This window comes from Bradyrhizobium pachyrhizi (assembly GCF_029714545.1).
Lineage (GTDB): Bacteria > Pseudomonadota > Alphaproteobacteria > Rhizobiales > Xanthobacteraceae > Bradyrhizobium > Bradyrhizobium pachyrhizi.
The window spans coordinates 2,731,558-3,192,930 of sequence record NZ_CP121667.1; the positions used below are offsets into that span (position 1 = coordinate 2,731,558).

General features: G+C 62.5%; 413 protein-coding genes and 18 pseudogenes (2 of these 431 cut by a window edge). 240 read left to right on the forward strand and 191 right to left on the reverse strand.

The window, feature by feature from the left end; all coding sequences use genetic code 11:
- The 3 genes in view from QA639_RS12550 to QA639_RS12560 are tightly spaced (at most 3 nt apart) and all read left to right on the forward strand, a layout consistent with a single transcriptional unit that may run on beyond the window.
- Positions 1-603 carry the 3' portion of an ATP-dependent nuclease gene (locus QA639_RS12550; protein ID WP_283089867.1) on the forward strand. Its footprint begins 1,182 nt before the window's first position, so the window shows 603 of its 1,785 coding nt (coding positions 1,183-1,785); its start codon lies beyond the left edge, outside the window; the stop codon is at positions 601-603.
- On the forward strand, positions 590-2,407 hold the full coding sequence (locus QA639_RS12555; RefSeq protein WP_283089868.1) for an ATP-dependent helicase: 1,818 nt from the start codon (positions 590-592) through the stop codon (positions 2,405-2,407). The genes QA639_RS12550 and QA639_RS12555 overlap by 14 nt, the downstream gene beginning before the upstream one ends.
- A 3-nt stretch (positions 2,408-2,410) precedes the next feature.
- Complete coding sequence (locus tag QA639_RS12560) at positions 2,411-3,316, forward strand: restriction endonuclease (RefSeq protein WP_283089869.1); 906 nt, start codon at positions 2,411-2,413, stop codon at positions 3,314-3,316.
- Positions 3,317-3,469: 153 nt separating this feature from the next.
- Here the strand turns inward: QA639_RS12560 and QA639_RS12565 are convergent, their stop codons facing one another.
- Genes QA639_RS12565 through QA639_RS12575 form a run of 3 tightly spaced genes read right to left on the reverse strand, consistent with a single transcriptional unit; the run spans position 3,470 to position 5,089 of the window.
- Positions 3,470-4,195, reverse strand: a complete 726-nt coding sequence (locus QA639_RS12565; RefSeq protein ID WP_283089870.1) for an SOS response-associated peptidase — start codon at positions 4,193-4,195, stop codon at positions 3,470-3,472.
- Between the two features lie 3 nt (positions 4,196-4,198).
- Entirely contained in the window at positions 4,199-4,648 is a 450-nt protein-coding gene (locus QA639_RS12570; RefSeq protein ID WP_283089871.1) for a hypothetical protein, read from the reverse strand.
- A gap of 45 nt (positions 4,649-4,693) precedes the next feature.
- A complete protein-coding gene (locus tag QA639_RS12575; protein WP_283089872.1) occupies positions 4,694-5,089 on the reverse strand; it encodes a hypothetical protein in 396 nt (131 codons plus the stop codon).
- Between the two features lie 145 nt (positions 5,090-5,234).
- On the opposite strand from QA639_RS12575, the gene ku (QA639_RS12580) reads away from it, so the two are divergent.
- The 3 genes from ku (QA639_RS12580) (at position 5,235) to QA639_RS12590 (ending at position 7,199) form a co-directional block, all read left to right on the forward strand.
- Complete coding sequence (ku, locus tag QA639_RS12580) at positions 5,235-6,167, forward strand: non-homologous end joining protein Ku (protein ID WP_283090573.1); 933 nt, start codon at positions 5,235-5,237, stop codon at positions 6,165-6,167.
- A gap of 64 nt (positions 6,168-6,231) precedes the next feature.
- Positions 6,232-6,735 carry an NUDIX hydrolase gene (locus QA639_RS12585; RefSeq protein WP_283089873.1) on the forward strand — a complete coding sequence of 168 codons (504 nt, stop codon included), beginning with the start codon at positions 6,232-6,234 and terminating at the stop codon, positions 6,733-6,735.
- Positions 6,732-7,199, forward strand: a complete 468-nt coding sequence (locus QA639_RS12590; RefSeq protein ID WP_283089874.1) for a metallophosphoesterase family protein — start codon at positions 6,732-6,734, stop codon at positions 7,197-7,199. Before QA639_RS12585 ends, QA639_RS12590 begins: the two co-directional genes overlap by 4 nt.
- 83 nt (positions 7,200-7,282) lie before the next feature.
- On the opposite strand, the gene ligD (QA639_RS12595) is transcribed toward QA639_RS12590, so the two are convergent.
- A complete protein-coding gene (gene ligD, locus QA639_RS12595) occupies positions 7,283-8,227 on the reverse strand; it encodes a non-homologous end-joining DNA ligase (RefSeq protein WP_283089875.1) in 945 nt (314 codons plus the stop codon).
- Positions 8,228-8,363: 136 nt separating this feature from the next.
- Between ligD (QA639_RS12595) and QA639_RS12600 the strand changes: the two genes are divergently transcribed.
- Positions 8,364-8,978 (forward strand): cell envelope biogenesis protein TolA, encoded by a 615-nt coding sequence (locus tag QA639_RS12600; RefSeq protein ID WP_283089876.1) that lies wholly within the window; start codon positions 8,364-8,366, stop codon positions 8,976-8,978.
- Positions 8,979-9,194: 216 nt separating this feature from the next.
- Here the strand turns inward: QA639_RS12600 and ligD (QA639_RS12605) are convergent.
- Positions 9,195-10,115: pseudogene (gene ligD / locus QA639_RS12605) on the reverse strand (non-homologous end-joining DNA ligase).
- 109 nt (positions 10,116-10,224) lie between these two features.
- On the opposite strand from ligD (QA639_RS12605), the gene QA639_RS12610 reads away from it, so the two are divergent.
- Complete coding sequence (locus tag QA639_RS12610) at positions 10,225-10,410, forward strand: DUF3606 domain-containing protein (RefSeq protein ID WP_283089877.1); 186 nt, start codon at positions 10,225-10,227, stop codon at positions 10,408-10,410.
- A gap of 32 nt (positions 10,411-10,442) precedes the next feature.
- On the opposite strand, the gene QA639_RS12615 is transcribed toward QA639_RS12610, so the two are convergent.
- Positions 10,443-10,709, reverse strand: a complete 267-nt coding sequence (locus QA639_RS12615; RefSeq protein WP_283089878.1) for a hypothetical protein — start codon at positions 10,707-10,709, stop codon at positions 10,443-10,445.
- Positions 10,710-11,073: 364 nt separating this feature from the next.
- On the opposite strand from QA639_RS12615, the gene QA639_RS12620 reads away from it, so the two are divergent.
- From QA639_RS12620 to QA639_RS12665, 10 genes and pseudogenes are all read left to right on the forward strand, one after another.
- Positions 11,074-11,595, forward strand: coding sequence for a thermonuclease family protein (locus QA639_RS12620; protein WP_283089879.1), 522 nt, complete (start codon positions 11,074-11,076; stop codon positions 11,593-11,595).
- A 134-nt stretch (positions 11,596-11,729) separates the two neighbouring features.
- A complete protein-coding gene (locus QA639_RS12625; RefSeq protein ID WP_283089880.1) occupies positions 11,730-11,912 on the forward strand; it encodes a hypothetical protein in 183 nt (60 codons plus the stop codon).
- A gap of 428 nt (positions 11,913-12,340) precedes the next feature.
- Positions 12,341-13,534 carry a DUF932 domain-containing protein gene (locus tag QA639_RS12630; RefSeq protein ID WP_283089881.1) on the forward strand — a complete coding sequence of 398 codons (1,194 nt, stop codon included), beginning with the start codon at positions 12,341-12,343 and terminating at the stop codon, positions 13,532-13,534.
- 223 nt (positions 13,535-13,757) lie between these two features.
- On the forward strand, positions 13,758-13,901 hold the full coding sequence (locus QA639_RS12635) for a hypothetical protein (RefSeq protein ID WP_283089882.1): 144 nt from the start codon (positions 13,758-13,760) through the stop codon (positions 13,899-13,901).
- A gap of 328 nt (positions 13,902-14,229) precedes the next feature.
- A pseudogene (locus tag QA639_RS12640) lies at positions 14,230-16,358 on the forward strand (ParB/RepB/Spo0J family partition protein).
- Positions 16,359-16,536: 178 nt separating this feature from the next.
- Complete coding sequence (locus QA639_RS12645) at positions 16,537-20,859, forward strand: strawberry notch-like NTP hydrolase domain-containing protein (RefSeq protein WP_283089883.1); 4,323 nt, start codon at positions 16,537-16,539, stop codon at positions 20,857-20,859.
- Positions 20,859-21,920 carry a DUF7146 domain-containing protein gene (locus QA639_RS12650; protein ID WP_283089884.1) on the forward strand — a complete coding sequence of 354 codons (1,062 nt, stop codon included), beginning with the start codon at positions 20,859-20,861 and terminating at the stop codon, positions 21,918-21,920. Before QA639_RS12645 ends, QA639_RS12650 begins: the two co-directional genes overlap by 1 nt.
- Positions 21,921-22,252: 332 nt before the next feature.
- Entirely contained in the window at positions 22,253-23,176 is a 924-nt protein-coding gene (locus QA639_RS12655; protein WP_283089885.1) for a DUF2493 domain-containing protein, read from the forward strand.
- A 135-nt stretch (positions 23,177-23,311) separates the two neighbouring features.
- Positions 23,312-23,794, forward strand: a complete 483-nt coding sequence (locus QA639_RS12660) for a hypothetical protein (protein WP_283089886.1) — start codon at positions 23,312-23,314, stop codon at positions 23,792-23,794.
- Between the two features lie 555 nt (positions 23,795-24,349).
- A complete protein-coding gene (locus QA639_RS12665) occupies positions 24,350-24,670 on the forward strand; it encodes a DUF736 domain-containing protein (RefSeq protein ID WP_018454792.1) in 321 nt (106 codons plus the stop codon).
- A gap of 211 nt (positions 24,671-24,881) precedes the next feature.
- Here QA639_RS12665 and QA639_RS12670 read toward each other — a convergent pair whose 3' ends face one another.
- On the reverse strand, positions 24,882-25,109 hold the full coding sequence (locus tag QA639_RS12670; protein WP_007594546.1) for a helix-turn-helix domain-containing protein: 228 nt from the start codon (positions 25,107-25,109) through the stop codon (positions 24,882-24,884).
- 229 nt (positions 25,110-25,338) lie between these two features.
- On the opposite strand from QA639_RS12670, the gene QA639_RS12675 reads away from it, so the two are divergent.
- The 5 genes from QA639_RS12675 to QA639_RS12695 all read left to right on the forward strand — a co-directional run bounded on the left by QA639_RS12675 (position 25,339) and on the right by QA639_RS12695 (position 27,867).
- Positions 25,339-25,611: a DUF2285 domain-containing protein gene (locus QA639_RS12675; protein ID WP_283089887.1), complete on the forward strand. Its 273-nt coding sequence runs from the start codon at positions 25,339-25,341 to the stop codon at positions 25,609-25,611.
- A 165-nt stretch (positions 25,612-25,776) separates the two neighbouring features.
- Positions 25,777-25,971 carry a transcriptional regulator domain-containing protein gene (locus QA639_RS12680; protein ID WP_283089888.1) on the forward strand — a complete coding sequence of 65 codons (195 nt, stop codon included), beginning with the start codon at positions 25,777-25,779 and terminating at the stop codon, positions 25,969-25,971.
- 67 nt (positions 25,972-26,038) lie between these two features.
- On the forward strand, positions 26,039-26,548 hold the full coding sequence (locus QA639_RS12685; protein WP_283089889.1) for a DUF2285 domain-containing protein: 510 nt from the start codon (positions 26,039-26,041) through the stop codon (positions 26,546-26,548).
- A gap of 133 nt (positions 26,549-26,681) precedes the next feature.
- Positions 26,682-26,963: a helix-turn-helix transcriptional regulator gene (locus QA639_RS12690; RefSeq protein WP_283089890.1), complete on the forward strand. Its 282-nt coding sequence runs from the start codon at positions 26,682-26,684 to the stop codon at positions 26,961-26,963.
- A 22-nt stretch (positions 26,964-26,985) separates the two neighbouring features.
- Positions 26,986-27,867 (forward strand): replication initiator protein A, encoded by an 882-nt coding sequence (locus tag QA639_RS12695; RefSeq protein WP_283089891.1) that lies wholly within the window; start codon positions 26,986-26,988, stop codon positions 27,865-27,867.
- Positions 27,868-28,454: 587 nt separating this feature from the next.
- On the opposite strand, the gene QA639_RS12700 is transcribed toward QA639_RS12695, so the two are convergent.
- Positions 28,455-29,504, reverse strand: coding sequence for an IS110 family RNA-guided transposase (locus QA639_RS12700; protein WP_283089892.1), 1,050 nt, complete (start codon positions 29,502-29,504; stop codon positions 28,455-28,457).
- 281 nt (positions 29,505-29,785) lie between these two features.
- Between QA639_RS12700 and QA639_RS12705 the strand changes: the two genes are divergently transcribed.
- The 6 genes from QA639_RS12705 to QA639_RS12730 all read left to right on the forward strand — a co-directional run bounded on the left by QA639_RS12705 (position 29,786) and on the right by QA639_RS12730 (position 36,192).
- On the forward strand, positions 29,786-30,250 hold the full coding sequence (locus QA639_RS12705; protein WP_283089893.1) for a DUF2840 domain-containing protein: 465 nt from the start codon (positions 29,786-29,788) through the stop codon (positions 30,248-30,250).
- Positions 30,247-30,759 carry a S26 family signal peptidase gene (locus tag QA639_RS12710; RefSeq protein ID WP_283089894.1) on the forward strand — a complete coding sequence of 171 codons (513 nt, stop codon included), beginning with the start codon at positions 30,247-30,249 and terminating at the stop codon, positions 30,757-30,759. Before QA639_RS12705 ends, QA639_RS12710 begins: the two co-directional genes overlap by 4 nt.
- A gap of 152 nt (positions 30,760-30,911) precedes the next feature.
- A complete protein-coding gene (locus QA639_RS12715) occupies positions 30,912-31,589 on the forward strand; it encodes a lytic transglycosylase domain-containing protein (RefSeq protein WP_428841154.1) in 678 nt (225 codons plus the stop codon).
- Between the two features lie 385 nt (positions 31,590-31,974).
- The gene (locus QA639_RS12720; protein ID WP_283089896.1) at positions 31,975-33,738 is read left to right on the forward strand and encodes a relaxase/mobilization nuclease domain-containing protein; all 1,764 of its coding nucleotides are present in this window, start codon (positions 31,975-31,977) and stop codon (positions 33,736-33,738) included.
- Between the two features lie 36 nt (positions 33,739-33,774).
- Positions 33,775-35,760 carry a conjugal transfer protein TraG gene (locus QA639_RS12725; protein ID WP_283089897.1) on the forward strand — a complete coding sequence of 662 codons (1,986 nt, stop codon included), beginning with the start codon at positions 33,775-33,777 and terminating at the stop codon, positions 35,758-35,760.
- 6 nt (positions 35,761-35,766) lie between these two features.
- On the forward strand, positions 35,767-36,192 hold the full coding sequence (locus tag QA639_RS12730; RefSeq protein ID WP_283089898.1) for a CopG family transcriptional regulator: 426 nt from the start codon (positions 35,767-35,769) through the stop codon (positions 36,190-36,192).
- Positions 36,193-36,360: 168 nt separating this feature from the next.
- Here QA639_RS12730 and QA639_RS12735 read toward each other — a convergent pair whose 3' ends face one another.
- The gene (locus QA639_RS12735) at positions 36,361-36,657 is read right to left on the reverse strand and encodes an HU family DNA-binding protein (protein ID WP_283089899.1); all 297 of its coding nucleotides are present in this window, start codon (positions 36,655-36,657) and stop codon (positions 36,361-36,363) included.
- 592 nt (positions 36,658-37,249) lie between these two features.
- Between QA639_RS12735 and trbB the strand changes: the two genes are divergently transcribed.
- The 11 genes from trbB (at position 37,250) to QA639_RS12790 (ending at position 46,801) form a co-directional block, all read left to right on the forward strand.
- Positions 37,250-38,164 (forward strand): P-type conjugative transfer ATPase TrbB, encoded by a 915-nt coding sequence (trbB, locus tag QA639_RS12740; protein ID WP_283090574.1) that lies wholly within the window; start codon positions 37,250-37,252, stop codon positions 38,162-38,164.
- A gap of 1 nt (position 38,165) precedes the next feature.
- A complete protein-coding gene (locus tag QA639_RS12745; protein ID WP_428841155.1) occupies positions 38,166-38,492 on the forward strand; it encodes a TrbC/VirB2 family type IV secretion system protein in 327 nt (108 codons plus the stop codon).
- Positions 38,492-38,755 carry a VirB3 family type IV secretion system protein gene (locus QA639_RS12750; RefSeq protein WP_283089900.1) on the forward strand — a complete coding sequence of 88 codons (264 nt, stop codon included), beginning with the start codon at positions 38,492-38,494 and terminating at the stop codon, positions 38,753-38,755. Before QA639_RS12745 ends, QA639_RS12750 begins: the two co-directional genes overlap by 1 nt.
- 9 nt (positions 38,756-38,764) lie before the next feature.
- Positions 38,765-41,206, forward strand: coding sequence for a conjugal transfer protein TrbE (trbE, locus tag QA639_RS12755; protein ID WP_283089901.1), 2,442 nt, complete (start codon positions 38,765-38,767; stop codon positions 41,204-41,206).
- Positions 41,203-41,931 carry a P-type conjugative transfer protein TrbJ gene (gene trbJ / locus QA639_RS12760; protein ID WP_283089902.1) on the forward strand — a complete coding sequence of 243 codons (729 nt, stop codon included), beginning with the start codon at positions 41,203-41,205 and terminating at the stop codon, positions 41,929-41,931. The genes trbE and trbJ overlap by 4 nt, the downstream gene beginning before the upstream one ends.
- A complete protein-coding gene (gene trbK-alt / locus QA639_RS12765) occupies positions 41,931-42,302 on the forward strand; it encodes a putative entry exclusion protein TrbK-alt (RefSeq protein WP_283089903.1) in 372 nt (123 codons plus the stop codon). Before trbJ ends, trbK-alt begins: the two co-directional genes overlap by 1 nt.
- Positions 42,299-43,525: a P-type conjugative transfer protein TrbL gene (trbL, locus tag QA639_RS12770; RefSeq protein WP_283089904.1), complete on the forward strand. Its 1,227-nt coding sequence runs from the start codon at positions 42,299-42,301 to the stop codon at positions 43,523-43,525. The genes trbK-alt and trbL overlap by 4 nt, the downstream gene beginning before the upstream one ends.
- A gap of 100 nt (positions 43,526-43,625) precedes the next feature.
- A complete protein-coding gene (trbF, locus tag QA639_RS12775; protein WP_283089905.1) occupies positions 43,626-44,309 on the forward strand; it encodes a conjugal transfer protein TrbF in 684 nt (227 codons plus the stop codon).
- The gene (trbG, locus tag QA639_RS12780; protein WP_283089906.1) at positions 44,306-45,340 is read left to right on the forward strand and encodes a P-type conjugative transfer protein TrbG; all 1,035 of its coding nucleotides are present in this window, start codon (positions 44,306-44,308) and stop codon (positions 45,338-45,340) included. The genes trbF and trbG overlap by 4 nt, the downstream gene beginning before the upstream one ends.
- Positions 45,337-46,548, forward strand: coding sequence for a TraB/TrbI/VirB10 family type IV secretion system protein (locus tag QA639_RS12785; protein WP_283089907.1), 1,212 nt, complete (start codon positions 45,337-45,339; stop codon positions 46,546-46,548). Before trbG ends, QA639_RS12785 begins: the two co-directional genes overlap by 4 nt.
- Positions 46,549-46,555: 7 nt before the next feature.
- Positions 46,556-46,801 carry a DUF2274 domain-containing protein gene (locus QA639_RS12790; protein ID WP_283089908.1) on the forward strand — a complete coding sequence of 82 codons (246 nt, stop codon included), beginning with the start codon at positions 46,556-46,558 and terminating at the stop codon, positions 46,799-46,801.
- Here QA639_RS12790 and QA639_RS12795 read toward each other — a convergent pair.
- A complete protein-coding gene (locus QA639_RS12795) occupies positions 46,768-47,730 on the reverse strand; it encodes a LysR family transcriptional regulator (RefSeq protein ID WP_428841156.1) in 963 nt (320 codons plus the stop codon). The two genes, QA639_RS12790 and QA639_RS12795, sit on opposite strands and share 34 nt — an antisense overlap.
- 341 nt (positions 47,731-48,071) lie before the next feature.
- Complete coding sequence (locus tag QA639_RS12800; protein WP_283089910.1) at positions 48,072-49,250, reverse strand: 4-hydroxybenzoate 3-monooxygenase; 1,179 nt, start codon at positions 49,248-49,250, stop codon at positions 48,072-48,074.
- A 97-nt stretch (positions 49,251-49,347) separates the two neighbouring features.
- Here QA639_RS12800 and QA639_RS12805 point away from each other — a divergent pair, with 97 nt between their 5' ends.
- The 4 genes from QA639_RS12805 to QA639_RS12820 all read left to right on the forward strand — a co-directional run bounded on the left by QA639_RS12805 (position 49,348) and on the right by QA639_RS12820 (position 53,787).
- On the forward strand, positions 49,348-49,965 hold the full coding sequence (locus QA639_RS12805) for a TetR/AcrR family transcriptional regulator (RefSeq protein WP_283089911.1): 618 nt from the start codon (positions 49,348-49,350) through the stop codon (positions 49,963-49,965).
- Positions 49,966-50,466: 501 nt separating this feature from the next.
- Positions 50,467-51,960: an MFS transporter gene (locus QA639_RS12810; RefSeq protein WP_283089912.1), complete on the forward strand. Its 1,494-nt coding sequence runs from the start codon at positions 50,467-50,469 to the stop codon at positions 51,958-51,960.
- Between the two features lie 12 nt (positions 51,961-51,972).
- The gene (locus QA639_RS12815; RefSeq protein ID WP_283089913.1) at positions 51,973-53,004 is read left to right on the forward strand and encodes a dipeptidase; all 1,032 of its coding nucleotides are present in this window, start codon (positions 51,973-51,975) and stop codon (positions 53,002-53,004) included.
- Between the two features lie 45 nt (positions 53,005-53,049).
- On the forward strand, positions 53,050-53,787 hold the full coding sequence (locus QA639_RS12820) for an alpha/beta fold hydrolase (protein ID WP_283089914.1): 738 nt from the start codon (positions 53,050-53,052) through the stop codon (positions 53,785-53,787).
- Positions 53,788-54,123: 336 nt separating this feature from the next.
- On the opposite strand, the gene QA639_RS12825 is transcribed toward QA639_RS12820, so the two are convergent.
- The 6 genes and pseudogenes from QA639_RS12825 to QA639_RS12845 all read right to left on the reverse strand — a co-directional run bounded on the left by QA639_RS12825 (position 54,124) and on the right by QA639_RS12845 (position 58,902).
- The gene (locus QA639_RS12825; RefSeq protein ID WP_283089915.1) at positions 54,124-54,876 is read right to left on the reverse strand and encodes a LysR substrate-binding domain-containing protein; all 753 of its coding nucleotides are present in this window, start codon (positions 54,874-54,876) and stop codon (positions 54,124-54,126) included.
- A gap of 39 nt (positions 54,877-54,915) precedes the next feature.
- Positions 54,916-55,158, reverse strand: a pseudogene (locus QA639_RS41885) (LysR family transcriptional regulator); the annotation flags it as partial.
- A 504-nt stretch (positions 55,159-55,662) separates the two neighbouring features.
- Complete coding sequence (locus tag QA639_RS12830; RefSeq protein ID WP_283089916.1) at positions 55,663-56,418, reverse strand: SDR family oxidoreductase; 756 nt, start codon at positions 56,416-56,418, stop codon at positions 55,663-55,665.
- 577 nt (positions 56,419-56,995) lie between these two features.
- Positions 56,996-57,160 (reverse strand): annotated as a pseudogene (locus tag QA639_RS12835) (IS91 family transposase); the annotation flags it as partial.
- A 58-nt stretch (positions 57,161-57,218) separates the two neighbouring features.
- On the reverse strand, positions 57,219-57,617 hold the full coding sequence (locus QA639_RS12840) for an RWP-RK domain-containing protein (protein WP_283089917.1): 399 nt from the start codon (positions 57,615-57,617) through the stop codon (positions 57,219-57,221).
- Between the two features lie 13 nt (positions 57,618-57,630).
- Positions 57,631-58,902: an FAD-dependent oxidoreductase gene (locus QA639_RS12845; protein ID WP_283089918.1), complete on the reverse strand. Its 1,272-nt coding sequence runs from the start codon at positions 58,900-58,902 to the stop codon at positions 57,631-57,633.
- 68 nt (positions 58,903-58,970) lie between these two features.
- Here QA639_RS12845 and QA639_RS12850 point away from each other — a divergent pair, with 68 nt between their 5' ends.
- Positions 58,971-59,561 carry a TetR/AcrR family transcriptional regulator C-terminal domain-containing protein gene (locus QA639_RS12850; protein ID WP_283089919.1) on the forward strand — a complete coding sequence of 197 codons (591 nt, stop codon included), beginning with the start codon at positions 58,971-58,973 and terminating at the stop codon, positions 59,559-59,561.
- 148 nt (positions 59,562-59,709) lie between these two features.
- On the opposite strand, the pseudogene QA639_RS12855 reads toward QA639_RS12850, so the two are convergent.
- Positions 59,710-60,008, reverse strand: a pseudogene (locus QA639_RS12855) (NAD(P)-binding domain-containing protein); the annotation flags it as partial.
- 168 nt (positions 60,009-60,176) lie between these two features.
- Here QA639_RS12855 and QA639_RS12860 point away from each other — a divergent pair.
- Positions 60,177-60,662: pseudogene (locus QA639_RS12860) on the forward strand (SDR family oxidoreductase); the annotation flags it as partial.
- A 56-nt stretch (positions 60,663-60,718) separates the two neighbouring features.
- On the opposite strand, the pseudogene QA639_RS12865 reads toward QA639_RS12860, so the two are convergent.
- Both QA639_RS12865 and QA639_RS12870 read right to left on the reverse strand, forming a co-directional pair.
- Positions 60,719-61,765: pseudogene (locus QA639_RS12865) on the reverse strand (tyrosine-type recombinase/integrase); the annotation flags it as partial.
- A gap of 18 nt (positions 61,766-61,783) precedes the next feature.
- Complete coding sequence (locus tag QA639_RS12870) at positions 61,784-62,218, reverse strand: hypothetical protein (protein ID WP_283089920.1); 435 nt, start codon at positions 62,216-62,218, stop codon at positions 61,784-61,786.
- A gap of 107 nt (positions 62,219-62,325) precedes the next feature.
- Here QA639_RS12870 and QA639_RS12875 point away from each other — a divergent pair, with 107 nt between their 5' ends.
- The 11 genes from QA639_RS12875 (at position 62,326) to QA639_RS12925 (ending at position 67,936) form a co-directional block, all read left to right on the forward strand.
- Positions 62,326-62,829, forward strand: a complete 504-nt coding sequence (locus tag QA639_RS12875; RefSeq protein ID WP_283089921.1) for a DUF6362 family protein — start codon at positions 62,326-62,328, stop codon at positions 62,827-62,829.
- On the forward strand, positions 62,826-63,122 hold the full coding sequence (locus QA639_RS12880; RefSeq protein ID WP_283089922.1) for a hypothetical protein: 297 nt from the start codon (positions 62,826-62,828) through the stop codon (positions 63,120-63,122). Before QA639_RS12875 ends, QA639_RS12880 begins: the two co-directional genes overlap by 4 nt.
- Positions 63,119-63,526, forward strand: coding sequence for a hypothetical protein (locus QA639_RS12885; protein WP_283089923.1), 408 nt, complete (start codon positions 63,119-63,121; stop codon positions 63,524-63,526). Before QA639_RS12880 ends, QA639_RS12885 begins: the two co-directional genes overlap by 4 nt.
- A 218-nt stretch (positions 63,527-63,744) precedes the next feature.
- Positions 63,745-64,020 carry a hypothetical protein gene (locus tag QA639_RS12890; protein WP_346283725.1) on the forward strand — a complete coding sequence of 92 codons (276 nt, stop codon included), beginning with the start codon at positions 63,745-63,747 and terminating at the stop codon, positions 64,018-64,020.
- Entirely contained in the window at positions 64,007-64,165 is a 159-nt protein-coding gene (locus tag QA639_RS12895; RefSeq protein WP_283089924.1) for a hypothetical protein, read from the forward strand. The genes QA639_RS12890 and QA639_RS12895 overlap by 14 nt, the downstream gene beginning before the upstream one ends.
- Positions 64,166-64,408: 243 nt before the next feature.
- A complete protein-coding gene (locus QA639_RS12900) occupies positions 64,409-64,810 on the forward strand; it encodes a terminase small subunit-like protein (protein WP_346283726.1) in 402 nt (133 codons plus the stop codon).
- Positions 64,785-66,095 (forward strand): Rossmann-fold NAD(P)-binding domain-containing protein, encoded by a 1,311-nt coding sequence (locus QA639_RS12905; RefSeq protein WP_283089926.1) that lies wholly within the window; start codon positions 64,785-64,787, stop codon positions 66,093-66,095. Before QA639_RS12900 ends, QA639_RS12905 begins: the two co-directional genes overlap by 26 nt.
- A gap of 49 nt (positions 66,096-66,144) precedes the next feature.
- On the forward strand, positions 66,145-66,987 hold the full coding sequence (locus QA639_RS12910) for a hypothetical protein (protein ID WP_283089927.1): 843 nt from the start codon (positions 66,145-66,147) through the stop codon (positions 66,985-66,987).
- Between the two features lie 162 nt (positions 66,988-67,149).
- Positions 67,150-67,506 carry a hypothetical protein gene (locus QA639_RS12915; RefSeq protein ID WP_283089928.1) on the forward strand — a complete coding sequence of 119 codons (357 nt, stop codon included), beginning with the start codon at positions 67,150-67,152 and terminating at the stop codon, positions 67,504-67,506.
- A 3-nt stretch (positions 67,507-67,509) separates the two neighbouring features.
- Positions 67,510-67,653 (forward strand): hypothetical protein, encoded by a 144-nt coding sequence (locus QA639_RS12920; RefSeq protein ID WP_283089929.1) that lies wholly within the window; start codon positions 67,510-67,512, stop codon positions 67,651-67,653.
- Positions 67,654-67,759: 106 nt separating this feature from the next.
- Positions 67,760-67,936 carry a hypothetical protein gene (locus QA639_RS12925; RefSeq protein WP_172646947.1) on the forward strand — a complete coding sequence of 59 codons (177 nt, stop codon included), beginning with the start codon at positions 67,760-67,762 and terminating at the stop codon, positions 67,934-67,936.
- A gap of 176 nt (positions 67,937-68,112) precedes the next feature.
- On the opposite strand, the gene QA639_RS12930 is transcribed toward QA639_RS12925, so the two are convergent.
- Positions 68,113-68,289 (reverse strand): hypothetical protein, encoded by a 177-nt coding sequence (locus QA639_RS12930; RefSeq protein ID WP_283089930.1) that lies wholly within the window; start codon positions 68,287-68,289, stop codon positions 68,113-68,115.
- Between the two features lie 157 nt (positions 68,290-68,446).
- Between QA639_RS12930 and QA639_RS12935 the strand changes: the two genes are divergently transcribed.
- Positions 68,447-68,572, forward strand: coding sequence for a hypothetical protein (locus tag QA639_RS12935; RefSeq protein WP_283089931.1), 126 nt, complete (start codon positions 68,447-68,449; stop codon positions 68,570-68,572).
- A gap of 2,054 nt (positions 68,573-70,626) precedes the next feature.
- On the opposite strand, the gene QA639_RS12940 is transcribed toward QA639_RS12935, so the two are convergent.
- From QA639_RS12940 to QA639_RS12950, 3 genes are all read right to left on the reverse strand, one after another.
- A complete protein-coding gene (locus QA639_RS12940; RefSeq protein ID WP_346283727.1) occupies positions 70,627-70,806 on the reverse strand; it encodes a hypothetical protein in 180 nt (59 codons plus the stop codon).
- Positions 70,807-71,153: 347 nt separating this feature from the next.
- Positions 71,154-71,531, reverse strand: a complete 378-nt coding sequence (locus tag QA639_RS12945) for a hypothetical protein (RefSeq protein ID WP_283089932.1) — start codon at positions 71,529-71,531, stop codon at positions 71,154-71,156.
- A gap of 606 nt (positions 71,532-72,137) precedes the next feature.
- Positions 72,138-72,551, reverse strand: coding sequence for a hypothetical protein (locus QA639_RS12950; RefSeq protein ID WP_283089933.1), 414 nt, complete (start codon positions 72,549-72,551; stop codon positions 72,138-72,140).
- Between QA639_RS12950 and QA639_RS12955 the strand changes: the two genes are divergently transcribed.
- Positions 72,541-72,957, forward strand: a complete 417-nt coding sequence (locus tag QA639_RS12955; protein WP_283089934.1) for an NUDIX domain-containing protein — start codon at positions 72,541-72,543, stop codon at positions 72,955-72,957. The two genes, QA639_RS12950 and QA639_RS12955, sit on opposite strands and share 11 nt — an antisense overlap.
- 15 nt (positions 72,958-72,972) lie before the next feature.
- On the opposite strand, the gene QA639_RS12960 is transcribed toward QA639_RS12955, so the two are convergent.
- The gene (locus QA639_RS12960; protein ID WP_283089935.1) at positions 72,973-73,236 is read right to left on the reverse strand and encodes a cation efflux transmembrane domain-containing protein; all 264 of its coding nucleotides are present in this window, start codon (positions 73,234-73,236) and stop codon (positions 72,973-72,975) included.
- Positions 73,237-73,416: 180 nt separating this feature from the next.
- On the opposite strand from QA639_RS12960, the gene QA639_RS12965 reads away from it, so the two are divergent.
- Positions 73,417-73,725: a UBP-type zinc finger domain-containing protein gene (locus tag QA639_RS12965; RefSeq protein ID WP_283089936.1), complete on the forward strand. Its 309-nt coding sequence runs from the start codon at positions 73,417-73,419 to the stop codon at positions 73,723-73,725.
- 154 nt (positions 73,726-73,879) lie between these two features.
- The gene (locus tag QA639_RS12970) at positions 73,880-75,454 is read left to right on the forward strand and encodes an aldehyde dehydrogenase family protein (protein ID WP_283089937.1); all 1,575 of its coding nucleotides are present in this window, start codon (positions 73,880-73,882) and stop codon (positions 75,452-75,454) included.
- 1,007 nt (positions 75,455-76,461) lie between these two features.
- Here QA639_RS12970 and QA639_RS12975 read toward each other — a convergent pair.
- The 3 genes from QA639_RS12975 to QA639_RS12985 form a co-directional block, all read right to left on the reverse strand.
- Positions 76,462-76,752, reverse strand: a complete 291-nt coding sequence (locus tag QA639_RS12975) for a hypothetical protein (protein ID WP_283089938.1) — start codon at positions 76,750-76,752, stop codon at positions 76,462-76,464.
- Positions 76,753-77,013: 261 nt separating this feature from the next.
- A complete protein-coding gene (gene rpmI, locus QA639_RS12980) occupies positions 77,014-77,214 on the reverse strand; it encodes a 50S ribosomal protein L35 (RefSeq protein WP_141340122.1) in 201 nt (66 codons plus the stop codon).
- A gap of 355 nt (positions 77,215-77,569) precedes the next feature.
- Positions 77,570-77,776, reverse strand: coding sequence for a hypothetical protein (locus QA639_RS12985; protein ID WP_283089939.1), 207 nt, complete (start codon positions 77,774-77,776; stop codon positions 77,570-77,572).
- On the opposite strand from QA639_RS12985, the gene QA639_RS12990 reads away from it, so the two are divergent.
- Positions 77,775-78,722, forward strand: a complete 948-nt coding sequence (locus QA639_RS12990) for a polyphosphate kinase 2 family protein (protein ID WP_283089940.1) — start codon at positions 77,775-77,777, stop codon at positions 78,720-78,722. The two genes, QA639_RS12985 and QA639_RS12990, sit on opposite strands and share 2 nt — an antisense overlap.
- Positions 78,723-79,086: 364 nt before the next feature.
- On the opposite strand, the gene QA639_RS12995 is transcribed toward QA639_RS12990, so the two are convergent.
- Complete coding sequence (locus tag QA639_RS12995) at positions 79,087-79,815, reverse strand: type 1 glutamine amidotransferase domain-containing protein (RefSeq protein ID WP_283089941.1); 729 nt, start codon at positions 79,813-79,815, stop codon at positions 79,087-79,089.
- A gap of 1,506 nt (positions 79,816-81,321) precedes the next feature.
- Between QA639_RS12995 and QA639_RS13000 the strand changes: the two genes are divergently transcribed.
- A complete protein-coding gene (locus tag QA639_RS13000; protein WP_283089942.1) occupies positions 81,322-84,270 on the forward strand; it encodes a formate dehydrogenase subunit alpha in 2,949 nt (982 codons plus the stop codon).
- Positions 84,271-85,060: 790 nt separating this feature from the next.
- On the opposite strand, the gene QA639_RS13005 is transcribed toward QA639_RS13000, so the two are convergent.
- The 6 genes and pseudogenes from QA639_RS13005 to QA639_RS13030 all read right to left on the reverse strand — a co-directional run bounded on the left by QA639_RS13005 (position 85,061) and on the right by QA639_RS13030 (position 88,557).
- Positions 85,061-85,441, reverse strand: a complete 381-nt coding sequence (locus QA639_RS13005) for a PRC-barrel domain-containing protein (RefSeq protein ID WP_346283742.1) — start codon at positions 85,439-85,441, stop codon at positions 85,061-85,063.
- Positions 85,442-85,456: 15 nt separating this feature from the next.
- Positions 85,457-85,825: pseudogene (locus tag QA639_RS13010) on the reverse strand (PRC-barrel domain-containing protein); the annotation flags it as partial.
- Between the two features lie 586 nt (positions 85,826-86,411).
- Positions 86,412-86,708, reverse strand: a pseudogene (locus QA639_RS13015) (glycosyltransferase); the annotation flags it as partial.
- Positions 86,709-86,988: 280 nt separating this feature from the next.
- Positions 86,989-87,225 (reverse strand): hypothetical protein, encoded by a 237-nt coding sequence (locus QA639_RS13020; RefSeq protein ID WP_283089943.1) that lies wholly within the window; start codon positions 87,223-87,225, stop codon positions 86,989-86,991.
- A gap of 602 nt (positions 87,226-87,827) precedes the next feature.
- Positions 87,828-88,184 carry a hypothetical protein gene (locus QA639_RS13025; protein ID WP_283089944.1) on the reverse strand — a complete coding sequence of 119 codons (357 nt, stop codon included), beginning with the start codon at positions 88,182-88,184 and terminating at the stop codon, positions 87,828-87,830.
- 67 nt (positions 88,185-88,251) lie between these two features.
- Entirely contained in the window at positions 88,252-88,557 is a 306-nt protein-coding gene (locus tag QA639_RS13030; protein WP_283089945.1) for a hypothetical protein, read from the reverse strand.
- A gap of 540 nt (positions 88,558-89,097) precedes the next feature.
- Here QA639_RS13030 and QA639_RS13035 point away from each other — a divergent pair.
- From QA639_RS13035 to trxC, 3 genes are read left to right on the forward strand one after another with little or no spacing between them, the layout of a single operon-like run.
- Complete coding sequence (locus QA639_RS13035; protein ID WP_283089946.1) at positions 89,098-89,511, forward strand: hypothetical protein; 414 nt, start codon at positions 89,098-89,100, stop codon at positions 89,509-89,511.
- 19 nt (positions 89,512-89,530) lie between these two features.
- The gene (locus QA639_RS13040) at positions 89,531-90,382 is read left to right on the forward strand and encodes an aldo/keto reductase (protein WP_283089947.1); all 852 of its coding nucleotides are present in this window, start codon (positions 89,531-89,533) and stop codon (positions 90,380-90,382) included.
- Between the two features lie 24 nt (positions 90,383-90,406).
- Positions 90,407-90,868, forward strand: coding sequence for a thioredoxin TrxC (trxC, locus tag QA639_RS13045; protein ID WP_283089948.1), 462 nt, complete (start codon positions 90,407-90,409; stop codon positions 90,866-90,868).
- On the opposite strand, the gene QA639_RS13050 is transcribed toward trxC, so the two are convergent.
- Together QA639_RS13050 and QA639_RS13055 are read right to left on the reverse strand one after the other, a co-directional pair.
- Positions 90,863-92,290 (reverse strand): NAD-dependent succinate-semialdehyde dehydrogenase, encoded by a 1,428-nt coding sequence (locus QA639_RS13050; RefSeq protein WP_283089949.1) that lies wholly within the window; start codon positions 92,288-92,290, stop codon positions 90,863-90,865. The two genes, trxC and QA639_RS13050, sit on opposite strands and share 6 nt — an antisense overlap.
- 64 nt (positions 92,291-92,354) lie before the next feature.
- Complete coding sequence (locus QA639_RS13055; RefSeq protein ID WP_283089950.1) at positions 92,355-93,566, reverse strand: alkene reductase; 1,212 nt, start codon at positions 93,564-93,566, stop codon at positions 92,355-92,357.
- A 1,150-nt stretch (positions 93,567-94,716) separates the two neighbouring features.
- On the opposite strand from QA639_RS13055, the gene QA639_RS13060 reads away from it, so the two are divergent.
- Positions 94,717-95,442: a helix-turn-helix domain-containing protein gene (locus QA639_RS13060; RefSeq protein ID WP_283089951.1), complete on the forward strand. Its 726-nt coding sequence runs from the start codon at positions 94,717-94,719 to the stop codon at positions 95,440-95,442.
- A 916-nt stretch (positions 95,443-96,358) separates the two neighbouring features.
- The gene (locus tag QA639_RS13065) at positions 96,359-96,538 is read left to right on the forward strand and encodes an NYN domain-containing protein (protein WP_283089952.1); all 180 of its coding nucleotides are present in this window, start codon (positions 96,359-96,361) and stop codon (positions 96,536-96,538) included.
- A 570-nt stretch (positions 96,539-97,108) separates the two neighbouring features.
- Here the strand turns inward: QA639_RS13065 and QA639_RS13070 are convergent.
- From QA639_RS13070 to QA639_RS13120, 11 genes are all read right to left on the reverse strand, one after another.
- Positions 97,109-97,399, reverse strand: a complete 291-nt coding sequence (locus tag QA639_RS13070; RefSeq protein WP_283089953.1) for a hypothetical protein — start codon at positions 97,397-97,399, stop codon at positions 97,109-97,111.
- 54 nt (positions 97,400-97,453) lie between these two features.
- Positions 97,454-97,741 carry a chaperone modulator CbpM gene (locus QA639_RS13075; RefSeq protein ID WP_283089954.1) on the reverse strand — a complete coding sequence of 96 codons (288 nt, stop codon included), beginning with the start codon at positions 97,739-97,741 and terminating at the stop codon, positions 97,454-97,456.
- A 1-nt stretch (position 97,742) separates the two neighbouring features.
- Positions 97,743-98,654 (reverse strand): DnaJ C-terminal domain-containing protein, encoded by a 912-nt coding sequence (locus QA639_RS13080; protein ID WP_283089955.1) that lies wholly within the window; start codon positions 98,652-98,654, stop codon positions 97,743-97,745.
- Between the two features lie 48 nt (positions 98,655-98,702).
- Complete coding sequence (locus QA639_RS13085) at positions 98,703-99,269, reverse strand: nucleotide exchange factor GrpE (protein ID WP_283089956.1); 567 nt, start codon at positions 99,267-99,269, stop codon at positions 98,703-98,705.
- 43 nt (positions 99,270-99,312) lie between these two features.
- Positions 99,313-101,217 carry a molecular chaperone DnaK gene (gene dnaK / locus QA639_RS13090; protein WP_283089957.1) on the reverse strand — a complete coding sequence of 635 codons (1,905 nt, stop codon included), beginning with the start codon at positions 101,215-101,217 and terminating at the stop codon, positions 99,313-99,315.
- A 149-nt stretch (positions 101,218-101,366) separates the two neighbouring features.
- On the reverse strand, positions 101,367-101,837 hold the full coding sequence (locus tag QA639_RS13095; protein ID WP_225645944.1) for an Hsp20/alpha crystallin family protein: 471 nt from the start codon (positions 101,835-101,837) through the stop codon (positions 101,367-101,369).
- 45 nt (positions 101,838-101,882) lie between these two features.
- Positions 101,883-102,539 (reverse strand): BON domain-containing protein, encoded by a 657-nt coding sequence (locus QA639_RS13100; RefSeq protein WP_253587591.1) that lies wholly within the window; start codon positions 102,537-102,539, stop codon positions 101,883-101,885.
- A 185-nt stretch (positions 102,540-102,724) separates the two neighbouring features.
- Positions 102,725-103,375, reverse strand: a complete 651-nt coding sequence (locus QA639_RS13105) for a hypothetical protein (RefSeq protein WP_283089958.1) — start codon at positions 103,373-103,375, stop codon at positions 102,725-102,727.
- Positions 103,376-103,396: 21 nt separating this feature from the next.
- The gene (locus QA639_RS13110; protein WP_283089959.1) at positions 103,397-103,876 is read right to left on the reverse strand and encodes a PRC-barrel domain-containing protein; all 480 of its coding nucleotides are present in this window, start codon (positions 103,874-103,876) and stop codon (positions 103,397-103,399) included.
- A 187-nt stretch (positions 103,877-104,063) separates the two neighbouring features.
- Positions 104,064-104,372: a DsbA family protein gene (locus QA639_RS13115; protein ID WP_283089960.1), complete on the reverse strand. Its 309-nt coding sequence runs from the start codon at positions 104,370-104,372 to the stop codon at positions 104,064-104,066.
- A 344-nt stretch (positions 104,373-104,716) separates the two neighbouring features.
- Positions 104,717-104,884, reverse strand: a complete 168-nt coding sequence (locus tag QA639_RS13120; RefSeq protein ID WP_346283728.1) for a redoxin domain-containing protein — start codon at positions 104,882-104,884, stop codon at positions 104,717-104,719.
- Between the two features lie 299 nt (positions 104,885-105,183).
- Between QA639_RS13120 and QA639_RS13125 the strand changes: the two genes are divergently transcribed.
- Positions 105,184-105,969: a helix-turn-helix domain-containing protein gene (locus QA639_RS13125; RefSeq protein ID WP_283089961.1), complete on the forward strand. Its 786-nt coding sequence runs from the start codon at positions 105,184-105,186 to the stop codon at positions 105,967-105,969.
- A gap of 704 nt (positions 105,970-106,673) precedes the next feature.
- Here QA639_RS13125 and QA639_RS13130 read toward each other — a convergent pair.
- The 8 genes from QA639_RS13130 to QA639_RS13165 form a co-directional block, all read right to left on the reverse strand.
- On the reverse strand, positions 106,674-107,294 hold the full coding sequence (locus QA639_RS13130) for an HdeD family acid-resistance protein (RefSeq protein ID WP_283089962.1): 621 nt from the start codon (positions 107,292-107,294) through the stop codon (positions 106,674-106,676).
- A gap of 233 nt (positions 107,295-107,527) precedes the next feature.
- Positions 107,528-109,963, reverse strand: a complete 2,436-nt coding sequence (gene lon / locus QA639_RS13135; RefSeq protein WP_283089963.1) for an endopeptidase La — start codon at positions 109,961-109,963, stop codon at positions 107,528-107,530.
- Entirely contained in the window at positions 109,956-110,384 is a 429-nt protein-coding gene (locus tag QA639_RS13140; protein WP_283089964.1) for an Hsp20/alpha crystallin family protein, read from the reverse strand. Before QA639_RS13140 ends, lon begins: the two co-directional genes overlap by 8 nt.
- 89 nt (positions 110,385-110,473) lie before the next feature.
- A complete protein-coding gene (locus QA639_RS13145; RefSeq protein WP_283089965.1) occupies positions 110,474-110,965 on the reverse strand; it encodes a universal stress protein in 492 nt (163 codons plus the stop codon).
- Entirely contained in the window at positions 110,950-111,261 is a 312-nt protein-coding gene (locus QA639_RS13150) for a hypothetical protein (RefSeq protein ID WP_283089966.1), read from the reverse strand. Before QA639_RS13150 ends, QA639_RS13145 begins: the two co-directional genes overlap by 16 nt.
- A 282-nt stretch (positions 111,262-111,543) precedes the next feature.
- Complete coding sequence (locus tag QA639_RS13155) at positions 111,544-112,005, reverse strand: PRC-barrel domain-containing protein (protein WP_283089967.1); 462 nt, start codon at positions 112,003-112,005, stop codon at positions 111,544-111,546.
- Complete coding sequence (locus QA639_RS13160; protein WP_283089968.1) at positions 111,996-112,415, reverse strand: hypothetical protein; 420 nt, start codon at positions 112,413-112,415, stop codon at positions 111,996-111,998. The genes QA639_RS13155 and QA639_RS13160 overlap by 10 nt, the downstream gene beginning before the upstream one ends.
- A 129-nt stretch (positions 112,416-112,544) precedes the next feature.
- A complete protein-coding gene (locus QA639_RS13165; protein WP_057836313.1) occupies positions 112,545-112,724 on the reverse strand; it encodes a hypothetical protein in 180 nt (59 codons plus the stop codon).
- A gap of 334 nt (positions 112,725-113,058) precedes the next feature.
- Here QA639_RS13165 and QA639_RS13170 point away from each other — a divergent pair, with 334 nt between their 5' ends.
- Positions 113,059-113,301: a hypothetical protein gene (locus QA639_RS13170; protein ID WP_283089969.1), complete on the forward strand. Its 243-nt coding sequence runs from the start codon at positions 113,059-113,061 to the stop codon at positions 113,299-113,301.
- Positions 113,302-113,614: 313 nt separating this feature from the next.
- Here the strand turns inward: QA639_RS13170 and ku (QA639_RS13175) are convergent, their stop codons facing one another.
- Positions 113,615-114,484, reverse strand: a complete 870-nt coding sequence (gene ku / locus QA639_RS13175; RefSeq protein ID WP_283089970.1) for a non-homologous end joining protein Ku — start codon at positions 114,482-114,484, stop codon at positions 113,615-113,617.
- Between the two features lie 64 nt (positions 114,485-114,548).
- The gene (locus QA639_RS13180) at positions 114,549-115,004 is read right to left on the reverse strand and encodes a DUF2267 domain-containing protein (RefSeq protein WP_283089971.1); all 456 of its coding nucleotides are present in this window, start codon (positions 115,002-115,004) and stop codon (positions 114,549-114,551) included.
- Between the two features lie 598 nt (positions 115,005-115,602).
- On the opposite strand from QA639_RS13180, the gene QA639_RS13185 reads away from it, so the two are divergent.
- The 4 genes and pseudogenes from QA639_RS13185 to QA639_RS13200 form a co-directional block, all read left to right on the forward strand.
- Positions 115,603-116,163: a type 1 glutamine amidotransferase domain-containing protein gene (locus tag QA639_RS13185; protein WP_283089972.1), complete on the forward strand. Its 561-nt coding sequence runs from the start codon at positions 115,603-115,605 to the stop codon at positions 116,161-116,163.
- Positions 116,164-116,812: 649 nt separating this feature from the next.
- The gene (locus QA639_RS13190; protein WP_283089973.1) at positions 116,813-117,163 is read left to right on the forward strand and encodes a DUF5335 domain-containing protein; all 351 of its coding nucleotides are present in this window, start codon (positions 116,813-116,815) and stop codon (positions 117,161-117,163) included.
- A 407-nt stretch (positions 117,164-117,570) separates the two neighbouring features.
- Positions 117,571-117,996, forward strand: coding sequence for a DUF3775 domain-containing protein (locus tag QA639_RS13195; RefSeq protein WP_225645966.1), 426 nt, complete (start codon positions 117,571-117,573; stop codon positions 117,994-117,996).
- 318 nt (positions 117,997-118,314) lie between these two features.
- A pseudogene (locus QA639_RS13200) lies at positions 118,315-118,598 on the forward strand (SDR family NAD(P)-dependent oxidoreductase); the annotation flags it as partial.
- Here the strand turns inward: QA639_RS13200 and QA639_RS41890 are convergent.
- On the reverse strand, positions 118,546-119,145 hold the full coding sequence (locus QA639_RS41890) for a TetR-like C-terminal domain-containing protein (RefSeq protein WP_428841157.1): 600 nt from the start codon (positions 119,143-119,145) through the stop codon (positions 118,546-118,548). The pseudogene QA639_RS13200 and the gene QA639_RS41890 sit on opposite strands and share 53 nt — an antisense overlap.
- Before the next feature lie 604 nt (positions 119,146-119,749).
- On the opposite strand from QA639_RS41890, the gene QA639_RS13205 reads away from it, so the two are divergent.
- On the forward strand, positions 119,750-120,724 hold the full coding sequence (locus tag QA639_RS13205) for an AraC-like ligand-binding domain-containing protein (protein WP_283089974.1): 975 nt from the start codon (positions 119,750-119,752) through the stop codon (positions 120,722-120,724).
- Positions 120,725-120,832: 108 nt separating this feature from the next.
- On the opposite strand, the gene QA639_RS13210 is transcribed toward QA639_RS13205, so the two are convergent.
- From QA639_RS13210 to QA639_RS13220, 3 genes and pseudogenes are all read right to left on the reverse strand, one after another.
- Positions 120,833-121,096, reverse strand: coding sequence for a hypothetical protein (locus QA639_RS13210; RefSeq protein ID WP_283089975.1), 264 nt, complete (start codon positions 121,094-121,096; stop codon positions 120,833-120,835).
- Positions 121,097-121,746: 650 nt separating this feature from the next.
- Positions 121,747-122,005: pseudogene (locus tag QA639_RS13215) on the reverse strand (non-homologous end-joining DNA ligase); the annotation flags it as partial.
- 1,122 nt (positions 122,006-123,127) lie between these two features.
- Positions 123,128-124,174: a zinc-dependent alcohol dehydrogenase family protein gene (locus tag QA639_RS13220; RefSeq protein ID WP_283089976.1), complete on the reverse strand. Its 1,047-nt coding sequence runs from the start codon at positions 124,172-124,174 to the stop codon at positions 123,128-123,130.
- Between the two features lie 879 nt (positions 124,175-125,053).
- Between QA639_RS13220 and QA639_RS13225 the strand changes: the two genes are divergently transcribed.
- The 10 genes from QA639_RS13225 to QA639_RS13270 all read left to right on the forward strand — a co-directional run bounded on the left by QA639_RS13225 (position 125,054) and on the right by QA639_RS13270 (position 136,381).
- Entirely contained in the window at positions 125,054-125,341 is a 288-nt protein-coding gene (locus QA639_RS13225; protein ID WP_283089977.1) for a lactate/malate family dehydrogenase, read from the forward strand.
- Positions 125,328-125,978 carry a Rossmann-fold NAD(P)-binding domain-containing protein gene (locus tag QA639_RS13230; RefSeq protein ID WP_283089978.1) on the forward strand — a complete coding sequence of 217 codons (651 nt, stop codon included), beginning with the start codon at positions 125,328-125,330 and terminating at the stop codon, positions 125,976-125,978. Before QA639_RS13225 ends, QA639_RS13230 begins: the two co-directional genes overlap by 14 nt.
- A gap of 449 nt (positions 125,979-126,427) precedes the next feature.
- Positions 126,428-127,042: a DUF1931 family protein gene (locus QA639_RS13235; RefSeq protein ID WP_283089979.1), complete on the forward strand. Its 615-nt coding sequence runs from the start codon at positions 126,428-126,430 to the stop codon at positions 127,040-127,042.
- A 39-nt stretch (positions 127,043-127,081) separates the two neighbouring features.
- Positions 127,082-127,897 carry a universal stress protein gene (locus QA639_RS13240; RefSeq protein WP_283089980.1) on the forward strand — a complete coding sequence of 272 codons (816 nt, stop codon included), beginning with the start codon at positions 127,082-127,084 and terminating at the stop codon, positions 127,895-127,897.
- 36 nt (positions 127,898-127,933) lie between these two features.
- Positions 127,934-129,676, forward strand: coding sequence for an FAD-dependent oxidoreductase (locus QA639_RS13245; RefSeq protein ID WP_283089981.1), 1,743 nt, complete (start codon positions 127,934-127,936; stop codon positions 129,674-129,676).
- 267 nt (positions 129,677-129,943) lie between these two features.
- A complete protein-coding gene (locus QA639_RS13250; protein ID WP_283089982.1) occupies positions 129,944-130,399 on the forward strand; it encodes a hypothetical protein in 456 nt (151 codons plus the stop codon).
- 73 nt (positions 130,400-130,472) lie between these two features.
- Entirely contained in the window at positions 130,473-131,981 is a 1,509-nt protein-coding gene (zwf, locus tag QA639_RS13255; protein WP_283089983.1) for a glucose-6-phosphate dehydrogenase, read from the forward strand.
- A gap of 207 nt (positions 131,982-132,188) precedes the next feature.
- Positions 132,189-134,030 carry a glycoside hydrolase family 15 protein gene (locus QA639_RS13260; protein ID WP_283089984.1) on the forward strand — a complete coding sequence of 614 codons (1,842 nt, stop codon included), beginning with the start codon at positions 132,189-132,191 and terminating at the stop codon, positions 134,028-134,030.
- 174 nt (positions 134,031-134,204) lie between these two features.
- Positions 134,205-134,762: an NADPH-dependent FMN reductase gene (locus QA639_RS13265; protein ID WP_283089985.1), complete on the forward strand. Its 558-nt coding sequence runs from the start codon at positions 134,205-134,207 to the stop codon at positions 134,760-134,762.
- Between the two features lie 995 nt (positions 134,763-135,757).
- Positions 135,758-136,381, forward strand: a complete 624-nt coding sequence (locus QA639_RS13270; protein WP_283089986.1) for a MarC family protein — start codon at positions 135,758-135,760, stop codon at positions 136,379-136,381.
- A 94-nt stretch (positions 136,382-136,475) separates the two neighbouring features.
- On the opposite strand, the gene QA639_RS13275 is transcribed toward QA639_RS13270, so the two are convergent.
- The 5 genes from QA639_RS13275 to QA639_RS13295 form a co-directional block, all read right to left on the reverse strand.
- Positions 136,476-137,324 carry an SDH family Clp fold serine proteinase gene (locus QA639_RS13275; protein ID WP_283089987.1) on the reverse strand — a complete coding sequence of 283 codons (849 nt, stop codon included), beginning with the start codon at positions 137,322-137,324 and terminating at the stop codon, positions 136,476-136,478.
- A 22-nt stretch (positions 137,325-137,346) separates the two neighbouring features.
- Entirely contained in the window at positions 137,347-138,087 is a 741-nt protein-coding gene (locus QA639_RS13280; protein ID WP_283089988.1) for a rhomboid family intramembrane serine protease, read from the reverse strand.
- Positions 138,088-138,237: 150 nt separating this feature from the next.
- Positions 138,238-139,932: a thiamine pyrophosphate-dependent enzyme gene (locus QA639_RS13285; protein WP_283089989.1), complete on the reverse strand. Its 1,695-nt coding sequence runs from the start codon at positions 139,930-139,932 to the stop codon at positions 138,238-138,240.
- 81 nt (positions 139,933-140,013) lie between these two features.
- Complete coding sequence (locus tag QA639_RS13290; protein ID WP_283089990.1) at positions 140,014-140,427, reverse strand: hypothetical protein; 414 nt, start codon at positions 140,425-140,427, stop codon at positions 140,014-140,016.
- A complete protein-coding gene (locus QA639_RS13295) occupies positions 140,424-141,770 on the reverse strand; it encodes an ISNCY family transposase (protein WP_283089991.1) in 1,347 nt (448 codons plus the stop codon). The genes QA639_RS13290 and QA639_RS13295 overlap by 4 nt, the downstream gene beginning before the upstream one ends.
- 206 nt (positions 141,771-141,976) lie before the next feature.
- Between QA639_RS13295 and QA639_RS41895 the strand changes: the two genes are divergently transcribed.
- The 4 genes from QA639_RS41895 to QA639_RS13305 all read left to right on the forward strand — a co-directional run bounded on the left by QA639_RS41895 (position 141,977) and on the right by QA639_RS13305 (position 144,300).
- Positions 141,977-142,174 carry a transposase gene (locus tag QA639_RS41895; protein WP_428841158.1) on the forward strand — a complete coding sequence of 66 codons (198 nt, stop codon included), beginning with the start codon at positions 141,977-141,979 and terminating at the stop codon, positions 142,172-142,174.
- A 112-nt stretch (positions 142,175-142,286) separates the two neighbouring features.
- Entirely contained in the window at positions 142,287-142,562 is a 276-nt protein-coding gene (locus tag QA639_RS41900; protein ID WP_428841159.1) for a transposase, read from the forward strand.
- A 255-nt stretch (positions 142,563-142,817) separates the two neighbouring features.
- Positions 142,818-143,111 carry a hypothetical protein gene (locus tag QA639_RS41905; protein ID WP_428841160.1) on the forward strand — a complete coding sequence of 98 codons (294 nt, stop codon included), beginning with the start codon at positions 142,818-142,820 and terminating at the stop codon, positions 143,109-143,111.
- Between the two features lie 79 nt (positions 143,112-143,190).
- Positions 143,191-144,300: an IS630 family transposase gene (locus QA639_RS13305; protein WP_283089992.1), complete on the forward strand. Its 1,110-nt coding sequence runs from the start codon at positions 143,191-143,193 to the stop codon at positions 144,298-144,300.
- 65 nt (positions 144,301-144,365) lie between these two features.
- On the opposite strand, the pseudogene ligD (QA639_RS13310) reads toward QA639_RS13305, so the two are convergent.
- A pseudogene (gene ligD, locus QA639_RS13310) lies at positions 144,366-145,265 on the reverse strand (non-homologous end-joining DNA ligase); the annotation flags it as partial.
- 999 nt (positions 145,266-146,264) lie between these two features.
- The gene (locus QA639_RS13315; protein WP_225645982.1) at positions 146,265-146,405 is read right to left on the reverse strand and encodes a hypothetical protein; all 141 of its coding nucleotides are present in this window, start codon (positions 146,403-146,405) and stop codon (positions 146,265-146,267) included.
- 125 nt (positions 146,406-146,530) lie between these two features.
- On the opposite strand from QA639_RS13315, the gene QA639_RS13320 reads away from it, so the two are divergent.
- The 6 genes and pseudogenes from QA639_RS13320 (at position 146,531) to QA639_RS13345 (ending at position 153,083) form a co-directional block, all read left to right on the forward strand.
- The gene (locus tag QA639_RS13320; RefSeq protein WP_283089993.1) at positions 146,531-146,680 is read left to right on the forward strand and encodes a hypothetical protein; all 150 of its coding nucleotides are present in this window, start codon (positions 146,531-146,533) and stop codon (positions 146,678-146,680) included.
- A 119-nt stretch (positions 146,681-146,799) separates the two neighbouring features.
- On the forward strand, positions 146,800-147,120 hold the full coding sequence (groES, locus tag QA639_RS13325; protein ID WP_283089994.1) for a co-chaperone GroES: 321 nt from the start codon (positions 146,800-146,802) through the stop codon (positions 147,118-147,120).
- A 46-nt stretch (positions 147,121-147,166) separates the two neighbouring features.
- Positions 147,167-147,559, forward strand: a pseudogene (locus QA639_RS13330) (TCP-1/cpn60 chaperonin family protein); the annotation flags it as partial.
- A gap of 168 nt (positions 147,560-147,727) precedes the next feature.
- Positions 147,728-149,734, forward strand: a complete 2,007-nt coding sequence (locus tag QA639_RS13335; RefSeq protein WP_283089995.1) for an erythromycin esterase family protein — start codon at positions 147,728-147,730, stop codon at positions 149,732-149,734.
- Between the two features lie 35 nt (positions 149,735-149,769).
- On the forward strand, positions 149,770-150,447 hold the full coding sequence (locus QA639_RS13340; protein ID WP_283089996.1) for a dienelactone hydrolase family protein: 678 nt from the start codon (positions 149,770-149,772) through the stop codon (positions 150,445-150,447).
- Between the two features lie 275 nt (positions 150,448-150,722).
- Positions 150,723-153,083: an efflux RND transporter permease subunit gene (locus tag QA639_RS13345; protein ID WP_283089997.1), complete on the forward strand. Its 2,361-nt coding sequence runs from the start codon at positions 150,723-150,725 to the stop codon at positions 153,081-153,083.
- A gap of 19 nt (positions 153,084-153,102) precedes the next feature.
- Here the strand turns inward: QA639_RS13345 and QA639_RS13350 are convergent, their stop codons facing one another.
- Both QA639_RS13350 and hpnN read right to left on the reverse strand, forming a co-directional pair.
- A complete protein-coding gene (locus QA639_RS13350; protein ID WP_283089998.1) occupies positions 153,103-153,699 on the reverse strand; it encodes a hypothetical protein in 597 nt (198 codons plus the stop codon).
- A 133-nt stretch (positions 153,700-153,832) separates the two neighbouring features.
- The gene (gene hpnN / locus QA639_RS13355) at positions 153,833-156,457 is read right to left on the reverse strand and encodes a hopanoid transporter HpnN (RefSeq protein WP_283089999.1); all 2,625 of its coding nucleotides are present in this window, start codon (positions 156,455-156,457) and stop codon (positions 153,833-153,835) included.
- Positions 156,458-157,053: 596 nt separating this feature from the next.
- On the opposite strand from hpnN, the gene fdh3B reads away from it, so the two are divergent.
- From fdh3B to QA639_RS13395, 8 genes are all read left to right on the forward strand, one after another.
- On the forward strand, positions 157,054-157,656 hold the full coding sequence (fdh3B, locus tag QA639_RS13360; protein ID WP_283090000.1) for a formate dehydrogenase FDH3 subunit beta: 603 nt from the start codon (positions 157,054-157,056) through the stop codon (positions 157,654-157,656).
- Positions 157,634-158,722, forward strand: a complete 1,089-nt coding sequence (locus QA639_RS13365) for a formate dehydrogenase subunit gamma (RefSeq protein WP_283090001.1) — start codon at positions 157,634-157,636, stop codon at positions 158,720-158,722. The genes fdh3B and QA639_RS13365 overlap by 23 nt, the downstream gene beginning before the upstream one ends.
- A 101-nt stretch (positions 158,723-158,823) precedes the next feature.
- Positions 158,824-159,330, forward strand: a complete 507-nt coding sequence (locus tag QA639_RS13370) for a DUF3305 domain-containing protein (protein WP_225645991.1) — start codon at positions 158,824-158,826, stop codon at positions 159,328-159,330.
- 55 nt (positions 159,331-159,385) lie between these two features.
- A complete protein-coding gene (locus tag QA639_RS13375; RefSeq protein WP_283090002.1) occupies positions 159,386-159,511 on the forward strand; it encodes a hypothetical protein in 126 nt (41 codons plus the stop codon).
- Positions 159,512-159,649: 138 nt separating this feature from the next.
- Complete coding sequence (locus QA639_RS13380) at positions 159,650-161,125, forward strand: CYTH and CHAD domain-containing protein (protein ID WP_283090003.1); 1,476 nt, start codon at positions 159,650-159,652, stop codon at positions 161,123-161,125.
- A gap of 180 nt (positions 161,126-161,305) precedes the next feature.
- On the forward strand, positions 161,306-162,223 hold the full coding sequence (ligD, locus tag QA639_RS13385) for a non-homologous end-joining DNA ligase (RefSeq protein ID WP_283090004.1): 918 nt from the start codon (positions 161,306-161,308) through the stop codon (positions 162,221-162,223).
- On the forward strand, positions 162,223-162,903 hold the full coding sequence (locus QA639_RS13390) for a DNA polymerase ligase N-terminal domain-containing protein (protein ID WP_283090005.1): 681 nt from the start codon (positions 162,223-162,225) through the stop codon (positions 162,901-162,903). The genes ligD (QA639_RS13385) and QA639_RS13390 overlap by 1 nt, the downstream gene beginning before the upstream one ends.
- Before the next feature lie 218 nt (positions 162,904-163,121).
- A complete protein-coding gene (locus QA639_RS13395; RefSeq protein WP_283090006.1) occupies positions 163,122-164,087 on the forward strand; it encodes a TerC/Alx family metal homeostasis membrane protein in 966 nt (321 codons plus the stop codon).
- A gap of 118 nt (positions 164,088-164,205) precedes the next feature.
- Here the strand turns inward: QA639_RS13395 and QA639_RS13400 are convergent, their stop codons facing one another.
- On the reverse strand, positions 164,206-165,918 hold the full coding sequence (locus QA639_RS13400; RefSeq protein WP_283090007.1) for a cation:proton antiporter domain-containing protein: 1,713 nt from the start codon (positions 165,916-165,918) through the stop codon (positions 164,206-164,208).
- 225 nt (positions 165,919-166,143) lie between these two features.
- On the opposite strand from QA639_RS13400, the gene QA639_RS13405 reads away from it, so the two are divergent.
- From QA639_RS13405 to QA639_RS13435, 7 genes are all read left to right on the forward strand, one after another.
- Positions 166,144-166,383: a hypothetical protein gene (locus tag QA639_RS13405; RefSeq protein ID WP_225645996.1), complete on the forward strand. Its 240-nt coding sequence runs from the start codon at positions 166,144-166,146 to the stop codon at positions 166,381-166,383.
- A 303-nt stretch (positions 166,384-166,686) separates the two neighbouring features.
- Positions 166,687-167,316 (forward strand): hypothetical protein, encoded by a 630-nt coding sequence (locus QA639_RS13410; protein ID WP_283090008.1) that lies wholly within the window; start codon positions 166,687-166,689, stop codon positions 167,314-167,316.
- A gap of 61 nt (positions 167,317-167,377) precedes the next feature.
- Positions 167,378-168,106, forward strand: a complete 729-nt coding sequence (locus tag QA639_RS13415; RefSeq protein ID WP_283090009.1) for a Bax inhibitor-1/YccA family protein — start codon at positions 167,378-167,380, stop codon at positions 168,104-168,106.
- Between the two features lie 21 nt (positions 168,107-168,127).
- Entirely contained in the window at positions 168,128-168,328 is a 201-nt protein-coding gene (locus QA639_RS13420; RefSeq protein WP_148772456.1) for a DUF2905 domain-containing protein, read from the forward strand.
- A gap of 801 nt (positions 168,329-169,129) precedes the next feature.
- Entirely contained in the window at positions 169,130-169,963 is an 834-nt protein-coding gene (locus QA639_RS13425) for a universal stress protein (protein ID WP_283090010.1), read from the forward strand.
- 36 nt (positions 169,964-169,999) lie between these two features.
- Positions 170,000-170,437, forward strand: a complete 438-nt coding sequence (locus tag QA639_RS13430; RefSeq protein ID WP_225646001.1) for an anthrone oxygenase family protein — start codon at positions 170,000-170,002, stop codon at positions 170,435-170,437.
- Positions 170,438-170,529: 92 nt separating this feature from the next.
- A complete protein-coding gene (locus tag QA639_RS13435; RefSeq protein WP_283090011.1) occupies positions 170,530-171,717 on the forward strand; it encodes a baeRF11 domain-containing protein in 1,188 nt (395 codons plus the stop codon).
- A 383-nt stretch (positions 171,718-172,100) separates the two neighbouring features.
- Here the strand turns inward: QA639_RS13435 and QA639_RS13440 are convergent, their stop codons facing one another.
- The 5 genes from QA639_RS13440 to QA639_RS13460 form a co-directional block, all read right to left on the reverse strand.
- On the reverse strand, positions 172,101-172,325 hold the full coding sequence (locus QA639_RS13440; protein ID WP_283090012.1) for an Hsp20/alpha crystallin family protein: 225 nt from the start codon (positions 172,323-172,325) through the stop codon (positions 172,101-172,103).
- Between the two features lie 314 nt (positions 172,326-172,639).
- Positions 172,640-173,293 (reverse strand): BON domain-containing protein, encoded by a 654-nt coding sequence (locus tag QA639_RS13445; RefSeq protein WP_283090013.1) that lies wholly within the window; start codon positions 173,291-173,293, stop codon positions 172,640-172,642.
- A 668-nt stretch (positions 173,294-173,961) separates the two neighbouring features.
- Positions 173,962-174,579, reverse strand: a complete 618-nt coding sequence (locus tag QA639_RS13450) for an HdeD family acid-resistance protein (protein WP_225646004.1) — start codon at positions 174,577-174,579, stop codon at positions 173,962-173,964.
- Between the two features lie 377 nt (positions 174,580-174,956).
- Positions 174,957-175,970: an NADP-dependent oxidoreductase gene (locus tag QA639_RS13455; protein ID WP_283090014.1), complete on the reverse strand. Its 1,014-nt coding sequence runs from the start codon at positions 175,968-175,970 to the stop codon at positions 174,957-174,959.
- Positions 175,971-176,161: 191 nt separating this feature from the next.
- A complete protein-coding gene (locus QA639_RS13460) occupies positions 176,162-176,530 on the reverse strand; it encodes a hypothetical protein (protein WP_283090015.1) in 369 nt (122 codons plus the stop codon).
- A 72-nt stretch (positions 176,531-176,602) separates the two neighbouring features.
- Here QA639_RS13460 and QA639_RS13465 point away from each other — a divergent pair, with 72 nt between their 5' ends.
- The 4 genes from QA639_RS13465 (at position 176,603) to QA639_RS13480 (ending at position 181,174) form a co-directional block, all read left to right on the forward strand.
- Positions 176,603-177,637 (forward strand): AI-2E family transporter, encoded by a 1,035-nt coding sequence (locus QA639_RS13465; RefSeq protein ID WP_283090016.1) that lies wholly within the window; start codon positions 176,603-176,605, stop codon positions 177,635-177,637.
- 285 nt (positions 177,638-177,922) lie between these two features.
- Positions 177,923-179,116 (forward strand): HlyD family secretion protein, encoded by a 1,194-nt coding sequence (locus QA639_RS13470; protein WP_283090017.1) that lies wholly within the window; start codon positions 177,923-177,925, stop codon positions 179,114-179,116.
- 1 nt (position 179,117) lies between these two features.
- A complete protein-coding gene (locus QA639_RS13475; protein ID WP_283090018.1) occupies positions 179,118-180,677 on the forward strand; it encodes a DHA2 family efflux MFS transporter permease subunit in 1,560 nt (519 codons plus the stop codon).
- Positions 180,678-180,700: 23 nt separating this feature from the next.
- On the forward strand, positions 180,701-181,174 hold the full coding sequence (locus QA639_RS13480; protein WP_225646010.1) for a phosphate-starvation-inducible PsiE family protein: 474 nt from the start codon (positions 180,701-180,703) through the stop codon (positions 181,172-181,174).
- 471 nt (positions 181,175-181,645) lie between these two features.
- Here QA639_RS13480 and QA639_RS13485 read toward each other — a convergent pair whose 3' ends face one another.
- Positions 181,646-182,068, reverse strand: a complete 423-nt coding sequence (locus QA639_RS13485) for a hypothetical protein (protein WP_283090019.1) — start codon at positions 182,066-182,068, stop codon at positions 181,646-181,648.
- A 184-nt stretch (positions 182,069-182,252) separates the two neighbouring features.
- Positions 182,253-183,116 carry an SDH family Clp fold serine proteinase gene (locus QA639_RS13490; RefSeq protein ID WP_283090020.1) on the reverse strand — a complete coding sequence of 288 codons (864 nt, stop codon included), beginning with the start codon at positions 183,114-183,116 and terminating at the stop codon, positions 182,253-182,255.
- Between the two features lie 316 nt (positions 183,117-183,432).
- Between QA639_RS13490 and QA639_RS13495 the strand changes: the two genes are divergently transcribed.
- From QA639_RS13495 to QA639_RS13505, 3 genes are all read left to right on the forward strand, one after another.
- The gene (locus tag QA639_RS13495) at positions 183,433-183,717 is read left to right on the forward strand and encodes a hypothetical protein (protein ID WP_283090021.1); all 285 of its coding nucleotides are present in this window, start codon (positions 183,433-183,435) and stop codon (positions 183,715-183,717) included.
- A gap of 438 nt (positions 183,718-184,155) precedes the next feature.
- On the forward strand, positions 184,156-184,836 hold the full coding sequence (locus QA639_RS13500; protein WP_283090022.1) for a dienelactone hydrolase family protein: 681 nt from the start codon (positions 184,156-184,158) through the stop codon (positions 184,834-184,836).
- A gap of 262 nt (positions 184,837-185,098) precedes the next feature.
- Positions 185,099-185,623, forward strand: coding sequence for a DedA family protein (locus QA639_RS13505; protein WP_283090023.1), 525 nt, complete (start codon positions 185,099-185,101; stop codon positions 185,621-185,623).
- 243 nt (positions 185,624-185,866) lie between these two features.
- Here QA639_RS13505 and QA639_RS13510 read toward each other — a convergent pair whose 3' ends face one another.
- Entirely contained in the window at positions 185,867-186,985 is a 1,119-nt protein-coding gene (locus tag QA639_RS13510) for a site-2 protease family protein (RefSeq protein WP_283090579.1), read from the reverse strand.
- Positions 186,986-187,484: 499 nt separating this feature from the next.
- On the reverse strand, positions 187,485-188,159 hold the full coding sequence (locus tag QA639_RS13515; RefSeq protein ID WP_225646015.1) for an HAD family hydrolase: 675 nt from the start codon (positions 188,157-188,159) through the stop codon (positions 187,485-187,487).
- A 937-nt stretch (positions 188,160-189,096) separates the two neighbouring features.
- On the opposite strand from QA639_RS13515, the gene clpB reads away from it, so the two are divergent.
- Positions 189,097-191,736: an ATP-dependent chaperone ClpB gene (gene clpB / locus QA639_RS13520; protein WP_283090024.1), complete on the forward strand. Its 2,640-nt coding sequence runs from the start codon at positions 189,097-189,099 to the stop codon at positions 191,734-191,736.
- Between the two features lie 777 nt (positions 191,737-192,513).
- On the forward strand, positions 192,514-195,381 hold the full coding sequence (locus QA639_RS13530) for a hybrid sensor histidine kinase/response regulator (protein WP_283090025.1): 2,868 nt from the start codon (positions 192,514-192,516) through the stop codon (positions 195,379-195,381).
- Positions 195,382-196,148: 767 nt separating this feature from the next.
- Here QA639_RS13530 and QA639_RS13535 read toward each other — a convergent pair.
- Complete coding sequence (locus QA639_RS13535) at positions 196,149-197,414, reverse strand: DUF1236 domain-containing protein (protein ID WP_283090026.1); 1,266 nt, start codon at positions 197,412-197,414, stop codon at positions 196,149-196,151.
- A 318-nt stretch (positions 197,415-197,732) separates the two neighbouring features.
- Here QA639_RS13535 and QA639_RS41910 point away from each other — a divergent pair, with 318 nt between their 5' ends.
- The gene (locus QA639_RS41910; protein ID WP_411781362.1) at positions 197,733-197,966 is read left to right on the forward strand and encodes a DUF6894 family protein; all 234 of its coding nucleotides are present in this window, start codon (positions 197,733-197,735) and stop codon (positions 197,964-197,966) included.
- A gap of 394 nt (positions 197,967-198,360) precedes the next feature.
- Here QA639_RS41910 and QA639_RS13540 read toward each other — a convergent pair whose 3' ends face one another.
- A complete protein-coding gene (locus tag QA639_RS13540; RefSeq protein ID WP_283090027.1) occupies positions 198,361-198,975 on the reverse strand; it encodes a response regulator transcription factor in 615 nt (204 codons plus the stop codon).
- Positions 198,965-200,857, reverse strand: coding sequence for a PAS domain-containing sensor histidine kinase (locus QA639_RS13545; protein ID WP_283090028.1), 1,893 nt, complete (start codon positions 200,855-200,857; stop codon positions 198,965-198,967). Before QA639_RS13545 ends, QA639_RS13540 begins: the two co-directional genes overlap by 11 nt.
- Before the next feature lie 802 nt (positions 200,858-201,659).
- Between QA639_RS13545 and QA639_RS41755 the strand changes: the two genes are divergently transcribed.
- Entirely contained in the window at positions 201,660-201,842 is a 183-nt protein-coding gene (locus QA639_RS41755) for a hypothetical protein (RefSeq protein WP_346283729.1), read from the forward strand.
- 118 nt (positions 201,843-201,960) lie between these two features.
- On the opposite strand, the gene QA639_RS13555 is transcribed toward QA639_RS41755, so the two are convergent.
- Positions 201,961-202,563: a CarD family transcriptional regulator gene (locus tag QA639_RS13555; protein WP_283090029.1), complete on the reverse strand. Its 603-nt coding sequence runs from the start codon at positions 202,561-202,563 to the stop codon at positions 201,961-201,963.
- A gap of 439 nt (positions 202,564-203,002) precedes the next feature.
- Here QA639_RS13555 and QA639_RS13560 point away from each other — a divergent pair, with 439 nt between their 5' ends.
- Positions 203,003-203,248 carry an isochorismatase family protein gene (locus QA639_RS13560; protein WP_283090030.1) on the forward strand — a complete coding sequence of 82 codons (246 nt, stop codon included), beginning with the start codon at positions 203,003-203,005 and terminating at the stop codon, positions 203,246-203,248.
- A gap of 207 nt (positions 203,249-203,455) precedes the next feature.
- Positions 203,456-204,856, forward strand: coding sequence for a carbohydrate porin (locus tag QA639_RS13565; protein WP_283090031.1), 1,401 nt, complete (start codon positions 203,456-203,458; stop codon positions 204,854-204,856).
- Between the two features lie 27 nt (positions 204,857-204,883).
- Here the strand turns inward: QA639_RS13565 and QA639_RS13570 are convergent, their stop codons facing one another.
- Positions 204,884-205,399 (reverse strand): inorganic diphosphatase, encoded by a 516-nt coding sequence (locus tag QA639_RS13570; protein WP_283090032.1) that lies wholly within the window; start codon positions 205,397-205,399, stop codon positions 204,884-204,886.
- A 73-nt stretch (positions 205,400-205,472) separates the two neighbouring features.
- On the reverse strand, positions 205,473-205,988 hold the full coding sequence (locus QA639_RS13575; RefSeq protein ID WP_283090033.1) for a YciE/YciF ferroxidase family protein: 516 nt from the start codon (positions 205,986-205,988) through the stop codon (positions 205,473-205,475).
- A 182-nt stretch (positions 205,989-206,170) separates the two neighbouring features.
- On the opposite strand from QA639_RS13575, the pseudogene QA639_RS13585 reads away from it, so the two are divergent.
- Positions 206,171-207,227 (forward strand): annotated as a pseudogene (locus QA639_RS13585) (NAD(P)/FAD-dependent oxidoreductase).
- A 70-nt stretch (positions 207,228-207,297) separates the two neighbouring features.
- On the opposite strand, the gene QA639_RS13590 reads toward QA639_RS13585, so the two are convergent.
- Complete coding sequence (locus QA639_RS13590; protein ID WP_283090727.1) at positions 207,298-207,495, reverse strand: hypothetical protein; 198 nt, start codon at positions 207,493-207,495, stop codon at positions 207,298-207,300.
- Between QA639_RS13590 and QA639_RS13595 the strand changes: the two are divergent.
- The 5 genes and pseudogenes from QA639_RS13595 to QA639_RS13615 form a co-directional block, all read left to right on the forward strand.
- Positions 207,460-207,576 (forward strand): annotated as a pseudogene (locus QA639_RS13595) (Rieske (2Fe-2S) protein); the annotation flags it as partial. The gene QA639_RS13590 and the pseudogene QA639_RS13595 sit on opposite strands and share 36 nt — an antisense overlap.
- Positions 207,577-207,806: 230 nt before the next feature.
- A complete protein-coding gene (locus QA639_RS13600) occupies positions 207,807-209,078 on the forward strand; it encodes a DUF892 family protein (RefSeq protein WP_283090036.1) in 1,272 nt (423 codons plus the stop codon).
- A gap of 529 nt (positions 209,079-209,607) precedes the next feature.
- Positions 209,608-212,133: pseudogene (locus QA639_RS13605) on the forward strand (excinuclease ABC subunit UvrA).
- 98 nt (positions 212,134-212,231) lie between these two features.
- Positions 212,232-212,390 (forward strand): hypothetical protein, encoded by a 159-nt coding sequence (locus QA639_RS13610; RefSeq protein WP_283090037.1) that lies wholly within the window; start codon positions 212,232-212,234, stop codon positions 212,388-212,390.
- 148 nt (positions 212,391-212,538) lie between these two features.
- Positions 212,539-213,396: an SDR family oxidoreductase gene (locus QA639_RS13615; protein WP_283090038.1), complete on the forward strand. Its 858-nt coding sequence runs from the start codon at positions 212,539-212,541 to the stop codon at positions 213,394-213,396.
- 13 nt (positions 213,397-213,409) lie between these two features.
- Here the strand turns inward: QA639_RS13615 and QA639_RS13620 are convergent, their stop codons facing one another.
- From QA639_RS13620 to QA639_RS13630, 4 genes and pseudogenes are all read right to left on the reverse strand, one after another.
- Positions 213,410-213,724: a site-specific integrase gene (locus tag QA639_RS13620; RefSeq protein WP_283090039.1), complete on the reverse strand. Its 315-nt coding sequence runs from the start codon at positions 213,722-213,724 to the stop codon at positions 213,410-213,412.
- A gap of 121 nt (positions 213,725-213,845) precedes the next feature.
- Positions 213,846-213,908, reverse strand: a pseudogene (locus tag QA639_RS41760) (hypothetical protein); the annotation flags it as partial.
- A 262-nt stretch (positions 213,909-214,170) separates the two neighbouring features.
- Positions 214,171-215,118 carry a non-homologous end-joining DNA ligase gene (gene ligD / locus QA639_RS13625; protein WP_283090040.1) on the reverse strand — a complete coding sequence of 316 codons (948 nt, stop codon included), beginning with the start codon at positions 215,116-215,118 and terminating at the stop codon, positions 214,171-214,173.
- A complete protein-coding gene (locus QA639_RS13630) occupies positions 215,115-215,570 on the reverse strand; it encodes a hypothetical protein (protein ID WP_283090041.1) in 456 nt (151 codons plus the stop codon). Before QA639_RS13630 ends, ligD (QA639_RS13625) begins: the two co-directional genes overlap by 4 nt.
- Before the next feature lie 50 nt (positions 215,571-215,620).
- Between QA639_RS13630 and QA639_RS13635 the strand changes: the two genes are divergently transcribed.
- The 4 genes from QA639_RS13635 to QA639_RS13650 all read left to right on the forward strand — a co-directional run bounded on the left by QA639_RS13635 (position 215,621) and on the right by QA639_RS13650 (position 219,127).
- On the forward strand, positions 215,621-215,833 hold the full coding sequence (locus tag QA639_RS13635; protein ID WP_283090042.1) for a hypothetical protein: 213 nt from the start codon (positions 215,621-215,623) through the stop codon (positions 215,831-215,833).
- Between the two features lie 331 nt (positions 215,834-216,164).
- On the forward strand, positions 216,165-216,479 hold the full coding sequence (locus tag QA639_RS41765) for a hypothetical protein (protein WP_346283730.1): 315 nt from the start codon (positions 216,165-216,167) through the stop codon (positions 216,477-216,479).
- 135 nt (positions 216,480-216,614) lie between these two features.
- Positions 216,615-216,797, forward strand: coding sequence for a hypothetical protein (locus QA639_RS41770; protein ID WP_346283731.1), 183 nt, complete (start codon positions 216,615-216,617; stop codon positions 216,795-216,797).
- Between the two features lie 107 nt (positions 216,798-216,904).
- The gene (locus QA639_RS13650; RefSeq protein WP_283090043.1) at positions 216,905-219,127 is read left to right on the forward strand and encodes an exonuclease domain-containing protein; all 2,223 of its coding nucleotides are present in this window, start codon (positions 216,905-216,907) and stop codon (positions 219,125-219,127) included.
- On the opposite strand, the gene QA639_RS13655 is transcribed toward QA639_RS13650, so the two are convergent.
- From QA639_RS13655 to QA639_RS13665, 3 genes are all read right to left on the reverse strand, one after another.
- Positions 219,103-220,128, reverse strand: coding sequence for a glycosyltransferase family 4 protein (locus QA639_RS13655; RefSeq protein ID WP_283090044.1), 1,026 nt, complete (start codon positions 220,126-220,128; stop codon positions 219,103-219,105). The two genes, QA639_RS13650 and QA639_RS13655, sit on opposite strands and share 25 nt — an antisense overlap.
- 139 nt (positions 220,129-220,267) lie before the next feature.
- Positions 220,268-220,477: a hypothetical protein gene (locus QA639_RS13660; RefSeq protein ID WP_225646023.1), complete on the reverse strand. Its 210-nt coding sequence runs from the start codon at positions 220,475-220,477 to the stop codon at positions 220,268-220,270.
- A gap of 271 nt (positions 220,478-220,748) precedes the next feature.
- Positions 220,749-220,982, reverse strand: coding sequence for a hypothetical protein (locus QA639_RS13665; protein WP_411781380.1), 234 nt, complete (start codon positions 220,980-220,982; stop codon positions 220,749-220,751).
- 315 nt (positions 220,983-221,297) lie between these two features.
- On the opposite strand from QA639_RS13665, the gene QA639_RS13670 reads away from it, so the two are divergent.
- Positions 221,298-221,498, forward strand: coding sequence for a hypothetical protein (locus tag QA639_RS13670; protein ID WP_283090728.1), 201 nt, complete (start codon positions 221,298-221,300; stop codon positions 221,496-221,498).
- On the opposite strand, the gene QA639_RS13675 is transcribed toward QA639_RS13670, so the two are convergent.
- From QA639_RS13675 to QA639_RS13690, 3 genes are all read right to left on the reverse strand, one after another.
- Positions 221,458-221,667 carry a hypothetical protein gene (locus tag QA639_RS13675; protein WP_283090045.1) on the reverse strand — a complete coding sequence of 70 codons (210 nt, stop codon included), beginning with the start codon at positions 221,665-221,667 and terminating at the stop codon, positions 221,458-221,460. The genes QA639_RS13670 and QA639_RS13675 overlap by 41 nt on opposite strands.
- Positions 221,668-222,604: 937 nt before the next feature.
- On the reverse strand, positions 222,605-223,054 hold the full coding sequence (locus tag QA639_RS13685; RefSeq protein WP_283090046.1) for an Hsp20 family protein: 450 nt from the start codon (positions 223,052-223,054) through the stop codon (positions 222,605-222,607).
- Between the two features lie 1,033 nt (positions 223,055-224,087).
- Positions 224,088-224,321 carry a hypothetical protein gene (locus QA639_RS13690; protein WP_283090047.1) on the reverse strand — a complete coding sequence of 78 codons (234 nt, stop codon included), beginning with the start codon at positions 224,319-224,321 and terminating at the stop codon, positions 224,088-224,090.
- Between the two features lie 67 nt (positions 224,322-224,388).
- Between QA639_RS13690 and QA639_RS41775 the strand changes: the two genes are divergently transcribed.
- On the forward strand, positions 224,389-224,538 hold the full coding sequence (locus QA639_RS41775) for a hypothetical protein (protein WP_346283743.1): 150 nt from the start codon (positions 224,389-224,391) through the stop codon (positions 224,536-224,538).
- Between the two features lie 208 nt (positions 224,539-224,746).
- Here QA639_RS41775 and QA639_RS13695 read toward each other — a convergent pair whose 3' ends face one another.
- Positions 224,747-225,148 (reverse strand): hypothetical protein, encoded by a 402-nt coding sequence (locus tag QA639_RS13695; protein WP_283090048.1) that lies wholly within the window; start codon positions 225,146-225,148, stop codon positions 224,747-224,749.
- Between the two features lie 97 nt (positions 225,149-225,245).
- Here QA639_RS13695 and QA639_RS13700 point away from each other — a divergent pair, with 97 nt between their 5' ends.
- Positions 225,246-228,251: a DEAD/DEAH box helicase gene (locus tag QA639_RS13700; RefSeq protein WP_283090049.1), complete on the forward strand. Its 3,006-nt coding sequence runs from the start codon at positions 225,246-225,248 to the stop codon at positions 228,249-228,251.
- A 741-nt stretch (positions 228,252-228,992) separates the two neighbouring features.
- Entirely contained in the window at positions 228,993-230,564 is a 1,572-nt protein-coding gene (locus QA639_RS13705; RefSeq protein ID WP_157345626.1) for a porin, read from the forward strand.
- A gap of 84 nt (positions 230,565-230,648) precedes the next feature.
- Here the strand turns inward: QA639_RS13705 and QA639_RS13710 are convergent, their stop codons facing one another.
- The 4 genes from QA639_RS13710 to QA639_RS13725 all read right to left on the reverse strand — a co-directional run bounded on the left by QA639_RS13710 (position 230,649) and on the right by QA639_RS13725 (position 234,294).
- A complete protein-coding gene (locus QA639_RS13710) occupies positions 230,649-231,683 on the reverse strand; it encodes an LLM class flavin-dependent oxidoreductase (RefSeq protein WP_283090050.1) in 1,035 nt (344 codons plus the stop codon).
- A 212-nt stretch (positions 231,684-231,895) separates the two neighbouring features.
- Entirely contained in the window at positions 231,896-232,819 is a 924-nt protein-coding gene (locus tag QA639_RS13715; RefSeq protein WP_157345630.1) for a glutathione S-transferase family protein, read from the reverse strand.
- Between the two features lie 109 nt (positions 232,820-232,928).
- Entirely contained in the window at positions 232,929-233,687 is a 759-nt protein-coding gene (locus QA639_RS13720) for an SDR family NAD(P)-dependent oxidoreductase (RefSeq protein ID WP_283090051.1), read from the reverse strand.
- A 37-nt stretch (positions 233,688-233,724) separates the two neighbouring features.
- Complete coding sequence (locus QA639_RS13725; RefSeq protein ID WP_028334468.1) at positions 233,725-234,294, reverse strand: TetR/AcrR family transcriptional regulator; 570 nt, start codon at positions 234,292-234,294, stop codon at positions 233,725-233,727.
- Positions 234,295-234,398: 104 nt separating this feature from the next.
- Here QA639_RS13725 and QA639_RS13730 point away from each other — a divergent pair, with 104 nt between their 5' ends.
- Together QA639_RS13730 and QA639_RS13735 are read left to right on the forward strand one after the other, a co-directional pair.
- Complete coding sequence (locus QA639_RS13730) at positions 234,399-235,187, forward strand: crotonase/enoyl-CoA hydratase family protein (protein WP_028334467.1); 789 nt, start codon at positions 234,399-234,401, stop codon at positions 235,185-235,187.
- 175 nt (positions 235,188-235,362) lie between these two features.
- The gene (locus QA639_RS13735) at positions 235,363-236,214 is read left to right on the forward strand and encodes a division plane positioning ATPase MipZ (RefSeq protein ID WP_080667095.1); all 852 of its coding nucleotides are present in this window, start codon (positions 235,363-235,365) and stop codon (positions 236,212-236,214) included.
- A 15-nt stretch (positions 236,215-236,229) separates the two neighbouring features.
- Here QA639_RS13735 and QA639_RS13740 read toward each other — a convergent pair whose 3' ends face one another.
- The 4 genes from QA639_RS13740 to QA639_RS13755 all read right to left on the reverse strand — a co-directional run bounded on the left by QA639_RS13740 (position 236,230) and on the right by QA639_RS13755 (position 241,002).
- The gene (locus QA639_RS13740; protein WP_283090052.1) at positions 236,230-237,735 is read right to left on the reverse strand and encodes a hypothetical protein; all 1,506 of its coding nucleotides are present in this window, start codon (positions 237,733-237,735) and stop codon (positions 236,230-236,232) included.
- Positions 237,736-237,792: 57 nt separating this feature from the next.
- Positions 237,793-238,653, reverse strand: a complete 861-nt coding sequence (locus tag QA639_RS13745) for a sugar phosphate isomerase/epimerase family protein (RefSeq protein ID WP_028334465.1) — start codon at positions 238,651-238,653, stop codon at positions 237,793-237,795.
- 3 nt (positions 238,654-238,656) lie between these two features.
- Positions 238,657-240,003, reverse strand: coding sequence for an MFS transporter (locus QA639_RS13750; RefSeq protein WP_028334464.1), 1,347 nt, complete (start codon positions 240,001-240,003; stop codon positions 238,657-238,659).
- Positions 240,004-240,129: 126 nt separating this feature from the next.
- A complete protein-coding gene (locus tag QA639_RS13755; protein WP_028334463.1) occupies positions 240,130-241,002 on the reverse strand; it encodes a phytanoyl-CoA dioxygenase family protein in 873 nt (290 codons plus the stop codon).
- A 98-nt stretch (positions 241,003-241,100) separates the two neighbouring features.
- Here QA639_RS13755 and QA639_RS13760 point away from each other — a divergent pair, with 98 nt between their 5' ends.
- Entirely contained in the window at positions 241,101-242,111 is a 1,011-nt protein-coding gene (locus QA639_RS13760) for a LacI family DNA-binding transcriptional regulator (RefSeq protein ID WP_028334462.1), read from the forward strand.
- A 49-nt stretch (positions 242,112-242,160) separates the two neighbouring features.
- Here the strand turns inward: QA639_RS13760 and QA639_RS13765 are convergent, their stop codons facing one another.
- From QA639_RS13765 to QA639_RS13800, 8 genes are all read right to left on the reverse strand, one after another.
- A complete protein-coding gene (locus QA639_RS13765) occupies positions 242,161-242,694 on the reverse strand; it encodes an NADH-quinone oxidoreductase subunit B family protein (RefSeq protein WP_050387810.1) in 534 nt (177 codons plus the stop codon).
- A gap of 12 nt (positions 242,695-242,706) precedes the next feature.
- Entirely contained in the window at positions 242,707-244,218 is a 1,512-nt protein-coding gene (locus QA639_RS13770; RefSeq protein ID WP_283090053.1) for a hydrogenase large subunit, read from the reverse strand.
- Positions 244,219-244,236: 18 nt separating this feature from the next.
- A complete protein-coding gene (locus QA639_RS13775) occupies positions 244,237-245,685 on the reverse strand; it encodes a hydrogenase 4 subunit F (protein WP_283090054.1) in 1,449 nt (482 codons plus the stop codon).
- Positions 245,682-246,344 (reverse strand): hydrogenase-4 component E, encoded by a 663-nt coding sequence (locus QA639_RS13780; RefSeq protein ID WP_016843065.1) that lies wholly within the window; start codon positions 246,342-246,344, stop codon positions 245,682-245,684. The genes QA639_RS13775 and QA639_RS13780 overlap by 4 nt, the downstream gene beginning before the upstream one ends.
- Complete coding sequence (locus tag QA639_RS13785) at positions 246,344-247,300, reverse strand: respiratory chain complex I subunit 1 family protein (RefSeq protein WP_028334457.1); 957 nt, start codon at positions 247,298-247,300, stop codon at positions 246,344-246,346. The genes QA639_RS13780 and QA639_RS13785 overlap by 1 nt, the downstream gene beginning before the upstream one ends.
- On the reverse strand, positions 247,291-249,306 hold the full coding sequence (gene hyfB / locus QA639_RS13790) for a hydrogenase 4 subunit B (RefSeq protein ID WP_283090055.1): 2,016 nt from the start codon (positions 249,304-249,306) through the stop codon (positions 247,291-247,293). The genes QA639_RS13785 and hyfB overlap by 10 nt, the downstream gene beginning before the upstream one ends.
- A complete protein-coding gene (locus QA639_RS13795; RefSeq protein ID WP_038377518.1) occupies positions 249,303-249,575 on the reverse strand; it encodes a helix-turn-helix domain-containing protein in 273 nt (90 codons plus the stop codon). Before QA639_RS13795 ends, hyfB begins: the two co-directional genes overlap by 4 nt.
- Positions 249,576-249,740: 165 nt before the next feature.
- Complete coding sequence (locus QA639_RS13800; protein WP_244482658.1) at positions 249,741-250,640, reverse strand: CHAD domain-containing protein; 900 nt, start codon at positions 250,638-250,640, stop codon at positions 249,741-249,743.
- 299 nt (positions 250,641-250,939) lie between these two features.
- Here QA639_RS13800 and QA639_RS13805 point away from each other — a divergent pair, with 299 nt between their 5' ends.
- From QA639_RS13805 to QA639_RS13815, 3 genes are all read left to right on the forward strand, one after another.
- Positions 250,940-251,374 carry a MarR family winged helix-turn-helix transcriptional regulator gene (locus tag QA639_RS13805; protein WP_028334454.1) on the forward strand — a complete coding sequence of 145 codons (435 nt, stop codon included), beginning with the start codon at positions 250,940-250,942 and terminating at the stop codon, positions 251,372-251,374.
- Positions 251,375-251,451: 77 nt separating this feature from the next.
- Entirely contained in the window at positions 251,452-252,219 is a 768-nt protein-coding gene (locus QA639_RS13810; protein ID WP_283090056.1) for an enoyl-CoA hydratase-related protein, read from the forward strand.
- Between the two features lie 111 nt (positions 252,220-252,330).
- Positions 252,331-253,323, forward strand: a complete 993-nt coding sequence (locus QA639_RS13815; protein WP_283090057.1) for an aldose 1-epimerase family protein — start codon at positions 252,331-252,333, stop codon at positions 253,321-253,323.
- A gap of 173 nt (positions 253,324-253,496) precedes the next feature.
- Here QA639_RS13815 and trpS read toward each other — a convergent pair whose 3' ends face one another.
- From trpS to opgC, 3 genes are all read right to left on the reverse strand, one after another.
- Positions 253,497-254,498 carry a tryptophan--tRNA ligase gene (gene trpS, locus QA639_RS13820; RefSeq protein ID WP_283090058.1) on the reverse strand — a complete coding sequence of 334 codons (1,002 nt, stop codon included), beginning with the start codon at positions 254,496-254,498 and terminating at the stop codon, positions 253,497-253,499.
- Positions 254,499-254,795: 297 nt separating this feature from the next.
- Positions 254,796-255,644 (reverse strand): Npun_R2479 family HD domain-containing metalloprotein, encoded by an 849-nt coding sequence (locus tag QA639_RS13825; protein WP_057015250.1) that lies wholly within the window; start codon positions 255,642-255,644, stop codon positions 254,796-254,798.
- Positions 255,645-255,925: 281 nt separating this feature from the next.
- Positions 255,926-256,204 (reverse strand): OpgC domain-containing protein, encoded by a 279-nt coding sequence (gene opgC, locus QA639_RS13830; RefSeq protein ID WP_283090059.1) that lies wholly within the window; start codon positions 256,202-256,204, stop codon positions 255,926-255,928.
- 112 nt (positions 256,205-256,316) lie between these two features.
- On the opposite strand from opgC, the gene QA639_RS13835 reads away from it, so the two are divergent.
- Positions 256,317-257,003, forward strand: coding sequence for a hypothetical protein (locus QA639_RS13835; protein ID WP_050387800.1), 687 nt, complete (start codon positions 256,317-256,319; stop codon positions 257,001-257,003).
- 78 nt (positions 257,004-257,081) lie between these two features.
- On the opposite strand, the gene QA639_RS13840 is transcribed toward QA639_RS13835, so the two are convergent.
- From QA639_RS13840 to QA639_RS13850, 3 genes are all read right to left on the reverse strand, one after another.
- Positions 257,082-257,687: a CarD family transcriptional regulator gene (locus tag QA639_RS13840; protein ID WP_082190838.1), complete on the reverse strand. Its 606-nt coding sequence runs from the start codon at positions 257,685-257,687 to the stop codon at positions 257,082-257,084.
- Positions 257,688-257,735: 48 nt separating this feature from the next.
- Complete coding sequence (locus QA639_RS13845) at positions 257,736-257,966, reverse strand: hypothetical protein (protein ID WP_157345648.1); 231 nt, start codon at positions 257,964-257,966, stop codon at positions 257,736-257,738.
- Positions 257,967-258,159: 193 nt separating this feature from the next.
- Positions 258,160-258,627, reverse strand: a complete 468-nt coding sequence (locus QA639_RS13850) for a MarR family winged helix-turn-helix transcriptional regulator (protein ID WP_050387798.1) — start codon at positions 258,625-258,627, stop codon at positions 258,160-258,162.
- A 155-nt stretch (positions 258,628-258,782) separates the two neighbouring features.
- Here QA639_RS13850 and QA639_RS13855 point away from each other — a divergent pair, with 155 nt between their 5' ends.
- The 3 genes and pseudogenes from QA639_RS13855 to QA639_RS13865 form a co-directional block, all read left to right on the forward strand.
- Positions 258,783-259,646, forward strand: coding sequence for an isocitrate lyase/PEP mutase family protein (locus QA639_RS13855; RefSeq protein WP_283090060.1), 864 nt, complete (start codon positions 258,783-258,785; stop codon positions 259,644-259,646).
- Between the two features lie 8 nt (positions 259,647-259,654).
- Positions 259,655-260,200: a cytochrome b gene (locus QA639_RS13860; RefSeq protein WP_028334443.1), complete on the forward strand. Its 546-nt coding sequence runs from the start codon at positions 259,655-259,657 to the stop codon at positions 260,198-260,200.
- A gap of 257 nt (positions 260,201-260,457) precedes the next feature.
- Positions 260,458-260,616: pseudogene (locus tag QA639_RS13865) on the forward strand (IS5/IS1182 family transposase); the annotation flags it as partial.
- On the opposite strand, the gene QA639_RS13870 reads toward QA639_RS13865, so the two are convergent.
- A complete protein-coding gene (locus QA639_RS13870) occupies positions 260,613-261,347 on the reverse strand; it encodes an SDR family NAD(P)-dependent oxidoreductase (protein WP_028334442.1) in 735 nt (244 codons plus the stop codon). The pseudogene QA639_RS13865 and the gene QA639_RS13870 overlap by 4 nt on opposite strands.
- A 196-nt stretch (positions 261,348-261,543) precedes the next feature.
- Here QA639_RS13870 and QA639_RS13875 point away from each other — a divergent pair, with 196 nt between their 5' ends.
- Positions 261,544-261,957 carry a DUF3830 family protein gene (locus QA639_RS13875; RefSeq protein ID WP_157345655.1) on the forward strand — a complete coding sequence of 138 codons (414 nt, stop codon included), beginning with the start codon at positions 261,544-261,546 and terminating at the stop codon, positions 261,955-261,957.
- Between the two features lies 1 nt (position 261,958).
- Positions 261,959-262,897: an allantoinase PuuE gene (gene puuE, locus QA639_RS13880; RefSeq protein WP_283090061.1), complete on the forward strand. Its 939-nt coding sequence runs from the start codon at positions 261,959-261,961 to the stop codon at positions 262,895-262,897.
- Between the two features lie 300 nt (positions 262,898-263,197).
- Here the strand turns inward: puuE and QA639_RS13885 are convergent, their stop codons facing one another.
- The 5 genes from QA639_RS13885 to QA639_RS13905 are packed head-to-tail and all read right to left on the reverse strand — an operon-like array spanning position 263,198 to position 268,573.
- Positions 263,198-264,730 (reverse strand): ABC transporter ATP-binding protein, encoded by a 1,533-nt coding sequence (locus tag QA639_RS13885; RefSeq protein ID WP_283090062.1) that lies wholly within the window; start codon positions 264,728-264,730, stop codon positions 263,198-263,200.
- The gene (biuH, locus tag QA639_RS13890) at positions 264,727-265,410 is read right to left on the reverse strand and encodes a biuret amidohydrolase (protein ID WP_157345657.1); all 684 of its coding nucleotides are present in this window, start codon (positions 265,408-265,410) and stop codon (positions 264,727-264,729) included. Before biuH ends, QA639_RS13885 begins: the two co-directional genes overlap by 4 nt.
- Before the next feature lie 19 nt (positions 265,411-265,429).
- Complete coding sequence (locus tag QA639_RS13895) at positions 265,430-266,356, reverse strand: ABC transporter permease (protein WP_050631205.1); 927 nt, start codon at positions 266,354-266,356, stop codon at positions 265,430-265,432.
- Position 266,357: 1 nt separating this feature from the next.
- Positions 266,358-267,467 carry an ABC transporter permease gene (locus tag QA639_RS13900; RefSeq protein ID WP_283090063.1) on the reverse strand — a complete coding sequence of 370 codons (1,110 nt, stop codon included), beginning with the start codon at positions 267,465-267,467 and terminating at the stop codon, positions 266,358-266,360.
- Positions 267,464-268,573 (reverse strand): BMP family ABC transporter substrate-binding protein, encoded by a 1,110-nt coding sequence (locus tag QA639_RS13905; RefSeq protein WP_157345659.1) that lies wholly within the window; start codon positions 268,571-268,573, stop codon positions 267,464-267,466. Before QA639_RS13905 ends, QA639_RS13900 begins: the two co-directional genes overlap by 4 nt.
- A gap of 373 nt (positions 268,574-268,946) precedes the next feature.
- Between QA639_RS13905 and QA639_RS13910 the strand changes: the two genes are divergently transcribed.
- The 3 genes from QA639_RS13910 to QA639_RS13920 all read left to right on the forward strand — a co-directional run bounded on the left by QA639_RS13910 (position 268,947) and on the right by QA639_RS13920 (position 272,027).
- On the forward strand, positions 268,947-270,218 hold the full coding sequence (locus QA639_RS13910; protein ID WP_283090064.1) for an allantoate amidohydrolase: 1,272 nt from the start codon (positions 268,947-268,949) through the stop codon (positions 270,216-270,218).
- 199 nt (positions 270,219-270,417) lie between these two features.
- A complete protein-coding gene (locus tag QA639_RS13915; protein ID WP_283090065.1) occupies positions 270,418-271,656 on the forward strand; it encodes an ATP-binding protein in 1,239 nt (412 codons plus the stop codon).
- A 149-nt stretch (positions 271,657-271,805) separates the two neighbouring features.
- Entirely contained in the window at positions 271,806-272,027 is a 222-nt protein-coding gene (locus QA639_RS13920) for a hypothetical protein (RefSeq protein ID WP_038377517.1), read from the forward strand.
- On the opposite strand, the gene QA639_RS13925 is transcribed toward QA639_RS13920, so the two are convergent.
- The gene (locus QA639_RS13925; RefSeq protein WP_028334433.1) at positions 271,975-272,946 is read right to left on the reverse strand and encodes a LysR family transcriptional regulator; all 972 of its coding nucleotides are present in this window, start codon (positions 272,944-272,946) and stop codon (positions 271,975-271,977) included. The genes QA639_RS13920 and QA639_RS13925 overlap by 53 nt on opposite strands.
- A gap of 86 nt (positions 272,947-273,032) precedes the next feature.
- On the opposite strand from QA639_RS13925, the gene QA639_RS13930 reads away from it, so the two are divergent.
- A complete protein-coding gene (locus QA639_RS13930) occupies positions 273,033-274,103 on the forward strand; it encodes a YeiH family protein (protein ID WP_028334432.1) in 1,071 nt (356 codons plus the stop codon).
- Between the two features lie 63 nt (positions 274,104-274,166).
- Here QA639_RS13930 and QA639_RS13935 read toward each other — a convergent pair whose 3' ends face one another.
- Complete coding sequence (locus tag QA639_RS13935; protein ID WP_028334431.1) at positions 274,167-275,180, reverse strand: formamidase; 1,014 nt, start codon at positions 275,178-275,180, stop codon at positions 274,167-274,169.
- Between the two features lie 145 nt (positions 275,181-275,325).
- Here QA639_RS13935 and QA639_RS13940 point away from each other — a divergent pair, with 145 nt between their 5' ends.
- A complete protein-coding gene (locus QA639_RS13940) occupies positions 275,326-276,003 on the forward strand; it encodes a cysteine hydrolase family protein (protein WP_028334430.1) in 678 nt (225 codons plus the stop codon).
- Here the strand turns inward: QA639_RS13940 and QA639_RS13945 are convergent.
- The 4 genes from QA639_RS13945 to QA639_RS13960 form a co-directional block, all read right to left on the reverse strand.
- Positions 276,000-276,824, reverse strand: coding sequence for a carbohydrate ABC transporter permease (locus tag QA639_RS13945; protein WP_028334429.1), 825 nt, complete (start codon positions 276,822-276,824; stop codon positions 276,000-276,002). The two genes, QA639_RS13940 and QA639_RS13945, sit on opposite strands and share 4 nt — an antisense overlap.
- The gene (locus QA639_RS13950) at positions 276,821-277,759 is read right to left on the reverse strand and encodes a carbohydrate ABC transporter permease (RefSeq protein ID WP_028334428.1); all 939 of its coding nucleotides are present in this window, start codon (positions 277,757-277,759) and stop codon (positions 276,821-276,823) included. Before QA639_RS13950 ends, QA639_RS13945 begins: the two co-directional genes overlap by 4 nt.
- Positions 277,756-279,078 (reverse strand): ABC transporter substrate-binding protein, encoded by a 1,323-nt coding sequence (locus tag QA639_RS13955; RefSeq protein ID WP_028334427.1) that lies wholly within the window; start codon positions 279,076-279,078, stop codon positions 277,756-277,758. Before QA639_RS13955 ends, QA639_RS13950 begins: the two co-directional genes overlap by 4 nt.
- A gap of 117 nt (positions 279,079-279,195) precedes the next feature.
- Entirely contained in the window at positions 279,196-280,050 is an 855-nt protein-coding gene (locus QA639_RS13960) for a VOC family protein (RefSeq protein WP_028334426.1), read from the reverse strand.
- Between the two features lie 77 nt (positions 280,051-280,127).
- Between QA639_RS13960 and QA639_RS13965 the strand changes: the two genes are divergently transcribed.
- The 3 genes from QA639_RS13965 (at position 280,128) to QA639_RS13975 (ending at position 284,262) form a co-directional block, all read left to right on the forward strand.
- A complete protein-coding gene (locus QA639_RS13965) occupies positions 280,128-281,495 on the forward strand; it encodes an NAD(P)/FAD-dependent oxidoreductase (RefSeq protein ID WP_028334425.1) in 1,368 nt (455 codons plus the stop codon).
- Positions 281,496-281,713: 218 nt separating this feature from the next.
- Positions 281,714-282,901, forward strand: coding sequence for a 6-phosphofructokinase (locus QA639_RS13970; RefSeq protein ID WP_283090066.1), 1,188 nt, complete (start codon positions 281,714-281,716; stop codon positions 282,899-282,901).
- 143 nt (positions 282,902-283,044) lie between these two features.
- Positions 283,045-284,262 carry a fructose-1,6-bisphosphatase gene (locus QA639_RS13975; protein WP_283090067.1) on the forward strand — a complete coding sequence of 406 codons (1,218 nt, stop codon included), beginning with the start codon at positions 283,045-283,047 and terminating at the stop codon, positions 284,260-284,262.
- Positions 284,263-284,278: 16 nt separating this feature from the next.
- Here QA639_RS13975 and QA639_RS13980 read toward each other — a convergent pair whose 3' ends face one another.
- From QA639_RS13980 to QA639_RS13995, 4 genes are all read right to left on the reverse strand, one after another.
- On the reverse strand, positions 284,279-285,904 hold the full coding sequence (locus QA639_RS13980; protein WP_283090068.1) for an ABC transporter ATP-binding protein: 1,626 nt from the start codon (positions 285,902-285,904) through the stop codon (positions 284,279-284,281).
- Positions 285,901-286,731, reverse strand: coding sequence for an ABC transporter permease (locus QA639_RS13985; RefSeq protein WP_028334422.1), 831 nt, complete (start codon positions 286,729-286,731; stop codon positions 285,901-285,903). Before QA639_RS13985 ends, QA639_RS13980 begins: the two co-directional genes overlap by 4 nt.
- Before the next feature lie 2 nt (positions 286,732-286,733).
- The gene (locus tag QA639_RS13990) at positions 286,734-287,711 is read right to left on the reverse strand and encodes an ABC transporter permease (protein ID WP_283090069.1); all 978 of its coding nucleotides are present in this window, start codon (positions 287,709-287,711) and stop codon (positions 286,734-286,736) included.
- A gap of 273 nt (positions 287,712-287,984) precedes the next feature.
- Entirely contained in the window at positions 287,985-289,598 is a 1,614-nt protein-coding gene (locus QA639_RS13995) for an ABC transporter substrate-binding protein (RefSeq protein WP_283090070.1), read from the reverse strand.
- Between the two features lie 434 nt (positions 289,599-290,032).
- On the opposite strand from QA639_RS13995, the gene QA639_RS14000 reads away from it, so the two are divergent.
- Positions 290,033-290,332: an HU family DNA-binding protein gene (locus QA639_RS14000; protein ID WP_021077434.1), complete on the forward strand. Its 300-nt coding sequence runs from the start codon at positions 290,033-290,035 to the stop codon at positions 290,330-290,332.
- Between the two features lie 168 nt (positions 290,333-290,500).
- Here the strand turns inward: QA639_RS14000 and QA639_RS14005 are convergent, their stop codons facing one another.
- The gene (locus QA639_RS14005; RefSeq protein WP_283090071.1) at positions 290,501-291,280 is read right to left on the reverse strand and encodes an SDR family oxidoreductase; all 780 of its coding nucleotides are present in this window, start codon (positions 291,278-291,280) and stop codon (positions 290,501-290,503) included.
- 337 nt (positions 291,281-291,617) lie between these two features.
- Entirely contained in the window at positions 291,618-292,604 is a 987-nt protein-coding gene (locus tag QA639_RS14010) for an ABC transporter substrate-binding protein (RefSeq protein ID WP_283090072.1), read from the reverse strand.
- Positions 292,605-293,081: 477 nt separating this feature from the next.
- Between QA639_RS14010 and QA639_RS14015 the strand changes: the two genes are divergently transcribed.
- The 8 genes from QA639_RS14015 to QA639_RS14050 all read left to right on the forward strand — a co-directional run bounded on the left by QA639_RS14015 (position 293,082) and on the right by QA639_RS14050 (position 302,013).
- Positions 293,082-294,176 carry an ABC transporter substrate-binding protein gene (locus QA639_RS14015; RefSeq protein WP_283090073.1) on the forward strand — a complete coding sequence of 365 codons (1,095 nt, stop codon included), beginning with the start codon at positions 293,082-293,084 and terminating at the stop codon, positions 294,174-294,176.
- Positions 294,154-295,170: an ABC transporter permease gene (locus QA639_RS14020; protein WP_283090074.1), complete on the forward strand. Its 1,017-nt coding sequence runs from the start codon at positions 294,154-294,156 to the stop codon at positions 295,168-295,170. Before QA639_RS14015 ends, QA639_RS14020 begins: the two co-directional genes overlap by 23 nt.
- Positions 295,164-295,961 (forward strand): ABC transporter ATP-binding protein, encoded by a 798-nt coding sequence (locus QA639_RS14025; RefSeq protein WP_028334415.1) that lies wholly within the window; start codon positions 295,164-295,166, stop codon positions 295,959-295,961. Before QA639_RS14020 ends, QA639_RS14025 begins: the two co-directional genes overlap by 7 nt.
- The gene (locus QA639_RS14030; RefSeq protein WP_050387776.1) at positions 295,955-297,127 is read left to right on the forward strand and encodes an acyl-CoA dehydrogenase family protein; all 1,173 of its coding nucleotides are present in this window, start codon (positions 295,955-295,957) and stop codon (positions 297,125-297,127) included. Before QA639_RS14025 ends, QA639_RS14030 begins: the two co-directional genes overlap by 7 nt.
- A 32-nt stretch (positions 297,128-297,159) precedes the next feature.
- Entirely contained in the window at positions 297,160-298,254 is a 1,095-nt protein-coding gene (locus tag QA639_RS14035) for an LLM class flavin-dependent oxidoreductase (protein ID WP_028334413.1), read from the forward strand.
- Complete coding sequence (locus QA639_RS14040; protein WP_283090075.1) at positions 298,251-299,192, forward strand: ABC transporter substrate-binding protein; 942 nt, start codon at positions 298,251-298,253, stop codon at positions 299,190-299,192. Before QA639_RS14035 ends, QA639_RS14040 begins: the two co-directional genes overlap by 4 nt.
- A 522-nt stretch (positions 299,193-299,714) precedes the next feature.
- Positions 299,715-300,560 carry a CmcJ/NvfI family oxidoreductase gene (locus QA639_RS14045; RefSeq protein WP_157345697.1) on the forward strand — a complete coding sequence of 282 codons (846 nt, stop codon included), beginning with the start codon at positions 299,715-299,717 and terminating at the stop codon, positions 300,558-300,560.
- Positions 300,561-300,777: 217 nt separating this feature from the next.
- Positions 300,778-302,013, forward strand: coding sequence for an MFS transporter (locus QA639_RS14050; protein ID WP_283090581.1), 1,236 nt, complete (start codon positions 300,778-300,780; stop codon positions 302,011-302,013).
- A gap of 13 nt (positions 302,014-302,026) precedes the next feature.
- Here the strand turns inward: QA639_RS14050 and QA639_RS14055 are convergent, their stop codons facing one another.
- Genes QA639_RS14055 through QA639_RS14070 form a run of 4 tightly spaced genes read right to left on the reverse strand, consistent with a single transcriptional unit; the run spans position 302,027 to position 305,252 of the window.
- The gene (locus QA639_RS14055) at positions 302,027-302,794 is read right to left on the reverse strand and encodes an anti-sigma factor family protein (RefSeq protein WP_283090076.1); all 768 of its coding nucleotides are present in this window, start codon (positions 302,792-302,794) and stop codon (positions 302,027-302,029) included.
- Complete coding sequence (locus tag QA639_RS14060) at positions 302,791-303,318, reverse strand: RNA polymerase sigma factor (protein ID WP_157345701.1); 528 nt, start codon at positions 303,316-303,318, stop codon at positions 302,791-302,793. The genes QA639_RS14055 and QA639_RS14060 overlap by 4 nt, the downstream gene beginning before the upstream one ends.
- On the reverse strand, positions 303,315-304,772 hold the full coding sequence (locus QA639_RS14065; RefSeq protein ID WP_157345703.1) for a YncE family protein: 1,458 nt from the start codon (positions 304,770-304,772) through the stop codon (positions 303,315-303,317). Before QA639_RS14065 ends, QA639_RS14060 begins: the two co-directional genes overlap by 4 nt.
- Positions 304,773-304,784: 12 nt before the next feature.
- Positions 304,785-305,252, reverse strand: coding sequence for a DUF305 domain-containing protein (locus QA639_RS14070; protein ID WP_283090077.1), 468 nt, complete (start codon positions 305,250-305,252; stop codon positions 304,785-304,787).
- A 270-nt stretch (positions 305,253-305,522) separates the two neighbouring features.
- Between QA639_RS14070 and QA639_RS14075 the strand changes: the two genes are divergently transcribed.
- The 3 genes from QA639_RS14075 to QA639_RS14085 all read left to right on the forward strand — a co-directional run bounded on the left by QA639_RS14075 (position 305,523) and on the right by QA639_RS14085 (position 310,562).
- A complete protein-coding gene (locus tag QA639_RS14075; RefSeq protein ID WP_283090078.1) occupies positions 305,523-307,175 on the forward strand; it encodes a hydantoinase B/oxoprolinase family protein in 1,653 nt (550 codons plus the stop codon).
- A 6-nt stretch (positions 307,176-307,181) separates the two neighbouring features.
- Complete coding sequence (locus tag QA639_RS14080; protein WP_283090079.1) at positions 307,182-309,221, forward strand: hydantoinase/oxoprolinase family protein; 2,040 nt, start codon at positions 307,182-307,184, stop codon at positions 309,219-309,221.
- Between the two features lie 108 nt (positions 309,222-309,329).
- Positions 309,330-310,562 (forward strand): ABC transporter substrate-binding protein, encoded by a 1,233-nt coding sequence (locus tag QA639_RS14085; protein ID WP_050387286.1) that lies wholly within the window; start codon positions 309,330-309,332, stop codon positions 310,560-310,562.
- A gap of 34 nt (positions 310,563-310,596) precedes the next feature.
- On the opposite strand, the gene QA639_RS14090 is transcribed toward QA639_RS14085, so the two are convergent.
- Positions 310,597-311,811, reverse strand: a complete 1,215-nt coding sequence (locus QA639_RS14090) for a mandelate racemase/muconate lactonizing enzyme family protein (protein ID WP_028334402.1) — start codon at positions 311,809-311,811, stop codon at positions 310,597-310,599.
- Between the two features lie 257 nt (positions 311,812-312,068).
- On the reverse strand, positions 312,069-313,328 hold the full coding sequence (locus QA639_RS14095) for an amidohydrolase family protein (RefSeq protein ID WP_028334401.1): 1,260 nt from the start codon (positions 313,326-313,328) through the stop codon (positions 312,069-312,071).
- 154 nt (positions 313,329-313,482) lie between these two features.
- On the opposite strand from QA639_RS14095, the gene QA639_RS14100 reads away from it, so the two are divergent.
- Positions 313,483-313,902 (forward strand): nuclear transport factor 2-like protein, encoded by a 420-nt coding sequence (locus QA639_RS14100; protein ID WP_283090080.1) that lies wholly within the window; start codon positions 313,483-313,485, stop codon positions 313,900-313,902.
- A gap of 181 nt (positions 313,903-314,083) precedes the next feature.
- On the opposite strand, the gene QA639_RS14105 is transcribed toward QA639_RS14100, so the two are convergent.
- Positions 314,084-314,842, reverse strand: coding sequence for a GntR family transcriptional regulator (locus QA639_RS14105; protein ID WP_283090081.1), 759 nt, complete (start codon positions 314,840-314,842; stop codon positions 314,084-314,086).
- Positions 314,843-314,883: 41 nt separating this feature from the next.
- Complete coding sequence (locus QA639_RS14110; RefSeq protein ID WP_283090082.1) at positions 314,884-315,045, reverse strand: hypothetical protein; 162 nt, start codon at positions 315,043-315,045, stop codon at positions 314,884-314,886.
- Here QA639_RS14110 and QA639_RS14115 point away from each other — a divergent pair.
- The 11 genes from QA639_RS14115 to QA639_RS14165 all read left to right on the forward strand — a co-directional run bounded on the left by QA639_RS14115 (position 315,044) and on the right by QA639_RS14165 (position 330,889).
- On the forward strand, positions 315,044-315,898 hold the full coding sequence (locus tag QA639_RS14115) for an ABC transporter ATP-binding protein (RefSeq protein WP_283090083.1): 855 nt from the start codon (positions 315,044-315,046) through the stop codon (positions 315,896-315,898). The genes QA639_RS14110 and QA639_RS14115 overlap by 2 nt on opposite strands.
- 2 nt (positions 315,899-315,900) lie before the next feature.
- Positions 315,901-316,677 carry an ABC transporter permease gene (locus QA639_RS14120; protein WP_028334397.1) on the forward strand — a complete coding sequence of 259 codons (777 nt, stop codon included), beginning with the start codon at positions 315,901-315,903 and terminating at the stop codon, positions 316,675-316,677.
- 44 nt (positions 316,678-316,721) lie between these two features.
- A complete protein-coding gene (locus QA639_RS14125; protein ID WP_283090084.1) occupies positions 316,722-317,747 on the forward strand; it encodes an ABC transporter substrate-binding protein in 1,026 nt (341 codons plus the stop codon).
- 109 nt (positions 317,748-317,856) lie between these two features.
- Positions 317,857-319,293, forward strand: a complete 1,437-nt coding sequence (locus QA639_RS14130; protein WP_283090085.1) for an amidohydrolase family protein — start codon at positions 317,857-317,859, stop codon at positions 319,291-319,293.
- 173 nt (positions 319,294-319,466) lie between these two features.
- On the forward strand, positions 319,467-321,899 hold the full coding sequence (locus tag QA639_RS14135; RefSeq protein ID WP_283090086.1) for a CaiB/BaiF CoA transferase family protein: 2,433 nt from the start codon (positions 319,467-319,469) through the stop codon (positions 321,897-321,899).
- Entirely contained in the window at positions 321,899-322,975 is a 1,077-nt protein-coding gene (locus QA639_RS14140) for an ABC transporter ATP-binding protein (RefSeq protein WP_283090087.1), read from the forward strand. The genes QA639_RS14135 and QA639_RS14140 overlap by 1 nt, the downstream gene beginning before the upstream one ends.
- Positions 322,972-323,982, forward strand: a complete 1,011-nt coding sequence (locus QA639_RS14145; protein ID WP_283090088.1) for an ABC transporter ATP-binding protein — start codon at positions 322,972-322,974, stop codon at positions 323,980-323,982. Before QA639_RS14140 ends, QA639_RS14145 begins: the two co-directional genes overlap by 4 nt.
- Positions 323,983-323,986: 4 nt before the next feature.
- On the forward strand, positions 323,987-325,534 hold the full coding sequence (locus QA639_RS14150; protein ID WP_283090089.1) for an ABC transporter substrate-binding protein: 1,548 nt from the start codon (positions 323,987-323,989) through the stop codon (positions 325,532-325,534).
- Positions 325,535-325,537: 3 nt separating this feature from the next.
- Positions 325,538-326,494 carry an ABC transporter permease gene (locus tag QA639_RS14155; RefSeq protein ID WP_157345736.1) on the forward strand — a complete coding sequence of 319 codons (957 nt, stop codon included), beginning with the start codon at positions 325,538-325,540 and terminating at the stop codon, positions 326,492-326,494.
- The gene (locus QA639_RS14160; RefSeq protein WP_050385158.1) at positions 326,491-327,375 is read left to right on the forward strand and encodes an ABC transporter permease; all 885 of its coding nucleotides are present in this window, start codon (positions 326,491-326,493) and stop codon (positions 327,373-327,375) included. Before QA639_RS14155 ends, QA639_RS14160 begins: the two co-directional genes overlap by 4 nt.
- A gap of 211 nt (positions 327,376-327,586) precedes the next feature.
- Entirely contained in the window at positions 327,587-330,889 is a 3,303-nt protein-coding gene (locus QA639_RS14165) for a carboxyl transferase domain-containing protein (protein WP_157345738.1), read from the forward strand.
- Between the two features lie 204 nt (positions 330,890-331,093).
- Here QA639_RS14165 and QA639_RS14170 read toward each other — a convergent pair whose 3' ends face one another.
- Positions 331,094-332,728: a flavin-containing monooxygenase gene (locus QA639_RS14170; RefSeq protein ID WP_283090090.1), complete on the reverse strand. Its 1,635-nt coding sequence runs from the start codon at positions 332,726-332,728 to the stop codon at positions 331,094-331,096.
- 234 nt (positions 332,729-332,962) lie between these two features.
- Between QA639_RS14170 and QA639_RS14175 the strand changes: the two genes are divergently transcribed.
- The 4 genes from QA639_RS14175 to QA639_RS14190 all read left to right on the forward strand — a co-directional run bounded on the left by QA639_RS14175 (position 332,963) and on the right by QA639_RS14190 (position 337,628).
- Entirely contained in the window at positions 332,963-334,186 is a 1,224-nt protein-coding gene (locus QA639_RS14175) for a cytochrome P450 (protein ID WP_157347538.1), read from the forward strand.
- Positions 334,187-334,303: 117 nt separating this feature from the next.
- Complete coding sequence (locus tag QA639_RS14180) at positions 334,304-335,902, forward strand: GMC family oxidoreductase (protein WP_157347539.1); 1,599 nt, start codon at positions 334,304-334,306, stop codon at positions 335,900-335,902.
- Positions 335,903-335,919: 17 nt separating this feature from the next.
- Positions 335,920-336,369 (forward strand): hypothetical protein, encoded by a 450-nt coding sequence (locus QA639_RS14185; RefSeq protein ID WP_283090091.1) that lies wholly within the window; start codon positions 335,920-335,922, stop codon positions 336,367-336,369.
- Between the two features lie 224 nt (positions 336,370-336,593).
- Complete coding sequence (locus tag QA639_RS14190) at positions 336,594-337,628, forward strand: S1C family serine protease (protein WP_050385152.1); 1,035 nt, start codon at positions 336,594-336,596, stop codon at positions 337,626-337,628.
- Between the two features lie 404 nt (positions 337,629-338,032).
- Here the strand turns inward: QA639_RS14190 and QA639_RS14195 are convergent, their stop codons facing one another.
- Positions 338,033-339,409: a SagB/ThcOx family dehydrogenase gene (locus QA639_RS14195; protein WP_198400271.1), complete on the reverse strand. Its 1,377-nt coding sequence runs from the start codon at positions 339,407-339,409 to the stop codon at positions 338,033-338,035.
- Positions 339,410-339,502: 93 nt separating this feature from the next.
- Positions 339,503-341,749, reverse strand: coding sequence for a TOMM precursor leader peptide-binding protein (locus QA639_RS14200; protein WP_157347547.1), 2,247 nt, complete (start codon positions 341,747-341,749; stop codon positions 339,503-339,505).
- Positions 341,750-342,733: 984 nt separating this feature from the next.
- Between QA639_RS14200 and QA639_RS14205 the strand changes: the two genes are divergently transcribed.
- Positions 342,734-343,621: a VOC family protein gene (locus QA639_RS14205; RefSeq protein ID WP_028334379.1), complete on the forward strand. Its 888-nt coding sequence runs from the start codon at positions 342,734-342,736 to the stop codon at positions 343,619-343,621.
- A gap of 899 nt (positions 343,622-344,520) precedes the next feature.
- Here QA639_RS14205 and QA639_RS14210 read toward each other — a convergent pair.
- Positions 344,521-345,564 carry a helix-turn-helix domain-containing protein gene (locus QA639_RS14210; protein ID WP_160321761.1) on the reverse strand — a complete coding sequence of 348 codons (1,044 nt, stop codon included), beginning with the start codon at positions 345,562-345,564 and terminating at the stop codon, positions 344,521-344,523.
- Between the two features lie 457 nt (positions 345,565-346,021).
- On the opposite strand from QA639_RS14210, the gene QA639_RS14215 reads away from it, so the two are divergent.
- The gene (locus QA639_RS14215; protein ID WP_283090092.1) at positions 346,022-349,996 is read left to right on the forward strand and encodes an autotransporter outer membrane beta-barrel domain-containing protein; all 3,975 of its coding nucleotides are present in this window, start codon (positions 346,022-346,024) and stop codon (positions 349,994-349,996) included.
- A 674-nt stretch (positions 349,997-350,670) separates the two neighbouring features.
- Here QA639_RS14215 and QA639_RS14220 read toward each other — a convergent pair.
- The 5 genes from QA639_RS14220 to QA639_RS14240 all read right to left on the reverse strand — a co-directional run bounded on the left by QA639_RS14220 (position 350,671) and on the right by QA639_RS14240 (position 358,171).
- Complete coding sequence (locus QA639_RS14220) at positions 350,671-351,450, reverse strand: alpha/beta fold hydrolase (RefSeq protein ID WP_283090093.1); 780 nt, start codon at positions 351,448-351,450, stop codon at positions 350,671-350,673.
- A 4-nt stretch (positions 351,451-351,454) separates the two neighbouring features.
- Positions 351,455-352,750, reverse strand: coding sequence for an O-acetylhomoserine aminocarboxypropyltransferase (locus QA639_RS14225; RefSeq protein ID WP_283090094.1), 1,296 nt, complete (start codon positions 352,748-352,750; stop codon positions 351,455-351,457).
- Positions 352,751-352,795: 45 nt separating this feature from the next.
- Positions 352,796-354,100 (reverse strand): nicotinate phosphoribosyltransferase, encoded by a 1,305-nt coding sequence (gene pncB / locus QA639_RS14230; RefSeq protein WP_028334374.1) that lies wholly within the window; start codon positions 354,098-354,100, stop codon positions 352,796-352,798.
- A gap of 61 nt (positions 354,101-354,161) precedes the next feature.
- Positions 354,162-357,704: a molybdopterin cofactor-binding domain-containing protein gene (locus tag QA639_RS14235; protein ID WP_283090095.1), complete on the reverse strand. Its 3,543-nt coding sequence runs from the start codon at positions 357,702-357,704 to the stop codon at positions 354,162-354,164.
- Entirely contained in the window at positions 357,704-358,171 is a 468-nt protein-coding gene (locus tag QA639_RS14240) for a (2Fe-2S)-binding protein (RefSeq protein WP_050385146.1), read from the reverse strand. The genes QA639_RS14235 and QA639_RS14240 overlap by 1 nt, the downstream gene beginning before the upstream one ends.
- A 276-nt stretch (positions 358,172-358,447) precedes the next feature.
- On the opposite strand from QA639_RS14240, the gene QA639_RS14245 reads away from it, so the two are divergent.
- The 8 genes from QA639_RS14245 to QA639_RS14280 all read left to right on the forward strand — a co-directional run bounded on the left by QA639_RS14245 (position 358,448) and on the right by QA639_RS14280 (position 366,749).
- Complete coding sequence (locus tag QA639_RS14245; protein ID WP_283090096.1) at positions 358,448-359,896, forward strand: 6-hydroxynicotinate reductase; 1,449 nt, start codon at positions 358,448-358,450, stop codon at positions 359,894-359,896.
- A complete protein-coding gene (locus QA639_RS14250) occupies positions 359,893-360,903 on the forward strand; it encodes a UPF0280 family protein (protein ID WP_283090097.1) in 1,011 nt (336 codons plus the stop codon). The genes QA639_RS14245 and QA639_RS14250 overlap by 4 nt, the downstream gene beginning before the upstream one ends.
- 16 nt (positions 360,904-360,919) lie before the next feature.
- Positions 360,920-361,504 carry an amino acid synthesis family protein gene (locus QA639_RS14255; protein WP_283090098.1) on the forward strand — a complete coding sequence of 195 codons (585 nt, stop codon included), beginning with the start codon at positions 360,920-360,922 and terminating at the stop codon, positions 361,502-361,504.
- Positions 361,505-361,532: 28 nt separating this feature from the next.
- The gene (locus QA639_RS14260) at positions 361,533-362,747 is read left to right on the forward strand and encodes an ABC transporter substrate-binding protein (protein WP_028334370.1); all 1,215 of its coding nucleotides are present in this window, start codon (positions 361,533-361,535) and stop codon (positions 362,745-362,747) included.
- A 153-nt stretch (positions 362,748-362,900) separates the two neighbouring features.
- Positions 362,901-364,790, forward strand: coding sequence for an ABC transporter permease (locus QA639_RS14265; RefSeq protein ID WP_157347561.1), 1,890 nt, complete (start codon positions 362,901-362,903; stop codon positions 364,788-364,790).
- Complete coding sequence (locus QA639_RS14270; RefSeq protein ID WP_016842451.1) at positions 364,787-365,578, forward strand: ABC transporter ATP-binding protein; 792 nt, start codon at positions 364,787-364,789, stop codon at positions 365,576-365,578. Before QA639_RS14265 ends, QA639_RS14270 begins: the two co-directional genes overlap by 4 nt.
- Positions 365,575-366,279 (forward strand): ABC transporter ATP-binding protein, encoded by a 705-nt coding sequence (locus QA639_RS14275; RefSeq protein WP_283090099.1) that lies wholly within the window; start codon positions 365,575-365,577, stop codon positions 366,277-366,279. Before QA639_RS14270 ends, QA639_RS14275 begins: the two co-directional genes overlap by 4 nt.
- Before the next feature lie 14 nt (positions 366,280-366,293).
- Positions 366,294-366,749 carry a MarR family winged helix-turn-helix transcriptional regulator gene (locus QA639_RS14280; protein ID WP_028334366.1) on the forward strand — a complete coding sequence of 152 codons (456 nt, stop codon included), beginning with the start codon at positions 366,294-366,296 and terminating at the stop codon, positions 366,747-366,749.
- A gap of 113 nt (positions 366,750-366,862) precedes the next feature.
- On the opposite strand, the gene QA639_RS14285 is transcribed toward QA639_RS14280, so the two are convergent.
- The 3 genes from QA639_RS14285 to QA639_RS14295 form a co-directional block, all read right to left on the reverse strand.
- Positions 366,863-367,531, reverse strand: a complete 669-nt coding sequence (locus tag QA639_RS14285; protein ID WP_050385139.1) for a hypothetical protein — start codon at positions 367,529-367,531, stop codon at positions 366,863-366,865.
- A gap of 102 nt (positions 367,532-367,633) precedes the next feature.
- Positions 367,634-369,034, reverse strand: coding sequence for a selenium-binding protein SBP56-related protein (locus QA639_RS14290; protein ID WP_157347565.1), 1,401 nt, complete (start codon positions 369,032-369,034; stop codon positions 367,634-367,636).
- Positions 369,035-369,422: 388 nt separating this feature from the next.
- Positions 369,423-370,619 (reverse strand): amidohydrolase family protein, encoded by a 1,197-nt coding sequence (locus QA639_RS14295; RefSeq protein WP_283090100.1) that lies wholly within the window; start codon positions 370,617-370,619, stop codon positions 369,423-369,425.
- A 146-nt stretch (positions 370,620-370,765) separates the two neighbouring features.
- Between QA639_RS14295 and QA639_RS14300 the strand changes: the two genes are divergently transcribed.
- The gene (locus QA639_RS14300) at positions 370,766-371,539 is read left to right on the forward strand and encodes a ferredoxin--NADP reductase (RefSeq protein ID WP_157347569.1); all 774 of its coding nucleotides are present in this window, start codon (positions 370,766-370,768) and stop codon (positions 371,537-371,539) included.
- A 127-nt stretch (positions 371,540-371,666) separates the two neighbouring features.
- Here the strand turns inward: QA639_RS14300 and soxA are convergent, their stop codons facing one another.
- The 9 genes from soxA to QA639_RS14345 all read right to left on the reverse strand — a co-directional run bounded on the left by soxA (position 371,667) and on the right by QA639_RS14345 (position 379,921).
- Positions 371,667-372,440, reverse strand: coding sequence for a sulfur oxidation c-type cytochrome SoxA (soxA, locus tag QA639_RS14305; RefSeq protein ID WP_157347571.1), 774 nt, complete (start codon positions 372,438-372,440; stop codon positions 371,667-371,669).
- A complete protein-coding gene (soxZ, locus tag QA639_RS14310) occupies positions 372,437-372,757 on the reverse strand; it encodes a thiosulfate oxidation carrier complex protein SoxZ (RefSeq protein ID WP_157347573.1) in 321 nt (106 codons plus the stop codon). The genes soxA and soxZ overlap by 4 nt, the downstream gene beginning before the upstream one ends.
- Positions 372,757-373,221: a SoxY-related AACIE arm protein gene (locus QA639_RS14315; protein WP_157347575.1), complete on the reverse strand. Its 465-nt coding sequence runs from the start codon at positions 373,219-373,221 to the stop codon at positions 372,757-372,759. Before QA639_RS14315 ends, soxZ begins: the two co-directional genes overlap by 1 nt.
- Positions 373,222-373,230: 9 nt before the next feature.
- Positions 373,231-373,659 carry a sulfur oxidation c-type cytochrome SoxX gene (gene soxX, locus QA639_RS14320; protein WP_157347650.1) on the reverse strand — a complete coding sequence of 143 codons (429 nt, stop codon included), beginning with the start codon at positions 373,657-373,659 and terminating at the stop codon, positions 373,231-373,233.
- 13 nt (positions 373,660-373,672) lie between these two features.
- Positions 373,673-374,944 carry an NAD(P)/FAD-dependent oxidoreductase gene (locus QA639_RS14325; RefSeq protein WP_157347577.1) on the reverse strand — a complete coding sequence of 424 codons (1,272 nt, stop codon included), beginning with the start codon at positions 374,942-374,944 and terminating at the stop codon, positions 373,673-373,675.
- A 55-nt stretch (positions 374,945-374,999) separates the two neighbouring features.
- The gene (locus tag QA639_RS14330; RefSeq protein WP_283090101.1) at positions 375,000-377,186 is read right to left on the reverse strand and encodes a xanthine dehydrogenase family protein molybdopterin-binding subunit; all 2,187 of its coding nucleotides are present in this window, start codon (positions 377,184-377,186) and stop codon (positions 375,000-375,002) included.
- 10 nt (positions 377,187-377,196) lie between these two features.
- Positions 377,197-377,646, reverse strand: coding sequence for a (2Fe-2S)-binding protein (locus QA639_RS14335; RefSeq protein WP_157347581.1), 450 nt, complete (start codon positions 377,644-377,646; stop codon positions 377,197-377,199).
- A gap of 153 nt (positions 377,647-377,799) precedes the next feature.
- On the reverse strand, positions 377,800-379,197 hold the full coding sequence (locus tag QA639_RS14340) for an MFS transporter (RefSeq protein ID WP_283090102.1): 1,398 nt from the start codon (positions 379,195-379,197) through the stop codon (positions 377,800-377,802).
- Between the two features lie 100 nt (positions 379,198-379,297).
- Positions 379,298-379,921: a TetR/AcrR family transcriptional regulator gene (locus QA639_RS14345; RefSeq protein ID WP_283090103.1), complete on the reverse strand. Its 624-nt coding sequence runs from the start codon at positions 379,919-379,921 to the stop codon at positions 379,298-379,300.
- A gap of 77 nt (positions 379,922-379,998) precedes the next feature.
- On the opposite strand from QA639_RS14345, the gene QA639_RS14350 reads away from it, so the two are divergent.
- The 4 genes from QA639_RS14350 (at position 379,999) to QA639_RS14365 (ending at position 384,827) form a co-directional block, all read left to right on the forward strand.
- Positions 379,999-380,361: a darcynin family protein gene (locus QA639_RS14350; protein WP_157347587.1), complete on the forward strand. Its 363-nt coding sequence runs from the start codon at positions 379,999-380,001 to the stop codon at positions 380,359-380,361.
- A gap of 555 nt (positions 380,362-380,916) precedes the next feature.
- A complete protein-coding gene (locus tag QA639_RS14355; protein WP_050385128.1) occupies positions 380,917-382,659 on the forward strand; it encodes an ABC transporter permease in 1,743 nt (580 codons plus the stop codon).
- 23 nt (positions 382,660-382,682) lie between these two features.
- On the forward strand, positions 382,683-383,708 hold the full coding sequence (locus tag QA639_RS14360; RefSeq protein ID WP_244978728.1) for an ABC transporter substrate-binding protein: 1,026 nt from the start codon (positions 382,683-382,685) through the stop codon (positions 383,706-383,708).
- A gap of 15 nt (positions 383,709-383,723) precedes the next feature.
- Positions 383,724-384,827 (forward strand): ABC transporter ATP-binding protein, encoded by a 1,104-nt coding sequence (locus QA639_RS14365; protein WP_157347589.1) that lies wholly within the window; start codon positions 383,724-383,726, stop codon positions 384,825-384,827.
- Between the two features lie 62 nt (positions 384,828-384,889).
- On the opposite strand, the gene QA639_RS14370 is transcribed toward QA639_RS14365, so the two are convergent.
- Positions 384,890-385,678, reverse strand: a complete 789-nt coding sequence (locus QA639_RS14370; RefSeq protein WP_050385125.1) for an IclR family transcriptional regulator — start codon at positions 385,676-385,678, stop codon at positions 384,890-384,892.
- A 123-nt stretch (positions 385,679-385,801) separates the two neighbouring features.
- Between QA639_RS14370 and QA639_RS14375 the strand changes: the two genes are divergently transcribed.
- Complete coding sequence (locus tag QA639_RS14375; RefSeq protein WP_157347591.1) at positions 385,802-387,622, forward strand: flavin-containing monooxygenase; 1,821 nt, start codon at positions 385,802-385,804, stop codon at positions 387,620-387,622.
- A 49-nt stretch (positions 387,623-387,671) separates the two neighbouring features.
- On the forward strand, positions 387,672-389,615 hold the full coding sequence (locus tag QA639_RS14380) for an alkyl/aryl-sulfatase (RefSeq protein WP_157347593.1): 1,944 nt from the start codon (positions 387,672-387,674) through the stop codon (positions 389,613-389,615).
- A gap of 226 nt (positions 389,616-389,841) precedes the next feature.
- Here the strand turns inward: QA639_RS14380 and QA639_RS14385 are convergent, their stop codons facing one another.
- From QA639_RS14385 to QA639_RS14410, 6 genes are all read right to left on the reverse strand, one after another.
- Positions 389,842-390,546 (reverse strand): ABC transporter ATP-binding protein, encoded by a 705-nt coding sequence (locus tag QA639_RS14385; RefSeq protein ID WP_028334346.1) that lies wholly within the window; start codon positions 390,544-390,546, stop codon positions 389,842-389,844.
- Positions 390,539-391,288, reverse strand: coding sequence for an ABC transporter ATP-binding protein (locus tag QA639_RS14390; protein WP_283090104.1), 750 nt, complete (start codon positions 391,286-391,288; stop codon positions 390,539-390,541). The genes QA639_RS14385 and QA639_RS14390 overlap by 8 nt, the downstream gene beginning before the upstream one ends.
- A gap of 10 nt (positions 391,289-391,298) precedes the next feature.
- On the reverse strand, positions 391,299-392,285 hold the full coding sequence (locus tag QA639_RS14395; protein ID WP_050385121.1) for a branched-chain amino acid ABC transporter permease: 987 nt from the start codon (positions 392,283-392,285) through the stop codon (positions 391,299-391,301).
- A complete protein-coding gene (locus tag QA639_RS14400; protein ID WP_028334343.1) occupies positions 392,285-393,154 on the reverse strand; it encodes a branched-chain amino acid ABC transporter permease in 870 nt (289 codons plus the stop codon). The genes QA639_RS14395 and QA639_RS14400 overlap by 1 nt, the downstream gene beginning before the upstream one ends.
- 16 nt (positions 393,155-393,170) lie before the next feature.
- Positions 393,171-394,424 carry an ABC transporter substrate-binding protein gene (locus QA639_RS14405; RefSeq protein ID WP_050385120.1) on the reverse strand — a complete coding sequence of 418 codons (1,254 nt, stop codon included), beginning with the start codon at positions 394,422-394,424 and terminating at the stop codon, positions 393,171-393,173.
- Between the two features lie 303 nt (positions 394,425-394,727).
- Positions 394,728-395,795, reverse strand: coding sequence for a glycosyltransferase family 4 protein (locus QA639_RS14410; RefSeq protein ID WP_028334341.1), 1,068 nt, complete (start codon positions 395,793-395,795; stop codon positions 394,728-394,730).
- 313 nt (positions 395,796-396,108) lie between these two features.
- Between QA639_RS14410 and QA639_RS14415 the strand changes: the two genes are divergently transcribed.
- The 5 genes from QA639_RS14415 (at position 396,109) to QA639_RS14435 (ending at position 403,999) form a co-directional block, all read left to right on the forward strand.
- Entirely contained in the window at positions 396,109-397,872 is a 1,764-nt protein-coding gene (locus QA639_RS14415) for an ABC transporter ATP-binding protein (protein ID WP_157347600.1), read from the forward strand.
- Between the two features lie 83 nt (positions 397,873-397,955).
- The gene (locus QA639_RS14420) at positions 397,956-400,157 is read left to right on the forward strand and encodes an amylo-alpha-1,6-glucosidase (protein ID WP_157347602.1); all 2,202 of its coding nucleotides are present in this window, start codon (positions 397,956-397,958) and stop codon (positions 400,155-400,157) included.
- A 49-nt stretch (positions 400,158-400,206) separates the two neighbouring features.
- Entirely contained in the window at positions 400,207-400,785 is a 579-nt protein-coding gene (locus tag QA639_RS14425; RefSeq protein ID WP_428841161.1) for a PRC-barrel domain-containing protein, read from the forward strand.
- Between the two features lie 88 nt (positions 400,786-400,873).
- Positions 400,874-402,112, forward strand: a complete 1,239-nt coding sequence (locus QA639_RS14430) for an MFS transporter (RefSeq protein ID WP_028334337.1) — start codon at positions 400,874-400,876, stop codon at positions 402,110-402,112.
- 264 nt (positions 402,113-402,376) lie between these two features.
- Complete coding sequence (locus QA639_RS14435; protein ID WP_283090105.1) at positions 402,377-403,999, forward strand: L,D-transpeptidase; 1,623 nt, start codon at positions 402,377-402,379, stop codon at positions 403,997-403,999.
- 88 nt (positions 404,000-404,087) lie between these two features.
- Here QA639_RS14435 and QA639_RS14440 read toward each other — a convergent pair whose 3' ends face one another.
- The gene (locus QA639_RS14440; protein ID WP_038377509.1) at positions 404,088-405,146 is read right to left on the reverse strand and encodes a class I SAM-dependent methyltransferase; all 1,059 of its coding nucleotides are present in this window, start codon (positions 405,144-405,146) and stop codon (positions 404,088-404,090) included.
- A 180-nt stretch (positions 405,147-405,326) separates the two neighbouring features.
- Entirely contained in the window at positions 405,327-406,754 is a 1,428-nt protein-coding gene (gene glgA / locus QA639_RS14445) for a glycogen synthase GlgA (protein WP_283090106.1), read from the reverse strand.
- 153 nt (positions 406,755-406,907) lie between these two features.
- On the opposite strand from glgA, the gene QA639_RS14450 reads away from it, so the two are divergent.
- From QA639_RS14450 to QA639_RS14485, 8 genes are all read left to right on the forward strand, one after another.
- On the forward strand, positions 406,908-408,140 hold the full coding sequence (locus QA639_RS14450; protein ID WP_283090107.1) for a CaiB/BaiF CoA transferase family protein: 1,233 nt from the start codon (positions 406,908-406,910) through the stop codon (positions 408,138-408,140).
- A gap of 125 nt (positions 408,141-408,265) precedes the next feature.
- Positions 408,266-409,807: an ABC transporter substrate-binding protein gene (locus QA639_RS14455; RefSeq protein ID WP_157347611.1), complete on the forward strand. Its 1,542-nt coding sequence runs from the start codon at positions 408,266-408,268 to the stop codon at positions 409,805-409,807.
- 6 nt (positions 409,808-409,813) lie between these two features.
- Positions 409,814-410,764 (forward strand): ABC transporter permease, encoded by a 951-nt coding sequence (locus QA639_RS14460; protein WP_028334331.1) that lies wholly within the window; start codon positions 409,814-409,816, stop codon positions 410,762-410,764.
- A complete protein-coding gene (locus QA639_RS14465; protein WP_028334330.1) occupies positions 410,751-411,623 on the forward strand; it encodes an ABC transporter permease in 873 nt (290 codons plus the stop codon). The genes QA639_RS14460 and QA639_RS14465 overlap by 14 nt, the downstream gene beginning before the upstream one ends.
- Positions 411,620-412,606 carry an ABC transporter ATP-binding protein gene (locus tag QA639_RS14470; protein WP_283090108.1) on the forward strand — a complete coding sequence of 329 codons (987 nt, stop codon included), beginning with the start codon at positions 411,620-411,622 and terminating at the stop codon, positions 412,604-412,606. Before QA639_RS14465 ends, QA639_RS14470 begins: the two co-directional genes overlap by 4 nt.
- Entirely contained in the window at positions 412,603-413,571 is a 969-nt protein-coding gene (locus tag QA639_RS14475; protein ID WP_028334328.1) for an ABC transporter ATP-binding protein, read from the forward strand. The genes QA639_RS14470 and QA639_RS14475 overlap by 4 nt, the downstream gene beginning before the upstream one ends.
- A gap of 122 nt (positions 413,572-413,693) precedes the next feature.
- Complete coding sequence (locus QA639_RS14480) at positions 413,694-414,764, forward strand: alcohol dehydrogenase (protein ID WP_028334327.1); 1,071 nt, start codon at positions 413,694-413,696, stop codon at positions 414,762-414,764.
- A 110-nt stretch (positions 414,765-414,874) separates the two neighbouring features.
- Positions 414,875-415,957, forward strand: coding sequence for an isocitrate/isopropylmalate dehydrogenase family protein (locus QA639_RS14485; RefSeq protein WP_157347617.1), 1,083 nt, complete (start codon positions 414,875-414,877; stop codon positions 415,955-415,957).
- Positions 415,958-416,097: 140 nt separating this feature from the next.
- On the opposite strand, the gene QA639_RS14490 is transcribed toward QA639_RS14485, so the two are convergent.
- Complete coding sequence (locus QA639_RS14490; RefSeq protein ID WP_157347619.1) at positions 416,098-416,430, reverse strand: hypothetical protein; 333 nt, start codon at positions 416,428-416,430, stop codon at positions 416,098-416,100.
- A 135-nt stretch (positions 416,431-416,565) separates the two neighbouring features.
- On the opposite strand from QA639_RS14490, the gene QA639_RS14495 reads away from it, so the two are divergent.
- Positions 416,566-416,715: a hypothetical protein gene (locus QA639_RS14495; protein WP_157347621.1), complete on the forward strand. Its 150-nt coding sequence runs from the start codon at positions 416,566-416,568 to the stop codon at positions 416,713-416,715.
- Positions 416,716-416,953: 238 nt separating this feature from the next.
- Here the strand turns inward: QA639_RS14495 and QA639_RS14500 are convergent, their stop codons facing one another.
- Entirely contained in the window at positions 416,954-417,349 is a 396-nt protein-coding gene (locus tag QA639_RS14500) for a helix-turn-helix domain-containing protein (protein WP_016844123.1), read from the reverse strand.
- Between the two features lie 621 nt (positions 417,350-417,970).
- On the opposite strand from QA639_RS14500, the gene QA639_RS14505 reads away from it, so the two are divergent.
- Positions 417,971-418,228: a hypothetical protein gene (locus tag QA639_RS14505; protein WP_157347623.1), complete on the forward strand. Its 258-nt coding sequence runs from the start codon at positions 417,971-417,973 to the stop codon at positions 418,226-418,228.
- A 51-nt stretch (positions 418,229-418,279) separates the two neighbouring features.
- Here QA639_RS14505 and QA639_RS14510 read toward each other — a convergent pair whose 3' ends face one another.
- The 3 genes from QA639_RS14510 to QA639_RS14520 all read right to left on the reverse strand — a co-directional run bounded on the left by QA639_RS14510 (position 418,280) and on the right by QA639_RS14520 (position 422,656).
- A complete protein-coding gene (locus tag QA639_RS14510; protein ID WP_028338130.1) occupies positions 418,280-419,599 on the reverse strand; it encodes a dicarboxylate/amino acid:cation symporter in 1,320 nt (439 codons plus the stop codon).
- Positions 419,600-419,686: 87 nt separating this feature from the next.
- The gene (locus tag QA639_RS14515; protein WP_283090109.1) at positions 419,687-421,195 is read right to left on the reverse strand and encodes a sensor histidine kinase; all 1,509 of its coding nucleotides are present in this window, start codon (positions 421,193-421,195) and stop codon (positions 419,687-419,689) included.
- A gap of 186 nt (positions 421,196-421,381) precedes the next feature.
- The gene (locus QA639_RS14520) at positions 421,382-422,656 is read right to left on the reverse strand and encodes a serine hydrolase domain-containing protein (RefSeq protein ID WP_157347625.1); all 1,275 of its coding nucleotides are present in this window, start codon (positions 422,654-422,656) and stop codon (positions 421,382-421,384) included.
- Positions 422,657-422,825: 169 nt separating this feature from the next.
- Here QA639_RS14520 and QA639_RS14525 point away from each other — a divergent pair, with 169 nt between their 5' ends.
- The 6 genes from QA639_RS14525 to QA639_RS14550 all read left to right on the forward strand — a co-directional run bounded on the left by QA639_RS14525 (position 422,826) and on the right by QA639_RS14550 (position 428,751).
- Positions 422,826-423,740 carry an intradiol ring-cleavage dioxygenase gene (locus QA639_RS14525; protein WP_157347626.1) on the forward strand — a complete coding sequence of 305 codons (915 nt, stop codon included), beginning with the start codon at positions 422,826-422,828 and terminating at the stop codon, positions 423,738-423,740.
- A 343-nt stretch (positions 423,741-424,083) separates the two neighbouring features.
- The gene (locus QA639_RS14530; RefSeq protein WP_028338126.1) at positions 424,084-425,394 is read left to right on the forward strand and encodes a CmpA/NrtA family ABC transporter substrate-binding protein; all 1,311 of its coding nucleotides are present in this window, start codon (positions 424,084-424,086) and stop codon (positions 425,392-425,394) included.
- Between the two features lie 60 nt (positions 425,395-425,454).
- Positions 425,455-426,357, forward strand: a complete 903-nt coding sequence (gene ntrB, locus QA639_RS14535) for a nitrate ABC transporter permease (RefSeq protein ID WP_026192466.1) — start codon at positions 425,455-425,457, stop codon at positions 426,355-426,357.
- A gap of 10 nt (positions 426,358-426,367) precedes the next feature.
- Positions 426,368-427,162 carry an ABC transporter ATP-binding protein gene (locus QA639_RS14540; protein WP_028338125.1) on the forward strand — a complete coding sequence of 265 codons (795 nt, stop codon included), beginning with the start codon at positions 426,368-426,370 and terminating at the stop codon, positions 427,160-427,162.
- Positions 427,163-427,277: 115 nt separating this feature from the next.
- Entirely contained in the window at positions 427,278-427,703 is a 426-nt protein-coding gene (locus tag QA639_RS14545) for a globin family protein (protein ID WP_028338124.1), read from the forward strand.
- A 148-nt stretch (positions 427,704-427,851) separates the two neighbouring features.
- Complete coding sequence (locus QA639_RS14550; RefSeq protein WP_283090110.1) at positions 427,852-428,751, forward strand: SMP-30/gluconolactonase/LRE family protein; 900 nt, start codon at positions 427,852-427,854, stop codon at positions 428,749-428,751.
- 35 nt (positions 428,752-428,786) lie between these two features.
- Here the strand turns inward: QA639_RS14550 and QA639_RS14555 are convergent, their stop codons facing one another.
- Positions 428,787-429,872: a substrate-binding domain-containing protein gene (locus tag QA639_RS14555; protein ID WP_283090111.1), complete on the reverse strand. Its 1,086-nt coding sequence runs from the start codon at positions 429,870-429,872 to the stop codon at positions 428,787-428,789.
- Positions 429,873-429,989: 117 nt separating this feature from the next.
- On the opposite strand from QA639_RS14555, the gene QA639_RS14560 reads away from it, so the two are divergent.
- From QA639_RS14560 to QA639_RS14595, 8 genes are all read left to right on the forward strand, one after another.
- Positions 429,990-431,474 (forward strand): aldehyde dehydrogenase family protein, encoded by a 1,485-nt coding sequence (locus tag QA639_RS14560; protein WP_283090583.1) that lies wholly within the window; start codon positions 429,990-429,992, stop codon positions 431,472-431,474.
- A 236-nt stretch (positions 431,475-431,710) separates the two neighbouring features.
- Complete coding sequence (locus QA639_RS14565) at positions 431,711-432,550, forward strand: aldo/keto reductase (protein WP_283090112.1); 840 nt, start codon at positions 431,711-431,713, stop codon at positions 432,548-432,550.
- A gap of 234 nt (positions 432,551-432,784) precedes the next feature.
- Positions 432,785-433,729, forward strand: a complete 945-nt coding sequence (locus QA639_RS14570; protein WP_198400274.1) for a DMT family transporter — start codon at positions 432,785-432,787, stop codon at positions 433,727-433,729.
- Positions 433,730-433,975: 246 nt separating this feature from the next.
- Positions 433,976-437,773, forward strand: a complete 3,798-nt coding sequence (locus QA639_RS14575; protein WP_283090113.1) for an autotransporter domain-containing protein — start codon at positions 433,976-433,978, stop codon at positions 437,771-437,773.
- 117 nt (positions 437,774-437,890) lie between these two features.
- The gene (locus tag QA639_RS14580) at positions 437,891-438,973 is read left to right on the forward strand and encodes a zinc-binding dehydrogenase (protein ID WP_157347638.1); all 1,083 of its coding nucleotides are present in this window, start codon (positions 437,891-437,893) and stop codon (positions 438,971-438,973) included.
- A 107-nt stretch (positions 438,974-439,080) separates the two neighbouring features.
- Positions 439,081-439,839: an SDR family NAD(P)-dependent oxidoreductase gene (locus QA639_RS14585; RefSeq protein ID WP_157347640.1), complete on the forward strand. Its 759-nt coding sequence runs from the start codon at positions 439,081-439,083 to the stop codon at positions 439,837-439,839.
- Between the two features lie 4 nt (positions 439,840-439,843).
- The gene (locus tag QA639_RS14590; RefSeq protein WP_157347642.1) at positions 439,844-441,103 is read left to right on the forward strand and encodes an NAD(P)/FAD-dependent oxidoreductase; all 1,260 of its coding nucleotides are present in this window, start codon (positions 439,844-439,846) and stop codon (positions 441,101-441,103) included.
- 58 nt (positions 441,104-441,161) lie between these two features.
- Positions 441,162-441,830: an amino acid ABC transporter permease gene (locus QA639_RS14595; RefSeq protein WP_016839817.1), complete on the forward strand. Its 669-nt coding sequence runs from the start codon at positions 441,162-441,164 to the stop codon at positions 441,828-441,830.
- Between the two features lie 172 nt (positions 441,831-442,002).
- On the opposite strand, the gene QA639_RS14600 is transcribed toward QA639_RS14595, so the two are convergent.
- The 3 genes from QA639_RS14600 to ppk2 all read right to left on the reverse strand — a co-directional run bounded on the left by QA639_RS14600 (position 442,003) and on the right by ppk2 (position 444,763).
- Entirely contained in the window at positions 442,003-442,881 is an 879-nt protein-coding gene (locus QA639_RS14600) for a transporter substrate-binding domain-containing protein (protein ID WP_028331874.1), read from the reverse strand.
- Positions 442,882-443,053: 172 nt separating this feature from the next.
- Positions 443,054-443,476, reverse strand: coding sequence for a DUF6294 family protein (locus QA639_RS14605; protein ID WP_028331873.1), 423 nt, complete (start codon positions 443,474-443,476; stop codon positions 443,054-443,056).
- 339 nt (positions 443,477-443,815) lie between these two features.
- A complete protein-coding gene (ppk2, locus tag QA639_RS14610) occupies positions 443,816-444,763 on the reverse strand; it encodes a polyphosphate kinase 2 (protein ID WP_157348276.1) in 948 nt (315 codons plus the stop codon).
- A gap of 148 nt (positions 444,764-444,911) precedes the next feature.
- Between ppk2 and QA639_RS14615 the strand changes: the two genes are divergently transcribed.
- Entirely contained in the window at positions 444,912-446,084 is a 1,173-nt protein-coding gene (locus QA639_RS14615) for a fumarylacetoacetate hydrolase family protein (protein ID WP_157348275.1), read from the forward strand.
- Positions 446,085-446,864: 780 nt separating this feature from the next.
- Here the strand turns inward: QA639_RS14615 and QA639_RS14620 are convergent.
- Positions 446,865-447,326 (reverse strand): Lrp/AsnC family transcriptional regulator, encoded by a 462-nt coding sequence (locus QA639_RS14620; protein ID WP_016841346.1) that lies wholly within the window; start codon positions 447,324-447,326, stop codon positions 446,865-446,867.
- A 131-nt stretch (positions 447,327-447,457) separates the two neighbouring features.
- Between QA639_RS14620 and QA639_RS14625 the strand changes: the two genes are divergently transcribed.
- Positions 447,458-449,824, forward strand: a complete 2,367-nt coding sequence (locus tag QA639_RS14625) for a transketolase (protein ID WP_157348274.1) — start codon at positions 447,458-447,460, stop codon at positions 449,822-449,824.
- Positions 449,825-450,136: 312 nt separating this feature from the next.
- The gene (locus tag QA639_RS14630; protein ID WP_157348273.1) at positions 450,137-451,570 is read left to right on the forward strand and encodes an aldehyde dehydrogenase family protein; all 1,434 of its coding nucleotides are present in this window, start codon (positions 450,137-450,139) and stop codon (positions 451,568-451,570) included.
- A 212-nt stretch (positions 451,571-451,782) separates the two neighbouring features.
- Here the strand turns inward: QA639_RS14630 and QA639_RS14635 are convergent, their stop codons facing one another.
- Complete coding sequence (locus tag QA639_RS14635; protein WP_157348272.1) at positions 451,783-452,745, reverse strand: SMP-30/gluconolactonase/LRE family protein; 963 nt, start codon at positions 452,743-452,745, stop codon at positions 451,783-451,785.
- A 113-nt stretch (positions 452,746-452,858) separates the two neighbouring features.
- Here QA639_RS14635 and QA639_RS14640 point away from each other — a divergent pair, with 113 nt between their 5' ends.
- The gene (locus tag QA639_RS14640) at positions 452,859-453,680 is read left to right on the forward strand and encodes an NAD-dependent epimerase/dehydratase family protein (protein WP_028331867.1); all 822 of its coding nucleotides are present in this window, start codon (positions 452,859-452,861) and stop codon (positions 453,678-453,680) included.
- Here QA639_RS14640 and QA639_RS14645 read toward each other — a convergent pair whose 3' ends face one another.
- On the reverse strand, positions 453,681-454,247 hold the full coding sequence (locus QA639_RS14645; RefSeq protein ID WP_157348271.1) for an invasion associated locus B family protein: 567 nt from the start codon (positions 454,245-454,247) through the stop codon (positions 453,681-453,683).
- A 34-nt stretch (positions 454,248-454,281) separates the two neighbouring features.
- Positions 454,282-454,974 carry a GntR family transcriptional regulator gene (locus QA639_RS14650; protein ID WP_028331865.1) on the reverse strand — a complete coding sequence of 231 codons (693 nt, stop codon included), beginning with the start codon at positions 454,972-454,974 and terminating at the stop codon, positions 454,282-454,284.
- Between the two features lie 172 nt (positions 454,975-455,146).
- On the opposite strand from QA639_RS14650, the gene QA639_RS14655 reads away from it, so the two are divergent.
- From QA639_RS14655 to QA639_RS14670, 4 genes are all read left to right on the forward strand, one after another.
- On the forward strand, positions 455,147-456,850 hold the full coding sequence (locus QA639_RS14655; protein ID WP_050384738.1) for an IlvD/Edd family dehydratase: 1,704 nt from the start codon (positions 455,147-455,149) through the stop codon (positions 456,848-456,850).
- Between the two features lie 154 nt (positions 456,851-457,004).
- Complete coding sequence (locus QA639_RS14660) at positions 457,005-458,006, forward strand: TRAP transporter substrate-binding protein (protein WP_283090114.1); 1,002 nt, start codon at positions 457,005-457,007, stop codon at positions 458,004-458,006.
- A 28-nt stretch (positions 458,007-458,034) separates the two neighbouring features.
- The gene (locus QA639_RS14665) at positions 458,035-458,619 is read left to right on the forward strand and encodes a TRAP transporter small permease (protein WP_283090115.1); all 585 of its coding nucleotides are present in this window, start codon (positions 458,035-458,037) and stop codon (positions 458,617-458,619) included.
- Positions 458,616-459,956, forward strand: coding sequence for a TRAP transporter large permease (locus QA639_RS14670; protein WP_028331861.1), 1,341 nt, complete (start codon positions 458,616-458,618; stop codon positions 459,954-459,956). Before QA639_RS14665 ends, QA639_RS14670 begins: the two co-directional genes overlap by 4 nt.
- A gap of 8 nt (positions 459,957-459,964) precedes the next feature.
- Here the strand turns inward: QA639_RS14670 and QA639_RS14675 are convergent, their stop codons facing one another.
- The gene (locus QA639_RS14675; protein WP_050384741.1) at positions 459,965-460,759 is read right to left on the reverse strand and encodes an enoyl-CoA hydratase/isomerase family protein; all 795 of its coding nucleotides are present in this window, start codon (positions 460,757-460,759) and stop codon (positions 459,965-459,967) included.
- A gap of 248 nt (positions 460,760-461,007) precedes the next feature.
- Between QA639_RS14675 and QA639_RS14680 the strand changes: the two genes are divergently transcribed.
- Positions 461,008-461,373: the beginning of an NAD(P)/FAD-dependent oxidoreductase gene (locus QA639_RS14680; RefSeq protein WP_283090116.1), read on the forward strand. It continues 852 nt past the right edge of the window; 366 of the gene's 1,218 nt are visible here — the first part of the coding sequence; the start codon lies at positions 461,008-461,010; its stop codon lies beyond the right edge, outside the window.

Genomic DNA, 461,373 nt, shown 5'->3' on the forward strand with positions numbered 1-461,373 from the left:
GGCGTGATCCTTGTCGAAGGCGACGCCGAGCGGTTTCTGGTGCCGGCCTTCGCCGAGGCGCTCGATATTCCTCTCGACATGCTGGGTATCACAGTCTGTTCGGTCGGTGGCACGAATTTCACGCCCTACGTCAAGCTGCTGGGTCCTCAAGGCCTGAACATCCCGCACGTCATCTTGACGGACCGGGATCCGAACGGGACGAGCCATCCACGTGTTCGTCGGCGGCTGATCAACGTGTTGCAGTTGCGGGAAGAGGGCGTCAACTACCGGCGCCTGGACGCAGATGACGTGATCGCCCGCGCCGAGCCGTTCGGCTACTTCGTCAACAGCAACACGCTGGAGCCGGAGCTGTTCACCGGGGGACTCGCCGAGGCGATGCTGGAGGTGATCGATGAGGAGCTTTCTATCGGCGACGGCACGCGGGAGGAACTGCAAGGATGGGTGGACGATCCTGACACGCTCGATGAGGATGCGCTGATTGCGCTCATCGAACGGGTCGGCAAGGGACGCTTCGCGCAGGCGCTCGCTCCGAGCGTTAGCGAGGACAACTGCCCGGGTTACATCCGGCAGGCGCTGGAGCACATCCGCGATGCCATTACGTAGTGTCAGCACCGCGTATCTTGCTCAAGCAGCCGATCTCGTCGGCAATCCGGGGCAACAGGCAGCTTACGACTCCACAGGCAACTGCGTGGTGCTCGCCGGGCCCGGCAGTGGCAAGACCAAGACGCTGGTGCTCAAGCTCGCCCGGATCATGGCAGAAGACGTGCGCGCGCCCCGAGGGGCGGCCTGCATCACCTATAGCCAAGAATGCGCGCGCGAACTAACGCGTCGACTGGAGCGGCTGGGCCTGCGCGAAGCGCCCAATCTCTTCATCGGCACGGTGCACGGTTTCTGCTTGCGGCATCTCCTCATGCCCTATGGGCGGCTCGCGGATCTCCCGGTGCCGTTCCCGCTTGCCGTCGCCACTCAGCGGCAGAGCAACCAGGCGATGAAGCGCATCGGCGATCGGCTGTTCGGCGTTGGCCATCCCAACAAGCCCATGGACCTTGGGCGGCATCGACGCTCCGTCCTCGACAGGATGTCCGTCGCTTGGACCAGTGAGGAGGAACTCGCGGCGTGGGCAGAGGGATATGAGGCCGAACTGCGTCGGCTGGGTCTGATCGACTTCGATGATCTTGTGATCTTCGGGCAACGCCTTGTTTCGGAGCACGATTGGGTGCTTCCGCTGCTTCAGGCGAAATTTCCGGTGCTCGCGGTCGACGAGTATCAGGATCTCGGCGTCGCCTTGCATCGGATCGTCAAGCGCGTCGCCTTCGATGGTGGCGTCCGGCTCTTTGCGGTGGGAGACCCCGATCAGTCGATCTACGGCTTCACCGGCGCCGACGGAGCGCTGCTTCAGGAACTGGCCGAGCGGGATGATGTCGAACGGGTTCAGCTCCAGCTCAACTATCGTTCGGCGTCGCGCATTGTTAGCGTATCCGAAATGGCGCTCGGCGAGGTTCGCGGCTACCGGTCCAACGATCCGGACCGCCAGGCGGTAATCGAATTCGTTCAGTGCGCCGATGGCCTTGAAGGACAGGCCGCACACGCGGTGGCGGAGATCATTCCGGCAGCTCTAGCGGCCAAGCCCGGACGCGCGCTCGGTGACATCGCTATCCTCTACCGGGACTATCGGGCCGGCGACGTCGTAGCGGATGCAGTCGCTGCCGCGGGCATCGATTTCGTTCGTGTCGACACTGCAGCACCTTACCGCAAAGTCGCGCTTACGAGCTGGATCGAGGATTGCGCGGCGTGGTGCGCCGGCGGCTGGCGCGAGGCCCGGCCACAGATGCGTGGCCTGCTCGACCGTTGGCTCGGCTTCCATCGCTCCCGGATCTCCGAAGTCCAGTCGCGAGATGAATCCCAGCGTCTGACGCAGCTTCTGTGGTCCCTTCGCGTCGAGGAGGGACTCGCTCGGGATTTCGTGGCGGGCGTGCGCGCACAAATGCTCGATGCGCTAATGGCGGCTGAGCCCAGTCTCGCTGATCAGCGCGAACAAGTGGATCGCATGTCGGCGGCTCTCACCGTCGGCGGAGCGCTGGCCGATCTCGACCTGGCGAGCCTTGGCGGTCGCGACGGCTCACCGTTACATCTGAACCTGCTAACGCTGCACTCCGCGAAGGGATGCGAATACGACGTCGTGATCATGGTTGGTCTCGATCTCGGGAGCTTGCCTTGGCGCAATGAGTTGCCGGCGGCCCGCCGCGAGAGCCGGCGGCTCTTTTACGTCGGCCTCACCCGCGCCCGGGACGAGATCCATATGCTCTATTCCGGCTACGTCGATACGGGCCGTGGCAGGATGCACTGGGGACGCTCTCCTTTCCTGGATGAACTTGAAGCGCGGATGGCGGATGCCGAAGGCGAGTAGTCAATGATGTCATTTCGAGAAGCTCAGGCGGTCGAAGATTTGGCGGACCTCCTCTACGATTTCCTTCCCGGGAGCGGCAACAACCGGACCGCCTTTCCGCTTGCCGCCGCACAGGCTGGCGTCGGCGATCTGTGGACTCCTGGCAGCAAGCGACCCGCGATCGTGCAGCTCCTGACCGCGACGCTAGAACAGCGCCGGTCATGTTTTACGAAACTGATCGTGGCGATCGTCCGCCAAGCGATGACGTACCGGCGCGGGAAGGGCAATCCACTGAGCCGAGAGGAGATCGACCGCCTCAACAGCCTTCTTCCCGGCGTGCAATTCAAGATTCCGGAGCTGCTCGATCCGAGCTTCCTCAGCAGCTTCGATTCCCCGAAGGCGGCAGAAACTGCGCCGCAGGTGCCGTCGACGCTGAGCGTTGAGAAGGCGCGGGAGCTCGCCACGTTGCTTATCGAGATCACGAAGCTCGATCCGCAAGCACGGGGCTTGCGCTTCGAGGGCTTTCTCAATGAGCTATTCGCCGGTTTCGGGCTCGCGCCACGTGGCTCTTTCCGACTCGTCGGCGAACAGATCGACGGCAGTTTCAAACTGCACGGTCAGACCTATCTGGTTGAGGCGAAATGGCACGGGCCTCAGATCGGCTTTGGAGACCTGATGACCTTTTCGGGCAAGGTTGGTGGAAAGGCGTCGTGGTCGCGCGGCCTGTTCGTTAGCAATTCCGGATTCACGGGGGAGGGGCTGGAGGCGTTCTCGCGTGGACGGCAGACGAACCTCATATGCGCTGACGGGCTGGACCTTTATGAGGTGCTCTCGCGCAAGGTCTCGCTGATCGCGGTTTTGGAGGCCAAGGAACGCCGTGCCGCCGAGACGAACAGGGCGTTCGTCGCCGTGCGGGACCTGAATCTATAAGGGAGTTGATCGGGCTTGGATTGTGATGACGGTATAAGCAACGATTGCAGGCTCCTGCGTGTCGTAATGCGGCATACGTAAAGGCATCCATATCGATATGGATGATCTTGCGCTAATGCGGCGGTGGCGCCGTTTGGTAGTCTGTCTCGTCGGTCACACTGTGGACCCTGCCGGGTCTTCCTTGACGCCGCGGGCGACGACCCGGAGCATTCCGTCCGGCAGGGGCCGCTGCAGCTTGAGGGCTTCGTCTGGAGAGGCTGTCATCCAGGTATCGACCTCGTCAGGCATCGCCAGGATAACCGGCATCGCTTTGGGGTGGATGGCGCCGACCTCTGCGTTCGGCTCCGTCGTGAGAAACGCGTAGAGGTCGTTGGTCGTCTCACCTTCCTTGACCTTCCGGACGCTGGTCCAATTGGTCCAGATGCCGGCGAAGCAGGCGAGGGGGCGCGACTCGTCGAGGGCGAACCAGATGTCGCCGCCTTCTGCTTTGTTGAACTCGCTAAACGAGTTGAATGGCACCAAACAACGGTTCTCGGCTCCTAGCCATCGGGTCCAGTGTTTGCTCTTCACGTTGCGGATGTTGGTCGTGCCACCGTCCGGCTCCATTCTGAGCAATTCCTTGAAATCCACTGCCTTGCCCTTGGCCTGCAGCTTTTCAGCTCGCTTCTTGGTGGCGTCCATCAGCGCCTTCGACGACGATGGCATCCCCCAGCGCGCCGTGGCGAGCTCGCGGCCTTCGGACCCGTTGCGCACGATCGGTGCTTTGTAGTCCGGAAACACGCCGGGCATCGGCGCCAGATTGCCGACGTATCGGTTTACGACGCGGAACAGCGCGCTGATGGCGGCTTGGTTGGTCATGATCGAATAGAGATTGCACATCAGTCAGGCTTCGGTCCGAGGGTGGCGAGGCTGCCATGTCAACTGTAGCAGAGTCGCGGACGGACGCCGGCCCGCCTTGGCGCATTTGCGGCAGCGCAGCCGGCTGGCGAGATCGTGCACGAAGGTGGTCGGCGGATGTTTCATCGCCGCGAGGTCGACGTCGCTCGGCGTCTTGCAGCGTGCGCACCTGATCTCGAGCCAGGGAAAGCCTCCGTTCACGGCTTGGTCGATCGTGGGTGACGGGTCGATCGGTTCGCCGTCGCTCCACATGCGCTCGTTCCAGCTTTCGCAAAGCAGCCTGTCAGCTTGCTGGATCATGACCTCGCCCTTGGCCCGCATCTCCGACGATTGAACAGCAAGCATGTTGGCCATCGCCCGTGCCTTGCCGAGCTCTTTCGCCAGAGCCTTGCGATCGCCGCCCGACAGGGGCGTGGGGTGATACTTCGGGGCCATCCGGATATCCAGGCGCTAATCGATCGGATCGGCAATCGGGAAAAGTTACGGCGTCTCGAACGCCGGCCAGCACCCGTCTTCTTCATGCCTGCCGGTGCGCTGCTGGCAGGTGTTGTCAAGCAATCGCTGCGCCACGTCCTTCCAAAGCGCGTTGCCGCCATACAATCGCACTGCATCGGCCTTCTGGATTTCCACGCTCCGCTCGCACCGACGGCATGAGATGCGCAGGACGTGGCGTTGAATCTCGGAAAGACGCCGCTGCCGCCTCTCGGCTCCACTCTCGTCGGCCCGAGGGTCTTTCAGGACCGATTCCCAATATTCCGCCGGGAGCGGCGCGTCCGGAGCCGCGGGGGAGGGGCCCTGCCTACGGGCGGCTTCTATGGCCAGCTTTTCCATCTGTTTTGGGGTCGGCATACGCCAGCTCGCGGGTCGATCGGTCATTCCGAATTAGAACATAACAAGAACAAATGTCGAGTCCGCTCGGACCCTCATCGTGGAAAAAATCATCCTTTTGGGAGGGGCGCGGTGTCGGAACCAAGCCGGGCCGTTCGTCTTGAATCCGGCGTCAGTAATGGAGTTCCCCGCGATGGCCCCTCGCGCTAACTGGAAAGGCTTCCTGCGTCTTTCCCTCGTCACCTGTCCGGTAGCGCTCTATCCGGCCACGTCGGAATCCGAAAAGGTCTCGTTCAACCAGCTCAACCGGAAGACCGGCCACCGCATCAAGTACGCCAAGGTGGACGCTGATACCGGTGAGGAGGTCGATAACGAAGACATCGTCAAGGGCTACAAGGTCGACACCGACACATTTATTGAGGTGACGAAGGAAGAGCTCGAGAATGTCGCGCTGGAATCGACGCGAACGATCGAGATCGACGAGTTCGTCGACCGCAGCGAGATCGACCCACGCTACCTGATCCGCCCTTACTACCTGACTCCAGATGGCAAAGTCGGGCACGACGCCTTCGCGGTTATCCGCGAAACCATCCGCGAAATGAACAAGGTCGCGATCGGTCGCGTGGTGCTGACCAATCGCGAGCACATCATCGCGCTGGAGCCGCTGGACAAGGGGCTGATGGGGACCTTGCTGCGCTATCCCTACGAAGTCCGCTCCGCCGACGAGTATTTCGACAATATCCAGGACGTCAAAGTCACGAAGGATATGCTTGATCTCGCCAAGCACATCGTCAATCAGAAGGCAGGTCATTTCGAGCCGGACAAGTTCGAAGATCAGTACGAAACCGCCCTCATCGATCTCATCAACCAGAAGCGCGCCGGCAAACCCATCACCGCGAAGGCGCGTCCCCGCGGCGAGAACGTCGTCGACCTGATGGACGCGCTGCGCAAGAGCATTGGAAGAGAAGGGGCGGCCGCGACAGAGGCCCCCAAGAAGCCAGGTAAAAAGCCGCGCAAGGCGGCAGCCGGGCAGAAGGAAATGCTGATGCCGATCGCAGGCAAGAAGCCGGCGAAAGAGGCCGCGGCGAAGAAGCCGGCGGCAAAACCGCAGCGCAAGTCAGCCTAGCGCGTCTTGAAGCAACCAGTGATGCCTGACGGCCATTACTTCATCGTCCGCGGCAGGGAGCGATATGGCTGCGCTGAAAAAGACTTCCAGGAGATCGACCTTGAGCGCGGGTATTCTCGCATACCGCAAGGGCGCTCGCGGGCTCGAGGTTCTGCTCGTTCATCCCGGCGGTCCGTTCTGGCGCAAGAAGGATAATGGCGCCTGGTCCATTCCGAAGGGCGAAACCGATGCCGCGGATGCTCCGGAGCAGGTCGCGCGGCGCGAGTTTGCCGAAGAACTCGGCCCGAGTGCTTCGATTGGTCCAATCCAGCTGCTGGGGGAGGTCCAACAGCGAGGAGGAAAGCGCGTCATCGCATTCGCCGGCGAGGGCCATTTTGACCCGGCTGCGCTGACTAGCAATACCTTCGAAATTGAATGGCCGCCCCGAAGCGGTCGAAGACAGAGCTTTCCCGAAGTCGATCGCGCGGAATGGTTCGATATCGAGTTCGCGCGGACGAAGATGCTGTCCGCTCAGGTAGAGTTTCTCGATCGTCTTTTGGCGATCGCCGTTGAGAGCGCCGCGAAATGATGTTCAGGATTGGAATCATTTCGGACACGCACGGCTTGTTTAGACCCGAGGCGGAACGAGGCCTGGCGGGCGTCGATCACATCATTCACGCCGGCGACATCGGGCGCCCCGAGATCGTAGACGCGCTTCGCCGGATCGCGCCTGTCACGGCCATCCGTGGAAACGTGGACAGTGGCGAGTGGGCCCACCAATATCCCGACACGAAACGCGTGCGCCTGGCGGGAAAGTCGATCTACGTTCTGCACGACCTGAAGACGCTGCAGGCCGGTCTTGGCCCCGGCATCGATGTCATCGTCTCCGGGCATTCCCACGTGCCAAAGATCGATACGGTCGGTGGCGTTCTCTACCTGAATCCCGGCAGCGCGGGACCGCGGCGATTCAAGCTGCCGATCACGCTTGCGACGCTCGATGTCACGCCTGAGGGCATGCGACCGGAAATCCACGAACTTGGAGACGACTACTGAGTACCATCGCGGAGGAAATTCACAGCGGAAGAAGCGAATGCGTTAGTCGTTCCGTTTGCCCGGTTACGCCGAAGGGAGCGCCACTAGCGCGGACGTTCTCGCTCACGCACGACGTCCTTCGCTCGCTTGTCGGACCTGAGCCCGAGGTAGACGGGCTGGCGCAGTTCGCCCTTACTCGTCCACTCCGCGAACTTGACCTCGGCAACCAACGAAGGCCTGACCCAGGTCGTGGCGGCCTCGTCCTTCACTTTGGCAGGGAAAGGTGATTTCGGGGTCGTGAGCTTCATGAGCTTGGCATGGAGGTCTTCCAGGACCTTGTGGCTGAAGCCAGTGCCAACATGTCCGATGTAGCGCCATGCGTCGTCTTCCCGCAAGGCGAGGACCAGGGCGCCGAAGAATGGCCTGGTGCGCCTCGGCGCCGTGAAGCCCGCGATCACCACTTCCTGCCGCTTGGCTGTCTTGATCTTCAGCCAATCCGGCGTCCGGCTTCCGGACGTATACGCGCTGCCGGCGCGCTTCGCCATGATGCCTTCCAGGCCCTTCCGCTCGGCGTCGACGAAGAATTTCGTGCCGTCTCCTTTGCGGTGAGGGCTGAAGGCGATCAGCCGGTGCCGCGGCAGAATCGCCTTCAGCCGCTTCTTGCGCTCGAGGAGAGGCTGCCTGCGCAAGTCCACTGCATTCTCGAACATGAGATCGAAAGCGTAATAAAGGAGCTTCGCTTCATGGCGCAGCGCGTTTTGAAGCAGCTGGAAATGCGAGACGCCGTCCTTTCCGATCGCGACGAGTTCGCCGTCGATCACGGCGTCGCCCTTCACGCCCTCCAGCGCTTTGGCGACCACGATATAGCTGCGGCTGATGATCTTGCCGTTGCGGCTGTAGAGCGCAACCTTGCCCTGCCGGATTTCTGCAATCATCCGGAAGCCGTCGTACTTGTCTTCGAAAACCCAGCCGGGGTCGTTGAACGGCGCGTCGGTGAGCGTAGCGAGCATCGGCTGCAAGCGCTTGGGCAGGGTCGACGTCCGGCTCATTCGAGGGCCAATCCTTCAGAGCGCGTTGCGAAATGGATGGACGTCCTTCAAGCTTTAGGGAACGCTTCGAGCCCGCGTCGTGTTCCGTAGGTGCCGTGGCGCGAGCACGATCGATCGCGGAGGGCGCATCAGACCGATGGCCAGAAAACTGAAGACCTATCAGACCTCGCTGGGCTTCTTCCATCAGGCGATTGCCGCACCATCCATGAAGGCGGCTCTGGAGGCTTGGGGCGCCGACAGCAATCTCTTTCATCAGGGCGCGGCGAAGGAGAGCCACGATCCGGACGTCATCGCCGCGACCATGGCAAAGCCCGGCGTCGTTCCCAGGCGCCCGGTTGGGACCGAGAGGCCTTTCAGCGAACATGCCGAGCTGCCCACCGATCTTGGTGGCGGCAGACCAAGGAAAACTGCCCGCAAGTCGAAAGGCCAAGAGGCGAAGAAGCCTTCCTCGCGCCCCGTCGACAAAGCTGCGGAGCGGAAGGCCGCTCTCGCCTACGAACGGGAACAGAGACGCCGCGATGCTGAACGGGCGAAGGAAGAGGCCGCCAGGCAGAAGGAGCGTGAACGCCGACAGCAAGCGGTCGACAAGGCGCAGGCTACCTTCGACAAGGCCGAGCAGGAACACGCAAAGCGGGCCGCGACCATCCAGGCCGAGGTTGAGGCTCTCGAGAAGAGATCACAAAACGAAGAAGCCCGCTGGGATAAGGAAAGGGAGCGACTGCAAGCCGCCTTGCGGCGCGCGCGGGGTTAGTTTCTGTGGCGGCGCCCACGCGTGAAGGCCCAGCGATCCCCTGCACGCGTTTATCGATCGGGTCTAGAACGTGTGCTGCGGCTTGTTTCACCGCGACGTGATCCCGTCGATCCTCAGGAGCGAGCTCCATAACGGCCCGATGTAGCTCGGCCGGAATCGTCAATTGGCTTTCCAAGGGTTTGTTGGCCCACCGCCAGAAGCGATCGAATGCATCCATCACAGGTCCTCCCGCAGGCCCCGGAAGAACGGGTGCCGGACCTTTCCCTCGGCCGACTTCGCGCGATATTCGATCTCGGCGAGCAGCTTTGGCTCTACCCAGATGCCCCTATGGGCGATCCACTTTGTGTACGGCTGCGTCTTCCGGATCAGCGGCTTCAGTCTCTTCTGGAGGTCAGCGGCGGAAGACTTGTCAAAGCCGTGGTCGACCTTGCCCGCATAGACCAGATCGTCGCCCTTGCGGCGGCCGACGTAGATGCCGTCCCATTTTCCCTCGTCGAGTGCGAAGCCGGCGATGGTCAACGTCTCGCGCTGGACGCATGTTTTCTTCACCCAATCGCTTGTACGCCCCTTCGGATAGGGAGCATCTCGCACCTTCGAGACGACGCCTTCCAGACCGAGTTTGCAGGCGTGCGCGAACATCTCGCGGCCCTCGATCTCGAAGCTTTCGCTGAACTGGACCTCGGTGCCACCGACGATCTTCCTGAGCTCGGCTTTCCTTTGGATCAGCGGCAACTTCCGAAGATCGCGGCCATTCAGATAGAGGAGATCGAACGCCACCAGCACAATGCTCGTCGACTTGCCCTTGAGCTCGTTCTGAAGCACCGAGAAGTCGGTCGTGCCGTCGGCGGCGGGGACGACGATCTCGCCGTCGATGACGGCCGAGCTCGCCTTGATGCGCTAGGCGTCGTGGGCAGCCTTCTTGAAGCGGTGCGTCCAGTCGTGGCCACGCCGGGTAAAGATCTTGGCCGCCTCGTTGGCCAAGTGGACCTGGACCCGGTAGCCGTCGAACTTGATTTCGTGAATCCAGCGCTCTCCGGACGGCACCCTCTCGATTGAGGTGGCCAAGGCCGGTTCGATGAAGCCCGGCATTGGCGCCTTCGCGCCCATGGTCGCCGGTTTTCGACGCTGAAACGCCACTTTAGCACTCCACGCAACAGCTGATTCAAACTGACACAGTTCGAATCGTTCCGGAACCCGGGAATCCTTTGCTGCGTTGGTCTCCTATCAAGTCCGACAGGAGGAGCCGATGGCGGCAGCGAAGAAGAAGACTGCGCGTGGGCGCAAGCAGGACCGGGCCCGTGTGGCTGGCGGGGAAAAGTATGAAGTGGGGTACGAGTCCAAGAAGACAGGGCGGTCGGCGTCAGCGGTCAAGAAAGCTGTCAAAAAGGTCGGCAACAGCCGGAAGCGTGTCGAAAAGCGTCTCGATCGTTAGGTTTTGCTCGCGTCGATTGTCCCGCGCGTTACCTAGAGATCGGGCGGGCATTCGGGGCAGGTATCGCCGACCGAGTCCAGGACTTCGGTCACCGCGCCGGCAGCCGCCTCGGGCGAAAGGCCCGGCGGCGGATCCTGTCGGGCGATTTCGAACGCCCGGTCCCGCGCGTGCGGATCTGCCCGGTCCTGCATCCAGCCGTGGTATTCACATTCGCGGATCGCGCCTGCCTCCTGCAGCACGGCTATCGCCCACCCGCGTACCGTGCGTATCGCCGTTCGCCTCTCCTTGGTCATCAGCATCAAAATCGCTCCTGCGCGAGGGGCGAATCCTTGCGGCCCTCGATTCGTTCCGGCTGCTAACACAGAGCAGGGATTCCGAATCGCCGGGACAGGTGCTTTTCCACGTGTTCCGCCGTACTGTGCAAACTGGTACGCAGCAATCTTGTGTTCTTTGTCCGCGTCGCGCATGACGACTTTCAAGGTCTCGTCTGGCAAAGGGTGCTGCAGCGCCTTTGCCTCATCCCGAGCGGTGCATTGGGACACAACCCATCCTCTTCGCCGGCTGACCAGCCTACCATCTAACGCGAGAACCTGCCGGCGCTGAGACACTCGAGAACTGGCCAATCCAATCCGCGAGATTTCATATATTCGCAAGGTCATTGGAATGCGTCGAACTTCTGTCGCTTTGATTCTCGCCATTCTGTCGAGCGTGGCGCTGGCGGACGATTTTGTCGGACAGGCCAGCGTTATCGACGGCGACACGTTGGAAATACATGGAGTGCGCATCCGGCTTTGGGGTGTCGATGCACCTGAGAGCACTCAGCTGTGTCGCGGCGAAGACAGCTTACAATATCGTTGCGGTGCGCAGGCCGCGAACGATCTTGACGCCTTCATTGCCCGCCGTCCCGTCAATTGTGCTCCAGCCAGCCTCGACCCGTATGGTCGCACCGTCGCAACTTGCTCGGTCGCAGGCAGGGATCTCGCTGAATGGCTTGTGCGGAGCGGCCTTGCGTTGGATTGGCCTCAATACTCGAAGGGCCGATATCGCGAAGCTCAGCGCGAGGCTGAGCGTACCGGCCAGGGACTCTGGAAGGGAAGCTACGTCGAGCCGTGGTTCTATCGTGCATGCATTCGGGCAAGTGGAAAGCCGGCCACCTGCTCGGATGACGCAAATGCCCATCCTTGATACGATTTCCAGAGAGATGCCGATCCACAATGTGTGTTGGCCTATCACCCCATTTGGGCAGGTGGCTCTGGCGCGGTTTGGGCGACTCACGCTACCCATCATTCCCAATCACCTCACTGCACGATGGGAATGAAATGGTTGCAGCCACCCGTGAATTGCCGGCCGCTGGTTACGCACTTGAAGTCGACGGTCGGTTCAAAGCCGAATTTACAACCAGGGACGGCGCCAGGGCGGGTGGCGAAGAACTAAAGAAGCGTTTTCCGATGCTTCAGATCAGGATCTACGACGCGCAGACGCATGCGCGCGAGGAAATCTAGATCAACCGGGTCGAGCCTAAGCGGAGTTCTTCCGCTTGCGCGCGCGTGCGGCTTCGCCGCATCGGGCTCTCGTGAACCGAGCCGCTTTGCGTCTCGGCCGTCCGGCTTCGATCCCTCGCGCAAGAGCTTCGGAGCTCCTCGCCGGGGGCACTCGGGAAAGGGGCTCGCCTTCGGCGATCGCTATCACTGCCCCGTTCCCGGGTGCCGCTGTTAACCGGTCTCGTCGCTGCACTCGGACCCGCGTGCCCCTTCGGGTCGCTATGCTCACGCTCTCCGGGTGCCATTTTCCGTTGCGGCGATGCGCGTGCGCGCACGCCTGATGGGCGTCACGATCAATGATGCATAAGAGGAAGAGTGGAGCGGCGTTGACCGTGACGGGTTGAGGGCCGGAGGAGACTCTTCCGGCGCCCGTCATGGAGATTGCTCCCATGAATACGCAGGTTCTTGATGCCCGCCGCAACGTCGGTGGCGGTTACAGAGTGGATGTGAATCGCGGCGAGCGCGTTGGTCGGGTGTCCTCGGAATGGTTTTCCCGTCCTGCGGATGAGCGTTATCTGTCGCTCAACGAGCTGGCCCGCACGGTGCGTGATCGCACGGATCGCAGCCGGACGCGCGTGGTCGAAAGCGCGCTCATCCATGTCGAAGCAAGCCGTGCCGACCCCGAGCGCTTGGCTCTGATGCTGCCCGGCGCGGACAAGCCAGTCGCGCCGACCCACTGGAGCTTCGGCCAGCTTGCAAGCCAGGTTGGCGCTCCGGCCACTTACCTGCGACAACTCCCTGCGGCACTCGCTGGCATCAACCTGCAATATGGCCTGACCTCCAATCGCGTCGAGCAGATCAAAACGCTCGAGACCGAAGATGGCCGCGTTGAGCTTCGCGCCGTCACTGGCCCCGATTATGGCCGAATATTCGACCACGAGTTGGTCGAGGCCGTGCAGCGCATTGCCGGCAATGGTACGGGGGATACGCGGTGGAAAGTGCCCGGTGTGCTCGACTGGTCAACCGGCATCTATAATCCCCGTGTCGACATCTCCAAGGACACGACCACTCTCTATGCATCGGACCGGGACGTTTTCCTTTTCCTGGTCGATGACCTGAATCCGATCGAAGCTGGTCGCCTCCGCGATGGCTCGCCCGACCTCTATTTCCGCGGCTTCTATTGCTGGAACTCGGAAGTTGGGGCGAAGACGCTCGGCATGGCAAGCTTCTATCTTCGGGCGGTCTGCCAAAATCGCAACCTGTGGGGCGTGGAGGATTTCGAGGAGATCACCATCCGCCATTCCAAATACGCAGCCTCCCGCTTCGCCCACGAGGCGGCCCCGGCGCTGCTGAACTTCGCGAACTCCTCACCCATGCCCTTCGTCAATGGCATCAAAGCCGCCCGCGAGCGGATCGTGGCACGCAGCGACGAGGACCGCACCGAGTTTCTGCGCCGGCGCGGCTTCTCCAAGACCGAGATAGCCAAGGTGATCGACGCGGTGTTGGCGGAGGAAGGCCGCCCGCCCGAAAGCATCTTTGATTTCGTGCAGGGCATCACCGCCGTCGCGCGCGACAAGCCTCATCAGGATGCTCGGCTGGACATGGAGGCCAAGGCCAAGAAGTTGCTCGACCGGGTGGCGTGACTTCCGCGGGCCGGGACTTTTGGGCCCCCAGCTCGGTGCGTCTTCGTTCTTCCGATTCACACATTCCAGGGGCGCTGCCTCCCGGAAGAACTGGAATTCGACTCCGTCGCGGGCCGACAATCCCGCGACGGCCCTTTGGCCGGTGGCCCGTCGACAAACCCGCAGTTCCGTGCAGCTTAGAAGATCACGCTTAGATGCCGCGATACTCGCTTACGAGTTTTGCGTGGCCTCGTTCAGCTTCGACCCACGTTGGGTAACGCACCCGCCGGGCATCGACGGAGGCTACGCCGGCTTCCATGACCTCTGTTTCGAAAACAAGGGGGCGATCTGGCTCGCATCCGAGATCGAGACCCACGAACACGGTTGAGGTGACGATATCCGGACCTATCTCGGTCCTCGCGACAATACGGTCGGCTGACTCATACCATTGCCGCCACGAAGCCGGGTCCGTGCGCTTGGGCTCGTGTCCATCCAAAATGTAGTGGCTCATGGCAGCCAAACATAGCGGCCTGTGCCGCCCAGTGCCAGTCGTTTCAGGCTTCGTCCGGGATGCGAGGGCACGATTGAGTTGGCCCGCCAGCTGCCAAGCATCGCCATTGCCCGCTGAAAAAGAGAGCGAGAGGAGGGCAGGCCTCTTCGCGAACGGGTTGGAGGTCGAGAGGGAGGCTCCCGGCCGCCCGTTCCGGAGAAGTGACATGGCAAACGCCGTTCAGAAGATCAAGCTGTCGCCGTCGCGCGACATTCCCTTCAATAAACTCGTATTGAGCCAGAAGAATGTGCGGCGGATCAAGGCCGGCATCTCGATCGAGGATCTCGCCGAGGACATCGCCCATCGCGGAAAGCTCTTGCAGAGTCTCTACGTGCTGCCTGTCCTTGATGCCGACGGACAGGAAACTGGCACGTTCGAGGTGCCCGCCGGAGGCCGCCGTTTTCGCGCGCTCGAACTCCTAGTGAAGCAGAAGCGCCTTGCAAAGACCGCGCCGGTTCCTGCATCGTCGGTGACATGGGTACGGAGATCAGCGCCGAGGAGGACTCGCTCGCCGAAAACGTGCATCGCGTCGCGCTTCATCCCCTCGATCAGTTTCGTGCATTCCAGACGTTGCGCGAACAAGGCCGTTCCGAGGAAGACATCGCGGCAGTCTTCTTCGTTTCCGCCAATGTGGTCAAACAGCGGCTTCGGCTCGCGACCGTCTCCCCAAAGTTGCTCGACGTCTACGCCGCCGAGGGCATGTCGCTCGAACAGTTGATGGCATTCTCGATTACCGATGATCACGCCCGGCAGGAGCAGGTCTGGGAGAATGCCAACAAATCGGGTTACGACGAACCATATCAGATAAGGCGCGTGCTGACCGAGAGCACGGTGAAGGCGTCCGACAAACGCGTGCGGTTTGTCGGCCTCGCCGCCTACGAGGCGGCCGGTGGCAACGTGCTGCACGATCTCTTCGAAGAGGATGGCGGCGGTTGGCTCCAGGACATCGCTTTGCTCGAGCGTCTTGTCGCCGAGAAGCTGCGCACTGAGGCCGAAGCGATCGCGGCCGAAGGCTGGAAGTGGATCGAAGTCGGTGCGAGCTTTCCCTACGGTCATGATCACGGGCTCCGCAGGCTCGAGGGAGTGCCGGTTGATCTCACCTCCGAGGAACAGGCGAGCCTCGATGCTCTCCAGGCAGAATTCGATGCACTTCAGGCAAAATTTGAAGACGCCGACGAGCTGCCCGATGACGTCGATGTGCGGTTTGGCGAACTCGAGGAGGCGCTTGCGGTTTTCGAGAACCGACCGGACATCTTCAAACCGGCCGAGATCTCCAGGGCCGGCGTCTTCGTCAGCATCGATTCCGAAGGGCGGCTTTCCGTCGATCGAGGCTATGCCCGACCGGAGGATGAGGCGCCCGCGGCCGATTTCGATGTCGAGCGGGGCACCGATACCTCGTCGACCGAAGGGCAGGAAGCTAGTGCTTCCGTACAGCGCGCAGCGATCTCGGTCGCCGGCGCATCGACCCAACCGGAGGAAGATGATGAAGATCCGGCAAGGCCGTTGCCTGATAGGCTCATCATCGAGCTGACGGCGCATCGTACGCTGGCATTGCGGGATGCGCTGGCAGAAAATCCTGCGATCGCGTTCCAGGCGGTGCTGCACAACTTCGTGCTGACGGTCTTTTACCGGTTTGCTTCGTCCGGGAGCTGCCTTGAGATTGGGCTGCGCACGCCAACATTTCCCGCTCAAGCTCCTGGCTTAAGGGAAAGCGTCTCGGCTAAGGCTGTCGAGGTGCGGCATGAGGGCTGGAAGGCACGGTTGCCGAAGGGCGAGAACGATCTCTGGGATGCCCTGACGGCTCTCGATGGTGATGCACAGGCATCGCTGTTCGCCCACTGCGCGTCCTTTGCGGTCAACGCCGTCTATGAGCCGGCCAATCGTTACAATCAGGATCGCGTCTCAGCCCACGGCGTCCGCACGCGTCTCGACCAGGCCAACGTGCTGGCGCGCGCTGCCGGACTTGACATGGTGCAGGCTGGCTGGAGACCGACCGTCGACAACTATCTCGGCCGAGTCACTAAGCCTCGCATTCTGGACGCGGTGCGGGAAGCCAAGGGCGAGTCGTCGGCGCAACTGATCGACCATCTGAAGAAGGCCGACATGGCCAAGGAGGCCGAGCGTCTCCTGGATGGCTCGGGCTGGTTGCCGGAGCCGCTGCGTCTCGCCGATTCCAGCCCGTCTTCGGTGGAGCCGGAAGGTGAAGCGGGCCCCCTGCCAGAATTCCTCGCTGGCGACGAGGATCCGGAGAACGGCAGCGACGAGCATCCGCAACAGCTCGACGCGGCTGAGTGACAGCATAAGGGCTGGCTCCGGCTGTCCTTCAGTTGCTTGGGGGACCGGTGCCCTGCACCGGTCCCATTTTTATTGGGAACGGCTGAGAGGAAGAGTGGGGCCGGGAAGGGTTTGAATCGCCGTGGTCGTGAGAGCGCCGGGCGATTCGACCGGTTCCTGCTCTCCGAAAGAAATCCCCATGACCGAATCTCTCGCCGGCGGCGCTGCCGCTGCGCCGCTCTCGATGCGTGCCGCTGCCACTATCACCACCGCTACGGTCAGGGCTGCGCGACAGCTCTTGACCGATCTCGAACGCGGCCGGCGCATCGATGCCGCGGTCCTGCGTGGCGCCATGGAGGCTGCCTTCGGCGCCTCGGACGCGGCCGGCGCCTGGAATTGGAAGACCGCCTATGACGCCTGCGAGGCGGCAATCGTTCTGTTCCTTCGCAAGTTCGGTCCGGCCATGCGGACCAAGGCCGGTTCGATGGCCGCGATGCTGCCGATGCTCGCGAAAATCGCGAGCTGTCTGCCGACCCATACGCGGCATTCCGAGGACAGCCAGGCGCTTCAACAATTCTCGACGCCGATCCCGCTGGGGCTGGCCGCCTGTACCGCAGCCGCGATTACACCGGCCGACCGCGTTCTGGAGCCGTCCGCGGGGACAGGCTTGCTCGCCATCTTCGCCGAGCTCGCCGGTGGCGGCCTGATATTGAACGAGTTGGCCGAACCCCGTGCTGCATTGCTCGATCATCTGTTCGCCGGAGTTGAGATCACCCGGTTCGACGCCGCCCAGATCGATGATCACCTCGACGCCGATTTCGTACCTAGCGTCGTCTTGATGAACCCGCCGTTCTCGGCGCTGACGAATGTCGATCGACGAATGGCGGACGCGGCGTTCCGGCACATCGCTTCGGCCTTGGCGCGTCTCTGCGACGGTGGGCGCCTGGTCGCCATCACCGGCGCAAGCTGCGGGCCGGACAATCCGGCATGGCGCGATCCCTTCGTTCGCCTCCAGGAACGCGCGCGGGTGGTGTTTTCTGCCGCCATTGACGGTGCCGTCTACGCGAAGCACGGCACGCAGATCGACACAAGGCTCCTTGTGATCGATAAAAACCCTACCGCGGATCCGAAGGTTTTTCCCACTTCGCCAGGCATGGCGAGCGATGTCGCCACCTTGCTCGACTGGGTGAGCCAGCATGTGCCCCCGAGGCCGCCCGTTGCCACGCCCGTCGCGGTCGACCTCGTCAGGCGCCACGCGACGTTGCGACCGGCCAGCGCCTTTGCACCACGTCCGTCGTCAACTTCGGCAGATCGCGCCCCAGAGGGCGTCGAACTCACCTACGGGACGGTCGAGTGGAAGCCTCCGGAAGCCGCTGGGCTCACTGATGCGCTTTATGAGGAATACGGATTGCAGTTGATCCGTATTCCGGACGCGCACGCGCATCCGACCAAGCTCGTGCAGTCGGCCGCCATGGCATCTGTCGCGCCGCCAAGGCCATCCTATCGGCCGCATCTGCCAGCCAGTCTCGTGGCGGATGGCATCCTGTCGGACGCCCAGCTTGAGAGCGTCATTTACGCCGGCGAGGCGAATTCCGAATTCCTGGCGGGCTCCTGGACGGTCGATGCAACGTTCGACGTTGCGGCGGCCGCTCGCGACGATGCAGAAGATGCTGTCCGCTTCCGTCGAGGCTGGTTCTTGGGCGATGGGACCGGAGCGGGCAAGGGGCGGCAAGTTGCTGGCATCCTGCTCGACAATTGGCTCAAGGGCCGCCGCCGCGCGGTCTGGATCAGTAAATCCGACAAGCTGATCGAGGATGCACAGCGCGACTGGGCTGCGCTCGGCATGGAGCGGTTGCTCGTCACGCCGCTCTCACGTTTCCGCCAGGGCACGCCGATCCGGCTTTCGGAAGGCGTCCTATTTACCACCTACGCTACGCTGCGAACCGACGAGCGCGGTGAAAAGCTTTCGCGCGTTCGTCAGATCGTCGAATGGTTGGGCTCCGACTTCGACGGAGTGATCGTCTTCGACGAGAGCCACGCGATGCAGAACGCGGCAGGCCAGAAGGGCGAGCGCGGCGACCAGGCGGCCTCCCAGCAGGGGCGTGCGGGCCTCAGGCTACAGCACGCCTTGCCGAATGCCCGCGTCGTCTATGTCTCGGCGACCGGCGCCACCACGGTGCACAATCTGGCCTACGCCCAGCGTCTGGGTTTGTGGGGAGGTATCGATTTCCCGTTTGCCACGCGCGCCGAGTTCGTCGAGGCGATTGAGGAGGGCGGCGTTGCGGCCATGGAAGTGCTGGCCCGCGACCTCAAGGCGCTCGGTCTCTACGCGGCTCGCTCACTCTCCTACGAGGGCGTCGAGTACGAACTCGTTGAGCACCAGCTCACTTCCGAGCAGGTTCGGATCTACGACGCCTACGCCGGCGCGTTCAGCGTGATCCATAACAATCTCGATGCGGCAATGCGTGCCGCGAATATCACCGGCGAGGCCTGCACGCTGAACGGCCAGGCCAAATCCGCCGCGCGATCCGCTTTCGAAAGCGCCAAGCAGCGCTTCTTCGGTCATCTCCTGACCTCGATGAAGACGCCGTCCTTGATCGGCTCGATCGAACGCGATCTTGACGCCGGCCACGCCGCGGTTGTCCAGATCGTCTCGACCGGTGAAGCGCTGATGGAGCGCCGGCTCGCCGGGATTCCGACCGAGGAGTGGGGCGACGTCCAGGTCGACATCACACCGCGCGAGTACGTCCTCGATTATCTCGCGCATTCCTTCCCGGTCCAGCTCTATGAACCCTTCACAGATTCGGAGGGCAACCTCTGCTCGCGGCCTGTTTATCGTGAAGGCCAACCGGTCGAGAGCCGGGAGGCGGTCGCCCGCCGCGACCGACTGATCGAGAAGCTTGCCTCGCTCCCTGCGGTCCCTGGAGCGCTCGACCAGGTCGTCCAGCGCTTCGGTACCGACTTGGTCGCCGAAGTAACCGGCCGCTCGCGCCGCATCGTTCGCAAGGGTGAGCGGCTGGTCGTCGAAAACCGGGGCGGTTCGGCCAACCTCGCCGAGACATCGGCCTTCATGGACGACGTCAAGCGGATCCTCGTTTTCTCCGACGCGGGCGGTACGGGCAGGAGTTACCACGCCGAATTGTCGGCCCGGAATCGCCGCCTGCGGGTCCACTATTTGCTCGAGCCCGGCTGGAAGGCGGACGCCGCGATCCAGGGGCTCGGCCGGACCAACCGGACCAACCAGGCGCAGCCGCCGCTGTTTCGGCCCATTGCGACCGACGTGAAGGCCGAAAAGCGCTTCTTGAGCACCATCGCCCGCCGGCTCGACACGTTCGGAGCCATCACGCGCGGCCAACGCCAGACCGGAGGGCAGGGCGTGTTCCGGCCCGAGGACAATCTCGAAAGCCAGTATGGCCGCGACGCGTTGCGTCAACTCTACACGCTGCTTGCGCGCGGCAAGGTCGACGGCTGCTCGCTCGCGAAGTTCGAGGATTCGACCGGCCTGAAGCTGACCGATACCAACGGATTCAGGGATGACCTGCCGCCGATCACGACATTCCTGAACCGGTTGCTGGCGATCACGATCGAGCTTCAGAATATCCTGTTCACAGCCTTCGAACAGTTGCTGACTGCTCGGATCGAGGGTGCAGTTGCATCCGGCACCTACGACATCGGGCTGGAAACGCTCCGCGCCGAGAGCTTTATCGTCACTGACCGGCAGACGATCTATGTGCATCCGGGCAGTGGCGCGGAGACCCGGCTGCTCACGATTACCCAGCGCCAGCGCAATCATCCTATGAGCCTAGATGATGCTCTTGCTCGTCGTTCCGACGATCGTGCCGTCCTCTTGATCAATGATCGATCGGGCCGTGCCGCAGTCCAGCTTCCGGCTCCGAGCTTCATGCTTGATGACGGAGAGATCGAGCGGCGCGTCCGCCTGATCCGGCCGATGGAGCAGCATAGCGTTCCCTTGAAAATGATGGCGGAAAGCCATTGGGCCGAGGCGGATCGTAAGCGTTTTGCTGCAGCTTGGCTGGCGGAGCTTGCCGAGGTCCCCGAGTTCACGGAAAGCACGATCCACGTCGTGGCGGGCTTGCTGCTGCCCATCTGGAAGCGGCTGCCGAACGAGTCGACGCGGGTCTATCGGCTCCAGACTGATACGGGCGAGCGCGTCATCGGCCGCAAGGTCTCGGCGACCTGGGTTGCGAACGTCCTTGCGGCTGACGCGCCTTCGCTGACGCCCGACGCTGCCTTGGCCGTGTTGATGGAAGGACGGACCGTCCTCGAGCTCGCGGAGGGGCTCCAACTTCGCCGTGCGCGGGTGATGGGCGCATACCGCATCGAACTGTCTGGCTTCAACGACACGATGCGCGATCGGCTGCGCGCTTACGGCCTCTTCGGAGAGATCATCTCCTGGAAGCTGCGCATGTTCGTGCCGACGGACGCGAGCGGCGTCGAGATCCTGGCGAAAGTGCTCGCGCAGTATCCGGTCGCGCGCATCAGCGAGCGTGAGGCCGCCTGATGCCGCGCGATGCCTCCGACCTGGCACGCCGTCTCGCGCGCGAGGCCGAAGCGGTGTGCCGACACTATCTCTCCAATGGCAAGCGGGAGGGGCGGTACTGGCTGGTTGGCGACGTCCACAACACGCCCGGCCGCTCAATGTTCGTGCGGCTCCAGGAATCGCCGAAGGGGCCTGCCGGCAAATGGACGGACGCTGCGACTGGCGAGCATGGCGATCTTCTCGACATCATCCGCGAAAGCCTGGACTTGCGCGACTTCCGCGAGGTGGCCGCGGAGGCAAGACGCTTCTTGAAACTACCTCGCCCTGAACGGGAGCTCGTCTCAAAGCCCGTCGGTCCGGCAGCACCGGCCGGATCGCAAGAGGCCGCTCGTCGGCTCTTTGCAATATCCAGCTCGATCGAGGGGACCGTGGTCGAGACTTATTTGCAGGGACGCGGAATAGCCCATGTGCACCATGGTGGCAGCTTGCGGTTCCATCCACGTTGCTACTATCGGCCGGACGAGCACCTGCCGACCGAGACCTGGCCGGCGATGATCGCGTCTGTCACTGACCTCGATGGCAGGATCACCGGCGTACACCGTACCTGGCTCGACCCGGACGGCTTTGATCGCGTTCGGCTGGGCAAGGCTCCGATCGATACGCCACGACGCGCGATGGGCGACCTTCTCGGCAATGCCGTTCGCTTCGGCGTGGTGGACGACGTGCTCGCCGCCGGCGAGGGCATCGAGACCATGCTGTCGCTGCGCTACGTGCTGCCGACGATGCCGATGGCCGCTGCGCTTTCGGCCAATCACCTCTCGGCCATGTTGCTCCCGTCTGGCTTGCGTCGGCTCTATATCGCTCGCGATGCCGACGCCGCCGGTGATACGGGGCTCGCTGTTCTGACCCAGCGCGCAGCAGACGCCGGCATTGAAGCGATCGCGTTGTCGCCACGACTGGGCGATTTCAACGAAGATCTGCACGTCTTCGGTCTTGACGGTCTCCGAGCGGCCTTGCGGATTCAGCTCGTACCTGAGGATGTCGTCCGCTTCCTGCGTTCGTCGACGGTGCCCGCGGAATAGGTCACGACGGTTCGATCGACCGTGACAGTCGGTCATGGGCGAGGCCAATACCGGAAGAGGACGCGACCTCGGCCTTCTAGAGGGCGATCGGACGGCAAGCGGCCCGGGCCGGCAATGGCTGCGTCCGGCTATTTTCCGCCGCGCGCCGGAAATTGAAGCACACATCATATGTCTAGCCAGCGCGCTTTGCATCGCGAAGCAAAATAGCCGGCCTCCGCCATCCTCCGCTGCCGCTTCGGCCCTTTCGGGTTCTGGCCCGTTCCGCCCGCCGTCTGAGTGATCGCCACGAAGGCCGCGAAGGGCGCGGCCAATCCGGCAAAGGACCTCTTCCCATGACCTACCATGACGACGCCGAACCGCCGCACGCCTCTTCCCCGACCGACCAAGTTCTCACCGAACTACAGCTCTTCGGCTACCGTCCCTTCGACGACCAGCCCGATCCAAGACCCCTTCCCGAAGGCAAGATGATCGCCGGTGCCGTCGTGGATATTTTCGACGCCCTGGTTGCGACGCTGAACGACACGCGGCTTGAGCCGGACCTTGACGATCTGCTCTGGTCGACAGTCAACCTGTTCCATCGTGCCGTCGACCGCATCGAACGCCAACTCGACGACAACGAACAGGCGCAGCACAAGAGCCAGCGCGAGCAGAACGGCTCCGAAGTGCGATCGGTCGAACTCGAGCGCCTCACGGCCGAAGGCATCACGTTGATCGAGCGCCGCAACTGCCTGGAACTCTTCCGCGACCAGGCCATCGAGCGATTTGAGGTCCACACCGGTTCGCCCTGGCGCCCGCGGTCGGGATCACTGGTCAACCACCACACGATGACCGCGGCGATGATCGACTCCCGCGACTTCATCGCCGCCAAGCGCCGTTCCGAGACCGAAATCATGTTGCCGCCGGGACCGAAGATCGCGCTCACTGGTGGGCTCGACTACAATGACCACAATCTCATCTGGGATCGCCTCGACAAGGTTCATGCCAAGCATCCCGACATGGTCCTGCTGCATGGCGGCTCGCCCAAGGGCGCCGAACTCGTCGCCTCCAAATGGGCGATCAATCGCAAGGTACCGCAGATCGCCTTCAAGCCCGACTGGACCAAGCACGCCAAGGCGGCACCCTTCAAGCGCAACGATGCCATGCTCGAGCTCCTGCCGATCGGCGTCATGCACTTCCCCGGCACTGGAATCCAGGACAACCTCGCCGACAAGGCGAAGCGGCTCAGCATTCCAGTCTGGAAGTTCGGCGGCGCATGAGCGCCGCCTTTCTCGTCTCGGTCAAGCCGGAGTTGCACGCCGCAACTCCGCCTCGTTTCGACAGTAGGTCCAAAGCTGCGCCGCGGTGGTGGTGGAAGGCGCGATTGGTACATCTATGCACATGGAGCCACCACCATGCTTGTCCTTGGGCTTGTCCTCAACGTGCTCGGAATTGGTTTGTTCTGCTGGCTGATCTTCATGCTGGCCGTGTATGCCTTACCGTTTTTTGTCGCACTCAGTATCGGGATGTTGGCATTTCATGGCGGAGCGGGCGTCGTCGGCGCGCTGCTTATCGGATTGGCCTCCGGCGCACTGACGCTGGCTGTCGGTCAGGTCGGCGTCGCGGTCAGTCGGGTCCGGACCCTGCGCATCGCGATCGCAGCCGCATTCGCCGTCCCTGCGGCTATCGCTGGCTATCACGTGATGTTCGCCCTGTCGCAGATCGGGGTGCCTTCGCTGGCTTGGCGCGAGGCCTTCGGTTGCCTGGGTGCGGTTTGCATCGGCGGCACGGCATGGACGCGCTTGACCGTTTTTGCGGAGACCCGCCCGTTGGAGTCGGCCGGGGTGGCGGAGAATATGCCTCGACCGGGACTCACAGCAGCCACGCATGAGCGATGACGCTTCGTCGCCATCATGCTCGAGCAAGGTCGCACAGGGCGCCACGTTGAACGAGGGATCATCGAGATTGGGGGAGAGGTAACCCCGCTGTTTCTCGTAGCGCTTTGACCAAGCCCCCCAATCTCCGCCTGATCCACATTGCTGCGGTGGAGCGGCGCGCCGCGCTCGATCATTGCTTCCGGGACGATACCGCCCTTTGCGGCAGATTGTTTCTCTTTCTGCGCCGAACTGTACCAACCTCTTGTGCAGCTCAACCGAGATTCGCCAAGTCTTCTCCTTAGGATTGCGGTTCAGCACGCGGAGCCACGTGGCCTCTTTGATGGCTTGATCTGGCCGAAGACCGGCTTCGCCTCGATCGCCTGAGCCGCAACGCCGTTGATGCGACTTTCTTCCCCTGGGCTTACGCCCATTCCTCGCGAGGCAAGAAAGTCGCAACAACGGCGTCCTCCGCTGCGCTCCGGCCCGCAAGCGGGTGCGTCGCCGATCGTCCTCGGCCTCTAGATCGCCATCGAGGCCGCGGTGGTCGCGGGCTCGAAACACAACAGGAGAAGTGACATGGCTAACATCGGTTCATTCAAGAAGGTTGGCAACGATTTCCAGGGCGAGATCGTCACCCTGAGCCTGCAAGCCAAGGGCGTCCGTATCGTCGCCGAGACCAACCGATCCAACGACAACGCGCCCAGCCACCGCATCTACGTGGGCCGGGCCGAGATTGGAGCAGCCTGGTCGAAGCGCTCCGAAGAGGGCCGCGATTACCTCTCGCTCAAGCTCGATGATCCCTCGTTCAACGCACCGATCTACGCGAACCTGTTCGACGACGAAGGCGGCGAGGGCTACACGCTGCTCTGGTCGCGGCCCCGCAAGAACGGCGAGTAGACGCTCCGCCAAGCCCCGTCCGGTCCGCCGGGCGGGGCTTCTCAAATCCTACCTCGGTCGATGATACCGACCGATTGTTTTTAGGTCGTTGCGCCCATTTGAGAGAAATTTCGTTTGATGGGTCGCGCTCGGCGCGTTCCTCTAGACGCCTGTTCCCGTGACGCGTGTCCACGTCGGGCGCTCCCGCGCCGCCGGCCCGGCTCGCGGAAGTTCATGATCGAACTTTGGACACCTTCTCCTCAAGCAGATCTGCAGGCCGGACCCCTAAAGCTTGAGCAATCTGCCAGATTGTTAGCAATGTCGCGTTTTGCAGCCCTCGCTCCATGCTGCTTACGAAGGCCCGGTCGACGCCCATGCGTTCCGCCACGGCCTCTTGGCTCAAGCCAAGGGCCAGTCGAAATCGACGCGCGTTCGCTCCAAAGACCTTGCGAATATCCATCCGCAGGATAGGAAGCAATCGCGTATTTTGGCGCTACGTGTTATAATACGCGGAGCTGGATGTTGCATGTTACGGACGGAGCTTCGATTGCTGAAAATGTGGGGAACGCGGCTTCTTGAACGCTCGCCCGAGCACGTGGCATGCCATATGCTACAGGAGGGAACTGTTCGAGCCGGCAGGCTTGCGTTTCGCGATTTACTTTTTAATCCCGCGCATATTGTAGCCTCTGATGTCGAAGCCACCGCTAGATCCTGACGTCGCGGATGTCGCGCCTAATGAGCCGGCGCTGACAGCCTATGACGAACAGCATGTCGTCACGTACGTTCGCCTTCTGCAGGCTGAGAGCGAAGGGGCTGACTGGATGGAAGTCGCTCGTATCGTGCTGCGTCTTGATCCGGAGCGAGAGCCAGACCGTGCGCGGAGCGCATACCAGAGCCATCTTGCGCGCGCCAAATGGGTGACTGAACAAGGTCGTCTTTTGCGCGGTACCGGCTCAAAATAGAAGAAAATCGCCGACTGACGACTTGCAGGCAGAACGATTTTCTTCCGTTATTCGGTGGTCATTCCAGTGCACCACGTGGTGCCAAACTAGGGGCTTCCTACAACCGTTTCGTTCATACCTATTGCGCCGCAATCGTTGTTAGCTGAGTGCAATGGGACGGAAGCAATGCCTGAATTCGACTGGCGGTCGCCGGATTCCTACAAGACCCTACAAGACGCCGAAATCACCGACATCGCCTGGGAATGTCTTCGCCGCAACGCGGACTATCGACGCGACTTTGAGGTGACGATCGCCAACAGTCATGATGGCCAAGTGACACCAGAATTCAGGAGGAGGTGGGGCATCTGCTTTCGCCCATGACCCGCAGAGGTCCTTCGACGAGCAGACGATCTTTTGGGCGCCTGAGGTTCTAGCGACGGTCGTTCCAGTGACGGTTGCCTCGGCTGCCGATCGCAGTTCGGCGTCTTTGCCATTGCTCGACCTTACAGCCGGTCAGGTGCGCCGTGCCGCCGATGGCTGGCACGCTGTGCTGCGCATCGGTGCGGTGGATCACCGTGTCTGGTCCAAAGAACCGCCGGTGCTCGGCGCGTCATACGCAGCCGAACTGCCGTTTGATGGCGATTTCGGCGCACGAGCGTATGCAGCCCGACGGCTGTGGCGCGCGATGAATGGACGCGTGCCAGGCCCGGCATTTCACACACTGTCCAGACAGCGCCGCGAACGCTTGAGCGCCGCGATCCGTGCGCTTGATGCTCGCAGCGCCGGCGGCAGTTATCGCGTTATCGCCGAAGCTCTGTTCGGCAAAAAGCGCATGCCCGATCACGCTTGGAAGACGCATGATCTGCGCAATCGAACAATCCGCTTGGTGCAAGGCGGCCTTGCGTTGATGCGCGGTGGTTACCGCAAACTCCTGCGTCCCGGGCGCAAGGACGAGTAGCGCAGTCCCCAAGGGGTGCCGAAAATCGCACCCCCAACATTCAGCATCCCCCTCCGAGATCCTGCTCCTCCATGATGACCGCACACACGCCGGCCTAGCCAAGCGTAGTGCGCTGTCCTCCTGGAGTTCTCAAATGCCCGATCCGATGGCCGGTCTTCCCCCGCGATTCCTGCGCACACCTGAGGCCGCGCGCTATCTTGGCCTGTCCGGTCGCACGCTCGAGAAGCACCGCACGTACGGTACTGGACCGACGTATCGGAAGATCGGCGGACGTGTTGTCTACGCCATCGATGACCTGAAAGCGTGGGCGGACCGGGGCGCCAAGACGTCGACCGCCGATCCCGGGAAGGGGACCGTGCTGCCGGCCAAGAAGCATCCTGCGCTGCGCCCGTATGCGGGTCAGGAACGCCGCTGATTGCCTTGTGAGAGCAGTGACCATGCGGCGCAAGCACTATTCCGAGCGCGACCAGCTTGAGCTCTTTCGGGCGCTGCCCGGTGATCTTGCGCCCCGCGATGCGCAGGATCTGATGGCCTATCCGTTCTTTTCCCTCGCAAAGACGAAACGTGTCGTGCCGATCGATTTCCGTGCCGGCGCGATCGCAATTCGTGTCGAAGCCGTGCCTGAGCACGGCATGGCGACCATCTGGGATGCAGATGTTCTGATCTGGGCCGCGTCCCAGATCGTCGAAGCCCGTGACGCAGGCTTGAAGACCTCGCGCCTTATGGCTGCAACGCCTTACGAAATTCTGACGTTCGTCGGCCGCGGCACCAGCGCGCGTGACTACGACCGGCTGAAGGCGGGTCTCGACAGACTTCAGTCAACAACTGTGCTGACATCGATCCGCCAGCCGGCAGAACGGCGACGGCATCGCTTCTCCTGGATCAACGAGTGGAAGGAGACATCCGATGCAAACGGACGTCCATTTGGTCTCGAATTAATCCTGCCGGATTGGTTCTATGCTGGCGTCATCGACGACGCGCTCGTGCTGACGATCGATCGTGCCTATTTCGAGCTCACAGGCGGGCTTGAGCGGTGGCTGTACCGGCTCGTGCGAAAGCACGGTGGACGCCAGGATGGCGGCTGGAGTTTTGATCTTGTGCACCTCCATGCCAAGTCCGGCATCCTCTCGCCGCTCAAGCACTTTGCTTACGACGTGCGCCAGATCGTCCAGCGCCAGACATTGCCCGGCTATCAGCTCGTGCTCACGCGCGACCCGAACGGCATCGACCGGCTGAACTTCACGCCAACGCCTGTTGCTCCCTTAACGGCACGCCTGCGTCGGCGCGGTCTCATTCCAAATTCGGAGGACAACCTGTGAATCAGCTCGTGCTATCGGGGACCGCAGCCCTCGTGCTATCGAGGACCCGATCCTCGTGCTATCGGGGACCGGAATCGGACCTAAAAGCTTGTTTCTCCGCGCTTTCCAGCCGCTCTAACTTTACTAACGTACTGACACTAACTTCTTGTTGTCAATCAGCGCGTTGTGAACAAGTCGGCCGCGCGTGCAGCGAAGATGCCTCATACATCCACTCTCTCACGCGCCATGATCTTCTGCAATGCGATTCTGTCCTCCAATGCACGCGCGCAAACGCGATCGCGCGCAACACCACGCGACCACCAGCATCATCGTCACCGCATTACGCTCGATGCTTTCCTTTGCGGCAGCTCGCTCGTCGAGGAGAACTCGCTAACGTCCGTGGTTGGCACGACGGCCACCACATGCCGGAATCTGGAGAATGGGCGGTCAGGCTAACCAGCGCCGTGCATGATGGCTTCAATGGTGTGTATGAAGCCGCCGGCAAGGAAAGTTGCGATCTCACCCAAAACCCCGTCTCCTCGGGAGACGCCGCTCCGCCGTGGCGGAAGGAAAAGGCGCGCGTGGAAGCGGTCGGGTCGCGGAGGCCCTTAAACCGCCGCAGCGACCCGGCCGCGCTTGCCGCCGGCGCCAAACCGGAACGTCGTGCCATCGATCCAGATCTTGTGCAGCAGCACGGCGAGAGCGCGCGCCACGGCCGTTGCCGCGCGCTTCAGACCCTTCTTCCTGGCGAGCCGCAGGCCCCAGAGCCGCAGCTTAAAGTTCTTCGGAATCCGCGTCAGGACCGCGATCGCGGCCTCGTACAGCATTGCCCGCGTCAACTCGTCGCCGCATTTGGAGATGCTGCCGATCCGGTCGGTCTGCCCGGATTGGTAGCGCCGCGGCGTCAGGCCAAAATGAGCCCCGACATTGGTCGACTTCTTGAATCGCGTCGGGTCATCGACGGTGGCGCGGAACGTCAGCGCCACCAGCGCGCCGACACCGGGCACCGTCATCATCCGCCGCACCGCGTTGTCGCTGCGGGCCGCCACGAGAACCAGGCGGTGCAGCTTTGCCAGCTGCAGCCGCATCGCGCTTCTAGCGTCAAGCAATGGTGTAACGATGGCCTCCAGTTCCTTCTTCCCGGCGATGATTTCGCGCACCCGCGCGTCAAACCGGCCGACCGAGATCTCGCCGACTTTCAGGCCAAACGGGCGCAACAGGCCACGGATCATGTTCTCCATGTCCAGCACCTTGCCGAGCATCGCCTTGCGCCCGACCAGCAGTGCGCGGAGCGTTTGCGCGTTCTCCGACTTGACGTGGACGGCACGGAACCAGCCGGTCCGCATCATCTGCGCGATGCCCTTCGCGTCATTCCGGTCGGTCTTGTTCAGCATCGCGTTGAACGCCGCCTTGGCATGGCGGGTTTCGATGCAGATCACGGGCAGGCCCTTTTCGGCGAGCGCGGTGAACAGCCAGGCGCTGTACGAGAAGGCTTCCAGCCCGACGCGTTTGAGCTGGATGCCCCATTCCGCCAAAAACAGCTCGATCGCCTCCGGATCGGTCTCGAGTTTGACCTCCCGGAGGACCTTACCGTCGCCGTCCACCACGCAAACGTTCGTCGCTTCCAGCGACACGTCGAGCCCTGCATAGAAGTCCATCGTTCGCCTCCGCAGCCGATCGCCGGAGCGCACCACGCCCTCCGCTCGCGAATCGTTTCAACGAGACATCATCGCCAAGCGGCTGCCGGTGAGGGGTCACAAGTCAGTACCCCGGCTAACCAGAAATCCTTCGGATTTCTTCTAACGGACCAGACCGAAAACCTGGTTGGAGGCGATCGGCGGTCGCAGGCCGCCAGTCCTGTTCGGCACAGCAAGCCGCACACGCTCTTCGTCGAACTCCTTGCTCACGGCTGCCAACTCCAGCTTCAGGGAGCCGCGGTATGAGCGATCTCACCGAAGTGGAAGTGCTGTGGCTCGAGAAGCGCATCGAAAACCGCATTCGGTTCGGGCGTATTGTCAAGGAACGGAAGCTTGATCGTCACCGGCGTGTCCTGTCATTTGCACCCGGCAGCATCTTTGCCTTCGTCCGTTGGACCTCCAACGACTTTGGCACGATCATTTCGCGTATCGACATCTTGCGCGCTGTCGCTCCGGGACAGCGCTGCTCGACCGTCCCTTATGTGACACCCGGCGGAGAGATTCTGCTGCGCCTGTCCGGCTGGCCGAAGGTCGAGCGCGTGCTGCAGATGACCGATGCCGTCGAGGCGCTTGGCATCGATCCGGCCGACGTCGCGCCTGATCATTGGCATCACGTTCATAACCGCCTGTCTGTCAACGAAAACCCGCGTCCCTACACCAAGGCACGTCATCAGGCTTGGCTTCACCGTCAGAGGGTGATGCGATGACAGGCCGCCTGAAGACGCTGACCGTGACGTTTGGGGCCGCCGCTGCGCTCGTCGCGACGATCGTCCTGGAGCCGCTTCCGCTTTGCATCTGGAACGCATCCGCGAGCGTGCCGATCGGTCTCTACCGCCTCCGACCGGCGGACCAATTCCAAGTCACTGAATTGGTCGCCGTGCAGCCGCCGGAGCCGCTCGCGACCTTCCTCGACCTTAACGGCTATTTGCCCGTAGGTGTCCCCATGCTGAAGCGCGTGCTTGCCCTTCCTGGGCAGACCGTTTGCAGAACCGGCCTCACGATTTCGGTCGACGACATCGCCGTGGGCGAGGCGAGGGATCGCGACGGACGCGGGCGGCCATTGCCGAACTGGCAGGGCTGCCGCGCGGTCGGCGAGGGCGAGCTCTTTCTCATGAACTGGCAGTCCGACGACTCGCTGGATGGCCGGTATTTTGGATTCTTGCCGGCCTCGGCCGTGATCGGCCGTGCGATTCCGGTGTGGACGTGGGAGAAGTGATCGTGCGTATTCCACGCTCTTATCCCGCCATTCCTCTGTTCGATCGATCGCGGGACCATTCCTCCGTCTCGAGCGATGTCTGCCAAGCTGGCGCGAGCCGGGCCGCGTGCTTGGGCCGGTTGGGCACGCGCGTGTGTGCCGTCGTGCCCCTGATGCTTCTTCTGACCGCGTTCAGTGCCGCCTTGGCCCAGAGCGGATCAGCCGCCCAGCCGGCAATCTGTCAGACCGCTCACTCATTTGCCGGCTTCATCAATGAAGCCTCACAACGCTTTGCGATTGCGCCGAACTGGATCCGGTCAGTTCTAAGCATCGAGAGTGCTGGTGACGTGCACGCCAGATCGCCAAAAGGCGCAATGGGCCTGATGCAAATCATGCCGGCGACCTGGGCGGAACTTCGAGAGCGTTACCATCTCGGGAACGACCCCTACGACCCGCACGACAACATTCTGGCCGGCACGGCCTATCTACGTGAACTGCTCGACCGGTATGGCTCGCCTGGCGTGTTTGCCGCGTACAACGCGGGACCATCTCGCTATGAAGAGCATCTCGCAGGTGGCTCTCTGCCAGACGAGACGCGAGCGTACGTCACAAAGCTTGCAGATCTACTTGCCATCGAACTGCCGCCAACGTGGACGTCAAGCGGACAGTCATCAGCAGTTGCGACGCCATTCTTCACGCGATCCGATCCAATGAAAACGCGCGATCGGTTGCTGGCGCTCATGCCGTCGAGCGGTGCCACGACCGCAATGTCGGCGCCCGATGCTTCGCGCATGGTCCCCCGGCCTATCGGCGTGTTCGTCCCTCGATCGGATTCGGGAGCATCGCAATGACCAAGTGTGCGGGTCCGCAAGCTGATGGCGTATGGGCGATGCCTTCGGCCCGCGCTCTATTCGTCGCTTCGCTCCTCACCGAGCCACCCTCCGGGTGTCTCGGCCCTTCGGGTAACGATCGCTATCGCAAGCGCTCGGAAGCAGTCGGGGCTTCGCGAGTTGGCTGCCAAGTCGCGGCGGCTCTTTCGGGAACCGGCGACCGGGAGACCACGACGGTAGGACGGCGAGATAAAAGGGGCTCGCCGGTCGAACCGCAAGCCATTGACATGGCTTGGGTTCCGGCGTGCCGGTCGGTCGGGGCGCGTGCCGCGCTCAAGATTTTCGCCAGAGTATTCAAGGATGTTTTCGGCACCGTAGGCGCCGTTGTGGTTTTCGAGGCTCGGTCATGACCGTGCGCGACAGCGATCTGCGCATTCGGCCCGGGCGCATCCGCGGCACCCGTGCGCCGAAGCCGAAGAGCTTCATCAATCAGGTGCTACGTGCCGCGAAGATGTCCGGACACATCTCGGGTCAAGCTGCGGCTGGCAGGCGTTCTGCAGCTTATGGACGCTCGACATTTGGCCGCGGCCGGCTCGCCTTTAGTCGCGGCAGGTTGTTTAACCCCACACGCCGCGTCGTGGTGAAGGCGCGTGTGGTTCGCCACAATGGGCGAGCATTCCGCTCCGCATCACTCACGGCCCATCTTTCGTATCTGAAGCGCGACGGGGTGACGATAAGCGGCGAGCGAGCCGAGATGTTCGATGGCAGCAGTGACTGTGCTGACGGTGCTGCCTTCGCAGAGCGCTGTAAGGACGACCGCCACCATTTCCGGTTCATCGTCTCGCCCGAGGATGCCGGCGACATGACCAACCTTAGGGCTTTCACCCGCGACCTCGCCAAGCAGATCGAGATCGATCTCGGCACGCGGCTCGATTGGGTGGCCATCGATCACTGGAACACGGACAACCCCCACGTCCATCTTCTTGTTCGGGGCGTCGATGCGAACGGGGCCGATCTCGTGATCTCGCGCGACTACATCAGCCGAGGCCTGCGCGCACGCGCCGAGGATCTGGTCGCCATCGAACTAGGTCCAAGGCCCGAACATGAGATCCGCAATTCCCTTGAGAGGGAAGTCACGGCAGAGCGATGGACACGGCTCGATCAGCAGATACGGCTAGCAGCTGATGAAACCGGCTATATCGATCTTCGTCCCGAGGGCCCCGGCCGGTCCGATCCCGAGATCCGGCGCCTGATGATCGGCCGCCTTCAGAACCTGGGGAACATGGGCCTTGCTGCATCTGCCGCGCCAGGGGAATGGATGGTTGGACTCGAGGCCGAACGTAGCTTGCGTGACCTCGGCATGCGCGGCGACATCATCAAGACCATGCACCGCGCCTTCACTGAGCGTGGGGAAGCGCGCGGCGTCGCCGACTACGTCATCGAAGGTGGGCCGCCGGCGTCCCAGATCATCGGACGGTTGGTCGATCGTGGATTGCATGACGAACTGACCGGCGAGGCCTATGCCCTGATCGACGGAACGGACGGGCGCGCGCACCACGTTCGCCTCCGCGGAATCGAGGTCTTCGAACATGCTCCACGGACTGGTGGAATTGTCGAAGTGCGACGCTTTGGTCAAACCGGCGACCCGCGGCCGACCGTGGTGCTCGCGATCCGTTCCGATCTCGATCTTGGTGAGCAAGTCACCGCAAGAGGGGCAACCTGGCTCGACCATAGGCTGGTCGCACGAGACCCCATGCCACTCGCGATGGGCGGCTTCGGCCGCGAGACCCGCGACGCGATGGAAGCCCGTGCCGAGCATCTGGTTCAGGAAGGTCTGGCGCGGCGGCAGGGACAGCGCATCATCCTGCAGCGTGACCTCCTGAACACGTTGCGCCGGCGCGAACTGGATGAGGTGGCAGCAAGGCTCTCGGCCGGCACCGGCCTGTCTCATGTGAAGGCCGCCTCCGGTGAGCATGTGGCGGGCACGTATCGCCAGCGCCTGACGCTCGCCTCGGGACGTTTCGCCATGATCGACGACGGGCTCGGCTTCCAACTCGTGCCCTGGTCGCGCGAACTCGAAAAGAGGCTCGGCCAACACGTTGCCGGCGTCGTGAAGGACGGCGGCGGTATCGAATGGGGATTTGGCCGCAAGCGTGACCTCGGCCTCTAGCCATCTCACCAATTCAGCTGCGGAAGGGCGTTCGAAATGTCCGGAACCAAAATCCTCTGGGGACAGCTGATCATCGTCGGTCTGATCGTTTTGCTCGCCATTTGGGGAGCAACCGAGTGGACGGCCTGGCGGCTGGCCTACCAGCCGGAACTCGGACGGCCCTGGTTCGAACTGTCGGGCTTCAAGGTCTATTACCCGCCCGTCTTCTTCTGGTGGTGGTTCGTCTACGATGCCTATGCGCCGCGGGTCTTTGTCGAGGGTGCTTTCATCGCGGCGTCGGGGACCTTCGTTTCGATCGCGGCGGCGATCGGCATGTCGGTCTGGCGGGCGCGCGAAGCCAAGAACGTCGCCACCTATGGTTCGGCGCGCTGGGCCGGTGCGGACGAGGTTCGAGCGGCCGGGCTTCTCGGCCCGGATGGTGTGGTGCTGGGCAAGTTCGATCGCGGCTACCTCCGACATGACGGACCGGAGCACATCTTGTGTTTTGCGCCCACCCGGTCCGGCAAGGGTGTGGGCCTCGTCGTTCCCTCGTTGCTGGCCTGGCCGGGCTCGGCCATCGTGCACGACATCAAGGGTGAGAACTGGCAACTGACCGCAGGCTTCCGCACGCGGCATGGCCGCGTTCTGCTGTTCGACCCGACCAACCCAAAGTCGTCGGCCTATAATCCGCTCCTTGAGGTGCGCCGCGGTGAATGGGAGGTTCGCGACGTCCAGAACGTCGCCGATGTCCTGGTCGACCCGGAAGGCTCGCTCGACAAGCGAAACCATTGGGAGAAGACCAGTCATTCGCTCCTGGTCGGCGCCATTCTCCATGTCCTTTATGCCGAGATCGACAAGACCTTGGCTGGCGTCGCCGCCTTCCTGTCCGACCCGAAGCGGCCGATCGAAGCCACGTTGAAGGCGATGATGACCACGCCTCACCTCGGCGAGCAGGGTGCTCATCCCGTGGTCGCCTCGACCGCGCGCGAGCTTCTCAACAAGTCGGAGAATGAACGTTCCGGTGTCCTGTCCACCGCGATGTCGTTCCTCGGGCTCTACCGCGATCCCGTGGTGGCCCGGGTGACCCGCTGCTGCGACTGGCGGATCGCGGACCTGATCGCCGATGAAAGCCCGACGACGCTCTACCTCGTGGTGCCGCCCTCCGATATCTCACGGACCAAGCCCTTGATCCGCCTGGTGCTGAACCAGATCGGCCGGCGCTTGACCGAGGATTTGCATGCGCTAGATCGCCGGCATCGTGTTCTGATGATGCTCGACGAGTTCCCGGCGCTCGGTCGGCTTGATTTCTTCGAGTCCGCGCTCGCCTTCATGGCGGGGTACGGCCTCAAGAGTTTCTTGATCGCGCAATCGCTCAATCAGATCGAGAAGGCCTATGGGCCCAACAACGCCATTCTCGACAACTGCCACGTCCGCGTCAGCTTCGCGACCAACGACGAGCGGACCGCCAAAAGGGTATCCGACGCCTTAGGTACGGCGACCGAGATGAGGGCCATGAAGAACTTCGCTGGTCACAGGTTGAACCCCTGGCTGGGTCACCTCATGGTCTCGCGCCAGGAGACGGCAAGGCCGCTTTTGACCCCTGGCGAGGTCATGCAGCTTCCGCCGACGGACGAGATCGTCATGGTGGCGGGCACGCCGCCGATCCGGGCAAAGAAGGCCCGCTACTACGAGGATCGGCGATTTATCGAGCGGGTCTTGCCGCCGCCCGATCCGGCGGCATCCGGTCGATCGTCGCGAACGGACGGATGGTCAGAGCTCGAAACGCTGAAGCCGGCGCCGCTTCCGACCGGAGGGAGGCAGGGAGAGCAAGACTCGGCGAACAGCGGCCTCCGCCGCGAGCCCGAACTTCCAGATCATGTCGCGATCGTCAAGGAGATAGCCGAGCCGACGCCAGCCGAGGAGTTTGCCGCTGTCCTTGATGACGATGAGGACGCGATCCGCAAGTCCCGGCTTATTCGTCAGCAGATGCGTGGCGTCGCGCGACAGGTCGCCATGGACCCGAATGACGGGATGGAGCTCTGAGGCAATATGCGCGACCGGATGAATGTGTATTTTCCGCCGGAGCTTCTGAAGCAGATTGCTGACCTCGCCGATCGCAAGAAGCTTTCGCGGTCTGCGATAGTGGAAGCGGCCGTTACTTCGTTTTTGTCTCCGGACGGGGCGGACCGGCGAGAGGCAGCGTTCGCCCGGCGTCTCGATCGGCTATCGCGTCAGATGCAGCGCTTGGAGCGTGACGTCGGTCTGACGGCTGAGAGCTTGGCTCTCTTCATCCGTTTCTGGCTGACGATCACGCCGCCGTTGCCCAACGACGCGCAGGCGGCGGCGCAGATAAAGGGCAGGGAGCGCTTTGAAGGATTTGTCGAAGCCCTTGGGCGTCGTTTGCAGAAGGGGCAAAGTTTCTTGAGAGAGATCCCAGAGGATATCCTCCGTCAGGAGCCGGGCAGCGAAACCTAAATGATTTAGGTAGGGAAGCTATCGCGCGGTCTCTTCTTTCCCTACGACGGCCTACAATCTCTCTCCAAGAGCGAAGGAATTGCCGCGAAGCAGCGGAATGTCGGAGTGCCAATAACGGACTTCGTACGGCTATTCGATAATTCGTCGGCGCGGCCGAGCGCCGTTTGATCACACCGCGTCTTTTGCAACCTTCAGCGGAGACGCTTTGACCGATTTGCTGGCAGGTTTGGCCGCGAACTCCATAGGTTCCTTCGTAAAAGGGTTTACGCCGCTGCGAGCCTCCGTAGCTGGCTTGTGCACGACTGACATTTTGACGAAACCCGGGATGACGAACTCGCCGGATTCATTCAACTCCTTATATCCCACAGTCGTCATCTGCTCGATAACGGCCCTCACATCTCCCTTTGAGAGCTGCGTCGTCGCCGCAATTGCATCGATCAACTGGTTCTTGGTCATCTTTGCCATGATAGGTCCCTTTGGAGAGAAAGCACACGAGTCACGCTGGATACGTTATTCTGTTCGAATGGCGGTCGTGCGCTCTTCGATCACACCGGTGATCATGAAGTCACCGGGCTTAAAACCTATCGAGGTCCAAAATGCAAGGAGGGGCTCTACGTGTGATCCGATTCTGAAAGGGGGATCCGCGCGAGCTCCGTGGCCGTCAGCTTTTGATTGCCCTCGCCCGGGACGACCAGCAGCGTGAGTGGATGTGTCGTCGCACCTGTCGCGTGATTCGCGATCTCAAACGAGCCTCGAAGGCTGAGCTTCCCGGTGCGATTGCATCGCGGATAGACTTTAGCCCAAACGCGCCGCTCGGCGGCATTGGCCTTGATCCGGTCGATTCGATCAGGCTGTGGCTGCGCGTTAGTAAATCCGGGCTTCGACCTTTCCTTTTCTACGCCGATCTACGCTCAACGAAGGCGGTTGTTGCGTTAAGTCGATCGGTGGCTTTTCTAATCATCCCCATCAGAGGGCGCCTTTTGGGCGTTCTCATTCGGTGGGGACGGCAGTGGCAATCGATTCCTTTCAATCGGAGGCGAGCTCGCGCGGTGCGCGAATGCTCCGCAGCGCGCTTGGCTCGGCGATCGCCAGCTACCTCGCAGATGAGGCGATCGTCGAGGTAATGCTCAACCCGGATGGGCGGCTGTGGATCGACCGCTTGTCGAATGGCCTGATCGACACAGGCGAAACACTGTCCGCGGCGGATGGTGAGCGCATTGTTCGCCTCGTAGCACATCACGTAGGCGCCGAAGTGCACGCGGGCGCTCCGCGGGTTTCGGCGGAACTGCCCGGGACCGGCGAGCGCTTTGAAGGTCTGCTGCCTCCAGTCGTTGCTGCTCCTGCTTTCGCCATCCGCAAACCCGCGGTCGCAGTGTTTACGCTCGACGACTACGCCGCCAGGGGGATCATGACTTCGGAGCAGGCCAGAGCCCTGAAGGATGCGGTCGGTGCTCGCAAGAACATCCTCGTTGCCGGTGGGACGTCGAGTGGCAAGACGACCTTGACGAACGCGCTCCTGGCTGAGGTTGCCAAGACCTCCGATCGGGTCGTGCTGATCGAGGATACACGCGAGCTCCAGTGCACAGCGCCCAATCTTGTCGCTTTGCGGACCAAAGATGGTGTTGCGACGCTGTCGGATCTCGTTCGTTCCTCGCTACGGCTTCGTCCTGACCGCATTCCGGTTGGCGAGGTTCGCGGTGCCGAGGCGCTCGACCTGCTCAAGGCCTGGGGCACCGGTCATCCCGGTGGCATCGGAACCATTCATGCGGGCACTGCGCTCGGCGCGCTGCGTCGGCTCGAGCAACTCATCCAGGAAGCCGTTATCACAGTTCCACGCGCACTGATCGCCGAGACGATCAACCTCGTCGCCGTTCTGACGGGCCGCGGCGCAGATCGCCGCCTTGCCGAGCTCGCTACCGTGTCAGGGCTTGGCGCCGCGGGCGACTACAATCTTTCATCAGCAGGAGACTGACATGCGTTTGGAGTTTCGCGTTCTTCGGCAGGCCGCATCGCGAGCCGCGTCCGGCATGGTGCTTTTGGCGCCGGCGCCGGCATGGGCCGCTGGCTCGAACATGCCGTGGGAGCAGCCACTCAATCAGATCCTGCAGTCGGTCGAGGGGCCGGTCGCCAAGATCATAGCCGTCATCATCATCGTCGTGACCGGGCTGACGCTCGCGTTCGGCGATTCGTCCGGTGGTTTCCGCAGGCTGATCCAGATCGTGTTCGGTCTGTCGATCGCGTTTGCAGCCTCGAGCTTCTTCCTGTCGTTCTTCTCCTTCGGCGGCGGCGTGGTGATCTGATGGATGAACCGGTCGCAGGTTTTGTCGTGCCCGTTCACCGCGCACTCACCGAACCAATTCTGTTGGGCGGCGCGCCGCGGTCGGTCGCGATCGTCAACGGCACGCTTGCGGCGGCCCTTGGACTTGGACTGCGGCTCTGGATCGCCGGTCTCGTGCTCTGGTTCATCGGCCATATGGCCGCCGTCTGGGCCGCAAAGCGTGATCCCGCTTTCGTCGACGTCGTGCGCCGACATCTGCGCATTCCTGGCCATCTCAACACCTGAGCTCCCATCATGATGAACCTTGCCGAATACCGCCATTCCAACGCGCGTCTCGCCGACTTCCTGCCATGGGCAGCCCTCGTCGACGAGGGCATCATCCTAAACAAGGATGGCTCATTCCAACGGACGGCGAAATTCCGCGGCCCCGACCTTGATAGCGCGGTGCCGGCTGAGCTTGTCGCCGTCGCCGGGCGTCTAAACAACGCCTTGCGCCGACTGGGATCAGGTTGGGCCGTCTTCGTTGAGGCTCAGCGCCATTTTGCGGGTGCTTACCCGCCGAACACCTTTCCGGATGTCGCATCCGCACTGGTCGACGCCGAGCGCAGAGCCCAGTTCGAAGAGGCGGGCGCCCACTACGAGTCCAGTTATTATCTGACGTTCCTCTATCTGCCGCCGGAGGAGGGGGCCGCTAGGGCGGAGCGACTGCTCTATGAAGGCCGCGATCGCACTGTTGGAGCCGACGCGCGCGAGGTGCTCCGCGGGTTTGTCGATCAAACCAACCGCGTACTGCAACTAGTTGAAGGGTTCATGCCCGAATGCGGCTGGCTCGATGATCAGGACACGCTGACCTATCTGCACTCGACCATCTCGACCAAGCGTCATCGCGTTCGGGTGCCCGAAATACCGATGTACATCGATGCGCTGTTGGCCGACCAGCCACTGACAGGTGGGCTCGAGCCGATGCTGGGGTCAGCCAACGTGCGCGTTCTGACGATTGTCGGCTTTCCGGGCGCGACGACGCCGGGAATTCTAGATGACCTGAATCGCCTGGCATTCTCGTATCGTTGGTCGACTCGCGCGATCATGCTCGACAAGACCGATGCCACCAAGCTGCTGACCAAGATCCGCCGCCAATGGTTCGCCAAGAGGAAATCCATCGGCGCCATTCTCAAGGAGGTCATGACCAACGAGGCGTCAACGCTCCTTGATACCGACGCCCACAACAAGGCAATCGACGCCGACGCAGCGCTGCAGGAAATCGGTTCTGACCAAATCGGACAAGCCTTTGTCACGGTGACCATCACGGTGTGGGACGGCGATCCCAATGCGGCCGACGAAAAGCTGCGCCTGGTCGAGAAGGTCATTCAGGGCCGTGATTTCACCTGCATGATCGAGACGGTGAACGCCGTTGAAGCCTGGCTCGGCAGCCTGCCCGGGCACGTCTACGCCAACGTGCGGCAGCCACCGGTTTCGACGCTCAACCTCGCCCACATGATCCCGATGTCGGCCGTATGGGCGGGCGAGGCGAGTGATTTGCATTTCAAGGGGCCGCCTCTGCTGTTTGGCAAGACCGAGGGTTCGACCCCATTCCGTTTCTCCCTCCATGTCGGCGACGTCGGCCATACCCTCGTTGTGGGACCGACAGGTGCTGGCAAGTCGGTGTTGCTGGCTCTCATGGCGCTGCAATTCCGCCGCTACCCGAATGCTCAAGTCTTTGCGTTCGATTTCGGTGGTTCGATCCGGGCGGCTGCGCTCGCCATGGGCGGTGATTGGCATGACCTCGGCGGCGCATTGTCTGACGGAGGCGGCCAACCCGTTGCGTTGCAGCCACTGGCCTGGATCAACGATCCGTCCGAGCGAGGATGGGCTACGGAATGGATCGGTGCGATCCTGGCACGGGAGAGGATCGAAATCACTCCGGAGGTCAAGGTTCATCTGTGGTCGGCGCTAACGTCGCTCGCCTCGGCGCCGATGCAGGAGCGCACCCTGACGGGCCTGTCTGTCCTGCTGCAATCGAATTCCCTGAAACGCGCCCTGCAACCCTACTGCCTGGGTGGCCCCTCGGGGCGACTGCTCGATGCCGAATTCGAGCGCCTTGGCGAGGCCTCGGTCCAGGCGTTTGAGACCGAAGGGCTGATCGGGACGAGCGCCGCCCCGGCCGTGCTGGCCTACCTGTTCCATCGTATAGCGGACCGCCTCGACGGCCGGCCGACCCTTCTCATCGTCGATGAGGGCTGGCTCGCCCTCGATGATGAGGATTTCGCCGGCCAGCTCCGCGAATGGCTGAAGACGCTTCGGAAGAAGAACGCTTCCGTCATCTTCGCCACCCAGTCGCTTTCGGACATTGATGGCTCCGCAATCGCGCCGGCGATCATCGAAAGCTGCCCAACGCGCTTGTTGCTGCCAAATGAGCGGGCAATCGAGCCGCAGATCACGGCCATTTACCGACGCTTTGGCCTCAACGACCGCCAGATCGAGCTCCTGAGCCGGGCCACGCCGAAGCGCGACTACTACTGCCAGTCCCGTCGCGGCAACCGGATGTTCGAACTTGGCCTCGGTGAGGTCGCGCTCGCATTCACCGCAGCCTCTTCCAAGACGGACCAGGCCGCCATCGCGCAGATCCTCGCCGAACATGGAGCTGATGGTTTCGTGCCGGCTTGGTTGCAGCACCGTGGCGTCGCCTGGGCCACGGACCTGATCCCCAATCTCGTCAATCTGGAGAAATCGCTATGAGGCGTCTTGGCGTCTTGGTGACTGCTTGTACCATCGCTCTCGTACTTGGCGTCGCGATGCCCGCACGGGCGCTGATCGTCTTCGATCCCAGCAACTACGTTCAGAATGTTCTGACCGCCGCGCGGACGCTGCAGCAGATCAACAACCAGATCACCTCGTTGCAGAACGAGGCGCAGATGCTGATCAATCAGGCAAAGAACCTGGCAAACTTGCCGTATTCGTCGCTGCAGCAACTGCAATCATCGATCCAGCGCACCCAGCAATTGCTGGCGCAGGCCCAGCGGATCGCCTACGACGTCCAGCAGATCGATCGCGCGTTCTCGACCAGCTATGCGCCGGTTACGGGCAGCCAAACCGGCCAGGCGCTGATCACCAACGCTCAGTCGCGGTGGCAGAATTCTGTCGCCGCATTACAGGATGCGCTCCGTGTCCAGGCCGGCGTCGTCGGTAATCTCGACACCAACCGAATCCAGACGACTGCGCTCGTGACCTCGAGCCAGGGTGCCAGTGGCGCCCTGCAGGCAACCCAGGCCGGCAATCAGATCCTTGCGCTTCAGGCACAACAACTCGCCGATCTGACAGCTGCCGTGGCGGCGCAGGGCAGGGCACAGAGCCTTGAAGCGGCGCAGCGCGCCTCGGCCCAGGACCAGGGAAGAGAACAGCTTAGGCGGTTTCTGACACCGGGACAGGGCTATCAGTCCCAAGACGTGCGGATGTTCCACTGATGACCGATGTAAGGGCGTTCAAGGCGTTGTCGCTGCTTACGACGATCGGCGTATTGGTCATCACGGCCTGCACGATTCAGCTCCGCGGTGGAGATGATTCTCCGCAGTCGCCGAAGGCGGAGCAGACGACTGGTGCAACGAGCTCTGACCTCGCACGCTGCGGCAGCGTAACTGCTGTGGAAGCGGCACGTTATCAGCGTTGCAGGGAGGTTTGGGCCGAAAACCGCCGCCGTTTCTTTGTCAAGATTGACGGTGCCGCAGGTACTGGCCGCGGTGATTCTGTCGCACGCTTGGCGCCAGCCCCAAAGGATCAGAGCCGGATCCCGCAAGGATATCATCATCTGGCGGCGCCTGAGGCGAGCAAGCCATGACCGGCACCGGAATCATCGACCAGTTCCTGGAAACGTTCACCCGTTATATCGACAACGGCTTCGGGCTACTGGGTAGCGATGTCGGATATCTCGCAACGACCCTTGCGGCGATCGACATCACGCTCGCCGCGTTGTTCTGGAGTTGGGGGCCGGACGAGGACATCATCGCGCGCCTCGTCAAGAAGACGCTTTTCGTGGGCTGCTTTGCCTACCTCATCGGCAACTGGAACAGCCTGGCGCGCATCGTCTTCGAGAGCTTTGCCGGTCTTGGGCTGAAAGCATCCGGCGCCAGCCTATCCGCATCTGATTTTCTGCGGCCGGGAAAGATCGCCCAAGTCGGGCTCGACGCCGGTCGACCGCTGCTCGACTCAATCTCGAACCTGATGGGCTACATCAGCTTCTTCGAGAATTTCGTTCAGATCGTCGTTCTCCTGTTCGCGTGGGTCGTGGTGCTGCTCACCTTCTTCATTCTGGCGATCCAGCTCTTCGTCACCCTGATCGAGTTCAAGCTCACGACGCTGGCCGGCTTCGTCCTCATTCCCTTCGGCTTGTTTGGCAAGACCGCCTTCGCGGCAGAGCGGGTCCTGGGCAACGTCATATCCTCCGGGATCAAGGTCTTGGTCCTGGCCGTCATTGTCGGCATCGGATCTACCCTGTTCTCGCAATTCACCACTGGCTTTGGCAGCGCACAGCCGACCATTGAGGACGCTATGACCTTGGTGCTCGCGGCGCTCTCCTTGCTCGGGCTGGGTATCTTCGGTCCAGGAATCGCAAACGGCCTGGTGTCCGGCGGGCCGCAGCTCGGCGCCGGCGCCGCGATTGGAACGGGCCTTGCCGCTGGCGGCATTGTTGCGGCTGGTGCAGGCCTCGCCGCCGGCGGTGCTGGTGTCGCTGGCGGAGCGATGGCAGGCGTCGCTCGTGGTGGCGGTGCCGTCTTGAGCGGCGCATCCGCCGCCTATCGAAGAGGCGGCCTTGCCGGCGTCGCAGAGGCTGGTGGTTCGGCTGCCATGAGCCCGTTGCGCCGCGCCGGGGTTGCCCTCAGCGGGGGGCAAGCGGGCGAGCAGGCCGCGAGCACTTCGGCCGAAGGGCAGCCCGATTGGGCGCGGCGCATGAAGCGTGCCGAGACCATTCGGCACGGTGCGTCGGCAGCCGGACAGGCGGTTCGCTCAGGCGATCACGGCGGCAGCGGCTCTTCTGTCGATTTGTCTGAAGGAGAGCGCTGACACGCGGCCAATGCACGTTCGTCACGCGTCACGGACCGCATCAGAAATCCGGATACCGCACGACTTGAAACTGATCACTTGAGCTCAGGGGCAATCATCGATGTTCAAACGACCATCCGTTCACTACGGGCGCATGCCCGAGCCGGTTACGCCTTATCAAAAGGCAGCGCAGGTTTGGGACGAACGCATTGGTTCGGCGCGCTTGCAAGCCAAGAACTGGCGCCTGATGGCGTTCGGCTGCTTGACGCTGTCCGCTGGCCTCGCCGTGGGCCTTGTTTGGCATTCGAGCCAAGGATCGATCACGCCTTGGGTGGTCGAAGTCGATCGTCTGGGACAGGCGCAAAGGGTTGCGCCAGCCAACTTCGACTATCAGCCTACTGACGCGCAGATCGCCTACCATCTGGCGCGCTTTATCGAAGATGTGAGAGGCCTGCCGGCGGACGGGATCGTACTGCGCCAGAACTGGCTCAGGGCCTATGATTTTACGACTGATCGCGGCGCGGCCGCGCTCAATGACTACGCGCGCAACAATGACCCCTTTGCCAAGCTGGGGAAGGCGCAAATCTCCGTCGACGTCTCGAGCGTCATTCGTGCGTCGTCGGAAAGCTTTCGAGTCGCGTGGACCCAGCGCACCTACGACAACGGTTCGCTGAGCTCGACCGAGCGTTGGACCGCCATTCTCACGATCGTGATCGAGCCGCCGCGCGATGCCGAACGCCTGCGCAAGAATCCCCTTGGCGTCTACGTCCACGCCATCAACTGGTCGAAGGAGTTGAGTCAGTGACCGAGATGCCGTCTGACGTTTACTTGAAGCGTCCCGTTCAGAACAGGAGGCTCAATTCGCCCTGGTCTGGGTTCGTGACCTCGAGGCGAGCATTTCTGTTCGCTCTCCTGTCTTGTTCGTCAGCGCTTGGTGGATGCGCGACTTACATACCCCCGGAGATCAGCTACGACGCTGAAGTTCCTCCGTTGCCGGCACCTCCAGTGTCTCTCGACGACCGACCGCGACCGCTTCATGTCCCACCGCTCTGGAAGCCGGCTCTGGGCGGCAAGTCAGGGGGGAAGGAAGAGCCTGAACCCGTGAGCCGCGTTGAGACAGCAAACAGCGCGGCCCGGGTCGAACCGCGCAAGCGGGGATATTTCAACGCGGCTCAAATCTACGCCTTTAGTCCGGGAGCGCTCTACCAGGTGTACGCCGCTCCCGGACAAATTACGGATATTGCGCTCGAGGAAGGAGAGCAGTTGACGGGATCAGGACCCATCGCGGCCGGCGACACGGTGCGCTGGGTCGTAGGCGATACCGAGAGTGGGAACGGCGACACGCGACGCGTCCATATCTTGGTAAAGCCAACCCGCGCGTCGATCGAGACCAACCTCGTCGTCAACACCGACCGGCGTACCTACCTGATCGAGCTCCGCTCCCGCGCGCGGCCGTACATGCCATCCGTAGCTTGGTACTATCCGGAGACCGTGCGCGAACAGTCGCGTTCAGTCGCTTTGCGACCCGTTCTTCCGGAGCAGGCGCAGCGCATCTCCCGCTACGCGATTGAAGGGGACAGCCCGGCCTGGCGACCGCTCGCCGCATATGACGATGGCCGCAAGGTCTATGTCGAATTCCCTAAAGGCATTGTGCAGGGCGAGATGCCACCGCTCTTTGTCATCGGCCCGGATGGCAAGACCGAGGTCGTCAACTATCGCACCTACGGCAACGTATTGATCGTCGATCGGCTGTTTGCAGCCGCCGAACTCCGGCTCGGCGGTGAGCACCAGCAGAATGTCAGGATTGTCAGGACGGACGGGAGGCCGTCGTCATGAACAGCGGGAGTGGGAACGATCACGAGCAATCGGTGCCGCCACAGACACAAGAGGACCGGCCCGGGAGCTTCCGCCTGAGAGCGGAGCATCCGCGCGTGACACGGTTGTCGCGCAAGGTCCTTGCCGGAGCCAGCGCGGTTGCCTTGCTTGTCATCAGTGGCGCTGTTTTGTGGTCATTACAGAGCAACCGTCCTCGAAACCAGGCGGCCGATGAGCTTTACAGCACCGATCACCACAATGTTGCCGACGGCATTACGATGCTGCCGAAGGACTACGCTGCTGTTCCGCGCCAGCCAATCCCGCAGCTCGGTCCGCCGCTCCCCGGGGACCTCGGTCGACCGATCCTTGCCGCTCAAGGCCAGTTGCCGACGATCGGCGCTGATCCGGACCAGCAGCGCCGGGATCAAGAGACCGAAGCAGCCCGCACCAGTCATCTGTTCGCTTCGACCAATGGACGAGATACGCGTCCGCCCGCGGCTGCGGCGGTTGGAAGCGAACGCGTCGTGCCGCCGAACGCAACGAGCACCGGCGACGATGGATCTGCGCAAAACGCGCAGGACCGAAAACTTGCTTTTGTGAACGCTTCTGTGGAACGTCGCACGGTAAGCCCGGACCGCGTCACCAAGCCTGCTTCACCATACATTGTGCAGGCTGGGACGGTCATTCCAGGAGCGCTGATCACCGGAATCCGATCCGACCTGCCTGGCCAAATTACCGCGCAGGTCACCGAGAATGTCTTTGACACGCCGACTGGCCGCTTTCTTCTTGTGCCTCAGGGAGCGCGTCTGATCGGCATTTACGATAGCGAGGTCACTTTCGGCCAGTCCCGCGTCCTCCTCGTTTGGACCCGGCTGATCATGCCGAATGGACGGTCCATCGTTCTCGAGCGGCAGCCTGGCGCTGACACCGCCGGCTATGCAGGCCTCGAAGACCAGGTCGACAATCACTGGGGTGAGCTATTCAAGGCGGCTGCGCTGTCGACGTTCTTGGCTGTCGGGACAGAACTCGGTGCAGGATCCGACACCAATAGCAACGACAGCGCCATCATCCAGGCGTTGCGGCATGGCGCCTCCGACTCGCTGAACCAAACTGGACAGCAGGTGGTTCGGCGCAGCCTCAATATTCAGCCGACGCTGACGATACGCCCAGGCTTCCCGGTCCGTGTCATTGTCGATCGCGATCTCGTTCTTGAGCCATACAGAGGATGACAACCCAATGGCAAAGCTAAAAATCGTGGCCCTTCAAGACGAAAAGCCAGTGAAGGTAACTGTCGAGCTACCAGCGCCCGTACATCGAGATCTAGTCGCCTACGCTGAAGCTTTGGCACAACAGACAGGTCAATCTGTAGATCCGGCAAAGTTGATTGCTCCAATGCTCACTCGATTTATGGCCACTGACAGGGCCTTTTCGAAATTGCGGCACGCCAGTCATTCACCGAGGGGCGGCGAGGGAGAGGGGTAGCGCTCGGTTAGGAGATCCAGCAGCTTGTTCAATGCCGGATTGTCATTGTCAGGTCGCCAATGAGCCGACAACTCTATCCTACTCGATCCCACTCCGTCTCGCAGTTCACGATAGACGAGGCCGGCGAAACTTGCGCCACTGTCAGACTCCATGACGAGGCTAACTCCGAGGCTCATGCTCACGAGGCTCTTAATAATCCCGTAGCTTACATCGTGCCACTCGACCTTGGGCCGATCCTCAGGTGATAAGAGCTTGGAGACAAGGAGGTCCTCGAGTTCACGGCCTGGATCATACCGACTCAAAAGTACCGTCTCACTCCGAAGATCCGTCCAATATATCGCGTCGCGGGTTGCGAAGACGTGATTTTGCGGCAATGCGATTAGTATTCGCTCGCTCCAGAGCGAAAGTGTCCTGCTGCCTGCCGAGGCCAAACGTCCAGGACTGATAACGACGTCGACTGTCCCATCACGAAGGGCATTCATTAGGCGGAGACGCGAGCGTTCCAGCGCGGCCAGCTCGATTTGCGGGAAGCGCTTCCGAAACTCGAGAAGCGTGGCGCGCAGGTTTCCTGCGGAGATAGAGGTGCAAAGACCTAGCGAAATACGACCAACCTTTCCTCCACCAATCGAGCGTCCGGTCTCGACGAGCGAATCAACCTGTTCCAGGATCAGACTTGCAATGCGCAAAGCGCCTCGGCCTGCTAGCGTGGGTTTCACGCCGCCACTCGACCGTTCAAACAGTGGCGTCCCAACCAGATGTTCTAGCTGCGCAATTGAACGACTTAGCACGGAATGAGGAACCACCAGCCGCTCGGCAGCTTGCCGAAGACTTCCACACTCAGATGCGGCAACGGCAAATCGAAGGTGCTGTAGATCGATCGCAAATGTACGCCGCTTGCTGGTTGTGTTATCAAGCTCCCTCATATTCATACTCCGCCAAGTTGAAAGATGGGAAACGGCGCGCCCTTGAACAGGGTCTTGCTGTTACGATAGCTATTTCGGTTTAGGCGGCTGCCAGCATCACCGGTGCCCAAAGAACGGGTCCGGTGTGGGTACCCGCGGCGCTGAGCCTGGTGATAACCTCAATCCACATCTCGGTTAGCCGACGACAACGAAAGCGTTTCCGATCCTGGACGCGTCTCCAATGCGGTTTGGGGGGCCAGTTGCGCGCCTGAGAATCCGCTCCACTAGAAGGTTATCACTGTGGCGATATCGGGCCTGATGTTCGCGATAGGAACCGCCGGCGGGCCATCTGGCCCGCCGGCGTAGCTTCAGTTCGTTCCTCGATGGTATTCACTGTGCAGGCGAGCGGCCGTCGACGAGTTGATCAAGTTGTCGAGACGAGCGCGTGCCGTCATTTGACGAAACGTACCTTGCTGCGTGGGATCCCCGGCATCATGCATCATGTCGGTCATCCAAACACTGAAATCCTGATAATTCCAGATACGCGGCAGGCACGTGGCGGAATAGTTCTTCAACGCCGATAAGTCGTCATCGCGTACGGCGAGCAGTAATGCCTCGGCCAGAACGTCCACGTCCCCTAAAGCGAGATTCATCCCTTTGGCACTGGCTGGAGGAACAAGGTGCGCGGCATCCCCGGCAAGGAACAGATTACCGTACTGCATTGGCGAATAGACAACGCAACGCAGCGGAACGAAGAATTTGTCGTGAACCGTGGCGTTTTCGATCGTCTTATCGCAGAGCCGTAGCCGGATCTCGTCCCAGAGCCGTTGATCTGGCCAGTCTTCGGGACCATCACTTAGTGCACACTGCAGGTAATAGCGGCTCCTGTGCGGGCCACGAGGAAGCTGTGCAACACAGCCGTAATCACTCACGCCCATGATCGGATGTCCGGTGACAGGCGCGTCCACGAGGGCGGCCAGCCACGCATAGCCGAATTCATGGCTGTACTTGGTCAAGGTGCCAGGCGGGATCGACGATCGGCTGATACCGCGATCACCATCGCACCCGACGATATAGTCGCAGACCAACTCGTGAGATCCGCTCGCATCGGAATAGGTGACCTGCGGACGATGATTCTCTTCGTTTCGGATCACCGCGTCGGTGACGTTGAACCGAATGTTACCGCTCATGGCATCGATGAACTCCCGCAAGAGATTGCTGATGAGCATTTGCTGGGTGCAGAACCGACCGGCGCTTCCGTCGTCCGCGATGATCTTGAAAACGCGACCGCGGCCGTTTACCCGATAATCGATCGTCTGGGCGATCGGGCCGGCGAGCAGCCGATCAGCTAGCCCCCAGCGTTCGAACATCTGCACCCCGCGGGCATCGACGACACCGGCGCGCTGACGCAGTTCGATGTACGCGCGGTGGCGCCGCTCCAGCACGACGCAAGGCACACCGGATTTCTGCAGGAAGGTCGCAAGCGTCAGTCCGGCCACCCCGGCTCCGATAATGACCACCGCGGTCTCTTCGCGACTAGATGTCATGAGTATTCCTTCCACCGTTCCTGTTGGATATTGGTGGCTTAAAGTATATAAGTGAAAAGTTACATTGCTAATCATATTCCCGATGAGGTTCGTTCGGATGACACGGAAGATCGATATCTTACTGAAAAAACGTGCAAAGCAGCAGAGATCGATCGCGACCGTCGGCGCTATCGTCGAGGCAGCTACTTACATTCTGACGCATCACGGGCGGGCGGGTTTCACGGCCAACAAGGTCGTCGAGAAGGCGGGCGTCAACATTGCCTCGTTCTATCAGTACTTCCCGAATAAGGAGGCGCTCCTCTTCCACATCATCAAGTTGAACTGGGAGAAGCAGCTTGCCAAGCTGTTGCCCATTCTACGTCAACGGGGTCGCGATCACGCGAGGAGGCTAAGGGACTTCATCCGCGAATTCTTCATAGTCGAGGCGGCCGAAGCGGACCTGCGGCGGGCCTTGCGTGCCGCCTCGATCGACCTGAAGGATACGGAGGAGTTCCAGGCTCTGATCTCGAAGGGTGTGGAACTCATCGGAGGGTTCATTAAGGAAGCGGTGAAAGACCAGACGCCCGACGAGCTCGATTTCAATGTCAATTTCGTCGTGCTGCTGATCACGAGTTTCGCGGAGAGAACAACGGACGAGCAGACTTCCGGGGCGTATCTCATCCGCCAGGCCGATCTCCTCAGTGACATGCTGATAGGTCAATTCAAGCTCTCGTAAGTGGCGACAATTGTAGACCAGACGCGTTGGTCGACCGTGGAATTCGGATGCGTGGCGCTCACCGGGCAAACAACGACAAAATGATCCAGGAATGTGCCAGATTCAAAATGCGTCGGTAGTACAGCGGAATATTGCGCCACCTTTCCGAGGGGAGGCTACACGTTCGAAGTCGGAAAGGTTGCTCTATAGGCCGAGCGAGTGCCTTCTACTGCGACGCACTTCCTCCGAAGCTTGGAGCTGCCTTTCGTCACGGCAACATCTGGGCGCAGCTACCGCCGACGCACGAACGCAAGCCGTCCACGGAATGCCAACGTCAGCTCAAGTGGGCTCGGCCTGATCATCTCGACGTCGTGTAGTAATGGTGTAAGCGGCCTGGTTACCGCCATCTAACGAAAGAAGCATGGCATAGCCCGACCGGTCCCGCCCGCGCGGCTTCATTATCATTCCCGTGAATACTAAATTACGAAATAAATATTGGGCCTTCTTCCTTCAGACCGATAGATGAATCCGAACTCCGGCGCGGCATTTCGCGAACACGGAGGCGCCGAAAGCAAAGATCAAAAAAGAAAAATCAAAAAGCCCGGATTGGAGGACGTCGTGGAGGAAGCGCATTGTCGCGGGATAAGCGTTGCCCACATCATAGATAACCAAGGCCTGAACAGCTTCAGCCTGCGTGTGATAGGTATCTGCTTTGTGGTCGTGCTCTTAGAAGGGTACGACGTTTCAGTGCTGGCATTTGCCCTGCCGAGTTTGTCCAAGGCCTGGAGTATCGACAATGCTGCCGCGCTCGGACCCGTCCTGAGCGCGTCGATCATAGGAATGATGATCGGCTCTGCGCTTTTCGGCCAGTTGGGGGACCGGTTCGGGCGACGTAAGTTGATTATCGGCGCATGCAGTATGTTCGCGCTGTTCACCGGCCTGGTTCTATTCGCAACCAGCCTGGATCAGTTATTCGTGCTGCGACTGTTGGCCGGTGTAGGCCTCGGCGGTGCAGCTCCGAATGCGATAGCCCTCACGTCAGAGTTTGCTCCTGCCAGACAGCGAGCGATGCTGGTCACCGTCATGTACTCGGGGATTGGGCTCGGCGGAGCTCTCCCGGGCGTGGTCTCATCGCTGTTCATGGCCACGTATGGATGGCACTCGCTCTTTTGGATCGGGGGAGTCCTCCCGCTGATCGTGGCAGTTGCCTGCTCAATTTGGCTTCCCGAGTCGCCAGCCTACCTCGTCGCTCGGTCGCGAAACGACGAAGCATTGAGGACGCTCCGTATGCTGGCGCACGAGTCACTGCGTAGCGTATCGGCTGCACAGCTCATCGGGCAAGAAGCCGGACCAGCGGGTGTGAGCCTCAGTCAACTCTTCCGCGGTGGGCTTACATCGTCGACGCTCCTGCTCTGGACCGCGATCATCGGCAACTTCATGACATACTTTTTTCTCCTGAATTGGACGCCGGCTCTCCTCAGCACGACAAATCTGCCACCCGTAGTCGCTTCGCTTGGCCAGACGGTTTTCCAGATCGGCGGAGTCGTTGGTGGAATAGTGCTGGGGCGTTCGCTCGACATTCGTGGTTCGGCGGTGATGGCGTTCTTCATGCTGCTCTCCATCCCGCCGACTGTCGCTATCGGTTTCGCCGACAGGGCGAGTGCCGCGGTCTTGCTTGCCGCCGAATTCGCCGCGGGGTTCTGCATTCTCGGCACGGCGTACGGTTTCGCCGCCATAGCAGCGATGATCTATCCCACTTTTATCCGCTCCAGCGGAGCTGGATGGGCCTTTGGCGCTGGACGATTAGGAGCCATTTTAAGCACGGTCGCGGCAGGTGAACTCGCCGCCCACGGCGTTGGGCTCAGCGAACTGTTCTTTCTGGCGGCCGCTCCTCTTCTGGTGTCCGGGATCGCCTGCTTTGCGCTCGCCCGCCGCCAGTCAGGTTCTCCCAGCTTGATCAGCAAGCCGATGATCGGCGCTGATGTGCCGCTGTCCACTCGAAACCCCTCAGCATGAAAGGAAATCTCCATGGACGCGAAAGTTGAAGCAGACGCAATCGTAAACGGCATCGGAGCTTCGTGGTTCGAGGATCTTTCGCCCGGCTTCCTGGACGAGTGCCTCGAACTAGGCGTTGGTGCAGTCGGCTGCACGGCGAATGATACGTGGGACGATACGCTCGAGAGCATCGAGAACCTGCAGACCGTGAAACGCATCGTCGAAGGCCATGATCGCGCTTACCTCCTCGAGACGAAAGGTGATCTGGAGAACGGCCTCGCCAACAAGCGCGTCGGTGTGCTTCTAGGTTTGCAGAATCCCAAGCCACTCAGCGATACCATGAATTTCCTCGAGGCGTTCGCCGACATGGGACTACGATGCTGCGGTCTCGCATTTCGGGAGAACAGTTATTACGGTTGTGGTTTCTCCTCCGCCAATGACTCGGGGCTCAGCGAGGTCGGCCAGCGCGCAGTTCGCGCCATGAACCGCCGTGGCATCGTCATCGACCTGTCTCATGTCGGTGACAAGACGGCGATGGATGCCGTCGAATTGTCGGAGCATCCGACGATCTTCTCGCATTCGATGGCCCGACGCCTGATGCAAGTGGGCCCCAAGGTCGAATGGGCTGGTGTGAAGAACAACGCGGTCCTTCGGGCGGCGCCCGATGAGTTGATCGAAGCTGCCGCAAAAAAGGGAGGAGTGATCTGTCCTGACGCGAGAATGGCCGGTAGCATGGAGAATTTTCTCAAGCACATCGATCATCTCGTATCGCTCGTGGGAGCGAATCACGTCGGTCTCACCGCCCAGGATGACTGGCACCGATCCGAAAAGGATGCGCGGCGCATCCAGCCCTACTTGCCGGGCTACGACTCCGTCGCCGGTAAATCCAAGCGCACATTCGGTGAGGAATACCGCATCTATCGCATGGAGGATCAGCTCGGCCCGAAGGTTCTCGGACGGGCAAGGCTAATCGCTGCGCTCCAGGAGCGATACTCTGAAGAGGATGTTCAAAAGATCAGCGGGGGAAATCTGCTGCGGGTCCTGCGCACCGTACTTCCCAACTGAAGACGGCGATCGGCACGCCGCATCCGGAGCGTGGAGAAAACCATCATGAAGTTCCAAAGGAAGCGCGTTGACCTGGGTCACGGAGCCGCCGAGTACCTTGAAGGCGGAGCCGGACCCCGGCTGTTGTTTCTGCATGGCGCAAGCGGCGTGCGCATCACATCTGCCGTCGAAGCTCTGGCGCGGGCACGGAGGATCTATCTTCCGATCGCGCCGGGCTTCGACGGGACGGAGGACCTCGATAGGGTTGTCGGGATGGCGGACCTGGCCAATCACATCGCAACGTTCATCGCGTCGACTATCCGCGGGCCAGCCGACGTCGCAGGACACTCGTTCGGGGGATGGATTGCCTGCTGGTTGGCCGCTCAGCGTCCAGATCTTGTATGCCGACTGATCTTACAGTGCCCGGCAGGGTTGAATCCGAGAACGGACGAGGCACTGGAAGGAGATCCTGCGACCTTTCTAAGCCGAGCTTTTGCGCACCCGGAGAAGCGTCGTCCTGAAACGAAAACACCAGAGATGATCGCTGCCAATCGCGCACGAGCGGCCCGTTACAGCGGCGCCGTCAGATATGACGCGTCACTCGTTTCGCGTTTGGACGCGATCACCTGTCCCACGCTGATCCTGTACGGCAGAAAGGACGGTGTGGTGCCACCGGAGACGCCGCTGATCCTTGAGAAGCACATTCCCCGCGCGAAAATCGTCTACATTGACGACGCGGCACACAACATCGAGGTGGATCAACCGGAGATCTATGTCGATTTGCTATACCAATTCCTCGATTAAAAAAAGTCAAGGTGGCTATGCCGGCAGATGAAACTTAATTGCCGGTCATGGACGTTGCATGACCACGACAACGCGAAGAGTCGCAGAATTTCTGGACCAGTGTCGGACCAGGCTTCGATTGAACACGCAATGAAAACATCTCGCTTGATAGGGGATGTCATTTGGCTCCGGAGAACGGAAGCTTCTTCTGCAACGATCAAGCCGCAATACGGGCCGGCGTCCTGTCAATCTACCTGGCGGGATTCCTCAGGAACCAGAGTGCCAAAGATCGAGAGAATGGCGGCTGGCGGGCAGAGGGGATGTTGAGCCCCAGAAGGAGCTCACCGAGCTTGAGCGTCAGATCGCGGCCGTCTTGTCGTCTGCAGGCTGCATGGTCCTATCGAGATCGAGTGTCAGGTTCCGAAGACAATCAGCAAACCATTGGAATCCCGCTTCCGTGTCGTGCTTCGGATGTGCGACCAGCTCAATCTCGCATCGGGGCATTTCGATGGGAAGCGATGCCTCCTGCAATGGGCAGACCGTCGCAAAGGCCATTGCCAATCGGCTGGGCAGTATGGCGAGCATGTCTGATTGAGAAACTAAAAAGGGCACAGCCAGCGGATTCGGTGAAGTCGCCGCGAAGTGACGTTTGAGTCCATTTGCGTCAAGCATTCTTTCCACATTGTCTAGCACGGGAAGGCGGATGTGCGGATAGCCTGCCACTTTCTCGGGCGTGATTGCTCCAGCGGCGATAGGGTGGCCCGGTCTCATGATCACCTTAAAGGAAGTGTCGAGCAGAACTGACCTGGTGAGGGACGGGGCCTTTCTCCAGAAGATGCCCATCGCAAAGTCTAGCTCCAACGCTTCAAGAGCTTCGTACGCGGATGCCTCCGTCATATGTTCCGGGAGGACTTGGACATGCGGAGCTTCGAACCTCAGCTTCTCGATCAGAGCGGGCAAAAAATAAAATCCGCTGTAGCTGACGAGCCCGAGTTTGAAGGTTCGGACAAGAGTATACGGGTCAAACTTGCGTTCCAACGTGGACTCGATACGAGCTAATGCATCCGCGATGATCGAACCGATTTCTAGTGCGCGGGCCGTCGGTTCCATTTGTCCACGCGTTCGGTGAAAAAGGGGGTCGCCGAAGTGCCCCCTCAACCGGGTGAGAGCATTGCTGACGGCCGGTTGGGACAAACCTAGCGTGCGGGCTGCCGCCGAAACGCTCCGGGTTTCGAGCAACGCTCGCAAGACCGGAAGCAGGTTTAGATCGATGCTCCTGATGCTCATCCCTGCAGTAAAACGCCTCAGGAGATGCAGGTCAACGCGGCGCCGAAAAGCCTGTGGCCCTTGCGTTTCTTTGGCACTGCAGTATTGGCTGCAATGGCACTTCATTGTAGGTCGCGGCCCCCGCTTGCCGGGCTCGGACGGGTTGCCAATCAGGCGTGGCTCTATCGACCCTGCATATCTGAAGGCGGTCCAACGCGGCCAACGTTGCCGATTCCGGAGCCTTGTTGTGGTAAATGAGGGGAACGCGGATCAGCGAAATGTATGCCGAGCGGCATGGGAACGTGACGATTGACGGATGGTGCTTGACCGAGAAGTGGCTGGAGGCCACGGGAAGCGGTGCCCGCGGATGAGACGTTCCAGCCACTCTCGGACACGCTCTGCCCGCTGGTCAAAAAGTAGGGCGCGATGACAAATACCATCAAGGGCGCAACCGATATCCGCTAGGTTGCATCGGTTCAATTGGTGATGGGATGGTTGGTCCGGTTAGGCCCCTGAGTGGTTTTGACCAAAGGCTTCTGCACCTCTCACACGCGCAAATGCAGTCAGAAGGTGCAGAAGTCTAACGATTGCCAGCCGTACACTTAGCTGGTGATCGTCATGGCGCGGATCTTAAGTCGGATTCATCGCAGCAAACATCACATCATAGTTTCCGTCACGCTCAGCCCAGCGTCTAGGATAGTCGCGATCCAGTAGCAGTTCACCTCGAGTGTGGTTTCCCCGTTCGAGCATCTGCATCACTTCCGTAACGTACGCCTCGAGAGCCATAGCACGCGGGTCGGTGGCCTGCTGAGCGCCGGTCAGTTCCGTCTGCACGTAAGGAGGAGACAATTCGAGCACCTCGATAGGAAACTTGCGGAGTTGGTGTCGCAGCGAAGTCAGCCAGGAGTGCAGGAACGCCTTGCTCGCGCAGTAGGCTGGAAAATCCGTACGGGGCAGAAAAGCCAGGGCGGAACTGGTTGCCATGATGACCGCCTCACGCTGCTGTTTAAGCATCGGCAGAATTGCCGCCGTCACCCTTAGCACGCCCAGAATGTTGGTCTGGACGATCGCCTCGGCGTCCGCAGCATTCCAGTCATCAGCAGCCATGTCCTCCGCTCGCGAGATGCCTGCGTTGGCAATCAGTACATTTAAATCGGGAAAGCGAGCACCAACGTCATCTGCCAGGCGAGCCAAAGACTGTGGAGCATCGAGATCAAGAAACATGCCAACCATACCGGGACGCGCCACTGTGATTTCATCAAGCAGACCTTGGCGTCGCCCAGCCACGATCACCCGGTTGCCCCGATCGTGGAATGCTTCCGCGAGTTTGCGTCCGATGCCGCTGGTGCTGCCAGTTATAAGGATGGTGTTGCCGCTCATTTTCATGGTTATACCTTTCCATCTATTGTTCAAGGAAAGGCTACGGCGTAGCTCCGTGCTTTGGGCGATCGCGAGAGACCCAAATGGCACGTGGAATCCCGCGTGTCGTTCGTAGATAGTCGACCAACGCGATGGTATCAGAAGGATAGCGTACCGTAAGCCTTTTGCTTCGAGATCTCCCTGCTGGGACCTTCTCGAAAAGGCGCGTTGGATCACGGTAACGCCTACGGCAGCTTGGATAGAAGCTGTAAGGGCCGGCTTAATGTCATGTCGCTCCTTTGTCAACGCGACGGTCCAATACCGCTTCTGTGAAGGTTTCGGATCCCGGCCGCTTGAGCGAGGTCGCCGCCTGCTCGGCGGCCGGCGTCCGAAAGCCTGTAGGGGAGGAATCCGCGCTTGAGAGAACGGAAGGCGGTGCGGCAGGCGCTATCGGAATTTGAGCGCCGCGGGCGAGCTGACCGATTGGGATCGAGCTGGTCCAACGAGTTGCGCGACAGTGAAGCGGCCGATGAGAGAGCGGGGCGCGGTGTCGAAGCCCACAAGTTGCACGACGATTTGCGACGATTGACGGAGCTGAGCGCGCTCTGGCGCCGAGGTTCTTCGGATCGGCGGCCATGGTCAGCATGGTCTCGGCCGAGACCTTGTAGAGGAAGGTCTCTTCCTGGTGGGCGATGCCGGCGATCGCTGCCGGCGGCGTGAACACCACGTGATCGTACGGCACCGGCAACAGCTCGGCCTCGCGATCGGATCGACGCTCGCCGCACGCGCGAAATCGATGCCAAGGTGGAGTCTCGCATTGCTGTTCGCTACAATTCGCGTGTTGCGGTTACGATCTTGTCGCGCAGCCCTCGCAGTCGTCCGATCGGGCGTCCCTGTGGGCGGGGAGTTTTGCTGCGGCCTGATCGCTTCTTCATCGCTTCGAGGCGTGTGTCGTTCAGTTTGGGAAGAGTTGTCTTGGGAGCCGGTTTACGATGCTCAAGCGTTGCCCAGTATCCTCGTTTGGGTGTAGGGATTTTGTGGCGCTTGCAGGTTTTCTTGAGGGCCGTGCTGGTTACGCCATAGTCGGCGGCGACCCTGGTCACCGGCCTTGACCAGACCTGTTCGTACAGTTCATCGCGAGAAACGGTACTTGCCGAACTTCTTCTGTCGTCAATTGATCGCAGGCTTGCGCAGGAAAGAGAGTGCAGTGAATTAATGGCCTGCATCCCGAGTTCTCACCTAATCCGGTTGCACAGTCCGAAGGATCGGATGCAGCTCCGTATATTCGGGTAAAAGCCAGCCGCCGTCCCTGTCTTCCGACGAAAACTTGGCGACTAGGTCCGGGATGCGGAGCAGTGCGGCCAAGCCTGTTACGGAAAGAAAGACGTTTATCGCAAGACTCGTCTTGGGCATTCCCAGGCGCAGGAGCGATGGGTTTACGTTCTGTATTTCGTTGACGAAGGGCCGCAGCGTTTTGTCGTAGTGCGCAAAGGCTCGCGCGAGATTCCCCGAATTGCGATTGATCTCACCCGCTAAGACATAAGCTCCGACCAGACTGCCGGATACGCCCATGCCGCTAAATGGGGATGCACAATGTGCGGCATCACCGACGAGAACGACACTACCTTTGTACCAGGTGTCTGTGCGGACCTGCACCACTTCCTGAGAGTAGAAGTTGGGCGTCGTCATCATGCCTTGGATGAACCGATCGGTCTGCCAGCCGGCGTCCCGGAACCGCTCTATCCAGAATTGCTTTTGCTGGTCCAGCGGCGCTCTGTGAATCGCTGAAGCCTCTTCAGAGCTCTCCCTGAGTACGAAGTAGACTTGCGTTTCCGTCGCGTTATGGCTTCGTCGCATGATCATCCGACCGCCAGGAGCGAGGTATGTGTTGCGGATGTTGCCATCGTCTGCCGGTGTGCGAGGGATGAACCAATAGGCCATGTGGATGCCCATTCGCAGGAAAGGATCCCCTGCATCGGGCGGCAGGATGCCCTTGCGAATACGCGATCCCTGACCATCTGCTCCGACGAGCAGATCAAACCTGTCGGCAGTGCCATCCGAGAAGAAAACTAGGACCTTCTCATCGTCCTGGGCGAACTCAACTACGGTCTCGCCAAAGACGTATTCTACGCCGTCCTTGGTCGCGTCATGGAGAATGCGCACCATATCGCCGCGCATGATCTCATAATCGGACGTCAGGGATTGGGCGCCTCGACCAGATCGGTTAGCCATCATCGTCGCCTTGGCACGGCCTTGGGAATCGACGAACGAGACGCCGGCCTCATCGACAAGGTTGTTCCGGACGGCACCGATCAGGCCCATGCGCTTCGCGGCCTCGATGCCTTTCCCGCGCAGGTCCACCTGCGCACCTGTGGCCCTGAGAGCTGGGAAACGCTCCACTACCACAACTCGATGGCCGCTTCGGGCGAGCCAATAGGCCAACGCCGGCCCTGCGATCCCACCGCCGCAGATGAGAATTTTGAGAGAACGACTTCCAGTTTCAACCATCATGCCCGCAACTCGAATCTATCAGTGATAGGCTAGTTTACGAGTTTCCCTATCGCTGATAGATTGTCAAGATGACTAAGCTGAATCGTGAAGCCGTAATTGCCGAAGCACTAGATCTGCTTGATGAGGTTGGCCTCGAGGGCATCAGCACGAGACAACTCGCAAAGCGGCTCGGCGTCGAACAACCGTCGCTGTATTGGCATTTTCGCAAGAAGGAGGAACTGCTCGCCGCCATGGCCGAGACTGCAATGCAGCCCCACGCGACCACTCCGCTTCCAGTGCCATCCGACGACTGGTGTGATTGGTTTCTCGACAACACGCGCAGCTTCCGGCGAACGCTGCTGAGACGGCGCGACGGCGCAAAGCTCCACGCGGGTAGCCGTCCCAGCGCCACGGACATCGATCGGATCGCGCACAAGATGGCCTTTCTGATCGCGTCCGGTTTGCCTGAGCGAGACGCTCAGATGGCGATGCTTGCGTCCAGCCACTTCACCGTCGGAAGCGTGCTGGAGGAACAGGCCGAAGCCAGTCTCGGCGCAACCGCGGACGATTTGATCGGCGTTCCGCGGATCGATCACGAAGCCGCTTTCGAAGAAGGGCTGAAGCTGATCCTTGATGGCCTCGCAACACGAGTGAAGCGCCGATCAAGAAGAGATAAATGATCGAACCAAATTTTGGTTCTGGTTGCCGGTCCCTGGTTGCTACGCGTTCACGACCCTCAAGGACTAGGACGTCGCGTTAGCCGGTAGAAGAATGTCTGTCTACATACGCCGGGCTTTGCTATAGCCGCGATCGGTGGCGATGAGGCGATTACTGCTCCTTCTTGAACAGATCCTGGAAGATGAGCTGGCCCCAAGTGCGGTCGCGTGCGTGCACCAGCGCGCCACCCTCGTTGAGCTTTCCCAGCTTGACGGGTGCGAACCCGAGTTGTTTGGCCAAGGCCGCCACGGGAGCGGCGCGTCCTCGTCGTCGCTCGACAGAAAGACGACCCGGTGGCCGCCCTGGACGATCGGATCGGCAGCCAGGGTGGCCGCAATCAGGTGATTGAAACCTTTCACGAACTTGGCGCCGGCGAACGCCTTCGCGACGAAGGCGGAGGAGGAGAGACCGCGCGAAGCCAACTCACCTCGGCTGCGTGACGTGGGCGTGAACGCATCGATGTCAGGAGCAGGCATGTACGGACGTCTTCGAGGAGAGCGCCTTCTGGTCGTGGGCGGCAGTTCGGGTATCGGACTGGCGTCGCGAAGCAGGCGTGCGAGGCCGGCGCGTCGGTCACCATGGCGTCCCGCTCCGCGGCCAAGCTCGACGCCGCGCTCGCCGGGCCTCCCCGGACCGCCAAGGCGGCCCGGATAGATACCGCCGATTATCCTTCTATTGAGTCCTTCTTCGCCGGCGAAGGGGAATGGGATCACGTCGTTGTATCGGCAGCGCAGACGACCAGCGGTCCGCTCCGAAAATCCGACCTGACGGACGCACGCGCCACCATGGAGAGCAAGTTCTGGGGCGCCTATCATGTCGCCCGAGCGGCGAAGATCCGGGACGGAGGCTCGCTCTGCTTCGTTTCCGGCTTTCGGAGCGCACGCCCCTCCGCCAACACCGTGCTGCAGGGGGCCGTGAACGCTGCGCTCGAGGCGTTGACACGCGGGCTTGCGCTCGAGATGGCGCCGGTCCGGGTCAACGCGGTTTCGCCCGGCCTGGTCGCGACGCCGATGTGGTCCGGCATGGCCGTGGCAGAGCGCGAGAAGATGTTCGCCGGCGCTGCGGAGCGGCTGCCATTGCGTCGCATCGGAGAGGCATCGGACATCGCGAACGCGTGGATCCATCGCTCGAAAAGAGGTGCATCGCTTGGCCGCCTGGCGATTGCGGGCAAAAGCACCTCAACCACATCGTCACCTACTGGAACCGGCTCTGAGCCGCTGTTGCCGCCACGTCCCTTGTAAGAGCCCGGCAGCATCAGACGCCGTGCAGAAACCTGGGCGTCGCCTACGCGCATTCGCCTGACCTGCGCATACCGCGCGCCCGTCGCGGCCAGACATACGATGATCCGATATAGATCGCCATCGAATCCTTGCTCCTGATCGACTTCACACGCAGCTTGAAGGATCGCGCCAACTTTCTCATCCGTGAGAATCTGGTTATCCCGAGCGACCGACACGTCATCATCATCATCGATCCGCTCGGCTTTGAAGCCGGCCTTCACAATGGCGAGGAACGCCGGGTTTAGTTTCTTCCGATCTGCGGAAAGCCGCGGCCACGCGGCATTTAGTGCGGCCTTGAGGTCATTGACGAACCGCTGCTTGGTAGTGACCTTTAAGTCCACCGGTAAACCGTCACGCCAAGCTATCAAGTCGTCTTCATTCAAGGCATGCAGATGCACCGATGCGAGAGGAGCAGCGTCCATAGCTTCCTGATTGCCGCGCTTTTCCTGACCAAGAAGGTAGCGCCGCAGCTTCGTGCCGGCGTCGGATTGGACGTCGCGACCTGTTCGGCGTCTTTCTCGAGCATCTCGTTCCTTGACGTAGGCTTCAACGGCCGATCGCACGGTAGGAGCCGGGCCCGCCGCCTGTGCCGCGGCTTCTGTTCTGGCTCGAGCTACCGCCTCCCGGGCCGTTCTGACGGCCTGTTCGAAGGTTAGAATTCCGTCGGCGGGCCTGTCATTGATGTCATTGGTGATGCCAATTGGCGCCTGTTTGTAATTGCCGCCTTCGTGGTGATTGCGCCAGCGGACAAGCCAAACGCCACCCCGTTTTCCTTTGCGATAGCCCAGATGCGCTTCGGCATCGAGGCGACGCCAATGCACACCAAGCTCGAGCCGGGAGCGCGCCTTAGCCGTCGTGATCTGAGCCTCGGTGAGTGTCTTCGACATAGCTTTCGCCGCGGGGTTTTACGTCGAATATCCGTCGAATATCCGACGATCGAGCGGCAGGTTCGCTTCGTCCATCTCGTCGCGCATCCAACCGCTGAAGCCGTCGACCGTGAAGGGTTTCTCGATCATCGCCGTCCGCTGAAAGCGGATGACATCCTTCGCGAGCGAGAGAATGAGCGTGCTCTGCAGTTCGTCGAGCTGGACGCCGCCGGGAAAATCCGCCCAATCGTCCATGACGACTTCGACAAGCCCGGCCTTTGCGCGAAGACCATCTAACGTGGCCGGGCTCAGATCGAGGACTGGTGAGGTACCAGTTCGCGTCATTGCGCTGTGCCGATCTCGGCAATGGAGCTCGCCAGCCGGCGTAAGGAAGCAACCGCCCTTCCCGGGCGTCAGAGAACCAAAAACCAGGCCACGCCGCATCAGGCCTGAGTAAACGACAGCGGCAGCCAATTGCTCATCCGACTCGATGACACCAACCTCATCGCCCGGATTGCGCTTCAGGAAAGGTCGCGATCAAGCATGCGATTGTCGTCCTCGACGCCCTTGGCGATAGCGAGATGCGTTTCCTCAACGTCTCGCAGGTCTGGAGCCGAGCGACCGAAGATGCGACGCTGGCACACGGCTACAACGAAACCCGTGTTCGGATCGTGCCGACGGCGCGAGAAATTGCGCAGGCCGAAACCGTTGCGGATTGGCTGGCATGGCTTGGGCATCACCATGGCGGCGTACCGCGGTTGGTGGCATGGGCGAACGATGAGCCGATCTGGCGCATGGCGGAGCGAGAGCGATGCAGCGAGCGGACAATTCACAACCGGATCGATAAATCCGTCGCACTGATCCTGGAGCATTTCGGCGGCGTCGAGCACGGCGTCGAGACCATCGAAGAGCCGGCGGGGCGGGCCCATCTGCCGAATTTCCTGACTGAGCGGGCCATAGCCGGGGTTAACCCGGTCGTTAACCCGCATGGCAAGGTCTGGATCGGCGGCGTCGGGTGGATGAAGGACGGCAAGCGCTGGCATGACGGGCAACACAAGGCTGCTCGTTTCGAGGGGCGGCGATGAGCGAGATGCAAGGACTGGTCGCAGCGGCGATGGAGAAACGGCGCGCGGAGCTGATCAATCAGCCTTTGGCCCGCATCTGGTCTGAACTTGCGGCGGCGGCCATTGAGACAATGCATACGGCCCTTCAACAGGCTCGCAATGAAGCCCTCGAAGAGACCGCGCAGATCTGCGAAAGGCCGGTCCATTGGCAACATCCACTCAAACCAACAGGCGTAGTGATGTCATCGTGCCAGAGCTCCCCAGATCATGCCGAGATAATCCGCCGTCTCATTAAAATGGGAAACGGCCAATGATCGACCTTGCCGACTATGCCAAGCCGATCCGCGATCAGTTGCGGCAAGGCGAGTTCGCCGCGGTGTATGTGGTGACGTCCGAGGTGGGGATTCACAGGACGGAAATGAGCCGTGTTGGCTATGCGCTCGACCTGGTCGCCACGATCGGCCGGCTGCAGGCGTCTAGCCCGGCACCGCTGGCCGTTCATGCCGCTCTTTGGGGGCCGAACCGCGCGATCGCGACCAACATCTCCCGGGCTGTCCAGTGCGACATGATGCCGATCAAGCGGGCAGGCGGCTGGTATGAGGCGCCGGGCGCGACGATGGAGCGGGCGGTTGACCTCGCAGCGTTCAGGATCCACCCGGGCGCGACAATGCTCTGGCACGGCGAGTTGTTGAAGCGATGGCGGGAGATCGCGGCGTGACAATTCACGGCGAAACTGTCATTAGGCGCGGAATTAGTGTTCTGCACTATTTGAGTATTTCTCAAGAAAAACAATTATTTACGGAGTAACATGGGACATTGAATCCCGTGCTCGCCCGTCGTATTCGTTCCTCATCACCGCGCAGCCCCACGGTATTTATCGGTGATGAGAACGCTGTCACCGCGCTCCCGCCGTCCTCCAACGGAAAGGAGCGCGCTATGGTCATCAAGCGTCGCAAGCGGATCAAGCATACCAAGACATTCGAAGAGAGATTGGCCGAGGAGGCGATTCGCTTCAGGGAAGCTGCCGCGCAGCTCCCGCCGTGCTCTCAACGCGAGCTATACCTGCGCCGAGCCCGTCAGGCCGAAACAGCAGCCCATATTCACGAGTGGCTGACGTCGCCTGGGCTACAGCCGCCTAAGGCGGTCGAGAAAGTACACATCGCCGGAACGGTGAAGCTGGGCCGAGAAGGCGACCTGAATGACCAAGGTTGAAAATCCCGATGAGGACGCGATCGCGACCGGAGAAGGAAGCTGCATGACCCCCAGAGAACGCCGTGACATGCCGTGGATCATTGGGGCTGCTGTTTTGGTTTTTGTCTTGTCCATCGTCGTCGGCGGCATGACGTATTTCCGGTAATCAGCAGCCCTTGTAGAGCGTGAGGCGCCAGCCGATTGACTTTTGCAGCCGCATAGCCAATATTCGCGTGCAAATCAGCTTGAGTGAATAGATGCGCCCGCCCGGCACCGCCGCGGCGGGTTTTGCATTTGTAGCCAGGGAACGGCGATCAAAAGCCGAGCCGAGATGTCAGAACAGGAAGCAAGGTCCGGACGCCCGAGCGTCTACACGGCTGAGATCGCCGCGGTCATTCTCGCCCGTCTCATGGAAGGGAAGACGCTGCGCGCGGTGTGCCGGGACACTAGCATGCCGCCGGAGTCGACGGTCCGGACGTGGGTCGCAGAGAACCGTGAAGGCTTCCAGGACCGGTATCGCCTCGCTCGGGAGATCGGCTATCACACGATGGCCGACGAGGTGCTCGAGCTCGCTGACGATGGTCGGAACGACTGGATTGAGCAGCAGGGCGAGGGTGATCAGAAGGTCTACAAGCTGAACGGGGAGCATGTTCAGCGCTCGCGGCTTCGGTTCGATGCGCGCCGGTGGCTGCTGTCGAAGGCGTTGCCGAAGATCTACGGCGACAAGCTGGAATTGGCCGGTGACAAGGACCAGCCATTGACGGTGGTGATCCGCAGGTTCTCGGATGACGGAACTTCTGCTCCCGCATAAGTGGGAGCCGAGGCCGTATCAGCTGCCAGCGTGGTACGCCTTGGAGCGAGGCGTGAAGCGCTCTCTGCTCGTGTGGCACCGTCGTGCCGGCAAGGACGATCTGATCCTGCATCGGACAGCCATTGCCGCTCACGAGCGCGTGGCCAACTATTGGCATTGCCTGCCACGATACGAGCAGGCCCGGAAAGCGATCTGGGAGGCGATCAACCCGCACACGGGGAAGCGACGCATAGACGAAGCGTTTCCGGCGCCTTTGCGACGCCGGATCGACAACTCGTCGATGGTGATTGAGTTCCAGTCCGGTTCGATCTGGCGCGTCGTTGGATCGGATAATCCGGACAGCCTGGTCGGCGCTCCGCCGGCCGGCATAGCGTTCTCGGAGTGGGCGATCTGCAACCCGTCGGCGTGGGCCTATTTGGCGCCGATCCTGGCTGAAAACAACGGTTGGGCAACCTTCATCACGACGCCTCGCGGTCGGAACCATGTCAAGACGATGTACGGCATGGCGAAGGGCAATCCGGAGTGGTTCGCTCAGATCCTGCGCGCCGCCGACACTGGCGCGGTGAGCCAGCAGACGATCGAGGAGCAGCGGCTCGAGTATCACTCGATCTACGGCGTCGACGAAGGCGATGCCCTGATCGAGCAGGGGTACAATTGCTCCTTCGAAGGCGCGATCCTGGGCGCCTACTACGGCCGCGAGATGCTGCGCGCCGACCAGGAGAAGCGGATCGGCATCGTTCCGATCGAGCCGAGCGTCCCGGTGAATACCGCTTGGGACCTTGGCAAGGGCGATCACATGGCGATCTGGTGCTGGCAGATCGTGGCTGGGCAGATCAGGCTGGTCGACTACTTGCAGGGGCAGACGTCGTTCATTCCTGACTATTGCGATCTGCTGAACGATCGCGGCTATCACGGTGAGGACATTGTCCCGCACGATGCAAAGGCGCCGGAGCTCGGCTCTGGTCGTACCCGCATCGAGACGATGTTCAGCAAGAAGCGCCGGCCGGTGCTGTGCCCCGACCATCGCGTGGATGATGGTGTCAACGCGGTCCGGCTAACGTTGCCGCGGTGCTGGTTCAACGAGACCAAGACGACGGCGGGCTGTGAGGCTCTGCGTCAGTACTCGAAAGAGTGGGACGACGACCGCAAGGTTTTCAAGAGCACGCCGCTGCACAATTGGGCCAGCCATGGCGCGGATGCCTTCCGATATCTGGCGATGGGCTGGCAGCAGGTTGAACAGCCCGCGCCGCCGGTTGCGAAACCGCTGTTAAATGACGTTCGATGAATGGGCAGGCGACGGGCAGAACGACAGTTTTGCGAGGGAAACACTGTGAGTGAACACCTTGGCTGATGATACTCCGGACGATAGCGGCAAAGACAGTGACGTCGCTCACTGGCTGACCGAGATCGAACGCGCCCAGAACACGACGGCGATGAAGCGCTGGGAGGATCGTTGCCGCAAGATCCGCGACAAGTACCGCTATGAGGCGTCGGCGACGGCTCGGAAGCGCGGCAATCAGATGCTCTGGTCAAATATGGAGACCATGAAGCCGGCCGTCATGTCGAAGCTGCCGAAAGGAGCCGTGCAGCAGCGATGGAAGGATCGCGATCCGGTTGCGAGCAAGGCAACTGAGATGTTGCAGCGCGCGATCAACTTCACCTTCGAGGCCAACGACTACATGTCAAAGTTCCTTCAGGTGCGAGACGATTACCTGCTCTATGCGCGCGGTATCGCGCGGGTGAAATACTCTCCGGTGTTCGACACCGTAACCCGGGAGGCCGGTCAGCTGGATGACGCGGCGATCGATCCGGCGCGGGACCTGGAGGAGCAGGCCAAGGAAGCTTACGCGAGCCCGCAGACGATCCTGAAGTCGGAAAATGTCCTGCTGGAATACTACCAGCGCGGCGATTTCGTGCATTCGATCTCGCGGACCTGGGATGAAGTCGAGTGGGAGGCCTTCCGCGGATATCTCGGGCGCGATCAGCTCATCAATCGGTTCGGCAAGGAGATCGGCGGGGCTATGCCAACAAAGGGCGACCGTCGCCATACATTTGGGCCGGCACTGACATCTATGATCCGCCCACGGGACCTGGCGGCAAGATCCTCGTTGATCACGGCCCGATCGAGCACGTTACGGATAGGCAGCTCGGCTGTGCTGGCCTCATCCTTGCGATGATGCAGATCGATCCGACGATATCGTTTGCGGGGCCGCGACTACGCCGACACTAAAGCCGCCTCCGGCGCCGCCGGCAACCCCCTCAGTCTCGTCTCCCGCCAAAGGCTCCATCGGGGCCTTTTTTGTTGACCTCTTCAAATCTCTCTTCGGAAGGAAATGACGATGCTTTGGCTGATTTTGATCGTGCCGGGTGTGCTGTGTGCGTATTTTATGTTCTTGCGGCCGGTTCTCCATGCGATCCCCGCGCTGAAGTCCTTCTACGCCGAGGCCGACACGTTCTGGGGCAAGGTCTGGGCTCTCATGGGCCGGTCGGTCACGGTGCTCTGGGGCCTGTTCCTGACCGGCATCGGAACCGTGTTTCAGTGGCTCGATCCGATTGCCTCCGCCTTGGGTGACCCCGACTTGAAGGCCCAGGTCATGGAGGCGCTGAAGGACAATCCGCTGTATCTCGCCTACGTGATGATGGGGATCTCGGCCATCACCATCGCGGCGCGGCTGCGGTCGGTCGGGAAGACCTAACCGATGTGGGAAACCATCATTGGCTTCATCGGGGGGCCCGTCATCAAGGGCCTGATCGATGCATATCGGGAAAAGCTGAAGGCCGGGAACGTCGATAACAAGATTGCTGCTGACCTATCCGAATCCAATTGCTCGAAAACCAGCTGACGGAAAGCTATGACGAGCGCGTGTTGGCAGCCGACCGCCTCGCCGAAGCCATTCACAGCACGCGTACCGCGTTGGAAGCCCTGACCTCTGAGATACGGGCAAAGCGATGAACCAGATCATAAACCAGTTTCGACGCATCTTCGCCGACGACGGCCGCGGGGACAAAGACTTCACCCAACAGGAAGAGCGGCTGAAGAAAGCTCAGGATGAGCTGAAGGAAGCATCCGCATCACTGGCGCGCGCCGCGAACCACCTTGCGGACTTCATCAAAGCCAGGATGTGATGGAGTTCTGGATCCGCTGGCTTGCGGCCTTCATGATCGTTCTCTCTGCCCTGACCATCGGTATCGCAATTCAAGGATGGTGGCTGTCTCGCCGCCCAATCCGTCTGATCGTCTGGACAGACGGTAGCTCGGCCTGAGCCTTCAGGCTGTTTCCTCCCAGAGACTTGCCCGGCGCCTTAACCGGCGTCGGGCTCCTTGTGCGCTGCCACAGCCTCATTGACCTTCTGACGGTCAAGCCTCTCATCCGGTGAGAGCCGCGAGACCGGACGCCAGATCTCGACCGGTATCGCCAGCTCGCTCTCCAGCGGCTTCCGGGCCCATTCCCACCATTGGTCGAAAGCGTCCTTCGTCATTCAAAACTCCCGCGACGACTTCGACGGCGAGTATAGTCGAACCACTCGGGCCCGGCCGGAACCACGTTCCCAACGGTTGGCAGGCAGAGATCGGATTTGCGCATGTTGGAAAGATAAGTATCGTGGGCGGGATTACGAATCCGCGCTGGAGGCCCCGATGTGGACGATCCGGCGCCTCGCCTTGCAAGGCCCTATGACGGAAGAACGCCGAGGTGATTGGATTCTGATCATCGTAGTCCTGAGCGTCGTCGGCGCAGTGCTGGTGGTTGATTTTATCTTCTAAGCCTTCAGGATTTTGATGAGGCCCGTATGGAGCTAGCGGAAGGCGTCGTCGCAATCGTAGGAGTGCTCAGCGCTGCTGCTGCGGTCGGGACGGGATATTGGTACATCGTGTCAGAACGGCAGAGGCGATAGGCACAATTGAGAAGGCCTGGGGACCTTGCTCAGGCGAGCAGATCTTTGCCCGGCTGCAGCATCCTCATGAACGTCGCGCTCTCGCGATACTCAAGCCAGCCTTGTCCGATCGCATACTTTCCTCGACCAGTTTTCTTTCGAGCCGGTTAAGCTCTCGCTCTGCCTCGACCGCGCTCTTGTTCTCGCAAATCAGTTGCGCGACCAGTTCGATCTGCTTTGCGATCTGATCCTCGAGCGCTCGGATACGAACGTCCGTTTCGGACATAAGCTACCTAATGCAGCAAAAGCCACATTTTAACTTATGTTAGTATGTCGGTTAAGCAGAAATTCGCGGTGCCGCGCAGGTCAAAGAAGGAGAGGTCGGTTGGCAAATCCCAAGAAGAGGCCTTAGCAGGGGTACAAGCTGAGGCTGAGTTTTGGTCGTCCATAACGTAGGCCGTTCAACCCATCAGAAGCCAACTCATGCTAACGAGCAGCCCGACAAAGGACGCGCAGGCAAAGCCCAGGAAGCCGTATTCTACTGCGTCTAAGTGATGGTCTGATCCATACATACATGCAGTTTGTGCCTGTTCCAGGAACCTGCAATATCGAAATAATGGCAGCAGAACTGACGATTGACGCCGCCGCCCACCTAAGAAAAGCCCCAGCACCTCTGGGGGCCTAGAGGCCGGTGCCGGGGCCTAGTCATTCTATGATGAATCGGGACGTGACCCGAGAAGCCCGAGACTAACACCAGTGTTAGGAATTGCCACGTTTTCCCAGATGCCCTGAGTGTCTTAACTTCGCTGAAAAGCGGCCCCAACCGGGGGCCGCCAACCCGAGCGATACGGGTTTTCTTCTGGCAGTCGGGGGGGCACCTTGGCTGACCAGAAGCGTCAATTAGACGCTATGCCGTCTCGATGGTTCCTTGCCCGCCGGGGAAAAAAATCCAGCGAGATTCACAGACGTAATTTCCGGAGCCGGGCCTCATTTGGGAGGCTCCTAGCAACGGGGCACGTAATTTTCATTTCGTATTCTTTCGGCCCTGATAACGACGACCGCTGCTTCTCGGCGGGCAGCGGCTCGGCGAATCCGACTTGGCCCCAGCATGATCCGGATGCTGGGGCCTTTTCGATTAGGAACGAAGCGGATGCAGTGGCATTGGTCGCCGTGTTCGGCGCCGCATCGCTACCGGCGCTGAGAACGCCCAGTCAGACACTGGCCCTGGCCTCCGCGAGTCGCTGGGGCCTTTCCTTGTCGGGCGCATGGGCAAACTTATCGGGTTAAGTAACGGCCCTGATTTCCGGACCGGATAGACGGGAATCGAGGAACATGCAATCCATACTGGCATTTCCTGACCAAGCAATTTTGGGGGATTCCAGTGCCAGCGTGGTCCCAAGAGGACGAGCAGCGCCTATTGCAGTTACTCCGCACCACAAATCTGACGCAGCGCGAGATTGCCTACAAGCTCGGGCGAACGGAGGCTGCAGTCAGCGCGCGCCTGAGGCGAAGCGCGGAAGAGAACTAGCCCCAGTGTTCCCATGGCTAGCTAGGAACGAACGTGGCGGAAGCTTGTTCATCTGACGAATGCGGCATTCATCAGCTCGACCAAGCCGCATTCGGTCAGTGTGATGCCCATGGCCCCAGCGTGCTCCCAAGCGCTGGGGCCGGTTCTTCAGGACACCCAATGCCTGCGCACTTCTCCGGGCTCCATGTTGAGCGCCGGGATGTGCTCGGCGGCAAGCTGTCGCTGAATGAGACTAACAGCCCACCTTCCGGGATTTCGTCCAGCACCCGATCAACCGCTTCTTCGCGCGAGGTCGCAGCGAGCCAGATTTGGACCTCGCCGTTATCGGTCGTCACGCGGACTAAATGAACTTCGCTAGCCGGCCGCATAGCCATAAAACCGTGCCTGAGCGGATTGTTTCTAATCAGAAATCCGGCCTATTTTTGGCTAGTCAGGAACAGGTCCTCGCTCGGGCGGTTATCGGCAGGCGTCCCACTCTCGTGGTACTCGAGCCAGCCTTGGTCCTTGGCATACTCCAACCCAGCCCAGTACTCGGCCGGCGTCGCCTTGTCCTGGTAGAGCATTGGATAGTTGATCTTCTCGATAGATCCGGCCATCCTGGATCGGCTCGAATGCTCGCGCGTGCTCCATGAGCCTGCGGGCGGCCTTCTCGGGGTCGGAGTAGGGGCGGTCGCCGATGTATTTCATCGCTTGTCTGTTTAGTCTGCTGATCGAGGCAGCTTCACATAAACACTACAATTGCAGTGATTGCGATAGGGCTTAAGCCCAAGATGATGATGCTCGAACGATATAAGATTTCAGCCATGGCGTGCCCCTGAGCGGTCGGCAACTCAGCTTTGGCTAAGACGGACATTTATAGCATAAGATGCACCAAGAGCGCCTGGCCCGAATGGACTATCGCTCGCGCCCCTTCGCCGCGTCCCGGGGCAGAGAAACAAATCCATCAGAAATACGGCCGACGAAATGGCACTACCTCGCCATCCGCGGCGCGGGTCACCACCCGGGCCAGCTCCATGACGGCAAAATCTTGGTCTTCGAGCGTGTCCGCCACGGCCTGACAGTTCATTTCGTGGACGATCGCCTCTGCGACCTTCATTAGTCGTGCGGTCTCAGCTGGGGTGTCTGTCAGGTGCATCAGGTCCGCGGCTTTCGAAACGGGCACCAGGTCTACGTCTGCTGCGCGGATGACGACGCGGGCCACCTCAAGGGGATCGAAGCCCAGGTCGGCGACCGCTTCGGCGACACCTTGTCGATCCAGCTCAGCGACGATCGCCTCAGTGACCTTCATCAGTCGCGCCGTTTCTGCAGTGAGGTCTACCATTGGTCCGTTCTCGAGCTTCGGGTAACCACGATCTTGCCCCCTGGTGTGATTATAAGTCTGTGTCCATTGGAGCAAGCCAGGTCAGATATCGCCCGAGACGAAAACGCGGCGCTCTGAGCAGAAACGGTCACCGCAGCCTCACCGCACAGCGGGCACAGGTACTTTTTGTCCAAAGAGACTACTGGGAAGACGTCATTGGATTGGATCACCACGAAGTCGCTCTCCAGCTTGTCGCCGCTGATCACGGTTCGGCGCACGATAAGCAGTTCGGATAGAGCGGCGGGGGACCGATCCGAGGATCCTCTAGAGAGCGCTACGAGGCGCGTCTGTTTCCGGGGTGCTCGTCAATGGTCCTCTTTGCTGCGGCAATCGCTTCTCGCGAACTTTGATAGGTCATGGTTCTAATGGTTTGGCCGCTGCGGTCGAGAGGCGCGATCTCAACCAAGAATCCGCCGCCGGGTTGCTCGACGACCACTAGCCGGTGACCCGAATATCCAAGTTCGTCCGCCACTTCCGCGGCCTCCGCCGGTGTTCCCAGACAACAATTGTCCTGTTGATAGCGTTCCAATGAGGCACGGGACTTTCTTCTGGCGCTGCCGCAATGTGTCAACGCTCTCCCGGCCACCACGTCGAGGACGGGTTCATGGCCGAGATCTTGTTCGTTCGCAACGCCACCAGATGCCTACGCTTGAACGGATAGCCGTTCGAGCGAGAGCACTGCTTGCAGCGCATGTAGCGTTCGAGCTCGTGGATGGGCGTCCATTTCGGCCGCCTGACGATGTCCAGCGCGACGGTCTGATGGGTTTCACAGCCGAGGCACTTCACCTCGAGATAGCGGTAGCCGGCATTGAGCGCGTCGCCGAGAGCTGGGGAGGGCTGAGCAGGGCCTTGGAAAGCGAGCATGCGGGCGTTCCAGGCTTGGCAGGCCGCGGTGTCGGCCGTCAGTCTGGCTTCCTTCGCCCGCTCGGCCAGATGCCGGACGGTGGCGCCGAACATATACTCCCGAGACTTGGATCCCATTCCCCATGATCGCGCCCATTCCCGCGAGAGAGAAGCCGCTTGGTCCGTTCCAAAGGGCGAAATCGATGCCAATGATGCTCCGGAGAACGTCGCTCGACGCGAGTTTGCCGAAGAACTCGGCCCGAGCGCTTCGATTGGTCCACTCCAGGCGCTGGGGGAAGTCCGACAGCGAGGAGGGAAGCGCGTCATCGCATTCGCCGGCGAGGGCCACTTTGACCCGGTAACGCTGACCAGCAATACCTTCGATATCGAATGGCCGCCCCGAAGCGGTCGACGGCAGAGCTTTCCCGAAGTCGACCGCGCCGAATGGTTCGATATAGAGCTCGCGCGGACCAAGATGCTGTCCGCTCAAGCTGACTTTCTCGATCGTCTTTTGGCGATTGCGGTTGAGGGCGCGGGGACATGATGTTCCGGATTGGAATCATTTCGGATACGCACGATCTGTTGTCCGGCGCGACCGGTAGTAACCATGGAGCAGCAGTGCCTCGTTGCCGGTATCGACAAAGTAGTGCGTACTTTCGCTGAACATGGAAGAGCTGCCGGTCAGCCGGGCTGCCGTTAGCTTGGTAAGAGCCACCAGGAGATTGCCCACACGGCAGCGTAGATGACCTTCTCTGATTTTGGCGGGGTGCTGGCGGCCATGACTGATCGTGAGTGAAACGGGGTCGCGCGTCGACAGTTCCAACGATTGGGCTCTCTCATTGAAACCCACAAGCACGATCTGTCGAGCCGATGATGGTGAGTGCTACGCATGGCGGATGCAGCCCCGATAGGCAGAAGCACTGGAAAGTTGACGACCATCAAGGCAGGCCAGGCGGCCCGCACGCTATGCTATTATTGAAGTAGAACAGACATTGAGTACGGAATGGCACAAGGCTGCAGGCATTTGGCGGGAATTCACGACGTCGTTCCCAGTGCCCTTGGGTGCGAAGAATGCTTGCAACTGGGCGATCCATGGCTGCATCTGCGCGTCTGCCGAACCTGCGGTCATGTCGGCTGCTGTGATCAATCGCCCAATCGCCACGCGACGAAGCATTTTCATGCAACCAATCACCCGATCATTGAAGCCTATGATCCGCCCGAAGGCTGGGGCTGGTGTTACGTTGATGAAATCATGCTTGACTTGTCGGATCGGCCGACGCCGCACGGAGGCCCGATCCCGAGATTTTATTGATGCCATGCCGCGCTGCAGGTGGGCTGTAAAGGCGTGGGCAATGCCGCCCTAAGCGAGACTGACTGACGGCGCATGATGCTCCCGACGTTGACGGCCCTCAAGGTGGAGCATCGTCATAGTCGGTCACGAAAGCCAATCTGGTAAGGTGAAGGACATGGCCGCGCGTACTGCCAAACGGAATTCCGATCGAGCCGAAGCCACAAAACAGCCTGGCGCGCGAGTTCAAACGATAGACCTGCAACCTTATGACCACTTCGAGCTGCTTCCGATCGCTGGCGACTGTCGCCACGGCCGGTCAGAAAGCAGGTTGGTTGACACAAATCCTTATACCGACGATGTCCTCCTCGAAATCAAGCAGGCCGATCGCAGCGATCTTGATGCGGCATTTGCAGGGGGTGCCAAGGCTCAGGTGGAGTGGGCTGCCTCAGCACCGCCCGCCCGAGCGCATGTATTTCGTCGGGCAGCAGAGATCATGGAAGCGCGCCGCGGCGAAATCGTTGATTGGCTGATCAGTGAATCCGGCAGCACGCGGCTCAAGGCGAACCTCGAGTGGGAAGTGACTCATACCGTCATGCTTTGGGCCACCTCGGTGCCGCATGCCGTCGAAAGCCGCATGATTCCGTCCGACATTCCGGGCAAGGAAAATCAGGTGCGGCGCAAACCGGTCGGCGTTGTCGGCGCGATCAGTCCGTGGAACTGGCCGCTGCACCTGAGCAACCGCACCATCGCGCCGGCACTGGCGGTGGGAAATGCCGTCGTGGTGAAGCCGGCGAGCGATACACCGGTGACAGGGGGATTACTGTTAGCGAAAATTTTCGAGGAAGCCGGCCTGCCGGCGGGTCTCCTCAACGTCGTGGTCGGCGCGGGCAGCGAAATCGGCGACGCTTTCGTCAGTCATCCCGTTCCGCGGGTGGTTTCGTTTACCGGCTCGACGCCAGTCGGCCGCAACATCGCGGAACTTGCGGCGAAGGCGCCGATCATCAAGCGTGTCGATCTGGAGCTCGGTGGTAATGCTCCCTTCGTTGTGCTCGCGGACGCCGACCTGGATCAGGCCGTCGAGGCCGCAGTGTTCGGCAAGTTTCTGCACCAGGGCCAGATCTGCATCGCAGTTAACCGCATCATCGTCGAGGAGGCCGTTTATCATACGTTCGTCGAGCGCTTCGCCGCGCGGGTCGCGAGGCTGAAAATCGGCGATCCCAGCGACAGTGACACCATGGTCGGCCCGATCATCAACAACTCGCAGCTTCGCAAGTTGATGGAACGCATTGGCCGCGCGCGCGAAGACGGCGCGAAGCAGGTGCTCGGCGGCGAACCGAACGGATTGGTGTTGCCACCGCATATCTTCATAAACGTTACTAACGAAATGGAACTTGCAGCAGAGGAAATATTCGGGCCGGTGGCGCCGATTCTCCGAGTCGGCAATGCCGAAGAAGCGTTGGTTGTAGCCAATGAAACGAGCTTTGGATTAAGCGGCGCCGTGTTCACGCGCGACGTGCACCGGGGCATGCACTTTGCCCAGCGAATGCAGGTCGGTATGGCCCATGTCAATGATCAGCCTGTCATCGATTTGCCGACCTGTCCGTTTGGCGGCGAGAAGAACTCCGGCCTCGGCCGGTTCAACGGCTCTTGGGCCATCGAGGCTTTCACTACCGATCAGTGGCTGACAGCACAGCACGCGCCGCGAGGCTTTCCCTGGAATGCTTCCGCCGTACAGGGGCCATGGTCCTGAAGGTGCATAGCACGGACGATGTTGCTCAGTAGGCCAATTCCCCCCTGATAAACTACGCTACCGGCTTTTGTTTTGGGGACTGCTGCTGCCCCTGGCGCTGTCGGCATGGGTATCGTTATTGGGCGCCGGAACCGCTGGAACGGGGCTCGCATTGGGTTGCGTATATGTGCTTCGCGGCGTGTCAGAGGCTTGGAACTCCCGTCGTCCGGTGCTTGTTTCTTTCATGGCCCAGATCATCAGAACTATGGCAACGCAGACCATCGCGATCAGGAAGATAATTTAAGGGTACATTTCTGTTCATGCGATGCTCCTTCGCGCTCGGGCACAGCGAATGTGGCAACCAGTGTGCCAGCCATCTCATCAATCATGGAGGTCGGACGGCGCGGCGCGTTGAACCTCCGCGACTCTCGAACAGAGCTACCTGCATCATGTGCGCACGCAAGGAGCGGACCGGCCGATGTCGTCGTATGATGCGCCTTGAGCTCGCAGGGTTCGGCGCAACGCCGTTGATCGAACTCTATCTGACGGCCAGGGCGCCGGGAGAATTGGACGCTGCCGAGCTCAAAGCGACGCGTTTTCTGACCGGGTCCTGCCGTAACATCACTCGACATGGCCGGCGCATCGATGAGTGCATGTCATGGCAGATGGTTAACAAATATAACGATGCGTCGCTACTTGGCCGTGGACAATCCTCACTAGCGCACTGAGTTCAGGAGATGGTTAGATAGAGGTCTCGCGCCCGAAACGCCATCGAGGCGCGGCATCAGCAAACAGTCGATCCAAGCAGCGGGCGAAAATGCGCTGGTCGAGGCATACGGTGCAGCTGATTTTCTGAAGAACGTCCGGCGGCGTCATGAATGGTCTCATGACAGATGTCGTCGGCCGCCTGATCGAAAGAATGCGCGCCGGTTGGTCCGTCGGAAGGCTGGTTGACGGCCGTAAAGCAAGTCAGGGCTAAAGGCGCAACCGGACCTAGCGCTTAACTGACTTGGAGATAGACTTGGGTTTCAGCGGTTATCCCGGCGCCACTCTTCCGTTGCCAGGCGCATGGCTTCCGTGCGGTCGCAACCGGTCCGATCCATCCAGCGCTTGATCAGGCCCTCCTTCCCCTGCGCGCTCGTCATTGAAAAGACGCGCTGAAAATCCCGCTGGGTTTCCGATTGCCGTCGCAAGTCGGCTTGTCGCCGCGTTGCCGGATCCGGCCGCAGGGACTGCGATCCATGCTGCAACAGGTAATAAGCGACGCCACCGACTAACAGCAGCAGCAACAGGCCTAGAATGATTTGTTCCGTATCCATGTTCGCCACTCCGCTTGAGCTGGCTCAATATCCCTCCCGGCCCGGCCATTCGCATTGACGGATCGCAAGCCGGTGGGTGGCGGATCCAAGGGGTGGTTAGCTAAGGAGAACCACTGAACAGTTTGGCCCGTTTCGCGTGAGCGTAAAATTCGCAACTGCTCACATTTCCCTTATTCAATGTCCGTTTTGTCCCCACCAGCAGAGGAAAAGCGACATGCCGGGTCGAGCGGGGGCGCGAGGGAGCGTGATCACGGGTCGCGCTCAGACGTTCGGCAAGAAGTATCTCTTGATGTTGTCGCCGTCGGTCTTGAACAGCACGCGGGTGCCGCGAAGCTGCCGAATCTGCTTCTTGGTTCTTTTGATCATGCCGTGGCGCTTGCCAGCGTGGGCTGCCATTACTTTGCCGGTGGCAGTCACCTTGAAGCGCTTCTTTGCGCCTGATTTGGTCTTCAACTTGGGCATTCTGGCCTTCCTTTGGCTGCGAGATGACAAAGCGACTCGGCGATGGCCTCAATCGTCGCTTCGTTCTGAATATCCGAGACAGCGAAATCCTGCGGAAGCATTAGATCAACGATCTGCCGCTAACCGTCCGGACGCACGGCCCATTATTTGGGAATTTCCTGAACATGATGGCGGGCCTAATCTTGGCGAACGATCCAGCCGCTTCACTGCGCGCCGTTGTACCGAGAGTATCCGCCGATAGCAGGCCACGGGATAAGTTTTTATATTCATACTCGCACCCTTGCTTTGGCTGGGGGTAACGCTTTTCGAGGGAACCGACCGGAAAGATGAACGATCGCCTCGCAAGAACGTTCAACTAAATGCTGCGAATTCCCGCACCGTAAAAGTACGTAATGCGGTCGCCGATGTCACAAACGAAGCGGCGCAGAGTTGCACGCTGAAATTGATTCCAGCCAACGAGACGATGCTGATCGTTGAACAGGAAGAAGCGAATCGCGCTTTCGATACCTTTGCACCGGATTTCATACTGCGGGCCACCCCCGACCAACACCTCAACCACCATGAACAAAAAGCCTTCGCATTCTTTCGCAGCCGAGTTGAGGCCTTTTGTAGCTCCGTTCCGCTTCGACGGATCGAGCGAGTTTCACCTCAAATCGCAGAAGACCAGGGAGAGGGGAGGTCTCGACAAGGGCCAGGGCGAGGAGATTATCGAGGCCAACCACAAACGGTTGAGTGATTTCCAGGAAAAGCTCTACGCGCAGAACAGTTGGTCGTTGCTGCTGATCTTCCAAGGCATGGACGCCGCCGGCAAAGACAGTGCCATCAAGAGCATCTTCAAGGGCATCAACCCGCAGGGCTGCGAGGTCCATTCCTTCAAGCAGCCGTCAACGCTTGAGCTCGATCATGATTTCATGTGGCGCAGCGTGATCGCGCTGCCGCGGCGTGGCCGCATCGGCATCTTTAACCGTTCTTATTATGAAGAGTGCCTGGTGGTGCGGGTGCATCCGGAGATTCGCGCTAAGGAGAAGATTCCCGACCGGCTGATTACCAGGAATATCTGGCGCGAGCGGTTTGAGGACATCTCTTCCTTTGAGCGCTACCTCGCGCGCAATGGCACAATCATCCTGAAATTCTTCCTCAACATATCGAAGGAAGAACAGCGCCAGCGCTTTCTCGCGCGACTGGATGAGCCTTCGAAGAACTGGAAGTTTTCGATGGCCGATATCGCCGAGCGCGCACTGTGGGAGAAATACCAAGCGGCGTATCAGGAGGTTATCAGGCATACCTCAAGCGAGGCGGCGCCGTGGCATGTGGTACCGGCCGATCACAAATGGTTCGCGCGAGTGGTGATCGGCTCCACTGTCGTCAGCGCGCTCAACAGGCTCGATTTGCAGTTCCCCAAGATCGACCCTGCTTCGCTGCAGGAGTTCAAGCTGGTCCGCAAGGCATTGCTGGCGGAGGGGCAGGAGCGAAAAGTCGGTAAAGTCGCCGGTCAACAGGTTAAGTGAACATAGAAAGGGTTTCAAGCGCTTAGCAGAGCCAGCACAGCCGCGGCGTCCGGGATGTTCGGGGCGACTTTCTTTATGCGTCCATGCTGGCAGGTCCATTGGTACCGATGCGTGCCCACCGCATCAGCACGATTGCAAAACAGACGATGACCAGGACGGCATAAGGCTTTCGGGGCTCACGGGAGTTCTCCTTTGCCTGGAATATCAAACCCAAGAATGAACTTGAGCGCAGCGCAAAGATCACAGCCATAACCGTATCATTTTGGCGATGGCGCTGTCCCGTCGCTGACCGCTGCTGCTCACTCGACGAGCGCCTGCTTGATTTTCCCAATTGACCGGCGCCGCATTCGGGCAGGACGCAGTACTATTCAAACGCTCCGAGCCGCGACGTCACCAACTTTTGCGTCTGGCCCTTGATCCCCAGTCGATCGAGTAGAGCGTTGGCAACAGCTTCCGAGGATGCTGGATTTTGTCCCGTGATCAGGTCGCCATCGGAGATGGCATAGGGCTGCCATTTCTCTTTCCGGGAATAGTTGCCGCCGTTGTTCCTCAACATATCTTCGACCAGGAACGGTAAGACGTCAGTCAGTTCAATTGCAGCCTCCTCGAGGTTGGAAAATCCGGTGACGGATTTGCCGGCGACAAGGGGCAGCCCATTGGATGCCCTGGTAGAACGCAACGCGCCGGGCCCATGGCAGACGAGCCCTAATGGACGACGCGTGCGGGCCATGGTTTCGATCAGTGCGATTGAGTGGGGATCATTGGCGAGATCCCATAACGGCCCGTGGCCGCCTGGATAGAAGGCGGCATCATGGTCGCGGGCCGAAACGCTCGACAGCGTCCGGGTGTTCGTCAACTCGGCTTGTGCATGACTGTCGCGCTGAAAGCGAATAGTCGCTTCGGTCTCCGCTTCGGCCCACTCGCTTCTTGGATCGACCGGGGGCAGGCCTCCGTCGGGAGATGCAAGTGTGAGAACGATGCCGGCGTCCTTGAAGATGTAATAGGGCGTAGCGAGTTCGTCGAACCAGAGGCCAGTCTTCTTCCCAGTGTCCCCAAGTCGGTCGTGCGAGGTTAGTACGATCAATATCCTCATCTCAGGTTTACTCCTCTGCTCGGCACTTGGTGGCGGAGCATCGGGCATCATGGTTCGATGTTCATTGAGGGTCATCAATTTTGCCGTCAAAGGTCAAACCAGCGCTGATTGGCACAGGCTTTTGGTTGTTGTCGCGTCACATTGATTGTCGGTGAACTTTCGAAGGTCGTCCTGGTCGAGCGCCTGTTCGGTTTTACCAGAGACCAGGTCCCTCTGATTTCGAGCCGGATTACTCTCGTGATCGGCCCCAAGATAAAGGCGACGAGTTGGTGCGCGGCCTCTTTCGTGGAATGTCTGTTGTTGAAGCATCATCATTTGATGGGGATCTCAGCTGAGCATCTCCCATTCATGAAAACTGATCCCCGTCAAGGCCCTAAGACAACTGCAGCGGCATACTGTGCCACGCTTCCGTACTCCCGGAACGAAAGACGGCCGAGTGTTGAGAAGATTCGACGCTGCTGAATAGGCTGATCTGAACAAAGTTGGACTTCTGCCGCATGTCCCATGTCGATCATGTAGGCCAAGCAGAGGTGTCGTTGAGTCGTCCGCCGACCCTTTCCTCGAGCTGTGTCGCTGTTACGGCCGCTTCGGGTGGAATTGCGGTTGCCAATCTCGATTACGACCAGCCGATGCTGACCGAAATCATGCGTCTAGGCTTAGGTTCATCGCTCCGCTGGTCCGACAAGAGGGAGAGACTGCATGCGAAGTTCGTGTACCTGCGTCGCGCTTGCCGCGTTCATCCTGGGCATTTGCAGCTCCATGGGTGCAGCCCAGCCGCAGAGTGAAGATAAAAAGTCGGGAGATGCTCCTTGGAGTACCGGGCGCACAGTTTTGCCGGACAATCAGGGTCAACCCCAGCCACAGGGCTGGACCGGCCCACTATCGACCGGCACTGGCGGCGCTCCACCGACAAGTCCACAGGGGGGCACACCGCCAGACATGCAACCCGCGCCGGGCGGTGCGACCAAGAGCATCGTTGATCCTTCTCCTAAGTACTAACGCGTGACGTGGCTGCACGAAGGGAGAGCCCCGATGAATGGCCCCATCGCCGGTCCGGCCTTGCGGTTTGCTGTTGCATCTACGGGGTCAGGGCAGGAGGCCTCGGTACTCTCACTGTTCGCAATCACAGCGGAGAGAGCTGTGCTATCGACGCGCAGTAGACGGGGCAGGAGGAAAAAATCTGTCTAGAAAATGATGTTTGTCATGATGCCCACGTCTCGTGCTGTGCGCATAGTGGCAATTGAGTTTGATCTCCAACGCCCGTTGGAACCGCTTGGAAAGGCTTGTGTATGAAGGGACGTGTCCAGGCAGCCGTGTACCGGCGTGATCTGCTTCGCCTGGCGATTGTAAGCACTACCGCCGCGACCGCTGGAACGTTGACCATCGAGCCCATCGTGGCTGAGCCCTCGGGTAGCGGTAAGCGGAAGCCCCGTTACCGGGCGAACTCAGCCGAGGTTCAAAACTTCTATCGCGTCAACAGCTATCCCGCCCGATAAGGAGGCGCGCATGCTGTTCAGGAAGTCGGAACGTCGCAGTCGTGGGCAAGCAGCTGTCGCGCCGTGTCAACCACGCACGGGCATCGATCGCCGTACCTTCTTGAACCGCTCGGGCGTCACCATCGGTGCGCTGGCGGTGCTTGGCGACTTACCGCTCGGTTGCGTTCGCCAGGCGGAAGCCGGCCCGCCGCCTCCCGCGGGTGCCACAGTTAACACCCGTAAGAACATCTGCACACATTGTTCCGTCGGTTGTTCGGTTATCGCAACAGTCACGAACGGCGTGTGGACCGGGCAGGAGCCAGACTATGGCAGCCCGATCAATCGTGGATCGCATTGCTGCAAAGGCGCTGCGGTTCGAGATGACGTCTTGAGTGAGCGCCGCTTGCGCTACCCCGTGAAGCTTGTCGATGGCCAATGGACGCGTCTGTCATGGGAGCAGGCCATCGACGAGATCGGGGACAAGCTCATTGAAATTCGCGAGAAGTCCGGACCGGATTCGGTGTACTGGCTTGGATCCGCCAAGTTCACAAATGAAGCCGCCTACCTCAACCGCAAGCTTGCGGCCTTCTGGGGCACGAACAATGCCGACCACCAGGCGCGTATCTGCCATTCCACGACGGTCACCGGGGTAGCCAATACCTGGGGCTATGGCGCGATGACCAATAGCTACAATGATATTCGAAATGCCAAGACCATCATGGTTATGGGCGGCAACCCAGCCGAGGCGCACCCGGTTTCGCTTCAACACATTCTTGAAGGCAAGGAGCTGAACCGGGCCAACATGATCGTCATCGATCCACGAATGACGCGGACGGCCGCGCACGCGACGGAGTATCTTCGTGTTCGCCCCGGAACCCACATCGCGACGATCTACGGCATGCTTTGGCACATCTTTCAGAACGGCTGGGAGGACAAGGAATTTATCCACCAGCGGTCGTACGGCATTGACGAGATCCGCAAGCAAGTCGCGAAGTGGACGCCCCGGGAAGTCGAGCGTATTACAGGTCTGCCTGAAGCACAGGTCAGCCATGTCGCGGAAATGTTCGCCAAAGAGAAGCCCGCAACATTGATCTGGGCTATGGGGCAGACGCAATTCTCGACCGGTACAGCGAACGTCCGTGCCAGCTGCATACTGCTGCTGGCGACAGGCAACGTCGGATGTCCCGGAGGCGGCGCCAATATTTTTCGCGGCCACACCAATGTGCAAGGCGCTACCGATCTCGGCCTCGATGTGACGACGTTGCCACTCTACTACGGCCTGACCCAGGATGCCTGGCAGCATTGGTGCAGGGTATGGGAGATCGATTACGACTGGATCGCTTCGCGCTTCGCGAGCAAAACGCTGATGGAAAGTCCGGGAATTCCGAGCACGCGCTGGTTCGACGCGAGTTTATTGCCGAAGGATCAGGTCACACAGCCCGACAATGTGCAGGCGCTGTTCGTCATGGGGCATGGCGTCAACACGATCACCCGGATGCCGGAAGCCAAGCGAGGGATAGAAAAGCTCGAACTGCTGGTTGTGTGTGATCCGTATCCGACCGCGTGGTCGGTGCTCTCGGAACGCAAGAACGGCATCTATCTTTTACCGGCCTGCACCAGCTTCGAGATGGATGGTTCGCGAACCGCCTCGAACCGCTCGCTGCAGTGGGGTGAGAAGATCGTGGACCCAGCGTTCGAATCGAAAAACGACTACGAGACGTTCTATCTGCTCGCGCGCAAGCTGGGTTTCGCCGACCGTATGTTCAAGAACATCAAGGTAGAAAACGGCGCGGTGCCGGCGGAGGATATTCTGCGCGAGATCAATCGCGGCGGCTGGTCGACGGGCTATTGCGGACAATCGCCGGAGAGGCTCAAGGCGCACATGAGGAACCAAGCCAAATTCGATCTGGTCACCCTGCGGGCGCCGAAGGATGATCCGGAAGTGGGTGGAGACTATTACGGCCTGCCGTGGCCGTGTTGGGGGACGCCCGAGTACAGACATCCCGGCACGCCGATTCTCTACAATACCAATCTTCCGGTAAGCGAAGGCGGCGGCACGTTCCGCGCGCGGTTCGGCGTCGAACGCATCGTCAAGCGCAAGGTGATGGAGAACGGGCAGGAAGTCGAAAAGGAGCAACACGACAATTTGCTTGCCGATGGGTCGTATTCGGTCGGTTCCGAAATCAAGGACGGCTACCCCGAGTTTACGCTGGCCGTGCTGAAGAAACTGGGCTGGGACAAGGACCTGACTCCGCAGGAAATGGAGGTCATCCAACGCGTCAATCGTGCCAATCCCGATGCGGTGTCATGGGCGCTGGATCTTTCCGGCGGCATTCAACGTGTCGCGATCGAGCACGGTTGCTCGCCGCACGGCAACGGCAAGGCCCGCATGATCGCCTGGAATTTGCCTGATCCAATTCCGGTCCATCGCGAACCGATCTACACCCCCCGTCCGGATCTCGTGGCTGATTATCCGACGCTGCCGGATGCCAGGCAATTCCGCGTGCCCAATATCGGCTTCAGCATTCAGAAGGCTGCCGTTGACAAAGGCATTGCCAAGCAGTTTCCCCTGATCCTGAGTTCGGGACGGCTTGTAGAATACGAAGGAGGCGGCGAAGAGACGCGATCCAGTAAATGGCTAGCAGAACTGCAGCAGCACATGTTCGTCGAAATCAATCCGGTGGATGCAGGCGCCCGCGGAATCAAGGATGGCGGATGGGTTTGGGTAACCGGGCCGGAGAGTAATTCGAGGGCTCGCATGAAGGCCGTTGTGACGGAAAGAGTAGGCGAGGGAGTTGCCTGGATGCCTTTCCACTTTGCCGGTTGGTACGAAGGCATCGATCTGCGTCCCAAGTATCCGAAAGGTGCCGATCCGATCGTACTCGGCGAGAGCGTGAACACGCTCACGACCTACGGATACGATCCATCGACCGGCATGCATGAGCCGAAGGCCACCCTTTGTCAGATCAGGGCGGCGTAAGAGGATAGAGCCATGGCGTGCATGAAATTCCTTTGTAGATGCTGCAATGCCTGCGTCACCATCCGCAAAAACTAGAATGACGTCTCCTGGAGAATGACGGCAAGCCAAGTAAGTTCGGTTTCGATGCATGCATTGCACGGTCCGGCCCTGTGGGGGGGGGCCGTGTAACATGCATCAATCCGACAGACGATTGCCCTCAGGCTGCTTCGAAAGATTTGTGCATCAGCTGCGGCTACTGCTTCTATGCCCGCCCACTCGCGGCGCCGCAATATCCGATGGTCAATTTCGAGTTTCGCGGCAAGACGTCGCGGGGGTCGCGTCGGCAATGCGGACTGCGGGCGTACGCGCGCAAGCGCAGTGGTCTGTGCTGGATCGCGAGGGCACCAATCCTGACCGGAGTGCGGGCAGGACATTTGACGTTGCGCCGGAAACTCGCCGCGATCCTGGAAGGTTGGCTGTTAGTCTAGTGCAGCGATACAGATACATCAGCGATCGCCCGGCTGATACATGGTGGTGCGCCAAACGGGCGTTCGCATGGCAGGCCCTGCGGCGGATCAAGGTTTAGTGGCGGACCTCAGCTACCAAGTGCACGACTTTGCTCGCTATGATGTACAATTTCCAGTGCGAGATCGTAGCGACCGAGCCGCTCAGCTATCCCCTCTGCCGTCAGTTCGAGCGCGCGCCCGGGGCGGGCTTGCCAACCGAAGCTACTGCGTCCGGCGCGCAGGAATCGACGATTTCGGCGGCGCGCCGAGGTGTGATGCTTCGATGAGAGGCCTCGCGATAGTGTTCACGGGACATCGGAAGCAGCAACAATCCAATAATATCTGACCTGCCAATAGTCGTAGACGTCCTGGTTGCGGGCCCGAGTTGTTTGCTCCCAATGTTCCCCTTGCTCGATCTTCGGCGCGTTCTTAAGCTCCCCTTCGGTGATGTCCACCTGGAAGCCATCGGGCTTTTCATTCCAGGTCAACATCGACCAGGGAATAGGGTAGTGGTCCTCTCCGATGCCGAGGAAGCCGCCGAAACTCAGGATTGCGTAGGCGATCTGGCCTGTGAGCTTGTCGATCATCAGGCGCTCTACCTTCCCGATGCGCTTGCCGTGTACGTCATAGACCGGCATTCCTTCCACGCTGTCGCTAATGATGAAAGAAGTATGGCCCTCTTGCATCGGGGCGGGTTGCTCCCAATAACCATAGACCCGCTCGTGGCGGTTCGGGTTCGCTTGCTCCCAGCTTTCCACTGGCTCGGCCTTCGGCGCTTTCTTGAGTTGCTCCTCGGTGATGTCGACGCGATATCCACCGAGCTTTTCATCGTAGTTCAGCATCGGCCAGGGAATCGGATAGTGGGTCCCACCGATACCGAGGAATCCCCCAAAACTCAGGACCGCGTAGGCGATGCGGCCGCCGGCCTTGTCGATCACTAGCCGCTCGACCTTCCCGATGCGCTTGCCCTGTGGATCATAGACCGCAGTGCCTTCGACGCGATCGCTTGCGATCAGGGAAGACGCAGTTCCGCTCTCCGTCGCGGGTGCGCGCTGTATTGTAGTCACCATTGATTGTCTCCTTGATTGGCATTCGAAATCAGAGCATCGGCCCCCAGATTACCAATCGATGGTTTCGGAGGCTTGCACCCTATTGCATGCAGCTAAGCGCTACGCTGCCATCGCGTCGGCTGCATTGATGGCCGTCAACGCACGTGCACGGTCTGCGGATGCTCGCGTTTGGTGAACTCGACGTCCAGCTCGCATAGCGACCTTTGCGTCAAGTGAAGAGCGTTGCGGCGTGTAAAGAACGCCAATTGAACGTCAGGGATCAGCGTCCATTGGCACGCTAGGCGTCGCTCACCGCTACTGAAGCCGCTAAACCACCGGCCGGGCTGGCCGATTCGAAGGTCGCGCAGCGCGTCCCCGCACGCGAGGACTGGCGATCTGACGCGACTTTTCCGGCCGTCAATGCTCGAGGAGCTAACGCGACCTGCAGCAGGCAAGCGACATTTCTACGAAACCTTAGCAAACAGATAGCATTGTGACCGGCCTCTCATGACCTGCTTCGACGGCGCGTCCTAGCTGACTGATGCGAATTTATACGCTCGTGTTTCCTTCGGCGACAATTACTTTGGAAGCGTAACGCGCGGTGGGCTCAGATTGCCCTCGAGAGCCTTCGGACGCGCATCAAGGACTCGTACTTGTCGAGGTATTCCTTTGCCATACGATTTGTGTGAAGCGTTCCTCGAAAGGTACACGTACCCTGCGGCGGTCAATCTGGCAGAGGCGGCTACTGCATGAAATGCTTCCTCCTCACCCTCGACCACGAAGCCCGTAACGTTTTCCTCCACTATCTCTGGCACCGAGCCGGATCGATAGGCAATTACTGGCGTCGCGCATGCCATTGCTTCGATCATAAAAGGCCGAACGGCTCTGGCCATTCGATTGGAAAACAGCCAATGGGGGCAATCTGTGCAATTCGCATGAATCCGAATCCAACGTCGACTGTTCGGGAGTGCCAAAGGGCGCAACTCACTGCCTCGACAGGAGATGGTCAATATCATGGTGCAGCCCAAGCTCCCCAACCTGCGACATCCGTGACGCCGCGGCCCCCCAACGCCGCTACGGTCGTATTGAGATGGACGGTTTCTTCGCGGGCCGCCCGCCGTAGCGGGCATGGCGTGATCCTCGCCGCGCCGACGCCTGCCAGCGCAGGAACACGTCCGCGAGTTCTAACAGCGCCGGACTTTGCGAACGATCAATGTGCCGTCGGGCCGGTGGTGGCGCTCGACTACTATCCGGCAGTCGTCCCAGGCGTAGCTACGCCACGCCGGCTCGCGCACGATCACGTCGCGTTCGACCACGCGAGGTGGAGGACGAACGACTTCTTCTTCCCAGACCTGAGCTGAGCTGGGCCATGCGGCCAAAGTCGTCATAATGACCGCAAGGCCTATCGCGAAAATTCTCATGCTGTCTCTCCTTGCAATTTGACCGGTTGGCAGTGGGGCCCAACGCTTGGCGATGTTGGATGTTGCCGTCGGTTGCGAAAATAAAGCACATGAGGCGCAGGCCGGAAATTGACGGCTGTCAAGGGCGCACTCGAGCGGCAGAGCTAGAAAAGCAGCCCGCGCCAGTTGGGCCACCAGACGCTCTCGAATGGTCCATATTGCTGATGCTGCTTTCTCGACCGGTGTGCTCAGATACGATCTTTGCTCTGCTTTGTCTTTACTTTGCGGCCGCCGGCACATGGCTCGCCGTTCTCGGAGGCACCTGGTATTATACGATGGCCGGAGTCGGCGTGCCCGCAGACTGCCTCGCGAGTAAGTCTACGTCACCTTCGGCTTACATCCCCATCTCGGAAAAGAATACCATCGATCTTGCCAAAACGGTGAGCCGACTGCACCCTCTTTACCATTCATATTGATGAGCGAGAATGGTGAGATGGATCATGAAAGAAATTGCAGGATGCGGGCTCTTCAGAAGCCGATTTTACAGAAGCCATGGACTCAACGAACTGGCGGAGGAAGTCACCCTGGCGCTGGGCTAAGATCAGGTGCCTCGGCATTTCAAATCAAGTCATGCTGCCCGGCATGAAGCAGCGGACCGTGGTTCCCATGTAGTCGCGGATCGGCCAAACCATGGTTCTTCCCACCCTGTTCGGCTCGGTGATGACGGCCTCATCCGGAACGTCAATCCATTGGTTGTCGAGCCGTACGCGGTAGTGGCCGTCGCGGGTTTCCCAATCGACATCGCTGACCGCCGTGCCGTCGGCGTCGGAGCAGCAGGGTCCCTTGCCCGATCTGAGCTGGTCGAACCAGGCTTTTAGCGGCGAATTGACGTGGCGGCCGTCGTCGCGGGCGTGCGCCGATAGTATCGGCGATGCCAGCGCCAGGATACAAGCAGCCGAAATGGCAATAGGTCGTTTCAAGCGCGTTGCGAACACATCAGTCTCGCGTCGGGATGTTGGAGCTTCGGGCGCGATCTGAATGGTAACGTCATGAGTCAACGCTGTCGTTGACAACGAGCAATTTTAGAATGATTGGGATTTGACCTGCATTGCGTGCGCGTGCATTGCGCAAGCTCTTCATCTGCGGGGTCTTGTCCTTCCAAAAGACCGCTTCGAACTTCAGGATGGCGCGATGGATCGCGAGGACGGTGTCGAGCTCTTCAATAACTACCGTGTCGATTTGACCGCTTTTCAGGCACTCTCGAGATGCGCCGCGGATCAACCAGTTGGATATCTCACTGACGCGCGAGATGTTTGGCAGCTCCCGGAAATGGGGTTCGTCGACGTCGGGCAACATTTCCGCCGCGGTACTGGCCAGAGCAATCGCACACTCGAAGTCACCATGCGGCCAATGCTCGATGGCGGCGTGGATCTGCCGCGATGCGGAGTTGGAACAGGTCTCGACGTGATGAGGGTTGCTGATCGCCTATTCTTCACGCTAGATGCGAGCCCTCACTGAGACGAATGCAGTTCGCTATTCGCAAGTGTGGAGAGGCGGGGCCATAGAGCGGATCGCCGCCCGGACAATTGATGTATACTAGTTCGAGTGTACCCGTCGCTGCAAAGCGCTCCACGTACCGGACAGGCAACTTGGGCAACGTTCCTTTGCAGGTAACGCCTCATCTCACAGCTCCATGAGAGGCGTATCTTGTCGAGCGGACACTGTGCGATCATGCGCGCCACGAACGCCGACGGCGCGGCGAGGGGTAGTCACCGACTGATCAGTTCTTGCCAGCTATCGGCCAGCAATGCCGGGTTCCATTCCTGAATTGACAGCGGTCAACGCTTCCTCTCCAGGAGCGGGCTAGCGTGGGTTATTCATTCGGGATTGGCCATGCGAAAGATGATGCAAGGCATCGCCACGGTTTTCGCGATCGCTGTCGTATCGCCAGCGTTCGCCCAAGGCAACGTACGCTACGAGTTGCTCCCTGAGCCGGATGTCAAATCCAACACCTCTTATCGGACGGCTACGGCCTATGTAGTCGACAAGAAGGAAAATCAAATGTTTGTATGTTCGGCGCGCTACAACTATCGTGACCTGACAGCGAACAATGGTTCGTGCGTCAAGCTCGACCCGACGATCGGCCGGCCATCGCTAAACGAGACATATGTGGCCCATCCAGTGACGGGGTCCACGATATTGAACCCGTTCCTGCCGGTGATCTGGTTTATCCATCCAGGCAGCGGCGATGTTCAGTTTTGCGCCATTCGTCACGCCGGCCTATGCGTGAAAATTAGTCTGCCGTGAAGGACAGAGGAGTCACATCATGACCGTGACGGAGGCCACCCGTACTATCGAACTACCTTCAGGTGAACACATTCCAATGCTCGGCCAAGGGACCTGGCACCTGGCCGAGAATCCGCTGAACCGGACCAACGAGATCAAAGCGCTACGTCTGGGCATCGATCTCGGCATGAATCTGATCGACACGGCCGAAATGTACGCCGACGGTGGCGCCGAAAGGCTTGTCGGCGAGGCCATCAAGGGACGGCGCGACGAGAGTTTTCTGGTGAGCAAGGTGCTGCCTCAGAACGCCACACGACAGGGCACGATAGCGGCTTGCAACCGAAGTCTTGCCCGGCTTGGGGTGCATGAGATCGATCTCTATCTGCTGCATTGGCGAGGACTCACTCCGCTGGAAGAAACCGTCGATGCTTTCGAGGCTTTGGTGGGCGCAGGCAAGATTCGGAACTGGGGCGTCAGCAATTTCGATATCGGCGACATGCAGGAACTCGTCGACTTGCCCAATGGTGCCAACGTCGCGGCCGATCAGGTGCTCTACAATCTCGAGCGTCGGGGCATCGAGTTCGACCTCATGCCATGGTGCCAGAGCAGCGGCGTCCCCGTTATGGCCTATTCGCCGATCGAGCAGGGCCGAGTGTTGCGTCATGTCACACTCAAGACCATTGCCGCTCGTCTCGGCGCGACCCCGGCACAAGTGGCGCTGGCATGGGTGCTACGCCAGGACGGCGTATGTGCGATACCGCAGTCGGGCAAGCCGGAACATGTTCGCGAGAATCGTGGCGCCCTAGACGTTCGCTTGACGCCACAGGATCTCGCCGATCTCGATGAAACCTTTCCGCCGCCGCACCGCAAACAACCTCTGGCGACGCATTGAGCCCAGTTCGGGAGCCATCCTAACATGAGTACACAAATCCGCCACATCGTCTGTCCGCATTGCACAAGCATCAACCGAATTCCGGCCGGGAAGGATGCGCGCCGGGCGAAATGCGGCCATTGCCACCAACTCCTGTTTACGGGGCATCCGACGCCGGTTTCCGCTCGCGCCTTTGCCACCCACATCCAGCGCAACGATATTCCCGTCGTGGTCGATTTCTGGGCGGAGTGGTGTGGGCCCTGCAAGGGGATGGCACCGGCTTTTGAGCGCGCCGCCGGCGAGTTCGAACCCGAACTTCGTTTTCTGAAGGTTGACACAGAGGCCGAGGCCGATCTGTCAGGCCGTTACAACATTCGAAGCATTCCAACGCTGATGCTATTCCATAAAGGCAATATCGTCGCCCAACGCACTGGAGCTGTGGGTGCCGAGGCGTTGCGCCAATGGTTACGCCAGCATGCGCCATCGGCCGCGCCTGCAGCCTCATGAGTACACCATCACAGTCTTGATGTTGACGAACTCCCTGATGCCGTAGCAGGACAATTCACGCCCATAGCCGCTTTCCTTGATGCCTCCAAAAGGCACTCTCGGATCGGAACGAACGTTGTCGTTGACGAAGACCATTCCCGATTCAATCTCGAACTCTGCAATCCTTTCTCCGCGCACAAGATCGCGGGTGATCACGCCGCCGCCAAGTCCGAATGGGCTGTCGTTCGCGACCGCAATCGCCTCGGCCTCGTTCCGGGTCGGGATGATTGCCGCAACCGGACCGAACAATTCCTCTTCATAGGCCGGCATGCCTTTCCCTACGTCGGTGAGGACTGTCGGCGGATAGTAGGCTCCCGGATGATTGGGCACCTTGCCGCCGAGGAGGAGGCGCGCTCCCTTTCCGACGCTTGCGACGACCTGCCGGTGCAAGGAGTCGCGCAAATCGTGCCGCGCCAGCGGACCTATCTCTGTCCCATGTTCGAATGGGTCTCCCATCTTGGTCTGGCTCATCAGCTCGACAAAGCGTTTCTCGAAAGCCGGCCTGGCCTTTTCGACCACGATGAATCGCTTGGCAGCGATGCAGCTCTGGCCCGAATTCAGCAGCCGGCCCCTGGCGCATATGGCGGCGGCGGAATCGGTATCGGCATCTTCCAGGATCAGATAGGGGTCGCTGCCGCCCAGCTCGAGCACCGTCTTCTTGAGCATGGCGCCAGCCTTGCTCGCGACTGCGCGCCCGGCGGCGCCGCTGCCCGTCAGGGTCACCCCGCGCACGAGCGGATGCTCGATCACGGCCTCGACTTGCTTGCTTGTGATCATCAATGTGCGGAGCAGATTTTCGGGAAAGCCGGCGTCGCGAAAGATCTGTTCGATCGCAAGCGCACAACCCGGAACGTTCGAGGCATGCTTGAGCAACGCGGCATTGCCCGCCATCAGGCTCGGTGCTGCGAAACGAAAGACCTGCCAGAATGGAAAATTCCAGGGCATGACCGCCAACACTACCCCGAGCGGGTTGAACGCGACGAAAGTCCTGCATGCTTCCGTCCATACCGGCTGACGTGTCAGGAAATTCTCCGCATTGTCGGCAAAGTACTCGCAAGTCTTGGCGCATTTCTCGGCCTCTGCAACACCCTCGTGGAAGGGCTTTCCCATCTCCTCCGCCATCAACTTTGCATATTCGCGCGCCTCCTTGTTCAGGATCTCGGCTGCGTTGCGCATCAGCGAAGCGCGGTGTTCGAAACCGGTGCGGCGCCAGGCGAGGTAATCCTGGTGAACCGTGCCGACGACGTCTTGCGCCTTCTCGGTCGACCATTCCTCATATGTCGCAAATGGCTCACCGGTGGTGGGGTTGACGGATTGAAATGTCATCGCGGATGGTCCTCGCATCGCGCTCGGCCGGGCGGCACTCGCTGCGTCGATCACCATGAGTATGCGGGGTTCGATAGACCATGACGGCCGTCAATTTGCGCTCTTGCAATGCAAGCTTTGATTATCGCCAGCTCTGGTCCACGCACGCCTTGGGCTGTTCGCCGCGGTCCTGGGCCAGCGACGGGTAGTCGGTGTATCCCTTCTCACCTCCGCCGTAGTAACTGCTGGGATCATCGGCGTTGAGTGCCGCGCCCAGACGCAGACGGTCTGGCAAGTCGGGGTTGGCGAGGAATTTCCGGCCGTACGCGATCAGATCGGCCCATCCCTCCCGAAGCCACTGCGCTCCGCTCTCGGCATCGAAGCCGCCTGCCACGATCAGGGTTCCCCTGAACCTGTTCCGGACCAGCTTCGCCATATCCAGAGCGGCTGGATCCGGTTCTTTCCCGCTTTGCATCTGCTCGAGCGCGGGGTTGACCATATGCAGATAGGCCAACCCGTATTCGCTCAGGCGTTCGGCCACATAGCCAAAGGTTGCTTGTGGGTTGTCGTCATGTATGTCGTTCAATTTTCCCAACGGGGATATGCGCACGCCGATGCGATCCGGTCCCCAGACCGGCGTCAGGGCCTCGACGATTTCAAATAGCAGGCGGGTGCGGCTCTCCACCGCGCCGCCATAGGCGTCGGCGCGCCGATTGGTGCCGCTTTCGATAAACTGGTCGAGCAAATAGCCGTTGGCTGCATGGATCTCCACGCCGTCGAAATCGGCCGCCACTGCATTCCTTGCCGCACGCACATATTGCGCCACCACGTAGGGCATCTCCTCGATGTCAAGCGCGCGGGGTCGTACAAAGGGAACGAGCGTGCCTTCCCCCCGCTCGTTTTCGATGAAGGCCTTTCCAGCAGGGATGATGGCCGAGGGAGCGACGGGCAGCATGTTGTCGGGCTGTAGCGCAGGATGTGAAATGCGGCCGACGTGCCAGAGCTGGCAAAACATCAGGCCCGCCGCCTGATGCACCGCGTCGGTAATACGTTGCCACGCCTCGACCTGCTCGCGGCTATGAATGCCGGGTGTCCAGGCATAGCCCTGACCCTGCATCGACACCTGCGTCGCTTCGCTGACGATCAGCGCCGCCGAGGCGCGCTGCGCATAGTAGCAGGCCGCCAACGCGCCCGGCACATTGCCGGGCTGTCGAGCGCGCGAGCGCGTCAGCGGGGCCATAACCACGCGATGGGACAGATTGAATGGACCAAGGCGGTACGGCAGGAACAGTGGTGCGGTATCCGTCTTCCGGCTCGCTTCTTGCGTTGGTGTCGCTGTCACCACGTCATCCATCGCCTGCTCCTGCATAGAGAAGAACCTCATTGCAATCCTAGCCACCTCGAGAACCGCCCTCACTGACGATTGTCAACCAAACGGGTCAGAGCAACGATATGACTAAGACAAAATGGTTGGAACGCGTCATCCGCCAGACTATCGCTGCAGTCATTCAATCGAGATGGCCTCCGATCGATGGCCGGACGAAGCCCGGCGATCGGAGACCGAGCTGCGGTTCGTCTGCACGGCCTGCGGTAACCGGGGCGCTGATGTACGGCCGCACGTTGCGCCTGCCCTCATGGGCACGATGCAATGAAAGAGGCCGCCAACTGATGCGGCCCTGCTTCAGCGTTATGACTTCACCGGTGCCTTGCAGGTCTTGCAGCCGTCCTCGGTATTAACGTCTTAAGGCGATTCGGGATGAGATCGACGGTTGACGCGTCTTCGTTGTCCTGAAAGAGGCTGGCCGTGCCGGTCCATGGTCTTTCATGACGAACCGCCAAATTCATGCACTCGGCATTCGTTCAGATCAAATTAGGCCACCGTAATTGTAAGATAGGCCACTCGATGTCGGTGGCACACAGCAAGGCCTTTGATGATGCAGTGATTGCCATCCTGGAGGCACGCGCCAAACACTGAGGATAAACGTGGTAGCGCGATATCAAAACCTCCAGCTTGCGACCGGCCTTCACCACTTCAGCATTTTCATCGCTCCTTGTGGCGACCTGATAAAGTTCCTCCACCGCCTCTTTGGACCGCGGCTTGGTCGCGTCCTGCGCTTGCGAAACGGAAAGGCGTTTCAGCGCGTCAGATCTTCAATCAAATGCTTCTCCAGCAATGCGTCAGCTTGCCCCAGTAGCCCGGCTGCTGGTCTGGCGGACGTCATCTGTCCGCGGACGTTACACTTTGGTTGATCTGCGCCTTCAAGGGGGCCATGACTGTTCTTCCGCCTACGCTTGATTTCCAACTTTCGTTCTTACACCGCACGCAGCGTCAGCGTGTCGTGACTGCGATCAATTATTGCGGTCCGTAAGGAGCTCCTTGGCGGCCGATTACGTATTCTTACGGTACGGAGATCTATAAAAAGGTCGGATCATCAGGGCGATAACAGGGTTAGTGTGGTGGGAATTGGCAGCATGAAGAAGAACGAGAACAGGAAGGTGCAGCGATGAAGGCGAAACCGCGCGCACTAGACTACTATCGGCGAATGTTAGCCGCGCAGAACCATGCGATGAAACAGCTCGATGAGCATGCCAAGATAATGCTGATTGCCAGGAGCCAGGAGGTTCCAGTCAATTCGGAGCCGGCGGCCCATTGGTACTTCGTAATTTCGGGAGCGGTTCGGCGATCCGCCATCCGTTCAGACGGGCGGCGGCAGATTCTCGACTTGATGTTGCCGGGAGATTTCTTCGTCGTCGTCGATGGAAACGAAGATCTAACGGTTGAGGCGATCGCCGAGGAAACAGCGTTGGCTAGTTACTCTAGTCAAAGGGTCGAGCAATTGGCGCAGCGCGATGTGGAGTTCGCCCGCGAGCTCCGCAGTGTCGCATTTCAGACCCTGTCGCGGATTCAGGACCAATTGCTGATCATCGGCGGCGTAAGGGCGGTCGAAAAGGTCGGTTCATTCCTGCTTGCGTTGGCGAGCCGTTCGTCGAATGATAAGGGGCAGGTCGTATTGCCCCTGACCCGTTACGACATCGCCGAGTATCTGTCAGTTTCGGTCGAAACCGTTTGTCGTTGCTTCACTAGCCTGCAGCAGCGCGGCGCGATCACGCTGTCGGGAAAACGCACCGTCAGGATTATCGATCGAAATGTCTTAAGGAGAAGAACGAACATGATTCCGTGCGGCTCGGCGGCTAGCAATTCCGACCCAACTTATCGACCTGAGCTATAGCGCTGACCACGAACTGCGTTAGGCCAGCCGCGCCCTGATGCCGAGACAAAGCGCTTCCGCAGTTTGATCGCATGCCGAGCCGCACCATTATACGCGCGCGCTGAGCCTCGATCGTGCGCACGCTAAGGCCCGCTGATGAGCGGTCATCTTATTGGAGCTGTCGTCGATCAGCGACTGAAGTGCTTTGCTTTCGCGTAAGGATATTGACGCGGCGCGTGGCATCGGCGGTCCTTCGGCATGAACAGTCGTCCCTCCGTTCACGAAGGCGGCCTCAATGGCTTCCAGCTATGCTTGCTCGCTATGTGGTGTCTCAGAAATTCGAGTACGCCCGCATGGCGCGAGCAGCAACCTGAATACTGCCTGGGCCGCCATGGCGATGGCCGCAAATGGTCTCGGATGCGATGCCGCGCCTCCAACACTTCAATGCCGCTTGTGGCCGGAAGGCCAAACATCCAGCGGGGCGTAGCACTCCATTGTGCTTATCGCCAGCCCGGCGCCGATATCGCCGGAAATGCAGGACTTCAGGACGAGGCTGATAGTCTGTGAAGCGAGATGTTCGAGGCGGCGCTCCTGTCGACCTTGCTTCAGGATTCTGAGGCGATAAGAAGAATCAGCCGGTAAGAAGCTACAGGTTGGGAAAGTTTGCAAGCCGGGCTGCCATTGTCCCTGCCGGAACAATGCGATCTTGCCCTAGCAATAACAGACGAACACGCAAAGTTGCGGTCACAAACTTGGTTGCGGACCGTGCCGCCAAGGCGCCTGGGTAATTGCATATGGCTTCGAGAAGCCACGTGGGAGTAGGTGATGCAGCGCCTTCGCTGACGAGCGGTTGCCCAGTTAGGCGCAAAAGCTGATCAATTGCTCACGGCGTGTTTCGGCTTCTAGCACCGCAAGGCGAACACAGCGGTTGGGTCCTATGACATGCGGCGGCGGAGGAACACGTACCCGAGTAGAGAAGATCGCGCTCTTTATCGACGCGGAAAACCTTCATCTCAGTGCGAAAGCTCTCGGCTTTGACCTCGACTATCGAAAAGTGCTCGAGAAATTCCGCAGTCGGAGGGACTGTCTTGCGCGCCATCTACTACATAGCAAATAGCTCAGAATCAGGAGCAGCATTCCAGTATTCGGCCGCTTGTCGATTGGCTGGCTTATAACGGCTTCAGTATCGTATCGAAGTCAACCAAGGAGTATGTGGACGCTGGCAGACGACGGAAAGTCAGAGGCAATGTGCACATGTCGATGCGATGGTGTTGGTGGAGCAACTAGACGAGATGGTGCTATTCTCAGGAAGCGGAAATTGTCAGCCTGTCGTTAAGGCAAGTGCGGCGACAAGGGGTGCGCGTCAATGTCGTTTTCGATGATTACGACGAGCCCGGCAATGGCCGCTGACGAATTGCGTAGACGAGCAGACTGCTTTTGTCGATCTCGCTAATCTGCGTAGCGATTGTGCCCGGCATCTAACGGTAAGGGCTTCGATTGGAGGTCTGAACTCGAAAGAATTTGCTCTTCTGCTTTCCTAAAAAGGGCCTATCGGCGCTATGCGCTGGGTCGGTCAATGGCGATAGCGTAGGCGTTGCGTTCCTTCGCCATAAGCGCAGAGGCCGATCGGCCGGCTTGATTGACGTCCCGCGCTGGCACAAGATTGCTGCTCTGAATCCGAAGCTTGCTACTTCGAATCCGAGGCGGGTGACGCTGAATCGGCTCCTGGCTTGGGGTCCTTAATCAGCACGGCAGGTTCGTCGTACCCCTTGCGGCTGCTGTAAAAGAGCAGGGCCATGAGTCCGAAGCCGAGGACAAGCGAGAAGGTCACGCCGAGTGCCATGGCAATGTAACCCGATGCGGGTACCTCGGCATCTCCGAGGCGCAAGCCCTCATTTGCAACGAAACCGGCGGCTGCCAGCAGCAACAACAATAGAATGATGACCAGCCACGAACCGAGGCCCTTGGGAATTGACATCAGTCGTTCCTTTTTTTTGAACGCAGGATTGGCTCTGTTCAGTTTTCTGCGGCTTCAGCCGCCATGCTTCCTGCGATCCAGCGTCTCCATGGTGTGGATATCCTGAACTAGGCAACGCAGCCCGTGCAGCTGATCCAGCAGGTGCAAGATTATCGAAATGCCTTCGTCGTTTACGCCGAAATCGGCCTTGAGGTCCTGGATCAAGCGCACCCGCGCAAGTTCGGCATCAGAAAAGTCCAATCTTCTTTTGGCAGCGATGGGGATAAGCCATTCCGCTTCGATCCACACATTTAGTGTCGGGAGGTCGAGATGTGATCGGTCGATGAATTCCTGCATTTGCATGTCAAACCCCCATAGACTGCCGCGGGCTTTCCGTGGCCGGCTGCCATCGGGCGACGAATTTCTCGAGTTCCGGATCCCGCTTTTGCGGCAGCACCAGCTTCAGTGTAATGTATTGGTCGCCCTTGCCACCGTCAGGACGCGGAACGCCGCGCCCCTTGAGCCGGAGCAAGCGACCGGTGCTCGACCATTTCGGCACCGTCACCGTAACCGTCCCACTCGGCGTAGGGACGCTGATCTTTGCGCCCAGCACCGCTTCCTTCAGCGAGATCGGTAGATCCAGATAGATGTCGTCGCCTTTGCGGGTGAAGTAGGGGTGCGGCTGAACGCTGATCTCGATCAGGGCATCGCCGGGTTGACCTTCGCCGGCCGCCAGACGGCCTTTGCCTTTCAGACGCAGTGTCTGGCCGTCCCGCACACCCGGAGGAATGTTGACCTCGAGCCTGGATCCATCGGGAAGCACAAGCGATTGCTTGCCGCCGTTGACGGCATCGAGGAAGGCGAGGTCGATATGATAGCGGACATCTTGGCCCCGTCTGCGGCTGCCGCGGCCCGCGCGACCGAAAATCTCCGAGAGGATATCCTCGCTACCGGAAAAGTCGCCAAAATCGGCAAAACCGGAATTGCTGGTGTAGGTCGACCAGCCGTCCTGATCGGCGAAATCCCGATAGTACCGCCGCCTCGGTCGCTCAGCGCCCGAACTGTCGATCTCGCCGTGATCAAAGCGTGCACGTTTCTCCGGATCGTTCAACAGATCATAGGCGGCGGAGAGTTCCTTAAATTGTTCCTCGGCGGCCTTGTCGCCGGGATTGAGGTCAGGATGCGATTTCTTCGCGAGACGGCGATAGGCCTTCTGGATATCTGCTTGCGTGGCATCCTTTTTTACTCCCAGCGTCGTATAGGGGTCTGCAGCCAATATCCGCTCCCGTTCTTTTATACGCGGTTGGGCCGCGCGCAGCCCGCCTCACTGTCGTGTTGCCTGCGGAGATGGCTGTCGGGCTTTGGCTACCGCGACGCGCGCCGGCCGCAGTAAACGGTCGTGCAGCGTGTAGCCATTCTCGAGAACCTGAACCACATTGCGGGACGGCTGTCCGGCTGCATCGATCTCCAGCACCGCTTCGTGTTTCTCGGGGTCGAACGGTGCGTCCAGCGCCTTCATCTCCTCCACGCCGAACCGCTTCAGGACCTCCGTCAGGATGCGGTCAGTTGCTGTCACGCCTTCGATCAATGGATCCTGCTGGCCAGTGTCAGCCCGGTTACTGCCGGCACCGATCGCCCGCCGCAGATTGTCGACCACCTGCAGCAGTTCGCGGGCGAAGCTCGCGATAGCGTACCTCCGTGCCTCCTCTGTGCGCCGCTCGCCTTGCCGGCGGGTATTCTCGGTCTCGGCGAGCGCGCGCATCAAACGTTCCCTCAAAAGTTCATTCTCGACCTCGAGATCGCCGCTCCCGGTCTCGACGCTGTTCACCTGCGTTTCGCGGCTATTCGCCTGCGCCTTATTAGGATCCTCGTCCACGGGGTTTGTTGCCATGTCATTCGCCTGTTTTCATGTGCGAGTTCGCGCTTCACGATCCTCATCGATCGCGCGGGTCGACTTCCTCGAATTCGGCATCGACGACGTCTTCACCGGAAGAACCGCTTCCGCTCGACGACGCCTGTGCGTCGGCGCCTTGCGAGGCGGCGCGGTTCAGTGCCTCGCCGATCCTGACGGCGGTCTGTTGCAAACGATCCGTCGCTTGGCGAATCGATTGCGGGTTTTCGGCAGTGAGGGCCTGCTTTGCATCGGAGACTGCCTGCTCGACCTCCTTCTTGAGATTGGCAGGGATCTTGGATTCCGATTCCTTCAGGGCCTTTTCAGTGCTGTAGATCGCCGCATCGGCTTGGTTGCGTGCTTCGACGAGTTCCTTGCGGCGCTTGTCCTCCTCGGCGTGGGCTTCGGCTTCCCTGACCATCTTCTGGATATCCGCCTCGCTAAGACCACCGGAGGCCTGGATCCGGATGCTTTGCTCCTTGCCGCTGGCCTTGTCCTTGGCGGAGACATTGACAATGCCATTGGCATCGATATCAAAGGTGACTTCGATCTGTGGCACGCCGCGGGGTGCCGGCGGAATCCCGACGAGGTCGAATTGCCCCAGCAGCTTATTGTCGGCTGCCATTTCCCGTTCGCCTTGAAAGACGCGAATGGTGACCGCCGTCTGGTTGTCTTCCGCAGTTGAGAATACCTGGCTCTTCCTGGTCGGAATGGTTGTATTGCGGTCGATCAGCTTGGTCATAACACCGCCCAGCGTCTCGATGCCCAGCGACAGGGGCGTCACGTCGAGCAGCAGCACGTCCTTGACGTCGCCCTGAAGCACGCCGGCCTGAATTGCGGCGCCGATCGCCACCACTTCGTCCGGGTTGACGCCCTTGTGCGGTTCACGCTGAAACAAGTTCTGCACGGTTTCCTGCACTTTCGGCATGCGGGTCTGGCCGCCAACCAGCACCACTTCGTTGATGTCGGACGCCTGCAGCCCGGCATCCTTCAACGCTGCCTTGCAGGGTCCGACGGTGCGCTCGATCAGATCGTCGACCAGCGCCTCCAGCTTCGCCCGGGAGAGCTTGATATTGAGATGTTTCGGCCCGTTCTGGTCGGCCGTGATGAAGGGCAAGTTGACGTCGGTCTGGGTGGCGCTCGAGAGCTCGATCTTGGCCTTCTCGGCGGCATCTTTGAGCCGCTGTAGTGCAAGGCGATCCCTGCGCAAATCGATGCCGTTCTCCTTGCGAAATTCGTCTGCCAGATAGTCGATGATGCGCTTATCGAAATCTTCGCCACCGAGGAAGGTATCGCCGTTGGTAGCCTTCACCTCAAACACGCCATCTCCAACCTCAAGGATTGAAACGTCGAATGTGCCGCCGCCGAGATCGTAGACGGCGATCTTTCCGCTGCCCTTCTTGTCCAGGCCATAGGCCAGCGCGGCCGCGGTCGGCTCGTTGATGATACGGAGTACCTCGAGGCCGGCAATCCGTCCGGCGTCCTTGGTTGCTTGACGCTGGGCATCGTTGAAATAGGCCGGCACGGTTATTACAGCCTGCGTTACCTTATCTCCTAGATGGGCTTCGGCAGTTTCCTTCATCTTGGTCAGAATGAAAGCGCTGATCTGGCTTGGGCTGTACCTCTTGCCCCTCACTTCGACCCATGCGTCACCGTTGTCGCCGGGCACGATGTGATAAGAAACCATACCCTTGTCTTTCGCGGTGATCGGGTCGTCATAGCGCCGCCCGATTAGCCGCTTGATGGCGTAGACGGTGTTCTCCGGATTGGTGATGCTCTGCCGCTTGGCGGGTTGCCCGACAAGGACCTCACCTTCATCGGTGAAAGCGACCATCGACGGCGTCGTGCGGCCGCCCTCGGCGTTTTCAATGACCCTGGCCTTGCTTCCTTCCATCACGGCGACGCAGGAATTGGTGGTCCCGAGATCGATGCCGATTGCTTTCGCCATGACTGGCTCCTTTCGATGTAGTCGCGCTGGCTCGGTTGCGGAGCGGTCGTCGACCGCCAGATGTGTTGGTGTGATTTCGCATCAGCAGGTTGAGCGGGACGCGCAATGCGCCGGGAGGAGAACGATTTGCGCGCCCCGCAGCCGCGGGGCTAGGCGGCTTCCTTGACCTCGATCTTCTTCGGCTCCGGTTTGGCAGGCTTCGGAATCGTAATCTTCAGCACACCGTTCGACATGGTTGCCTGAACGCTCGAAGGGTCGATACCGGAAGGCAATTGCAGCACGCGATAGAACACGCCGTAGCTACGCTCGCTGTGCTGGACGTTCTTGTCCTTCTGCTGTTCTTCGACCTTCTTCTCGCCACGAATGGTGAGAGCGTCGTCCTCGATCGATATCTCGACGTCCTTGCGCTCGAGTCCGGGCATCTCGGCTGTAACTTCGATCGCCTTGTCACTTTCGGAAATTTCGATGTTCGGCACGATGTTCGCTTTGCCGCTCGGGCCGATGCCTTGCGCGAACTCGCTAAAAAGCCGATCGATCTCCCGATGCAGACCGAATAGCCCGAAATCGGGTCGCATCAATGCGCCCGCATCTCCAAACGGGACCAGTGATTTTAACCTCATTGCAATTCTCCTTCTTTGAGTGAAGTTCTGCTGGCTTGGGGAGGACTAGTAAGGCCGGACGACAATCCGGTCTTCGACCTTTGTGACGCCGGGCGCCGACCATGCAACACGTTCGGCTTCCTCGCGCTCGATCCAGGAGCGAACGGTGCCTTCCAGCACCACTTCGCTGCCCCTCACGTCCACGCTGATGCGCTCCGCATCAACCTCGGCGCTTCGTTTGAAGGCATCCTGGATCTTGCGCTGGATGTCGGTGGGCTGGACCTTGGGCTTCAGTGTAATGACGTTGGTGACGCCTTTCACTCCCTTGACCTTGCGGACCGCCGCGTCTGCGGTGGTCTTCTGGTATCGCCACTCCACCGTGCCTTCGAGCGTGATCCAGCCATCCTTGACGATGACCTTTATCTGGTCGTGGGAAATTGGCAGTTGTGACTTCAGCGCGGCAACTGCGTCTCGGGCGATGTCGGGATCCGGACGTTGGTCGATCGCTGGTAGCCGCACTTCGATGTCGTTTGCGACGGCAAGAACACCGGCGACCCGCTTCGCGGCTGTCTCGGCCTCAAGCCTGTCGGTGTAGCTGTGGGTGAACCCCGCTAGCGTGACGACACCATCCTTGACTGACACGGCAATATCGTCGGCATCCAGATCGGGATCCCATTTCAGTTCGTCCCGAACATCGCGCTCAATTTCGCTGTCGGATTTCATGTTGTTCTCCTGGTCTGCACGAGACTCGGTAAACTGTCTCACATCATTTTTGACGATAGAGTTCGAATCTATGCTGGCCAATGGAGGCGGCCATGACGACCATCAACTTCCTCACAAGGTTTTGTGCGGTCGATGAAGCCGTTTCCCGAGAGTGCTTCGCAATGCTGGCTCCAACGAACGATGAACTATGGCCGCCCCAAGGGTTCGTTCCCTAACCACGGATCGGGCCGCAGCGAGTGAAACGGGAGATCGTCGGTCGTTTTGGCGATATCGATTTCGTGGATGTGAACGGCCTCTCCGCCGTGGCGAAGCAGAATTTCCTGTGCCAATGCTTCCTTCTCCGGGGACTGAACCCGTACCCAGATCAGCAACCCGTCCCATTCGGCGGCAGGTTCCAATCCGCGAACCCGGTCACGCTGCATCACCCGTCGCAGCGGACGTATCGCAACGGCGGCCGCGACGACCCCGCCGAGGACAGAAACGAGGATAACGCTCGGTGGCGTTATTTCGCGTGATATGAGATAGAGCGCGATGACAAGGGCGACAACGCAGCCGACCACGCTGGCCGTGACGACTTCGAGGCCAAGCCGATCGTCTCCGCCTACGTAGGGCCTCCGCGCCGCTGCCGGTATGTCGGCAAGGTCGGCGGCCGGAATAGCCTGATAGTTTAGCCGCCGTTGCTGTTCATCGGGCGAGGCGCTGATGTCGATGTCGGCTCGGTCAAATCCCGAGGACAACAAATCCTGGGCGGCGGTGTCGAGCGCTCTCCGGGAATGGAAGACGCCCGTCACTTCTCGTGTGCGGAGCTGGTCAAGGACATCGGAAGGTCCGGACATCGGACGCGCGCTCCTGTCCGACTAGGACGATTTATAATGGTATTCCGTCAGCTTCTTTAGTTCCTCCTTTGATGCGCCGGGCAAGGTGATCTTTTGTCCGTTGTCGTCGATGGCGAGGCTCTCATAGGGCACGACTATCAGGCGGCCGCCGACGCCGAGGAACCCGCCGACCTGCAGCACAGCAAAGTTCACTTGCTTCTTGTCCGCGATGACATCATCGAGGGTCCCGATCTTTTCGTTCTTGTCGTTGATAACGTTGCTGCCGAGCAGCTTGCTCATGCGGTAGCCATTGGCTACAACCGAGAAGTCGACCTTGACGAGACTTACGCCGGCTTGCGGAAGTGCCGGAGTGGTAGTCAATGCCGTGATCGACGCGAGCGCAAACCAAATCATCCAGTCGGGAGCGGTCCTGTGCGCTGCCAAGGCGTGACTAGGTGAGTGCGGCGATGCAGTGCGGTTGTCAGAGTCAAGAGAGGCTCCAAGTCTGTTGAATGCAATCATGGGTATCTCCTGGGCTTGATCATCACTGCAGAATTAAACCCTCAATCCCGGCAGCGGCGATGACGGTTATCAATGTGGCGGACCGCTAATCGCTCGGGCACGTCCAACGCCGACCTGTTGGCTTGTCAGGCATGGCTGTCGGGGGCTTTGAATTGCCGAGGTCAGGGACGCGAAGTCAAACGGACCTTCATGACGGACACCATTGATGAAAAAGGGTCGATGTGCCGTTTACGCCACTGCGTACACCGCCCATGAAGTCGCGCCGTACTTTGTATCTGAACTGTCCCGTTTCAAGAACATGGCGCATCATTGTCTCGGAAAGCCTGAGCTTCTCGGCAATTAGCATGATCGTCGAAACACTCAGAATAACTTGGTTTCGAAACACATGCATTTTACAGAAGACGCCCGCCGCATCGGAAAATTCGGCGCTTTTGGCCGCGAGCTCGGTATAGGGATGCACTTCGGTTAGCGGAAAAGGGCGGAAGACAAATCGCATCTATCCTTCGAAATTCGCTTCCAGTTGGTCGACGACGGCACAAGCCGAAGCGCAAAATGGTCACTGATGGTCGCCATACTCAAGGAGACTTATCCCAGCATGGGGCGGTCCGCGGGAATGCCATCTTCGCCGGGATTGACCGCAACCGGTCAGCAATAGCTCCACGTGATCGTTCGCTGGCGGCCCAGGACGAATAGTGAACGCTCGCAAACGCCGTCGCTATCACGATAGGGGCTGTATCTCTTTGTTACTGCGCCCTTGGGCTCGAAGTCAGCGAGCAGGGGAAAATGCAAATGCCGGTACAGCGAAGGCCGCCGCGTGGTACCGAACTCCGTCGACGGAAATTACGAGTATTTCCGCGCTGTGTTGTGAAAGTCCGAAAGCAACTCCTTATATCGCGTCACCTGATCGGCGCAGATTGAACTCCAGTCAGCTGGGTAGAACGCCAGAATGACAGGCTTGCCCCTGAGATCGGACAACGTGAGCATTTGGTCGGGGCTGACATGCAGCATGAAGCTCGGCGCGGCGATACCCGCGGCTCAGGGTGAATGACATCGTCTTCCTGGTACGTGACTTGCGGCTCGAATTGAATCGATGCCGTTTTAGAGGAATGAGCCACTTGCTTCGTTGATTGCCGTCAATTGTGTGGTGTCCAAATCTTCAACATGGCTGCGGAGCTGTGCGTCGCCCTGATCCGGCCGGCGTTACGTAATTTTACGGTACGCAAATCCCTCGAATCTTTGGAACGGGGGCATCCTGGATTGTTTATGGAGCCAGATAGTGCCGACGACCTTCGAAAAGGGTTGAAATCATGAAAAAAAGCGCGCACGCGGCAGACTACTATCGGCGGATTCTTTCGAGGCAGGCCCATTCGTTGACGCAACTAGATGCATTCGCCAAGATTGTGCTTTGCAATCGTGGTCAGAAAATTCCACGAAGTGTGAGTTCCGCCGGTCAATGGTATTGCGTCATTGCCGGGGCGGTTCGCAGGTGCGCGCTCCGAGCTGACGGCCGGCGGCAAATCCTTGATCTGATGCTGCCCCGAGACTTCTTCTTTGTGAGAGGCGACGGGGACGAGGTCGCCATCGAAGCGATTGTGGACGAGACGGCGCTTGCCAGCTATCCCGGCGAGGGGATCGAACAGCTGGCCGAGCGTGATCCGAAGTTTGCGCGCGAGCTCCGCGACGTAGCCTTCCGGGCGTTAGGCAGGTCCCAAGCCCAGTTGATGATTGTTGGCGGCGTCACCGCACTCGAGAAGGTCGGTTCCTTTCTCCTTTCCCTCGACCGTCGTTCCTCGGACGAAGATGGACAGGTTGTGTTGCCCGTCTCGCGCTACGATATCGCTGACTACCTCGCGGTTTCGGTCGAGACGGTATGTCGCTCCTTCACCAATCTGCAGCAGCGGGGTGCTATTAGGCTGGCGGGCAAGCGTACGGTCAAAATCCTGAACCGCGCTGCGCTGGAAGACCATATTGGCGAACCAGGGAGCCGGGGCCTAACTCTATCTCTTAAGCACGTTGAGCGTCGAAGTGATTTCTCAAAAGAAGGGCTTGCGCGAGCTCGCGCATGCCAAGCCGGTCCATCATACGCGCGGTGAACTTCGACCATCGCCGAGACCGAGATTGTACACGAGCGCCTTGTTGGAGTGACCGTCCATCAAGCCGTCAGCCACCTGCCGCCCGCGCGCCGTGCTGCGTCCGCAACCTCGTCGTTGTAATCGGACTGCCTGCCTGTCGCAATGGTCATCTCGATCGTACTCAGCAGCGCACGCTCGCTGTATGGCTTCTCAAGGAAATCAATCGCCTGAAGCGGTCATTACGATTACCGGAGATCGCGTCTGAGGCGTTGCTGGGCCCCAGTTCGTCATGCCTTGCAACTGGATATCGAGCAAGAGGCAACTCGCCTCGATCGGTTTCGCAACTGTGAGGAACGCGGCCGGATGCTCGAAGGTGACGGAGTCGAACTTCGCCGAGCGCAAAAGTCGCTCCATGCAGGGGCGGACTAGCTCACGGTCGTCGAGATAGACAGCTCGTCCCGTGGGCATCGACACGTCGTAAGGAAACGATCGTCTCGCCTGTATCTGGTGCGACCGTCAATCGACGGTCGTAGGCCTCGTGATCGATCACAGTCACATTGTAGCTATGCCTCGTAGGCATGGTACCATCTTGAGGGACAAGCAATCAAAAAATGAAGTTGACGTGTCTAGAATCAAAAGGGTCTGTTCGGCCGAACTTGGCTTGGGTCGCGCGACCGCGCTGAGGCGATCCACTATTCTTACATTAGTGCCGTTGCCTGTTTCTATTAAGCGGCCGTTCGGGCAACCGTTCGGTTGATCTGTTGGTTCTGTCTGAGCCGCAGCTTGAAGGATAGGATGACAAGCGCGAAGCCAAATGCGATGGCATAGGCCCCCATCCACCATGTCAGAACGATCGCCCCGATGAGCGGCGTGGCGACCAGAAGCGCTCCATAGCCGACGGACAACAAACCGCCCAGAACGAGCCACCACCTGCCGTGGCTGACGCTCAGCCGGAAAGCGGCGGCCGTCATCAACGCGCCCGAGACGATTGACCAGGCGGCAACAAGCAACACGAAGGCCAGAACAGTCATGCCGGGCCACAGAAAGGCAAGGATGGCTACAGCTATATTGACAGCGCCTTCGAAGATCAGCCATCCCCACCGCTCCTCCTTGCGCTGGATCGCCCTTACGGCCGAGATAATGCCGGCAACGCCATCGACAAGTGTGTAAGCCGAGAACAGGAGTACCAGTGAGAGCATCGTTGGGCCCGGAAAGATCAGCGCAACAACGCCGAAAAGGATTCCTAAAATGCCTCGCAGCAGGAACAGCCACCAATTCTGAGCCAAATTCTCGCTCGCCGAGATGGACTCGGTGCCGAAGCCGGAATTAACTGTGCTACTCGCCATGACATTCTCCCAAGTGCAACCTGGTTTCCGACCAAATTGAAGTGTCGCTGCCTCCGCACCATAATTCTCCTATTCCATGCGCCCAAGGGATGCATTGACGCCCGTCAGTGGCTTGGCTCGGGTAGTCTTTTCGAAAAGTCCGCGGCACTGGGTACCCGCTGTCGCACGATGATCCATCACCGGCAAAGCCATAGATAGGTGACGTGGCTAGTGTGTCTTCCAGAAGATGCTGGTTATCGGGAACGCGCCGCCTGCCGTTCCGCGGGCGCTACTTGTGGTGTTTCCTCGAAACGGCGATCGAGCGTCTGCGGGCGATTTAGCGCAGCATCAATCGCGTCGTCGACCCGCTCAAGCCATATGAAGCGCAATCGGTTGCGCGCATTTTCAGGGACCTCCTCGATATCCCTTCGATTGCGGGCAGGGAGCATGATCGTGGTAATCCCGGCCTGCAGCGCGCCGAGCACTTTCTCCTTCACGCCACCGATCGGGAGGACCAGGCCGCGCAGTGAAATCTCGCCGGTCATCGCTGTATCGCTCCGGACCGTGCGGCGGGTCAGAAGTGAAGTCAGTGCCAGAAACATAGCCACGCCCGCGCTTGGGCCATCTTTGGGAATGGCGCCCGCCGGGACGTGAACGTGGACATCGGACTTCTGCAGCGCGATCGTATCGATGCCAAATTCAATGGCGCGCGACTTGACGAGGGAGAGTGCCGCCTGCGCGCTTTCCTTCATCACCGCACCCAGCTGACCGGTGAGGATCAGTTTGCCCCGGCCGGGAATGCTGGCCGCCTCGACAAAGAGAATATCGCCGCCGGCGGGAGTCCAGGCGAGGCCAGTAGCGACGCCGGGCACGCTAGTTCGCATCGCGACCTCCTGCTCGAAACGCCGCGGCCCAAGAATGGCAGGAAGGTCCGTCGGGGCGGCGATAAAGCGTGTGACGCTCGCCTCGGCTATCCGCATAGCCGCGTGCCGGCAAATGGCGCCGATATGGCGTTCCAAGTTGCGCACGCCGGCTTCGCGCGTGTAGTTGCGGATGACGGCTGTAATGACGTCGTCCGAGATCTCACATTGCTCGCTGGTTAGACCAGCGGATTTCAGTTGACGCGCGAGGAGATAGCGTTTGGCGATCGCCAGCTTTTCCTCCTCAGTGTAACCCGGCATCTCGATGATTTCCATGCGGTCGCGCACCGGGGCCGGGATATTGTCGATAACGTTGGCGGTGCCAATCAGCATGACCTTGGAGAGATCAAAGGGAATCGCAAGGTAGTTGTCGCGAAACGCCGCGTTCTGCTCGGGATCGAGCACTTCGAGCAGCGCCGCCGCCGGGTCGCCGTGAAATCCCGCACCCAGCTTGTCCATCTCGTCCAGCATCAGTACCGGGTTGCGCGTTCCTGCCTTCCGGATCGATTGGATGACGTTACCCGGCAACGCACCGAGATAAGTTCGGCGGTGTCCGCGTATTTCGCTTTCGTCATGGACGCCGCCGAGGCTCAATCTCACGAACTTGCGTCCCGTGGCGCGGGCGATGCTTTGGCCGAGCGAGGTCTTGCCGACGCCGGGAGGGCCGACAAAGCAGAGGATTGGGCTTTTGCCTTCCGGATTGAGCTTGCGCACAGCAAGGTGTTCAAGAATTCGCCGCTTCACCTTCTCAAGGCCATAGTGATCGTCATCGAGAATTCGCCGCGCTTCGACAATGTCGATCTGTTCCGGATCCAGCTTCGACCAAGGCAGCTCGGTCAGCCATTCGAGGTAGCTTCGCGTCAACCCATAGTCTGCCGCGGCCTCCGGCATGCGCTCGAGCCTTTTCAATTCCCGTCTGGCCTGCTCTTCGGCCTCCTTCGGCATCCCGGCCTTGTCGATCTTGTCACTGAGTTCCTTCAGTTCAATGGACTTGGCGTCGTCGTCGCCTAGTTCCTTCTGAATCTGGCGAAGCTGTTCGCGAAGAATGTGTTCGCGCTGCTGCGACGAAAGGGTCTGTTGCGTCTGTTCGCCAATCGCCTTTGAAAGCTGCAGGACCTGAATTCGCTTCGCCAGCAGGCCGAGCAGCTTGTCGAGAAGCTGGGTTACGTCGAAGGTTTCTAGCAGATCCTGCTTCTCGCCTACAGGAATATCGATGATGCCGCCGAGAAAGTCGGCGAGCACGGACGGCGAATCCAGACCTTCAATCGCCGCTGAAATTTCCGGCGGCAGATTCGGTAGCAACTGGATCGCTTCCCGGGCGCGCATCTTGAGCAGATTCATGCGCGCCTCGACCTCGGGGGTCATCACCTCTGATATGCCGACTTCCTCGATGCGCGCTACGATGTAGGGAAAACCGGAAAGAAATTCCTTGACGCGGAATCTGTTTATGCCGCGGCAGATCGCATAGTGGGTCGCCTCGGAAGTGACATAGCGCAGAATTTCGGCCACCGTACCGACGTGCCGCAGATCCTCTGGCCCCGGCTCCTCAACGGTGGGGTCCTTCTGTAACAGCAGACCGATTTTGCGGCCGCTGCGGACGGCTTCCTGTGCGGCAGCGATGGACGACGGCCGGGCAATCGTCAAAGGCAGCACGACACCGGGGAACAGCAGTGTACTGCGAATCGGTAAGATGATGATTGCATCCTCGGGCACACCAGCCTGGTTTTGATCGGTCGTGGTGCCGGATTCGCGTTTGGATGCGTCAACCATCGATCGATCCTTCTATAGATTGCTTGAAGAAGGCCAGCACGAGACATCCGTTGCGGTATTCCGATTGACCGAACCGTAGGCCCTTAGTCGGAAACGCAATCCGGCGCTCGAATGTCCCGTAGGGGATTTCGAGACGGACCGCGGTGCCATCGCGCGGAATCGTGCCCTGACGGCGAAGGCCAACGACCGAAACGCCATCATCGTCGATCGCCACATTCAAGTCGTCCCGGTCGACGCCGGGAAGAGCGACCGTTATTCGAGCCCCGGAATCGGTCGCAACGATATCAATTGGAGGCTCCCAACGGGCTGCGGAAGCGATGGCGGTGATCGGCTGGAAGAATTGACGATGCAAGCGCTCGGCGCGCTCAATCATTTCGCAGGCAGTGGCCCACATAAGAGTTCCTGGATCGACTGCGGCCATGTCATCCTCGCGCGCGTGCCCGTCGAGCCTATGACGCAACTCCAGAGGTGACCTTGACGATCGTCAACCGGCAGCTATCCGGCATCGTCCTAGTGGGCGATGACCAGTGGTACCGGTGAATGATGCAGGAGTCGTGAAGTCGTGCAGCCTGGCAAGAATACGCAAGCGCGAGTGGCCATAGCTGCCATCACGAGAAGGTCGGCGTCCAGTCGCCGGCATTCTTCGATCACGATGTCGGCAATTTCGTCGTCCTCTCCGACCGCGCGATACTTTACCGCGTCGATGCCGTGATGCCGCAGATGCTGCGCGGCATCGTTGCTCCTCGGCGTATCGGTCTGGGCCGGACGCTCGTATTCCACCACGAGAAGCCAAACGTTCCTCGCTCGCTGCAGACAGGAGAGGGATTCGGACAGAGAGCGCGCAGATTCCCGGCTTCCGTTCCAGGCAACCACGACGTGATCGAGAGGCGCCATGGTTTTCTCGTCCTCCGGAATAAGAAGCAGATGGCGTCCCGCACCGTAGAGGAGTTCTTCGATCAGACCCCGCGGTTCGTTTGGTTGGCCGTTCAGGCGAAGCGCCACGAAGGCATCGGCGGCACGAGCGAAGCGGTATCGGCGACGTCGCGTTCGCCTTCCACATCGAACCGCCGGAAGAAGGTCGGTTGCTGCAACCGCTCCAGCCGCTGTAGCGCCGTGGCTTCGACGGCGTCGCCGGCCTTCCCTGCATCGTGCGGCAGTTTTGCCGGTCCGCTGGACCCTGCATCTGATATAGCCGCCGGCAAGACGTTGAATAGCAGCCCGGCGATATGACTTTCGAAAGTTGCGGCGATCCGGCTGACAGCGGCCAGCCGCGCGAAGTCTCCTGCTGTCCCATCCAACGAAGCAAGATGTCCTTGATCATGATGACCTCGCAAGACGTCGCTAGCACGCCGAAGAAGAAGGACCGCTCGGATTTCGCCGGCGGTCCAAGTCGGGGGAGGAGCCCCCGGGGAGGGGGCAGCGGCAGGAGGATACTGCCGATCATGCAAGACTACGAATAGAACGGGGCTCCGCATTGACAACGCTCAATTTTCGTTCAACCTTCGTGACCCGTGGGCGGGTACTTCGCTGCGTGCTCGTGGAGCGCCGGGCATCGTCTACTGATTGGTGCGCGACCGCGATCAGCGCGTGGACGAGGACGCCTGAGGTTGCGCGTTGTACAGGTAAACAGGCAGTTTCTCCAATGCCGCGCGATTTGCTCCCGGAAGCACGATGAAGCCGCGTGAATCGTCCAGCTTCAAACTGTTGAAGGGAACGGCGACCAAGCGGGGTCCGGCGCCGATGAAGTCGCCCACGGAAAGCACGGCGAAGATACGTTCATCCTTGCTGAAGATGAAATCGTTGATCTTCCCGATCGTCTCGTTCTTGTCATTGACGATTATCTTCAACTTCAGCGTCTCGGCGGGATAACCGTTCGCGACCTCGTTGACGTCAAGCGTAACAAGCCCGACTGGTTGCGCCGCCGAGTATTGCCCCGGCAAACAGCAGAGGACAACGGCAACCGCAGCAAGCCACGGCGAAGGAAGCACTTCTTGGCGAGGCTTCCGTCGAGTGCCGTAGAGGCGTTTGCGCGTTACGAGCATGGGGGTACGGTGCCGGCGCCACAGCTCGAACGACGGACGATGTTCTCGGAGCTCGAGCCGCTGGTATTTGGCTCCCCTACAATCTCGGTCGCGAGTTTCGTATCGGGATTGATCAACACGATCCGGTCGGGCAGCTTCACAAAGAGAAGGCTTGTGACCTCCGGCACCTGATCGGTGACGTTGTTAGGAAGCGCTTGCGCGTTTATCGAGTTCGGACGCTTGGTGCCGTCCTGCGGTCGCGTGCCGCCGGGCGCGGACTGTGATGACGAGCACCCAAGTCCCTGGCTAATTATCTGTTGCGGACTCGACGTCAGATCAGCCTGGGCGGTATCGGCCTTCTGGGCAGCGGCAAAACCTGCGCTGCCAAGAAGTGTAAGGGTGACGGTGACTGCAAAAAGATGTCTCTTCATGGTAATATCTCTTGGATCGGGACCCGGCGTCGTGCGTCGGCCATTGTACTCGCAAGGAACGGCAGGCCTGGCGTTGACCATCGTCAAGGTTTGTGCGGGAATTGAATGGTGGAGCGCAAATCACCAACGCTAGGCCGTGTGCGGTGGATCCAGATATGTCGGCGTCTTCTTCGCGCGTTGCGGCGTCATTTTTGCCGGCGATGGCTTGCCGGGAACACCACGAGGTCCAAGCAACTCCTGCTGGATATCATCCTCGGTCTTGCGTGGCAGTCCATCATCAAGTTGGCGAGGTTCACCGAATATCAGCATCTTGCCACTCCGGATTTCCTGCTTAGTCCATGAGAGTTCAATTTAGTCCAGGAGACTTCAATGGGCATTGACGGTTGTCAAAACCGACCAATCGTTTTCTAACCACCATCGGCTGGCTTTGGCAAAAGGCAAGGTAAACCGGAGGATCGTTCCGCCTCCAGCGTTTGGTTCGTAGCGCGGCGCGCCGCGACCAGAGGAAAGATTATCATCGAGAAGTTCTAATTCCTCCCGATGATCGACCGGACAGGCAGCTACGTAAAAGTACTGAATTGCCGACTGCGTTGGACTCTTAGTAGTTGCCAGTCACTGAAGCCAAAGCGAGTTGAGGCGTTGCATGCAGGACATTCAGAAGCGGATCGATGAGCAGAAGCAGATCGATGAGATAGATGTCCAGGCGGCCGAATCGGCCTTGATTGCTGATCTGGCTACGGATTATGAGGCGCGAATCTACAACGGCAGGCGCGCGCGACAGCTTCGTGAGTTTGCGGCGGACCTGCGTAAGCAGACACAAATCACAGGGAACGCACCGTCTTTCGCGGGCACCGTCGGGCCCTCGTCCGACGGTCGTGCTCGGTAAAGGTCCCGTCCGCCATGCGATATCGATCAAAGCCACACCGTTTTGAAGACCAGCTAGCGGTAGCAAAGGAGCGGCTGCAACAAGAGGTCGCGAAGCTGCCTGCTGGTTCCGGAAGGGATGTATTGGTCAGGAAACTCAGCCAGGTTGATACAGCTGAACGCATGAATGCGTGGCTATCATCGCGCGGCTTGTCGACGCCGACGCTAGTTCCGTGGGCGAGCGTAACGCGGAAAAATGCGCCGAAGCGATAGACTGCAGGATTGGTCTTCGGAGGCGATGCTAAGTGCCCTCGCAGGTATAGTTGCGACGCCAATTAGCTTGCCTTCCTGGCCCGCATCGACGACCGTTTCGCCGCGACTTGCCTGGATCTCCTAGTGGCACGCTGATGATGCGCTAAAGGCGTGCTGCGGCCACCTGCTGCGCTCTGGCGCAATGCATCCATCAGGTCAATAACCTCAGCCGAGGGCCGCTCCTTTAGTTTATCGATCTTTTCGCCGCGTTGTTTCCTCTTAATTATCGCTCGCAGGGCCCGCTCGTAGTGATCTTCAAATTGTTCGGGATGAAAGTGACCAGCCTTCATCGCGAGTATTTTCCTCCCTAGCTCAAGCATTTCTTTCGGTACTCTCTCCTCTGGCAGATCAGCGAAATAATCCCTTTCGTCCCGGATTTCATAGGGATATCGCAGCGTCACGCCCAACAGGCCCTTGCCACGCGGCTCAACCGCCATCACATGTTCGCGCGTCGTGAGCACCACCCTGCCGAGCGCTACCATACCCTCTTTCCTGATTGCTTCTCTGATGACCACGTACGCCTGCCGGCCGATTTCTCCCGCCGGGGTCATGTAGTAGGGACGACTCAAATAGAGATCGTCAATCTCGCTTCGTGGCACGAACTGGTCGATCTCGATTGTATGCGTCCCTTCGATCTCGATCGCCTTGAGCTCATCCTCGGTGAGGGCGACATATTGGCCCCTGCCGGCTTCGTAGCCCATGACGATGTCTTGCGGGTCTACCTGCTTACCCGTCTCGGCATCGAGCTTGCAGTATTTGATCCGGTGCCCGGTCTTCTTGTTGATCAGATGAAATCGGACTTTCTCGCGGTCAGAGATCGCCGGAAACAGCTGGATCGGACACGATACTAGCGACACACGCAGATAGCCCTTCCAGTAAGCACGTGGACCCATCAACCTCTCCATTCGCAAATCTATCGTGTGTCAGCTAGTTGCAACGAGTTTCTGACTGGGCTGTCTACTTTGCGACAGGGCCAGACGACGCCCAGGTGACTGGCCAAAGCGCGCGGATCTCCTTCGGCAGAGACTGAACTACGTGGCCGATTTCTCCTGCGGAGACATGGTTCTCAAGGGTCTTGAAGACGGCACGTACAGCATCTTCGCGGTTGACGAGCGCTGTGTTGGGGAGGCGCGTGTCAATCCAGGCTAGGAATTCGTCCCGCGACCGAATCTTTTCCGGCTTCCGGGCCGGACGCCATGCCTCGTAGTAGATGCCACGTATTAGCATCGGGAGTTGTTCGCTGAGATGAGCCGCCTCATCGGTTGTCAAGCGGTCGCGGAGGCAATGCAGCACCACTCGCAACGCCTGATAGGCCCCGTGACGATCAGAGCCTAGCATCTCGCCGATTTCTTTGAGCCACGTGTTCGTTTTGTGAAGCGTTTCGTCAAACACTTCTAGGCCGGTCAAGCTCATGATCACACCTTCCGGATTGAATGCTAACATTCCAAATGCGGGTCGCGCCCGAGTGATCGGTCACGCCCCCCAAAGCTTTAAGATTTTGCGCGCGACCGCCTGAGGCGCCTTGATAGGCGTCAATTCGGAGCATTTGCCCTGACCGTAAGCACTGCGCAGTGACGGCCTTGCAAAGAGTTCTAGGTCTCCCCCGGCTTGCCCGTCTATAAGCGACGCAGTCAACGTTCAATGCGGAACGAGGCTGCACCGATACACAGGTGAATTATTTCTATCCTCAATTGACAAGTATCAGCATTGTCGTTCGGAAGTTTGAACCGGGTTGGCTAGGAGTACTTGAGGGGAGTGGACCACAAGCCGCCACTGGGGACCCACTGGAAAGATGCCCATGCGCAACCAAGCTTCGGCGACCGTTGGTTTTGTGCTCGACTCAACGATGGGACAGCATCTACGCGGCCATCGAAAGAGTGATGATCTAGCCACTGCCAGGACAGTCGATCGCTTCGTACCGCAATCAGGTAAAAAATTCCGCGTTTGAAGCCGCAGGAACGATAGGGCGAAAAGCGGATTGATAGAGGAGCTCGTCTGAAGGAGTTTCCTGATGGATCTGAAAGGCAAGAAGATCGCCATCCTGGCGACCCATGGCTTCGAACAATCCGAACTTGAAGTGCCTCGCGACCGTTTGAAGAAAGCGGGTGCAACCGTCGAGGTGATTTCGTTGGCTACTGGCGAAATCAAGGGGTGGGACATGAAGGACTGGGGTCGGCCGGTGAAGGTCGACAAGTCGCTCGATCAAGTGTCGTCGTCGGACTACGACGCCATCGTGCTACCGGGCGGCCAGATCAATCCCGACCTGCTCCGGGTCGAACCGAAAGCCCTCAAGTTCATTAAGGAGATTTTCGACGCCCAGAAGATCGTCGCCGCGGTCTGCCACGCACCGTGGCTGTTGATCGAGACCGGGATCGCGAAGGGACGGATGATGACGTCCTACAAGTCGATCAAGACCGACGTCATCAATGCCGGTGCGAAATGGGAGGACTCCCAGGTCGTAGTCGACCAGGGTGTGATCACCTCGCGGAACCCCGGTGACCTCGAAGCGTTCAGCGCGAAGATCATCGAGGAGGTCAAGGAAGGCCGCCATGTCAGGCGAAACGTAGCCTAGCCACCGTGTGTCGGCCGTTGTGGTGCAATAGCGGCCGAAGCGGGGGCGTCCTCGTCTCGCCGGGGCCGCTTGCGCCTCGCCGTGGAATCGCAGGAGGCACCAATGACAATGGTGCGAAAGATACGAATTCACCGCCATAGCGGGAGCGACTTCGTTCGCGCCAATCAACTGAGCAGTCGCAGCCAGACGTTAGACCCAAACGCGCTGGTTCCGACTCGCGGCCAAAGGCTACAAGCGCACTGCTGTCAACGAGCTGCGAAGTCCTTAGCCTGATCGGCGGTGTGGCGGAGAGCGATAGCGGCAAGGCCAGCCTTCACCTTCACGCCGTGTTGGTCTGCGGGTGGCTCGGTGCGCGGTGGTCACTTTCTGTCAGGTTCAGTGCGGCCGACGCTGGTAGTCACGATCAACGAAACAGTCAAGTATATGCGGCGGAAAAAGCGCTCTTTCGCCGAAGACGGCGCCGAACTTTGCTATCGCGCGATGAATAATTAGGATCACTTCTGAAAATGATTGAGCTCGGGCTTTGACGGGATGCGTTGTGTGAGCATGGCAAAATTTGTGAAAAGTTGATCGTTGTCAGCGCGTAGAAACGGGCTGCCAGTTACTGGCGTGGGGAATCCGGCGGAATCTAACTCGGAGACTCCGAACAATGGCAAAGAAGCTCGAAAAATCGCAGTGGAGCGTCTATTTCGATCTCATTTCAAAAGCACTGGGCGGCAAACATGCCGAGATCGAGGTGACGTCGCTTAAGCTCGGTGATCAGGTCGAGGCGCACTGGCTGCCGTTCTTTGGGGTTTCCTATGATCCAAAGGACGACCTAATCTCGCTCGTGCTCGAAGGACACGACCATCTGATCCGCAAACCGAGAGAAATATACATCGAAGGCGAAGGCCTGGAGTTGTCCAGCCTTGAGGTTATCGACGCGGACGGCGTGCGTCAGATCGTCGTCCTCAGAGATCCTCTGATGCTGCCGGCGCCGTCTGCGGTAAGGGCGGGCTGATCTTACACCAATTCAAAGAAATAAACGAATGCTCATGCTTTATGCCGCGATTATCCAGTCGGGCGTCTGCTCGCGATGAGAGCCCGGACGCGCTCCAACAGAAGTAGCATATGCTCAGGCGCCATAGTTTCAGGCGGCTCTTCGCACAAGCGAAATTTTGGAAGGGATGCCGCAGCAACAGCCCGGTTCAGCCGTCGAAAGCGATCGAGGGGCCCTGACAGTGCTGCAAGACGAAGACAGCTCCGACTCAGGCATTCAACTCCACGAATCTGTCAATCGGTCGCAATAGATGATTGGCGGAACGTGTCGCTCGGGAGGGCCGGCAGGCGCATTTCCGCGGTATGGCGCCATGGATCATCTCGTGGCCCAGCGCGTTGATCGAAACGCCCGCAACTAAGGAGCAAGCGATGTCCGAGCTAACCGTTTCACGCGAAAAGGTCAGCTTTCTGATCGAAAAAGCGCATGAGTTTGATGTCAAGGACCTGCCGGCCGATGAAGAGTCCGGATCGAATCCTACTGATGATGCTGAAGTCGACGTTTTGCAGGACGATGGTTGCGACGCTGTCGCTGCCGAGCTGGCGAGCTTCATCAGGGCATTGAACGAGGACGAACAGATCGACCTTGTCGCGTTGATGTGGCTCGGACGGGGCGATGGCACGATCGACGAGTGGGAAGATCTGCGTAGCCAGGCGGCCGAACGCCGAAGCGAATACCGCAACCCGCGTTGGGAGACCGTGCGCTACCTGCTCGGCGAACCGCTGTTGGGCGATTTCCTGGCTGAGGGCCTGGACAAGTTCGGAATATCCTGGGGCGATGAGGCGCCCACGCCCTGACGAGCACGATCATGGAGGCCGAGAGGAGCGTCGTGAGATTAGCTCAAGCTGATCGAACAAGCCCTTGGATTGGAAACGCGGAATCCGCGCTGTTGGCCCAGCGGAGCGCGGGAGACCGGAGACCAAATCAGACCCATTAGCGCGTACGTACTATGACAAATCGCACCCGGACATTTTATCGACGAGGCAGGACACTTCGAGAGGTGAGAGTGGAAAGCGCCAATGAACAGCTAATGCGCTCTCGATGTCTTGAAAATCAGAGGCGCGCCCACGCGATCAAAAGGAGACTTGCGCACGCGAAAGTGGAGATAATTTATGTTGTCTGACTATCCGAAGCCGCCTTACCCCAATCAGCACCCGGTTGGACCGCCAAGCTGGACCCGCGTCCGGATCATGGCGAGCACAGCTACAGTGGCACAGGTAAGTTGAAAGGCATGCGGGCCGCCATCACGGGCGGCGACAGCGGCATTGGACGAGCGATGGCAATCGCCTATGCGCGCGAAGGTGGTTCTTATCGCCTATCTAATCGAGCACGAGATGCGCAGGAGGTCAAGGCGTTGGTCGAGAACGAGGGGCGCAAGGCCGTCTTAATCGCCGGCGAGCCCTAGCAGCAGCAGCCCCGATTGACCCCACCCCAGCTACGTATATCTCGACTACCCTTTCGAAGCTCTCGTCATATGAATAGACGTCCAAGAATGAGCCTAGGATCTGATGCACGGCAAAGCCGCGCACTAAGCTCCGAAGCATATCCAAGGCGTCTTCTGCGTGTTGCCCATGCACCCCACATTCGGCGAGAACAGATTTGATGAGGTCGCAAAGTTCTCCGTGGCTTGCCCTCCACTCAGCGCAATCGCTTGTGGACGTTCTCGATCCGGCAGCCCACAAGGCGGGACGCTCCAACGCATATTGTCGCATTTCTCGGGCAACTGACCTAAGAGCATCAAAGGACGTTTTGCCCTCGCGTGCTGTCGTCAGCCTAGCGAGCAGGTCGCGATAGCACTTGATGGCGAAAAATGTCCGCAATTCCGGAATTGTGCAGCGCCTGTCGGAGGAGAAATGTTCTACCTCTGAGGCGAGATCTACTGCAAGCCGCTGATCCCAGGATGCCGACAACATTTCATCGACGTGGAAGCTACGTTCGCGGTTCATAAATCCAGCCCCACGTTCAGGAGGAAGGCCGGTTGCTTCCGCAGACACGCGACTTCGATCACGTTGCCGCGTGTGCTGACTCTTCTACATTGCCTTGACACCGGCTTTGGACGGGACGTGAATAAAAGATAGAACTCAGTGAGATCAGCCGGGAGACTTGCCTCAAGTTGTGCGCCGGTGTGCCAAGCGCTCAACACCAAGCAGTTTGTCGAACACAAACCATCGATCGACCTGCATCTGGCGTAAAGTGGGGTGGAGAAAACTACGCGCTTCGGCTCCGCTAGATTTAAGGGCGGGAACCCCAGCGTTTGCTTGTTCCTATCCTTTTTGTGGAGGACATTGGCTCGCGGGAACGAAACGTTTCCGGACTCCACTGGCGGTGTTTCTGTCTGCCGAGACGTCTGACGGTGATGCATCGTGGGTCGTCAAATCTGCAGCCTCCGCGTTATTGCGCATTCCGGCGAAAAGCTACTAAGTTTCCTTAGAGTGGACGTGCAACAACGCGGTCTCGAGTTGCGTTTGTTTCTAGCAGATGCTCTGTGATTTTAATCGGCGGCCATGGATCAATTCGTCGGCTGATCTACGGTTAACGAACGGCAAACACGTGGACACTATCTTCTCGACCTCCTCGGTTCATCCCCGCGACCGATTTGATTATTGGCACAGCCTGGCCTGCAAGAAGATCGTGGGTCATGACTCTGTGCCGGAAAATCGCCTGACATTCCAAGCCGAGATCAAAGCCGCGAAGTTCGGCAACCTGGACCTGGTTGAATTCAGCAACTCACCGATGCAGGTTTCTCACACCTTGGCCCACGTCGAGCGCACCGGCCCCGACACGTTGTTCCTGTGTTACCAATTGTCGGGCAGGGTCCTTATCGTCCAGAACGCGCGCGAGGTTAACCTGGACGCCGGTTCTTTGATGCTGCTTGAGCCGCTGTTGCCTTATGATGCGAAGTTTTCGCCAGACTCGAAAACTCTCCTCATCAAGGTTCCGCGCCGTGAGCTACGCGCACGGATCGGTACAAACCGCGAGTTGATCGGGCGTCGCGTGACTGCCGAGCGGACGGACGATGATCTGGCGCTTTCGGTCGCTGCAAAATTGCCGTCGCTCGCTGGGAGGACAGCTTCCATAACAGAAGAAATGGTCGGCAATCACGTGCTTGACTTACTCGGACTATCCATTGCGAGAACAATTGGGAGCGCTACCGTTCGCGTCTCGAATCCAAAAGCGCTATTGCTGGGGCAGATTCGTTCAGTGGTGGAAGCGAGGCTCACCGATCCCGACCTCGACGGACAGAAGGTCGCCGATATCGTTGGAATAAGCGTCCGATACGCCAATGCGCTTCTTGCCGAACAGGACTCCTCACTTCACCGTCTCATTCTGTCCCGACGGCTCTCGCGTTGCCGGTTTGCTCTTGAAGACCCCAACCAAGTCCATCGAACCATAGCCGAAATTGCACAGGGATGGGGGTTTTCGGACATGACGCATTTTGGCCGCTGCTTTAAAGGGGCTTATGGGGTTTCACCGCGCGAGTGTCAGAAAGCAGCGGCGCAATCCCGGCAAGATGGTCGGCCCTGACCCTGGGCGCGCTTTTCGGGAGGAAATCGTGGCCGACCTCCATCGGCGGTCCGCTTAGAACTGTCGACGTATTTTTGCTTCTGGATTTCAACAGCATTGCAAGCGATGTCAGCGTCCCCTTGCCGGCTGGATCTTGGTCGGCTGCCTCGAGCTTCGTCGCGCCGATCGCGCGCGCCCGATCGAAGCGCCGAACGCTGGCGACATTGACCGGGTTATAGCTCTTGCGCACTGCTTGTTGCGGTCGGCCGTCTTGGCCATCTTGTTGGACTGATCCTCGGCCGTGCGGCCGCCGGCGTCGCCGTCGACGGCGCCCGAGCGGCGCTGGGGGATCTCGGTCTTGCCGAACGCGAGCTCGCACACGGATGCAGACATTGGGCTCACAGCTCGCGGTCGCCACCAAGGACATCGCCGAGATGAAGGCGTCGATTTTGTTACAAGCGATCTCTTCGATTCGATCGCCCGAACATGTGATCTGCTGGTATCTAAGGTTCCCTACGCACCGGACACTGCCGCCAAGGCGAGCGATAATTTTTGGAGCGGTGGAATAGACGGTACTGAGCTTCTGCGAAGAGTCGTCGTGGCTCTTCCCACGAGTTGGACGCGGACGGAACAGCCTGCATCAATTCCCTGTTTCCGAATCCTCCGGAACGAAGGTCAGGGATCATTTTAATGCTTGGCTTGGAGGCAATCTCACCGAGTGGGGATGTGCTGGATAACACCTGGCATGTGCCGGGATATCAAAATCTGCTCTCCGAGCAGCCATTCTAAGGTGATATGAGCGCGTGGCGCTTTGGCGTGGTCAGTATGCGTCGATTTCGGATTGGCCGCGGTTGGTGGAAGGAAGTCGCAGGCAATGGCGTGTTCTTTGCAGAAGATAGAAGCTGCAGCGTCATCGCTGATCACGATGCCTACGGGTCATCTGCTGGATTATCGCCGAACAGCCCGTAGCGTGCGCTGTCGAGCACAGCATCGATTTCATCGATCGTCAGAAGAGTTCCTATAGCTGGGCATCAGGCTGCTATTCCGTGGCGGGTCAGTTCGTCACCCTTGCGCCGGCCACGTAAATCCCGTCCCACTGTCGTCCAGTGCAAAGCCCGCGATTGTCAGCGTCTAGCGCTGGGCGCAGGTCTTCTTGACCCAGTCCCGGCTGCGGGCGCCGGTCGGATAGACACTGTTTGCTACCTTCGACACCACGCCCTTGTAGCCGAGCTTGCAAGCATGGGTGAACATCTTGGGGCCGTCGATCGCGAAGCTTTCGCTGAACTGGATGGCGGCGCCGGCAAAGGCCGTCAATAAGGTCGGCAATAGCCGCAAGCGAGTTGAGGGCCGGCTGAGGTCGGCGATGAAGAAGTCGTTAGGAACGGCACCTTCGAAGCGTGGTTAGCAACGTGCCGCTCCCCGGCACAGCGCATTCGCGAATGAAGGTGCCCCGGCTCTTGCCCCCCAAAGACCCGGGGCACATTCGCGATTCATTCCCATGGGGGCCGTAGCTGTGGACCGGATAGAGCGCAGCTTTTTTCCCGCCGGGTACCCGCTAAGCGGGCAGCTCGAAAACCAGACCGCGTCGCGACGCTGGGAAATAGTGGCAACATTACCGCCACTGGATTAACGTGGGTTATTTCCACCCGATTCAAACCGTTGCTAGCCGCGCTGTTATCGTTGGATTAATGCCGGAGTGAGTTATGCCCGCCAAGCCGTGGTCCGAAGAGGACGAGCAACAGTTGCTAAAAATGATACGAGAGACAGCCCTAACGCAGTTGGAGATCGCCCGGAAGCTTGGACGAACGGAGGCTGCGGTAAGCAGTCGGCTTACGATCATCAGAAAGCGGGAGCAGGTTGTCGGCGCCCGAGCAAAGCACCCCCGCGGCGTGCCTGCTCGAGCTGTCATTTCGTCCTCTCGAAGGACGACCGGGAAATAGGAACTAAACTGCCGAGTGCTGGTTCTGGCGGGAAGGTAATCATGGCAACTCGGCCTCGGCGCCCCCCACCGCGCTGGGGCCATTTCGCGAAGAGGCCGCCAACTGAGTGGCCTCCGCTATCGAAAAATATCCTACGCACCCTACAACGACGACCAGCCAGACGAGCGATAAAATTCGATATACGGTATTGGGCAGCACCATTAAGGTTCTTCGGCCTCCTCCGTTACCGAGCCTTCTTATTTGTTTATTTGTCATGCTGGCGGACCCGCTGTCCAGCTACACTTCAGGAACAACTGTTGCGGTGACGGGCGGAAAGCCGTTTATCTGATCGCTCTCTTCATCAATTTCATCCATTCGAGAACCTTGCCAACAAACTGCCTTCAGCTCTCGGCGGCGAGTCAGTTCGGGCAGAGAGCCGAACCTTTCAGCTTTTGCGCGCCATCTATCTCGCACCGCCGTCAAGTCTGTCGACCTAGATTATCTTTCAAGCTTCGGTTACTGAGATGATGACCTTGAGAGCGTTCGTCTTGGCCGCCTCGCCGAACGTCGCATAGGCGTCCATGATATTGTCGAGCTTGAAGTGGTGCGTGATCAGTCGCTTGGGATCGATCTTGTTTGATTGTACAGTCTTAAGCAGCATCGCCGTTGTGACGGTATCGACGAGTCTTGTCGTGATCGCGACGTTACGGTCCCAGAGGCGTTCTAGATGCAGATCTCCCTTGACGCCATGGACGCCGATGTTAGCGATGACACCACCAGGCGCCACGATGTCCTCGCAAGTGACAAAGCTCGAGGGAAGGCCGACGGCTTCGATCGCGGTATCGACGCCACGACCGTCGGTCATCTTCATGATTTTCTCGACTGCCTTGCCGTCCCTATTGTTTATTGTTGTGGTCGCACCGAAGCGGGACGACATTTCGAGCCGGTTGTCGTCAAAGTCGATCATTATGAGTTCCGACGGTGAGTAGAATTGAGCCGTCAGCAACGCCGCAAGCCCGATCGGGCCGGCTCCGACGATCGCGATGGTCGCGCCGGGTTGAACCTTGCCGTTGAGCACGCCGCATTCGAACCCGGTGGGCAGGATATCGCTCAGCATTACTGATGCTTCCTCATCCGCTCCGGCGGGGATGCGGTATAGGCTGGTTTCGGCAAAGGGAATGCGGACATACTCGGCCTGGGTGCCGTCAGTCGTGTTGCCGAGGATCCAGCCCCCGTTGACACAATGCGAGTACATTCCGCGGCGGCAATAGTCGCATTTTGCGCAGGACGAGATGCAGGACACGATCACGCGGTCGCCGGCCCGAAAGGCGGTGACGGCGGCGCCGACTTCTTCGATGACGCCGGTACCTTCGTGGCCAAGGATACGGCCTGGTGTACAGGTCGGCACGTCGCCTTTGAGGATATGCAAATCTGTTCCGCAAATCGTCGTCCTGACGATCTTGACGATAGCGTCCGTTGGCGCGGCAATCTTCGGCTTTGGGCGATCCTCAAGCGCCTTCTTTCCGGGGCCTTGGTATACCAGCGCTTTCATAACCATTCTCCTACGTTCGATTTTGCCAATCGAGTGAATCGTCTCGAGCATCAGGCGATGCCCCAGTGTCACCGGTGCTATCCTCCCACGCTGCGCCTGGGCATAGTCGCGTTTCATTGCAGAGAGCAGGCGAGCGGTCAGAACCGCGCCGGCGCTCCGATCGGACAGCCGTGGGCAACGGCACCGCACTCGACCTTGATGACTGAGTGAGTCCAAGCTGCCGGTCAGGGCGATGGTGATCGATGCAGAGGCCTCATCTCGATGCGTCCAATCTCGCCAACCCGATCAGGCGCCTGCCGGACGACAAGATGGAGCCGAGCCCCAACATGCGTAGCGAAAACTATGACAGTTACTTCCTAGTTCCCTTGATAACCATCAATCGCCCGTATTATTCGGCGAGCAGGAGCAACTGGGAATATATGCTTGTTCATCACAGGTGTAGGATTGCGACCCGACCGCGCCCGAGCCGATCGACGTCACTGTCGACGGAAGACGCATCAAGCCTGCGCCGATTACTTCGAGGCGCTCGTGAGAGGACCTGTTCATTGACGATGGTCAATGCTTGAAGCCGTTGCGGAGTTCATGATTCCTTGTGATGCCAGCAGCGAAGGAAGTTTCTATGCGGCTCGGGAAAATATGCATCGCTCTTGCGATACTACCCGGCCCGCCCGCTTCCGCCCAGGCCGGCCGGTCCGGGTTTTGTCCTATAAAGCATGCGGAGATTGTATCCGCATGAAGCCTGCTCAGACATTTTGATGTTCTCGATTGTTAAGTCCCGGAACGCCAGCAAACATTGCGAACCGGCGCTCACGCGATCGACAAACAATGTACTACTGGTGTTGGGGCATCGGTTGACGGTCTTTGGAACGCAGGTTCATCATGAAAGTCGGAATCGTTGGAGCAGGTAGGGTAGGGTGTTCCTGTGCTCTTGCCATGGTGGTACGGGGGAGTGCCCGGACAATTGTGATCGTGGACCGAACGTCTAAGCGGGCGAGGGCGGTCGCCACCGATCTTCGTTACGGAGCGCCGCTCGGCCCAAAGACCATCATTGTCGATGGCGACTATGAAGAGCTTGCCGATTCTCAGCTGGTTATGATTGCCGCCGGCATCAATGAAAAGGCGGGGGGCGCCACCGACCGCAGCGATTCCCAGGTTGCGGTTGCTTGACAAGAATGCTGAAATCTACCGCGAGATCGTTCCGCGCATTGTGCACGCCGCGCCTAGCGCGGTGATATTGGTCGTGACCGATCCGCCGGATCCGCTCGCCGATATTGCGCGCGCAAGCGTATGCCATGATCGCGTGCTAAGTACCGGTACGTTTTTGGATTCCTTGCGTTTCCGCGTTCATCTGGCGGCGCATTTCGGCGTCGATGCCAATCATGTAGAGGCGCAGGTGGTCGGCGAACATGGGACCTCGCAGGTATTCCTCTGGTCAACCGCCCGGATCGCCGGCGTGCCGGTCGGCGAACTCGTCGGACTTCGTGGCCGAGTGCCTCACAGTTTACGCAGGCAGATCGAGGCAGACGTTCGTTACGCGAATATCTCTATCATCGAAGGCAACGATGCGAGCCAGTTTGGCATTGGTATCGTTGCGGCGCGGATCGCGGAAATTGTTCTTCGCGATGAACGAGCGGTGATTCCGATCGGCAGCTATAACGGCAAATTTCGCGTTACTCTCTCACTTCCAAGCGTCGTCGGGCGCGAGGGAGTGCTTCGGATTTTCGAACCCGAGATGTCCGTCGAGGAGCAGCGGGCGCTGGAACTGGGCGCGGCTAACTTAAGGAGGTCGCTAGGTCGTCGGTAGACGGAAAGCATTTTGTCGGGCTGCAGCGCCGGACGCGAAATGCGCCCGGCGTGCCAGAGCTGATTGATAATCAATCCGTCAGCCTGGTCCGCCGCTCTCGTGACCTCACGCCGTGCCTCCTGCTTGCGGCGTGGATGCCGGGGGCCAGGTTGGCCTTGCATCGACAGTTGCTTGTAGTAGCAGGCCGCGAGGGCACGTTGCCGGTTGACGCGCCCGCGAGCGCGTCAACGACGCCATGACCATTCGATGCGGCAGCCTGAAAAGGACCCAGCCGGTACGGCAGGAACAGCGTGTTGGTGTCCGCCGTCTGCCTGACGCGAGGGCTGCCGCAACGATGGTGGCTTCGTCTATGTTTCCCTCCTTTCGAGGATGAAGAGACCCGCGGGATGGTGACCCGCGCTGAAGTCCACACACGCAACAAAGATGTCGCAACTTCGAAGAATTGCTCCGTGACAAAGATCAATTTCGTGTCCGTGCGAGAAGATCGCGCGAAACTGACGACCGTCAAGGGGGAGGCTGGCCTGCGCACGGTATCGTGCGGCGAGGAGACGCTGCCTATGATTATCGCCGCCGTGCAATCGAACCAGCCGCGCGCCAGCCATGTTATGCGCATGGCGAGATTCGAGCGATTTTTTCGGATCGTAGCCAGCGTCGATGTCGACAAGCAGGACATCAAGCGCTACAGCGATTTTATCAACCAAAAACTTTATGATTTCCTGCCGCGGGCCCAGGCGGTCGCCAAGGCGAACGGCGGCGTGATCCTGGAGCCATTCGACCTGCCGGTCACCAGGGGATTGCAGGAATGCATCCATGAATTCGTGAGACTCGACGAAGAGATCGAGCCGCGGCTGATCCTCGACCGCGTCGCCACGCGCCCGCCGATTGATCTTGCTTACGGAGAGGATCGAGGCTCGCCTACCGGACATCGTGGGAGGTCTGAGTGTCGCGCTCGCGCATACGTTCAACGTCATCGCCCCCGGGTTGTAGAATCCATCGAACGAGCACTGGCGGAAGTGTTTTCGTATTTTCGATCTGCTGCTGTAGCTGCGCGAACGGCCGAGTAGCCAAACATCGCGACGGCTGTCGCGAGCGAGGAGAGAGCGATGATCAGGGATGTAATGGTGTGGCTGGACGGCGGCGCCTCCGACGAAATTCGTCTGGCAGCTGTCGCCGACATGACCCGCCAGCTGGAGACCCGCGTGGTCATCGGGTTGTATCTCAACGTTCTGCCTTTGCCGGGGCCGATTGAGGGCGACGTCACCGCCACAATCGTCGAGCATGCGCGCCAAACTGGCAATGCGGTGGAGGAGGCACTAGCCAAGCGGCTGCGAATGCTGGATCGGATGGTCGAGGTCCGGCGCCTCGATGTCTTGTCCGATGACGTAGCCAAAATTGCCGCGCGAGAGGCGCGCTCCGCCGACACCTTCGTGGCACTTCGTCCCAATGGCGCGATGGATCCGGAACAGCTCGTCGAAGGCGTGCTGTTCGGCTCTGGCAGGAATGTCTATCTCGTTCCCGAGACGGAGCGGCCGAGGATCGCCTTCGATCGCATTATGGTCGCTTGGAACGGGAGCCGGGAAGCGGCTCGTGCGCTTGCCGAAGCGATGCCGTTTCTTCACAAGGCGGAAAGTGTGTCGGTCATCGTTGCGACTGGCGAAAAGCCTACCGAGGAGGAGGCGGTGATGGGGATCGATGCCGTTAATCATCTTCGGCATCATGGAATCAAGGCCAGTCTGCATCGCATCAAGTGCCGCTCAAGCGAAGTCGGGCCGCAATTGATGGCTGAGGCCGAGCGCCGGAAGGCGAACCTTATCGTTATGGGCGGATATGGTCACATGCGCCTGCGCGAGCGGCTGCTCGGCGGGGTGACCTACAGCCTGTTGCACGAAGCGCCTATCCCGCTGCTGATGGCGCATTAGGACACGTCGCACCTTGCCCCGACAGCGAGATTGCAGATGCCGACGATTGATAGCCGCCGCGAGCAGATGTTTCCCAAGCTTGCGCCGCATGAAATCGACCGTCTTCGCCGCTTCGGCGCGGTGCGGAACTACCGTGCCGGCGAAGCGCTGTTCGTGACCGGAGAAGTCGCCCCGGGCATGTGTGTGCTGATCAAGGGCTCGGTGCGCGTCGTCAGGCGCGATCCGCTAGGCCATTGCGCGCCGATTGTGGAGCAGGGACCCGGTGAATTCGTCGCCGAAGTGGGACAATTGTCAGGCCAGCCCGCTTTTGTCGACGTTCACGCCATCGACGATGTCCAAGCCCTCTTGATCCCGCCGGAGAATCTACGTGCGTTGATGATTGGGGAGCCCGAACTCGGCGAACGGATCATGCAGGCTTTGATCCTCCGCCGCATTGCGCTGGTGGAGGCAGGCGCCGGTGGTCCAGTCCTAATCGGCCCCGAATCGAGCCCAGACGTTGTGCGCCTGCAAGGCTTTCTCGCCCGCAATGCGTATCCACATCAAGTGCTCGATCCAGCAAAGGACCCCGACGCGGCGAAGCTTGTCCAGCAGTATGCACCAAATCCGGCCGACCTGCCGCTTGCGGTGTGTCCGAAAGGAACAATCCTGAAAAATCCGAGCGAAGCAGAGCTGGCGCGCGCGCTTGGAATGGTGCCGATCGACGACGAGAGCCGAACCTATGATGTCGCAGTCGTTGGCGCTGGCCCGGCGGGCCTTTCGACGGCGGTGTATGCCGCATCAGAGGGCTTGTCGGTCGTCGTCTTCGACGCCCGTGCCTTCGGCGGGCAAGCCGGGGCCAGCGCGCGGATCGAGAACTATCTCGGTTTTCCCGCCGGCATATCCGGCCAAGCACTCACCGGCCGCGCCTACGTCCAGGCGCAGAAATTTGGCGCGCGGATGGTGATCCCTGCGGGGATCTCGCGGCTCGATTCGAGGGAATCGCCGTTCACGCTGCACCTGGAGGATCGGCGGTGTGTGAGGGCCTCGACGGTTGTGGTTGCGAGCGGCGCCCGCTACCGCCGCCTCAACGTGCCGAATCTGCCGAGTTTCGAGGGACGCGGCGTTTGGTATTGGGCTTCGCCGATCGAGGCACGCCTGTGTCGGGGCGAGGAGATCGTCCTGGTCGGAGGCGGAAATTCAGCGGGCCAAGCCGCCGTATTCCTGCGCAACTTCGCAAAAAAAATCTGGATGCTGGTTCGTGGACCAAGCATCACGGAGAGCATGTCGCGTTACCTGATCGACCGTATCGCGAATCTCGATAATATCGAGGTGCTGACTCACACTGAGGTGGTCGCGCTTTATGGCAGCCGGGAAGGGCAATTGGAGCGCGTACGCTGGCGCAACAGCTCGACCGGCGAGGAAACCGAGAAGCCAATCCGCCACCTCTTCCTCTTCATTGGCGCGGAGCCGGCAACGGCTTGGCTTAAGGGCGCCGGCATCGCGTTGGACAGCAAGAATTTTGTACTGACTGGATGGGACACTCCCTCCACCATCCGCTCGAAGGGCGGCGCTGGCCGTCCGTTGCTACTCGAGACCAGCGTAGACGGTGTATTCGCCGCCGGCGACGTGCGATCTGGGTCGGTCAAGCGCGTGGGTGCTGCGATCGGTGAGGGTGCCGTCGTCGGGGCGGAGCTACACATTGCGCTTGCCAACGGCCAAGTGCGAGACAAGAGTGAACAACGCGCCGGTCAAGACTCGCGCGAAACCGAAAACGCACTTGCAGTCCCATCACAGCAGTGAGCAGCGGCGATGCCGAGATGTATCACGGCCACGACTTGCGAAGTTGACCATTGCCAAGGTCGGCAGGGGTGGACTGGATACGATCCCGTTCGGACATCGCGCTGCTGCCGCGGCTTTGAGTAGCTTTTCGAATGCGATCATGAAAACCACCGTACCCGGCCGTTTCGCGATTTCAAACAAGCCACGAGTATCTTGACGGCGGTCAAGGGTCAGCTCGGCGGTTTGCGGCATCATCGTTCGGGTCAAGGAACCCAGCGGAGAAAATCCATGTGCGACTACAGCCTACATGCCGTTACGTCACGCCCCGCAAAGGTGGGAGAGAGTTTGGTGTCGACCAGCTTTCGCGGCACATCGACCCGCGGCTTTGCCACCAAGGACGAACCCACCGTCGCCGTTTGTCTGCTGCCTGGCACCGAGCTCGCATTCGAGCAGGACGTGAGATACAATCGCAACTGGTTGTTGACCAAGAGCGCGGGCTTCCGTGTCGCCCAATTCTGCGTGATCAAACCGGAAACGCCGGCGCAACACCACGATGCCCTGCTGTTTCCCGATGGCACCATTATTCTTGTGAACCTCCTGTCGGAAGGACAGCATGCTCGGGTGCTTCAATTGCCAGCTGTCTGGCTGGGAAAGAAGAGCGGCGATCACGCTGGGCCCGCCCCCGTCTACTCGGCCGAGCAGGATAACCGCGTTGAGATCGAACCTGCTCAACAGGCATCATAGGTCCGGCCGGATAATTGGTGCTGCTCCCGTCCTCAGGGGCGCAGAGGGCGACGCGATAGCTCGTCAAGCGTTCGTGAGAAACGTCCAGGCCCGCCGGAAGCCGCAATCCTGCGCCCTTGTCATCTTCGGTGTCACAGGAGACCTGACCAAACGGCTGGTGATTCCTTCGCTTTACAATCTTGCGGCAGCCGAACTGTTGCCGGAAAGATTCTGCGTCGTCGGCGTCGCGCGCTGCGGCATATCGAACGAAGCGTTGCGCGAGAGCCTAATGAAGGGTCTGCATCAGTTCGCAACCCGCCCCGTGGAAGACGCGGTCGCGAATCGTCTTCTCGAATGCATCACCTCGGTCGTGGCCGATCCCGGCGACGGCTCTTCTTACGATCGTCTTAAGGAGCAGCTTGAACGGTTGGAAGCCGCGCGCGGCACCGGGGGCAATCGGCTGTTTTATTTGGCGACACCGCCTGATGCCTTCGCGCCGATCGTGCGCCAACTCGGCCGTCTCGGCTTGTTGAAGGAGGACCCCGACGCCTGGCGGCGGGTTGTGATCGAAAAGCCGTTTGGAACCGATCTGGCATCGGCGCGTGTGCTGAATGCGGAATTGTTGAGCATCCTCGGCGAACACCAGATCTACCGAATCGATCACTACCTTGGCAAAGAGACCGTCCAGAACATCCTGGTGCTGCGCTTCGCCAACGGAATGTTCGAGCCGATCTGGAACCGCCATCACATCGATCACGTGCAGATCATCGTGGATGAGCAGCTCGGTGTTGGCCATCGCGGTAGCTTTTATGACGCGACCGGCGCGCTTCGCGACATGGTGCCGAACCATCTGTTTCAGCTGTTATCGCTGGTCGCTATGGAGCCGCCGAGACACTTCGATGCCCATAACGTGCGTTCGGAAAAGGACGGAGTGCTGTCGGCGATCCACTGTCAGAGCGAAGAGGAGGCGCTGAAAAACTCCGTGCGCGGCCAGTACACTGCCGGGAAAATCGGCGACACGGAGATTCTTGATTACCGAAATACCCCGGACGTCCGGCCGGACAGCGCTACGGAGACTTACGTTGCGATGAAACTGAATATTGACAACTGGCGCTGGGCCGGGGTCCCCTTCTATTTGCGCACCGGAAAGGCGCTCGCCATGAAGCGCACGGAAGTGGCGATCAAATTCCGCGAGGCGCCGTTTGCGATGTTTCGATGCACGCCCATCGAGCAACTGGCTGAGAACTATTTCGTCATCGGCGTCGAGCCGACTGAAGGCATCACGCTGCAGTTCAACACCAAGGTGCCGGGGCCAGTGATCAGGATCGACGGCGTGCAAATGAAGTTTCTCTATAAGGACTACTTCAAGTCCGAGCCTGCGACGGGATATGAGACCTTGATTTACGATTGCATGATTGGCGACAACATTCTGTTCCAACGCGCCGACGGCGTGGAGGCTGGCTGGCGCGCGGTTCAGCCGCTCCTCGACGCCTGGAAACGAGTGGGCAGCAAGGGGTTGGAATTCTATCCTGCGGGCAGTGAGGGCCCTCCGGGCGCGTTTGAACTTTTGAAGCGCGATGGCCGAAGCTGGCGGAAGCTCTGACAGCGATGCGCTCGGGGAAACAGCCGCCGAGAGATTGTGGGCCTGGATTCAGTGTCGACCGCGATACTGTGGAATCGGCTCACTTATCGCTTATCAAGGGTTGTGAGCACCGGCAGTTTCAACGAGGCTGTGCTTCGACGAAGAAAATTTAGGGATCAATATCTGAGAGCGGTTGCGTGGGCAGCGAGCCCAGGCCGAGAGTTGTGTATGGCGCTCAAAATCGAAAACTATGCGATGATCGGCGACTGCAAGACAGCAGCCATGGTCGGGCACAATGGCTCGATCGATTGGCTGTGCTTGCCGAGATTTGATTCGGCTGCGTGCTTTGCCGCTTTGCTTGGCGACGCAGAAAATGGACGGTGGCTCATTGCGCCGAAGGATGAGCCGATCGAGACGTCGCGGCGCTACCGCGCAGGCACGTTGGTCCTCGAAACGGAATTCAGAACGAAGGGTGGCACTGCGACGCTTATCGATTTCATGGCACCGGGAAATCGGGCCGAGCTTGTACGCATCCTCGTAGGTCGACAGGGGCGAGTTGAGTTTCACTCCGAATTTGTAGTGCGATTCGACTATGGGGCGACGGTGCCGTGGGTCAACCGGCTTGATGACGGCAGCATCAGCGCAATCGCCGGTCCGGAGCGTCTGGTGCTGCGTACGACAGCCGCGCTTCACGGCGAGGACCTAAAAACAGTTGGTGAACCTACGGTCACGGCCGGCCAGTCAATCCCGTTCATCCTCTCCTACGGGGCGTCGTTTCAAGATCCTCCTTCGGCGATTGATGCCTTCGACGCGCTGAAACGAACGCAAGCATTCTGGCGTGGATGGAGTGATCGGTGTCCCGAAGTCGGTCGCTGGACGGAAGCGGTCAAACGTTCGCTCATTACATTGAAGGCTCTGACCTACGCCCCGACCGGCGGGATTATCGCCGCGCCCACGACCTCTCTGCCGGAGCTTATTGGTGGAATCAGAAATTGGGACTATCGCTTTTGCTGGTTGCGTGACGCCACGTTCACCCTGCTGGCCCTAATGCACCTCGGGTACTACGACGAGGCGCGGGCATGGCGAGACTGGCTCCTTCGCACCATCGCCGGTAGTCCGGAGCAGGTGCAGATCGTGTACGGAGTGGGAGGCGAACGCTGGCTGCCGGAGCTGACCATTCCGTGGCTCGGCGGTTATGAAAGATCGTCGCCGGTGCGCATCGGAAACGCCGCCTACCAGCAACTCCAACTGGACGTCCTCGGCGAGGTCGCCGACGCCATATTCCACGCCGGGAAGGGCGGTATAGGTTTAACCGACCGTGGCCGCGCCCTGCAGCCCATCATGCTGAAATATCTCGCCAGCGCTTGGCGCGAGCCGGATCAAGGTATTTGGGAGGTACGCGGCGAGCGGCAGCACTTCGTCCATTCGAAGGTCATGGCCTGGGTTGCGTTCGATCGTGCCGCGAATGAATTCGCCACCCGCGGATCAATCGAAGCATCTCGGCATTGGCGAGCGGTCGCCGACGAGATCCACGCCGACGTGTGCGACCGCGGCTTCGACCGCGATCTCGAAAGTTTCGTGCAGGCTTACGGCTCAAAACGGCTCGACGCTGGCTTGTTGCTGATGCCGCTGGTTGGCTTTTTGCCTGCAACGGATCCGCGCGTGAGGAGTACCGTGCAGGCCATTGAAAAGAGACTGCTGGTCCAGGACGAGTTTGTTCTGCGGTATGAACGCGCAAATCCCGGTGACGGCCTGCCCCCGGGAGAAGGAGCGTTTCTGGCATGCAGCTTTTGGTTGGCCGACAATTACATTCTGCAGGGCCGCTATTTGAAGGCCCGCAAGCTGTTCGACCGCCTCCTATCGCGTTGCAATGACGTGGGACCGTTCGCCGAGGAATACGATCCGTTCGCCGGCCGCATGCTGGGCAATTTTCCGCAAGCCTACAGCCATGTGGGTTTGATCTGTTGCGCCTTGAATCTCACCCGGGGAACGTGTCCTGCGAAGGAACGCGCCGAGCCGCAGCGCCCGGCGATGCGTCCGATTCCGCAAGCCGCAACGGAGCCGGACTGACGTAGACGTTCCTGCTGGACAGCGGCCCGCGGGCAATGTCAACCAGCCGTTGTGGTTCTTCGAATACCATTTTTTTGCTGCTGGCGGTGGCGAAAACGGGCAATTGTCAAAGACAAATATTGCCGCTTGAGGTGATGTGTTTTCAGCGTCTCATGCAAGGAAAAGGAGTAGTCAATGGTACTCAACGTGGTGACGATCAGTGGCAGCCTGCGCAAGGGCTCGTACAATACCGCGCTGATGCGGGCGTTGCCTAAGCTTGCGCCTTCGAATCTTCATCTTTCCGAGGCGCCGCCGTACGACGGCATGCCCCTGTACAATGCGGACGTTCAGGCCGCCGGCTTTCCAGGTGAAGTGACGACCTTCGCTGAAGCCATCAGGAAAGCCGATGGCATAATCATCGTCTCGCCCGAATACAACTGGACTATTCCCGGAGGCCTGAAGAACGCGCTGGATTGGGTATCGCGCCTGGAAAATCAGCCCTTCAGGGAGAAGCCAGTCGCCATTCAGTCCGCCAGCGGCGGTCCCCTGGGCGGGGCGCGAATGCAGTATCATCTGCGAATGGCGCTTACCTATCTCAGCGCCTTCGTGTTTGGGATACCGGAAGTATTCGTCGGGCTAGCCCAGACCAAATTTGATCCGCATACGCTCGAACTGAAGGACGACCCGACCAGGAAGGTGGTTGCCGATCAGCTCGCGGCCTTCGCGAAATTCGTTGCTCGCTTCAAAGGGTGAGCGCTTCAACACTATTTCTTCCTTGGCGACACGTTCCCACCATTGTCCAGGATCGCGGCCACCGACTGTCGGTCAGGTGGATCGGCACAGTCGTGCCAGTATTTGCCGATCTCGAATTCTGGCAGCTTGATCGCAAGCCTAGCCAACTGCATTTCACAACCTGGCGAAGCACTGAGACGGTGAGCGTATAATTTTATATGTGCGTATGTCTCGTCGCGCCCCGCATTGACAGTCGTGTATCGACGGCGTGAGCCAGTCATCACTGGCCAATTATTCTACGAGCGGCGATGGACCAATCGTAAGTTGATGCCTACGTAAAAATACGACATAGCGCATCCTGCGTGTGGCCGATATAGCATAAGTGCGTAGGCTGCGCGGTTCAGTCATGCGTCTGCTCGCAGCACACACAAAAACGAGAGCGGCTCGCGTCGGCGAAACCAATGTTCCTGGCTCCATCTGATACGCTCAGAGGGTTTGCGACAATCAAGAAACCCGCATGCCCGAAATGTGGACGCGCTATGGCCGCGGGCAGGGCCGCGCCAGGCGCGCGCGGTCATCAAGAACTCACTTTTGCTTGCTCGACGTGCGGCCAGTCCACGACACTTTCAATCCCCATCGATCCGCTCAGGAGTGATGCGGTAGGTTGGCTTAGAAGCGAGCTCAGGCCGCCGAAATAGTCATATTTCTTTGCATGCAGCGGCAGAAGAAGGGAAGAACAGGATCATGGTTAGAGTACAGCCGCTCAACGGCGAAGAACCCGAGAGGTCCGAGGACGTTATTCAGCGCGAACTGCTTGGTCAGCGCGGCGTGCTCGGCGCCCCGGACTCGGCCAGGCCGAGCCCTCAAGGCGAAAAGGATACGCATGATTTCTGCGCAGTGCATAGAGTGGCGAGGACTGCTGGTGGATTGCTTATTACTGTACTTTGCGTCGGCTCAGGTCGAGCTGCGTACATCCCGTACCACGATCTGCCTGCCGCTCGCGGCGGGCATTCGCCGTGATCGACTTCGCTATGTCGGCCTTTGTGACCCTGTTACTGGTCGTCGACCCCGTCGGATTGGTGCCGGCGTTTCTCGCGGCAGCAGGCGGACTCAGTAGCCGAGACAGGGCGCGAATCGTCGTCCGGTCTCCGCTGATCGCTGCGGGGATCCTTGTAGGTCTTGCATTATGCGGGAACTGGCTGTTGGGCCAGCTTGGGATCAGCATTCCAGCTTTTCAGATCGCGGGCGGACTTCTTTTGTTCGCTGTTGCCTACCAGATGGTCTTCGGTGACCGGCCGCACCGGGAGGCACGCGAAACCGACAAGACGATGGCCGAGCAGGTTTCGGATATCGCCGTCTTTCCGTTGGCTATCCCGCTGATGGCCGGACCAGGCGCAATTGCCACCACGCTATTGTTGTCCAACGCCGCAGGCACGACGTCGAGACTGGTTGTGCTCATTCTGGTCATTCTGCTCGTGTGCCTGACCTGCATGATTTGCTTTGCTCTGGCCGTGCCGATCGCGAAAACACTGGGCAACACTGGAAATGCCGTGTTTTCCCGGCTGCTCGGGATATTGCTCGCGGCTTTCTCGGTTCAGTTCGTATTGGATGGGGTCGCATCCGCTCACGCAAGCGCCTGAATAGTCGGTGGGCGCGTTGACGAGACGACCCATCAATGACCGCATCGGCATGCCATGCTAATTTGGCAACGGTCTGAGGCGGCCCCGCTGAACGTCAGTCCGCCTCCACAGAATCGCCTCCGGCCGGCAGACTTCGCCGCACCGGCAGATATTCCACGCCGCCGCTGTTTTGCATGCGGACGGGTTGCGGATACAGTTTCAGGAGCTCGAAAACGCCGTCAGGCATGTCAGTGTTCACGGGCAGGCCCAGCCGCTTCGCTGTCGACGCCCAGATCGGATAGTCATGCGTCCAGGCACCGGATGCGAGCTGTTCCGCCAGCTTGGCGGCTTGTTCAGCGGGCAGCCGCCGCTCCAGCAGCTCGCTTGCCGACTGTTTGACCTGCGCAATAGCCTTGCGGCCGACGTCGGCCATTATCAGCGTTTGATCTTCAATCTTGGCTAGCGGCTTCTCCTCGACAACCTTAATCAGCGAGACTGCCGGCGACTGTCCGAGCTGCGGATCGATCGGGCCGAGCACGGCATGGCTGCTCATCACGGTCTCGTCGGCCGCCAGCGCGATCAGCGTACCGCCGGACATGGCGTAGTGCGGCACGAAGACCGTGACTTTCGCCTTGTGCTCGCGGATCGCCCTGGCGATCTGCAGCGCTGCCAACACGAGTCCTCCCGGCGTGTGCAGCACGAGGTCGAGGGGCACATTTTCGTCTGTCATCTGAATGGCGCGCAGAACCTCCTCCGAATCGTTGATGTCGATATAACGCGCGATCGGGAAACCCAGTAGCCGCATGGTTTCCTGCCGGTGCACCAGCAGGATCACCCGCGATTTTCGCTGGGCCTCCAGCTGCGAGATCTTGCGCACGCGCATCGCCTCGAGCATGCGCTGGCGCAACAGCGGCTGGATCGCCGAGAACATGAAGAAGATCCAGAAGAGATCACCGATCGACATGGAATCCTCCACGAATAGCACCTCACATCCGCCCTTCAGGATCGAAGCCGAGCACGCCTTCGTCCCGATAGTAGGCCCGGTAACGCCGTTCGGACTGGACGATGAGAGAGACAAGTGCGAAGCCTGCCACAAACCCGCCGATATGGGCCCACCACGCGACGTCCGCGCGCATTGGCGTTACCGCCAAGCCCGGGATTCCCTGCAAGATCTGCATGAGGAACCAGAACCCGACATAGAAGAAGGCATAGACTTCGAAGAACAGCGGGATGAACAGGATCGGGATCACCACGACCACCCGGGCGAAGGGGAACAGGCGCATGTAGCTCCCGAGGACACCGGCGATCGCTCCCGAGGCGCCCAATGCCGGTACGATCGAGACCGGGTTGAAGAAGATATGCGCGACAGAAGCCGCAACGCCGCAGGCAAGATAGAATGCCAAATAACGGCCATGACCCAGCCGATCTTCGATCGTCGGACCGAACAGCCATAGCGTCCACATGTTCAGGATGAGGTGCAGCCACCCGCCGTGCAGGAACATCATAGTGAAGAGCGGCAGGACGTCGTCGATGGCCGGGTCGATCCCGTCGGAGGCAAGAATCCCGGAATAACGCGCAGGGACAAGCGCGAATTGATACAGCAGCTGCTCAAGCTCGTAGGGGCTAAGGCTGATCTCGAACAGGAACGCGATACAGTTGGTGGCGATCAGCACCCACGTGATCACCGGCGGGTAACGGGTCGGGACAGTATTCCTGATCGGGAACATCTGCGTCTCTTCGTAACCGTTCCGCGATGCCCGGTAGATACTGCGCCCAGATTCCTGGACGGACCATGACGATCGTCAATTTTCGGGCGGGGAGGGCCAAGCGTCGCCGCCGGCTGCGGGTTTCGGTACGTCCGGGCGGACCTGCTCTCGCTATCCCCCGGTTACGGCGAGAACGGCTTCCTTGATCTTGGCCAGCCCGAAATGCCCGATCATCTCCAAATCGACGTGCGGTAAATTGGGCATTTCATTTGAAATGACGGTTGCGTCAACAATTGCCGGGCCATCGATCGAGAGAGCTTCGACTACCGCTGCCATCAATTCCCACGGGCGTTTGGCCATGTATCCGTGGCCACCGCACGCACGGGCTAATGCTGCGAAATCCGGGTTTGGAAAGTCGATGGCTTCGCGAAATGGCACCAGTCCGACGCTTTCGGCTTCCAGCGTGATCAGTCCGAGCGACGAATTGTTGTAGATGATGACCTTGACCGGCAGGTTGTGATGCACTGCTGTCAGAAATTCGCCCATCAGCATATTGAACCCGCCATCGCCGGTCAGCGCGATCACCTGACGGGAGCGATCCAACGCCTGTATGCCATTGGCTTGGCCGAGGGCCGTTCCCACCGCCGCATTGTTGAAGGATCCGATGATCCGCTGCGTCCCGGTCTGACGGATCCAATTGGCGGACCATAGCGTGTTTAGGCCGGTATCCAGGACGAATATCGCGTCGGAACGGGCGAGATCGCTAACCGCGCGGGCAACCGCCTGTGGATGGATCTGATGGTCGCTCCGCTTGATATCCGCTTGCTTGTTGAGCATGGCGTCCCATTTCCTGCGCTCGTCGGCGACCTCGTCCCAGAATTCGGTATCGGTCTTCTGGGCAACCCGGCCGAGTAATTGCTTCAGCGTCGGCCGGACCGATCCGGCAACGCCGAGCGCGGTCAGAACGCGTCGTCCTAGCACCTGTGGTCGTTCATCGATCTGAATCACCGTGCTCTTGGTCGGAAGGAAGTTGGAATAAGGATAATCAGTGCCGATCATCAGGAGCAGGTCGCAACGCATCACGGCATTGTAGACGGCCCGCGTCCCGATCATGCCGAGACCGCCCATCCAGCGGGGATCGTCGTAGGGCAGGAGGTCTTTGCCCTTAACTGTATGGATCAGCGGAGCCTTGAGCCGATCCGAAAGAGCGCACAACAGGTCAACGGAGCCGCGGCAGCCGGCGCCGCACATCATCACTATCTTGCCCGCCTGTTCAATCCGCCGGGCTAGTTCGGCGATCCTTGCCTCGCTGGCGGTGACTTCCGACCGGGGCTTCAAGGTTGGGATGCTGGGAACGGTGCCTTGCGCTTTCGCTGCGATCACGTCCTGCGGAAGCGTCAGATGTGCGACGCCCGGGCCGGCATAAGCGGCCGCTATCGCCTGATGGATGACCGCCGGTGCTTGCGCTGCGGTCGAGATGGTCTCGGTGTAGAGCGACACGTCACGAAACAAAAGATCGGGTTCAGTGGTCTGGATGTAATCGGTGCCATGTAGCTTGCGCGGCATGTCGCCAGACAAGGCCAGCACTGGCGCATGATCGCGGGCCGCTTCATAAAGACCAGCAACCAGATGATTGCTGCCAGGTCCTGTGGTGCCGGCACACACTGCGAGCGTGCCGGTGATCTTGGCCTGGCCGGCGGCGGCCTGCGCCGCGCCTTCCTCGTGGCGGACGCCGACCCACTCGATCTTGCTGCGTCGGACCACATCGGCAAGCGGATTGAGCGAGTCGCCGATCAATCCGAAGATGTGCCGAACGCCGATCTGTTCGAGGGCACTTACCAGAATGCCGGCAACTGTCTGTGACATGTTCCGTTCCCAACTCTCGCCACCGAAGTTCGTTCAATGCGGCAGGCTGGCGCCCCCACCGGCCATAGACCTTGACCGGCGTCAACCCGTCAACGAGGCGACGAAGTTGTGATAATTGCTGGCCCAGCTCCCTTGTTCCAACAGCGCTTGTCGCGGCAATGTGCGAGCAGTCGCCGCATGGGCGCGCCCGGTCGAGACCGGACGATGAGCCGCTACCCCCCCGTTTATGCGGGCGGTGGCCGCTCTCAGTAATTTAATGTTGGAACAACCCGTGCGGTCGAGATCATCCGGATGTACGCCGGGGCGCCACACCTCCTGGTCGATCGGCGCGCCAGCAGGCAGACCCCACATTGCTCTGATACTGTCGTCCCATTGCAATTCGTTGGTGTCCGTAGCGGGTGAAGATGTCGTGTTTTTGTAGCTCGTGATCTGTCGCCTTCGTTGTTGATTATCGGCGTGGCCGGAAGGCGCGGACGGCTCGGCCGATTTGGTCATGCCAGGGATATTGTTGGTGGGGACTTTGTCAGTTTCTTTGTTCGACTTGAAGCCCGTTTCTCCGCCCCGACCCGCACGATCTTGACGGCGGCGCGCGCAGGAGCGGTCAAGGACGCGCGCTTGCGCGCCCGCCAGGGCTTGTCCTTGACGGCTCCGAGCACACTGCCAGGCTGAGGCGCGTCGGGGCTGATCTGCTGTCCGTCAGGGGCAAACCTCGCCAACCGATGCGGTCCGAGGAACACGCTGACGGTGCCATCGGGATACTCATGGAGGCGCACCACAGCCTTGACGAAGTGAGGCCTGAGCCGGCTCTGCGGCAGCTGCAGCCGCCGACCGTTCCATGCAACGGTATTATCGTTGGCGACGGTTCGCTCCTCGATCACGCACAGCGCCTCGCGCCAGGCCTCATGCCGGTCGGCCACGAATGCCGAGCCTTCCTGTTCGGGCTTGATCGCAAACGCGGCGTTGTGCCCGGGGATGTAATGCGCCTTCAGCCACGCGTTGGCACCCTCAACCGTCGTGATCCCGGCAAGCCGCAGCTCCTTCGGCAGCCGATCCTGCAAGGTGCCGAACACCCGCTCGGAACGCCCGCGCGCCTGCGGCGAATAGGCTGCGATATGCTCGATCCCAAGATGCGACAAAGCCCGTCCCACCTGGGTTTGTTGCGTCTTCGAGACCTTCTCGCCAGCTTTTGGGGTAAGGAAATAATGGCTGCCGCGGTCGGTGTAGAGCGCGCAGAACAGGCCATGCTCGCCAATCACTTCGCGCAAGGCCTGGAAGGTCGAGGCCGTTCCTTCTTCCTCGACCAGGACCATCGAGTAGACCTCGCTGGTCGCATCGTCCATCGTGACGATCAGGTCCCTCGCGGGCAGACCTTCGATCCAAACGTGGCGCGATCCGTCCTGGTGCAGCAGCATGCCCCGAAGCGGCCGCCGTGGCCGCTTCTTGCGGTGCGCCGAACGCTTCGGAGCCTTCCGCACCAGCCCCGCCGCGTGCAGCGCCAGCTTCGTCACCGTATAGCCCAGCACATAATCATGCCGCTTTTGCATCTGCTCGTGGAAGTGCTTCACCGTGAAGTCCGCGTACTTGTCCCGGTACAGCGCAAGCATTCGTTCCAGTTCCTCCTCCGGCGCCCGCCGTGGCGAACGACGCCCCAGCCGGCGGTCGACAAGCCCGTCGTCGCCCTCCGCCTCATGGCGCTCCGCCCAGCGTTGAAACGTCCGAACACTGATCCCAAGAACCTCCGATGCTGCCTCCTGCGTCAGTTCCTTCGCCTCCGTCCGATCCAGCAAATCTGAAAACCGCATCCGTCGTACACCCTCGTGAATGGATGCCGTGCCCATCGCGCCCCCTTTGTTCCGGAGCACCGAAAACACGACACTTCACGAGCTACAAACAGGCGACAGATCACGAGCTACTGACACATTGCAATTCGTTGGCTTGTGGATTCCACGCTTAACGGCCAAGCTTCACAAGATCGACGGCGGCCGGGCGATTACGATCAGCTGCACCATTTCATCGCCGATTGCACGTCTGGGATGCGACACCGGTGGAGACAGAGCTGCTCAAAGACGCCGACCGGCTTGTCGGCGGCGGTGATGCGGTGCTGGTTATCGACGACACTGTGGTGCCGAAGAAGGGCGAACACTCAGCCGGTGTTGCGGCTCAATATGCCTCGGGCTTGGCAAAAAGGGGCGAATTGCCAAACATTGGTGTCGCTGACGCTCGCGTGGTGAAGTGCCGGTGATGATCGCATTGCGTCTCTTACTACCCGAGAGCTGGACCAGCGATGCGGTACGGTTGAAGCGCGCCGGCGTACGGTCAACTACCGATCGCCACGGTCCAAGCCAGAGATCGCTTTGGCGAAGATTGATCGCGCGATAGCAGCCCGCGTACGCTTCGGTTGTGTGCTGGCGGACGCGGGATACGGCCTGAGTGCGCCGTTTCGACAAGGACTCACGGCACGCGGGCTGGCGTGGGCCGTTGGCATCCCGCGTCACCTCAAGGTATACCCGGTCGGCGTCAAGCTTATCTGGCCGGTTGCAATGCGCGGGCGTCCCCCAAGCGGTCCATTCCGGACATCCTGTCGCGCCCGGCCGAAGACATGCTGGCCGACACCAAGTGGAAAAATGTGAGTTGGCGAACGGGGACAAAAGGCCGATTGAAAGCCCGGTTTGCCGCGGTTCGGGTGCGGATCGCCGATGGATCTCCCCAGCGGATCAAGGATAAGGGCCAGCAACATCTTCCCGCCGAGGAGGCTTGGCTGACCGGCGAACACAGGACGTCAGGGGAAAAGAAATACTATCGCCAATCTGCCCGCCGCGACAGATCTGCGCACATTAGCCGCCGCCATCAAGGCACGATAGATTTGCGAGCAGGCGCATCAGCAGTTGGAAGAAGAACTCGGGCTTGATCACTTCGAGGGGCGGTCCTGGCAAGGCCTGCATCGTCACGCGCTGATGACCATGATCGCCTACGCCTCCCTGCAACACCCAAGCCTCGTCAAGCGGGGCGGAAAAAAAGAATCAACGGACCGCCGCCGCAGCCAAGCTTACCGGCGGTACGCCACACCATCGTCGACTTCATCCTTCGACCGTCAGCTCAGCGATGCCCATACTGCCGAAAACGAATCCGTGAAAAGCTGCCAGAGAATCAGTATCGTATTGTCGGAGCGGAAAAACTAATGAGTTCTTACCCTAGTCATCTGGAACGCAAGTTCATCACATTAGTTGATGGCTCGAATCTTTGTAGAGGAGAGCGCTTGTGGGGAATGCAGGTGTGAGAGGCCGGCCGATCGCGCCGTTAGTGCTCAGTCCGCAGGAGCGCACGTACCTAGAGAGGCAAGTTCGTCGTCATCGTGTTGCGCGGTCGCGATCTGAGCGATGCCGCGCGATCCTGCGATGTGCGGATGGCTTGCCAAGCAAGTCGGTGGCTGCCGAACTCGGCATCCATGAACACACCGTTGGCAAGTGGCGCCGTCGATTTTTGAAGGATCGCTGCGATGGCCTGCTTGACGAAGCCCGCCCTGGCCGCCCTCGCACCATCGACGACGATCAGGTTGCTGAGGTAATCGAGCGGACATTGCGTACGACGCCGGCCGACGCGACGCACTGGTCGATCCGCTCGATGGCTGCGGAAACTGGCTTTTCCCACACCACCATCCGCCGAATGTGGTCGGCGTTCGGCTTGCAGCCGCACCGTAGCCAGACATTCAAGTTGTCGAGCGATCCGCTGTTCGTCGACAAGGTACGCGATATCGTCGGCCTTTATCTATCCCCACCGAACCGAGCCCTTGTCCTCAGCATCGATGAGAAAAGCCAGATTCAGGCCCTCGATCGCGAGCAGCCGGTCTTGCCGATGATGCCTGGCGTGCCGGAACGTCGCACGCACAGCTACGTGCGGCATGGCACGACCACGCTTTTTGCAGCGCTCGATGTTGCCTCGGGGTTCGTCATCGGCAAATGCTACAAGCGCCATCGGGCAGTCGAGTTTTTGAAGTTCCTCAAAGAGATCGACGCTCAAATCCCTGAGGGGCTTGCTGTCCATATCGTCATGGACAACTATGCCACCCACAAGACGCCCAAGATCAAAGCGTGGCTCGCTCGCCGGCCGCACTATCATGTCCACTTCACGCCGACTTCTGCGTCCTGGATCAATCAGGTCGAGCGGTGGTTCGCTGAACTCACCAGAAAGCAAATCCAGCGAGGTGTTCACACCTCCGTCAAACAGCTCGAGGCCGACATCCGTACCTTCATCGACCTGCACAACAAAAATCCGAAGCCTTTCAAATGGACCAAATCTGCAGACCAGATTTTGACTTCCGTCAAACGCTTCTGCCACAAAGCCCACCAGACTTTATGTGGTGAACTTTAGATTCACGTGACTAGATCCTCCGCACTCGGGAAGGATGACAGGCGCGCGCAAGGCCATCAACCTTGCTATTTGCCGGCCAATTTCTTGATCGCCGACTTGATCGACGACGCGGCCTCGTCATAACCCTGCCATGCCGTGCCTCTGGCGAGCAACGCTGGCGCAGTGCGCACGGTGTAGCGCTCCGGATCGAGATCACTTTTCACCTGCGCCCAGGTCAGCGGCATCGAAACGGTGGCTCCGTCACGCGCCCGCGGCGATAGGGGTGCGACTGCCGTCGACGTGCGATCGTTGCGCAGATAGTCGAGGAAGATCTTCCCCTTGCGCAGCCGCTTCGATATGTAGAGCAGATACTGGTCGGGCGCATCCCTGGCCATCCACTGGCAAATGCCTTGCGCGAAGCCTTTGGCTTCCTTCCAGCTCAGCTTGTCTTTTGCACGATAGAGCAGCGGCACGACCACATGCAGACCCTTGCCGCCAGTGGTCTTGCAAAAGCTTTCCATGCCGACATCGGCCAAACGCTGTCGCATCTCCTTGGCCGCAGTGACCACTTCGGTGAAATCGACGTCGGGCGCCGGATCAAGGTCGAACACGAGCCGGCCCGGCGTGTCATAGGCATATGGCGCGCAATTCCATGGATGCAGTTCGAGGCCACCGATCTGCGCGACCATGGCAAGCCCTTCGACGCGATCAATCTGCAAGTATGGTTTGCGGCCGCCGGAGACTTTTGCGAGCTTGAGATATTTCGGTGTTCCCTGCATGGCATGACGCTGGAAGAAACGTTCGCCGTGGATGCCGTCGGGACCGCGGATGATCGAACAGGGTCGGCCCTTGATGTGGGGAATCAGCCATTCGCCGACCGCCTCAAAATATCGGGCGAGGTCGAGCTTCGTCACTGGCCTCCCGTCGCCGCCGTCCGGCCACAACTCCTTGTCGGGCTTTGAAATGACAACGCCCATGACCTCGGTGGATGTGCGCTCCGCCCCTGCGGGCTGCACCCCAGTCGGTTGCCGCGATGTCGCAGTTGCGCGTGCGACCGGATTGACAACTTTGTAAGTTACCGGCTCTTCCGCCTTGACCTCGCTGGCCAGCTTGTTCTGCCGAGATTGCTTACGTCGTCCCATGTTTGCAATGGCTCCTGGATACCAGAATTGTGGAAAAAAAGTTGGATCAGGCCGTCGGCCGATGTTTTCTCCATGCACCTCAGCCTTAAGTTCGTCGACTGAGTTGCTCCATGCAGTCTTCAAGCAATGCCGCAGGCAGTCGGTGTGGGACCATCGCGCTCGACGCCGCGTACCGAGCGCGCTCGACATGTGCCATAGCTTTGCTGATGAGCCGCCCGCCGTTTCCCACGTGCCATCCTGTCGTTGACCGGCGATGCGCTCGACCCCCCTTTCGTGCCGACATCATGATACCGGAACGCGACGAACTGGCGTGCCGGCGCCACCTGAATTTGGAAGAATTGTCCGCCGCCGCGTGTGCCCGGTTTGGCGCGGCCGCGCCGCCCAAGTCCGGTTCCGCGAAGGCGACCGCTGCACCTTGAGCAATTTGCTTTTGTCTGCTTGCCTTTGCGTTGCGGTGGCCATTGCGCGCACCCATCTTATGCGCCGCTTCAACGCGCACAATTACTCAAAGATCCGATTTTCTCGCTATTGAGGCTCCTATGCTTCATTGACTCGTCGGTTCGTCGCGATTGAACGCTTCGGGAGCGTTCGCCGGTGATCCGTGGAGGTGTGCCGACGACGTTGGTTGCGAGAACCACTCCGGTCGCCGCAGCGCTCTGCCGAAGCGCTTTCATCAGACTAGTTAGCTTGGTCGAGGTTCGACAAACGCAGTCGGCCTTTCGGCGTTGTCAATGAATCGCCGGCAAGCGGCGATGGAAGCGGCGACCATTCCATCATTGCGGCCAAGAATCGGTCCTTTGGCCCTTGACGGTCGTCATGGAACCGGCGGCGCGATGCGCATAATCATTTTTCGCCGAAGCCGATCGAGGAGACAGTTCCATTCAGATCAAGGTTGCGAAGCTCATCGCTGCAACACCCGCCACGGCATTTGCGATCGTTGCGAACGTCGCCGATTGGCCCGACATCGCGCTCGATCAGAAGCATTGAAGTGCTCACCGCCGGCCCGATCCGCGCCGGCACGCGGTTGCGCGAAGATCGCGTCATGTTCGGCGCCGAGGCGACGCATGAGCTGGAAGTCGTGACAGTCCATGTACAGCGGCAGGCGCGGCATGATGCTGATCTTTCGCAGCCGTCCGGGGACGGTGCCGGGACAGGGACTGCAGCTGCTCACGGCGCCGTCCATGAGAGTGAGCCTGCGCGACGAACTGGAACGCAACGCCGACTTCGCGGCGACGATCGACCGGCACGTTGCCGTCTAGGCTCTGCAGGCATCCTCGCAGCGGTTCCTTGATTGCGTGTTGCTTGATGACCGTCAATGACCGGGCGTGCGCGTCGGCGCATGTTGACCGCCAATGACGGCGACCAGGAGACTTCGATCATGAAAGGATTCAGACCGCTGCACGATCGCGTCCTGGTGCGACGCATCGAGGCCGAGGAGAAGACGCCCGGCGGCATCGTCATCCCCGATACCGCGAAGGAGAAGCCAGTCGAAGGCGAGGTGCTGGCGGTCGGAGCCGGCGCGCGCGACGAGAACGGCCGGATCGTTCCGCTCGACGTCAAGGTCGGCGATCGCGTCCTGTTCGGCAAATGGGCTGGCACCGATGTGATCATCGACGGTGAGGACCGGCTCATCCTCAAGGAGGCCGACATCCTCGGCGTGATCGAAGGAAAGACTCGCGCGCACGCCAAGGCGGCGTAGCGCGCAGGTGTCGACGGCATCGATTTCGTCTTCAAGGAGTAAGCCAATGGCTGCCAAGGAAGTCCGGTTCAGCGGCGAGGCGCGCGAGAAGCTGCTGCGCGGCGTCGACATTCTGGCCGATGCGGTGAAGGTCACGCTCGGGCCCAAGGGCCGCAACGGCGTGCTCGACAAGTCGTTCGGGCCGCCCCGCATCAGCAAGGACGGCGTCACGGTCGCGCGCGAGATCGAGCTCGCCGACAAGTTCGAGAACGTCGGCGCCCAGCTGCTCAAGCAGGTCGCGCTGAAGACGAGCGAGTTCGCCGGCGACGGCACGACTACGGCGACGCTGCTCGGGCAGGCGATCGTCCGCGAGGGCGCCAAGGCAGTCGCCGCCGGCATGAACCCGATGGACATCAAGAACGGTATCGAACTCGCCGTCATCGCGGTGGTGGCGGACATTGGTGACGGATTCGGTGGACGTGCACGAGGAGAACTGGCCTGAACTGCGAACGGTCTCCATTGCGCCGCCGCTGGCCTCTGCCTTGAAGCGACTGGCAGCCGACGGCCCGCGCGGCGAGCTTCATTCGAAAAGCCTGCGCCGAACGGCTGCGCAGGCAAGGGAGGAGATATGATGCCAGGACTGTTTCTCGATCGTCGAGACGCGGGCAGACGACTCGCCGAGAAGCTTGGAGGCTACTCCCGTCGCCCGGACGTGCTCGTTTTGGCGCTGCCGCGCGGCGGCGTGCCCGTCGCCTATGAGGTAGCCCGCGCGCTCAACGCACCTCTGGACGTGTTTGTGGTCCGCAAGCTCGGCGTCCCCGGCCATGAGGAGTTGGCGATGGGCGCGGTCGCGACAGGTGGCGTGCGCGTGCTCAACAACAAGATCGTCGAAGCCCTGGGCATTCCCACGCCTATCATTGATGCGGTTGCGGCACGCGAGCGCCTGGAGCTGGCACGGCGCGAGCGGCTTTACCGTGGCAGCCGTCCGCAGCCCGACGTGCGCGGCCGCACGGTGATCCTGGTTGACGACGGGTTAGCGACAGGTGCCACCATGTACGCCGCGATCGAAGGGTTACGACAGCAGGGGCCTGCGCGCATTGTCGTCGCGGTTCCGACGGCATCGCGCGACGCCTGTGAGGAAATGAAGAAAAGGGCCGACGAGGTCATTTGCGCAATTACGCCGGAGCCATTCCAGGCGGTGGGTCGTTGGTATCAGGAGTTTTCACAGACTACGGACGATGAGGTGCGCGAGCTGTTGGCGAGCCAAAGCAAGTCCAACGCTGAAGTCGCACGTTTTCGCGCAGCAGATGATGTGCTCGTCAATGACTTGCGCGAGACTGCGTATCCCCTGGTCGGATCCGTGCGCGACTATGATCCGTTGATCGGGCGGATCGGTGAAGCGCGCTTCGCTCTGCTTGGTGAAGCGTCCCACGGTACCCACGAGTTCTATCGCGAGCGGGCCGAAATCACGAAGCGACTCATCATCGAAAAGAAGTTCACGGCGGTCGCGGTGGAGGCAGATTGGCCTGACGCCTATCGTCTCAATCGCTATGTGCGCGGCGCTGGCGACGATATCGATGCGGTAGATGGGCTCGCCGATTTTCGTCGTTTCCCGACCTGGATGTGGCGTAACGCGGTGGTGGTCGAGTTCATTGAGTGGCTTCGGGCACACAATGATGGACTTCCTCCGGGTGTCGGAAAGGTCGGTTTCTACGGGCTCGATCTCTACAGCCTGCACGCATCGATGAAAGCCGTGCTCCGTTATCTGGAGAAGGTCGATCCCGGGGCGGCGATCCAGGCGCGTGAACGTTACGCCTGCTTCGATCATGTCGGCGAGGATACACAGGCCTACGGCCTGATGACGCGCCTGAATCTTTCCAAATCGTGCGAGGAGGAGGTTGTCAACCAGTTGCTCGAGTTGCAGCGCCGGGCGGCCGATCGTACGCGCCGTGGCGGCGCCTTGGATGATGATCTCTTCTATGCCGAACAGAATGCTCGCCTGGTGAAGAACGCCGAGGCCTATTACCGCTCGGTGTTCCTCGAGGCGGTGTCATCATGGAATTTGCGCGACCGACATATGGCTGAGACGCTTGAGGCGCTGGTCAGCTACCTTGATCGAAAATCCGGTCGCGCCAAAATCGCCGTCTGGGAGCACAATTCGCATCTCGGCGACGCTCGCGCGACGGAAATGGGCCGGCGCGGCGAACTGAATGTCGGCCAGCTCACACGCGATGAATACGCCGACGATGCGGTTCTGATCGGCTTTACTACGCATCGTGGCACGGTAACGGCCGCTTCCGATTGGGGCGGCGCGGCCGACCGCAAGCGCGTCCGGCCGGCGCTCGGCGGCAGCTACGAGGCGCTGTTCCATGCTGCAGGGCACGACCGATTCCTTCTGATCATGGACGACAGCGATGTGGTGGTGCGGCAATTGGGCGCGCCTCGGCTCGAGCGCGCGATCGGCGTGATCTACCGCCCCGAAACCGAGCGGCACAGTCACTATTTCCAGGCGCGGCTGCCGGACCAATTTGATGCAGTCCTGCATTTCGATGAGACATGTGCGGTCAAGCCGCTCGAAACCACCGAGGCGTGGGAAGCCGGCGAACTTCCGGAAACATTCCCGTTCGCGGTATGAACGTCGGGCCATAGCAAGCGAAAAGGAAGCATGCCATGAACAGTTCCGCAGCTCAAATGATTGAGGGGCAATTGATTAGCGTCCCTGCTGGTTCCGTGACGCTTAACGGCAATCTGACTATGCCGGAGGACGCACGTGCGGTGGTGCTTTTCGCTCACGGGAGCGGCAGTAGCCGCCACAGCCCCCGCAACCGGTATGTGGCCCGTGTGCTCAACGAGGCGAAACTGGCAACCTTGCTGATCGACCTGTTAACGGTGCACGAGGAAGTGGTCGATGCGCGCACGACGCACTTGCGCTTCGACATCGACCTGTTGGCCGAAAGGCTCGTCGATATAACCGACTGGCTCATCCAATTCCCCGATACCAAGAACTTTCCGATAGGCTATTTCGGCGCCAGCACCGGGGCCGCAGCCGCGCTGGCGGCCGCAGCGATCCGCGCCGATCCAGTAGGGGCAGTTGTTTCGCGCGGAGGCCGACCGGATCTGGCCGGTGCTGCCTTGACGCGCGTTCGGGCTCCAACGCTATTGATCGTTGGAGAACACGACAAGCAAGTCCTTGAGTTAAATCGGGCTGCTCTCGCGCAGCTGCGCTGCGAAAAGCAATTGGCGATCGTAACGCAAGCAACGCATTTGTTTGAAGAACCGGGAGCGCTGGATGAAGTGGCGAGCTTAGCGCGCGATTGGTTCAAGCGCTACCTCGTCGTGGCCGCTTAAGCCACTGCGACCGGGTAGGCCGCCCCCGACGAACTCCGTCGCAGGATCGTTGACTGTCCTCCTCCGGCAGTGGGGTTTGATAGCGCTGAGGGCCCCAAGCCAAAGTCCGAACAGGCGAGCAGGTATGAACCAAAATCGAAATCGATCGCTTGGCAGCACGGATTGATGCCCGTCATAGTCGCGGCCCAGGCACGGTCGTAGACTTGAGACGTACCCGAAAGCTCGCGGCAAAGTCCGGCTGGCCGCGTGGATGCTCATCGCGCAGGCCACGGAACATGGATACGTCGCGATATACAGAGCCAGAGCCCAACTCGCGTCCAATAGGCGCCTCGCGGAGCATCGCATACGGTCTCGAGCGCATCGGTCTGGTCTCGCTACGTTTTCCATGGCTCGTTTGGCTTGCCACCGTCGTGCTGTTGATAGTGGGAGCATTCGGGATAGCGCGTATCAAGGTCGATGACTCCCTTAGCCAGCTGTTCCGGTCCGAGACACCCGAGTTCTGGACGTTCGAAGAAGTGACGCGGCGCTTCCCGTCGAACGAATTCGACGTCCTCATCGTGGTGGAGGGCAAAGATCTGCTTGTGCGCGATTCGGTCGAAAAGCTGCGGGATCTAGTCACCGACCTGCAACTGATCGAAGGCACAAGAGGCATTATCTCGTTGTTTTCGGCGCGCGAGCCGCCAAAGGGCACCGACTTGCCCGCGCCGCTGTTTCCGGATCAACTCCCTGCCGGCGCCGAATATGACCGGCTAGTCCAGCGCGTACTGAACAACGAGATCATTCGCGGTAAATTGCTGTCCGAAGATGGACAATTAACCCTCATTGTGCTCGCACTGGACCCGGATGTCGTTGCGAGCAGCCGTTTGCGCGAGGTCATCGGCGAAATTCAGAGAACAATCGATAATGACCTGGCCGGCAGCAGACTTACCGCTCGCCTGTCCGGAGTACCGGTCATGCAACTCGAGATCCGCAATGCCGTGGAGCGCGATCGGCTGCTCTATAATGCATTCGGATTCGCAGCTGGAGCTTTGATCGCGATCCTGTTCTTCCGCCGGTTGTCATTCATGATCATCGCCGCCGGCCCACCCTTGATCGCCATCGTGCTGGCTCTCGGCGCTCTTGGCTGGCTTGATTTTCGCCTCAACATGTTTCTCAACGTCATGACGCCGCTGATCATGGTGATCAGCTTTTCGGACAGCATGCAATTGACGTTCGCAGGCCGCGACCGGCTGCTACAGGGCGAGGGGAGGTTTGAAGCATTTCGCAACGCCATGCTTGTGGTCGGGCCGGCATGCGTACTGACGCATGTGACCGCTGGTCTTTCGTTTATTGCGTTGCAATTTTCAGAATCCGATCTGATCCGGACGTTCGGCGAGGCCGGCCTGGTCGCAACTCTAATTGCCATGTTCGCGGTTCTGATGTTGGTGCCGCTTCTCGGTGTTCTGCTGATCCGGAACGAAGCGATGTTTGTTGTGGAAGTCAGAGGCGCGGACTCCGCTTTAGACGTGTTGCGGCGTTTCTGTTTCTGGGTTGCTGCCCGGATGGTGAGCCGGCCGGGGCTGTACAGCCTGCTCGGCGTCCTGGTTGTCGGCGGCCTTGGGCTAGTCTACGCCAATCTTCAACCTCGCTATCGATTGGCCGATCAGGTGCCCGACAGGGAACAGGCCGTTGCCGCGAGCCATCGTCTCGATGCCAAGCTCAATGGTGCCAATCCGATCGATATCCTGATCAAGGTTCCTGACGGCAAATCACTTTATGATCCGGAAACGCTTGCCGTGATAGCGGAGGTGCATGCGACCCTCGACAAGCAGCCTGGCATCGCCAATGTATGGTCGCTGGAGACACTGCGGCGCTGGCTTGCGGAGAAGATGGGCAAGTCCGACGTGGCGACGCTGAAGCAGTATGTCGATATCCTGCCCGAATATCTGACGCGTCGCTTCATTTCTGCGGAACAGGACGCCGTTCTGGTTTCCGGCCGCGTTCCGGACGTCGATTCCAGTCAGCTTCTGCCCGTCATCGAAGGCCTCGACAAAGCGCTGGATGCTGTCCGCGCAAAACATCCGAGCTACAAAGTAGCCGTGACGGGCCTGTCGGCTATTGCCGCCCGGAACAGCGCCCTCATGATCAACAAGTTGAACAGAGGTCTGACGCTTGAGTTTCTGTTTGTCGCCGTCTTCATCGGTCTCGCGTTCCGCTCGTTCGTCGTCATGCTGGCGAGCATCCTGCCCGGAATATTCCCGATCGTGCTCTCTGGATTCGTGTTATGGATTCTGGGAGAAGGCCTGCAGTTCGCGAGCGTCGTGGCGCTGACGGTATCTTTTGGATTGGGCCTGAGCGCTACCATTCACTTTTTGAATCGGCTACGGCACGAGGAACGACCGTACGAGGATCCGGCCGTTGCCGTTGAGCGGGCGACCGTCCTGGTTGGTCCGCCTTTAATTCTGACGTCCATCGTGCTTGCGTGTGGCCTGATTGTAACCGTCTTCTCCGGTCTGCCGTCGCTCCGCCTGTTCGGTTGGTTGAGCGCGTTTGCCATGCTCGCGGCGTTGAGCGCAGACCTCTTGATCCTGCGGCCGACGGTGACGTTTTTGGGCAGACTTGCACAGCGGGTGGGCGGCAAGCCGTTTTACCGATAGTGGGGAGATCGAGTTCTCCTCACCTTGTTCTGGCGAGCGCGACAGAGACTTCAGTGATATCGTGACCCGGCGACTCAATCACCACGGATTGCCGGTCACCTCGCGTATTCAGGGTCAAACGGGCTGAAAATCCGGCACCGTCAATTCTGGCCTCGATCTCGCCACCACTCGCGCGGCCGGAAACACCACCGGAGGCGTGGCGGCTGGTTTCGGTCCAGGTTCCATGCAGTGCCCCGCCTTCTGAAACAATGTTGCTATCGACATCAAATCGGTAGCTGTCGCTTGCGCAGCGCAAACGTTGCTGCAGTCGTGTACCGCTTTCGGTGACGGAATAGGTCGCCTGGCAGCGTAGGCGTTCACGTTGGCCGCTAGCCAGTTTGATGAAGCCGCCGCCCGACCAACTCCCGCTCAAGCCTGAGAAGGGGCTTTGTAGGGCATCACTTGGTACCGAGGAATGCAGGAGGGCGGCCACGAATATGGCCAGTGTCGTTGTCATGAGAGTTGTCCTGGTTAACATATCATCATCATTCAGGATGGATAATCCCATGATGGGGATCACCAGTGGAATTGTCTTTGAACGGCCGTCAAAACTCCATTGACCGTAATGCCGTGCCAATCGTCACATTTCTCCCGCCGCGCCGACGAACTTCAGAATGGGACTCGAACCGCAGAAAGGACTTCGGCGTCTTTCCGAGCGCGTCGTCGTCGACTTTGCGTCGGAAGTCTTGTGGTGGCACTGGCACTGACGCCTATTCCGCGGCTTGGCGCCAATTTGCGTCCTGATCAGAATATACCTTCACTTGCCGCGGCGGCCCCATCAGAACCGGCTGGAAGAACACCGCCGCCCACATCGTGCACAGCAGTGACAAGGCCATCAGCTTGCCCATGCTCGACATGCCGGGATAGCTCGACGCCCACATGCTCCCGAACGCAATCGCGGTGGTCATGGCGCTGAATAGTACCGCCCTGGTCAGCGTCGATTGTAGCAGACCGAGTCTTCCGGCGCGCCACGCCATGACGTAGTAGATCTTGAATGCGACGCCGACGCCGAGCAGCAGCGGAAGTGCGATGATATTTGCGAAATTGAGCGAGACGCCAATCAGCACGCAAGCCTCGAGCGTAAGGACACCGGCGAGGAGGAGGGGGATGAGTGTCAGCAGCATATCGGTCAAGCGCCGCAGCGCTATAAGAAGCAGAATGGCGATCGAACTGATTGCCAGAACACCTGCTTCGACAAAAGCTGACATGACTGTCCTCGCAGCTTCATAGAGGCTGATCGCACCCCCCGCCGCCAACGGTTCGATACGAAGTACTGCGGTCGCGAAATTTCGCAGCACGTTGGTATCGTTCGGATCGCCCGCTGGCAGTGCCTGAACGCGGGCTCTACCATCGGACGTTAGCCAATTGCGTAGGAGATCCGGCGGCATCGTCTTGATGGTCACCACTTCCGGGACAAGAGACTTGCGTAGAAGGTCGAGATCGTAAATGAGCGGCTGCACGACCGCGGCGTCGGCCTTGGCCCGAATATCGGCATCTGCGCTCGCGAGGCGCCTCAGCAAATCCGAAACATGCCGTGCGGCCTCGGCGCCGGAGTCGTTTCCGCTTCCTGCGGCCAGGCCAAGAACTTCGGCTGCCTTTTGAATCGCAGCAATATTCTCCCGATCGCTCGGGCCAGGCCGCCGCATCGGAGAATTGAGGGCTGGGCCAATCTGTTTCCAGGCGGCCTTCAACGCGGCAATTTTTTTGTCTTGATCGGCTGGGATCAGACTGCTCAGCGTCAATGTTCGTGAGACTTCGGAAAGTGCAGCTAGACGTTTGGCCGCTTCATCCGCCCTTTCGAGTGACGGCGCCAATACCTGAGCATCGTTGCCGCTGGCTTCCGGCTCGTTCTGCAATTCACGATAGGTCACCACGGAAGGAGAATTCGGATTTTGCAGATCGACTGGATTGAAGTTGAACTCCAAATGGAGCAACAGCGGTATACCGGCGAGAACGACGAGAAACGTGCCAACGATTACCGCAATGCGATGCCGTTGAAGGAAATTGTCGAGCGGTGCGAGGCTTCGAAAGCCAACCGGCGCGGGCTCGCCTGGAGGTTTGAGCAGCGCCAGGCTCGCCGGTACCAATGTGATGCTGCAGGCGAATGCGACCAGCATGCCGCAACCGGCGATCAGGCCTAACTCCGACAGGCCGCGATAGCTGGTGGGCAGAAATGCGAAAAATCCGATGGCGGTGGCCGCGGTAGCCAATGAGAGCTGATCGCCCGCCTTGCGGGCAGCCGATCGCAGAGCGTCGTACAAGTCAGGGTGCTCGTGCCGTTCGGCGCGATAGCGCACGCTAAATTGGATGGCGAAATCTACTCCGAGGCCGACAAACAGCACGAACAATGCGATCGAGAGCAAATTGAAAGAGGTGACCAGAACGAGGCCGAGAGCGGCCGTCGCCGCAAGCCCGGCAATCAGGCTGAAGAAGACCGCAGCAATGATTTTCCAGGAACGAAGACCCAGCCAGAGAATGATCAGAACGCCGAACACCGCCGTCAGCGTGTCGCGCACAGCACTGTATCTGATGACCGAGAATTGATCATCATTCATCGGCACCTCACCGGTTAGATCAACCGTCGCGCCGAATTTGTTTTGCAGGTCCAGATCCGAGGCTGCTTGCCGTATTCCGTCTTCCGCCTTGTGACCAGGCTGAAGCGCGGCAAAATCGAGCGTGGGTTGAACTCCAATAAGGTGTCGCAGCCGCCTTGCCGGCGGCAGCTGATTTTCCAACAGCTCCTGCCAGGAAAATGTGGCCGGTTTCCCGGACAGAACCTGGTTGAGTGTTCGATTTGCCAATGACAGAGGCCACGCAAGCTGATCCAGCGTGATTTGGCCTGCCCGTATGCCCTCGGCCGCAAACGAGAGCGCCGTCATCACGCCGCGCAGACTCGGATCGCTTGCGAGCGCCGCTATGAGCGGCTTGGCTCTCGTCAATCCCTCCGCGGTCCTTTTGACATCCGCCGGAGACTCGAACAATAATCCATTGCGTTCGAAAAAATCCCCGCTGTCGAGTAATTCCACGGTGGGAAACAGATCAGAGTTTTTCGAGAGGGCCTGCGCCAGCGTGCCAGTCGCCCGTTCGGCGTTTTCAGGCGTCGTCGCTCTCACGACAACCAGAATGCCTTTCCTCGGAAAAGCCTCAAACAATTCCAGCTCGCGCTGACGCCATGGCAGATCCTGGGAAATCAAACCCTCTATGTTAGTATTGATCGAGAATTGGGCGGCATCAAAGGCCGAGGCTCCAAGCATCAGCAGCGCGCCGGCAATAACGATCGTCCACCGATTGCGAGCGCAGAAATCGACAATTCGCACGATCACAGAATGAATCATAGCCGGGCACCAGCTCTCGATTTGCTACGCCAGGATCGAGATGAACCTAGAATCGATCAAGGATCGCAATTTGCGAGCGTTCGTATCCACGTACCGCAATCGAGTTCTTAGCATCATGGTGTTGCCCGACGGAAATGTCGTTGACAAACGTCAAATGTCCATCAGTGCAGGACGCGCCTTGCTAATCGTCGCCGCTGCCATCTAGGTCGCCGCCACATTCTATGCAACGGCTCTCGTCGTCGGGATCTGTTTGATCTTTCGTAGTTGACGTCCGTCATTTTCAATCCCGTCGCCAATGCGTTACTCAAGGCGGAAAGCCGAAACCCAGTCAGCTTTAGCGGTCGAATCTATGGATAGCGTACTTATGTTGCGACGAAGGTGGACCAGCGCGACCTGCTTCGCTTTGCGATTGGCGGTACGGGAACTGCCGCCGGTTGCCCGTGGTAGGGGAGCCGGCGACCGCCAAGGCTGTCAAATATCCCGGTGGTCGGCAAGAGCATGAGCACGTGCGACATGCGGCTAAGATCCAGCGACTGTCACGCAGGAGCCGAAGGCGAGCCACGGCCAGATCCGGAGGGAATGAAAGGAAGAAAGCGATGGTGCGCATGAAATTCCTTTGTGACGCGGATCGATGCATCGACTGCAACGCCTGCGTCACCGCATGCAAAAATGAGAACGAGGTGCCTTGGGGGATCAACCGCCGGCGGGTCGTCACGATCAACGATGGCAAGCCCGGCGAGCGCTCGGTGTCGATGGCCTGCATGCATTGCACCGATGCGCCCTGCGCGGCCGTCTGTCCGGTCAGCTGCATCTATTCGACCGAAGACGGCGTCGTGCTTCATTCGAAGGATCTGTGCATCGGCTGCGGCTACTGCTTCTATGCGTGCCCATTCGGCGCGCCGCAATATCCGCAGGTCGGCAATTTCGGCTCGCGCGGCAAGATGGATAAATGCACCTACTGCGCCGGCGGCGGCGGACCCGAAGCGCCGGGCAGTGCCGAGGAATTCGCAAAATACGGATCGAACCGGTTCGGGGAGGGTAAGTTACCGATGTGTGCCGAGATGTGCTCGACCAAGTCTTTGCTGGCCGGCGACGGCGAAGTCATTGCTCAGATCTACAAGGAACGAGTATTCAAGCGGGGCTACGGTTCTGGCTCATGGGGTTGGATGACTGCTTATGGCGAGGCAGTTCGAGTTTGAACCGCAACGCGGAGTGGGCAGTGAAGTGCTAGGTGGAAATGCGGAGAGGCTGGTCGTCATGGCGTTTCGCGTGCGTGTTCGCCTTCTTGTCGTCGCAGTCGCCCTCCTTTCGATTGCCGCGGCGGTTCCGACCCAAGCGCAAAAGCGCGGCCCGGATGGCGCCCCTAACCCAACAGCCAGCGTCATCGATGAGCAGACGCTTCTGAATCAGGCCCCCCGTGTCGAAGGTCGGGTAGATATTCCCGACCCCAAGGCCGGTGTTTTGATCGAACCGGCTGGACGAACGTGGCAGTATGTCCATGAGGTGCTGCTGCATCGGGCCAGCGCAGTCATAATCCTCGGCACCATCGCGATCCTCGGATTGGCGTACTTGATTGTGGGACCGATCCGGATTGCCGAGGGGCGCTCGGGAAAGAAGATCTTCCGCTTCAAGGCGTATGAGAGATTTGCACATTGGCTGACGGCGGTGTCGTTCGTCGTTCTTGCCTTGACCGGCCTTAACGTTACCTTCGGCAAAGTGTTGCTGTTGCCGGTGATCGGCCCGGACGCGTTCACGCTCGTCTCGCAGGCGGCAAAGTACGTGCACAACTTCACAGGTTTCTCGTTTGCGATCGGCCTCGTCCTCATTGCCGTGATCTTCTTCAGGGACAACCTTTTCCAAAAAATTGACCTCGACTGGATTAAGCAGGGTGGGGGTTTCATCAAGAACAAACATGCCCCGGCCGGACGCTTTAACTTTGGCGAGAAGCTTGTCTATTGGCTTTCAGTGGCGGCTGGCGCTGCGGTCTCCGTATCGGGGTTCCTGATGATGTTTCCTTTTTATGGTGTGAGCATCGCCGGGATGCAACTCGCGCAGATCGTTCATACTGTGGTGGCCGTTCTGCTCGTCGCCCTGATCTTGGCCCACATCTATATCGGTACGATCGGAATGGAGGGTGCATTCGAGGCCATGGGTACCGGCGAGGTCGATCTCAACTGGGCTAAAGAACACCACGATCATTGGATCGCTCAACAACTGGCAAATGAAGTTCGGTTGAGGCCGCCTTCGGCGACTGTGGCGGAATGAGCGTTGGACGGCGCGCTTCGATCCCAGCCGGCGCGCCGCATCTGGCTCATCGTCAGTCTGCATAAGGAGCAATTGCCGGCGGCCCGAAAGGAGGCGTTTCATTGAGATCAACAGCTCTTGCGGTGATTCCGGTCGGCGTCTTGGTTGAACGGCGCAAGGCGAGAAGCGTCTGGGCTGACTTTCTGTGGGGACCGGTTTCAGTGCTTGCCGGAACACCAACGGCCGCTCCTTGGACACCAGTTGACACGCGAGAGGACACGACCTTGTTTTTTGTAGGTCAAGCCGTGATCGAACTGCACCGAACCGAGACTGCCAACTATCACGACAACCTCGCGTCGGGAACACCGGCGTTATGGACGGCCTTGCGTCCAGTTGCCTCGGAGCGAGGGCCGTATGAAATCCTCGCCGTAACGGCCGATCCAGCCGAGGGAGAAGGGTTCACCAACGCGGAAACCAACCATGTGGAAGCCGTGCCAATGCCGCCGGACGTCGTGAAGATTGTCGCCCAGTTCATCGCCGAGCATCATGTCGATCGTCCTTTCGTCAAGCGCCAACGTGACCAACAGACGTCCTCGCATCGGAAAGTAAGACAAGAGCGCGAGCGATAACGGAACGGGATAGTGTCATCTTGCGTTCGATGTAACCGGAAACAGGAGAAATACAATGCGCGCGTTCATCGTCGCATGCTTTGTCGTCGGCATCATTGCTGCGGGGGCGGCTGCTGTTCTCGACAATTTTGTGCAAAAATCTTCAGCGGCAGCACTGACGGAACCGGGCGTGAGAATTTAGCGCGGGTTCTTCGGCCCCTTGGCCGCCCCGATCAAAAGTGCGCATGATCCCTAGCTGCGTGCAAGGAGAAGTCCCATCTCAACCGAGTTCGAACTGAAATGCGCCGCACCGCCGGAGAAGTTCGAAAAGCTGAAGCGCATGCTCCTGGCGATGCCGACCGCAAAATCGGAGGCCCGGTCGACGCTAGTCAGTACGTACTACGACATACCTACGCTTGCGCTCCACCGCGAGCGGTTATCGCTTCGGGTACGCAAGCAGGGCTCGGAGTTCGTCCAGACCGTCAAGGTCGAAGATCCAGCTCGGTTGGATACTTTGGAGAGGGGCGAGTGGGAGGACCATATCCGGAGCAAATGGCCGATTCTCGATGCGCCGATGACTGGAAGGTGGCTGCGCGACCTGGTCCGCGATGAGGAGTTGCGTCCCGTCTTCATGACGATAGTCACGCGAACAACGATCGAAATTACTCGGGACCCATCCGCGCGGATCGAGGCGGCTATTGACGAGGGAGAGATCCGCACTTGCACCCGCGGTGCAGGCGCGCCGGTCAGCGAAATCGAACTTGAGCTCAAGGAGGGCGATCCGCGAGTGATCTTCGATGTAGCGTTGCAACTGCTCGAAACTGAGCCAATCCGCATCGAGCCTTGCAGCAAGGCCGAGCGAGGTTATCGACTGCTTGGAGCCGATAGGTTGATACCGCAGGCAGTCCATGTGGGACCTATCACGCTCGATCCTGTCATGAGCGTCGAGGCCGCGCTACAACGCATCGGGCGACACTGCCTCACCCACGTTCTTAGCAACGAACAGGCCGTTCTCACGGGTGATCCGGAAGGCATCCACCAGATGCGGGTCGCCGTTCGCCGTCTTCGCTCCGCGCTTTTGGCCTTGAAGCGGCTCCTGCAGGAGAAGCATTACCACTGGGCCTCGGAGGAATTGAGATGGCTCGCTCACTCCCTTGCACCGGTGCGCAATCTGGACAGTTTTGCCGCCTCCCTGGTCGGCGCGGTCACCCATGCATTGCCTGCCAGCTCAGACTTCGAACATCTCATCGATGCCACGGAGCGCCAGCGAGATGCGGCGCTTGAGCATGTTAAACAGGCGATCATGTCCGAAAGATGCGCTACGTCGATGTTGCGGCTGTTGCGATGGTTTGCGGCCCGTGGGTGGCGTGATCAGGAAATATCAGAACATGCGGTCGTTCTTTTAGCGCCTATCGTCGATGTCGCTCCCGACCTGATCGATCGGCATCACCGCAAGGCTTGCAAACGTAGCAAGAAGTTCGAAGGGTTTACGGCAGCTCAGCGGCACAGGCTGCGTATCGCGCTGAAGCATTTGCACTACATCGTCGAATTTCTGGGAAGCCTGTTTAGCAGGGCCAGAATTCGAACGTTCGTTGGATACTTGAAGTCTTTGCAGGACGATCTCGGCTATACAAATGACGTGCGCGTCGCCCACGATCTCGTTGATCAGATTGGTAACGCAACGAACCGCGATGTTCGCGCGATCAATCGTGCGGGAGGGATCGTGCTAGGTTGGCATGAGCGGGCTCTGGCTGAACGCCATCCGAAAATCAGAAAGCGTATTCGTCGCTTTAGACGGTTGAAGCCGTTCTGGTGAGGCAAAACGATGGTGTCGAGCAACTTCTTTCGAGGTCAGAGTGGTACTAACGCTGGGGCTTTCGCTCGCGTTCCGGTTGGTAGGTGAGCGCCCATGTTCGGCTGCGATCTGCTCGACCGACTACCCACTGACGCCAGGGCCCGGCTTCGAAAGCGCGCGCAGCCAGAATGGGTTGCGCCCATGTTGGCGACGCTTACGAATGAAGTCTTCTCGCGACAGGGATGGATATTTGAGCCGAAATGGGATGGGGAGCGCTGCCTCGCCTTTCGCCGAGGTCGCGATCTCGCTCTCTTTTCGCGGAATCGAATTCGACTGAATGCAAAATATCCCGAGGTGGTTCAGGCGATGCATCAGCAGGAAGCCACGTCCTTTATTGCGGATGGTGAGATTGTCGCGTTCGACGGCCAGATCACTAGCTTCGCAAAGCTGCAAGCTCGCATGCAGGTGGTGCGTCCGCCGACTGAACTGGTTCGCAAGGTGCCGGTATGGTTCTATATGTTCGACCTGCTCTACCTGGACCGGTACGACATCCGGCGGGTTCCGCTCCGGCACCGAAAGCAGGTACTTCGCCAGGCCTTTGACTTCCATGACGCCTTGCGGTTCACGGAACATCGCACGACTGAAGGCCAGGATTACTACCGACAGGCGTGTCGGACGGGAGGGGAAGGTATCATCGCAAAGGACGCGGACAGTGTGTACGTGTCCAAGCGAACGCGCGATTGGCTCAAATTCAAGTGCAAGCGAGAACAGGAGTTCGTCATTGGCGGTTACACCGATCCACGAGGTAGCCGCGGCGGATTCGGAGCGTTGCTGCTGGGTTACTACCGCGGAGGAAAGCTCGTGTATGCCGGGAAAGTAGGGACGGGGTTCGCCGACGATCTGCTGCGGCGTCTTGGCAAAATGCTCGCTCGGCTGGAGACGCCGAGTTCCCCCTTTGCCGAGGATGGGTTGCCGCGGCGCGGCGTGCATTGGGTGAAGCCGGAGCTCGTCGCGCAGATCGGATTCACCGAGTGGACGGTAGGAGGTAAGTTAAGACACCCTCGATTTCTCGGCTTGCGGGATGACAAGCGGCCGGAGGATGTCGTGCGTGAGGGCTGATGTGCAATGAGGCGACATCGCCAAATACCGCCGGCGGAACTCTAAATCGGTCTAAAGGACAACAGGTGTCGCTCGCAGCATATCGAGGCAAAAGAGCCTTTACGGAAACGCCCGAACCGGTCGGGCGAGTGCGGCGACGCGGTCGCACGCGTGCCTTCGTGGTTCAAAAACACGCTGCCAGCCGACTTCACTATGATTTCCGGCTCGCCGTAAATGGGGTTTTGGCATCCTGGGCAGTGCCAAAAGGCCCTTCAATGAACCCTGCAGACAAGCGCTTGGCCGTAAGGACGGAGGACCATCCGCTCGAATATGCGAAGTTCGAAGGCGTGATCCCGCCCGGCCAGTACGGAGCAGGGATCGTGATGGTCTGGGACTTGGGAACGTATGAGCCACTGGAAAATCAGCCGCCAGAGGAGCAACTGGCTCGCGGCAAAGTTCAAATTGTGCTGCAGGGAGAAAAACTGCGCGGCGGTTTCACGTTAATCCAAACCAAACATCGATCCGCGAATTCTGGCCGAAGAGGCTATTGGTTGCTCGTCAAAAGTCGCGACGAGTACGCTGATCCGTCGTGGGACATCGAGAGCGCACGTTTCGATCGCTCTGTTCTTACCGGCCGCCGCATGAAGGAGATCAGGGAGAGAAAACCAGCAAAGCCTCGACCTGGCCGGCAGCGTGTCTGAATGCAGCCGCGGCTGCCGATCGGAGGAGCGGCATCTGCCGCGTGGGTCAATTCGTTAGCATGGCAGGGACTGGCAGCCTCATCCCTCACAGAGTTCCTTCGCGACTTGGCCTCTGTCAATGCGGAGCGCACGGGACCCCTTAGGATTGGTCCGGTAAATGCAAAAAATGGAGGCGCGGCACCACCACTTAAGAGTCTTCGGAATCTGGAGAGTTCCTGATGTGGCTGTGGGTGGCATTCATTGTTTTCGTATTCTTCTTGGTGGCATTGGATCTCGGTGTACTTCATCGCGAGGCTCGCACGATAGCCTTCAAGGAGGCGCTGATGTTGAGCGCGGGGTGGATCACCGTCGCTCTCGCTTTCAATGTCGTGATCTTTTTTCTCTATGAGAATCATTGGTGCGGGCTTGATCTTGCCGGGAGTGAACCAGACGGACGAGCGGCCGCGGTTCTATTCCTTACAGGCTTCCTGATCGAAAAATCGCTCGGCCTGGACAATCTCTTTTTCATCGCCTTGATTTTTTCGTACTTCCGCATTCCGATCGCGTCTCAGCATCGCGTACTATATTGGGGAATCTTGGGTGCAGTAATCATGCGCGCCGCGATGATTCTTGCCGGCACCGCGTTAATCGAGCGTGTCGACTGGATTCTCTACATTTTCGGCGCGTTCTTGATTGTCAGCGGTGTCAGGATGGGACTGGTCGGACACCCCCCGGATATTGAAAAGAATCCGATCATAATATGGATAAGGCGTTTCTTTCCTGTCTTCCCGAAATTCGCGGGTGAACGATTTGTCGTGAGGCGAAGAGGGCAGCTGGCCCTTACGCCGCTTGCGCTGGCATTGATCATGATCGAAGCGTCTGATCTGATCTTCGCTCTGGATTCCATTCCGGCGATTTTTTCCATCACGCGCGATTCGTTCCTGGTGTTCACGAGCAATATCATGGCGCTGCTCGGCTTGCGTTCGCTCTATTTCGCGCTGTCCGGAGCCGTCGATCGGTTTCGCTATCTCAGAACCTCGCTTGGGCTGCTCCTGGTGCTGATCGGGATCAAGCTACTGCTGAAAGACGTTCTCGTTGAAGGACCGACCAGCATGTTCCTTACGCTCGGTGCCGTAGCGATCCTTTTGGCAAGCGGGGTCATTGCATCGTTGCTCTTTGGGAGGCGTGCGTCAAATTGCACTTAGGGAAATCGAGCGCAGCGAGAGTAAACAGCGCGTCAGCATGGGCTATGCTATAGTGTTGCCGAACGTTGCGGGCTGGACCTGTGGCTGGTCTAGTTTCCAATGTATGGGATCTCGCGGTTTAGCGGCCGACGTGCCCACGCAGTTCCGGATGGAGTTCGGCTCGAACTGCAGTGATGATGCGTGCGGCATCATCCTGGGAGAAACCGCAAACAAGGAGCACTTGGTCAGCCAGCGCGAGGCCGGCCGCGATGTTCTCTGGAAACACGGTGCTGGCGCCCGCCAGCGCCAGCGATGAGATTCCCTCATCATCGGCAGCACTTACGACGGAGGATGCCGCTGGATTTTGCTGGCGCACATAGTGAAGAATGCGTTCAATCAAATGACGTCGATCGAAGGTTACCACGACGAGGCGCGCTCGGGCGACGCCGGCAGCTTCCATAACCCGTTTGCGGCCCGCGTCGCCGAAGACGACCTTGTGTCCAGACTGTTTTGCCCTGCGAAAGCGCATTAAGTCAGACTCGATCGCAATGTACGGAGCCTTTGCTGCCTCCAGCACGAGCGCCACTGGACGGCCCACGCGTCCACAGCCACACAGGATCACGTGATCGCTGAGATCTCGGCTTTCCTGGCGGATGGCAGCCTCTTCGGCATGTGCTTTGAGGCGATGTGATGCTCCGCGAACGAGTTCTGCAAATCGGTAGCTCGCTTGAATCAGCATTGGACCGAGCGCCATGGTGACCGCTAGGGCCAACAGAGCAGGCTGCCCAACGCCCGCTTCCAGGGCATTCACTCGCACCGCCTGTGTGAGTAGGAGTAAACCGGCTTCTCCGCCGTGTGCTAGAATAAGGGCAACTCGCACTGCGACCGTTGCTGGCCAGCGCATGATTGCACCAACCAGGATCACGACGACGGCCTTTCCTGGCAGGCATACGGCTATCCACGCGAGGACGGTCATGGGCGCCACAGCCACGGTTGAGGGATCCACCTCCATGCCGACGGTGACGAAGAATAGGCCCAACAGGATGTCACGAAAGGGTCGGATATCGTCCTCTACCTGATGACGGAAGTCGCTTTCGCTGACCACCATACCGGCGAGGAATGCTCCGATCGGCCCGGAAAGACCGGCGACATGTCCGACGAACGCCGTACCGAGCGCGAGCAACAGAACGGTGAGCAGAAATAGATCCGCCGAGCTGGTCCGGGCAACCCAGGTAAGCCACGTGCGAAAAACCGGTTTGCAGACGAAAGCCGCGGCGCCGAGTGCAATCGTCGCTGTTGCGAGCTGGCGCAGTGCTCCCAACGGTTCCGGCCCACCGCCTGGTTGCCACCCACCCAGCACGACGAGAAAGGGAAGGACAGCAAGATCCTGAAAGAGCAGGATTCCCAGCACAAGGCGGCCTTGTTGGCTGCTGACCTCTCCCTGATCGACCAATTGCTTGAGCGTGATGGCGGTCGATGACATCGCAACTGCACCACCGAGCAGCACCGCGCCGGATAAGCTCACACCCGAAAGCGTCGCAAATCCCGTCACGATAAAAACGGTGAACCCGACTTGCAGACTGCCGGCGCCGAAAACGTCGCGGCGTGCGGCAATCATTGCCGAGAGCGAAAACTCGAGGCCAACCATAAACATTAGGAAAATGATGCCGAGCTCGGCCAGAAATCTTGCTTCATCGCTTGCGGTGATGAGTTGCAAACCGTGTGGCCCGATTACCAAGCCGGCCAGCAGGTAACCGCCGGCTGCCGCAAATCTCAGACGCGCGACCAGGCTGATGGCGCAGACCGAGGCAAGGATCACGATTAGTGTCTTGATCAATAGGTCGTCGGCCATGCGCAGCTCCGATGCGCTTCGCCCCCCAGTTCGTTGTCCAGATTTGTCATTGCCGTGATGAGCATCAAGTTCCGCTAATCGGAGAAAAATGTTTCAGCGCTCAGCGGCTGACAACCGTCAATGTGACGAGGCGGATGAAGGATAAGCATTTTGTCCCGAGGGCTATGACCGTTGCGCTACGCAGCAGAAAATCCGCATGACGGGCGCAACTCGGAGTCACTGAATATGGCCACGTTCAAAGCAACCGACACTATTACGGTGATTGAAGGCTATGACGCGATCCGGATCTTTCTCGAGGCCGTTTGGCGTCGCCATGGTAGGCCGGTCGAGCAGATCGCATTCTTGCTCGGTAGCTTGAAGTGGGCCGACGGGACGCCAGTCGATCCGACATCGTGGCAAGACTGGCAGGCAGCCGTCCAAATGGCGGTGTCGGCCGGATCCTGCGAGATTGCCGCCGGCAGATGATTGCTTTGCTGCAGCGTGAGCGCTGGACCCCGGGAACACGCTGTTAGGCGCGGTGAGGTCGTTTCTCGTGAAGGTGGAGCGCAAAGGCAGCCCGATTGTTCCGCAGGGGCGCACCGCTCGTCTCTGGCCAACGCAACTCCTCAGCGCCGCAAGCGAGACCAACGGTAGGCGCACAACTCGACGAAATCCGCCATGTTCCGTTGACGCTCGTCAAGGTGACGTTTCTTCGCAATTGACAAGAATAGTGGTGCTACCTGCCGCAAGTGGCCGATCCGTGGCACTTTCACGCAACGGGAGCGTGTCATGCCAATCACTATCTGCCGCCTCTATGATTCACATGCTGACGCACGCCGGGTCATCTTCGCGCTTGCGATCGCGGGTCTGCCGCCTTCGGAGACTAGCGTGATTTCGAACAATTCCGACACCTGGTACCGAGCTACCGAGAGCACGAATGTTGTGCCTTTGCGGAAACAGGTTACGAGCAGCGACACCGCCCGCGACGGAAAGCTCGAGGGTGCGGCCGTTGGAGCCGCAATCGGCGCAACGGCGGCGACCGCTGCCAGTCTCGTTACAATGCTGGCGCTTCCCGGCATCGGCGCCGTGGTGGGCGTGGGATGGCTTGCAGCGATGTTGGGTAGCATGGCGATCGGTGGCGCTACCGGCGGCCTGCTGGGAGCGCTGACCAACGCCGGCATCAGCGAAGAAGATGCGCACGTCTTTGCCGAGGGCGTTCGCCGCGGAGGAACATTGGTCGCCGCGCGGGTGCCTCCGGCCGATATGCCGCGAATAGAGCCGATTATGAACCGGTCAGCGGTAAGGCTTCAGGAACGCTGCGAGCTATACCGCAGGTCGGGCTGGCAGGCGTTCGATCCAAACGCCGTGCCCTATAGCGCTGACCAGGTACGGAACGAGCGCGCTTTGCATACGAATTAGCAGGCCTATCGGCAACTGACGTTCAAGGCTGCTCGATCAGTCGACCGCACAGGAGTAAGCCATGAGCTATTATGATTTTGATGCTCGCAAGTCACGGGACGCGGGCTTTCCACCATCGGTCGCCGAGATCGACGCCGCCTTGCGGGCCCATATGCAGCGCATCTACGGCTATATGGCCGGTGGCCTCGCGCTGACCGGCCTCGTGGCCTACCTGGCCGTGGCCTCCGGTTTCTACCAGTCTATCGCGGCGACGCCATTGATTTGGCTTGTCATGCTGGCGCCCCTCGGCTTCGTACTGCTCTTGAGCTTCGGGATCCAGCGTATGGCCGCAGGAACGGCGATGCTGCTGTTCTGGCTCTATGCCGCCGTCATGGGGCTGTCGCTGGGAGGCATCTTCCTGGTATTCACCGGGGAATCGATTGCGCGTGTGTTTTTCATCACGGCGGCGACCTTCGGCGCGATGAGCCTCTACGGCTATACCACCAGAGCCGATCTTTCCCGCTTTGGATCGTTTCTCATGATGGGGCTGATCGGTATCGTGATCGCATCCCTCGTCAATATCTTCATCGGATCGAGCGCGCTTCAGTTCGCTATCTCGATCATCGGCGTCATCGTGTTCGTAGGCCTCACTGCCTACGACACACAGCGCATCAAGGAGATGTATCTTGAGTCCGATACCGGCGAAATCGCCGGCAAGAAGGCCGTGCTTGGCGCGCTGGCACTTTACCTTGATTTCATCAACCTCTTCATGATGCTGCTCCAATTGTTCGGTCACCGCCGCGACAATTAGGCGGCGCACGGATTGATAGCGATGACACGTGTTCTGATCCTACTAGGCGCGCTGATCCTGGCGGTTGGCCTGCTTTGGCCCTATCTGAGCCAACTCGGATTGGGGCGGCTGCCCGGCGACATTGTCATCGAGCGGGGAAACACGACGTTCTATTTCCCGCTGATGACTTGTATACTTATCAGCTTGGTGTTCAGCCTCGTTCTTTGGGTCGCGAACCGTTGACGCGGCGTCGGAGCTAACGGGCAGTATGCCGGCCCCATGCGACACTTGTACTTGCAGCAGTCGCCTGTGCGCGCTCGGCGGCGACGTGGACGCGCGGCCTGCCGCGTTGACGACCATCAATTTCCCAATTGTCTTTGTACAGCGTTGCAGGGCGAAGCGACACAGGCGGCAAGCGATTCTTGACAGACGCCAATGTGGACCATTTTCCAGGCGGCTAGAGTCAGCGTCGCTGCGGGCTGGCGTCCGGGATCTCGGACACCGGGCGGTTGATTCGTCACAAGTGAAGAAGCGGAGGTCTCATGATGAGGAAAACAATGATTGCGCTCGCGGTTGGTGCGACCGTTGTCGTCGGCTCGGTGGCAAGCTCAACCTCGGCGGACGCTCGATGGCGTCATGGATTTCCTGTCGCTCCGGTCGTCGGCGGCCTGGCGGCGGGCGCACTCATTGGCGCCGCACTCGCCGCACCGAAGCCATACTACTATAGCTACGCCTATGAGCCCGTCGATTTCGGGCCGTACTGTCGCGTTAGGCGTGAACGCTTCTGGGACGGTTGGAGGTGGCGAGTTCGCCGGATCGAGGATTGCTACTGATACTCTCACGTTCGGGAGGCGGTCCGGCAAGGGAACCCTGGCGAGGGGTGACGTCAGGTTTCTCCTTGATCTGTCGGAGTGAGTATCGTTCCGATGCTACGTTGCACCGTTAAAACTGCGGCCCGCCGATTGATCGTCATCAATGCCCGTTGCGCCGTGAGTCTTGAGACTGCGCTCAGGGGCCGCATCGTATATTTGCTGGAACGGTTCGATGATCAAGGACATTGTCATCAATCTCGAGCATCAGGTAACCCGCGATCCGGCCGGTGAGTTTGCCATTTCGATTGCGGAGATGTTTGGCACCCACCTTGCCGGTGTTGCCTTCGCATATTCCCCTGAGTTTCCGGGCTACCCCGTGATGGAGCTTCCGCCTGATGTCCTGGCCCAGATGGTCGCGAGCAGTGAAAGATCTGCGCTCGCCGCGATCGAACGCTTCGATGCGGCGGCCGCGCGTTGCCTTGTTTCAACAGAGCACCGCTTGCTGAGGACGATAGGGGCGGAGGCGCCCGCGATCTTTGCGGCCCTGGCTCGGCGCTTCGATCTGAGCGTGTTCATGCAATCCGAGCCGTCTCGCGCGAACAACGATGACATGATCGAAACCGCGCTGTTCCAGTCAGGGCGTCCGCTGATTGTTGTGCCTTACGTGCAGAAAGACGGGTTGAAGCTCGATCGCGTGGTGTGCTGTTGGGATGGCGGCCGCGTGGCGGCACGCGCCTTCAGCGACGCGTTGCCGCTGCTCGCGAAGGCGACGGCTGTGGATCTTTTGATCGTGCTGAACGGGAAGACCAACGCGGAGAACAAGGAAGTCCGCGGTGTTGAGATGGCGGCTCACCTCGCGCATCATGACGTCAAGGTCGAGATCGCGACTGTTGTGACCCCTGACACTGATGTTACCAATGCGATCCTTTCCTATGTCGCAGATAATTCCGGGACCCTGATCGTGATGGGGGGGTACGGTCACGGGAGGCTGCGCGAAGTCATTCTGGGTGGCGTGACCCACGATATGATGAAGTCGATGACGGTGCCCGTGTTCATGTCGCATTGAAGGGTACGACAACCGCCTGCGCCAGGAGTGAGATCGATGCGGCTCGGTCTTTACGCATTTGCTGTCGCCGCGGCCTTTTCCGGCGCTACGGTTTACATCGGCCTCGTTGAGCAGCCAGCGCGACTCAGGCTCAATACTCGTGCGATGATCGAGGAATGGAAACTGAGCAATCGGCGCGGCACGCTGGTGCTGTCGGGTGTGGCCGTGCTGTCGGCCGCAATCGCGCTTGTACAGTTCAGGCAGAGTGGCGACGTTCGGTGGATCATTGGGGGCACTACGATTCTGGCAAGCTGGCCGTATACCTATTTTGTAATGATGCCAGTGAACGTCTGGCTGTTTGCTGTTCGAATCGGAAAACCGGTTTCGCCGCTGCGCAGGCTGATGCGGGACTGGGGGCTCTTGGAATGGGGGTACGCGCTGATCGGATTCGCAGCCTGTGGCGTCTTTGCGTGGGCGTTGGAATTGCCGCCCTGATTGATCGCCGTCAATGTCGGAGTGCCGCGCTTCGGCCAAGGTCGGTCTCTCAATGCCACAGGCGAGCGAAGGGTTCTGCCGGGCGAGGGTCAATGTTGCATATCGATATTCCAACGTTGGAGGAGTTCAGGGCGCTGGCGCAGATCAAGGGCGAGACCTGCGTTTCCCTGTATCTGCCGACATCTCCCTTGGGGAGTAACGCCCAGCTCAACCGTACTGTGTTCAAGGACTTGGCCAGGGACGCGCTATCGCAGCTCAAGGTAGGCGGCGCCGACAACAGCAAGATCGTTGCCTTCGAGGGACAGTTCGATCACCTCGCGGGCGTAGAGCACAATGTCCAGGATGAAGACAAGATCAGAAGGCTCCAGCGTCGAAAGCCGGACCCGGTCGATTCGTTCTGGCATTACCTGTCTACTGGATTGGCGGTGCTCACCACGTCCGCGACAATGCGGACGTTCCGCCTGCCGGAGTCCCCAAAGCCGCTCGCCGAAGTCGCGGACCGCTTCCATCTAACACCGCTGATCCGCGCCATGACGTCGCCGCACGATATCTTCGTGCTTGCGTTGGCGGAGGAGAGCGTTCGGCTAATTCACGCCTTCGCCAATTTTCCGCCAGAACGGCTGCAGGTTCGTGGCCTGCCCAAGAACGCGGAGGAAGCGACCCAGCGGCCGTCATTTCACGTACGCGCCCCGCGCGGCAAACTGCAGAACCTCGAAGGCGAAAAGGTCCTGCTGCACCAGTATGTCAGGAAGGTCGAGCACGCCACCCGCAGCCTGCTTTCGGGACGCAATGCACCACCTCTGGCTCTTGCGGCGGAGGAGCCTCTCGCGTCGATGTTCCGGTCCGTCACTACGTATTCAAGGCTGGCCGACGAGACGATCGAAGGAAACCCAGGCCGGAAGACGGATGCCGAACTGGGAGATACAGCGATTCCGATTCTCGACCGTCTCTATTCCCGCGAACTGAGAGCTGTGATCGCGCGCTACGACGAGCTCAAGCCCCGACGTGCAACTACTGACGTTTCCTATGCGGCGCATGCTGCGACTGCAGGTGCTATCGATCAGCTCGTTGTCGATCTTGATGCAGTTGTACCGGGTCTCGTCAGCGACTTCGATGGCAGCGTGACATATTCAGCTTCTGATGATGCCGAAACCTACAGCGTCGTCGACGAAGTCGCGCGGCGGGCGCTGTCCACCGGCGCTAGGGTCATGGGCGCCAAGCAACATGAACTACCGAATCGGGCTCCACTGACCGCCATCCTCCGCTACGCATTCCATTGAAGCACGGTCAGGCCGCCGTCAGGTGTCGCCACAGTTCGGTCGGACGCCTCCGTTGCCGCGTTCGTGTTTTTCCGGATTGATGATGCTCTGCCGGTGCCCCACCAGGACTTCCCCATCGTCGATGAACGCAACCATGGTGGTGTGGGCGCGGGCGCGCCGTCGACATTTTCGATCAACTGGCCTTACTTCCCTTCGTCACGACGACGCAAGAGTTGGTGGTTCCGAGATCGATCCGAATTGCTTTTGACCAGGAGTGGCTGCTTCGTGGCGACAGCAATCTCTGCGGGAATGAGGGGTGAGGCGCCGCGATGGGCTGTCGGCGATCGTATGCGGGACGCATTGGCCGAGGAGGAGGTGCTACCACGCGTCCCGCTGCTGCCGGCTCAGGCGGCTTTCTTGGCCTCCGCCTGCGAGGCGTCCTCGACCTCGATCTTCTTCGGCATGGACTTGGCCGGTTTGGGTATTGTGACCTTGAGGACGCCGCCGGACATGGCTGCCTGGACGCTGGACGGATCAATGCCGGAACGCAACTGTAACACACACATGAACATGCCGTAGATGCGCTCGCTGTGCTGCACGTTCTTGTCTTTTTGATTATCCTCGATCATTTTTTCTCGCCTTGATCGTGAGGGTATTATCCTCGATCGATATTTCGACGTCCTTGCCTTCAAGGCCGGGGCATCTCAGCGGTTACCTCAACGGCCTCGTCGGTCCGGTGATTTCGATGTTATGGGTGAGCGACTTCGTGCCGTCGTTTGAGGCTATTGCTTGCACGAGCTCGTTGAACAGCCCGTCGATGCCGAACAGTCTGAAATTCGGTCGCGTCGGTGCGCCGCTCTCACGAAACGGAACCAATGACCTTGGCACTCTCCTTGTGCCTCGAAAAGACGTTAACTAACGGGCGGATAACAGGCCGGGGCCGTTATGGACTGACCACAATCCGGTCTTCGACACGGGTGATGCCTGGTGCCGACCATGCGACACGCTCAGCTTCCTCGCGTTCGATCCACGAGCGAACGGTGCCTTTCAGGATGACCTCGCTGCCGTGGGTTTCGACGGCGATGCGATTGGCATCGACCTCCGCATTCCGCTTGAACGCCTCTTGGATCCTGCGCTGAATGTCGGTAGGCTCGACCTTGGGCTTTAGTGAGATGACGTTAGTCACGCCCTTGACCCCTTTTACCTTTCGCACGGCATTTTCGGCGGTGGTTTTCTGGTATTGCCATTCCACTGTGCCTTCGAGGGTCAGCCAGCCGTCTTTGACGACGACCTTGATATTTTCGTGCGAAAGGGGCAGTTGAGCCTTCAGACTGTCAATCGCATCGCGCGCGATGTCCGGATCCGGCCTTTGATCGATCGACGGTAGCCGGACCTCGATGTCATTCGCGACGGCATGCACGCCCGCGACGCGCTTCGCCGCGTGCTCGGCTTCCAGCCGGTCACTGTAACTTCTGGTGAATCCAGCCAGTGTGACCACGCCATCCTTCACTGAGATGGCGATGTCCTCGGCATCGAGATCGGGATCCCAGTTTAACTCTTCGCGGACGTCGCGTTCTATTTCACGGTCGGATCTCATGATTGGCTCCTGGTCTGTACAATGCGGATTGTGGGATCGGCGGGTCAATTACGCTACCGATCAACGGCAATCCTAGGAGGTGTCACACGTCCAGCCATGATGCTCATCAACTTTCGCAACAGGTTTCTCGGTACGATCTTCGCGATCCAGTAATCGCTTTGCAGCATCGACCGAGTTGATGATTGCCTTGAGCGGTTGGTTCAAATCGTGAGTGAGCCCTGCGGCCATCTGGCTGGCGGCCGAGAGGCGCGCGATATGCAGCGGTTCGCTTCACAAACTGTCAATGCGGAAACCGGCTTGCGGGCGCAGTCTCCGCCACGAGCGCGTCCTGTTTGCCTCCGCCAATTCGATCGGCGACGCCCAAGAGCGGCGATCGGGGACCGCAGAGCGAAGGTTGATGGTTCTTAGCTACCCGACCTTGCAGGAAAGATTGTGCCGGTCACCAATGCCGTTTTCGAGCAGACTTGGATTTGGCCCGTCGCTCAGGAACGCCAACGCGAGTGAGAGGTATCCAGGCGGGAGGATCGCTTGCCGGAAATGTCTCGATTAGGCTCATCAGGACGAATTCGTCCTCAGCCGGGGTCGTCTCAATTTCGCGGGGGAGCTGGGCTTTGGCCCCGCTCTTGTGCCTTTGATGGCTCGATCGTCGTGGCGTCATCACAGGTCCGCTAGGCAACCGTGCCCACGGCCGCAGGATTGGTCGCCTGCTGCTGCCGCGCTCGAAGTCGGAACGAGAATATGATCAGGGCGACGCCAAAGGCGATGGCGTACGCGCCCATCCACCAAGTTAGAACGAGAGCTCCGATTAATGGCGTGAAGAAAAGCAGCGCGCCATATGCCAGCGACAGAATGCCACCCAAGACCAGCCACCATCGGCCATGCTCCAGGTTGAGGCGAGAACCCGCAGCCGTCATCAACGCGCCGGTGACGATCGCCCATGAGGCGACCAGTAACACGAAGGCAAGCACGGTAAGGCCCGGCCAGAGGAGGGCTCCGATGCCCACGGCGATATTGACCAGCCCTTCGAAGATCAGAAATCCCCAGCGGCCCCTGCGGCGCATCGCGCGGACCGCCGAGACGATCCCGGCCACGCCATCGACCAGCATGTACGCGGAGAACAGGAGCGCCAGCGACAGCATTGTCGGGCCGGGAAAGATCAATGCGAGACATCCGAAGATGATGCCCAGAATGCCTCGCACCAGGAACAGCCACCAGGTTGGAGCGAGCGCCGCCGTGGCAGCATCGGTATTGGCGTCCGAGGGGCCAGTGAACGTCGTGCTGGTCATGACATGCTCCCGCAATCTGATTGACCTTTGGTGATGCTTAGCGCGTGCCGGATGACGGGCGCCTTGACGGGCGTCAAAAATGTTTCCGTGCACCTTTGGGCCGTATCGATCTTCGCGGGTGACCGCTCAGTCGAAATTGTTGGAATTCTCTCGGTCGTTCTCGAACTGGAGACCACGGCATTCCTCTCCCAAGGTTCCGGTGGAAAAGGAAACGCTTTATCCCGCCCCAAATTCGTCTGATGTCGAGCACAATATGAACGAACTGCCGATTTCCGATCGGCCATTTCTGATCTAGTGGCAGATGTAATCGCGGGTACGTGGAAATTGCCCCCTGTCGGCGAGCTTGGGCGCGGAGCGCCGAGATACATGTCTCGCCACTACGAAGCGTGTATCGCTAGGATAATTTTGCCGACTACATGACCCTCGGCTAGACGTTCGTGCGCTTTGTGCGCGTGGGCCAGGGAATAGCATTCCGCGATCGGAACTTTGAGTTTCGCTGCGTGGGCCGCCGCGTTGAGGCGTTCGAACTCGCGAACGCCTGAAATGCCGTCGTAGCGGATCAATTCCGTGCCGCGCCGCTTCTTCGGGGCCGGCTCGATGCCGTTCGGGTGCGCCAGCCGGCCGCCGGGCCGCAGCACGTTCAGGCATTTCTCCAGCGCATCTCCACCCACGAGCGCCAAGATGGCGTCGACGCCGTCGGGCGCGAAGCGGCGCGCTTGGTCATCGATGTCGATGCGCTTGCCGTCGACGACGACATGCGCGTCCATCTCCCGCACGAGTTCCACGCCTTCCTGGCTTGATGCTGTTGCGAATACCCGGGCGCCGCGAAGTCTTGCGAATTGCACGGCAAGCGTTCCGACGCCGCCGGAAGCGCCGTGAATGATGATGGTCTCGCCCTTCTTCAGCTTCAGTGCGTCGTCAATCCCCTGCAGTGCCGTCAATCCCGTAATCGGGATCGCGCCAGCATGTCGCAGGTCAAGCCGTTTTGGGATCGGCGCGACCTTGTCGGCAGGCACGGCGACGTATTCGGCGTAGAAGCCGCCTTTCGGGTTCTCCCAATTGTAGGAATAGACCTCGTCGCCGACTTTCAACCGTCGTACCCGCGAGCCGACAGAGACGACGATTCCGGAACCGTCGTAGCCTAGTACCAATGGAAAATGCGGCTTGCGGGGCGCATAGAACCCCTCCCGGACGTCGGCATCCCACCCGCCAACGCCGGCGGTGTCGACGGCAATCATGACTTCGTCAGCGTCCAGCGGCGGCACCGCTAAAGCATGACCAGTGATCACCTCCGGTCCGCCGAAGCGGTCGATGGCCGCCGCAAACATGGTGCGGGGGACGTGCATCGTGTGATGCCGAAAAAGCAAAGCATTGCGGGGACGATCGAGCATAGTGGCTATCTCGCGTGGGCTTTCCGCCTGCATGGAGGAAATTGCCGGCAGCGACGCTGACGTCGGTCAATTTCGGAAGGAAATGCGAGGGTCCGCCTGTGAGCCCGCCGCGCCGCCCTGTCGTTCCGCCGCGTGGACCAACCTTAACGGCCTTCAATCGCGGGTTCGGGGTGGAAGAACGCGCCCGAAATTCAGGCGCAATGAGGAGGAAATGGCGAGATGCGCAGGATACGGATGGTCGTGCTGCGTAGCACAAATTGGAGCAAGCTGTGCCTGGCGACGTCCTCATGAGTTCGGGTTCGAACGATTTGAGCAAGGGCATCAACAGCAAGGCCGGCCGAGACACTGGAACAGATAACCTCAGCTCCGCGGCGAAACCACCTGATGCCTGTCAATTCGATCTGGGTGAATTGAAAACCGCGCCCGCGAAAGCGGCACCCACTCGAACGGCGCATCGGCATCGGCAAGTTGATGTCCATCAACGTGGGGAAGTGGCTAGCCATGTAGCCTGCGAGCAGACGGATCGGTGCCAGCACGATGGATCCCCAATGCAGCGCCATGACTTCGTGCGAAGCGACGACGGAAGTAGACTTCGCACGCTGGAAGAACCTCCACCCCCATTCGAATCGCACATGCGGGCGATCACCCAGACCGGTATCGCAGTCGCAGTGGTGTTGCTCGCGCTTTGGGTCGCGCGCGATTTCCTGGTTGCATTGATTTGGGCAGGCGTGATTGCCATCACGACCTGGCCGATCTATGTTAGGTTTGCGCAGCTGATTTCTGGCCGTCCTTCATCACTGCTAGCATCGTTGTTGTTTACTTGCATAATCGGCCTTGTTCTTCTCGTACCCATTGTCTTGACCGTGCGTCAGGTCGCCCAGGGGAGCGACGCTCTTGTGCACGTGCTCAATCGCCTGCGCGAGGGCGGCGTTGTTGTCCCTGCTTGGTTCGCGCAGCTGCCGATTGCCGGCAAATACCTCGATCTCTGGTGGCGTGCCAACCTCAGCAGACCCGAGGCTCTCACGGAATGGCTTCGCGGTGTAAACATCGAAAGTCTGACGAGCTGGACCGGAACGCTCGGCGGCGCACTGCTACATCGACTCTTTCTCTTCGCCATTACGTTGATCGCGCTTTCCTTGATGCTGCGTGACGGAACATGGTTTGCGAACCGTTCGGTCGTCACCGCTCGGCGGCTGCTCGGCAAACCCGGCACTCGCCTGATCGGCAAGATCGCCGACGCAACTCGCGCCACTGTGAACGGAACGATCGCAGCGGCAATTGTGAAGGGCGCTGTCGTCGGTATCGCCTACGTCATGGTGGGCGTGCCGCGCCCGCTGCTATTTTCGGTGATGACAATTGTGTTGGCGATGGTGCCGCTCGGCGCCTGGGTTGCGCTTGCGGCGGCTTCTCTGACCTTGGTTGTTCAAGACGGAAGCTTGTTGGCGCCTATCGGACTGTTTGTCTTTGGTGCGGCGGTGCTTCTGATCGGCGACAATTTCATTCAGCCGGCTCTTATCGGAGGCAGCGCTGAGCTGCCCTTCCTGCTGGTGCTGGTCGGAATTCTCGGCGGGATGCAGTCGTTTGGATTGGTAGGCCTCTTTCTTGGCCCGGTAATCATGGCGGCGCTCCTGACCGTATGGCGTGAATGGATCGGCATTCGGGAGTGAGGGTTGGGGGTGACCGTCACGAGGTCCCGTTGCTCTCGTCGTTCATCGGGCGGAAAAAGCGGACCGCGCGGCTTTCGCCGGCGGTCCAAGCCTTGGGAGGAGCGCCCACGCAGGGCAAGCGACGCGGGGGCGCCAAAGTCAAATCGCAAATCGAGCAGCCTCATGCATTGTCGAGGCTCAATTTTCTGCCTGGATTTTGTATTTCGCGAGAGGCTGACACCCATCAAGGTGCCGACGATCGATTGACGCAACATTGCCACTAACCGGGACGGCGAGTATCGCGCCATGCCAGATAGCGGCTTCGAAGCATTTACGGAAGTTGGCGAACCCACCGCGGCCCGCGCACTCCCGAGGCGTTCTCCTTACCTGGATCGGGAACTTCAGGGTTCGACGGAGAAGCCTGGCGTAGAAGGCGAGCCGGCGCCATCGCGAAGCCGCTGGCGCCGACCGCTGTTGGCCCTTGGTCCGGTCGCGCTGGTTGCCGGCGCGCTCGCGCTTTATCTGATGACCGGCCGCTACGTGTCCGAGGAAGACGCTTATGTTCAGGCGGTGAGCGCGTCGATCAGCGCGCAGATCTCGGGCCAGGTCATCGGCATCGCGGCAAGGTCGAACGCGCCGGTGAAGAAAGGCGACCCGCTCTTCAACATCGATACGGAGACATATCGGCTTGCGCTAGCCAACGCCGAAGCGCAGCTCGGCATTGCACGCGACCAGGCGCACACGCTGATCGAGACTTACCGCGCACGCCAGAAGCAGATCGATGAGGCAAGGGCCTCGGTCGACTACACGCAGGCCAATTATGAACGCCAGCAGCAGCTCTACAACACTGGCACCTCGCCTCGGGCGACGCTCGATGCCGCAATCCGCGACTTTCAGGCGGCCAAGGCCAATCTGGCCAGCTTGGAGCGGGAGGCAGCGGCGGCGCTCGCCCAGATTGGCGGCAACCTGGATTTGCCGGTCGACCAGCAATCCACGGTCAAACAGGCGCAGGCGGCCGTCGATCTCGCCGCGCGCAACCTGCGACTGACCTCTATCGTCGCACCTTTCGACGGCATTCCGCACAACGTCGAGAGCATCGCGATAGGCGTTTTTTTGAATGCCGGACAAGCCGCGTTTCCGCTGGTAGCGACGCGCGATCTCTATGTCGAAGCCAATATCAAGGAGACGGATCTCACTTATGTGAGGAAAGGAAATCCGGCGCGGGTCATCGTTGACGCCTACCCGGACACGCCGATTGCAGCGCAGGTAACGTCGCTGGCACCCGCGAGTGGATCGGTCTTCGCACTACTGCCGCCGCAAAATGCCACAGGCAACTGGGTGAAAGTCGTGCAGCGCATTCCGGTTCGTCTTTCTTTCGATCAACCCGCGAACCACCCGCCACTGCGCGCGGGGATGAGTGTCAAGATCTCGATCGACACCGGCCACCAGCGATCGCTCCGCGAGCTGTGGCATGACTTCACCGCGATTTTCGGGGCCTGACATGGCGAGCAGCGCCGCAGATAGCAGCATCATGAACCGCGGAATGATCACAGTAACCGTGATGCTTGCGACCCTGATGCAGGCGCTTGATACCACGATAGCCAATGTCGCGTTGCCATATATGCAGGGCAGCCTGTCGGCAACGAGCGACCAAATCAACTGGGTCCTGACTTCCTATATCGTCGCAGCGGCGATCGTTACGCCGGCGACTGGCTGGCTCGAAGCAAGGCTCGGCCGCAAGCCATTATTCCTGACAGCGGTGATCGGCTTCATTGTGACCTCGATGCTCTGTGGGGCGGCCGTATCGCTAGGACAGATGGTCGTCTTTCGACTGCTTCAGGGTATCTTTGGCGCGCCGCTGGTGCCGCTCTCGCAATCCGTGCTGCTCGACGTTTATCCGCCGGAGCGGCAAGGACAGGCGACGGCGATATTCGGCCTCGGCGTCATGTTGGGCCCGATTCTCGGGCCGACACTCGGCGGCTGGTTGACCGACTCCTATAGCTGGCGCTGGGTGTTTTATGTCAACTTGCCGGTTGGCCTGCTGTGCGCGCTTGGCATTTTGCTGTTTCTCGGACGGCGCACCGATCGGCCCCTTGCGCGGCGGCTCGATTGGCTCGGATTTGCGTCGCTCAGCCTGGGCATTGGTGCATTGCAGCTTTTCCTGGACCGGGGCGAGCGCCTCGACTGGCTTTCCTCTCCCGAGATTCAGTTGGAAGCCGCCCTTTTCGTGCTCGGCTTCTATCTCTTTACGGTCCACTCCCTGTCGATGGCCGATCCTTTCATTGATCTTGCGTTGTTCCGCGACCGGAATTTTGTCGTCGGGGTCATCCTGATTTTCATCGTCGGTGTCGTGCTGCTAGCGACGCTATCGATGCTGACGCCCTATCTCGAAAAGCTCATGAACTATCCAGTGCTGACGGCGGGCCTCGTGCTAGCGCCACGTGGTGTCGGGACCATGGTCGCGATGTTGTTGGTCGGGCAACTCATCCGCCATATCGACGGACGCATCTTGATCGCGACTGGTTTCGGACTGACGGCGCTGTCCCTCTATTTCATGACCGGCTTTACTCCCGACGTATCGCAGGGCACCCTGGTCCGCACCGGTTTACTGCAGGGTTTCGGCCTTGGATTCGTCTTCGTACCGCTCGGCACGGTGGCGTTCGGAACCCTTCCCTCGACGTTGCGCACGCAGGGAACCGGGCTCTTCAATTTGATGCGAAATATCGGGGCGAGCATCGGCATTTCCCTGATGAGCTATCTGCTGGTGCGCAATTCAGCCACCGCCCAGGCCGAGCTGGTCGAGCACATCACCCCCTACCGGCAGGTGATACGCGACCATGCCCAGCATTTCGGTCTCGCAACCGTTCAGGGGCGGGCCGCACTTGCCCAGCTCGTTTCAGCACAGGCAGAAGCTGTCGCGTTCATCGACAATTTCAAGCTGATGATGTTCGTGTCCTTGCTGGCGATCCCGCTGGTAATACTGATACAACGTCCACCCCGAGCGCCTGGAAAGAGAGTCCGCCAGGAAGGATTGTGGAAGCGTGAGACGCCAGAAGCGTGAGACGCGGCGTGTCGGAGGCCCTGATGTCGATCAAGCACGAGTTGAGGGATGCGAGAGAACGATTGGGGCTGCTGTCGCTGTATCAACGCTTCGAGTACGTCGTCGTCATGTTCCTCACGGCGTTGATTGCCGTCATCGTCGTCGCCGCCATGTGGACCCTGACCTTGAAGATCTTGTTTGGCCTGGTTCTCGCTGGAGGATTCGATCCATCCGACTACTCGGCGTTTCAGGCTGCATTCGGCATGATCCTGACGGTGATCATTGCACTCGAGTTCAAGAAAACGCTTCTGGTGGTTGCTGAGCGCCGTGATACCGTTGTCCAGATACGCTCGGTCGTGATGATCACGTTATTGGCTATCTGCCGGAAGGTCATCATCCTCGATCTCACAGAGACGGACGCGCTGCACATCTTGTCGCTGGCGGCGGCGATCGTCGCGCTCGGCGTTATCTATTGGCTGATAGGTCGTCGCGATCTGGCGGAGGACGAGATGGCCTGACGTTAGTACGAAGCGCTATCAACTGCTGACGAAAGCCGGCAGTTTTGGGGCGCACTACCTCCGACGGAGGGAAAGGTTGAACTTACGGTAATGGGGAATAGCGTAGGCTGGCCTACGAGACGGGCGAAATCGTTGACGGCGACGATGGCATCGATGTTACCGTCTTTGCCGAATGAAATCCTTGATCCTCCGACCGTCTCGCTCTTATTGACGTCAAGGTTTAGCTTTGGGCTACAGAACGGTAGCCTTGGGCAAGCTCGTTCGTCTTGAGTGCGTGAGCCCGAGTTTCCCGCGGCAGCACGATTCATCCACGGAGCAAGAGCGACGATCGTCGAGACGACCGTCGCTGGCGATGGCAACGAGAAACGGGATTTGACAATCAAATCACTTTCGGTTGCTGCCCGGAGACGCGCCATGCGATACACGCGCGTCGCCGGTATCATCCGACGAGATCAATCTAGCTGCGGATCGTTACCGAGAAGGCCGGTCCAAGGTATTGGTCGTCGATCCGCTGGTATTCGATCCCGTGGTGCTCGAATCCGTCGTGGTGCTGTCCATGACGATCTGCGTGACGAGCTTGTTGTCGGGATCGATCAGCACGATCCGGTCCGGCAGTTTGACGAAGAGAAGGTTCTTCGTCTCGGGAACCTTATCGGTAACGTTGCCCGGCATCGACTGCGCTGACATGGAATCGGGAACTTTATTGCCAACCTGCGGTTGCTCGCCGGACGGCGCGGGCTGTGATGGCGAAGACGCGAGTCCCTGGCTGACAGTCTGTTGCTGACTTGCCGTCAAATCGGGGTGAACGTCGCCAGAGGCGCGCTGGGCGGCGGCGAAGCTTACGCTGCCAAGAAGCGCAACGGCGATCGCGCCTCCGCGAATTAGTTGGTGCATGATCGTCTCCTGAATAGAGTGAGGGATCAACCGAGGCGGTCGGGGATACCACGACACTCGAGCCGCTTGGTGATCAGGTATTTATACATGTGACAGAGCCGGGCACGTTGACTGCCGTCAAGTTCACACGAGTTTCGTGACTTGATAATTGATGAGGGCGAATTGATCGTGCGACTTGGATGCGCTACGGAACCCGCGGCCATCCGAACGCATCCATCTTCGGTCCTTCCGATCCGCGCCGCTCGACCGGCAGGTACTCCACCCCGCCGCCGCTTTGCATTCGGACGGGTTGCGGATAGAGCTTGAGCAGCTTGAGGACGTTGTGCGGCATTTCGGTGCTCACGGGCAAGCCGAGCGACGTCGCGACGGAGGCCCATATCGGATAGTCGTGGGTCCACGTGCCGGAGGTTAGGGTGTCCGCGACGGCACCGGCTTTCTCCGCGGATAGTCGACGGGTCAGCAGCTCGCATGCGGCCTGTTTGACCTGCGTGATCGCCTTGCGGCCGACGTCGGCCATGATCAGCGTGCGGTCGTCGACCTTTGCAATCGGCTTGTCTGCCAAGACCTTGATCAGCGAGGCGGCCGGTGAGTCCCCGAGTTGCGGATCGATCGGGCCCAGCATGGAATGCTTGCTCATGACGATTTCGTCGGCGGCGAGTGCGATCAGCGTACCGCCCGACATGGCGTGGTGCGGTACAAAGACGGTGACCTTCGCTTTGTGTTCCCGTACCGCTTTGGCGATCTGCAATGCGGCCAGGACGAGTCCGCCCGGAGTATGAAGCACGAGATCAATCGGCACATCGGCGTCCGTCATCTGGATAGCGCGCATGACGTCCTCGGAATCGTTGATGTCGATGTAGCGCGCAAGCGGAAAGCCGAGAAACCGCATCGTTTCCTGCCGGTGCACCAGCAGGATCACCCGGGACTGTCGCTCGCGCTCGATCTGCGAAATCTTGCGTACCCGCAAGACTTCGAGAAACTGCTGCCGCAGCATCGGTTGGAGCGCTGAGAATATGAAGAACATCCAGATAATATCGCCTGTCGACATCGTGTCCTCCTCGGCGAGCGGAACGCTGGTTAGTCGTAACGACTAGGCCAAAGGCAAAACGCTGCTCCGCGTGCAGAGCACAGAGATATCGTCTTCATCCGAACTCGCGCGGGGAACATTGAGCGCCGTCGTGTCGTGCACCATGATCGTTGTCAATATTTCGTGGCTCAAGGCGGCGCAAATTGACCTTCGTGTCGCATTGTAATTGATGCCTCTTCCAACAGAGGCGCTACCATTTTCTTAGGCCGACCGAACCGAACAATCTGGCGAGCCATCCCCTCGCAAAATTAGTGCAACTCGTTCTTCCATCAGGGAGATGAACGACGAACCTGGTCCCCAATTCCCGCGCAACTGCTTGCGCGGCAAATTCGGCGTTTTCCCTGGTCGGATAGTGACCGAGCTCGCACCCCTTGTCGTCGCGAACGACCCAGTCGTCGAAATTGTCGTCGGGAAAAACGTGAATGGCCGCAACCATAGGGGAACTCCGCACCACGTGCAAAGATACTGCAATGTCGAACAGGGCGCCGTGATAAAGATCAATTTCGTGCCCGGTCCGGGCCGGGTGGTGGTGGTGGTGGTGTGTGAGAGAATGCGAAACTGATGACAAATATCAAGGAGGAGGCTGATCCGTCCGTCGAGTTTCCGATCGCCGCGGGGAAGGCCATTTCGGAATCTTCCGCGCGATGCCTATGGAATTCTCGTTGCAAGAGGGCTGATTTGCGAGCTTCGCAATCAGTTCGCGTTCTCCTGCTTGCACACGAAGCCGTTCTGGCTGTTCCTGCAATGGGTGCCGGCTCAGTGCTTCGTGATCATACTCTGCCGAGAAGCGGCACGATCATCCTTCCATTGACGGACGTCATGGTCGGGCGAGACCTTGTTGGGCAAAGTTCTTTCAAAAGCTTGCTGCGAACCAAGCTGCGAGCCAAGGTGTGTTGCTCGCGATCAGTGCCTATTGGCAAGGCAAGCGGCGTTTTCGTTCGCAGCGGATAGGCGGGAGAGATAGCGGTCGCCGCAGCGCATTCCAGGAAGGAAAGTAACGATGCGCAATCCTGCTGCTCTAGCGATTGAAGACCAGTTGGTAGCCATCCCAGCGGGCTCGGAATCGCTCTACGGCAGGCTGACGGTGCCGCTAGAATCCAGCGGCCTTATTCTCTTCGCGCAAGGCAGCAGTGGCTTTCACAATCCTCGCAGTCGCTACCTGGATCGCTATGTGGAGCGTCTGCTCAACGAGTCCAATCTTGCGACTCTCCTTGTTGATTTGCTGACGGTCGAGGAGCAAGAAATAGACCTCCGCACGAAAAGGTTGCGGCTCAACATTGCGCTGCTCGCCGAACGGCTGATTGGTGTAGCCGATTGGATCACGCAACACCCGGATACGAAGGGCCTACGGCTCGGCTATTTCGGAACTGACACCGGCATAGCGGCAGCATTGGAAGCGGCGGCGGTACGTTCCGATCAAGTTGGTGCGATCACGTCGCGAGGAGGCCGTCCCGATCTCGCCGGTGCTGCCTTGGTGCGCGTCTGCGCACCGACGCTGCTCATAGTAGGCGGAAACGACCTTGAGGCGGTTAAGCCGAACCGGGAAGCGTTCAAGCAGCTGAAATGCGAAAAGCAATTCGCCCTCGTGCCAGGCGCAACACGCTTCTTCGAGGAGCCCGTTGCGCTGGACGAAGTGGCAGCGCTGGCGCGTCGGTGGTATTACAGACACCTCGTTGGGTGAACTCGATCCGCGAAGAGGCGGCAAGGGATCGGTTGAACTACCGTTTCGAAGCCGCTGCGCGAAGCCTGGACGTAAGACATCTAGAGGCGGAGTTCTCGCAGGCTGCCGACGTCAGGGATGTCAAGACCGTTTACCGACTACTCGTCAGCGAGTTCAGCCAAGTCGGACAAAGCGAGGGCGGGCCGCACGCGGAGCGATTGGTCAGTATAGGTAACTGCTGTCTTCTCACATTTCTGTAGATGCTTGGTTGATGCGAATGCCGATGGAATCTTACGCACAGCAAATCATCGACTTCGTGCGTCAGAACGAGGCCTGGGCGCCGCCGATTGTTTTTGCGCTCGCTTTCGGTGAGTCGCTAGCATTCATCTCGGTGTTGGTTCCGGCTTGGGCTGCGTTGATCGCGATTGGTGGGCTGGTCAGCGTGAGCGAGATCAAGTTCTGGCCGATCTGGATCGCCGCCTCGACGGGCGCTGGGCTCGGCGATTGGGTATCCTACTGGATCGGCTTGAAACTGGGGAAGGCCATCTACCACAGGTGGCCTTTCTCCCGGCATCCGCATCTCATTTCGAAGGGGGAGTCCTTCGTGAGGAAATGGGGCGTGTCCGGCGTCTTCATCGGTCGTTTCTTCGGCCCGTTGCGCGCGGTCGTTCCACTTGTCGCTGGCATCTTCGCCATGCCCTATTGGCCCTTTCAGGTCGCCAATTTCGCTTCGGCATTCCTGTGGGCGGCCGTGGTGCTGCAAATTGGCAAATTCGGATCGGAAGCCCTGACTTGGCTCTGGGAGTAGGCGACACCAATTTCGGCGCCCAAGAGCGATGCAATGGAGAAATTCAATGCGAGAAATACTGCTTGGCTGAGGAGGCAACTGGGTATTGCGATTCGTCATTCACACCCGGCGCTGCGAACGCCCACGGCTCGAACGAGACAATCAGGAATATATTCGAGGTCGCGAGCCCGCAGCCTCGCAAGATCAAAATCGACGGCCGCAGAGGGTTATCGAAACCGACAACGTCGGCGATAACCGGTCCGTTCAGGCTGCCGCGGGCCGGTGGCCGCTGCTCAGTCGGTATCCAGGCGGCATGGCGCTCGCGATCATCAGCATTTCGCCTAGCCTTTCGGAACTCACAAGTCCAACCAGCCGGTCCGCACCATCAAGGACGCCGACGGCGGGCGCACCTTTTTCCTGCAGGAGTTTGAGTGCGTCTTCCAGCGTGCAGCGACGATTGCAGGTCGGGAAAGGCGACAATGTCGCGTCCTTTAGCCGAGCCTCGGGACCGAGCTCTTTCAGAGCGCGGATCAGGTCGGCGCGGGACAGGATACCGACTGGCCGCTGTGCATGATCGACGATCGGGAATTCGCTCTGGCTCGTGTGCAGCAGGAGCTCGATCGCCTCGTTGAGACGCGATTCCGGCGTGAGCATTGCGAACTGCGTCATCGTCGCGGCGTCGACCGGCACGCCTTGCGACAAGGAGCGGAGGGCGACCATATGGGCCTCCGAGGAGGCCGCCAGATAAACGAAGATCGCGATGAAGATCAGCATCGGGCTTCCGAACAGACCGATAAAGCCGAGCGCGAACGCGACCCATTGACCGATCATTGCAGCGATCTCGGTGGCGCGAACGAGGCCGAGCCGCGCTGAGAGGAGCGCGCGCAGGATGCGTCCGCCATCCATCGGGAAGGCGGGGACCAGGTTGAAGAGCGCGAGGAACAGATTCACCGATGCGAGCCGGTCGACCATTGAGACCTGGGCGCTTTCGACCGCCGCGAGCGAGCCGCCGTCCAGTGTAGCGCTCGTGAGGAGGACGAGACCGAACGCGATCACGACATTGACCAGTGGGCCCGCGATCGCGATGAGAAATTCCTCAAGCGGCGTTTGCGGAATGCGTTCCAGCCGCGCGACGCCGCCGATTGGAAGCAAAATGACATCGGGTGTCAGAACGCCGAAGGCGCGCGCCATCAGGATGTGGCCGAACTCATGCGCCAGCACGCAGATGAACAGGAGCATCATGAACAGAAGGCTGCTCCAGGCCGCATTGGTCCCGCCCGAGACGTAACTCGCGCCGAAAATCCAGGCGAGGAAGAGGAGGAAAGTGATGTGGATTCGGACGGCTGTTCCGGCGATGGAGCCGAGCTTCAGGTACCAAGACATGGCTTGCCTCACAACGGTCGAGCTTCGGGGCAGGGGCAGGATGAAGCGGCTGTCCTGCTGCTGCGCTGACAAACCGCAACCCCAACGGTGTCAATCCGCTTGCATATTTGGAGGCCGACCCCCGGCTCAGGGTCATATCGTTGCAGGCCGAACACGCTAAGAATTTCGAAATTCTCCGTATGCCCGTGATCAGGGGAAACTCGCAGTTGTCTCGTGCGTGCCTCGATCGCCACTTCGTGACAAGAGCGGCCCTCTCATCAAGGGCGGCTGTCGTGAGCAGGCCGGAGGAGGTGACGTCGTTAGACATCTGAGACGATCACACGCGGCTCATGCACTGACGACAAGGACCAAGCGAGCCAGAAGTCGTTACAAAAAGGCTGCCGTGCGAACGAGAGTTTCCTCTCAACGCGGCTGATTGCGCCTGCAAAATGGGGTTCCGCGGCTGTGCCAGGAAGGTGCGTGAGGTATCTTGAGCGTGGCCGTGCCGCGCGTGCAGGCGTCATCGACGGCCGCCAACCTCGTCGACATGCCTCAACAGATCGGCCGGATCATCGTAAACGCGGATTGCACCGGATTGCCTCAACTCGTCTTGCCCATAGCCACCGCTCAAAAGACCAACACCCAGGGCCCGGCATCGTATTGCCGCCAGCATGTCCCAGACGCTATCTCCCACAACCACTGCTGTTTCGATAGGTGCTTCCAGTCGGGCGGCGGCCGCGAGAAACAGGTCCGGATCGGGTTTGGCATATTTGACCTGATCGCGCGTCACTACCGGGATCCTGTCTGGATCGACGCTGAGCGCGGCCAGATTGACGGCTGCGGTTTCCATGCGGCCGCTGGTCGCAATCGTCCACGGAATACCGGCCTCCGATAACCACGACAGCAATTCTCGCGCTCCCGGCAGAGGCCGGATGTATCTGGCCTGCTGACGGTACGCGGCGGCGTGGCCCTCGCGCAGCCGTTCCGCGCGCTCATCGCTAATCTCGAACCCGGTCTCGCGCAGAAGCTGGTCGGTGAACAAGCCGCCGCTCATGCCGATCTTGCGATGGATGCGCCACACCGATAGCTCAATGCCTTCAGCGTCAAGCGCGTGCTTCCAGGCAAGGACGTGTTGGTACACGCTGTCCACCAGGGTTCCATCAAGGTCAAATATAAAGACGGGCTCGATCCGCATCGATTTCTCCTTCTTCGATAGCATTGTCATCTGCAATGACCGAGCATCTTCGATTTGACGGTGCCAGCGAGCGGCAATCCTCGGCCTTGGCGATCAACCGCCGTTCAGGCAGCGAAGACAAAGGCCACCACAGCGCAACTGCTCCGACCAGGTAGCGATTTTGCTGACGGTACGACGCCAAGAATGGCCACCGCCGCATCTGACGTGCTCAAGATGTCAGGTGTGAGGCGCGCCATGGACACCCAGGGCTCGCTTAACGTCGACGCCAGCCCCGTTCGAGGCGACCAATAGCCCGATGCCGAGCGCGACCGCGAGACGGGAGACCAGCGCTTGGGGGTCCTTGGACGGGTCCATGTCCGGACTGTTCTAGGTGCGACCATTGCGCCGCTCGGTAATGACTACCAGCGTTCGACCGGGTCTCCCTGGTTGCAACAGCGCAATCCATCATTCACCGAAATCTAGGGGCTCCCGCATCGCGAGCACCTTGATTGACGTCAGCTTGCTTGAGGGTTTTCAGCGGCCAATATCTTTGTCGGCCGCTCGGTGCAGCAATCGCGATGCGGATCGTGCGCGCGCAAGCACGGTATGCAGGCTGTGCTACTACGACTGAGTGACAGCCAAAGCTTTCGGGAAGCTTTATGGAGGTCAACGCGCTGTGGGTTCGGCCTGGACGATCGAAAAACAGGACGTGGAGCGTAAACGTCTTGCCACACAATCGGATGCAATTCCCTCATTCAACCGGCGCGCCGAGCTAGAGATACTAGTCTGGCTGGTAGCCGGCGGAGAGCGGCACCGCTGCGGCGGGGCGCGCGGCTATGCCAAATGAGGTCGACGACCACCGGCCGGTTGACCGATATCAACGCGGCCAGGCGGAAACTCAATAATGATATTAGGGAGTGCCTTCGGGCTTGAGCGTCGCGCTGAAGGAAGCAAACCGATGAATATCGAGAAATATACCGAGCGTTCGCGCGGCTTCATCCAGTCGGCGCAATCGCTCGCCATGCGCGAGGGCCACCAGCAGTTCTCGACACTGCATGTGTTGAAAGTGCTGCTGGATGACAATGAGGGCCTTGCGAGCGGCCTGATTGACCGTGCGGGCGGCAACTCCCGCGCCATCCTGAAAGCGACCGAGGACGCGCTGAATAAATTGCCAAAAGTGTCCGGCGGCGGGGCTGGACAGGTCTATCTCGCGCCGGAACTGGCGCGCGCCTTCGATGCTTCCGAGAAGGCGGCCGACAAGGCCGGCGACAGCTTTGTCACCGTCGAGCGGCTGCTACTGGGCCTCGCGATGGACAAGAACAGCGAAGCCGGCAATATTTTGAGCCAGGGCGGCGTCACGACGCAGAATCTTAACGCGGCGATCGAGTCCCTGCGCAAGGGCCGCACCGCGGATTCCGCGACGGCCGAAAACGCCTACGACGCGCTGAAGAAATATGCCCGCGACCTGACCCAGGCCGCACGCGACGGCAAGCTCGATCCCGTCATCGGCCGCGACGAGGAGATCCGTCGCACGATTCAAGTGCTCTCCCGCCGCACCAAGAACAATCCCGTGCTGATCGGCGAGCCCGGCGTCGGCAAGACCGCTATCGTCGAGGGCCTCGCGCTGCGCATCGTCAATGGCGACGTGCCGGAAAGCCTGAAGGACAAAAAGCTGCTCTCCCTCGACATGGGCGCGTTGATTGCCGGCGCAAAGTATCGCGGCGAGTTCGAGGAGCGGCTGAAAGCCGTGCTGCAGGAGGTCATCTCCGCGGAGGGCAGCATCATCCTGTTTATCGACGAGATGCACACGCTGATCGGCGCCGGCAAGGCCGACGGCGCGATGGACGCGTCCAACCTGTTGAAGCCTGCGCTCGCGCGCGGCGAGCTGCACTGCATCGGCGCCACAACGCTCGACGAATACCAGAAGCATGTCGAAAAGGATGCCGCGCTCGCCCGGCGCTTCCAGCCGATCTATGTCAACGAGCCCACAGTCGAGGACACCATCTCGATCTTGCGCGGCCTGAAGGACAAGTACGAGCAGCATCACGGCGTGCGCATCACCGACTCCGCGCTGGTGGCCGCGACCACGCTGTCGAACCGCTACATCACCGACCGCTTCCTGCCCGACAAGGCCATCGACCTGATGGACGAGGCGGCGGCGCGGCTGAAGATGCAGGTCGATTCGAAGCCGGAAGAGCTCGATTCGCTGGATCGCGACATCATCCGGCTGAAGATCGAGCAGGAGGCGCTAAAGAAGGAAAGCGATCCGGGTTCCAAGACCCGGCTGCAGACGCTGGAGAAGGAACTTGCCGATCTCGAAGAGAAATCCGCGGCGCTGACGGCGCGCTGGAGCAAGGAGAAGAACAAGCTTTCCGATGCGGCGAAGCTGAAGAGCGAGCTCGATGCCTTGCGCATTGAACTTGCCAACGCGCAGCGCCGCGGCGAATTCCAGCGCGCGGGCGAACTTGCCTATGGCAAGATTCCCGAGCTTGAGAAGAAACTCGCCTCCATCGAGGATAACGAGGCGCCCGGCGAAATGATGGAGGAGGCGGTCACCGCCAACCACATCGCGCAGGTCGTGTCGCGCTGGACCGGCGTGCCCGTCGACAAGATGCTGGAAGGCGAAAAGGACAAGCTCCTCAAGATGGAGGAGGCGCTTTCCAGGCGCGTCGTTGGCCAGGCCGAAGCGGTGCACGCGGTGGCGACTGCCGTTCGGCGTTCGCGCGCGGGCCTGCAGGATCCGAACCGGCCGACCGGCTCGTTCATGTTCTTAGGACCCACCGGCGTCGGCAAGACCGAGCTGACGAAAGCCTTGGCGGAGTATCTCTTCAACGACGAGACCGCGATGGTGCGCCTCGACATGTCCGAATACATGGAGAAGCACTCGGTCTCCCGTCTGATCGGGGCGCCTCCGGGCTATGTGGGTTATGACGAGGGCGGCGCGCTCACGGAAGCGGTGCGGCGGCGACCCTACCAGGTCGTGCTGTTCGACGAGATCGAGAAGGCGCACCCGGACGTCTTCAACGTGCTGCTGCAGGTGCTCGACGACGGCCGCTTGACCGACGGGCAGGGCCGCACCGTCGACTTTCGCAACACCCTGATCATCATGACGTCGAACCTCGGTTCGGAATTTTTGGTGAACCAGCCGGAAGGCGAGGACACCTCGGCCGTTCGCGATCAGGTGATGGGGATGGTGCGGGCACATTTCCGCCCTGAGTTCCTCAACCGCGTCGACGAGATCATCCTGTTCCACCGCCTGCAGAAGAGCGAGATGGGCCGGATCGTCGAGATCCAGTTCGCGCGGCTGCAAGAGCTGCTCGAGGATCGAAAGATCGCGCTGACGCTCGATGCTTCCGCACGCGACTGGCTGGCCGACAAAGGCTGGGACCCCGCCTATGGAGCGCGCCCCCTGAAGCGGGTGATCCAGCGCAGCGTGCAGGATCCGCTGGCCGAGATGATCCTGGCCGGCGAGGTCGCCGACGGGGACCGCGTTGTGATCTCGAGCGAAGGCAATGTGCTGACCTTCAATGGCAAGGCGGCGCAGACCGCCGAGGTAGCCCAGTTCGAGGCGCCGCAGGCCAGGCGCAAGCTGCATTAAAAGGGAATGACGTCGTGCTGATCGACGGCGCCTCATAGCCGGACAGCCATGTGTGCGGGCGATTAAGCTGAAGTATCCCACCGGGATAGAAGCGAGCGTAGACGTGGGGTGGCCCGCGGAGGCGGAACCCGGGGAGGGCGCCCGGGTTCCTAGCCCGCCGCAACAACATCCCTCCCTCCAGGGACCGCTCGGCATGGCCGCCCTGTTATGTTCACAAGCCAGCTGAACGGTCGGTGAACCATGCACTTTTAGGAACTAAGAGCGCATGAAACAATTGGTTCGGCCGTGAGAGGTGGCCGGCTGTGCGACGATAAGCGATTTCCGCGAGCCGCCAAGTCGACTTCACCCCGGTCATCACAGAAGTCCGTTTTTGAGCCGGGCCATTGCTGCGCGGCTATGAACACGTTCTGGGGGGAGCAAGGTACGAGGAGGACCGAACACACAGCCGATTATTATGTGCCTCACCGGGCGTGAGCACGAGACGGACCGGTAGCCCGTCGGTGTCCACCACCGCGTGTATCTTCCCCGTGAGACCTCCTCGCGAGGGACCCATAATTGCGGGGACCAAGCCAACTTTTTGACGCTTGATTGCCCGGGCCAATCTATCGTACTTGAGGACAATAACGTCCGTTTCGCCTGCGCCCGCGAGAAGGCCCAGTGGGCAAGGACCTTCACCGAGGACGATCAGCTTGGCCGTCCAGCGGTGGCGAGATGGGCGCGCGCGATCGTACGTCAGGACAATGATGTCCTTTTCGCCAGCGCCCGCGAGAAGCCCAGGTGGGCAAGGACCTTCACCTAGGACGATCAGCTTGGCCATCCAACGGCGGCGAGATGGGCGCGCGCGTTCGCGCGTTCGATTGGGAGAAGACTTCGCTTGGGCCGATTGCCAGTTGGCCCCAGAGCCTCAAGACCACCATTGACCTCATGATGGCATCGCAACTCGCGATGAATCTGATCTGGGGTCCCGAGCGCATCCTAATCTACAATGAGGTCCATCGGGCGTTCATGGGGACGATGCATCCTCGTGCCTTCGGTCGACCGGGGCGCGAAGTCTGGGGCGAGGTATGGGAGGCGGCTGAAGCGGCGATCCACCGCCGTGTTTTCGCGGGCGAGACCGTTACGCTGGAAGACCATCCCTGGACGCTTCTGCGCGACGACGGTCCTGAGGAAGCGTTTTTCACGTCTTACTTTACGCCCATCCGCGACGAGACGGGCGCGGTCGTCGCCAATCTCGCCACTGCTTTCGAAACCACCAACGCCATAAAGGTAAAGGCGGCGCGAGACCAGGCCGAACGGGCCTTGCGCAAGAGCGAAGCCAGCCTGCGCGAGGTACTCGAAGGGATCGGCGAGGCCTTTTATGCGCTTGATCGGGATCAACGTTTTCTTTACGCAAGCCGCAAGGCACTCGAGATTTGGGACAAGAAGCCCGACGATTTGATAGGCGTCCCGTTTCTCTCAGCGTTCCCGAACGCTGTCGGCGCGCTGGAATATGAGGCGCAGCGGCGCGCACTCGAGACTGGCACGGCCCAGCATTTCGAGAGCACCTCGCCTTTGATTGGGCATTGGTTCGAGGTCGACATCTATCCAGTCTCGACGGGCGTTTCTGTTGCGTTCCGAGACATCGATCGGCGTAAACAAGCAGAAGCGTTGCTGCTGGCCAGCGAAGCGCGGCTAAAGGCGGCAGTCGAACTGATCGGCTTATCGCCTTATTCTGGCGACCCTAGGACCGGCGCTCTCGACTGGGATGCACGCCTTAAGGCAATGTGGGGATTACCCGCTGACACCACCGTCGACGCGCCGATGGCTGTCGCGGCCATACACCGTGACGACCAGGTTCGGGTCGCAGCGGCGTGGGAGGCCTCACTCGACCCCGATAGCGATGGCGTTTTCGTGGCCGAGTACCGTGTGCAGGGAATCGAGGATGGCATAGAACGTTGGGTCTCTACCCACGCCCAAAATTTCTTTGAAGGCCGACAGCCGGTCGGATTCATCGGTGCCATACGCGAGATCACAGAGGAGAAGCATGCCGAAGCGCGTCTGCGCGAGAGCGAAGCACGGCTGAAGGCGGCCGTCGATCTCGCGCGGCTCGGCTGCTATGCTTGGAATCCGCAAACCAATGAGTTGCAATGGGATGACACGTTGCGGGCAATGTGGGGCCTGGCTGCAGGCACGCCTGTCGATTACGAGGTGTGGAGGGCCGGCGTTCATCCAGACGATCTTGCACGTGTCGAGGCTGCGGTCCAGCGGTCCGTCGACCCGCGGGGCGATGGGGTCTACGATATCGAGTACCGGGTCATCGGAAATACGGACGGCGTGGAACGCTGGATCGCGACGCGCGGGCGGACCAATTTCGAGAACGAAACGCCAGTTGCGTTTTTCGGTATCGCCTTGGAGGTCACCGAGCGCAAACGTATTGAAGAAAGGCTCGAGCGCCGCATTGAAGACCGGAGGCGCGAACTGGAGGAGGCCAACCGGCAGCTCCGCTCTCAAATGGAGAAACGTAAGTTTGCCGAAACCGAAGTCCAGCAGTTGCAGCGGCTCGATGCGATCGGGCAGATCACGTCAGGAGTGGCGCACGATTTCAACAACCTACTCACAGTCGTGCTGACCAATGCGCGTCTGCTCGCTCGTACAATGGAACGCCCTGACGATCGGGAAGGCATCGAACTCATCCGGACCGCTGCTGACCGGGGCAGGAAGCTCGTTGCGCAACTCCTCGCCTTTTCGCGGAAACAGCAACTTGCACCCCTCGAGGTTGATCTAAACAGAAAGATCGCCGGAATCGGCGATCTGCTCGGCGCCACCTTGGGCGGGACGGTGCAACTCAAAACAATATTTGCTCCGGATCTCTGGCCCGCTCTGGTCGATCCAAACCAAATCGAGATGATCGTTCTCAATCTCGCCATCAACGCCAGGGACGCGATGCAGCCGGGCGACACGCTCACTATCGAGACGTTCAACACCGTCATCGAAAGCGAGTCCTTTCGGCCGGAAGAGCCGTTGCCGGGAGACTACGTGGTTCTCGCCGTCAATGATACCGGCACTGGTATCCCAGATGATGTCCTGCTGCATGTGTTCGAGCCTTTCTACACGACGAAAGAACCAGGAAAGGGCTCGGGCCTCGGATTGGCGCAAGTCTTCGGTTTTGCCAAACAGTCCGGTGGTGGCGTGCGTATTGAGACTCGCCTCGGTCAGGGCACTGCGGTGAAGGTTTTCTTGCCGCGCGCGGGGGTCGACAATGCTGATCACCATGCGGACACCGTTGATGCGAGCAAGCCTCTGCAGACCACCAAGAGATTTCGTGTTCTGGTCGCAGATGACGAAAAGGCTGTCCTGAAGTCCATGGTTAGGATGCTCGATCTTCTCGGATATGCAACGGTGTCGGCCGAGAGCGGCGGCGAAGCGCTTCGCATGCTCGCAAGTAATCAGGAAATTGATCTCGTTCTCGCGGATCTCGCCATGCCGGAAATGAGCGGCGGCGAGCTTGCGAAAGCGATCCGTGCGATGCGGCCAACTTTGCCAGTCATCCTTATCACCGGCTATGGCGATCGCACCGTCCTGAATGAGTTGAACGACTTGCGAATTATTTTGAAGCCGTTCACGGAAGACGAACTAGTTAACGCGATCAGCGCCGCACTAGAATAGGGCGAGCTTCCGATGTCGTTGATGGCCCGTCGTATCATTCGCTGCGATGCGGAATTTGATCGCTACGGGGGCATAGCGGACTTTCGCGAGCCGTCAGCTCCGCCCATTTAGGTGGTGCCGGATGAAAGCTTTTCACGTGAGTCTAATTGAGATGCGAGGCCGATCGGGATTCTTGTCGAGCAACGACAAAAATGCGCGTCTTCCTTTGAGGAAAGATGCTCTCCCTATTGATTCTCGAACGCGGACAGCCACGCGAGCGGCACTCACCATCCTTGTAGGCAATTCCGCGCTTTTGGGTTGCCCTGTCGGCACTGAGCTGGGCCGGTAATTGCAATCAGCACTTGGCTGATCTAGGTTCGCTTCAGGCCTCTTTCTTTGGTGCGCGTTCATCACCCTCAGAGATGCCACCGAGTACGTCGGCAAGCTGCCCGAGGCGAAACTTACCCTGCCGGACGGGCAAGCCGCCATGGAAGCGCTGATCCTGGTGGCGGAGAGCGGCGGCCCGGTGATGCTGGCGCGGATCGGCGTCATGCGGCATTGAACCGCAACCAAGTCCGCGAATTCAATCCGACGCGAAAGGATGCGCACCGGGGCCGGCACAAGCTCAAGAGGAATCAGCGATCGCCGTTTTCGTCTATGTCCATATCAGGAAGCCGGTCGGCGAGGTTAACCACCAGGGTGTCTGCAAACCGGGTTGCCGCGGAAACGTGCAGCTCCTCACCCCGACCCTCTCCCCGTAAGAACGGGAAGAGGGAGAACAGCCAGCCTCAGTCGATCACCTGGACGATCTTCTGCTGCTGCGGGTCAACCAGCACCACCTCGTCGCCGATGGCGAGATAGCGGTAGTTGGCGAGCTCCGGATGGTTGCGCGCCAGTTCTTCCGGCACCGGCTGCAGCGACAGACAGTTCGACGCGGAGGTTCCGCCGCCGGCCGAAGGCGAGGTCGAGCCGACCGTCGTCGAAGAGCTCCGCACCAATTCTCTGAACCGTCTGCGCATGTCATCGCTGATGACGACATGATCGCGGCTGTAAGCGGCTGCCCTGCCGTAACCCGGCCCGTCGTCGAGAATATCGACAACCTCGCGCCGCCGCGGATCGATAATGGCAACGCGGTTGTCGATCACCGTGTACTCATAGTCCCGGTATTGCGGCATAATCCGCACGATATCGGGCGGCAACCGGCGCGCCTGCACGCCCCGCGGCAACCGCGTGCCGACATTGACCTGAACATTGAGCTTTTGGCTGGTGGCAGTCCTGTCGCGCCGCAACTGATCGACGACTTGCCGGCGCTGATCGTCGTTGAGTGCGGCCGAGGAAGTCTGGCCGTTCGATTGGTCCGGCTCTTGGCCAGTCTTCTGGGTCTGTGTGTTGTCTGCCGGCCGCGCGTTCTGCTGCGAGGACGTGTAGGGCCGGGCCGCCTGATCGCGTTGCTCCTTGCGATCGCGATCGATCTGCTGCTGGGTCTGCTGCTGCTTCGTATCGGCCGGCCTGGTGGCGTCCTGCGCGCGGTCCTGCTTGGCCTGACCCTCGCGGCCCCGCAGCTTTTCCTCAGCCTGTTGCTTCTGATCGGCAGCCGGCTTGGCATCGCGGCCCTGCTGCAGTTCCTTCTGCTGCGCTGTGCTCGAGGGAGCGCGCTCGCCACGGCTGGGCTGATCCTGGCTCTGCCGGGTCGGTTCCTTGGACTCGCGGCCCTGCGACTTCTGCGCCTCCTTACTGCGCTCGTCCGGCGATGGGACCTCACGGCGCTGCATATCCTTGGTGCCACCCTTCGGCTCGGACTGCGCGCGCTCCTTGATGCGATCGGCCGCGCCGTCGCGATCCATCTCCTTCGACTGGGCGGCTGGACGGTCCATTTCCCTAGACTGAGACGCTGGTGACTGGGCGCGGGGGCTCTCCTCGCGCTTCTGCGAACCTTCCGGCGATTGCGCAATGGCGGGACCGGCGCCAATCACCAACGCCATCGCCGTCGTGTAAAGCCAATTAATCCTCATGGGAGAATCTCCTGTTGGTTCCCCCCGTCTCGGGTTCGGCAAACTAGGTTGCCGCGTTTGGTTCCACCATGACGACGGTCAACCGGGCCGAGGCGATCCGCGCAGCGGGAGGACCAAATCCCAGGCAAGTGGCTGGTAGCCCGCTGGCGGGCGGTGCAGCCTTTTCTTGACGCCTGGAAGAGGTAGCTGCAAACAAAGATTTGGAATTTTAGGCGGCCGGTCAGCGAGGCGCCGAATTGTTGAAGCGTGATGGGCGCGGCTTTCGGAAACTCTGACGGAACTTAGGGCTGATTTGCGGTTTATGACAGCCAGAATAATCTTGTTGATTGGAACGAAAGCTAGCCCTCCTCATTCCTTGGTATGACCCGATTTTACTTCCATCGACACCTGAACGGGCAGGCGGTAATAGATCAAAAGGGTGTAGTGCTTGACGACGCCGGCGCAGCATGCAGTTACGCTGTGCGTCGCATGCCAGGTGCGCTTAGTCGAGCTCTTGGCCAGCAACAACCTGATGTTCACGCGGCGACAGAAATTTCCAACGGCACAAGAACCCTCTATATTATCAGGGGGAAAATCGTCGTGGAGAAAAAGTAGATTGTCGTCTGTCCATTAGCCTCGATGCAATATCACCGATCCGCCGCGTTTCTACGCGCTGATCCCGCCACATTTTGGGTGGCGCGGTCGACGTGTCGCGTTCATTTGCCTTGATAGTACGTCGCGGTGGTGCTCCGAGTGATCGCGCTCGCCCTCTTCGACGCCTCGACGAACGATGCATCACCCATCTGTTTAGCCTGCCTGCTACATCAACGGCCTGTTACAAGACGTTTGACGACGGCTGAGATCGGCAAGATCCCGCAAGCCATTACGACTTAGCGAGACGTTCGTGCTAGCGAGGCTAAGATCTTAGCACAGCGATGATTTCCGGCACGAAGCAAAGAGGCGCGGCTTCCTCCTGTCGAACAATGCCATTGGACAGAGTTACTGCGGATCAGCCAGGCCTAAGCCTCGCCACGACGCCGAGCCGGATGGCTTCTGAGAGCTGGCGTACTTCAAGCCGATCCATCATGCGCGCGCGATGTACCTCAACGGTACGGACGCTGAGGCCGAGCTCGTATGCAATCAACTTGTTGGGACGACCGGCCATCAGCCCGTCAAGAACGTCCCGCTCGCGTGGGCTGAGGCTTGCCACCCGCCGGACCGCGTCGGCGCCCTCAAGATCGCCCGTGATCTGGGACTCCTTAGTGAATGTCGCCTCGATTGCCCCAAGCAACGCATGATCGCTGTACGGCTTTTCTAGGAAATCGCTGGCACCCGCCCTCATCGCCCGGACTGCCGTTTGGATGTCGCCCTGGGCGGTGACGATAATGACCGACAGGTCGCTCCGCATCCGGGTCAATTGTGCCTGGACTTCCAGCCCGTTCGTGTCTGGCAGACGCACGTCAAGCAGCACGCATGCCGGTTTGAACCCCATGGCGGCTGCCAAGAACTGATCCGCTCTTTCGAAGGTAACCGGCTCGAAATTGGCGGAACTCAATAGACGTTCCAGCGAACGAAGCACGGCTTCGTCGTCGTCGAGAACGTAGACGGTTCGCTCAATTGGCATCGCCTACACCTTCGGACGGAATGGTGAAGCGGAAGCTGGTGCCGCCGCCCGCCTTTGACTCTGCCGTCAACTGTCCGCCATGCGTCTCGATAATCCAGCGTGAAATTGGCAGGCCAAGTCCCATCCCATTGTGCTTGCTTGAAACGAACGGCTCGAAGAGCCGGCAGGCTATATCCTCGCTGATTCCAGGGCCGATGTCAGCGACTGTGACCTCGATCATCCTATCGTCTACTACTCTTGTCGCCAGAGTAATTTCGCGCTGTTCCTGATCTGCCATCGCTTCAAGCGCATTGCGAATGAGATTTACTAGGACCTGTTGGATTTGGACCCGACTTACAAATGCGTGCGTGGCTCTAGCGTCTAGTTCAAACTTGAGATTTGCCCCGGGCGAAGCAGCACTGCCCAACGCGAGCTCGCTGGCTTCCTCAATCATCAAAGACAATGCTTCGATTCGTCGTTCCTTCTCCTCTGGTCTGACGAACTGGCGGTGCCGCCGGAGGATTTCGCTTGCTCGGAGCGCCTCGGCAGCTGCTTCGCTCGCAACGCCCTGCGCTATCGCGAGGCTGGCGCGGTCCGTGCGATTCAGAAGCCGTTTTGTCGCATTCATCGAGTTGATGATTGCCGTGAGCGGCTGTGAGATTTCGTGGGCAATCGACGCAGCCATGTGGCCAGCTGCCGTGAAGCGCGCCATACGAAACATTTCGTCGCGCAATGTCCGGAAGCGGAGATCGGATTGCTCACGTTCGAATTGTTCCGCCATGAGCTTTTTGTGTGCCGCGGCCAGTTCGATTGTTCGCTGCTCCACGCGTCGTTCGAGAGTTTCGTTGAGGTGGCGCGATTCTGCCTCGGCATGAGTCTCCAAGCTTAGATCGCGGCTAACGGTTGCGACGTTCATCGGTTGCCCGGTTCGCGGATCGTCGATCCTGAAGCAATCCACAAGGAAAGGAATCGGAAGTCCGGACCCGAAGTGCACAAGATCGAGTTCTCCTTTCCATTGACCTGTACGCAGCACCAAGGGCCAAATCGTTTTCCGGACGACCTGCCGGTTTTCGCGTGATACGAAGTCGAGTACGCGAAGTCGCAATGCATCGTCGGGCGTGGCAAGACCCACCGATTGTAGGCCAGCCGGGTTGACGTATTGAATATGACCGCTCAATGAGGCAATGCCTATAAAGTCAGTCGATCGCTGCGCCAACATGGTGAATCGTCTCTTGTCGGCATCGCCCAACCAGTGCTGGAACGCGATCGCCGCCTGATTAGCCCCGATAGTGAGCAGCAATCGTTCCGCTTTGGTTGGAAACGCGGCGCGAAAGGAGCCGGCAGCAAGCACAGCATACTCGCTTAGCCCGATTGGTGCGGTTGCGACCTGCAGGCTGCGGCCGCTGGATCCGTTGGCGACGATAAACCCCTGATCGTCGCCAAATGTCGCTCTTTCGCGCTTCAGCACGGCCCGTACGTGATCCACACTTGCAGGATCCAAGTCAGGATCACAGCGGAGCAGCTCCGTGAGGTGAGTGTCATGATTCTGCGGCATAATGAGGACAAAGTCAGCGCGGAGCATCGTGAATAGCGCGCCGGCGATGCTGTCGCACATCCGCCGCAAATCATAGTTTCGCCACGCCTTCGGAAGCATCGAAAGGGCGACAACGTCGCGCATACAACGCCGCAACTCATCAGGATCTGCAAGGGCATCGGTCCACGGCATTGCGCTGGCCTCGCAGCGACCCGGATGAATTTGATACCTATTTTGCGAGGCCGGCAACTTCCGGGCAGCCCTCATGGCGGTATCCTCGTCTGTGTATTCCAGAATGATGATGCTGTCTGTTCCCGAAAACGCAGCGGGGTTCGATACGTCGAGAATAATCAGTGGTGGCTTGGTCATTCCGACGGTGACCCGTCAGGCCTTTGGCGATGGTCTACGGTAGGCCCCCTGACCAATCTTGCATTTAGCTAGGTTAAAGGGCGGCCAGGGCGCAGCGTTACTCCTTCCGCTCGACCATCCGGTTCACGACCTTGCCAGATTGCTCTAGAAGGCGAGCGCTTTCGGCGAGCACGCGATAGCTATCTGCAAGCGTGCTAAGTTGTTGCCGCGAATGTCGATCAGGGGCAGCGTCGGCAGCCAACGCTTAGTGACGTTCCAGCCGCGAATACTCTTTGGACGGCTTCCTGCTCGCGTTAATGACGGGAGCGCGCGACCGTTCCGGCTCACCGGATCGATTTCAACAACGCCTCAATAGACCTCATGCCGTATCTAAGTTCCTCTCGAGGGAACGGCTCTTCTTCTTGCGGCCCATGACGATGTCAGGCGGCGGCAGTGGGTCAGTTTGATTGTGGCAGGGTTCCTCACTGGTATGTTGACTGTCGAGGGCACACACGCGCGGCGTCAGCTTAACTTGGCCCGCGTGGCATAGCGGCCGATTTGATTGCAGAAGGTACCGCAGGTTTTCCGGGTGTGGGGAAAGGCGGTAACGCTCCACTGACTCGAACCCGCCGCGACGCTTCATCCCTTGGTTCGTTCGGGCGGCTCGAATTTGGTATCACGCCGGGGGCGATCCCCTCCGCTCGGCTCGCTCTGGCACTTGCTACCCCGGATCGGCTCGCGGAGGCCGTGTCCGTCGATATGATGGGCTACTGGCGGCCGACGCGTCACCAAGGCGCGTATTCTGGAGGCAGTCTGCGAAGGCGTGAGCGAGGAAGCGGCCAGCTTGGCGGACAGGAAGAAGGTCGACATGGCAGAAGCTGCCAAGCAGTCGTTAGCCGCGACCGACTGGCTGCGTTCCTTGCTGAGGACGGTTAAGCCGCAAGATCTGGTCGATGCATCCAGCGATTCCCAGGGTGGAGGCATCTTCTCGCAAGCGGCCGAATGAGATTCGCGCCGGGGCCACGCGAAAGTGGCCCGGCACATTGCGGAAATTTTGGCCTCGCGCCTGACCGCGCGCGGCCGTTTTCGATGGAAGCAAAGCCGCGACTGTCCGAAGGCCCCGACTAGGCGCTGCGCCTGGCCTCGGCTGTCATCAGGCTTTCCAGCTCTTTCCCGGCTTCTTCTTCGGTCATGCCGCTTACAAGAGCAACTTCTTCGGACAAGCGATCAACCGCCGCCGTGTAGAGTCGCCGTTCGGCGTAGCTCTGGTCTGGGCTGTTAGCGCGTCGGTGGAGGTCGCGCATCACTTCAGCAATGGCGACAATATCACCCGAATTGATCTTGATTTCGTACTGTTGAGCAAGTCGAGGCCAATTGCCCCGTCCCTTATGAGGTGGTTGACCCAGGATTCGTCGTATGTGCTGGATGGAGCCCGGATCGGATAGGTGACGCATACCGGTGTTTGTCGCTTTGCTCGTTGGAACGCGTAGCGTCATCTTGCTCTTTGCGAAGTAGATGACAAAGAACTCGAGACGAACGCCGGCCACCGTCTGCTCTTCGAGCGCAACGATTTGTCCGACACCGTGTGCAGGGTAAACGATCGAGTCAGTTGCTTTGAATCCAAAGCGCGTTTCACTGCACTGGCCTTCATTCGCTGGATCGGCAGAAGTCGTAGCTGAATGCGTGGGGACTGAATGGTTAGTCCTGGATCGATTGTCAAAATTCATTTCGTAACTAGCTCCAATAACATCTCGAATTGGCTTGCCGCCAGTTCTGGCGCTGATCAATGAACTTATTAGAAACAAACTGGCGGGGCTCAAAGATAGTCGCCCCAATTATTCCTCACCAATAAGCTGGGAGCGCGAGCGCCGCCACGATAATGACGCCGCCAATGTCCATTCCGTTCGATGACGTGGCTTCTTGGCAACGTGTTCACAGCCTACGAATCCAGCAGTTGCCATGCTTGCAGGCAAGTGTCTGACAAACCTGGCGTGCGAATGGGAGACACAGTGAACTTTCACTGCCACACGAATCGAAGATCGTCGGGAATAAATTGCGAACATATGAGGCCAATGCACCGGCATGCGCGCGCGTGCGCTGTCAGGAATTGTCTGCTGTACCGCAACGGTCTTTACGCGAGGATGTGGCTGAGGTTGGACGTCTCGTTTGTGTGATGTCTTTGTCACGATGGCGGGTGACCCGGGCTCGCTTTTCGATCTGGCGCGCGGGAATGGGAGGCTGCATTCCTTCCTGAATGAGCGTCAGGTAGACACGCTGATCGTTGCCGGCGGTGAGACGGACGTCTTTGCGTTGGCAACCGCGTTGGCTACGGTTGATCGTGGCTATCGCGTGATGCTGGAATGGCTCTGCAGCTGCTCCGATGAAAGCCGTGCCGCGCTGCTCAATCTCTAGACCAGGACGCCTCAGCTTGAAGATCGAGGTGGCTCCGTTGCGTTGGTCGGTCGATGACCGCCCACCCGATTCCGACGGGAACTTTTCGTTTCGTCTTAACCTAGGTTAGGTGATTCACGGCAATATCGCTCCGCAGCTCAGTGGACTTGAATTCAAGGCGACCACATGGCTCGATACGCTTGCATCCCGCCGCTCAGGATCGAAACTGTGAGACGTACCAGGAGGCGCCTTGGAGAACTACTTCTCGCCGCCACGTTGCTTGCGGCGGGGACAGCGGCCACCCAGGAGGACAAGAAGACCGACGAGGATAAGCCGTCCGACCCCGACACGGGCGAAAGCACCGTGGAGGAAAAGACGCTTGGTCTTCTCCCTAATCCTTTGCAAAAGTACGGCGTCAAGTTTGCAGCCACCTATATCGGCGAAACGTTGGGCAATCCATCCGGCGGATTGAAACAGGGGTCTGTCTATGAAGGGCGCCTGAACCTTGCCGTTGATCTGGACCTGCAAAAGCTCGCCGGTCTCGACCAACTAACATTCCATGCCAACATGTTCCAGATCCATGGCGGCGGCCTGTCGCGCGGCAGTTTGCAGAATTATTTCGTGGTCAGCGGCATCGAGGCGTTGCCATCCACCCGTCTCTATGAGGCCTATTTCGAAAAGCGGTGGGACAACAAGAAAGTCTCGCTAAAAGTCGGACAACTCGCGGCCGACAGCGAGTTCTTCAACACGAAATACACCGACGTGTTGACAAACGCCTCGATGGGTTGGCCAGCGATCACCTCGCTGGATCTGCCGAGCGGCGGTCCATCGCCGCCATTGGCCGCGATGGGAGCCCGTCTTCTCGTCAACTTCACCGACCAGTTGTCTGTTCTTGGCGGCATCTTCGATGGCGACCAGGCTGGACCTGGCCCCGGTGATCCGCAAGAGCGCAACCGATATGGCCTCAACTTTCGCGTCAACGATCCACCCCTCCTGCTCGGTCAGATCCAGTATGCGTGGAACAACAAAAAGGGCGATCCAAATCTTGCCGGCCAAATCAAATTCGGCGGCTGGCGACATTTTGGGTCTTTCGCCGATCAGAGATTGGCATCCAATGGTGTCTCGCTTGCCTCCCCAACCAGCACCGGCGAACCCTTTCTCCTGTCCGGCGATATCGGCGGCTGGATGGTGTTTGAGCAGAAGATCTATCGTGTACCGAAAAGCGATGATCGCGGCATCGGCATTTTTGCGCGCGTCTCGGGTGCACCAGCAGACCGTAATCTGATCGATCGCTACGCCGACGCCGGCATCGAATTCATCGGGCTCGACGATCACCGTCCCGACGACAAGTTCGGGATCGCGGCCGGCTATGCGCATGTGTCGAAACGCGCACAGGCGCTCGATGTGGATTACCGCACATTGGTCGATCCTGTCTGGCCGGTGCGGAGTTTCGAGGGGCTTTTTACAGCCGCGTATCAATATCAGATCAAGGACGGCTGGACGTTGCAGCCCAGTCTTCAATACATCATCCACCCTGGCGGAGGTGCCACCAGCCCTTCCAGCGCGATGCCCGGCAAGGTTCTTCACAATGCAACGGTGCTTGGCTTGCGAACGACCCTGAAGTTCTAGTCCGCCCCCCTCTGTAAGGACCGTGGGTTAACGGGCGAGCCGTTTGATGGTTTTGGTCGCCCGGTTCGGCCCGTGCCAGCCGAGAAATTTCAGGTCCTTGTTCTCCAGCGCGTTCGTCGCCCGAAAAAACTGCTCAAGATCATCGCGCGCACGGGAAGGGAGATTACGGATGTCCTTGAGATCCGTCTCGAGCGGCGACCGGTCAGGTACTGCAAAAATGCGGTCGTTTCGCTCGGTCTTGCGCTTTCTCTTCTGCTCGACTTCGAGAATGCCGATGGGACGGCAGCGCAGCACGACCCCCGGATAAGTCTGCGCATCATGCAGGATCAGCACATCCAGGGGGTCTCCATCCTCGGCTTTGGTCGAGGGAATAAAACCCCAATCGTAAGGATAGGTCAGACCCGCCATCAGCGGCTTTGCCAGGGAAAAAACGCCAAGCTTGGGGTCGAAATCGAGCTTGCAGGTACTGCCGCGCGGCGTCTCGACCACGGCAAAGATATTGCCGTCGTCGGCCCAGCTCGGCAGTTTGGTTAGATTGGTCATGGTGCCGTCGATCGATTGGGCCTCGAAAGGAGCAAGCGGTCCGACAGAAAATTGATCCGTCAGGCCCGCCGGATCAGGCGACGGTCGAGGCCTTTTTGTTGACGCCCTTGCGCAGCGCAACTGTGTTGAGCTTGGTGTTAGCCACCTTCTCCTCGTTGAGGTTCGTCGTCAGAAAACGCACGATATCGTCGCGGCCGAGCTGTTCCGCCCAAGCGATCAGCGTGCCGTAGCGGCAGATCTCGTAATGTTCGACGGCCTGAGCGTTGGCGACGATCGCCGCATCGAGCACCGTCTTGTCCTCGATCTCGCCGGCGGTCTCATCGGCTTCCTTGATGATACCGTCGATAGCCGGACATTGCGTGCCGCTTGGCGATTGGCCGAGTTTCTCGAAGACCTTCTCGAGACGCTCGATTTGCTTATTGGTCTCCTCGAGATGGTTCTTGAGTCCTGTTGCCAGATCACGGTTGGTCGCTTTGTCGATCATTTTCGGCAAGGCCTTGGTGATCTGCTGCTCCGCGTAACAAATGTCCTGCAAACTATGCAGCAGCAGGTCATCCATCGTCTTGATGTCTTTCGTGAATATTCCCATGGCGTCCCTCCTCGAATTCAATGCGATGGAACGGCGGCGGCAGAGCTTTGTTCCTGGCTGTCGCTGCTTCCGGCCGCGCGATCACTGCGGCGAAGGGCTACCCACGCTTGCAGGAACCCGCGTAAGTAGGCGGTATTTTGTCTCTTTGCATGGAGTCCAGGATGGTCAGTAGCTCGCTCTGGATGGAGACCGAGGTCCGGCCCGGGGCGCCCACGCTCAAGGGCGAGGTGCAGTGCGATGTGGCCGTCGTCGGCTCCGGTATTGCCGGGGTCTCGACGGCCTATGAACTGATGAAGCGCGGTCAATCTGTCATTGTCATTGACCGTAAAGGTATCGCAAGTGGTATGACAGCGCGCACGTCGGTGCACTTAGCGCCGCTTTGCGACGATCTGATGAGCGAGTTCAGAAAACTGCGCGGTGCTGAGAACGCGAAGCTTTTCTACGAAAGTCAGGCCGCCGCCGTCGACCGCATCGAGCAGATCCAGAAGAGAGAAGATCGCTTACGACTTTCGTCGCCTGGACGGCTATCTGTTCCAGGGCAACGGCATGCCGGCCGACATCTTCGATGAGGAACTGGACGCGGTGCGCGAGGTTGGCGCGCCCGTCCATCGGCTGGTTGGCGTCCCGCTCAAAGGCTGCAAGCACCGGCCTGTGCTCCGGTATCCGCGCCAGGCTAGATTCCATCCTCTCAAATATCTCGCGGGTCTTGCCGCCGTTTGCGAGGCCGGCGGCGTGCGCTTCTTTGCCAATAGTCCAGTCGAAGACGTCGCGGAGCGGGACGGCGGCATTACGCTGCGAACCGCCCAAGGACAGATCACTGCCGGACACGCCGTGATCGCGACCAACGCATCTATCGCCGATCGCTTTCAACTCCATACCAAAGTCGCTCCTTACCGTACCTACGTGCTCGCTTTTGCCGTCGCGCGGGGTGAACTTGCCGACGCGCTTTATTGGGATACGGAAGATCCTTACCATTATGTGCGGCTGCAAACGGGCGCCGGCGATCATGACTGTGTTCTTGTCGGCGGCGAAGACCATAAGAGCGGCGAGGCCAATGACGCCGAGCAGCGCTTTGCACGGCTGGAAAGCTGGGCACGCGAATTGATCCCGGCCCTTGGCCGTATCACCATCGTTGGTCGGGCCAAGTTCTCGATACGATCGATTATGCCGGCTTTATCGGCTGCGAGCCCGGTAGCGGGCGCATCTACCTCGCGATGGGCGATTCAGGCCAGGGTCTGACCCATGGAGGGATGGGTGCGATGCTAAACGCGTCCCTCATTATGGGCGAAGATCATCCGTGGAAGCCGGTCTATACGCCGATCGCAAATCGCTCGCGGCGGCCAGGAATTTCTTGCGCGAGAATATGACGATTCTGCAGAACCTCGCCGAGTATGTGGCGCCCGGCGAAATCGCTTCGCTCGAAGAGCTTGGGCGGGGCGAGGGTGCCATCCTGCGTCAAGGTCTCGAAAAGATTGCTGCTTACAAGGACATGGGTGGCGAGCTGCATCTTCACTCGGCCAGTTGCACCCATATTGGCTGTCATCTGCACTGGAACAGTTTTGAGAGTTGCTGGGACTGCCCGTGCCATGGCTCGATCTTTGCGCCAAACGGGCAGCCCATCAATGCGCCGGCCGTGTCCGCCTTGGACCCGTGGAGGCCTAAAGAATCTGCCGAGCGAGGGCGTGAGGCCGGTCTGCAGCGAGAGGATATGCTTTTGCAACGTCTCTTGGTGTGGGACTTTCGTCACTGGACAGCGATAGGAACAACCACAGCGCCTGTCCGTTCGGGATTAGATCTTCCTGCAGCCCGAGGCCTCCGATGTATCACCATGTCAAGAAGCTTATGTTCACGGTCCGTGTCGATGAGCCGGACCCCCGCTTTGGCAATATGCTTCTTGAACAATTTGGTGGCGCCAACGGCGAGCTCGCGGCCGCCATGCAATATTCGATACAGGGCCTCAATTGCGAAGACCCCGATCGCAAGGACCTTCTGATGGATATCGGCACCGAGGAGCTGAGCCATCTGGAGGTCGTCGGTACACTGGCGCGCATGCATCTCAAGCCAGCAAAATTCGACCGCCAGGCGGCGGAGGCCGATCCGCTGATCGCGATCGCGGGTGGGGGTGGGGTGAACCTCTTCAACTCGCAAGGTAACGCCTGGACCGCCGATTATCTGAAGATCACCGGCGAACTTGACGTTGATCTGCGCAGCAATATCGCCGCCGAGGCGCGGGCCAAGATCGTTTACGAACGTCTCATCAACTTCTGCGACGACGCCGGCACCAAGGATGCGCTGCAATTCCTGATGACCCGCGAAATCACCCACATGAAGGCTTTTTCGCTCGCGCTCGAAAGCATGAGCAAGCCGGCCTTCAGCATCGGCCGTCTCGCGCCTACGCCCGGCCTTGTCGATCAGTTCTTCAACGACTCCACGGGCACGGGCGATCACGGCGAGATCGATACGCGCGGGGCCTGGAACGAGGGCGGGGAATGGGTTTTCACGGAATCGCCAGCCATCCAGGCCGGCGAACCCGGGCCCGCGTCAGCTATCGTCACCGAAAGCTCATCGCCGGTTGACGAGGCCGGCCTTGGCGATCTGCTGGTCGACGAACTCCGCGATATCTTGCACGCCGAGAAGCAATTGACGAAGGCGCTTCCCAAGATGGCGGAAGCGGCGCGTTTCGATCAATTGCGCGAGCTGTTCGAACAGCATCTCGGCGAGACCGAAACGCAGATCGAGCGGATAAACGAATGCTTTGAGTTGCTCGGCAAGCCCGGCCGCGCCAAGCCTTGCAAGGGAATGACAGGCCTTGTCGAAGAAGGTCAAGAAATCATGGACGAGGGTGAGAAAAAGGAAGATGCCGCGGCTGACCTTGCTCTGATCGGCGCGGCCCAGCGCGTCGAGCATTACGAGATTGCTGGCTACACGACCGCGCGCAACCTTGCTCAGCAGCTTCGCCATAGCGCCATTGTTAGCCTGTTGTCGAAATCACTCGCGGAAGAGGAAAACGCTGACCAGTTGCTCAACCAGGTCGCCCGATCGTTGATGTCAGTCGCGAAGATGCCGGCTGTGGTTGAACAGACCGAATAGTAGACCAAAGGCGGCACTGCTGCGTTAACTGCCGCAAGCGCTGCTAGCGTCAGTCGCCAGCGCTTTCTGTTCAGTTGGAGGCGCTGAGATGTCGTCAATCTTTCCTGTCCATGACGAACAGGATTGTATTTCGTTGAAGGCGACCATGGCAAAATATCACTGGCCACCTTCTTTATCGGCCTTCCCGCGAGTAGCGCGCATCGTCGGCTTCGAGCTGGTTTTAGTAGTTTCAGATGCAAACGTGCGAGGTCTCGGAGTGCATGCCGCGTCGCGCATTTTCCGTGTCGACGACTTTGCCGGACTATCAGACGCTACAAGCGTATTCCTTCATGGTTCCTTGACGCACCCTGGCGACCCGGCCGGCCGCAATGGTCCGGGATGTTCCCCGACCGGAAGGACAATGAGAGCCATTCGGTTTGTAAATTCTCCTGTTGGCATCGCCGTCACGTGGGTATGACGCTGAGGGAGAGGTGCAGTGCAGTTGGTGTCCCTCGGGAACCACGCGATGCGGCCGGGCTTTTACCTCCCTATGGACGGGAAAGCCGAAACAAGTGAAGAACTGACTTCCGGGACGGCCGACGCTTTCGTCCGTGTCCGCGGAGCGCGGGAGCATAACCTCCGGAACGTTTCGCTCGACATCCCGCGCAATAAGCTCGTGGTCTTCACGGGGGTGTCGGGATCCGGCAAGTCCTCTCTAGCGTTCGGGACGCTATACGCAGAGGCTCAACGCCGTTACCTCGAATCCGTCTCACCTTACGCACGTCGCCTATTCCATCAGATGCAGGTGCCCGACGTCGACACAATCGAGGGATTGCCGCCGGCGGTAGCCCTTCAGCAGCAGCGCGGTTCGCCGACGACCAGGTCGTCGGTCGGAAGCGTCACTACCCTGTCCAACCTCTTGCGCATGCTGTATTCGCGGGCGGGAAGATACCCGCGCGGGCAGCCCTTGCTTTACGCGGAGTCCTTCTCGCCTAACACGCCGGAAGGCGCCTGTCCGAACTGCCACGGCATCGGGCGAGTTCATCAGGTCGTCGAACGAAGTCTGGTACCCGACGAGACTCTGACGATCCGCGAGCGCGCCATCGCGGCCTGGCCTTCCGCCTGGCAGGGCCAGAACCTTCGGGACATTCTTGTCACCTTGGGGTACGACGTCGACAGGCCGTGGCGCGAGCTTACGAAGAAGGATCGTGACTGGATTCTCTTTACGGACGAGCAGCCGACCGTACCTGTGTATGCGGGGTACACCGCAGCCGAGACGCGAAAAGCCCTGAAGCGCAAGGAGGAGCCAAGCTATATGGGCACCTTCACCGGCGCTCGCCGATACGTACTCCAGACATATGCCACTACGCAGAGCGCAATGATGAAGCGGCTTGTAGCGGAGTTTCTGTCGAGCGACGATTGCCCGGTCTGCGACGGGAAGCGGCTAAAGCCGGAAGCACTTTCGGTCAAATTCGCGGGAATGGACATCGCCGAGATGTCTCGCCTGCCGTTGGGAAAGCTCGACGAGCTCATCAAACCATACATCGACGGAAGCAAACGGGACGAAACCGACGGTCATTCAGAAAAGGTGCTTGTCGTTCAGAGAATCGTCGAGGATCTCGTCGAGCGTCTCGAAGTTCTGCTTGATCTCGGCCTCGGCTATCTGACCTTGGAGCGCAACACGCCGACGTTATCGCCGGGCGAACTGCAGCGCTTGCGGCTCGCGACGCAAGTCCGATCGAACCTGTTCGGGGTCGTCTACGTGCTGGACGAACCCTCTGCGGGCTTGCATCCGGCGGACACCGAAGCGCTCCTGCGGGCGCTCGGACGCCTGAAGGCATCGGGAAACTCGCTTTTTGTCGTTGAGCACGAATTGGACGTGGTGCGCGAGGCCGACTGGATCGTCGACGTCGGACCCGCTGCGGGAGACCGGGGCGGTCGAATCCTCTACAGCGGGTGCCTTGCCGGTTTGGCAGAAGTGGAGGCTTCCCAAACACGCCGCTATCTGTTCGAAGACGCCGCAAAACCGCAACGCAAAGTCCGTCGGCCGAGCGGCTGGCTGAAGCTGCGGAACGTGACGCGGAATAACCTGAACTGTCTCAATGCCGATCTTCCTCTCGGCGTCCTTACCTGCGTGACTGGCGTCTCGGGCTCGGGCAAGTCCACTCTCATCAGCCAGTTTCTCGTCGAGGCGATCGCGGAGACGCTGGGTCAGCGCCGCGAGACCGATCCGGAAGAAGTTGAATTGCAGGAGACGGTGAGAACGCTGAGTGGGGAGATCACGGAAGGGTTGGACCACGTCAAGCGGCTCGTCGTGGTCGATCAGAAGCCGATCGGGCGGACCCCGAGGTCCAATTTGGCGACCTACACCGGCTTGCTCGATCACGTGCGAAAGCTTTTCGCCGGGACGAAGCAGGCGCGTGCCAGGCGCTACGACGCGGGCAGATTTTCCTTTAACGTGGCCAAGGGCCGTTGCGAAACCTGCTAAGGCGAAGGCTACGTGTGCGTGGAGCTGCTGTTCCTTCCGAGCGTCTATGCTCCGTGTCCGACCTGCAGGGGCGCTCGCTATAACGCGAAGACGCTCGAGATCAAGATACGGCACAAGTCGATCGCCGACGTGCTGGCGATGACCGTCGACGCGGCTTTTGAGTTCTTTGGAGACGATGACGTTCTTTCTCGCTCTCTGGGCGTTCTGCGCGAGGTTGGGCTTGGTTACATTAGGCTCGGTCAGTCGGCCACCGAACTTTCAGGAGGAGAGGCGCAACGCGTCAAACTTGCCACCGAGCTCCAACGCGCTCATCGGGGCGGTACATTATACGTGCTCGACGAGCCGACAACTGGACTGCATCCCTCCGACGTCGCAAAGCTCGGTAGTCAGCTGCAAGGCCTCGTCGAGGCGGGAAACACCGTCGTTCTGATCGAGCATGATATGTCGGTTGCAGCGGAGAGCGACTGGATCGTAGACGTCGGCCCTGGCGCCGGAAACAGAGGAGGCCGCATCGTGGCGTGCGGACCGCCGGATCGAGTTGCTGCCTCCGGGAGCCGGACAGCAGAATATTTGAAGCGGGCCCTCTGACTTATTGGCGGAACTTCACTGCGACGGGGGCCTAGCTCCGTAGGAACAGCGGTGCGCCCGATTGGTTGTTTGCCATCGTACGCCGGAAAAAGACACGCATGGAACGCACTCCGATCGCCGAATTCGATACCCGCCGCGCGGCGGAGCTCGCGGTTGAGCACGTGGTGCAGGAATGCGGCGTCCAGAGGACCTACGTGTTCGTACAGCCGGCGACGCCGACAACACGTCAGGCGATCGACCGGCCGGTGTTGTCGTGAAGACAGCGCCGAGGCGGAGCAGGGCGGGAAGCTCGAAGGCCCGATCGAAGTGTCCGTCGAACTTCCATGGCGACGATCCGAAGCGCGTCGCGGACGCGCTGACATCCGCAGGCGCTAAGGCCGTCCAGACGAAGTGAAGGCGAGGACTATGCCCGATTATCCCAAGCCGCCATTCCCAAGCCAGCGACAGCCCATGCCGGGCTCGACCAAGAAGATGGATCCGCGTCCGGATCACGGTGAGACCAGCTACAAGGGCGCGGGACGGCTTCAAGGTAGGCGTGCCATCATTACCGGCGGCGACAGTGGCATCGGGCGCGCGGTCGCCGTCGCGTTCGCCCGCGAGGGCGCAGATATCCTGATCGCCTACCTCGACGAGAGCGACGACGCGAAGGAGGTTGTGGCGCTGATCGAGAAGGAAGGGCGCAGAGCCATCCGTGTCGAGGGCGACCTCCGCTCGGCCGATCATTGCCGCGCCGTCGTCAGCCGCGCCGTTCGGGAACTTGGCGGCGTCGACATTCTCGTCAACAACGCCGCGCATCAGGCGACCTTCGCTGACATCGGCGAGATCAGCGACGATGAATGGCGCATGACCTTCGAGGTGAACATCCATGCGATGTTTTACCTCGCCAAGGCCGCGGTCCCACACATGAAGCCCGGAGCCGCAATCATCAATACGGCATCGGTGAATTCCGACATGCCGAACCCGATCCTGCTTGCCTACGCGACGACGAAGGGCGCGATCCAGAACTTTACCGGCGGCCTCGCCCAGATGTTGGCGGACAGGGGCATTCGGGTGAATGCCGTGGCGCCCGGTCCGATTTGGACCCCGCTCATTCCCTCTACGATGCCAGAGGACGCCGTAAAGAACTTTGGCAAGCAGGTGCCGCTGAAGCGGGCTGGCCAGCCGGCGGAGCTCGCCACAGCCTACGTGATGCTCGCCGATCCTCTGTCCAGCTATACGTCGGGCACGACCGTCGCGGTGACCGGGGGCAAGCCCTTCATCTGAGATATGGCCGGCATCAAGCATCCCGGCGCAGCGCTTCACGATGGCCGAGGTGCGCCTGTCTTCTATCTGCAGCGTCCATTGCTTTGCTGGACTTGCCGATGAAGTCGAAGCCTAGTACGCCTCGCCCGATCCTCACGTGCCTCCGCCGCATCGTCGTCAGCTCGCAGGACTTGTTCTTCTCCGCGTATTCTGCGTTGCCGACACAAATGCGCGTCTTCTCGAGCAGGCTCACGATTGTCGCCAATACCTTCTGGCGGGGGAGGCCGTCCAGTTTCATGTCCGACGCAACGCGAGCGCGCAAGGCCCGCGGGGTGTTCGCAAACTGCATAACATGCTCGTATGGGCTCTGCTCGCGGAGCTCGCGCCATTTCGGATGGTACCGGTATTGCTTGCGTTTGGCGCGCGTCGAGACCGGTCGCCTGTATGTGGCCGTTGGAAGTGGAACGGATCCAGACGAATTCGTACGCTGGAGGGATGCCGATGGACTTGATGCGGCGGAACAGCCTTGTCAGTGACGCGCATGCCGTCCTTGTCGTAGTAGGAGAACGACGTGTCGGTGCGCTTGCGGCGGTAGCCCGGCGTCGCGTCGCTAGCGTAGGCCGTCCTCCGCGATAGCGGCGGCGACGAAGGCCGTCCGGTCCAGAATCTCACGGTCCTTGCCTTCCGCAACGTTCTTCGCGTCCTTGCCGGATAGCGCAGCGATCAAAGTCCTCGATAGGAGAAGGTTGGATTCGCATTTGGTTCCGCGCTGCGGACCGCGGCGGCCTTCGGCAGCTATCTTCTTGCCCGCGGCCGTTCGCGCACGACGTCGTTCGCCATCTTGTCGGCGCGAAGCCCGAGATAGACCGGCTGGCGGAGCTCGCCTTTGCTCGTCCACTCCGCGAACTTCACCTCGGCGACCAAGGACGGCCGGACCCAAGTCGTGACGGCCTCGTTCTTCACCTTGGCGGGAAAGGGCGATTTGGCGGCTTTCAGCTTCACGAGCTTGCCATGGAGCTCCTCGAGCATCTGGTGGTTGAAGCCGGTGCCGACGTGTCCGATGTACCTCCACGCTCCGTCCTCCTGCACCGCAAGAACGAGCGCGCCGAAGTACGGCCGCGTGCGGCGCGGCGCCGTAAAGCCCGCGATCACGACCTCCTGCCGCTGCGCAGTCTTTACCTTCAGCCAGTCTGCCGTACGGCTGCCGGACACATAAGGGCTGTCGGCGCGCTTGGCCATGATGCCTTCGAGGTGTCTGCGCTCGGCTTCGGCGAAAAACTTCTTTCCGCTGCCTTTCCGGTGTTTGCTGAACGCGATCAGCTTGTGGCGTGGCAGGATGGTCTTGAGCCGCTTCTTGCGTTCGATCAATGGCAGTTCGCGCAGGTCTTCGCCGTCCGCGAACATAAGGTCGAATGCGCAGTACAACAGCTTGGCTTCGTGGCGCAGCGCATTCTGCAGCAGTTGGAAATGCGAGACGCCGTCGTGGCCGATGGCGACGAGTTCTCCATCGATGACCGCGTCGCGCCTCACGCCTTCGAGCGCTTTCGCGACCTCGATGTAGGAGTGGCTGATGATCTTGCCGTTGCGGCTGTAAAGCGCGACCTTGCCGCGGCGGATATCCGAGACCATCCGGAAGCCGTCATACTTGTCCTCGAACACCCAGCCGGGATCGTCAAAGGGCGCCTCGGTCAAACTGGCCAGCATCGGCTGTAGGCGCTTTGGCAGTGTCGACTTGCGGCTCATCTCCGGGGATACCGTCGGTCGGAGAACGGCTCGGTGTGCCAAGGCCGTGGGGAGGGCGCGGAAGAACCTCGGTCAGGGCGAAGTCCGATACAATGCTTGAGGACCCGCCACAAGCGGGCCCGGACCCGGACGGAGATGAATCCTTCCCACAGCCTTGCGAACCAGGAAATCCTCAAGAGCTTCGGCTTTACGATGACAAACAGCCTCTCGACGATCAGGAGGCTGAAGGCGTAGCAGGCTGCAATCATCGCCGTGCCGGTGATCCAGTGACCCTTGCCCGCCAGCGCCACGGCAGCAAGCTTCAGCGGCTCGACCGTCGCGATCGGAAGCGCCAAGAGCAGCAGCGAAGGGTAGGGTCCAAGACCTTCGATCGACCGTCGCAGGCTCATGCGCGGACGTCTCCTTGCCGAGCTAACTGCGACGACGTCCGGACGTTCCGGACGCTGGAACATAGGGCACTTCTGCCGGTTTTATGCGGCGGGCAATGGGGAAGGGAGACGAGATGCGCGCCACCATCGAAGACCGCGGCGGGGAGGCCGCCGGATCCCCCAGCCTGGAGGCCGACGCGGCTGCTTGGCGCAGCAAGCGCGGCGGTAGGCCCGTGTCCATTGCCGGCGAAGTCCTCGTGGTCCGCATTCGCCGGCGCAAGCGCTCGGTGTCATCGCCCGTTTCTTCTGCCGACCGTCCGCCGCGCCACGCTAAAGGTCCGCGTTAGATGCGCCGCCCATGGTAGATGCTACGAAAGCAGGCGCGAAGAAATCCAAAGCTGTGACCGCTCGCGCTGAGATACGGAAGCCGCTGCCGCTCGCCCCGGGCGCGCGCAAGAGCGCCAGGGTCGTGTTTCGCGCCGAGTCATGGCAGGGCCGTCGGCGTCGGCGGCGCTGCAAGGCTCCCGTTCCTGCTGGCCTTTATCGGAATCTTCGGCGGCCTAGCCGCGTTTGGCCTGATCGGACGATTTGTCGGGCCGGTTATCATGGCGGCGCTTCTGGCGATGTGGCGTGAGTGGATTTTCCGTCCGGCGCCTCAGACATGATACGCTGAAGCAGATGGCCAGAAAGCTGAAAACCTTCGTGACCTCGCTGGGATTCTTCGACCAGGCGATCGCTGCACGGTCGATGAAAGCCGCCTTGGTGGCTTGGGGAGCCGACAGCAACCTCTTCCATCAGGGAGCGGCCAAAGAGACCGACGATCCGGACATCGTCGCGGCGATGATGGCTGCGCCGGGCCTCGTCCTGAAGCGCCCGGTCGGATCGCGCGGCGCCTTCAGGGAGCGTGCGGATCTCCCGACCGAGATGGAAGTGGAAAATGCGTCCAAAAAGACCGCGAAGGCGAAGGCCGGCAAGCGGCCCCAAGCTACTTGACCCAAGCGACAGTCCGATCCGGCGGCGGAACGCAAGGTTGCAGCGGCCTATGAGCTTGGGGAGCGGCACCGAGATCGCCAGCGAGCAAAGGAGCAGGCCACGCGCGACCGACTGCGCAAGCGCAGGCAACTGGCGATGGAGAAAGCGCAGCTGACGTTGGATGTAGCGCGCGAACGACACGAGGGGCGCGTAGCCCAGATCCGCGCTCAGATCGACGTGCTGGAAAATAAGCTTCGGGTCGACGACGAGCGCTGGAAAAAGGAGAGCTCGCGCTTGGAGGCCGCCCTCAAGCGTGCACGCGTTGGTGGAACCCGTTGAACGCTTCCAGACCGCGGGCCGCTTGACAAATTCGCGCCCTAGAACAAAAAAGGAACGGTGCCTGCACGCGATAGCGACGATGCGGAGCCAGAAGATTAGGTCCCCGGATGACGCTTCCCGTCCTACCGACGTATTACTATCGCGATCATTTCGTCGAGATGCTGCAGTTTGCAGAGAGGACTTACGGCGAAATCTTGACTGAGGAGCATCGCGCATTTGTCGCGTGCTTCCATGGCCTATCGCACGACGCGCAATGCCTTCTGATCCGTATGGTCAACCGACGCGGCGCGATCTTTAATCGCGCGCTGTTCAGATACGCCGAGATCTCCGACATCCAGGCCGCGACCGACGCGCTCATGGACTGCGGCCACGTCCGCGCGCTGGCAAGCCAGGACTATTCCGCTTTCGTCGCGTGCCTCACGAAGGTTGCGCTTCTTGACGGGGCCCGCGCTGCCGGCTTCGGGTCCGAGGTCCGGGCGTCATGGTCGAAGCAGGTCTTCGTCGACTTCTTCGTCGCTCGGATTCCCTTTGCCGTAGCGGTCGAGCATTGCGGCGGCGAGAGCTTCGTCGCGCTGGCCGATACCCGACCGATCGAGTTCCTGCTTTACTTGTATTTTGGGAAGACCGCCGAGAATCTGAAGAACTTCGCGCTTCGCGACCTCGGTGTGCTGCGGACTAATCGGGAAACTTCGTTCAGCGCACGCTTCGCCGATGCCAAAGAGGCGCATGCGTGCTTCCACTACAGTCAGGTGCTGGACCGCATCGAAATCCGCTCCGCCGAGATATGCGAGAAGGCTGCTGTAGACATCCTAGAGGGACCGGAACGGACGACCGAATATGCCACGGACCTTGCGGGCCGTGCGGCCTGCCAGGTTGGGCAGTTCTTTGAAAGGCAGGGCGACAAGGATCTCGCAGAGCGACTCTACCGCTTTGGCGGCTCCGCCGAATGCCGAGAGCGCCTCGTCCGGCTCCTGCATGCGCGGGGCGACAAGTCTGCGACGGAGGATCTGCTGCGGCAGATGATCGACGATCCGGAGAGCGACGACGAGCATCTGTTCGCCGGCGACTTCTACGCCCGCAAGTTCGGGGGACGACGGACCGGGTTGTGCACCGACCTTCTGCGGGCGGGACGCACGATCACGGTTGACGACACGCATCGCGGAAATCCCGAGGCGGGCGTGGCCGGAGTGCTGCGGCGTCAGGGCGGACAAGTGTTCTTTGCCGAGAACACGCTCTGGCTTTCGCTGTTTGGACTTCTTTTTTGGGACGAGCTTTTCGAGTCCGGCCAGATGACCAGTGGGTTCGACTGGATCCCGCACTGCCTGCGCGATCGCACGTTCCGCAAGCGGTTTGCCACGCAGATCGATGCTAAGCTCATGGCGCTCGGATCCGGCGGTGGGTTGCCGATCGTTCTCCGCACCGTTGCCGCCAGATGGGGGCGTCTCAATGGCATCTTCTCCTGGGACCACGTCCAGATGGCGGCGCTGCGGGTCTTGTTCGAGGGCACAAGCGCGTCCGGCCTTGCCGAAATCCTCCGAACGATGTGTGACGACTTTCGTGGCATGCGGGACGGGTTTCCCGACCTGATGCACGTCCGCGACGGCAAGGTCACGTTCGTGGAGGTAAAGGCCGAAGGCGACGCCATACGGCGCAACCAGCTCACGCGTCTTCGCCAGCTCGCACATGCCGGGATCCCGACCGAAATCGGCCGCGTGGACTACCGGTTCGATCCGGAGCAGGACTATGTCATCGTCGACATCGAGACTACCGGCGCGTGGTCATCGGGCGACCGCATCACCGAAATAGGCGCAGTGAAGGTCCAGAATCATGAAGTCGTCGACGAGTGGCATTCACTGGTGAACCCGCAGCGGTCGATCCCGGCTAGGATTGTGCAACTGACCGGCATCACGAACGAGATGGTTCGAGACGCGCCCTTGTTCTCCGACATCGCGGACAGCTTCATGACGTTCATGGGCGACGGCATCTTCGTCGCCCACAACGTGAACTTTGATTATGGTTTTCTATCGTACGAATACGAACGGCTGGAGCGGCGCTTCCGCTTTCCGAAGCTTTGTACTTGCGCTGGCATGCGTCGCAGATATCCTGGACACAAATCTTATGCTCTCGGCAAGCTCTGCGCGATCTACGGCATCGAGGTCGAGGATCACCATCGCGCGCTGTGCGACGCCCGCGCCGCTGCCAGGCTACTGAACCTGATAAATCGCAAGCGCGCCGCGGAGACCCCCGGCGCCGTCGGTGGAAGTGGCCACTTAACCGCACTCAGGGCAGGTGAAAGGGGGGCCCTTCAGGTGGCGATTAGGCCGCGGTAGGCTTGCTCGTACTCTCTCGCCATCCGGCTCGCGGAGAAGCGCGCCTCGAACCGGGCGCGTATCCTCTTCCGATCCAACCGACCGAGCTCGGCCACCGCTCTTGTCGCCTGGTCTACATTCTCGACGATGAAGCCCGTTACACCGTCCTCTACAACTTCCGGCACGGAGCCGGATCGGTAGGCGATCACGGGCGTTCCGCAAGCCATGGCCTCGATCATGACGAGACCAAACGGCTCGGGCCAATCAATCGGAAACAGGAGGGCCGCCGCGTTGGCCAGAAAAGGTTGCTTTTTTGCCTCATCGACTTCCCCCACCAGGTGAACCGCTCGGCCATCGATCAGCGGCTCAATGGTTTTCTTGAAGTATCGGGTCTCACCGCGAGGAATCTTGGCCGCGATTCGCAGCGGCTTTCCAGCCGCCTGTGCGATTCGGATTGCATCTTCGGGACCTTTCTCCGCGGTGAAGCGGCCGAGAAACGCGAGATAGGATCCCTGCTCATTCGACGGGTTGAAGAGATGCGATGGCAGCCCGTGCTGAATTGTCGCTATCCAGTTCGCCCCTGGAAGCGGCAGCCGCTGATGTTCAGAGATCGAGACGAACCCCGCGTCCGGAAATTGGCGCACAACGTCCGGAAGGCCCGGGAGGTCCAACCTGCCATGCATTGTGGTCAGGAAGGGCACGGAGAGCCGGCCAAGCAGCGGAAGCGGCAGCCAATCGATGTGAGCGTGGATCACATCAAAGTCCTTCGCGCGTCGCGCAACGGATTCCAGGAGCATGGCACAGGCTGCACTGGGATCGACGCCCTTACGTCCTAGGCGCAGGGCGCGCGGCCATACGGGATGCAACTTGCCCTTCGTCCTGGAATCTCCACTTGCAAACAGCGTGACGTCGTGTCCGAGCCCGACCAGTTCGTCAACCAACCACGCCACCACGCGCTCGGTGCCTCCGTAGAGCTTCGGGGGCACACTTTCAGCGAGGGGAGCAAGTTGAGCGATGCGCATCAATGGATCCGTTAGATAGGAAGCATCGCTCCGAGGAGTAAGACGATGGCCGCTGAAGCGAGTTCAGCAATGACCAGCAGCGTCCACTCCGGTCTTGCGCTGCCGATCACCGCGTACCTGACGAACTCCTCCATCAGCCTCAACATTCGTCCTTGGGAAGACGGTCGAGATAAGCCAGGCCGAATCCAGTGAGTTCATCAGCTTCGCTCACGTTCGCTTCCCATCTCCCTTGAAGGTGACGCTCCAGCAGACAACGACGGCTGTCCGCAATGTCGACATCGCGATGTTTTGCCCGATAGAGGCACCAAACCGTATCCACCACGCTTCTGAGCGGCACGTCGTCGACCATGTATCGGCTCCAGCAAGAAAAATACTGTGAAGCCAACTCGCGCTCGGGCCGATGTTTCCAGTTTTTCCTGACACTCGCGCCTAGTAACTTAGTCGGACGCTCTGTGGCGCAGACCTCGAGTGCTCCCCAGGATGCCGACCCTGTGGTTAGGATTCACGCCGACGAAGAATTCGCGCTGCTTCCTCAAGACGTCATCTCTTGTCGAGGTCGGACCGCCACACCGCTACCGCAAAGGAGGGGCCGCTCCGAAGGAGCGGCCCCTGTGTAGCGGCTACCGGCCGCGGGTGCCAAAGCTGAAGCCGACGCCGGGGCCGCTGTCGTAATAACCATAGCCGCGATCATAGTAGGCGGGTCCGCCGTAGGAACCGTAGCTCCGGCGCGCCACATAGCCGTCATCGCCGTAATAGCGCTGGACGTAGCGGGGACCATGGCTGCGGAAGCAGCGACCGTACTCGTTGCAGACGAGCCGGACCTGGCGAATGCCGGAGAGTTCGGGCGAGCTCACTCTGGAGGGGCTGAGGGGAGCTGCGGTCGCAGCCGATCCCAAAAGGGCGGCGCGCAGCCTCGGTTCGCAAGCGATCCTGCTCGTTGACGCGCGCGGAGACGAGCGTGCCGCCGCGACGAACGCCTTCGTCGTATCGCGAGGCTTCATCTTCGGGCACGCCCGCCTGGGTTAGCGCGCCGATGACCCCGCCCGTCGCAGCGCCGCCGACGGCGCCCGCCGTAGTGGAAACAAGCACAATGTTCTATTACTCACGTGACCGCAGGGGCGGGCATCCCCAAGCGCCCGGACCAATCCGGGAAGCGGCGTGTTTGGTCCATGCGCGGCGCCCATTCGACGGTGCTGGTGCTGGCCAAGGGCAAGACCGATACGGCACGCGGCTCGGCGATTTGGCTTGGCCCCAGCATGATCCGGATGCTGGGGCCACTTCTTCAGAGTGAATTGAGGCGGCCTTTGTCGCCCCTCACAGTTGAAGTCGTCACCAATCGGTTCTTAGTTGATACCGTTGCTTCAATCTAAACGTCGTGGCTCCCGCGGCGTGCTGGATTCGGTTGAGATCGGCGCCGTCCCTGACCGTCGCATGAAGCCTCCAATCCGCGCTCGATGGAATAACTTCCACATGGCACACATATTCACCGCCGGGAAAACTGCGAATCTCGCGCAGCGCGATCAGCTCCAGGTCCTTCACCGATATTGGCGTCCTCATGCCGTCTAAGCCTTACCGTCCACGTTGCCTTGAACGGTACTGATCAGGCCGCTTGGGCTGGCCGAGCGAGATCAGCCTGCAGCCGTTCCAGGTTCCGCTTCTCTTCCTCGATCCGTTTCGCGAACGTGTTCCGCTCCTGTTCCGATTGGGCCGTGTCCAACAAAAACTGATAGTGACTAATAACCTTCTGGCTTCCACGTATCAGAAATTTCGTCGTGCTCATGGTGAGGCACCTTCCGATCGACTGGCCGTGCCGAGTGGTTGTTCATGAACGAGAAGGGGAATGTCAGCCGCCAGATTTTCCATCGCCGACGATTCCTCGGACAGACGTCGTTCGATAAAGTTGCGCTCGAGGTCGCTCAGCTGTGTGCTGAGTAGCCATCGATACCGCTGGATGTTGTTGCGATGCGCCCGAAGCAGTTCGAGCTGGCGGTCGACGATCTCGCGTCGAGACCTGCCGGGCGCACCAGCGGGCTTCGATCCTGTCCACTATGTGTTTCGGAAGGTTGATGTCGTTCATGTCACCCTCCTAAGCGGCGAGCGGACGCGCGGTTGAGCGAAGACGACGGGGTCTACCTCCCGGCGGATGATGAGGATCGCTGTCGAGACGGCATAGGGCGTCGAGAATAGCCTCGAGCTTCACCGGTGACCGTAAATCCCGAGGTGCCCGAAAGTCTGGGCGGCACGGAATCGCGGCAGCATCAGACGCCCATGACGCCAAGAGAGCGCGTTTTTCTTCCGTGGTCAGGGACAGATCCGCCAGGACATCTCGGGGATGATTAAACCGCGCCTCTTTGCGGTCAGATGTGTTCAAGGAAATGACGTTCGCGGTCGTCGGCCGCATGTTTGCCTCCGTTCCAAGACGAGAATTGAATGATTGAAGCCGCGTGCGGCAGATCCGGACGCGGCTTCGCGGCTGTCAGGCTGCAGCGGACTCGAGCTGTTGCGGCCGGCTCGGCTGCGTGATTGCGATCCGCCGCGGCTTCATGGCTTCCGGAATTTCGCGCGCCAGCTCGATCTTGAGCAGACCGTTGTCAAACGCGGCATCCTTGACCAGAACATGGTCGGCCAAGCTAAATTGCCGTCGGAATCGGCGGGTCGAGATACCTTGATAGAGGTAGTCGCGGTCCGCTTTTTCGACTTTGTTGCCCTCGATCGTCAGGACGTTCTGCTCCGCCGTCACGGAGATCTCGTCCGGCGCGAAGCCTGCGACCGCGAGCGCGATCTGATAGCGGTCATCCGAAAGTCGTTCGATATTGTAGGGCGGGTAGTTGTCTTCGGTGGCTCGCTGGGCCGTTTCGGCCAGGTCGAAGAGGCGATCGAATCCAATTGTCGACCGGAACAGGGGAGAGAAGTCATATGTGCGCATAGCCAAATCCTCCAGAGAGCAAGATGGGTATGAGAAGCACCGGACACGACCGGTGCCCGTTTGCCTGGACCCGTTTGGCGTCCAGGGCGCCGGCACCCTTAACGGATGACGTGCGCGGAGATGGAATTAGAACGCGATTTGGCGGTGTCAAGAACGTCCAAGCAAAAAAAATGCACAGCGGATAATCGGCCTTTGCGCCGTTCAGGACAGCGCGTCAGTCGGTGCAGCGCCGGATGCGTCAGGGCCTTTTTTCCATAGGAACGAAGCGCATCCACTGGCATTGGTCGCCTTGTTCGGTGCCGCACCGCTACCGGCACCTAGACGCCCAGCTACAAACTTGGCCCCAGCTTCCACGGTCGCTGGGGCCGCTTCTTTGTCCGCGCAGCCTCAGACTTTTCTCTCCAGCGGATTTTCCCGAATTACGCCGCGCGGACCATCCATCTCGTAGCGCACAAGACGCAAAGTAGCCCTGACACCTGCGGCGTTTGCCCGCGCTCGGATCTTATCGACGGTTCGTGGTCGCCTGCGGTCCGAAGGGCGAACTGACTAGGACAGCAGGCTCGAGGCGCAGGCGATAGCCGTCGTACGTGATCTCGTGGAATCACTCCGGGCTGGCCGGGCACCTTTCCCACGGTCTGCAGGCGGAACTCGAATTTGGGCATGCCAGCACGATACGTACCTAGTGCTGGATTTGCGAATCCAAACGAGGCGGCCTCAGCAAACCTTGGAGGTCCTAGGGCAATTGCTGAGGCCGCGATGACCAGTCCCTCGTTACGAGAGTGGTCAGTTCGATCGCACTCCGAATCCGATGAGGAGACAAGCGCTAACCGGAGCGCCGCGGCGCGCCGCCGGGAAACAGTGGCAGCATTATCACGGGGATTAACGTGGGTTATTTCACCCCCGTGCAAACCTCTGCAACGCACGATGGTGTTGGATTGATGTTGGAGAGAGTTTTGTCCGCTAAGCCATGGTCCCAAGAGGACGAGTCCTTAAAAGTTTGATGATGAACAACGGTCTCTTCTGGACGATCATTTCACCGTGCGTTTAGGGCGGCCTTGACGCATTGCGAATGCTGCCGGCCGGCCCCAACCTCCGCCGCGCGAATTCGGTTCCTCAGCTCCTTCGCTACGATCTCAGCTTGTTCTTTGGTCAGCTTCTCAGCAAAGTGGCCATCTTTCTCGATCTGTGCGGGTCCCTTGGAGCCGTTGACCGAGGGCTGGATTGCCGGCGCAAGCATCCGCCGAAAGAGCACTGCGATCTGGATCAAAGTCGAACGCAATTAGGAAGTTGGAGATTTTCTGAAACGCTTGTCTAGCGTTTGGGTGCTCGATCCGGTGTGCGGGACGGGCAACTTTCTTTATGTGGCGCTTCGTTTGATGAAGCAGCTGGAAGGTGAGGTGCTGAAAGGCGCTAGCGATCTCGAACAACCGACAGCTTGCAATCTGCCGTCCCGAGGGATGTGCAAACGTTGGGATCCTTCGTAGCGGAGCACGGACTTTCCCTCGACGCTCCATCACCTAGTACGACGGCCGTGCGATTTGGCTATGCGCCGTCAATCTCACCTACTCATTGGTTGTTTCGGAAGTTCACTTGCCAGTCTGCGCGTCCTAAGCTTGCCGCGCGGTCGCATCGGGGGCCGTGCTGCACGCGGACGGGCTTCTTCATTTGGAAACGACTGCCAAGCTATTGAATTTACTGGAGCGCGTTCGTGATACTTTTTCCAAATGCGCCTTGAAATCGTTGAATAATCAAACTGATTTTGATTCCGCCATTCGGAGGTTCGATCCCTCCCGCCCCAGCCAGCAAACAAGCCATTGATTTCAATAAAGGAAATCGTTCTTCCCGGTCGAGCCCCGCCGCCATTTCGGGCGGATTGGGCCGGCTGGCTGGAAATCTGTGCCGCTTTCGTTTCCATGGCGGCGGACGACAAGCCCCGAGTCGCCCGGAGACGCAGGTCACCGGGCGATCGTAATCACGACATAACGACGGATCTGACGTGGCGAATACCAAGAAGGCCCGCGCTGCTGCTGGCGCGAAGAAGAAAAGCAAGGGATCGGCGCGTTCCGGGATATCGTCTTCCTCACCGCTTGGCATGCTGGCGCTCCATCTTCTCGAGCAGTGGAAGAAGTCCGGGCGGGACGGCATCGTTTTCCTTGCGGAAAGCGAGAACAGGGCCGAGCGCCTCGGCAGCGTGCTGCATTCGCTCGATCCTTCGCTCGAGGTGCTGGTGTTCCCGAGGCTGAATACCTTGCCCTTTGACGGGCTGGAGCCGTCACGAGAGATCGCCGGCCGGCGCAGTTCGGTGTTGAGGCGCCTCGCCCGGAGCAAGAAGCCGGTCTTCCTGGTATCGACGGCGGAGGCGATCATGGAGCGGTTGCCGTTGCCCGCCAGTTCGGCGCGCCTCAGCATCAGCTTGAAGGTGGGGGCGGGCTACTCCGAGCAGGAACTCAAGGATCGTCTGGAAGCTCTGGGATACGATCTCGACGAAGAGGCGGATTATCCCGGCAGCGCTCTGTTCCACGGAATGACGTTCGAGGTATTTCCCGCGGGCGCGCTGGGGCCGTTCAGAATTGAGCATTCCGGTGGCGTGATCCGCAGAATCGCCGGTGTCGATCCGGACGAGCACGACGTCGTGTTCGACGCGGAGGAACTGCACATCGACCCCATGTCCGAACGGATCGCGTTGGGAGGCAAGCGGGTGCAGCGGGCGGCGCTGCCGGATTATTGTGAGCGTGCGCGCTGGATCGCGGACGCGGGCGTGTCAGGCCACGCTGATAGCTGGCTGAGCACGATCAAGGAGGCGGCCGGCCGCAGGGAGGCGGAGCGCGAGTATCTGGGGCCCGCTGACTGGAAACGGCTGACCAGACGGATGAGCTCGCTGCCCCGAAAGGCAGCTTTCACCGCCACGCCCGACTTCTCGAAGGTCGCCTCGTCGCGGAAAGCGCTTCGCGCATTTGTCGCCGACACCGAGCGCGCCGGATCGCGGCTGCTGTTTGTCGCGGCGGTCGAGGATGACCTGCGCGCGATGGAGCGAATGAGCGGGATCAAGGCGGAGCGCTTCGCAAACTGGAACGAGGCGGCGAAGGGGCGAGGCGGCGCAGGCGCGCTGCTGGCCGACTTCGACACCGGCTTCATCGGCTCAGGGCGCAAGCCGCTCGTCGTCGTGACGGCGACCGACGTGCTCGGCAGCAGGGCGCATCATCCGCAGCCTATGGCGAGAGCCTGGAGTTCGGCTTTCGATCATCCCGACGTGCCGGAGCGCGACGCGGTCGTCGTGCATCTGCAGCGCGGGCTGGCCGTGCTCGATGGCTTGCAGACCTTCGATGTGGGAAAGGGATCATCGCGCGAGATGATCAGGCTGGCATTCGCGGGGGACGATGCCGTCCTCGTTCCGCCGGCCGATCTTGCGCTGATCTGGCCGTATGCCGCGGAGCTCGGCAAGCTGGCACTGGACAGGGCCGATGGCAGTACGTGGTGGACGCGCCGAACCAAGGCGGAGCAGGAAATTCAGACTGCCGCCAAGGCGCTTGCCAAACACATCGCGCAACGGCGCCGCCGGCGCGCTCCCAAGCTGGTCGCTCCCGGTCCCGCATATGAGCGGTTCGTCGCGCGCTTTCCATATTTCACGACCGTCGACCAGGCGAAGGCAATTCGCGACGTGCTGGATGACCTTGCCTCCGGTCATCCGATGGATCGGGTCGTCTGCGGCGACGTCGGGTTTGGCAAGACCGAGGTGGCATTGCGCGCGGCGGCGGCCGTTGCGCTGTCGGGCAAGCAGGTTGCCGTGGTCGTGCCGACGACCGTTCTGGCAAGGCAGCACGTCGCAACCTTCCGCAAACGGTTTGCCCCGCTTGGCATCGAAGTGGGAAGCCTGTCGCGGGCGACGTCGTCTCCGGAGATGAAGGAGACCAAGGAGGGCCTGCGAAGCGGCAAGGTGAAGGTCGTGGTCGGCACGCAGGCGATCGCATCGAAGGACGTGAAGTTCGCCAAGTTGAGTCTGGTCATCATCGACGAGGAACAGCACTTCGGGGCGGCGGAGAAGGCGAAGCTTTCAGGCCTGGCGAAGGGCGTCCATACGCTGTGGATGAGTGCCACGCCGATTCCGCGCACGCTTGCGGCGGGCCTTGCGGGATTCAGGGAGCTTAGCGTGATCGCATCCCCGCCCGTTCATCGGCTTCCGGTCGCGACCAGGATCGCTCCGCTCTCGGACGCCGCCATTGCCGCCGCATTGCTGCGCGAGCAGCGACGTCACGGGCAAAGCTTTCTGATCTGTCCGCGCATCCAGGATCTGGATCCGATGCTGGCGCGCGTGCAGTCGATGGCCCCGGAGCTCCGCATCGTCTGCCTGCACGGCAAGCTGCCCGCCGACGAAATCGACGATCGAATGATGAGTTTCGTCGAAGGCGAGGCGGACGTCCTCCTGGCGACCAACATCGTGGAAAGCGGTCTCGACATCCCCAGGGCGAACACCATCGTGGTGTGCTGGCCGGAAAAGTTCGGTCTGGCGCAGCTCCACCAGCTCAGAGGCCGTGTGGGACGCGGCGGGACACGCGCCTTCGCATACATGCTGACCGAATCCAGTTCGGAACAATCCGGGAGGCGTTTGGCCGTTCTGGAGGAGTTCAGCAGACCGGGCGCCGGTTTCGCGATCAGCGAGCGGGATCTCGACCTCAGAGGCGCCGGGGATCTGCTTTCGGAACGGCAATCCGGCCACGTGCAGGTTTTCGGTCCGGTGCTATACAGCCATCTTCTCAAGCAAGCCTCGGAGAAGACCAACGACCGGTCCGCCGATCTGTGGGTGCCCGATCTCAACCTTCCGCTCGCGGATTTGCTGCCCAGGAGCTATGTGCAATCGGAATCCGTGCGGCTTGAAATCTATGGCCGTGCCGCGAGGTGCCGGAGCGAAGACGATCTGGAAGATCTCGAGGAAGAGACCTCGCGACGCTTCGGCAGGCTGCCGTCGGCCGGTCGGGACTTCTTCGCCGCGGCGAGGCTCAGGATCGATTGCAAGCGGCGAGGGATCGTGAGGCTCGATGTCGGCCCGGAGGCCGTCGCGGCGACGTTCCTTCCCGGGAGGCTGCCCAAATCCAGAGCACGTTCGCTCGAGCGCGATGGCGATCGCGTGTTCTATTCGGACAACATACACGAGCCGCCTTTCGAGCGGATCGAGGATCTCCTGGACATTTTGGACGAGTGAGCGCGACGCGGCTCCGTCGGAGACGAGCCTTGCGGATGCACCGCGTACAGTAGAGATGTTTCAGCGCGCTGCGGCTGCGGAGAACAAATCGACCGATTCTGCGCGCTGACATCCCAGTGACATGTAGCATCGTTACTGCACATGCTGGCAAAGCGCCCGCCGTCATTCGGCCTGCTCCGAGCCATCGGAAAGCCCCCTTCCAGACGCGAGTCGACGGTATTCGGGGCGGGTTATGTCGTTCAAATCTCGGCGTTTTGGGCCGAAATGTCGTGCCCGGGATACCGGAATCAGTGCCGCCGAAGCCGGCTTCGGCTTTCGCTTTCTCAGTAGGACTACGCGTTTTGCACACCGTTCCGCGCGGTGTTGCCCAATCTTGTGCCCGATAGCGGTAACTGAAATATTTGTGTTTCATTTCAATGGCTTGCGGAAATGTCGCAATTCAAAAGCCCGTGATATTTGTGCAACATTTGCCCGAAAACAGCCGCAACTCGCCCCAAACCGAGCGGTCTTTTGTTGCGTGATCGGGGGCCTTCTGTCTCATATGGAACTACGACGGAGGGGGGCATCCCGAGGTCGTCCCGTTCTAGGTGGTTCGCTTAAGTCCCTCGCGTTCATGCGGGTGTGTCCGAAGGCGCGAAGCGACTAAGCGGGGATTTTAAGGGACAAAGGGAACCAACCTGAGGGTGTTTTACCCGGCGGATCCGGAACCTTCCCTGAGATAGAGCAACTTGGAGGTTTAACATGAAGATGGTTAAGAGCCTTATCCTCGGCTCGGCGGCGGCTCTCGTCGCGGTCGGCGGAGCTCAGGCGGCCGATCTTCCCGTCAAGGCCAAAGCGGTCGAGTACGTGAAGGTTTGCTCCCTGTATGGTCCCGGATTCTACTACATCCCGGGCACCGACACCTGCATCAAGCTGGGCGGCTACCTGCGCGTCGACGTTCTGGCGAACACCAACTCGGACCACACCGGCAACACCTCGGGCGCTGGTGGTGCGAACAACCGCTTCACCAACGGCTACACCTGGCGTTCGCGTGAAGACCTGAACATCGATACGCGCACCGCGACCGAATACGGCGTGGTCCGCACCTTCTTCGATGCGACCTTCTCCTGGACGTCGGACAACTATGCCGGTCAGGGCAACGGTGCGACCGTTTACTCGCCGATCGGCGCGGTTCAGGCGCCGAACAACGCCAACGCCGGTGCGGTCGCGGGCGGCACGGTCGGCGTCTACTACGCCTTCATCCAGTTCGCCGGCTTCACCATCGGTAAGGCGGTCTCGCAGTTCTCGGCTCCGTGGGCCAACTATCCGGGTAACAGCTACGACGGTCTCGTCGGCGGCGGCGGTACGATCACCGGTGTGAACCAGTTCACCTACACCGCGCAGTTCGGCAACGGCGTGTCGCTGTCTCTGTCGGCTCAGGATCAGTCGGCCTACTATCAGGCTGGTGTGGCCAACCTCGGTGCGCCCGTCACCTTCGGCGTTCCCGGCAACACCAACACCTTCGGCGTCAGCGACTATGCCGGCACGATTGCTCCGGATCTCGTCGCGATGCTGCGCGTCGACCAGGCCTGGGGCCTGTTCCAGGCATCGTTCGCTGCGCACAACAACCACGTGGCCTACTACGGCGGCACCGAGTTGACCGGTCATCCGGACGACAAGTGGGGCTGGGCTGGTTCGTTGGCCTTGTCGATCAAGAACATCCCGACCGGACCTGGCGACACCATCAACTTGCAGGGTGTCTACACCAACGGTGCGACCCGCTATAACATCCAGGATCTCGCCGGCTCCGCTGGTGCGAACACCATCTTCGGCGGCACGAACGTTCCTGGTGCTTACCAGAGCATCGGCTTCGGCAGTGCTCCGGACAGCGTGTTCGTCACGGGCGGTCAGCAGCAGCTGATCACGACCTACGGCTTCCGTGGTGCCTACGTGCACAACTGGAACCCGAACTGGAACACCAGCATCTACGGTGCTTGGGCCCAGGTTAACTACAACGGCACCGCCAAGGGCTACCTCTGCGGCCCGGCTGGCAACGGCGTGGGTGGCTCGCTCAGCAACTTCTTCGGTGCTGGTTCGGCTCTGACGTCCTGCAACCCCGACTACAGCATCGCGCAGCTCGGCACGCAGACCCAGTGGACCCCGGTGAAGAACCTGACCTTCTCGGCCGACTTCACCTACACCCGTCTGGACCAGAGCTTCGCTGGTACGGTCGCCTTCCCCGGCAGCGCCACGATCGGCAAGCCGGCAGCGGTCTACGAGCTGAAGGACCAGAACACCTACATGCTGCTGCTCCGCGCTCAGCGCAACTGGTAACACCGGTTGATCTGACTGCAAGCTAACAGAGCCCCCGGCGCCAAAACGCCGGGGGTTTTGCTTTGTGATGCCGGTTCTGGCGCCTCACGCGGCGAGCGTGTCGCGCACCATCGGCACAACCTTGCTTCCATAGAGCTCGATGCTCTTCATCAGCTTCTCATGCGGCAGCGGGCCCGCCGAGTATTTCAGCTGGAAGCGCGCCGCGCCGAGCGTCTTCACCGTGGCCGCGATCTTGCGGGCAACGGTTTCCGGCGCGCCGACATAGAGCGAGCCGTGCTCGGCCTCGGCCACGAACTCGTCGCGCCCCATCGGCGGCCAGCCGCGCTCCTTGCCGATTCGATCGCGCATGACCTTGTAGTCCGGCCACAGCTCCTCGCGTGCCTGTGCGTCGGTCTCGGCGACATAGCCGGGCGAATGCACGCCGATCGGCTTCGGTTCGCGGCCGAACTGCTGATAGGCGCGCTGGTGCAGATCGACATAGGGCGCAAAGCGCTTGGGATCGCCGCCGATGATGGCAAGCATCAGCGGCAGGTCGTAATGCGCCGCGCGGACCACCGACTCGGGACTGCCGCCGACGCCGATCCAGGTCTTCAGCCGGCCGTGCTCGGCCGGCGGATAGACCGACTGGCTCTTGAGCGGTGGCCGGAGCTTGCCCTGCCAGGTCACCGGCTGCTGCTTGAGCAGTTCGGTGAACAGATCGAGCTTCTCCTCGAACAGCTCGTTGTATTGCCTGAGGTCGAAGCCAAACAGCGGGAACGACTCGGTGAAGGAGCCGCGGCCGAGGATCACCTCGGCGCGGCCGTTCGAGACCGCGTCGACCGTGGCGAAGCGCTGGAAGACGCGGATCGGATCGTCCGAGCTCAGCACGGTCACCGCCGAGCCGAGGCGGATGTTTTGGGTGCGCGCGGCGATTGCCGCCAGCACGGTCTCGGGCGAAGAGATCGCAAAATCGGCGCGGTGGTGCTCGCCGAGCCCGATGAAATCGATCCCGAGCTCGTCGGCCAGCACCGCTTCGTCGACGACGTTGCGGATCACCTGGGCATGGGGCAGCGGCGTGCCGGCGGCGTCGTTGGTGACGTCGCCAAACGTATCAAGCCCGAATTCGACGGAGGTCGTCATGGTCAGTCCAGTTGTCGGCGTGGCGGAGCATCCGCCACGGGCCACCCATCGCACGCAGGCCGAAAGGTCGGGTTGCTGCGGATCTATCCGCAAGCCTGCGCTGTGGAGCCTTGGTTGGAGATAGATGGGAACTATTGCCGGTTCAGGGGGCCGGCAAGGTCACGCCGCGAAACGCAGCGTTTCCAGGCCCGATTAAGAGCAGCCTGCGGCAATCAGCCCGGGACCACCAGGAAACCGGCGCGCGGGAAATGCACCACCACCTCGCCGACGCGCTCATCCGACCGGCGGATCGCGATGTGTTGCGCCGACAGCGAGACGATCTCGCCACGCACCGGGATCTTGCCGTAGTCATCCGGCATCACGGCAACGACGTCGCCGGGCTTGCGACCGTTCGGGTCCGTGGGGTCGCCGAACACAGGTGACTCCGGCCGTGCCTTCGCCGCGATCTCGAGCGCGTCGGCCGACGACATCTCGGTGCGCGTGCTGTGGCCGATGGCGCGGATGCGCTCCTCCCATGCTGCAACGCGCGGAAAGGACGTCATGATCTCGTCCATCGTGGCGAGACTCTGCCGCGCGTACCACACGTTCATGTAGGCGCTGACGTCCGCGAGGCTGAACTCGCCGAACAGCCACGGCCGGCCGTCGCCGAGTTGCGCCTCGATCCAGTCGATATTGGCGCGGAACTGGTCGCGCATCTGCGGCAGCGCCGCGGTCATGGCGGCGACGTCGAACTTGCCGCCGCGCAACTTCTCGCGATCCTCGATGAAATCCCGCGGGACCTTGTCGCCGATGAAGCCGAACACGAGGTTGACCGTGTTCTGGAAGAACGGCCGGTCGGTCCACATGCCGAGCGCCCAGGGCATGCCGGCATTGCCTGCCGGAAACAGCGTCGGCGTCGGGTAGCGCCGCTCCAGCTCGCGGATGATGATCTGTGTGTCACAATAGATGTCGGCACCGATCTGCATCGTCGGCGTGCGGCGATAGCCGCCGGTCATCGGCATCAGGTCGGGCCGCGGCATGATCCGTGAGATCCGCACCGAGTTCCAGGCGAGTTTCTTGAATCCGAAGATGATGCGGATCTTCTCGGAGAACGGCGATTGATCGAAATGGTGCAGGATCGGCGTGGGCTGCGACATGGCCTTCTCCCGGGACAGGGTGCGATCTCGACGGACCTTGCCGCATAAGCTGACAAGATTCCGGCCGATCGCAACCTATATTCGCGGTGAGGAGGGCGGCGCAGCGCGTTCAGAACTGCTCCGCCCACGGCCGCAGGTCGAGCTCCAGCGTCCAGGCGCTGCGATGCTGGTGGTGCAGCACCCAATAGGCGTCGGCAATGGCCGCGATGTTGAGCATGCCATCCGGTCCGCGCTCATCCTTCAATTGCGGACGCATGCTCAGCAGGCGGTCGCCCTCGATACCGCCGTCGACCACGACATGACCGACATGGATGCCCTGCGGCCCGAATTCCCGCGCCACGCTTTGCGCCAGCGCGCGGAGCGCGGCCTTTGCGGCGGCGAACGGTGAGTAGTTGGCCTTGCCGCGCAGCGAACCGCTGGCGCCGGTGAACACCAGCGTGCCGCCGCCGCGCGCAAGCAAAGCGGGGATCGCGGCCTGTGCCAGCTGGAAACCGCCGAGCGCATGTTCGCGCCAGTGTTCCTCGAAGCGCTGCTCGCTGACCTTCAGGAACGGCGCCGGCCGGTTGGAGCCCGCATTGTGCACGGCCATCGCGAGCGGTGCGAGCCTCTCGGCCGCCGCGACGAAGCGCGCGACATCGGCCGCCGTGGAGGCGTCGCCGATCACATGCGCGACCGTTGCGCCGCCTGCGGCGAGCTCGGCCGCCGTCGCGGCGAGCTTGTCGGCGTTGCGGCCGGCGATCGCGACGGGATAGCCGCCGGCAGCAAAGCGACGCGCAATCGCCGCGCCGAGGCCGTTCGATGCGCCGACGCCGGCAATCAGCACGCTTCCCTGCACGGCGGTCGGCTCGAGGGCGGATCGGTCGTTCATGGCTTGCTCCATCAAGGTGCCCGCGGCGCGGGCGAAATCATTCGTCGGATGCCATCGCGACGATGCTGTCGCGCACCGTGCGCAGAACGGCGTCGGACCGCTTCTGGTCGGTGAGGACGCGCGAGATCGCCAGCGCCCCGACCATCGCACTCACCGCGAGGATTGCGTTGCCGTCGTCATCGTCGCCGAACGTCTCGGCGACCTTGGCGATGAAGGATTCGATGTGCGGCTCCATCACCGCGCGGCACTGCGCGTCGGCGCGGCCGACATCCGAGATCAGCGCGCCGATCGCGCAGCCCGACCCGGGCGAGTCGCGATGGGCGCGGCTGAGATAGCTCCGCACCAGTGTGTTGATGTTGATCGGCTTGTCGGGATCGCGCGCCGCGTGAGCCGACGCTTCGCCTGCATCCAGCGCCTGTTCCAGCGCCGCGGCGATCAGGTCGGAACGCGAGGCGAAGTGCCCATAGAAACCGCCATGGGTCAGCTTCACCTGCTGCATCAGGCCGCCGATGCTGAGCGCGTCGAGGCCCTTGCCGCGGATCTGCGTCGCAGCCTCGTTCAGAATACGCTCACGGCTCCTGGCCTTTTCGGCCTGGGAATGGCCCATCTCGCCTGTCCCCTGTTTGACTCTCTTTCTGGATTATGACCATCATGTATCTGGATGACAACCATCATCCAGAAATTATCCAGTCACAAAGCAGGGAGGAACTGATGTCCGGCAGCGCGAGCGAAGGGCGGGTCCGCCACGAGCGGCACGACCGCATCCTCAAGATCATCATCGACAATCCCGCGAAGAAGAATGCCTTCAGTCCGGAGATGATGGCTGAGCTTTCCGACGCGCTGACGCTGCTCGACAATGACGATGGCCTCTGGGTCGGCGTGCTCTGCGCCGCCGGCGGCAGTTTCACCGCGGGTCTCGACATGCCGAAATTCTTCGGTCCGACGGCGACGCGCAAGCCGGTGCCGGAGGGCAACGTCGACCCGTTCGGGTTGTCGAAGCGCTGCCGAAAGCCGATCGTCACGGCGGTGCAGGGTATCGTGTTCACCGTCGGCATCGAGATGATGCTGGCCGGCGATATCGTGATCGCCGCGGACGACAGCCGCTTCTGCCAGATGGAAGCCAAGCGCGGCATCGCGCCGCTGGCGGGTGCGCATTTCCGCTATATCAGCCGCGCCGGGTGGGGCGATGCGATGTATCACCTGTTGCTGTGCGACGAGTTCACCGCCGCCGAAGCGCATCGGATCGGTCTCGTGCAGGAAGTCGTGCCGGCGGGCCAGCAGGTCGAGCGTGCAATGGCGCTCGCGGAGATCATCGCGCGCAATGCGCCGCTTGGAATCCAGGTAACCAAAGAGGCGGGCCGCAAGTTCATCGAAGCCGGCGAGCAGGCGGCAATTGCGATCATCCCGCAGATCCGCGAACGCGTGCTCAACACATCAGATGCGGCCGAGGGCATCAAGTCCTTCGTGGAGCGTCGCCCGGCTGTGTTTCAGGGACGCTAGTTGCGTTCACGATACGTGCTCGAAGAAGCTGTGACAATGATGTCGCAGCTTCTTGATTTCGATCACGACAATGTAGCAGCGACTCTTGTCGAGATTCGTCGAATCAGGGAGATTCGAGTCATTCATTAAATTCTGTTTCGTCCTGCTTTCACTCAAGCGTCCGGTATGGATTCCCATGACAAACGCACGAGTAATAGTTGTCGGAAACAACAAGGGCGGCTCGGGCAAGTCGACAATTGCCATGCACGTCGCCATCGCGCTGATCAAGGCGGGTCAGCGCGTCGCCACCATCGATCTCGATAACAAGCAGAAGTCGCTGACGCACTACGTCGAGAACCGGCGGGCTTGGGCGCGGGAAACCTCGCTGGATCTCGGCGTTCCCGCGCATATGTGCTTCGAGACGGTGAGCGGCAGGAGCAGCGAGGTCGAGACGCTCGGGCGCGGCGCGCTTGCCGAGATCGTCGAGCGGCTCGGCCGGTCGCACGATTTCGTCGTCATCGACTGTCCCGGCCACGACACCTATCTCACGACATTCACGCATTCGCTGGCGAACACGTTGATCACGCCGCTCAACGACAGCTTCCTCGATTTCGACGTGCTCGGCACCGTCGATCCGAACGACTTCAAGGTGACCGGCATCAGCCACTATTCGACGATGGTGGAGGAAGCGCGGCGCCAGCGCAGCGCACACGATCAGCCGGCATTCGAGTGGGTGGTGCTGCGCAATCGTCTGTCCACGCTCGGTTCACGCAACAAGCGCCTGGTCGGCGAAGCCTTGAGTGAACTGTCCAAGACCCTGAATTTCCGCCTGGTCGATGGCCTGGCCGAACGCGTGATCTTCCGCGAATTCTACCCGCGCGGACTGACGGCGATCGACGACGTCAGCCAGCTCGCACTCGGTAGCCGGCCGACCATGTCGCATGTCACCGCACGGCTCGAGATGGAACGGCTGATGACCGCCATCATGCTCGGCCATCTGGTGGCGCGTCCGCCGGAATCCTCCGACGCCAGCCGCGACGCGGCGTAAGGCGACGTCGGGCCGCTACCGGCAATTGGCGTTGCCGGCGTCGGTGACGGTCAGGAACGTGATGGTTGCCGGTGTGAAGACGATCGTTCCGGCGACTGTCGCATTGCCGTCCAGCGCGGGGATGCGATCAGAGGCTCCAAGCAAAAGCGTCGCGCCATTGAGCTGGACGTTGCCGTCGGCAGGCTTTTCGCTCGCGAGCGTGTAACGTTGCGAGGCGGCCGACAGCGTGAGCTTGTGCCGCATCCGCCGATCATTGTTGATGACGAGCAGGGCCACTCCATCGGGCATGTCGCGCGCGCAATGCGCATAGACGTGGAAGCCGTGACGCTCCGCGATACCGGCATCGAGCACGGTGGTGCCCATCAACCGCCGCCATAGCAGCGCAGCCCAATAATTCGGCCGCGGCAGATGAGTTCGTTCGTCCAGCAGCCCATAGTCGCTCGCGGCAAGCGTGTTGTGCATCACCACCTGAACGCCGGCCTTGGCCAGCCGTCCGAGTTGATCGAGGTAACGGAACGTGTCGGCGAAGGTTGCGGCCAGGCGATTACCGCCGCACGCGGTCTCGGCCGTCTCGGTCAGCCAGATAGGCTTTCCCGGTGCAAGCTGGTCGCGCAGCGTCTCGTAGAGGGCGAGGCTGTTGCCGGTTCGCGCCAGCCATTCGTCCGACAATGCCTGCCTTGCCCTGCGATCGCCGCCGCATCGGGCCGACAGCGCGCCATAGTGATGGTAGGAGACCGCGTCGATGCCTGCCGCTGATGCGGCGAAAAGCGCTTGGGCCTCAGCGCCGGCGCCGATCGTGCCGGGGCCGAGGATCGTCACGTCGGGCGCGGTGTCCTTCATGAAGGCGCGAAACTCTCCAAAATCCCGGCCGTAGGCCGCGGCATCGTAGCCGTCAGGGGCACTGCCGATGGCCGGCAGATCGGGCTCATTCATGAACTCGGCCGCGGCGATATGCCCGCCAGCAGATCGCGTGAAAGCGAGGAGTTGCCGGGCCTGCTCGGGACTCCATTGCCCCGCAGCGTCACGCGCGCCCGCGCTGATCGCAAAGGACGTGACGATGGGAGCGTCGACGGCGCGCGAGAACTCGATCACGTCCCGCCACTGCCGTCGCGTCAGCACGCCGTTGAAGCCGGCCGGCGGTGCAGCCGGTGGCGTCTCGGAATCCGAAAAAAACGTGCTGTTGGCCCAGGTCCCGCTGACGCGCAGATAGGCGGGGGAGAGGGCTGCGGCTAGCTTGCGCAGCCTGCCATCGTGCAGGTCGATCGGAGCGCGCGCTGCGAACCGCTCCGTTTCCGCACGCCGACGCGTGACGGCGGTTGCGTAGGGCTTCCAGAACCGTCCGCCGGTCACCTCGACCATCTCGATGTTGTAGGACTGAAAGCGCGGGTCGATGGTCGCGACGCGCGGCAGGGTCGCGACATTCAGCGCGAGCTCTGCCGCGGCCGCCTTCGTATACGCGAAGGTTGCCATCGCCGAGACGGCGACGAGGCATCGGAGCGGATAAGCCCAGCGGTCGCGCACGGGTCCTCGCGGCGTTCCGGATTGTGGCGTTCAGGATGCCGCCGCGGCTTGTTTGAATCAATGCGGGAGCGGGCCTTGCGGCTCGTTCGCGATACGATCCCACAGCGCGCGGATCATGTCCTTCATGACCAGCGCGTCCTGCCAGCGGTCGGACAGTTCCCTGCCGTCGGGCCCGGTGATGGCATAGGGCGGGGGACCGAGCTCGCACAGGAAGGTCAGGGTCGCGTCGGGACCGGCACGTTTCCGCCACGAGCGGATACCGTAGTCCCACCAACCCATGAACAGCGACACCCAGCCTTGGTGTTGCGGAAAGCCGAGCGAGATCTGCACCTGCTCGCGGCTCGCGATACGGCCATGGATGCCCCAGGCATTGTCGAGGATGCGATGGATCATCGCGTGGTTGACGTCGTCGACCGGCCAGGCGAATTCGCGGCCGACCAGATAATGCGAGAGATCGGCGGTGAGCCGCAGATCGGGAAAGCAGTCGAGCAGGTCGAGCATGAAGAACAGGTCGGTCGTCATGCGGTCGCGATGGGTTTCGACGTGCACGGCGACGCCGGCGTCCGTGGCAAGCCGCCGCCAGCCTTCGAGCAGCGGAATGCAAGCTGCGAGCCGGCGCGGCCGAGCGTCCGGCTGCAGGTTGACATGATCGGCGCCGAGCCGGGCGACCAGCTCGAGAACCGGTTTCAGGTCGTCGACGCTCTTCGGGTAGCATTGCGCCTGCCAGATCATGCCATGCGCGCGAAGGAAGCTCGTCACCTCGCGCGCAAAGACAGGATCGATGAAGCGCACGCCGGCACCGTCAAACCCGGCATCGCGGATCATCGCGAGCTGGGTTTGCAGCGGCCATTCGCCCTCATCCGCCAGCCGCCGCTCCATCGCCCAGAGCGACTGCAGGACACGCAGTTGCTGCGCCACCGATCAGGCCCGCGCCGGGATCGCCGTGGGCAGCTCGGCATGTTCGCCTTCGTCGGCGGCGATGTTCTCCTGGTAGGTCTCGGGCCCGATCCAGATCGCAACGACGGTGCAGGCGGACAGGAACATCGCGTAGCAGGCGACCGGCCACCAGGTGCCGTAGGCTGCCACCAGTGCCGTGGCGACGAACGGCGCCGGACCGCCCGATAGCAGCGAGCCGAGCTCGCGGGCGAAGGCAAAGCCCGCGAAGCGGCGTTGTGGCGGGAACAGCTCGGCGAAATACGCCGCCTGCGGCCCGAACATCGCCGCGGTCACCACGGCGCGCGCCAGGATGAAGGCGAGCGCGATCATGATCCATTCCTTGGTGCCGACCATCCAGAAGAACGGGAAGGCGAGCGCCACGCCGGCCAGCGCGCCGAACATGTAGACCGGCCGCCGTCCGATCCGGTCAGACAATGCCGCGAAGCCGAGGATCGCAAACAGTTCGACCGTGAATGCCAGCATCAGCGCGCTGAGCGCCTCCGCCTTGGGCACGCCGAGCGTGGTGATCACGTAGCTCAGCCCAAACACCGGGAAGAAATAGCCGAGCCCGTTCTCGGCCATGCGGGCGCCGAGCACGACGAAGAAGTTGCGCGGATGCCGGCGCAACGCTTCCATCGCCGGATTGCTTTCGACCTTGCCGCGCGCGACCACCGCCTCGGTGTAAACCGGCGTCTCGGTGATGCGCATGCGGACGAAGATGCCGACGACGATCAGCAGGAAGCTCGCCAGGAAAGGCAGGCGCCAGCCCCAGCTCATCAAATCCTCGCGCGGCAGCATGGTGACCAGCGCAAAGGCGGCGGCCGCAAGCAGGTTGCCGACGGAGACGCCGAGCGGCGCGAAGCCGCCCCAGAAGCCGCGATGCTTCGGCGGTGCGTTCTCGACCAGATAGATCACCGCGCCGCCATACTCGGCGCCGGCGCCGAGACCCTGGATGACGCGCATCGCGACCAGGAGGATCGGCGCCCAGATCCCGATCTGCCCATAAGTCGGCAGGAAGCCGATCGCGGTGGTGCCGATGCCGATCATCAGGAGTGTGGAGACCAGCACCGGCTTGCGGCCATAGCGATCGCCGAGGATGCCGAACAAAAGGCCGCCGAACGGCCGCACCACGAAGCCGACGCCGAAAGTCAGGAACGACAGCAGCGTGCCGACCACCGGATCGCTCTTCGGAAAGAACAGCTCGCCGAACACCAGCGCCGCTGCGGTGCCGTAGAGGAAGAAGTCGTACCATTCGAGCGCGGAGCCGATGCTTGCGGCCAGGATCACACGCAGGCGCGATGTGCGAGCGCCATCTCTTGCCATCTCGGTCATTCGTTTCCCCGTTGTTTTGGTTTTTATGGTCGTTTTGATCGGGCACGATCTCCGCAGTTGTCGCGGCGGATCGTGCTCGTGAAAGCGGCAATGCCCGCGGCCTGGCCGCGGGCATTGTGGTCGGTCTTAAGCGGCGCGCGTGAAGTAGGATTTCTTCGATGCCGACTGGGTCTCGTAGATCGATCCCTGTCGCTTGGCCGGCGGCAGTGGCATCCGCACCGGCACGTCGGTGAGCCGCGGCGCGACCACTGGAGGGCCCGCCAGCAGGCGGCTGTTGAATTCGTCGAAGTCCTTGACGCCCATCAGCGGCCAGGCGTCGCTGGCGGCCACTTCATAGAGCAGCAGGTTGCGCGGCCGGTTCGACGTGTTGGTCGCCGAGCCGTGCAGCGCGCGCACGTGATGGAACGACATGCTGCCGGCCTTGCCCATGCAGGGCACCGCGCGCTTGATGTCGTCCTGGATCTGGTCCGGATCGATCAGGCCCGCGAAGTGGCCGTCCTCGCCGTGATGATCCCACATCGTGGCGCCGGTGTGCGATCCCGGCGTCACCAGCATCGGGCCGTTCTCGATGTCGCAATCGTCGAGCAGCACGCCGATCGCGAGGATGTCGTCATTGGTATGCGGATAGAATGCCCAGTCCTGATGCCACTCGACCGGCGAGCCGTATTGCGCTGACTTCATGTTGAGCTTGGAGCCGTGCAGGCGAAGGCCGGGGCCGATCAGCTTGGTGAGGATCGAGATCACGGCGGGGCTGCGCACGATCTCGTCGAAGATCGGATGCACCTTGTGCGGCGCCTTGATGCGGCGGACGCGCGGATTGTCAGGCGAATGGCCCGGCTCGAGGTCGTAGACGTCGGTGTGCTCGCTCACGCTGGCGGCGCCGGCCACGAGCTCCGCGAGGACCGTGCGCACCTTGCCTAAGGTCTCCTGGTTGAGCACCTCGGGGACCACGATCACCCCGTCGCGCTTGTAAGCCTGGGCCTGTTCGTCCGAAATCATGCCGTTTCTCCATTTTTGTTTCATGTTAGCGCTAACATAAGGTGATGCTAGCGCTAACATCATGGCTTGGCAACCCGGAATCGTGCAGGCTCCAGCCCATGAGCTCCGAACTGACCGCCCCCGGGACCGGCCCGGCCGGTGCCGCGCCCACCCTTTCAGAGGTGGCCAAGCGCGCCGGCGTCTCCTCGATCACGGTGAGCCGGGTGGTGCGGATGCCCGACCTGGTCGCGCCGGAGACCCGGGCGCGGGTCGAGCGGGCGATGCGCGATCTCGGCTATGTCCCGAACCTGGTGGCGGGCGCGCTGGCGAGCGCGCGGACCAATTCGGTCGGCGTGCTGGTGCCGACCATCGCCAACTCGATCTTCGCCGACACGGTGCAGGGCCTGTCCGACAAGCTCGAGCCGCTCGGCTTCTCCGTGATCCTGGCGCAGTCGCGCTATGACGCGGCACGCGAGGACCGCATGCTGGCGGCGCTGTTGTCGCGGCGGCCCGAGGCGATCATCATGGTCGGCTCGCCGGCGACCGAGGAGGGCAGCCGCCTGCTGCGCAATGCGCGCATTCCGATCGTCGAGACCTGGGATCTGCCGGCAAACCCGATCGACGCGGTCGCGGGCTTCGACAATTACAAGGCCGGTGTCGCCGTCGCGAAGCATCTGGTCGCGCAGGGCCGCAGGCAGCTCGCCTTCATCGGCGGCGACGATCCGCGCGGCACGCGCCGCTGGTTCGGCTTCAGGGACGAGGCGCTGGCCAGCGGCCTTGCCGAGCCGCGCCGGTTGATCCTGGACCGCAAGGATTCCGGCAGCGTGGCGGCGCACGCACGCCTGCCCGGTGTCGACGCGGTGTTCGCCGCCAACGATGCGCATGCGATCGGCTTCATGTCCGGGCTGCGCAAGGCTGGGCTGCTGCGCGACGGGCCTGCATCGGCGCAACCGGTCGCCGTGATCGGGCTTGGCGATCTCGAAATGGGCCAGTTGATCTCGCCGACGCTGAGCACGATCAGCGTGCATGGCGACGCGATCGGCCGCACCGCGGCGACGCTGACGCTGGAGCGCGGCGGCGAGCGCCGCGTCGATCTCGGCTTCGAGCTGGTGCTGCGCGACAGCGGCTAGCGCGCCTCGTCCATGGTGCGGGCGGAGGTGCTCGCTTCTTTCCGCGCTTTCACCTTGCCGCGACCCCGGAGTCAACCGCCTCGAGCAAGCTCACGAGGCCCCGCAGGATGGCGATCGGCGAAGGCGGGCAACCCGGAATGTGGAGATCGACCGGAATAACCGCGGAGACCCCGCCAACCACGGCGTAGCTGCCGGCGAAGCATCCGCCATCCCTGGCGCAATCGCCCGCAGCGACGACCCATTTGGGATCCGGCGTCGCACGGTAGGTGCGCTCCAGCGCCTCGCGCATGTTCTTCGTGACCGGACCCGTGACCAGCAGCACGTCGGCGTGACGGGGCGAGGCGACGAACCGGATTCCAAACCGTTCGACGTCGTAATACGGATTGCTTAACGCGTGTATTTCCAGCTCGCATCCGTTGCAGGAGCCTGCATCAACCTCGCGGATCGAGAGGCTGCGGCCGAGGCGTCGTCGTGCGGTGCGGCCGACCATGGCCGCGAGCTCCGCGAGCGCAGCGTCGTCCGGGCGCGGCGCCTGTTCCGTCAATGGCTGGCGAAACAGGCTCTGGAACAGAAGTTTGCGCATCGCCTCAAACCCTCAGAGATCCTGCCCGGAATAGGAACAGTTGAACGACTTATTGCAGAGCGGGAAGTCCGCCACGATGTTGCCTTCGATGGCCGCCTCGAGCAGCGGCCACTGAAACCACGACGGATCGCGCAGATGGCATCGCTCGATCCGATCGCCGTTCAGGCGCAGCCAGGCCAGGATGTCGCCGCGGAAACCTTCGACGAGCGCCATGCCTTCGCAGGGCTCTGCCGCATTGTGCAACGGCACTTGCACCGGGCCGGCCTCGAGGCCGATGAGGATCTGGTACGCCAGCGCAAGACTCTGCTCAACCTCGCGGATCCGGATCCAGACCCGGGCGTTGACGTCGCCGTCGCTAAGGACGGGGACTTCGAAACGGAGGCCGTCATAGGGGAGATAGCCGGGCTTGCGTCGGGCGTCATGGTCGCGGCTGCTCGCGCGCCCGACATAGCCCCCGGCAGCGAATTGCCGGGCGAGCGTTGGAGCAACGATGCCGGTGCCGACGGTGCGGTCCTGCAACGAGGCGGTGTTGTCATAGAGCTCGACCAGCGCAGGGAAATGCCGGCGGATCTGGTCGAGCGCGGCCCGGATCGCGTCGGCTCCATCGCCGGCGATATCGCGCGCGACGCCGCCGGGCACGACAAGGTCGCGCATCAGGCGGTGGCCGAACGCAGCGTCGGCGGCGCGCAGCACGGATTCGCGCAGCACGGCGCAATGCGCCTGCATCAGCGCAAATGACGCATCGTTGCAGATCGCGCCGATATCGCCGAGATGATTGGCCAGCCGCTCGAGTTCGGCCATCAGCGCTCGCAGCAACAGCGCGCGCGGCGGCACGGCAATCCGCTGCGCGGCCTCGACGGCCTGCGCGAACGCAAGCCCATAGGCGACCGTGCTGTCGCCGGAGACCCGGCCGGCGAGCCGCGCGGCCTGCTCGATCGTGCTCCCCGCCGTCAGCCCTTCGACGCCCTTGTGGGTGTAGCCGAGCCGCTGCTCGAGGCGGACCACCGTCTCTCCGCTCGCGGTAAAGCGGAAATGCCCGGGCTCGATGATGCCGGCATGCACCGGACCGACTGCGATCTGATGCAGGCTGTCCCCCTCGGCCGGGAGGAATTGATAAGGCGCTGCGTCCGCCGATGCATCGAGACGTTCGCCCAGCGGGAAGCGCGTTTGCCAACGGCCATGATCGAGCCAGGGACGGGAATCCGGTGTGTCTGTCGCTTGCAATCCGAAGAGGTCGTGCAGGGTGCGCTCCAATCGAAGCGCCGGCGGATGATGGGCCGCGACCGAAGGGAATTGGCGATCGGGACAATCCAGGCTGATCACGCCGATATCGGACGTGAGGTCGTCGAGGATGGCCATGTGCACCCGCGACGGCTCACCCCACAGCCCGAGCAGGCTCAGGCCGCCATCCGCAAATGCGTGAGCTGTGGTGCGCCAGGTATCGCCGTCCACCACGGCGCGCGGCCATGGATGATGCCGTTCGATCCTGTGGCCCGCCCGGATCAGATCGATCAACCTCGGCATATCCCGTTCTCCCTCGCGCTAACCCAGCAGGTTGGCGACGTGCTGGAACCAGACGACCAGCGGTCCCGGAAGGTAGATGCCCGCAGTCAGCACCAGCGCGAAATGCGCGAACATCGGCAAATAGGACGCATCCGCCGGCGCGGCATTGCCGCGCGGCTCGCCGAACGCAAGGCTGGTCAGGCGCAGGATCAGCGCGCCGAAGGCGAGCAGCAGGCCGAACACCAGCGGGATGGCGAGCAGCGGCTGGCGCGCGAAGGTGGAGCTGACGATGAGGAATTCGCTCATGAAGATACCGAGCGGCGGCAGGCCGGCGATCGCGACCACGCCGATCACGAGACTCCAGCCGAGCGCCGGATGCGACTCGGTCAGGCCGCGAATGTTGGCGATCCGCTGCGTGCCCTTCACCTGCGCAATGTGGCCGACCGCGTAGAAGATTCCCGACTTGGTGAGGCTGTGCATCACCATGTGCAGCAGGCCGGCAAAGTTGGCGAGCGGGCCACCCATGCCGAACGCAAACACGATGATGCCCATATGCTCGATCGACGAGTAGGCGAACAGCCGCTTGATGTCGCGCCGCCGGTAAAGCATGAAGGCGGCGAACAGCAGCGAGGTCAGCCCCATGGTCACCATCAGCGGGCCCGGCGATATCGCATCCGGATTGGCGGCGAGTAGGATCTTGAAGCGGAGCACCGCGTAGAGCGCGACGTTGAGCAGCAGGCCGGAAAGCACGGCGGAGATCGGGGTCGGGCCCTCGGCATGTGCATCCGGAAGCCAGGCGTGCAGCGGCGCCAGGCCGACCTTGGTGCCGTATCCGAGCAGCAGGAAGATGAAGGCGACGTTGAGCAATGCCGGGTCGAACGTCGCCGCACGGCTGATCAGCACCGTCCACACCATGGCGTCCTGACCCTCGCCGACCACCGGCAGGGCCGCCATGTACACCAGGATCGTGCCGAACAGCGCCAGCGCGATGCCGACGCTGCCGAGGATGAAATACTTCCAGGCCGCTTCCAGCGCTGCATGGGTCCGGTAGATGCCGACCATCAGCACGGTGGTGAGCGTCGCGATCTCGACCGCGACCCAGATCAGGCCGATATTGTTCGACACGAATGCGAGGTTCATGCCGAACATCATCACCTGATACATGGCATGGTAAAATCGCAGATAGCCCGGCGTCAGCCGTCCGGTCTCGAGCTCATGGGCGATATAGCTCGCGCTGAACACGCTCGTGGTGAATCCCACGAAGGTGTTGAGCACGATGAAGACGATGTTGAGATCGTCGATCAGCAGGTACTGGCCGGGTTGCCGGCGCTCGACCACGAGCAGCGAAAGCGCCGCCAGCAAGGTGCCGAGACTGGCCACGATGTTGAGACCCGCGGTCAACCGGTAGCCGGGCAGCGCGGCCAGCACCGCCGCGGCGGTGATCGGTATCAACAGAACCCAGGTGACGGCATCCGACGCGGCAGTCATCGGCGCTCCCCCCTGAATTCATCGAGCGCGCCGACGTCGACGGTGTCGAACCGCTCGCGAATGCGGAACAGGAACACGCCGATCACGATGAACGCGATCAGGATCGAGAAGGCGACGCTGATCTCGACGACGAGCGGCATGCCCTTGGCGCCGGTCGCGGCCAGCACCAGGCCGTTTTCCAGCGACATGAAGCCGACCACCTGGCTGACGGCGTTGCGCCGCGTCACCATGACGAGCAATCCCAGCAGCACCACCGACAGCGCGAAGGCGAGGTCTTCCCTTGCCAGCGGATCGGCGGCGCCGGTGACGCGCAGCATCAGCACCATGGACAGGGCGACGAGCCCCATGCCCGCAAGCATGGTCGGACCGATGCTCACCGCGGTCTCGATATCGCGATGAATGCCGAGCTGCTTGATGATCCGATGCAACGCCACCGGGATGACGATCGCCTTGAAGACCAGTGCGATGGCCGCGGTCACGTAGAGATGCGGCGCATTCTGGATGAAGGCCTGCCAGGCGACGGAAGCTGCGAGCACCACGGCATGAAGTGCGAAGATGTTCAGCAGCGCATACAGGCGGTCCTGGTACAGCATCATGAAGCTGATCAGCACGAGCCCGCCGGCGAGCAGATGGGCGATGTCGAAGGCGAGGTTGTGCATCAGAAGCCCCGTGACACGAACCGAAGCAGCGTGCCGAGCAGGCCGAGCATCAGCGCCGCGCCGAGGAATTCGGGGACGCGGAACACCCGCATCTTGGCCGTCGCGGTCTCGAACACGGCAAGGAGAAAGCTCGCGACCGCAAGCTTGAGGATGTAGGCGGCAACGCTGACGAGATAGGACAGCGGCCCCGCGCCTTCCGTGGTGATCTGCCACGGGAAGAACACGCAGATGATCAGGGAGATGTAGAGCAGCAGCTTGAGGAAGGCGCCGAACTCGATCATGGCGAGGTGACGCCCGGAATATTCGAGGATCATCGCCTCGTGCACCATGGTCAGCTCCAGATGCGTCGCCGGGTTGTCGACCGGGATGCGGGCGTTTTCGGCGAGCGCCACCATGATGAGGGCGATCATCGCCATGCCGAGCGAGACGCGCAGTCCGACTTCGGACGACGCCATGAAGGTTGCGACCGTCGATAACTGGGTCGAGCCGGCAATCAGCGCGACGCAGAACACCATCAACAGCATGGCCGGCTCGGCGAGTGCGGCGATCATCACCTCGCGGCTGGAGCCGATGCCGCCGAAGCTGGTGCCGACGTCCATGCCGGCAAGCGCGAGGAAAAACCGCGCGCTGCCGAGCAGGGCGACGATCGCGATCAGGTCGGCGCTCCAGTTGAATTGCAGCCCGGTCGCAAATGTCGGGACCAGCGCCGCCGCGACCCAGATGGCCGCGAACGTCACATAGGGCGTGACGCGGAACAGCCAGGACGCGTTTTCGGCGAGCACGACCTCCTTGCGCAGCAGCCGCAGCAGATCGCGGTAGGGCTGGAAGATCGACGGTCCCTTCCGCCGCAACAGGCGGGCCTTGATCTTGCGCACGACACCGGTCAGCAGCGGCGCGAGCAGCAGCACAAGCGCCATCTGGCCCAACTGAACGAGGATGTCCGAGATCACGACCATACCGCGAGCGCCAGCAGCAATGTGACGAGGGTTGCGAACACCAGGCTGAGATAGCGGCGGATGGTCAGGAACTGGAGCTGGTTCAGCCGGTCGGCGAAAAACCACACCATTTCAGTCACGGGTGTGTAGAGCCGCTCCCAGACCAGATCGTGCATATCGACCTTGAGGCGGGCCGCCCGCATCTCGCCCGGCGCGGGCATGTCGACATGCTCGCGGGCCTGGAACACCAGCGTGCCGAACACGCGCCGGATCGGCTGCACGAAGCTCACGCCGGAATACTGCGCTGCCGGTGTCGGGTCAGAGAAGCCGCAACCCCAGGCCGGTCCGCGCCGGATCGCGCGCGACGCAAAGCGATGGATAAAATACACCGCGAGCGACGCCGCGGCGGTGATGAAAGCAAAGACGAGCAATCCGTTGTAGGAACTGCGGCTCTCCGCAATCGGAACGATCGAGAGCCAGGCGTCGTCCAGCTGAACCGGCATCCGGTGGCCGATCACGGCCTGCGCAACCGGCGAAAGCGCGTCAATCACCAGGCCCGGCACAATGCCGGCGAGGAAGCAGAGTGCGGCGAGGCTGAACATCGCGGCGAGCGACCAGCGATCGACCTCGCGGGCGGCTTCTGCGGCCGGGCTCCGCGCGCGGCCGAGGAACGTGACGCCGAAAGCCTTGACGAAGCATGCAGCGGCGAGCGCGGCGGCCAGCGCCAGCAAGGCGCCGACCGCGGGCACCATGATCTTCAGCAGCCATTGCGGCAAATCGGGGCTCTGCAGGACGGCCTGAAACATCAGCCACTCCGACACGAATCCGTTGAACGGCGGCAGCGCCGAGATCGCGACGCAGCCGACCAGAAAGACGAAGCTCGTGAGCGGCATGCGGTGGATCAGGCCGCCGAGCTTCTCCATGTCGCGTTCGCCGGTCGACATCAGCACCGCGCCGGCCCCGAAGAACAGCAGGCTCTTGAAGAACGAATGGTTCAGAACGTGGAACAATGCGGCCGTGAAGGCGAGGGCCGCCGCGAGGCCGAGGCCGTTCGCCTGAAATGCCAGCGCAAGGCCGAGGCTTGCGAAGATGACGCCGATGTTCTCGATCGTGCTGTAGGCGAGCAGGCGCTTGAGATCCTTCTCCATCAGCGCGTAGAGGATCCCCATGACGGCGGTGGCGCCGCCGAGGATGAGAACCGCGACACCCGCCGACCAGCTTGGCGGCCCGAGCAGATCGAATACGATCCGGATGAATCCGTAGATCGCAACCTTCGTCATCACGCCGCTCATCAGCGCCGAGACATGGCTCGGCGCGGCGGGATGAGCCAGCGGCAGCCACACGTGCAACGGGATCAGGCCGGCTTTCGACCCGGCGCCGAGCAGCATCAGCGCGAGCACCAGTGCGGCTTCGGACGGGGTGTGCTGAGCAGCGCGGATGGCCGCAAAGCTGTAGCTGCCGCCGGCTCCCGCCAGCAGGCCGAAGGCAAGCAACAGAGCCAGCGTTCCGAAGCTTGCCATCACGAGATAGACGTAGCCTGCGCGGGCGTTATCCGCGTCACGGTGATGCGCCATGACGAGCGCCCACGACGCGAGCGACATGAATTCCCAGCACAAGAGGTAGGTGAACGCATCGTCGGCGAGCACGACGAGATTCATGCCGGCCAGGAACGCCGGGAAAAAGGGAAGGATGCGCTGCGGCGCGGATTCGTGGCTGCCGTAGCCGAGGCCATAAAGACTTGCGGCCGCACCGCCGAGATTGACCACGACGAGAAAGAATGCGGCGAGCGCGTCAAGGCGAAAATGCGATCCCAGCCAGGGCAAGCCGATCGGCAGAGCCAGTTCTGTCGCGCTGGTACGGGAGATGAGCGCGAGCAGGGCCCCGGCCAAGGCGACCAGCGAAATCGAAAAGGTCGTGCCGTAGACGATGGCTGTCGATTGGCGCGATCTGCTCGCTGCAATCGCGAGAGCGGTCGTTCCCAGCAGGGCGGCTACACACCAGATCTGCTGAGTGACCGCCGGGATCATGTCTGCACCGTCGGTGAGCCTGATCCGGCCTTCAATCGCACCCCGCGGCCGCCGCCGTTGCTGACGGCACCCTCATTGATGACCTCGACGCCGGCTGTGCCGAGCGCGTCGATCAGTTTCACGAGCGAGTCGACGTTGCCGCGAATGGTACCTTCGCTCGCCTCCATCCGCTGGATGGTTGGCACCGAAAGTCCGGACAGCTCGGCGAGCTGCCGTTGGTCGATGCCGAGCAAGGCTCTGGCCGCTCGTAGCTGCGCCGCGGTGATCATCGATTAATGGCCGTCGATGTGAGAGTCGCGTCGATTTGGATGTCATTTATACACACCAAGTAATGATGTTACAAGTACAACAAATGATGTTTTATACATCATTCCAATGTGCGGTCCTCAACGCGAGCGGTATCCGCGCGCCGACGAGGCTTCGCTGATGCGCACTCAGTCGGAGATTTTTCGATAGACCGCCGCGGCGTGGCGCAGCAGCCGGCTCTTGCGCTTCCGCTCGTGGACGCGCTGGTGCTTGGCCTTGCGCTCGTGGGCGCGTTGCGCGGGTGCATCGGCGCTCTCGAGCAGCCCGCGACGGACCTCGTCATCGTTCAATTCGCCGAGCAATTGCTGTCCCTTGCGCAGATGCTTCAGGATGATCCGCCATGACGCGTATTCGTCGGGGGGCAAGCCGCCCTCCGAGAACTCGATCGCGTAACGCAGCCGCTTGCTGGCGAGACGGACGCGGTGGCGCTTGTTCTTGCCCATGCCTTGCAGCCCGCGGCTCTTCTGGCACAGCTTGCCATGCCATCGCGCCAGCCGCCGCGCGTGAAACACCGCAACCGGCACGGCTCGCCGCTGCGCGGCGCGGGGGTCCTGCCGCGTGGTCCAGGGGCCGCTGCCGACCCAGTCCCACATGCCGTCGAACCATCGCCAGTATCGATCGCTTTGCAACGCCTCCTTGAGCGCCTCGAACGCGTCTGTTCGCGCCGTCTGGAGCATGCCTTCTTCAGGCAGGCCCTTGCTGTTCTCGATCGCGACGTCGAGGTCGCGCGTGGCGCCGAGATGGGCGCTCAGCCATTTCAACTCGGATTTCAGTCGCGTCCATTCGGCGTCCGCCACCATCGGCCCATAGAAGGCGATCGCCGCCTTCAGCCGCGTCAGCGCGATACGGGTCTGGTGCAGCGCGGCGGGATCGCCGGAGCTCATGGCCTCGTGATTGGTCGAGACTTCCTCGAGGCATTCGGACAGGATCAGGCGGAACGCGGTCTCACAACGCATGGCTTCGCTGAGATGGCGTGGCCGCTTCGGGCGGACAACACGCTCCCTGGCCGGACTTGCCGCTAACGTCATGACACTCTCGTGACCCCGCTAGAGCCGCAACGCAGCTCCCGGATGCAAAGATTTCCCGTTTGGTCGATGTCGATCAAGCGTTTTCTGCCGGCTGCAGCGCAGCGATGCGGCGACGCGATCAAAATGTCGCAATCAATCCGACGGCGGGAGCTCGTTTCGGTCGATATACCGGCTGAAACTTTCCGGGGAACATCAAGGTTTCGAAGCCGCGGCAAAGGGAGGGTGGAGTTCGCCGCAGCGCCGGATATTTCGTGCACGAAATATCTTGATATTTCGCATACGAAATATATAACGGCGTTATGAAAGCGGAACACCGGCTGATCTTTCTCCTGACCGTGGGCTATCGCCGGTTGCAGCGCGCCATCGAGCAGGAGACGGCCATCCACGATCTGACGTCGGCCCAGGCCGGCGTGCTGTTCTTTCTCGGGCGCAATGACGGCGCGCTGATCGGCGACGTCTCGCAGGCGCTCGACATCGTGCCGTCGGCGATGAGCGGCCTCGCCGACCGGATGGAACGTGCAGGTCTCGTGAAGCGCCGGCGCGATGGCGAGGACGGGCGCAGCCAGCGGCTCCATCTGACCGCGGCGGGGCAGGAACTCGGCAAGCGCGCCGCAACGCGGACCAGGGCGATCAATAGCCGCCTGATGGACGGCTTCTCGGACGCGGAGATCGAGGTGGTGTCGCGCTGGCTGACCAGCCTGCAAGACAAGTTTCCGAAAGACAAAGACAGCTAGAGCGTCTTCAAGCGAAGTGGCTACCGGTTGGCGTGAAGAAGGCGCGTCAAACACGAACCGAGCAACAGGAGTGAAGCATGAGTGAAGTGGTCGTAGTGCTGGACGGTGGCGTCCTCACCGTGACGATGGCGCGCCCGGACAAGAAGAACGCGATCACCAACGCGATGTATGGCGCGATGGCCGATGCGCTCGAGCGCGCGGAGGGCGATTCTGCGATCCGCGCCGTGCTGTTGCAGGGCGACGGCGACAGCTTTACCGCAGGCAACGATCTCGCCGATTTCGCGGCGGTGTCGCGCGGCGTGCAGGGCGAGCGCCACGTGACGCGCTTCCTCGCCGGGCTAGCCAAGGCGACGCGGCCGCTGGTTGCCGCCGTGCAGGGCAATGCGGTCGGCATCGGCACCACCATGCTGCTGCATTGCGACCTCGTCTACCTCGCGCCGACCGCGCGGCTGATCACGCCGTTCGTCAATCTGGCGCTGGTGCCGGAGGCGGCCTCGACCTATCTGCTGCCGCAGCGCATCGGCTATGCGCGGGCCTATGCGATGTTCGCGCTCGGCGAACCGGTCGAGGCGGAGACGGCGGTCTCGATCGGCCTCGCCAACGCGGTTGTGCCGCTCGCGGACCTGCGCGGCAAGGCCCGCGCGGCGGCGGACGCGCTGGTGAAGCGGCCGTTCGGCTCGCTCCAGCACACCAAGGCACTGATGCGCGACCCCGCCAGGATCAGCGCGCAGATGGCGCGTGAGGGCGAGATCTTCCAGGAGCGGCTGATGAGTGCGGAAGCACGCGAGGCCTTTGCCGCCTTTGCCGAGCGCCGCCAGCCCGATTTCTCTAAGATTACCGGCTAGGCCCGAAGCGTGGGCCGCCACGCAAGGGCGGCCCCATTGCTTTGGGGTTGACGGCCTCGCCGGCTTCGAACATCTCCTGTCGGGGCATAGCGCAACCCGGCGAGGCGAGGCATGAGCGACAGTCACACGCTGCGCGGCGATGGAATCGCCGCGACCATTTCGGCGCAGGGCGCCGAATTGTCGTCGCTCAGAAATGCCGACGGGACCGAACTGTTGTGGCAGGCCGGCCCGCAATGGCCGCGTCATGCGCCCATCCTGTTCCCGATCGTCGGCCGATTGAAGAACGATACGCTGCGCCACAACGGCACGACCTATCCGATGACGCAGCACGGCTTTGCGCGGGATCGCCGCTTTGCCTGGGTGGAGCAGGGGCACCGATCCTGCAAGCTTGCGCTCACCGACGATACGGAGACGCGTGCGCGCTATCCCTTCGCGTTCAGGCTCGAGGTCACCTATACCGTTGATGGCGCCGATCTCGATGTCGCCTTCGACATCGTCAACACCGGCACCGAGACGCTGCCGGCCTCGCTCGGCGGTCATCCCGCCTTCAACTGGCCGCTGCTTCCGGGGGGGCGGAAGGAAGCCTACGCGCTGACCTTCGCGAAGGATGAGCCGGCGCCGATCCGGCGGCTTGAGGGCGCGCTGATGCGGCAGCAAGCCGAGCCGAGTCCGATCAGGGGCAGGGTGCTGGCGTTGTCCGAGCAATTGTTCGACGACGATGCCATGATCCTCGATCAGGTTGCGAGCGCGTGGGTCCGCTTTGCTGCTGCGCAGGGACCCGCGATCGAGCTGTCCTGGCGCGGCTTTCGCGAACTTGGCATCTGGTCGAAGGTCGGCGGCGCGGCGTTCCTCTGCATCGAGCCGTGGCACGGTTTCGCCAGCCCGGTCGAATTCGATGGCGAGTTCGCCGGCAAGCCCGGCCTCTTGCACATCGCGCCGGGCGCGCAGCAGTCACTGGGCTATCGCATTCGCGTGAGCCGACGAAAGAACAGGTCAATGTGCGCGGGGGCTGAGTGCACTGGTGATCGCGCCGACCGATGGCGGGTTCTCGTTCGCCCAGGCCTCGTGCGCGGCCAGGTCGCGGTAATGCTCGGCCATGCGTAGCAGCCGCTCGCGGATGCCGGCTTCTTCCTCGCCCTTGGCCTGATCGGTCAATTGCGCGGCGCGTTCGAGAAGCGTTTTCGGATCGATCACGACAAGCTCCAAATCCGGTTTTCGCCAAGCGGACAACTGTTACAGGCAAGCACAGTTCCTGCCATGGTTTGATGACAGCGCATTCAGAGCTGGAACAAGCCGAGTCCCGCCATCACATCGCGCTTGGTGCTCTCGGTGATCTCCCGGGCTTTCAGGGTTCCGCGTCTGATCACGTCAGCGACATGGTCGCGATCGCCCGCCAGCTCGGCGCGCCGGGTCCGGATCGGTGCGATCAGGGCTTGCAGGATGTCCTCGAGCCGCCGCTTGACGGCTGCGTCGCCGAGACCGCCACGCCGATAGCGCGCCTTCAATTCCTCGACGGCGTGGCGATCGTCGTCGAACGCGTCGAGATAGAGGAAGACGACATTGCCCTCGATCTTGCCGGGGTCGCCGACGCGCAGATGATCGGGATCGGTGAACATCGCACGCACCGCGGCCGAGATGTCCTTGGGCGAGGCCGAGAGAGCAATCGCATTGCCGGCGGATTTGCTCATCTTGGCGCGCCCGTCGACGCCCGGCAGCCGTCCCGCGCGTGGTATGACGGCCACGGCCTCCTGCAGGATCGCACGGCCGGCGAGTGCGTTGACGCGCCTGATGATCTCGTTGGTCTGCTCGATCAGGGGAGCCTGGTCCTCGCCGACCGGCACGACGGTGGCCCGAAACGCGGTGATGTCGGCGGCTTGCGCCACCGGGTAGCACAGGAAGCCCGCCGGGATGTCGCGTCCGAATCCGCGGGCGCGGATCTCGTCCTTGATGGTGGGATTGCGCTCCAGCCGCGCGACGGTGACGAGATTGAGATAGAGCATCGACAATTCCGCAAGCGCCGGAAGTTGCGACTGCAGGCAGATCGAGGTCCGTTCGGGATCGATGCCGACGGCGAGATAATCCAGCGCGACCTCGACGACGTTGCCGCGGACCTTGCCGATGTCGTGCGCATTGTCGGTCAGCGCCTGCATGTCGGCGAGCAGCAGGTATTGCTCATGGCTGTCCTGAAACGCGAGGCGGCTTCGAAGCGAGCCGACGTAATGGCCGAGATGCAGCGGCCCGGTGGTGCGGTCGCCGGTGAGGATGATCGGTTTGGTCACGGCTTATCTCCATTCGGTTGAATGGGGACACCGCATGCGGGCTGGATGAGGTGAAAGAAAAAGGCCGCCCAATGCGGCGGCCCCGAAATGCATGAACGCGTTCGGCCCGCCTGTCAGTCGGCGAGCCACCAGAGATTGGCGATCAGGATCGAGCGGTTCATGGCGTGACGCGTAAGGCAATCGAGCGAGCCGGTCAAGACCGCGTAGCCAGTCATTTCTTGCTGGAATTGTGACGGACTATTTGTTGCACGAGAACGCTTCATGAATGCTATCCCGGATCCACTTGATGCACTGTAGCTATGCTCGAGTAATCGCTCCCCGGTGCTCCTCCGAGAACACGTGCGCGTAAAGGTTGGCGATCCATTGCTTACCTTCCTGCGTGACCCGCAGATATCGAAGTGCGTCGCCGATATAGGGGCAGACGGCCTTCCAGAAGAAAGCAGGGTACGCTGCACGTAGATCATCGGGAGTCTGATATCCGAGTTTCTCGCTTGCGCCAGTCTCCTGAAATTCGGCAAACAAGGCTGACGTCTTCCGCAAATAGTCAATGTCGGCCAATTGGCCGATCAAATCCGCGGCACGAAGCAGGCCGGGATAATCTGCCGTACTGGTATGCTCCTCTTCCCCCGGTACCGGAAAGCGCGTGTGCTCGATGTTTGCCTCGATTTCTTTTGTGTCGATGGAGGTCAAGCTCACCTTGCCGAAACGCTCGCGGACGAAGAGCTTGGATCGTGTCACATGATAGGGGGTCAAGGATGCGTCCGTGGCTCCAGCAGATATCCGGACGCGATCACCGTTTTCGTTGCAAACATAAAGTCCGTCCCGGTCGCCTCGACATACCCCGCGTACATAGCCGATGTCGTGGCATAAGAGCGAAATCATGAAATGGAGCCAGTCGCGCGGCCTGACGCCGCCTTCGCTCGTATGCTTCCCGAGTAAAATGTTCTGTCCCACCAACGTCACCATGATGGTGTGGTTCATGTCGTGGTAGGCCGCATCGCTATTGGCAATATTCTCCAACGCGAGGCGCCCAACGAAACCGATGATGTCCGGATAGGCGGGCTCGAGGATTCCGTAGATTTGGCCGTATGTACCTTTAAGTTGATCGACAAACGCTTGGATGACAATTTGAGTTGGGTTGAACATGATCGCCTCCAATGCGCGGATGCTATGCCGGTTTGGGTATTTCGTCACCGGGTTGTTGGTCCCGCGAATTGGGCCGGAGCCTGGTAGCCGGAGGCCCGTCGAGCCCGGTTTTGAGAGCTACCCGGGATGAGGCAAGGCTGAACTGTTGCTGACGGCCCATCGCGATCAATGCACCCGACCGTCAAACGGTCCGCTGTGAGGTGCACACCGGATTTTGCTGAGACCGGGCGAAACGGTCGCGCTCGACCTGAAGCTGACGCGAGAGCCCTAGTTAATGCCCTTCAAAGACTAGCGCGGTCTTTGGGTCCGAACTCGAGCTTGTCGCTCTCGGAGGTCTCCGGTACCGCGAAGAGCGTCGGTAGGCTGCGGTACCAAGTTGCCAACCAGGCGATGCCCACCAGAAGCACAATGCCCAAGACACTCACGAGTATCTGGGCAAAAATTCCGCCCGAGACCTGAACAAGTATCCAGTGAGCAGCGAACGATAGGAACCGCCGAAGCAAAACACAGGAGGGAGCGTCGAAATCCGGCAGGGCGGTCCTGGCGCCACCAAAGTCCACGTTGAACCGTCATCAATCCAGCGGGGACTAACCATTCAGCGCGGCTGGTCCAACCGCAAGCGAAAAAGTCCGCGAAGCCGCCGCAGCCGAATGCCTTATATGGACCCTCTCCATGCCCGACACCCATGTCCGCGACTCCTCGTGGAAAACCGATCTAATCTGGCACTATTTCCACACCGTCACGACGGTGGCCAAGGCACCCACCGCCTATCGCAAGTTCTACAGCAATCAGGACGCCAGCGACGAATTGGACAACCGCCATCGCGTCTATGAAATGCTGGTGGATGAACAGCTGCACACCCTTCCCGCCCTGGCGGCGACCGCTGACGCGTCGATGGAAAACTACAAGAAGAGCAAGCTGCCGTGGAACCAGAACAATGGCGGTTTCCTCAAGGCAGTTAACAATGAATATTGGTGCGGTTCGATCATCAAGATCGTGTTTGTCCGCTACATGGGCTGGAAAATGGCCGAACCGACGGCGCGCGACCAGGTGAGCGCGGGCCGCGATCCCAGCAAAGCGGTGGATTGGACAATCAAGAATCTCGAAAACAAGGTGCCGGTGAGGGCCTCCCTCGGCGGCGCTCATTATGTGGGCATCGTCGGGCACCGCACATCGGGAGCCGACGGCAAGATCACCGAGTTCCTGTGCCTCGACCCATGGGCCTACGGCATCGACGGGGGCAATCGGGACATGAAATATGCCGGTACAAAGACCGCCTTTCTCGGGATCAGCAAACGCGACGGCGCGATATGGACCTACAGCAATAAGGCCGTCGCCTTCGTCGAACGGCCATCCTAGGAAACCATATCTGGCCAGGGGCGCCGGAACGTCGGCCAGGACCCGGACGCAGACGTTCCGAGGATGTCCGACTGGTCTCTATGCGCTCCGCCTGACCTCAGCAATTATGAGGCTTTCAAGCTCCCTGACGGCTTCTGCTTCAGTAATGCCGCTAACAAGCGCCACTTCTCCTGACAGGCGTTCGACTGCCGCAGCGTACAGTTGTCGTTCGCTGTAGCTCTGCTCGGCATTGACCGCGGGCCGATACAGATCGCGCATGACCTCCGCGATAGCGATAATATTGCCCGAATTGATCTTGCTTTCGTATTCTTGGGCAAGCCGGGACCAATTACCCCGCGCTTTGTGCGGCGCCTGCCCCAGAATTCGTCGCATGTGCTCGATGGAAACGGGATCGGACAGTTGGCGCATTCCGACGTTTGCCGCCTTCCTCGTCGGAACGCGTAGCGTCATCTTGCTCTTCGCGAAATAGACGACAAAGCACTCGAGGCAAGCCCCCGCCATTGTCTGTTCCTCAATCGCTACAATTTGGCCGACGCCGTGCGCAGGGTATACGATCAAGTCCGTTGCTCTAAATCCAAAGCGTGTCTCGCCGTCCTGGCCCTTATTCGTTTCATCGGCGGAGGTCGCTGATGCTGAATGTGTGTGGTTCGAATAACTAGATCTGGTCTGATTATCGAAATTCATTTCGCGAAGCTCCATGGCTTCTGGAATGGGCTCGTGCCAATTCCAGCTCTAATCAATCAGCGTCTGAAACAAACTGCCGGGCTGGAAATGATTCATGTTGCCCGATCTGATCCCTAACCAATAAGCCGTGAGCGCGGGCGCCGCCACGAGAATGACGGCTCCAATTTCTATTCCCTTCAATCGCTGTGGCTTCTTGGCAACGTGTTCCCACTCGGCGAAATCAATCGTTCCGTGCCGATGAAACGAACACTTGCCAAACCCAGAGACGCGATCTCTCATGCCTCGATCAGCTCACTCATTCGTACCGCAGGCGCGATGATGCCGCGACCGCTTGGGGTCAAAAGCCGCCGATAGCGACCGAACCCATGGATTCCCGGTTCACTTCGGAGAGCCGTCATTCCCGTTGGTCATCCAAAGACCGTCAGCTATGGGCCAATTGCGACATTCAAACTGAAATCAGTCCTACGGAATCTCACGATTTTTGGCTGCGCCGCGTTGCCGCTTTGGAATAAGCCGTGACGCGGTCGAGCAAGGCCCCGGCTTTGATCAGGTCCGAGCGCTCGCTGGCCGTGAGGCATGCATCCATGGCTTCGGTGAGCCAGTGCTCGCCGCGGGCGCGGCTGTCATCGAGAAATCGCTGCCCGGCTGAACTAAGCCGGAGCCTGACTTTGCGCCGGTCCTTGGTGTCCGGCGTCCGCACGATCAGCTTGCGCGCTTCGAGGGAGCGCAGCGCTGCAGCAAGATTTGAAGAGCGCATGCCTTCGTCAGCCGCGAGCACCGAAGGTGTGGCCGACTCGCCGTGGCGGTCGATCGCACCCAGCACGAGCAACCGCGCCCAGGATCGATCGTCCGCGGTGGCTTCACGACGCAGCCGGCGGGAAGCGTCCATCAACTGTTTTCGCAGTTGCGTGATGTCGCGGTTCCGGCGTTGAATTTTCATATTGCTACTATCAAATAGCTATTGACGGATAGCAATAGAGGCCATGAGCGATCTGTTGAATGCTTCCGTGCAGGAGGACTGCTGCGCTGGCCGCCTCCGGCAATCGTGACGATCGCAGCCCACCTCATCATCCAAAATCAGTTGAGGAGATCACGATGACGTCCAAAACCCTGAGAAAGTTGATCGAGGAAAAGCCGTTTGTGACCTGTCCCGGTGTCTTCGATCTGGTCTCCGCCAAGCTCGCCGATCGCACCAAGGCCGACGCGCTCTACATGACAGGCTATGGGGTCGCGGCGTCCTACCTCGGACTGCCTGATGCCGGTCTAGCGACCTATTCGCAGATGCTAGATCGCGTGCAGGTTATCGCCCAAACCGTGCGCAAGCCGCTGATCGCCGATGGCGATACCGGTTACGGTGGTCTGCTGAATGTTCATCATACGGTCCGCGGCTACGAGAAGGCTGGAGCCGCAGCGATCCAGCTTGAAGATCAGCAGAGCCCTAAGAAATGCGGGCATACGCCGAACCGGCACGTGATCTCTGCCAAGGAGATGGTCAACAAGTTGACCATCTCGAACGATGCCCGCTCGTCGAAAGATTTCCTAATCATCGCGCGCACGGACGCTCGCACGCAACTTGGTCTCGAAGAAGCGATCCGCCGCGGCGAAGCCTATGCTAAAGCCGGGGCCGACATTATTTTCATCGAGAGTCCGGAATCGGAAGCGGAGATGCGAAAGATCGGAATGGCTTTGGGCGTGCCGCTGGTCTCGAACCAACTACACGGGGGTCGGACCCCCATTCTCAGTCAGGATAAACTTAGGGAAATCGGCTACCGGATGGCTATTTATCCGACGGCGGGCCTGCTCGCTACCGCTTATGCTCTGAACAACGTCTATAGTGCGCTGGCCGAAGACAAGCCGGTGCAGGAGCCGCTCTATGACTTCAACGTGTTCAGCTCGTTGATTGGTTTTCAGGAGGTGTGGGCTTTCGAGGAAAAATACGCCTCATTGGAAGCGGATTGAGCCGCGACGTGACCGACACATCTGGAAGCCAGCCGGAAGTCTATGACCGCACGACGATCACGCTGCACTGGGCGACCGCAATTCTCGTCGCGATCCAGTTTCTAATCGGTAGGACAACTAACCTTCTGCAGCGGGGCCCGCTTCGGGTCGACATCTGGTCCGTGCATGTCCTGTTTGGTTTTGCGTTCGCGAGCGTAGTGATCTTCGGAATGTTCTGGCGCGCCACACGCGGCCGTAGATTGCCGCCGATTAACCGCGGCGTCCTCCATGTGACGGCAGTGGCAATGCACCGGCTGATCGATCTGCTGCTCGTGATCATGGTCGCACTAGGTATCGCCAATGTGTTTGCGCACGGTTTCCCACTGTTCAATATTCTGCACTTTCCGAAATTCGGCGGTGACGAATTCATGCGTAGCGTCAATGCCTGGCACGGATTGATCGCAAATATCATCGTCGTCGTGGCACTGCTTCATTCCGCGGCCGCGCTTTTCCACCGCCATGTGATCAAGGACGGTGTTTTGCGCAGGATGTGGCCAACCCTGACTGAGCGGTGAGCCCGATGACGGCGATTTGGCCGTCTCGAACCGCCGCGCCGCGCGCCCGGGGCGGGCGGCGGGGTTGGACAAAGAGTGACTTTCAGTTCGGCAATGGGTCACGAACGACAAAACTCAAAGTGAGCATGACGCGTCCGCTTTCGGGCGCATCGTGGCCAGAGCATTCCTTGGCCGGGCATGTTGCCTTGCGGTCGAGAAGGGTGCATGGGCCAACATCCCGCCACGATGCAACTGAGCCTATCCGCTTCAGCCTGTATCTCTGCCGCGCCCGGAACTTGGTCGAGCGCTGCTTCAACAAGATCAAGAACTGCCGCCGGGTTGCGACGCACTAGGACAAGCTCGCCGCCAACTACCTTGCTTTCGTTCAACTCGCGTCGATCAGGCTATGGCTGCGCGCTGATGAGCCCGCGTCCTAATTGAACGCCATGCCACCGCTCATCGCGATGGTCTGTCCGGTCATGTAGGGATTGTTGACCAGCAGCATCACGGCCTGCGCCACCTCTTCCGCTGTGCCGAAGCGGCCGACCGGGATCCGGCTGACGAGCTCGCTCTGTCCCTTCATCATGTCGGTCTCGATCAGCGACGGCGCGACGGCGTTGACGGTGATGCCTTCCTTGACGAGGCGTGCGGCATAGCCGCGGGTCATCCCCTCCATCGCCGCCTTGGATGCATTGTAGTGCGGCCCGATCGAGCCGGCGCCGCGCGCCGCGCCGGAGGAGATATTGACGATACGGCCCCATTTGCGGGTGCGCATCATCGGCAGCACCGCCTGCGTGCAGAGAAACGCCGATTTGAGATTGACCGTGATGGTGCGGTCGAAATCCTCTTCGGTGAGGTCGTCGACACCCCTGACGATCGCGATGCCGGCATTGTTGACGAGGATGTCGACCGGGCCGAGCTCGGATTTGGCGCGCTCGACCAGCGCGGCCACGGCGGCAGCTTCCGAGACGTCGGCGGCGATCGCGACGGCGCGGCCGCCGGCGGCGGTGATGCCCTTTGCCAGCGTCTCCGCCTCGGCCGAGCGCTCGCGATAATTGATGGCGACGGCGGCGCCGGCATCCGCCAGCATCTTGACGATCGCCGCGCCGATGCCGCGCGATCCGCCGGTCACCAGTGCCACATGTCCGTGCAGACTGCTTGTTGTCATCAAAGTCACCCTGTTCGACGTCCCCTCGCAGGCTCGCAAACGGGAAGGCGCGGCGCAATGCAACTCTGCTCAAATCTGCGTTGGAGGCCGCAGCGCGGCGAAAAACCGGCTTCCGGGGCCGGAATCGGCCTTGCGTCAGGCCCGGGCCGGCGGCAATGGTTGGGACATCACTTCTTGGCCCACCCACGAGAGATCGATGAGCAAACTGATTGTCCACGCCGGCGAGTTCACCTTTGACGCCCGTTTCGAGGAGCAGCTCGCGCCGAAGACGGTCGCCGCGTTCCGCAAGGCGATGCCGTTCGAGAGCCAGGCGATCCACGTGCGCTGGAGCGGCGAGGGCGTCTGGATGCCGCTCGGCGATCTCGACTTCGGCGTGTCCTACGAGAACCACACCAGCTACCCGGCGCCGGGCCAGATCATCCTCTATCCCGGCGGCATCAGCGAGACCGAGATCCTGCTCGCCTATGGCGGCGTGCACTTCGCCAGCAAGATGGGCCAGCTCGCCGGCAATCACTTCATTACGCTGACCTCGGGGCTGGAGAACCTCACCGCGTTCGGCAAGACCGTGTTGTGGAAGGGCGCGCAGAACATTCGCTTCGAGGAAATCTGATGTGACCGAGGCCCGCTATCCGCGCGATCTCCGCGGCTACGGCCGCAATCCGCCCGATCCGAAATGGCCCGACGCGGCGCGCATCGCCGTGCAATTCGTGGTCAATTTCGAGGAGGGCGGGGAGAACAACATCCTGCATGGTGATCGCGCCTCGGAAGCGTTCCTGTCCGACGTGCTCGGCGCACAGCCCTGGGTCGGCCAGCGGCACGCCAATATCGAGACGATGTTCGAATATGGCGCGCGCGCCGGCTTCTGGCGGCTGTGGCGGATATTCACCGAGCGGAAGCTGCCGGCCACGGTGTTCGGCGTCGCGATGGCGCTGAGGCGCAATCCGGACGTCGTTGTCGCGATGCAGGAGGCGGGCTGGGACATCGCAAGCCACAGCCTGCGCTGGGTCGAGCACAAGGACATGTCGGAGGACGAGGAGCGCGAGGAGATCGCTCGCGCCATTGCCGTGCATGCCGAGGCGACCGGCGCGCGGCCGCTCGGCTGGTACACCGGCCGCTCCTCGATCAACACGCTGCGGCTTTTGATGGAGGCGGGCGGCCTGCGCTATCTCTGCGATTCCTATGCTGACGATCTGCCGTACTGGATCAAGGCAGCCGGCACCGAGCCGCATCTCGTGATCCCCTATACGCTCGATGCCAACGACATGCGCTTCATCAACGCGCAGGGCTTCGGCGGCGGCGAGGAGTTCTACACCTACCTGAAAGACAGTTTTGACGTGCTCTATGCCGAAGGCGCGACCTCACCGAAGATGATGTCGGTCGGGCTGCATTGCCGCGTCGTCGGGCGTCCTGGCCGCGCCGCCGCGCTGATGCGCTTTCTCGACTACATCCAGAAGCACGAGCACGTCTGGGTGCCGACGCGGCTTCAGATCGCCGAGCATTGGCACGCCAATCTCAAGCATCTCGCCGCGGACGCGTTCGAGATCGCCTAGCGCGGTCGTTAGCGAGCCGCGGCCGCTTCGCCTCGCCTGCGGCAGGGCAATCGCATATGGCAAAGAACTTCGTCGTCCCGGACAAGCGCAGCGAAGCGGAGCGCAGATCCGGGACCCATAACCACAGGGCGTGGTGATAAAAGCGAGCTGGGGCCACGGCCTTGTTCAACAACAAGGTTCTGTGGCTATGGGTCCCGGCCTACGCCGGGACGACACCAAGCTTTGCATATGCGATTGCCCTGCCGCCTGCGGGGAGAGACCGGAACGCATCGCCAGATGCGTTCCGGGTGAGGGAGAGCCTCAATGCCCGGCCATATGCCGGCCGATCTCGGTGAGATCAGCCTCGCTGGCGCGGGCCTCATGCACGAACGCGCCGTGGAACATCACGACCAGCCGATCCGACAGCTCCAGCAGCTCGTCGAGGTCCTCGCTGACCAACAGCACCGCCGCGCCGCGGTTGCGCGCGGCCATGATCTCGGCGTGGATTTGCGCCACGGCCGCGAAGTCGAGTCCGAAGCAGGGATTGGCGGCGATCAGCACCTCGACGTCGCCGGAGAGCTCGCGCGCCAGCACCGCGCGCTGCACATTGCCGCCCGACAGTGCCGCGATCGGCGTCTCCGGCGTGCGGGTCTTGATCTTGTAGCGGTTGATCTTGCGCTCGGCGTCGTTGCGGAAGGCCGCACGGTTCAGCCACCAGCCGCCGCGCGCGAACGGGGCACGATCGAACTCGCGAAATGCGATGTTGTCGGCGACGCTCATGCCGCCGACGCAGGCGTTCTTCAGCGGCTCTTCCGGCAGCAGCGACATCCTGTGGCGCCGCATCTCAGCGCGGCTCGCCGTATAGGTCTCGCCCTGGACGCGGATGGTGCCGCTCTCGGCCTGGCGCTGGCCGGCCAGGACCTCCACGAGCTGGCGCTGGCCGTTGCCGGAGACGCCGGCGATGCCGACGATTTCGCCGCTCTTCACCGTCAGCGACACCCCGTGCACGGCGATCGCGCCGGCATCGTCAAGCGCGGTGAGCCTGTCGAGCTCGAGCCGCGGTGCGCCGGTCTCGCCGGTGCGCGGCGGCTGCACCGTCAGCTGCTCGGCGCCGATCATGGTCCGGGCCATCTCGTCCGGTGTCAGCTCGGCGACCCGGCCGCTGCCGGCGAGCTTGCCGCGGCGCAGGATGGTCACCTCGTCGGCAAAGGCCATCACCTCGCGGAACTTGTGCGTGATCATCAGGATGGTGAGCTCGCCCGCAACCACCATGCCGCGCAGCATGCCGAGTACCTCGTCGGCCTCGCCCGGCGTCAGCACCGAAGTCGGCTCGTCCAGGATCAGGAAGCGGCGCTTCAGATAGAGCTGCTTGAGGATCTCGCATTTCTGCCGCTCGCCGGCGGAGATGTCGGATACTTTTGCGTCGAGCGGCACCTTGAACGGCATCCGCGCCAGGAAGGCCTCCAGCTCCTTCTTCTCCTTGCGCCAGTCGACCACGGCAGGAACGTCGTCGCGCGCCAGCACCAAATTTTCGGCCACAGTCATCGCCGGCACCAAGGTAAAGTGCTGGTAGACCATGCCGAGCCCGAGCGCATGCGCGTCCTTCGGATTGGCGATGGCCTGCTGGCGGCCGCCGACAATGATGTCGCCTTCGGTGGCGTGGTAATAGCCCATGATGCATTTCACGAGCGTGCTCTTGCCCGCGCCGTTCTCACCAAGCAAGGCGTGGAACGAGCCTGGACGCACCTTGAGCTCGACATTGTCGAGCGCTGTGAAATCGCCGAACCGCATCGTCATGGCGATGGCGTCGACGCCGAATGCGCCTGATGGTGCGGGCGGCTCGCCGATGATCACGACAGCGCCCCGATCAGGTCGGCGGATTTGGTCACCGCGCCGAACACGCCGCCCTGCATTTTGATCATCTTCAGCGCGTGGTCGTGGTTGCTCCGGTCGGTCGCGCCGCAGCAGTCCTCGACCAGCACGCATTCGAAGCCGCGGTCATTGGCCTCGCGCATCGTGGTATGGACGCAGACGTCGGTGGTGATGCCGGTCAGCACGATGTTCTCGATGCCGCGCAGCCGCAGCATCAGCTCGAGATCGGTGGCGCAGAACGAGCCCTTGCCGGGCTTGTCGATAACAGGCTCGCCCGGCAGCGGCGCAAGATCAGGGATGATCTCCCAACCGGGCTCGCCGCGCACCAGGATGCGGCCGCAGGGGCCGGGATCGCCGATGCCGGCGCCGATCTGGCGCGAGCGCCAGCGCTTGTTGGCGGGCAGGTCGGCCAGATCAGGCCGGTGCCCCTCGCGTGTATGGATGATGTGAAAGCCCTGCGCGCGCATCACCGCGAGCAGCTTCCTGATCGGCTCGATCGGCGCGCGCGTCAGCGAGAGGTCGTAGCCCATCTTGTCGACATAGCCGCCGACCCCGCAGAAGTCGGTCTGCATGTCGATGATGATGAGCGCGGTATTCTCTGGCCGCAGGTCGCCGTTGTAGGGCCAGGCATAGGGCTCGGACTTGATGAAGCGCTCGGGCATGAAATGATCTCGCGAGATGCTATCGGGTGATGGACAATTCGGCGGGCGCGCCGGTCAGCGTGCGCTTCGGCGAGCAGGTGATGATCATGATCGCGAGCGTCAGGATGTAGGGCGCGGCGTTGAACAAATGATAGCCGGAGGTGATGCCGACCGATTGCAGCGCGGGCCCGAGCGCGGCGGCGCCGCCGAAGGCGAGCGAGGCCCACAGGCAGAGCATCGGGTCCCAGCGCGCGAAGATCACCAGCGCCACGGCGGTGATACCCTGTCCCGAGGAGAGGCCTTCGTTCCAGCTGCCGGGATAGAACAGCGACAGGAACGAGCCGCCGATGCCGGCGAGGAAGCCGCCGACCATGGTGGCGCGCAGCCGGATCAAGAGCACCGAATGGCCCATCGCGCGCGCCGCATCCGCGCTTTCGCCGGCGGTGCGGATCAAGAGGCCCCAGCGCGTGGTCCTGAAGGCCCAATAGAGCAGCGGTGCGATCGCGACGCCGATCAGGAACAGCACGTTGATGCGCAGTGCCGCGCGCAGCTGCGGCACGTCGCTCCACCAGCCGAAATCGATCGCCGGCAGCCGGGCCGCCGTGGGCTCGATCAGCGGCTTGCCGAGGAAGAACGCGAGCCCGGTGCCGAGCAGCATCAGCGCGATGCCGACCGCGATGTCGTTGACCCGCGGCAGCGAGCAGATGCCGGCATGCAGCGCGCCGAACAGGGCACCGGTGATTCCGGCCGCGAGCACCCCTAACCACGGCGAGCCCGACAGGTAGGAGATGCCATAGGCGCTCATCGCGCCCATCACCAGCGTGCCCTCGAGGCCGAGATTGATGCGGCCACTTCTCTCGGTGATGCATTCGCCGAGGCTGACGAACAGGAACGGCGTCGAGACGCGGATTGCGCCGCCGAATACGGCGAGCGGAACGGTCCAGAGCCCGAGCGATGCGTCCGCCATGTCAGGACTTTCCCTTCAGGAAGCCGATGCGCCCGTAGAGCGCGTCGCTCGCCAGCACGAACACGAAGATGATGCCTTGCAGCACCAGCACCGAAGCGTCGGGCAGGCCGAGCCGCCGCTGCAACAGGCCGCCGGAGGCCGAGATGCCGCCGAGCAGGATCGCCACCGGAATGATCGCCAGCGGATTCTGCCGCGCCAGGAACGCGACGAGGATGCCGGTGAAGCCGTAGCCCGCCGCAAGATTGGCATTGGTGCGGCCCTGCACCGCCGCGACCTCGATCATGCCGGCAAGCCCGGCGCAGCTGCCGGCGAGGAAGCAGACGGTCAGGATCAGCTTGCCGACACTGAGGCCCACGATCTTCGCGGCGCGGATGTTGCCGCCGGCGACGCGCGCGGCGAAGCCGAAGGTGGTGTGATAGATCAGGATGTACGCGGCAACGGCGGCGACGAGGCCGAACGCCAGGCCCCAATGCACGTCGGTGCCGGGAATGGTGCCGATCATGTTGGCGGCGCCGATCTCGCGCGTCGACGGCTTGTTGAGGCTCGCTGGATCGCGCATCGGCCCCTCGACCAGATGGTTGAGGACGGCAAGCGCGATATAGACCAGCAGCAAGCTCGAGATCGTCTCGTTGACCCCGCGATATTGCCGCAGGCCGCCCGACAGCGTGATCCAGAGGCCGCCGCCGATCATGCCCGCGATCACCATCGCGATCTGCACCACGATCGGCGCCGCGCCTTGCAGCGCCAGCGCCGCCGCGGTCGCCGACAGCGCGCCGATCAGCAGCGCGCCTTCGCCGCCGATGATCACCATGCCGAGCTGCGCCGGCAGCGCCGTGCACAGCGCGGTCAGGATCAGCGGTGCGGCGCGGGTCAGCGTGTTCTGCCAGGAGAAGGCGGTGCCGAACGCGCCGTAATACATGTAGAAATACAGATCGAGCGGGTTCTTGCCGTAGAGCGCGACAAAGCCGCCGAACACCGCGAGCGCGCCGACCAGCGCCGCGCCCGGGATCAGGATGTATTCGATGCGCGTGCCGTGGCGCTGGAGGAATCCGATATCGGCGGCCGGAGCGATGCCGGCCGCCTCCACCGATTCCGCCGTCTCGGTCGTCACGCGGTGGCTCCGATCACGCCCTCGACGAGATAGTCCATCTTCTCGAGTTCGGGATCCTGCTGGCCGCGATCGGTGCCGGACGCGATCACCGTCTTGCCCTTGTTGTCGACCAGCGGGCCCTTGAAGATCGTAAACTCGCCGGACATGAACTTGGCCTTGACGTCGTCGGCGTGCTTGCGTGCTTCCGCCGACACCATCTCGCCATAGGGCGACACCTTGACGATCTCTTCCTTGAGGCCGCCGCGATAGAAGTTCGGGATCGCTTCGCCCGCGGTGATCATCTTGACGAATTTCGGGTAGAGCGCCTCCCAATTCCACTCGGCGCCGGTGAGATAGGCCTTCGGCGCCAGCGGCGACTGGTTGACGTGATAGCCGCATACGAAAGCGCCGCGGCGCGCGGCGTTCTCGACCATCGTCTTCGGTCCGTCGACATGGCAGGTCAGCACGTCGACGCCCTGGTCGATCAGGCTGTTGGTCGCCTCGGCTTCCTTGACCGGCATCGACCAGTCGCCGGTGAAGATCACCTGCGTGGTCGCCTTTGGGTTGGCGAGCCGCGCGCCGAGCGTGAATGCATTGATGTTGCGCAGCACCTGCGGGATCGGCTTAGCGGCGACGAAGCCGAGCTTGCCGCTCTTGGTCGAATAGCCGGCGACGATGCCGGAGATGTATTGCGCCTCGTCGATATAGCCGAAATAGCTGCCGGCGTTCTTCGGGTCCTTGTCGGACCACAGGCCGCCGCAATGCTCGAAGCGCAGTTTTGGAAACTTGCCCGCCATCTTGAGGACGTGCGGGTTGTAGTAGCCGAACGAGGTCGGGAACATGAGCGTGGCGCCGTCGAGATTGATCATGGACTCGATGGTCTTCTCGACCGCATCGGTCTCCGGCACCTTCTCTTCCTCGATGACCTTGACGCCACGAAGCTTCTTCACCGCCGCCGCACCCTGGGCGTGGGCCTGGTTGTAGCCGTAGTCGTCGCGCGACCCGACATAGATGAAGCCGATCGTGGTTTCGGCTGCCGCCGCGCCACGAATGCCGAGCGTGCTGCCGAGCGCCAGTGCGGCGCTCCCTTGCAATAAATGCCTTCTTGAAATCCTGCCAAAATCCATCGCTCGCTCCCTCCGGCGGGTCCGGCCCGCCTATCCCTGTCGCGACCGCCTGTCGGCGGAGCATGAGGGAAGTGTCGCAAGCTTCATGCCAGAGCATGTTTGGCGGTCATTCCTCCGTAAGCGGTTGAATGTACGTTGGAATGATAATCGGCCCCGGAAAGGTCGGAAGCTGATTGAGATCCATTTGCCTATTTTATAAGCGATCGATCGCTGTTGTATGCAATGCCGTTAAGCAGTCGCTAACCGCTGGACTGCCGGTGCGCGCCCGGTCGGGGCCTGGGCACGACGCGCCAATTGCCGGCTGGTGAATCGGATCGGGCCTGCTACGAGTGAAGCGAGCTCCGCCGGCCGCGTTGGACTGATGGGAAACAGCATGAGCGAGATAAAACCGTCATCGAAATCGTCTTCCCTTGGCGAGGAGATCGTGGCGCGGATCGATCAGCTCGCGTCGATCTCCGAGACGCCGGAGCATCTGGCGCGAATCTTCCTCACCGACGAGCATCGCAAGGCAGCCGATCTCATCCTGTCCTGGATCCGCGAGGCCGGCATGAGCGCGCATCTCGATGCGATCGGCAATGTCTGCGGCCGCTATGAGGGCGAGCGGCCGGGGCAGCCGGCGCTGATGCTCGGCTCGCATTACGACACCGTGCGCGACGCCGGCAGATGGGACGGCCCGCTCGGCGTCATCACCGCGATCGCCTGCGTCGCCGATCTGAACCGGCGCGGCAGGCGATTGCCGTTTGCGATCGAGATCGTGGGCTTTGCTGACGAGGAGGGTGTGCGCTTCGCCTCGACCCTGCTCGGCAGCCGCGCGGTCGCCGGCACCTTCGACGAGAGTGTGCTCAACACGCGCGACCGCGCCGGCACGTCGATGCGCGATGCGCTGATCCAGTTCGGGCTCGATCCCGATCATATCGGCAAGGCGGCGCGCGCCCGCCGCGAACTGCTCGGCTATGTCGAGCTGCACATCGAGCAGGGCCCCGTGCTGGAAGAGAAGGCGCTGCCGGTCGGCGTCGTCACCGCGATTTCGGGCGCGACCCGGCTGGCCGCTAGGCTCACCGGCGTCGCCGGCCATGCCGGCACGGTGCCGATGAAGCTGCGGCGCGATGCGCTGGCGGGCGCTGCCGAATGCATCGTTGCGATCGAACAGTTTTGCAGGTCCGACGAACAAGGCCTCGTCGGCACCGTCGGCTATGTCAACGCGATGCCGGGCGCCACCAATGTGATCCCGGGCAAGGTGTCCTTCACCATGGATATCCGCTCGCAGAACGACATGCATCGCAAGCGCGCCGTCGCCGACATCGTGCGGCAGATCGAGGCGATCGCAAAACGCCGCGACCTCGCCTTGCAGATCGACGTCACTCACGAGAACCGCAGCGTGCCCTGCGCGCCATGGCTGAAGTCCCAGATCGCCGAGGCAGTCGCGGCCGAGGGCTATGCCGCGTTCGAGCTGCCGAGCGGGGCGGGGCATGACGGGATGGCGATGGTCGATGTCGCCGATATCGGCATGATCTTCGTGCGCTGCCGCGGCGGGATCAGCCACAATCCGGCCGAGCATGTCGAGCTCGCCGATGCCGGCACCGGCGCGCGGGTGCTGCTGCGCTTCGTCGAGAATTTTCGTCCGCACGGTTTAGTGAATAGCTAAAATTGCGCGCTTCGCAGGCCTTGGCCGAGGAGCGCTTGCTGTCCACGTTGCGTCAGCACGCCGCAGGCACCGGTCCAGGGGCCGCTGCCGCCCCCCTCGTGCCTAATCCGGACAGATCAGACCACCGTTTCCGGCCCAGCTGGCCTATTTGCGAGCCGGGCGTGAAGCGCTAGACTTGGTGCAACGGGGGGTAGTGGACATGAGGTCGTCCGTCGTCCAGGACGTTCAGTTCCCAAAGCAACCGGCGCTGCAGCTGATCTATGACACGGCGCCGATCGGTCTTGCCTACCTCTCACCCGATTGCCGTTACCTTCAGATCAACCAGCGGCTCACCGAGATTTGCGGCATTTCGGTCGAAGGCCACCTCGGGCGCACGGTGCACGATTGCGTGCCCGCACTGGCTTCGGCCGTCGAAGGTATCGTTCAGTCGATCATGGAGACCGGGGAGCCCGTGACCGACGTGGAGGTCTACGGCCAGCGCCCTGGCCACAATGACGAGCGATGCTGGATCACGCATTGGCATCCGCAGCGCGAACCGAACGGGAGCATCGTCGGCGTCAACGTTGCGGCCGAAGAGATCACCGATCGCAAGCGCAGCGAACGCGAAATCCGCGCCGCGCGCGATGCAGCCGAGAAGGCCTTGCACCATCTGCAGGAGACCCAGGCGTCGCTGATCGAGGCGGAAAAGCTCGCGGCGCTCGGCCGGCTGGTGGCCGGCGTCGCGCACGAGATCAACAGTCCGGTCGGCACCAGTCTCACCGTCGCCTCGGTGCTGGAGCAGAAATGCGCCGACTTCGCTGCCGAGGCCGCGCGCGGCAAGCTGAAGCGATCCAGCCTGAGCGATTTCATCGAGGTCGTCGAAAGCGCCTCGTCGCTGCTGGTCGGCAACCTCAAGCGCGCGGCGGATCTGGTGCAATCGTTCAAGCAGGTGGCCGTCGATCGCAGCTATTTCGACCGGAGCCAGTTCGATCTCGGCGCGGCGACCGAGCAGGTTCTCTCGAGCCTGCGTCCGGCCTTGCCGAAGAACAACCTCGCGCTTGAGGTCGATTGCTCGCCCGGTCTTGCCATGAACAGCTATCCCGGCCCTTACGGCCAGGTGCTGACCAACCTGTTCGTCAATTCGGTGGCGCACGCGTTTCCGGATGGCAAGGGCGGCATGATCACGATCCGGCTGCGCGCCTCAGGCGCGGATCAGGTCGAGATCCTGTTCGCCGACAACGGTTGCGGGATGGACGACGACGTGCTGCGGCAGGCCTTCGATCCATTCTTCACCACGCGCCGCGATATCGGCCGCATCGGGCTCGGTCTCCACATCGTTCATAACATCGTCACGAACCGGCTGGGCGGAGAGCTCAATCTCGACAGTGCGCCGGGCATGGGGACACGCATGCGGATCACGCTGCCGCGCGTGGCGCCGCGGCGCGTGACCGATAGTTGATGGCTACAGGGGAGGCCGAGAAGGAAATGCTCCCCGGCTTTCGGGCCGGAAAACGTCCTTCCAAGTAACCGCCGCAAAAGGCATTCCACTACCCTTGCTTCCGCCCCCGTCGTCGCGACATTCTCAGGGTATTCCTGATGGTTACGACGATGAGCCAATCCGCATTCGATCCCTTCGGCGAGCCGGTCCCCGCGGTCGATCCTTCGATCGCCAGCGAGGGCGTGTCGAAATGGCTGAAGACCGCGGGCACCAGCGTGTTCTGGGTGCTGGTGGTCGGCATCGTGCTGGCACGGGCCGTCTATTTCGAGCCCGGCGTGTTCAGCTTCGAGCATGCCGTTGCCTGGGCGCAGGGTCTGTTCGCCGCGCTCTAGCCGCAGGTCCGCGCGGGGCCGTCCTGGCCCTTTGTGCTTCCCGAATGATCCCCTCGAACGCCACCGCCGCCGGCACGTCCAGCCGGCCGGGCGATTTCAGCTGCCAGAGCGTGCGCTCGATATGGATGCCCTTGATCGGGATCACCTTCAGTTTTCCGAGCTTCACTTGATCGTCGATCGTTGCGATCGACACGATGGCGACGCCGACGCCGGCCGCCACCGCCTGCTTGATCGCCTCGGTGCTGCCGATCTCGAGCGTCCGCTGCGGCTCGACGTGGTGGGCGGCCAGCGCCTGCGCGACCACCTCGCGCGTGCCTGAGCCGGGCTCCCGCACGATCAGGATCTCGTCGTTCAGCGACCGGATGTCGATCGGCCCCTGGACCGCCGCGAAGCGATGATCCGGACCTGCGATCAGCGCCATCACGTCGGTACGCCAGGCTTCGCTGATCAAATTCTCGTCCTCGACCGGCCCCTCGACCAGCGCGATCTCGATCTCGTGCCCCAGCATCAGCGTGGCGATATCGCTGGTGTTGGCGCTCACGACGTGCAGATCAATGCCGGGAAAGGCGCGGTGGAACACACCGAGATATTCCGGGATCATGTAGGTCGCGATCGTGGTGCTGGCGCCGATCCGCAGCGAGCCGCTGCCGAGATTGCGCAGCGCCTGCAATTCGTCCTCGGCGGCGCGTTCGGCCGCGAACAGGGTCTCGGCATGCCGCGCCAGCGCCGCGCCCTCCCGGGTCGGCCGCACCCCCTTCGGCGTGCGGTCGAGCAGCCGGCAGCCGACCTGCAGCTCGAAATCCCGCACGCCCTTGGAGATCGCGGGCTGGCTGATGTGCAGGAGGTCGGCGGCACGGGAGAAACTTCCGGTTCTCGCCACGGCCGCGAACAGGCGGAGCAGATGCAGGTTGAGGGACATAACTTCTCTCTATCGGGGCAGTCCGAAAATATATTAGCCAAGAGGTGCGCCTTGGCGCATAAAATCTTCTCCGAAAAGAGGATTTTGTGCCGGAACAAGAACAAGACCAGGGGCAGAAGCAGGGGGCGCTGCGGCGCATATTCCAGCTCATTCCGGGGATTCTGCTCTGCGGGGCGGTCACCGTCATCTCGCTCGGCGTCCAGGCCGCCGAGGAGCGCGTTTTCGACCATCCCTATATCGAGGCCCTCGTCGTCGCGATCCTGCTTGGCATGGCGGTGCGCACCGCCTGGGAGCCGTCGGCGCGCTGGCGCTCGGGCATTGCCTTCAGCGCCAAGCAGCTGCTCGAGGTCGCGGTGATGCTGCTCGGCGCCTCCATCAGCTTTGCCGCGATCGTGGCGTCGGGCGGACTGCTGATCGGCGCCATCGCGGTGACCGTCGTGATCATGCTGGCGGTGAGCTATGGCCTCAGCCGGATGCTCGGGCTCAAGACCAAGCTCGCGATCCTGATCGCCTGCGGCAATTCGATCTGCGGCAACTCGGCGATCGCGGCGGTGGCGCCGGTGATCGAGGCCGATGGCGACGACATCGCCTCGTCGATCTCGTTCACCGCGATTCTCGGCGTGCTGATGGTGCTTGGCCTGCCGCTCTTGATTCCGCTGCTCAAGCTGACGGCGACGCAATACGGCATCCTCGCCGGCCTCACCGTCTATGCCGTGCCGCAGGTGCTGGCGGCGACCGTGCCGGCGGGCATCGTCTCGACCCAGATCGGCACCCTGGTCAAGCTGGTGCGGGTGTTGATGCTGGGTCCGATCGTGATCGGCCTCTCGCTGCTGGTGGCGCGGCGGCGCAAGGCCGGCGCCGCCAGCGACGGCGCCTCAAAGGCCGCCTCGATCAGCCCGTTCAAGCTGGTGCCCTGGTTCATCATCGGCTTCCTGGTGCTGGCCGCCCTGCGCTCGTTCCAGCTCGTGCCTGACATCGCGATCGCGCCGGTGACCAAGGCGGCGGCGATCCTCACCGTCGTCTCGATGGCAGCCCTCGGGCTCGGCGTCGATGTGCGGGTGCTCTCGACGGTCGGCGGCCGGGTGACGGCCGCCGTCACGCTGTCGCTGTTGTTGCTGCTGGCCTTGAGCATCGGTCTCGTGCATTTCTTCAAGTAGAGCATGATCCGGAAAAGTGTGGAGCGGTTTTCCGAAGAGATCATGCTCACATCAAAGGGCCGGCTACTCGGCGGCCTTCGCGGTCTTGCCGAACATCCGTGTCGGCGCCGGGAAGCCGCAGGACGTGCCGTCGGTGATCTTGACCTGATCTTCCCACGGAAGGCGGAAGCGGCCGGACACCATGTCCTGCATGAACGTGTACGGGCAATCCATCGCACCGCCCTTCACCGCGACATAGCCGCGGTGCCAGAGCTGATAGATGTTGTTCTCGACGCCCCAGTTGATCCGTGCCTCGCGCACGAGGTCGGGCCGCACCTCGGCGGTGATGATCTCGTCGGCCCGTCCCGTGGTCCCGTGCGCGATGATGCTGCCGTCGAAATTGACGATCATGCCTTCGCCCATCGAGTCGAACGACCCGTCCGAGCCGCACATGCAGACATTGGCCGTCACCATCAGGTTCTGGAACGCGTTGGCCTGGTTGGTGAAGCGCCAGCTGTCGCGGATCGGCGCAGTGTAGCCTGCGGTGCGGATCATGAGCTCCGCGCCCTTGTAGGCGCATTCGCGGGCCATTTCCGGGAACATGCCGTCATGGCAGATGATCAGCGCGAGCTTCGCGCCCTTCGGTCCGTCGATCACGGGAATGCCGACATCGCCCGGCTCCCACGGCTCGACCGGAATCCAGGGATGGAATTTGCGGTAGTACAGCTTGATATCGCCGTGATCGTCGATGATCAGGCCGGAATTGTAGGGGTTGCCGTGCGGATTGAACTCCATGATGGAGAAGCAGCCCCAGATCTTGTTGTCGATGCAGGCCTGCTTGAAGGCCGCGACTTCAGGCCCGTCGAGCCGGCACATGATCTCCGGATTGGTGTCCATCGAGAGGCCGTGCAACGAGTATTCCGGGAATACGACAAGATCCATGGTGGCGAGATTGCGCCGTGCCTTGCCGACCATCCAGACGATGCGCTCGGTCTGTCGTGCCAGATCGGCCTTGGTCGCAACCACGGCCAGCTGTAGCTGCACCAGCCCGATCACCACACCGTTGGGTGATTTGTTGAGACCGCCAAGTCCATTCATGCTGTCCTCCCGCTTGTTTGAGACGCTTGGGTGCTTCGTTCGATCCTGCCTTAGGCTAGCAACGATCATGCCAGCACCATTGTTGCGCCATGGCATGCGGTTTGCTTAACCAGGCGCGGGTCTTCTCACATTCAAGGCGTGGGTCATGGCGAATTCAAGCGGTACGATCGCGGCGGAGCCGGAGCCGATCACGCTCGACTGGAGCAGGACCGCGCTCGTCATCATCGACATGCAGCGCGATTTCATGGAGCCCGGCGGCTTCGGCGAGACGCTCGGCAATGACGTCAGCCAGCTCGCCCGCGCGGTGAAGCCGATCGCCGCGGTGCTCGCGGCGGTGCGCGACGCCGGGCTGCTCGTGGTCCACACCCGCGAGGGCCATCTGCCCGATCTCTCCGACGCGCCGCCCGCGAAGCTCGAGCGCGGTGCGCCGTCGCTTCGGATCGGCGATCCCGGACCGATGGGACGGATCCTGATCCGCGGCGAGGCCGGCCACGACATCATTTCGGAGCTCTATCCCCTCGACAGCGAGATCGTGATCGACAAGCCCGGCAAGGGCGCATTCTACGCCACCGAGCTCAGTGACATCCTGCAGAAATACGGCATCGAGAATCTCCTGGTCTGCGGCGTCACCACCGAGGTCTGCGTCAACACCACGGTGCGCGAGGCCAATGACCGCGGCTATCGCTGCGTCGTGATCTCAGACGGCTGCGCGTCCTATTTCCCGGAATTCCACGAGATGGGCCTGAAGATGATCAAGGCCCAGGGCGGCATTTTTGGTTGGGTCGCTGATTCAGCCGCGGTGCTGGAGGCGCTCGGGGACTAGCCACCTTTGACCGCACCCGCCGTCAGCCCGGCGACGATCTGCCGCTGCGCCATCACGGTGAGCAGCAGCACCGGCGCGGTCACGATCAATGCGGCGGCGGCGAGCGGGCCCCAGCTCAGCTGATCGAACGAGATCATGTTGTAGACCGCGACCGGCAGCGTGCGGGTCTCGCGCCCCGCCAGCACGATGCCGAACACGAAGTTGTTCCAGGAGAAGATCACCGCGAGGATGAAGGCGACCGCGAGCCCGGGCCTCGCGATCGGCAGCGCGACATGGCGGAACACCTGCCAGCGCGTCGCGCCGTCGATCAGCGCGGCTTCCTCCAACTCCAGCGGCGTGGTCTCGAAATAGCCGATCATGATCCAGATCACGATCGGTACCGTGACCACCAGATGAATGATGATCTGCGGCACCAGCGTGCCGAGCAGGCCGAGCCATTGGAACAGCAGGAACAGCGGGATCAGATACGACAGGCCGGGCGTGATGCGCGCGATCAGGATCACGATCGCCGATTTATGCGCGGCCATCCGCGCGATGCCGTAGCCGGCGGGTACGCCGACCAGCATCGCAAGTCCCGTGGCGCAGCCGGTCACGATCAGGCTGTTGCTGAAATAGGTCAGGAAGCGGTTGGAGGCGAATACGTCGGCATAGTTCTTCCAGGCAATATGCTCCGGGAAGAACACCGGCGGATAGGAGGCGTTGTCGATCTCGAACTTGAGCGACAGGGAGGCCATCCAGAGGAAGAACAGGATCGCCGGCGAGACGATGACGAACACCGACAGCCACAGTCCGATCCGACCGAGGATGTAGCGCGGGTTCATGCCTCGCTCCCGAGCTGTGAGGTCCACAGCAGGCGCTTGCGCAAGTAGAGCAGCAGCGCCGCCAGCGCCACGATCAGGAGGAAGAACACCACCGCGATCGCCGAGCCATAGCCGAGGTCGTAATAGACGAAGGCGACGCTGTAGAGATAGACGTTGATGGTCTCCGAGGCCGAGCCCGGTCCTCCTTGCGTGATCGCGAAGATGATGTCGAAGCTTTTCACCGCGTCGATCATCCGGATCATGCCGGCGATGAACAGGAACGGCATGATCAGGGGCAGCGTGATGAAGCGGAACACCTGCCAGAAATTGGCGCCGTCGATCTGCGCACTCTCGTAAGGCTCGGTCGGGATCGCGGCGAGGCCGCCGAGCACGATCAGCATCACCAGCGGCGTCCATTGCCAGGTCTCGACCAGCACCAGCGAGGGGATCACCGTCGCGGGGTTGAACACCCAGAGCTGCGCCGGCAGCCCGACCAGCGACAGCAGATAGTTGAGCACGCCGAGCTGCGGGTGGAACATCATGGTCCACACCAGCGCGATCGCCACGGGAGTGGCCATCATCGGCATGATGAAGATGCCGCGCAGGAAGCCGCGCGCCGCGAATTTCTGGTGGAACACCACCGCCGCCAGCGTGCCGAAGACCAGTGGCAGCAGCACCGACAGCGCGGTGTAGGATAGCGTGTGCCCGACCGCCTCGACGAAGCGCGGATCGGTCGGCAGCCGCAGATAGTTGGCGAGCCCGACGAAGACGGTCGGCGAACCGACCTTCCATTCCTGCAGGCTCATCCAGATCGTGAACACCCACGGAAAGATGATCACCGCCAGCACCACGACGAGCGCCGGGATCACGAACGGCCAGTAGGACGGCGGACGCCATTCACGTGCCGGCGCGGCGTTATCGGCCGCCGCCGGCGAAGCTTGTGTCACCACACTCACGCTTTTTCGCTACGCTCCAGGATGGGGCGGAATTGCTCGTGCGCTTTTTTCAGCTCGGTGGCGGGGTCGGCGCCCGACAGCGTCGCGGTCAGCGCGGCGCCGACGATGTCGCGGAATTCGGCGACCGGGATGATGACGGGCAGGCCGAGCTTCGAAATCTTGGCGGAGTCAACCACCGACTGCAGCCATTCCTTGGTCTTCACGCCCTTGGCGACTTCGGCATCGTCGACGATGGAGTTGCGGAACGGCACGCCGCCGCCGGCCTGCAGCAGGCGCGCGCCCTGTCCGCGCGAGACCACCCATTGGCAGAGCAGATAGGCGGCTTCCTTGTTCTTGCTCGCCGCGGCGATACCGACGCCGTCGCCATAGGTCGAGGAGAACTTGCCCTTGGGACCGGCGGGCACCAGCGTGTAGCCAACCTTGCCGACGACGCGCGAGGCGGCGGGATCTTCCAGCGGCGGCGCCCAGCCGTCGGCGTCGATCCACATCGCGGACCTGCCCTGCGTGAAGGACGCCATCGACTCCATCCAGTTGAAGCCGGCGACGCCGGGAGGCGCGCATTTCGTCAGCAGCCGCTGATAGAGCTTGGTGGCCTCGATCGCCTCGGGGCCGTCGGTCAGGATGTTGCCCTTGGCATCGAGGAATTCGCCGCCATAGTTCAGATAGAAGTTGGTCCACATCGCCATGTTGGCGTTGCGCAGGCCGCGGCCGACGAAGCCGTAGATGCCTTCCTTCGGATCGGTCAGCTTTTCGGCCGCGATTGCCATCTCCTCGAGCGTCTTCGGGACCTCGACGCCCTTCTTCTGGAACAGCTCCTTGTTGTAGTAGAGGATGAAATAGTCGACCGACCACGGCAGCGACAGCATCTGGCCCTTGTCGTTGCGGGCATATTGCAGCCCGGCCGCCGAGAAATCGCTCTCGACGAGATCCGGCGGCGTCATGCTCGGATCCTTGAGATAGGGCGACATGTCGGCGAGCCAGCCGGCCTTCTCGAACTGCCGCTTCTGCACGTGATAGCTCAGGTGCACAACGTCGAAGCTCGGCTTGCCCGAGGACAGCTCGATCACGCATTTCTGGCGCTGCTGCTGCTCGGGGATCTGCTCCGACTCGACCTTGATGCCGGTCAGCTCGGTAAATTCCTTGATGTATTTTTGCAGATTGTCGCCGCGCGGCCCCTTGGCGAGGATCACCTCGAGCGTGGTGCCGGAATATTTCTTCCAGTTGACGTCGGCGCGGGCCGGAAATCCGGTCAGTCCAACCGCGCCGGCCGCGGCGGTGCCGGCCAGCATCTGCCGGCGCGAGATCAGGTGATGCGACATGTTTCTCTCCCCTGGGACGGTTCTTGTTTGGGAGAGATACTAGCGCCTCAACTTTCTGTGCCTAGTCCCACATGCGCGGCGACGTTGCATAACGCTGCGCCGCGCATGGTATGGCAGCTATGCCTTGACGAAAGCGAGCAGGGTGCCGTTGCCGGAAGCCGGCGGCACGGTGATGCTGTTGCCGCTCTTCACGCCGGCTGAGCCCAGCGCCTTTTCGGTCGCGGCAAGATCGGCCGCGATCACGAGGCCGGCGCCGCCGCGATCGGGCAGGCCGTCGAGCGATACGCCGGGATAGCGCTTGCCGAGCTGGTCCCTGGTCAGGAACACGAAGTCGGCGCGGTCGCCGCCGGACGGCACGGCAACCGCACCGTCGGCATCGTGCCTGACGGCGATATCGATCATCTTGGAGAGATGCGCGGCATCGGTTGCGGGATCGGGCGAGACGATCAGCACCTGCTTGAGGCGTTTTGCCCCATTGGCGTGCGTCATCAATTCGGGAATCCACACCGTTTCGCGGGTCTTGTGCTGGCAGGCGAAGATGCGGACGCCGCCGGGCGCTTCGGCGGTCGGCCACTGGAAGGTGCGGAATTTCGCCGCGGAGATCGTGCCGTTCGGTAAGGTCACCGGGCGTTCGAAATCGGTCGGCCCGATTGGCGCATAGCCGCGCACGCGGATCTCCTCGGCACCTAGCGCGGAATCCACCGCGGTGAATGCGATGCGTTCGATGCCTTCGCCGCGCTTCTCGAGGAAGGCGCGCGCCGGAGCATTGTGTTCGGTCGGCGTCAGCACGCCGAGCAATTCCATGTAGTCGGGGTCGAACATGATGGTGTAATTGCCCGATCCCATATGCGCGCTATGGGTGCCGCGCGGCGACACGGTGAAGCCGAGCCGCTTGTAGTTCTCGGCGGCCTTGTCGAGGTCCTTCACCATGACCACGGCGTGATCGATTCCGATGACGTTCTTGAGTGCCACTTGTTGTCTTCCCGGCTGGAATAGGAGAGTAGAATTAGCTAACCAGAATGACCGGGCGCCCGCAAGAAAGGATCATGATGAACAGCAATGCCGTGCGCTGGCCCAATTCGCTCTGGGCGGCAGTGACGCCCTCCGGCCCTGATTGTCCCGAGCTGACCGGCGCGCAGCAGGCTGATGTCGTGATCATCGGCGGCGGCTTCACGGGTCTATCGACCGCGCTGCATCTGCGCGAGGCCAGTGTCGACGTCGCGATCGTCGAGGCCGCCGAACCGGGCTGGGGCGCCTCCGGGCGCAACAATGGCCAGGTGATCCCGACGCTGTCGCGCCCCGATCCGGATGACATCATCGCGAGGCACGGTGCGGCCGGCGAGCGCTTCGTCGCGATGCTGCGCGACAGTGCCGCTGATCTGTTCGACGTCGTCAGGCGCTACAACATCGCGGCCGAGCAGGAGCAGGCCGGCTGGGTGCAGCCGGTGCATTCGCCGGGCCGCATCAGGATCGCGGAGCGGCGGGTGCAGCAATGGTCGAAATTCGGCGCGCCGGTCGAATTGCTGTCGCGCGATCAGACCAAGGACATGCTCGGCTCGGATGCGTGGTACGGCGGCTTCTGGAACAGGACGGGCGGTCACGTCAATCCGCTGGCGCTGGCGCGGGGCCTTGCGCGGACCGTGGTCGGCCTCGGTGCGCGGATCTATGCGCGTTCGCCTGCACTCAGTTTCGAGCGCCGCGGCGATCGCTGGGTGGTGAAGACCGAGAAGGGTGAAATCTCCGGCCGCTCGCTGGTGGTCGCCACCAATGCCTATAGCGGCGAGTTCGCGAAATCACTGGTGCCCGAAATCGCGACCGAGGTGATGCCGGTGCTGTCCTGGCAGATGGCGACGCAGCCTCTGTCGGACAATGTCCGCAAGACCATCATCCCCGGCCGGCAGGCGATGTCGGATACCCATGGCGAGCTGTATTTCGCGCGCTACGACGCCCGCAATCGCCTCGTCACCGGCGGTGCTGTGCTCGGTCCGGGCGACAAGACCGGGCGGCTGAAGGCACGGGTGACCGAGCGGTTGCAGCGCCTGTGGCCGCAGATCGGCGAGGTCTCCTTCAACTATGTCTGGAACGGCTATGTCGGGATGACCGCGGATTTCCTGCCGCGCATGCATCGGCTGGGTCCCAACGCCTATGGCTGGACCGGCTGCAACGGCCGTGCCGTCGCGCTGACGATCCCGCTCGGCCGCGAATTGGCACGCGCGGTCCAGGGCGTGCCGGAAAGCGAACTGGCGCTGCCATTCTCCGAGCCGGTGCAGTACATGGCGCATGGCTTGCTGCGCAAGCTCGCTCCCTGGATGCTGGTGCTCTACCGGCGCCGCGATGCACAGGAGCTGGTCAAGGGCGATCGTTTCGAGTTGCTGCGATGGGCGGAGTATTTCCTCGCCTCGCGCCGTTCGCGGTGAACGCGGAGCAACGTCGCGCCGCGCACGCGAGATAAAGGGCATGGAGGGGCAAGCCGCCCGAGGTGGGGCTGGTCGGAGAACGTCGCTGGAAGAATGCGGGCCCAAGCAGGTTCGGCCGGGTGCCGTGATCACGAGGATTCCGCCGTTGGCGGATAGCGTTGTGGAAACCCCGACGCGACGCAGGCGTTATTGCCAGATAGCAACCCTGGGAGGTGGGCATGGCGAGGAAGCGCATTGGCATTCTCACGGGAGGCGGTGACGTCCCCGGCCTTAACGCGGTGATCAAGAGCGTGACTTATCGCGGCAGCGAGGACGACATCGAGGTTGTCGGTCTCCGCCGAGGCTGGGAGGCCCTCACGCACCTGAACCTCGACGACCCGTCGAGTAAGTCCCATTACATCATTCCGCTGAACCGCGAAAACACGCGCGTGATCGACCGGCGCGGCGGCACCGTGCTGCACTCGAGCCGCACCAATCCCTCCAAAATGAAGAAGTTGCCCGATCATCTCGCGGGCCGCGACTTTCCGGTTTCCCAGAGCACCAAGGGCGGCATCGCAACCACGACGTGGGACCTCACCAACGAGGTGCTCGCGAACCTCGCGGGGCTCGGTATCGAACATCTGATCGCCATCGGCGGCGACGATACGCTCAGCTACGCGGACAAGCTCAACAGGCGGGGCGTCAAGATCATTGCCATACCGAAGACGATGGACAACGACGTTCGCAACACCGAATACTGCATCGGCTTCTCGACCGCGATCACCCGTGCCAGCGATGCCATCCAGCGCCAGCGCACCACCGTCGGCTCGCACGAGCGAATCGGCATTTTCCGCGTCTTTGGTCGCGATGCCGGCTTTACGGCACTCTATACCGCATACGCAACCTCGATCCGATGCGCCATACCGGAGTACAAGGTCAATCTCGACAAGCTGATCCAGCTTCTCCTCGATGACAAGCACGGCAACCCAAGCAACTACGCGCTGATCGTGCTCAGCGAGGGCGCCGAGTGGGAGGGCTACAAGGTGCAGGAATTCGGCGAGCCTGACGCCTACGGTCACCGCAGGAAGGCGAGCGTGGCCGAAGCGTTCGCGGACGAGATCAAGCGGCGCACCGGCGAGGAGACCATCGTCTCTGACCTCACCTACGACCTGCGGTCAGGCGATCCGGACTTCATCGACAAGCTTGTGGCGCTGACGTTCGGCAACATGGCTTACGATGCGATCCTGGAAGGCAAAACCGGCCTCATGTCGGCGCTGGTCGAGGGCCGCTACGACCTCGTGCCGATCCCTGACGCCAAGCTCGGGCCACGCAAATTGGACGTCGCAAGCGCGTACAACACCGAGCGGTACCGTCCTCTCTATTCCAACAAGCGGGGTCTGCCGATCTTTCTCAACCGCGCTTCATAGGGTGGGTGGTAACCCCATCGGGCATGACGGGCTATTCCAGATGCGTCGATAGCCCGTATCGACACGCGGTGACGGAGGGGCCATAGTTCCGCAAGGAATTTGCTCAGGGAACCTGTCGCACCACACGACGTTCTTTTTTGCAAATGAGCGCGCCGTCGCCCCCGGCGCAGCGAGCGCCGAGGCGAAGGCGCTGCGCTGCGGTCGGAGGGATGCTCATGAAACTCACCATTTCGGTCATCAAGGCTGACATTGGCTCCGTTGGGGGCCACACGAAACCATCTGCGCGCATGATGGCGGCAGTCGAAGGGGAGGTCGCGAAAGCGATCGATAACGGTCTCCTGATCGACGGTTTCGTGCGCCATACCGGCGACGATATTGCGATCATCATGACGCACACGCGGGGCGAAGGGAGCTCCGAAGTCCACCAATTCGCCTGGAAGACGTTTCTCGCGGCCACTGCGGTTGCGAAGACCTCCGGGCTCTACGGCGCCGGCCAGGATCTTCTCGTCGACGCCCCTTCCGGAAACGTCCGCGGCGCGGGCCCGGCCGTCGCCGAACTCAGCTTCGACCACAGCCTCTCGGGCGCGAGACCCGCGGAGTCCTTCATGGTGTTCGCCGCAGACAAATGCGGCCCCGGCGCCTACAACCTGCCGCTCTATCTGGCTTTTGCCGATCCCATGTATTGCGCCGGGCTGATGCTGCCCCCGATGATCAAGGGCTTCCGTTTTCACATCATCGACATGGACAACACGGCTGGCGACAGCGTGATCGAACTCGATGCGCCCGCGGACGGCTACCACATTGCGGCGCTGCTTCGCGACAACGAGCGCTTCGGCATTGATCGCATCGTCTCGAAAACCTATGGCGAGGTCGCCGTCGCCGTTTCGGCGCAGCGCCTGCACTCCATCGCAGGCAAGTACACCGGCAAGGATGATCCGGTCGCGGTCGTCAGGAACCAGGGCATTTTCGCGGCGCCCGAAGAAATCATCTCGCCCTTCGCCAAGGCGCACTTCGTGGGCGGCGATGCGCGCGGCTCGCATGTGATGCCGCTCATGCCGGTGCCGCTCAACACCCCGGTGACGGGGATGTACTGCCTGCCGATCGTTTCCTGCGTCGGCTTCTCGATCGACCGGGACGGGAAGTTCTCGGAGTCCCATACCGACTTCTTTGACAACCTTGCGTGGGACGAGGTCCGCCAGCGCGCGCAGCGCAAGGCGATCGAGATGCGCAGCCAGGGCTGGTCCGGTGCTGCGATGCTGCCCTATTCAGAGCTGGAATATGGCGGCTTCCGCGACACGGTATCTGGATTGCTGAAGCGCTTCCGGCTGCGCGAGGAGCCCAAGCCACAAGCGGCGGAGTAGGGCCGCACGTGCCCGGCTATTCGGTTGCGGTGCCGTGCTCGCGCGCGAACGCGCCGCCGGGGATCGCCGACAGCAGCGCCTGCGTATAGGAATGCTGCGGCCTGCCGAACACCTCGGCGGTCAGCCCTTGCTCGACCACGGCGCCATCCTTCATGACGGCGACGAGATCGCAGATCTGGGCGGCGACCCGCAGATCATGGGTGATGAAGATGATGGAGAGGCCGAGCTGTTGCCGCAACCCGGCGAGCAGTTTCAAGACCTGCGCCTGCACCGAGACGTCGAGTGCCGAGACCGGCTCGTCGGCGACCAGCACATCCGGCTTCAGCGCCAGCGCGCGGGCGAGCCCGATGCGCTGGCGCTGGCCGCCGGAGAATTCGTGCGGGTAGCGATCGCCGGCGGACGGATCGAGCCCGACCAGCCCGAACAGCTTTCGCGCTTCCGCAATCGCGGTGGCGCGATCGGTGCCGTGCACGATCGGTCCCTGCGCCACCAGCTCGGCCGCCTTGCGGCGCGGATTAAGCGAGGCGAACGGATCCTGGAACACCATCTGGATGTGGCGGGTCTCGCGCCTGATATCGTCGCGGCCGAGCTTTGCCCAGTCCTTGCCGTCGAGCACGATCGACCCGGTGTCGGGATCGATCAGCCGCACGATGCAGCGCGCGAGCGTCGATTTGCCCGAACCGGATTCGCCGACGATGCCGAGCGTCGCGCCGCGCGGGAGATGCAGCGACACGTTCTTGACGGCTTCCGTGATCCGCGCGCCGCGGCCAAGGAAGCCGCCGGTGCGGTAGGTCTTGGAGACGCCGTCGATGGTCAGGATATCCTTGCCGGAAAGGATGCGCGGCGGCGGTGCCTTCAGCGGCGGCACGGCCGCAATCAGCTGCTTGGTGTAGGCGTGCTGCGGATCGTTCAGCACCTCATCGGCCGTGCCTTGCTCGACGATCGCACCGTGCTGCATGACCACGACGCGGTCGGCGATTTCGGCGACGACGCCGAAATCATGGGTGATGAACAGCACCGCGGTCTTCTTGCGCTGCTGCAAATCGCGGATCAGCTTCAGGATCTGCGCCTGCGTCGTGACATCGAGCGCGGTGGTCGGCTCGTCGGCGATCAGGAGCTTGGGGTCGAGCGCCAGCGCCATCGCGATCATGGCGCGCTGGCGCTGGCCGCCGGACAGCTCGTGCGGGTAGGCTTTTGCGGCAGCCCTGGGGTCGGGGATGCGGACGTCCTCGAGCAGCGCCAGCACGCGCGCATTGATCTCGGCCTTCGAGAGAGCGGTGTGGATCGCAAACATCTCACCGATCTGGTCACCGATGGTGCGCAGCGGGTTGAGCGCGGTCATCGGTTCCTGGAAGATCATCGCAATCCCGGCGCCGCGCACATCGCGCATTTCGGCGCTATCGGCGGCGCAGAGGTCGCGGCCGTCGAACATCATCCGGCCCCGTTCGATCGTCACCTCGTTCGGCAGCAGCCGCATGATGGCGTTCGCCATCATCGACTTGCCGGAGCCGGACTCGCCGACCACGCAGAGGATCTCGTTGGAGGCGATCGACAATGAGACGTCGGACAGCGCATGCGGCCGGTCGGCGCCTTTGGGCAGGCGCACTGTCAGGGCGTCGAGCGAAAGGACCGTCTCGCTCATCGGCTCTTCAGCCTCGGATTGAGCGCATCGTTGAGGCCCTGGCCGACCAGCGACACCGCGAGCACGGTGACGAGGATCGCAATGCCGGGGATCGCCGAGACGTACCACTGCACCCGGAGCACGTCGCGGCCGAGCCCGATCAGATTGCCCCAGGAGGCGACGTTGGGATCGGACAGCCTCAGGAAGGCGAGCGCGCTTTCCAGCAGGATCGCGACCGCCATCACCACGCTGGCATAGACGATCACGGGCGGCAGCGCGTTGGGCAGGATTTCGCCGAGAATGAGCTGGACGTCCTTCATGCCGAGCGTCTTGCCGGCCTGGACGAATTCGCGGTTGCGCAGCGACAGGAACTCGGCGCGGGTCAGCCGTGCCGGCGCCGGCCACGACACCACGCCGACTGCAATGGTCACCGTGGTCAGGGTCGATCCGAACACCGCGACCAGCACCAGCAGCAGCACGAAGTTCGGCAGCGTCTGGAACGCCTCGGTGATCCGCATCAAGACATTGTCGACCCAGCCGCCGTAATAGCCGGCGAAGGCGCCGACCAGGATGCCGATCAGGATCGCGATCACGGTGGCGACGCCGCCGATCAGCAGCGAGATCCGCGCGCCGTAGAAGATCTGGGCGGCGATGTCGCGGCCGGAATTGTCGGTGCCGAGCAGGAAGCGCGGGTTGGAGAACGGCCAGATCAGCGGCCGGCCGGCAAGGGCAAGCGGATCGCGCGGATAGAGGACACCCGCGCTGATTGCCATCGCGATCACAAGCAGCAGCAGGATCAGGCCGATCACCGCGGCCGGGCTGCGGAAGTAGCGCTTCACCGCATCCATCGTCAGCCCTCCGCCGCGATGCGCGGATCGAGCCGCGCGTAGAGCAGGTCGACGACGAAGTTCACGGATATGACCAGCAGCGCCGACACGAAGACGATGCCGAGCAGGGTGTTGAGGTCGCGCTGCACCACCGATTCATAGGCAAGGCGGCCGAGGCCGGGCAGGGAGAACACGCTCTCCACCACGACCGAGCCGCCGAGCATGGTGCCGGCCTGCAATCCGATCAGCGTCACCATCGGCAGCAGCGCGTTGCGCAGCACATGGCGGGTGATGACATGGGTCTCGTCCAGCCCCTTGGCGCGGGCGGTGCGGACAAAATCGAGGTTCAGCACCTCCAGCATCGAGGCGCGCATGATGCGCAGGTAGATCGCGAGGAAGATCAGGCCGAGCGTCAGCGTCGGCAGCACCAGATGGGCCGCGATATCCAGCACGCGCCAGATTCCAATCTGCACCGTGCCGATGTCCTCGAAGCCGCCCGGCGGCAGCCACTGCAGATAGACCGAGAACACCACGATCGCCATCAGCCCGAACCAGAACGAGGGCGTGGCGTAGAAGATCAGGCCGAGGGTCGAGATCATCGTGTCCGGCCAGCGGTTGACGCCGCGCGCGGCGATCACGCCGAACACGAGGCCAAAGAAGAACGCGAATGACAGCGACGCCGTCATCAACAGGATGGTCGGCGGCAGCCGTTCCAGGATCACGGTCGCCACCGGCTTGCCGTAGATCGAGGAGAAGCCGAGGTCGAGCCGGACCAGGTGCCACAGATAGTTTCCGAGTTGCGCCGGAACCGAGAGGTTCAGCCCGTAGAATTTGCGCAGCGCCTCGGCGGTCGCGGCGTCGCCGCCGCCCATCTGCGCCATCAGCGCATCGACGGTGTCGCCCGGCGCGAGCTGCAGCAGCAGGAACACGCCGATCAGGATCAGGAACAGGGTCGGGATCGAGGCGGCGAGCCGCCGCCCCGCAAGGCTCAGGATACGCATGCCTTATCTATAGCGTTTTCGAAGGAAGTGGCCACCGGTCGCCGTCATTGACTTGAACCAGCGTCGGCCGCTCGGTCACCTCGCCCCGCTTGCGGGGTCGAGACGAGCGAAGCTCGCTCTTAGAGGTCGGATCGCATCGTCAGATGCGATCCGGGTGAGGGGCACAGGTCTATCGATAGACTGATCCGGCGGAGAGAGCCCCTCACCCCAGCCCTCTCCCCGCAAGAGCGGGGAGAGGGAGAAGTTGGGCGTACGCCGTTGCCGGAAGCGGCCTCATGCGCTCAGCCAAAGATCGTGCCAGCTCGTCGAGCCCCAGCGCGGGGTGTTGGAGTGGTTGCGCGCCTTGGCCGTGATCACGGTGACGAAGATCTGCTCGATCGGCATCCAGACCGGCAGCTCGGTGTTCACCTCCTTGACGAAATCGGCATAGAGCGCCTTGCGCTTGGCCGGATCGACTTCGGTGGCGGCATCGTCGATGGTCTTGTCGACGGTCTTGTCCTCCCAGCCCCATTGGTTGGTCCACGGCGCGCCCTTGGGCTGGCCGGAGCGGTACCATACCGTGGTCGAGACCGCGGGGTCGTTGCGGTACTGGTGCCAGCCGGTCGCGAGATCGAAGGCGTGCTCGTCATAGACCTGCTTGAGGAAGCCGCCGCCGTCGTTGCGCACGATGTCGACCTGGATCCCGACTTCGCCCAGCGACTGCTGGATGAAGGTCGACCACAGCGAGATGTCCTCGCCCCACGGCGCCGGCAAGAGCCTCAACGAGAAGCGGTTGCCGCCACTGGCCTTGAAGCCGGCCTCGTCGAGCAGCGCGATCGCCTTGGCCTTGTCATAGGGGTATTGCGGCGCGTTCGGCCCGGGATAGAAGTCGGTTGAGGTCGACGGGATCGGGCCGGTGCCGAGCTTGGCGAAATCGCCCAGAAAATTGTCGATGAAGAACGGCACGTTGATCGCGTGTGCGATGGCACGGCGGACCCGGATGTCGGACAGCTCCTTGCGGCGGAAGTTGAACTCGATGGTGTTGGTGCGGGCGTTGCCCTCATTGCCCTTGGTCTGGACGATGAAGCGCTTGTCCTTGCCGAGCCGCGCCATGTCCGAGATCGTCAGGCCCGAGAATGGGCTGTAGTGCAGCTCGCCGGCCTCCATCTGGGCGGCCGCGGCGGCGCGGTCGGTGATCACCTTCCAGACGATGCGGTCGAGATAGGGCGCGTTCGGCCGCCAATAGTCCGGGTTGCGGTCGGCGATGATGTATTGCCCGCGCTCGTATTTGACGAATTTGAACGGGCCGGTGCCGACCGGCGCCAGATTGGTCGGGTTCTGCCTGATGTCGCCGCTCTCATAGAGATGCTTGGCGGAGACGTAGCCGAGGTCGGGCAGGGCCCGGAGCAACAGGTTCAGCGGCATCGGCCGCTCATAGCGGAAGATCGCGGTCTGCGGATCGGGCGTATCGACCGATGTGAGGAACAGCTGCAGCGTCGATCCGTAGTTGAGGATCTTCTTCCACATGTTCATCGCGGTGAAGGCGACGTCATCAGAGGTGAACGGCTTGCCGTCGTGCCACGTGACGCCCTTGCGCAGCTTGAAGGTGACGGTCTTGCCGTCCGGGGTCGCCTCCCAGCTCTCGGCGAGCACGCCGACCGGCTGGCCGTTGGCGTCGAGGTCGACCAGATTCTCCTGGATCTTGCCGCCGATGATGTAGACGCCGGTCGAGGCCTGGATGCTCGGATTGAGCTGGCGCTGCTCGGCGCCGTAATGGACGTTGAACACGCCGCCCTTGCGCGGGGCCTCCTGCGCGAAGGCGCGCATCGGATTGATGACATTGGCCGCAATCGCGGCCGAGGTCAGAAGGGCCGTGCGGCGGTTGATCTCGAGGCGGCTCAAATCCATACGCGGGTCTCCAGAACTTGCATAAAGGCTTGCATCGGGCGGCCAGCCGATCGGTCGTGGCCGTCATTTGGCGATGTTAGCTTGGAATGGGAACCCAAGTCATTTTCTAATGCCTCGGCCTTTTGGAGGATCGTTTCCGAAACCTGAAGTGGCGCGCGGCAGCGCTTCGCAACCCGGATCGAGCGCCGCATTGTCGCAGTTTGGGCCGCGCGAGTTGCGTCTGGTGATTCTCTCGAGGGACTGTTTCGGGAGCGCCGAAGCCGCGCAAACCCTGTAATTTTAGGGGTCGGAAGCGCCTTGACTTGAAAAAACACTGGAAAAATCCCTGATTCGGGGGCTGTCCACAGCGATATTCGTGTGGTGAATGCAGAAAACACTGTTTTTCTCGGCGTTTTCCGCCATATCGTGCCCACTCCAGAATCAATGGAGCAACCATGGCTACCCAACTGTCGAAGTCGCAAGTGATCGAGAAGATCGCGACCACCACCGAACTCTCCAAGCGCGACGTCAAGAACGTTTTGGACTCGCTCGTCGATGTCGGCCACAAGGAGCTGAAGAAGGCCGGGGTGTTCCTCGTCCCCGGCTTCGCGAAGTTCGTTGTGGTCAAGAAGCCTGCGACCAAGGCGCGCAAGGGCACCAACCCCTTCACCGGCGAAGAGATGATGTTCAAGGCCAAGCCGGCCCGGAAGATCGTCCGCGCACGGCCGGTCAAGGCCGCCAAGGACGCGGTTTAAGACGAAAAGGCCTCCGGTGACGGGGGCCTTTTGCTTTTGAGCCGTCGCTTCCTGCCGTTGGTTGCCCGCTTGAGCGTTTTCGAGCGTAGCGGACACCGGTTCGCGTGAAGAAAACGCGCCAAAGCAGAATCTGGAGCTCCGGACCGGGTTGAAAACGGGACCGGGGCTCTAGACCACCGGCGACCGGCCACCATCGACATTGATGGCGGTGCCGGTGATGTAGGAGCCTTGCTCCGAGGCCAGGAAGCAGGCGAGGTTGGCGAACTCCTCCGCCGTGCCGATGCGGCCGAGCGGGGTGCCCTTGGCAAGGCCCTTGGCGAATTCCCCGAAATCCGTGTTCGGCGCCTGGGCAGCATGCCGCTTGACCCATTGATCGCTCATGATCAGGCCGACCAAGAGCGCATTCACCAGGATGTTGTGCTCGCCGCCTTCATTGGCCATCACCTTGGTCAGCGCCATGCCGGCGGCGCGCGACACCGAGGTCGGTGCGGAATTGCCGGCCGGCGCCTTGGCAAAAGTGTTGAGCACGTTGATGATGCGGCCCCATTTGCGCTGCTTCATCCCCGGCCACACCAGCCGGCTGAAGCGGATCGCGGCGAACAGCTTCAGGTCGAGGTCCTCCTGCCAAGCCTCGTCGCTGATGCTCTCGAAAGCCAGGGTGCGTGCCGTGCCGGCGTTGTTGACGAGCACGTCGATCTTGCCGAGATCGGCAACGATCTGGTCATGCGCCTTGCTGATGTCCGCGGCTTTCGAAACGTCGCAGACGTAGTCGCGCACCACGAGGCCGTCCCTGGCGAGCGCCTCGCGCGCCGCGGCGAGATCGGCCGCGCCGCGGGCGAGGATCGCGACCCTGGAGCCGGATTCGGCAAACCGCCGCGCCACCGCGATCCCGATGCCCTTGCTGCCGCCGGTGACCACGGCGACGCGGTCCTTCATTGATAGGTTCATTGTTGTTCTCCCTGGGGCTGGCCCGGAGAGGACGCTATCAAACCGACAGCGCGACCAACAAGGTCATGCAGAGCAGGTGTGCTGTGACAATCAGTGCGAGATGGAGCGGGCCGGACATCGGATGTCTCCATGGTGGTGCGTGCGCGGCTTGATGCTCCGTGAGGTGGGCACCGCCGCTCGTCTCCCTCCCCCTGAAAGGGGGAGGGCGGGGTGGGGGTTGCTCTCCACGGCGCCGGCGCTTGTGGAGGCAGATCCCCACCCGGATTACGCTTGCGCGCAATCCGACCTCCCCTTTTCAAGGGGAGGTGAGGAAAGAGCGCGCCAGTTCAGGCGCGCGTCAGTTCAGGCTCGCGCTCGCCGTGAAGCTGCGGTCGACGGCCTTGCCGACATCGAGCGTCTTGCCGAGGATGCCGTAGCGGGTGGCGCGGTCGGAGGCGGCCTGCACTTCCTTGACCACGGCCTCGTCGATCGCGATCGGGCTCGTCTTCTGCGCGGTGTAGGCGGCGAGCAGCACGTCCTCCGGCAGTTTTGTGAGCTCGGCCGTGTTCCTGGCATACTCGGCGAGATGGTCGAGCGACCACAGCCGCGCCTTGTTGAGCCGCTGCACCAGGTCCTGCACCGCCGCGCGCTTGGTTGCGATCGCGTTGTCGGAGGCGACGATGAAGGTGATGGTCGGCGTCAGCCCTTCGCCATCGGCGACGACGCGCGCCTTGTCCTTCAGCGTGGCGTAGGAGATATACGGCTCCCACACCGCCCAGGCGTCGATCGAGCCCGCGAGCAGCGCGATCTTGGCGTCGACCGGGCCGAGCGGCGCGAAGGTCGCGTCCTCGATCCTGCTTCCGGCTTTTTCCAGCGTCGCATTGATGAGGAATTGGCCCCAGCCGCCCCGCGTGCCGGCAAGGCGCTTGCCCTTCAGATCGGCCGCGGTCTTGATCGGCGAATCCCCGCGCACCAGGATCGCCTGCGTCCGCGCATCGGAGCGCGTGCCGCCGATCGCCTTGATCGGCGCGCCCGACGCATAGACGGTGAGGAAGGACAGATCGCCGGTGTAGCCGACGTCGAGCGCGCCGGCATTGATCGCCTCCAGGATCGGGGCCGCGGCGGGGAATTCCGACCATTCGATCTTGTAGGGCAGATCCTTGGCGAGGCCGGAAATCTCCAGCAGCGAGCGGTTGCCGCCCTTCTGGTCGCCGACGCGCAGCACGATCGCGTCGGCCGCGAGTGCCGCGGCCGACGTCGACAGCGTGATCACGGCCGTAATCAGCGCGGCCGCCGTGCGGCGGGTGAGAGAATAGGCAGGGCCCGAGCGGGTCAGTTTGCGCATTTGAATTTTCTTCCTGATTCATTCGCTGCTCGGCGGAACGCGCGGCAGCGTTCGACCAAGTCTATGAGCAAGCCGTTCGCCGTCAACGAAACGGAAATCTGAATTCGGCGGCTGCGCGGCAAGGATGATCTCGTCAGGCATGCCGCGCGTAGAAGACATCGCGCATGCGGCCGCAGAACGCTCAAATTTGATGCAGTCACGGTGATGACACCGTATCTCTGCGTCGCGATGTCAGCGAAAATCCTTTCATCGCCGCGTGATGCGATCGTGGAGAGTTCAGCTGCGGCGCCGACAACATTCGAAATTCCATTTCATTGACGATGATCTTGTCGCGCCGCATCATTTGCAGGTTGCTTTGAGTGCAATCGCGCCGGAGAAATCCGCTTTTTCTAAAACCATGAGCTTCGAACGACGGGGCGCGCAAAACGGAGACGTTTTGCGCGCGGGGCGGAGCCTTGCCGAAATGCAGGAGTGATGATGTCGAGAGATAACAAGAAGACGGTGATGGATCGCCGCACATTGCTGCGTGCCGGCGCCGCCGCGGCCTTTGCCGCGCCGATCGGGGCGTATAGCGCGCAGGCCTTCGCGCCACGGGCGATCACGCCGGCGATCGACTTCTCCGAATTCCCGGTCTGCAAGACCGCGTCCGATGCGCCGCCGCTGACCGGCGCGCCGCGCAAGCTGAAGCTGTCCTGGAACGCCGGCGCGGTCTGCCTTGCGCCGCTGCCGGTCGCGATCGACCACGGCTTCTTCCAGAAGCAGAATCTCGACGTCGAGCTGGTCAACTATTCGGGCTCGACCGACCAGCTGCTGGAAGCGATCGCCACCGGCAAGAGCGACGCCGGTCTCGGCATGGCGCTGCGCTGGCTGAAGCCGCTGGAGCAGGGCTTTGACGTCAAGATCGCCGCCGGCACCCATGGCGGCTGCATGCGCGTCCTGACCCGCACCAGTTCCGGGGTCGACAAGCTCGCCGATCTCAGGGGCAAGATCGTCGCGGTCGGCGATCTCGCCGGTCCCGACAAGAACTTCTTCTCGATCCAGCTCGCCAAGCTTGGCATCGACCCGATCAAGGACGTCGACTGGCGTGCCTATCCCGGCAATCTCCTCAATGTCGCGGTCGAGAAGGGCGAGGTGCAGGCCTTCCTGTCGTCGGACCCGCTGGCATATCTCTGGCTGAAGGATGCGCAGTACAAGGAGGTCGCCTCCAACCTCGACGGCGAGTATCGCGACAAGAGCTGCTGCATCGTCGGCCTGCGCGGCAGCCTGGTGCGCGAGGAGCCTCAGGTCGCGCGCGCCATTACGCAAGCGCTGCTCGACGCCGCGATGTTCACCTCGCAGAACCCGGACAAGGCGGCGAAGTCGTTCCAGCCCTATGCGCCGAAGGCGGCGAGCCTCGCCGATCTCGAGGCAATGGCGCGCTACCACACCCATCACCATCACCCGACCGGCGAAGTGCTCAAGCGCGAGCTGAAGGGTTACGCCGACGACCTCAAGACGGTGCAGGTGTTCAAGCAGAGCACCGACACCGCCAAATTCGCGGAGCGGATCTATGTCGACGTATTCAGTGTCTGACGCGACCGCCGCGGCCGCGCCGCGCGCGGCGATCACGCTCGCGGACCTCTCCGGCAGTTACGGTGTGGGCCTTGCGGCGAGCCTCGTCTGGCTCGCCTTCGGCCTCTCCTGCCTCTATTGGCCCGATGTCGGCGACTGGTCGCGGACCGGATCGCTCGGCATCGGCGCGATCGTCATCGCCGCCTTCATCCTGTTCGGCACATTCAGCGCGGATTATCTCGGCGGCGCCGGGCAGGCGTTGCGCAAACGCGCGCCGTGGCTGGTGGCGTTCGGCGCCTTCGTGACGTTGTGGGAGGTCGCCACCGCGAAATTCGCCTGGCTGCCGCTGCCGTTCTTCCCGCCGCCGCAGTCGATCCTCGAGGTCTATACCGACGATCTGCCGAAACTGCTCGACAGCGTGTTCGCCTCGATCAAGCTGCAGCTCGGCGGCTACATCATCGGCGCGACCGTCGGCTTTATCACCGGTGTCTCGATCGGCTGGTCGCAGAAGATCGGCTACTGGGTGCATCCGGTGCTGCGCTTCATCGGCCCGCTGCCGGCCACTGCCTGGTTGCCGATCGCCTTCTTCACCTTTCCGTCGAGCTGGAGCGCCTCGACCTTCCTGATCGCGCTTGCCACCGGCTTTCCGGTGACGGTCCTGACCTGGTCGGGCGTCGCGAGCGTCAGCAGCGCCTATTACGACGTCGCGCGCACGCTCGGCGCAAAACCGTCATTCCTGGTGCTGAGGGTCGCGATCCCCGCCGCGCTGCCGCATGTGTTCGTCGGCCTGTTCATGGGGCTCGGCTCGTCCTTTGCGGTGCTGGTCGTCGCCGAGATGATCGGCGTCAAGGCCGGGCTCGGCTGGTACCTGCAATGGGCGCAGGGCTGGGCGGCGTATGCCAACATGTATGCGGCGCTGATCGTGATGTCGCTGCTCTGCTCCGGCGCGATCACGCTCTTGTTCCGCACCCGCGACCGCCTGCTGGTCTGGCAGAAGGGCGTCGTCAAATGGTAGTGCAGTCCGCAGCTGAGGCGATCACCTATCCGGCGGTCGGCGCCGAGCTCGATATCGAAGGCGTCAGCCACGCCTTCGATATCGATGGCGCCACGCTTCCGGTGCTCGATAATGTCAATCTCGCGATCGCGCCGGGCGAGTTCGTCGCGCTGCTCGGCCCGTCCGGCTGCGGCAAGTCGACCTTGCTGCGGCTGGTCGCGGGACTGGAGAAGCCGCGCGCGGGCACGCTGCGCGAGGATGAAGTGCGCATCAGTGGCCCGCATCCGTCGCGGGTCGTTGTGTTCCAGGATCCGACGCTGTTTCCGTGGCGCACGGTGTGGGACAATGTCGCGCTTGGCCTCGAAGCGCAGGGCATCCTGAAGGCGCAGCGCCACCGCGTCGATGACGTCATCGAGCTGGTCGGCCTGTCCTCGTTCCGCAACGCTTATCCGCACCAGCTGTCCGGCGGCATGGCGCAGCGCGTGGCGCTGGCGCGCGCGCTTGTCAACGATCCGAAGATCCTGGTGCTCGACGAGCCGCTCGGCAAGCTCGACTCGCTAACGCGGATCGCCATGCAGTCGGAGCTCGTCGCGCTGTGGCAGCGCAAGGGCTTCACCACGCTGTTGGTCACCCATGACGTCGAGGAGGCGCTGGTGCTGGCCAACCGCGTCATCGTGCTGTCCGATCGGCCGGCGCGGATCAAGGCTGACATCGCCGTCGCCCGGCCGTACCCGCGGCATCGCGGCGATCCCTATCTGGCGGAGCTGCGCAAGCAGATCCTCGGCCTGCTCGGACTGGAGGCGACATGGTGACATCAGCGGCGAGGGAGCTGCCGCCGGCGAACGAGCCGGAGTACATCGCGCGCGCGTTGCTGCTCGCCGCTGTGTTTGCTGCGCGCGCGCCGGCGCACGACCGCGACGCCAGCTTTCCCTTCGAGAATTTCGCCGATCTGTCGCGCGAAGGCCTGCTGGCGCTGACGGTGCCGGCAGCGCTCGGCGGCGGCGGAGCGGGTGCCCGCGACGCCACGCGCGTGCTCGGCATCATCGGCAAGGCCGATCCGTCGACCGCGCTGGTGCTGTCGATGCACTACATCCAGCATCTGGTGATGGCGCGCAGCACGCGCTGGCCGGCGCGTCTTTCGCGCAAGCTCGCCAAGGAAGCCGTCGAGGGTGTGGCGCTGATCAACGCTTTGCGCGTCGAGCCCGAGCTCGGCTCGCCCGCGCGCGGCGGCCTGCCGGCGACAACGGCGCGCCGCACCGAGACCGGCTGGCGGTTGACAGGCAAGAAGATCTATTCGACCGGTGCGCCGATCCTGAAATGGTATTCGGTCTGGGCAAAGACCGATGAGCCGGAGACCCGTGTCGGCTTGTTTCTGGTTCCCGCCGGGTTGCCGGGAACGCGGATCGAGGAGACCTGGGACCACCTTGGCCTGCGCGCCAGCGGCAGCCACACCGTGATCTTCGACGACGTGGTGTTTCCGCTGGATTACGAGATCGACGTCCGCGGGCCCGACGACTGGAAGGTTCCTGACGTCACCCAGGCGACCGTGCACGCGATTTTCGTCGCCGCGATCTATGACGGCATCGCCCGCGCGGCCCGCGACTGGCTGGTCACATTCCTGAAGCAGCGGGTGCCCGCCAATCTCGGCGCGCCGCTCGCGACCTTGCCACGGATGCAGGAGGTGGTCGGCGCGATCGAGGCGCGGCTTGCGGTCAATGCGCGCCTGATCGACAGCTTCGCCGCCGATTTCGATAACGGCTTCCCGCTTTCTGCGATCGAGTCTAACATCATCAAGCTGACGGTGACCAACAACGCCGCGGCAGTGGTGGAGGATGCCTTGTCGCTGACCAGCAATCACGGCCTGTCGCGAACCAATCCGCTGGAGCGGCATTACCGTGACGTGCTGTGCGGCCGCGTCCATACCCCGCAAGACGATGCCACCCGTGTCTCCGCCGGACGCTCCGCGCTGGGCGTCTGAAAACAACAGCCAACAACAACGGAGTTCCCGTCATGCCGGTCGAATTCATCGGCTTCATCACCAACAACAATGCTTCCGAGACCATCGTCCGCTCAGGCCCGGTGCTCGATCCGCCCTATATCGAGACGGTGGCCAAGGCGCATGAGCTCGCCGGTTTCGACCGCGCGCTGCTGGCGTTCCACTCTACCACGCCGGATGCGTTGCAGGTCGCGCAGCATGTCCTGACCATCACCAGGCAGCTCAAGGTGATGATCGCGCAGCGCCCGGGCTTTACCGCGCCGACGCTGCTGGCGCGCCAGCTTGCGACGCTGGATCAATTCTACGGCGGCCGCGTCTCGCTGCACGTCATTACCGGCGGCAACGCCATCGAGCTGCGCCAGGACGGCAACACGCTCGACGACAAGGACGAGCGCTACGCGCGCACCAGCGAATTCCTCGACGTGGTGCGGCTGGAATGGACCAGCGAGAAGCCGTTCAACTACAGCGGCAAGTATTACAACGTCGAGAACGGCTTCTCGCAGGTGAAGCCGTTGCAGAAGGGCGGCATCTACACCTTCGTCGGCGGCGGCTCGGACGCCGCGGTCGAGGTCGCGGGCAAGCACGCCGATACGTTCGCGCTGTGGGGCGAGTCCTACGCGCAGGTGCGCGACGTCACCGCGCGGGTGCGCGCGGCCGCGGCCAGGCACGGAAGGCCGACTCCGCGCTTCAGCCTGTCGGTGCGGCCGATCCTCGCCGATACTGAAGAGAAGGCGTGGAAGAAGGCGGAACATATCCTCGAGCGCGCCACCGCGCTGCAGGACCAGACCGGCTATCGTCGTCCCAACCACGCGACCGACGGCGCCAAGCGGCTGCTGGCGCTCGCTGATCAGGGCACGCGCATCGACAAGCGGCTGTGGACCGAGATCGCCAAACTGACCGGCGCCAACAGCAACACCACCGCGCTGGTCGGCACACCCGAGCAGGTCGCCGAGGTATTCGGCGACTATTACGATCTCGGCGTCAGTCACTTCCTGATCCGCGGCTTCGATCCCTTGGTCGATGCGATCGACTATGGCCGGGCGCTGATTCCGCTGACCCGCAAGCTGATCGAAGCGCGGGACCAGCAGCGGGGAATTGCCGCCGAATGATCCGTCTCATTGTTGCGGCAGCGCTTGCGCTCGCCGCCATCGACGCGGCCTTCGCGCAGACCACGCTGCGCGTCGGCGACCAGAAGGGCAATTCGCAGGCCGTGATGGAAGCGGCCGGTGTGCTCAAGGACGTCCCCTACACGATCGAGTGGAAGGAGTTCGCCGCAGCCGCGCCGCTGCTGGAGGCGCTTGCGGCAGGCGCGATCGATACCGGCCTGGTCGGCGACGCGCCGTTCACCTTCGCGGCGGCCGCCAAAATTCCGGTCAAGGCGATCGCGGCGGTGCGGCAGTCGCGCGACGGGCTCGCGGTCGTGGTGCCGGAAAACTCCGCGATCAAGAGCTTTGACGATCTGCGCGGCAGGAAGATCGCAACCGGCCGCGGTTCGATCGGCCATCAGCTGATCCTGGCGGCGCTGGAATCCAGGGGTTGGCAGGCGAGCGACGTGCAGATCGTGTTTCTCGCGCCGTCGGACGCGAAGGTCGCCTACACGCAGGGCGCGGTCGACGCCTGGTCGACCTGGGAGCCTTATGTCAGCCAGGAAGAGGTGCTGTTCAAGTCGCGCCGCGTCATCACGGCCGACGGCATCACGCCCGGCCTCGGCTTCCAGGTCGCAACCCTCGATGCGATCAAGGGCAAGCGCGCCGAGCTCGAGGATTTCGTGCGGCGGTTGGCGGCCGCGCGCGCATGGTCGCAGAACAATGTCGAGGGCTACGCCGCCACCTGGGGCAGGCTGATGAACATCCCGCCCGCGGTGCCGCTGAACTGGCTGACGCGGGCCAAGATCCGCATCGCGCCGATTGACGACAGCGTGGTCGCCGACGAGCAGAAGACCATCGACCTCTACGACCGCTGGGGCCTGATCCGGCAGAAGATCAACGCCGCCGACATCGTCGACCGCTCGTTTGGTGCGGCCGTCGGGAAGGGCGCGGGACTGTAGACAATTTGCAAGCGACACATTCAACGTCGTCCTGGCGAAAGCCAGGACCCATTACCCCGGATGGCAGTTGTTGCACGACGCCGGGGCCGCGATCCTGCTCACTATCAAATTCAGTGGTAATGGGTCCTGGCTTTCGCCAGGACGACGGGTGCTTGCACGATTTCGGAATATTGGAAATGTATCCCTGATTTGCCCGGCGTGTCAAGCTACCCTGTCGAAGGCCGGCAGCCGCGAGCTCCTTTGCATGGGGTTGTTTTCGATATTTTGCCGGCGCACCTGCGGCTGCCCTGCAAGCGGGGAGATGTGGACCGTCTGCGCGGAAGCGATTCAACTCCGCACCATTGCACCGCTAACGAACCCGTGATTCAAAACATCCATTCGTCCGAGGGCTGCCGCGCGGCAAGGATTTTCCCCGTTTGGCATATTCCAAAACCGCAACGTTGCTATTTTCGCCGCGGCCTTGCCGCTTCCTCCGGCGTTGCCAAGATCAAGCAGACGAACAATCGAGTCCGGGAGATCACCATGGGCCTTCAACAAACTCGCATCGAGTCGCTGCCGTTTGTGACCGCTGAACTGAATTATCTCGCGCCGACGCCGGGCAAGCCCCGGACCTACGCCTTCGATCCGCCGCCCGGCGAACCCAAATCCACCGCGCTGCCCGAAGCCCACAATGTTCCGATATTTGACGGGCGTTTGATCGCCGACAGCTTCTCGCTCGATCGCGAGGGCTTTGCGCTGGTCAAGCATCCGACCAGCGTGAAGGATTATTACGACGACAACGAAGTCCGCAACGTCTACTATCCCGCCGTCGAAGCCTTCCTGAAGGCGACGCTGAAGGCGGATCGCGTCTTCATCTTCGATCACACCGTGCGCAAGCGCGTCGAGGGCGCGGCTGACATCCGCGGCGGCGGACCACGCCAGCCCGCGACCCGCGTCCACGTCGACCAGACCGCCGTCTCCGGCCGCAACCGCGTGTTCGAGCACCTGCCCGACGAGGCCGAGCAGCTGGTCAAGGGCCGCGTCCAGGTGATCAATCTGTGGCGCCCGATCCGCGGTCCCCTGCGGGATTCACCGCTCGCGATGGCCGACGGCACCACCGTCGCGCCGAAGGATCTCATTGCTTCGGACCTGATCTATCCCAACCGCAGCGGCGAGACCTATTCGGTGAAGTACAATCCGAACCATCGCTGGTTCTACATTCCCGAGATGACGCCGGACGAGGCGATCCTGCTGAAATGCTACGACTCGGCGACCGACGGCCGCACGCGGTTCGGGCCGCATACCGCGTTCGTCGATCCCACCACGCCCGCGGACGCCGCGCCGCGCGAGAGCATCGAGCTGCGCACGCTGGTGTTCCATAAGCAGTAAGGGCGACGAAATCTCAGCGAACTCGTCATGCCCGGGCTCGTCCCGGGCATCCACGTCTTCGGCCCTGCGTGAAGCAAGACGTGGATGGCCGGGACAAGCCCGGGCATGACGGCATGTGGGGTGCCAAGATCGCGCTGCCGCCGAAGTTGGCACGCGCTGCCCAATAATGTTACGCCCGTCGCCAAACCGCTCGGGGAAGAGGCGATTCGTGGACGGCGTGGTGACGAAGGAAGAGGCGGGGATCGGGTTCCGCGCCCTGGTGCTTGCACTTCTGGCATTGGCCTCCGGCCACATGCTGTCGACGCTGCTGCGGACCATCCCGGCGATCAGCCTCGATCTGATGGCGTCGGATTTCGGCACCTCGCCGCAGGCGCTCGCGAGCCTCACCTCGATCTATCATTTCTCCTTTGCCGCCTCGCAAATCCCGGTCGGCGCCGCGATGGATCGCTTCGGCGTGCGGCCGGTGTCGCTGAGCCTGCTCGCCGGTACCGTGGTCGGAACGCTCGTCTCTGCGCTGGCGACGGGGCCCGCGAGCTTTGTGCTCGGGCAATTGATGCTCGGCGTAGCCACTTCGGGCATGCTGATGTGCCCGATGACGCTCGCGGCGAAGCAGATGTCGGCGGCGAAGTTCGGCCTGTGGTCCGGCCTGATCCTCTCGATCGGCAATATCGGCATGCTGCTGTCGGCAAGCCCGCTGGCGTTCGTGGTCGATCAGTTCGGCTGGCGCGCCGGTTTCTGGGTTTCGGCCGGTTTCGGCATTGTCGTGCTGATCGCGGTGTTCGCGCTGGTGCCGCGGCAGCCGGCGGCGCATGCGGATGATTCCTCGCCGCTGCACCAGATGGCCGAGGTGCTGCGGCTCGGCATGTCGCGCGGGCTGCGCGGCCTGATCGCGCTGTCGCTGGTGTCGCTCGGCGCGTCGCTGACCTTGCGCGGCTTGTGGGGTGGCCCGTGGCTGATGGACGAGAAGGGGCTGAGCCGGATCGAGGCCGGCAATGTGCTCGGCCTGTTCACGCTGGCGATGATCGTCGGCCCGGCCTGCATCGGCGCCTTCGATCGCAAGTTCGGGCACCGCCGCGCCATGGTGGCGGTGACGCACGCCATCGCCGCGCTGCTGCTCGTCTTGATGGCGGCCGGTGCGCCGCATTTCCCGGTCTCGAACCTCTTCGGCGTTGCCGTGATGCCGACGCAATATGACCTGGTGCTGTTGATCCTGATCGGGCTCGCGACCTCGGCGCAGCCGCTGATTTACGGCATGACGCGCCAGCTTGTCGCCGCGCAGAACACCGGCAAGGCGCTGTCCTCGGTCAACCTCGCGTTCTTCCTTGGCGCAGCGCTACTGCAATCGAGCACCGCGGGCGTCGCGGCGCTGTTCGGGCTGCCCGCGGTGCTGCTGTTCATCGCCGGCGCGCTGGCGATCGGGACCGTGCTGTTCCTGATCTACACCAGGCCCTAGCGTTCCGTTCCGATCAGATCGTCGTCTGCGCCTGCTTGCGAATCTCGTTGGCGAGCGGCTTCAGCTGTTCGGATGGGCCGGGTCCCACGAGACTGTAGCCCGTACCGCCGTCAGCCCACGAGAAGCCCGCGACGTCACTGCCCGAATGCGGCGCCATCGGTGCGTTCTTGTCCGACGTCATCGGGCGGGTGAGAACCACAAGCCGCTCGCCGCGATCGTCGTCGTACATGAACATGGCCGCAGGACCATGTGCGGTCGGCACTACCCGTCCGCCCATCAAACGATATCCCGACTTGGTGAGATCTGGCAGCTTCACCGGTTGATGCAACCGGTTGGAGACCCATTGCACAAGCTCGGTGCTGTCGCGCAGCTCGACCGGCCGCGTGCGATCGGAGGCGTACACTCTGTAGGAATCGCTGGCCTCCTCGGCGAGCGCCACAATTCCGCCGACCGGTGCCTGTGTCGCGCCACGGATCACCCATCCGCCGAGGCCGCCGAGCGAGAGCATCAGCATCGCTGCGATGGCCCAGCGCAACGACGAGGGGCGGCGGCGTGGGCTCTCGATCATCCTGGCGAGGTTGAGCCGCGGCGGCAGTGGCTCCTCGGCGATCGGCAGCAGCACCGATCGCAAAAGGTTACGCTCATCGGAGTAGGCGGCGATGCGCTTGGCCACGTCCGGATGCTTGTCCAGATAGACGCGGACATCAGCCTCGCGTTCCGGCTCGAGCGCGCGATCGACATAGGCATGCAGATCGTCTTCTGTAATGGGTCGGTTGCTCATGTCTTGTTCCGCAATTGCACGATATTATGATCCAGGTCGCCCGGCGTCTCCTCCAGTTCGTGGTGCAGCCGCTCGCGGGCGCGCGCGAGGCGGGACATCACCGTGCCAACAGGCACGCCGAGCACCTTCGCGGCATCGGCGTAGGACAAATCCTCGACGCCGACGAGCAGCAGCACCGCACGTTGGTCATGCGGAAGCCTGGCGAGCTTCGCCATGACGTCGCGATACATCACCTTGTGCTCCTGCGCCGCTTCCTGACCGAATGCATCCTCGTTGGTTTCGTCGATCGCGACATGAACGCCGCGCACCGTTGCGCGGCGAAATTGGTTGATGGCGAGATTATGCAGGATCGCGAACAGCCACGGGCGCGGATTGTCCGACCGCCGCTGCTCCCAGTGGATGACGGCACGTTCCAGGCAGTCCTGCACCAGGTCGTCGGCCGCGGCGTGATCGCGGACCAGGGCCCGCGCATAACGCCGCAAGGCTGGTATCAGCGGCTCGACCAGGTGCAGCATGTCGCTCATGGCGCTTGTACCTGCACGACCGCGCCGAGTTTCGCCGGCTCGCCGGATGCGATGACGAGGTAACGCCGCTCGGTCTTGGCCGCGCTCTGCACGATCTGCCGGATCGGACCGGCCGCGTTGACGATGGCGGAGCCGGCCGGATTGGTCATGAAGGCTGCCAGCGGCTCCACCATGCCGCCACCGTCGGCGTGTTCGGCCAATCCCAGCACGTAGCGCTGCTTCGGCTCGAGCCCGGTCACGGAAGCCTGCAGCACCTGGATCAGCCCTTGATCGAACAGCGATACGCTGGTCGGCGGCTTCTCGCCCTTGGCTTCCTTTTTCGGTGCGAGCGCGAGGTGAGCCGCCTGGCCGGCGACGCCGAGGGCTTGCAGGTTCTGGCGGTCATCCGGATTTGGCGCGGCGTTCGGCACATAGACGATCGCCTGCGGCGCCTGGCCGATCGGGATGTTGGCGATCACCTTGTTGGTTGCGGTGTCGATCGCCGCCAGCGCGTCGGCGTTTTCGAGACCGACATAGACCCGCGTGCCGTCGCCGGACGGCCAGACGCCGTGCGGCAGATTGCCGACGGGGATGGTCGCGACTTGCGAGAAGTCGTCGGTTCGGTACACCTTGACCTCGTTGGTGCCGCCGATCGTGACATAGGCGAGCGTGCCTTTAGGCGTCTTCGCGAAATTGACATGGTTGGTGATCGGGCCGGTGTCGATGGTCTTGATCAGGTTGAACGGCGGCTTGGCGTTGAACACCTGCGTCCTGCCGACATCCTTCAGCGTGAACCAGACCTGGTCGCCATCGGGCGAGGCCGCGATGTTCGGGCAGAACGGGCTTTCCTGCTTCACCTTGGCGACGATCTGATGGTCTGCGACCGAGACCACGTCGGTCTCCGGATTGAACGACGAACAGATGTAGCCGTACTTGCCGTCGGGCGAGAAGATCTGCATGCCGGGTCCCGCGGGGACCTCGATGCGCGTCGTTTCCTTGAAGCTCTGCGCGTCGATGACCGAGATGTAATTCTCGCCGCGCACCGTGACCCATACTTCCTTGCCGTCGGGCGTGAAGAACGCCTCGTGCGGTGACCGCCCGATATAGGTGACGTGCTTGACCGAGTTGGTTGCCGTGTCGATGAAGCTCACCGAGTTCGAACCGATCGAGACCACCGCGAGGGTGCGGTGGTCGGGCGAATAGCCCATGCCGTGGACCAGCACCTGGCCCTTGTAGAGCGGGCTGAAATTGCCCGGCTGCGGGTCGCCGAGCCGGATCACGCCGAGCAGCTTGTTGTCGGCCGGGTCGGTAACCGACACCGTGTTGGAGAACTGCTCGGCGGCGTAGACGCGATCGTGATGGCTGACCGGAATGTCGGGCGAGGACGCAGCGCCCGGCGCCTGTCCGGCGAAAGCAGGGCTCGACATCGCCAGCACGGTCGTGGCCAGCAGGCTCTTGAGGATTTGACGGTTCATCGCTCGAAATTCCTAGTTCTTCATTCCGTGGGACATGTTCATATGATCGTGAGCGGCGGGCGCCGGGCTCTGCTGCGTCGGGGCCGGCACGGACGCCGTAACCGGGTCTCCGATCGCGAGCTTCATGGCGTCGATCTCCTGCCGCTGCTCGACGATGATTTCCTGCGCGATCCGGCGCAGCTGCTCGTTCTTGCCGTAGCGGAGCTCGATCACGGCCATGTCGATCGCGCCCTGATGATGCGGCGTCATCATCGCGACGAAGTCGCGATCGATATCGCCGCTCGGCTTGGCCGCCATGTCATTCATCATCTTGGTCATCGCGGTATCGTTTTCGGCGAGGAAGGCGCTCTCCTCTGCGGTCTGCGCGCCCTGCGCCGGATGATGGTCGTCATGCGCGAATGCGGCCGCCGCGGCGGCGAGGGCGAGCGCGACGGACGCGCCGAGCGGGGCGAGTCCGAACTTGAGGAATCGAGGAGGCATTTGCGTTCACCCTGGGAGTTGTCGGGAAAGCCGAACGGTCCGGCCTCGGGGGCCGGCTTGCATGGGTGGGACGCAGCAGCGTGAGTTCTATTCCGTCGCGGGGGCGAAGATTCTCGTCAATCACGACTTGCTGATCGATGGAATGATCCGTTTCGGCCGAGCCAGCCGATTTGCGATCGGCAAGCCACTGGCTATAAGAGGGAATTCCGGTTCCGGTCGACCGGTTCCTCGATCCTCCCTGCGCAAGTCGCTCGCGCCAAGAAGGCCAAGATGTCCGCCAAGATCGATCCGATCACCCGCTCCGTCGTCCAGCACCGCCTGTCGTCGATCGTGAAGGAGATGGGCGAAGCCATGCTTCGCACTTCCTATTCGCAGATCCTCAATTCCAGCCGCGATTTTTCGCTGGCGATCTGCGACACCGACGGGCGGCTGATCGCGCAGGCGGACCACATTCCAGTTCATGTCGGCGCCTTGCCCTGGGCGACGCTGGCGGTCGAGGAGCGCTTCAAGGATGTCGCGCCCGGCGACGTCATCCTGCTCAACGATCCCTATCAGGGCGGCAGCCATCTGCCTGACCTGACCGCATTCGTGCCGGTATTCGATGGCGGCAAGCGGCTGCTCTGGACCATCGTACGCGCGCATCAGAGCGACATCGGCGGCGCCACCCACGGCGCCTACAATCCGGCCGCCACCGAGATCTATCAGGAAGGCATTCGCATTCCGCCGATCAAGCTCTACGAGGCCGGCAAGCCGCGCGAGGATCTGCTCGACTTGCTGGCGCTCAACATCCGCAATCCCAGGGAATTCCGCGGCGACCTCGCGGCAATGCTCGGGGCCGCGCATCTCGGCGAACGCCGCGTCTCGAAACTGTTCAGCGAATTCGGCGCGGACACGGTCGAAGCCGCGATCGAGGCGATTCTGGACGCGACCGAGCAGCAGACCCGCGCCGTGGTGTCGACCTGGAAGGACGGCGTGTTCTACGGCGAAGCCCTGCTCGACGATGACGGCCACGGCCGCACCGACATCAAGATCGCCGCCAAGGTGACCAAGAAGGGCAGCGACATCGAGGTCGATCTCACCGGCTCCGATCCGCAGTCGACCAGCTTCGTCAATTCCTCGCACGCCAACATGCAGGCAGCGGTCGCGATGGCCTTCGCCTATCTGATCGACGCCGACATTCCCAAGAACACCGGCGCGCTGCGGCCGCTGAAGGTGGTGGCGAAGCAGGGCACGATTGTCTGGGCCGATCCCGGCCGTCCCGTCACCTTGTGCACCAGCCATCCCTCCAACGAGATCGTCGAAGCCATCATCAAGGCGATGTCGGCGTCCTGTCCGGATCGCGTGATGGGCGGCTGGGGGCGCCGCTTCCGCATCGCGATCCAGGGTGAGGATCCGCGCACCGGACGCAATTTCATCTGGCACATGTTCCAGGCCCGGCCCGGCGGCGGCGCCTCGCCCGGCGGCGACGGCTATTCGTCGATCGGCGAGTGGCACTCGGTCGGCGGGCTGAAATTCGGCAGCATCGAGGTTGCCGAAGTGCGCTTTCCCCTACATTTCCGCCAGCACGAATTCCGGCCGGATTCCGGCGGCGACGGCCAGCATCGCGGCGGCCTTGGCGTCGCGCTCGACATGGTGCTGGAGACGCAAAAGCCTGCCAAGGGCAACACCGCCGGTGATGGCGCGCGCCATGGTCCCTGCGGCATGCTCGGCGGCAAGGACGGCGAGCCGCATCATTACCGGCTGCTCTCGGAAGGCCGCGCGCCGCGCGTGCTGAAGACCAAGGAAGTCGGCATCGAGCTGTGCCCCGGCGATTGCCTCGAGATCCGCTCTTCCGGCGGCGGCGGCTGGGGGCCGCCAGAGAAGCGCTCGGCGGAAGCGCGGGCGCGCGATCTTGCGCAAGGTTTGGTTTCGAAAGCGGTGTAGGCAGCGATGTACACGATTGGGGTCGACGTCGGCGGCACTTACACCGACCTGGTTGCGACGGATCAAACCGGGCGAACCGTTTTCGCGAAATCGCCGTCCACGCCGGCCGATCAGTCGATCGGCGTCATGGCGGGACTGGAAGAGCTGGCGCGCCGCCTCGGCGTGACGCGCGCAGCGATGCTCGCCGCGACCGATCGCCTGGTGCACGGCACGACGGTCGCGACCAATGCGCTGCTCGAGCGCAAGGGCGCGAAGGTTGCGCTCTTGACCACCGACGGACACCGCGATGTCGTCGAGATGCGCGAGGGGCTGAAGCCGGACCGCTACGATCTGCGCACGCCGCCGCCCGAGCCGCTGGTGCCGCGCGAGCGTCGCTTTGGCGTGCGCGAGCGGCTGAAGGCCGACGGCAGCGCCGCGGTTGCGCTCGATGCCGCCGCGCTCGGCGACGTCATCGCCGAGGTGAAACGTTCGGGTGCGAATTCCGTCGCGGTCTGCTTTCTGCACGCCTATCTCAACCCGGCACATGAGCTTGCCGCCGTCGAGCAGCTGGCGAAGGAGCTGCCCGACGTCAGCGTGTCGCGCTCGAGCGACGTGCTGCCGCAGATCAAGGAATACGAGCGCGTTTCGACCACGATCGTGAACGCCTATGTCGCGCCGACGGTGCGGCGCTATCTCACCAATCTGGAGCGCAGCCTGCATGAGGCGGGTTTCAAAGGCTCGCTGTTCGTGGTGCTGTCGCATGGCGGCATGGCGCCGGTGGAGGAGGCCTCGCGGCTCGCCGCGGGCACCGTGCTGTCGGGACCGGCCGGCGGCATCTCCGGCAGCCGCCGCTGCGCGGATCTTCTGGGGATTCCCGATCTCGTGCCGTTCGACATGGGTGGCACCTCGACCGATATTTCGCTGATCGCTGATGGCCAGGCCTCGCTGTCGGCGGACGGCATGCTCGCCGGCCAGCGCATCGCGCTGCGCAGCCTCGACATCGCCAGCATCGCCGCCGGCGGCGGCTCGATCGCGAGCGTCGACGGCGGCCGCACGCTGCGGGTCGGGCCGGAGAGCGCGGGCTCGGTGCCGGGCCCGGCCTGCTACGGCAATGGCGGCACGGCTGCTACCGTCACCGATGCCAATGTCGTGCTCGGCTATCTCGATGCCGCCGCCTTCATGGGCGGCGCGCGCCCGCTCGATCGCGCAGCGTCGGAGGCTGCGGTCGATCGTATCGCCGCAGCGCTCGAGCTGTCGCGGATCGAGGCCGCCGCCGGCATCTACAAGATGATCAATCTGAAAATGGCCGACGGCATCCGCCTGATGACGCTGCGTCGCGGCGTCGATCCCCGCAAATTCGCGCTGCTCAGCTTCGGCGGCGCCGCCGGCATGCACGCCGCCGAGGTCGCGCGCGAGCTTGAGATCAAGCGTATCATCGTGCCGACGGTCGCCTCCGTCCTATCGGCCTGGGGCATGCTGACCAGCGATCTGCGCTACGAGGTCAGCCGCACTCATTACGGCACCGGCCGGATTTCCGCCGACGAAGTCCGGGCGCTGTTCGAAGGGTTAGAACAGCAGGCCGCGGGGCGGCTGCGCGACTGGTTCAAGGGCGACATCGCCATCGAGCGTTCGGCCGAGATGCGCTACGGCGAGCAGGTGTTCGAGATCGACGTGCCGCTCGGCGACCTCGATCTCGGCGCCGCGGACCTGGTGGCGCAGATCGAGGAGCGCTTCCATCGCCGCCACGAAGAGCTCTACACCTATGCCTCGCGCGGGCAGGAGGTGGTGTTCGTCAACGCCCGCGTCGCCGCGGTCGGCAAGGTGGCGCGCGGCAGCGTTGATGCCGGAAAGGCCAGCTCGGATGCACCTTGCGCGCCGCGCGGCAAGCGGCAGGCCTGGTTCGGTGCCTGGCGCGAGGTGCCGGTCTACGCGCTCGACGATCTCAGGCCGGGCCATTCGCTGGCCGGTCCCGCGATCATTGAGGCCGAAACCACGACCGTCCTGGTCGACAGCGGCGACCGCGTCGCGGTCAACCCGCTGGGCTGGCTCGACATAACATTGCGCTGAGGCCGGCCTCCGCCATCAACATTTCATTTTTCCGGCATTGGCTTGGGCGATAAACTCCGCTCGCTCGGGAGGAGCGCCGGCCCGCTACCGGCGTTTGTGGCGATGTTGATGCAAACAAAAAGACAAACTGCGCTTTCGATATCCCTCGTCCTCGCAGCTGTCCTTGCGGCGGCGCCGTTGCGCGCGCAGCAGGCGCAGACGGCGGCCGGCAACGAGATCCGCATCGGCAACGTCATGCCCTATACCGGGCCGCTCGCGGCGTTCGCGACCATCGGGCGGGCGGAGGCGGCCTATTTCGACATGGTCAACGAGCATGGCGGCATCAACGGCCGCAAGGTCAGGTTCGTCTCGGTCGATGACAGTTCCAATCCGAAGATCGCGATGGAGCAGACCCGCGATCTCGTCGAGAAGCAGGGCGTGCTGTTGATGTTCGGCTCGTTCGGCACGCCGAGCAATCTCGCGGTCCGGAAGTACCTCAACGAGAACAAGGTCCCGCAGCTGTTCGTCGCTTCCGGCGACGAGGCGTGGGCGCATCCTGTGACCTTTCCCTGGACCATGGGCTGGCAGCCGACCTTCCGCGCCGAGGGGCGGATCTACGCCAATTACATCCAGGCGGCCTATCCCTCCCGCAAGATCGCGGTGCTCTGGCAGAACGATCAGTTCGGTCGCGACCTATTCAAGGGATTGCAGGAGGGGCTCGGCGACACCGCCGGGATGATCGTCGCCGATCTCGCCTTCGACGCGTCGGAGACCGCGATCCAGAACCAGATCGGAATCCTGAAGAACTCCGGCGCCGACATCCTGGTGTTCGACGGCGCGCCGGCGATCGCGGCGCGCGCGATCCGCGTCGCCGCGGACCTAGACTGGCATCCGGTGTTCATCCTCGACAATGCGTCGGCTTCGATCGCCAGCGCCTTGCGGCCAGCAGGTCTGCAGAATTCGCTCGGCGTGATCTCGACCTCGTTCCTCAAGGATGCCGGCGATGCCTCCTGGAAGGACGATCCGCAGATCAAGGCGTGGCTCGCCTTCATGGACAAGTATTATCCCGACGGCGACAAGGACGACATCTACGCCGTGTTCGGCTACGCCGCCGCGGACACGCTGATGCAGGTGCTGCGCCAGTGCGGCGACGATCTGTCGCGCGAGAACATCATGCGGCAGGCGGCGTCGCTGAAGGACTACCAGAGCCCGATCGCGCTGCCCGGGATCGTGATCAATACCGGCCCGAAAGACTTCCGCCCGATCAAGCAGATGCGCCTGGTGCAGTTCGACGGCAATGCCTGGCAGCCGATCGGCGACGTGATCGACAGCGCGTTCACGGCCGTGCGGGAGGATAATTGAGGTCGCGATAGTTGGGACTACGGTGTAGAGAGACCTACTTCTTCAATCCATAATTCAACAGCCCGCCCTTGTTCTTCGGCGGATGCGCGCGCAGGCCTTCCTCGTTCGGCTCGGTGCCCCAGCCCGGCCGATCCGGGATCACGAGATGGCCGTCGACGAATTCAGGCACGTGGGTGAACAGCTCGTGGTCCCAGGCCAGCCGATCGATGTCGGTCTCCATGATCCGCAGGTTCGGCACCGCGGCGCAGAAATGCGCGTTCATCATGGTGCAGAGGTGGCCGTAGAAATTATGCGGCGCGACGTTGACCTCGAAATGCTCGGCGGCGGCGGCGATCTTCATCGACTGCCAGACCCCGTTCCAGGGCGTATCGATGATCGCGACATCCATCGCCTGCTCGGTGAAATAGGGCAGGAATTCGCGCAGGCCGAGCAGCGTCTCGCAGGACGAGATCGGGTGCGGGCTCTGGCGGCGGATATAGCCGAGCGCCTGCGGGTTGAAGGTGTCGATCTCGACCCAGAACATGTCCATCTTCTCGATGGCGCGCAGGATCTTGAGATAGCCCTCGGTCTTGGCGTTGAAGTTGAGGTCGAGCAGAAGATCGACATCCGGCCCCGCGCCGTCGCGGATCGCCTCCAGATGCATGCAGAGATTGCGCAGCACGGTGCGATCGATATTGATCTCGGGCTGGAACGGCGAGCCGAAGCCGGGGCGCCAGCCTTGCGGCTTGCCGTCGGTGTAGACGAAGATGTTGGTCTTCATCGCCGTGAATTTCTTCTCGCGCACCTCGGCCCCGATCGCCTTGACGCCGTCGAGATCAGTGATCGCCGGCTTGTACCAGTCGGGATGATTGATGCGCCAGGTCGCGCAATGCGACCAGTACACCCGCACCCGGTCGCGGATCTTGCCGCCGAGCAGGTCGTAGCAGGGCACGCCGAGCGCCTTGGCCTTGACGTCGAGCAGCGCGTTCTCGATCGCTCCGAGCGCCAGCGCCACCACACCGCCGGCGGCGGGGCGCGTCGCGGCGAACAGCTCGACATAGATCCGCTCGTGCTCGAACGCGTTCTTGCCGACCACCCGCGCCGACAGCCGCTCGATCGCCGCCGTCACGCCGGGCGCGCCGAAGCCCTCGTCATATTCGCTCCATCCGACCAGCCCGTCCGTGGTCGTCACCTTGACGAAGTGATAATTCCGCCAGCCGGCATCGCAGGCGAGCGTCTCGACGCTTTTGATTGTGGTGGATTTGCTCATGGCTTCCTGCCCGGGTTGTTTGTTGCTGTTGGGAAGTACCAACAACGGATCGGCGAAGACGTCAATTCGCGCCAGGGCAAGGCGACAATGCAGCCCCGTCATTGCGAGGAGCTCGCGACAAAATTGCAAAGCAATTTTGCGCTGAAGCGACGAACCAATCCCCGAGTGGTGCGATGGATTGCTTCGCTACGCTCGCAATGACGGGGAGGGAACGTATGCACAAACCGTGACCCTTCGAGACGCCGCTTCGCGGCTCCTCAGGGTGACGGGGAGAATCCTGTGTCAGGCCGGAACAGCGTCGGCCGCTGCCGTTCGAACGTCTTGCGGCCGCGCTTGAAGCCCATCAGCACGTCGGGCAGCTCGGCGATCGCGTTGGTTCCGCTGTCGGTGTCGAGCACGACGATGTCGGCGGGATTGCCGACCGTGATGCCGTAGTCCTTCAGGTTCATCAGCCGCGCCGGCAGGTCGGTGACGAGATCGAGGCAGGCGTCGAACTCGCCGATCCCGGCATGCGCCGCATTGGCGTAGAGATTGGCCATGCGCAGCAGCGATGCATCGCCGAACGGGGTGAAGGGATTCTGCACATTGTTGGTCGCGACCGAGCACAGCACGCCATCGGCGACGAGCCGGTGCGCGGCGGTCAGCCCGCGCGGCGCATTATGGGTGGCGTCGCGTCCCATCAGATAGAGATCGGTCGCCGGCAGCACGGTGACCGCAACGCCGGCCTCGGCGAGGCGCGCGCTCGCCGCCTTCAGCCGCTCGGGCGGCAGCGCGGAAAGTTTGGTCGCATGCCCGATCGCAACGCGCCCGTGATAGTTGCGCCGCTCGGTCTGCCGGCAGACCTCCTCCATGTGCCACCAGGAGGGATCGAGGTCGAAATCGAGATGCAGGTCGACATCGACGTCGAACTCCTGCGCGAGGTCGAAGATGCGCGCGATATGCGCGTTCGGATCGCAGTCGACATAGGGGCAGCCGCCGACCGCCTCGGCACCGTCGTGCAGCGCTGCGACCAAGAGCTCGTCGGCCCCGGGATCGTTGGTCAGGCCCTCCTGCGGAAAGGCGCAAAGCGAGAGGTCGAGCGCCCAGGCATAGTCGCGTTTCAAGGCCTTGACTGCCTCGAAGCCGCGCAGCCCGATCCTCGGGTCGATCTCGACATGCGTCCGCATCCGCGTGGTGCCCGCCGTGATCGCGCGCTCGATCACCCTGCCGCCACGCGCATAGACATCCTCGACCGTGAAGTCGCGCTTCATCGCCGACACCGCGCGGATCGCCTCGCCGAGGCTGGCGTGATCGTGGCCGCAGCGGCCGAGCAGGCAGGCCTTGTCGAGATGGATATGGGTGTCGACGAAGCCGGGCAACGCCAGCCGGCCGTTGAGGTCGACGTCGACCGCCTCGCACACGAGGCGCGGCGCGATCGCGGCAATCCTGCCGCCGGCGATGCCGATATCGACCGCGGCGGCAGAGCTGCGCGTCACGGCATTGCGGAAGACCAGGTCGAAGGCAGGTGTCGCGATCATCGGTCAGGAAACATCAGGATGGTCTGAGCCTAGCGGAAGGGCAGGGAACCAGCAGCACCAGATTGTGTGCAGTTCTATGGTTCGATTGTCTAAAAAATATGCATACACTTTGGTGGTCAGATTGTAGAGTCCTGATTATCTCCGGAGGCCCCCCATGTCCGCACCCGCCAAAGCCGATGCCCGCCCGATGTCCGACGCCGAGATCGTCGAGGCTTATCTGACGGCGTCGATGATCCCGGATCCGGATGCGGCCGCGGCCCATATGAAGCCGGGCACGGTGATCACCTTCACCGGCGGGCGCGAATTCGACCATCCGCGCGGGCCGACCGGCTTCAATGCGAAGCGCTATCGCTGGGTGAAGAAGAAGATGGACCGCTTCGATGTCTGCCCTGGCACGGACGAGACCGTCGTCTACAGCGTCGGCACGCTCTACGGCGAATGGACCGACGGCACGCCGTTCGAAGGCAACCGCTATGTCGACCGCTTCGTGGTGCGGGACGGGCAGATCGTCAAGATGGACGTCTGGAACGACAGCGCCGAGCGGATTTTGGTGCAGCGGGGGATCGAGGCGTAGGGAGCGGTGCCAGTTCTCCCTCGCCCCGCTCTTGCGGGGTCGAGACGAGCGAAGCTCGCTCTTAGAGGGTCGGGGTGAGGGGCTGCATCCGCGAGTATCGGCCGCGGATAGACCTGTACCCCATCACCCGGATCGCATCTGCGATCCGACCTCTCCCCGCAGGCGGGGCGAGGTGAGAGCATCAGCGCCGCGCCGCCTTCGGCAGCTTCACCATCTTTTCGCCGCTCGCCTCGTCGGCATAGGGCGCCAGAATATCCAGCAGATCGCGCCCGCGCCGCGGGCTTGGCGCGACCAGCGCGCGGGTCGCCACGGAATCCAGGTGGCTGTGCATCAGCCCCATCACCTTGTCGACGTCGCCTTTCGCCAGCGCGGCGATGATCGCGCGGTGCTCGTTGATCGCGCATTCCGATGAATGCGGCCGGCTGTAGAGCGACAGCGTCAGGCAGCAGCGGTAGGCGACCTCGCTGACATAGCGCACCAGGATCGGACTGTTCGTCATCTGGGCGAGCAGGATGTGGAATTCGGTGGCGAGCCGGATCGACACCGCGTCGCTGCCGTCGCGGGCCCGATCCTCGGCGTCGACATGGGCTGTGAGCTCGGCGATCTGCGCCTTGGTCAGCTTGCCCGCGAGCTGCCGCACCACCAGCCGCTCGAGCTCGATGCGGATGTCGAAGGCATCGCGCGCCTCCTGCCAGCTCGGCGTCGCCACCACGGCGATGCGGTTGCGGCGCAGCTCGACCAGGCCTTCCGCCGCCAATTGCCCGAGCGCATGCCGTGCGATGGTGCGGCTGACGCCGAAGCGCTCGCCGAGGGAATCCTCGGGCAGCTTGGCGCCGGGCTCCAGCGCCTGCTCGATGATCGCGCGCCGCAGCGCGCGGCAGATCACGCTGACCTTGTCTGACGATTCAGCCGTCTTGCCGCTGTCGGCGCGCCCCGCCATTGCCGCGAATCCCTCTCGAAGCTGCTTCGAACGCCTCTTTATCATACCGCCAAAGCAATCGGGCGCTCGAATTGCATGCAGTTTGAGCCACGGATTGCCCAAAAGGAATCCGGCCATTTGGGCGCGGAATGCGCGATCCCCTTGATTTTCAACGCGGCGGCCGCTGGCATCCAGTTTGCATGCACTTTGCCCGTGATGCGCATGCAACCAAACTCCGAATTTGCCGGCGAGCCGATGGCCGCCGGATCCGCGCCGACCGCGATCGAGCTGTCGGACGCCTCCGTGACCTTCGGCCGCGGCGCCCGCGCCGTGCCGGCACTGTCGACAACCACGCTGCGGATCGCCGAGGGCGAGTTCGTCGCGCTGGTCGGCCCGTCCGGCTGCGGCAAGTCCACCATCCTGCGGCTGGTCAGTGGCCTGGCGCGGCCGACCACCGGCGTCGTCATCGTCGGCGGCCGCGAGGTCGCGGCGCGCGCGATGCGCGTCGGTATGGCGTTCCAGAACCCGACCATGCTGCCGTGGATGACGATCGAAAAGAACGTCATGCTGCCGCTGAAGATCGTCGAGCCGTTCCGCTCGCAATTCCGCAAGCTGCGCAAGACCGAGTTCCGCGACAAGGCCAATGCGCTGCTCGAGCAGGTCGGGCTGAAGGGATTCGGCGGCCGCTATCCGTGGCAGCTCTCCGGCGGCATGCTCCAGCGCGCCAATCTGTGCCGCGCGCTGATCCACGAGCCGCGCATGCTGCTGCTCGACGAGCCGTTCGGCGCGCTCGACCAGTTCACCCGCGAGGAGCTGTGGGGAATCCTCCAGCAGCTCTGGATGACCCACAGGCCGACCGTGCTGCTGGTCACCCATGATCTGCGCGAGGCCGGCTTCCTCGCCAGCCGCATCTGCGTGATGAGCGCGCGGCCCGGCCGCATCCTCGACGACTCCAGGGTCGATTTCGCCCGTCCGCGTACCGTGGCGATGACCTTCGAGCCCGACTTCGTCGCGCTCAACCAGAAGCTCCGCGCCTTCATCGTCGATGCGCGCACCGCGGCGCGAGAGGGAGCCTGACCATGTCCACGTCAGACATCAGGCAGAAGGCCTGGTCCGCGGCGCTGATCGTGCTGTTCTTCGTCGCCTGGGAATTGTTCTGCCTGATGACGGGGATGTCGGACCTCGTGTTGCCGCGGCCGTCGCAGATCTTCGTCACGCTGTTCGAGAAATTCCCGATCCTGTGGCCGCACATCGTGCAGACCCTGGTCACCACCATGATCGGCTTCGTGCTCGGCGTGGCGCTCGGCTTGGCGCTCGGTGCCGTGATCGGGGTGTCAAAAACCGCCTACGACACCTGTTATCCGCTGCTGGTCGGCTTCTCGTCGATCCCGAAGGTCGCCGTGGTGCCGATCTTCGTGCTGTGGTTCGGCTCCGGCACCGTGCCGGCGGTGTTGACCTCGCTGTCGATCTGCTTCTTCCCGATCGTCGTCAACATCGCCACCGGTCTTGCCACCACCGAACCCGAGCTCGAGGACGTGCTGAAGGCGCTCGGCGCCAGCAAGTTCGACATCCTGTGGAATGTCGGGCTGCCGCGCACGATGCCGTTCTTCTTCGCCTCGCTGAAGGTCGCGGTCTCCTACGCCTTCGTCGGTGCGGTGCTGTCGGAAACCGTCGCGTCGAACCGCGGCATCGGCAACGTCATGATGACGGCGTCCTCCAATTTCAACGTGCCGCTAGTGTTCGCCGGGCTGTTCGTGCTCGCCGGTCTCGGCGTTGCGCTCTACGTCCTGTTCTCGCTGATCGAGGGCCAGGTCACCGGCTGGGCGACGCGCAAGGACAATGTCATCGCCACTTGAGACACTTCGTCAACCGTCAAGCAATGAAGCTTAAGGAGATCTCGATGCTGAGAAAGATAAGCGCCGCGCTGTTGGGATTGGCCCTGGTCGCCGGTCCCGCGCGCGCCGAGGACACCACCATCAAGTTCACGCTGGGCTGGAAGACGCAAGGCTCGGACGCCGCGTTCTTCTACGCCAAGGACAACGGCTACTTCAAAGAAGAGGGCCTCAATGTCGTGATCGACCAGGGCGAGGGCTCCGGCGCGACCGTGACGCGCATCATGTCGGGCGCCTATGACGCCGGCTTCGGCGACGTCAACGCGATCATCCAGAACGCCGCGACCAAGCCGCAGGATGCGCCGATCATGGTCTACATGATGTGGAACCAGCCGCCGTTCGCGATCGTCGCCAAGAACTCGAGCGGCATCAAGTCGATCAAGGATTTCGAGGGCCATACGCTCGGCGGCGCGCAGGGTACGCCGACCACGCGGTTGTTGCCGGTGTTCGTGCACAAGAACGGGCTCGACGGCGAGAAGATCAAGGTCTCCAACATGGCGCCGAACCTGCAGGAGCCGATGCTGATCAAGGGCGACATCGACGCCGCGCTGGTGTTCAACATCACAAGCTATTTCAATTTGGTGCTGAACCGCCAGGACCCCGACAAGGACTTCAAATGGTTCTCGTTCGGCGATTACGGGCTCGACCTCTATTCCAACGGCGTGATGGTCTCGCGCAAGCTGATCGCGTCGAACCCGAAGGCGGTGGCCGGCCTCGTGCGCGCCATCAACAAGGGCGCGATCGCGGTCGCCAAGGACCAGAACGCCGCCATGAAGGCGGCGCTGAACTACGACAATCTGATCAATGTCGATGTCGAGAAGCGCCGCCTGCAATATTCCTTCGAGAAGCTGATCGTCTCGCCGGAGATGAAGGACATCGGCATCGGCGACGTCGAGGACGACCGCATGGCCCGCGCCATCGGCTTCATCGTCGAAGGCTACCAGCTCGCCCGCACGCCGGCCCCCGCCGAGGTGTTTTCGCGGGAATTCCTGCCGCCGCGCGCGGAGCGGGAGTTGGTGTATACGGCGAATTGAGGTTACGCGTCATTGCGAGGAGCGAAGCGAAGAAGCAATCCAGCTTTCCCCTAGCGGAGAGGGGGATTGCTTCGCTGAGCTCGCAACGACGACCAAGCGGAGAAGGTCGATGGACGTCACGGCAACCCGTCTGTTCTCCGCTTCTGACCTCGAGATCCGCAATGACGTCCTGCTCCGTCACGACGCCGGCATCATCGCCGATATTTCCGAAACCGCGCGCCCGGCGACAGGCCCGCGTTCCCTCATCCTCCCCGCTTTCGTCAACGCCCACGACCACGCCCGCCCGCAGGCCTCGAGCTTCGGCGCGGTCGGCATGCCCCTGGAGAGCTGGATCCTGCGCACGGTGGTCGGCACGCCGGTCGATCCGTATCTCACCGCGGCCTCGGCGTTTGCCCGCGCAGCGCAGGCCGGCTGCGCCGCCATGATGGTGCACTACACCCGCCCGAGCGGCACCATGCCGTTGCTCGATGAAGCCAGGGCGATCGCGCGCGCCGCCGGCGATGTCGGCATCCGCATCGCCTTTGCCATCGCCGTGCGCGACCAGAACCCGATTGTCTATGGCGACAGCGAAGCGGTGCTGTCATGTCTTCCGGCCGATGACCGCAAGACGACCGAACAGCTGTTCGTGCGCGCCCCGATGTCGCCGCAGGCCTATATCGAGCTGACCGACGCGATCGCTGCGGCGATTGGCGGGCCGAAGGTCGACGTCCAGCTCGGGCCGGCCGGCGTGCAGTGGTGCTCGAAGCCGCTGCTGGAGGCCGTCGCGGAAAATTCGGCGCGGACCGGCCGTCGTATCCATATGCATCTGCTCGAGACGACCTACCAGCGCGCCTGGGCCGACCGGTATTTCCCCGGCGGCATCGTCCGCTATCTCTGCGACATCGGTTTCCTCTCGGAGCGGTTGACGCTTGCGCATTGCATCCACGCTCGGCCTGACGAGCTCGAGATGATCGCGGCGTCGGGTGCGCGCATTGTCACCAATTTCTCCTCCAATCTGCATCTGCGCTCCGGGCTGGCGCCGATCGCGGCCGCGCACGGCTGCGGCTGTGCAATCGCGGTCGGCGTCGATGGCCTCGCGCTCGATGAGGATGACGACGTGCTGCGCGAGATGCGGCTGGTGCAGATGATGCACGGTGGTCTCGGCTTCAAGCGTACATGGACTGCTCAGGAATTCTTCACGCTCGCGATCCGCAACGGCCGCCGCGCCACCGGCGCGCCGGGCACCGGCGAGCTCGCGGTCGGTGCGCCGGCCGATTTCGTCAGCATCGATCTCGACCGCCTCGAGCGTGATCAGATTCTCGATGCCGATCCGCTCGACCTGCTGTTCGCACGCGGCAATGCGTCGCTGATGTCAGAGCTTGTGGTCGATGGTCGCACCGTCGCCAAGGCCGGCCGGTGCCTCGGTGTTGATCTTCCCGCCATTGAGCAGGAACTGCGCGGCATCACCCGCGCGGGCGCTGCCTCATACGCGCATGTCTTGCGCGCATGGCCGCGACTGTCGAACTCAGTGCAACACTGGTTCGAAGCGCAGCTCACCTGCAATTAGCTGCACAATCTTCGCTTCGCGCCGAGCAGCAACTTCGGTCATACGCTCGCTAATTCCGTCAAGCGGAAGAAAATTCCACTTGCATCACACTCGTCGCGCGGCTTCAAGTTCATTCAACAAAAAAACTGAATCAGCCGCTGTCACCGGCTGGTCATGTGTCGCGAGGAAGCCTGATGGGCGCGTTGTCGCATCTGCGGATTGTCGAGATCGGAAGTGCTGCGGCGACGAGCTATTGCGCGCGGCTGTTTGCCGATTTCGGCGCCGATGTGCAGAAGGTCGAGCCGCCGCACGGCGATCCGCTTCGCCGCACCGCGCCGCTGACGCCCAAAGGCCGGAGCGCGTGGTTTGCGTTTCTCAACTTCAACAAGTCGAGTGTCGTGCTCGACACGGGCGATGCGGGCGCGGCATCGCGCTTGCGGGAGCTGATTGTCGGCTGCGACATCTTGCTCGACGGGCGCGGCATCGCCGCGGCGGATTGTCCCGAGATCGATCTCGACGCGATCAAGCGGGATAATCCTGGCCTGATCCATCTCGACCTCGCCTGGTTCGGCGATCGCGGTCCCTACGCCAATTTCGCGGCGACGGACTCCACGATCCGCGCGCTGACCGGACTGGTGAAGCTGGTCGGTCCGGAGCAGGGGCCGCCGATGCACGCGCCGGATTTCCAGATCGGCATTCTGGGCGGGCTGTGGGGTTTCATCGCCGCCGCCTCGTCGGTGCTCGGCCGTATGCAGGACGGGCGCGGGCGGGAAAACCATCTCAGCCTGTTCGAGGCCTCTATCGCCGTCACCGAATACATCATGTTCGAGGCGTTCCAGCGCGGCGACATCATGCGGCGGATCGGCGTCAACCGGTTCTGGCCGACCTTTCCGGTCGGCATCTACGAGACCAAGCAGGGCTGGCTCGGCGTCACCACGGTGACCCCGGCGCAATGGCGCGCGTTCTGCGAGATGCTCGGGCTCAACGAGCTGCGCGACGATCCGACGCTGGTCATGGGGGTCGACCGGCTGCGCCATGTCGCGGAGATCGAAGGCAGGATATTGCCGAAGCTGAAGCAGCGCACCGCGCAGGAGTGGTTTGCCGAAGGCCTCAGGCGCAAGATTCCGATCGTGCCGGTGCCGGAGATCTCCGATCTCATCGCCGACGAGGAGAAGCGCGCCCGCGGCGCCATCGTCCCGATCACCGTCGGCGACGAGACCGGCTTTTCCGCCGGCACCATGCAGCGTCTGACCGCAACGCCGCCGCTGCATGGCGGCCGGGTGCCTGATCTCGGCGAGCAGCAGGCGAGGCGCGAGGCGGCGCCGCGCGTGCCGACGCCCAGTCCCGCCGCAACCGATCGCTTGCCGCTCGAGGGCATCCGCGTCGTCGACTTTTCGATGGGCTGGGCCGGGCCGATCTGCACCCGCACGCTCGCCGATCTCGGCGCCGACGTCATCAAGATCGAGGCGACCCAGTATCCGGACTGGTGGCGCGGCGTCGACCGCCGTCCGGCCTATGTGCTGGAGCAGATGTACGAGAAGTCGGTGCGCTACTGCATCATGAACCGCAACAAGTGCGGCATCACGCTCGATCTGACCCGGCCGAAGGGGCTTGAATTGGCGAAGCGCCTGCTCGCCGATGCCGACCTCGTGGTCGACAATTATTCGGTCGAGGTGCTGCCCAAGCTCGGCCTCGGCTACGACGTGCTGAGCGAGATCAATCCCAAGCTGGTGATGATGTCGATGTCGGCGTTCGGCGCCGGCAGCGTGCACCGCGATTGCCGCGCTTACGGCTCGACGCTGGAGCAGGGCTCCGGCCTGCCCAGCGTGGTCGGCGATCCCGATGGTCCGCCGGTCATGAGCCATACCGCGTTCGGCGACGCCGTGGGCGGGCTTAACGGCGCCGCCGCGGTGCTGACCGCGCTGATCCACGCCAAACTGACCGGGCAGGGGCAGTTCATCGATCTGGCGCAGATCGAATGCATGATGCCGTTCGCCGCGCCCTGGATCGTGGCGCATTCGACCAGTGGCAGGCCGCCGACCAAATACGGCAACCGCCATCCCGATTTCGTGCCGCATGGCTGCTTTCGCTGCGCCGGCGAAGACAACTGGATCGTCGTCGCGGTGTCCGACGACGCGATGTGGCCAAAGCTCGCGCGGCTGCTCGGCCGCGAGGACTGGGCAGCGGACGAGGCGCTCAAGACGGCCGGGGGCCGCCGCGCCATCGAGGCCGAGATCGAGGCTGCGATCACGGCCTGGACCGCGGCGCGCGATGCCGATGCGGCGATGACCGCGCTGCAGACCGAAGGTGTCGCCTCCGGCGTGGCGCGGCTGCCGATCGATCTCCTGGAGGATCCGCAGCTCCACGCTCGCGGCTTCATCCAGCAGGTCGACCGCGCGTTCATCGGACGACATCCGCAGCCGTCGATGCCGTTTCGCGAGAGTGATGCGCCGTTCGCGATCCGCTCGGTGCCGCCGACGCTCGGCGAGCATAACCGCGAGATCCTCGGCGGCATGCTCGGGCTCTCCGACGCCGAGCTCGATGAGCTCACCCGCGAGGGCATCATCGGCACCGAGATGCTGATGGAGGAGCAGCTGGTGAAAGAAAAGAAGCGGGCGGCGGGCTGATGGAGGCAGGCCAGCCGGCACAGCGCAGGGTGGAGGGGGCGCGCGACGGCGCGCGGCCGCTGCTGTCCGTGCGGGGGCTCGGCATCCGCTTCAAGACCGCGCAAGGCGTCTGGCAGGCGACGCGCCGCATCGACTTCGACATCGCGCCCGGCGAGCGCGTCGGTATCGTCGGCGAGAGCGGCTGCGGCAAGACCATCACCGGCCTGTCGATCCTGCGGCTGTTGCCGGGCAATTTTGCCGGCCTCGACGGCAAGATCCTGTTCGACGGCGTCGATCTCGCCTCCTGCAGCGCGCGACAGATGCGCGCGATCCGGGGCAAGCGGGTCGCGATGATCTTCCAGGAGCCGATGAGCGCGCTCGACCCGGTCTTCACCGTCGGCCACCAGATCGCCGAGACGTTGCGCGTCCATACCGACGTTTCCCATGAGGAGGCACGCGCCAAAACGCTGGAGATGCTCCGCCGGGTCGGCATCGCCTCGCCCGAGCGGCGGATCGACGACTATCCGCATCAGCTCTCCGGCGGCATGCGCCAGCGCGTGATGATCGCGGCGAGTTTGATCTGCGGGCCGCAGCTTTTGATCGCGGACGAGCCGACCACCGCGCTCGACGTCACCGTGCAGGCGCAGATCCTCGAGCTGCTGCGCGACATCAGCGAGACCTCGAAGACCGCGCTGATGCTGATCACCCACGATCTCGGCGTCGTCGCCGAGGCCTGCACGCGGATGATCACGATGTATGCCGGCGAGGTGATCGAGGACGCCACCGTCGACGAGGCGCTGGTGCGGCCGCTGCATCCCTATACGTCGGGACTGTTGCGCTCGCTGCCGCATTTGAGCCCGCGCCACGGCCGGCTGCCGTCGATCCCGGGCCGGGTGCCGTCGATCGCGGAGATGCCGAACGGTTGCCGCTTCCGGGCCCGCTGCGCGCATGCGGTGAAGGGTTGCGAGGCCGAGCAGAAGCTGCAGGACGCCGGCGGCGGCAGAAGAGTGCGCTGCTGGCGCTTTGCCGAGCTCAATCTGCCGGGCGCGCTGCATCCGCCCTCGGCGCCGGTTGCTGCGAAGGTCGCGACGCAATGACCACAGCCGGTGCCGAGCCCCGCCGCGACGCCATCGTCTCGGTGCGCGACCTTCAGGTCCGCTTCCAGACCTCGGACCGCCGCGCCACCGTGAAGGCGGTCGACGGCGTCAATTTCGACGTCCGCCGCGGCGAGACCTTTGGCATCATCGGGGAGTCCGGATCGGGCAAGACCACGATCGGCCGCGCGCTGGTGTTCCTGCTCAATCCCAGCGCCGGTGCCATCCTGCATGACGGCATCGATCCGCTGGCGCTGCCGCGCCGGGAGTTTCAAAACCATCGCCGCGACTATCAGATCATCTTCCAGGACCCGAACGCCGCGCTGAATCCGCGCATGACCATTCTGGCCTCGGTGCTGGAACCGCTGGAGCTCGCACGTGTCGGCAGCCGTGCCGAGCGCGAACGGCAGGCACGGCAGGCGCTCGAGCGCGTCGGCCTGCCGCAGGAATTCGGCGCGCGCTACCCGCATCAGCTGTCCGGCGGCCAGAAGCAGCGCGTCGTGATCGCGCGCGCGCTGACGCTCAAACCCAAACTGATCGTCTGCGACGAGGTGGTGGCCGCGCTCGACATGTCGATCCGCGGCGACGTGCTCAATCTGTTTGCCGATCTGCAGCGCGATCTCGGGCTGACCTACGTCTTCATCACCCATGATCTCGCCGTTGTCTCGCACATCAGCGAGCGCGTTGCGGTGATGTATCTCGGCCAGTTCGTCGAGCTCGGTCCGACCGAAGAGGTCGCCGAGCGGCCGCTGCATCCCTACACGATCGCGCTGCTGTCGGCCGAGCCGCGGCCGCTGCCATCCACGATGCGGCAGGAGAGCCGCATCGTCTTGCAGGGCGAGGTGCCGAGCCCGATCGATCCGCCCTCGGGTTGCCGCTTCCGCACCCGCTGCCCGCATGCGCAACCGCTCTGCACCGAGCGTGTGCCGGAGTGGCGCGAGCTGAAGCCCGATCACTGGGTGGCCTGCCATTTCGCCGACCGCCCGAATTTTTCGAACACCGGAGGATGACGCCATGACGATGACGACACGACGCGAGGCCATGGCGCTGATCTCAGGCGCGCTCGCCACCACCACGCTCGGCGGCCGCGCCTTCGCGGAAGGGGCGCCGAAGAAGGGCGGCACCTTGCGCATTTCGGCGCCGGCCAATCCGTCGAGCCTGGATCCCGCGACCGGCGGCGCCGGCTCCGACCACGCCTTCCTGTTCACGATGTACGACACGCTGACTGAGTGGGAGTTCGACACGCTGAAGCCGAAGCCCGGCCTTGCCGAAAGCTGGAAGTTCACCGACCCCACCACGCTGGTGCTCAACATCCGCGCCGGCGTCACCTTCCATGACGGCACGCCGCTCGATGCGGAAGCCGTCAAGTTCAATCTCGAGCGCAACCGCAGCGATGCGAAGTCGAACATCAAGGCCGACCTGCTCTCGGTCGCCGCGGTCGAGGTCACTGGCCCGCAGCAGGTGACGTTGAAGCTGAAGACACCCGATACCGCGCTGCCCGGGATCCTCTCCGACCGCGCCGGCATGGTGGTGTCGCCGACGGCGCTGAAGGCGGCCGAGGGCGGCGTCGTGACGCGCAAGCCGGTCGGCGCCGGCGCCTATTCGTTCGTCAGCTGGGCCGACGGCGAGAAGATCGTGGTCAAGCGCAACGAGAAATACTGGAAGCCGGAACGGCCGCTTCCCGACGGCATCGAGATCTCGATCATTCCCGAGCTCACCACCGGTGCCCGCTCGGTCACCGCTGGTCAGAACGACCTGATCTACCAGCTGCCGCCGCGGCAGAAGGTGATCATCGAGCGCGCCTCCAGCGTCAAGGTGGTGCATGGCCCGACGCTGTACGTGTTCCAGATCTTCCTGAACTGGGCGAAGCCGCCGTTCGACAATATCAAGGTCCGCCAGGCGCTGAATTTCGCGATCGACCGCGAATCCTTCGTCAAGGCCGCGCTCGCCGGCCTCGCCGAGCCGGCCTACATGAACCTGCCGAAGGCGCATTGGGCCTATGACGCCGAGGTCGCAAAGCTCTATCCCTACGATCCCGACAAGGCACGCAAGCTGCTCGCCGAGGCCGGCTTCAAGGAGGGCACCCAGATCGAGTTCGGCGGCTATCCGGACCAGGATTCGGTGCAGCGTCAGGAGATCCTGATCGAGCAATTGCGCAAGGCCGGCATCAACGCGCGCTTCGTCAACGCCCCGGTCGCGGAGGCCTCTGCTGCCTTCTTCGGTCCGGAGAAGAAGGGCGCCGGGTTGCTCTCGGCCTGGACCGGCCGGCCCGACCCGAGCCTGACCTATTCGCTGATGTTCACCAAGGACGCCTATTACAATGGCGGCCGCGCGCCGGTGCCGGCCGAGCTCGAGGCCGCGATCAAGGAATCGCGCGCCTCGGAGGACATCGACACCAGGCGCAAGGCGTTCTCCACCGTGCAACGGCTGGCGATGGAGAACGCCTTCGTCGCGCCGCTGGCGTTCCAGTTCGAGCTGGTCGCCATGAACAAGAAGGTGCAGGGCTATCGGCCGAACCTGCTCGGCAAGCCGAAATACGACGACGTCTGGCTCGGGAGTTAGGCGATGGCGCGACGGTCACCGGTCAGGGTCGTCGGCAGCCGCCTCGTGCAGGCGCTGCCCGTGATCCTGCTCGCGACCTTCATGGTGTTCGCGCTGCTCAAGCTGGTGCCCGGCGACATCGCCGTGACGCTGGCGGGCGACAACGCGACCGACGCACGGATCACCGAGATCAGAAAGATCTACGGTCTCGATCGCCCGTTCCTGGTGCAATATGGCGCCTGGCTAGGCAATGTCGCGCAAGGCGATCTCTCGCAATCGCTATTAACCGGCGAGAAGGTCGCGGACTCGATCGGGCGCGCGTTTCCGAACACGCTGCTGATCGTCGTGATCGCGCTGGCGCTGGCGCTGGTCACGGGCATCCCGATGGGCGTGATGGCCGCGATCAAGCCGAACGGCTGGATCGACAAACTGATCAGCATGCTGGCGTCGCTCGGCGTCGCGGTGCCCGGCTTCTGGCTCGCGATGATCCTGGTGGCGGAATTCTCGTTGAAGCTGAACTGGCTGCCGGCGACCGGCGCAAAATCCTTCAGCGCCTCGCCGGTCGATGCGATCAGGCATGCGCTGCTGCCTGGCATCGCGATCGCGGCCTACGGCATGGCCGAGGTCGCGCGCCAGCTGCGCGGGGCGCTGCTGGAGGTGCTGTCGTCGCAATATGTCCGCACCCTGCATGCCAAGGGGCTGTCGATGTCCCGCATCCTCTGGCAACACGGCCTGAAGAATGTCGGCGTCAATCTGCTCACCATCATCAGCCTTTTAGTCAACCGCATGCTGGCGGCGACCGTGGTGATCGAGGCGGTGTTCGCCATTCCCGGTCTGGGCAGCCTGATCGTGCGCGGCGCGATCCAGCGCGATTTCCCGATCGTGCAGGGCGTCGTCTTCACCATGGTGGTCGTTGTCATCGCGGTGAACCTGATCACCGATTTGCTGTGCGCCGCGGTCGATCCGAGGATCGAGCAATGACCGACATGGCGCTCGCTCCCCTGAAGGCACCGGCGCGGCCGACGCGGCTGCGGCGCTTTGTGCGCTGGCTCGCCGGCGACCTCCGCGCCGCGCTGTCGATTCTGGTGCTCGTGGTGCTCGTCGTCGTCGCAATCGGCGCGCCCTGGATCGCGCCCTATGCGCCGACCGCGCAGGACGTCAACAACATGCTGGCGCCGCCGGGGCCGGCCCATCTGCTCGGCACCGACGATCTCGGTCGCGACATCTTCTCGCGTTTGATCTACGGCGCTCCGGCCACCGTCTATGCCAGCCTGCTTGCGGTCGGCGTCGCGGTCCTGATCGGGCTGCCGGTCGGCCTCATCGCCGGCTATTTCGGCGGCTGGATCGACGACATCATAAGCCGCATCATCGACACCTTCCTGTCGTTCCCCGCCATCGTGCTGGCGATCGCCGTCACCGGCGCGCTCGGCATCGGGCTCACCAACGGCATGATCGCGGTCGGCATCACGATGTTTCCGGCGCTGGCGCGCATCGTCCGCGCCCGCACGCTGATCGTGCGGCAGGAGCTCTATGTCGATGCCTCCAGGGGATTTGGCGCGCCGACCTGGCATGTGCTGTGGCGCCACGTGCTGCCGAACACGCTGCAGCCGGTCATCGTGCAGGTGACGCTCTTGCTCGCCGCTGCGCTGCTGGCCGAAGCGAGCCTGTCGTTCCTCGGCCTCGGCATCCAGCCGCCGGACCCGAGCTGGGGCGCCATGCTGGCGCGCGCCTATCAATACATGGAAATCGCCCCGGAGCAGATGTATGCGCCGGGCCTTGCCATTCTCGTCGTCTCCCTGGCGTTCAATGCGCTCGGGGAGTCCTTGCGTGTCGTGCTCGATCCGACCATGAAGGATCGCTAGGGGTACAAATGCTGACGGGATGCCGCGCTGTGTTCACCTCGCCCCGCTTGCGGGGAGAGGTCGAAATTTGCGCGCAGCGCGAATTTCGGGTGAGGGGGAGTCTCCACGAGCGAGCCTGCGGAGAGTCCCCCTCACCCGAAGCCTACGCTTCGCTTCGGCTTCGACCTCTCCCCGCAGGCGGGGCGAGGTAAGCAAACTTACGGAACCGATCATGTCCTTCAAGAAATTGCTGATTGCCAACCGCGGTGAGATCGCGATCCGGATTGCCCGCGCCGCCGGCGAAAGCGGCCTTGCCACGGTTGCGATCTATCCCGCCGATGATGCGGCTTCGCTCCATGTCCGCGCCGCCGACGAGGCGCGCGAGATTCCCGGCCATGGCGCGCGGGCCTATCTCGCCATCGAGGCGGTGGTTGCGGCGGCCAAGGCCGCAGGCTGCGACGCGCTGCATCCGGGCTACGGCTTCCTCAGCGAGAACACGCAGCTCGCGCGGCGCTGCGCCGAGGAGAAGATCACCTTCGTCGGCCCGTCGCCGGAGGCGCTCGACCTGTTCGGCGACAAGGCCAAGGCAAAGGCGCTGGCAAAAAAATGCGGCGTCCCGGTCATTGCCGGCACTTCGGGCGCGACCAGTCTGGACGAGGCAAAGGCGTTCTTCGCCGCGCTCGGCGCCGGCGCCGCCGTGATGATCAAGGCGATCGCTGGCGGCGGCGGGCGCGGCATGCGCGTGGTCGAGGATGCCGCCAAGCTCGACGAAGCCTATGCGCGCTGCCAGTCGGAGGCCAAGGCGGCGTTCGGCAGCGATGCTGTCTATGTCGAGCGGCTGATCCGAAAGGCCCGCCATATCGAGGTACAGATCATCGGCGACCGTCACGGCGTCATCAGCCATCTCTGGGAGCGCGAATGCACCATCCAGCGCCGCAACCAGAAGCTCATCGAGGTGGCGCCGAGCCCGTCGCTGAGCGATGGCATGCGCGCGCGCATCATCGAGGCGGCGAAGCAGCTCGCGACCGCCGCGCGCTACGACAATCTCGGCACCTTCGAATTCCTGGTCGACGACGAAGCCGGCGAAGGTGAGGGCGCGTTCGCCTTCATCGAGGCCAATCCGCGGCTCCAGGTCGAGCACACCGTCACCGAGGAAGTGCTCGGCGTCGACCTCGTGCGCGCGCAGCTCGCGGTCGCCGCCGGCGCCACGCTCGGCTCGCTTGGGCTGGCGCAGGCCGCCGTGCCGCTGCCGCGCGGCTATGCGATGCAGCTCCGCGTCAACATGGAGGTGATGGACGAGAAGGGCATCACGAAACCGACCGGCGGCACGCTCAGTGTGTTCGACCTGCCGTCCGGTCCCGGCGTTCGCGTCGATACCTTCGGCTATTCCGGCTACCGGACCTCTGCCGCGTTCGACTCGTTGCTGGCAAAAGTCATCGTCCATTCGCCGAGTTCAAAATGGACCGACGTGGTGCACAAGGCATCGCGCGCCTTGCGCGAATTCCGGATCGGCGGCGTCGCCACCAACATCCCGTTCCTCGGTGCCATCCTGGCGCATCAGAGCTTTGGGCGGAACAAGATCAGCACCAATTTCATCGATACGCATGTGGCGGCGCTGGTCGGCGCGGCGAGGGAGCTTGCGCCTCCGCTCGTCGAGGTGAACGAAGCCGTTGTTGCCAAGCCGGTTACCGCCGAAGCTGCCCCCGAGGGATCGCTCCCGGTGCCCGCGCCGCTGCAGGGCACCATCGTGGCGATCGAGGTCGCGGAGGGCGATCTGGTCCGTCCCGGCCAGCAGATCGCGGTGCTGGAATCGATGAAGATGGAGCATCTCGTCACCGCGCCGCATGGCGGCCGGGTGACCAGGATCGCGGGCGGCATCGGCGTCACCCTGATGCATGGCGAGCCGATCCTGTTCCTCGAGCCTGCCGAGGTCGACGGCCATCACGCGGCGGAAGAGACCGCGATCGATCTCGATCATATCCGGTCTGATCTCGCCGAGCTGATCGCGCGCAAGGCGATCACGCTGGACGAGAACCGCCCGGCCTCGGTCGAGCGCCGCCGCAAGACCAACCAGCGCACCGCGCGCGAGAACATCGCGCAGCTGGTCGACGAAGGCTCGTTCGTCGAATACGGCTCGCTGGCGATCGCGGCGCAGCGCCGCCGCCGCAAGGTCGAGGACCTCATCAAGAACACGCCGGCCGACGGCCTGATATCAGGCGTCGCCACCGTCAACGCCAAGGATTTCGGCGCCGATGGCGCGCGCTGCATGGTGATCTCCTACGACTATACCGTGCTCGCCGGCACCCAGGGCCATATGAACCACAAGAAGATCGACCGCATGCTCGGCCTCGCCGAGCAGTGGCGCATGCCGCTGGTGTTCTACGCCGAGGGCGGCGGCGGCCGTCCCGGCGATACCGACCGGCTCGGCATGACCGGCCTCGACGGCCCGTCCTTCGTGCAGTTCGCAAAACTTTCCGGGCTGGTGCCCGTGGTCGGCGTGGTTTCCGGCTATTGCTTCGCCGGCAACGCCGCGATGCTCGGCGTCTGCGATGTGATCATCGCCACCAGGAATGCCTCGATCGGCATGGGCGGTCCGGCGATGATCGAGGGCGGCGGGCTCGGCGTCTACCATCCGGCCGAGGTCGGCCCGGTCTCGTTCCAGTCGCCCAACGGCGTGATCGACATCCTGGTCGAGGACGAGGCCGAGGCGACCACGGTGGCGCAGAAATATCTGTCCTATTTCCAGGGCGCGGTTCAGGACTGGAAGGCGCCGGACCAGCGGCTGCTGCGCCGTGCGATTCCGGAAAATCGCCTGCGGGTCTACGATATCCGCAACGTGATCGACCTGATTGCTGACGAGGGCTCGGTGCTGGAGATCCGCAGGGATTTCGGCGTCGGCATGATCACGGCCTTCATCCGCATCGAGGGCAAGCCGTTCGGCCTGATCGCCAACAACCCGAAGCATCTCGGCGGCGCGATCGATGCGCCGGCCGGCGACAAGGCCGCGCGCTTCATGCAGCTATGCGATGCCTTCGACATCCCGATCGTCTCGCTCTGCGACACGCCCGGCTTCATGGTCGGCCCCGAGGCCGAGAAGACCGCGATCGTGCGCCACGTCGCGCGGATGTTCGTCACCGGCGCGAGCATCACGGTGCCGCTGTTCGGCATCGTGCTGCGCAAGGGCTATGGCTTAGGGGCGCAATCGATGATCGGCGGCGGCTTCCACGCCTCGTTCTTCACGGTGGCGTGGCCGACCGGCGAGTTCGGCGGCATGGGTCTCGAAGGCTATGTCCGCCTCGGCTTCCGCAAGGAGATGGAGGCGATCGAGGACCCGGTCGAGCGCGAGAAGTATTTCCAGACCAAGGTCGCCGAGCTCTACGCCAACGGCAAGGCGGTCTCGATCGCCTCGGTGCTCGAGATCGACGAGGTGATCGATCCCGCCGACACAAGGCACTGGATCATGGCCGGCCTGCGCTCGGTGCCGAAGGTCGAGCCGCGGACCCACCGCAAGCGACCATGTATCGATGCGTGGTAGGGCTGCGTAGGGCGCTTCAATCCACGAGCCGTAAACTTGATGTCGTCCTGGCGAAAGCCAGGACCCATTACCCTAAATCTCAATTACCGTGCGACGCTGGGGCCGCGATCCCGTTCATCATCGAATGCGGTGGTTATGGGTCCTCCTGGCTTTCGCCAGGACGACAGTGGTGGATGGGGCAGGCGCCTCGCGTCACTGACACAGTCAGCCCAACCGCAACTCAACATACCCGTTCGTCGCCACCGCGTCGCATCTCTCACGATACGCCGGTGCGCTGCCGCTGTAGCGGGCGACGATGCGGGTCTGCTTGCCCTCGACGTTGCGGTTGATGCCGGTCATCCAGGAATCGACCTCGTTGGAGAGCAGGCCGACGCCGAGCGCCTTGACATGCTCGGTCCAGTCGGCGGTGCCCTCAGGCGTGGCATCGAGGAAGGTCAGGTCTCTCTCCTGCGCGAAGCGGATCAGCCCGGTGACCCAGTCCACGCTGTATTCGATGCTGCGCGGGATGTTGCCAAGCGCGGTGTGCGGGCCCATCAGCATCATCATGTTGGGGAAGCCGTCGACCATCAGCCCGAGATAGGTTTCCGGGCCGTGCGTCCATTTCTCCTTCAGCCGTGCACCGTGCGCGCCGCGGAAATCGATTTTGTCGAAGCTGCCGGTAATGGCATCGAAGCCGGTGGCGTAGATGATGATGTCGAAGGCGTAATCCCTGTCGCTGGTGCGGATGCCTTCGGGCGTGATCCGCTCGATCGGCGTCGCCTTGATGTCGACGAGCTCGACATTGTCGCGATTGTAGACCTCGTAATAGAAGGTCTCGAGCGGCAGACGCCGCGTGCCGAAGCCGTGGTTCTTCGGGATCAGCATCTCCGCGACCGCCTGGTTCTTCACGCGCTCGCGGATCTTGCGCGCGACGAAATCGCTGATGGTGGCATTCGCCTTGCGGTCGATCAGGATGTCCTTGAAGTTGCCTTGCCAGATGCCGAAGCCGCGCTCGCCATAGAGCTTCTCGTAGAACGCCTCGCGCTCCGCCTCGCTCACCTCGAACGCGCCGCGCGGATCGGGCGTATGCACGAAGCAGGCGAAGGTCTCCTTGCAGCGCGCGAAGATCTCGGGATAGCCGGCCTTGATTCTGGCTTGCGTCTCAGCGTCGATCTTGCCGTTGTGCAACGGCGCCGCCCAATTCGCGGTGCGCTGGAACACGGTGAGATGCCCGACCTCGCCGGCGATGGTCTGAATGGTCTGGATGCCGGTCGCGCCGGTGCCGATCACGGCGACGCGCTTGCCGGTGAAATCCACCTTCTCCTTCGGCCAGCGCGCGGTGTGAAACGATTGACCCCTGAAATCGTCGCGGCCCTCGATCCGCGGCAGGGTCGGCGTCGACAACGGGCCGATCGCGGTGATCAGGAAGCGGCAGGAGTGCTGCGCGCCGCTCTCCAGCGTGATCCGCCAGCTTCGCGTGTCGTCCTGGTAGATCGCGGACGTGACGCGGCTCTCGAACTGGATGTCGCGGCGCAGGTCGAACTTGTCGGCAACATAGTTGCAGTAGCGCAAGGTCTCGGGCTGGCCGGCGAAATGCTCCGACCATTCCCATTCCTCGAGCAACTCCTTCGAGAACGAGTAGCCGTAGGAATAGCTCTCGGAATCGAAGCGTGCGCCGGGATAGCGGTTCCAGTACCAGGTGCCGCCGACGCCGGTGCCGGCTTCGAACACGCGCGCGCTAAGACCAAGCTCGCGCAGCCGGTAGAGCTGGTACATGCCGGACAGGCCGGCGCCGATGATGATGACGTCGTAGTCCAGCGCAGCCGTCTCGGGGCTGTTGTCCTGGCGCGATGCGGCCACCTGTCGTTGCTCCCTGATGGATTGATTGCCGGCAAGGCTAACCGGTCTTCCTGCCGCCGACAAACATCGCGGAGCGGGGCAGCTATCGGGATTTGCCGGGTGCGTCGGCCCGCGCGCATTCCGCGCGGCGGACTGTCCGCCCCGCGGCTTTACTCGGCCGCGGGATTCCCTCTATCGTCGGCCCGACACTACGATCGCCCGCCAAGCGGCGACGGAACCAGCGGGAGTGAAGCGATGGGAGAGGCGCTGCGCAGGCCGATGTCCATAGACGTCAGCAATCCCCGGCTTTATCAGGACGACACCTGGCGGCCGCTGTTCGCGCAGCTCCGCCGCGACGATCCCGTGCATTATTGCGAGGCGTCGGCCTACGGTCCTTACTGGTCGGTGACGCGCTACGACGACATCTTCGCGGTCGAGCTGGATCACCAGAACTATTCGTCGGCCTCCGAGCTTGGCGGTATCCAGGTCGCGGACCAGCCGAAGGGGCAGGAGCGGCCGAGCTTCATCCGCATGGACCCGCCCGGCCACACCGCGCAGCGCCGCACGGTGGCGCCGATCGTGGCGCCGTCGAACCTCGCCAATTTCGACGCCCTGATCCGCAAGCGCACCGCAGCCGTGCTCGATGCGCTGCCGCGCAACGAGACCTTCGACTGGGCCGAGCGGGTCTCGGTCGACCTCACCAACATGATGCTGGCGACGCTGTTCGATTTCCCCTCCGAGGACCGTGGCAAGCTGACCTGGTGGTCGGATGTCGCGATCGCCAACGTCGAATCCCCCGACGCGGTGGTGCATTCGGAGGCCGAACGCACCGCCGAACTGGTCAAGATGGGAGAATATTTCCGCAAGCTGTGGGACGCGCGGGTCGATGCGCCGCCGACCTTCGATTTGATCTCGATGCTGGCGCATTCTGAAGCGACGCGGAATCTGGAGCCGCGCGAGTTCATCGGCACGATCGGGCTGTTGATCGTCGGCGGCAACGACACCACGCGCAATTCGATGTCGGCCGGGCTGATGGCGCTGTGCGAGAACCCGGAGCAATTGGAGCTGGTCCGCGCGAGGCGCGAGCTGATTCCGAACCTGGTGTCCGAAACCATCCGCTACCACACGCCGGTGCTGCACATGCGCCGCACCGCACGCAATGACGTCGAGCTTGCTGGCCGCCGGATCAAGAAGGGCGACAAGGTCGTGATGTGGTACATCTCCGGCAACCGCGACGAGGACAAGATCGAGCGTGCCGATGAATTCATCATCGACCGCGCCAAGCCGCGCCAGCATCTCGCCTTCGGCGCCGGCGTCCACCGCTGCGTCGGCGATCGCCTGGCCGAGCAGCAGCTGCGCATCCTCTGGGAGGAGGTCCTGGCGCGCGATCTGCGTTTTGAGATGATGGGCCCGCCGCAAAGGCTCTATTCCAATTTCATCCGCGGTATACGAAGCTTGCCGGTGAGAATCGTCAATTGAAGTTGTGGGTTTGTCATTCCGGGATGGTGCGTAGCACCAGACCCGGAATCTCGAGATTCCGGGTTCGATGCTGCGCATCGCCCCGGAATGACGGGATCATAAGAACAAGGAATCCGAATGAACGATCCCGTTGACGTCCTGATCATCGGCGCCGGCGCGTCCGGCGCCGCGGTGGCCTGGAGCCTCGCCGATACCAAGATGCATATCCTCTGCCTCGATCAGGGCGGCTGGATGAATCCTGCCGAATATCCGAGCACCGGGCGCGACTGGGAAGCGAAGTTCTACGGCGAGTGGTCGTCCAGCCCGAACGTCCGCCGCCGTCCCGAGGACTATCCGATCAACGACGACAATTCGCCGATCAAGGTCGTCAACTTCAACGCCGTCGGCGGCTCGACGGTGATGTACACCGCGCACTGGCCGCGGCTGCATCCGTCCGACTTCAAGGTGAAGACGCTCGACGGCGTCGCCGACGACTGGCCGATCGACTACGACGCGCTCACCCCGTTCTTCGAGGAGAACGATCGGATGATGGGTGTCTCCGGCCTGTCGGGCGATCCGCTGTCGCCGCTGAGCCATCCGCCGATGCCGCAGCAGCCGCTCGGACTATCGGGCCCGCTGATCGGCAACGCCATGAACAAGCTTGGCTGGCACTGGTGGCCGTCGGACACGACCGTGGCGACGATGGATTACGAGGGCAGGGCGCGCTGCATCAATCTCGGCCACTGCACGCCGGCCTGCGCGCAGGGTGCCAAGGCCTCGACCGACATCACCTACTGGCCGCACGCGGTCCGCGCCGGGGTCGAGCTGAAGACCCATTGCCGGGTGCGCGAGATACTGACCAACGAGCACGGCATGGCCTCCGGCGTCGTCTATTACGACAAGGACGGCGTCGAGCGGTTTCAGCCGGCCGAAGTCGTCATCATCGCCTGCAACGGTGTCGGCACGCCGCGGCTGCTGCTCAATTCGGTGTCGGGCAAATTCCCGAATGGCCTTGCCAATTCGTCGGGCCTGGTCGGCAAGAACCTGATGTTCCACCCCTACGCGCAGATCTACGGCTTCGTGAAGGAGCCGACCGACAGCAACCGCGCGCCGCCGACCTGCCTGTGGAGCAAGGAGTTCTACGACACCGATCTGTCGCGCGGCTTCGTCCGCGGCTACGGCATCCAGTTCGGCCGCGGCGCCGGGCCGGTGTTCGAGGCGGTCGCGAGCGAGCAGAAGGGCATCCTGCCCTGGGGCAAGGATCATCACCGTGTCTTCCGCAAGCTCAACGGCCATCGTCTCGCGGTGTCGGCGATCTGCGAGGATCTGCCGGAGGAGCACAACCGTGTCACGCTCGATCCCGTGTTGAAGGACAGCCACGGCATCCCCGCGCCGAAGATCGATTACACGATCAGCGCGAACAGCCGGAAGATGATGGATCACGGGCTGGCGCGCGGCCGGGAGATCCTCGAGGCCGCCGGCGCCACCGACATCTGCATCAACGATCCGATCCCGTGGGGCGGCTGGCATCTGCTCGGCACCGCGCGGATGGGCACCGATCCGGCGCGCTCGGTGGTCAACGAATGGGGTCGCTCGCATGATGTGAAGAACCTCTTCATCGTCGACGGCAGCATCTTCGTCACCTCGGGTGGCGTGAACCCGACCTCCACCATCCAGGCCCTCGCGCTCTACATCGCCGACCAGATGAAGCAGCGCCTCGCCAATCTGTTCGATTGAGACCGCCAGAGACCGACATGCCCGATGCAAAAGAACTGACCGCAGCCCAGCGCGCCGATCTGCGCACCGTCGCCGCGATGATCGTTCCCGAAAGTGACGAGTACAAGGTGCCGGGGGCGGACGATGCCGCGATCCAGGCCGACATGCTGGCGACGCTCGGCCGCGACACCGCGCTGGTCGCGCAGGCGCTGGATCATCTGGCTGATCTCGCGGGCAAGCCGCTCGCCGAGCTCGACGATGCCGGGCGCGATGCGGTGGCGCAGGAGTTTCGTATCGGCGGCGGCGCTGCCGCGGCCACGCTCGTCCGCGTGGTGCTGCAATGCTACTACCGCGACGACCGCGTGCTGCGCTCCCTCGGGCTTGAGCTGCGCGCGCCGTTTCCCAAGGGCCATGTGCTGCCGGAGGGCGACTGGTCGCTGCTCGATCCGGTCAAGGCGCGCGGCGGGACGCTGCGGCGGGCGCCGTAGTGTTGTGCAGTCCATTCCGTCATTCCGGGGCGCGACGAAGTCGCGAACCCGGAATCGAGAGGTCGTGCATCGAGATTCCGGGTTCTCGCTTCGCGAGCCCCGGAATGACACTCAGTGAATCACACGTCAGAGACACAATCCTGGCCGGTTGGGCAGGTGCCGGGCGTAACCACTTGCGGCGCGGGGAGCCGGTCACCATCTGAGGAGACCAAAGGACTCTCGCCATGCTGGATTTTACCTCAGATACCGCCGGTGACACGCCGTCGCCGCGAACGGCTGACGCTGCCCAAGTCGCAACCCAGGTCGATGACCGGGCTTTGCTGGATGCCTATTCCAATGCCGTGATCGACGTCACCGACCGCGTCGGCCCCGCCGTGGTCCGGGTCGAAACCGGGCCGAAAGTGCGCAATGCGCGCGAGCGCGGCGGGCTCGGCTCGGGCATCGTGATCTCGCCCGACGGGTTCGTGCTGACCAACAGCCATGTGGTCGGATCGTCGAAGGAGATCCGCCTGCGCGACACCGAGGGCTTCGTCACCGACGCCCATGTGCTCGGCGTCGATCCCGACACCGATCTCGCCTTGCTGCGGGCCGATGGCGCGCGCGATCTGCCCTATGCCTCGCTCGGCAACTCCAAGACGCTGCGGCGCGGCCAGCTCGTGGTCGCGATCGGCAATCCGCTTGGCTTCGAATCGACGGTCACCGCCGGCGTGGTGTCGGCGCTCGGCCGCTCGATCCGCTCCGTCAGCGGGCGGACCATCGAGGACGTGATCCAGACCGATGCCGCGCTCAACCCCGGCAATTCCGGCGGGCCGCTGGTGTCGTCGAAGGGCGAGGTGATCGGGATCAACACCGCGATCATCAACGGCGCGCAGGGCATCTGCTTTGCGGTCGCCTCTAACACTGCGCAGTTCGTGCTGTCGGAGATCATCCGCCACGGCTATGTCCGCCGCGCCTATATCGGCGTCGCCGGCCAGACCGCGCCGGTGCCGCGGCGACATGCGGTGCTCGCCGGCGTCGAGAACAAGATGGGTGCATTGCTGATGCAGATCGAGCCGGACAGTCCGGCTGCGCGGGCGAGCCTGTTGCCGGGCGACGTCGTGATCAGGCTCGACGGCATCGAGATCAACGGCGTCGACGACCTGATCCGCGCGCTCGATCACAGCCGGATCGACCGCACGCTGTCGATGGACGTGCTCCGTCTCGGCCGCCTGCGCGCGATCGACATCCACCCGATCGAGCGCAAACCGGCGAAGCAGTGATGCGTTCCACGCACGAGATATACCCTCTCCCCTCATGTCCGCCGTAGCCTTGGCGAAGGCGGATGTGGGAGAGGGTCGCTTCGCGCAGCGACGCGGGGTGAGGGGTCTGCCTCCGCGATCTCATCTGTGGCGAGAACCCCTCATCCGGCGCCCTAGCCGACGCTGCGCGTCGGCGTTGTTTAGAAACAGCGGCCGTTGGCCGCCTATGCCACCTTCTCCCACAAGGGGAGAAGGGAAGAGGCACCCTCTACGCTGCCACCGTAGCGCCGCGGGCAACTCGTCGGGCTGTTCGACCATCATCGTGTGGCGGGGCGCCCGGCAGCACCACAATGCGAGCGTTCGGGGCGCGGCATCGTCCGCCAAGCTGCGCCTTGAGGTTACGCCCAAAAAACGCGGCTGGCCTTCTAGCTTGCGGCCAGCGGTGCCTTTCCGCGTCCGAGCGCAAATTGACCGACCGGGCTCTCGACGTGAAATTCGAGCTCGGTGATTTTCGCAAACAGATCGATGTTGGTCGTGCCGATGGCGCAGCCGCCAAGGCCCATGTCGGTCGCCGCCAGATAGAATGTCTGGATCATGGTGCCGACATCCTTCAGGATCAGCGAATATGCGATTGAGCTGTATTTCCAGGATACCCGCCCAAAACGCGCAGCGATCGTGATCAGGACCTGCGGCGGGCCGGGCGCGTCCATGGCAAACTCGGCCGCCGTCGAGAGCGCCTGGAGCTGCTGGGCGGAAGCGCCGATCGCGACCAGTGCGTGACCACCCGCATCGTAGTGGTAAAATCCGCGCGCAAGCCCCTCGCAGTTCGAGACCGCCAGGTACAATTCCAGCTCGTAAGCGCTGCCCGCCGATGGATAAGGCCTCGCGCTGTAGGTGACTTCAGGACCGCCGTCAAAATTCGCGCCGTTCTTCCATTCCGATAGCACGCGGGCGGTGGTGTCGAGAAACTGTGCGAGTTCGGCGATCGTGACGGGGTGCTGGTCGTCGAAATCCCGTATCGAATGGCGTTCACGCAACAGCTTCGCGAAGGGCGAGATCGGCTCCGGCGTAGAGAGCTTGTGGAGGGCGAACTTCTTGCCTGGCCAACGCGGACGTATCGCAGGCAGCGGTGGAACGACGCCCGCATGGGTGAACGCGCCGCCAACTGGATCGGCATGCCGGCCCTCCGTGCTCCGCGTGTGAAACACGAGATCGTGGAAATCCCAGAGAACGAGATTGCCGTCGCCTTCATTCACCCGAAGGCCGTCGCCGTCTTTCGCATTGAGCTTGATCAACATCTGGCTGTCGAGCAGCAATCCGAACAGATCGAGGTTCAAGGAGGTCGCGTGGCGGCGAAGCTTGCTGATCTTCTGGGGCTGCGACAGGGCCGCGAGGGTGGCAGCGATGGCGGGATCGCAAATCCGGAACAGCGCCCCGGCGCGCGGCGATTCCAGCACCATCTCGTTGCCGCGCCGGCGCAGATAGGCGAAGCGCGACAACACGATGGTATCACCGTTCCCCAGCTTTGCAGGTTGCGGCCAGTATTCGGCGACCTGCGGCTCGATGACCACGAGGTCCTGCTCTTCGCGCGGAGAGGATAGGCGGTATTCGAGAAGCCCGTGCCGCGCCAGTCGCTGCACCAGGGCATGAACCTGCCTCGCGAGGGCGCTTTTGCCGGCAAAGGAGGCGAGCGGCAGGCCGGAGGCGAGATGTCCCGCACGGTCGATCGCCGCCGTGCTGAATTGTCCCAGATTGACCGTATAGTGGCCGAGGGCAGCGGCGATGCTTCCGTCCGCCTGCATATGAAGGGAAAAGCGACCGTTCAATCGGGCGGCGATGACTGGTGCGATCTTCCTGGTCGGCTTTTTCCGGAGCACGCGCACGGAGGCCAACCTTCAGGTGTGTGGAAGGAACGGAGTGAGTTCGCTTTCCGGTCGTGGGCGGTCCAATAATCCAAGCTTCACCGGAACATCGTAAAGCCGGCCGGGCGCGAAGCGGCGATAGAAATGCCGCAAGCCCGGAACGAGCACCCTGACGACGGGGACTTCGACGTCGGGCCGCGTCTGGTCGAGCACGAGGAAATCATGTCCGGCACCGGTGGCAATCTCGATGCAGGCATTGACCTGGTCGCTCGTATTGTCGTGAACCTTGAGGCCCGGTGCCGGCGGGACGATCGGATTGTCGCTGGGGATCAGGAAGGGATAATCGTCAAGTCGCAGCGGCGTAACGCCGTCAAGCGTCGGCTTCTCGCCGCTTCCGCCGCCCATCATGCCAATCGACATGAATTGGGTCAGCTCCGTCAGGGAACGCAGCAGGGCTATGCGGCGATCGAAATGCGAGCCGGAGCCGAACTCGATATTTTCGTGTCCGTTCTGCATCCAGTGCGTGATCGCCACGTAGGAGGGAATGCCGAGATCGCTGGTGATGTCGAGCACCCAAAGCCTGCGCCCCGCATCGGCAAGCTGGGTTTGCAGATCCCGCACATAGGAATCGTCGAATTGCGTGAGGTCGACTTCGGCCCGCTGCAGCCGATTGTACCACCAGATGGCGTAGGCATCGCGTTCGACCAGTTCGAGGAAGCCTTGAACGATGGCTTCCTCACGGGTGTTGCCGGCCGCACATCCGTTGGAATCCGTGTGGAAGCCGCCATAGAAAAAATACAGCAGGCCGGTCGGAAGAAATTTGAAGCGCTTGTCGCGTAACGACCAGACCGGCGACCACTCGTTTTTTGTCGAGGGATCGAACGGCTCGGGAACCGGGTGTGAATCGTCCGGCTGCGGGGCATGTCTGTTCTGAAACTGCGTGTCGCTGAAAAGCTGGACGTCGTTGGGAAGAAGAGCGTCACCGGGAGCGAAATCGGCAAAGCGGCGGTTCGTCCTGATCTCGTCACCCTGGAAAATGCCCGAATAGCGCTCGATCGCCTCCATCAGCGCGCTGGCCTCGCCCTGCTCGGCCGTGGAGCCCTTGCCGAAGCTGCCGCCGCTCAGTCCGGATCTGAGCTGGTCAACGTTCCAGGCCGGCGCGGAGAAGTTGTGGTAGGCGAAAAAATTCGTATTCATCGGCAGATCGGCCTCGATCCGCTCGAGCCGCGAAACGACGCCGGTCAGCGGACTGACGTGTTTGCGGAACCGCGCGACGGTGGTTCGCGACGTCACGGTGCGGTATCCGCCGCTGGTGGCTATGAGCTTTCTGCCCTCGGCAATCTCGATCGGGGTTGCCGCCCGGCGCGCGCTCTGCAGCTTCTTGCTGCCGCAAGTGGGACATTGCGGGCGTTTCGCGACATAGTGCTTGGCGATGACGGCACCAGTCAGGTCGAAGCTTGCAATGTGATCGCGCAGGTCGGTGCGAAAACCCGAGGCAATCGCCTTCGTGATCTCCACGGCAGCGAAGTGAACTGCGGTCTGTCCAACGGTGTCGTGGACCAGGGGCGATACGGCGACCGCTTGCGCCGGTCCGCGGTCGAGAAATCCCTTGATCTCCCGATTGCGTATCATGCGATCGAACAGGCAGGTCCAGCAGGCGCTCTCGCCCGGCTTGAACACAGGTCCCACCAGCGGAATCACACCGGACGGCTGCACCAGGAGCCACGGCGTCCCATCGGCGACGCGCACCCCGTTCAGCTCGGCGAGCCCTCGATCGAGATAGTCGTTCACCAGCGTGATGATGAGCCTCGGCGACCGCTTGGCGATCTGAACGCCAAGCTTGCTCAAGGCCGTGCTCAGTTCCCTGGCGCCTTTGACATCGATCGATTCCACTCGCACGGGACAATCGCGGAGATTCTGTTCCGCAACCTCGGGAGGCAGGCCGAGGCTCGCCCAATACCCATCAACGGCGCCTGCGAATGTATGCGATGCTCCACCAACGACGTATCGGCGCTCCAACAGCCGCCTGATCGCTTCCTCGATCTTGTCGGCGGGAAAACTCTTTGAAAGCTGGCGAACGATCTCTGGCGCAGCCTTTCCATTTTTTCCGATCGCCGTGGCTACCGCACAATACAGTTCGCCGTGCAGGAAGAACTTGCGATTCTCGGAATAGAGACAGACCACATTGGGAGGAATGACATAGGCGGTGAAGTTCGGCGCGAAGCGCAAAACGCCCTTGCGGGTCTGCCTCGCGGCGCGGCTCTTGCGATTGACTGTCATCGGGTCAGCACGCCGATCCTGTTCCCGTCACTGCCGGTTGCCGGCGCACGACAAACCGCCGCCCCGCCCAACTTGTGCGCCGAGCTCGACCATTCTTCGAAATAAGTTGGATCACACTCGCCCGCCATCGGCAAGCTGACTAGCCAGGCGCGCCGAACGTTGCAACGAAGGCAAGAAAATGGCCGGGTCGTTCGCGGGCCCGGCCGATGAAATCGCGACGTGTCCATACCTAGTCAGGGAGCGCTGCGTCCTAGCACCAGCGGCAGCGGCCCCACGATGCACAGCACCCTGCGCATGACACCAATGGCACGCCTACCCCGATCCAACCAACGCCGCAGCCGCCACATCCACCGCAACCGACGCCGCAGCGGCAGCCTCTGCACGCTCTGCAGCCGCCGCAGCCTCTGCAGCCTCCGCAACCTCTGGCGCCTCCGCAACCTCTGGCGCCTCCGCAGCCATGACAACCACCGCATCCCCGCGCGAGCAGCACGCCGCCCGCGACGCTTCCATGGTCGATGAGATTGAGATGGAAGGTGGCGAGGTTGACGTCGGCGAGTTCTTCCTCGCTGAGCGCGGTCACTTGGCCGGGCGCGAAGCTCGGCCTGTGTTGAACGTCCACGGTCGGTACGGCCGAAGCCGATGCACTTCCCGCCAGCGAAAAGGTTAGACCGGCTACTCCCAGCGCCGGCATGGCGGCTTTGGTCATTCGCTTCTTTTTCGAAGCTTGCTTCGCCCGCTGCATGGCCGCATCCTCCAATGTTGGAAGAAGGATCTCCGTAAGCCGTGATCCTACCCCGAGCGAACAAGGCAGGCAAGATTTGGGGGTACACGAAATGTCATGGGGCTGGGTTGCATGTAATGGGGCTGGGTTGCATTCACCTTCATGAACAATATCGCTGCAATTTCATCGAAGGCGCCGAATATCTGCGCCCGTGAGCGGATTGCGCGGGGGCGGTTTGATGCAGTGCGCAATTGCCGGCCCGCTTGAACAGGGAAATTAGCTTGGTCGATCAGCCCGGACGCTTCGCCTGGTATGAACTCCTGACGACGGACATGCGGGCGGCAGCTGCCTTCTATGGCAAGGTCGTCGGCTGGGCGACGAAAGATGCGTCGATGCCGGAGCTGGCCTATACGGTGCTTGCTGCAGGCGACACGCCGGTGGTTGGTCTCATGGAGCTCCCCGAAGAGGGGCTGCGATTGGGTGCAACGCCGAGATGGGTCGGCTATGTCGCCGTCGATGACATGGATGCGAAGGCCGCGCAGATCCGCCGTCTTGGCGGCGCCATCCTGGTATCGCCGACCGACAGCAATATCGGCCGAATTTCAGTGGTCGCCGATCCGCAAGGAGCGACGTTTGCGCTGGTCACGGGACTGACATATGGCCAACCGCAACCCGGCGGATTGGACGAGCCCGGGCGCGTGGGCTGGCACGAGTTGCTGGCCGAAGACCGGAACAGGATCTTTGCTTTTTACGACGAGCTTCTTGGCTGGCAGAAGGCCCATGCTGGAGCCGATCCGGCAGATATGTATGAATTGTTTTCAGTGGCCGGACAGACGATCGGCGGCATGCTCACCAAGCTTCCGAGCGTGTCGCAGCCCTGTTGGCTCTACTACTTCAATGTCGACGACATCGGCGCGGCCGCCAAGCGCGTTCATGCCGGCGGAGGCCGGGTCCTCCAGGGTCCGATCGAGTTGCCCGATGGTTGCTGGATCGTTCGATGTGCCGATCCCCAGGGCGCCCTGTTTGCGTTGCAGGGCGCCTGGGATCAGACGCGCACCGAACGCCCCTCCACCTCGGAAGTCGGCTGGTCTGCCAGGTGGGGTGGCATTGCTTCAAAGGGCAGGATGGTGCTTCACAAGACGAAGCGCTAGGCCGAAGCGTTTGCTGCTTGCGGCCTGAAGGCGGGACAGGCGGAATGGGTACGCGCCGATACCGCGTTCGAGGCAGATATCCGATCGGCCTTGCAGTGGCATGGTGGGTGAGAATTTTCGGCCGCAATCGCGACGGAGGCGTGCGCTGCTGCGGTGGCGCCGGGGCGTTCGTGGGATTTCGGAATAATAGAAGATATCGCTGATTTGCCCGACGCGTCAAGTGGTTTGTCCGAGTGTCGGCGGCCGCCCTGCTCCTTTGCATGGGGTTGTTTTCGACATTTTGGGGGCGCTCACCTTCCAAGGAAGGTCTCCGACGTCCCCAGCAGCCGTGGCGGCCGAGGGCACTTCGAATGATATCAGACCCTCATGGTGAGGAGCCGCCAACGGGTCCGCGCAAAGCGCGGTCCGATGACAGGCTCCGCGGCGTCTCGAACCACGAGGCCCCGACTGTGGCCTCATCCTTCGAGACGCGCTACGCGCTCCTCAAGATGAGGGGTGAGCGTTGAGCGCGAGGATATTACCGCAGCGCCGCCAGCAGTTCGTCGGGCTGCTCGACCATCATCATGTAACCGACACCAGCGAGCACCACGGTGCGGGCGTTCGGCGTCGCGGCATCGTCCGCCAAACAGCGCCTTCGCCGTCCGACGCGTGCCGCAAGCAGCCGTTTGGAAATTCTTTCCGATCGCCTGCGTGGCCGTGCGCGTAAGCGCTTTTGGCTGCACGATCCGTGTGGACCGACCAGGCCGGGCGTGTGCCCATAAACGCGCAAAATGTCGGGTCTTGGGGGGCGAAGCGGAAATCTTGTGGTCGTCCTGAGCTTTACCGCTTGTGACCCTGGAGCGGACGCCGAACTTTTCGGGCTGGCAACCGCGCCGCTGGAAGCGGAAAGCGAGGGCGGTTCAGCGCCCACCTGTGTCGAGGCCGAGAAGCCAGCGGCTCATGGTCCCGAAACCGGCCTCGCCGGAAAACACGACATCGGCAAATTCGGCGCGTTCAAGTGCTTCGCGCATTTCCGTGGGAGGCAGGCCAAAGGCCTGGCGAAAAGCGCGGCTGAACACCGAGATGCTGCCGAAACCGCACCGAGCAGCGATGACGCCGATGCGCTGGTGGGCGTGCGCCGGATCTGTGATCAATTGATGCGCGCGCCCCAATCGACGCTGTTGGATATAAGAGCTAACGCCGCCCATCGGTTCGAACGTTCGATAAAGTTTCGCGCGCGATACGCCAAGCTTGCGGCATATGAACTCCGGTCCCAGTTCCGGGTCATGCAGGTTCGCCTCGATAAATCGCCGGAAGCTAACCATCGATGCGGCGGATTCGGACCGCGCGATCACGTCCCGACCGTTGGCCGACGGTCCCGCGAACGCGGCAATGAGCGCCGCGGTTCCGTTCACCGCCGCGCGGCCATCCGCCAGACTCAGCGCCGAGGCTTCCGCGAACAACGTCTGAAGATGACCGACCAGCATCGCGTTCAGCGGATTCTTCTTTTGCAGCACCCGTCCGTGAAGGCCGTCGAGGTCGGCGAGGTACGGTTGAAGCGCATCGCGCGGCAGTATGAGTGTGAGGCTCTCGTAGTTGGGAGAGCGCAGGGAACTGGGGCGCGACAGGTCGAGAAAACAAACGTCTCCGGCGCGAACCTCGGCGGCGCGTCCCTCGGCGTCGAACGCACATCCGCCTTCCGCGTAGACAACGAGCGAGATGTTGTCGACGCCGCTACGCGCGATCAACGGCGCCGTCCGTTCAAACGTGGCGGCCGACGAACGGCCGGAGACGATGGCGACGTCCGCAAACTGATAGCTGGTCATTTGGACCGCGAAGGAGGAGCGCGCCTCAGCATCCGCGGCGTCCAGCGCGAATAGAGGAGACATGCCGCCGCGCCAGAGATCGAATTCGCGCGCGTTGCCCGGCGCGACTGACAGGTCCAAGCGGAATTGAGACGGCATCCTGCCACGCATCCGAGTCGCCGACCGCTTCAAGGAACTCTCCATTTGATTTCTGTGCTCAGCGTGCCGCGCGAGCTCTCGGTTTGCAAGGCGTCTCATTCTGTTGATCCAGTGTCTCATTCCCGCGGCTCAACCTCTCCGGCCGCAGACCTCAGTGCGGTCGCGCCAAAGATTGCAAGTCGCGGATTGGCTGGGGGAATTGGAGATTTGTTCAGGTCGTTTCGCGGTCCGCGCTGGGAGCAAGCGTCGCTCAGCAAATGGTGTCATCGGTTGCTGTTGCAACCCGGCTACATCCCGAGTCTGTCGCCTTGCCTATATTTCCCGCGTTGGCTGGTTTTTCAAAAGTTTGCTCGGGGAAGCGAGAATGCTTGAGCGTCAATTGTCCGCGTTCATTTCCATCGTGGTCTCCTCAAGGGTTGTCGTTTTCAGGGGGCGGGCGTCAGCTCAGGATCTGCCGGTGGCCGACCACGGCAGGATGCTGCGATCGGAGCGCCGGGCGTGCAGGCGTGCATTGCGCGCTGCGCTGCTCGCATCGACGTGCCTCGGCGTCATCGCGATGTTTGCCCCGGACGCCGCGCAAGCCGTCGACGGCACCTGGAACGGCCCCGGGGGTGAGTGGACCACGGGCGTCAACTGGAGCTCCACGCCGACCGTTCCTGACGGCAGCGCGACCTTCGCCAACAATGGCGCCCCCACCTCGGTGACCATCAGCGCCAGTACATCGATCAACACGATCCAGTTCGGCGCAGGCGTGCCGGCCTACAGTTTCATCCTTCAGGGGAATGGTACTACGTTGACCGTCACCGGCACCGGCATCGTCAACAATTCCGCATCTGCACCGAGCTTCACCAACAACGCCATCTTTCTTTTCTCCGGCACGAGCACCGCCGGCAACGCCACTATCACCGACAACGGCACCGTTCGGTTCCTCGATACGAGCACCGCCGGCAACGCCGCCATCAACATCAACAGCGGCGCCCAACTTCAATTCTTCAACACGAGCACGGGCGGCAACGCCACCATCACCAACAACAGCAACCTCGACTTCTTCAACTCGAGCAGCGCTGGCAACGCCACCATCATCAACAACTACAATTTTCGATTCGCCGATACGAGCACCGCCGGCAACGCCACGATCACCAACAACGCCGGCGGCCTTTCGTTTGCAAACACGAGCACGGCCGGCAGCGCCAGCATCACCAACAACACCATTCTCAACTTCAACGGCTCGAGCAGCGCCGGCAACGCCACCATCATCAACAACGGCGGTGGCACCCTCAACTTCAACGGCACCAGCACTGCTGGTAACGCCGGCATCACCAACAACAGCATCATCCAGTTCTTCGGCACCAGCACGGCCGGCACCGCCACCATCAATAACTCCCTCGCCAACCTGTCCTTCTTCAACAACAGCTCGGCCGGCAGTGCCACCATCACCAACAACTTCGGTATCGAGTTCAACGACAGCAGCACGGCCGGCACCGCGGTCATCACCAACAACGGCGCGGGCGTACTCAACTTCCACGGCACCAGCACCGTTGGCAACGCCACTCTCACCAACAACGCCCTTACGCAGTTTTTCGACACCAGCACGGCAGGCAGCGCCGGCATCACCAACAACGGCAGCCTCAATTTCAACGGCGCCAGCACTGCCGGCAGCGCCGCCATCACCAACACAGTTACCGGCAGCGTCGGTTTCGCCGGCGCCAGCTCGGCCGGCAGCGCCACCATCATCAACGACACCGGCGCAACGGTCAATTTCGCCAGCACCGGCAGCGCCGGAAATGCCACCATCACCAACCAGGGCACCGTTGGTTTCTTCAACACCAGCACGGCGGGCAGCGCCTCCATCGCCAACACCATCACCAACAGCGGCGTCCTGTTTTTCGCCGACACCAGCACGGCGGGCAGCGCCACGATCGCCAACACCCTGGGAATTGTGGAATTCCGCAACGGCAGCACGGCGGGCAGCGCCACCATCACCAACGGCTCCCTCCTGAATTTCAGGAACAGCAGTACGGCCGGCGGCGCCACCATCACCAACAGCGGTACCCTGGGATTCCGCGACACCAGCACGGCCGACAACGCCACCGTCACCAACAATAACCTCACCCAGTTCTTCAACACCAGCACGGCAGGTAGCGGCAGCATCACCAATAACGGCCGCCTCAATTTTAACGGCACCAGCACTGCCGGCAACGCCGCCATCACCAACAACGCCGGCGCCATGGTCAATTTCCTCAACACCAGCAGCGCCGGCAAGGCCACCGTCACCAGCTACGGCAGCCTGACATTCTCCAACAGCAGCACGGCGGGCAGCGCCGCCATCACCAGCAGCTTCGTCGTGCTCTTCTCCGACACAAGCACGGCGGACAACGCCACCATCACCAGCAACTCCTTCCTCCGCTTTTTCGACACCAGCACGGCCGGCAACGCCACCATCACCAACAATGGCAGCCTTCGGTTCGTCAATACGAGCACGGGCGGCACGGCGCGGCTCATCAACGGCGCGGGCGGGAGCATCGATCTGTCGTTGCTCACCAGTGCCGGCATCACGGCGGGCTCGATCGAGGGTGCGGGCACCATCAGCCTCGGCTCGAAGAACCTGCAGGCGGGCGGCAACAACCTGGCGACCACATTCTCCGGCGTTCTGCAGGATGGAGGTTTCGGCGGCGGCAGCGGCGGCTCGCTCACCAAGACCGGGACGGGCACACTGACGCTCGCGGGCGTCAACACCTATACCGGTGCGACCGCCGTCGACGGCGGCACCTTGATCGTGGACGGCTCGATCGCCAGTTCGGCCCTGACGGTGAACGCCGGTGCTACGCTCGGCGGCAGCGGCACGGTGGGCAATACCACGATCAATGGCGGCACGCTGGCGCCCGGCAACTCGATCGGCACGCTGACCGTGCAGGGCAATCTGGTGTTCACGTCGGCTGCGAGCTACCTGGTCGAGGTCTCGCCGGCGAGCGCCGACCGCACCAATGTGGCAGGCACGGCGACGCTCGGTGGCGCCACCGTGCGCGCGACGTTTGCGGCTGGCACCTACGTCGCCAAACAATACACGATCGTCAATGCCACCGGCGGCGTGATCGGCACATTCAGTTCGCTGGTGAACACCAACCTTCCGTCGGGCTTTACCCCGAGCCTGAGCTACGACGGCAACAACGCCTATCTCGATCTTGCGCTCAATTTTACGCCGCCGAACGGTCCAACGCCGCCGGACTTCGGCAGCGGCTTGAACGTCAACCAGCGGAACGTCGGCAACGCGCTGATCAATTTCTTCAATACCACCGGCGGCATTCCGCTGGTGTTTGGCGCATTAACGCCGGCAGGCCTGACGCAGCTGTCCGGCGAGATCGGCACCGGCGCGCAGCAGACGACGTTCAACGCCATGAACCAGTTCATGGGCGTGATCAGCGATCCTTTCATCACCGGGCGCGGCGATCCCATCAGTGGGGGCGGAAGTCCGAATGCCTATGCCGACGAGAGCATGGCCTATGCCGCCAAGGGCAGTGGCCGCGCCAGGAGCGAGCGCGACGCTTACGCTGCGCTCTACACCAAGGCGCCACCGCTGCAGCCTTCCTTCGAGCAGCGCTGGAGCGTGTGGGCGGCCGGTTTTGGCGGATCGCAGCGGACCGACGGCAATACGGTCGTCGGCTCCAACGATACCCGGAGCAGCGTCTATGGCGTGGCCGTCGGCGCCGACTACCGCTTCTCGCCGAACACCATCGCGGGGTTCGCGCTGGCCGGCGGCGGCACCAATTTCAGCGTCAACAATCTCGGCAGCGGCCGCTCCGACCTGTTCCAGGCCGGCGGCTTCATCCGGCACAATGTCGGGCCGGCCTATATCACCGGCGCGCTTGCCTATGGCTGGCAGGACATCACCACCGATCGTTTCGTCACGGTGGCCGGCGTCGATCAGTTGCGCGCGCAGTTCAATGCCAATGCCTGGTCGGGGCGTGTCGAGAGCGGCTATCGCTTCGTCGCGCAGGGTTTTGGCATCACGCCATATGCGGCCGGGCAGTTCACCACCTTCGACCTGCCGACCTACTCCGAGCAGGCGATCGTCGGCAGCAACACCTTTGCGCTGGCCTATAATTCGAAGAGCGTCACCGATACGCGCAGCGAGCTCGGCCTGCGCGCCGACAAATCCTTCGCCATGCCGGACGGCATCCTCACCTTGCGCGGCCGCGCCGCCTGGGCACACGGCTTCAATCCGGATCGGAGCATCGCCGCGACATTCCAGACGCTGCCGGGCGCCAGCTTTGTCGTGAACGGCGCAGCGATGGCGTCCGACTCCGCACTGGTGACCGCCGCGGTCGAGAAGAAATGGCTGAACGGCTGGTCGGCGGCGGCGACCTTCGAGGGTGAGTTCTCCAACGTCACGCGCTCCTACGCCGGCAAGGGCGTCGTGCGCTACACGTGGTGAGCGTAACGGCAGCTACTTGCAGTTCTGCTCATGGCCCCTCTCGGACTTTCGACAATGTCCGCTTTCGCGCTCCTGTCAGGGCCATAGCAGACACCCAACGCGTGTGATCCGAGCCGCTTCGATTTATGAGTACACGCCCTGGCTCGTGATTGTCGATCATCTCCACGTCCTCCGGACCCGCGTCGATTCACCGGAACGCGGCCCGCCATTGGTCATTGATACGGTTCGCGTGCTTATCCGCCAAGTCGCCTTGCAGTGGCATGGTGGGTGAGAATTTTCGGCCGCGATCGCGACGGACGCGTACACTGTTGCGCAGGCAGCGGGACGCTCGCAGAAATTCGGAATAATAGAAGATATCGCTGATTTGCCCGACACGTCAAGTTGCTTGTCCGGGTGCCGGCGGCCGCCCTGCTCCTTTGCATGGGGTTGTTTTCGATATTTTGGGGTGATGGCAGCAAAGGGCACTTCGAATGCGAGAGCATCGGAGCCGGCTGAGGGGTGCGCCTTGATATCAGACCCTCATGGTGAGGAGCCGCCAACGGGTCCGCGCAAAGCGCGGCCCGATGACAGGCTCCGCGGCGTCTCGAAGGATGAGGCCCCGACTGTGGCCTCATCCTTCGAGACGCGCGTTCCGCGCTCCTCAGGATGAGGGGTGAGCGTTGAGCGCGAGGATATTACCGCAACGCCGCCAGCAGTTCGTCGGGCTGCTCGACCATCATCATGTGGCCGGCACCCGGCAGCACGACGGTGCGGGCGTTCGGCGTCGCGGCAGCGAGTGTCTTGCCGGCCTTGGCCGGCGTCATCATGTCGCGTTCGCCGAGGACGAAGGTCGCGGGCACCTTGACCGCGGCAGCAGCCGTGAGTGCGTTCTGGTAGGCGTTGCAGGCGTTGAGGTCGTTGTACAGCACGCCCGGCTTCGCCTCCTGCAGTACCCGCTGCGCGCCCTGATGCATCCACAGGCCCGGCGCGAGGCTGCCGCCGAGCTCGGCCTTGAAGCCGAGGCCCCAGATCGAGACCATGTCGATCGCGGCGACGTCATTGGCCTCGGCGGCCTTCAGGAGATCGGGGCCGACCGTCATGGTCGCGGCGGTACCGATCAGCGCGAGGCCGGAGACCTTGTCGGGATGCCGCGCCGAGGTCTCGATCGCGATCAGCGATCCCATCGAATGGCCGATCAGCCGCGCCTTCGATGCGCCGGCGGCCGTGATCAACGCGGCGATCCAGTCAGCCATCTCCGCGATGGTCGGCAGCGGCTTGCCGGCGGAGCGGCCATGGCCCGGCAGGTCCGGCGCCAGCACGGAAAAGCCGTGATGGGCGAACCAGCGACTGTGCAGCGCCCAGGTCGAGGAATCGAAGCCGGCGCCGTGGATCATCACCACCGCCGGCAGCGACGGATCGAACGGTTTGCCGCCGGTCGCGATGAAGGTGTCTGATCCGTTCACGGAAAGCTGCATGGCCCTAAGTCCTTTGCGAGGCGCGTAGCGCCTGGCCGAGATCGTCGATGATGTCCTGCGCGGTTTCGATGCCGACCGACAGCCGCACCAGCTCCTCGCCGATGCCGGCGGCCTTGAGCTGCTCGGCGTCCATCTGCTGATGCGTGGTGCTGGCGGGATGGATCACCAGCGTCTTGGCGTCGCCGACATTGGCGAGATGGCTGATCAGCTTCAGGGACTCGATGAACTTCTTGCCGGCGGCGCGGCCGCCCTTGATGCCGAAGCTGACGATCGAGCCGGCGCCGCGCGGCAGCAGTTTCTTGGCCAGCGCGTAGTCCGGATGCGTCTCAAGCGACGGATGCAGCACCCAGTCGACCGCCTTGTTCGCGGCGAGGGCGTCCAGCACCGCATGGGTGTTGCTGACGTGACGGTCCATGCGGACGCCGAGCGTCTCGATGCCCTGCAGCAGCTGGAACGCATTGGTCGGCGACAGGCAGGCGCCGAAATCGCGCAGGCCCTCGGTGCGGGCGCGCATGATGAAGGCGGCCTTGCCGAACTGCTCGTCGAAGACGATGCCGTGATAACCGGCATAGGGCTCGGTGAGCTGCGGGAATTTGCCGGAGGCGCGCCAGTCGAACCGCCCGCCGTCGACGATGACGCCGCCGATCGCGATGCCGTGGCCGCCCATCCACTTGGTCGCCGAGTTCATCGCGATGTCGGCGCCGAGCTCGATCGGCTGGCTGAGATAGGGCGTCGCGAAGGTGTTGTCGATCAAGAGCGGAATCTTCGCATCATGCGCGATTCTAGCCACTGCGGGGATATCGAGCACCTCGAGGCCGGGATTGCCGATGGTCTCGCCGATCACGAGGCGGGTGTTCGGCTTGATCGCGGCACGGAATTCGTCGAGCGCACGCGGCTTCACGAACGTCGTGGTGATGCCGAACCGCGGCAGCGTGTGCGCCAGCAAATTGATGGTGCCGCCATAGAGCGAGGCGGAGGCGACGATGTGGTCGCCGGCATTGAGCAGCGTCGCGATCGCAAGATGCATCGCGGCCATGCCGCTGGCGGTGCAGATCGCGCCGACGCCGCATTCGAGCGCGGCGATCCGCTCCTCCAGCACTGATGTCGTCGGGTTCGAGATGCTGGTGTAGATGTGGCCGGGGCGCTCCAGATTGAACAGCGCCGCGGCATGATCGGCGTCCTGGAAGACGTAGGACGTGGTCTGATAGATCGGAACCGCGCGCGCGCCGGTCGCGGGATCGGGGCGCTGGCCGGCGTGCAGGCTCAGGGTTTCGAAGGCAGGCGGCTTGGGTGCGGGCATGCGAAACTCTTGGGGTCAGTCGATTGGAGTGATATCTGTGCCGGTTTAGACGTGAACTGCGGTGCGAACACGGCCGACATTGCCGAACACGCGCAAATAGCGCTCGACCTCGGACGGGATGCCGGTCGCCTTCTCCGGATTGTCGGAGAGTTTCACGGCCGGGCGTCCGTCGACCGACGTCACCTTGCAGACGATCGAGATCGGGTCGAGTTCGGCGGTGCCGTCGGGCGCGCAGCCGACGAAATCGTTGGTGAGGTTGGTGCCCCAGCCGAAGCTGACGCGCACGCGTCCCTTGAAATGGTGGAACGTCTCCTCGATCGAGCCGACATCCATCGCGTCGGAGAACACCAGCAGCTTCTCCTTGGGATCGCGGCCCTTCTGCTTCCACCATTTGATGATCTCTTCGCCGGCCGTGATCGGCGGCGCGCTGTCGGGCCGAAAGCCGGTCCAGTCGGCGACCCAGTCCGGCGCATCGCGCAGGAACGGCTTGGTGCCGAAGGCGTCGGGCAGCGCGATCAGCAGGTTGCCGCCATAGGTGTGGCGCCATTGGTCGAGGATCCGATACGGCGCCCAGCGCAGCGCCTCGTCGTCATTGGCGAGCGCGGCGGCGACCATCGGCAGTTCATGCGCGTTGGTGCCGATCGCCTCGAGGTCGTTGTCCATCGCGAGCAGCACGTTCGACGTTCCCGTGAAGGAGGGGCCGAGACCTTCCTTCACCGCCTCGACGCACCAGCGCTGCCAGAGGAAGCCATGGCGGCGGCGTGTGCCGAAATCGGACAACCGCAAGCCGTCCAGCTTGCGCAGCCGCTCGACCTTGGCCCACAGCTTGGCCTTGGCGCGCGCATAGAGCACGTCGAGCGCGAAGCGGCCGTAGGTCTTGGTCGCCGCGCGCGAGCGCAGCTCGTTGAGGATCGCGAGCGCCGGGATCTCCCACATCGTGGTGTGGGTCCACGGCCCGTGGAAATGCAGCTCGTACTGGCCGTCTACCTTGTGCAGCTCGTATTCGGGCAGCCGGAAGGTCGAGAGCCAGTTGATGAAGTCGGGCGAGAACATCTGGGTCTTGCCGTAGAACGTGTTACCGGCGAGCCAAATCAGCTCCTTCTTGGTGAAGCGGATGGTGCGGGCGTGGTCGAGCTGGGCACGCAGCTCGGCCTCGTCGATGACCTCGGCGAGCCGGATATGGGTCGAGCGGTTGATCACCGAAAAGGTCGTGCGGGTGTCCGGATAGCATTCCCGGATCATCTGCTGCATCAACAGCTTGTAGAAATCGGTGTCCAGCAGGCTGCGCACGATCGGGTCGAGCCGCCAGCCGTGGTTGTAGGTCCGGGTCGCGATATCTGTCACGGTCATGCGGGAACCTTAGCCTGCCGGGCGCCGCCCGCCCAGTGGGTATCGGGCGGAACATGGCAGGTCAGCGCGCTATGGTCTGCCGTATACGGCCGACGGTGGCGGTGACATCGGCCCAGGCCGGCTTATCAGGCGCAAATTGCCGCCGGAGGAAGGTGACGAGCTCGGCGACCTGGCCGTCGCTCATGCTGTCCTTGAAGGCCGGCATGTAACCCAGATCGGTCACGGCCGGCTTGGCGATGCCGTGCAGGATCACCTGGATCAGGTTATCAGGCGCGTCGCTGTGCAGATTGCTGTTCAGCGCCAGCGACGGCCGGCTGCCGAACAGCGGCGGGCCGCCGACCTCATGGCAGACCGCGCAGGCGCCTTGATAAATCCGCGCCCCCGCCGAGGCCGCGGTGGTGACGACGGTGCCGGCTTCGAGCTTCGCGGCAATGCCATCGTGGGCCGGCCGATCGGTGGTCTCGTTGAACGAGGCGAGGTAGACCGCCATCGCGCGGATGTCCTGGTCGGGCAGCGCGGCGAGCTCCTGCACGACCGGCGCCATCGGGCCCGCGGCGACGCCGTGCAGGCGCGACTCGCCGGTGCGCAAATAGGCGTAGAGCTCGTCCTCGCTCCAGGGGATCGGCGCCTTCGACAGCGACGTCAGCGCCGGCGCCTCCCAGCCTTCCGCGAAGCCGCCGGCGAGATAGGCGCTTTGCCGCTCGGCGCCGAGCGCATTGCGCGGCGAGTGGCAGGCGCTGCAATGGCCGAGCCCTTCGATCAGATAGGCGCCGCGATTCCAGATCGCTGACTTCGATGGATCGGGCTGGAATGCCTGCCTCTGATGGAACAGCGCATTCCAGCCGGCGAGCAGCGGCCGCAAATTGAACGGGAAGGCAAGCGTATTCGCCGGCGTCGCGGCGCGCACCGGCGGTTGCGCCATCAGATAGGCATAGAGCGCCTGCAGGTCGGCATCACTGGTCCTGGCGAAATGCGTGTACGGAAACGCCGGATAGAGGTGGTGTCCGTCGCGATGGATGCCCTCGCGCATCGCGCGCTCGAACGCGGGATAGGACCAGGCGCCGATGCCGGTGTCGACATCGGGCGTGATGTTGGTGGTGAAGATGGTGCCGAACGGCGTCTCCAGCGGCCGACCGCCGGCATTCAGGACACCGTGCTCCGAGGTGTGGCAGACGGCGCAGGCACCGAGCGCTGCAAGCTCCTTGCCACGGGCGATCGTCGCAGCGGAATAGACCGAGGCGTCGGGCCGGGCGATCGGCGCGATCGCGCGCCACGGCAGCACGGCCGCGCCGATGCCGATCGCGGCTGCACACATCGCTGCAATGCCGCCAAGGATCCCGCCACGCTTTGCAAAGGGATTCTGCCATCTGTTGCGGTCGGCCGTCTGCGCAGGCGGCGGGAGCGCGGCGGGCGCGACCGGTTGCTCGCCGCGCAATCCCTTCAAAATGCGCTCTGGCGTGAACGGCAATTCGCGGAAGCGCACGCCGGTCGCGTCATAGATCGCGTTGGCAATCGCAGCGGCGCTCGGCACCGAGGCGGACTCGCCGACCCCGAGCGGTGGTTGATCCTGCCGCGGCAGCATCAACACATCGATCTTCGGCAGCTCAGGAAACTTGATGATGGGATAGGCGCCCCATTCCCGCGCCGTCACCGCGCCGCGCTCGAAGGACACCTCCTCCATCAGCGCGCGGCTGGTCGACTGGATCACGTTGCCTTCGATCTGGTGCCGTACGCCCTCCGGATTGATCATCAATCCGGAATCCTGGCCGGCGACGACGCGGGTCACGCTGACATCGCCGGTCGCCTTGTTGACGGCGACATCGGCGATCCACGCCGACCATGCCGCGCCGTAACCGGGAAACTTGCTGTGCACGTAGAGCGCATAGGCAAAGCCGCGGCCGCGCACGATATCGCCGTCCGCCTCGGGCTCTTTCCACACCGGGCGCGGCGTCCAGCCGGCGCGCTCGGCAACGGCATTGACGAGATCGATCGCGCGCTTGTCCTTCAGATAGCGCAGCCGGTACTCGATCGGATCGACCTCGGCCTCCGCCGCAAGCTCGTCGATGTAGGATTCATGCGCAAAGGTGTTCGGCAGCGCCGAGACGCCGCGAAACCATGACGCGCGCACGATCGGCGGCATGTCGTTGGCGACCACGCGCATGTTCTCGTAATCGTAGGGCGGGATCGCGGTGCGGTCGCCCATCTCGAACACGGCCGCTTCAGGCGCGATCCGCCCGGTGAGCAGCAGCGCCAGTGTCGGCGCGCCGTTCGAGGGATAGCGCGTGGCAAAATCATAACCGGCGACGCTGCCGTCGGCGTTGAGCCCGCCATTGACATCCATCAGCTGCGCGGTGCCTTTCGGCTCCCAGGCATGTTCCTGCTCGCGGGTGAGCTGGACGCGCACCGGACGGCCGACCGCGCGCGACAGCAGCAGCGCATCGGCGGAGACATCGTCGGCGCAGTTGCGGCCGTAGCAGCCAGCCGCCTCCATCCGGATCACGTCGATCTCGGATTCCGGCCGCTGGATCAGCAGCGCGAGGTCGCCGCGCAGGATGTGCGGGTTTTGGGTGCCGGACCAGACCCGGATCGCGCCCTCGCTGTAATCGGCAACGGCGCAGGACGGGCCGATCGAGCCGTGCATCTGGTAGGGCCAGAGATAAGTCCGCTGCATCGGCTTGGCGGCCGCCTTGATCGCGGCGTCGACGTCGCCCTTGTCGATCAGCTGGCGCGGCGTCAAGGGGTTGGCGCGCAGCGCCTTCTCCACGTCGGCAAGATCGGTCAGCGCCGGTCCCGGCTTCCAGTTCACGGTGAGCTGCGCGGCCGCCTTGATCGCATTCTCCTCGCGCTCGGCGACGACGCCGACGAAATCGCCGATCCGCACCACGGCGACGAGGCCGGGGATATCGCGCACTGACGCTTCATCGACCGCGATCAGGCTGGTGCCGACGAACGGACCGGCATCGACGCCGGCGTAAGGCGGGCGGACCACGCGGCCGTGCAGCATGCCGGGCACGCGCACATCATGGACATAGACGAGCTCGCCGGTGGCCTTCGCCGGCACGTCGACGCGCGGCACCGACTTGCCGACGACCGAATAGGCGCTCACGGCCTTGACCGGAACCTCATCGGCAAGATCGAGCCGGATGGTCTCGTCCGCGATCAGCTCGCCATAGGTGATGCTGCGGTTGTCGTGGCCGCGGATCAGGCCGTCCTCGATCGTGAGATTACTCGCCGGCAGCTCAAGCCGCTCGGCCGCGCGCGTGAGCAAAAAATGCCGCGCTTGCGCGGCGGCCTTGCGCAGGGGAACGGCGGTGATCTGGATGGTCTCGCTCGCGATCGTCGCGCCCTGGTTCGGCACCACCGCGGTGTCGCCGAGGATCACGACAACGCGGGCAAAGGAGACGTCGAGCTCTTCGGCAACGATCTGTCCGAGCGCGGTGCGGATGCCGGTGCCGAGGTCGACATGGCCGTTATAGGCATTCACCGTGCCGTCGGCCGTGATGGTGATGAAGGTCTCGAACGCGCCTTCCGCGCCCAGCACCGTAGGGCGAACGACCGACAGCGAGCCGCGCCGGCGTTGCTCGGGAGCCCGTGCGTCGACCATCAATCGCGCGCCTCGAGCGCGTGACCGGCCGCGCGCATCGCCGCGCGTACGATCTCGATATGCGCGCCGCAGCGGCAGAGATTGTAGCGCAGCGCTTCCAGCACCTCATGCTCGGACGGAGTTGGATTGCGCGCCAGCAAGGCCTTGGTGGTGATGATCATGCCGTTGAGGCAATAGCCGCACTGCGCGGCCTGTTCGCGGATGAAGGCATCCTGCACGGGATCGGGATGCTCGCGGCTGCCGAGGCCTTCGAGCGTGACGATGCTGCGCCCCGCGCAGCCTTCGATCGGAATCACGCAGGCGCGCGCGGCGACGCCGTCGATCAGCACCGCGCAAGCGCCGCACTCGCCGAGCCCGCAGCCATATTTCGGTCCGTTCAATTCGAGGTCGTTGCGCAGCACGTAAAGCAATGCGGTGTCGGGAGCGGCGTCGACATCATGATTCCTGCCGTTCACGGTCAGGCGCATTGCCCCGGTTCTCCCCTGATGTTTTGCGCTGCAAAGTCAGCGTCAGATCGCCGACGAGGATAACGTTTGTATACAAACGTGCAAGCGGCGGCATGCCGCGCTGCAGCGCGTGCCCGCTTTATGAACAGGGTGCGCAAGCGAAGGGCAGGGTTTGATCGCAAAGGCCGCTTGACAGCTCCCGGGCTCGCGCGCAGGATCATTCGTATACGAACGATATGCATGGGAGGCGGAAGGGCAGTATGATCGACCGCCGCTACAAGTCCAGGCTTGGTCACGATGGCTGACACAATGACCGTCGCCGCCGGCGACAAGATCCGCTGCGATGCCTGTCCGGTGATGTGCTACATCAAGCCGGGCGCGGCCGGCGCCTGCGACCGCTATGCCAATCATGACGGCACGCTGGTGCGCGTCGATCCGCATGTCGTGCTGGAGCGCACCGTGTCGCACGGCGGCAAGCTGGTTCCGTTCCAGGTGAGCGGCGACTGGGACGGCAAGATCGTCCGCCAGCCCGAACTGTTCGTCACCGCGATCGGCGCCGGAACCACCTATCCGGACTACAAGCCCGCGCCCTTCATCGTGTCGTCGGAAGTCGACGGCGTCGACATGGTCACCGTAGTGACCGAAGGCATTTTCTCGTATTGCGGCGTCAAGGTGAAGATCGACACCGACCGCTATCTCGGCCCGGAAACCGCGATCGTGCGCGCGGACGGCGAGGCGGTCGGCCATGTCACGACCAGCGAATATGGCTCGCAGATGCTCTCGCTCGGCGGGGTGCATCATCTGACCGGCGGCTCCAAGAAGGAGGGCCGCGTCACCTGCGACACGCTGATGGATCTCTCCAACTGCAAGGCGGTAGAGCTGACGATCGACGGCGGCGCCACCGTCGTGGTGCAGGCCGGCAGGCCGCCGATCGTCAATGGTGTGGCAGAAGAGCGCATGCGGGTCGGCTGCGGCTCGGCGACGATCGGCATGTTCGCCAAGCAATGGCACGGCAAGGTCGACGAGGTCGTGGTGGTCGACGACCACATCACCGGCGTGCTCAGCGAGCACCAGGCCGGCAAGCTGCTCGACATCGCCGACACCGGCATCAAGATGAAGGGCCGCCGCTCGACGCCGGGCCGCTATTTCCAGGTCGCCGATCCCGGCACCGGATGGGGCGGCACCAACATCTCCGATCCGCTGTCGATCCTCGGCCCCTTCAATGCGAAGGAGGCGCGGCCCGGGCTCACCATGCTGATGGTCTCGACCACCGGCGAGCATGCTTCTTATTATGTGCTCGACGAGGCGCTGAAGCCGGTCGAGACCGATATGCCGGCGGACCTCAGATTTTCGGTCGAGCGCATTCAGGAGAATTGCGAGCCGGCGCTGTGCACCGTGCTGTTCATGGGCGGCGCGGGCGGATCGCTGCGCGCCGGCGTCACCGATAATCCGGTGCGGCTGACGCGCTCGGTGAAGGACGCGCTGACGCGGGTGACCAGCGGCGGCGCGCCGGTCTATGTCTGGCCCGGCGGCGGCATCACCTTCATGGTCGATGTCACGCAGATGCCGGCCGGTGCCTTCGGCTATGTGCCGACCCCGGCGCTGGTGGCGCCGATCGAGTTCACGATGAAGCTGTCGGACTACGCGGCGCTCGGCGGCCACATGGACTATGTCCGGCCGCTGTCGTCGCTGCGCGACAGTGCCGAAGTCCGGCCGATGCCGTATCTCCCCGGGCGGCGCGCATGACCAGAGCGTTTTCCAGCGAAGTGGATACCGGTTCGCGCAAAGAAAACGCGTCAAAACAAGAATCTGGAGCCCCGCTCCGATTCCATCGGAACGGAAGAGGCTCCAGGCTCCCGCAAATCGCGCTTCTTCCTGACGGCAAGCGGCTGCATTTGCAGGACGGTCCGATTGATCTGGTTATCGAGGCCAAGGGCGGCGATGCTGACATTCGTACCGCCTATCAGGCTGCGGCGGCGCGCTTCACCGGCTTGCTCGACGAACTCTGCGCGGAACTGGCCGAACTGCGCAGCGCAGCCGCTCCGGGCGGGTGCACGCTGAAAGGTGTGGTCGCACAGCGCATGCATGCGGCGGTGGCGCCGTTTGCCGCCGATTGCTTCATCACGCCGATGGCAGCGGTTGCGGGCTCGGTCGCCGAGGAAATTTTGGGCGCGATGCTTGAGGCCGCGCCGCTCGACCGCGCCTATGTCAACAATGGCGGCGATATCGCCCTGCATCTCGGCGACGGCGAACAATTCACGGTCGGCCTGATGGACCGGCCGGACCGCCATGGCGTGATGCGCACCATGACGGTCGATGCCGACACGCCGGTCCGCGGCATCGCGACCAGCGGCCGCCACGGCCGCAGCTTTTCGCTCGGCATCGCCGATGCCGTCACCGTGCTGGCGCGGACGGCCTCGCAGGCCGATGCCGCGGCGACGGTGATCGCCAATGCGGTCGATCTGCCCAATCATCCCGCGATCCTGCGCGTTCAGGCGAGCGAGCTGCAGCCCGACAGCGATCTCGGCGCGCGGCTGGTGACCCGCGATGTCGGGCAGCTAGCGGAACACGAGATCGAGCAGGCGCTCGGCGCGGGGGCGGCGCGGGCGCGCGACCTCCTGATGTCGGGATTGATCGAGGGCGCGGCATTGCGTCTACTGGGCGAAACGCGGCTTGTCGGTGCAATTGGGAACGGAGCGCCGGCGTCGCACGCGCTACAGAGAAGAACGACAAAACACCTGCTGCGGGCATGACCGGGAGCAAGGCAAGATGAGCGCCGTTATTCGCAAGATCGTCACTGTGGTCGAGGAGACCCATCTGGAGATGGGCAAGACTATCGCACCGCCGACAAGGCGTGCCGCCGCGATCGCCGTGATCGAAAACCCCTTTGCCGGCCGCTATGTCGAGGACCTGTCGCCGCTGATCGCGATCGGCGAGGAACTCGGCGAACTGCTCTCGAAGCGGGCCGTCGCCGCGCTCGGCATCGACGGCACCAAGGCGCACAGCTACGGCAAGGCCGCCGCCGTCGGCGAGAATGGCGAGCTCGAGCATGCGGCGGCGATCCTGCATCCGAAGATGGGCGCGCCGGTGCGCAAGGTGTTGTCGAAGGGCGCGGCGCTGATCCCGTCGTCGAAGAAGCGCTCGGGGCCCGGCACCACGCTGGATATTCCGCTCGGGCACAAGGACGCGGCCTTCGTGCGCAGCCATTTCGACGGCATGGAGGTGCAGATCAACGACGCGCCGCGGGCCAACGAGATCATGGTCGCGGTCGCGGTAACCGACAGTGGCCGGCCGCTGCCGCGCGTCGGCGGGCTGACGGTCGGCGAGATCAAGGGCGAAGACGGATTGCGATAATCTCTTTGAAGAAAAACTGGAGGACGGGATGCGTGGTTATTTCGTAGGGGCGGGATTGGCGATCGCGGTCGCGACCATGGCAACGAGCGCCATGACGACGCAGGCCATGGCGCAGAGCGAAATCAAGATCGGCGAGATCAACTCTTATTCCTTGCTGCCGGCATTCACCGAGCCCTATCGCAAGGGCTGGCAACTGGCGGTGGAGGAGATCAATGCCGCCGGCGGTATTGGCGGCAAGAAGCTCGTTGTCGTTTCCAAGGACGACGGCGGCAAGCCGGCGGACGCACAGACCGCGGCCAACGAGCTGGTGTCGAGCGAGAACGTCGCGATGCTTACCGGCACGTTCCTCTCCAACATCGGCCTTGCCGTTTCCGACTTCGCCAACCAGAAGAAGGTGTTTTTCCTTGCGGCTGAGCCTTTGACCGACGCGATCACGTGGTCGAAAGGCAACCGCTACACGTTCCGCCTGCGTCCGTCGAACTACATGCAGGCGGCAATGCTGGTGGAAGAAGCCGCAAAACTGCCTGCAAAACGCTGGGCGACGATCGCGCCGAACTATGAATACGGCCAGTCGGCGGTCGCGGTGTTCAAGAAGCTGATGTCGGCGAAGCGGCCCGACATCCAGTGGGTCGACGAGCAGTGGCCGCCGCAGGGCAAGATCGACGCCGGCCCGGTGGTGCAGGCGGTTGCGGCGGCGAACCCGGAAGCGATCCTCAACGTCACCTTCGGCGCCGACCTCGTCAAGCTCGTGCGCGAAGGCAACACCCGCGGCCTGTTCAAGGGCCGCACCGTGGTGAGCTTCCTGACTGGCGAGCCGGAATACCTCGATCCGCTGAAGGACGAGACGCCGGAGGGCTGGATCGTCACCGGCTATCCCTGGTACGCGATCAAGACGCCGGAGCATGACGCGTTCCTGAAGGCCTATCAGGCCAAGTACAACGACTATCCGCGGCTCGGCTCGATCGTCGGCTATCAGACCATCAAGGCGGCGGCGGCGATCCTTGCCAAGGCAGGTTCGAGCGATCCGGAGAAGCTGATCGCGGCGGCCGAAGGCATCTCGATGCCGTCGCCGTTCGGCGAGATCACCTTCCGCAAGATCGATCACCAGTCGACGCTGGGCGCCTTCACCGGCAAGACCGCGCTGAAGGACGGCAAGGGCATCATGGTCGACACCGCCTATCGCAAGGGCTCGGACTATCTGCCCAGCGATGCCGAGATCGAGAAGCTGCGGCCGAAGGATTGAGGCTGCAAACATCGTGGGGGCCTCATGGTTCGAGACGCGCGGCGTCGCCGCGCTCCTCACCATGAGGGTCTCGCACCTCATCCTGAGGAGGCGCGGAGCGCCGTCTCGAAGGATGAGGCCCTTGACGCAAATTCACGCTAAAGCGAATTGCCCATGGCCTTTTACGTCGTCCAGTTCCTGACCGGTCTTGCCAGCGCGGCGTCGCTGTTCCTGGTCGCTTCGGGTCTGTCGATCATCTTCGGCGTGACGCGGATCGTGAATTTCGCGCATGGCGCGTTCTACATGCTCGGCGCCTATGTCGCCTTCACGCTGACCGAACGCTTTTCCGGCGCGCTCGGCTTCTGGGGCGGCATCGTCGTCGCAGCGCTGGCCGTGGCCGCCATCGGCGTGCTGGTCGAGATGGTGCTGCTGCGCCGGATCTATCATTCGCCGGAGCTGTTCCAGTTGCTCGCCACCTTCGGCCTGACGCTGATGGTCGAGGATCTCGTGGTTCTGATCTGGGGCCCGGACGATCTGGTCGGCCGCCGCGCGCCCGGCTTCAAGGGCGCGATCGATTTCTTCGGCCAGAATATTCCGAGCTATGATCTGTTCCTGATCGTGCTCGGGCCGGTCGTGCTCGGCGTCCTCTGGCTGTTGTTCCAGCGCACCCGTTGGGGCGTGCTGGTGCGTGCGGCGACGCAGGACCGCGACATGGTCGCGGCGCTCGGCGTCAATCAGAAATGGCTGTTCACCAGCGTGTTCGCGCTCGGCGTCTTCCTCGCCGCGCTCGGCGGCGCGCTGCAGATTCCGCGCGACGCGGTCAATCACGCGATGGATCTGCGCATCATCGTCGAGGTCTTCGTCGTGGTCGTGATCGGCGGCCTCGGCAGCATCATCGGCGCCTTCGTCGCGGCGGTGCTGGTGTCGGAGCTCAACGCCTTCGGCATCCTGATCTTCCCGAAGATCTCCATCATCCTGGTGTTCCTGGTGATGGCGGTGGTGCTGATCGTCCGTCCCTGGGGGCTGTTCGGCAAGCCGGAGGCGCCGGCACGGCGCACGCCGGGGCTGACCGTCAATCCGTGGCGGCCGCTGACGATGAACGAGCGGTTCGCCGCGATTGCCGTCCTCGTCCTCGCCGCCGCACTGCCGTTCGTCGCCGGCAATTATTTGCTCACGGTCGGCTCGGAGATCGCGATCTTCGTGATCTTCGCGGTCAGCCTGCACTTCCTGATGTCGGTCGGCGGGCTCGCCTCGTTCGGCCACGCGGCTTATTTCGGCCTCGGTGCCTATGGCGTGGCGCTGCTCGCCAAGATGGCCGGTTTGCCGATGATCGCCTGCCTGCTGCTCGGCCCGCTGCTCGGGCTACTCGGCGCGGCCGTGTTCGGCTTCTTCGCGGTGCAGCTCGCCGGCGTCTATTTCGCGATGCTGACCTTGGCTTTCGCGCAGATCGTCTGGTCGATCGCGTTCCAGTGGGTATCGGTCACCGGCGGCGACAACGGCATCCTCGGGGTCTGGCCGGAAAAATGGGCGGCGAGCCCGTCGCATTTCTACTGGCTGTCGCTCGGCATCGCCGCGCTTGCGGTGGTGATCCTCCGCATCATCGTGTTCTCACCCTTCGGCTTCGCGCTGCGCGCCACGCGCGATTCGCCGCTGCGCAGCGAAGCCATCGGCATCGACGGCAAGCGCATCCAGTGGACCGCCTTCGTGATCGCGGGCACGGTCGCCGGCCTTGCCGGCGCGCTATTCGCCTATCTCAAGGGCAGCGTGTTCCCCGACAATATGGGCATCTCGCTGTCGGTCGATGCGCTGGTCATGGTGCTGCTCGGCGGTGTCGAGACGGTGTCGGGCGCGGTGGTCGGCGCCATCGTCTACAAGGCGCTCAACATCTGGCTGGTCAGCCAGACCGATTGGTCAAAACTCGTGCTCGGCGCGTTCGTGGTGCTGATCGTGGTCGCGTTCCCCAAGGGCATCGTCGGCACGCTCGAAGCCTTGATGCATCGCCGGCGCAAATCCTCGTCGTCGGTATCGCCCTTGCTGACCTCCCGCATCGAGAGCGCCGAATGAGCATGGTTCCCACATTGCTGTCGGTCGAGGGGCTGACCAAATCCTATGGCGGCGTGCATGCCGTGCGCGGCGTCTCCTTCGAACTGCGCGCGGGCGAGATTTTGGCGCTGATCGGGCCGAACGGCGCGGGAAAAAGCACCTGCTTCGACATGCTCAACGGCCAGAACATTCCCGACAGCGGCCGCATCCGCGTGCTGGGCGCGGAGACCACCGGCAAGAAGCCGCGCGTGATCTGGCGCATGGGCGTCGGCCGCACCTTTCAGATCGCGGCGACGTTCCCAACCATGACGGTACGCGAGAACGTGCAGGTCGCGCTGGTCTCGCATGGCGGGCAGTTGTTCAATCTGTGGGCCTCGACCGCCCGCCACGCTCGAGACGAGGCCGGGCGGCTGCTCGATCTGGTCGGCATGGGCGCCTATGCGGAGCGGCCCTGCGGCGAGCTCGCCTATGGCGACGTCAAGCGGCTCGAGCTTGCGATCGCTCTCGCCAACCAGCCGAAGCTGCTCTTGATGGACGAACCGACCGCCGGCATGGCGCCGCGCGAGCGCGTCGAGCTGATGCGGCTGACGGCGCGGATCGCGCGCGAGCAATCGATCGGCGTGCTGTTCACCGAGCACGACATGGACGTGGTGTTCGAGCATGCCGACCGCATCCTGGTACTCAACCGCGGCAGCCTGATCGCCGAAGGCTCGCCCGAAGAAGTCCGCGGCAATGCCCAGGTGCGCGCGATCTATCTCGGCGAGGGTCTCGTCTATGACGCCCGGCACCGCGAGGGAGCATCGGCATGAAGCTGACGGTGAAGGATCTCAACAGCTTCTACGGCCCGGCGCATATCCTGTTCGACATCGCGCTCGAGGTCGGCGAGGGCGAAGTGGTCGCCTTGCTCGGGCGCAACGGCGCCGGCAAATCGACCACGTTCCGCTCCATCGTCGGCTTGGTCCAGAACCGCTCCGGCCGCGTGATGTTCGAGGGCCGGGACGTCTCTGATCTGCCGACGCATGCGATCGTGCGCGGCGGGCTCGGCTACGTCCCGGAGGAGCGGCGCATCTTCACGGATTTGACGGTCGAGGAGAATCTCGAGGTCGGCCGGCAGCCGAACCGGGCAGGCGCGCCGCAATGGGATCGCGAAAAACTGTTCAAGCTGTTTCCCAATCTCGGCGAGATGCGCGGCCGGCCCGGCGGGCGCATGAGCGGCGGCGAGCAGCAGATGCTGACGATCGCGCGCACGCTGATGGGCAATCCGTCGCTGGTGCTGCTCGATGAGCCCTCCGAAGGTCTGTCGCCGAAGATCGTCGAGCAGATGGTCGATGCGATCCTGGCGATGAAGAAAGAGGGCGTGAGCATCGTCGTCTCCGAGCAGAATCTGCATTTCGCACGATTGATCTCGGATCGCACCTATATCATCGAGCGCGGCCGGATCTGCTTCGGCGGCACCATGGCGGAGCTCGATGCGCGTCCGGATATCCGTGACGCGCATCTGTCGCTGTAAGGGCGGGGTGGACAATGGCGAGGAGTGCGGCACCGAAGCGAAACGGGAAGGCGACCAGGCCGGGATACGTGCTGGACGAGCAGATCGGCTTCATCCTGCGCCAGGTGTCGCAGCGCCACGCCGTGATCTTCGCCCGAGAGATCGGCATCAATCTGACGCCGACGCAGTGGGCGGCGCTGTCGAAGCTGTCGGAGGTCGGCGCCTGCTCGCAGAACCAGCTCGGACGGCTGACGTCGATGGACGTTGCGACCATCAAGGGCGTGATCGATCGCCTGACCGCGCGCGGCCTGACCGAGACCTCGCCCGATCCCGACGACGGCCGCCGCCTGCTGGTGAGCCTGACACGCGCCGGCCAGCAGATGGCCGACAAGGCCGCGCCCAATGCGCTGGTGATCTCCAGGGAGACGCTGGCGCCGCTCGACGCCAAGGAGCGCGAGACGCTGATCGCGCTGCTCGGCAAGTTGCGGTGAAGCAATCTATCAGCGTTACGCAGGCAGATTGTCGGATGGGGTAGAGCGCAGCGAAACCCATCGGCTTTCGTTCCGCGGATCGAGATGGTGGGTTTCGCTTCGCTCTACCCACCCTACGATTCCAGGCCAAGCGCTAGCGCGACGGCGCCCACCAGCACCAGGCTGAGCGCCCAAACCGTGTCGAGGTTGAACCAGCTCCGGGATACGAATTTCAGGCCGAGGTAGCGGTAGACCAGCCATGCCAGGCATCCGCCGGCGGCGATCATCGCGCCGGCATGGACGATCGAGACCAGCACGGCCATGGTGAGGCTGGTATCGATCAGGCTGTTGGCAGCCGCATGGCCTTGGTCGGCTTCAGCCTCGCGGCACAGCCCCAGATAGATCGGCACCAGCATCAGCGCCGCGCCATGGGCGATCGCCACCGCGAATGACCACAGGACAAGTTGCGTCGGCGGTATTCGGGCCAGGGCCCGCGGATGGCGCCGGTCGATCAGCCGATAGATGCCAAACAGGATGACGAGCAGGCTGGCGCCGATCCGGATCGTGCGCTGCCATTCGACGAGGGTGATCAGCAGCGCGAACGGAAGGATCACCAGCAGCATCGCCAGCAAATGACCGATCGCGAGCGGGCCAAGCGCGGTCACCAGTGCGCGCGAACTCCTCTGCATCAATCCCGCAGAAACGGCGAGCGGCCAGCCCATGCCCGGGTTGATCCCGTGGTAGAGGCCGCTCGCGATGACCGCCAGCCACAGCCAGGCCGGAGTCCAGTCGGCCGGGCCCACGTCAGGGCCTTTTCCGTTCCGATCGAATCGGAACGGGCTCTGGATTCTTGTTTTGACGCGTATTCTTCACGCGAACCGGTACCTACTTCGCTTGAAAACGCTCTAGACCGACGGATAGCAGAACGAGTCGGTGGAGCAGTCGCCGCCATCGAGCCGGATCTGGTGCGCCCGGTAGCCGTCGGGGAAGCTGACCCAGTAGTCCTTCGCCAGTTCGAGCCCACCGCCCGGGCTTGCATTCGCCATCACCTCGGCGCCGGGAATGCCTTGCGGATAGAACTGGTCGTCCCAGGTCGAATAGAGCGAATTGGTCCAGTACACCCGCTTGCCGTCACGGCTGATCTCGACCATCTGCGGCCCGCCGGCAAAGGCCTGTCCGTTCGGGTGAGGCGCGCGACGAACGATGCCGCCGATGCGGACCGATCCGGCGAGCTTCGGCTTGCGCGGATCGCTGACATCGTATTGGCGCATCTCGCCGGTGCCCCAGCAGGCGACGTAGAGAAACTTGTCATCCATCGACAAGTCGATATCGGTCACCAGCGGAGGTACGGCGCCGAAACCCTGCAACAGCGGCGGCAGTTGGTCTTTCGATGCAGGCTCGGGCGGGATCGTCACCGTCTTCTCGATGTGAAACTTGCCGCCCTCGCGCCACCAGGTCCAGATCGAACCCTCGAGGTTCGTGGTATCGACCACGACGCCAACGAAGCCGTGTTCGCGAACCGGATCGTGCGCCGGACGCACCTCCAGCGCCATCTGATGATTGGCGCCGAGGTCGATGGTCTGGACGTTGCGTCGGGCGCGCAGGTCCCAGAAATGCAGCCGGTGGCCGTATTTGTTCGACAGCAGGTCTTCCGGCACGATGCCGTTCTCGAACTGCGGAGGCAGGGCCCACTCGCTGCTCACCATGTAGTCGCGCGGCAGGTTCCACCAGAAATCATAATGCTTGGTCTGCGGGCCACGATCGATCTCCCACCGGCCGAGCACCTCGAATGTCTCGCAGTCCATGATGAAGATGCCGGGCGGCCCGTCGGTGCCGTCCTTGCCGCTCCCGCCGAGCGTGCTGACATAGATGCCTTCCGGCCCGCAGTGGATGGTATGCGGTCGCGAGTAGCCGGTCTTCTTGAAGATTTCCTCGGGCTCGATGATCTTGTGGATCTTCGCTTGCGTCGGGTCCGGCTTGGTGTCGACGATATAGATCCGGGAGGATCGCATGCCGGGGATGATGAGATAGCGACGCTCGAGGAAGGCGTGTCCGGCCAGCGGGGACAGCGCCGACGAGCAGGCGTTCCAGCCGAAATGGTGGAACTCGTCGCCCTTGTTGGGCATCGTCACGGTGTGGACGATCTTGCTGTAGGTCGGAGAGCCGGGCTTGACGTCGATCACCGCGAGTGCGTCCGGCTTTGAAAAATCCGGACTGAGCAGCACGGTGTAGGCAGAGCTCTCGGCCGGCGCTTCCATCGCGAGCTTCGGCGACGCGTGGAACGTAGGATCTGGCCTCATCGTCATCGGCTGCCTCCTGATTGTGTGATGTGGATCGACACGGCACGGCGGCATACAGCAGCAAGAACTTAAATCCGGATCGAAAAATGCCTCTTGCGAGTGCTGCCGGCTAAGGTTCGCTTGCGGGCAGACTACACCTCAACGGTGACCGCTGAAAACAAGGTTCGGTGACGGCGCCGGCGCGGCAAAGCCGCGCGGCGCTGGGCGCGCGATCTGGCAGCCTGCTCAAGGGGTTGAGCAAGCACCGATCCAGTTATCGCCCTGAGAGCAAGTGAACGTATGACTCACGAGCGGCACCAAACACTCAGTGTCGTCCCGGCCTTCGCCGGGGCGACACCGGATATGTTGCACCGCTGTTCACCCCGTCACCCGCGCGCAACGGCTTTGGTGCACCTCACTTCGCCACCACCTCCGGCACCTTGCCCGCGGGCGGCGTGTTGCGGCTGCGCTGGGTGCGGACGATGCCGTCGATGATGGTCATGCCGATGCCCGGGAGATCGCCGAGCTGAACGCTCTCCAGGATGTTCTTGCCTGGCGAATGCTGCGCTTTGTCCATCAGCACGAAATCGGCCGAGCGGCCGACTTCGATCAGACCGCAATCGAGCTCGCGCATCCGTGCGGTGTTGCCGGTCGCCAGGCAGAACGCCAGCTCGGCCGGGAGCTCGCCGAGCGAGGACAATAGCGAAACCATCCGCAGGATGCCGAGCGGCTGCACGCCGGAGCCGGCCGGCGCGTCGGTGCCGAGGATGACGCGATGCAGATCGCCCATCTCGCGCGCGGTCCGCAGCGTGAACAGCGCCGAGCGCTCATTGCCGTTATGCACCAGCTCGAGCCCGCGCTTGCAGCCCTCGCAGATGCAGCGGATCTGGTCGTCGGGCAGGGCGGTGTGGCCGCCGTTGATGTGGCCGACCACGTCGGTGTCGGCCTCCAGCACCACGTCCTTGTCGATCAGGCCAGAGCCCGGGATCGACGGGCCGCCGGTGTGGATCGTGCTCTGAATGCCGTATTTGCGCGCCCAGCCGACCATCTTGCGCGCGGTCGGTCCGTCCTTGACGCCGCCGAGCCCGACCTCGCCGAGCAGCTTGACGCCGGCCGCGGCCATCTCCTTGAAGTCGTCCTCCACCATCTCGCATTCGATCACGGGCGCGCCGGCATGCACCTTCACGCCGCCCGGACGCAGTGTCCAGAACGCGCGTTGCGCGAAGATCGCCATCGCCTTCAACCCGACGACGTCGCGCGGCCGCCCGGGCGTGTGCACCTCGCCGGCGGAGATCATGGTGGTGACGCCGCCATGCAGATAGCTGTCGATCCAGTTGATCTGGTTCTGCCGCGGCGTCCAGTCGCCGGCGACGGGATGGACGTGGCTGTCGATCAGGCCGGGCGCGACCGTCGTGCCATTGGCATCGACGATGGTGGTGGCGCCTTCGGTGTCGACATCCTTGAGGCGGCCGATCGCAGTGATCTTGCCGTTCTCGGCGACGATGGTATCGGCATCCAGGATCGGCTTTTCCAGGGCCCCCGACAGCAACAGCCCGATATTGCGGATCACCAGCTTGCTCGGACCGGTCGCCTGGGGTGCATCGTGCGCCATGGTTTTTCCTTTTGGTTCAACGCCTTCGCCGGCCATTGTGCCCGTGGCTTGACGGCCGGATCAAGCTGGATTATTCATTTGTATACGAACGATCGTATACAAATGATTTTGCCGCCAATCCGGCCCGCGCGTCAAGGAAACTGACGATGAGCAATTTCAACCAGGAAAGCGTCCTCAGCGTTCACCACTGGACCGACACGCTGTTCTCCTTCAAGACCACGCGCAATCCGTCGTTCCGCTTCCGCAACGGCGAGTTCACCATGATCGGGCTCAAGGTCGGCGAGAAGCCGCTGCTGCGGGCCTACAGCGTCGCCAGCGCGAACTACGAGGACACGCTGGAGTTCTTCTCGATCAAGGTTCCGGACGGCCCGCTGACCTCGCACCTCCAGCACCTCAAGGAAGGCGACGAGATCATCGTCAGCCGCAAGGCGACCGGCACGCTGGTCATCGACAACCTCGAGGACGGTCGCAACCTCTATCTGGTCGGCACCGGCACCGGCCTCGCGCCGTTCCTCAGCGTGATCAAGGATCCCGAGACTTATGACCGGTTCGAGAAGGTGGTGCTGCTGCACGGCTGCCGCCGCGTCAAGGAGCTCGCCTACGGTGAGATGATCACCGAGAGGCTGCCACAGGACGAACTGATCGGCGAATTGGTGCGCGACCAGCTGATCTACTACCCGACCGTGACGCGCGATCCGTTCCATAACCGCGGCCGCATCACCGACCTCATCACATCAGGCAAGCTGTTCACCGACATCGGCCTGCCGGCGCTCGATGCCGCGCATGACCGCGTCATGATCTGCGGCTCGCCGGCGCTAGTCGCTGACACCCGCACGCTGCTGAATGGCCGCGGCTTCGTCGAGGGCAATCACGGCGAGCCCGCGCAGTTTGTGGTCGAGAAGGCGTTCGCCGAGCGCTGACCGCTACGCAGTAACTCCATCTCCTCACCCTGAGGAGCTTGGGCAGCAAGCGTCTCGAAGGGCGAGGCCCGACTGGGGCCTCATGGTTCGAGACGCGCTTTCGCGCTCCTCACCCTGAGCGTTGGCGCTAGGGCCTGACCGCCGGCGTCTCGACCGGCATGCCGCGCGCTCGCGTCATCAGATAGAGCTCGAGCTCGACCAGTTCGGGCGAGCCGTAATCATAAGCCTGCGCGCGGATGCCGGTGATGCAGGCGCGCAGCCGCCGCTGCAACGATCCGAGCGCCTGCCATTCCAGCCGGTACAGCGGATAGCCGGTCGGCTGGCCTTGCGTGATCGCGCTGCCCGCGAGCTTCTTGTCCCAGTTATCATCGTGGCAATTGGTGCAGCCGAGATTGAGCTGGCCCTGCCGTTGCATGAACAGCGCGTGGCCCTGTTCGATGAACGGCGCGAGCTCCGGATCGCCGCCGGCCGTAATCGGCATGCCGCGCGATTGCCGTGCGACATAGGCGGTCAGCGCCAGCAGCTCACTGCTTTCATAGGCGAAGGGCGAGGCCTGCTGGTGATTGGTCCGGCAGAGGTTGATCCGTCCCTCGAGGTCGACCGGCTTGCCTAGCGCCTTGTCGAAGGCCGGATAGTGCGCGGCGACGCCCTTCATGCTGACGCGGGCGTCGTTGTGGCAGTCGGCGCAGGCCTTGTTGGCGGCGCCGGCCTTGCGCGTCCACAAGGCCTCGCCGTCGAGCACGGACAGCATGCCGGGATTGGCGGTGTCCTCGTCCTGCATCGCCTTAGTGTCGGCGCTCATGAAACTGTAGCCCGAGCGGCGCTGGACCAGCGGAATCTCGTCCGCGAGCGCGGCGCCCGCCATCGCCGTCAGCAGCGCGATGCAGACGGCAATCTTCATTCGACCGTGATCGAAGCCTGTGCGGTCTCCGAAAATCCCTTGTCGCCGATCCATTCGAACTCGAACTTGCCGCTCTCGGTCACCGTGGTGAAGAAGGTGATGAACGGATTGGCCGCGATCGCAGGATAAAGATCGGCGCGGAACACTTCCTCGCCGTTGAAGCGGCAAGTGAAGTTCGTGATGATGTCGCGCGGCACAACGCTGCCTGAGGCGGTGTGGCGGTAGCCGGTCTCCATGATGTGCGACATCAGCGTCTTGATCTCGATGACGCTGCCGCGCTTGGCCTTGGCCGGGACATTGATCAGGGCCGACGGCATCAGATCGCCTCCTCGGTGCAGGCGGCGAGCGTCACCACGACGTCGGCAGTGGCAGACCAGAACGTATCGTCGGACAGCCGCGCGATGGCGGTGACCTTCTGGCTGTCGGCGAGGCGGATGCGGGTCGACACCTGCGCGCGTCCGGCACGCGGCCCGAGATAGAAGTTGCCGATGTTCGGCTGCGGATTCTTCTCGTTGAAGACGTGGATGCTCTTCACATACTCGACTGCCGTCATAGGGCTGCTGACGCTGACCGTCATCGGCACCGTGTTGCCGTTCTCGACCAGCGGCGGAATGTCGAGCTTGACCTTGCCGGCGTGCACATCGGCCTCGCCGATGACATTGCGGATCGCGGCCGACAGCATCGCCGGCGTCGCGTCCACGGGGCGCACGATCACCAGCGCCGCGGCGCCGCCAGTCAGGCTCAGAAACGTCCGGCGTGTGGTGTGGTCCGAATTCGTCATTCCAGTTTCCTAGTTCCGCAGCGTCACAAGATAAGCCACGAGATCCTCGATCTGCTCCGCCGACAGGATCGGCTTGCCGCGCCACGAGGTGCCGACACGCACGAGCCCGTCGACGCGATAGTAGGACGGCATGATCGTCGCCGCATTGAGATGCGACGCATCGACCAGGCGGAGCCGCAATTGTCCTTCCGACCAGCGGCTGCCGCTGCCGGCGAGGTTCGGCGCGAGGTCGCCCTGGAACGCCTGCTCGGGAAATGGGCCGCTGTGACAGAGGATGCAAGTGGAGGAACGCTCGACGATCAGCGCGCGGCCGCGCGCGACATCGCCCTTGGTTCCCGTCAGCGAGGCTGGAATCGCATCGCCCACGACGGTGTAGGGCCGTAGCTCCTCGGCGTCGGCGGGCCAGCACGCCGCGAACAGTCCCGCGGCGAGAAGCATTGTGAGGGCGAGCCTAGCCAAAGGCATCTCCCGTGATCCTCTTGAACCAGTCGAGCGCTTGGTGAGCTTCTTGCTGGCGCACCTCGCGCGGCGCGTCGACCGGGCTCGTGGTCACCTCCGCCTCGGCGTACTGATCTTCCTTGGGCTGATAGATGCCCTTCAACGAGAAGGCGTAGCCCGGCGCGACCGTGTTGTAACAGGCTCCATCGAGCCGCGGCGTCTCCGGCGCCTTGCCGGCCAGCGCGCTCACGATCGCCGCCGCGCAGGCGCGGCCTTGCGCCGCCGCCGCGGAGGCGGATTTCGGGATGCCGCCGGCGATCGCGGCATCACCGATGACGTGGATGTTGGGCACGAGCTTTGAAGCAAAGGTGACGGGATCGATCGGGCACCAGCCGGTGTGGTCGGCGGCTCCGGCGATATCAGCGATGCGGCCGGCCCTTTGCGGCGGGATCACATTGGCGACCGCGGCGGTGTAGTTGCCGAAGTCGGTGACGATCTCATTGGTCGCCGGATCGACCGACGTCACCCGTCCGCCTTGCGACAGCGCGATCCGTTCGATCATGCCGGGATAGAGCTCCGCCCAGGCTTTCTCGAACAGCTTCTGCTGCGAGTAATTGTCCTTGGCGTCGAGCACCAGGATCTTCGACTTCGGCTTGTTCGCCTTCAGATAATGCGCGATCAGGCTGGCGCGCTCGTAAGGCGCGGGCGGACAGCGCAGCGGCGCAGCCGGCACCGCGATCACGACGAGGCCGCCATCGTCCATGGCTTCAAGCTGCCTGCGCAGCAGCAGGGTTTGCTCGCCGGCCTTCCAGGCGTGCGGCATCTTCTCGGCCGCTGCCTCGTCGTAGCCGGAGAGGGCGTCGAATCGCATGTCGATGCCGGAGGCCAGCACCAGCCGGTCATAGGACAGCGTCGTGCCGTCAGCGAGCGTGATGCTGCGCGCCTGCGCGTCGACCTTCGTCGCCGCCTGTGCGGCAATCGTGATGCCGTCGGCCGCAACCTTGTCATAGCTGAATTGCTGTGCGGTGAGCTGGCGCAGACCTGCGATCACCTCGTTGCTGAACGGGCAGGCGGTGAAAGTCCTGTTCGGCTCGATCAGCGTGACTTGAAGCTTTGTGTCGAGCCGCCGCAGCGCCCGCGCGCAGGCCGCGCCGCCGAAGCCGCCGCCGATCACCGCGATGCGCGGCGCCGCCTGCGCCAACGCCGGACGCGCCAAGGCAGCCGCTGCGACGGCAGCGGCGCCACGGATCACATCCCTGCGCGTCTGATGACGCGTGACGGCCATGCACGAGAATCCGTAAAGGGAAGCGGCGGCCGTCGGGCCGCCGCTTCCGGTTTGATCAGGCGAAGCTGATGTTCTGGTTGCGCAGCGGGAAGCTGCGGATGCGCTTTCCCGTCGCGGCGAAATAGGCGTTGAGCACCGCCGGCGCCGCAACGCCGATGGTCGGCTCGCCGACGCCGCCCCAGAATCCACCGCTCGGCACCATCACCGATTCCACCTTTGGCATCTCGTTGATGCGCATCGAGTTGTAGCTGTCGAAATTGGTCTGCTCGATGCGGCCGTCCCTCACGGTGCAGCCGCCGTAGAAGAGCGCGCTGAGGCCGTAGACGAAGGAGCCCGCGATCTGCCGCTCGACCTGCGCCGGGTTGACGACATAGCCGGGGTCGGTGGAGGCGACGATGCGATGCACCTTGATCTTGCTGCCGTCGGTCACCGAGATCTCGGCGGCGCCGGCAACGTAGCTGCCATAGCCCATCACCTGCGCGATGCCGCGATAGACGCCCTGCGGCGCCGGCGTGCCCCAGCCGATCTTCTCGGCCACGGCGTTGAGCACGGCGAGATGCTTGGGGTGCTTGCCCATCAGCTTGCGGCGGAATTCGAGCGGGTCCTGGCCGACCGCCAGCGCCAGCTCGTCCATGAAGCATTCCATGTAGATCGCGTTGTGATTGACGTTGACGCCGCGCCAGAAGCCCGGCGGGACGTGCGGGTTGCGCATCGAATGCTCGACCAGCAGGTTCGGCACCGAATAGCCGATCGCGGCCTCGCCGGCTTGCGCGACGCCCTGGAACGCGGCGGGGTCCATGCCGTTCTGCAGCGCTTCCGGGCGCACCGAGAACAGGATGGATTGACCCGACAGCCGGTAGTGCAGCGCGACCAGGTTGTTGTCGGCATCGAACGCACCGGTCAGCTTGCATTGCGTGATCGGGTGATACTTGCCGTGCTGCATGTCCTCTTCGCGCGACCACAGCAGCTTGATCGGCGTGCCCGGCATCTGCCTGGCGATCGCCACCGCCTGCCGCACATAGTCGGTCATGCCGCGCCGGCCGAAGCCGCCGCCGAGCATCAGCTTGTGCACGTCGACCTTCTCCGCCGGCAGGCCGGAGGCCTCGAGCGCCGCCGCGAACGCCGCCTCGCCATTCTGCGTGCCGCACCACACCTCGCATTTGTCGGGCGTGTAGAGCACGGTGGCGTTCATCGGCTCCATCGTGGCGTGGTTCTGGTAGGGATAGCTGTAGACCACCTCGACCTTCTTGGCAGCGCTGGCGATCGCCGCCTTGGCGTCGCCATTCTGGTTGCCGATGTAGGCCGGCTGCGCATTGTCGAGACCTTCGGCGAGCCATGTCGCGATCGTCTCGCTGGATACCTTGGCGTTGGGGCCTTCGTCCCAGACGATCGGCAGCGCGTCCAGCGCGGTCTTGGCGTGCCACCAGGTGTCGGCGACGACGGCCACCGCGCTGTCGCCGACCTGCACCACCTTCTTGACGCCCTTCATGCCGGCGACCTTGGCCTCGTCAAAGCTCTTCACCTTGCCGCCGAACACCGGGCAATCCTTGATCGCGGCGTTGAGCATGCCCGGCAGCTTGACGTCGATGCCGTAGACCATCTTGCCGGTGGTCTTGTCGACGGTGTCGAGCCGCTTCAGGCCCTTGCCGGCGATGGTCCAGTCCTTCGGGTCCTTCAGCTTGACGTCGGCCGGCGGCTCGAGCTTGGCCGCGGCTTCCGCGACCTTGCCGTAGGTCGTGGTCTTGCCCGAGGGTGTGTGGGTGATGACGCTGTTGGCGGCCTTGCATTCCGAGGCCGGCACCTTCCACTCGTTGGCTGCCGCCTGGATCAGCATCAAGCGCGCAGTGGCGCCGCCCTTGCGGACATAGTCCTGCGAGGTGCGGATGCCGCGGCTGCCGCCGGTCGAGAAATCGCCCCAGGCGCGCTTGCGGGCGACGCTCTGGCCCGGCGTCGGATATTCGGTCGTGACCTTCGACCAGTCGCATTCCAGCTCCTCGGCGACGAGCTGGGCGAGGCCGGTGAGCGTGCCCTGGCCCATTTCGGAGCGGGCGATGCGGATCACCACGGTGTCGTCGGGCCGGATCACGACCCAGGCGTTGACCTCGGGCGCGCCGTCGGCCGCGCGCACCACGGCGGGGCCGCCGAACGGCAGATCGAGGCCGAGCGCGAGGCCGGCGCCGGCGGTTGCGGTGCCGATCACGAAGGCGCGGCGATTAAGCTTTGGCATGACGTGCTGGTTCATCGCTGCGTCCTTATGCGTTCGCGGCAGCATGGATCGCCTCGCGCACCTGCTGGAAGGTGCCGCAGCGGCAGATATTGGTGATGGCGTCGTTGATGTCGTCGTCGGTCGGCTTCGGATTGTCCTTCAAGAGCGCCGCGACGGCCATGATCATGCCGCTCTGGCAATAGCCGCATTGCGGCACGTCGCTGGCGATCCAGGCGAGCTGCACCTTGTGCATCACGCCGTTCGCCGCGAGACCCTCGATCGTGGTGATTTCCTTGCCGGCCGCTTCGCTCACCGTAACGCCGCAGGAGCGCATCGCGACGCCGTCGATATGCACGGTGCAGGCGCCGCATTGGGCGATGCCGCAACCGTATTTGGTCCCCGTCAGTCCGACGTTCTCTCTGATAGCCCACAACAGTGGCGTGTCTTCCTCGACGTCTACAGTGATTGTCTTGCCGTTAATCTTGAGGTTTGCCATCGCGATCCCCTGAATGGTCCGATCCTCCGACCGGACTGCGGGGCGATGTTGGCCTTGAAACTGGAACGGTTCAAATCAAGAAAATGCGCTCGCAGCGCGAAAGAAAGTTGATGCTGTGGTGTTTGGCCGCGGACTGTGCGCGCCGCATACCTGTCATGACTTTTGCGGCGAAGCGACCGCCAAACGCAGGAAGCTCATGACGCTGCCGACCGCGGCAAATCCGGCACCCAGCGCCAGTGCCACAGTGGCGCCCTCACGATCGGCCAGCGCGAAGCAGAGCGCGGCGAGGGCGGCGCCGGTGGTCTGCCCCGTCAGCCGCGCGGTCGCGACGATGCCGCTGGCGCTGCCGCTGCGATGCGACGGCGCGCTCGACATGATCGCCTTCATGTTCGGGGTCTGGAAGAAGCCGAAGCCGATGCCGCAGATCATCGTGCGCCAGACGATGTTGGCGACGCTGGGCTCGGCCGGCAGGGTCGCGAGCAGCACCATACCAAGTCCCAGCAGCAGCATGCCGATGCCGCCGAGGATGCCGGCCGGATAGCGGTCCGACAGCCGGCCGCCGATCGGCGCCATGAAGGCGACCACCAGCGGCCAGGGCGTCATGAAGAAGCCGGTCTCGACCTGCGAGCGGTGCAATATGTCCTCGAAGTAGAACGGCAGCGATACGAAGGCGAGCCCCTGCACAGCGAATGAGCAGACGGCGGTCGCGGCGGACAGCGCGAAGATCGGCCGCCGGAACAGGTCGATCGGCAGCATCGGCGCCGGATGATCGGCATGCCGCCGGGTCAGAATCCAGCCGATCACCAGTGCGCCGACAAGCTCGGCGATGACAAGCGCCGGCGCGGCCTTGTGCGCGGCGCTGCCGATGCCGATGATGAAGAGGCCGAGGCAGGCGCAGGCCAGCGCCGCGCCGGTGAAATCGAAGGCGTGGGTGGCGCGCGGCGTCGTCGGCAGCGTCTTCGTGCCGATCAGCAACGCGACGACGCCAAAGGGAATGTTGACGGCGAACAGCCAGGGCCATGGGCCGAGCGCGAGGATTCCGGAGGCGATGGTCGGCCCCAGCGTGAAGGCGGTCGCGACCACGAGCGCATTGTGGCCGAAGCCGCGGCCGTGCATCCGGCTCGGATAGACGAAGCGCACCAGCGCGGTGTTGACGCTCATCAGGCCGCTGGCGCCGAGCCCCTGCAAGGTGCGTGCGACCAAGAGGCTCGGCAGCGACCATGCCAGCGCGCAGCCGAGTGACGCCAATGTGAACAGCAGCAGGCCGCCGAGATAGATCCGCTGATGGCCGACGATTTCACCGAGCGCGCCGAGCGGCAGCAGCGTCGCTACCAGCGCGATCTGATAGACGTTGACCACCCAGACCACTTCCGCAGGGCTGACATGCAGATCGCTCGCGATCGCCGGCAGCGCGATATTGGCGATCGCGGTATCGAGCGAGGCCATCGCCAGCGCCGTGAAGATCGCGGCCACCGCCCAGCGGCGGCGTTCCCAAGGCAGTCCATCAGTGATCGGCGTCGCTGCCGCGGTGGTCGGGGTCTTCTCGAGCATGCCTGAAAATGTCTCCGGGACCGCCATGTACTACGCCGGCATCCCGTTCCCCAGCCGCGGCATTGCATGATGCGTATGCGAAGCGGCCTTGCCGGAAGCGTCAAGAGTCCGGCCGCGGACCGAACAGATATCCCTCGATGGCGCGCAGCACCCGCCGGGTGGCCGCAGCCTGCGAGAGGTCGTTTTGAAGCGCGTGGTCGACCATGGCGCGGCTGATCACGATCAGATCCTCGACGGCGTCATCGTCGACGGGCCTTGCGATCTCACGACGATGCCGCGCCAGCAGGTCGGCGACCAGTTCCTTCAATTCGCCGGCCGCTGACGTGCCCGATGACGCCGGGCGCAGGCGATCCTCCTCGGCCTCCAGAATGCGATTGAGCCCGGCCCGCTCGGCATGCGCCTCGAGCTGCGCCCGAACGATCAGGTTGAGCGACGCCGTCAGGCTCTTGCCCTCGGATGCCGCAACCGCATCCCGTACTTTCGCCAGCAGCGCGTCCTCGAACCTCGTGATCAAAGCCAGCGTCAGGGCGTCCTTGTTCGGGAAGTACTGGTACACCGAGCCGACGCTGATCCCGCCGCGCTCGGCGACCGCGTTGGTGTTGTATCCCTCGAGCCCGCGCGCTTCCAAAACGCGAGCCGCCGCTTCCAGAATCACCGCCACGGTTTCCCGCGAACGCTGCTGAAGCGGCTGTTTGCGGGCCTTTGTGCGCCGCTTCGGCGGCATGGCGGGCATCTCCCAAAACGCGAGTTGTGGAATATGAGCAATTACTCACATTATGGCCGTGAAAGGAGAACCGATCAATGGTGACACTGCAAACGACCTCGTCTCCCGTGCTTCCCGAGCACGAGGACGATCCGCACAGGTTTCATATCTTCGTCATGGTCAAGACCACGCGGCACTGGCTCGATCTGAAGACCGAGCAGCGCCTCGCCTTCCTGCACGAGGAGGTCGTTCCTTTGCTCCGGCGCCGTCCGGAGCTGAAGGTGCGCTGGTTCGAGCCGGAGGCCTTCTCGACCAGGGCGACCGACGTCATGATCTGCGAGACCGATGACCTCTCGGCCTGGGCGTGGTTCTGCGACCACCTGCGCGAGACGAGGTTCTGGGACCACTATTTCGAAGTGCTCGACATCATGCCGGCACTCGAAGGCAATTACCTTGCCTAGGATGCCGACGCCGGCCCGGATCGTTCCGGGCCGGCGTTCCGGCAGCCTGTGGCGACACAGCTGCGTTCCCATCCACATCTGTCATCGTCCGGTTCGAGCGGGCGATCCCAGTACGCCGCGGCCCATCGGCTCAAGCACTGGCGTCTCTGGAATGCTGGATCACCCGCTTTCGCTTTCGCGGTGATGACACCGAGTGGCTGTTTTGGCATCTCGAATTGCGCCCACCCGCATCGTCGTCCCGGCGCAGGCCGGACCCATAATCACCGATGCTGTTTGTCGGGCAATGCTGGAACGACGAGTCCCGTTCAAGACATCCGCCGCGGACTATGGGTCCCGGCCTTCGCCGGGACGACGGCGGTGGATGCAGCGTGCGAGCGCGATCAGTCCGAATTCGTGTTCCCGTGGTGTGTCACACAATCGCACGCAAGCGACTTTCGGATAGCTTGCGTCACAGTCCCGATCGACTACCCTTGGTATACAAGCAGGCCCGGCGTCAGATCGGGCCGCAAGAGGGAACGCGCATTGCACGGACAGGCCGACCGGCGCAGCGAAGCCATGCGAAGCGCCAGCGAGGGAACTCGCCGCCGCGCGTTCACCGGCCTCTGGGTCGCGGCATTGCTGGCGATCCTGACCTTCCTGGTCATCTATCCCGTCTTCATGCTGCTGCTCGGCGCGCTCACCGACACCAATCCGGTGGTCGACGGTATCCGTCTCAGCCTGAGCCATTTGTCGATCGCCAATTTCCTCGCCGTGCTGGCCAATCCGAACGTCGCCGAAGCGCTGCTCAACACGCTGATCGCCTGCGGCGGCGGCACGGTGATCGCGGTCGCGATCGGGCTCCTGTTCTCCTGGATCGTGGTGCGCACCAACACGCCGTTCAAGGGCTTCATCGCCGCGGCCAGCATCCTGCCGCTGTTCGCACCGCCGCTGGTCGCGGGCGTGGCCTGGGCCATTCTCGGCTCGCCGAAGACCGGCTTGATCAACACGATGTTCAAGTGGATGGGCTCCGACCTGCGCGTCGATCTCTATTCGATGTGGGGCCTGGTGTTCGTGTTCGGCATCTACTACGCGCCCTATGTCTACATGTTCACCTCGTCGGCGCTGCGCAACATGGACCCGAGCCTGGAGGAGGCCGCGGAAATCTCCGGCGCGAGCCCGGTCGCGACCCTGTTCACGGTGACGTTCCCGCTGATCATGCCGGCGATTGTCTCGGGCATGCTGCTGTCGTTCATCGTGATGCTCGGCATCTACGGCATCCCGGCCGTGCTCGGCGCGCCGACCAACCTGAACGTGCTCACCACCTACATCTTCAAGCTCACCAACTGGTCGCCGCCGCTCTACAACACCGCAGCGGCGGTCGCGATCATCCTGATGGTGGTCACGGGGCTGCTGGTCTATCTGCAGCAGAAATTGCTGAGCGGACGCAGCTATACCACCGTCGCGGGCAAGGCGTTCCGGCCGCGCAGCCTCGATCTCGGCCCATGGCGCTGGCTCACTTTCGCGATCGGGATCGTCTACCTCCTCATCGTCGTGGTGCTGCCGTCGCTGGCGCTGATCGTCGCGGCGTTCCGCAAGTTTATGTTCATCCGCGACGTCGCGAGCCTGTTCGACATGCGGCAATATTCGCTGACGCATTTCGAGAGCATCTTCGACAATCCGTTGACGATGCGGTCGATCTACAATGCGGTCGAGGTCGGCGTCATCACGGCTGTTGTCGGCGGCGCGCTCGCCTTTGCGATCGGCTACACCATCCATCGCACCCGCGTCAGCGGACGCGGCGCCATCGACCTGATCTCGACCCTGCCGGTCGCGATCCCCGGGCTGGTGGTCGGCGTCGCCTATCTCTGGGCTTGGATCGGCGTGCCGGGCGGGCTCTACGGCACGATCTGGATTCTCGCGCTGGCCTTCATTGCGCGCTTCATGCCGGACACCGTGAAGGCGCTGTCGACCTCGTTCCTGCAAATCCACCGCGAGCTCGAGGAGGCGGCCTGGGTCTGCGGCAAGGGCATGCTCGGCACCATCAGGACGATCGTTTTGCCGCTGGCGCGGCCGGGCGTGCTGGCGTCGATGACGCTGCTGTTCGTGCTGGCGATCCGCGAGCTCGGCTCGTCGCTGTTCCTCTACACCAGCAACACCATGGTGATGTCGGTGCTGCTGCTCGACTATTACGAAGGCGGCAATATCGGCAAGACCGCGGCCTTCAGCCTGGTGCAGACGGTGCTGCTCGGTGTCCTGATCGGCGGCGCCAACTGGCTGTCGCGCGGATCAGCGCAGGGCAACGTGGCGCGGACCGGATAACAACGAATAGGGGGAGGATTGCGATGGATAGACGAACTTTCACTACGCTGGCCTTGGCAAGCGTGGCGACGCTTGCATTGGCGCCTGCAGCACAGGCGCAGGAGTTCGGCTCGGCGGAGTTGATCGCTGCGGCCAAGTCCGAAGGCAAGCTCGTTTACTACACCGCGAACTTCGCCGAGATCGAGCAGCAGGTCATCAAGGCCTTCAACAAGCGCTTCCCCGAGATCAAGGTCGAGATGGTTCGCGCGCCCGGCGGCCAGCTGATCACCCGCGTCAAGACGGAGGCCGCGGCCGGCAAGCTGATCGCCGACGTCGTCGACCATTCCGACCGCGCGCTGATGCAGCCGCTGGAAGACCTGTTCCAGGATTACGCGCCGCCGAACGCGGCCGATTACGATCCGCACGCGCTGATCTCGCCGAAATACTGGCCGCGCGCGACGATCGCCTGGTCGATCGCCTACAACACCGAGCTGGTGAAGGACCCGCCGAAATCCTGGATGGACCTGACCAAGCCGCAATATGACAAGCTGATCGGGCAGGTGTTCGCGCAGTCCGGCGGCACCACCTGGACGCGGATCATGTTCGAGCGCCAGGTGCTCGGCGAAGACTACTGGGCCAGGCAGGCTGCGACCCATCCGGTGCTGTATCCCTCCGGCGCGCCGACGGCCGATGCGCTGGTGCGCGGCGAGATCGCGATCGCGCCGCTGCTCTACAACGTGATCTACCAGAAGAAGAAGGACGGCGCGCCGATCGAGATCTTCTTTCCGCCTGAAGGTGCTCCGGTCAATCCCTACGCGACCGGCATTCCGAAGACGGCCGCTCATCCCAATGCTGCAAAGCTGTTCCTGAACTGGTGTTTGTCGAAGGAAGGGCAGACCTTCATGATCAAGGAGCTCGGCAATCTCACGTCGTTAAAGACGCCGCCGGCATATCCGGAGGGGTTCGATCCAAAGGTGGTCAAGCTCTGGTATCCGAAGTTCGACGAGTATGTGAAGCTGCATGCGGCGTGGGTCGCGGACTGGGACAAGACGTTTGGCTACCGGCAATAGGCTGATGGTGCAGCGATGACGGCGACGCTCGAAGTCACCGATCTCAGGAAGCAGTTCTCGATCGGCCGCCCGGCCATCGACGGCGTCAGCTTTGGCGTGCCGGCCGGCGAGATCGTGGTGCTGCTGGGGCCGTCCGGCTGCGGCAAGACCACGACGCTGCGCTGCGTCGCGGGGCTCGAGCATCCGACCGGCGGCGAGATCAGCATTTCCGGGCGGGTGGTCTCGTCGCCGGCAAGCGGCATCCTCGTGCCGCCGCGTTCGCGCGATCTCGGCATGGTGTTCCAGTCCTACGCGGTGTGGCCGCATATGACGGTGCGGCAGAACGTGATCTATCCGCTGAAGCACCGCAAGGTCCGGCGCACCGATGCCGCCCGCATGGTCGAGGAGGCGCTGGCGCTGGTCGGACTGTCCGACTATGCCGACCGGCCGGTGGTGGCGTTGTCGGGCGGCCAGATGCAGCGCGTCGCGCTGGCGCGCAGCATGGTGTACCGGCCGCAACTGTTGCTGCTCGACGAGCCGCTGTCGAACCTCGATGCCAAATTGCGCCTGCGGCTGCGCGACGATCTTCGCGTCATCCTCAAGCAGACCGGGATGACCGCGCTCTACGTCACCCATGACCAGGCCGAGGCGGTCGTGCTCGGCGACCGGATCGGGGTGATGCGCGACGGCAAGCTGTTGCAGATGGACACGCCCGACGTGATCTACAATCGTCCGGCCGATCTGTTCGTCGCCAATTTCACCGGAGCCACCAACGAGCTCGCGGGCACGCTCGTCACATGCAACGGCCGCTATGGCGTGGTCGATTTCGGTGACGGCCGGCAGGGGGAGGTCGCGCTGTGCCAGACGCTCAAGCCCGACGAGAAAGTGCGGATCGCGCTGCGGCCCGAGAACATCGCGATCGGCCGGCCCGACGGCGCCAACACGTTCTCGGCAAAGGTGCTCGACCGCAGATATCAGGGCACCCAGACCGCCTACGGCATCGAGCTGTTCGGCAAGCGGCTGGAAGCGATCGAGCTCGGCACCGCCGCACGCCATCAGGTCGGCGTCGAGGCGCAGGTCGCGCTGCCGCGCGAATGTCTGTGGGCCTATCGCGACAGCGGGCCGGCATCGCATGATTAGCGAGACCGCGGCCGTCGTCGGTTCGCAATGATGTGAGGCGACCCGTGCCGCCGGTTCGCCGCCTAACCTTCCTCCACCAGCGCGCGGATGCTGCGGGCGAGTCCGAGGATGCGCGGGCCGCATTCGCGCTCGATCTGCTCGGCGCTGAAGCGGAAGGAGGGAACGCCGCAATTGACCGACAGGCATTCTCCGGTCGGCGTGCGATAGAGCGGGGCGGCGACGCCGAATATCTCGCGCCGCCATTCGCCGAGCGAGACGGCAAAGCCGCGCTCGCGGCACAATTCGATGTCGGGCAAGGTGCGCTTCTGTACGTAGTCGAACTCGTCGGGGCGCTCGGCCTTGACGCGCGCGACATAGGCGCCGAGCTCGTCCTCGGTGAACAGCGACAGCAGTGCGCGCCCGACCGCGGTCGGCGCCAGCGTGCTGACAAAGCCGACGTCGGGCACGTGCGGCGCCGTATCCGTCGTGCGCAACGTCTCGACATAGATGAAGTCGATCCCGAACGGCATCGCGATCGACACCGTGCCGCCGGCATAGGTCGCGAAGTCGCGCATCAGCGGACGTGCCAGCTGACGCACCTTCAGCGCGGACAACACAGGATAGGCGGCGGCGAGCGCGCCCAGCCCGAGCACGAAGCGGCCCTTGCTGTCGCGCCTGAGATAGCCGAGTTGCTCGAGCGTGTAGGTCAGCCGCGACACCGTCGGCCGCGACAGGCCGGTATGCAACGCGAGTTCGGCGTTCGACAACGAGCCAGGATGACGGCGAAACGCCGCCAGCACGTCGAGGCCATGCGCCAGGGTGGTCGCAAAGGACGGGTCCGCCTGAGCCTCGGCATGGGAAGATGCTGTCATACGGAATATTGGTCTCAGACTGCCATATTTGTCAATATATCGGAATGAATTTGCAAATCGTGTCGATATCGGTTTATCTACCGGGAATAAGGACAAGGAACCGCTGGAGCGAGGCGCCTTCCGATGACGATGACCGAGCAAGCCCGAGACGCGAAGCCCGCCGCGATCGAGAAGGAGCGGCTGCGCCTGAAGTATCAGGAGGAGCGCAACAAGCGGCTGCGTCCCGACGGCAACGACCAGTATCTCCAGATCAAGGGCCAGCTCGCGCATTATCTCGATGATCCCTACACGCCGGTCACAGAGCGCGCGCCGAAGACCGATCACGTCACCTTCGCCTTCATCGGCGGCGGCTTTGCCGGGCTCGCCACCGCGGCGCGGCTGACCGAGGCCGGGATCAAGGACGTCCGCATTGTCGAGAAGGGCGGCGATTTCGGCGGCACCTGGTACTGGAACCGGTATCCCGGCGCGCAATGCGACACGGCGTCGATGGTTTACATGCCGCTGCTCGAAGAGACCGGCCACATGCCGTCCGAGAAATACGCGCATGCGCCCGAGATCCTCGCGCACTGCCAGCGGATCGGCCGGCAATTCAATCTCTACGACAACGCGCTGTTCCACACCGAGGTGACGAGCCTCGATTGGGACGCCGCGCGATCGCGCTGGATCATCCGCACCACGCGGGGCGACGCGTTCACCGCGCAATATGTCGGCATCGGCACCGGCCCGCTGCACGTGCCGAAGCTGCCCGGCATTCCCGGCATCGAGCGCTTCAAGGGCCACTCGTTCCACACCAGCCGCTGGGATTACGACTACACCGGCGGCGATCCCAAAGGCCCACCGATGGAGAAGCTGGCCGACAAGCGCGTCGGCATCATCGGCACCGGCGCGACCTCGGTGCAATGCATTCCGCACCTCGCGCGCGCCTGCAAGGAGCTCTACGTATACCAGCGCACGCCGTCCTCGGTCGATGTGCGCGGCAACGGGCCGATCGATCCCGACTGGTTTGCCGAGATCGCGACGCCGGGCTGGCAGCAGCGCTGGCTGGAGAATTTCACCGCCAACCAGGCCGGCGGATCGGCCGAGGAAGATCTGGTGCAGGACGGCTGGACCGACCTGTCGAAGCGGATTCGCGCCAAGATCATGCTGCTGCCGCGCGAACAGCGCAGCGTGGAGAACATGCGGGCCGCGTTTGAGGATTCCGACTTCGAGAAGATGGAGGAAATCCGCAACCGGGTCGACACCATCGTCCGCGACGTCGACACCGCCAGGAATCTCAAGGCCTGGTACGGCCAGCTCTGCAAGCGCCCTTGCTTCCACGACGCCTATCTGCAGGCGTTCAACACGGCGGGCACCCATCTGGTCGATACCGACGGCAAGGGCGTCGAGGAGATCACCGAGAACGGGATCGTCGTCGCCGGCAAGGAATACGCGCTCGACTGCATCATCTATGCGTCCGGCTTTGAGGTCGGTACCGAGTACAAGCGTCGCGCCGGCTTCGATCTGACCGGCCGCGGCGGCGTCAAGCTATCGGAGCATTGGGCCGAGGGCATGCGCACCAAGCACGGCATCCACGTGCACGGCTTCCCCAACGTATTCTTCGTGCAGCCGACGCAAGGTGCCAATCTGATCTCCAACGTACCGCACAATCTGACCGAAGCGGCGCGCACCATCGCGCTGATGGTCGGCCACGCGCAGGACAACGGCTTCAAGGAAATTGAAGTCAGCAGGGAAGCCGAGGATCGCTGGGTCGAGCTGCTGCTGACCGGCGTCGGCCGGATGATCGGCGGGCCGGATTGCACGCCCGGCTACTACAACAATGAGGGCCGTGAGCCCGGTCCCGCGGCCAAGCTCAATGTCGGCCATCCCTCGGGCGCGCTGGCCTACTTCAAATATATCGACGGCTGGCGCCGCAGCGGCCAGTTCGAGGGCGTGCAATTCCGCTGAGGGAAGCGCGATCGGAACCGAATTCCGCCAATCGAGGGAGTGCTTGAGTATGGCCCAGACAACCGCAAGCGAAACGTCGCACGAAGGTCCGAAGGCGGCATCGGCGCCGGTCATCGCGCAGCACGAGGCGACGCTGAAGGCGCTGCCGTTCGCCGACACCAGGGATTTCGACGACGCCGCGCGCGGCTTTCTCGGCACCATCGAGAACGCACGCGTCACCTCGGCCCAGGGCAGAGTGGTCTGGAGTCTCGAGCCTTACGGATTCCTGTCCGAGGAGAAAGCGCCCGCGACCGTTGATCCGAGCCTGTGGCGGCAGTCGCGGCTCAACATGCATCACGGCCTGTTCGAGGTGGTGCCGGGTGTCTACCAGGTGCGCGGCCTCGACATCGCCAACATGACGCTGATCGAGGGCGACAAGGGCGTCATCGTGGTCGACACGCTGACCTCGATCGAGGGCGCGCGCGCCGCGATGGAGCTGTACTTCCAGCATCGCGGCAAGCGGCCAGTCGCCGCCGTCATCTTCACGCACACCCACACCGACCACTGGGGCGGCGCCCGCGGCGTGCTCGACGACGCCATGCTGGCGGCGGGCGTGCCGATCGTCGCGCCGAACTTCTTCATGGAGCACGCGGTGTCCGAGAACATCATCGCGGGGCCGGCGATGTTGCGCCGTGCGCAATACCAGTTCGGGCCGTTCCTCGCCAAGGGCGTGCGCGGCCATGTCGACTGCGGCCTCGGCAAGACCATGGCGGCAGGCGGCGTGGCGCTGCTGCGGCCGACCGATTTGATCATCGCGACCGGCGACAAGCGCGTGATCGACGGCGTCGAGTTCGAATTCCAGATGGCGCCGAACAGCGAGGCGCCGGCGGAGATGCATTTCTTCATCCCGCGCTACAAGCTGCTGAACCTCGCTGAGAACTGCACGCACAATTTCCACAATCTGCTGCCGTTCCGCGGCGCCGATGTGCGCGATGCGCTGGCCTGGTCGAAATATCTCGGCGAGGCGCTGCAGATGTGGGGCGGCAAGGCGGAGGCGATGTGCGGCCAGCATCACTGGCCGGTGTGGGGGCAGGCGCGGATCGACACCATGATCCGCGAGCAGCGCGACCTCTACAAATACGCGCACGACCAGACCATCCGTCTGATGAACCATGGGCTCAACGCGGCCGAGATCGCCGAGACGATCCGCCTGCCGCAGAGCCTGGAGGGCGCCTGGCACGGCCGCGGCTATTACGGCCACATCAGACACAATGTGAAGGCGATCTACCAAAAATATCTCGGCTGGTACGACGCCAATCCGGCCAATCTCGATTCCTTGCCCCCGGTCGAGGCCGGCAGGAAGTATGTCGAGTATATGGGCGGCGCCGACGCGATCCTGAAACGCGCCGCGGCGGATTTTGCCAAGGGCGAGTTCCGCTTCGTGGCGCAGGCCGTCAGCCATCTCGTGTTCGCCGAGCCTGATAATCAGGCCGCGCGTTCGCTCCTCGCCGACACGTTCGAGCAGCTCGGCTATGCCGCGGAAAGCTCGACCTGGCGCAACGCCTATCTGTTCGGCGCGCAGGAATTGCGGCAGGGCATGCCGAAGACGCCGCCGCGCTCGCCGATGCCGCGCGAGACGCTGGCCGCGCTGCGCACCGAGCAGCTTTGGGACGTGCTCGGCATCCGCCTCAACGGCCCCAAGGCCGAGGGCAAGCGCATCGTGCTGAACTGGAGCTTCACCGATACCGGCGAGACCTTCGTGCTCAACCTCGAGAATTCAGCCCTGACCTACGTTAGGGGTGCGCAGGCGGCCGATGCGCAGGCAAGCTTCACGCTGGCGCGCAGCGTGCTGGACGAGGTCATCGCCAAGCTGACCACGTTCCCGGACGCCGTCGGCGCCGGCAAGATCATGGTAGCCGGTGAGCCGCTGCGGCTCGGCGAGTTGATGGCGCTGATGGACGAATTCCCGCGGATGTTCGAGATCGTCGAGCCGAAGCGGACGGCGGTGACGTAACGGACAAATACTCAGAACGACACCCGTCACCCTGAGGAGCGAGCTCTTGCGCGCGTCTCGAAGGGTCGACCGCCCGGCTGGTGGCCGCGCGTCCGTCGAGGCGCGCTCGCACCTCGGGATGAAGGGATGGCCAGGTGTGTTTGCGTCATTGCGAGGAAGCGGAACGACGAAGCGGATGGCTTCGCTTCGCTCGCAATGACGGGACGGGTCGCCCTCGGGCGCGGTCTCAAATCCCGAGATACGCCGCCTGTACCTGCTTGTTGTTGGCGAGCTCGGCGCTCGTGCCCTGCATGATCACCTTGCCGCTTTCCAGCACATAGGCGCGCTGCACCAGCGACAGCGCGCGGCTGACATTCTGCTCGACCAAGAGGATCGCGGTGCCCATCTTGTGGATCTCGCCGATCTTCTCGAAGGTGACGTCGGTCATCACGGGAGCTAAGCCGAGCGAGGGCTCGTCCAGCATCAGCAGGCGGGGCTTCAGCATCAGCCCGCGGCCGACCGCGACCATCTGCTGCTCGCCGCCGCTCATGGTGCCGGCGAGCTGTTTCCTGCGGTCGGCGAGCCGCGGGAAGACGCTGTAGACGAGCTCCATCGTGCGCGCGCGATCCGCCTTGGCCTTCGGCGTGTAGGCGCCGATCTCGAGATTCTCCTGTACCGTCATTTCCGGGAACACCTGGCGGCCTTCCGGGACATGCGCGATGCCGAGCTCGGGAATCCGGTAGGGCGGCAGCGTGGCGAGGTCGACGCCGTCGAACGTGACCTTGCCGCCGAACAGTTTGACGAGACCGGAGACGGCGCGCAGCGTCGTGCTCTTGCCGGCGCCGTTGGCGCCTAACAGGCCGACGGCTTCGCCTTCGCCAATGGAGATGCTGACATCGGTGATGGCAGGGACCGAGCCGTAGCTGGCGCTGACGCGGGAGAGCTCAAGCATGGGCGTCTCCCTGCGCCGGCGGATGCACATAGGAGCCAAGATAGGCGCGGATCACTTCCGGATTCTCCACGATCTCCTTCGGCGCGCCCTCGGCGATCTTCTGGCCGTGGTCGAGCACCACGATGTGGCGGGCCACCGCCATGATCGCGCGCATCACATGCTCGACGATCACGATTGTGAGGCCGCTGGCAGAGAGCTTCTTCACCAGCGCCACCGCCTGGTCGATCTCGGCCGGGTTGAGTCCGGCCATCACCTCGTCGAGCAGCAGGATCTTGGGCTGCGTTGCCAGCGCGCGGGCCATCTCCAGCCGGCGCTGGTCGATGGTGGTGAGGTCCTTGGCCGGGGTCTGCTCCTTGGCGGAGAGGCCGACGAACTCGATCGCCTCGAGCGCCTTGTTGCGCGCGGCCGCGATATGCCGGTCGCGCAGGAACGCGCCGGTCATCACATTGGCGAGCACGGTCATCGCGCCGAACGGCTTTGCCACCTGGAAGGTGCGGGCAAGGCCCAGCGCGCAGACATCGTGCGGCTTGAGCCCCACGACCTCGTGACCGAAGGCGAGCACCGAGCCGGAATCCGGCCGGTGAAATCCCGTGATCAAATGAAAGCTCGTGGTCTTGCCGGCGCCGTTCGGCCCGATCAGCGCGACCGTCTCGTTCTCCTGCACCGTGAAGCTGACGTCCTGCACGGCGCGCAGGCCGCCGAAGCGCTTGCTGAGACCCTTGATGACCAGTGCTTCTACCATCGCGACGACCTCAGGCGCGCGCCGGCTTGCGCCGGGCGGTGCGGTGATAGATGTCGGTCGCGAACCCGATCAGTCCGGTCGGCCGCCACAGGATGACAGCCATCAGGATCAGGCTGTAGACCGTGAGCTGGATGCCGCCGACCGAGCTGCCGAGCCAGCTCTGCAGCAGCGCAGAGGTGGTCTCCAGCAGCACGGTGCCGATCACCGGACCCCACAGCGTGCCGATGCCGCCGACGATCGACACCAGCGCCGCCTCGATCGAGACGTTGAAGCTGAACGCGGTCGCAGGATCGATGAAGTAGATGTATTGCGTGTAGAAGGTGCCGGCGAGCGCGGTCAGGAACGCGCTGATCATGTAGATGTCGCGCTTGACCTTCGGCGCGTTGACGCCGATCGCCTCGGCCGCGTCCTCATCCTCGCCGATCGCGACGAGATAGTAGCCGATCCAGGATTTCTCGATTCTGTGGGTGATCCACAGCCCGACCACGAGCAGGCCGAGCACGACGTAATAGTAAGACGACTTCTCCTCGAACTGCATCATCAGCGGCGCGCTGCCGAGGTTCGGGATCGTGGTGCCTTCGGCGCCCCAGGCGAAGTCGCGGAACTTGAGGAAGATCAGCATCAGCACCTGGGCGGTCGCGATGGTGGCGATGGTGAAATAGGGGCCGCGCAGGCGGAAGCAGAGCCAGCCGATCGGCAGGCTTGCGAGCATCGCGACCACGCCGCCCGCGATCATCCCGATCCAGGGCGAGATGCCGTAGTTCACCTGCATGATGGTCGAGGTGTAGGCGCCGAGCCCGAAATAGGCGGCGTGGCCGAGCGACAGCTGCTTGGCGTAACCGCCCATCAGGTTCCAGGCGACGCCGATGAAGGAGAACAGCAGGATGCGGATGAAGATGTCGATCGCGAATGATGAGGTGACGAGCTGGGGCATGGCGAGCATGACGACGGCCCCGATCGCGAGCCACAGCCATTTCATGTTGCTGGACGTCTGCATCACCGGCCCCTCCTGGCGCCGAGCCCGCTCGGCCTGAACGCGAGCGTCAGCAGCAGCAGCGCGAACACCACGATCAGGCCGGAATCGGCGCCGACGAACTGGATGCCGAGCGATTCCGCGACGCCCATCATCAGGCTTGCGATCAGCGCGCCCATCACGTTGCCGAGCGTGCCCATCACGACGGCGACGAACGCCATCAGCACGAACACCTGGCCGACGAATGGATAGGCTGAATAGAACGGCATCAGCAGCGAGCCGGCGGCGCCCGCGAGCGCCAGCGCGGTGCCGAACGCCACCGCGAACACGCGGTTCGGATTGATCCCCATCAGCATCGCGACGTCGCGGTTCTGCGATGCGGCGCGCATGGCGCGGCCGAGATCGGTGGTGTGCAGGAACACCCACAGCAGCCCGCTCAGCGCCATTGCGACCGCGAAGGCGATCAGTTTCGCTACCGGTATGTACAGCCCGCCGATGTGCCACGCCGCATCCGAATAAGACGTGTGGACGGTGCGGTAGTTGGCGCTGAACAACATCAGCGAGAGATTGAGCAGCAACAGCGACAGCGCGAAGGTCAGGAAGATCTGCGGCATGTCGTTCGGCCCCAGCACCCTGCGGATTAGGAAATGCTGGATCAGGACGCCGGCGAGGAACAGTACCGGCATCGAGACCACGAGCGAAACCAGCGGATCGATGCCGAACTGGGTGGCGAGGAAGAACGAGATATACATCCCGATCATCACGAACTCGCCCTGGGCGAAGTTGACGATCTTGACCACGCCGAAGATCAGCGTGACGCCGATGCTGACAAGCGCGTAGATGCCGCCGATGAGCAGGCCGTTGATCACGGCCTGGGCCAGTGTCTCCCACATGCGATGCGACCGCGGTTCAGGTCTTCATCAGCGGGGCGCGGGCGTCTTCCTTCGGGAAGACGCTGACGAGATCGGTGTTCTGCCACTGCACGCCGACCGGGCGGCCGTAGACGTTCTTGCCGTCCGGCCCGAACTTCACCTTGCCGCCCGGCGCCATCGCAGCAAAGCCCGAGGAGACATCCAGCGTCGAGAGCGCCTCGCGCACCTTCTTGGGGTCGGCGGAGGCGGCGCGCTCCAGCGCGTCGGCCAGCATGAAGGTCTGCGCGACCAGGCCGCCGGCATATTCGAACGCGAACTCGCCGGTGCGCTTCTTGAATTCGACATTCACCTTCTGCGCGTCGTCGCTGACGTCGTGGTTCCAGTGCGCGACGCCCTGCAGGCCCTCGGCGGCATTGCCGACATTCTTGTAGAAGTCCGGCATCACGAAGCCGCCGGAGCCGCCGTTGATCGCGATGTTGAGCCCGACCTGCTTCACGGTGCGCACGATCAGGATGAGGTCATTGAGATAGGACAGTGAGAACAGCGTGTTGGCGCCGGAGGCCTTGACCTTGTTGATCAGCGGGCTCGCGTCGGTGAAGCCGGCCGAGTAGGGCTCGAACATCACGATCTCGACGCCTTCGCCCGGCGCCAGCTCCTTCAGCCCGTTCGAGGTCGAGGTGCCGAACGCGGTGTTCTCGAAAATGACGGCGACCTTGGCCTGCTCGCTGACCAGCTTGGCCATCTGCAGCTGCGCCTTGGCAAACTGCGAGGCGCGCGCGAACGGCGTGAAGGTGTAGGTGCGCCCCTTGTTGAGCTGGTCGGAGCTCGATCCGGTGATGATCGGGACCTTCGCCCGTTCGCAGACTTCGCTCGCGATCAAGGTCAGCGCGCTGGCATAGCAGCCGTGGATCGCCGACAGCTTGTTGCCCGTGATCAGGCGGTCGGTCTCGGTGCGCGTCACCGTGGTGTCGCTCTGCACGTCCGAGACGATGAGGTTGAGCTTGGCGCCGCCGAGCGACTTGATGCCGCCGGCCTCGTTGACCATGTCGACCGCGAGCTTGGCCGCAGCCACGCAGCCGACGCCGATCTGCGCCATGCTGCCGGTGGTCGGATAGAGTGCGCCGATGTTGATCGGGTCGGCCGCCCAGCCGCGCAGCGGAACGGCGCCGAACGCGCCTGCCGCCAGCACGCCGCCGGTCTTGGCGAGGAATTTGCGGCGGTTCAGCTTCTTTGGTGAGGCTTTGGACGATGCGGCATTATTAATGGCCGACGGCTTGCGGTCCCCTGTCATGGCGTTCCCCCCTGCGCGATCACGGCACGGTTGTTCCGTCCGCTCGCTTATTATTTTTGCTCAAGCGCGGCGCATAAGAGCACGTAATTCGGCGTTCGCAAAGGCGATATCAGCCGAACTTATGGGGAATCCTTGTCATCGCTGGTGCGTCGCAGCAATCGCGCGACGCGCGCAAGCGGATTGTTTTGCTGCGTGAGAGTTGCCGCCGCACACGACGGTATTATTGACAATCGAACGACCCGACGGACCGGCACGGATGGTGCCGGCCGGCCCGCCGGATCATTCGATCGGCCGCTGCAACTGCTACTCCGCGCTGGCCACCAGCTTGAAGCGCGGCTCGGCTTCCATCAGGCTGCGGAAGGCGGCGAGATAGTCGAGCGCCATGCGCCGCGCGGTGAAGCGGGTCTCGAACTGCTTGCGGATCGCGTCGCGGTTGAGCGTTCCAAGGCGGCCGACGGAGGAGATCGCACTGATCTCGTCCTCGACGATGAAGCCGGTCAGGCCATCCTCGATGATCTCCGGCACCGAGCCGCGGTTATAGGCGATGACGGGCGTGCCGCAGGCCATCGCTTCGATCATCACGAGGCCGAACGGCTCCGGCCAGTCGATCGGAACCAGGAGCCCGATCGCGCCGCTGAGAAAATCCGGCTTCTCGCGGTCGCTGATCTCGCCGATGAACTCGACCAACGGGTTGCTGGTGATCAGCGGCTTGATCAACTCATCGTAATATTCCTGGTCGGCGCGATCGACCTTGGCCGCGATCTTCAGCGGAATGCCGCAGCGGGTTGCGATCTTGATCGCGCGATCGACGCCTTTCTCCGGCGCGATGCGCCCGAGCACCGCGAGGTAGGACGGCTTCGCCGGTTGCGGCGTCAGCAGATTCTCCGGCAGGCCGTGATGAATTGTGCGCACCCAATGCGCCTGCGGCACCGGCCGCCGCTGCGCGTTGGAGATCGAGATCACCGGAATCTTCGAGAAGGTGTTGAAGACCGGCTGATGCTCCGGCAGGTCGAGCCGTCCGTGCAATGTGGTGACGAACGGCGTCGGCTGCCGTGCGAACAGCGACCACGGATAATAGTCGAGATGGCAGTGCAGGAAGTCGAACTCCTCATCGTCGGCCTTCTGCCGCACGCGTTCCAGCATCACCATGTGGAGCGCATTGGGATCGCGGACCGAGCCGTCGAGCCGCAGTGCCTTCGGCCAGGTCGCATCGAGCTTCGCGGAGGTTTGAGAATCGCCACTGGCGAACAACGTCACGTCATGTCCAAGTGTTACAAGTTCTTCGGTCAGCCAGTGCACGACCCGTTCGGTGCCGCCGTAGAGCTTGGGGGGAACAGCCTCCGTCAGCGGGGCAACCTGCGCGATGCGCATCTCTCCGTCTCCTGTTTGTAATGTGGAATGAACTACCCTCAGCCCTCAGATGGCACCGACATGCCAAAGACGGGAACGTTCTCGCACGTGCGAGGTTCCTTAGATGTGGGAGATCTGTCGCTTCTTTCTTCCATCACACTGTGGTCTTGCTGATGCCATCACGCTCCAACAGGTTTTTGCCTATGCCAGCGTTGCAAAATTGTTGCGCAGTGATGGCTGCATCAAGGAATCCCACCGCCGCCCTTCACGTCATCGTGCGCGAGAGCTTCGACTAAAACTTTCTCGTTCACCTTCAACAGCTTTGCAGGACGTCATGGACCATCTGTCAGGATACGCGCATCGTCCGTTTCCCTTTGTGTTGCGCTATCTGCGCCGGCGTCTGCCGTCGCATGTTGTGATTTTGTCAGCCGTGGTTGCGGCGGTTGCCTGTTCGGTAGGCACGCAATACGGCGTGAAGAATCTGGTCGATGCGTTGTCGGCGGGGCCGTCGGCTGCGAACGGCGTATGGCTGGCATTCGCTCTGCTCATGTCATTGATCGCGGCCGACAACTTCCTGTGGCGGATCGCGAGCTGGACCGCGAGCTACACCTTTGTCAGCGTCACCGGCGATCTTCGCCGGGACATGTTCCGCCATCTCACCGGCCACGCGCCGAGCTATTTCACGGATCGGCTGCCGGGCATGCTGACCAGCCGGATCACGGCGACCTCGAATGCCGTGTTCACCGTCGAGAACATGTTCGTATGGAATGTGTTGCCGCCCTGCATCGCGACCTTTGCGGCGATCACCCTGGTTGGAACAGTCAGCGTGACAATGTCAGCAGTGCTGATACTGATCGCGGGAACCATGGTGGTGGCCATGTTCCGCATCGCCGCCGCCGGCCGGCCGCTGCATGACGATTTCGCCAACAGGGCGGCTGCCGTGGACGGCGAAATGGTCGACGTCATCAACAACCTGCCGCTGGTACGCGCGTTCTGCGGCCTCGGCTATGAGCACGAACGCTTCGATGCGACCGTCAATCGGGAACTCGTCGCGCGCGGCCGTTCCCTGCGCTACCTCGAGAAGCTTCGTCTCATTCACGCCGGCGTGACCGTGATTCTGACCATCGCAATGCTGGCCTGGGCGCTCAGTCTCTGGCAGCAGGGCGCGGCGACCACCGGCGACGTCGTGCTGGTCTGCACGCTCGGCATCTCGATCCTCAGCGCCACCCGTGATCTCGCGGTCGCGCTGGTCGACGTCACCCAGCATGTCGCGCGGCTGACCGAGGCGCTGGCGACGCTGCTGCAGCCGCACGAGCTGAAGGACCATCCGGAGGCCGAGGCGCTGGTGAAGAGCGGCGCCGCGATCGCCTTCAACAACGTCGCGTTCCGCTATCCCGGCGGCCTGCAGGTGTTCGAGCGCTTCAGCCTGCGCATCCAGCCCGGCCAGCGGGTCGGCTTGGTCGGCCACTCCGGCGGCGGCAAGTCAACACTGTTTACCCTTCTGCAGCGCTTCTACGACGTCGAGCAGGGCAACATCACGGTTGACGGCCAGGACATCTCGCGCGTCACCCAGCAGAGCCTGCGCGCGGCAATTTCGGTCGTGCCGCAGGATATCTCGCTGTTCCACCGTTCGATCCTGGAGAACATCCGCTACGGCCGCCCGGACGCGACCGACGACGAGGTGCTGCGGGCGGCGATCGCGGCGCGCTGCGACTTCATCGAGAGCTTGCCCGAGGGCATGAACACCATCGTCGGCGATCGCGGCGTCAAGGTCTCCGGCGGCCAGCGCCAGCGCATCGCGATCGCGCGCGCCTTCCTGAAGGATGCGCCGATCCTGCTGCTCGATGAGGCCACCGCGGCGCTCGATGCCGACTCCGAGGAGGCGATCCGCGAGGCGTTGTCGCGGCTGATGCGCGGGCGTACCGTGGTGGCGATCGCGCACCGCCTCGCGACGCTGCGCAGCTTCGACCGCGTGCTTGTGCTGCAGGGCGGCCGGATCGTCGAGGACGGTCCGCCCGACATCCTCGTGAAGGGAAGGGGCCCCTACCGCGATCTGGTCGCGCGTGAGATGGGCCGCCTTTCCACCAGCGCGGCCTGACCCCGCGTCGTCAAGTGCGTTTGTGCGTTCCGGTGCGTTCGTTCGAACCAGGATACGGGCCAAGCAAGTCGCCAGAGGTTCAGATGGCAGCTGACGTCGTTACGCAGATCATCACCGCTCGCATCACGGAGCACGTCGCCGAATCGCCGTTTTACATTCCGATGACCGGGCCCGCGGCGCGGCCGCGGCGCTCGCTCAAGCATGACGACACCTTCATCGTGCTTGACAGCCATGGCGACATCGGCGCCTCGGCCGGCGGGCCGGACGGCCTGTTCAACGCCGACACCCGCTACCTGGCGCGGCTGGAAATGGTGCTGGAGGACGTGCAGCCGCTCCTGCTCGGCTCCAACATGCGCGACGACAATTCGGCGCTGACGGTCGACCTCACCAATTCCGACGTCTATCGCGACGACCGTCTGACCCTGCCGAAGGACACGCTGCACATCGTGCGCTCGATCTTCCTGTGGCGCGGCACGGCCTATCAGCGCATCGGCCTGCAGAATCACGGCGATCATGCCGCGAGCTTCGATCTCACGCTGCTGTTCGACAACGACTTTGCCGATCTGTTCGAGGTGCGCGGCGAGCGCCGGCCGCGGCGTGGCATCGGCTCGAGCAAGCTGCTCGGCCCGACCGACGTCGTGCTGGAATATGTCGGGCTCGACGAGCAATCGCGGATCACGGCGCTGCATTTCGATCCGCGGCCGACACGGCTGTCGGTCAACGCGGCGACCTATCATTTCGATCTCGAGCCCGGACGGGTGACGTCGCTGTTCGTCGCGGTCTCCTGCAACAAGCCGATCATGCAGAAGCCGGTGCCGTTCTTCCGCGGCCTGCTGGCGCATCGCCGCGAGATGCGGACCTCGTCGGCCGGCGCAGCCAGCATCGAGACCTCGAACAACATCTTCAACGAGGTGCTGTGCCAGGCGATGGCCGACCTCAACATGCTGATGACCGAGACGCCGCAGGGCCGTTACCCCTATGCCGGCATTCCCTGGTATTCGACGACGTTCGGCCGCGACGGACTGATCACCGCGTTGCAGATGCTGTGGGTCGATCCGCGGATCGCCAAGGGCGTGCTGAAGCGGCTCGCGCTGTTCCAGGCCAAGACGGTCGATCCGCTGGCCGATGCCGCGCCGGGCAAGATCCTGCACGAGATGCGCGGCGGCGAGATGGCCGCGCTTCGTGAGGTGCCGTTCGCGCATTATTACGGCAGCGTCGATTCGACTCCGCTGTTCGTGCTGCTCGCCGGGCTCTATCTGGAGCGCACCGGCGATCTGGACACGCTGCGTGAGCTGTGGCCGGCGGTCGAGGCCGGCTTGCAATGGATCGACGGCCCGGGCGATCCCGACCGTGACGGCTTCGTCGAATATCAGCGCGCCACCGAGGAGGGGCTGCGCAATCAAGGCTGGAAGGATTCGTTCGACGCCATCTTCCACGCCGATGGAACGCTCGCCGAGGGCAACATCGCGCTGGCGGAAGTGCAGGGCTACGTGTTTGCCGGCAAGCAGCTTGCCGCGCGCGCCGCGCGCAAGCTCGGCTTTGCCGACAAGGCCGCGAAGCTGGAAGCCGAGGCCGAGCGGCTGCGCGAGCGGTTCGAGGAAGCATTCTGGTGCGAGGAACTCGGCACCTATGCGGTCGCGCTCGACGGCGCCAAGCAGCCGTGCAAGGTGCGCACGTCGAATGCCGGCCAGACATTGTTTTCCGGCATGGTGCGGGAAGACCGCGCGCGACGGGTCGCCGCCGACCTGATGAGCCAGAAGTTTTTCTCGGGCTGGGGCATCCGCACCGTCGCCGCGGGCGAAGTGCGCTACAACCCGATGTCCTATCACGACGGCTCGATCTGGCCGCATGACAATGCGCTGATCGCGCTCGGATTTGCCCGCTACGGCCTCAAGCATTCGGTCGCGCATCTGTTCAAGGGCCTGTTCGACGCCGCCAGCTATATGGAACTGCGGCGGCTGCCGGAGCTGTTCTGCGGCTTCCGCCGCGAGCGCCGGCGCGGCCCGGTGCTCTATCCCGTGGCCTGTGCACCGCAGGCCTGGGCGAGTGCGACGCCGTTCACGCTGCTGGAGGCGGCGCTTGGCCTCGAGTTCGACACCGCACGCGGCGAGATTCGCTTGCGCGATCCGCGGCTGCCGGAATTCCTCAACGACGTGGTGCTGCGCGACCTCAGGCTTGGCGCTTCCAGCGTCGATCTGAGGCTGCGCCGCCATGGCGACGAGGTGTCGCTCGAAGTGTTGCGCACGCGCGGCCAGATCCAGGTGTCGATCGTGCTGACGCATTGAGCGTCGTCGCGCGGCATGCGCGCGCTGAGGAAATCGCGGGGAGAGTAACATGCGTCCGAGGATTATGATGATGCTGGTCGCCGCGGCGCTGCTGGCATGCGCTGGTGTCCGTGCCGCCGACGACGAAGCACCGGCGCCTGCACCATCGCCGCTGGCTGCGCAAGCGCCGCCAGCAACTCCTGCGCCGCCGGCAGCCCAAGCGCCGCCAGCAGCTACTGCGGCGCCGAAGGAGCAAGCCAAGGAACCCTCAAAGGAATCGTCCAAGGAACCGTCGCCGCCGCCGTCGGTGACCGTGATCGGCGCGCGCGATGCGCACGGCATTCTCGGGCGCGACGTTCGTAGTTCCGCCAATGAGAACATGGGCCGTATCGTCGACGTCATTGTCGACCGCGACGGCAAGGTCCGCGCCGCAGTGATCGATTTCGGTGGCTTCCTCGGCGTCGGCAGCCGCAAGATCGTGGTCGATTGGAACGCGCTGCGTTTCGCCGGTGTTTCCAGCAAGAGCGACAGCATCACGCTTGACCTCAACAAGCAGCAGGTGAGCGCTGCGCCCGAGTACAAGGAAGATACGCCGCTGATCGTGCTGGGCGCAGCGGGAAGCCTGCATCCATGGGATTACGAACATTAGGGGGGTAAAGCTGGTCGCGCGTCCGAACTCTTCTTTAGAGACGGTTGGCGACGGTCGTGGCGAGCGATCAGCCGGCAGCACCAACGTTGTGTCAATTGTCCCCGATCAGCCCACACCGGAGGAACCGCGCGGGCCGTCGCGGGAAAGCCAGCGCGGCCTCGACTGGTTCATCTTCTTCCTGGCCGACGTGCAGACCGGCTTCGGCCCGTTCGTCGCGGTCTATCTGACGACGCAGAAATGGACCCAGGTCGAGATCGGCTTCGTGCTCTCGATCGGCGGCATCATCGGCCTCTTGGGCCAGATGCCCGGCGGAGCGATCGTCGATGCGGCGCGCTCGGAGCGGGTTGTTGCGGGCTGTGCGGTGGCTGCGATCGGCGCCAGCGCGCTGGCCTATGCGCTCTGGCCGATCTTTCCCGTGGTGACGCTCGCCGCGACGCTGCACGCGCTCGCGAGCTGCGTGCTCGGTCCGGCGATCGCCGCGATCAGCCTCGGCCTGGTCGGGCCGCTTGCGATCGGCGAGCGACTCGGCCGCAACGCGCGCTTCGCCTCGCTCGGCAGCGGCTCGGCCGCGGCACTGATGGGCGCCTGCGGCTATCTGCTGTCGAGCCGCTCGGTGTTCCTCGTGACCTTCATCCTGGCGATCCCGACGCTGTTGTCGCTGGCGCGCATCCGCGAGCGCGAGATCGACATCGCCCAGGCCCATGGCGAGGTGAAACGGGAAGTCCCCGACAAGCGCGCCACCAGCGTGTTCGCGCTGGTGCGGCAGCGGCCGCTCTTGATCTTCGCCGGCGCCATGATGCTGTTCCAGCTCGCCAATGCCGCGATGCTACCGCTGATGGCGGGCGTGGTTACGACTCGGTCGAGCCAATGGGCGCCGGTCCTGATCGCGGCCTGCATCATTGTGCCGCAGGCGATCGTCGCTTTGTCCTCGCCGTCGGTCGGCCGCATAGCCCAGATCCGGGGCCGGCGGCCGCTGCTCCTGATCGCATTCGTCGCGCTGGCGGTCCGCGGCCTTTTGTTTGCAACCGTGCGTGATCCCTATCTGCTGGTCATCGTGCAGATTTTCGACGGCATCACCGCGGCGATCTTCAGCGTAATGGTGCCGCTGATCGTGGCCGACATCGCCTTCGGCAGCGGCCATTTCAACCTGGCGCAGGGCATTGTCGGCACCGCGGTCGGCATTGGCGCGTCGCTCAGCACGGTGCTGGCCGGCTATGTCAGCGACAAGCTCGGCAGCAGCACGGCCTTCATGGGCCTCGCCGGCGTCGCCGCGTTCGGGCTGTTCGTGATCTGGCTGGTGATGCCGGAGACGCGGCGGACGGCATGATGGCAGGGCGCAACCGCGGCACCATTGGCCGCCGCCGACCAGACCCGGGATGCGGCTACGGGCGCGTTTTGCTGCGCGGCACCCTTCCTCCTGCATGTGCCGTCATATATGAGTGAATACATAAGTGATTTGCTGCTGGAACGAGTCCGATGGTCCCCAGGAGCGAGTTCGCGCGTTGGACCGTGGCGGCGATTAATCAATCCAAAATCGCGGTCTGGTACGGGATTGACGGAGCGCGGGCAGGCATTTCGACCGAGGAGCGGCATGGTACATCGAACGACGACGGCGCAAACCACCGGAGCGATGCGGCGTTGGGGCCAACCCGCCTTTGTGACTTTCGCGGCGATGGTCACACTTGCGTCACTGACCGGTGGCGTCGCGGCGAAAGAGCAGCGTCCCGCGGCAGCCGTCGAGGCGACCGCGCCGCGCACCGCTGGCGAGCCGATCATGGCAATCGTGTCGATCAAGGCCCAGAAGGTGACATTCTACGACGCCGAGGGCTGGATCTACCGTGCTCCGGTGTCGAGCGGCGTCAAGGGACGCGAGACGCCGGCCGGCGTCTTTGCGCTGGTCGAAAAGGATAAGGACCATCACTCGACCATGTATGACGATGCCTGGATGCCGAACATGCAGCGCATCACCTGGAACGGCATCGCGCTGCATGGCGGGCCGCTGCCGGGATATGCGGCTTCGCACGGCTGCGTGCGGATGCCCTACGATTTTGCCGAGAAGCTGTTCGACAAGACCCGGATCGGGATGCGGGTGATCATCGCGCCGAACGACGCGGCCCCGGTCGATTTCACCCATCCGGCGCTGTTCGTGCCGAACGCGCAAGCCATCGCGGCTGCGCCGGCGCGCGCCGATAAGCTCAGCCGCGAGGCCGCGGATGCAGCAAAGGCGGCCGACGAGGCGAAAAAGGCCTCGGTGGCCGCGACCAAGGAAGCCGCACTGTTCACGCCGGCGTCGCTGCGCAAATTGCAACAGATCAAGACCCGTGCCGACGCTGCGGTTGCGTTGGCCGACAAGACGCTCGCCGCGGCCAAGACCGACCAGGCCAAGGCGCGCGCCGAGGATCTGAAGCAAAAGGCGGTGGCCAAGGCCGCGGAAGCGACCACGCAGTTCGAGGCCGCGCAGGGTGACGCCAAGCCGAAGCTCGATGCGGCAGCCGCCGCCAAGGACGCCGCCAAGGCGGCCGAAACCAAGAAGGCGGATACCCAGAAGGCGGCGACCGAGGCGAAGCTCGCGCTGGAGCCGGTGTCCGTCTACATCAGCCGCGCGACGCAGAAGCTTTACGTCCGGCGCAACACCCACAAGCCGTGGGCTGACGGCGGCGAGGTGTTCGACTCAAGCATCGAGGTTCCCGTCACCATTCGCGATCCGGACAAACCGATCGGGACGCACATCTACACGGCGATGGCGCGCAACGACGCGGGCGGTCTGCGCTGGACCGAGGTGTCGATCGACGACGGCGACAACGCCAGGAATGCGCTCGACCGTGTCACCATCCCGCAGGATGTGCTGGATCGCATCGCGCCGACTGCCGTTGCGCGCTCTTCGATCATCATCTCGGACGAGCCATTGAGCGCCGAGACCAACTATCGCACCGAGTTCGTCGCCGTGCTGAGCAACCAGCCCCAGGGCGGTTTCATCACGCGCAAGCCGACCCGGCCTATGATGAACGACGACATGGTGGCGAGCGGGGACGACGGCTTCGGCTTCTTCAGTCAGCGCAGCTGGAATCCCCAGTCGGGCACCCAATACGGCTATCCCCAATACGGCAATCCGCAAGCGCCGGCCCAGTACGGCAATCCGTATTATGGCAATCCGCAAGCCGCCAATCCGCGCCGGCGTGGCGGCCAGTACTACTGGCAGTCGCAGGACTGGTAGGGCGCCGGCGGCATAACCGCCGAAGGATATGATCGGACGGTGAGTGCTGGACGGCGGTGTGGCACCGCCGTCCAATTGCGTAGCGCCGTTACGGGCGAGCTTCCAGGATCAGGTTGAACGGCGTTTCCGCGGCGCGGCGGAACCGCGAGAAGCCGCCTTGGCGCGCCACCTCGCGCAGCCTTGCCTCTCCGGCCTGCGCGCCGAGCGCGAGCCCGACCTCCTGGTCCAGCGACGCCGGCGTGCAGATCATCGTCGAGGCGGCGTAGTAGACGCGCCCGATCGGATTGAGGTTATCCTCCAGCCGGTCGTTGGCGAACGGCTCGATCAGCATGCAGGTGCCGTCGTCGGCGAGGGTGGAGCGGGTGTGCTTGAGGGCGCCGACCGGATCGCCCATGTCGTGCAGGCAGTCGAAGAAGCACACAAGGTCATAGCCCTTGGCCGGGAACGTCTTGGCGGAATGCGTTTCGAAATGAACGCGGTCCGACAGTCCCGCTTCCCGCGCGGACTTCCGCGCCGCCTCGATCGATCCGTCGTGATAGTCGAAGCCGTAGAAGGTCGATTTCGGAAACGCCTCCGCCATCAATCGCGTCGAGACGCCGTGCCCGCAGCCGACGTCGGCGACGACAGCGCCTTTCTTCAGCTTGTCGACGACGCCCTCGAGCGCCGGCAGCCATTCCTGCACCAGATAGTGCTTGTAGCTGGTACGGAAAAAGCGGGCGGTGCCGCAGAACAGGCACTCGCTGCGCCTGTTCCAGCCGACGCCCTTGCCGGTCTTGAAGGCGTCGGTAATTTTTGGCTCATCGAGAAAGGTCGCGCCGACCAGGCTTCCGACGGCGCCGAGGAAGACCGGGCTGTCCTCGTCGGCCAGCGCGAGCGCCTGCTCGGGCAGCATCGAGAATTTTCCGGTTGCCTTGTCGTACTCGATGTAGCCGGAGGCCGCCTGCGCCGACAGCCACTCCTGGATGTAGCGCTCGGCTGTTCCCGTCGCCTTGGCCAGGGCCGCGGCATTCATCGGCCCGCCCTGCGCGAGAGCCCTGTACAGCCCGAGCTTGTCGCCCAGCAGCATCAGCGAGGCGTTCATCGCCGCGCCGACATCGCCGATCATCTTTCCCATGAATGAATTGAGGCGCTCTTCGTTGACGTCCATGATGTTCCTCCATCGCAATCGCGTTTGGCCAAAAGTCATCATTCGCAATTTCACGCATGCGTCGTCGTCCAGTCGTGGGGCGATGTGATCGCCTGAAAGGTTCGGTGCAATGACCCGATTGTTACTGGGCCGGTGGGATCCCACAGCCGCCGGGCTTCACAAGCCCGCGAGGCGGGCCGCCTACGCCATCATGCGCGGCATGACCAGCCTTTTGTACAGCGCACCATAGCAGGCGGCCGACAGGTCCCAGCTGTAGGACTTGGCCATCGCGCTGGAGCGCATGGCGTTGAGTCGGTCCTTTGCGCGGTAGGCGTCGAAGGCGCGCCTGACGCCGCCAAGGAAGGATTCCGCCGACGGCTGCGCGAACAGGAAGCCGGTCTCGCCGTCGGCAATGGTTTCCGCAAGCCCGCCGGTCTGGTGGCCTATCGGCAGCGAGCCGAAGCGCTGCGCATACATCTGGCTGAGGCCGCAGGGCTCAAAGCGCGACGGCATCAGGGTGAAATCGCTGCCGGCGAAGATTCGGCGCGCCTGCCCATCGTTGAAGCCGATGATCACGCCGATCGCATCGGGCCGGCGGCGATGCGCGGCCACCAGCGCATCCTCGATGGCGGGCTCGCCGCTGCCGGTGACGACGATCTGTCCGCCGTCCCTGACGATCTCGTCGGCGGCGGACAGCACGAGGTCGACGCCTTTCTGATGCACGAGGCGGGCGACGAGGCCAAAGATCGGCCCGCGCGAGACCGCAAGGCCGAACTGGCGGCGGACATAGTCGGCGTTGGCCTGCTTGCCCTTCCAGTCGCCGGCGCCGAACGGCTGTGCGAGCTGCGCGCAGTGGCGCGGGTCCCAGCTTTCGTCAATGCCGTTCAGGATGCCGGTCAGCTGGTCGGCGTCCGAGCGCACACGGAGCAGGCCTTCCAGGCCGCAGCCGAGCTCCGCGGTCGTGATCTCCCTGGCATAGGTCGCGCTGACCGTGGTCAGATGCGAGGCGTAGACGAGGCCGCCCTTGAGAAAGGAGAGCTTGTCGTAAAACTCCAGCCCGTCGATGTGGAACGAGCTTTCCGGTGCGCCGATCCGCCGCAGCGAGTCCTTCGGAAACAGGCCCTGATAGGCGAGATTGTGGATGGTCAGGATCGACGGAATCCGCGCGTTGCGCCAGGCGAGGTAGGCCGGTGTGAGCGCGGCCTGCCAATCGTTGGCGTGTACGAGGTCCGCTGCCCAATTCTTGTCCAGCATCCCGGCTGCAAGTTCGGCAGCGGCGGAGGCAAAGCGGCCGAAGCGGATGTCGTTGTCGGGCCAGTCGCGGCCGGACTCATCGCCATAGGGATTGCCCGGCCTCTCGTAGAGTTGCGGGCACAGCAGCACGTAGACCGGAAGTCCGTCCCTGGTCGACGCGCGCCCGAGCGTGCAGGCCGGCATCTCCGCGAGCGCTCGGCATTGTCCAACGATTTCAATATGCGTGAACTGTTCGACCACATCCCGGTAGCCGGGAAGCATGATCCGGACGTCGCTCCAGGGGCGGAGCGCCCGCGGAAGGGCAGCGGAAACGGCGGCGAGCCCGCCCACGCGGACGAAATCGTCCATCTCCGTCGTGACGAATAAGACCTTCAACAAGCGCCCTCGTTCCAGCCCGTGACATGGCTATGCAAGATCGGGTCCAATCTGCCTTTGAGTAAAATGCAAGACGGCCCGCGCTCCCGGTCTGGACGAGACGCTTTCCTGCCAGGGCGGCTCACTTTAGGGTCACGCGACGCCGAACAACCAATGACGAAGGTGGAGGAAGCCTTGCCGACGACCATAGCCGCTGACGATGAGGGGAATTTGACACGGAGCTTCGACGGCCTTCGTGTGCTCGATTTTTCGACCACGATCGCTGGACCTCATTGCACGCGGATGCTCGCCGACATGGGCGCGGAGGTGATCAAGATCGAGCCCGCCGAGGGCGAGACGATGCGGACGCGGCCGCCGGTGCGCAACAATTGCTCGACGGCGTTCGGCCAGCTCAATATCGGCAAGAACAGCCTGGTGCTCGACCTGAAGTCGCCGGCCGGCGTCGAAGCGGTGCGCCGGCTGATCGCCACCGCCGACGTGCTGGTGGAGAATTTCCGTCCCGGCGTGATGCGGCGGCTGAAGCTCGATTACGCCTCTATCCGCGACATCAATCCGAAGCTGATCTTCTGCTCGATATCCGGCTACGGTCAGACCGGCCCGTCGGCGGAATTGCCGGCCTATGCGCCGGTGATCCATGCCGCCTCGGGCTACGAGATGGCGCATCTCGCCTACCAGCCGGGCCGCGGCCGGCCGGACTATTGCGGCATCTACCACGCCGATGTGCTGACCGGCGTCTACGCCTTCGGTGCGATCTCGGCGGCGCTCTATCAGCGCGCCGCCAGCGGCAAGGGCCAGCACATCGACGTCTCGATGCTGGAATCGATGCTGAGCCTGACCCTGAACGAGTTGCAGTGGTCGCAATTCGAGGTGAAGCAAACCCAGCGCCCGATGTTCGGTCCGATCGAAACCACCGACGGCTACGTGATGGTGGCGATCGCCAGCGAGAAGACGTTCCAGAACCTGATGCAGGTGATCGGCCGTCCCGATTGGGTATCCGATCCGCGCTTCGCCAAATATTCCGATCGGCGGGAGAACTGGGCGGGCCTGATGGAGGGCGTTGAGGCGTGGTCGCGCTCGGTCAGCACGCAGGCCTGCCTTGCCGCGCTCAACGAGTATGGCGTGCCGTCATCGGCCTATCGCACTGTGCGCGAGGCGCTCGCCGATCCACAAATCGCCCATCGCGGCGCGCTGGCCGAGGTTGCGGACGGCGGCGGCAGCTTCAAGGTGCTCAATCTGCCGTTCCGCATGTCCGGCGCCACGGTCGGTGCGCGCAAGCGGATGTCGACGCTCGGCGAGCACACGCTGTCCTATCTGAAGGAGATCGGGCTCTCCGAGGATCAGATCGCAGGCTTCGCAGCGCAACCGGCAAAGACGGCGCGTCATTAGGCCTGCGGCTTTTCATCCGTATTACGGTATTACGGTCTTGTCGCGCGCGGCGATTCCGGACAATCTGCCGCCCAACACACGACGATCCGGAACACCGGACGTCGCCCACCTGGGAGGGAGCATTGATGACGCTGGTCGGGCGCGCGTACACGGTTGCGCGCATATTTCTTGTGGCGGGATTAGGTGCAGCGGCGTTTGCTGCACCGGCCCATGCGCAGAAGCAGGGCGGCACGCTCACCGTCGGCCAGGAACTGGACATTCCGGGCTTCGATCCGCTCAAGGTCGGCGTTTACGATACCTCGGCCAACACGGCGGCGGCCGCAATCTTCGACACGCTGATGACGCTCGACGCGAAGGGCGAGCCGGCACCGAAGCTCGCGCTGTCCTGGGAGCATGCCGAGGACTTCAAGACCTGGACCATCAAGCTGCGGCCGGGCGTCAAATTCCACGACGGCACGCCGTTCAATGCACAGGCCGTGAAGGAGAATTTCGACCGTCAGAAGGATCCGGCCAACAAGTGCCGGTGCGCGTTCTACATCACCAGCATCAAGAGCGTGGACGTCATCGATGACCTCACGGTGCGCTATAATTTCAGCGACCCGGCGGTGAACTTCCCGGCGACGCAATCCATTCAGAGCTCCAACAATGTGATGCAGTCGCCGACGGCCTGGAAGACCAAGGGCGACGACTACAATCGCAATCCCGTCGGCACCGGCCCCTACATCCTGAAATCCTGGACTGCCGGCGATCGCATGGTACTGGAGAAGAACCCGGACTATTGGGACAAGGGCAAGCCCTATCTCGACCGCATCATCCTGAAGCCGCTGCCGGACGCGCAGTCGCGTTTTGCCTCCCTGCAATCGGGCGAGGCCGACGTCGTCTGGGACGACGAATACGACGCCGACAACATCGTCAAGGCGCAGAAGGATAAGAGCCTGACGGTTCACTCCTATGCCGGCTCCGGCGCGCAGGTCTACGCGTTCAACACCAAGGCGGCGCCATTCGACGACGTCCGCGTGCGCCAGGCGCTGGTGATGGCGCTCGATCGCAAGAAGATTTCGCAGGCGATCACCAACGGCCTGGCGCGGCCGGCCACCAATCCCTATGGCGACGGCTCCTGGGTCAAGTGCAAGGATGACGGCGCGCTGCCGGAGGACACTGCGAAGGCCAAGGCGCTGCTCAAGGACTACGGCAACCCGGTTGATTTCAAGATGATCGTCTCGGCGACGCCGCGCGGCCGTACCATCGGCCAGGTGCTGCAGCAGCTCTGGAAGCGGGTCGGCGCCAACATGGAGATCGAGCAGGTCGACCAGGCCACGATCGTGCCGCGCGCCTTCATGCGCCAGTTCCAGCTCACGCCGTGGCGCATCGTCGATCTCGCCGATCCCGATCCGCAGATGTACGCCAATTTCCACACCGGCAGTCCGGTGGCGCTGGCGAACTTCTCCGACCCGGAACTCGACCGCCTGCTGGAGCATGCGCGAACCACCGCCGATACCGCCAAACGCACCGACGACTATTGCGCGATCAGCCGCCTGATCAACAAGGAGGCGCTCTGGTTCTGGACTTTCCAGAACACCTATTACGCCATCTCGAGCGCGAAGGTGAAGGGCGTGCCGAAGATGTTCAACGGGGTGCTCGACGTCTCCTACGCCTGGAAGGAATAGCCTTTCATGCTGTTCTTCGTCGCGCGCCGGCTCCTGTACCTGGTACCGGTGCTGATCGCGGTCTCGGTGCTGACCTTCGTGATCGCCTCGCTGTTGCCCGGCGATCTCGCCTATGTGATCTTGGGCGATCAGGCGACGCCCGAGAATGTCGCGGCGCTGCGTCACGACATGGGGCTCGATCAGCCGATCTGGCTGCGCTATCTCGGCTGGCTGTGGCATATCCTGCAGGGCGATTTCGGGCGATCCTTCCGCACCGGGCAGACCGTGTTGCAGGCCGTCAGCGAACGCATCCCGGTCTCGTTCGAGCTGATGATCCTGGCCGAGCTGATCGGGCTTGCGATCGGCGTGCCGCTCGCAATCGCCTGCGCGGCCAAGGCCGGCAGCGCGTTCGACCGCTTCATGACCGGCTCCGCCTTCGGCATGCTGTCGGTGCCGACCTTCCTGTCCGCGATCCTGCTGATCTATCTGTTTGCGGTCGAGCTGCGCCTGCTGCCGGCGACCGGCTACGTGCCGTTCACCGAGGACCCGGTCGCCAATCTGCGCTTCATGGTGTTGCCGGCGCTGACGCTCGGACTTGCGGAATGGCCGGGCATCATGCGCGTGCTGCGCTCCGACATGATCGCGGCGCTGCAGGAGGACTATATCGCGCTCGCCAAGGCGAAGGGCCTCAAGCCATCGCGCATTCTGTTCGTGCACGCGCTGAAGCCGTCGTCGCTGACGCTCGTCACCATCACCGGCATCAATATCGGCCGCCTGATCGGTGGCGCCGTCATCGTCGAGTCGATTTTCGCCTTGCCGGGGATCGGCCGCCTTCTGGTCGGCGCGATCTACACCCGCGATCTCATCATCCTGCAGGGCGTGGTGCTGCTGGTTGCCGCCGGCTTCGTGATCATGAACTTCATCGTCGACATGCTATACGCCCTTCTCGATCCGAGGATTCGCCATGGCCACGCTTGAGCTCAGCCTCGAGGAAGAGGCCGGTGCGACGCCGGCCCGGCGCCGCCGCGGGCTCGGCATGTTGTTCTGGATCGCGATCGGCTGGATGACGCTGGTGTTCGCGGTCGCGATCTTTGCCGACCTGCTGCCGCTTCCGAGCCCGACCGACATGGACATGCTGGAGCGGCGGGCGCCCACCTCCGCCGAGCATTGGCTCGGCACCGACGGTCTCGGCCGTGACGAGCTGTCGCGGCTGATCTATGGCGCGCGCATCTCGCTGATCGTCGGCCTCTGCGCACCGATGATCGGGGTTACCATCGGCGGCGCGCTCGGCATGCTCGCGGGCTATTTCCGCGGCCGTTTCGAATCCTTCGTGGTCGGCAGCATGGACGTGCTGCTGGCGTTCCCGCCGCTGATCCTGGCGCTTGCGGTCACCGCCTATCTCGGCCAGTCGATCTTCAATCTGACCTGCATCCTCGGCGTGCTCGGCATTCCCGCCTTCATGCGGGTGGCGCGGGCGGCGACCTTGTCGCTGGCGCGGCGCGAATTCGTCATCGCGGCGCAGGCGCTCGGCGCCACGCATGCGCGCATCCTGCTGCGCGAGCTGCTGCCCAACGTGATGCTGCCGCTGCTCGCCTTCTTTCTGCTCGGCGTCGCCGTCACTATCGTGGTCGAGGGCTCGCTGTCCTTCCTCGGCCTCGGCGTGCCGCCGCCGATCTCGAGCTGGGGCAGCATGATCGGGGAGGGCCGTGAAAGCCTCGAGGTGGCGCCGCAGCTCGCCTTCATTCCGGCGATCGCGATGTTCCTGACCGTGCTCTCGTTCAACCTGATCGGCGATACGATGCGTGCGCTGACCGATCCCAGGCAGGGCGCGCTATGAGCCGGACGCTGCTATCGGTCGAGAGTGCGGTGGTCGACCTGCCGACGCCGCGCGGCAATCTGCGGGCGGTCGATCATGTCGATCTCGCCGTCGGCGCCGGCAGGACGCTCGGCATCGTCGGCGAGTCCGGATGCGGCAAGACCATGCTGTCGCGCGCGATCCTGCAGCTGCTGCCCAAGAAGGCGAAACTGTCCGGCCGCGTGATGTTCGACGGGCAGGATCTGACGAAACTCCCGGCCGAGAAATTGCGCAAGCTGCGCGGCCGCTCGCTCGCGGTTGTGTTCCAGGACCCGATGACCTCGCTCAATCCCGTGCTGACCATCGGCACCCAGCTGATCGAGACCATTGTGGAACATCTCGAGCTCGATCTTGCCGAGGCCCGGCAGCGTAGCATCGAACTGTTGGCGGCGGTCGGCATTCCCGCGCCCGAGCAGCGCCTCGCGCAATATCCGCACCAGCTCTCCGGCGGCATGCGCCAGCGCGTCGCGATCGCGGTGGCGCTGTCCTGCGAGCCGCAGCTCCTGATCGCGGACGAGCCGACCACCGCGCTCGACGTCACGATCCAGGCGCAGATCCTCGATCTCTTGGCGCGCGAGCAGCAGCGCCGTCACATGGCGATGATCATCATCACGCATGACCTCGGCGTGGTCGCCGGCCGCACCGACGAGGTCGCGGTGATGTATGCCGGGCGCGTCGTCGAACGCGCGCCGACGCCTGCCTTGTTCAAGCAGATGCGGATGCCCTACACCGAGGCGCTGCTCGCCGCGCTGCCGAAGCTCGACGTCGCGCCGCATACGCCGCTGCCGGCGATTTCGGGGCGGCCGCCCGACCCGACCCGGCCGCTCAAGGGTTGCTCGTTCTCGCCGCGTTGCCGCTACTCCGCGGAGCGCTGCGGCACGGAGAAGCCGCAGCTCAGCCGGGCTGAAACGCCGGAGCATCTCTACGCCTGCTTCCATCCGATCACCGCGGGGGTCGGCGCATGATGCTGCAGGCAGCCCCCGATCCGCTGATGAAGGTGGAAAACCTCGTCGTCGAATATTCGGTAGGGGGCAAGACCATCCATGCCGTCTCCGATGTCAGTCTCGAGATCGCGCGCGGCGAGACGCTGGGGCTGGTCGGCGAATCCGGCTGCGGCAAGTCCACCCTCGGCCGCGCGGTGCTGCAACTGCGCCAGGCCGTCTCCGGCAAGGTGCTGTTCGACGGGCACGATCTGACCACGCTGAAGGGCGAGCCACTGCGCAAGATGCGCCGGCGCGTGCAGCTGATCTTCCAGGACCCGATTGCCTCGCTCAATCCGCGGCGGCGGATCGGCGACATCGTCGCCGAGCCGCTGGTGATCGCGGGCGTCAAGGATCCCGAGGAACGCCGACGGCGGGTCAGCGACGTGCTGTCGGCGGTCGGCCTCGATCCGGCGCTCGTGAGCGGACGCCTTCCGCATGAATTCTCCGGCGGACAATGCCAGCGCATCTGCATCGCCCGCTCGCTGGTGCTCAATCCGGAATTCGTGATCTGCGACGAACCGGTGTCCGCGCTCGATGTCTCGATCCGCGCCCAGATCCTCAATCTGCTGGAGGAGATGAAGGCGCGCTACGGCCTGACCCTGCTGTTCATCGCCCACGACCTCGCCGTGGTGAAGGCCGTCTCAGATCGCGTCGCGGTGATGTATCTCGGCCGGCTCTGCGAGGTCGGCCCGTCGGAGCAGTTGTTTGCACGGCCGGCGCATCCCTATACCGCGCTGCTGATCGAGGCGATCCCGGTGCCGGATCCGGATGTCCGCCCGACCCAGAGCGTGCCGGTCGGTGAGCCGCCGTCGCCGATCGCGCCGCCCTCCGGCTGCCGCTTCCGCACCCGCTGCCCGCGGGCCGACGCGCGCTGCGCCAGCGAAGTGCCGGAACTGCGCGTGGTTGCGCCCGGCCAGTTCGCGGCTTGCCATCATCCGCTAGTCTGAATAGGCCTTGGCCTTCAGGCGAGCTGCATGGCGGCTCGCTCGAAAATGGGATCATGAGCGTTTGTCCCGGACGGGCAGGCGTGGCAAGGTCCGCCGCAAGAACAAGCTACGGGAGAACAGCGATGAAGAGTTTCCAGGTCGTCGATTTCAACGCCCCCTTGAAGGAGGTCGATCAGCCGACGCCGCAGCCGTCGGGCACGCAGGTGCTGATCAAGGTCAAGGCCGCCGGCGTCTGCCACAGCGACCTGCATATCTGGGAGGGCGGCTACGATCTCGGCCACGGCCGCAAGCCGCTGTCGCTGAAGGATCGCGGCGTCTCGCTGCCGCGCACGATGGGCCATGAGACGGTCGGCGAGATCGTGGCCTTCGGGCCCGACGTCAAGGACGCCGACAAGGGCGGCCTCAAGGTCGGCGATGTCGCGCTGGCCTATCCCTGGCTCGGCTGCGGCAAATGCCCGACCTGCCTCGGCGGCGACGAGAACATGTGCGCGATCAAGCCGAATGCGCTCGGTGTCTATTGCGACGGCGGCTACGCCGACCACATGACGGTGCCGCATCCGAAGTATCTGCTCAACCTCAAGGGGCTCGATCCCGTCACGGCCGCGCCCTATGCCTGCTCCGGTGTCACGACCTACAGCGCGCTGAAGAAGGTCGAGAAGGATCTCGACACGCCGATCGTGATCTTCGGCGCCGGCGGTCTCGGCCTGATGGCGCTCTCGCTGTTGAAGGCGATGGGCGGCAAGGGCGCGATCGTGGTCGATATCGACGCCAGGAAGCGCGAGGCGGCCGAAGCCGCCGGCGCGCTCGCGACCGTTGACGGCAAGGCGCCCGACGCGCTGGAACAGCTCGTCAAGAAGGCCGGCCAGCCGATCCGTGCCGCGATCGATCTGGTCGGCAACGCCCAGACCTCGCAGCTCGGCTTCGACTGCCTGACCAAGGGCGGCAAGCTTGTGATCGTCGGCCTGTTCGGCGGCGGGGCGCCCTGGGCGCTGCCACTGATCCCGATCAAGGCGGTCACCATCCAGGGCAGCTATGTCGGCAATCTGCGCGAGACCCAGGAGCTGCTCGACCTCGTGCGGACCAAGAAGATTCCGGCGATCCCGGTCACGCCGATGCCGCTGGCAAAGGCGAACGAGGCGCTGACCAATCTGCAGAAGGGCCAGCTGGTCGGCCGCGCGGTGCTGACGCCGTAGATCAACTCACCGTCATCCCGGGATGGTGCGCAGCCAGACCCGGGATCTCGAGATTCCGGGTTCGATGCTCCGCATCGCCCCGGAATGACTGTTGTGTTCCGGAGATTCCCATGTCCGCCAACGACGCACTCCACATCGCCGTCCTCGGCGGCGACGGCATCGGCCCCGAGGTGATGGCGCCGGCGCTCGACGTGCTGCGCAAGATCGAGGCGTCGGCCGGTCTCAAATTCCGCTTCACCGAGGCGCCGGCCGGCGCGGGCCATTACAAGGAAACCGGCAAGTCGATGCCGGAGAGCACGATCCGGCTATGCGAGGAGGCCGACGCGATCCTGCTCGGAGCCTGCGGCCTGCCGTCGGTGCGCTACCCCGACAACACCGAGATCGCGCCGCAGATCGAGTTGCGCATGATCTTCGATCTCTATGCCGGCGTGCGGCCCGCGCGATTGATCCCCGGTGTATCGAGCACGATCGTCGGCGCCGACCAAAAGGGCATCGACCTCGTCGTGATCCGCGAATCCACCGAGGGCCTGTTCGCCTCGATGGGCAAGGGCGTCGTCACCGACAGCGAGGCGCGCGAGACGATGGTGATCACGCGCCACACCTCCGAGCGGCTGTTCGAGTTCTCGTTCCGGCTCGCCGAACGCCGCAAGGCGCGCGGCAAGGTCAATGGCGGGCTGACCTGCGTCGACAAGGCGAACGTGTTCAAGGCGTTCGCATTCTTCCGGAACATCTTCGACGAGACTGCGAAGCGTCATCCCGACGTCAGAGCTGACCACCTCTACATCGATGCGACCGCGGCTGCGCTGGTGAAGCGCCCGTGGGACTTCGACGTCATGGTGACCGAGAACATGTTCGGCGACATCCTGTCCGATCTCACCGCCGGCCTGATCGGCGGCATGGGCATGGCGCCGTCTGCCGACATCGGTGACCGCTACGCGGTGTTTCAGCCGTGTCATGGCACGGCGCCCGACATCATGGGGCAGGGCAAGGCCAATCCGACCGCGATGATCCTGTCGGCCGCGATGATGCTGGACTGGCTCGCCGACAAGCATGGACTCGAAAGCGCCGCCGAAGCCGGCGAGCGGATCGAGCGCGCGGTCGACAAGGTCTACGCCGACGGCATCAAGCCGTTTGAGTTCGGCGGCAGCAACGGCACGACCGATGTCGCGAAGGCGGTGCTGGCAGCGCTCTAAAGCGCGATGAGATTAGGTTGAATCGTCATCGCGCCTTAGCTCTTTGTTTGAGCATGATCTTTTCGGAAAACCGCTTCGCACTTTTCCCGATCATGCTTTAGCCGCGGAAGGGTGAGGGGCCGAAGCCCCCTCGCTGATGATTAGCGATGGTGTCCGCCGTGATGTCCGCCGCCGTGATGGCCACCATGATGTCCGCCGTGATGAGGGCGGTGCCCGTAATGATGCGGGCGATGGTGGAATTGCGGACGATGATGCCATCCGTGATGGCGCGGTCCGTAGTAGCCGTATGCGCCCGGTCGCCAATAGCAGCGGCCCCAGCGATCGCAGACCTGGCGCACCTTGTCGACATTGGACGTTTCGTCCGCGATGTGACCGGCTTGCGGAAGCCCGTTGGGCATCGCGGATGCCGCGCCGGACATCAACGCTGCGCTTCCAAGCGCGGCGAGTCCAATAACGGCAAGCTTGATATTCATCGAGATCTCCTTGGTTGAAGCCTGAAAACGTTCGTGCGAGCCACTTCGTTGCTGCGACAAAAAAGACAGGCTCGTGCACTTGGTTCTGGCGGCGCCGGTTCAACTGAGGAAATGCGGGAGTTCTGAGGTCGCCTGATGCGCAGGCGACAATTGGCCGCGCGACAGAATAGCGACGCGTTGCGCGCGCATGCGCTGCGCGAGATGGGCAGTCGAAGCGCGAGCTGGAAAAGCGCGGCGCGCATGCGCGGCGACGCGCGCGAAGATCATGCTCAGGTGGAGCGATGAGATCATGACGCGATGCTCGTCGCCGCTTCATGACCGCGCATCCGGCCAGGACTGAAGCTGTCCGCCTGGATCACAAAATCTTGAAAGACAGCCGAGCCTCAAGAAAAAGCGCTGCCATCGGCGATGGCAGCGCTTTTACATCCTCCTGGCCCGACCGGCGTGTGCGGCCGCAGCGGCCGGCGACCGGCCGTTGCGGTGTGGTGGGATCGCGTTCGCGGCGCCGCGACCCGATCCGCGCTCAGTCTTCGTTGGCGGCGATCGATTCCATCAGCGACACCAGCTGACGCTGCACCGTCTGATCCTTGATCTTGCTGTAGGCGCGCAGCAACCGGAGGCTGAACGCGCTGTCGAGGAACAGCAGGCTCTCGACTTCGCGAGCCTTGTTGTCGCCGTCGTAGAAGAAGGTGACCGGCACATCCAGCGCGGTCGCGATCTGTTGAAGGCGGGCAGCGCCGACACGGTTGACGCCCTTCTCGTACTTTTGAACCTGCTGGAAGCTGACGCCAAGCTTGTCGCCGAGTTCGGCCTGCGAGATCTTTTGCTCGACACGGCGCAGGCGAATCCGCTTGCCCAACTCAATGTCCGGCTTGCCGGCACTGCGCTGCTTCATCTTCTTTGCTGCTGATCTGTTCATTCTTGTGACCCGTCCTTCAAATCGAGAATCCCTGGCCCGGTTGGGTCAGGGACACGTTCATGATGTACCGCGTTAAGCTCGAGTGGATCGCCAGTTCGTCTGAACTACGAAATCCAGGAAGATCGCGGGATGGTATCCAAACGCAAAAGCGCAAGGAAACACCCTAGTACCGACTCGGTCGACTACCTGAAGTCGACCGCGCCAAGGTGTCTGTCGACACCCCGCCCTCTACATTTGGCAAAATATTGACCAAACCACAACTAGCGCGAGTTTGATCGACACAGATTTTGCGCACATGCATAATAGGCGTCAATGCACAGCGCCCGTAGTTCTACGGGCCACTATATTGTACGGGCGTCGTTGCACGGATGCAACCCCAGCTAGTGCAGCCTGAGGTCGAGAAGTGGCCGGCAGGTGCTTGACTGAATCATCCGATTTACAAGAGTTTGACGTAAGTCCAAGTCAGGCTTTCGGAATGTTGCTGGACAATTGCCCAAAAGTTCTCGATCATCTGGAACAAATGTGTGCCTACGACAAGCCGGCGAACTCTGGCGGGAGGGGCCAATGAAGCGAAAGAGGGGAACGCCTCGACTCTACCTCGCGGCTTCGGGAGTTGAAGATATGCCGGTCGCAAACACGGAAGAACGGTTGCTGGCGCTGCTCGCAACGCTGGAGGAATGTCAGGCGTACCTGACCGACCGGGCGAACACCGAGACGGCGCGGCTGTTGTCCCTTGCCATCCTCGAGCTTCGGATGGAGCTCCACAAGGTAACGGATTCCGAGCTGAAGGCCCTCTGTGACATGATCGCTTCGGATGAGCCCGTGCTGGAACAATCGACGGCCCGGCAACTGCCGCCGTATTTGAGGCTGATCAAGTAAGTCAGCGCCCCGCGCCACGCGCGGGACACTGCTCGGCTTGGGACGTACGGCTCAGCCCGCAGTCACGTCAACCGCCTCGGCGCCTTCGAGCACGCGACGGGCCTTGTCGCGGTCGAGGTCACCTTCCCATGCCGCGACCACGACGGTGGCGACGCAGTTGCCGATCAAATTGCCGACTGCGCGCGCCATGCCAATGAACCAGTCGACGGAGAGCACCAGCACGAGGCCAATCGCCGGGATGCTCGGCACGGCGTTGAGCGTCGCCGCCAGGATGACGATCGCCGAGCCGGGTACGCCATGCGCACCTTTCGAGGTGATCAGCGACACGCCGAGCACCAGCATCAGGTCGCCGAACGACAGCGGCGTGTTGGTCGCCTGCGCGATGAACACGACCGCGAGCGTCAGGTAGATCGAGAAGGCGTCGAGATTGAAGGAATAGCCGGTCGGGATCACGAGGCCGACCACCGAATCCTTGACGCCGAAACGCTCCAACTTGCGCATCACCTGCGGCAGCACCGCGTCGGACGATGCAGTGGCGACCACGATCATCAGCTCCTCGCGCAGGTAGCCGAGGAATTTGAGTATGTTGATGCCGGCGAGCGCCATCACGGCGCCGAGCACGCCGAGCACGAAGATCGCGACCGACACGTAGAACAGCGCGACCAGCGACAGCAGCTGCTTCAGCGAACCGACGCCGTATTTGCCGACCGTATAGGCGACGGCGCCGAGCACGCCGATCGGCGCGAAGCGCACGATGAGGCCCATCGCGCGGAACAGCACGGTCGAGACCGCATCGATGAAGGAGGAGATCTTCTCGCCCTTCTCGCCGCCGACCAGTGCCAGGCTGACGCCGAAGATGATGGCGAAGAACAAGACCTGCAGCACGTCGTTGCGCGACAGCGCGTCGAACGAGGTGGTCGGGATGATGTTGAGCAGGAAGCTGCCGATGCCTTCGCCCTTCAGCTTCTGCGCGTTGCTGGCATAGTTGCCGAGCGCCTTGGCATCCAGCGTCGAGGTGTCGATGTTCATGCCGTGGCCGGGGCCGAACAGATAGGCGAGCAGCAGGCCGACCACGAGCGCAACCGTCGTCATCGCCTCGAAATAGACCAGCGCCTTGACGCCGACCCGGCCGACCTTCTTGAGGTCGCCGGCACCCGCAATGCCGTGCACGACGACGCAGAACACGATCGGCGCCACGATCATCGAGATCAGCTTCAGGAAGGCATCGCTGAATATCTTCAACCCGATCGCGAAATCGGGCGCGGCCATGCCGATGACGATGCCGAACAGCAGCGCGACAAGCACCTGCACGAACAGTGATGTGTAAAGCGGCTTGCGCGCCACTGTCGCTTCCGCTGCGATGGTCGACATGACTTCCCCCTGTTTCTGGCCGGCCGAACCCGCCCATCATAGCAACTTGCGTGCCAAGATGTCGCAGGATCGGCCGCGCCTAGCCGGTCAGCCGTCGATTTCGAGGGGGCTGGTCACGGTGTAGACGACGCCGTGGGGCAGGAAATCCACGGTGGCCTCGCCGCCGAGCTGGTCGCGGGCACTACGCTCGATCAGCCGTGAGCCGAAGCCACGCTGGACCGGCGCGGTGACCTGTGGGCCGCCGGTTTCGGTCCAGATCATCCGCAGCTTCGATCCGGGGCCCTCGTTGAGGATTTCCCAGTCCAGCGTCACCGTGCCGGTGTCGTTGGACAGCGCGCCATATTTGGCGGCGTTGGTCGCCATCTCATGCAGGATCATCGACAACACCAAGGCAAGCCGGGGCGACAGCGGCACGCGGGGGCCGAACATCCTGACCCGCGCGGACGTGTTCAAGAGGTAGGGCCGCAGCACGCGGCTGACGACGTCCTGGAAGTCGGAGCCCTGCCATTTGTCGGTGGAGAGCAGATTGTGCGCCTCGGCCAGCGCGCCGAGCCGCCCCTCGAACTTGTCGCGCTCGGTGCGGCTTGCACTGCGGAAGGTCTGCGTGGCGATCGATTGCAGGATCGCCAGTGTGTTCTTGACGCGGTGGTTGAGCTCTTCGATCAGCAGGTCGTGCAGCATCTCGCCGCGCGCGATCGTGGTTGCCATCCGCACCGCAAAGCCGAGCCCGACCAGCAGCAGGACGCCGCCGATCACGCTGGTGATCGCCAGCGAGCGCCACAGCGGCGCCACCAGCGAGTTCTCCGCGATCCCCGCGGCGACGGTCCAGCCGGTGACCCGCGACCGGGTGAAACCGGTGATCAGCGCCACGCCCTCCAGCGAGACGGTCGGCAGCGTCGCCTCGCCGCGGCGGAACATCTCGGCAAACAGCGATGGCGAGGCGCGCTGCCCGATGGTCGCCTGCGGATTTGGCACCCGCGCGAGGTTGACGCCGTCGCTGTCGAAGATCGAGATGGTCCAGTCCTGGTTAAGGCGCTGCTTCTCGATGATGGCCTGGAACACCTCGATCGGCGGGCTGAAGGAGATGTCGTAAAGCACCTCGCCGTCGCGCATCACCGGCACCTCGACGGTGATGATCAGCCGCTGCTTCACCGCGCCGAAGAACAGGTTGGAGTATTGCGGCTGCCGCGTCGCGAACACTTTCTCGAGGATCTCGAGATTGTTGCGCGGCGGCAGGCTCGCGGTGTCCGGCGTCAGCGAGGAGAACACCTGGCGTCCGGCGCGGTCCGCCACCAGTACCACGCCATCCTTGCCGTACTGGTCGATGAAGCCGACCGCGACGCGGCGGAAGTTGTCGAAGTCGCTGTTGCGCAGCGAGTTGGTCAGGGCCAGCACCTGCAGCCCGCCGGTCATGCGCTGCATTTCCGCATCGAGCAGCAAGCGGATGCTGCGCGCCGTCTCCAGCACGCGCTGCGTGGCCGCCTGGCGATCCCGCTGATAATTGTGGAAGACGATCCCGACCGCGAAAATGATCAGCGGCAACATCGTTCCCGCGACCAGAAGCGCGAGACGGACTGGCAATGTCAGTTTCGGCACGAAGTCCCCGGGTCGGTGCCCATTCGCTGCGAGCTTAGGGGAGGCGAGAAAAATTCGCCAAAAGGAAATAGTTTTATATCAGAAAGGTTCCGCGGCGCTTTGAGCATGATCCCTCGCGACAAACGCGGAGCGCGTTCGCGCGGAGATCATGCGCAAACGAGGTGTGCGCCGCGGAATGACGTCGTGTCAGAGATTGCTCTCGGTGATCGCGGCGTAGACCATGGTGCGCAGCTCGCGCCGCAGCGGATAGGCGCTCGACGGCAGCACCTGGGTCATGAAGATGGTGATCAGCTCCTCGGCCGGGTCGATGAAGAACGACGTCGTCGCGGCGCCGCCCCAGTTGAATTCGCCCGGGCTACCGGCGATCAGCGTCTGCGACGGGTGCATGGTGACGGCGAAGCCGAGGCCGAAGCCGATGCCGTTATAGGCGGCTTCGGCGAACATCGAGCGCGACATCGCCGGCAGGTCGACCCCGCCGGGCAGATGATTCGAGGTCATCAGCTTCAGCGTCTTCGGGCCGAGCAGGCGAACGCCGCCGAGCTCGCCGCCATTGAGCAGCGCACGGCAGAAGGTCAGGTAGTCGGCCGCGGTCGAGCACAGTCCGCCGCCGCCCGAGATCAGCGAAGGCGGCGCCAGGAACGAGCTGGTGGTCGGATCGTCCTGCAGCGTCAGCGTGCCCTTGCGCTCGGCGGCGAGCGGGTTGAAGCCGCCCTGCGGATCGGCGGAATAGCAGGCGGCAAACCGATGCGCCTTGTCGGCCGGTACGAAGAAATCCGTGTCGGTCATGCCGAGCGACTTGAAGATGCGCTCCTTCAGGAATTGCTCGAACGGCTGGCCGGAGATCTTGCCGACGAGATAGCCGAGCACGTCGGTCGAGACCGAGTAGTTCCAGGCTTCGCCCGGCGAAAATTCCAGCGGGATCTTCGCCAGATCCTCGATCATGCCGTCGAGCGTGCCGGCCTTGATGACCTCGCCGATCTTCTTCTCGCGATAGGCCGCGTCGACATTGGAGCGCTGCTGGAAGCCGTAAGTGAGGCCCGAGGTGTGGCGCAAGAGGTCGACGATCTGCATCGGCCGCGTCGGTGGGCGGGTCAGGAAGGCGGGCGCGGTGCCGGCGACGAACACGCCGAGGTTCTTCCATTCCGGAATATATTTCGCGACCGGCTCGTCGAGCGCGACCTTGCCTTCCTCGACCAGCATCATGAAGGCGACCGACGTGATCGGCTTGGTCATCGAATAGATGCGGAAAATGGTGTCGTCCTTGACCGGCACCTTGCGCTCGAGATCGGCAAAGCCCTGGACCGTGGAATGCACGATCTTGCCGCGGCGATAGATCAGGGCCTGCGTGCCGGGAAAACGGCCGGCATCGATGTAGCGGCTCTTCAGATGCGCTTCGAGGCGGTTGAGGGCAGTGGTCGACATTCCCGCGGATTCGGGCGAGGCAGGCGTGGGGGCTAGCATCAGGCGTTTCTCCGGCTTGCAAGGCAGCCTTGATAGCCGAAAAGTGTCTGCTGCACCAATCCGCTGCCGCTTACCGGCCTTGGGCTGGTGGTGTACCGTCACCCCTGCAATCGCGCCCCCGAAGGGGCCCAAGGTATCTGCCAAGGTATCCGTCAAGGGAAACGCCGAGATGACCCAATTCAACGAAACCGAGCTCACCGCCGCCGTCATCCGCAGCTTCGACCAGACACCCGATCCGCGGGCCAAGTTCCTGCTGCAGGAATTGGTGAAGTCGCTGCACGATTATGTGCGCAGGACCGATCTCACCTTTGAGGAATGGGACCAGGCGATCGGCTTCCTGACTCGCACCGGGCAGAAGTGCACCGACATTCGCCAGGAGTTCATCCTGCTGTCCGACGTGCTCGGCGTGTCGATGCTGGTCGATGCGGTCAACCATCGCGATCGCGACGGCGCGACCGAGACCACCGTGCTCGGCCCATTCTATGTCGGCGAGCACAAGGTGACGCCGCACGGCACCGACATCTCGGCAAGCCTGCCGGGCGAGCGCATGTTCGTGCAGAGCCGCGTCACCGACCTTGACGGCAAGCCGCTGGCCAATGTGCCGGTCGATATCTGGCACGCGGACGATGACGGATTCTACGACTCGCAGAAGCCGAGCTATGCCACCGAAGGTCCGTCGTCGCGGGCGCGCTTCATCACCGATGCCGACGGCCGCTTCTTCTTCCGCACTATCGTGCCGTGCAGCTATCCGATCCCGACCGACGGCCCGGTCGGGCAGATGATCACGCAGACCAACCGTCATCCGATGCGGCCGGCGCATGTGCACTTCCTGGTCAACGCCAAGGGCTACGAGCCGCTGATCACGCATGTCTTCGTCGAAGGCGACAAGTACATCGATTCCGACGTCGTGTTCGGCGTGAAGGATGAATTGATCGCCAAGGTCGAGCGCCGCACCGATCCTGTCATGCCCGATGGCCAGCGATCGGATGGGCCGTGGAGCCTGATGACCTACGAATTCCACGTGAAGCCCGGCGGCGGAATGGCGCCCGCGCCGCTCGGCACCAAGGTCACCGAAGACGCCTGATCGGTTTCTGAACGCTTCTGCCCAATCCTTGTGCGCCGCACAAGGATTGGGCGAATCGCAAATTTTGGCAGCGCGTGGAAAACTCGCGCGTGCTGCGACATGTTGCGCAAGGCTTTGCAGCGAAATCGATTTTTGCACTGCGGTAGATTGGCACAAGGCTTGAATAATCATTAGCCGACGCCATTGAAGCCGTCCCTCGAGGCTACCCCATCGGATTTCTGACGCCGCCAGACCGGGGCCTTCCCGGTGCACGCCTTTTTGCGCCCTGCGCGCGTCGCCATCCGGAGGACGGCGCTCGACGCACTGACGCAACACCGCAACGCAACGACGCAAAGGACGACCGATGACCAAGCCCACCGACAAGCCGCCAAGCCGCGGCCTCAGCCGCCGTCAGCTTCTGAAGGCAACCAGCGGCGCCGCCGCGCTGCTCGCCGCGGCCAAGCTCAACTTTCCCGCAGGCGCGTTCGCGCAGGGCGCCGGTCCCGAGGTGAAGGGCGCCAAGCTTGGCTTCATTGCGCTAACCGATGCCTCGCCGCTGTTCGTCGCCAAGGAGAAGGGCATCTTCGCCAAATACGGCATGCCCGATGTCGAGGTGCAGAAGCAGGCCTCGTGGGGCACCACGCGCGACAATCTCGTGCTCGGCTCCGAGGGCAACGGCATCGACGGCGCGCATATCCTGACCCCGATGCCGTATCTGATTTCGGCCGGCAAGGTGACGCAGAACAATCAGCCGACGCCGATGTACATCATGGCGCGGCTCAATTTGAACGGTCAGTGCATCTCGGTCGCCAAGGAATATGCCGATCTCAAGATCGGCATCGACACCGCGCCGTTCAAGGCGGCGCTGGAGAAGAAGAAGGCTTCCGGCAAGGCGGTGAAGGCCGCGATGACCTTTCCCGGCGGCACGCATGATCTGTGGATCCGCTACTGGCTCGCCGCCGGCGGCATCGATCCCGACAAGGACATCGAGACCATCGTGGTGCCGCCGCCGCAGATGGTGGCCAACATGAAGGTCGGCACGATGGACTGCTTCTGCGTGTGCGAGCCGTGGAATCTGCAGCTGATCCATCAGGACATCGGCTATACCGCGATCACGACCGGCGAGCTCTGGGACAAGCATCCGGAGAAATCGTTCGGCCTGCGCGCCGCCTGGGTCGACAAGAATCCGAAGGCCGCGAAGGCGCTGCTGATGGCTGTCATGGAAGCCCAGCAGTGGTGCGAGAAGGCGGAGAACCGCGAGGAGACCGCGGCGATCTGCGCCAAGCGGCAGTGGATCAACTGCCCGGTCGAGGACATCACCGACCGCATGAAGGGCAAGTTCGACTACGGCACCGGCCGCGTGGTCGAGAATTCGCCGCAGCAGATGCGGTTCTGGAGCGACAACGCCTCCTATCCCTATCAGAGCCACGACCTCTGGTTCCTCACGGAAGACATCCGCTGGGGCAAGTACGAGGCGGGTTTCGACACCAAGGCGCTGATCGCCAAGGTCAACCGCGAGGATCTCTGGAAGGAGGCTGCCAAGGAACTTGGCGTGTCGGACATTCCGGCCTCGACCTCGCGCGGCAAGGAGACCTTCTTCGACGGCAAGGTGTTCGACCCCGCCGATCCCGCCGCCTACCTGAAGTCGTTGTCCATCAAGCGTGTTGACGTCTGATTTGAGCGAGCCGCGCGAGCAGCGCGGCTCTCCTTTTTTGACCACGGAGATTTTCGTTCAATGTCGATGCCTGCCATGAAGACCGAAGTGTCGGCGGTGGCGATCCCGCCGGCCACTGCCGCGGCGCCGGTCGTGACCATGACGCCGAAGCGCGCGCCGCGCGCCGAGGCCTACGCCAGGATGGCGAAGGAGACCGCGGCGCGCGTGGTGCCGCCGCTGATCGTGGTCGCGCTGCTGCTGGTGGTGTGGGAGCTGATCTGCCGGCGCGCCGGCTCCAGCCTGCCGCCGCCGTCAAAAGTGTTCAAGGACACCAAGGAGCTGATCCTCGATCCGTTCTTCGACAATGGCGGCATCGACAAGGGCCTGTTCTGGCATCTCTCCGCCAGCCTGCAGCGCGTCGCCTACGGCTATTCGCTCGCGGCGATCGCGGGCATCGCGCTCGGCACGCTGGTCGGACAATCGGTCTGGGCGATGCGCGGGCTCGATCCGCTGTTCCAGGTGCTGCGTACCATCCCGCCGCTCGCCTGGCTGCCGCTGTCGCTGGCCGCATTCCGCGACGGCCAGCCCTCGGCGATCTTCGTGATCTTCATCACCTCGGTGTGGCCGATCATCATCAATACCGCGGTCGGCATCCGCAACATCCCGCAGGACTACCGCAACGTCGCGGCCGTCGTGCAGCTCAATCCGCTGGAGTTCTTCACCAAGATCATGATCCCGGCGGCCGCGCCCTACATGTTCACCGGCCTGCGCATCGGCATCGGTCTATCCTGGCTCGCGATCGTCGCCGCGGAAATGCTGATCGGCGGCGTCGGCATCGGCTTCTTCATCTGGGATGCGTGGAATTCCTCGCACATCAGCGAAATCATCCTGGCGCTGTTCTATGTCGGCATCATCGGCTTCGTGCTCGACCGCCTGATCGCGGGGCTGGGCAAGATCGTGACCCGCGGCACGGCGGCGAACTGAGGAGGACGTCATGCAGGCCTATCTGAAGCTCGATCACATCGACAAGACCTTCACCCGCGGTAGCGCCACCACGGAGGTGCTGAAGGACATCAATCTGACCATCGAGAAGGGCGAATACGTCTCGATCATTGGTCACTCCGGTTGCGGCAAGTCGACCCTGCTCAACATCGTCGCCGGCCTCACCGGCGCCACCAATGGCGGCGTGCTGCTGGAGAACCGCGAGGTCAATTCGCCGGGGCCGGATCGGGCCGTGGTGTTCCAGAATCACAGCCTGCTGCCGTGGCTGACCGTCTACGAGAACGTCAAGCTCGGCGTCGACAAGGTGTTTGCAAGGACCAAGAGCAAGGCCGAGCGCGACGCCTGGGTGATGCACAATCTCAGCCTCGTGCAAATGGCGCATGCCAAGGACAAGCGGCCGAGCGAGATCTCGGGCGGTATGAAGCAGCGCGTCGGCATCGCGCGTGCGCTCGCGATGGAGCCGAAGGTGCTGCTGCTGGACGAGCCGTTCGGCGCGCTTGACGCGCTGACCCGGGCGCACCTGCAGGATTCGGTGATGGCGCTGCATCAGAAGCTCGGCAACACCATCCTGATGATCACCCACGACGTCGACGAGGCGGTGCTGCTGTCCGACCGCATCGTGATGATGACCAACGGCCCGAGCGCGCGGATCGGCGAGGTGCTCGAGGTGCCGTTGGCGCGGCCGCGCAAGCGGCTCGAGCTCGCGACCAACCAGGGCTACCTGAAGTGCCGGCAGCGCGTGCTCGAATTCCTCTATGAGCGCCACAGCTTCGTCGAAGCGGCGTGATGACTACGCCGCCGGCAAGCGCTTCCGCTTTGAACCGAAGCGCCAGCTTCGGTTACCAATGCTCGCGTTTTGAAAAATCGTTTCAGAACTCATTTCATGACCGAGGAGAATTGAGATGAATCCGGCCCAAATCAAGCTGGTTCAGGACAGCTTTGGCAAGGTCGCGCCGATCTCGGAGCAGGCCGCGGTCATTTTCTACGACCGCTTGTTCGAAGTCGCGCCCGCCGTGAAGGCGATGTTTCCGGTCGACATGAAGGAGCAGCGCAAGAAATTGATGACGACGCTTGCCGTCGTCGTGAATGGGCTGAGCAATCTCGACACGATCCTGCCGGCCGCGAGTGCGCTGGCCAAGCGGCATGTCGGCTACGGCGCCAAGGCCGAGCATTATCCGGTGGTCGGCGGCGCGTTGCTGTGGACGCTGGAGAAGGGGCTCGGCGAAGCCTGGACGCCTGACGTCGCCGCCGCGTGGACCGCGGCCTACGGCACGCTGTCCGGCTACATGATCTCGGAAGCCTATGGCCCGGTGCAGCCGGTCGAATAGCAGGCGGTGACAGAAGCCTTCCACGTCGCTGCAAGAGCCCTTCCGTCCGGCCATCGCTCAGGCGGATAGGTGGATTGCTTCGCTGCGCTCGCAATGACGTGCGCAAGCATCTATGGTCCGCCCCGTTCCGCCAACGGGTGAGCCAACAATGATGTTTCTGGAAACGCCGCCGAAACTGATCGCGACTGAAATCTTCTCCGCCGTGCCGGCCGAATTCCGCCGCAGGGTGGCGAGCGAATGGGCCGACGCCAACCGCCCGGGCGCGGTGACCGACTGCTTCATCGAGGGACCGTCGTTCGATGCCGAGGGCAATCTCTACATCGTCGACATCCCGTTCGGCCGCATCTTCAGGATCGCGCCTGACAAGTCATGGTCGCAGGTTGCCGAGTATGACGGCTGGCCGAACGGGCTGAAGATCGATGCGATGGGCCGCATCCTGATCGCCGACTATCGGCACGGGCTGATGGAACTCGATGCCAGGTCGGGCGAGGTCACGCCCCTGCTGCGCTCGCGCAATTCGGAATCGTTCCGCGGCTGCAACGACCTGCACATCGCCTCGAACGGCGACATCTATTTCACCGATCAGGGCCAGACCGGGCTGCACGATCCGACCGGCCGCGTCTATCGACTGCGGGTGAACGGAGCGCTCGACTGCCTGATCGACACCGGCATCAGCCCGAACGGCCTGGTGCTCGATCCGCACGAGGCGGTGCTGTTCGTCGCCATGACGCGCGACAATGCGGTCTGGCGCGCACCGTTCATGAAGGACGGCAGCGTCTCCAAGGTCGGCCGCTTCTGCTCGCTGTTCGGCCCGAGCGGACCCGACGGCATGACGATGGACGCCGCCGGTCGGCTGTTCGTCGCGCATGCCTCGCTCGGCCATGTGTTCGTGTTTGCGCCGAACGGCGAGTGCATCGCGCGGATCAAGTCCTGCGCCGGGCCGAGCTGCACCAATGTCGCGATCGGCGGCGCCAACCGCAACCGCCTCTACATCACGGAATCGGTGACCGGCTCGGTGCTGGTCGCCGACATCAGCGGGCTCGGCTAGATATTTTCCCTGGCTGTCGATCCTCGTGTGGCCGGTCAGTGGTCCGAATGCAGTTTCTCGAGAAACTCCTTCACGCCGCTGACGGCGCCGGTATGGGAGGCGACATAGCCGGGAAGGGCGCCCACCGCCTTGTGAAACTCGCTGCTCTTCATGATGTCGAGCACCCGCTGCATCGGCTCGGTCTCGAGAAAGGCGCGCTTGCAGACGAAGAAATAATCTTCCGTGAGCAGGCGGATGAAATCGAGCCCGAACTGCCGTGCCGCGGCCTCGACGCCAAAGCTCGCATCCGCCATGCCGCTCGCGACATAGGCGGCGACCGCCGCATGGGTGAATTCCATATGCTGGGCGCCGTTGATCCGCCCTTCCGGGATCTTGTGCAGCGCCAGCAATTGATCGAACAGCAGCCGCGTGCCGGAATCGTGGTCGCGGTTGACGAAACGGGCCTTGTGCTCGACCAGGTCCTTCAGCGTCGTGATCTTCAGCGGGTTGCCGCGCTTGACCATCAGGCCCATCTCGCGCGTCACGAAATTGATGACGCGGTCCTCGCGCGGATCGAGCCATTCGCGGCAGGCCTTGATGCCCTGCGCGCGCAATTCGCCGCGCGGCAGGTGCACGCCGGAGAGATCGCAGGCGCCCTGCGCCAGCGAGACCAGCGAGTTCTGGTTGCTGACATAGCGCAGATCGACGCCAACGCCGCCCGCGCGGTCGAGGAACTCGCGCAGCTTGGACACCGCAAAGCCATGGCTGGCATGGACCCGGATCACCGACGGTCGCTGCTCGAGAAACGGCTTGATCTCGGTGACCAGCTCCTGCGCGAGGTTTTCGAGCTGCAGCCCGAGCCGCGCCTGCATCCGCTCGCCGGCCCACACCAGCTTCTCGCCGAATGGCGTCAGCTTCGAGCCCTTGCCGCGCTGCGTCTCCACCAGCGGCACGCCGAAGAACCCGGTCCATTGCTCGATCAGGTTCCAGACATGGCGATACGACAGCTGCGCGTCGTTGGCGGCACTGGTGATCTTTCCGGTCTTCCTGATCTCGTTGAGGATGCCGAGCATCACGACCGCGGTCTGCGGGCTGTTTTCTTTCCGAAAGCGCCAGACGGTCTCGATCTCGATCTGCAGCATCGTGGTCACCACTTATGAAGTTAACTTCATATACTGGCATGCCAATAGGCACAAGATATCATATTTACTGCTGATAAAAGCCTCCTAAGTTGAGCGACAACTCCAGGAGGAAATATGATGTCCGTTGCATATGACTACGAGCGTGACGCCCGCCGCGCCCCGACCATCAGGAACGAATTGCTGCTGATCGACGGCGCCCGCGTCCGTTCGCTGGCCGGAAATACCTTCAAGTCGCTCAATCCCGCCACCGAGCAGGTGATCGCGACGATTGCCGAAGGCAACGAGGCGGATGTCGACCGTGCCGTGGCGGCCGCCCGCCGCGCCTTCGAGGGGCCGTGGCGCACCATGCGCGCGGCCGAGCGCGGACACATCCTGCTCCGATGGGCCGAGCTGCTGAAGCAGCATGCCGACGAGATTGTCGCGCTCGAAAGCCTCGATGCCGGCAAGCCGATTGCGGGTGTGCTGCGCCAGGATTTTCCCGCCGCCATCGACACGCTGACCTATTACGCCGGCTGGGCCGACAAGATCAGCGGCGATGTGGTCTCGGCGCGCGACGACGCGCTGACCTATACGATGCGCGAGCCGGTCGGCGTGGTCGCCGCGATCGTGCCGTGGAATTTCCCGCTGATGATCGGCATGTGGAAGCTCGCGCCGGCTCTCGCCTGCGGCTGCACGGTGGTGATGAAGCCGGCCGAGCTGACCTCGCTGTCGGCGCTCAGGATCGGCGAGCTTGCGCTCGAGGCCGGTTTGCCGAAGGGTGTGCTCAACATCGTGACCGGGCCCGGCCGCGTCGTCGGCGACGCGCTGGTCAATCATCCCGATGTCGACAAGGTGACCTTCACCGGCTCGCCCGGTGTCGGCCGCGGCATCATGAAGGGCGCCGCCGGCAACTTCAAACGCGTCTCGCTCGAGCTCGGCGGCAAGTCCGCCAATGTGATCTTCGACGATGCCAATCTCGAAGCCGCCGCCAAGGCCGCGGCTGCCGGCATCTTCTTCAACGCCGGGCAGGTCTGCTCGGCCGGTTCGCGCGTGCTGGTGCAGGAGAACGCCTATGACGAGGTGGTCGAGCGTCTGGTCGCCCGCGCAGAAAGCCTGCGGATCGGCGATCCCGCAGATCGCGCCACCGCGCTCGGTCCTGTCATCTCCGAGAAGCAGATGCGCTCGATCCTCGATTATGTCGAAATCGGCAAGCATGAGGGCGCGCTGCTGGCCACCGGCGGTGCGCGGGTCGGTGACCGGGGCTATTTCATCAGCCCCGCTGTGTTCGCCAATGTCGCGCACGAGATGCGCATCTCGCAGGAGGAGATCTTTGGCCCCATCGTCAGCGTGATCAGGTTCAAGGACGAGGCCGATGCGCTGCGCATCGCCAACGGCACCGCCTACAGCCTCGCCGCCGGCGTCTGGAGCGCGGATATGGGCCGCGTGCAGCGCTTCGCCAAGAAGGCCCGCGCCGGCACGGTGTGGATCAACACCTATGGCTACACCGACGTGCGATTGCCGTGGGGCGGCGAGCGCGATTCCGGCCTCGGCCGCGAGCACGGCACCGCCGCGCTCGACAACTTTACCGAGCCGAAGGCGGTGTGGATGAATCTCAACGTTTGATGCGCGTCGAGAGACGCGTGAGCGCGCGACACAATACAGCTGTCGTCCCGGCGAAGGTCGGGACCCATAACCCCAAATCCGCGTTGTTGGACCACGCTGGGGCCGCAGCGGCCTCTACAATTGACTTTTGTGGTTATGGGTCCCTGCGTTCGCAGGGACGACACCGTGGAGACACGATCGTCTCTTTCCTCTATCTTTGCGCGGAGCCACAAGGGAACACGCGGAACGAGGCGATCGTGCAGACGAAAAAATTCGGCGACAGCGGCCCGCAGGTCTCGGTGATCGGGCAGGGCACCTGGTATCTCGATCGCGGTGACCGCAAGGCGGCCGTCGCTGCGCTGAAGCGCGGCATCGATGCCGGCATGACGCATATCGACACCGCCGAGATGTATGGCGACGCCGAGCTTGTGATCGCGGATGCGATGTCAGGCCGGCGCGACGAGGTGTTCCTGGTCTCGAAGGTCCTGCCGAGCAACGCCTCGCGGCGCGGCACCATCACCGCCTGCGAGCGCTCGCTGAAGCGGCTGAAGACCGATCGCCTCGATTGCTATCTGCTGCACTGGCGCGGAACCACTCCGCTCGCCGAAACGGTCGCGGCGTTCGACGAATTGATCGCCGCGGGCAAGATCCGGTCCTGGGGCGTAAGTAATTTCGATACCGAGGATCTCGATGAACTGCTCGATGTCGCGGGTGAAGGCAAGATCGCCTGCAACCAGGTGCTCTACCATCTGCAGGAGCGCGCCATCGAGCACGCCGTGATTCCCTGGTGCGAGCGGCACGGCGTCGCCGTCGTCGCCTACTCGCCGTTCGGTCACAATGATTTTCCCTCGTCGTCGAGCAGGGCCGGCGCGGTGCTGCAATCGATCGCGCAGGCGCGCAAGGCAACGCCGCGCCAGGTGGCGCTGAGCTTCCTGACGCGGCTACCGTCGGTGCTCGCGATTCCGAAGGCGTCGAACGCGGAACACGCGTCGGAGAATGCGGCGGCGGGAACTCTGAAGCTCAGCGGCGATGAACTCGCTGCGCTCGATGCCGCGTTCCCGCGCGGGCCGAAGCCACGCTCGCTGCCGATGCTCTGAGGGCGTTCCGCTCCACACAGTTCTTAACAAACTGTTGCAGTTGCGGCGGCATGCGACCTGCGGCGGGCGGTCGCGCGCGCTGGCGCATATCGGAGTCCCGTTTTCGGGCATTGTTCTCGCAGCGGAATTGGCGTTCTCTACGAACAGCAGATTCCCTTTATTTTGCCTTCGAGATTGCCGTGACACCGCCCCCCGCAGCCGTGGCCGCCCAGGCTGGACAGCGTTCCCCTTTCATTGCCCGCAAAGACCGCGCCCGCAGCGACAAGCAAGGCGCCCGCCCGTACCGACCGGCCGTTCAAGGGCATCGCGCTGATCCTGCTGTCGACCGTGTTCCTGGGCACCTCCGACGTCACGGCAAAATATCTCTCCTCCACGCTGCCCTCGATCGAGATCGCCTGGATCCGCTTCCTGGTGTTCGCGATGATCATGACGCCGGCGATGCTGCCGGGCTCGCCGCTGTTCGCGCTGCGCAGCAGCCGTCCCGGCCTGCACGTGCTGCGCGGCGCCGCGCTGCTCGGTTCCTCGCTGATCTTCATCACTGGGCTCGGCTTCCTGCCGATCGCCGAAGCCTCCGCCACCAGCTTCGTCTCGCCGCTGTTCGTTACTGCGCTGTCGATCGCTTTCCTCGGTGAGAGGGTCGGCATGCGACGCTGGATCGCGACTGCGGTCGGCCTTGCCGGCGTGTTCATCGTCCTGCGCCCGGGCACCAGCGCCTTCCATCCCGCAGCGATCTTCCCGATCGTCTCGGCGCTGGCCTGGGCGGCCACGTTGATCCTGACGCGCATGATGAGCGGCAGCGAGCGCCCGATCACCGTGATGACCTACTCGTCGATCGTCGGCGTTGCCATCGTCAGCGCGCTGGTGCCGTTCGTCTGGGTTACGCCGAGCTGGCACGACATCATGTTCGGCATCCTGATCGGCGTTGCGTCCACCGTCGGACAGTGGATCGTGGTGTTGGCGTTCCGCTATGGCGATGCCTCGGTGCTGGCACCGTTCTCCTACACGCAGCTGCTGTGGGTCAGCATCCTCGGCTTCCTGATCTTCGGCGAAGTGCCCGACCGTTGGACCATTCTCGGCGCCGGCTTCATCGTCGCCTCGGGCCTCTACACCGCGCATCGCGAGCGCGTCCGACGGTCGCAGCTGCTGACCGTGGCCAGCGAGCCGTCGCCGAACGCCTGAGCGTCCGGACGAAATCGTGCGTCGGTTGCGAAACCGGCTTCAACTAGCGTTGCGCGGGTACAACAGTCGGGCCGAAATCTTTGATCTCGGGTCGCTGAATCACCGGATTTCGGAAACGATCGGCAACCTCACGGTTCGCTGCGTGCTAACCCTAGCCCCAAGAGCGCCGCAGAGCGTTTGGGGGTCGGGTACGTGCATTTTGGTTCGTTCTTTTTCCTGTCAGGTGGTCGGTCGTCTCGCGCTGCGATGGCCTTGGCACTCTGCGCCCTGACCAGCGCAATCGCGTTGCCGACCGGTTCGGCACGAGCGCAGAGTTACACCTGGGGCGGCACGGGCAGCTCGACGAGCACCGATGTTTACGAACTCCCGACCAACTGGTCGACCACGTCGGCCGGCGCGCCGCCGATCCTCCCGAACCAATCAGCCATCTTCGATTCATCGGGATCGGCGACGGTCACGATCGGGCCTGGCTTGATGCTGCCGGGGTCCTGGACCTTCACCGCCAATTCGCAGTCCTACACGATCAATGGCAACCCGGTTGGCTTCAGCCTGTCCGGGCCGACCGGCGGCCTGATCAGCCAGGCCAACAACGGCCAGACCATCACGATCAACGCCAATCTCACCGACGGCATTGGCGGACCGGCGATGGTGCAGCAGCTCGGCAACAGCTCGTTGGTGCTCGCGGGCACCAATGCCTACTCCGGCGGCACGCTGATCTCCGCCGGCACCGTGCAGGTGACGAATGCGGATTCGATCGGCACCGGCACCATCACGCTCAATGGCGGTACGTTCCAGATGCAGTCGCCGACGGTCTCGAGCATTGCCTTCGCCAACAACATCGCGGTCAATGCGGCCGGCGGCACGGTCGATGCGAACGGCGCCCAGGTCAATCTCCAGGGCGTGATTGCCGACGGTGCCGGCGCCGGGGTTCTGCGCCTGATCGACTCGTCGGCGTCCGCGTTTTCCAACGTGCAGCTCTCCGGCGCCAACACCTATTCCGGCGGCACGCTGGTGGTCGATACGACCGTCGTCGTCAGCAACAACAGTTCGGTCGGGTCAGGCACCGTCACGCTCGACAATGCTTCGTTTCAGGCCGACGGCCTCAGCAACCTGACATTCAGCAACAACTTCAAGATCAACACGTCGGCCATCGGCAGCGCGATCGACGCCAATGGCGTCACGCTCACGATCAACGCCAATCTCACCGACGGCAACGGCCCCGGCAAGCTGACGGTGCTGGATAATTCAGGCGGCCTCGGCCGCGTCGTGCTGCTCGGCACCAACACCTACACCGGCGGCACCACGATCTGCGATTGCGCAACGTTGCAACTCGGCGACGCCAGCCACATCGCCTCGATCGTCGGCGAGGTCGCGGTCGACGGCAAGTTCGACATCGTCAATGCTAACACCGCGGGCATCACCAAGATCGTCAACGACGGGTTCAACGGGATCGCCACCACGACGTTCTATAATTCCACCACGGCGTCGACGGCGACGATCGTCAACCAGAATTTCGGCATCACGGAGTTTCGCGACAGTAGCACCGCGGGCAATGCCATGGTGAGCAACACCAATGGTGCGCTCACGATCTTTCGCGACACCAGTTCTGCCGGCAATGCCAAGTTTGACAATAGCAATGGCGGCACCTTGGTATTTGGCGATGCGCTTGGGCCTCCTGGCGGCTCGGACGCCAGCACGGCCGACAAGGCCATGATCCACAATCATGATGGTGCCGGCACAGTGTTCCTGGGGTACACCAATGCGGGTCAGGCCAAGATTACCAATGGCGACAACGGCGGCGGGACCTTGTTCTTCGAGTTCTCGTCGGCCGCATCCTCGACGATCACAACGACGGCCACCGGCTTTACCAATTTCTACCAGAACAGCACTGCGGCGAACGCAACGATCGACAACAGCGGCCTGACCTATTTCGGCACGTCCGGTCTCAGCCTGACGGAGGCGCCGACCGCGGGCAATGCGACGATCACCAACCGCTCCGGCGGCACGCTGGTCTTCGACGTCTTCGCAACGGCCGGCAACGCCACGGTCACGACCGAGGGTGGGGCCCGCGTCATGTTCCTCGGCAATTCGACCGGCAGCGCTGCACAGTTCATCACCCAAGGCACTGGCTATGTGGACTTCGGTGGCAGCCTTGGGCCGAACGGCGACGGCCGCATCACAGCAGGCTCGATCGCGGGCTCCGGCACCTACTATATCGGCGGCGGCAACACGCTCGTCGTCGGAGGTAACAATCTTTCCACTATCGTCAGCGGCGTGATCGCGGATTCCGATCCCTGCGGTTGCGGCCGCATTGGTCCGGCCAATTTCGAGAAGACCGGCAGCGGCACGCTGACGCTGTCCGGCGTCAACAGCTATACCGGCACCACGACGGTCAACGGCGGCATTCTTCAGGTCGATGGCTCGATCGCCTCGTCGAGCCTCACCACGGTGAATGCCGGCGGCGCGCTCTCCGGCATCGGCACCGTCGGCAACACGACGATTGCAAGCGGCGGCATCCTGATGCCCGGCAACGCGACACCAGGCACATCCCTGAACGTGGCGGGCAACCTCGCCTTCCAGTCCGGTGCGCTGTACCTCGTCGGGCTCAATTCGACGGCGTCCGCCTTGGCCAAGGTGAGCGGCAGTGCGACGCTGGCCGGATCGGTCGGCGTCAGCGTCGCCGCCGGCAGTACGATCGCCAAGCAATACACTATCCTGTCGGCGGCCGCCGGCCGCAACGGCACGTTCGTCGGCGTCGATTCAACCGGGCTGCCGTCAAACCTCGTCGCGACGCTCGGCTATGATGCGAGCAACGCCTATCTGAACTTCACGCTCGATTACGGCGCGAAGTCGAAGCTGAACGTCAATCAGCAGAACGTCGCCACCACGCTGCAGAACTTCTTCAACGCCAATGGCGGTATCAACGCGGTGTTCGCCGGACTGTCGCCGGCTGGCCTGACGCAGGCCTCGGGCGAGGGCGCGACCGGATCGCAGCAGGCGACGTTCAACGCGATGGGCCTGTTCCTCGGTCTGCTGACCGATCCATTTGTTGCCGGGCGCGATGGTGGGTTTGGCGGCGGCGCGGGGGCGACGCCGTTCGCCGAGGAGAGCACGCCGCTCGCCTATGCGGCGCGCCAGAGTGAGCCGCGCGATGCGCTGGCCGCGATCTACACCAAGGCGCCGCCGCGGCTGGTCGATTTCGAGCAGCGCTGGAGCGTATGGGCGGCGGGCTATGGCGGCTCGCAGACCACCAGCGGCAATGCGATGCTGGGCTCGAACAATACCAGCAGCAGCCTCTATGGCACCGCGGTCGGCGCCGACTACCGCTTCTCGCCGAACACCATCGCCGGCTTTGCGCTCGCCGGCGGCGCCACCAGCTTCAGCGTCAACGGTCTCGGCTGGGGCCGTTCGGATCTGTTCCAGGCCGGCGCGTTCGTGCGCCACAGTGTCGGCGCGGCGTACTTGAGCGCGGCGCTCGCCTATGGCTGGCAGGACGTCACCACCGATCGCATCGTCACTGCGGCCGGCGTCGATCACCTGCGCGCCAACTTCAATGCCAATGCCTGGTCTGGCCGGCTCGAGGGCGGCTATCGCACTGCCACGCCGTGGATCGGGCTGACGCCTTACGCGGCGGCGCAGTTCACGAGCTTCGAGCTGCCGTCCTATGCGGAGAGCGTGGTCTCCGGCGGCGGCGCCTTCGCGCTGAATTATGCCGCGAAGAGCGTCACCGACGTCAGGAGCGAACTCGGCCTGCGCTCCGACAAATCGTTCGCGGTTGATGGCGGCATCTTCACGCTGCGCGGTCGCGTTGCCTGGGCGCATGACTTCAATCCGGACCGCGCCGTTGGTGCGGTGTTCCAGACGCTGCCCGGCGCGGCCTTCGTGGTCAACGGCGCGGCGCAGGCCAGCGACTCGGCGCTGACCACGGCCTCTGCCGAGCTGAAGTGGCGTAACGGCTGGTCGGCGGCCGCAACCTTCGAAGGCGAATTCTCCAACGTGACACAGTCTTACGCCGGCAAGGGCGTTATGCGCTATACGTGGTGACCCTCCGTGCTATAGCCTCCTGCGGCGAAAGCTTGTCCCGGACTTGATCCGCGACAGCATTTCGCGGGACGAAATACGCATCAAAATGAGTGGGACAAAACCCACGCGGGAGGGAATATGCGCGCAGCGATCTTCAGGAACGGCGAGATCGTCGTCGACCGGATGCCCGAGCCGAAGCCAGGTCCCGGCCAGGTGCTGGTCAAATCGCTCGCCTGCGGCATCTGCGGTTCCGATCTGCACGCACGCAAGCATGCCCACCGCATGGTGGAGCTGAGCAAGTTCCTGCCCGGCCGCACGCCGATGGATCTGTCGCGCGACGTCGTGTTCGGCCATGAGTTCTGCTGCGAGGTCCTCGACTACGGCCCGAACACCACGCGCAAGCTGAAGCCCGGGACGAAAGTGTGCTCGCTGCCGGCGCTGCTGACGCCAGAGGGCCCGAAGGGCATCGGCTATTCCAACGATTATCTCGGCGGCTATGCCGAGCAGATGCTGCTCAGCGAGCCGCTGCTGCTCGAAGTGCCGAACGGGCTTGCGGCCGAGCACGCCGCGCTCACCGAACCGCTTGCAGTCGGCGTGCATGCGGTGGCGATGGCCAACATCCAGGGCGGCGAGGTGCCGCTGGTGATCGGCTGCGGACCGGTCGGGCTGGCGGTGATTGCGGCGCTGAAGATCAGGGGGCTTGGACCGATCGTCGCGGCCGATTATTCGCCGGCGCGGCGGCAGCTCGCCGAGAAGATGGGCGCAGATGTGGTGGTCGATCCCGCCAGGACGCAGCCCTATGCGAGCTGGGCCGAGCACGCCCAGATGACCGACGCGGAGAAGGCGGCGCGTCCGCCGATGCAGGCGCTGCTGCCGCCGCTGAAGCCCGCGCTGATCTTCGAATGCGTCGGCGTGCCCGGCGTGCTGCAGCAGGTGTTCGAGGGCGCCCCGCGTAGCGCTCGTGTCGTCGTGGTCGGCGTCTGCATGGAGACCGACAAATCCGAGCCGATGCTTGGTATCATCAAGGAGCTCAACGTCCAATATGTGCTCGGCTACACACCGGAGGAGTTTGCCTATTCGCTGCGCCTGATCGCGGAAGGCCAGGTCGACGCCGCCTCGCTGGTCACCGGCCGCGTCGGCATCGACGGCGTCGCGCGGGCGTTTGCCGATCTCGCCAATCCCGAGGCGCACACCAAGATCCTGGTCGAGCCCTGGCGCTGATTTGGCGTTGAACGCGGCGCTAAACTCACGGCGATGCGCGCGGTTTGCATTTCGTGACGCCGAACCTATAGTTCGCTGTCTCGCATCGCACTGACAGCACGCACCTCATGCGAATTTCGATCATCACGGGAGGCGGCTCCGGCATCGGCGCCGCAGTCGCGCGCCGGCTCGCCGGCCCCGATCAATCCCTGATGCTGCACGGACAGGGCACCGAGGCCGCCGGCCTCGCGCGGCTGAATTCGGTTGCGGAGGAATGCCGCAGCAGGGGCGCGAAGGTCGAGGTGAGCACCGGCGATCTCGCCGAAGCCGGCGCCGGCACCGCGCTGGTCGCGGCAACGCGGGCCGCGTTCGGGCCGATCGACAGCATCGTGCACGCCGCGGGCTTTGCCGACCGGCGCGAGTTCCCGAGCCTGCCGCGCGAGGCGCTGGAGCGCGCCTTCGCGGTGATGGCTGCGGCCTTCCATGAAATCGCGGCGGCGGCGCTGTCCGACCTCACGCGCAGCGCCCAAGGCCGCGTCGTCGCGGTGTCGAGCTTCGGGCCGCATCGCTTCGTGCCCGGCGCCACCTATCCGGGATCGGCTGCGGCGAAGGCCGCGCTCGAGGTGCTGGTGAAGTCGCTCGCGATCGAGCTCGCCGCGTCAGGCGCCACCGCCAACGCCGTGATGCCGGGCTACACCCGCAAGGATCCCGGCCTGTTCGGCGCGCTTGATACCGCGACCTGGGAGCGCGTCGCGAAGGCCAATCCGATGCAGCGGCTGGCCGAGCCCGACGAGGTTGCGGCAGTCGTCGCCTTCCTGCTGTCGCCGGAAGCGGGCCACGTCACCGGCGCGACGCTGCCGGTCGATGGCGGCCTGACCTTGATGTGACGCCATGAGCGAGGGCGAACCAACAGAGCAGGTCGATGTCGCCGTGCTCGGCGCCGGCATGGTCGGCGTCTCGGCGGGCCTCGCCGCGCGGCAGCGCGGGCTCTCCGTCATGGTCGTCGATCGCCGCGAGCCCGGTAGCGAAACCTCCTACGGCAATGCCGGCATCATCTCGTCAGGCTCGATCCTGCCGCTCAATACGCCGTCGCTGCTGAAGAACTTGCCGAAATATCTGACCAACGCGCATCCGGCGCTGCGCTGGAACATTGCGTGGGCGCTCGCCAATGCCGGCTGGGTGATGCGCTTCCTTGCAGCCGCTGTGCCATCGCAGACCAGGCCGCGCGCCGCCGCGCTGCACGGTTTGATCGGGACCTCGCTGAAGCTGCATCGCGACTGGATCGTGCAGGCCGGCGCCGGCCATCGCATCCGCGAAACCGGTTGGCTCAAGGCCTGGCGCAGCGACGGGCGCGCCGCCGCCCAGGCCGAGCAGGCAGCGCTCGCCGAGTTCGGCATCAGGAGCGAGGTGCTCGATCGCCAGGCGATCTCCGCGCTCGAGCCCAACATCATCCCTGCCTATAGCGTCGGCCTGCTGCACACGCAGACGGCATCGGTCGATTCACCTGGAGCTGTGGTCAAGGCCTACGCGCGGATGCTCGCCGCTGGCGGCGGCACGATCAGGCAATCCGGGGTCCGGCGGATCGAGCCGCACGGCGACGGCTGGCGCGTGCAGCTCGCCGACGGCGAGATCGCCGCGCGCCATGTCGTGGTCGCGCTCGGGCCGTGGTCGGCCGAACTGCTGCGGCCGCTCGGCTATCGCGTGCCGCTGGCCTTCGAGCGCGGCTATCACCAGCATTTCGTGCCGAACCCGGCACGCAAATTGCTGCGGCCGATCCATGATGCGGAGGGCGGCTTTCTGATGACGCCGATGGAATCGGGCGTTCGCGTCACCAGCGGCGTCGAGCTCACCGCGCGCGACGCGCCCTCGAATTTTTCGCAGCTCGAGGCGGTGGTGCCGATGGCGCGCAGCGTGGTCGAATTTGGCGATGCGGTCGGCGAGCGCTGGCGCGGCGCGCGGCCGACGCTGCCCGACAGCCTGCCGATGATCGGTGCGGCGCCGCGACATCGCGGGCTCTGGCTCGCCTTCGGCAACCAGCATATCGGCTTCACCACCGGCCCCGGAACTGGCGCCGCAATTGCGGCGATGATCGCGGGCGATGCGCCGCCGTTCGAGGTGCGAGCATTTTCGCCAGACCGGTATATCGCGTGACTCGTGCGAGGCCGCCTGCGATGTTTGGCGATCAAGCGCGCGGCAACCGAGGGGCAGGATGAACTACGTCTGGGATTTCGGCATCCTTGCCAAGTACAGCCATCTGTTCTGGCTCGGGCTCGGCTGGACCATCGCCTACACCATCGGCACCATTATTCTAGGGACCTTGATCGGCCTGATCGTCGGCATGCTGCGGCTGCGGCGCATTCCGGTGATCGACTGGCTCCTGATCGCCTATATCGAATTGTTCCGCTGCACACCGCTGCTGGTGCAGATCATCTGGTTCTACTACGCGTTTCCGGTCGTGATCGGCGTCAACATCCCGGCGCATGTCGCCGCCGTCAGCGTGCTCTCGCTCTATGGCGGCGCGTTCTATGCCGAGATCGTGCGCGGCTCGATCGAGAGCGTGCCGGTCGGCCAGTGGGACGCCGCGAAGGCGCTCGGCTTCCGCGGCTGGCGCCTGATGCGGCTCGTGATCCTGCCGCAAGCGCTGAAGCCGATGATGGCGCCCTATGTCAACCAGTCGGTCACGCAGCTCAAGAACACCTCGCTGGTCTCGATCATCGCGGTACCCGATCTCGTCTACAACGCGACCTTGATCAACGCCGACACCTACCGGCCGCTCGAGGTCTACACCATCGTGGCGCTGATCTATTTTGCGATCCTGTTTCCGTCGACGCTGGTGGCCAGGCGGTTGGAGCGCGGGCTGACCTACGACAAGGTGTGAGTTGCTTGACCTCTCCGGCTTGCGGGGAGGTCGGATCGCATCGTTAGATGCGATCCGGGTGGGGGCTCTCTCCATACATAGGGCGTCGCTTGTGGCGACACCCCCAACCCCGGCCCTCCCCGCAAGCGCCCGCTAGCGGGAGAGGGAAATCACTGCCGTCTCGGCAATCGCCTCAAATACTCAACTCCACCGGCACATCCTCGGGCTTGACGCCGGCGAGGCCGAGGCCCTTCACGAACCATTCGCGCATCTGGCCGATGCCGCGGTTGTAGTCGATCCACACCGAGAGGAAATCGCGCCAGCGCTTGTCGGCTTCGCGCCGCACCGCCGTGCCGCTCGCGATCGTCACCGACGGCGAGGCCAGGATCTTGTAGGTGCCGAGGTTCGGGTTTTTGGCGATCGCGGTCAGCCCGAGCACCAGCGCGTTGACCACGCAATCGACGCGGCCCGACGACATTTCCAACATCACCTCGTCGCGCGACTTCAGCGACTTGATGGTGGCGTTCGGCGCAAAGCGGCGCGCCACCGCCTCGTTGGCCGAGCCGACGTCGACCGCGATCTTGACCTCGGGCTTGTTGATGTCGGCCCAGGTCTTGGCTTCCAGCCCCTTCTTCAGCATCGCGCCGAACGGATGCGGGAACACCAGATTGGTGAAATCGACCACCAGCGCGCGCTGCGGCGTCGGGTTGAGCGCGAAGCCGAGGTCGATCTTGTTGGCCTGCAGATCAAGGATTGAATTGCCGTAGGTCGACTCGACGTATTCCAGCTTGACGTCGAGCAGTTTGGCCAGATCGTTGGCCATCTCGATCGAGAAGCCGGACCAGGTGCCCGAGGCGAGGTCCTTGTTGAAATAGGGCAGCTCGCCCGGCAGCACCGCGATCCGCAGCACCTTGTTGGCCCGGATGCGATCCAGCGTGTTGTCGGCTGGCGTCTGCGCCGAGGCCGGCGTTGCCATCGCGGCCGCGAGCGCCGCGCCGCTGCCGATCCCGAGCGCATAGCGCAGCGCGTCGCGGCGATCTTCGGAGATTTTGATGTCGTCGGATTGAGTCAAGCGGGCCTCCCTGCACCAGATCGGGGGAAGCCTAGCGTCGGTATCCGGTGCCAGCAAGTGCGCGCGCCTGCACCATTGGTAGGCGAGGCAAGGGCGCGGTCGCCTACGTGCCGGACTTCACCTCTCCCGCTTGTGGGGAGGTCGAATAATCCGCGAACCGCGCCCTTAGGGGTTAGCAACGATAGGTCATGTTCGCCCCTGTGACCGAAGAAAAGAAAACGGCGGGGAAGCTCAGTTCGGCTACCCAATCGAGCACTTGGTTGTCTGTCTGGGTTTCTGGACTTGAAAGGTGTGGAAATTGAAAAAGCACCGTCCCGTGAATGTCCAAAAGAACGAGACGATCGATAACCCAAACATCACCGTCGTCGGTCGAGAAAAATTTTGCCAGCAATTCTGCTGTTCCGTCAGAACGAAGCCTGAGAGTGGGGCCGTTGTTCAGGGTGCCGTTCAAGAAGCCGGACAGCTTGCAATCGCCGTAACGAATAGGCGCGCTCCAACTGAGGTCAAGGGTTTGGATAGCATGTGTCGCAACACCCTTATAGCTTTCAGGCTGGTCGGTCGCCGAGCTTTTGCTTTCAAGATGTTCTTTCAACATAGCGTACGCCTCCTTCTAGCCCGCGAATTGCGAGCAACCTCTGGTTTAAAGGGAGGGTGCAAAAGGACCAGTGAGCTGCCTCACAATCTACAATCGCGATTTAGTGATCCTCCCCCGTAAGCGGAGGGCAATCGCATATGGCCGTTTGAGGCAATCGGAGTTCCCGCAAACTCGTCATGCCCGGGCTTGTCCCAGGCATCCACGTCTTCGTTTCCACGCAAAGAAAAGACGTAGATGGCCGGGACAAGCCCGGCCATGACGGCGCGGAAGAATCGGTTCATTCCAAATGCGATTGCCCTGCCCGTAAGCGGGGAGGACAGAGCGTGCTCGTGCCCAGAATCAATATCGTCCCGGCACGTACATCTCCTGCGGGATCGGGCCGCGGTGATAGTCCGGGTTGCGCACCCGCGGCGGCAGCACCACCGGCTGGTGGGTGACCGCCTGATAGGGGATCTGGCTCAATAGATGCGAGATGCAGTTGAGCCGGGCGCGCTTCTTGTCGACGGCGTCGACGATCCACCATGGCGAGTCGGGCAGGTGGGTGCGTTCCAGCATCGTTTCCTTGGCCTTGGTGTAGAGCTCCCAGCGGGTCCGCGCCTCGACGTCCATCGGGCTCAGCTTCCACTGCTTCAGCGGATCCTGGATCCGCATCGAGAAGCGGAACGCCTGTTCCTCGTCGGTGATCGAGAACCAGTATTTCAGGAGGACGGTGCCGGAGCGGATCAGCATGCGCTCGAACTCCGGCACCGAGTTGAAGAATTCCTCATACTGCTCGTCGCTGCAGAACCCCATCACCTTCTCGACGCCGGCGCGGTTGTACCAGCTGCGGTCGAACAGCACGATCTCGCCGCCGGCCGGCAGATGCGAGATATAGCGCTGGAAGTACCATTGCGTGCGCTCGCGCTCGTTCGGCGCCGGCAGCGCCGCGATCCGGCAGACCCGCGGGTTGAGCCGCTGGGTGATCCGCTTGATCACGCCGCCCTTGCCGGCGGAATCGCGGCCCTCGAACAGCACGACGACCTTCTTCTTCTCGTGCTGCACCCAATCCTGCAGCTTGACCAGTTCGCCCTGCAACCGCAGCAATTCGCGGAAATAGTACTTGCGGTCGATCGACGGCCTGCCGACGGCACCGTCATGGTCGAGCTCGTCGAGCCTCATGTCGTCGAGCTCGAGCTCGAGTTCCTCGTCGAGGCTGTCGGCCATCTCTTGATGGATGCGGGCGCGCAAGGCTTCATCGCGCAAGGCTTCATCCCGGGAGGCTTCGTCGGTGAGGGCGGAGGTCGTCATGAAGGTCCGTCTTTCAGTGTGTTAGATGGATCGGACGGCAGCATTGACGGGCGATGTTACCCCTCTATGACAATGCCATGACCGCTGTTTCACGCCGCCGGGCGGACTGTGCTAACAAGCCGACAAAGCCAAAAAGGGAGATATGCCGATGATATCGCTCACGCCAAAAGACGCCCTGCCGGAGGACGGCACCGCTGGCACGCTGGTCGGGCGGGTCTGGCTGCCGCAGGCCGGCGGGCCGGCCGTCGTCGCGGTGCGGGCAGACGGTGTGTTCGACGTCACGGCGCGGTTCCCGACGGTGAGCGCGCTCTGCGAGGAAAGCGATCCCGCGGCCGCGCTGCGCGCCACGCGCGGCGCGCGGATCGGCGATTTCGAGGCGATCCTTGCCAACACCCCGCCCGACGGCCGCGACAAGGCCAGGCCACATCTGCTGGCGCCGGTCGATCTCCAGGTGCTGAAGGCCGCCGGCGTCACCTTCGCGATCTCAATGCTGGAGCGCGTGATCGAGGAGCGGGCGCGCGGCAATCCGTCCTCGGCGGACGCGATCCGCAAGGAGGTGGTGCGCCTGGTCGGCGACGATCTCTCCAAGTTGAAGCCCGGCTCCGAGCAGGCGATGAAACTGAAGCAGGTGCTGATCGATCAGAATGCCTGGAGCCAGTATCTCGAGGTCGGCATCGGTCCCGACGCCGAAGTGTTCACCAAGGCGCCGACGCTTTCCTCGGTCGGATCAGGCATGGATGCCGGGCTGCATCCGAAGTCGACCTGGAATAATCCGGAGCCGGAGGTCGTGCTGATTGTCTCCGCCGCCGGCAAGATCGTCGGCGCCGCGCTCGGCAACGACGTCAATCTGCGCGACTTCGAGGGGCGTTCGGCGCTCTTGCTGTCGAAGGCCAAGGACAACAACGCGTCCTGCGCGATCGGTCCGCTGCTCCGGCTGTTCGACCAGACCTTCTCGCTCGACGATGTCAGGAAGATGGATGTCGGCCTGACCGTGACTGGCGCAGACGGCTTCGTGCTCGAGGGCCATTCCTCGATCAGCAAGATCAGCCGCGATCCGACCGACCTGGTCGCCCAGACCATCGGCCGCGTGCATCAGTATCCCGACGGCTTTGCGCTGTTCCTTGGCACGATGTTCGCGCCAGTCAAGGATCGCGATGCCAGGGGCGAGGGTTTTACCCACAAGCGTGACGACATCGTGACCATCGCCGCGCCGCAGCTCGGCAAGCTGGTCAACCGGATGCGCAATAGCGACGAATGCGAGCCCTGGACCTTCGGCGTCGGTGCGCTGATGAAGAACCTCGCAGAGCGCAAGGTGCTGTGAGGATCAGGACGGGACGGCGAGTCCACTATCTCGACCGACTTCGTCGGCCGTGCGCGGCCTGTCGCGTGGCGGCAGGTCGGCGCCGAGTTGCGCCGACAATCCGGTGACGTTCAGCCGCCTCTCGCAGCGCGTTGAACGACGACGATGGTGACTGTGCCGAAGCGGCGGCGTTGTCGAACATGTTCAGAAACCTGCGCGGCAGATCGACCGTGTGGCGCAACTTGAGCGCGCTAAAACACGCGGAATTTGCAGCTTTTTCCTAGCTTTATGTGAACCAGTTCATCCTCGTTCGCGCCGGTCCGCTCCAGCATATTGGCTCGACGCGAACAGAAGGAGTCGCGGACATGAGCGAGCAGCCATCAAACGGAATGCCCGATTGGCTCACCACCGATATGCTGGTCATTGCCGTCTCACTGGCCATCATCGTGATTGGGATATGGATTGCGCCATAGCCTGATTGTCGCGGCGAGGCCGTCCAGCCGGGCAGGGCGCCAGCGCCAATCACTGAGTTGCCCGACGGCGCAAGCCTCTTTTGCAAAACGGAACGAGATGCAAAGCTCGGACGATTCATGTCGCGAGAGTGCGAAGGTATGCCACTGACAGCGCAACACACTCAATGTCGTCCCTGCGAAAGCAGGGACCCATAACCCCAAATGCAAATTGTTAAGCGATGCTGCAACGACGAGTCCCTCTCACAACAACTGCTGCGGCGTATGGGTCCCGGCCTTCGCCGGGACGACACTGTGGGGTCGGCGTCATTCGAGTGACCAACCAACGCCCTCACACCGGCAACGCCGTCGAATACTTCACCTGGCTCAGCGCAAAGCTGGACTCGATGGAGGCGATGCCGTCGAGCCGGGTCAGCTTGTTCTTCAGGAATGCCTCATAGGAGGAAAGGTCGGCGGCGACGACGCGCAGCAGATAGTCGCGGTTGCCGGTCATCAGGTAGCATTCGAGCACCTCGTCCCATTTCGAGATCGCGCGCGCGAAGCGGTTGAGGTCCTCCTCCTTCTGGCGCGCCAGCTTGATCGAGATGAAGACGGAGACGTGCAGCCCGATCGACTTCTGGTCGACGGTTGCGATGTAGCGAGAGATCACGCCGCGCTCCTCGAGCAGCTTGACCCGGCGGTGGCAAGGCGACACCGACAGCCCGACCTTGTCGGCGAGTTCCTGCATGGTCATGCGGCTGTCGGTCTGGAGCAGACTCAGGATCTTGCGGTCGATGGCATCGAGGGCGGGCATTGGGATGAACTCGTCAGTTGAAGTCAGATCGTGGGAATTTATCCCAATTTTTCCTGTGCTGTCGCGTGGAATTGAGATTTTCGCGGCCGCTTGCGGCAGTAACATTCCGGCATATCGCCCGGAGCATTGCCATGGGAATCGCGCCTGAACGCCTCGACATGCTGTCCGCCCTGGCCCGCAAGGTGCTGTGGCTGTCGTCGTGGACCATCCATCACGCCAACCATGTGCGGCCCTCTACCGACGGGTTGAAGGTCGGCGGCCACCAGGCCTCGTCGGCCTCGCTCGCCAACATCATGTCGGCGCTTTATTTCTCGGTGTTGCGCCCGCAGGACCGCGTCGCGGTGAAGCCGCATGCGAGCCCGGTGTTCCACGCCATCCAGTATCTGTTCGGCCACCAGACCCGCGACAAGCTGGAGAATTTTCGCGGCTACAAGGGCGCGCAGTCCTACCCCTCGCGCACCAAGGACAGCGACGACGTCGACTTCTCGACCGGCTCGGTCGGCCTCGGCGTCGCGCAAACGCTGTTCGCCTCGCTGGTGCAGGATTACGTCAAGGCGCACGGCTGGCTGCAGGACCGGCCGGAGGGCCGCATGATCGCGCTGGTCGGCGACGCCGAGATGGACGAGGGCAACATCTTCGAGGCGCTGCTCGAGGGCTGGAAGCACGGGCTGCGTAACACCTGGTGGGTGGTCGACTACAACAGGCAGTCGCTCGACGCCGTGGTGCGCGAGGGATTGTGGGCTAAGTTCGAGACCATGTTCCGCAACTTCGGCTGGGACGTGGTGATCGTGAAGTACGGCAAGCTGATGCTCGAGGCGTTTGCCGAGCCCGGCGGCGAGGCGCTACGGCGCTGGATCGACAACTGCCCGAACCAGATGTACGCCGCGCTCTGCTTCCAGGGCGGCGCCGCGTTCCGCAAGCATCTGCGCGACGACATCGGCGACCAGGGCGAGGTGTCGGCCCTGATCGAGCGCCGCAGCGACGACGAGTTGCTGGCGCTGATGTCGAACCTCGGCGGCCACGACATGGCGAGCATGATCGAGGCCTTCGAGGCGATCGACCATGATCGGCCGGTCTGTTTCATCGCTTATACCATCAAGGGTGTCGGCCTGCCGATGCAGGGCCACAAGGACAACCACGCCGGCCTGATGACGGTGGCGCAGATGGAGAAGTGGCGCGCCGCGCAGAACATCCGCCCCGGCCACGAGTGGGACAAGTTCGAGGGCCTGTCGCAGGAGCCTGCAAGGCTCGAGGCTTTCCTGGCCGAGGCGCCGTTCAACCGCGAGGGGCGCCGCCGCCTGTCCGCGCCTGAAATCGATGTGCCGGAACGGCTGGCCTTCAAGGCCTCGGCGCAGATGTCGACGCAACAGGGTTTTGGTCTCGTGCTGCACGAGCTGGCGCGCGGCGATAGCGAACTTGCCTCGCGCATCGTCACCGCATCGCCCGATGTCACCGTGTCGACCAATCTCGGCGCCTGGGTCAACCGCCGCGGCCTGTTCGCGAAGGCGGAGAACCACGACCTGTTCCGGCAGGAGAAGATCCCGTCCGCCTACACCTGGGAATATTCGCCGAAGGGACAGCACCTCGAACTCGGCATCGCCGAGATGAATCTGTTCATCATGCTGTCGGCGCTCGGCCTGTCGCACCAGATCAACGGCGCGCGGCTCTTGCCGGTTGGCACGCTGTACGATCCCTTCATCGAACGCGGCCTCGATGCGCTGAACTACGCCTGCTACCAGGATGCCCGCTTCATGGTGGCGGCGACGCCGTCGGGCATCTCGCTGGCGCCGGAAGGCGGCGCGCATCAGTCGATCAAGACGCCCTTGATCGGCATCGGGCAGGACGGGCTCGCCTCGTTCGATCCGGCCTTCGTCGATGAACTTGCCGTGATCATGGGCTGGGGCTTTTGCCACATGCAGCGGGAGGGCACCGAGGGTGGTTCGGTTTACTTGCGACTCTCGACCCGGACGCTGGAGCAGCCGCAACGGATCATGACCCCGGACCTGCAGCGCGACATCACCGACGGCGCCTACTGGATGCGCAAGCCGGGTCCGAACTGCGACATCGTCATTGCGTATACCGGCACCGTCGCGCCGGAGGCGATCGAGGCGGTCGGCCTGATCGGCGAGAGCCACCGCGACGTCGGTCTGCTGGCGGTAACCTCCGCCGACCGGCTCTATGCGGGTTGGTCCGCCGCGCGGAATTTGCGCCGTGATCGCCGCGGCGCGCAGCATTTGAGTCATATCGAGCGCATGCTGGCGCCGCTCGGCCGCGACTGCGGCATTGTGACCGTGATCGACGGCCATCCGGCAACGCTCGGCTGGCTCGGCAGCGTGCGCGGCCACCGCGTCGAGGCGCTCGGTGTCGAGCATTTCGGCCAGACCGGCACGATCGGCGACCTCTACCGCCACTACGGCATCGACGCCAACGCCATCATCGACGCGGCGGAAAGCGTCTCGGTTGGCGCCCCGGTGCGGCATCGCAAGATGGCGGTGTAGCCCCACATCGTCGTCCCGGCCTAGTGCGCAATTGCGCACCGGGGCCGGGACCCATTACCACAACTGGCAGCAAGTAAACGCGACTCGTTCTAACAGCACCCTTTACCAATTGCCGGCGGTGGTTTTGGGCCCCGGCCTTCGCCGGGACGACGAGACCAACCTTGCCACCTGCGCGATAGCGACATTATATGCCGTTCGCGCGCACGAGCCGCGTCCCGCATATGGCGGGTTCAATTCGCCGGGCTTTCGTGCAAGGATGCCTGCCGAACGCTTTCGTTCCCCATTCCATACGCCCCGTACAAGAGGTTTCCGATGGTCAATCGCATGCAATTCTACATCGACGGCGCCTGGGTCGATCCCGTCGTCAAAGGCAAGTCTACCCCGGTCGTCAATCCGGCGACCGAAGAAGCGATGTATGAGATTGCGCTCGGCTCCAAGGCCGATGTCGACAAGGCAGTCGCCGCCGCCAAGCGCGCCTTCGAGACCTACTCCAAGACCAGCCGCGAGGAGCGCATCGCGCTGCTCACCAAGGTCGTCGAGGTCTACAAGGGCCGCATGAAGGAGATCGGCGCCGCCGTCTCCGACGAAATGGGCGCGCCGCTGCCGATGGCCGAGAAGCTGCAGGCCGGCGCCGGCCTTGGCCACCTCATGAACACCCTCGAAGTGCTGAAGAAGTACGAGTTCGAGGAGACCATGGGCACCGCCGTGATCGTGCGCGAGCCGGTCGGCGTCGTCGGTATGATCACCCCCTGGAACTGGCCGCTCAACCAGATCGCCTGCAAGGTCGCGCCCGCGCTCGCCGCCGGTTGCACCATGATCCTGAAGCCTTCCGAGTTCACCCCGACCTCGGCGCTGATCTTCGCGGAAATCCTCCATGAAGCCGGCGTGCCGAAGGGCGTGTTCAACCTGCTCAACGGCCTCGGCCCGGAGGTGGGTGTGGCGATGAGCGAGCACCCGGACATTGACATGATCTCGTTCACCGGTTCGACCCGCGCCGGCGTCGACGTCGCCAAGCGTGCGGCGCCGACCGTGAAGCGCGTCAGCCAGGAGCTCGGCGGCAAGTCGCCGAACGTGATCCTCGACGGCGCCGACCTGACCAAGGCGGTGACCGGCGGCGTGATGCACATGTTCAACAACTCGGGCCAGTCCTGCAACGCGCCGTCGCGCATGATCGTTCCGCTCTCCAAGATGAAGGAAGTGGCCGCGATCGCGAAGGGCGTCGCCGACAAGACCAAGGCCGGCGATCCGCGTGCCGACGGCACGACGATCGGACCGGTGGTTAACCGCGGCCAGTGGGACAAGATCCAGGCGCTGATCCAGAAGGGCATCGACGAGGGCGCAACGCTGGTCGCCGGCGGTCCGGGCCTGCCCGAGGGTGTCAACAAGGGCTTCTATGTCCGTCCGACCATCTTCGCCGACGTCACCAACGACATGACGATCGCCCGCGAAGAAATCTTCGGACCGGTGCTGACCATCCTCGGCGCCAAGGACGAAGCCGACGCGGTGAAGATCGCCAACGACACGCCGTATGGTCTCGCCGGTTACGTCTCCGCCGACACCGTGGAAACCGCGCGCCGCGTCGGCCGCCAGATCCGCGCCGGCAACGTCAACCTGCAAGGCGTGCCGAACGAGCGCACCGCGCCGTTCGGTGGCTACAAGCAGTCCGGCAACGGCCGCGAGTGGGGCCGCTACGGTCTGGAAGAATATCTCGAGGCCAAGGCGGTCGCCGGCTACAACGCGGCGTAAGCTGAGCCACGAGAGACGCGACTTTCGGCGCCGGGGCGGATCACCGCTCCGGCGTCAGCCGTTTGGAAGGTAGAAGTTTTTATCGTCGTCCCGGCGAAAGCCGGGACCCATAACCACAGGCCTTCGTTTTGCGAAGAATGCGGCCCCAGCGTGCCAGGCCAAGATCCATCGGTGGTGATGGGTCCCGGCTTTCGCCGGGACGACGAGGAAAACTACCCGCCGAGCGCGCCTTGGGTGTTGACGTAAAGCGCATAGATCGACTGGCTCGCCGCCATGAACAGGCGGTTGCGCTTGACGCCACCGAAGCAGAGGTTGGCGCAGCGCTCCTGCAGCGCGATGCGGCCGATCATGACGCCGTCGGGCGCGAACACGACGACGCCGTCGAGTTCGGGATCACCCATGCCCCAGCCGCACCACAGATTGCCGTCGATGTCGCAGCGCATGCCGTCGGGCGTGCCCGGGCCGGCGTCGATGAAGACGCGCTTGTTGGAGATCGTCTTGCCGTCGGCTGCGACGTCATAGGCGAGGATCTTGCGGTTCGGTTCGCCGCGGGATTCCACGACGTAGAGGATCTTCTCGTCCGGCGAGAAGCACAGCCCGTTCGGCCCCAGCACGCCCTCGGCGACGATGGTGGCCTCGCGGGTTGCGGGATCGAGCCGGTAGACGTTGGGCTCGATCTCGGGATCGGCCTTGTAGCCTTCGTAGTTGCCGAGCAGGCCGAAGATCGGATCGGTGAACCAGATCGAGCCGTCGGATTTCACAACGACGTCGTTCGGCGAGTTCAGTCGCTTGCCGCCGAAGGAGTCGATCAGCACCGTAATCGATCCGTCATATTCGGTGCGCACCACGCGGCGGCCGCCATGCTCGCAGGTGATCAGTCGGCCCTGGCGATCGCGGGTGTTGCCGTTGGCGAAGTTCGACGGCTTGCGGAAGATGCTGACCGCGCCGGTCTCCTCCTCCCATTTGAGGATGCGCTGGTTCGGGATGTCGCTGCACAACAGATAGCGGCCGTCGCCGAACCACACCGGACCTTCGGCCCAGCGCAGACCGGTCGCGATGCGCTCGACGGCGGAGAGTTTCAGCCAGTATTTCTCGAAACGCGGATCGAGCGCGCGGATCGCGGGATCGGGATAGCAGGTCGCGGGACGCCAGCCGGCGGAATGAACATCGGACATTTGCTGTTCTCGTTGTTGTGTTTCGATGGTGTTTCCTTGAGCGCCTGGTTTGCTATCATTGTCGGCCTGCGACCGCAATTCGATCGCAGCAATCAGGAAAGAAGAGGGACGGCATGCCACGCATATTGATGACCGGCGCATCGGGGGGAATCGGAACGAGCCTGCGCAAGCTGCTGCCGCCGATCTATCCGGATCTCCTGCTGAGCGATATCAAGCAGCCCTCCGATCTCGGCAGCAACGAAAAGTTCAAGGCGGCCGATCTCGCCGACCTTGCGCAGGTCGAGGCGATCTGCGAGGGCGTCGACGGCATTCTGCATTTCGGCGGCTATTCGGTCGAAGGACCCTGGGACGCGATCCTGCAGTCCAACATCATCGGCTGCTACAATCTGTTCGAGGCGGCGCGCAAAAAGGGCGTCAAGCGCGTGATCTTCGCCTCATCCAATCACGCGGTCGGGTTCTATCCGCGTCATTACCGCATCGGCACCGACGTCACCGCGAGGCCGGATAGTCGTTATGGTGTGAGCAAGGTGTTCGGTGAAGGCGTCGGCGCGCTCTATGCCGACAAGCACGGCATCAAGGTCACGTGCCTCCGGATCGGCAATTTCGGCGAGGCGCCGCTCGACCACCGCAGGCTCTCGATCTGGCTCAAGCCGGAAGACCTCGTCCAGCTCTGCCGCATCGGGCTCGAGCATCCCGACATCCATTTCGAGGTGCTGTACGGCGCGTCCTACAATGAGCGCTCGTGGTGGGACAATCACCGCGCCTACGACCTCGGCTATCGTCCGACCGGAAGGGCTGAAGATTTCCGCGAGCACGCGATGGCCGAGCAGGCCAAGCTGTCGCCGGATCCGGTCGGCGATTACTACCAGGGCGGTGCGTTCTGCAGCATGGAGTTCGACGGCGACAAGGAGAGGGTGATCGACTGGAAGAAGTGATCAATCCTCGCATTGCGGCAGTTGCTTCACGGCTTCGGTGTGCTGCTGCGCGTCCTTCGAACCTTGCCCGGATGTCTTGGGCGGGCTGCCGGGCCCGTCAAAGGTCTCGGCGAAGTGCGTGAGGGGAAAGGCGAGGCTGATGGTCTGCCCGGTGAGGTTCTTGGCTTCGACGGCGATGGTCTGCGCGTGCTTCAGCCGCTCGATCATTTCGCCATCGGCCTCGAGCGTGCCGCCGCAGCCGAGCGTGTAGCAATGCGGCCTGGCGATCTGGATCGGCTCGTCCTGATCGATGCGGAGGCTGATCGTGCCTTCCAGCATGGTCCGCGTTCCGACATTGGCGCTCACGATCGCGCGCTTGCTGCTCTGCGGCGAGACGCTGAGCGTGCCGCCCGATGGCGAGCACTGACCGCGCGCGGCGGCGCCGACGAAGCAACTCGCCTCCGTCAGGCATGTCTTAGTCCAGGGCTCGTAGGTGAGCTGCGTCGCGCGCGGATCGGCCGCCTCGCCGACGCCGCCAAGCGCAAGCTGCACGGCCAGCGATCCAAGGAATATAGCCACATAGCGCATCGCCGTCTCCTTCACGAGGAGGCCGCGTATCGCGCTATTGCGGCTTTTTGTCGTTGGAGATGCGGACGAGATAATCCGCCTTGCTGTACTGCATGTGATCGACGCAAAGCTGCGCCAGCGCCCAGCTGTCGCGGCCCTTCAAGAGCTCTATCATCAATTCGTGCTGGCGGCGCGACAATGCGAGGCCCTCGCTGTCGGCGAGGTTCTTGGCGCGCATCGGCAGCGTCAGGTTCATGTAGTCCTGCAGCGAGCGGACCAGATAGGGATTGCCGCAGGCGGAGAACAGCGCGAGGTGGAACGCATCGTTGGTCTCGTGAATGCCGCGCATGTCCTGCGCCTCGGCCTTGATGCAGTAATGCCGTTGCAGCTCGCTCAACTGGTCGATCAGGCTTTGCGGCGCGGGCAGGGCGATCATCAGCGCGGCCTGGCGCGTCAACATCTCGCGCACCTCATAGATCTGCCGCACTTCCTCGGCCGAATAGAACCGCACCGTGGCGCCGACATTCTTCTCGCGCAGCACGATGCCCTGGCGCTCGAGCTGGAACAGCGCCTGGCGGACGAAATGCCGGCTCGCGCCGTAGCGCTGCATCAGGGTATCCTCGACCAGCCGCAAACCGGGCGCGAAGCGGCCGAAGATGATGTCCTCCTCCAGCCGGCGGATCACTTCCGCCTGTTCCTCCTCGCGCGAGGGGGCCTGGAGTTCGGGCAATGTGGGCTCGGCTGTCATGCGCTCTCGGCTTCGGATCGGTGCCTGAGGTCAGCATGGCGCCACGGTTATTGTCAATAATGGGGGCGATTTTGCCGCAGACCAGCCACAAGCCGCGACCAGATTATCTCATATTGACAATAATTCCTGCCGCTCCTTAAGTGCGGCCGAACAACCACGGGACGAGAAGAAAATGGCCGACGGACTTCGCAAGGGACTGACAAGCTATGGTGACGCCGGCTTCTCGCTGTTCCTGCGCAAGGCGTTCATCAAAGCGATGGGCTATTCGGACGATGCGCTCAATCGGCCGATCGTCGGCATCACCAACACCTACAGCGACTATAATCCCTGCCACGGCAACGTGCCTCAGATCATCGAGGCCGTGAAGCGCGGCGTGATGCTGTCGGGCGCGATGCCGTTCGTGTTCCCGACCATTTCGATCGCCGAGAGCTTTGCGCACCCGACCTCGATGTATCTGCGCAACCTGATGGCGATGGATACCGAGGAGATGATCCGCGCCCAGCCGATGGATGCGGTGGTCGTAATCGGCGGCTGCGACAAGACCTTGCCGGCGCAGATCATGGCCGCGATCAGCGCCGATCTGCCGACCGTGGTGATTCCGGTCGGGCCCATGGTGGTCGGCCATCACAAGGGCGAGGTGCTCGGCGCCTGCACGGACTGCCGCAGGCTGTGGGGCAAGTATCGCGCCGGCGAGATCGACGACAACGAGATCGAGGCCGTGAACGGCCGCCTCGCGCCTTCGGTCGGCACCTGCATGGTGATGGGCACTGCCTCCACCATGGCCTGCATCACCGAGGCGCTCGGCCTGTCGCTGCCGATGAGCGCGACGATCCCGGCGCCGCATGCCGAACGCTTCCGCTCCGCCGAGGCCAGCGGCCGCGTCGCCGCCGAGATGGCGAAGACCAAGGGACCGAAGCCGAGCGAGATCCTGACGCCATCCTCGTTCCGCAACGCCCAGGTCGTCATGCAGGCGATCGGCGGCTCGACCAACGGGCTGATCCATCTCACGGCGATCGCCAACCGCTCGCCGCACAGGATCGACCTCGAGGCGTTCGACAAGCTCGGCCGCGAGGTCCCGGTGCTGGTCGACCTCAAGCCGTCGGGCGAACACTACATGGAGCATTTCCATCATGCCGGCGGCGTGCCGAAGCTGATGGCGCAGCTCGGCGACCTCATCGACCTCGATGTCAAAACCATCACCGGCCAGACCTTGCGCGAGGTCGTCGCCAATGCCGAGGATGTACCGGGGCAGGACGCGATCCGCTCCAAGGCGAACCCGATCAAGTCCGAAGGCGCGATGGCGATCCTGCACGGCAATCTCGCGCCGCGCGGTGCCGTGATCAAGCAGTCGGCGGCGAGCCCGAAACTATTGCAGCACACCGGCCGCGCCGTGGTGTTCGAATCGGTCGAGGACATGACGCTGCGGGTCGACGATCCCGCGCTCGATGTGACCGCCGACGACGTCCTGGTGCTGCGCAATGCCGGCCCGAAGGGCGCGCCCGGCATGCCCGAGGCGGGTTACCTGCCGATCCCGAAGAAGCTCGCGCGCGCCGGCGTGAAGGACATGGTCCGCATTTCCGATGCCCGGATGAGCGGCACCGCGTTCGGCACTATCGTGTTGCACATCACGCCGGAATCCGCCGTCGGCGGTCCGCTCGGGCTGGTGCGGAACGGCGACATGATCCGGCTCGATGTCGCCAAGCGCAGCATTGATCTGTTGGTTGACGAGGCCGAATTGCAGAAGCGCCGCGCCGCGCTCGCGCCGGCCGGTACGCCCGATTGGGCCAAGCGCGGCTACGCGCATCTCTTCAACGACACCATCCTGCAGGCCGATGAGGGCTGCGACTTTGACTTCATGCGCGCCAAGGGGAAGTAGTTCGGTCTCGATTGGCATCGCAGTCGAATTGTCGATAATTTCCGACTGCGAAGCGCCCGCTTGGGCCTCGACGACCTGATTACCTCTGTTTTATTGACAATCCTGCGCGACTGATGGGATGATCCCCTCAATTAAAAACAGGGGGAACGTCGCGATGGGCCATTCAGCCAGGATCGTCGGGATTGCGATGGCGGCGGCAGCGTTGCTGCTGCCGCCGCGCGCTGGCGCGCAGGAAGTCAAGCACTACCGCTTCGCGCACGATCAGCAGCTCAACACCGGATACAGCGTGGCCTACGACATGTTCTCCGCCAAGCTCAAGGAGTTGAGCAAGGGGACCATGATCGTCGATCAATATCCGGGCGCCCAACTCGGACAGGAGCCGCAGCTGCTGCAGCTCGTGAAATCCGGAGACATCGAATTCGCGATCATCTCATCGGCGAACACCGCGACTATCTCGCCGCAGGCCGGTGTGATGTCGCTGCATTTCCTGTTCCGCGACGCCAACCATGTGGTGAAGGCCCTTGCGGATCAGAAGGTGATTGACGCGATCAAGGCGATGATTGACGACACGTCGCAAGGCCTTCATGTCATCGCGACGGGCAGCCAAGGCGTAAGGAGCATCTACGCCAGGAAGGAAATCCATAAAGTCAACGATCTCAAGGGGGTGAAAATTCGTGTTCAGGCGACGGCCACGGAGGATACGATTTTCCCGGCTTACGCCGCGCAAACCGTCCATATGCCGTTCGGCAGCGTGTACACGTCGCTGCAGACCGGCGTCGTCGAGGCGGCGGAAAACAGCGTGAACGTTTACCTCGTCAACAAGCACTACGAAGTCGCGCCGGTGCTCTCGATGACCGAGCATGAGGCCAACAATGCGCTGTTGTTCATCAGCGACAAGCTGTGGCAGAGCCTTTCAGCGGAGCAGAAGAACTGGGTGACGACGGCGGCCGCCGAGGTGAGCACGAAGGAGCCTGCCAAGGCGTTCGAACTGGAAAAGGCCGCAGCGGCAAAGCTGAAGTCATTCGGCGTCAAGGTGGTCGAGGATGTGGACAAGAAGAGTTTTACCGCGATCGCCGATCCCTATCTCGACAAGCTCGCCAAGGATCTCGGCCCGCATGCGGAGAAGATCAAGAATTTGATCCGCGCGATCAACTAGAGCCCGAGGTTGACGCGGAGCGCGAGCCATGGCCATCGCCGACACACTGGTGCTGCAACGGCAGCGGTATCTGAAATGGCGGGCGCTCGACCGGCTCGAGCTGATCCTGATGATGCTGTGCGGCCTGCTGTGCTTCGGCTTCTCGCTCTCGGTGACCGCCGATATCGTCACCCGCACCATCGGTCATCCCTGGCTGTGGCTGCAGGAGGTGACCTCGACGCTGTTCATCTACGCGATCTTCATCGGGGCCGCGGTCGCGACACGACGCAACGACCATCTCTATCTCACCGCGATCTCCGAAGCGATGCATGGCAGGTCGCGGCTGTTCGTCGAGATCGTCATCCGTCTGGTGGTGCTGGGCGTCGCTTTCTGCCTGGTCTGGTATGGCTATCAAAATTACCTCCGAGGCTTCGGTAGCTTCCGCCTGCCGTCGGGTACGCCGATCGCCTCGCTCTATGCGGTGATCCCGCTGTCCGGCATCCTGATCGGCCTGTTCACGATCGAGCAGCTCATCAACGGGATCCGCAATAGCTTCGACCATCCGGAGCCACCGGATGACGACCTTCCGATTCCTGCGATCGATACCCGCGCGACGACGGGAGTGCAGCCGTGAGCGCACCGGTCGTGCTTGCGCTGATGTCGTTCTGCTTCCTGTTCTTCGGTTATCTCGGCGTGCCCGTGCCGTTCTCGCTGATGGCCGGCGTGTTCGTCGGCGCAGTGCTATCAGACGTCTCGCTGGCGGCGATCATCCAGAAGATCTTCGACGGCGTCGATTCCGAGGCGCTGCTTGCGATCCCGTTCTTCCTCTTGGTCGGCGAGCTCATGAGCTCGGCGAATGTCGTGGTCCGCATCGCCAATCTGTCGGTTTCGCTGGTGGGGCACATCAGGGGCGGGCTGTCGCAGGTCGTCGTCGTCTTCAGCATGTTCTTCTCGGAGATGTCGGGCTCGACCACCGCCGACGTTGCGGTCATGAGCCGGGCGCTCGGCGGGCCGATGCGGCGGGAAGGCTATGAGCCGGCCTTCATCGCCGCGATCATCGCCTCGGCGTCGACGATCGCAGCGCTGGTGCCTCCGAGCATCACGGCGGTGGTCTATGGCGCGGTCGGCAATGTCTCGATCGCCGGGCTGTTCATGGCCGGCGTGGTCCCCGGGCTGATGATCGGCTTCGGACTGATGATCTACTGCTACTTCTTCGGTCCCTCGGGCCTGCGCAAGCCGCGCGCGCCGCTGCGCCAGGTGGCGTTCGCCGCCGGTGACGCGGCGCTGCCGATGATGATCCCGGTGATTTTGCTGGGCGGCATCCTGACCGGCTGGTTCACGCCGACCGAGGCCGGGGTCGTCGCGGTCGCCTACATCATCGTCGTGGTGATCCCGGCGCTGAACCGTGGGCACCTGAAGAAGATCCCGTATGATTTCTGTCTGGCCGGCCTGATCTTCTCGCTGCCGCTGATCACGATCGGCGCGGCGAACGCGTTCGGCTGGATGCTGGCCTATCTGCGCGGCGCGATCTACATCGCGGACTGGATCACCTCGATCGCCGGCAACGACCCGCACCTCATCATGCTCTTGATGGTGCTGCTGTTCACCGTGGTCGGCGACTTCATCGAGCCGGTGCCGACCATCATCATCTTCATGCCGCTGGTCAACGCGCTGACCCAGGCCGGCGACATCAACGGCGTGCATATGGGCGTGGTGTTGATCGCTACGCTGGCCTTCGGCCTGATCACGCCGCCTTACGGGCTCGTGCTGCTGATGGCCTCGAAATTCGTCGGCATCAGTTTCGCAAAAGCGTTGCGGGCGGCGCTGCCGATCTACGTCGTGTTCCTGGTCACGATCTGCTTCACGATCTATTTTCCGAAGGTCGTGCTGTGGCTGCCCAAGCAGGTGATCCCGGAATCGGTCGGCTGCTTCAAGGCACCCGGCGGCACGGGGTACATCTGCCCGAACTAGCCAAACCTCTACTTCGACTTGCTGGTGAACTTCTTCACGGCGACGCGGAAATCGTCGGTATGCATGGTCGTGATGATCTTATGTTCCTCGGCGTCGAGCTGCTGCTTGGTTGGTGTGGTGGCCGCCTGATACACCAGTGACTTGGTGGCCGCGATCGCGGCGGGCGGATTCTTTGCCAGGCGCTCGGCGAGCTGCCGCGTCGCAGCCTTCAGCTCGGCCGCGGGGACGGTCTTGACGACGAGACCCCATTCATAGGCCTGCTGCGCGGTGAACCCATCCTCGGCGAGGAAAATCTGCAGCGCGCGTCGGGTGCCGACCGTGCCGACGATGCCGACCGTGCTGCCGCCATCGGGCGACACGCCGATCTTGGCATAGGCGGGCGTGAAGCGGGCGTCGTCCGCGGCGATGCACAGGTCGGTCACGAAGGCGAGGCCCATGCCGGCGCCGGCCGCCGAACCATGCACGCTTGAGAGAACGATCTTCGGCATCCGCCGGACCGTCTCGATGAACGCGTGATAGTGGTGCAGCATCTCGCCGACCACGGGGGCGATGTTGTTGGCTTCGGCGGCGGCACCGATGGTCTGCAGATCGCCGCCGGCGCAGAAGGCGCGGCCTTCGCCCTCGATGACGAGCACGCGAACGTCCTTGTTGGCTTCGACCTCGGCGCTGAGCTGCTCGAGCTTCTTGGCGATCGTCATGTCGATCGCGTTGAACGCGGCCGGCCGGTTCAGCGTAATGGTCGCGATGGCGCCGTCGATGCGGAGCAAAGCGGGGTCAGTGGCGGAGGGGGCGGGTGCTGGCATATTGAAGACCTTGGGCTTGTTGGTTCCGGACATTTAAGGCCTTGGCGGGAGCCGTGGCAATCCGGTCCGGCGCCGCGGGTGCGCCAGAATCGCCTGGGACCCCCTTGCGTCCGCGCGAGCCATGAGGCCAAATGGCATGTGCCTTCGGTACGCAGACACGAGCGCTGTGGGGACGGGGCAAGCAAGCTAACATCGACAAGAGGAAACGGCATGGGTCACTCCTGCTCGCGCGTATTTGGGTTGTTCCGATGACAGGCTCGGTCATCATCGTCGGCGCCGGACATGCCGGCTTCCAGCTCGCGGCGTCGCTGCGCCAGGCCGGCTTTGCCGAGCGCATCGCTTTGATCAATGACGAAGGCCATTTGCCGTATCAGCGGCCGCCGCTGTCGAAGGGCTATCTGAAGGGGACCGGCGGGCCCGAGACCCTGATGTTCCGGCCCGACAAGTTCTACCAGGACAACAAGATCGACCTGATCACCGATCGCGCCCAAGCGATCGACCGCAATGCGCGGAAAGTGGCGCTCGCCTCCGGCACGTCGCTCGACTATGGCCATCTGGTGTTCGCGACCGGTGCGCGGAACCGGCTGCTGGATATCCCCAACGCCAAGCTCGAC

Coding starts and splice junctions, on each gene's coding strand:
- QA639_RS13725 (WP_028334468.1), bottom strand. CDS start 234,294: ATGGGCCATTCCCAGGCCGAAAAGGCCAGGAGCCGTGAGCGTATTCTG.
- QA639_RS14625 (WP_157348274.1), top strand. CDS start 447,458: ATGGGAATCGCGCCTGAACGCCTCGACATGCTGTCCGCCCTGGCCCGC.
- QA639_RS13465 (WP_283090016.1), top strand. CDS start 176,603: ATGCGGGCGATCACCCAGACCGGTATCGCAGTCGCAGTGGTGTTGCTC.
- QA639_RS14400 (WP_028334343.1), bottom strand. CDS start 393,154: ATGTGGGAGACACTGGCCCAGGCCGTGATCAACGGCCTGCTCATCGGC.
- QA639_RS12930 (WP_283089930.1), bottom strand. CDS start 68,289: ATGACGAAGGACGCTTTCGACCAATGGTGGGAATGGGCCCGGAAGCCG.
- QA639_RS13170 (WP_283089969.1), top strand. CDS start 113,059: ATGCAGGACATTCAGAAGCGGATCGATGAGCAGAAGCAGATCGATGAG.
- QA639_RS14300 (WP_157347569.1), top strand. CDS start 370,766: ATGAGCAATTTCAACCAGGAAAGCGTCCTCAGCGTTCACCACTGGACC.
- QA639_RS12950 (WP_283089933.1), bottom strand. CDS start 72,551: ATGGGATCCAAGTCTCGGGAGTATATGTTCGGCGCCACCGTCCGGCAT.
- QA639_RS14195 (WP_198400271.1), bottom strand. CDS start 339,409: ATGCAGGCGGACGGAAGCATCGCCGCTGCCCTCGGCCACTATACGGTC.
- QA639_RS14480 (WP_028334327.1), top strand. CDS start 413,694: ATGAAGAGTTTCCAGGTCGTCGATTTCAACGCCCCCTTGAAGGAGGTC.
- QA639_RS13415 (WP_283090009.1), top strand. CDS start 167,378: ATGAGCTATTATGATTTTGATGCTCGCAAGTCACGGGACGCGGGCTTT.
- QA639_RS13265 (WP_283089985.1), top strand. CDS start 134,205: ATGGTACTCAACGTGGTGACGATCAGTGGCAGCCTGCGCAAGGGCTCG.
- ku (WP_283090573.1), top strand. CDS start 5,235: ATGGCCCCTCGCGCTAACTGGAAAGGCTTCCTGCGTCTTTCCCTCGTC.
- QA639_RS14475 (WP_028334328.1), top strand. CDS start 412,603: ATGATGCTGCAGGCAGCCCCCGATCCGCTGATGAAGGTGGAAAACCTC.
- QA639_RS14045 (WP_157345697.1), top strand. CDS start 299,715: ATGGGCCTTCAACAAACTCGCATCGAGTCGCTGCCGTTTGTGACCGCT.
- QA639_RS41890 (WP_428841157.1), bottom strand. CDS start 119,145: ATGAACCGCGAACGTAGCTTCCACGTCGATGAAATGTTGTCGGCATCC.
- QA639_RS13130 (WP_283089962.1), bottom strand. CDS start 107,294: ATGGCGAGTAGCACAGTTAATTCCGGCTTCGGCACCGAGTCCATCTCG.
- QA639_RS14340 (WP_283090102.1), bottom strand. CDS start 379,197: ATGCTCGAGAAGACCCCGACCACCGCGGCAGCGACGCCGATCACTGAT.
- QA639_RS13715 (WP_157345630.1), bottom strand. CDS start 232,819: ATGTCGCAGCCCACGCCGATCCTGCACCATTTCGATCAATCGCCGTTC.
- QA639_RS14405 (WP_050385120.1), bottom strand. CDS start 394,424: ATGACAGGGGACCGCAAGCCGTCGGCCATTAATAATGCCGCATCGTCC.
- QA639_RS13190 (WP_283089973.1), top strand. CDS start 116,813: ATGGCAAAGAAGCTCGAAAAATCGCAGTGGAGCGTCTATTTCGATCTC.
- trbJ (WP_283089902.1), top strand. CDS start 41,203: ATGAGGCGTCTTGGCGTCTTGGTGACTGCTTGTACCATCGCTCTCGTA.
- ligD (WP_283090004.1), top strand. CDS start 161,306: ATGTTGGCGACGCTTACGAATGAAGTCTTCTCGCGACAGGGATGGATA.
- QA639_RS14165 (WP_157345738.1), top strand. CDS start 327,587: ATGTCCTTCAAGAAATTGCTGATTGCCAACCGCGGTGAGATCGCGATC.
- QA639_RS13440 (WP_283090012.1), bottom strand. CDS start 172,325: ATGATCGAGGATAATCAAAAAGACAAGAACGTGCAGCACAGCGAGCGC.
- QA639_RS14120 (WP_028334397.1), top strand. CDS start 315,901: ATGTCCACGTCAGACATCAGGCAGAAGGCCTGGTCCGCGGCGCTGATC.
- QA639_RS13105 (WP_283089958.1), bottom strand. CDS start 103,375: ATGTCCGGACCTTCCGATGTCCTTGACCAGCTCCGCACACGAGAAGTG.
- QA639_RS13945 (WP_028334429.1), bottom strand. CDS start 276,824: ATGAACCCGCGCTACATCCTCGGTCGGATCGGACTGTGGCTGTCGGTG.
- QA639_RS13140 (WP_283089964.1), bottom strand. CDS start 110,384: ATGGCCGCAGTCGATCCAGGAACTCTTATGTGGGCCACTGCCTGCGAA.
- QA639_RS13050 (WP_283089949.1), bottom strand. CDS start 92,290: ATGGTGATCGACGCAGCGAGTGCCGCCCGGCCGAGCGCGATGCGAGGA.
- QA639_RS13420 (WP_148772456.1), top strand. CDS start 168,128: ATGACACGTGTTCTGATCCTACTAGGCGCGCTGATCCTGGCGGTTGGC.
- QA639_RS13685 (WP_283090046.1), bottom strand. CDS start 223,054: ATGCGCACATATGACTTCTCTCCCCTGTTCCGGTCGACAATTGGATTC.
- QA639_RS13695 (WP_283090048.1), bottom strand. CDS start 225,148: ATGCCAAGCGGTGAGGAAGACGATATCCCGGAACGCGCCGATCCCTTG.
- QA639_RS14660 (WP_283090114.1), top strand. CDS start 457,005: ATGGGCCATTCAGCCAGGATCGTCGGGATTGCGATGGCGGCGGCAGCG.
- QA639_RS13870 (WP_028334442.1), bottom strand. CDS start 261,347: ATGACAACAAGCAGTCTGCACGGACATGTGGCACTGGTGACCGGCGGA.
- biuH (WP_157345657.1), bottom strand. CDS start 265,410: ATGCCCGAGCGCTTCATCAAGTCCGAGCCCTATGCCTGGCCCTACAAC.
- QA639_RS13795 (WP_038377518.1), bottom strand. CDS start 249,575: ATGATCACCGCGGCGCAGCTACGAGCGGCCAGAGCCTTGCTCGGCATC.
- QA639_RS12565 (WP_283089870.1), bottom strand. CDS start 4,195: ATGTGCAATCTCTATTCGATCATGACCAACCAAGCCGCCATCAGCGCG.
- QA639_RS13540 (WP_283090027.1), bottom strand. CDS start 198,975: ATGCCAATTGAGCGAACCGTCTACGTTCTCGACGACGACGAAGCCGTG.
- QA639_RS13425 (WP_283090010.1), top strand. CDS start 169,130: ATGATCAAGGACATTGTCATCAATCTCGAGCATCAGGTAACCCGCGAT.
- QA639_RS12625 (WP_283089880.1), top strand. CDS start 11,730: ATGGTTGCAGCCACCCGTGAATTGCCGGCCGCTGGTTACGCACTTGAA.
- QA639_RS13955 (WP_028334427.1), bottom strand. CDS start 279,078: ATGTCGCATCACCTGATCTCGCGCCGGCAGATGCTGGCCGGCACCGCC.
- QA639_RS13155 (WP_283089967.1), bottom strand. CDS start 112,005: ATGCTCGTAACGCGCAAACGCCTCTACGGCACTCGACGGAAGCCTCGC.
- QA639_RS13040 (WP_283089947.1), top strand. CDS start 89,531: ATGACCGTGACGGAGGCCACCCGTACTATCGAACTACCTTCAGGTGAA.
- hyfB (WP_283090055.1), bottom strand. CDS start 249,306: ATGATCCCGGCGGTCACTCAGCAGATCTGGTGTGTAGCCGCCCTGCTG.
- QA639_RS14425 (WP_428841161.1), top strand. CDS start 400,207: ATGCGTCCGAGGATTATGATGATGCTGGTCGCCGCGGCGCTGCTGGCA.
- QA639_RS14640 (WP_028331867.1), top strand. CDS start 452,859: ATGCCACGCATATTGATGACCGGCGCATCGGGGGGAATCGGAACGAGC.
- QA639_RS12820 (WP_283089914.1), top strand. CDS start 53,050: ATGAAGTTCCAAAGGAAGCGCGTTGACCTGGGTCACGGAGCCGCCGAG.
- QA639_RS14105 (WP_283090081.1), bottom strand. CDS start 314,842: ATGGCGGGGCGCGCCGACAGCGGCAAGACGGCTGAATCGTCAGACAAG.
- QA639_RS13470 (WP_283090017.1), top strand. CDS start 177,923: ATGCCAGATAGCGGCTTCGAAGCATTTACGGAAGTTGGCGAACCCACC.
- trbL (WP_283089904.1), top strand. CDS start 42,299: ATGACCGGCACCGGAATCATCGACCAGTTCCTGGAAACGTTCACCCGT.
- QA639_RS12655 (WP_283089885.1), top strand. CDS start 22,253: ATGACCTACCATGACGACGCCGAACCGCCGCACGCCTCTTCCCCGACC.
- QA639_RS12630 (WP_283089881.1), top strand. CDS start 12,341: ATGAATACGCAGGTTCTTGATGCCCGCCGCAACGTCGGTGGCGGTTAC.
- QA639_RS12675 (WP_283089887.1), top strand. CDS start 25,339: ATGTCGAAGCCACCGCTAGATCCTGACGTCGCGGATGTCGCGCCTAAT.
- QA639_RS12610 (WP_283089877.1), top strand. CDS start 10,225: ATGGCGGCAGCGAAGAAGAAGACTGCGCGTGGGCGCAAGCAGGACCGG.
- QA639_RS14030 (WP_050387776.1), top strand. CDS start 295,955: ATGGTGACATCAGCGGCGAGGGAGCTGCCGCCGGCGAACGAGCCGGAG.
- ku (WP_283089970.1), bottom strand. CDS start 114,484: ATGGGTCCACGTGCTTACTGGAAGGGCTATCTGCGTGTGTCGCTAGTA.
- QA639_RS13705 (WP_157345626.1), top strand. CDS start 228,993: ATGAAGATGGTTAAGAGCCTTATCCTCGGCTCGGCGGCGGCTCTCGTC.
- QA639_RS13825 (WP_057015250.1), bottom strand. CDS start 255,644: ATGTTCAACCCAACTCAAATTGTCATCCAAGCGTTTGTCGATCAACTT.
- QA639_RS14530 (WP_028338126.1), top strand. CDS start 424,084: ATGACCAAGCCCACCGACAAGCCGCCAAGCCGCGGCCTCAGCCGCCGT.
- QA639_RS13855 (WP_283090060.1), top strand. CDS start 258,783: ATGACGTCCAAAACCCTGAGAAAGTTGATCGAGGAAAAGCCGTTTGTG.
- QA639_RS13410 (WP_283090008.1), top strand. CDS start 166,687: ATGCCAATCACTATCTGCCGCCTCTATGATTCACATGCTGACGCACGC.
- QA639_RS13600 (WP_283090036.1), top strand. CDS start 207,807: ATGTATCACCATGTCAAGAAGCTTATGTTCACGGTCCGTGTCGATGAG.
- QA639_RS14585 (WP_157347640.1), top strand. CDS start 439,081: ATGCGAATTTCGATCATCACGGGAGGCGGCTCCGGCATCGGCGCCGCA.
- QA639_RS14290 (WP_157347565.1), bottom strand. CDS start 369,034: ATGACGATGAGGCCAGATCCTACGTTCCACGCGTCGCCGAAGCTCGCG.
- QA639_RS12800 (WP_283089910.1), bottom strand. CDS start 49,250: ATGACATCTAGTCGCGAAGAGACCGCGGTGGTCATTATCGGAGCCGGG.
- QA639_RS14090 (WP_028334402.1), bottom strand. CDS start 311,811: ATGAGCAAATCCACCACAATCAAAAGCGTCGAGACGCTCGCCTGCGAT.
- QA639_RS12660 (WP_283089886.1), top strand. CDS start 23,312: ATGCTTGTCCTTGGGCTTGTCCTCAACGTGCTCGGAATTGGTTTGTTC.
- soxA (WP_157347571.1), bottom strand. CDS start 372,440: ATGAAGATTGCCGTCTGCATCGCGCTGCTGACGGCGATGGCGGGCGCC.
- QA639_RS13915 (WP_283090065.1), top strand. CDS start 270,418: ATGAGGTCGTCCGTCGTCCAGGACGTTCAGTTCCCAAAGCAACCGGCG.
- QA639_RS13775 (WP_283090054.1), bottom strand. CDS start 245,685: ATGACTGCCGCGTCGGATGCCGTCACCTGGGTTCTGTTGATACCGATC.
- QA639_RS13495 (WP_283090021.1), top strand. CDS start 183,433: ATGAACGACGAACCTGGTCCCCAATTCCCGCGCAACTGCTTGCGCGGC.
- QA639_RS12940 (WP_346283727.1), bottom strand. CDS start 70,806: ATGGCCGGATCTATCGAGAAGATCAACTATCCAATGCTCTACCAGGAC.
- QA639_RS14035 (WP_028334413.1), top strand. CDS start 297,160: ATGCCGGTCGAATTCATCGGCTTCATCACCAACAACAATGCTTCCGAG.
- QA639_RS13905 (WP_157345659.1), bottom strand. CDS start 268,573: ATGGATTTTGGCAGGATTTCAAGAAGGCATTTATTGCAAGGGAGCGCC.
- QA639_RS12885 (WP_283089923.1), top strand. CDS start 63,119: ATGATCGACCTTGCCGACTATGCCAAGCCGATCCGCGATCAGTTGCGG.
- groES (WP_283089994.1), top strand. CDS start 146,800: ATGAAAGGATTCAGACCGCTGCACGATCGCGTCCTGGTGCGACGCATC.
- QA639_RS13815 (WP_283090057.1), top strand. CDS start 252,331: ATGAGCGACAGTCACACGCTGCGCGGCGATGGAATCGCCGCGACCATT.
- QA639_RS12990 (WP_283089940.1), top strand. CDS start 77,775: ATGAACAAAAAGCCTTCGCATTCTTTCGCAGCCGAGTTGAGGCCTTTT.
- QA639_RS14505 (WP_157347623.1), top strand. CDS start 417,971: ATGCCGGTCGCAAACACGGAAGAACGGTTGCTGGCGCTGCTCGCAACG.
- QA639_RS13895 (WP_050631205.1), bottom strand. CDS start 266,356: ATGGCGGACGCATCGCTCGGGCTCTGGACCGTTCCGCTCGCCGTATTC.
- QA639_RS12925 (WP_172646947.1), top strand. CDS start 67,760: ATGAACCAGATCATAAACCAGTTTCGACGCATCTTCGCCGACGACGGC.
- QA639_RS14470 (WP_283090108.1), top strand. CDS start 411,620: ATGAGCCGGACGCTGCTATCGGTCGAGAGTGCGGTGGTCGACCTGCCG.
- QA639_RS14100 (WP_283090080.1), top strand. CDS start 313,483: ATGTCCGCACCCGCCAAAGCCGATGCCCGCCCGATGTCCGACGCCGAG.
- QA639_RS13245 (WP_283089981.1), top strand. CDS start 127,934: ATGCCGACGATTGATAGCCGCCGCGAGCAGATGTTTCCCAAGCTTGCG.
- trxC (WP_283089948.1), top strand. CDS start 90,407: ATGAGTACACAAATCCGCCACATCGTCTGTCCGCATTGCACAAGCATC.
- trbE (WP_283089901.1), top strand. CDS start 38,765: ATGATGAACCTTGCCGAATACCGCCATTCCAACGCGCGTCTCGCCGAC.
- QA639_RS14580 (WP_157347638.1), top strand. CDS start 437,891: ATGCGCGCAGCGATCTTCAGGAACGGCGAGATCGTCGTCGACCGGATG.
- QA639_RS14025 (WP_028334415.1), top strand. CDS start 295,164: ATGGTAGTGCAGTCCGCAGCTGAGGCGATCACCTATCCGGCGGTCGGC.
- QA639_RS12750 (WP_283089900.1), top strand. CDS start 38,492: ATGGATGAACCGGTCGCAGGTTTTGTCGTGCCCGTTCACCGCGCACTC.
- QA639_RS41910 (WP_411781362.1), top strand. CDS start 197,733: ATGACCCGATTTTACTTCCATCGACACCTGAACGGGCAGGCGGTAATA.
- QA639_RS13620 (WP_283090039.1), bottom strand. CDS start 213,724: ATGCAGTTTGCGAACACCCCGCGGGCCTTGCGCGCTCGCGTTGCGTCG.
- QA639_RS13610 (WP_283090037.1), top strand. CDS start 212,232: ATGGAACGCACTCCGATCGCCGAATTCGATACCCGCCGCGCGGCGGAG.
- QA639_RS14525 (WP_157347626.1), top strand. CDS start 422,826: ATGACCCAATTCAACGAAACCGAGCTCACCGCCGCCGTCATCCGCAGC.
- QA639_RS13575 (WP_283090033.1), bottom strand. CDS start 205,988: ATGGGAATATTCACGAAAGACATCAAGACGATGGATGACCTGCTGCTG.
- trbF (WP_283089905.1), top strand. CDS start 43,626: ATGTTCAAACGACCATCCGTTCACTACGGGCGCATGCCCGAGCCGGTT.
- QA639_RS12815 (WP_283089913.1), top strand. CDS start 51,973: ATGGACGCGAAAGTTGAAGCAGACGCAATCGTAAACGGCATCGGAGCT.
- QA639_RS12695 (WP_283089891.1), top strand. CDS start 26,986: ATGCGGCGCAAGCACTATTCCGAGCGCGACCAGCTTGAGCTCTTTCGG.
- QA639_RS13515 (WP_225646015.1), bottom strand. CDS start 188,159: ATGCGGATCGAGCCCGTCTTTATATTTGACCTTGATGGAACCCTGGTG.
- QA639_RS13985 (WP_028334422.1), bottom strand. CDS start 286,731: ATGGATGCGGTGAAGCGCTACTTCCGCAGCCCGGCCGCGGTGATCGGC.
- QA639_RS13055 (WP_283089950.1), bottom strand. CDS start 93,566: ATGGATGACGTGGTGACAGCGACACCAACGCAAGAAGCGAGCCGGAAG.
- QA639_RS13475 (WP_283090018.1), top strand. CDS start 179,118: ATGGCGAGCAGCGCCGCAGATAGCAGCATCATGAACCGCGGAATGATC.
- QA639_RS12745 (WP_428841155.1), top strand. CDS start 38,166: ATGCGTTTGGAGTTTCGCGTTCTTCGGCAGGCCGCATCGCGAGCCGCG.
- QA639_RS13295 (WP_283089991.1), bottom strand. CDS start 141,770: ATGGGCACGGCATCCATTCACGAGGGTGTACGACGGATGCGGTTTTCA.
- QA639_RS13785 (WP_028334457.1), bottom strand. CDS start 247,300: ATGGTCGTGATCTCGGACATCCTCGTTCAGTTGGGCCAGATGGCGCTT.
- QA639_RS14075 (WP_283090078.1), top strand. CDS start 305,523: ATGTCCGCCAAGATCGATCCGATCACCCGCTCCGTCGTCCAGCACCGC.
- QA639_RS14080 (WP_283090079.1), top strand. CDS start 307,182: ATGTACACGATTGGGGTCGACGTCGGCGGCACTTACACCGACCTGGTT.
- QA639_RS14415 (WP_157347600.1), top strand. CDS start 396,109: ATGGACCATCTGTCAGGATACGCGCATCGTCCGTTTCCCTTTGTGTTG.
- QA639_RS14410 (WP_028334341.1), bottom strand. CDS start 395,795: ATGCGCATCGCGCAGGTTGCCCCGCTGACGGAGGCTGTTCCCCCCAAG.
- QA639_RS13085 (WP_283089956.1), bottom strand. CDS start 99,269: ATGGCAACAAACCCCGTGGACGAGGATCCTAATAAGGCGCAGGCGAAT.
- QA639_RS14335 (WP_157347581.1), bottom strand. CDS start 377,646: ATGGCAAACCTCAAGATTAACGGCAAGACAATCACTGTAGACGTCGAG.
- QA639_RS13005 (WP_346283742.1), bottom strand. CDS start 85,441: ATGCAAGAGGGCCATACTTCTTTCATCATTAGCGACAGCGTGGAAGGA.
- QA639_RS13545 (WP_283090028.1), bottom strand. CDS start 200,857: ATGACCAAGCCACCACTGATTATTCTCGACGTATCGAACCCCGCTGCG.
- QA639_RS14280 (WP_028334366.1), top strand. CDS start 366,294: ATGGCGAGGAGTGCGGCACCGAAGCGAAACGGGAAGGCGACCAGGCCG.
- QA639_RS14540 (WP_028338125.1), top strand. CDS start 426,368: ATGCAGGCCTATCTGAAGCTCGATCACATCGACAAGACCTTCACCCGC.
- QA639_RS13910 (WP_283090064.1), top strand. CDS start 268,947: ATGAGCGAGATAAAACCGTCATCGAAATCGTCTTCCCTTGGCGAGGAG.
- QA639_RS14590 (WP_157347642.1), top strand. CDS start 439,844: ATGAGCGAGGGCGAACCAACAGAGCAGGTCGATGTCGCCGTGCTCGGC.
- QA639_RS14385 (WP_028334346.1), bottom strand. CDS start 390,546: ATGCTTGAGCTCTCCCGCGTCAGCGCCAGCTACGGCTCGGTCCCTGCC.
- QA639_RS14130 (WP_283090085.1), top strand. CDS start 317,857: ATGGACGTCACGGCAACCCGTCTGTTCTCCGCTTCTGACCTCGAGATC.
- QA639_RS14665 (WP_283090115.1), top strand. CDS start 458,035: ATGGCCATCGCCGACACACTGGTGCTGCAACGGCAGCGGTATCTGAAA.
- QA639_RS14240 (WP_050385146.1), bottom strand. CDS start 358,171: ATGCGCCTGACCGTGAACGGCAGGAATCATGATGTCGACGCCGCTCCC.
- QA639_RS12575 (WP_283089872.1), bottom strand. CDS start 5,089: ATGACCGATCGACCCGCGAGCTGGCGTATGCCGACCCCAAAACAGATG.
- QA639_RS12690 (WP_283089890.1), top strand. CDS start 26,682: ATGCCCGATCCGATGGCCGGTCTTCCCCCGCGATTCCTGCGCACACCT.
- QA639_RS13185 (WP_283089972.1), top strand. CDS start 115,603: ATGGATCTGAAAGGCAAGAAGATCGCCATCCTGGCGACCCATGGCTTC.
- QA639_RS13375 (WP_283090002.1), top strand. CDS start 159,386: ATGCGCGCGTTCATCGTCGCATGCTTTGTCGTCGGCATCATTGCTGCG.
- QA639_RS13315 (WP_225645982.1), bottom strand. CDS start 146,405: ATGCTTCTGATCGAGCGCGATGTCGGGCCAATCGGCGACGTTCGCAAC.
- QA639_RS13845 (WP_157345648.1), bottom strand. CDS start 257,966: ATGAGAGATCGCGTCTCTGGGTTTGGCAAGTGTTCGTTTCATCGGCAC.
- QA639_RS41770 (WP_346283731.1), top strand. CDS start 216,615: ATGGAGAAAGCGCAGCTGACGTTGGATGTAGCGCGCGAACGACACGAG.
- QA639_RS12795 (WP_428841156.1), bottom strand. CDS start 47,730: ATGAATATGAGGGAGCTTGATAACACAACCAGCAAGCGGCGTACATTT.
- QA639_RS13720 (WP_283090051.1), bottom strand. CDS start 233,687: ATGAACGACCGATCCGCCCTCGAGCCGACCGCCGTGCAGGGAAGCGTG.
- QA639_RS13165 (WP_057836313.1), bottom strand. CDS start 112,724: ATGCTGATATTCGGTGAACCTCGCCAACTTGATGATGGACTGCCACGC.
- QA639_RS12585 (WP_283089873.1), top strand. CDS start 6,232: ATGGCTGCGCTGAAAAAGACTTCCAGGAGATCGACCTTGAGCGCGGGT.
- QA639_RS12715 (WP_428841154.1), top strand. CDS start 30,912: ATGCTTCTTCTGACCGCGTTCAGTGCCGCCTTGGCCCAGAGCGGATCA.
- QA639_RS14005 (WP_283090071.1), bottom strand. CDS start 291,280: ATGAACCTATCAATGAAGGACCGCGTCGCCGTGGTCACCGGCGGCAGC.
- QA639_RS13805 (WP_028334454.1), top strand. CDS start 250,940: ATGAAAGCGGAACACCGGCTGATCTTTCTCCTGACCGTGGGCTATCGC.
- QA639_RS13100 (WP_253587591.1), bottom strand. CDS start 102,539: ATGAAATCCGACAGCGAAATTGAGCGCGATGTTCGGGACGAACTGAAA.
- QA639_RS14135 (WP_283090086.1), top strand. CDS start 319,467: ATGGGCGCGTTGTCGCATCTGCGGATTGTCGAGATCGGAAGTGCTGCG.
- QA639_RS12975 (WP_283089938.1), bottom strand. CDS start 76,752: ATGGATACGGAACAAATCATTCTAGGCCTGTTGCTGCTGCTGTTAGTC.
- QA639_RS12710 (WP_283089894.1), top strand. CDS start 30,247: ATGACAGGCCGCCTGAAGACGCTGACCGTGACGTTTGGGGCCGCCGCT.
- QA639_RS13920 (WP_038377517.1), top strand. CDS start 271,806: ATGAGCCAATCCGCATTCGATCCCTTCGGCGAGCCGGTCCCCGCGGTC.
- ligD (WP_283089875.1), bottom strand. CDS start 8,227: ATGAGCCGGACGTCGACCCTGCCCAAGCGCTTGCAGCCGATGCTCGCT.
- QA639_RS13260 (WP_283089984.1), top strand. CDS start 132,189: ATGGCGCTCAAAATCGAAAACTATGCGATGATCGGCGACTGCAAGACA.
- QA639_RS14440 (WP_038377509.1), bottom strand. CDS start 405,146: ATGGACGTCAACGAAGAGCGCCTCAATTCATTCATGGGAAAGATGATC.
- QA639_RS13635 (WP_283090042.1), top strand. CDS start 215,621: ATGCGCGCCACCATCGAAGACCGCGGCGGGGAGGCCGCCGGATCCCCC.
- QA639_RS14370 (WP_050385125.1), bottom strand. CDS start 385,678: ATGACAGCATCTTCCCATGCCGAGGCTCAGGCGGACCCGTCCTTTGCG.
- QA639_RS12890 (WP_346283725.1), top strand. CDS start 63,745: ATGGTCATCAAGCGTCGCAAGCGGATCAAGCATACCAAGACATTCGAA.
- QA639_RS14040 (WP_283090075.1), top strand. CDS start 298,251: ATGATCCGTCTCATTGTTGCGGCAGCGCTTGCGCTCGCCGCCATCGAC.
- QA639_RS14490 (WP_157347619.1), bottom strand. CDS start 416,430: ATGAATATCAAGCTTGCCGTTATTGGACTCGCCGCGCTTGGAAGCGCA.
- QA639_RS14390 (WP_283090104.1), bottom strand. CDS start 391,288: ATGGTAGAAGCACTGGTCATCAAGGGTCTCAGCAAGCGCTTCGGCGGC.
- QA639_RS12555 (WP_283089868.1), top strand. CDS start 590: ATGCCATTACGTAGTGTCAGCACCGCGTATCTTGCTCAAGCAGCCGAT.
- QA639_RS12705 (WP_283089893.1), top strand. CDS start 29,786: ATGAGCGATCTCACCGAAGTGGAAGTGCTGTGGCTCGAGAAGCGCATC.
- QA639_RS14260 (WP_028334370.1), top strand. CDS start 361,533: ATGCGTGGTTATTTCGTAGGGGCGGGATTGGCGATCGCGGTCGCGACC.
- QA639_RS12725 (WP_283089897.1), top strand. CDS start 33,775: ATGTCCGGAACCAAAATCCTCTGGGGACAGCTGATCATCGTCGGTCTG.
- QA639_RS12880 (WP_283089922.1), top strand. CDS start 62,826: ATGAGCGAGATGCAAGGACTGGTCGCAGCGGCGATGGAGAAACGGCGC.
- QA639_RS14395 (WP_050385121.1), bottom strand. CDS start 392,285: ATGCAGACGTCCAGCAACATGAAATGGCTGTGGCTCGCGATCGGGGCC.
- clpB (WP_283090024.1), top strand. CDS start 189,097: ATGAATATCGAGAAATATACCGAGCGTTCGCGCGGCTTCATCCAGTCG.
- QA639_RS14065 (WP_157345703.1), bottom strand. CDS start 304,772: ATGAACCGTCAAATCCTCAAGAGCCTGCTGGCCACGACCGTGCTGGCG.
- QA639_RS13935 (WP_028334431.1), bottom strand. CDS start 275,180: ATGAATGGACTTGGCGGTCTCAACAAATCACCCAACGGTGTGGTGATC.
- QA639_RS13035 (WP_283089946.1), top strand. CDS start 89,098: ATGCGAAAGATGATGCAAGGCATCGCCACGGTTTTCGCGATCGCTGTC.
- QA639_RS12665 (WP_018454792.1), top strand. CDS start 24,350: ATGGCTAACATCGGTTCATTCAAGAAGGTTGGCAACGATTTCCAGGGC.
- QA639_RS14265 (WP_157347561.1), top strand. CDS start 362,901: ATGGCCTTTTACGTCGTCCAGTTCCTGACCGGTCTTGCCAGCGCGGCG.
- QA639_RS13500 (WP_283090022.1), top strand. CDS start 184,156: ATGCGCAATCCTGCTGCTCTAGCGATTGAAGACCAGTTGGTAGCCATC.
- QA639_RS13285 (WP_283089989.1), bottom strand. CDS start 139,932: ATGTCACAGACAGTTGCCGGCATTCTGGTAAGTGCCCTCGAACAGATC.
- QA639_RS13340 (WP_283089996.1), top strand. CDS start 149,770: ATGAACAGTTCCGCAGCTCAAATGATTGAGGGGCAATTGATTAGCGTC.
- QA639_RS12985 (WP_283089939.1), bottom strand. CDS start 77,776: ATGGTGGTTGAGGTGTTGGTCGGGGGTGGCCCGCAGTATGAAATCCGG.
- QA639_RS14450 (WP_283090107.1), top strand. CDS start 406,908: ATGACGAAGGTGGAGGAAGCCTTGCCGACGACCATAGCCGCTGACGAT.
- QA639_RS14150 (WP_283090089.1), top strand. CDS start 323,987: ATGACGATGACGACACGACGCGAGGCCATGGCGCTGATCTCAGGCGCG.
- QA639_RS13290 (WP_283089990.1), bottom strand. CDS start 140,427: ATGACCAAATCGGCCGAGCCGTCCGCGCCTTCCGGCCACGCCGATAAT.
- QA639_RS13925 (WP_028334433.1), bottom strand. CDS start 272,946: ATGTCCCTCAACCTGCATCTGCTCCGCCTGTTCGCGGCCGTGGCGAGA.
- QA639_RS14145 (WP_283090088.1), top strand. CDS start 322,972: ATGACCACAGCCGGTGCCGAGCCCCGCCGCGACGCCATCGTCTCGGTG.
- QA639_RS14155 (WP_157345736.1), top strand. CDS start 325,538: ATGGCGCGACGGTCACCGGTCAGGGTCGTCGGCAGCCGCCTCGTGCAG.
- QA639_RS13180 (WP_283089971.1), bottom strand. CDS start 115,004: ATGAGCTTGACCGGCCTAGAAGTGTTTGACGAAACGCTTCACAAAACG.
- QA639_RS14500 (WP_016844123.1), bottom strand. CDS start 417,349: ATGAACAGATCAGCAGCAAAGAAGATGAAGCAGCGCAGTGCCGGCAAG.
- dnaK (WP_283089957.1), bottom strand. CDS start 101,217: ATGGCGAAAGCAATCGGCATCGATCTCGGGACCACCAATTCCTGCGTC.
- QA639_RS13380 (WP_283090003.1), top strand. CDS start 159,650: ATGCTCCTGGCGATGCCGACCGCAAAATCGGAGGCCCGGTCGACGCTA.
- QA639_RS14355 (WP_050385128.1), top strand. CDS start 380,917: ATGCGAAGCGCCAGCGAGGGAACTCGCCGCCGCGCGTTCACCGGCCTC.
- QA639_RS14350 (WP_157347587.1), top strand. CDS start 379,999: ATGGTGACACTGCAAACGACCTCGTCTCCCGTGCTTCCCGAGCACGAG.
- QA639_RS13510 (WP_283090579.1), bottom strand. CDS start 186,985: ATGTCTTGGTACCTGAAGCTCGGCTCCATCGCCGGAACAGCCGTCCGA.
- QA639_RS41765 (WP_346283730.1), top strand. CDS start 216,165: ATGGCCAGAAAGCTGAAAACCTTCGTGACCTCGCTGGGATTCTTCGAC.
- QA639_RS14270 (WP_016842451.1), top strand. CDS start 364,787: ATGAGCATGGTTCCCACATTGCTGTCGGTCGAGGGGCTGACCAAATCC.
- QA639_RS13710 (WP_283090050.1), bottom strand. CDS start 231,683: ATGACGACCTCCGTCGAATTCGGGCTTGATACGTTTGGCGACGTCACC.
- QA639_RS14675 (WP_050384741.1), bottom strand. CDS start 460,759: ATGCCAGCACCCGCCCCCTCCGCCACTGACCCCGCTTTGCTCCGCATC.
- QA639_RS12920 (WP_283089929.1), top strand. CDS start 67,510: ATGTGGGAAACCATCATTGGCTTCATCGGGGGGCCCGTCATCAAGGGC.
- QA639_RS14325 (WP_157347577.1), bottom strand. CDS start 374,944: ATGGCCGTCACGCGTCATCAGACGCGCAGGGATGTGATCCGTGGCGCC.
- QA639_RS13210 (WP_283089975.1), bottom strand. CDS start 121,096: ATGTCTGCATCCGTGTGCGAGCTCGCGTTCGGCAAGACCGAGATCCCC.
- QA639_RS12965 (WP_283089936.1), top strand. CDS start 73,417: ATGGCACAAGGCTGCAGGCATTTGGCGGGAATTCACGACGTCGTTCCC.
- QA639_RS13810 (WP_283090056.1), top strand. CDS start 251,452: ATGAGTGAAGTGGTCGTAGTGCTGGACGGTGGCGTCCTCACCGTGACG.
- QA639_RS14620 (WP_016841346.1), bottom strand. CDS start 447,326: ATGCCCGCCCTCGATGCCATCGACCGCAAGATCCTGAGTCTGCTCCAG.
- QA639_RS13755 (WP_028334463.1), bottom strand. CDS start 241,002: ATGATTTCGGACGAACAGGCCCAGGCTTACAAGCGCGACGGGGTGATC.
- QA639_RS13390 (WP_283090005.1), top strand. CDS start 162,223: ATGTGCAATGAGGCGACATCGCCAAATACCGCCGGCGGAACTCTAAAT.
- QA639_RS14495 (WP_157347621.1), top strand. CDS start 416,566: ATGCGCAGGCGACAATTGGCCGCGCGACAGAATAGCGACGCGTTGCGC.
- QA639_RS13970 (WP_283090066.1), top strand. CDS start 281,714: ATGGCGAGGAAGCGCATTGGCATTCTCACGGGAGGCGGTGACGTCCCC.
- QA639_RS14185 (WP_283090091.1), top strand. CDS start 335,920: ATGCCCGATGCAAAAGAACTGACCGCAGCCCAGCGCGCCGATCTGCGC.
- QA639_RS13760 (WP_028334462.1), top strand. CDS start 241,101: ATGAGCTCCGAACTGACCGCCCCCGGGACCGGCCCGGCCGGTGCCGCG.
- QA639_RS13125 (WP_283089961.1), top strand. CDS start 105,184: ATGAAAAAAAGCGCGCACGCGGCAGACTACTATCGGCGGATTCTTTCG.
- QA639_RS14550 (WP_283090110.1), top strand. CDS start 427,852: ATGATGTTTCTGGAAACGCCGCCGAAACTGATCGCGACTGAAATCTTC.
- QA639_RS13875 (WP_157345655.1), top strand. CDS start 261,544: ATGAGCAAACTGATTGTCCACGCCGGCGAGTTCACCTTTGACGCCCGT.
- QA639_RS14455 (WP_157347611.1), top strand. CDS start 408,266: ATGACGCTGGTCGGGCGCGCGTACACGGTTGCGCGCATATTTCTTGTG.
- QA639_RS12615 (WP_283089878.1), bottom strand. CDS start 10,709: ATGCTGATGACCAAGGAGAGGCGAACGGCGATACGCACGGTACGCGGG.
- QA639_RS12995 (WP_283089941.1), bottom strand. CDS start 79,815: ATGAGGATATTGATCGTACTAACCTCGCACGACCGACTTGGGGACACT.
- QA639_RS13480 (WP_225646010.1), top strand. CDS start 180,701: ATGTCGATCAAGCACGAGTTGAGGGATGCGAGAGAACGATTGGGGCTG.
- QA639_RS13730 (WP_028334467.1), top strand. CDS start 234,399: ATGTCCGGCAGCGCGAGCGAAGGGCGGGTCCGCCACGAGCGGCACGAC.
- QA639_RS13395 (WP_283090006.1), top strand. CDS start 163,122: ATGTGGCTGTGGGTGGCATTCATTGTTTTCGTATTCTTCTTGGTGGCA.
- QA639_RS13455 (WP_283090014.1), bottom strand. CDS start 175,970: ATGCTCGATCGTCCCCGCAATGCTTTGCTTTTTCGGCATCACACGATG.
- QA639_RS14250 (WP_283090097.1), top strand. CDS start 359,893: ATGACCAGAGCGTTTTCCAGCGAAGTGGATACCGGTTCGCGCAAAGAA.
- QA639_RS13275 (WP_283089987.1), bottom strand. CDS start 137,324: ATGTCGATCGGTGATCTCTTCTGGATCTTCTTCATGTTCTCGGCGATC.
- QA639_RS13115 (WP_283089960.1), bottom strand. CDS start 104,372: ATGCGATTTGTCTTCCGCCCTTTTCCGCTAACCGAAGTGCATCCCTAT.
- QA639_RS14330 (WP_283090101.1), bottom strand. CDS start 377,186: ATGAACCAGCACGTCATGCCAAAGCTTAATCGCCGCGCCTTCGTGATC.
- QA639_RS13095 (WP_225645944.1), bottom strand. CDS start 101,837: ATGAGGTTAAAATCACTGGTCCCGTTTGGAGATGCGGGCGCATTGATG.
- QA639_RS12875 (WP_283089921.1), top strand. CDS start 62,326: ATGCGTTTCCTCAACGTCTCGCAGGTCTGGAGCCGAGCGACCGAAGAT.
- QA639_RS12620 (WP_283089879.1), top strand. CDS start 11,074: ATGCGTCGAACTTCTGTCGCTTTGATTCTCGCCATTCTGTCGAGCGTG.
- QA639_RS12825 (WP_283089915.1), bottom strand. CDS start 54,876: ATGGAACCGACGGCCCGCGCACTAGAAATCGGTTCGATCATCGCGGAT.
- QA639_RS13650 (WP_283090043.1), top strand. CDS start 216,905: ATGACGCTTCCCGTCCTACCGACGTATTACTATCGCGATCATTTCGTC.
- QA639_RS12730 (WP_283089898.1), top strand. CDS start 35,767: ATGCGCGACCGGATGAATGTGTATTTTCCGCCGGAGCTTCTGAAGCAG.
- QA639_RS12650 (WP_283089884.1), top strand. CDS start 20,859: ATGCCGCGCGATGCCTCCGACCTGGCACGCCGTCTCGCGCGCGAGGCC.
- QA639_RS14060 (WP_157345701.1), bottom strand. CDS start 303,318: ATGAGCGACATGCTGCACCTGGTCGAGCCGCTGATACCAGCCTTGCGG.
- ntrB (WP_026192466.1), top strand. CDS start 425,455: ATGTCGATGCCTGCCATGAAGACCGAAGTGTCGGCGGTGGCGATCCCG.
- QA639_RS13405 (WP_225645996.1), top strand. CDS start 166,144: ATGGCCACGTTCAAAGCAACCGACACTATTACGGTGATTGAAGGCTAT.
- QA639_RS13075 (WP_283089954.1), bottom strand. CDS start 97,741: ATGCAAATGCAGGAATTCATCGACCGATCACATCTCGACCTCCCGACA.
- QA639_RS13965 (WP_028334425.1), top strand. CDS start 280,128: ATGAACAGCAATGCCGTGCGCTGGCCCAATTCGCTCTGGGCGGCAGTG.
- QA639_RS13660 (WP_225646023.1), bottom strand. CDS start 220,477: ATGGTCGACGACGTGCCGCTCAGAAGCGTGGTGGATACGGTTTGGTGC.
- QA639_RS14085 (WP_050387286.1), top strand. CDS start 309,330: ATGCAAACAAAAAGACAAACTGCGCTTTCGATATCCCTCGTCCTCGCA.
- QA639_RS12600 (WP_283089876.1), top strand. CDS start 8,364: ATGGCCAGAAAACTGAAGACCTATCAGACCTCGCTGGGCTTCTTCCAT.
- ppk2 (WP_157348276.1), bottom strand. CDS start 444,763: ATGACGACCTCCGCCCTCACCGACGAAGCCTCCCGGGATGAAGCCTTG.
- QA639_RS14000 (WP_021077434.1), top strand. CDS start 290,033: ATGGCTACCCAACTGTCGAAGTCGCAAGTGATCGAGAAGATCGCGACC.
- QA639_RS14520 (WP_157347625.1), bottom strand. CDS start 422,656: ATGCTAGCCCCCACGCCTGCCTCGCCCGAATCCGCGGGAATGTCGACC.
- QA639_RS14070 (WP_283090077.1), bottom strand. CDS start 305,252: ATGCCTCCTCGATTCCTCAAGTTCGGACTCGCCCCGCTCGGCGCGTCC.
- QA639_RS12720 (WP_283089896.1), top strand. CDS start 31,975: ATGACCGTGCGCGACAGCGATCTGCGCATTCGGCCCGGGCGCATCCGC.
- QA639_RS13590 (WP_283090727.1), bottom strand. CDS start 207,495: ATGCAGCTCGCCACCCATGTCCTTGTAAGCAGCAATCTTTTCGAGACC.
- QA639_RS13750 (WP_028334464.1), bottom strand. CDS start 240,003: ATGACCGAGATGGCAAGAGATGGCGCTCGCACATCGCGCCTGCGTGTG.
- QA639_RS13225 (WP_283089977.1), top strand. CDS start 125,054: ATGAAAGTCGGAATCGTTGGAGCAGGTAGGGTAGGGTGTTCCTGTGCT.
- QA639_RS14655 (WP_050384738.1), top strand. CDS start 455,147: ATGGCCGACGGACTTCGCAAGGGACTGACAAGCTATGGTGACGCCGGC.
- QA639_RS13435 (WP_283090011.1), top strand. CDS start 170,530: ATGTTGCATATCGATATTCCAACGTTGGAGGAGTTCAGGGCGCTGGCG.
- QA639_RS14140 (WP_283090087.1), top strand. CDS start 321,899: ATGGAGGCAGGCCAGCCGGCACAGCGCAGGGTGGAGGGGGCGCGCGAC.
- QA639_RS13070 (WP_283089953.1), bottom strand. CDS start 97,399: ATGTCAATTCCCAAGGGCCTCGGTTCGTGGCTGGTCATCATTCTATTG.
- QA639_RS12805 (WP_283089911.1), top strand. CDS start 49,348: ATGACACGGAAGATCGATATCTTACTGAAAAAACGTGCAAAGCAGCAG.
- QA639_RS14275 (WP_283090099.1), top strand. CDS start 365,575: ATGAAGCTGACGGTGAAGGATCTCAACAGCTTCTACGGCCCGGCGCAT.
- QA639_RS12905 (WP_283089926.1), top strand. CDS start 64,785: ATGACGGAACTTCTGCTCCCGCATAAGTGGGAGCCGAGGCCGTATCAG.
- QA639_RS14200 (WP_157347547.1), bottom strand. CDS start 341,749: ATGACAGTCAATCGCAAGAGCCGCGCCGCGAGGCAGACCCGCAAGGGC.
- QA639_RS12680 (WP_283089888.1), top strand. CDS start 25,777: ATGCCTGAATTCGACTGGCGGTCGCCGGATTCCTACAAGACCCTACAA.
- QA639_RS14380 (WP_157347593.1), top strand. CDS start 387,672: ATGGCCCAGACAACCGCAAGCGAAACGTCGCACGAAGGTCCGAAGGCG.
- QA639_RS14510 (WP_028338130.1), bottom strand. CDS start 419,599: ATGTCGACCATCGCAGCGGAAGCGACAGTGGCGCGCAAGCCGCTTTAC.
- QA639_RS13400 (WP_283090007.1), bottom strand. CDS start 165,918: ATGGCCGACGACCTATTGATCAAGACACTAATCGTGATCCTTGCCTCG.
- rpmI (WP_141340122.1), bottom strand. CDS start 77,214: ATGCCCAAGTTGAAGACCAAATCAGGCGCAAAGAAGCGCTTCAAGGTG.
- QA639_RS13975 (WP_283090067.1), top strand. CDS start 283,045: ATGAGCGCGCCGTCGCCCCCGGCGCAGCGAGCGCCGAGGCGAAGGCGC.
- QA639_RS12915 (WP_283089928.1), top strand. CDS start 67,150: ATGCTTTGGCTGATTTTGATCGTGCCGGGTGTGCTGTGTGCGTATTTT.
- QA639_RS12935 (WP_283089931.1), top strand. CDS start 68,447: ATGTGGACGATCCGGCGCCTCGCCTTGCAAGGCCCTATGACGGAAGAA.
- QA639_RS13345 (WP_283089997.1), top strand. CDS start 150,723: ATGGATACGTCGCGATATACAGAGCCAGAGCCCAACTCGCGTCCAATA.
- QA639_RS13120 (WP_346283728.1), bottom strand. CDS start 104,884: ATGCTGCATGTCAGCCCCGACCAAATGCTCACGTTGTCCGATCTCAGG.
- QA639_RS13000 (WP_283089942.1), top strand. CDS start 81,322: ATGCTGTTCAGGAAGTCGGAACGTCGCAGTCGTGGGCAAGCAGCTGTC.
- QA639_RS14595 (WP_016839817.1), top strand. CDS start 441,162: ATGAACTACGTCTGGGATTTCGGCATCCTTGCCAAGTACAGCCATCTG.
- QA639_RS14605 (WP_028331873.1), bottom strand. CDS start 443,476: ATGTTGAAAGAACATCTTGAAAGCAAAAGCTCGGCGACCGACCAGCCT.
- QA639_RS14295 (WP_283090100.1), bottom strand. CDS start 370,619: ATGGCGCACGATGCACCCCAGGCGACCGGTCCGAGCAAGCTGGTGATC.
- QA639_RS12735 (WP_283089899.1), bottom strand. CDS start 36,657: ATGGCAAAGATGACCAAGAACCAGTTGATCGATGCAATTGCGGCGACG.
- QA639_RS14315 (WP_157347575.1), bottom strand. CDS start 373,221: ATGACGAATTCGGACCACACCACACGCCGGACGTTTCTGAGCCTGACT.
- QA639_RS13995 (WP_283090070.1), bottom strand. CDS start 289,598: ATGGATTTGAGCCGCCTCGAGATCAACCGCCGCACGGCCCTTCTGACC.
- QA639_RS13800 (WP_244482658.1), bottom strand. CDS start 250,640: ATGACGTTAGCGGCAAGTCCGGCCAGGGAGCGTGTTGTCCGCCCGAAG.
- QA639_RS14465 (WP_028334330.1), top strand. CDS start 410,751: ATGGCCACGCTTGAGCTCAGCCTCGAGGAAGAGGCCGGTGCGACGCCG.
- QA639_RS13195 (WP_225645966.1), top strand. CDS start 117,571: ATGTCCGAGCTAACCGTTTCACGCGAAAAGGTCAGCTTTCTGATCGAA.
- QA639_RS13110 (WP_283089959.1), bottom strand. CDS start 103,876: ATGATTGCATTCAACAGACTTGGAGCCTCTCTTGACTCTGACAACCGC.
- QA639_RS14575 (WP_283090113.1), top strand. CDS start 433,976: ATGGCCTTGGCACTCTGCGCCCTGACCAGCGCAATCGCGTTGCCGACC.
- QA639_RS14485 (WP_157347617.1), top strand. CDS start 414,875: ATGTCCGCCAACGACGCACTCCACATCGCCGTCCTCGGCGGCGACGGC.
- QA639_RS14125 (WP_283090084.1), top strand. CDS start 316,722: ATGCTGAGAAAGATAAGCGCCGCGCTGTTGGGATTGGCCCTGGTCGCC.
- trbB (WP_283090574.1), top strand. CDS start 37,250: ATGCTCCGCAGCGCGCTTGGCTCGGCGATCGCCAGCTACCTCGCAGAT.
- QA639_RS13320 (WP_283089993.1), top strand. CDS start 146,531: ATGATGCTGATCTTTCGCAGCCGTCCGGGGACGGTGCCGGGACAGGGA.
- QA639_RS13655 (WP_283090044.1), bottom strand. CDS start 220,128: ATGCGCATCGCTCAACTTGCTCCCCTCGCTGAAAGTGTGCCCCCGAAG.
- QA639_RS14435 (WP_283090105.1), top strand. CDS start 402,377: ATGGTACATCGAACGACGACGGCGCAAACCACCGGAGCGATGCGGCGT.
- QA639_RS14645 (WP_157348271.1), bottom strand. CDS start 454,247: ATGCGCTATGTGGCTATATTCCTTGGATCGCTGGCCGTGCAGCTTGCG.
- QA639_RS13365 (WP_283090001.1), top strand. CDS start 157,634: ATGGCGAGGCAGTTCGAGTTTGAACCGCAACGCGGAGTGGGCAGTGAA.
- QA639_RS12845 (WP_283089918.1), bottom strand. CDS start 58,902: ATGATGGTTGAAACTGGAAGTCGTTCTCTCAAAATTCTCATCTGCGGC.
- QA639_RS14555 (WP_283090111.1), bottom strand. CDS start 429,872: ATGCTGCAGATCGAGATCGAGACCGTCTGGCGCTTTCGGAAAGAAAAC.
- QA639_RS13615 (WP_283090038.1), top strand. CDS start 212,539: ATGCCCGATTATCCCAAGCCGCCATTCCCAAGCCAGCGACAGCCCATG.
- QA639_RS13220 (WP_283089976.1), bottom strand. CDS start 124,174: ATGAAAGCGCTGGTATACCAAGGCCCCGGAAAGAAGGCGCTTGAGGAT.
- QA639_RS13485 (WP_283090019.1), bottom strand. CDS start 182,068: ATGCACCAACTAATTCGCGGAGGCGCGATCGCCGTTGCGCTTCTTGGC.
- QA639_RS13445 (WP_283090013.1), bottom strand. CDS start 173,293: ATGAGATCCGACCGTGAAATAGAACGCGACGTCCGCGAAGAGTTAAAC.
- QA639_RS14255 (WP_283090098.1), top strand. CDS start 360,920: ATGAGCGCCGTTATTCGCAAGATCGTCACTGTGGTCGAGGAGACCCAT.
- QA639_RS14220 (WP_283090093.1), bottom strand. CDS start 351,450: ATGCAGCTTTCCGTGAACGGATCAGACACCTTCATCGCGACCGGCGGC.
- QA639_RS12830 (WP_283089916.1), bottom strand. CDS start 56,418: ATGAAAATGAGCGGCAACACCATCCTTATAACTGGCAGCACCAGCGGC.
- QA639_RS14160 (WP_050385158.1), top strand. CDS start 326,491: ATGACCGACATGGCGCTCGCTCCCCTGAAGGCACCGGCGCGGCCGACG.
- QA639_RS14210 (WP_160321761.1), bottom strand. CDS start 345,564: ATGCCGTCTCAATTCCGCTTGGACCTGTCAGTCGCGCCGGGCAACGCG.
- QA639_RS13990 (WP_283090069.1), bottom strand. CDS start 287,711: ATGCGTATCCTGAGCCTTGCGGGGCGGCGGCTCGCCGCCTCGATCCCG.
- QA639_RS12945 (WP_283089932.1), bottom strand. CDS start 71,531: ATGGTAGACCTCACTGCAGAAACGGCGCGACTGATGAAGGTCACTGAG.
- QA639_RS13835 (WP_050387800.1), top strand. CDS start 256,317: ATGCCCGACACCCATGTCCGCGACTCCTCGTGGAAAACCGATCTAATC.
- QA639_RS12790 (WP_283089908.1), top strand. CDS start 46,556: ATGGCAAAGCTAAAAATCGTGGCCCTTCAAGACGAAAAGCCAGTGAAG.
- QA639_RS13020 (WP_283089943.1), bottom strand. CDS start 87,225: ATGAGAATTTTCGCGATAGGCCTTGCGGTCATTATGACGACTTTGGCC.
- QA639_RS14420 (WP_157347602.1), top strand. CDS start 397,956: ATGGCAGCTGACGTCGTTACGCAGATCATCACCGCTCGCATCACGGAG.
- QA639_RS14010 (WP_283090072.1), bottom strand. CDS start 292,604: ATGCGCAAACTGACCCGCTCGGGCCCTGCCTATTCTCTCACCCGCCGC.
- QA639_RS13555 (WP_283090029.1), bottom strand. CDS start 202,563: ATGAATTTTGACAATCGATCCAGGACTAACCATTCAGTCCCCACGCAT.
- QA639_RS13770 (WP_283090053.1), bottom strand. CDS start 244,218: ATGCCGAGGTTGATCGATCTGATCCGGGCGGGCCACAGGATCGAACGG.
- QA639_RS13840 (WP_082190838.1), bottom strand. CDS start 257,687: ATGAATTTCGATAATCAGACCAGATCTAGTTATTCGAACCACACACAT.
- QA639_RS14095 (WP_028334401.1), bottom strand. CDS start 313,328: ATGATCGCGACACCTGCCTTCGACCTGGTCTTCCGCAATGCCGTGACG.
- QA639_RS13670 (WP_283090728.1), top strand. CDS start 221,298: ATGCGCGGCGCCCATTCGACGGTGCTGGTGCTGGCCAAGGGCAAGACC.
- QA639_RS13850 (WP_050387798.1), bottom strand. CDS start 258,627: ATGAAAATTCAACGCCGGAACCGCGACATCACGCAACTGCGAAAACAG.
- QA639_RS13490 (WP_283090020.1), bottom strand. CDS start 183,116: ATGTCGACAGGCGATATTATCTGGATGTTCTTCATATTCTCAGCGCTC.
- QA639_RS13280 (WP_283089988.1), bottom strand. CDS start 138,087: ATGTTCCCGATCAGGAATACTGTCCCGACCCGTTACCCGCCGGTGATC.
- QA639_RS13240 (WP_283089980.1), top strand. CDS start 127,082: ATGATCAGGGATGTAATGGTGTGGCTGGACGGCGGCGCCTCCGACGAA.
- QA639_RS14020 (WP_283090074.1), top strand. CDS start 294,154: ATGTCGACGTATTCAGTGTCTGACGCGACCGCCGCGGCCGCGCCGCGC.
- QA639_RS14225 (WP_283090094.1), bottom strand. CDS start 352,750: ATGCCCGCACCCAAGCCGCCTGCCTTCGAAACCCTGAGCCTGCACGCC.
- QA639_RS14650 (WP_028331865.1), bottom strand. CDS start 454,974: ATGACAGCCGAGCCCACATTGCCCGAACTCCAGGCCCCCTCGCGCGAG.
- QA639_RS13250 (WP_283089982.1), top strand. CDS start 129,944: ATGTGCGACTACAGCCTACATGCCGTTACGTCACGCCCCGCAAAGGTG.
- QA639_RS12560 (WP_283089869.1), top strand. CDS start 2,411: ATGATGTCATTTCGAGAAGCTCAGGCGGTCGAAGATTTGGCGGACCTC.
- lon (WP_283089963.1), bottom strand. CDS start 109,963: ATGGTTGACGCATCCAAACGCGAATCCGGCACCACGACCGATCAAAAC.
- QA639_RS13450 (WP_225646004.1), bottom strand. CDS start 174,579: ATGACCAGCACGACGTTCACTGGCCCCTCGGACGCCAATACCGATGCT.
- soxX (WP_157347650.1), bottom strand. CDS start 373,659: ATGCTTCTCGCCGCGGGACTGTTCGCGGCGTGCTGGCCCGCCGACGCC.
- QA639_RS12840 (WP_283089917.1), bottom strand. CDS start 57,617: ATGCAGGCCATTAATTCACTGCACTCTCTTTCCTGCGCAAGCCTGCGA.
- QA639_RS14375 (WP_157347591.1), top strand. CDS start 385,802: ATGACGATGACCGAGCAAGCCCGAGACGCGAAGCCCGCCGCGATCGAG.
- QA639_RS14245 (WP_283090096.1), top strand. CDS start 358,448: ATGGCTGACACAATGACCGTCGCCGCCGGCGACAAGATCCGCTGCGAT.
- QA639_RS12700 (WP_283089892.1), bottom strand. CDS start 29,504: ATGGACTTCTATGCAGGGCTCGACGTGTCGCTGGAAGCGACGAACGTT.
- hpnN (WP_283089999.1), bottom strand. CDS start 156,457: ATGATTCATTCTGTGATCGTGCGAATTGTCGATTTCTGCGCTCGCAAT.
- QA639_RS14630 (WP_157348273.1), top strand. CDS start 450,137: ATGGTCAATCGCATGCAATTCTACATCGACGGCGCCTGGGTCGATCCC.
- ligD (WP_283090040.1), bottom strand. CDS start 215,118: ATGAGCCGCAAGTCGACACTGCCAAAGCGCCTACAGCCGATGCTGGCC.
- pncB (WP_028334374.1), bottom strand. CDS start 354,100: ATGACCGTGACAGATATCGCGACCCGGACCTACAACCACGGCTGGCGG.
- QA639_RS14055 (WP_283090076.1), bottom strand. CDS start 302,794: ATGAGCAACCGACCCATTACAGAAGACGATCTGCATGCCTATGTCGAT.
- QA639_RS13430 (WP_225646001.1), top strand. CDS start 170,000: ATGCGGCTCGGTCTTTACGCATTTGCTGTCGCCGCGGCCTTTTCCGGC.
- QA639_RS12850 (WP_283089919.1), top strand. CDS start 58,971: ATGACTAAGCTGAATCGTGAAGCCGTAATTGCCGAAGCACTAGATCTG.
- QA639_RS13460 (WP_283090015.1), bottom strand. CDS start 176,530: ATGGCGCTGCATTGGGGATCCATCGTGCTGGCACCGATCCGTCTGCTC.
- QA639_RS14615 (WP_157348275.1), top strand. CDS start 444,912: ATGATATCGCTCACGCCAAAAGACGCCCTGCCGGAGGACGGCACCGCT.
- QA639_RS13630 (WP_283090041.1), bottom strand. CDS start 215,570: ATGTTCCAGCGTCCGGAACGTCCGGACGTCGTCGCAGTTAGCTCGGCA.
- QA639_RS14345 (WP_283090103.1), bottom strand. CDS start 379,921: ATGCCGCCGAAGCGGCGCACAAAGGCCCGCAAACAGCCGCTTCAGCAG.
- QA639_RS13505 (WP_283090023.1), top strand. CDS start 185,099: ATGGAATCTTACGCACAGCAAATCATCGACTTCGTGCGTCAGAACGAG.
- QA639_RS13780 (WP_016843065.1), bottom strand. CDS start 246,344: ATGCACAACCTCGCCTTCGACATCGCCCATCTGCTCGCCGGCGGGCTC.
- QA639_RS14460 (WP_028334331.1), top strand. CDS start 409,814: ATGCTGTTCTTCGTCGCGCGCCGGCTCCTGTACCTGGTACCGGTGCTG.
- QA639_RS12810 (WP_283089912.1), top strand. CDS start 50,467: ATGAATCCGAACTCCGGCGCGGCATTTCGCGAACACGGAGGCGCCGAA.
- QA639_RS13060 (WP_283089951.1), top strand. CDS start 94,717: ATGAAGGCGAAACCGCGCGCACTAGACTACTATCGGCGAATGTTAGCC.
- QA639_RS14110 (WP_283090082.1), bottom strand. CDS start 315,045: ATGCGCATCACGGGCAAAGTGCATGCAAACTGGATGCCAGCGGCCGCC.
- QA639_RS13570 (WP_283090032.1), bottom strand. CDS start 205,399: ATGACCAATCTAACCAAACTGCCGAGCTGGGCCGACGACGGCAATATC.
- QA639_RS12645 (WP_283089883.1), top strand. CDS start 16,537: ATGACCGAATCTCTCGCCGGCGGCGCTGCCGCTGCGCCGCTCTCGATG.
- QA639_RS14235 (WP_283090095.1), bottom strand. CDS start 357,704: ATGGTCGACGCACGGGCTCCCGAGCAACGCCGGCGCGGCTCGCTGTCG.
- QA639_RS13160 (WP_283089968.1), bottom strand. CDS start 112,415: ATGAAGAGACATCTTTTTGCAGTCACCGTCACCCTTACACTTCTTGGC.
- QA639_RS12895 (WP_283089924.1), top strand. CDS start 64,007: ATGACCAAGGTTGAAAATCCCGATGAGGACGCGATCGCGACCGGAGAA.
- QA639_RS14635 (WP_157348272.1), bottom strand. CDS start 452,745: ATGTCCGATGTTCATTCCGCCGGCTGGCGTCCCGCGACCTGCTATCCC.
- QA639_RS12900 (WP_346283726.1), top strand. CDS start 64,409: ATGGAAGGGAAGACGCTGCGCGCGGTGTGCCGGGACACTAGCATGCCG.
- QA639_RS13940 (WP_028334430.1), top strand. CDS start 275,326: ATGGCGAATTCAAGCGGTACGATCGCGGCGGAGCCGGAGCCGATCACG.
- QA639_RS13065 (WP_283089952.1), top strand. CDS start 96,359: ATGACATGCGGCGGCGGAGGAACACGTACCCGAGTAGAGAAGATCGCG.
- soxZ (WP_157347573.1), bottom strand. CDS start 372,757: ATGCCGTCGGCCCTGATCAATGTCCCGGCCAAGGCCAAGCGCGGCAGC.
- QA639_RS14360 (WP_244978728.1), top strand. CDS start 382,683: ATGGATAGACGAACTTTCACTACGCTGGCCTTGGCAAGCGTGGCGACG.
- QA639_RS12590 (WP_283089874.1), top strand. CDS start 6,732: ATGATGTTCAGGATTGGAATCATTTCGGACACGCACGGCTTGTTTAGA.
- QA639_RS12970 (WP_283089937.1), top strand. CDS start 73,880: ATGGCCGCGCGTACTGCCAAACGGAATTCCGATCGAGCCGAAGCCACA.
- QA639_RS13980 (WP_283090068.1), bottom strand. CDS start 285,904: ATGAGCGAGACGGTCCTTTCGCTCGACGCCCTGACAGTGCGCCTGCCC.
- fdh3B (WP_283090000.1), top strand. CDS start 157,054: ATGGTGCGCATGAAATTCCTTTGTGACGCGGATCGATGCATCGACTGC.
- QA639_RS12570 (WP_283089871.1), bottom strand. CDS start 4,648: ATGGCCCCGAAGTATCACCCCACGCCCCTGTCGGGCGGCGATCGCAAG.
- QA639_RS12670 (WP_007594546.1), bottom strand. CDS start 25,109: ATGGATATTCGCAAGGTCTTTGGAGCGAACGCGCGTCGATTTCGACTG.
- QA639_RS13765 (WP_050387810.1), bottom strand. CDS start 242,694: ATGCGCAAACTTCTGTTCCAGAGCCTGTTTCGCCAGCCATTGACGGAA.
- QA639_RS13335 (WP_283089995.1), top strand. CDS start 147,728: ATGATGCCAGGACTGTTTCTCGATCGTCGAGACGCGGGCAGACGACTC.
- QA639_RS14190 (WP_050385152.1), top strand. CDS start 336,594: ATGCTGGATTTTACCTCAGATACCGCCGGTGACACGCCGTCGCCGCGA.
- QA639_RS14180 (WP_157347539.1), top strand. CDS start 334,304: ATGAACGATCCCGTTGACGTCCTGATCATCGGCGCCGGCGCGTCCGGC.
- QA639_RS14115 (WP_283090083.1), top strand. CDS start 315,044: ATGCAACCAAACTCCGAATTTGCCGGCGAGCCGATGGCCGCCGGATCC.
- QA639_RS14175 (WP_157347538.1), top strand. CDS start 332,963: ATGGGAGAGGCGCTGCGCAGGCCGATGTCCATAGACGTCAGCAATCCC.
- QA639_RS14560 (WP_283090583.1), top strand. CDS start 429,990: ATGTCCGTTGCATATGACTACGAGCGTGACGCCCGCCGCGCCCCGACC.
- QA639_RS14365 (WP_157347589.1), top strand. CDS start 383,724: ATGACGGCGACGCTCGAAGTCACCGATCTCAGGAAGCAGTTCTCGATC.
- QA639_RS13735 (WP_080667095.1), top strand. CDS start 235,363: ATGACAAACGCACGAGTAATAGTTGTCGGAAACAACAAGGGCGGCTCG.
- QA639_RS12785 (WP_283089907.1), top strand. CDS start 45,337: ATGAACAGCGGGAGTGGGAACGATCACGAGCAATCGGTGCCGCCACAG.
- QA639_RS14015 (WP_283090073.1), top strand. CDS start 293,082: ATGTCGAGAGATAACAAGAAGACGGTGATGGATCGCCGCACATTGCTG.
- trbK-alt (WP_283089903.1), top strand. CDS start 41,931: ATGACCGATGTAAGGGCGTTCAAGGCGTTGTCGCTGCTTACGACGATC.
- QA639_RS14545 (WP_028338124.1), top strand. CDS start 427,278: ATGAATCCGGCCCAAATCAAGCTGGTTCAGGACAGCTTTGGCAAGGTC.